Origin of the sequence: Kitasatospora dryopteridis (genome assembly GCF_050749075.1) — a bacterium.
Lineage (GTDB): Bacteria > Actinomycetota > Actinomycetes > Streptomycetales > Streptomycetaceae > Kitasatospora.
This window is the reverse complement of the sequence record NZ_CP192749.1, coordinates 7,175,193-7,628,890: the sequence shown is the minus strand read 5'-3', so window position 1 is coordinate 7,628,890 and position 453,698 is coordinate 7,175,193. Positions and strand designations below refer to the sequence as shown.

Below are 453,698 nucleotides of genomic sequence, written 5' to 3'. Positions count from 1 at the left end.
TGCCACGGCAGGAAGTCGGGTGGCGACCTCGGCGAGGTCTCCCGGGGTGACGCGGCCGGCCGCGATCTCCTCGCCGAGTGCGTCGCGCAGTTCGGCGGTGAGCCGGGCGGTGTCCGGCGGGGCGAAGTAGCCCGCGTCGACGCCGAAGGCCTCGGTGAGGCGCAGCAGGACGGGGACGGTGAGCGGGCGGGCGTCGTGCTCCAGCTGGTTGAGGTAGCTGGGCGAGAGGTCGACCAGGCGGGCCGTGGCGGCCTGGCTGAGTCCGCGTTCCTCCCTCAGGCGGCGCAGCCGTGCTCCGGCGAAGGCCTTCCCCATGCTGTCGTGCTCCCCTCCCCCAGGACGCGGCCGGGCCTCCCGGCCCGGCGGGGGCAGCCTAGCCCGGGAGCCGCGGGCGGGGTGTTCGCAACCTTCGCAGATGCACCGGCGGGGCTTCGCAGAAGTTGGCACAGGTCCACCGGTGACGGCCGCGGCCCGGGGCTGCCAGAGTCGGTGGTGCGGCCGGTAGGCGCACAGGACAGCGGGAGAAGTCCAGGTCGGTCACCCCTGGACCGGCTGTCCGGGCGACCACCGTCTTGCGGTCCCGCACCGCCGCCGGCGCCGCCCGGCCGCCCGCCCACCCCTGCGGTGAGGTGCAACACATCCTTCGCAACAGGCAACGAGCATCCTCGGGAGCAGAGCATGACGACGTCGGTTCGGCAGCAGCAGGAGCAGCAGGCGGCGGCGCTGGCCGCCCGGTGGGCGGGCGACCCCCGCTGGGCCGGCGTCGAACGCAGCTACTCCGCAGCTGACGTGGTGCGGCTGTCCGGCACGGTGCGCGAGGAGCACACGCTGGCCCGCCGGGGTGCCGAGCGGCTGTGGCGGCAGCTGCACGAGCGGGACTACATCCACGCCCTGGGCGCGCTGACGGGCGGTCAGGCCGTGCAGATGGTGAAGGCCGGTCTGCAGGCGATCTACCTGTCGGGCTGGCAGGTCGCGGCGGACGCCAACCAGGCCGGGCAGACGTACCCGGACCAGAGCCTGTACCCGGCCGACTCCGTTCCCCAGGTGGTGCGCAGGATCAACAACGCGCTGCTGCGGGCGGACGGGATCGATGCGGCCGAGGGCAACGACGGCCCCGACTGGCTGGTGCCGATCGTGGCCGATGCGGAGGCCGGCTTCGGCGGCCCGCTGAACGCCTTCGAGCTCACCAAGGGCATGATCGCGGCCGGCGCGGCGGGCATCCACTACGAGGACCAGCTCGCCTCGGAGAAGAAGTGCGGCCACCTCGGCGGCAAGGTCCTGGTGCCCACCGCCCAGCACATCCGCACCCTCAACGCGGCGCGCCTGGCCGCCGACATCGCCGATGTGCCGACGGTGATCGTGGCCCGCACCGATGCGCTGGCCGCCAACCTGCTCACCACCGACGTGGACGAGCGCGACGCCCGGTTCTGCACCGGCGAGCGCACCGCCGAGGGCTTCTTCCGGGTCGAACCGGGCATGGCGCCGGTGATCTCCCGCGGCCTGGCCTTCGCCCCGTACGCGGACCTGCTGTGGGTGGAGACCGGCACCCCGGACCTCGCGCAGGCCCGGGAGTTCGCCGAGGCGGTCAAGGCCGAGTACCCGGACAAGATGCTCGCCTACAACTGCTCGCCGTCCTTCAACTGGAAGGCGGCCCTGGACGACGACGAGATCGCCAAGTTCCAGCGGGAGCTGGGCGCGATGGGCTACCGCTTCCAGTTCATCACCCTGGCCGGCTTCCATGCGCTGAACCACTCGATGTTCCAGCTGGCCCGCGGCTACGCCGAGCACGGCATGACCGCCTATGTCGACCTGCAGGAGGCCGAGTTCGCGGCCGTGCCGGACGGCTACACGGCCGTGAAGCACCAGCGCGAGGTCGGCACCGGCTGGTTCGACCAGGTCTCCACCGCGCTCAACCCGAACGCCGAGACGCTCGCCCTGACCGGCTCCACCGAGGCCGAGCAGTTCCACTGACCGAACCCGGCGGCCGCCCTGCCGGGACGCTCCACGGCCGCCGCCCCCGCCCGGGGCCTCGTTGAGGGACGAAGCCCCGGGCCCACCTTCCTGGAGAGCCGCATGAGTCAGAGCCGCATCGAGGTCCTCGGCGGGCACGAGGACCGCTTCGAGGAGATCCTCACCCCCGACGCCCTGGGATTCCTCGCCCGCCTGCACGAGGCCTTCGCCGACCGCCGCACCGCACTGCTCGCCGAACGCGCCCGCCGCGCCGCCGACCTGGCCGACGGCGGTACCCTGGACTTCCGTCCGGAGACCCGCGCCGTCCGCGAGGACCCCGGCTGGCGGGTGGCCGGCGCCGGACCGGGCCTGCACGACCGCCGGGTCGAGATCACCGGCCCGCCCGAGCGCCGGATGACCGTCAACGCGCTCAACTCCGGTGCCGGGGTGTGGCTCGCGGACTTCGAGGACGCCACCGCCCCCACCTGGCACAACATCGTCTCCGGCCAGCTCAACCTGCTGGACGCGATCGAGCGCCGGATCGACGACACCACCACGGAGGGCAGGTGGTACCGGATCGGTGACGACCCCGCCACCGTCGTCGTCCGCCCCCGCGGCTGGCACCTGGACGAGGCGCACCTGCTGTTCGACGGCCGCCCTGCCGTCGGCGCGCTGGTGGACTTCGGCCTCTACCTGTACCACTGCGGCCGGCGGCAGATCGAGCGCGGCAGCGGCCCGTACTTCTACCTCCCCAAGCTGGAGAACCACCTCGAGGCCCGCCTGTGGAACGACGTCTTCACCTTCGCCCAGGCCGAGTTGGGCATCCCGTACGGCACCGTCCGGGCCACCGTGCTGATCGAGACCATCACCGCGGCCTTCGAGATGGACGAGATCCTCTACGAACTGCGCGACCACGCCGCCGGGTTGAACGCGGGCCGGTGGGACTACCTGTTCAGCCTGATCAAGAACTTCGCCCACCACGGCCCCCGGTTCGTGCTGCCCGACCGGGCCTTCCTCACCATGACGCAGCCGTTCATGCGCGCCTACACCGATCTGCTGGTGCGCACCTGCCACCGGCGCGGCGCGCACGCCATCGGCGGCATGGCCGCCGCGATCCCGCAGCGCGACCCCGAGGCCGACGAGGTGGCGCTCACCAAAGTCCGGCTGGACAAGGAACGGGAGGCCGGCGACGGCTTCGACGGCTCGTGGGTCGCCCACCCGGGCCTGGTCGCCACCTGCCGCACCGCCTTCGACGCCGTCCTCGGCGACCGCCCGAACCAGCTCGACCGCAGCCGCGAGGACGTCGAGGTCACCGCAGCCGACCTGCTCGCCGTCCACCGGCTGAGCGTCGGCCTGCCGACCGACCAGGGCCTGCGCTCCAACGTCGCCGTCGCGCTGCGCTACCTCACGGCCTGGCTGGGCGGCACCGGCGCGGTCGCCGTGTTCGGGCTGATGGAGGACGTCGCCACCGCCGAGATCGCCCGCTGCCAGCTCTGGCAGTGGCAGTACCACTGCTCCCGGCTCACCGGCGGCTCGCTCGTCACCCCCGGCGCGGTGCGGCGGCTGATCGACCGGGAGCGGGCCGCGCTGCTCGCCGAGGGCGCCGACCCGGCGCTGGTGGACGACGCGGTGCGGGTCCTGGAGGAGACCGCGCTGGGCGCCGAACTGCCCGCCTTCCTCACCACCGAGGCCTACGCCCGCCACCTCGTCCGAGTCCGCACCGCGGCGTGAGCCGCCCCACCACGGAGGCAGTGCCATGAACGAGATCCGACGGGTCGCCGTGGTCGGCGCCGGGCAGATGGGCTCCGGCATCGCCGAGGTGTTCGCCCGCGCCGGCCTGGACACCGTGGTCTGCGAACGCGGCCCGGACGCCCTGCGCGCCGCCCGCGCCCGCATCGACCGGTCCCTGCACCGCGCGGTCGACCGCGGCCGCCTCGACCCCGCCGACCGCGACGACGCCTGGGCACACCTGTTGTTCGCCGACGACCTCGAGGCACTGGCCGACCGCCAGCTCGTGGTCGAGGCCGTCGTCGAGGAGGAGAGCGTCAAGACCGACGTGCTCGCCACCCTGGACAAGGTGCTCGCCGACGAGCACGCCGTGCTGGCCACCAACACCTCCGCCATCCCGGTCACCCGGCTCGGCATCGCCACCGGCCGCGCCTCCCACGTGCTCGGCCTGCACTTCTTCAACCCCGCACCGGTCATGCCACTGGTGGAACTGGTCTCCTCGCTGCACACCGACCCGCACGTGCTCGACCGGGTGGAGCGCTTCGCCTCCGGCACCCTCGGCAAGCGCGTCGTCCGCTCCCGCGACCGGGCCGGCTTCGTCGTCAACGCCCTGCTGGTGCCCTACCTGCTGTCCGCGATCCGGATGGCCGAGGCCGGCCACGCCGCCCCCGAGGACATCGACGCCGGCATGGTCCACGGCTGCGCCCACCCCATGGGCCCGCTCCGACTGGCCGACCTGATCGGCCTGGACACCGTCGAGGCCATCGCCCGCTCGCTCTACGAGGAGTACAAGGAGCCGCTGTACGCACCCCCGCCGCTGCTCTCCCGGATGGTCGAGGCCGGCCTCCTCGGCCGCAAGACCGGCCGCGGCTTCCATCCCTATCCGGGGGCGTGAACGGAGCCGCGGCGGCCGCGCCCGGTCGGGGGCGGGCCGCCGCGGCTCTGCTGCGGCAGCACTGCTCGACTGCCGCAGGCGCGGATCAGCCCCGGGTGGCGGCGGTGAAGCGTTCGGTGACGTCCTGCCAGTTGACGACGTCCCACAGGCGCTCGACGTAGTCGGGGCGCACGTTGCGGTACTGGAGGTAGTACGCGTGCTCCCAGGCGTCGAAGGCGAGCAGCGGGGTGGTGCCCTGACCGACGTTGCCGTGGTGGTCGTAGACCTGCTCGACGATCAGGCGCCTGCCGAGGGGTTCCCAGGAGAGGATGCCCCAGCCGCTGCCCTGGACGCCGACGGTGGCGGTGGTCAGCTGCTTCTTGAAGGCCTCGAAGGAGCCGAAGTGCTCGGTGACGGCGTCGCCGAGGGCGCCGTCCGGGCGGTCGCCGCCCTCCGGGGAGAGGTTCTGCCAGAACAGCGAGTGCAGCACGTGGCCCGACAGGTGGAAGGCCAGCGTCTTCTGCAGGCCGACCAGGCCGCCGAACTGCTCCTTGTCACGTGCCTCGGCGAGCTGGTCGATCGTGTCGTTGGCGCCCTTGACGTAGGCGGCGTGGTGCTTGGAGTGGTGCAGCTCCAGGATCTCCGCGGACATGGCGCGCTCGAGCGCGGAGTAGTCGTACGGGAGGTCGGGAAGCGAGTAGGTGCCCATGGCGGGACACGGCCCCTTTCGACGAGCGGTGTTGATCGTGCCGAGGCAGCACTATTGCACATTGCTTGCAAGAGAGAAGCATATGCGTCAGCAGGCTGCATGCAAGGACGGATCGGCGGGATGCCCTCACCGCGAAAGGACCTGACGGTCCGGCGGCCGCTATCCTCGCGGGCGTGAGCCACGAGGAATCGGCGGGAACGGCCGGGGAGCCGCCGGCGACAGCACGGTTGCACGAGGCGCCGGACCACCACGGCAGCGCATGACCGGCCCGCTCGCCGTTCTGGTCAACGGGCTGCCCGGCGCCGGGAAGACGACCGTCGCACGCGCCCTTTCGCGCGGGCTGGGGCTGCCGCTGTTCAGTAAGGACGCGGTCAAGGAGGCCCATGCCGATGCGCTGGGCACCGAGCGGGCCGACCTGCCGTTGCGGCGGTGGAGCACTGCGCTGGGCGCTGCGGCCGGCGAGACGATGTGGGCGCTGCTGGCGGACGCACCCGCCGGTGCCGTCCTGGAGTCCTGCTGGCCTGCCGACGCGCGGGACTTCGTCCTGCGGGGCCTGGACCGCGCCGGCAACCCCGCTGCGGTGGAGATCCGGTGCGACGTTCCGCCGGAGACCGCCCGGCGCCGCTTCGAGGCCCGCCATCCACGCCACCCGATCCACGGCGGCCTGCCGACGGACGGCGAGTGGGAGTACTGGCGCCGCACCGCCGGCCCGCTCCGGATCGGCCCGACCCTGCACCTCGACACGACCCGCCCGGTCGACGTCCCGGCCGTCGTCGCCTGGATCCGGAAGCCCGAGCACCGCAGCTCCGCACAACGGGGCTGAGGTACGCACATGTGCGCACATGCGCAACCGCGGCCGCGGCCGCGGCTACGATGGCCGGATGGACACGCGCACTCCGGTCGCACATGCACACCCGTCGCAGGAGCGCTCCAGCAGTGAGCGCCTCGACGTCGCGGCCGCCGTTCTCGTCCTGCTCGCCGACCGCACCCGCCTCGCCCTGCTGGAGCGACTGGGCCGCGGGGAGGCGGACGTGACCACCCTGGTCGAGGCGACCGGTGCCGCCCGGCCGTCCGTCAGCCAGCACTTGGCCAAGCTCCGCCTGGCCGGCCTGGTCAGCACCCGCAAGGACGGCCGCCGCGTCGTCTACTCCCTGCGCCACGGCCACCTGCGCCGCCTGGTCGACGAGGCCCTGAACGTCGCCGACCATCAGATCGGCTCACTGCCGCCCCACGACTGACCCTGCTCCGCACCCCGCCCTGCGCCCGCCGTTCCAACATGTGCGTAAGTACGCACATGTTGATTACGATGGGACGGCCGGACTACCGACGCACCGGGGACGGGCCATGCTTGCCGTGCTGCGCAACCGCACCTACCGCCATCTGTTCACGGCGCAGGTCGTCGCCCTGGTCGGCACCGGACTGGCGACGGTGGCGCTCGCCCTGCTGGCGTACGACCTCGCCGGGACCGATGCGGGCGCAGTGCTGGGCACCGCCCTGGCGATCAAGATGGTGGCGTACGTGGGCATCGCACCGCTCGCGGGTGCCTTCGCCGGCCGCATCCCGCGCCGGGCGCTGATGGTCGCGACGGACCTCACCCGGGCCGGCACGGCCCTGGCCCTGCCGTTCGTCGACCGGGTGTGGCAGATCTACCTGATGGTGTTCCTGCTGCAGGCGGCCTCGGCCGCGTTCACCCCGACCTTCCAGGCGACCGTCCCCCAGGTGCTGCCCGCCGAACGGGACTACACCGACGCCCTGTCGCTCTCCCGACTCGCCTACGACCTGGAGTCGCTGTTCAGCCCGGCACTGGCCGCGCTGCTGCTGACCGCGGTCTCCTACGACTGGCTGTTCACCGGGACGGCGCTCGGCTTCGCCGCCTCGGCCGCCCTGATCGTCTCCGCCGCCCTGCCGAAGGCTCCCGCGGCCGAACGCACCGGTGGTGTCCGCACCCGGGCGGCGTTCGGCTCCCGGCTGTTCCGGGCCACGCCCAGGCTGCGGGCCCTGCTCGCGCTCGACCTCGCGGTCGCCGCCGCCGGGGCGATCGTGTTCGTGAACACGGTCGTGGTGGTGCGCGGGCACTTCCACCGGGCTGCCGGGGACGTCTCGCTCGCACTCGGCGCCTACGGCGCAGGATCGATGCTCGCCGCACTGGCGCTGCCGCGCCTTCTGTCGCGGGTGGGCGACCGGGCGGTGATGCTGCCCGCGGCCCTGGCACTGCCCGCCGTGCTCGCCGTCGTCGCCGCGGTCACCGCCGCCGCCCCGGACGGGTGGGCGTGGGCCGCACTGCTGGCAGCATGGGCGCTGATCGGTGCCGCCGGTTCGGCGGTGCTCACCCCCGGTGGGCGGGTGATCCGCCGCTCGGCCGCCGACGAGGACCTGCCGGCCGCGTTCGCCGCCCAGTTCTCGCTCTCGCACTCCTGCTGGCTGCTGACCTACCCGCTCGCCGGCTGGCTCGCCGCCGGTGCCGGACTGCCCGCCACCGCCCTCGTCCTGGGCGGCATCGCGCTCGCCGCCGCCCTGGGCGCCGTCGCGCTGTGGCCCCGCCGCGACCCCGACGCGCTCCAGCACGAGCACACCGACCTGCCGCCCGGGCACCCCCACCTCGCCGGCGCCCACCTGTCCCGGGCCGGCGGCTGGAGCCACGGCCACCACTACGTCATCGACCGGCACCACCACGCCTGGCCGCACACCACCCGCGACCGGGCCGCCGCCGGCTGACCGCGGCTCGTCCGGCGCTATCCGAAAAGAGCCCGCTGCTCCGCCCGGGGGGGTTCCGGGCGGAGCAGGGCCGTGCCGTTCTGCGGTGGGCCGGAGGGCCTCGGGCCGGGTCGGCCCATGGTGCGCCGCATCCCTTCCCGCGAGGCCCGGTCCCCACCGGGCGAGCGGCGGGAGGGGGCGGGCGCGGCCGCCGTCCGGCTGCGGGTTGCCTCCCCGGAACGGCTCCGGGCTTCGCCGGATGTGCTGCCGCCCGGGGGCGTCCGTGACGGACCGGACGCTCGGGCCGCCGGCCGGGATCAGCACGGCCGCACCGCCGCGGGGCGGGTGGGCACCAGGGACGTGGTGACGATGCGGCGGTTGGCCCGGCGGAACTCCTCGGCCACCCGGCCGCAGCCGAGGCACTCCTCCAGGTGCCGGGCGAGCTCCCGTCCGCGGCGCCGGCCGGGGCGGCGGACGGCGCCGGTCAGCAGCGAGGTGAAGTAGCCGCACTCCAGGCCGGTGCCCTCGTCCACGTGCGCGCGCAGGTACGCCTCGCGCAGCCCGGCGCGGGCGCGGGCGGCGAGGGAGCGCACCCCGCTGGGCGTCATGCTCATCCGCTGGGCGACGGTGGCGGCGGACTCGCCCTCCACCACGAAGAACCACAGCAGCACCTGCCACCGCTCGGGGAGGGAGCGGTAGGCCTTGGCGACCAGTGCCGTCTCCTCTGCCGCGAGCAGGGCGCCCTCGGTCTCCGCCTCGTCGGCCAGGAGCTCGGCCCAGGTGTGGAAGTCCTCCGGCAGCACGACCCGGTCGGTGGTCTGGGCGCTCCACTCCATGGCCGTCCGGCGGACGCAGGCCTGCAGGTACGGGCGCCAGGCGTACCGCGGGCCGCGGCCGCGGGCGACGGACGTGTAGGTGCTGACGTAGGCCTCGGCGGCGAGGTCCTGGGCGGTCTGCAGGTCGCGGCAGTAGCGGCGGGCGTAGGCGAGCACGGCACCGTGGTGGCGGGTGAACACCTCGGCCATCACCTCCCGGATGCGGGAGGTGCCGGTCGGGGTCGAAGCAGCGAGCGCCTCCGCGAGTTCGGCGTCGCTCAGCGCGCTCAAACCCGATTCGCGGGTGCTGGTACGAAGGGTCATGTGTTCCTCCTCAGCTCTGGCCTTCTCACGGCGGGGAGTTCGCGGCCTGGCCGGCATGTCGGCCGACCGGGCCGGGACGGGGAACTGCCTGGAAAAGGGCATCGACGGCGGTCTGCTGCTGGGCCGTCGGGACGGTGTGGCAGGAAGGGCCACAGCACACCAGTCCCATGGGTTTCAGGGCAACCGTCTCCGGAGGGGCCGGGCGCCCGGCGATTCCGGAACCGAATGTGTTGAAACCGCGTGCATTGCGGCGAAGCGGCGCGCAGGCCGTGCCGCAGCCGCCCTGGCGGCCGGCTGCGGCGCCCGTCAACACCCTGGCAAGGCCACGTCAAGTACGAAGGCCCATCAATTTCAAAACAGTTGATACAGCATTGGCATGGTTGCGCGTCCCGCCCGACGCGGTTTCATGAAAAACTGACGGTCCGTCATATGCCCTTTCGCCACGGTCAGGCACCGTACGACGGCGGAGAGCAGCAACGGGCGAGGGTCCCCGCCGGCCGGTGCCGGCGGGGACCCTCGCCCTGTTGTTCGTTGTTGGGACTGTTCACCCGCTGCCGGGTTGCATGTGCGCGCCGGCGTGGTCGACCCCGCCGACGATCTGTCCGCCGAGCAGCCCGTGCATGGTGTCCGCCGTGGTGTCGGACAGCACGACCACCCACCTGTCGCCCACCAGGTACGACCCGCCGTAGGCCTTGGCCTCCGTGGTCCAGGCGTCCTGGGCGCGTGCGGTCGGGAAGGTGGCGATCCACACCTCTTCCCCACCGGAGGTGCACAGGCCCTGCCGGAGGTCGGCCGCGTCGGTGGTGATCTCGGCCGTGCAGCCGATCCGGCGGGCCAGGTCCTCCACCGAGCGGTGGCTGTCCGGGCGCTCCGCCGCCTGCGACGGGCCGGCCATCCCGCCTGCCCCCCAGAGGAGTTCGGCGACCCCCAGGAGGAGCAGGACGAGCAGCGCGGACCACTTGAGCGCGGTGCGGACGGTACGGTCGCTCCCCGGCGGTGCGAGGGAGGCGCTCAGCGCCCTCACTTGCCGGTCGCCGCCTTGCCCTGCGGGTTGATGGCCGTCCACATCCCGTTGCCCATGCCGTTGCCGAGGGCGTCACCGTAGCCCTGGTCGCCCGTGTAGAGGTACGCGGGCGTGCAGTTGATGCTCAGCTGCCAGCTGCCGTCCGGCCGCTGCATCTTGCCGACCAGCTTCGGGTCCACGCCCTTGATCTTCTTGGGGTCCACCGGGGGCGCGGGCGTCCAGGTCTTGAGGCACTCCCCCACGCAGTTGGACTTCATCGGCCAGGCGGTGTCCTTGCCGAAGTGGTAGAGGGTCCGGCCGTTGGCGTCCACCATGATCGGGCCGAGCTGCGGGTGGACGAAGACGGAGATCTGCAGGCCCGCCGGGGGCTGCTGCTGGGTCTGCTCCTGCTGCTCGGTGGGCTGCGCCGTCGGCGCGGCGGTCGCCGTGGCACCGGAGCCGCCGGCCTTGGCCTTCGACCCGTCCGGCGCCAGGGCGTGCCACGTGCCGCCCACGCCCTCGCCCTTGGTGTCGCCGGGCGCCTTGTCCTGCGCGTAGCGGTAGGCGGGCCAGCCGCCCACCGTCAGCTGGCGCATGCCGTCGGCGCGGGTGAGCACTCCGAGCTTCTCCGAGTCGATCCCGTTGCCGGCCGTGGTGTTGCCGTCGTTGACGACCGGCGGCCAGGTCGTGGCACAGGTGCCGGAGCAGTTGGACGCCGGCGGCTTGGCGGTGTCCTTGTCGAACCGGTAGAGGGTGAAGCCCTCGCTGTCCGTCAGGACGGGGCCGAGCTTCTCGTCCACCCGGACGGCCAGCTGACCGGCGGCCTTGCCGCTGCCGGCGCCCGCGGAGGGCGCGGCGTCGCCGTAGACGCCGTACCCGCCGGCCGGGGCCGGCGTCGCACCGGCCACCTGCCCGGAGTCGGCCTTCGCGTTGGACGGACTGGCACTGCTGTTGGCGCTCCCGAAGGCCGCCATGAGGACGAGGCCGGCCAGCAGGAGGCAGACCGCTACGAGTCCGTATCGTTTCGTCGTCAAGATCGTCCTTGCCTTTCCATCGGTGGTGCCTGGTCTTTCGGGGAATTGCGGGGACAGGTCGGACGGCCCGCCGGGCGCAGGGCACGGCTGTCGGCCGAGTGGTCGGTCGGGTGGTCGGTGGAGCGGCCGGCCGGGGGCCGGGCGGCGCTCACTGGATGCGCAGCGCCAGTGCGGGGCACCGGTCGACCGCGCGGGCGGCCTGCTGGAGCAGCTGCGGCGGGACGGGCATGACGCCGGCGGCGGGGAAGCCGTCCGCCTCCAGGCTGATGACCTCGGGGAGGACGCTGGTGCACAGCCCGTGGGCCTCGCAGAGCGTCCAGTCCACGACGATGCTTCCGGCGCTCTCCACGACCGGCATCGGGAGCACGTCCTGGACGGTCCGGCCGCAGCCGTACTGGTACGAGTGCATCTGCAGGTCCTCGTCGAAGACCTCCAGGGCCGAGATCACGAACCGGGCGGCGGCGTCGGGGTGGCTGCACGCGCCCCGTCCCTTGACCGCCCGCATCCGGGTCTCGAGCACGTCCAGGGCGGCCCGGCCGCCGCCCCGGACCACTGCCTCCAGGGCCTTGACCACGGCGGGGAGGCCGAGGTAGCAGGGGCCGCACTGGCCGGCCGTTTCGTCGGCCATCCAGCGGGCGACGCGGAGCGCCTCGCCCAGCGGGCAGGTGGTGTGCGGCAGGGGGAGGATCGCGCCGGCGCCCAGCGCCCCGCCGAGGGCCTGCATGGACTGGCGCGACACCAGGGCCTTGCCGGCGGCCTCGGGGGTCAGCCAGGTGCCGTGGTAACCGCCGGTCAGGACGCCCTGCCCGATGTCCATGCCGAACATTCCGAGCAGTTCGGCGAGCGGAACACCGGTGGGTGTCTCCACGACCTGGGAGCCGGCCAGGGTCAGCAGGACCGTCCCCGGCTCCGTCGGGATGCCGACCTCTCGGTACGGCAGTGCCCCCAGCCGGGCCGCGACCGCGAGCTGCGCGTACGTCTCGGCGTTGGACAGCAGGGTCGGCAGGCCCCCGACACCGCTGTCGCTGGTCCGCACACCGCCGCCGCGCGGGAGGGCGATCCCGCTGGTGATGCCGCGGGCCAGTGAGCTCCCCTCCCCCGAGACGAACCGCTCGGGCAGTCGGGCGACGGAGACCGGCACCCGCGTCCCGCGCCGCTCGGCCAGTGCCTGGCGCAGCGACTGCTCGGTGTCGGCGCGGGTGACTCCGAGCACCACCTGTTCGGCGTCCAGTGCCTCGGCCGCCAGCAGGGCACCGTCCATGACGAGGTGGGGGGTCCGCAGCAGGAGTGCGGCGTCTTTCAGGCAACTCGGTTCTCCTTCCGTTCCGTTGACCACCACCACCGGGCGGGTGCGGCGGCGGGCGGCCGACTTGACGACGGCCCGGACCTTCCTCGCGAACGGGAAGCCGGCTCCGCCCCGGCCCCGCAGGTTGACGTTCTCGGCCAGGTCGGCCAGTTCGTCGGCCGCCATCCCGGCCTGCCGCCGTGGACGAGCAGGTGCTCGCGGTAGTCCAGCCGCTCGGTCTGTTCCAGGCCCGCGAACAGGACCGGCCGGCCGAGCCAGGCGATCGGTGCGCCGCTCATCCGTCCTGCCGCCGCCGTCCGGTGCCCGCGCCGACCGTCGGCCGACCGGGCGCCTCGGGCCGGACGGGGGCGGCGGGCCGGCGGGCCGGGCCGCGGTCCTGGAAGGCCATCCGCAGCCCGAGCACGACGACCACGCCCACCACGGCGGCGCTGTAGAGGACGGTCACCCAGGGGGCGGGCACCCGGCTCGCGTTCAGCCCGTGGACGAGTGCGGCGCCCCAGGCCGGATAGGCGAGGATGTGGACGATCCGCCACCGGCGGGCCTCGCCGGTGCGGGCGAGCAGCCCGCGGGCCGCTCCGGCGAGGGCCACCGCCAGGAGCAGGTATCCGGCGACCACGCCGAGGCCGAGGAGCACCGGCCGATCGGGGTCGGTGAACGGCACGAAGGCCGCCAGCGCGCCGATGTGGTCCTGGATCAGGTTCATCCACACGTGCAGGACGAGGAAGACCACGCCGCTGATGCCCATCGCCCGGTGGATCGCCTGGGCGGCCAGGCGGTGGACGGGGTACAGCAGCAGCCGGTCGGTCGCCGTGAGCCCCCACAGGACGGCGGAGGAGAAGGACACCAGGGCGAGGACCCCGGCGGCCACCCCGAGGAACGCCTGCAGTGCACCGTTGAGGACCACGGCCGCCAGGCCCAGGCCCATCGCCAGCCACGGCAGGAGCGACCACGGCGAGCGCGGAGTCCGGCCCGCCTCCTCGGGCCGGCCCACGACGGTCACCTCGGGCGCCGGTGCGGCGGGGCCGGTCCGGCCGATCCGCTCCATCTCGACGGTGCGGTCCATGCGGTCCGTCCGGCGTGCTCCGGCCGCCCGGTGTGCCCGGCCCGCCCGTGCCGGCCCCGCGGCCGAATGCCAGGATCGGCGTCCTTGCCCTGTCAACATGCCTGAGCCCTCCGGCCTCGTCCTTGCTCCGCTCGAATGGGGCGCCCGGCGTTCCCGGGCGGGCCGCGCGGGTACCGGCGGCCCGGGCCGCCCGGGTGCGTCCCGGCCGCGGCCCTGCGGGTCATCCGCAGCGACGACCCTCGTTGATGCAGCTGACCATCTGGTCCAGCAGGTTGCGGTTCATCACGTTGATGAAGTCACCGTGGTCGGTGATCGGGTTGTGGAGCTGCTCGGGGAAGCTGTCGACGGCGAACTTCACCCCGGACGGCACGTCGTAGGTGACGCGCTGCACCAGCTGGGGGATCACCCGGAAGTTCCTCGGGCAGCTGCCGTTCTTGGAGAAGGCGGTGTGGGTGCGGTGGTTGGCGCTGTCGATGTTCTTGCCGTCCCAGCAGTCGGGGAACTTCAGCGTCCGCACGACCCGGCTGCCGTTCGGGCAGATCGGGTACTTGTCGGCGAGCTGCCGGTCCTCGAACCCGGTGCAGCTCCACGAGGCGTGGGCGTTGTCGGGCCCGTTGGTGAGGGCCTTGGCGTCGCCGGTGATGATCCGCAGGAAACGGGTCATCGGCTGGACCTTGGCCCCGTTGGGCGAGTTGTAGGTGATGCCGGCCTCGGCCGGCTGCAGGATGCGCCCCACGTTGCGGTCCTTTCCGCCGCCCGGGGCCTTGAGGTCCTTGTCGTTGCTGCCGTCGAGGAGCCGCAGCACCGGCCAGTAGTAGGCCGACTGGTCCCCGTTGGAGCAGGTGGTGCCGGCGCCGGCGAGCTTGCCGTTGGAGGAGAAGCCGTCGGTGATGCGGTTCCCGACGTAGTCGTGCATGTGGTGGGCGCCGTTGCTGACGCCGGGGGCCACAATCACGTTGTCGGGGTTGAGGTGGCGGTTCTCGTTGCGGCCGCACCGGGAGGTGAAGCTGCCGGTGGCGGGGCCCGTCCGGGCGGGCTTGGCGTTGTTCGGGGCCACCGACCTGATGTCGACGAATCCGCGTCCCAGGCCGGACTTCTGCGACTTCTGCGCGGTCGGGGCCTTGCTGCGCTCGGCCGCGTTCACGGCCTCGGGGGTGTAGTCCCGGGCGGACGCGTCGACCACCAGGTCGCGCCGGATCGAGCAGTTCGCCAGTCCGGCGACGTCCTTGGGCAGGCCGGAGTCCGGTCCGGCGCTCGCCGCGAGCTTCTGCAGGGTCTCGGAGCGCTTGGCCGCCAGGTCGCCCATGACGCGCTTCTCGCCGCCGCCGGCGCCGGGCTCCGCGAGGCTCTGGTACGCGTCCGCCACCTGCACGTCGAGCTCGGCGAGGCCGCGGTCGACGTCCGCCTTGGCCTCGTCCGGGACGGAGGCCAGGCTCGCACCGACGTCCGCGCAGGCGACGGTGCCCATCTGGGCGGCGGCCGGCTGCGAGCGCCACGGGCGCTGCCCGGCGAACGCCGCCGCGGCGAGCACCGACGCGCCGCCGACGGCCAGCACCCCGGCCAGCAGCAGGGCGAGCATTCTCCGCCCCGCCGCATCACGTTTGTGAATCCTCATGTTCGTACCCTCGAAACGGGATCGGGCCTGTCGGACAGGCGTGGACAGCCTTGTTGCTGCATGTGTCTAGCGCTGCGTCCCCCCGGGTGCCGGGACCGGCTTCGCGGACGGCGAGGACGAGCCTCCCGGCGGCCCGGAAAGGGCGCCGTAATTCACCAGCCCGGTGTTCTCGAGGACCGTGATGTGGTCCAGCACCGTGGAATTCGTCACGGTCGCGAGATCCCGGACGGTGGAATTCTGGGTGCCGGCGCGCACCTGGGCGACAACGGCGAACACCTGGCCGTGGGCATTGCGCAGAATATTGGCGAAAAGCCGGTCGAACTCCTCCCCCTGGGCGGCGTCCAGCTGTTTCAGCCAGGCCTTCTGCTGGTCGGAGGGCTCCTCGGGGACGCCCAGGTTCAGGGTCGCGGCCGCCTCCAGCACGGCCCGGTCGAGATCGGTGTGCCCGGCGATCAGGTGCTCGCCGGCGGTCTTGACCTCGGGGGTGCCGCCCTTGTCGAGGGCCATCCGGCCTGCCGGGAGCTCCCACAGTCCCGCCAGCCGGACCCGTTTGACGAAGTCCCGGTCGAGCGGGGTCAGCGGCCCGGTCGGCGTCTGCACCGTCCCCGGCGACGCCTCCCCCGCCTGCGGGCTGCGGTACGAGCCCGCGGACCGCACGACGGGGACCAGCAGCGCCGCCGCCGTCGACATCATGGCAAGGATCACGAGAAGAGTGGCGAAGGACCGCGGAAATCGGCTCACCTTGGGAATGCCGTAGGGGAATGTTCCACGTCCGCGCTTCTTCCTCGAAGATGACATCGGCTTCCTCATCACGCCGGGGGCGAAACGAGCGCACCGACCCGCCGGCGGAAATCGTCCGAACGAATTCCCGGCGGCTGCACCGACACACTACGGGCCGCTGGGTATTTCGTCGGAGAATTCGTCGGAAATGGACAGACTCGGTGGTCGCACGTCCCGGTCGAAGGTCACGGGAATCGGGGGACGGTCAGGACGGGGTACGGCTCACGCGCCGCTGCGCCGGACGTCCTGCCGGGGCTCGGGCGCCGGGGGCAGTTCCTCCGCCCGGCGGCGCAGCCGGGCGCACTCGGCCGCCATGCCGTGGATCTTCAGTGCCAGCAGGATCTCGAACCGGGCCTGCGCGGTGCGCAGGCTGCTGCCGAAGATCCGCTCCAGCTTGCGGAGCCGGTACCGGACGGTGTTGGGGTGGATGCGCAGCAGCACGGCCGCCTCCGCCGCGCCTCCGCCCTCCAGCCAGGCGAGCAGGGTCTGCTCCATCCGGTCGCGCTGGCGCGGCGTCATGTCTCTCAGCCTGCCGAGCCACTTGGCCGACAGGCGGCCGGCCAGCAGCGGGTCCTGGAAGAGCATCACCTTCGCCAGGTGGTCCTCGACGAAGAGGAGTTCCCCGGTGGTGCCCGGCCACTGGGGTGTCACCGCCAGCAGGGTGCGGGCCCAGCGCAGCGAGGCGCCGGCGTCGGCCCGCGACACCACCGGGCCCACCACCGCCGACCTGCCGCGGAGCCAGCGGGCGAGCGTGTGCTGCATCCCGGGGGCGGGGTCGGGGATCAGTAGATACGGTTCCGGCCCGTGGAGGTAGGCGACCACCTTCACGGCGGACAGCCCGGGCGGGGGCGGCCCCGGCACCGTGGAGAGCGCCACCGCCTGGACCGTTCCCTGGCCGGCCCGCAGTGCCGCCAGGTCGGCGGGCTCGGCCGGCCGGCGCCGCACCGGTTCGCGGCGGCCTCCGCGGGCGCCGCGCCCGCCGGGTCCGCCGGGTCCACTGCGACCACTGGGTCCGCTGCGGCCCCCGCCGGGCAGGGTCAGCGCATCCACAGCGGCTCCCTCCGCTGCGCACCGGGACAGCACCGCCGGGGAGGGGCACCGGACTTGGCGGCTCGGGCGGCGCCGCGGCCCGCCGGGGACGTCCGCTCGGAAAGGGCGGACGGCGACTGCAATGCCGGGCGGCCACTGGGACAAGGACGCACGGAACACCTCCCGGGAACTGCCGGCCACGGGCGGGCCGGTCACCGGGAAAAGAGGCCGGAACCGAGGTTTCGTCCCGCTGCTTTGCCAATCCTTTACCATTCGCCGGGGGGCTGATTGCCGCCCGCTCGCCTCCGGACCCTCCCGACCCGGCGCCGACGGTCTCCCCCAGCCTGACGGCCGGGAGGTGCCCCCATGCTCCGTCGCTGCGCTCCCTCACTTCTCCCTTTCGGCACCGGCGGGCCCTTCGACTCGGGGCGGAGGCCCGCCGCAGCCACCGCCGGACGGCCGCCCGATGGGCCGTCAACACGTGTGCGGGACAGGGCGGACGGGCGCGCACCCGTGCCCGCTTCCAGCAAATCCCCAGGTGGACCGACGCTGTGGCGCGGGCCCGGTGCACGGTACATTGCCCTACCGGCCGCGCCGCGGGGCGCCGCGCCGACCCCTGTGTCCCACACCCTCCGGACGCGAGCGAGGCCACGATGCGACTGAATCTCAATCAACTGGCGATTTTCGCAAAGGTCATCGAATGCGGAGGATTCTCGGCAGCGAGCCAGGTGCTGTTCCTCAGCCAGTCGTCCGTCTCGAAGCAGGTGCAGAGCCTGGAGATAGCCCTGCGGACCCAACTGGTCGACCGGTCCGGCCCGAAGATACGCCCGACCCTGGCCGGCGAGGTCCTGCTCGCGCAGACCAAGGAGGTGCTCGCCCTGGCCGACCGGGCCGTCAAGGCCGTCCATGCCGCGGCCCTGCTGCGCACCGAACCGCTGGTCATCGGCAGCACCGGCACCATCGGCGGGCACTTTCTGCCGGCCGTCCTGCAGGAGCTGCGGCGCCGGGAGCCCTCCGCCCAGTTCAGCCTCGCCGTCACCTCCGCCGACCGGCTCGCCGAGGCGCTGGAGGAGGGCCGGACGGGCATCGGGCTGAGCGGCGGCCCGCTGCCGCCCGGCCGGTACCGCTCGGAACGGCTGGCCGGCGAGGACATGCTGCTGATCTGCCCGCCCGACCACCCACTGGCGGGCCGCAAGGTCGCCCCCGCCGACCTCGCGGGCGAGACCTTCCTGCTGCGCGAGGACGGCTCGCAGACCCGCCGCCAGCTCACCGACCTCCTGCACGGCTGGGAGCTGGCCGGCGCCGAGACCCTCGACCTGTGGGGCACCGAGGGCATCAAGGAGGCGGTGCGGATCGGCCTGGGCGTGGGGCTGGTGGCGCGCCGGTGCGTCCGGCTCGAACTCCGCCACGGCGTGCTGGCCGAACTCGAGGTCCACCCGGCGCCCGAGCGCCGCACCGTGATGGCCAACTGGACCCTGGCCCGCCCGCTGACGGCGTACGAGCAGCTGCTCCTCCCCCTGCTGCGGGAGGTCGCCCGGGTGGGCGCAGCGGCGTGACGGCCGGGGCCGGCGACGGTCGGGCCACCGCCGGAGGACGGTGCCAGGATGGAACTGCAGCAGGCGGCGGGCTGCGGGCCGCAGGGCTGCGCTAGGACGGTCCTCCCGGGTGCACCGGAAGCGAGGTCGGACGGTGGACGTGCGCATCTGGTTCAACAGGATCTGGCCCGCGCGGGTGCACCTGATCCCGATGTTGCGGGACAACCCGGACCACGCCCGCGTCCGCGTCTACGGAACCCATCCGGACCGGGAGGCGGTGGCGTTCACGGCCTGCGACACGGCGGGTCCCGAGCCGGTCGAGGACGAGGCCTTCTTCGGCTTCGCCATCGACTTCTGCCGGCGGCACCGGATCGACGTCCTGATGCCGTCCTCGCGGCTGGTGGCGCTCGCCGACCGGGCGGAGGCGTTCGCGGCGGTCGGCACGGCGGTCATGTGCGCACCCGCCGAGACCCTCCGCACGGTGACCGACAAGAGCCGGACGTACGCGGCGGCCGAGCAGTCCGGGGTGCCGATCGCCCCGTGGCGGGTGGTGTCCGACGCCGACGGACTGCGGAAGGCCGTCGGGGAGTTCGCCGCAACGGGCAGCGCCCTGTGCGTCAAACCGTCGGGCGAGTACTCCGCCTACGGCTTCCGGATCCTGGACGACTCCCCGCTGGAGGTCTCGGACTTCGACCGCCTGCCGCGGCCCACGGCATCCGTCGCCGCAGTCGCGGGGGCACTGCAGCGCGCCCGGGACAGGGGCGATCCCGTTCCCGAGCTGATCGTGATGCCGTACCTGGACCCGCCGGAGATCAGCGTCGACTGCCTGTCCGACGCGGCGGGCACCCTGGTGAGCGCGATCGCCAGGGCCAAGTCGGGGAGGATCCGGACGCTGGTGGACGACCCCGAGGTGGCCGAGCTCGCCCGGCAGATCGTCGGACACTTCCGCCTGTCGTACCTGTCCAACGTCCAATTCCGCTACTGGCAGGGGCAGCCGGTGCTGCTGGAGGTCAACGCCAGGGCAGCGGCAGGCATCCACCAGACCCGCATGACCGGGGTGAACCTGCCGTGGGCAGCCGTACGGATGCTGCTGCACGGGGACCCGGGCCCGCTGCCGGAGCCGAGGCTCGGGGGCCGGCTCGCGGTGGTCGAGCAGGCCGTCGCCGTCTCCGGGCCCGGGCTCCCGCCCGGGTGGACTGCGGTGGGCCCGGGTTGACCGTACCGGGGTACCGGTACTTCTCGGAGATGAGTCGTCGTACTCATGTACGCGGGCGGGCCGACCCTGCACACTCTGCGCATGACGAGCCCCCACACCGCTCCCTGCCCCGACTGCGGCGCCGACCTCGGCCCCGGCCCGCACGCGCGGTGCCCGCACTGCCGGCTGCCGCTCACCGGCGCCGACGCCGCCGCGCTCTGGCAGGTCGTCATGGCGCTGCGCGGGCTGGACGAGCAGCGCACGGCGATGGTGCGGCACCGGGACCACCTGCTCGCCGGGCTGCGCGCCCGCCGGGACGCCCCCGACACCGCCCCGGTGTGGGGAGCACCGCCTCCCGCAGGGCCTCCGGCGGGCGGCGCCGGCGGGCCGGCCGAGGTTTCCGGCCGGTCGGCGCAGACCGTCCTGCTGGTGCTCGGCGGACTTCTGGTGAGCGTCGCCGCTCTGGTGTTCACCGTGGTCAGCTGGGGCCGGCTGGGCATCGGCGGCCGCAGCGCCGTCCTGTTCGCCCTCACGGCCGTCGCCCTGTTCCTTCCGTCCCCGCTGCGCAGCCGTCGGCTCACCGCGACCGCGGAGGCGGCGGCCGCCGTCGGAATCGGCTTCCTGGTGCTGGACTGCTACGCGGCCAGGGCCGCCGGTCTCGCCGGGCTCGACGGCATCGGCGGATTCGCCTACTGGGCCGGTGCCACCGCCCTGCTCGCCGCCGGGTCCCTGGCCTACGGCCGGGCGCAGCAGCTGCGGTTCCCGCTCGCGGCGGGCTTCCTGCTGACGCGGGTGCCCGTGCTGCTGGCCCTGGCCGCGGCCGAGGTGGAGCAGGTCGAGGCGTACGCGGCGGCGATGGTCGGGGCGACGGTCCTGGACGTGGTGCTGCTGGTGCGTGCCGAGCGGCGTGCGGCGGGGCGGCCCGTCGGCGGGGTGAGGTTCCGGCAGGCCGGGGCGGGCTACGCGGCGGTGTGGGCACTGCTCGGCGGGGCCGTCGCGGTGCTCGGGTCGGCGACGTCCCACGGACCGGTGGAGGCCGTTGCGGCCTGGGTGCCGCTCGGTGTGCTGGCGGCCCTCGGGACGGGGTCGGCGCTCCGGTTGCCCGGCCTGCCGCGCGGGGCGCGGCGGCTGCTGGCGGCCGGCGCGGCCGTGGCGGTGCTCGCCGCGGCCGGCGGGACGCTGCGCCCGCTGCTGCCGTGGGACTGGGCGGCGGTGGCGTACGGCCTGCCGGCGATGCTGCTGGTGGTCGGCGTGGGCGTACTGCTGCGGCACCGGGCGGATGCCGGGCAGATGGCCGAGGCCGAGGCCGGCACGGGTGCGGCGCCGGAGGCGACTTCGGAGTCGGTCGTGCGGACGGCCCGGACGGGTGTCCTGTGCGCGGCGGCCGCGGTGCTCGGGGCGGCCTCGCTGGGAGCGGTGCCGCAGGTGCTGACCGCCGCGCTGGTGCCGCTGGGTCACGCCGCCACCGTCTGGGGGCAGGGCGACGGATCCGGCCGGGGCCCGCAGGCGCAGTGGCAGGTGCCGGGATCGGCGCTGGTCGGGCTGGCCCTGGTCGCCGTGGCGCTGGGTGCGGTGGCCGCGCTGAAGGCCGTCCGGCTGCCGGCCGAGGTCCCGGCGACCGGCGCCGTGGTGACGGGTCTCCCGGTGGTGGCCCTGGCGGCACCGGCCGTCGGGCTGCCGTACGGGGCCTCGGTGGGCTGGGCGCTGCTGCTTGCCGCGGCGGCTGCCGCAGTGGTCTGGGTGCGGCCGCGGCGGACGGCTGCGTGGGCCGGCCTGGCCGTCGCGGGCGGGCTGGCGCTGGTCTGGGCGTCGGCGGACCGGGCGGCCACGATCACCGCTCTCGGTGTCTGCGCGGCGCTCGCGGCAGTGGCCGCCCGGCGGGCCGTCACCCGTGGCGGCCCCACCGGGCAGACGGCTGCCGTGGCGGCGGCCGGCGCCGTGCTCGCCCTCGGCGTCGAGGCCGCGGCGATCGGCGACACGGCCGGTCTGACGCAGCCGTCCGTCGCGCTCGCGATCCTGGGCGTCGCAGCGGCCACCGCGCCGGTGGCCGCGCTGCTCGCCCGTCGGGCGGGTGCGGTCGAGGCCGTCCCCGGTGCGGCAGCCGCCGGTGCTGGGACGGGCCTCCCGGCGGGGCTCCGGCAGGTGGCCCGGACGGTGGAGGGCACCGGGTACGCGCTGGCCGCGGTGGCGCTCGGGCTGATGGCCGCGTACCCGGGGGTGCTGGCGTTCGGACTGGCGGCGGCCGGCGTGGGGGCCGCGGCGGTCGCGCTGCGCCCCGACCGGCGGGTGCCGGCCGGGATCGCGGCGACCCTCCTGCTGCTGGCCTCGTCCTGGGTGTGGCTGGCGCTCTGGGAGGTGGTCACGCCCGAGGCGTACACCCTGGGCGCGGCCGCTGCGGCGCTGGCGGTCGGGCACCTGCGGTACCGCCGTGACGCGGCGCTGTCCTCCTGGTCGGCGTACGGCCCCGGCCTGGGTCTCGGCCTCACGCCGAGCGTCCTGGCACTGGGGTCGGACGGGCACTGGCTCCGTCCGCTGCTGCTGGGCGCCGCCGCGCTCGGGGTGACCGTGCTCGGCGTGCGGTTCCGGCTGCAGGCGCCGCTCGTCCTGGGCGGCGGCGCACTGCTGGTGACGGCGGGACACGAGCTGGCGCCCACGGTGGTCCAGGTGCTCGGGCTGCTGCCGCGCTGGGTCCCGCTGGCCGTGGCCGGCCTGCTCCTGCTGACCCTCGGCGCGGGCTACGAGCAGCGCCTGCGCGACGCACGCCGCCTCCGCAACGGCCTCCGGCGCCTGCGGTGAAGGGCTGCTCCACGCGGCGGAGGAAATATCCCCTGGTCACGCGGGGTGTCGGGGTGGTCTGATGTCCTCCGTGGCGGGAATGAGCATCACGGTCTGTCTGCCGGCGCGGGAGGCCGGACGGGTGGAGGCAGCGGTCGAGGAGGCGATGGCGCCCTTCGAGATCGACTACACCCGCGGTGAGGACCTGGACATCTGGGACTTCTGGGTGATCACCGGCGGGTCCGCCCGTGGCGGTGGTTTCCACGTTCTCCCCGGCCACGAGCGGGATCCCCGGCTGGTCCGGCAGTTCTCCCCCATGTGGCCGGCGGGGCACGAGGCGGTTCCCAACGAGTTCGGCTGGTGCGCGGGCGGCCCGCGCGAGATCCTCGACTTCTCCGGGACGTACGAGGGAGCCCGGGCACTGGCCGACTCGGCGTGGCTGCGGTGGCAGGAACTGGCCGCGGAGCTGCCGCCGGCCCAACCCTGGGCGGTCTACCACGACCGCAGCGTGGCCGAGTTCCGGACCTACTCCAACGCCCGGGCCGGTGCCGACCATCGTGGGCAACCGCTCGTGCGGGCTTTCGAGGACTACCTGCGGACGGTGGCCGCCGAGAGCTACAGCCCCGGCTTCCTGAGCTTCAGCGACCCGGTCGCGCAGGTCGGGTGCACCCCGCGGGAGGACTTCGTCGCGCGGGAGGCGGGCAGGGCCCTGCCCAGGCGCAACGTCCTCACCCTGCAGGGCTGGTGGTACGACGACGGCTACCCGGACGGCCACGGCGCCTGCCACGGCCCCGACGTCTGCCCGCACGAACCGGAACTGCCGCGCGGCCAGCAGTACGTCGACGGCTACCTGGCAGGACTGCCCGGCGACACCCTCCTGGTCAACGTCTGGTGTCACGTCTGAGCCCTGCGTCCCCGGGCGCCGGCGGGGCCGCCCGGCACGGCCCGGCGGTCGCGTCCAGCAGCCGCACGGTGCCGTCGCCGTGGCCGACGGCCGGCCGCGGCAGGCCGTCCGGTTCGAGGGCGGTCAGCGCGTTGACCGGGTGGCCGCCGGTCGCCGCCGCGAACTCGGCGACCCGGGTGAGGCCGGCCGGGTCCCACAGCACCACGGCGCCGTGCTCGTCGCCGGCCGCGAGCAGTTGGCGGCCGTCGAGGCGCACGGCCGCGAGTGCGGTGAGCCAGCCCTGCCGGGAGGGACGGCCGCCGGCGGCCGTCCCGGTGTAGACGTCCCACAGGCGGAGGGTGCCGTCGAGTGCGCAGGTGGCGAGCAGCGGGTCGCCGTCCGGCTGCAGGAAGGCCAGACCGGTGACCGTGGCGGAGTGGCCGGTGAGGACGGCGACGGGCTGTCCGGTGGCGACGTCCAGAGGCGGACGGTCGCGTCGGCGCCGGCCGGGGCCAGTACCGCCTGGTTGCCGAGGGTGAGGACGGCGAGCGCGGTGATCCGGTCGGTGTGGCCGACCAGCAGGTGGAGCTGTTCGCCGGTGGCGGCGTCCCAGACCCGGACGGCGCCGTCCTCTCCGCCGACCGCGAACAACTCCCGGCCCTGCGCCGAGCCGAGGGCCACCGCCGTGGGCAGCACGCCGGCGTCGGTGCCGGATCCGCCGAGCGCGGCGGCGTCCTCGAGTGCGGTCAGGCCGAAGCCCTCGCCGGGCCTGGCGAGCGCGTAGGCCGGGCGGCCGCCGACGGATCCGACGGCGGCGGCCGGGCGGCCCGCGGCCTCCCCGGCGGGGGCTCCGGCTGGTCGAGGTGGACGAGCGCGGCGGGCAGCAGTCCCGCGGCGGCGGGGTCCAGGGCCTGGGTCGCCAGGCCTTCCAGGGCCCGGGCGATGCCGGGGACGGGGACACCCGCGGCGTCATCCCAGACGGCATCGCCGCCGGACGGCATTCCGGTGGCGAACATGCGACGCGCGGGTGTCGAGCCGGGCGTCAGCACCGGCTGCGACCTGCGCGTTTCCGGGCGCCGAGGATGAGAGCGCTTTCAAGACCCGAGTCAGAAAGATCCGGTCGACGCGACCGCTTCTGAACGCGTGGCCGCCGGCCGAGGCCCGCTCGACCCGGAACTCACCGGTCGCCTCGACCGCGAGGCCGATCCGCCCCCCGGGCCCTCGGCGGGCGCGGTGAACCGCAGCACTTCCGAACCGCCCCCGGGCACCGCCTCCGTGGGCGGCGAAACAGCTTCCCACGACATCAGGGTCCCTCCCTCTCGACGGGCCACCCCGTCGTCGTGCGTGCCGTGCCGAACTCTCCCGCATGTCTGACGGTACGTCAGCACAGGTCCTCGGGTACCAGCGTCGCGTGTACGGCATCGTGCAGCGCCTGCGTCCGCGAGCTGCGGAACAGCCCGGGCCGGAATCCGGCGCGGGGAATCCGATGCAGGCGCCCACTATCTGAACAGGCATGTTGTCTGCAGCCGCGTACGCGTCAGTCCGGCCCAGTTCGAGCTGATCGAAGCCGAAACGGCAGAGCAGGCGCAGTGCGGACGCGGCCGTCCTGAGGCTGCGCGCCGCAGGCAGCAGCCATACGGCCGCCTCCGCGGCACCCTCCTCGGGGCGCAGGTCGACGAGTTCGGCCCAGCCCACGGCGCGGCCGTCCGTGACCGAAACCACAGTGGAGTACGCCGCCCGGTCCATGGCCCACAGGCGCGCCGGGATGTCGGCGAGCCGGCGCCCGGCCGCGTCGAGGTCCTGATGGGGGATCACCCCTTGCATGAACTCGCGGACCAGCGGGTCGCGGGTGCCGGCGAGAACGGTCGCGGCGTCCGCGACCTCGGGCCGGCGGAGCACCACCGCGCCGTCGGCCAGTTCGGGTACGGTCAGGGAGCTCAGACGACGCACCGTCAGACCTCCTTGCCGCCCTGCCCGATCATAGGATCATTCCGGCGGGACCTCGGGCATCCACCGACCGGCCGAAACGCCACCCGCCGACCGGCGGGCCGGTCCCCCCGCGCTCCCGGTCAACCCGATATTGCGGGGCGGTCGCCTGCCCGCCTGGCGCAGACTGGGCCCGAAGCACATGCGAGACCGGAGGATGATCATGATTGAGCGGCCCTTGACGCTGATGGCGGTGCACGCCCACCCCGACGACGAGGCCACCGGGACGGGGGGTGTCCTCGCCCGGTACGCGGCGGAGGGCATCCGCACGGTCCTCGTCACGTGTACCGACGGCGGTTGCGGTGACGGACCGGGGGGTGCCAAGCCGGGCGATCCCGGGCACGATCCGGCGGCCGTGGCCGCGATGCGCCGTCGGGAACTCGAGGCCAGCTGCGACGTCCTGGGAATCGACCACCTGGAGCTCCTGGAGTACGCCGACTCCGGGATGATGGGCTGGCCGGCCAACGAGGCACCCGGTTCGTTCTGGCAGACACCCGTGGAGGAGGGCGCCGCCCGCCTCGCCGAACTGCTGCAGCGCTACCGGCCCGACGTGGTCGTGACCTACGACGAGAACGGGTTCTACGGCCACCCCGACCACATCCAGGCGAACCGCATCACGATGGCGGCGCTGGCGATGACCGGGATGGCACCGAAGGTGTACTGGACGACGGCGCCGCACTCGCAGATGAAGCGGTTCGGGGAGGTCATGCGCGAGTTCGGCGCGGACTGGGAGGAGCCGGATCCGGCGGAGGCCGCCGCACTGGCCGAGATCGGCCTGCCCGACGAGGAGATCACCACCTGGGTGGACACCACCGAGTTCGGCGGCCAGAAGTTCGACGCGCTGGCCGCGCACGCCAGTCAGGGCGAGAACATCTTCTTCCTGAAGATGGGCAAGGAGCGGTTCACCGAACTGATGGGCGTGGAGACCTTCGTACGGGTCCAGGACACCACCGGCGCGGCCGTGCCCGAGAACGACCTCTTCGCCGGGCTGCGCTGATCCCCGGCGCGCCGCGGACGTTGCCGTGACCGGACCCAAAGGAGCGGTCCGGTCACGGCCGGGCCGTCGGCCCCGGGCCCGCCGCGTGTCTTACCGAAGCGTGACGCGCCGCCCGGTACCGGCCCGGGGCCCGGTCCGGCGGGTAGCGTCGCCGGGCATGAGGATTCTGGTCACCGGCGGTGCCGGGTTCATCGGTTCGGCAGTCGTGCGTTCGGCCGCGGCGGCGGGCCACGAGGTCCGGGTGCTGGACGCCCTGCTGGAGGCGGTCCACCCTCCGGGTACTGTGCCCGACCTGCCGGCCGGCGTGGAATTCCGGCAGGGGGACGTGCGCGACGCGCACACGGTGGAGCAGGCCCTGGCGGGGGTGGACGCGGTCTGCCACCAGGCGGCGATGGTGGGTCTCGGGCTCGACCTCCGCGACGCACCGGACTACGTGGGCTGCAACGACCTCGGCACAGCGGTCCTGCTGTCGGCCATGGCCGGCGCGGGTGTGCGGGACCTGGTGCTGGCCGGCTCCATGGTGGTGTACGGCGAGGGCCGTTACGCATGCCCGGCGCACGGGGACGTCGCACCCGGTCCACGGCGTCCGGAGGACCTGGCCGCCGGGCGTTTCGAGCCGCCGTGTCCGGTGTGCGGCGAGGCCCTGCGGCCCGGTTCGGTGGCGGAGGACGCCCCGGCGGATCCCCGCAACGTGTACGCCGCCACCAAGCTCGCCCAGGAGCACCTCGCCTCGGCGTGGTCCCGCGCCTGCGGCGGGCGGGTCATGACCCTCCGTTACCACAACGTCTACGGCCCGGGGATGCCGCGCGACACGCCCTATTCCGGGGTGGCCTCGCTGTTCCGCTCGGCGCTGGCCCGGGGCGAGGCACCGCGGGTGTTCGAGGACGGGGGCCAGCGCCGCGACTTCGTCCACGTCGGGGACGTGGCGGCCGCCAACCTCGCCGCCCTGGCAGGCATCGGCGTCTGCCCGGACGGCGCCTCCCGGGCGTACAACGTGGGCAGCGGCGAGGTGCGTACGGTCGGCGGGATGGCCGAGGCGCTGTCGGCCGCCTGCGGCGGCCCCGCCCCGGTGGTGACGGGCCAGTACCGCCTCGGCGACGTCCGGCACATCACCGCGGACTCGTCCCGGATCCGCAGCGAGCTCGGCTGGCGACCCGAGGTGCCCTTCGACGAGGGCATGGTGGAGTTCGCGGCGGCGCCGCAACGGGCGTGAGCACCGGGTGGGGCGCAACGCCGCACCCGCCTTGCGACGTTGGACTTCCGTAAGGCGTGGAGTGCGCCGCCGGGCCGCCCGGCACGGTTAGCGTGGCCCGTGTGACCCCTCCACCCCCGTTCCCGACGGACGTCGACGTCGTCCTCCCCTGCCTCGACGAGGCGGCCGCCCTGCCGTGGGTGCTCGGCCGTGTCCCGGCCGGCTGGCGGGCGATCGTCGTCGACAACGGCTCCCGCGACGGCTCCGCCGAACTGGCCCGTTCGCTCGGCGCGACGGTCGTCACCGAGCCCCGGCGCGGCTTCGGCGCCGCCTGCCACACCGGGCTGCTGAGCGCCACCGCCGACGTGGTCTGCTTCATGGACTGCGACGGCTCCCTGGACCCCGCCCAACTCCCCCGGGTCGTCGGCCCGGTGCTCCTCGACGCGGCGGATCTGGTCCTGGGCCGCCGCCGCCCGTCCTCGCCACGGGCGTGGCCGGTGCACGCCCGCCTGGCCAACGCCGTCCTGGCCGGCCGTCTGAGGGCCCGCACCGGCGCCCGGCTGAACGACCTCGGCCCCATGCGTGCCGCCCGCCGGGAGCGGCTGCTCGCCCTGGGGCTCGGTGACCGGCGCTCGGGCTACCCGCTGGAGATGGTGCTCACCGCCGCGGCGGCCGGCATGCGGATCGCCGAGACGCCGGTGGACTACCTGCCCCGCGCGGGCCGTTCCAAGGTCACCGGCACGGTGCGGGGCACCGTGCGGGCCGTCCAGGACATGCGGGCGGTCCTGGCGGCTCCCCCTCCCATCCTGCTGGTGATCGCCAAGGCGCCGGTCCCGGGCCGGGTGAAGACCCGGCTCACACCGCCCTGGACGCCCGAGCAGGCCGCCGCACTGGCCGAGGCCGCCCTCACCGACACGCTGTGCACCCTTTCCACCGTCCCCGCGGGCCGCCGCGTGGTGGTGCTCGACGGCCCGCCGGGTGACTGGCTGCCGCCGGGCTGGCAGGTGGTTCCGCAGTGCGGCGGAGGCCTGGACGAGCGCCTGGCGGACGCCTTCGCGCACGCCGAACGGCTGGCGCCCGGTGCGCCGGCACTGCTGGTCGGCATGGACACCCCGCACCTGCGGGCCGACACGCTGTCCGCACCCCTGTCCGCCGTCGGACGCTCCGGTGTCGACGCCTGGTACGGGCCGGCCACCGACGGCGGTTTCTGGGCGCTCGGACTGGCCCGCCCCACCGCAGGGCTGGCCCGGCGGCTGCTGCTCGGCGTACCGATGTCGACCGCCGGAACGGGCGGCGCGCTGCTCGAACGGCTGACCGCCGCCGGTCTGACGGTCCGGCACCTGCCGCCGATGACCGATGTGGACACCCACCGGGACGTCCGCCTGGCCGCCGCCGAGGCACCGGCCGGCCGGTTCGCCGCATGCCTGCGCTCGTTCACCGCGGCCCCGGAGGCGACCGGGTGACCTCCCCTGCCGTCCCGTGGGTGGACGACCCGTTCAGCAGCGCCGTGCACACCGGACGCGGCCCGCTGTGGCTGCGCCGACCGGAGGGCAGCCGCATCGTGCTGGACATCGAGCGCTGGTGCGCGCCCGCCGCCGGGGCCGACCACGACCTGCTGTTCCGATGCACCCGGCTGTCCGCACCGGTCCTGGACGTCGGCTGCGGGCCGGGCCGGCTCGTGGTGGCCCTCCTGGCTCTCGGGGTGCCAGCCCTCGGGGTCGACATCACCGCCGCGGCCGTGGCCCGGACCCGGCGCATCGGGGGCCTCGCCCTGCGCCGCTCGCTCTTCGACCGGCTGCCCGGCGAGGGCCGTTGGGGCGGTGTGCTGCTCGCCGACGGCAACCTGGGCATCGGCGGCGATCCCGATGCCGTCCTCCGCCGCAGCGCCGAACTCCTCGCCCCCGGCGGCACCCTGCTGGTCGAGGTCGAACCCGACGAGGTCGACGAGCGGACGACCGTCCGGGTCGAAGGAGCGGACGGCCGGCTGGGCCCGCCGTTCACCTGGGCCCGCCTCGGCGCAACGGCGGCCGTCCACCGGGCCCGCAGGGTCGGCCTGGCGGAGGCGGAGCGCTGGACCTCGCACGGCCGCCGCTTCCTCGCGCTCCGCTCGCAGCCGGGCACCGGCCGGCAGGTGGCCCGTACGACGGCCGGGGGCCCCGCAGGCGGCTGATCCGACAGGCCGTCGGACATGCGTCAACGGCGTTCCGGCGCCGCACGGGACCGGCCGGCGGGGCCGTCACCCTCGCTCCGCGGCACCGCCGGGTCCGGCGGCCGCCGGAGGAGTTGACGCCGCAGCGGCACCACGAGCACGCACACCAGCGCCGCCCCGTAGGCGACCTGCTGGACCGTCTCACCGCCGGCCAGGTAGAGCACCTGGCCGGCTGCCGGGACCGCGAGCCATTCCCGGCGGCCGTCGAGCGCCACCAGCGCGACCACGAGCAGCCCGTACCAGGGGTAGGCCGGCGCCACGAGCAGCAGGGCCGTCCCGGTCACCAGCAGCGCACCGCGCCACGGGCGCCGGGGGTCACCCCGCCGCAGTACCCACAGCACGACCGCCGCCAGGAACAGCCCCGCCGCCCACGGCGCCCAGCCGTCCGGCAGGACCAGGCGCACGAGCCCGAACCGGCCGAGCCGTTCCTGTCCGTACCCCTCCTCCTGCAGGTACCCGGGCAGGTATCCCAGGACCGCCGCGCCCGAGACGGCCGCGTACGGCAGGTACGCCAGCGCGAACGCCCCGGCGGCCGCGCCCGCAAGGACGAGGTCCCTCCTGGCCGGACGCCCGGACAGCAGCCCGGACAGGGCGCCCGGCAGGGCGAGCGACGGCAGCAGCTTGGCGGCGACGGCGGCGCCGCTCAGCACTCCGCCGCTCACCGGGCGCCCGCACGCGGCACGGCCCAGGCCCGCGACCACCAGCAGGGCCCCGAGCGTGTCGACGTGCGCATCGTTGACCGCCCACACCGTGACGCCGGGGCACCACCCCCACAGCGCCGCCCGGCGGCTCCCCCGACCGGTCGTCAGCAGCACACCGGTGGTGGCGACCGCCAGCAGCGCACCCGCCGCCTGCACCCCGCGCACCCCGCCCCCGAACGGGTGCACTGCGAGGAACCACGCCTCGGCGACGGGCGGGTAGACGGTGTGCACGGCGGGCCGGTTGATCCGGGTGCAGTCCCCGGCCGCCGTCCGCCGTTCGTCCCAGCCCCTGCAGCCGTCCTCCGCGGGGAAGAGGCCTTCGTCGCGCAGCCGGACGAGTGCCGGATCGTCCGGCGCGTGCGCATAGGGCGAGATCCCCGCCGCCTGGACCCGCCCGTCCCACACGTACCGGTAGGCGTCGTCGCTGGTGCGCGGTGGTGCCAGCAGCCCCGTCGCGGCGACGAGGATGCTCCCCGCCAGGACCAGCGGCGCCGCCCGACGGTCCGGCACCCGCCGCAGCAGCACCAGGGCGAGCGTGAACAGCGCGGCATCGAGCGCGTACCAGCCGTACAGTGCAGCGCGGTCGCCGAGCGTTCCGCCGACGGTCACGGTCAGGGCCAGGGCCGCCACCAGGGCGGCGACGGCGAGCGCGCAGGGCAGGCGGGTCCGGGTCGTCACGGGCCCACCCTGCCAGCCGGCGGCCCGCGCGCCGTGGCACCGTGGCACCGCCGCCGTTCGGATTCCGTAAGCACGTCGTACCTCCTCCCGGGCGACTCGGAGCGCTTCGATGGACGTGTGGAATCCAAGGCTTCCGGCGTCCGCCGCCGTTTCGATCACGCCCTGCCGCCGCCTCCGGCGTTCCTGCGCCGCGGCCCCTTCCGGCCCGACGTGTTCCCGTCGCCGCTGCACGAGCCGCGCACCACCGTCGTCCTCGGCCGCTGGCTGGGCGCGGCGCTGCTGGTCTGCTTCCTGACCGGGCTCCTCAGCCATCTGCTCCAGGAGCCGCCGGCCTGGCTGTCCGGCCTGCTGCCGGCACGTCCGGTGAACGGCTACCGCGTCACCCAGGGCCTGCACGTGATCAGCGGCATCGCCGCGATCCCCCTCGTCGGGGCCAAGCTCTGGACGGTCTACCCACGGCTGTTCGAGTGGCCGCCGGCCCGCAGCGTGCTCCACGCACTGGAGCGGCTCGGCATCGCCGTGCTGGTCGCCGCGGTGCTGCTGGAGTTGTTCACCGGCCTGCTGAACACCCTCCAGTGGTACCCGTGGCCGTTCCCGTTCCGCCAGACGCACTTCTGGCTGGGCTGGCTGGCGACCGGAGGGCTGCTCGTCCACATCGCCGCCAAGGCTCCGCTGATCGCCCGGAACTGGCGCAGGCCCCGGGTGCCGCTGCCCGGCCGCCGCGCCTTCCTGGTCTCGGTGACCGCGGCCACGGGAGCGGTCACCCTGACCACCGCCGGGCAGACCGTGCCCTGGCTGCAACGGCTCGACCTGCTGGCACCGCGCCGTCCGGACACCGGCAGCCAGGGTCTGCCGGTCAACCGCACCGCGGCACAGGCCGGCACCGTGAGCGTCCCCGCCGACTGGCAGCTGGAGGTCGTCGGCCCGCGGCCCTACCGGTACACCCTCGACGATCTGCGCGGGCTCCCCCAGCACGAGGCCGTCCTGCCCATCTCCTGTGTGGAGGGCTGGAGTGCGAGCGCCCGCTGGGGCGGGGTGCGGATCGCCGACCTGATCGCCCGGGCCGGCGCGCCCGCCGACTCCGCCGTCCGCGTCACCTCGCTGGAGGCCGACGGCCCGTACCGGGTCATGGAGATGCCCGCGCAGTACGCCCGCGACCCGCTCACGCTGCTGGCACTGCGGGTCAACGGCCTGACCCTGAACCCGGACCACGGCTTCCCGGCACGGATCGTCGCACCGAACCGGCCGGGTGTGCTGCAGACGAAGTGGGTCGCCCGGATCGAGGTGCTCTGATGGCTGCCTGGCTCCGGGGCACCGTCCTCGCCGCCGGTCTGGCAATGATCGGCTACGGCGTGTACGGGCTGCTGAACGACCCTTACGTCACGGCGCCGGTGGACGTCCTGGTGTGGGCGGTCGGCGGTCTCCTGCTGCACGACGGCCTGTGGGTGCCGCTGCTCTGCCTCGTCGGCGCGTACGCGGCCCGCGGTCCCGTGTTGCGCGGCTGGCTGGTCGTGGCGGCGGCGATCACGGCCGTGGGCCTGCCGGCCGTGCTGCGCGCCGCCGACGACGACCACGGCAATCCGTCACTGCTGCCGCTGCCCTACCTGCGCAACTGGCTGCTGGTGCTGGCCGCCACCGCGGTGCTCGCCCTGGCCGTCGGGCTGGTGCGGCGGTGGCGGCGCAGGACCCGCCCGGTCAGGCGCCCGGCACGCCGGGAAGACCGGTCGTGAGGCCGTCGAGCGCGTGGGCGCACGGGCACGCGCGCTCGACCGGCAGCAGCTCGACCGCCTTGAAGAGCACCGCCCGCAGCCGCTCCACGTTCCGTGCGAACTCCGCGAGCACCTCGGCGTGGGTGACGCCCTCACCGCTCTCCACACCCGCGTCGAGGTCGGTGACCAGGGCGATCGAGGTGTAACACAGGCCGAGTTCGCGGGCGAGGACCGCCTCGGGGTGGCCGGTCATGCCGACCACCGACCAGCCGTTGGCGGAGTACCAGCGCGACTCGGCCCGGGTGGAGAAGCGCGGGCCCTCGATCACCACCGTCGTTCCGCCGTCCACCGCGTCCCAGGCCGCACCGGCCGCGGCCGTCAGGGCCGAACGGCGCCCGTGCGGGCAGTACGGGTCCGCCGGGGACACGTGCACCACGTGCGGCACCGAACCGTCCGGCAGCGGCTGCCCGTCGTAGTAGGTCTGCACCCGGCCGGAGGTCCGGTCCACGAACTGGTCCGGCACCAGCAGCGTCCCGGGGCCGAGCTCGGGCCGCAGCCCGCCCACCGCGCACGGCCCCAGCACCTGCCGCACTCCCAGCGAGTGCAGCGCCCACATGTTCGCCCGGTAGTTGATCCGGTGCGGCGGCACCCGGTGGCCGCGCCCGTGCCGCGGCAGGAAGGCGACCCGCCGGCCCGCCACCTCGCCCACCGACAACACGTCGCTCGGCTCTCCGTAGGGTGTGGCAACGCGCACCTCGGTCACGTCCGCCAGCAGTTCGTAGAGTCCGGAGCCGCCGATCACACCGATCTCGGCCGTGAGCCGTTCCTGAATGTCCGTCACGCGATTCGTCCTTCCCGGTCGCCGTGCCGCCACTGTAGGAGCGGAAGCCGGACCGGGCGGCGATGCGCGACCTTACGGTTCACGAACGCCGGCCCGGCCGGGGCCGCTCCGGGACACGTCCCCGGGATCGCTGCCCGGGCGGCCCCGTTCGGCCGTCCCGGCGACACTCGGGCCGAACTCCGTGGCGATCGCCGGTCATTCGCGACGGTGTCAGTACGGTGACCGGATGAACCCGCCGATCATCGACTCGAAGCCGGTTCTCCGGCAGGCCGATCTGCTCGCGGCCGGCCTCCGGGCCGCGGCGGCCGCCCGTATCGCCGAACTCCGCCGGTCTCTCGGCCCGGTGGCCGCCGGCGAGGCCGACCGGCACCGGTGGCAGCTGCTCCTCGACGACGATCGCCGGCGCGCCCTTGCCGAGCACGACGACCTCGTGCAGCTCCGGAAGGCTGCCGGGCACGCCTGGTCCGAGGACCGGTTGGGCGACCTGGTCCGGCTCGCCGTCCGGTACCGCGAGCACCTGCGGCTCGGCGACGACCTCGTCGGCGCGATCCGGCAGATCGACGCCTTCGCGGACGCCCACCCCGGGTGGAGCACCGGCCACGTGCCACCCACCCGCAGCGGCCACCGGGTGCCGTGAGGAATCCAGGGCCAGGAGCGGTGCAGCCGGAGCGGAGTGGGGATCAGCCCTCCGGCGCCGGGGGGTCGGGCCGGGCCACGCCGAGCAGGGCGAGGCAGATGTGGAGCACCGCGTCCTCCAGGGCGGGGACTTCGCCGATGCGTCCCTGGCGCAGGCGGCGGCAGACGGCTTCGTGGGTGGCGTCCGCCGCGGCCATGTAGGCCTCCTCGGGGATGCGGTCGTGGCCGGGGATCCTTGCGCGCCAGGCGCGCATGGACTGGGCGAACCAGGAGCGGCAGGCTTCCTGGTGCTCGCGGGCCCGGCCGCCGGCCGCGGCGGTCTCCAGGAAGAACGCCGTGGCGAATTCGGGCTCCTCGGCGATGAACCCGAGGTAGGCGCGGATCGAGGCGCGCAGGGTCGCCACCCGGGACAGCGATTGGGCCGACGAACGCACGAAGGACGCCTCGAGCCGCTTGACCATCAGCTCGCGGCCGGTGTCCGCGGCGGCGATGAAGCACTCCTCCTTGTCGGCGAACATCTCGTAGAACGTCTTGCGGGAGACGCCCGCCCGGGCGGTGACGTGGGCCACGGTCGTGGCGATGTAGCCCTTTTCGGCCACCACGACCGTCATCGCGTAGAGCAGGCGCTGACGCTGCGACCCCGTCACGAGCTCCCGCGCGAGCCCGTGCGGGCCGCGGGGAAGCCCGCTCAGGCTGGGCTGCATCAGCGGCCGGATCGAGTCCTTCATAAGTGACCACCAGTCTGATACATGTTGTAGACGCAAGCGTTTCTGACTTGCCGTCAAGTTACGAGTCAGTAAGGAGCGTAAATGCCAAGGACGACTGCCCTTCCGGCCCTGGTCGCATTACTGGCGGCCCTCTCGGGGACCGTGGCCGCCGCCCCGGCCCCCGCCCGGGCCGCCACCGAGCCCGTCACCTTCCGGGTCGACTCCACCGAGGACGCCGTGGACGCGAACACCTCCGACGGCGCCTGCCGCACCACCACCGGCACCTGCACCCTGCGAGCAGCGGTCATGGCCGCGAACGCCCGGCCCGGCAGCACCATCGAGCTGCCGGCCGGCCACTACCGGCTCACCATCCCTCCCAACCCCGACCTGCTCAACGGACGCACCGCCGACCCGACCACGGGCGATCTGAACCTCACCGCGCCGACCACCGTCCGCGGAGCCGGAGCGCGCCTGACCGTCGTCGACGCCGACCACGTCGACCGGGTCTTCCGCATGGGTGCCGACACCCAGCTGTCCGACCTCACCGTCACCGGAGGAGTCGCCAAGCAACGGGAGGTACCCGTCACCGACCCCGGCGGAGGCGGCATCGCCAACGGCGGGCACATGACGCTGAACCGCGTGACGGTCACGGGCAACTCGGCCGGCTACGGCGGGGGCATCTTCAACATCCCCGGCTCCCACCTGACGCTGATCGACAGCACCGTCAGCCGCAACACGGCCGGCGAAGCGGGAGGCATCCGCTTCGACGACACCGGCACCGTGGTCAACTCGACGATCGCGGACAACCGCGTCACCGACGACTGGGACCGGCCGGGCAGCCTGTCCGGATACGGCGGCGGCATCGACATCCGCGGCCGCGGCCTGGTGGAGATCCGCAACTCCACCATCACCGGCAACAGTGCCACCGACGGCGGAGGCGGGATCAACATCGCCCCCGCCTACCTCGACAGCCTGCCCTCGCCGATCACCGACGTCGTCAACCTGCCGCTGGGCCACCTCGCCCTGCACAACACCGTCGTCGCCCGGAACACCGTCGGCCAGGCGCCCGCCGACTGCAAGATCGTCTTCGCCGGGGTCGAGTCACGGGGCAACAACCTCGACAGCTCCAACAGCTGCCGCCTGACGGCCCCGGGCGACCTGCCCGGCCGTGACCCCCTCCTCGCGCCCCTCGGCGACAACGGCGGGCCCACCGACACCGTGGCGCTGCTGCCCGGCAGCCCCGCCGCCGACGCCGCCGCCGGCTGCCCCGCCGCCGACCAGCGCGGTGTCCCCCGCCCCCAGGGCCCGGCATGCGACATCGGAGCCTACGAACACCGGCAGTGACCTCCCTCCCACGGCCTCAAGGACCCTGCGAACACGCAGGGTCCTTGAGGCTCGCCCGCGAGGTCCGGGCCGGGCGGTGGCGGTCAGCCGATGGCGGCCCCCCGCACGAAGCCGGCGAAGCGGTCGGCGAACTCGGCACTGACGTAGAGCCTGTCGTCGTTCTGGACGAACAGGTCGAGGTGCTTCTCCAGCCAGTCGGTGAAGATCTTGCCCTTCCGGTGGTCGTCGAAGGCCTGACGGCTCGTCCACGCGCCCATGAAGATCACCTCGTTCGGGGTGGGCGGCGGCAGGGAGCCCGCCACGTCGGCGGTGTGCAGGCAGTACATGAGGGTGTCGGGCTCGCCGTCCTTCACCTGCTGCACCAGGTCCTTCAGGGCGGCCACCGCCTCCTGCTCACGGCCGGGCAGGCACCACCACTTCGTGACGATGGAGATCACCGGTCCTGTCCTCCTCGGTTCTCGAGCCGCTGGACGAGCTTGTCCCGGTCTCCGCCCGGCGGTACGTAGGAGAAGCGGGGGCAGAGCGTGTGCCCGGGCTTGGCCGGGTTCGGGGTGCGCATCAGGGCGACGGCCGTGTTCTTCAGCGCGTACATGGTGTGGACGGCCTGCTGCAGCGCCGGCCGTTCCCGGTCGGCGTGCCGGTCGAGCGGGTCGACGACCTCCTTCGGCTCACCCGCGAAAGCGCGGTAGATGTCGTCGACGAGATGCGAGTACGCCAGGTCGAAGGCGTCCAGGGCGGAGCCTTCGGGACTGTCGGAGCCGCCGTTGTGCGGGGTGTACAGCGCCGGCTGGACGGCGGTGTAGTCGACCAGCAGCATGGCCCCCTCGGGGTTCTGGTCGGCCCGCTGGTCGGGGCGGAACCGGCGCCCGGTCTGGAGCTCGCGGAAGCGGGCGTAGTGGGAGTACATCTGCCAGCCGGAGCCGAGCCGGTCCGCGTCGGTGACCGTCTTCGCGGGCCGGTGCAGGTACTCCTCGGGCAGGCCCTCGCCCTGGTCGACGATCTTCAGGACGGCCTCGCGCGCGGTGGCGCGGTCCTTCACCTCGACGACGTGGCCAGCGCCGCCGTAGTAGTCGCTGTCCGGGATCTGGCGGACGGGCCGGAAGGCGCCGTCCGGGCAGATCACCGGGTCGTTCAGGGCCGCGTCGACCGCGTCGTAGAACTCGCCGATGGTGCGGAATCCGCCCGACTGCACGGGAATGGCGTCGAGGGTGGCGGCGCCGTGCAGGGGGTGCTCGATCCGGACGAAGCCGTCCACGGCGCGGGGCGTGAGCGGGAGCAGCTCGAGCGTGCCGATGCCGGAGACCAGCGGACTGTCCAGCGGGTAGGCGGGGATCGGGCTGAGGTTCCTGCGGCCCTGGAAGTCGACCGGCCCGGGGCTGGGGACCTCCCCGAGGGCGTTGAGGACGTTTGCGGCGAGCGTCATGTGGAGCATCTCCTCCATGACCACGCTGCGGATCGTCTGCGCCGCGTCGGTGTTGCGGCCCGCCTCGATGGAGTACAGCGCGGTGAGGTAGACCGGGACGGTGCTGAGCTCCAGTCCGACGGCCAGCTGCAGAGCGGCCTTGAGGTCCTTGAGGCTGGTGATCCTGGTGGACTCGGTCATGCGTCCTTCCCCTTCAGCTGCTCGGCGATCCGGTCGCCGGTTCGGAGGGCCAGCGCGGTCATGGTGAGCGTGGGGTTGGAGGTGCCCAGGGTCGGCATGCTGCCGCAGCCGACGATGTAGAGGTTGGGCAGGTCGTGGCTGCGCTGGTGGCTGTCGACCACGGAGGTGGTCGGGTCGGTGCCCATCCGGTGGGTGCCGACGACGTGCCCCGCACCGCGCACCCAGTAGGTCACGCCGTCGTGGGTGACGGCCGACGGGTCGTTCGGGTCGTAGTGGGTGTAGTCGCCGGGCCGGTACTCGGGGCGCCGGACCTTGTCGCCGATGCCGAGCTGGGTGAACAGCTGCCGGCTCGCCTCCGAGGCCCAGGGCAGCGAGGCCCGCACGTACGGCGAGAGGTCGTAGTGGATGACGGGCCGGTGGTTGCCGAGCGCGTCCTTGTAGCGGTCGTCGATGGTGACCCGGTTGGTGGGTTCCGGGTCCTGCTCCAGCTCCCAGGCGATCCGGAACTGGCGCGGCAGGATCTCCCCGAGCCGCGCGCGCAGCTCCTTGCCGTAGAGCCCCACCTGCCCGCTCTCGCCGCCGCCGACCAGGTCGTGGACGGTGTCGTAGGGGGCGTTCTCCGGGAAGTTCCAGCCCCAGTTACCGATCTCGACGCGGAAGGCGGTGCGCTCCGAGCGGAAGGTGCCGTCCCGGAAGGCGGGGATGCCGGAGGTCGAGCCGGGGCCGCGGAAGGCGCCGACGCCGTCCTCCAGCAGGCCCCAGGTGATCAGCAGCGGATGGTCCATCAGGTTGCGGCCGACCTGGTCGCTGTTGTTGGCGGCGCCGGAGGCGAGCAGCAGGGTGGCGTTCTCGACGGCGTTGGCGGCCAGCACGTAGGTGTCGGCGGTGACGGTGTGCTCCACCGGCGCGCTGCCGTCGTCGAAGTACGTCCAATAGGTGAGCCCGGTGACCGTCCCGGTCCCGCCCGTCCGCTGGGTGTGAAGGACGCGGGAGACCACGCACTGGCTGCGGATCGCCACCCTGGCCCTGCGGGCGCCGCCGTCCGCCGGGTCCCGGTCCGGGTACTTGACGATCAGTTCGTAGAGCGTCTTGAGGGCGTTGTACTTGGCCTGCGCGGGGCAGATCGGGATGCAGCTGGAGTTGCCCTCGCAGCGCTGGCCCTGGTCGAAGTTCCCGACCGCACCGATCACCTGGTAGCCCTCGGCGGGCCGGGAGTTGCGGCCGACCGGGGTGTTGCTGACCTCGACGGGGAACGTGTGCGGCCTGCCGTGGTCGTCGGTCAGCTCGACCACCAGGCCGGCGGACTTCTTGGCGAGGTACTGGTCGAGGTAGCTGCTGGGGATCCGCTCCATCGGGAAGTGGTAGACCCCGCCGGGGAACTTCCCGGTGTCGGCGCTCTTGAAGTACTTCGCCGGGTCGCCGCCGATGCCGGGGTAGACCTGGTCCTCGACATTGGCCGAGACGCCGATGATGTCCCACTCGGCCCGCTCGTAGTAGGGCTTCAGATCCTCGTAGCCCAGCGGCCAGTTGACGCTGTGCCCGTACGCGTCCTGCATCCTGAAGTCGTTGGGGAGCATCCGCAGGCAGGTGCCGAGCCAGTGCAGCGTGGTGCCGCCGAGGGACCGGGCGTAGTCGCTGCCGAAGGGCAGCGGGCCCATCTGGACGAAGTACCCGTTGTCGCTGGGCACCCTGGTCGTGCCGTCCGGGCCCATGATCGGCCGGCCGATGTCGAGGACGTCCGGTTGCGGTGCGGAACTGCTGGCAGGGTAGGGCGAGTTCGGGACCTTGGCGAGCGCCTCCTGGTACGCGTCCACATAGGTGTCGTACTTGTCGGCGCTCATCGCCGTGGCCCGGCCGGCCTCCAGGACGAGGATGCGGGGGTGTCGGGGCGGGGTCTGGGCGGCGGCCTTCTCGATGACCGTCTTGGCGATCGTCGCCGCGGAGATGCCGCCGCCGACGATGACGATGTCGTAGTCGTTGGTACTCATGGCACTTCCTCGGCTCAGAAGACGGGCAGGGACGGCGGTTCCGCCCAGGAGCCGAAGCCGGGCGGCTTGGCGCCCATGGGGTGGGCTCCGGCGGCGACCCAGACCAGGCCCTCGCGGTAGGCCTGCGGGGAGACGACGTGCTCGACGTCCTCGGCGGTCGATCCGTGGATGTCGCGGTAGCCGCCGGAGAGCGGGTACCAGCTGCCGAGGTACCAGAGCTTGATCAGGCTGACGACGACCGGCGAGTAGCGCGGGTTCTCGACGACCTGCCTCCGCAGGGCCTCGCCGTCGTGGTTCTTCCGGTCGGCGGCGAGGGCCTCGGCGGCGGCGGCGAACAGGTGCCCGGCCTCGCGTTCGCCGATGATCCGCAGCAGGGTGGTGTAGTAGGTCTCGATCAGGCCGGTGCCGGCCAGCTCCGCCCTGTTGAAGCCGGTCAGGGCGACGGAGAGCTCGGTGAAGATCTGTTGGGGACTGGGGGTCGGTGTGCCGTTGTCGGCCATGGGTTGCTCCCGGGGATGGCGGGTCAGCAGATGGTGCGGTTGATCGGGCTCAGGTCGAGCGGGCGGCTGAGGTCCGGCTCGAAGGTCGAGTCGACCGACTGCTGGAAGCGGAAGAAGCCGGTGGGGTCGGCGGCCGCCTTGACGGCCCTCAGCCGGGCCAGGTTGTCGCCGTAGTAGGCCCGGGCCCAGTCCTTCTGCAGCGGGTCGATGTAGTTGACGTAGGCGCCGTGGAAGTCGGCGCTGAGCGCCTCGCCGAAGTCGAAGGCCCACTCCACGTTGGTGCGGGTGTCGGCCGGGTCGTTCCAGATCGCCTTGAGTTCGAAGACGTAGCGCTTGTCGCGGTGCGGGTAGGGCCCGTGGTTGTCGCCGTCCGGGTGGAGGACCTTGCCCCGGCCGTGCGTCCACACCACGAAGCTGTCCGGCGAGGGGGCGTTCTCCATCGCGTCCTTGACGGCCTCGATCATGTCGCTGCGCCAGCCGTCCTCGCCGATCACCCCGGAGCGGATGTAGGCCTGGCGGTCGCCGACCAGGGTGGAGCGGCCGATGGTGGCCTCCCAGGTGGGCAGCGGCATCGAGTAGATGCTCGCGTTGAAGGGCTCCAGCCGCAGCATCGGCTGGAGCAGGTCGACGCCGTCGGCGTACTCCCCGTTGAAGACCGGGGTGATCCGGAAGGTGGGGATCCTCCGGGTCGGCTCGGCCGGGTCGGGGTCGCGGCCGACGTAGCCGTACGCGGCCATCGCCCGGGGGACGTCCTTTGCCCACGCGTCGTAGGCGGCGATCACCTCCTGGGCGCGCTCCAGCGGGTAGGACAGCTCGCCGCCCATCACGGTCGCGGCCGCGGGCGTGTGCAGTCGGAGGGTCATCTCGACGGCGACGCCGAAGTTGCCGCCGCCTCCGCCGCGGCAGGCCCAGAACAGGTCCCGGTCGGCCTCGTCGGGGGCGTCCGCGGTCAGGGTGCGCAGCCGGCCCTCGGCGTCGACCAGCTTGATCTCGGTGACGTTGTCGCTGCCCAGTCCGTAGGAGCGGGACACGAAGCTGTAGCCGCCGCCCTGCAGGAAGCCGGGCAGGCCGACGGTCAGGCAGCCGCCGCCGATCGGGATCAGCGGGGCGGCGTTGCGGGCGACGTACCCGTACACGTCGCTCCAGACGGCGCCCATCTGGACCCGCAGCCGCTTGCTGTCCCGGTCCAGCGCGATGCCCTTCATCAGCCCGAGGTCCAGCACGACGCCGCCCCGGTTGAGGCAGTACCCGGCGGCGCTGTGCCCGCCGCCGCGTACGGTCATCGGCAGTTCGAGCTCCCGGGCGAACGCGATGGCCCGGGTGACGTCGGCGACCGAGTTGGCGCGCACCACGTAGGCCGGGGGTGTCCGGGTGCGGCCGTTGTCGATCTCCATCGCCCTGGCGTAGTCGGGGCTGCCCGGCTCGCAGACGTACCCGCTGAGGTGCCGGGCGAGCTCGTCGACGGCCCGCTGGTGGCCGCTCACGATCGGGTTCCGTTCCCGGCCGGCTCCACCACGGTGCCGAACCTCGTCAGGGCGCTCAGGCTCGGCACGAAGAAGTACTCGCCGCCGCGCATGGTCACCCACTGGCCGACCCGCTTCGGGAAGAAGCAGTCCGTGGACGCCGGCGGCACCTTGGAGAAGTCCAGCTGGTTGTGCGAGCCGTACGCCTTGGGCCAGGGCTGCTCGACCGCCTCGTCACGGGAGTCCGCGGAGGGCAGCCGGCCGATCACCGCGTCCAGGCCGGTGGCGGGGCGCAGGAAGTCCTCGTAGTTCGCCCAGAGCGCCTGGATGAACTCGAACTGGTCCGGGATGCTGCTCTGCGCGCACAGGAACAGCAGCCCGACGGTGTCGTTGGGCGCCGGGTCCAGCGTCGCGGGGCCGAAGCTGATGCCCCGCCTGGCGATGCGCTGGGCCCGCTCCTGGGTGAGCGGCACCCCGAACTGGCGCTGCTTGTCGCCGCGCGGGTTGGCCTTGCGGGTGTGGGCCGCGAGGGGACAGCGCACCCCGTCGACGTCGCCGTCGTAGGTGAAGTTGTTCGGCAGCGAGGCCAGCCCCGGCACCTGCTGCTCCACCACCGGGGTGCCGTCCTTGAACCGGCCGACCATGTAGGCGCCGGCCAGGGCGATGTCCGCGTCCGTGGGGTCCTGTGCCTTGGGGTCGGCCTGCTTGGCGATCTCCAGCCCCAGGGCCGTCTCGTCGCCGCGGAAGCCGGGCACGTCCTGCTCCAGCTTGCGGTACACGAAGTAGGAGCCGTAGCCGTCGCTCCCGCCCGCCGGGTCCTTGACCAGCACCTGGTCCAGCGGCGCGCTCGGGTCGTACCTGTCGATGCCGCCGCCCAGCGTCCTGGCCCGCTCGATGTCCCGGGCGAAGAAGAGCGGCTGGCTCACCCCGTCCGCGAAGCCGAAGTGCTCGCGGACCGTCCCGGTGGGGCTCGGGTTGCCCTGCGCGTCGAACCGCATGGCGGTGCCGGTCTCCTCGGCGACCGTGGCGCCGATCGCCGCGAGCTGCTGCTTCAGCTCCGCCACCAGCGGGTCGATGCGCTTCACCGGGTCGTCGTCGGCGACGATGACGAGGGCGTGCAGGGTGGCCTGGAAGGCGGGCTCCCATGCGGTCACCGGCGGGTCGTTGAGGACCGTCACCCGGCTCTTGGCGCCGGCGGCGAAGGACGGGTCGTCCGGCGTGATGTCCGCGCCGAGCCGGAGGTCCCGGTACCCGGCGGCCGAGACCATCGCGCCGACGAAGACGGAGCTGGCGGAGAGGATCATCGCCCTCCGGTCGGCGGGGGTGATCGCGCCGTTCCCGGCGATCGTCCTCAACGTGTCCCGGTAGCTGCTCGCCTCCTCGTACTGGGTCAGGGCCGAGGTGATGTACTGGGGCCGGGCAAGCGAGGCCAGCCACTGCCGCGCCTTCTGCCGGTCGTCGGCGCTGCCGGTGGCGAAGGTGATGAACAGGTGGCGGCTGTGGTCACGGCCGTGGCTGCGGAGGATGTTGCCCTGCATGTCGCCCAGGGCGGCCCGGACGGCTTCCTGGGTGTTGCGGGTCGGAGGGACGGTCGGCAGGTCCGGATCGATCGCGGTCTGCTTCAGGTCGATAGCCATGCGGTCCACCATGGGGCGGAGCGCGGCCGACCGGAGCACGGCGACACGCCTCCCGACCGCACGGGGAAGCGACAGCAGAATGGTTTCGACGTGCAGCTTTGTTTGAATACGGACTTGCCGAAAATCTGACGCAACATCACTCGCGCGGAGCAGCGCACGGGGCGTGCGGCCCGCGACCTGCTGCGCTACGGCCCGCCCCACCGGCGAGTTGGTGCGCCTCCGCCCGGAAGCGCCTCGCCGGTGAGCCGGGCCGGGTCGTCACAGCCTCTCGGGGACGGGGTTGCCGACCGCCTCGACGGCCCGGCGGAGGGGGACCTTCAGCAGCACGGCGAAGCCGATCACGAAGAACACCAGCAGGGAGATGATCGCCGAGCGGTAGCTGCCGGTGATCTGGTACGCGAGGCCGAAGACCAGCGGGCCCATCCAACTGGTGCCGCGGTCGCTGACCTTGTAGAAGCTGAAGTACTCGGCCTCCTTGCCGGCCGGGACGAGGTGGGAGAACAGCGAGCGGGAGAGCGCCTGGCTGCCGCCCAGCACCAGACCGATCATGCAGGCCAGGGCGAAGAACCAGATCGGACGGTGGGCGGGCATGAAGTACCCGAGGGCGAGGGTGAACACCCAGGCGACCAGCGAGCCGAGGATGGTCCGCTTGGCGCCGTACCGGCCTGCGATCCGGCCGAGCAGCAGTGCGCCGCCGATCGCCACGATCTGGACCAGCAGCACGGCGGCGACCAGCGAGGTCTGGTCCATGCCGAGCTCCTCGCTGCCGTAGAGCGAGGCCTGGGAGACGACGGTCTGGATGCCGTCGTTGTAACAGAGGAAGGCGGCCAGGTAGAGCAGCGTGAGCGGGTACTTGCGCATGCCGCGCAGGGTGCGGGCGAGTTCGCGCAGGCTGCCGGCGGCGGGCCGGTCGGGCACGGCCGCGGCACGGCCCGGGGCCGCGCCGGCCCGGGAGGGCAGCCGCAGCATCGGGACGATCGTGAACAGTGCCCACCACAGGCCGGCCGAGGCCAGGCAGATCCGCACGGCGGTGCCGGACGACAGGCCGAGCGCGTCGTGCCCCTCGAACAGCGCCAGGTTGGCGATCAGCAGCAGTCCGCCGCCCGCGTAGCCGTAGGCCCAGCCCTTGGAGGAGACCGCGTCGCGCTCGTCGGGGGAGGCCAGGCCGGGGAGGTAGGCGTAGGAGAGCGCGACCGACACCGCGTACGCGATGTTGGCGACCACCAGCAGCGCGCCGCCGAGCAGGTAGCGGTCGCCGTCGAGGAAGAACATGCCCATCGTGGCGATCGCGCCGACGTAGGCGAAGCCACACATCAGCTCCTTGTGCCGCCCGGTGCGGTCCGCGACCGTGCCGGTCAGCAGCATCACCGCGACCGACAGCAGCACGGAGAAGGAGACCGTGTACGGGAAGAACGACCCCGCGCGGATCGAGAGGCCGAGCGGGTGCACGTCGCCGGCCGCGTCGGCGGCGTTCTTGGCGACGGAGGTCAGGTACGGCCCGAGGAACACCGTCAGGACGGTGGCCGAGAACGCGGCGTTGGCCCAGTCGTTGATGTACCAGCCGAACTGCATCCGGCGCAGGGTGCGGCTGTCGGTGGAAGTCTCGAGGTGGTCGGGCAGTTGGGCCGCAGTGCTCATGGGGCTCCTGTCTCCGTGCTGGAGCCGGTGCTGCCGTCGAACCAGCAGCCGCGCTCACCGAGGACGTCCCGCAGGACGTCGATGCGATCGGCCATGATGCCATCCGCACCCAGGTCGAGGAGAGCCCTGATCCGCACGGGATCGTCCACCGTCCAGACGTGCACCTGCAGGCCGAGGCGATGGGCGGCGCGGACGAAGGCCCGGTCGACGACCGGCACGCCCAGGTGCCGCTCCGGCACCTGCGCGCACACCCCGGCGAACGGCGCCCCGCTCCCCCGCAGCAGCGGCCCGGCCAGCGAGAGCAGCCGCAGCCGGGCCACCTCGCGTGGGCCGAGCGAGGTGGCCAGCCGGGGGCCGGCGGCGGCGCGGACGGCGGCGAGGCGGCGGTCGGAGAAGCCGCCGACGCAGACCCGGTCCCAGGCGTCGGTCCTGCGGATCGCCTCGACCAGCGGCCCGACGGCCTGCGGCGCCTTGACGTCGACGTTGAAGCGGGCACCGGGGAACGCGTCGAGCAGGTCCTCCAGCAGCGGCACGGGCTCGGCGCCACCGATCCGGGCCCGCCTGACGGTGTCCCAGGGCAGTCCGGCCACCGCCCCGGTGCAGTCGGTGACCCGGTCGAGGCGGGAGTCGTGGAAGGCCACCAGCACACCGTCGCGGGTGGCGTGGACGTCCGTCTCGAGGTAGCGGTACCCGAGGGCGACGGCGGCCTCGAAGGCGGCGAACGAGTTCTCCGGATGCCCGAGGTCGCCGCCGCGGTGCGCGAAGGCGAGCGGCCCCGGCTGGTCGAGGAAGGGGTGCATGTCGTGCTCCGAGGTGCGGGTGGAGGGCCCACGCGAGGCCGGGCGGTGCTGCCCGCTCCGACGGCATCTCGGATCGCGCGCGTTACAGTATGACGCAACCTGTCAAGCAGTAACGCGCGTGGTGTGCGGGCTCAGCCCCGGGCGACCGCCTGACGGGTGCGCCGGGCCAGGCGGTGCAGACGCTGGACGGCCACGAAGCGGTGCATCCGGTCGGCCAGCGTCAGGCGGTACTTGAGCCACAGCTGGGTGCTCAGCCCGGCCGGCCGCTCGGGGCCGATCGCTCGGACCAGCCGGCTGACGTGCCGCTGGTAGGCCTCGCGGTAGGCGCGGTCGCCGTCCGGGACGGACCAGAAGAACATCGGGATCTCCTCGACCAGGCAGTTCCGGTCGTAGGCGCGCAGGTGCTCGGCGAACACGGGCTCGGGGCGGCCGAGCAGCCACTCCCGGACGAGTTCCATCGAGCGGACCCGGTCGACCAGGCCGCGCGGGTCGGTCCTCTTCTGGGTGATGGACAGCTCGCCGTCCTCGCGGACCCGCCAGTGGTAGACCGGGTCGGCGAGCACGTCGACCCGCTCGGCGAGGAAGTGGTGCGGCACGCTGACCGGGGCGTCCTCGTACAGGATGCCCTCGGGGAGAGGATGCCCGCCACGTCGAAGAACGAGCGCCGGTAGACCTTGTTCCAGGCGGTCCGGTCGGTGACCAGGGCGGGCAGTTCGCTGACGTGGGTGCGCAGCCGGGTCTCCCGGAACGGGCGGCGGTGGGCGTGCGAGGGGGTGAGGCCGTCGCTCCGCAGGCGCATCGCGTTGCCGGCGGCGAAGTCGGATCCGGTCTCGTCCAGCGTGCGGATCATCAGCTCGTACGCGTGCGGCGGCAGGGTGTCGTCGCTGTCGACGAAGGCCAGGTACTCGGTTCCCGGGGTGAGGTGGCGCCAGCCGGTGTTGCGGGCGGCGCCGAGGCCCCTGTTCTCCTGCCGGACCAGCCGGAAGCGGGGATCCTCGGCGGCGTACGCCTTGGCGATGACGGGGCAGCCGTCGGTCGAGCCGTCGTCGACCATGACGCATTCGAAGTCCTCGAAGGTCTGGGCCGCGATCGAGTCCAGGCACTCCTCGAGGTAGCGCTCGACGTTGTAGATCGGAACGACGACGGAGAGTCGCGGGGCCATCCAACGGCCTTTCGCTCAGGGGTGGACGCGCCACGCGGGCGCCGACCACCGATCACCGGAAGTGACTGATCGCCACCGGTAGCGGCCCGAGCGTAGGGAATGCACGCGACGGCCGGATGAACAGGGGTTGGCGTCCGGCCTGCGGCTCGGTGCGGCGGCCTTTGGCGTACCCCTGTCAGGAATCGCCGGGCCGGGTTAGCCTGCTCCGCATGGCACCACGGCCCCTCGCGCCCGTCGTCCTGCACGGCCGGTACGTCCGGCTGGAGCCGCTGACCACGGCGCACGTACCCGACCTGCACCTCGCGGGCAGCCGCGACGACGGCCTGTGGCAGTGGCTCCCGGTGGTCACTCCCTACACCCTCGGCGAGATGCACATGCTGGTCGAACAGCGGCTCGCCCAGCAGTCGGCCGGCAACGCGGTGATGTTCGCGATCGTCCCGGCCGGCACCACCCGGGCCGCCGGGTGGATCGCGTACACCGACATCGCGGTCGTCGACGAGCGCCTGGACATCGGCTGGCACTGGGCCGCCCGCAACACCTGGGAGACCCCGCTGACCGCGGAGGCCCACTTCCTCCTGCTCCGCCACGCCTTCGACGACCTGGGTTTCGGCCGCGTCCAGTGGCAGGTCGACCACCTCGACGTCCGCACGCAGCTCACGCTGTCCGGCCTCGGCGCCGTCCGCGAGGGCCCGCTGCGCCGCCACGCCCGGCGCTCGGACGGCACCTGGCGCGACACCCTCGTCTACGCCGTGCTCGCCACGGAGTGGCGGGACGGCCTCCGGGCCGGCATCCCCTGACGCGGCCCCGCGTCCCCGGGAACGGATCCCGGGGACGCGGGGCGACGGGAGGTGCGGTCCGCACCCGAGAGCGTCCGGATCAGGCCGGGGCCGCCCCGGGCCCGGGCGAGGCCGTGGATGCGACCGCGCCGATCGCCGCGCTCTTGACGAGCCACGCGACACCGAACGCGAACACCGACACCGCCTCGCCGACGTACGTCAGGGTCAGCGGGAGGTCCCACGCGAAGTGCAGCACACCGGCTGCGGCGATCATCACGGTGCAGCCGACGACGACCCACCCGCACACCAGGTAGACCCCGTTCCGGATCCGGTGTCCGGTCCGGCCCCGGCTGTTGCCGAACAGCCGGAGGCAGAAGAACGCGAGCACGCCGAACAGCCCGGCGGCGAAACAGAGGTGGAGGATGCCGACCGTCGTCTGCACCTGGGTCGGGTGCGGCGTGACGGACGACGGCGGCAGGGTCGGGAACAGGGCCACCAGGATCGCGAACACCCCGGCCAGTGAGCTCAGCCGGTCCTCGCGTCGGTCGTGGCGGTAGCAGATCAGGAAGACGCCGATGGCGCACAGACTGCCGACGAAGACGTTGCGCATGTGCGTGTAGTACGACGCGCTCATGGAGGCGAGCAGCGTGAGTCGCGCCGACGTGACGATGTTTCCGATCGGGAGGACGATCGGCAGGAGGAACCCGATGATGCCGACGCCGAAGCGAAGGCGCTGCACGGTCTGCGGGTCCTGATCCTGCGGGTCGAGTCCGGAGTTACGGCGGGTCATGAGACGCCCCCTCAGCCACCCGAAATGCTCAGTACCTCCCGATTTTCCCGCGCCCGCCTACCTCGAAACCGCGCCACGCGCACGTCGAATTCCCGCCATCCGCACGGCCGCCGTTCGGCCGCCCCGCTCGGGTTGTCGGGCCCTGCTTCTGCCGGCCGGTGGGCGTTGTGCCACCCTGTCCCCCCGGACGTACCCGTTCCTCGGCGCACACGGCCCGCCGACCGCAGGCCTGATGCGGCGTCACGATCGAAAGGGCGAGACCCCCATGGCGAGTTCCGACACTCCCCCGCCTCGTCCTGCCGAGCGTCATCGGCGATCGCGTCCGGTGCTGCGCAGGCCGGTCGTCGTAACCCTGGCAACCGCCCTGGTCGCAGTCGGCGGGATTGCGGTGGCCGTGTGGGCCCGGCCCGGCGGCGGGGAGGGATCGGCGGCCGGGCCGGCTGCCATGGCCGGCACGAGCCGGTCGACCGTCCCGTCGTCGACTCCGACGGAGTCCTCCCCGGCCTCCCCGACTCCGGCATCGGCGACGGCGGCGGTGCCGTCCGCGACCGCGAGCACACCGCCCCCTGTCTCGGCCGGCGCCAAGGACCTCGGCGGGTGCCCGGTGGCCCCTGCCGACAGCATCTGGCGCACCCGGATCGACCGGCTGCCCGCTTCGCCGCGTTCTGCGGCCTACGTTGCCGCGATAGGCGCGGGCAAGCAGCTGAAGGCGGACTTCGGTTCCGGCACCTGGGAGGGTGCGCCGTTCGGCATCCCGATCACCTCGGTACCGGCCGGCACCCCGGGCACCAGGGTGTCCTTCGACTATGCGGAAGACAGCGACAGGGGCCCGTACCCGATCCCGGCCGGCGCCCTGATCGAGGGCGGCCCGCAGGCGAGCGGCGACCGCCACGTGATCGCCCTCGACAAGTCCGCCTGCAAGGTCTACGAACTCTACGACGCCCACCCGCAGGGCGGCGGATGGCACGCCGGCTCCGGAGCGGTGTTCGACCTCCGGTCCAACGCCCTGCGGCCGGCCGGCCGGACATCCGCCGACGCCGCGGGTCTGCCGATCCTCCCGGGCCTGGCCCGCTACGACGAAGCCGCCTCCGGCACGATCGACCACGCACTGCGCATCACCGTCCCGCGCAGCCGGCACGCCTACCTCTGGCCGGCCCGCCACCAGGCCTCCGGCGCCACCGACCAGGACCTGCCCCCGATGGGCCTGCGGCTGCGGCTCAAGGCGGACGTGGACATCTCCCGGCTCCCCGCACAGGCCAAGGCGATCGCACAGGCCCTGAAGACCTACGGTGCCGTCGTCGCCGACAACGGCTCCGCCTGGTACGTCAGCGGTACCCAGGACGACCGGTGGAACAACACCGCACTCCGGCAACTCGGCACCTACACGGGCAGCGACTTCGAGGCGGTGGACGTCTCCGGCCTGCAGATCTCCGCCGACTCCGGTGCTGCTCGCCGGCCCTGACCGCAAAGCCGAGGATGCTCCTCCGGTACGCAGGCAACACCTTCCGATCGCAGTGGTCCTGTGCAACAGACATGATCATTGGGCAACGTCCTTGCAGCGGCCGGACCTTCCCCGGCCGCCACCGCGCAGGCCTCGACAACGCCCTCGGCCGGGCGTAGATCGGGAAGCATGAGTCGGCACGACCCGGCGGAGTCAGCGAGACCTCCCGTCGAGAGCAACACGGCCACCCACCCGGACACGGGCGCCACGACAGCTGCCGGCCGTCCCGGCCGGGCGGCCGGAGCCGGGGAGACCGACAGTGTGACGGCGGAGCGCGAGGACGCCCTGGTGGCGGCCGTGGTCAGGGCCGTCAAGGCGGCCTCGTCGAGAAACGCGGCAGCGACATCGATCTGGGCATCGACGACCTGCGGGCCTCGCCGGCCCACGCCCGCACCGGAAGCCTCGAGGAACTCGCCGACCAACTCCTGCGGAAGGCCCGGCGCTCCCCGCACCGTTCGGACGACATCGCCCTGCTGCTCACCGACTACCATCCGGAACAGGCCCCCCAGGTCGACTGACGGCTGCGGGACGGGCCCCGCCCGGCCCCGTCACCGCTGCCGGTCACTCGCTTCGGCGAGCGCCGCGCCGCCGGAGTCGGGGAACCCCCGGCGCTACTCCGGGTGGGCGCCGAGCATGCGGAGGACGAGGTCGGCGTACTGCCGTCCGAGTTCCTCGGGCGAGGTGCGCATGCGGTCCTCGTACCAGCGCGCGACGTCTATGCCGAGCGAGAGCACGGCACGGCCGGCGGCTCGCACGTCCCGGACCTCGAACACACCGGCCTCGGCACCCTCGCGGACGAGTCCCTGGGTGAGTTGCTCGATCCTGCGCCGGAGGTCCACCACGGTTCGGTAGTCCTCCTCGGGCAGTGATGGCAGCTCGTACGCCACGACCCGTGCCACGGCGTGGCGGCGGGCGTGCCATTCGGTGAACTCCTCGGCCAGGCGGCGCATTCTCGTCACCGGGTCACCGGCCCCGGTGACGGCTTGGTCGACCACGGCGAGGATCTGCTCGTGCCCGCTCCGTACGATCTCGAAGAGCAGGGCGGCCTTGGACGGGAAATGGACGTAGAGCGCCGCCGAGCTCATCCCCGCGGCTGCGGAGATGTCACGCGTGGTGGTGGCGTGGTAGCCCTGCCGGGCGAAGCACTCCAGACCGGCCGCCATCAGACGGCGGGCGGTCCCCGGTTGAACGTCCGGCCACAGGTCGTCCGCGAGGGCGGTGGGGGCGGGCACTGATCTTCCCTCGCTCCGACGCATGGGCCGACCCTATCAACCGGCCGGCTGCGGGAGACGGGGCGAGGGTGAGGGCGACACGGGCTCCGGCTCCCGCCCATAAATTACCGCTTAGTAACACTGACTGAGCGCTTGCTTAGCGGATACGGGGGTCGTAGCCTCCGTCACACCGGTCGGCCGAGGCGGCCCCTCGCCCGGCCGCGCCACCACCCTCCATCCGCGTCCACCCGCGCCGGAGAAGGGGTCACGGCCCGACCTCCCCGTCCCGCCCGAGCCGCACCGCGCCCACCCGATCGGGAGTGCCTCATGAGCTTCAACCTCGCGACCATCCTGCGGGAGTCGCGCCACGCCCATCCGGACAAGCCGTTGTGCCACTTCGCGGACACGTCCTTCAGCTACGCACAGGTCGACGAGATCTCCGGCCGCGTCGCGAACAGCCTTCGCGCCCTCGGACTGCAGCGCGGCGACAAGGTCGCCGTCCAACTGCCCAACGTTCCGCAGTTCCTGTTCACCTACTTCGGGATCCTCAAGGCCGGGCTGACGATGGTCCCGCTCAATCCGCTGCTCCGCGCCGCGGAGATCGCCTACCACCTCGAGGACTCCGACGCGAAGCTGCTCGTGACGTTCGAGTCCTTCGCCGACGAGGCGCTCAAGGGCGCACAGCAGGTGGAGGACGTGACGACGTACATCGTCACAACACCGACCGGCCACGGCCTGCCGGAGGGGACCGTCCACTACGACGAGCTCTACTCCGCGGAGGACACCGGCGACATCGAGCCGACCGATGCGGACGACACTGCGGCGCTGCTCTACACCTCGGGCACGACCGGTCAGCCGAAGGGCGCCGAACTCACCCACTTCCAGCTCTACATGAACTGCACCGTCGCGGGGGAACTGTTCGGCTTCCGCGACGACGACATCGCCGTGGCGGTGCTGCCGCTGTTCCATGTCTTCGGACTGTCGAGTGTCCTCAACACCTGCGTGCGCTACGGCGGCACGATGGTCCTCGCACCCCGGTTCGACCAGGAGTCGGTACTCGACATCATCGAGCGCCACCGCTGCACGGTGTTCTCCGGCGTTCCCACCATGTACTTCGCGCTGCTGTCGGCCGACACCGCCGGCCGGGACCTCGGCTCACTGCGGGTCGGCGTCTCCGGCGGGGCCGCGATCCCCGGCGAGGTGATCCGCGCCTTCGAGGAGAAGTTCCCGGGAGTCGTGATCCTGGAGGGCTACGGGCTGTCCGAGACCGCGAGCACCACCACCTTCAACATCAGTGCCGAGGCCCGGAAAGTGCTCTCGATCGGCAAACCCATCTGGGGCGTCCAGGTGCGCGTGGTCGACGAGAACGACGAACCGCTGCCACCGGGGCCCGACCGCATCGGCGAGATCGTCGTCCGCGGCCACAACATCATGAAGGGCTACTACAAGCGGCCCGAAGCCACCGCCGAGGCATTCAGGAACGGGTGGTTCCACACCGGTGATCTCGGCTACGCCGACGACGACGGCTACCTGTTCATCGTCGACCGCAAGAAGGACCTCATCATCCGCGGCGGTTACAACGTGTACCCGCGCGAGATCGAGGAGGTCCTCTTCACCCATCCGGCGGTGGCCGAGGCGGCAGTCGTCGGCAAGCCCGACCCAAGGCTCGGCGAGGAAGTCCTGGCCTACATCGCGCTGAAGCCGGGCGCGTCCGCCGCGCCGGAGGAGATCGCGGCCTACTGCAAGGACAGGGTCGCCGCGTACAAGTACCCGCGCGAGGTACGCCTCGTCGACGCGCTGCCCAAGGGGCCGACCGGGAAGATCCTCAAGAAGGCGCTCCGCGCCTGACCTCAACTGCACGACTCTCCGCCGCAGTCGAACCATACTGCGGCGGAGATTCTGCATGCCCGGAGGCCGCGAAAGGGCCTCTCGGCGAACGCCGGCACCGCCGCGTCGAGCGGGCGGGCGTGTGACGTGGTCCACACCGACCTGCCGGGTCGGACCCGTTGACGCTTCGTGCCGCACTGCTGCAGCCTGGCTGCTAAGCAAGCGCTTAGTCAGTTCCGGAGGGAAAGCCATGCCCGAAGCCGTCATCGTTGCCACTGCCCGTTCGCCGATCGGCCGGGCCTTCAAGGGATCGCTGAAGGACCTGCGCCCCGACGACCTCACCGTCCAGATGGTCCGGGCCGCCCTCGCCAAGGTGCCCCAGCTCGACCCGAGGACGATCGACGACCTGGTGCTCGGCTGCGGCCAGCCGGCCGGGGAGTCCGGCTTCAACATGGCCCGGGTCGTCGCCGTCCTCGCGGGGCTGGACGAGGTGCCCGGCACCACGGTGAACCGCTACTGCTCGTCCAGCCTGCAGAGCACCCGGATGGCGCTGCACGCGATCAAGGCGGGCGAGGGCGATGTGTTCATCTCCGCCGGTGTGGAGACCGTCAGCCGCTACACCCAGGGCAACGCGGACGGTCTGCCCGGCACCAAGAACCCGTTGTTCGCCGAGGCGGAGGCCCGCACCGAGCAGTTCGCCGCCGGCGGCCGGACGTGGGAGGACCCGCGCAGTCAAGGATGGCTGCCCGACGCGTACATCACGATGGGCCAGACGGCGGAGAACGTCGCCCAGCTCAAGGGCGTCAGCCGCGCGGACCAGGACGCCTTCGGCGTCCGCAGCCAGAACCTCGCCGAGAAGGCGATCATCGACGGCTTCTGGGAGCGCGACATCACCCCGGTGACCCTGCCCGACGGCAGCCGGGTGACCGAGGACGACGGTCCGCGTGCCGGAGTGACCCTTGAGGCGGTCTCCCAACTGCAGCCCGTGTTCCGGCCCGACGGCACCGTCACCGCCGGCAACTGCTGCCCCCTGAACGACGGCGCCGCCGCGCTCGTCGTCATGTCGGACACCAGGGCGGCGGAGCTCGGGATCACGCCGCTGGCCCGGATCGTCAGCACGGGCGTCTCGGGGCTGTCCCCGGAGATCATGGGCCTGGGGCCGGTCGAGGCCTCGAAGCGGGCACTGGCGCGTGCCGGCCTGACCATCGGCGACATCGACCTGGTCGAGATCAACGAAGCGTTCGCCGCCCAGGTCATCCCGTCGGCACGCGACCTCGGTGTGCCGGAGGAGAAGCTCAACGTCAACGGTGGCGCGATCGCCGTCGGCCACCCGTTCGGCATGACCGGTGCCCGGATCACCAGCACCCTCATCAACTCGCTGCAGTGGCACGACAAGCAGTTCGGCCTGGAGACCATGTGCGTCGGCGGCGGCCAGGGCATGGCGATGGTGCTGGAGCGGCTCTCGTGACCGCGGTGGAGGCGGTGGCCTTCGACTACGGCGGCGTGCTCACCGGCCCGGTCCGGGACTCGATCGCGGCGTGGCTCGAGGCCGACGGCATCGAGCCGGAGTCGTTCTCCCGGACGCTCAGGGCCTGGCTGTCCCGCGACGCCGAGGACGGTACTCCGATCCACCGGCTGGAGACCGGTGAGCTGACGATCGCGGAGTTCGACGCACTGCTCGCCGCCGAGCTGGTCACGGTCGACGGCGCGGCGGTCGACCCGGTCGGTGTCCTCGCGCGGCTGTTCGCCGGGATGCGGCCCGACCCGGCGATGTTCGAGCTGGCCGGCGAGCTGCGTGACCTCGGGATCCGGGTGGCCCTGCTGTCCAACAGCTGGGGCAACACCTACCCGCGCGAGCGGATCGACCCGCTCTTCGATCCCGTCGTGATCTCCGGCGAGGTCGGCCTGCGCAAGCCCCTGGCCCCGATCTACCGGCTCGCCTCGGACCTGCTCGGCGTGCCGTCCGACCGGGTGCTGTTCATCGACGACGCCGAGCCGAACGTGCTCGGGGCCCGGGCGGTCGGCATGCAGGCCCTGCTCCACGTCGACGCCGACACCACCCGGGCCGCACTCGCCGACCTGGTCCCCGGGCTGGCCCGGTCGCACTCGACCGCACCCCCGACCTGATGGTCGGTTGTTCCCGCGGCCGCCACCCGCACCGCCGTCGTCAGTCGAGGCAGAACTCGTTGCCCTCGACGTCCTGCATCACGATGCACGACTCGTTGTCGTCATCGGCGGGCAGCAGTCGCACGCGTACCGCGCCGAACGCGACCAGCCGTGCGCATTCGGCCTCGAGCGTGGCCAGTCGCTCTTCACCCACGAGCCCGGTACCGACCCGCACGTCGAGATGCAGCCGATTCTTGGCGACCTTCCCTTCGGGAACGCGCTGGAAGTACATTCGCGGGCCCACGCCCGAGGGATCAATGCACACGAACCACGATCCCCGGTCCTCGGGCGGCAGCGACCGATCGAAATCGCCCCAAGTGGCAAACCCCTCCGGCGGCGGCGGTACGACGTACCCCAACACCTCGCACCAGAAACGAGCGACGCGCTCGGGTTCTGCACAGTCGAAGGTGACCTGGAACTGCTTGACCGATGCCATCGGGCCACCATAGCAGGGGGCTCCGTTGCTCAATTCCGGGTGGGGATCCACATGTTGACGGGAGGATTGTCAGGCGTTCGTGCGTGACAGGTGGTCGGGGAGGTCGGTGAGCCGTTCGATGCGGAGCACCGTTTCGTCTGCCGTCGGCGACGGTCCACCGGTGACGAAGTCGATGCCGCGGTCCAGCCAGATGCCGGTGAGCCCGGCGAGGGCAGCTGCGTTCACATCGCTTTCCAGCATGTCGCCCACGTTGACCGCCTGCGCGGGGTCCGTCCGCATCCGTCGGCAGGCGGCGGCAGGAAGGAGCGGAGCCTGCGCCGGTGGTGCTCGGCGAAGGAGCACTGACCGGCCAGGTACTCCCGCATGTGGCGCGCCTCCAGCGTCCACCACAGCGTCACCGGCTCCTCCGGCGGAGCCGTCGCGTTCGGCGCGGCCCGGACGATCCGGCCGATCGTTTCCATGACCGCGCTTCGGTGATCGACCAGGGTGCCGTCCGGGTCGAAGAAAATCACATCCGCCACAGGATGATCGTCCCGTGGCGCCTGCCCTGACGCCAGAAGGCAAGTGTCGCGGTCCTCTCGCGACGGCCGAAGGTGCGGCGGCGTTCAGCGCGGCATCGCCCATCCCGGCACCCACGTCCCGGCGGTGTCGTGGCCGGCCGCCGTGGCGGCGAGGTGGGCGCGGAGGGTGGCCAGTGCCGGGTGGGGGTTGTCGCGGTGCCAGAGCAGCGAGTGCGGGTAGACGGGCGTCGGGTCGGTGACCGGGATGCGGCGCAGGCCGTGGCCGGCGGGCCAGACGAGGCGGGTGTGCTCGCCCATGAAGGTGGCCAGGGCCGGGGTGTCCGCGATGGTGTCGAGGAGCGCGTCGGAGCCGAAGTTGGGGCCGGTCGCCTCGATGGTGAGGCCGAATTCGGCAGCGAGGTCGTCGTAGTAGGCGGCCCACTCGGTGCCGGGGACGATGCCGGGCATCCAGATCCGGTGTCCGGCGAGCCGGGCCGGGGCCACCGACCGGGCGCCCGCCAGCGCGTGGGCAGGGCCGGTGAGGAGCTGGAGCGGCTCGTCGAGCACCCGGACGGACGCGATGTCCTCGGGGAGGGGCCGGCCGGGCATGGCGACGGCGCGGAAGGACGCGTCGATCGACCCGGACCGGATGGCGGCGACGGCCGTCTCGACGTCGAACAGCATCACCACGTCGAGGTCGATCTCGGGGTGCGCACGGTGGAATCCGCGCATCAGGCCCGACGCCGCGACGCGCGAGGCGATCACGTCGACGCGCAGCGGACGGCGGCCGGTGCGCACGGACGCGACCGCGCGCTCGGCGACGCGGAGCAGCTCGCGGGCGTGGGGCAGGAACGCCTGCCCGTCGATGGTGAGCCCGGCACCGCGCGGAGTGCGGGTGAACAGCCGCACGCCGAGGCTGCGCTCCAGCGCGGCGATGCGCTTGGAGACGGCCTGCTGGGTGACCGCCAGCTCGGCGGCGGCCTCCTGGAACTGCCCCGCGTCGGCTGCGGCGACGAAGGTCCGGACGGTGTCGAGGTCCATGCGACCGACCCTATCGACACAACCGTCGGTTGTGGCCGGCCCGCCCTGTGGTTGTTTGACCCCCGGATACGGCGCTCGCTTTGATGCTTCCGATCACGGATCGGTTGTGCAGGTGGGCGGCGAGAGGCAGGGGCATGGGGAGCGGGCGCCGGCTGGGACGGCGGTTCGGGTGGTTCTGGGGAGCGTACGGGACCAGTGCGCTCGGCACCTGGCTCGCCTTCGGCGCGTTCCCGCTGATCGCCGTCCGGGTGCTGCACGCCGGTCCGGCCGAGGTCGCCGCGCTCTCCTCCGCGGGGGCGGCGGTGGGCGCGGTGGTGGCGGTGCCGCTCGGCCCGTGGGTGGAGTTCCGCCGCAAGCGGCCGGTGCTGATCGCGATGGACCTGGTGCGGTTCGCGGCACTGCTGACGATCCCCGTCGCGTTCGCGCTCGGCCTGCTCACCTTCGTTCAGCTCCTGCTGGTCTCGGTCGTCGTCGCGGCGTCCGACATCACCTTCCGCGCCGCCTCCGGCGCGTACCTGAAGGCACTGCTGCCGGCCGAGGACCTGCTCTCCGCCAACGCCCGCCTCGAGTCCACGGCCTGGACGACCACGGTCGTCGGACCGCCGCTGGGCGGCGCGGCGATCGGGCTCCTCGGTCCGGTGGCGACGGTGGCGGCCGACGCGCTCAGCTACCTGCTCTCCGCCCTGGGCATCTGCGCGACGGGCCGGCACGAGCCGCGGCCCGAGCGGCGCGAGGTCGCGCGCATGCGGGCCGGGGACCTGCTCGACGGCTGGCGGTACATCCTCGCGGACGCAACGCTGCGTCCGCTGTTCTTCAACACCGCCCTGTTCAACGGCCTGGTGATGGCCGCCCAGCCGCTACTGGCCGTCCTGATGCTCGGCCGGCTCGGGTTCGCACCGTGGCAGTACGGCCTCGCCTTCGCCGCCCCGTCGACCGGCGGGCTGCTCGGTTCGCGGCTGGCCCGACCGCTCGCCGCCCGGTTCGGGCAGCACCGGGTCCTGGTCGCGGCCGGGGCGCTGCGCGCGCTGTGGCCCCTCGGCCTGGCCTTCCCGGGGCCGGGCGCCGGCGGGCTGCTGCTGGTGATGGGCGTCGAGCTCGGGCTCATCTTCTGCTGCGGGGTCTTCAACCCTCTCTGCGCCACCTACCGCTTGGAGCGCACCGCGACCGACCGGGTTGCCCGCACGCTGTCCGCCTGGGCGGTGACGACCAAGGCCTCGACCGCTCTCCTGACGGCCCTCTGGGGCGTGCTGGGCGGTCTGCTCGGCCCACGTGCGGCCATCGCCCTGGCCGGTGTGCTCCTGCTGGCGACCCCGCTGTTGCTCCCCCGCGGCGGCCGTGGGAGTGCCGGGCGGTGCGCGCCCGGCACAACCCGGACCGGGTTCGCACGGACCCGGGCCTGCCCCTGTCCGCCCCCGGCCCGCCCGGCGGCGGAACGGCGGCGGAACGGGGGCGGCCGGGGGCCCGCTACCGGTTCTCGTCGGTGATGCGTTCCTTGGTCTGCTCGGCCTGGGCCGCGATGCCCCGGACGACGGGCTCGCGCAGGCCCTTGGTGTCGCGGAAGAACGTGGCCATCCCGTCCAGGGAGCGGGTGGCCCGGCCGAGGTCGCCGGTCCTGGCCTCCATCCGGGCGCGGCGGCGCATCACCCAGTTGAGGGTGAGGTTGTCGACGCCGTCCTCGCCGGTCGAGGCCTCCACGACGGAGTCGAGGTGCTGGATGCTCTCCCGCGGGTCGGCCGGCACGGTGTACAGGTTGCGGTCGGCGGTGAGGTACTTGAAGTCCCGGGACGCGTTGACGCCCTTGACCAGGCGGGGGTAGACGGCGAGCGGGTGGTCCCCGTACTGCTCGATGACCTCCTGGAGTGCGTCGTTGCCGTCGGTGAGGCTCTCGGCGGAGGAGCCGAGCAGGTAGAAGAGGGTGCCCTGCTGGTCGCCCATCATCAGTTCGGCGACGTGCTCGTCGGCGTCGGTCCGCGGGGTGCGGACGGTCAGGTGCTGGACGTTGGAGAGCACGCGGGAGCCGTCGGAGGCGACGTACTGGGCGCGGAGCTGGTAGCGGCCGGGCTGTTCGAAGTAGAGGCCGTCGCGGCCGTAGCCGATGTAGGCACTCTTGTAGACGGCGTTCTCCTCGGTGACCACGCGGGTCTGCACGTTGTCCTCGAGGCAGCGGACGAGCGGCGGGCGGTACGTCCTGACCTGGCCGGACGGGGTGCGGACGGCAATGGTGACGAATCCGTCGGCGGGGCCGAGGCGATCGTGGGTGACGCGGCCGCGCCGGTCGGGCGAGGAGAGTTTGAGCTCGACGACGACCGGTTGGCCGTAGGCGAAGGCCCGGGCGGAGCGGAGTTCGAGGGTGAGGCCGCAGTGGTCGGTCACCGGGTCGCCGAACAGCTCGGGGTCGACCTCGGCCGCACCGACGCCGAACGGGTTGCCGCCCATGACGACGTCACGGAAGAAGCCGTGCCGCAGGTGGACCAGTTCGTTGTCGGTGAACTGGAACGGGAAGGCGGCCCAGTAGGCGGCCTCGCCGCCGGCGGCGGGCGGCGGGGGCTGGAACTTCCAGGTGTAGTTCATCCAGGACAGGTCGCCGAGGCCGCCGTTGGGCCCGAGCGGCTGGGGCGGCTCGGCGAAGTTCTTGTCCCAGGAGTGCAGCAGGTTGAAGGCGTGGCCGAGTTCGTGGACGTAGGTGCGCAGCTGGGCCCGCTGGCTGGCCGGGTCCTGGCCCTGGATCGCGTCGTGGAACACCGCGTACCCCTGCCGCTGGAAGGCGCCGTCGGCGTCGAACATGATGCCGCGCACCCCCTCCTGCACGAAGGAGGTGGCGACCAGCAGCCAGGCCTGCCAGAGCGGGGTGTCCCGCCACAGGCTGAAGTGGTTGACCATGGCGTTGTGCAGCTCGGCCTCGTCCCACTTGGCGTCGGTGCCGGCGCCGCCGACCGGGACGGTGTTCGAGGTGCCGGCGAGCTGCACCTCGATGCCGGCCTCCTCGAAGGCCTTCGACAGGGTGAGGGTGCGGGTCGGGCTGGACGGCGGCTGCGGCAGCGAGCCGGTGTTGTACTCGATGAACGGCACCGTGCCCGCGACCGAGTCCTGCTCCAGCTTGATGCTGCGGAAGTGCGGGGAGACGAAGCCGCAGAGGTAGGTCGCGGTGGCTGCGCCGCCGGCGGCGGAGAAGTGGACGGTGGCGGAGACCGGACCGTGGGACGGTCCGGACGCCCGCGGGATGACCACCCGGACGTGGCGGGCGGCCACCGGGAAGCCGAATTTGGCCGTGCCCTCGATCCTGACCACGCCGGGCGTGGAGGAGACGGTCGGGGCGTCGAGCACGAAGGAGCCGACGTAGCCGGTGGTGGTGCCGCTGGTCTGGAAGAAGTCGCCGCTGACCCGCATGGTCGGCCGGAAGCCGTCCACGTCGACCCTCAGCTCCAGCTGGCTCTCGCCGCCGACGCTGCGGTACCTGCCACGTACCAGGCGCCGCGTCTGCGGCCCGGCGGCCCGCAGGGCGGTCTGCGCTTCCAGCATCGCGACCTTGGCCTGGAGCTGGACCAGCTGGTCGGCGCCCTCCGGCTCCTCGACGGCGGCCTCGGCCAGGTCGTCGCGTTCGGCGAGTTCGAGCAGGTCCTCGATCTCGTACGTGCCGGGGGACCGGCTCTGGCCGTCGAGCACGGTGGGATCGGAGATGACTGACATGTCCTTGTGGGCTCCTTCGCTCAGGGTGGTGCGTCGGGTTCGGTCGAGTCCCCTCCCTGGCCACCATGGTGGGCCTCGCAATTCCGGACGTATAGGCCCATACAGGGTCTTTCTGACGGCCCATCACACCATGCCCGGCGCCGGGGTCGTGCACTTGTGCGCTTCATGCCGGCCCCGCCCGCCCAGGAGCCCGTCAGGCGGGCCCCTCGCCGAGCACCCGGCGGAGCAGGTCGAGCAGAACGGCGCGGTCGGCGGCCGGCAGGTCCGCGTAGCACTCGGCGAGCACCTCCTCCGCGACGGCGTGGCCGACCTCCAGCATCCGCTCGCCGGCGGGCGTCAGCCGGTGTTCGATGCGGCGGCCGTGTCCGGGGGTGCGCTCGATCAGGCCCTGGGCGACGAGGCGGCCGGCGAGGGTGCCGAAGGCCTGTTCGGTCTGGAAGGTCTCGGCGGCGAGGGTCCGCGCCGAGGCGCCGGGCAGCCGGCCGACGGCGCGCAGCGCGTCCCACTGGGCGAGGGTGGTGCCGACGGCGGCGAGCCCGGTCTCCAGCGCCCGGTGCTGACGGTACTGAACCTGTTTGACGGCCCTGCCGAGAACCTGCAGCTCACTGTGCATGCGCCGATTCTAGGCCACAACCAAGCTAGTTTATATAAATATCCTTAGTTATGCTCGCCCCATGACCACCGACCGCGCAGTCGCGCTCGACGACGACCTGGCCATCACCCTCTCCGAGAGCGGGACGGGCCGCCCCGCCCTGCTCCTCCACGGCGGCGGCGGGCCGGCCACCGTGACCGGCCTCTCGGCACACCTGGCCCGCACCATGCACACTCTCACCCCCGTTCACCCCGGCTGGGACGGCACCCACCGCCCCGGTTGGCTCACCGGTATCGACGACCTCGCCCTCGCCTACCTGCACCTGCTGCACGACCGCGGACTGAAGGACGTCCTGGTGGTCGGCTCCTCCCTCGGCGGCTGGATCGCCGCCGAGATGGCCGTCCGGGACACCGCCGGAATCATCGGCGACCTCGTCCTGGTCAACGCCGTCGGCGTGCACGTCGAGGGCGAACCGATCCGGGACGTCCTCGCCCTCGACGCCCGCGGCCTGGCCGAGTACGCCTGGCACGACGCCGAGCGGCACTACGTCGACCCGGCCGGGCTGCCCGCCGCCGAACTCGCCCGCCGCCAGGGCAACACGGCAACCATGCGCACCCTCGCCGGCGACCCGTACATGCACGACCCCAAGCTGCTCCGCCGCCTCGGCCGGGTCAGGACGCCGGCCCTCCTGCTCTGGGGCGGGAGCGACCGGATCGTCACCCCCGCGTACGGCGCCGCCTACGCCCGCGCCTTCGCCGACGGCCGCCTCGCCGTCGTCCCCGGCGCCGGCCACCTCCCGCACGTCGAACAGCCCGACGCCACCTTCGCCGCCCTCGACGCCCACCTCTCCTGACCGGCCCGCGCACCGCGACCAGGAGCAGCCGGGGGCGGCGAGTTCGGGGCCCGGTGCCCGACCGCCGCAGGGGGCGGAGAAGGGGTGGACCGCGGGCATGGGCGCTCCCGACGGGCTGCGCGGCTGCCGTTGGGCAGGCGGGAGACCTGAATGGCCCCTATGTTGAGGATGAAACAGGACAAAACCATCCCCGATGTTGTTGTGGAGACGTCGTCATGAACAAAGGACAACTCGTCGAGGCGGTCGCCGGGCAACTCGGCAGCCGCACCGCCGCCGAGGACGCCGTGGACGCGGTCCTCGACGCCATGGTCCGCGCCGTGGTGGCCGGGGAGCGGGTGCAGGTCACCGGCTTCGGCACCCTGGAGAAGGTCGAGCGCGCCGGCCGCTACGCCCGCAACCCCCAGACCGGCGAGCGCGTACGGGTCAAGAAGACCAACGTGCCCCGCTTCCGCCCCGGCCAGGGCTTCAAGGACCTGGTCTCCGGCGCGAAGAAGCTCCCGAAGTCCGGCCCGGCCACGGCCAAGGCCCCCAAGGGCTCGCTCACCGCGGGGAAGGGCGCAGCCGCTGCACCCGCCCGCAAGCGGGCGGCCGCTAAGCGCACCGCCGCCGCCGCGGCCACCACTGCGAAGAAGACCACCGCCAAGAAGGCCACCACCAAGAAGGCCACCGCCGTGGTCAAGAAGACCGCGCCGCCCGCCAAGAAGACCACCACGGCGCGGAAGGCAACCGCCGCGGCGAAGAAGTCGACGACGCCGGCGAAGAAGGCCGCCACCGCCAAGAAGGCCGCACCGGCCAAGCGGGCCACCCGCCGCACCACAGCGTGAACCCTCACAGGCCGGGCCCGGTTCTCGACACCGGGCCCGGCCCCTTCACGGCGTGGGAGGTCAGCCGGGAGTCAGCGGGAGATCAACGGTTCTGGAGGGACTTGACGTTGTCGCCGAAGGTCCATCCCTTTGAGCCGTCCCAGTTGATCGACCACGTCATGAGCCCCTTCAGCGAACCGCCGAAGGCGTTCCACGACTGGCTGACCAGGCTCGGCGCCATGTAGCCACCACCCGCGCCGGGCTGGGCGGGCAGGCCGGGCACCTGCTTGTCGTAGGGCACCTTGATGGTGGTGCCCTGGATGACCAGGCCGTTGTTCAGGCAGGTGGTCTGCGCGGTGAAGCCCTGGACGGTGCCGGCCTGGTAGGAGTCGCCGGAGCAGCCGTACATGCTGCCGTTGTAGTACTGCATGTTCAGCCACCACAGGCGGCCGTTGTCGGCGTACTTCTTGATGATCGGCAGGTAGGCGCCCCAGATCGATCCGTAGGTGACGCTTCCGCCGGTGACGTACGCGGTTTCGGGGGCCATGGTCAGGCCGAAGCCCGCGGGCATCTGGGCCAGCACGCCGTCGATGATGCGCACCAGGTTGGCCTGGGAGGCGGACAGCGTGTTGATGTTGCCGCTTCCGGAGAGGCCGGTCTCGATGTCGATGTCGATCCCGTCGAAGTTGTACTTCTTGAGGATCGGGACGACGGTCGCCACGAACCGGTCGGCGACCGTGCTGGAGCTCAGGTCGATACCTGCGGTGGCACCGCCGATCGACATCAGGATCGTCGCCCCGGCCGCCTTGGCCCGGCACATCTCGGCGGGGGTCGAGACCTTGACGCCGGCGTCCATGCCGTCCTGCCACAGGACGGTGCCGTCCGACAGGATCACCGGGAAGGCGGCGTTGATGACGTTGTAGCCGTGCGCGGCGATCCGGCTGTCCGTGATCGGGACCCAGCCCATGCCGGGGTGGACGCCGTTGGCGGCGCCGTCCCAGTTCTCCCAGTAGCCCTGCAGGACCTTGCCCGACGGCTTGGGTTTCGTGGGGCAGGTGTCGCCGCCCGTCGGGCTGGTGCTCGGCGAGGCGCTGGTCGACGGGCTGCTGCTCGGGGAGGTGCTGGTGCTCGGTGAAGCACTGGTCGACGCGCTGGTGCTCGGGGAGGCGCTGGTGCTCGGCGAGGGGCTGCTGCCGCCGGGGCCGGTGAGCGACACGTCGTCCGCGTAGTACGCGGGCTGCCCGTACCAGCCGTGCACGTAGACGGTCACCGAGGTGGTGTTCGCCCCGGTGGTGAAGCCGACGCTGAGCTGGCCGTACGACGAGTTGTTCGGCGTCCAGGTGGACGGGGCCGTGGTGAGGCCGGTGCCGGTGGCGCCCAGGTAGACGTAGCTGCCCTGGACATAGGCGCTCAGCGTGTACTGGGAGTTGGGCTGCACGCTGATGGTCTGCGTGCACTGCGCGTTGTCCTGGCCGGTCGGCGTGGCCTTGAGCGCGGAGGCGCCGGAGTGGACCGGACTGCTGACGGCCGCGCCGGAGCCGCCGGAGCAGGTCCAGCCGGAGAGCCCGTTCTCGAATCCGGAGTTGGCCACCAGGTTGGGGGTGGCGGCCCCGGCCGTGACGGAGCCGGCCACGGCGATGCCGGCACCGATGACGGCGGCGGCGCTCACCCCGGCGACGGCGCGCCTCAGGACGGTCGGTCCGTGCTCGGCGCGGCCGGTCCGGTTCACCTGCGATGCGCGTTCCACGGTCGCGCGCTGCGGGCGAGCAGCTCGGAGCGGCTCGTTCCCGGCCCGGTCGCCTTCGAGGCGGCCGGCATCCGGACAGGGGCGGAAGTCGCCCGACGGACGCGGAGTACGCGACCTTCGACGGAACATGCTGTGCTCCCTTCCCGCCGGGCGTCATGGGCATGACCAGCGCGTGGGGGCGCGACGTCCGGCTGCGGGTGAGGTGGGGACATGTGGGGCTGTGCCGGACCGGATCGTAGGAGGGGCGGCAAGGCTCGTCAATAGGTCTGGACCAATGGCAAGGGTGCGGCTCCGTCGAGCAGGGGTGATCCGCGGAAGTTCCGCGCACGGGAAGACCGGTGAGTGCCTTTTACGGCAGCCGGGGCCGGGCCGGCGCGGCAGCGATTTCGGCGGCGTCCGGCGTGGCGTCGGACACCGGGTTCCGTGCTGTCTGGGACGCTGGGCGGGTCGACCGGACGGGAAGAGAGCGAGACATGCCGTGGCGCAGCTGACCCTCACGACGTTCCTCACCCTCGACGGTGTCATGCAGGCCCCGGGCGGCCCGGGTGAGGACGACAGCGGCGGCTTCCAGTACGGCGGCTGGGTCGTGCCGTACTTCGACGACGACGCGGGGCGCTTCATGGCCGAGGTCTTCGAGCGTGCCGGCGCGTTCCTCCTCGGCCGCCGGACGTACGACCTCTTCGCCGGGTACTGGCCGAAGATGACGGACCCGGACGACCCGATCGCCTCCCGGCTCAACGCGCTGCCGAAGTACGTCGCGTCGACCACCCGCGACCGGGGTGACTGGCAGGGCACCACGTTCCTCGGCGGCGACGTGCCGGCCGAGGTCGCCCGACTGAAGGAGCGGCTGCCGGACGGTGAACTCCAGATCCACGGCAGCGGGGCGCTCGCCCGATCACTGATGGGCCGCGATCTGATCGACGAGTACCGCCTGCTCGTCTTCCCCGTCGTCCTCGGTACGGGCAAGCGGCTCCTCCCCGACGGCGGCCTGCCGACCGCCTTCCGGCTCACCGACACCCGCACCACCGGCTCCGGCGTCGCCGTCCACACCTACCGGCCGACCGGGCGGGCGACCTTCGGGAGCTTCCTGCCCGATGAGTGACTCCCGGCAGTGACCCCGGCACCCGGAAGCCCACACGGCGGACTGCTCGACCAGGCCGCCGCCCTCGCCGACGGCAGGGTCACCGCCCGCGAGCTGGTGCGCGACGTGCTGGCGCGGATCGAGGCGACCCGGATCGAGCTCAACTCGTTCCGCCTGGTGCGCGGCGCCGCTGCCCTCGCCGAGGCGGACGACGCCGACCGGCGACTGGCCGCCGGTGAACGGCTTCCCCTGCTCGGGGTGCCGATCGCCGTCAAGGACGACATGGACGTCGCGGGCGAGCCGACGGCGTTCGGCTGCGCCGGGGACTTCCCTCCGGCAGTGGCCGACAGCGAGTGCGTACGGCGGCTGCGGTCGGCGGGCGCGATCATCGTCGGCAAGACCAACACCCCCGAGTTCGGCCAGTGGCCGTTCACCGAGGGTGCCGCGTTCGGCAGCACCCGCAACCCGTGGAACACCGACCGCACCCCCGGCGGCTCCTCGGGCGGTTCCGCGGCCGCCGTCGCCGCCGGGCTGGTGCCCGCCGCCCTCGGCTCCGACGGCGCCGGCTCCGTCCGCGTGCCCGCCGCCTGGACCCACCTGGTCGGCATCAAACCCCAGCGCGGCCGGATCCCGGTCTCACCCGGCAGCGAGGATCTGCACGACCTCACCGTTCCCGGACCGCTCGCCCGCACGGTGGCCGACGCCGCCCTCCTCCTCGACGCCGCCGTCGGCCACCGGCCGCGCGGCACCCCACTGCAGTTCGCCACCCCGATGCTCGACGCCGCCCGCCGCGAGCCGGGCCGGCTGCGGATCGCCCTCTCCCTGCGCGGCCCCACCACCGGTGTCCGGGCGCCGCTGCACCCCGCGGCCCGCGCCGCCACCCTGCGGACGGCGGCCGCCATGGCGGACCTCGGCCACACCGTCCGGTCCGCCGACCCGCAGTACGGGCCGATCGGCCCCGCCCAAGTACCGCGCGCCGTCGCCGAACTCCACCACTGGGCGCGGCGCCTGCCCGGCGCCGGCCCCCTCGACTCCCGGACCCGCCGCAACATCGCACTCGGCCGGCTGCTCAGCGGTCGTGCGCTCACCCTCGCCCGCGCCGCCGAACGACCCCTGCGCCGACGCATCGGGGCGATCTTCGACTCGTTCGACATCGTCCTCACCCCCACCACCGCCACACCGCCGCCCCGCGTCGGCTACGCCGCCCACCTGACCAACCGCCGGACCGGCCTGGCCGCCATCGCCGCCTGCCCCTACACCTGGGCCTGGAACGTCCTCGGCTGGCCCGCCGTCAGCGTCCCCGCCGGCTTCACCGCCGCCGGTCTCCCCCTCGGCGCCCAACTCCTCGGCCCCGCCGACGGCGAACCCCTCCTCGTCTCCCTCGCCGCCCAGCTCGAACACCACCAGCGCTGGCCCTCCCACTGGCCGCGCCTGCCGTAGGCCCCGCAGCCCGGACGGCGCCTTCCCGGCTGGGCGTCCTCGAAGCCGGACGGTGTACGGCTCACGGGAGTTCGTCGGCGATGGCGTCGACGAAGACGGCGAGCTCGGCCTGTGCGACCGGGTCCGGCACCGCCTGCGGCAGGACGTCCTGGGCCAGCCGGATGTGTTCCCTGATCCGCTCCTCCAGCCAACTGCGGCCCTGGCACTCCTCGATGAGGTCCGCAACGTGCCGGAGCTGATCGAGGGTGGGTTCGGCCGTGTCGTCGTAGAAGGCGGCCAACTGGTCGCGGGCCGGTCCCCGGGACTGCAGGGCGATCGCGGCGAAGGCCCGCGACTTCCGGCGCCGCAGGTCCGCGAACCGGTCTTCCAGCGCGTCGCGCGAGGTGCCCCACACGCCCTCCCAGTCGTCGAAGAACGCCATGGCCATCCCGGCGTGGTAACCGAACCGCTCGGCGGCCGCCACCTCCTCCTCGCCGGCGCCGCGCACCAGCGCGCCCGCGACGCAGACGCCGGCCGTGGGAAGCGCGATGGTGCTTTCCAGCAGTTCGAGCGACAGCTCGAGGCTCATCCGGGAGGATCCTTCGGTCTCCAGGTCACGGACCTGCCCCGAGCAGCACTCCCGGATGGCGTACGCGGCCCGCCGGGCCAGAACGGCCGAGACCGGCCTGGGGTCCTGGGCCAGCAGCTCGAACGCCAGGCAGTGCAGGGCGACCCCGACCTGGATCGCGGCCGGCACGCCGAACACCGTCCACACGGTCGGCCGTCCCTTGCGGAGCATCTCGCAGTCGATGATGTCGTCGTGGACGGTTCCGGCCGCCGACATCAAGGTCCCCGCCACGGCGGCGGTCCGCACCGCGTCCCAGGCCTGCGCGCTGCTGCCCGCGCACAGCAGTGCGACCAGCGCGGGTCGCCGCCGGAAACCGACCGGTGTCGACGGGCGGCCCTCCGCGTCGATCCAGCCGAAGTGGTACTCCGCCATTCGCCGGACCGGCTGCCCCAGCAGGGCTGTGGCCTCACGCAGGGCGGGTTCCATGAAGGCGATGACGTCGCGGGTGATCTGCTGCGAAGTGCGCACGGTCTGCAAGGAGGTCTCCGACACTCTCGGGTGGCCACGGACGGGCACCGCACCGGCTCCCGGAGGAACGCACGCGCAGCCCTCCTGCCATGACGGCCCCTCCTCGCAGCGGGCGCAACCCGGCGAGGCCACGCGCGGGCGTGTCACCACACCCACCCCGGCGATCCGGCGTCCACTACCGGTGCCGGACCGCTTCTCCACTCAGCGGTGCTCGGTTCTCGAAGTCGAAGCGGCAGCCGGCGTCCCACTCGGAGCGCCGGTTGCCGTGGGCCGGCATGCCGCCGGCGTCCCTGAGCATCCGGGCCAGGTGCATCGCCCGCCGTCGGGTAACCCCTCCCAGCCATGAACGGCCCGGCGTCGGAGAGCTCTCCGGCGCCGGGCCGTCATCATGGCTTCATGCTGCGCCGGGACCGGCCCTGGTCGGCGATCAGGCGCAGGCGAGCTGCCAGGCGCCGTACGAGCCGGAGACGTAGCTGCCCTCGTCGACGTGGCCGACGCGGAAGTAGAAGCACGCGCCTTCGGCGAAGTCCTTGTAGAACACAGGCGCAACGTTGTAGTCGTACCCGGTGTATCCACCGGTGTAGTCCTTGGTGTACTTCGTGTGGCTGGTGCTGGCAGTTCCCAGGGTCGGGGACGTGTACTGCAGGCGCACGCCCTTGCCGTCCCGGCAAATGTCGAGGAAGCGGAAGTCGTCTCCGTCCTGGGAGAATCCCACGGCGCCGCAGGTGTTGCTCGAGGTGGCGTAGTCGCTGATGGAGTACGCGTAGGCCGTGTTCGACACGCCGAAAGTGATGGCCGCGGTGGCGGCCGCGGTCACCGTGAGCCGCTTGATGAGCTTTGACACGTCAGTCTCCTCATGAGTCCGGGGAGTGCCGTGACCACGACATGAAGGTCCCCCCGTGATCTTGGGGCAGGACTATGCCCGAAAAATGATCTTCAGGCAACTGGCTTCTCTGCTCATCGGCTCATGTGACTTGACGTCAAACCGACTAAGGAGTAGAGAGAGAGAGAGAGAGAGAGAGAGAGAGAGAGAGAGAGAGAGAGAGAGAGAGAGAGAGAGAGAGAGAGAGAGAGAGAGAGAGAGAGAGAGAGAGAGAGAGAGAGAGAGAGAGAGAGAGAGAGAGAGAGAGAGAGAGAGAGAGAGAGAGAGAGAGAGAGAGAGAGAGAGAGAGAGAGAGAGAGAGAGAGAGAGAGAGAGAGAGAGAGAGAGAGAGAGAGAGAGAGAGAGAGAGAGAGAGAGAGAGAGAGAGAGAGAGAGAGAGAGAGAGAGAGAGAGAGAGAGAGAGAGAGAGAGAGAGAGAGAGAGAGAGAGAGAGAGAGAGAGAGAGAGAGAGAGAGAGAGAGAGAGAGAGAGAGAGAGAGAGAGAGATGACGAATCCCCCACCCAGGTCGATATCGGCCCGCACCGCACGCCCGGCCACGCATCGGCACCTCGTCCATGCGCGCCGGCAGGGGAAATTGCACCGCCCGGGGGCATACGATCGCCCTCCCGTGCGATCACCACTCAGCTCGATTCCCCCCACACATCGGGCCTGCTGTGGGTGAGGTGCGCGAACACCACGACGTTTCCGGTGTAGTCGCCGTTCACGAATGCGCCACCGCAGGTGATCAGGCGCAGCTCGGGTGACGGTCGAGGCCCGTAGACCGCGTCGGCGGGAAAGCTGTTCTTGGGCACGACGGTGGCGGCGTCGACGGTGAACACGGCTACGGTGCCGTCCGCTCGCGTGATGTCCACTTCGTCGCCGGGCTTCGCCGCGCCCAAGGGGTAGAAGGCTGCTCTGCCGCGCGGGAGGTTCCGGGAGTCGACGTGCCCGAGGATGATCGAGGAGCCGATCGTTCCCGGAGTCGGGCTTCCGCTGTACCAGGAGGCACGGTCGGCCTGGTTCTCGGGGGGCACGGCCAGGGAGCCGTCGGCGTTGAGTCCGCCGGCCAGGATGTCCGCGTGGATGCCCAAACGCGGGACGTCGATGTGCACCGGGACGGACGGGTTCAGGGCTTCGATCTGCGGTGTACCGGCGGTGGACCGGTCGGTCGGCAGGGTGGGCACGCCGCTCTGGTCGGGCTGCGGAGGGGGTATGCGCTGGTACTCGGCGCTGGGGGCGAGGACGTACGCCCCGGCCCCGTAGCCGGCGCCGCCGAGGAGCAGGACGAGCGCCACCATCAGTGAGGGGCGGCCCAGCCCCCGGCGAAGGCCGCGATCATCGGTGCGCACCGGGTCGCCGACGTCGGACGTAGCGGACGACCAGTGCGGAGCCGATCGCCACCACGGCGAGCCCCAGTCCGACGGCCGTGGGGCCGGGTCCGGTCGATGCCTGGCTGCTGCCGTCCCCGGCGGCCACACCCCCCGTGGGGGAGAGCGTCAGGATCGGGTTCTCCGTGATGGTCTCGGTCGTGGTGGTGGTCGCCGTCACCGTCGTCGTCGGGTGGGGGCTCGACGGGCTCGCGCTCCCCGAGGGGCTTGCAGTCGGGCTGCCCGTGGTGGCCGTGACGGTGAACGTGGCCGTGGAAGCGCTGCCGTCGCACGTCACGGACACCGTGTACGGACCCGCGGTGGCCAAGGTGGCGATCAGTGCAGTCCCGGACAGGGTGCCCGCGCTGGAGGACGATTGGTTCAGGGTCACCGGCGCCGAGAAGGCGGTGGAGATGGCCTGGACGTTGCTGGTCGTGGTGCAGCCGGTGGCCGTGATCGACAGGGACTGTCCGGCGGCGATGCTGGTCGGGTTGACCGTGACGGAGGCAGCGATCGCAGGTGTCGCCGTCACCAGGCCGACAGCGGCCGCCAGTGCGGCTGTGCAGACGACTCGTGAGTTCATCGTGGATGGTTCCCATCGTCCGGTACGGTCCGGGCCACTGCATCGGTGCCGTGGCAGCCGCGTACGGGGCCGGGTCTGGATCGGACCGGCGCACAGGACCGTGCTTCTCCCATGGAAGGGGATGAAGCGTCGCGGTGCACCTCGGCCGGTCACCGCCCGTAAGGCGCAGGAGGAATCCTTGCGCCTGAGCGCGGAATTTTCCAGCTCGCCACTCGGCAGTAGCCGAATGGGGGAAGGCGATCGGAGCACACCCGGCGACAACCGCGGAGAATCCTTGACCTCCCCTGCCGCGGTTGCCATTATCCGTACGTCCGACGGTTGGGTGCAGCGGCGCCCGGCAGACGGTCGGACCGCTACCCGGCTTTATCTCCTGCACAGGTTCGAAGGAGATGTCACCCGCTTGAGTCTGCGCCGTGGTCGGGTTTCCGTGCGTCCGGCGTCCGCACCGGGCCGCCGGAGCCGGAAGTGGCGCTGGCTGGCGCTCCTTCTCGCCTCTGCAGCGGTGGGGGTCATCCTCGCAGTTCTGACGCAAAGCCCGGATCGGCATTTGGTGTTCACCGTCAAGCGGGACAACGTCCGACTTACCACCCGCACGGACGGAACGGTGACAAGAGCTGCGACGTACTGGCTCTCTTTCGGCTCGGTGGTGGCCTACACCGAAACGAAACCCGGTGAAACCGGCACGTGCGGTCGGATTGCCGTCGACAATCCCCCTGCCGTTCTCGGGAAAATCACGTCCCTCCCCGTCGCGGCCGGCACCCACGTCGTTGCGGGAACGGTCTTGGCAAAGGCCGACACCGCGCGCGCCCAGAGCGACCTCTCCGCGGCGGAGCAGGAGCTTTCCCAGGCGACCGCCGCCCTCAAAGCCCGTCAGGCCGCCGTGAGCCCGGCCGGCCCCGGCTCCGGCCGCCGGTACTTCCCGGTCCGCCTCGCCGGCCGCCTCGACACCGAACTCCCTCCTCGGCCTCCCCGAGGAACAGCTGGCCGCGGATCAGCAGCGGGTGGCCGAGGCCCAACGGCGCAAGGACCAGGCCCAGCGGGCAGTGGCCGCCAGCACGATCACCGCGCCGGCGGCCGGGTTCGTCGAGTCGGTGAACACGGCCGTCGGAGCCGACCCGTCCTGCGAGGAGCCCGTCGTGGTCCTGCGGGCGGACGAGTTGCAGGTCGAGTCGTCGATCGACGCCGCCACCTTGGCGAAGCTGCGCGTGGGACAACAGGCCCTGGTCACGGTCCCGGACGCCAGGGCCCGCGGGATGACGGCACTCGAGGGTCTTCCGACCTCGGCCGTGACACCGGGGAGCCGGGACCAGCCCGTCTCCGGGGAGGCCGGATCCGACGTCCTGGGCGCATACAGCCGGGAGGGAGAGGGGGACCGGACCGCGGGCCTCGGCGGGCAGGCGGCCCGATACCTCATGGAGCTGCGGCTACCGGTCCCCCCAGCGGGCGTACTGCCGGGAATACGAGCCGAAGTGACGCTGACCCTGGACTCCCGGGACCATGTGCTTGCGGTGCCCCCGTCGGCGATCCACCACGACAGGGAAGGGGACTACGTTCTGGTCCTGCAGTGCGACGACATCGAAGAGAGCGGGGAGTGCCGCAAGAGCGTTCCCGTTCGCACAACGGTACGACTCGGACTTGCCGGCGACCGGCTCACAGAAGTGATCTCCGGCCTCGCGGAGAACGATTCCGTCATCCTTCCGGCCCCAGAAAAATGAGGCGAACGGTGGCAGCCCCCGCACACAACGCCGCAGGGCCGCGAAGAGAACGGATCGTCTTCCGGTCAAGGAAGTCGCACCCGACGACAGGCGTGACCTTCTCATACTGTCCTCACCTGCACGGAAGCTGACGCACGGCGGCGTCTCCGCCCACCCGGCCGAGGTCTGCGAAGCGCACGTGCCCGGATCGGCGATCTCGACACCACGGGGATCGCGGACGGGGGCCGAATTGGCGGGCCTGCCCTTCGAACCGGGACGGACTGCGGGCGGGAGACGACCGCCTGCGCGGCTGCGTTCAATACGCGAAGTACCGGAACCCGGCATGGAAGTCCCCACCTTCACGGCCTCATGGTTGATCAGTTGCGTCTCGACAGCGCACATGATCACCGCGAGGCCGCTCCGCTGTCCTAGGAACGGCGAAACCCGTGGCCGGACAACGGTCCGACCACGGATGTGTTCCGAGAACGCCTCAGCGGCCCAGCGGCGGCCCGGAGATGCGCCCACTGCGATCCTGCGTCCCGGCGCGTCAGGAAGATTGACATGCCCGGCACGCCCTCCCATCATGGGAGCGCTCCCAAGCCTCACGCGTCGCACGCATCGTCGACGGTCGACGCGGCGCCGTACGCCGCACAGTTCCCCGTCCGTCGTCCGGCTCCGCGGCGTGGCCCCGGGCCGGCGTATCACCCGGGAGGAACACCCCCATGCTGTTCCGCAGGAGACCAGACGGGCTCCGTCGCCCCCTCGCCGTGACGGCCTCGGCCGCCCTGGCCGTGGTGGCCGCGGCTCTGCCGCTGTCCACCCCCGCCGTCGCGGCCGACCCGGCCGCCTCCGGCGACACCACGGTCACGGTCAACGCGAGCGCGGGCCTGGGCACCGTCGGTTCCACCGCGCTCGGCGCCAACACCGCCATCTGGGACTCGTACATGAACGACCCTCAGGTGGCCTCCCTGTACAAGGCCGCCGGGATCGGCGCGCTGCGCTACCCCGGCGGCTCCTACTCCGACATCTACCACTGGGTCGACAACACCGCACCCGGCGGTTACGTCGCCCCGGGCACCGACTTCGACGCCTTCATGGGAACCGTGAAGGCGTCCGGCGCCCAGCCGATCCTGATCGCCAACTACGGCTCCGGCACGGCCCAGGAGGCCGCGGACTGGGTTCGGTACGCCAACGTCACCAAGGGCTACGGGGCGAAGTACTGGGAGATCGGCAACGAGATCTACGGCAACGGCTGGGAGAACGACACCCACGCCGACAAGACGCCGGACCAGTACGCCAGGGAGGTCAAGGCGTACGCCGCGGCCATGAAGGCCGTCGACCCCACCGTCAAGATCGGTGCGGTGCTCACCATGCCCGGCAACTGGCCGGACGGACTGGTGGCCGCCGGCGACACGGGCGACTGGAACCACACCGTGCTCGCCGCCGTCGCCCACGACATCGACTTCGTCAGCGTCCACTGGTATCCCAACACCGGCAACGGCGACCAGTCGCTGGCCGCCGTGCAACAGCTGCCCGGTGAGCTCCGCGAGGTGCGCAGTCTGGTGGACCGGTACGCGGGTGCCGACTCCGCGCGCATCGGCATCGCGATGACCGAGGTGAACTCCAACTCCGGCAGCGGTGCCTTCACCAGCCGCCCCAACGGTCTGTTCGCCGCGGAGGCCATGATCACGGCGCTGGAGAACGGCGTCTTCAGCGTGGACTGGTGGGACACCCACAACGGCGCAGGCACCGTCACCACCGTGGGCGGTGAGACCGACTACGGCGACATGGGCATGCTGTCGAACGGCAGTTGCTCCGGCAGCGTCTGCGAGCCGGCGGTGAACACCCCGTTCGCGCCGTACTACGGCATCAAGGCACTGGGCGCCCTCAGCGACCCGGGCGACAGCATGGTGGCCTCCGGCACCTCCGGCTCCGAGGTCTCGTCGCACGCGGTGCTCCGGGCCAACGGTGACCTCGGCGTCCTGCTGCTGAACAAGAGCTCCTCCGCCGAGCACACCGTGGACCTGCGGTACCTGGGCTTCACCGCCGGCTCGCCGGCCCCCTCTGTCCAGCGGTGGGCGCCCGGTGACGACGGCCTGGTGGACGCCACCGGTACCGCCACCTCCTCCTCGGCGACCCTTGCCCCGTACTCCATCACCGTGCTGACCGTGCACCCGAAGAGCGGCACCGGCTCGTCCGCCGCCACCGTCGGCACCCCCGGTGCGCCGCAGACCACCTCGGTGGGCGCCAACACCGTCACCCTGGGCTGGCCGGCCGCCAGTGGTTCGGTGGACCGCTACGAGGTCTACGAGCAGCTCGGCACCACCATCCAGCTGCTCGGTTCGTCCACCGGCACCTCCGCCACGCTCTACAACCTGCCGCCGGGCTCCCGGCACACGGTCAACGTGCTGGCCCGGGACCAGGCGGGGCGCCTCTCCCGGCCCTCCGTCCCGCTGACCTTCACCACCGGCACGCCGGACGACAGCACCTGCACCGTCTCGTACCAGGTGACCACCGGCTGGGGCAACGGCTTCGTCGCCAACGTCGTGGTGAGCAACCTCGGCCCGGCGGACATCAACGGCTGGACGCTGGACTTCGACTGGCCGTCGACCGGGCAGTCCGCCGACTCGTGGTGGAACGCCGACATCGCCGGTGAGGGACAGCACGTCCGCGTGACCAACGGCGAATACAACGCGCGGCTCGTACCGAACGGCGGCAACTCCGTCAACTTCGGCTTCGTCGGCGGCAACAACGGCGCCAACCCGTCCCCCACGGTCTTCCGGCTGAACGGAACGGTCTGCCGGACCATCACCTGATCCACACCACCGTCCCGGGTGGGGGCGGCCCCGCCGCCCCCACCCGGTGCGTTTCTCAGGCCCGACGAGAAGGTGCCGTTCTCGTCCGGCCTGTCCTTGGTCGGATGGCGTGGTGACACCCGTACGCCTTCCGGACCTTTCGGCGGGCTGGGCGGGGGGCGGACCTGAGCCGCTGCTCTGCCCTTGCCCGGCCGAGCCCACGGGTCGGCTCGCAGGTGGCCCGGGGCGGCTTCCACCGGGGGTGGTGGGCCGGGCTCCGGGTCCTCGCTGGTCGCCGTGCGGTGCTCACCGCACACTTCGGCCACGGGTCCGAACCTGCCGACCCGGCACCGTCGGTCACCGCGTCCCGGCCCGGGGAGCGGCCCGCCGCTCAGCCCGACGGGGGGATGAACCACTGCTGCGACCGGTTGCCCGGCGTACAGGTCTGCATGGTGGCGGCGCTGCCCGCGCCGTTGTCGGTCAGGCAGGTCGAGCCGCTGTAGTCCTTGAGGTAGACGGCGCCCTGGGTGGGGGCACTGTTCACCGTCCAGCGATACGTGACGCTGAAGCCCGAGGAGAGTTCGACCTTGTCGCCGTTCTGGACGAGTCCCGGCTTGCTCATGTTGCAGGGGTAGAGGCTGTACCAGCCGCCGGGGTCGGGGGCCGAACGCATCCAGCCGTAGGACGTGTTGCGGCCCACCACCGCGCTGGTCCCGCCGGCCAGGCCCGAGGCGGCGAGGCCCAACCGCTGGCCGCTGCCGACCCCGGTGATGTAGCCCCAGCCGGTGCCGCCGCAGCCCTGGGGCGGCCCGGTCTGCGCCGGGGTGGTCGCGGGTGCCGTGGTGGCCGGGGTGTTGGCGGGCGGCCGGGCGGTTCCCCCGGTATTGGTGGCGCCTCCGCCCGTGCCGGTGCCCGCGGCACCACCACCGACGGCACCACCCGCTCCGACGCCGCCCTGGTCGGGCACCGGGTTGCCCGGCTGCTGCCCCGGCGCGGCCTGCGGGTTGGTGGCGCTGCCCGCCGGGGGCGATGCAGCAGCGGCGCCACCCGTGCCGCTCGCCCCGGCCGACGCGGCGCCCGGGCTGACCGACGCCGCTACCGAGGGCTGCGGCCCGGTGCCCTGCGCACGGGACTGCCACGGGGCCTGCTCGATCAGGACCACACTGCCGACCCCGGCCGAGATCACCACCGGGATGATGATCGGGACGATCAGTCGGCTGCGTCGCGGGCGTTCGGCGGGAGCGGTACGGGGAGTCTCGGCCGGCGGCGCCTCCCGCGGGACGGGCTCGGGCACGGTGGCGAACACGGTGGGTTCACGCACCGCCTGCCCGGCGCCCGGCCGGGCCGCTGCCGCCCGGGCGGCGGCCGCCATCGCGCCTGCATCCGGGAAGCGCTGTGCCGGGTCCTTGGCGAGGGCGGTGGCGACGAAGTCGCGGACGGCCCGCGGGAACTCGTCGGACAGCCGGGGCGGAGGCTGCTGGATGTGCTTGAGCACGATCTCCAGAACCGTCTCCCCGGTGAACGGCAGCCGACCGGTGAGCAGTTCGAAGCAGACCACTCCGATCGAGTACAGGTCGCAGAGCGGGGTGGTGGACTTGCCGTCGGCCTGCTCGGGTGCGATGTAGAGGGCGGTGCCGAGCACCGAGTTGGAGGTGGTGATCTTTGTCCCGGCCATGGCGTGGGCGATGCCGAAGTCGGTCACCGTCACACCGCCGTCGCTGCGCACCATCAGGTTGGACGGCTTCAGGTCGCGGTGCACGATGTCCTGCTGGTGCGCGGCATGCAGCGCGTCCAGCGCGTCGGCCAGGATGCCGAGCGCCCGCGCGGGCACCATGGGGCCCTCGGCCGCCAGGACGGAGTTCAGCGGCTTCCCGTCGATGAACTCCATGACGATGTAGGCGATCTGCTCGTCCGAATCGCCGGCCGGCTCGGCGTAGTCGTGCACGTGAACGATGCCCGGGTGCCGGAGGGCGGCGAGGATTCGCGCCTCGCGCCTGAACCGCTCCGTGAAACTGCGATCCGCCAGCAGCCCCGGCTGCATGACCTTGACGGCGACCTGCCGCTTCAGCACACCGTCGTCGGCGCGCCAGACCTCGCCCATACCGCCGACTCCGACCCGGTCGGTGAGCGCGTAGCGCCCACCGAGCACGGTCCCCCGACCCCACATGCCGGTCCCCTCGTCGTGACCTGTCGCCGACAGATCGTCAATTCGCGGCTCAGTTTGCCAGATGACGAACCATCGGATCCGATCTTGGGAGTACCGGCTGTGTCACAGCGCCCCGTCGACGGCCACGGCGGGGCGAGGCCCCGGTCGGCGGTGGGCGATGCGGCGGGCGGGCGACGCGATCCGGACCGGCGGATCCTCATGCCGAGTCCGGACCCGACGTCCCGTACCAGCGCACCCGGTCCGCAGCCGCTCCGGCTCCGGCTCCGGCTCCGAGACCCGCTCCCCGGGTGGCACCTTCAGCAGCTCGCGCATCGCCTGCCGCAGCTCGCCGGGCACCGTTTCGTCCAGCGTCCGGTACGGCTCGGAGCGCCGGTTGCCGTACGCCGCGATGTCCGCCCGGTGCCGGGTCCTGGAGCCGACCACCGCAGCAGGCGCCCCGCCACCACGGCGCCGGCCGTGCCGTCCGCGACCACCGCACCCGTCCCCCGGCCCCACCGGCACGGCCCCGGACGGCGACTGTGGGCCCGGCCCTTCAGGCAGTGCTCGGCACCGTCGCCGTGTCCGCTCTCGTGGCCGCCACCGGCTGGTGGCGGCGTCGCCTCGGCCGGTTCCGGGACCGACCGGGTCGGCCCCCGCGGCGAGGGCCCGGGTACGCCCGGGACGGCTGCGCCCCGGCACCGGGCCTCACGGCCCCGTCTCGCCGCCCTGCCGCACCCGGCCGTCCCAGCGCCACGCGCCCGCCGCGCGGCGCGGGCGGTCCGGCAGGGCGGTCCGGCCGGTGCACCAGAGCAGGGCGTCGCCCGCGGCGCGACCGTCCGGCGCGTCCGGGAAGAGGCGGGCCAGGGCCGGATGCGCGAGGTGGTCGGGCAGCTGTCGGTCCAGTCCCAGCGCGCCGGCCATGTCCCAGGTGTGGACGAGGAGTTCGACGATGCCCATGGCCGCGAAGCCGGGGCCGTCCGACGGCCCCCAGGGGTGCCAGGCACGGGCGTTCGCCGGGGTGTCCCGCACGGTGGTGGCGAGCAGGCCCGCAGCGATCCGCAGGCCTTCGAGACAGTGCGGGACGGGTGCGGCCGGGTCGAGCGAACCGAACAGGGTGATGTATCGGTCGGTGGGGCGGGCCGTGAGCAGGCCCGCGTAGCCGAGGAGGCCGAGGGCGAGGTGGTCGAGGGTGGCCCGGCAGGTCCACTCGCTGCCGACGGGTCGGCGGGTCCAGTCGGCGTCGGCGGCCTGTTCCAGGAGGCCGGTGGTGGTCGCGGCCGCCTCGCGGACGAGCGCGGGCCATTCGAGCCGGTCGACGGCGTCGCCGGGGACGGCAACCGCGCTGGGCGCTGCGATGGCGCTCACTTGGCGATCACCTCGATCAGACGGGTGTAGCCGTCGGCTCCGTGGCCGTCCGCGACGGCCTGCCGCACCTGGCGGGCGAACAGCTCGGGCAGGGCGGTGTCGACGCCGCGCGCGGTGCTGGCGTGCAACAGGTGCTCCATGGCTGCGAGGTGGACATCGAGGGTGGCGTCGTCGCCCGGATACCGGCGGGCGTCGGCCTGGGCCGCGTAGCGCGTGACGAAGCCGCTGACCGCGCCGGAGAGCCAACGGGTGGCGACCGGCGTGAAGTCGGCGGCCGGCACGCCGTCGGCACGGGCGAGGGCGACACCGTGCAGCCACCCGCCGAGTGCGGACCACATCAGGCCGAGCAGTGCGGTGTCGTACAGGCCGGCGAGTCCGGCGTCGGGCCCGAGGTCGACGGGCTCGCCGAGGACGGCGAGGGTGGCGCGGTGGCGGGCGAGTGCGCCGGGCGAGCCGCCGTAGAGCAGGACGGCGTCGGGTCCGCCGATGCCGGGCGGGGTGATCATGATTGCGCCGTCCAGGTAGTCGAAGCCGTGGCCGGCGGCCCACGCGGCGAACTCGCGGGCCTGCTCGGGCGAGCCGGAGGTGAGGTTGACCAGGGTCCGTCCGGCCAGGGCCTGCTCGTGGCCGGTCAGCACCGCGCGGAGCGCGTCGTAGTCGAGCACGCAGGCGACGGTCAGCTCGCCGACGGCGAGGGCGTCGGCGGGCGAGGAAGCGGGGACGGCGCCGCGGGCGGCGAGCGGTTCGGCCCTGGCCGGGGAGCGGTTCCAGACGGTGGTGGGGTGGCCGGCGGCGAGGAACGCGTCGGCGAGTGCGGTGCCCATTGCGCCGAGTCCGAGGACGGTGACCGGCTCGCGGGCTGGATCGTGCGGCATGCGGGTTCTCCTGACGTTTCGTCATGTCGGGGAGTGATTCGGTGGTCTTGATCGACGTCCACCACCCTCGCAGCGGGCCGCGGCGGGCCGACAGTGGCAGGATCGCCCTTTGTCGCACGGTTCCTGCCAGGTACGGTGGCGGGCGTGAAGACCTCGGCACCGACCTCCCCCCGCGGCCCCGGCACGGTGGCCGTCGCCGTGATCGACCACGCCGAGCTCCCGTTCTGGGACCTCTACGAACTCGGCATGGCCTGCGCGGTGTTCGGCATCCCGCAGCCCGACCTCGCCGAACGCTGGTACGAGTTGCGGCTCTGCGCCGAGACCCCGGACGAGGCGACGCCGCCGCGCGCGCCCGGCGGGTTCGGCTTCTCGCTGCGCGCCGAGTACGGCTGGGACGCGCTGGCCGGTGCCGACACGGTGATCGTGGCCTCCGTCCCGGACGCCTGCGTGACCGGCGAGCGCGAGGTGCCGGCGGCGCTGGTGGCGGAGCTCCGGCGGGCGGCCGAGGCGGGGGCGCGCATGGTGTCGCTGTGCACCGGAGCGTTCGCACTCGCGGCCGCCGGCCTGCTGGACGGGCGCCGGGCCACGGCGCACTGGTCGCACACCACCGACCTGGCCCGCCGCCATCCGGCCGTCACCGTGGACGACAGCGTGCTCTACGTGGACGACGGCGACGTGCTCACCAGCGCGGGCGTGGCCGCCGGCCTCGACCTGTGCCTGCACATCGTCCGCCGCGACCTCGGCGCGCACGTGGCCAACCGGCTGGCCCGCCGCCTGGTCGTCCCGGCCCACCGGCCGGGCGGACAGGCACAGTTCGTCGACCTGTCGGTGCCCGCCACGGACGACGACAGCCTCGCACCGGTACTGGCGTGGGCCACCGAGAACCTCGAACACCCAATCACCGTCGACGAGTTGGCGCGCCGCGCCCGGATGAGCCCGCGCACCTTCTTCCGCCGGCTGCAGGCCGCCACCGGCACCACACCCCTCCAGTGGCTGCTCAACCAGCGCCTCGCGCGCGCCCAGTCGTTGCTGGAGGCCACCGACCTGCCCGTGGAGCAGGTCGGCGAACGCAGCGGCCTCGGCAGCGCCACCAACCTCCGCCGCCACTTCACCGCCCGCGTCGGCGTGAGCCCCACCGACTACCGCCGCGCCTTCACCCGCCGCATCACAACGCCCACCCGGCCCTGACCGCTGCAGCACCGCACACGTCCTGCACCGGTCGAACGACGAGCACCGGGGCCGCCCGAAAGCTACTTCAGCGGTGCGGTGTTCAGCGACGACCGGGGCCCTGCCCGAGGAGGTCCTGTGCCGGGGCGTACGCAGCGATGCATCGGTGAACGGCCCAAGCCGGAACTGGGCACCTGCACGGGGGACGCCGGCCGGGCAGGCGGGTCATCCGGCCCGGGCACGCCTCGCAGCCGGACAGCCGCCCACCCGCCCGTAGTACGCGTACCGGCCATGGGAGTCGAGGATCGACGAGCAGGCGTACAACCGCTCGATCACCTTCTGTCCCTCACTTTCGTTCCGCGGACACAGGGAGCAGTCCCCCCGACGTTCCGCCGGGGCGGGCCGGAGATCCGGAAACTCGGCCGATCCGGGGAGGGCGGTTCGGCCGCCGACCGGCGCGATCCGGTCAACTCACCTTGCTCGGTCAACCAGTTCACCCGGTTCTCCGGCGACCGACCGGCGGCCGCTTCTACGACCACGGGCGCACCGTGGTCCAGGGCGGAGTCACCCTTCCTGAACGGGAGCCGACGAGTACCAGTGCCGCGCCACCACCGTGCCGCGATTTGCGGCATACGAGGATCCGCCGTGTTCGACCGCCCCACGAGCCACCGGACGTCAACTTGACCCTTGGCAGCATGAGGTGTCCATCGGCCCACGCCGGGTGCCGGGGCGGGCCGCCCGTCGGGCGGCCCGCCCCCACCTCAGCGCAGCGCGGTGAGCGGCGCGGCCCCCGAGCAGATCCGCTGCCCGGAGACCCGGTCGCCCTGCCGCACGTCCCACACCAGGTAGGCCCCGCCCGCCAGCAGCGCCGCCCCCGCCACCATCGCCACCACGGCGAGCAGGTCGAGCCGCACCCGCCCGGCGAACCGCAGCAACAGCGGCACCACCAGGGCCAGCAGGCCGCAGCAGAGCACGGCCCAGGAGCCCAGCCTCATCCCGGTGTTGGCCGGCAGGTCGATGCAGGACACGAGCACCGCGCGGTGCCGCTCGTCGTACGCCGCGGAGAACCACCAGACGGCGAGCCCGCCGAGGACTGCGGCCGTCGCACCGAGCAGACCGCCCGCCCCGGGCATGAGTCGGCGCTCCATCTCAGTACCAGTTCGGGGAGACGCGGACGATGCGCACGCGCTGCTCGCCCTCGGCCTTCTCGGTGGCCGGGAGCCGGCCGTCCAGGCTCACGTTCTGCCGCGACGTGGTGTGCTGGGTGTACTTGATGTCGCCGTCCGGGGTGACCGCGGTGACCACCGCGGCGTGGTGGGTGTTGCCCTTCTCGATGTGCTCGTTCTCCCCGGCCTGCTCGTAGAAGACCAGGTCGCCCGGGCGGGCCTCGGACGCCGGCACCTCGTACCCTCCGTTCTCCAGCATGAAGTTCTGCAGGTTCTCGGCGGCGCCCCAGCTCTTGGAGTAGTCCGTCCGCTCGTCCAGCCAGCCCGAGTCCGCGTCGTCGTCGCGGCCCCAGCTGTCGTCCGACCAGCCCAAACCCCAACCGCTGTCGGGCTTCTCCTTCACCCCGCCCTGGCGCAGCGACTCGGAGGCGAAGTTGGTGCAGTTGTTGTCGAGCTTGTCGATCGAGGTGTCGTTCCAGTGCTCCAGCGCCCACTGGACCTGCTTGACCCGGTCGTACTTGCCGTCGCGGCCGTGCAGGTCCTGCTTGACGTCCTCCGGGATGCCGTCCAGGTTGGCGATCTTCACCGGCTCGGCCAGCATCAGCTGGCGCTGCTCCTCGGCGGTCAGCCCGGCCCACCAGTCCCGGACCACCTGCGGGTCGTCGCCCTTGGGGATGCCCGCGGCGAGGATGTTCATCTGGGTGTGCGAGGCGGAGGTCTGCGCCTCGTCCAGCGCCTTCGCCGGGTCGGCCTCGCAGGTCCCGCTCATCAGCCTGTTCAGCTCGGGCAGGGCGAGGGCGTCGGCCTCCCGCGCCTGGCGCAGTGCCTCCTTGATGAGGTCGGAGACGTCGGTCATGTGGGTGAGCTTCTCCGAGGTCACCTCGCCCCGGGTCGAGACGCTGCCGTCGGCGTCCACGTCGAGCTCGTACGCCTCGGCCAGATCCAGCGCGTGGAGCAGGGTGCGCTGGGCGTACTCCATCGCGGAGGCCAGCCCGTCGACCACCATGGTGACGCCGCGCATGATGTCGGCGCCTGCCTCGAACCGGTCGGCGAGATACCGGAGTTCGTCGGCCGCCTGCTGGCCGACCGCGTCCGTCCAGTTGTCCTCCAGCGGGCGGCTGCCCTGGTCGCGGATCTCCTGCGCCGCCTCCAGGGCGTGCTTGGACAGCGACAGCCAGTCCTCGGCCGCCGCCTGCCAGGAGGACGGGTGGGCGTTCTTCAGTGCGGCGAAGTCGACCATGCCGCTCACGCCCTTCCCAGCTCGTTCATGGCCGCCCGCATCCGGGCCTCCGCCTCCGCGTCGGCCGCGTCGTAGCCGTCCGCCGAACTGTGCAACTGGTCCGAGAGCTGCTGCATGCGGTCCGCGAGCGACACCATGTGCCGCTCCCACTCCGCCGCGCAGGCGCCCAGCGCCGCGGCCGACGACCAGCCGCCGTCCGTACCGCGGACGGCCTCGCTGGAGTCCAGGGCCGCGGAGAGCCGACCCTTCGTCTGGGCGCTCAGCTCGGCCATGGACTGGCCGGCCCGGCGCAGCCCGTGGGTGGCGATATCCACCTCAGGCATTCGATTCCCCCGTATGTCGTCGATTGCCGATCTGCGGAGATGCTAGCGAACACCACCAGGTGCGCCGGACGGCATGACTTCGGGTCAGGGGGAGTTGTCACCGAGCCAGATCGGCGGAACACTCTGGCACCCCTACCTGACCTGTAGACGAGTCGAAGAGGGGCGGCTCGCAACGGATGGCGCCACGTGCGTCCAGGGACTTCGCCCGGTCGCCCGACAGCGCGGTGGCCTCCGGCTCCCGCCAGCACGCTCCCCGCCACGGGCCTGAAGCCCAGAGGATTCGCCACCCCGCCGTCAAAGCTCCTGCCCTTCTGTCGAACTCGGCCCCGGACGTGACCATCGTCACCGACCGCAAGTCCTCCACAAGTCCCGACCGGAATCCTCGCATCAGCCGCTGAGGGCACCGCGTCCCGCGGCCCCGCCCTACGCCGGAGCAGCCCCGGCCGATTCGTATGCTAGCGAACTGTCAGCACGCTTCCGCAGGCCGCCGAACAGGCGGGGGGTTGTGACTACTGGCCGGTAGGGCCGAATCCAGCCGGGTTGATTGACAGGCTTCAAGATGCTTCTATACGGCCCATGGGGAGGAATCGGGGCGCCACCTGCTCGCTGAGCTTAGTGGAAGCGCTCTCAGTCATGCGCGACGGCCAGGTGCTGGTCCGCAGGCCGCAGGAGCGTGACGCCGACACACTGCGGGTGGGGTCCCGCGATCCCCTGGTGCGCGAGTTCATGCAGGGCGTCCTGAGCCACCCCGACCGGGAGTCCGCCGCCCGCTGGATCACCGAGGTCGCCCCCAGACTCTGGGACGCCGACAAGGCCGCGTACTTCGCCGTGGCTCTGGCGGCCGAGGGCTCCGAGGGCGAGGGCCCGGGCGACGAGGGCGGGCCCGCGATCGGGCTGGCCGAGCTGGTGGACCTGAGACCGGAGGAGGGCGCGGCCGAGATCTCGATCTGGCTGCTGCCCGAGCACCGGCGCTTGCGCACCGCGGCCTCCGCGATGCGACTGGTCTGCCGGTTCGGTTTCGAGGAGTTGGGTCTGCGGCGGATCGACGCGTACGCCGCGGCCGAGAACATGGGGGTGCAGGTGGTCGGGGCCTCCATCGGTTTCCGCCGGGCCGGGTACCGGCCCGCACTGTTCCGCAGCTCCCGGACTCAGAAACTGCATGACGCCGTCTACGCGACCCTGGCACCCGAGGACCTCTGTTGAACCGCGGGCGCCACCGGGCGCTTCACACATACTGATCCACACTGATCCACGTTCACATTTGATCTACGCGCATAGCGCGGCTGGTTTGTCCATGTACCAGGGCTGGGGGTTCGGAAGATGTCGGGACTGCTGGAGTTCTCGGTCGGCGGGGAGCAACTGCCGGGAGGCAGGCTCGAACTGACCCTCGACCAGACCGGGGCGCTGCGGGTGCGCCACCACAGCGGCGGCACCAAGGTGGTACGCACCGCGACGGTGGACCCGGCGGTGCCCGCCCGAGTGCTCAACGCCCTGCGCAATGCCGCTCCCGGGCTCGGTGGCGGGGCCGCCGAGGCACGGCGGCTGGTGGCCGGCGAGCTGACCTGGGCGGACGGCACCGACACCCCGGTGCCCGGCATCGCCCGGATGCTGGAGGCGCTCGCCGGTCAGCTGATCCAGCCCGCCGAACCGGCTCAACTCCCCGGAAATCTGGTCCAGTTGGCCGCAGCTGATCCGGCCGAAGCGGCCCCGACGGCCGCCATCGGCACCGTCTCCGGCCGTCCGGCCTTCGCCCTCGCGGTGGCCGGCCGGGGCTTCGGCCTGGCCGAACTTGCCGACCGCGGCGCCTCGCTGGGCGACTCGGACGAGGAGGCCGGACTGCTGCCCACCGCCGTGGCCCTGGGCCGGGTCGGCGAGCGGGACCTGTTCACGGTCGGCGCGCAGGACGGCGCCGTCCAGGTCTGGGACGCCGCCACCGGTACGCTGCTGCACGGGACTTCGGGTGGCGAGGGCGCTCAGGTGGTGGCCGCCGCAGTGGTCGAGGGCGTGCCGCTGGCCTTCTCCGGCGGCCGGGACGGCGAGGTGCGGGCCTGGCGGGCCGAGGACGGCAAGGGCTTGGGGCTGCTCGCGGTGAACGGCCGGGGCGCCTCCGCCCTGGTGCACGCTCGCTGCGCCGGGCTCGACCTGGTCGCCGCCGCCGGCGGGGACGGCACCGTCCGGGTCTGGGACGCGGCGGCCGGGGCCCGGCTGCACCTGCTGGTCGGCCACAGCGAGCGGGTCACCTCCCTGGCGGTGCTCTCGCTGGGTGACCAGGCGGTGCTGGCCTCGGCCGGCGTGGACCGCGAGATCCGGCTCTGGGACCTGGCCACCGGCGAGCCGCTGGCCGTGCTGATCGGCCACTCGGCCACCGTCACCGGACTGGCCTTCACCGAGCTGGCCGGCGAACCGGTGCTCGCCTCCTGCGCCTTGGACGGCACGGTGCGCACCTGGGACGTCTACCGGGGCACCGGGCTGAACGGCTGGGCCGTCCGCGGCGTCTGGCTGACGGCGCTGGCGGTCGTCCGGCACGGCGATGCCGCGGCGCTGGCGGTGGGTGACGAGCGCGGCCGGCTCAGGCTCTTCGACCCGGCCGACGGCACGGCGCTGGCGACCTGGGAGCCGGCCGGGCCGGCCACCGCCCCGCGCCCGGTGAACGCGCTGGCGGCCGCGACCACCGCGGACGGCGCCCAGGTGCTGGCCGCCGGGTACGGCGACGGCACCGTGCGGCTCTGGGAGAGCGGCGTCGAGCGTCTCCAACTCGCCAACGACGGCGGGTCGGTGAGCTCCGTCGCGGTGACCGAGGGCCTGCTGGTCTGCGGTACCGTGACCGGCGCGGTGCGCTGCCACCGGCTGGCCGATGGCACCCCGCTCTCCGTCCCCACTCCGCACACCGGCCCGGTGACCTGTCTGGCGCTCGGAGCCACCACCCTGGTCTCCGGCGGCGCGGACGGCGTGGTGCGGGTGCGCGGCGCGCTCGACGGCGCCCCGCTGCTCCGACTGGCGGGCCACCAGCAGGGCGTCACCGCGCTGGCGATCGGCCCGCAGCTGCCGCGTCCGCTGATCGCCACCGCGGGTGGCGACGGCACCCTGCGCGTCTGGGACGCCGTCACCGGCGCACCGGGCCCGGTGGTGAGCGGGCTGGCCGCCCCGGTCGCGGCGCTGGCCTTCGCCACCCACGCCGGGCGGCCGGTGGTGCTGGCGGGCACGGCCGACGGCGCCGTCCGGGCCTTCGACGCGGAGGACGGCCGGGCGGTCACCGAACTGGCCGGGGGCGCGGCGCGGGTCCGCACGCTGGTCTGCCAGGAGATGGACGGCGAGGCTCTGGTCGCGGCCGGGGACGAGCAGAACACCGTGCGGCTCTGGCACCTGGGTAGCGGCACGCTGCTGAACGAGGCGCCGCTGGACCGTGCGCCGCTGGCCATCTCCTTCACCGAGACGGGTCTGTACGTGGTCGGCCCGGACGGGGCCGTCACTCTCTGACGTCACGCCAGTGGTCGTTGAGGCAAGAGCGAGTTCACCGCCGGTGGCCTTTGGGGCGTCGGCCATCGATGCGCAGAAGCAAGGGGTGGGAATGGCGGAGGGGAAGTTCCGGATCGACCTCGAACAGGTCGAAGCGGCGGCGAAGATGATCCAGACCATGCTGGACGACCTGGAACGGCCCACCGCCGAGCTGAAGGCGGCGGTCCAACAGATCAAGCCGACGGTCTACGGCACAGATCGGCTCGCCAAGTCGCTGACCGGATCCACCGGGTCGGTCGGCGGCCTGGCGGACCACCAGGAGCAGGTGCTGGAGGGCATCCAGAAGTTCCTCGCGAACAGCGCCCAGGTCGCGGCGAACCTGCGCTTGATGGTCGCCAACTACACCGCCGCGGACGAGTCCAATGCGATGTCGCTGCGGGCCATCGAGGGTGCGGACGCGCCGGTCGCGCAGGTCCCTCCGACCACCCGGGACAAGCCCGTCACCGTGGTCGTCGCGGGCGAGACCGGTGGCCCGGTCACGGCACAGTCCGGCTTCACCTCGGCCGACGCCCCGACGCTCGACTACAACGCCTGGGAAGACCCCGAGCCCCCGCCGTCGCACTCCGGCGGCGGCAGCGGCCCGAAGCTCGCCTGACCCTGCCCGAGTCGACCCTCGCAGAAGGACGGACACCGTGATCCACCTGCCCCCCGACCTGGCAGAAGTGCTCAAGGTCATCCAGAGCAACGAAAACGGGAAGGGCATCACCTTCCCCGACAGCAACGAGGACCTGCTCGGCGACCTGGCCTTCGCCTGGGAGAAGTGGAACACCTTCGCCGAGACCCGGATCGGCGCCATCGTGGCCAATGCCAAGCTGGCCATGGAGGCGATGGAGGGCGAGGCCGCCGAGAGCTTCGCGGCCTACCTCCACAAGTTCAGCGGAGGGGACAGTTCGCACGTCTCCAGCACGGTCTCGGCCGCGAGCGCCGTCGCGCAGTCGCTGCGCGGCGCGGTCGAGGCGGTCGTCCAGACCAAGAACGAGATGATCCGCGAACTCCAGTACACGAAGGAGTACATCGAGGACAACCCGGCCGGCAAGAACGACGACATCGCCAAGTCCGAGGGCATCAAGGAGGCCGTGGCCACGTACAACACCTACGTGGACCAGGTCGGCTACAACGTCGACACGATGCTCCGTCAGGGCTCCGGCCACGTACAGCAAATGACGGCGGCCGCCGAGGTCGCCGCGTTGACCGGTGGCAGTGGTGGCAGCGGTGGCGGCGGAGACACGGGTGCACCGCCGCGCACCAGTCTGGACAGCGTCTCCGGTGTCACTGCGCCCAACACCATGCAGACAGGCATCAACTCCTACCCCGGTGCGGGTGTCCCCGCCCCAGTGGGCATCCAGGGCTTCCAGCCCGGCGGTGCCGTGCCCGGGAGCCTGCCCGGCGGCGGAGTCCCCGGGATGCCGGGTGGTCTGCTGAGCGGACCGGGCGGCGGGGCAGGCGGCGGTGCGCCCACGCTGCAGCCGTTCAAGATGCCGACCTCGCAGGCGCCGACGCCGTTCGGTGGCGGAGGCGGCGGGCTCGGCAGCGGTGGCGGGTTCGGTGGCGGCGGATTCGGTGGCGGCGGGTCCTCGCTCGGCCCGGACGGCAAGCCCGCGTTCAAGCTTCCGTCGGTCGGCAGCCCCAGCGGCCTCACGTTGGCGGGGCATCAGCCCCCGGGCACCGACGGCCAGCTCGCCGCCCCGGTCCGGTCGACCATGCCGCTCCGTCCGTTCACCCCCGGCGGGGCCGACCCGGGCGGCGTCGGGGGACTTGGCGGCCTCCCACTCGGCGGCCTCCCGCTCGGCGGCCGTGGCGGCACCGCGGGCACCCCCGGCAGCCTGATCGGCCGCCCGGGCGGCCTGCCCGGCGGCACCCTGCCCGGCCGTGGCACCACCGCGCCCTTCACCCCCGGCGGCCGCGTTCCCGGCGCGATCGCCGGCGCGGGCTCCGGCCTGGGCGGTGGCGCCCGGGTCGGCGGGAGCGGTGGCGCCCGGGTCGGCGGGAGCGGTGGTGGCGGTCTCGGCGGCAGCGCGTCCGCGGCCGGTGGCGTCGGTGCCGGTGGCGGGCGCGGTGCGGGCGGCGGCGCCGGTGCCTCCGGCTCGGCCGCGGCCTCCGCCCGTGGCATGGCCGGTGGCGGCATGCCCGGGATGCCCGGGATGGGCGGTGGCGCGGCGGCCGGTGCGGCCAAGTCCGGCTCGCGCTTCGTCCGGCCCACCCGCTTCGGTGTGGAGGAGGACGACGAGGAGACGGTGGCGCTGCGCGACTCCGGAATCCTCGGCCAGGCCGTCCACCACGACCCGCACGACCGGCACTGGGTGCGGATGCGGCAACGCTGGGTCGGGGAGTCGGGGATGGCCCCGGCCCCGGAGCCCGTGCACACGGCGGTGGCCACCGCCGGGCAGGAGGCCCCGGCCGCGGGCGGCGGCGACTTCATGAGCCAGCTGGCCACGGCCGTGCTCGGACCGGAGGGTGCAACTTCACTCGACACGTCGGAGTCCGGTGGTTCGGGCTCCGAGGGCAACACCACGGCTACCGCCGCATCCACCGCTTCGGGCTCGGGTTCGGGCTCGCCCGAGGAGGCGTATCTGGAGCGGGCCCGTTCGGTGGCCGAGCGGCGTGGCCGTCCGGACGAGGAGCCGGCCCCCAGCGAGACCGCTTCGGCGACGGCTGACGGTCCGCCACCGCTCCGTGAGGAGGGTGGTTTCCAGGTGCCGACGCCGTTCATGCGGGCAGCGCTGGCGCGGCTGGCCAGTTCGGGGGGATTCCCCGAGGGCAGCGGTGAGGCACCCGCCGGGGCAGCCGGCGGCGGTGCGACGGGTGGCGGCGCGGCGGGTGCGGCAGCCGGTCAGGGACGCTGAGGAGCGAGATGGAAGAGCAGCAACTGAGGCGTACCGAGGCGGTGGCGGCCACCGAACACGTGGCCGCCAGGGTCTCGACCGACGCAGTCCAGGCGGCCGAACCCGAACACACCACCGCCCGACTCCAGCCCCTGCAGATGGCCGAACCCGAACACACCACCGCCCGACTCCAGCCCCTGCAGATGGCCGAACCCGAACACACCACCGCCCGACTCCAGCCCCTGCAGGCGGCCGAACCCGAACACACCACCGCCCGACTCCAGCCCCTGCAGGCGGCCGAACCCGAACACACCACCGCCCGACTCCAGCCCCTGCAGGCGGCCGAACCCGAACACACCACCGCCCGACTCCAGCCCCTGCAGGCGGCCGAACCCGAACACACCACCGCCCGACTCCAGCCCCTGCAGGCGGCCGAACCCGAACACACCACCGCCCGACTCCAGCCCCTGCAGGCGGCCGAACCCGAACACACCACCGCCCGGGTCGCTGCCCGACCGACCGAGAGCACCGAGCGGTTGGCGCGGACCTCCGCACCGTCCGGCGGCGCCGGCCGCGCGCCGGCGCCGGGCAGGGCTTCAACGTCGACCCGGAGCAGTACCGGGCGGCGGTCGGGCCCGTGCTCGGCGCGTCGGACCAACTGGCCGATCTGAGCCGGGGGTTGAGCGCCTACCTGTCCGGGATGAACGCTCGCGTCCCGTGGGGCAACGACGAATCCGGTGAGAAGTTCGCCAACGGCGAGAAGGGCTATCTCACGTACAGCGGCAAGGTGCTGGAGGGCATCGGCAACCTGCCCGCCGCGCTCAAGTACATCGCGGACGGCCTCAAGGTGATGGCCGAGAGCTACGACACCACCGAGGAGGGCCTCTCCACCGGCCTCACCTCGATGGAGGCCGAGCTGCCCGAGACCGCGCTGTTCCACCCCGACCTCGCCCTGCGGGACATCGCCAAGGGGCGCCCGCACCAGACCGGAAGGCCCTGATCAACCATGGCGGTCGAGCTCCCCGAACCCCTGCAGTGGGTCCTGCTCCTGCTGGCCGGCACCCGCTGGCCGGAGGGTGAGGAGGACGTGATGCGCGAGATGGCCGACCGTTGGCGCGCCGCCGGGGAGACCCTGGCGGACGTCGGCAGGTCGGTCGACTCCACCGTCCAGCGGGCGCTCGACGGCCAACAGGGCAAGGCTGCCGAGGGCTTGGCCACGCACTGGGCCAAGTTCTCGGTGGGCAAGGGCACCGCGGAGGACCCCGGCTTCTTCCCCAGCATGGTCAAGTCCTGCGAGGGCATGGCCGAGATGCTGGACAACATGGCCAACTCGACCGAGACCGCGAAGATCCAGATCGTGGCCCAGCTCGGCATCCTGGCCTTCGAGATCGCCACGGCCGAGGCCTCCGCACCGGTCACCGCCGGTGCCTCGCTGGCCGCCATCCCGGCGGCGGTCGCGGTCGCCCGTACCGCCGTCCAGCAGATCCTGAAGAAACTGCTCAAGGAGACGCTGGAGTTCGCGGCCAAGGAGGCCGCCCAGGAAGTCGCGATCAACATGCTCGCGCAGACCATCCAGGTCGCCGAGGGGAACCGCTCCGGCTTCGACACCAAGGAGTTGGGCCAGAGCGCGCTCGGCGGCGCGGTCGGCGGGGCCTCGGGCCACCTGATCGGCAAGGGCCTGGGCTCGGCGGCCGGCAAGGCCGGGCTCGGCAACGCGATGGAGACCGTCGGTGGCAAGATGGTGCACGGCGCGGCCGTCGGCGTCGGCGCGGACGTCTCCACCCAGCTCATCACCACCGGCACGGTCGACGGCGGCAGCCTGCTCGGATCCGGCCTGAGCGGCGGCTCCAACGTCGGCCTACAGCACGGTGCTTCGGCCCTCAAGGGCAAGTTCGGCGGTGGCGACATCCCGACCGTCCCGACGGGCGGCACCCTGCCCGGCGCCGACGCCCCGCCGACCTTCGGCGGGCGTCCGGGCGGCAGCTCCTCCTCCGGCTCCCCCGACAGCGCGGGCGGCGGGGATCTCGGCGCCCAGGCGTACCAGGGCCCCGGCGGCGGTTCCCGCTCCACCGACGGCGGCTCCGACGGCGGCAGCACCACGAGCCCGTCCACGGCCGGCGGCGGCCGTACCCTGTCCCCGTTCGGCTCGGACCGGGGCGGCTCCGGCAGCCACGACACCAACACCCCGACCACCAGCGGAGGTTCCGGCCTCGGCAGCTCCCACTCCGGTGGTTCGAGCTCCGGCTCGCGCGGTGGTGAGAGCACGCCGTCCGGCGGTACGCCCTCCACCACGGCGAATCACACCCCTGCCCCCGACACCGGCGGCACCTCGCGCCCGGAGGCCACCGCAACCACCGAGGCCCCGGCGCCGACCCCGAACCGGGCGGACACTCCCCCGGCCACCGTGCAGCCGGACTCCACCCCGCGGCAGGCCGAACCCACGCAGCACACCCCCGCCCCCGCTCCTGACCGCGGGCCGCAGGCCGACACCTCGCCCGCCCCGCGCCAGACCGACACGCCCGCGTCGCAGGTCCGTACGGAGTCCGAGGCCACCGCCCTCCGTCCGGAGCCGACCGTCCGCCCGCAGGCCGACAACCTGCCCGTTACCGAGGCGGTCCGGCCCCAGCAGGACACCCCGGTGGCCCGTCCGGAGTCCAACGTCCCGCACCAGCAGCCCGGTTCGCACGAGACACCGACCGTCGACCGTACCCAGGACACCCCGGTCGCCCAGGCCCGGCCGAACGAGACCCCGGTCACCGCCCGCCCCGAACCGACCGTCCCGCACCAGCAGGCCGACCCGACCGACCCGGTCCGCCAGCAGCCCACCGAGCACGAGGCCCCAGCCGTCCGCCCCGAGGCCGAGCCCCAGCCCACCCCCGCGCGGGCCGACACACAGCCGAACACCGAGCCGCAGCCGCGCCCGGACTCCGATCCGACGCCGCGTCAGCCTCAGCCCGACCCCCAGCCCCAGCACTCCCCGCAGCCCCAGCCGCAGGCCGAGCACTCCCCGCAGCCCCAGCCGCAGGCCGAGCAGGCCCCGCCCCGGCAGCAGCAGGACCCCCAGCCCCGCCCGGAGGCCCAGCCCCACCAGGAGCCGACCCCGGTGCCCGTCGGCCGGGTCTCCCCCGAGCCCGCCCCCGTCCGAACGGAGCCCACCGGCGACCGCACGGACCCGCACACCCCCCCACCCGAGGGCACCCGGATCGCGGGCGGACCGATCACCGTCCCGCGGCCGTCGGCGACGCCCACCGCCGACCGTTCGGACACCTTCCTGCCGCCCCCGCCCGACCCGGCCCCCAACCAGCAGCCGCCCACGCAGGTCCCCCCGGCCGCCCACGTCTCCCCGCCGCCACCGGCCGCCACCACACCGACGCCGACGCCCGACCGGAGCGGCCCCGGCCCGGTCCGCCGACCCGCCGATCCGGTTCAGGGCACCCCGTCCCGCAACGACCGGCCCCGGACCCAGCAGCCCGCACAGCCCACCGAGGGGCCCCGGTTCACGCCCCGCCCCACCACCGAGACCGGCCCGGCCCCCGAACCGCGCGGCACCAAGCGCGGCCGCGAGGACGACACCGCCCCCCAGGGACGGCCCGAGGGCCCGAAGCGGCAGCGCACCCCCGCGTACGAGAACACCGCCGGCCCGCTGCGCGACCGTGGCTACGAGCCCGCCACGCCGGAGCAGCACCAGGCGCTGACGGACCACCTGAACCAGCACGGCAGCACCCCGCACCCGGAGTTGACGCCCGAACTGCTGGAGCACGTCAACCCGCACACCGCGGCCATGGACCACGGCGACCTCTACAGCTGCCTGGAGGCGGTCGAGGCGCTGCGCGACACCCACTACGGCAACCCGCGCCCCTCCGGGCTGCCGCACTCCTCCGTCCCGGAGTCCAACTCCGCCTGGACACTGACCAAGCGTCACGGCACCCCCGTGCCGCTCGGCACCGGACAGCACGGCGTGGACTCGGTGATGGACCAGGTCCGCGACGCCGGTCCCGGCAGCTTCTCCACCGTCCTGTTCTCCGACGGTCCCGGCACCCAGGGCCATGTGGTGGCACTGGTGCACGGCCAGGACGGCGTGCTGCGCTGGGCCGACCCGAGCACGGGCGATGTCCGCGAGGCCCGGCCGGACACCCTGCCCGGCGACTGGGCCGGCGACAAGCACGTCTGGGCCGCCACCTCCGACTCGAACGGGGACTCGGTCAACCCCCGCACGGACCTCTCGGTCTTCGACGGCGACGCGCCGACCTTCGGCGTGCTCTCCGTGGTCGCCGACGGCAGCAGGCTCGACCCGGCCGACCGCGACGTGGTGCGCCGGCTCGCCCAGGACATCGACGCCCAGGTCGAGAAGGCCGCCGCGCTGGCGCTGGCCAACCCGGACTCGGTGCCCGACCTCGACGGCTACACCAGGCTCTGGACCAAGAGCTACAACGAGTGGTCGGACCCGAGGACCACGCCCGAGCGCCGCGCCGAGATCCAGAAGTGGCTGCCCAGCCAATTCGGTTACGTGGTCGAGTCGATGACCACTCAAATGATCAAGGACAACGTCACCCTCCCGCCGGGCTACACCATCGACACCCAGGTGACGCACGGCTCGACCCGCCCCGACCTGGTGATCAGCAAGGCCGACGGCGCGGGCGGCAAGCAGGAACTCGGCTGGCTGGACATCACCGCCGATAAGTCCGAGGGCCACATCGATGACAAGCAGAGCTCCCTCTGGTCCTCCCGCCCGTACGTCGCCGAGACGCTCTACCCCTCGCTGGACACCGGCAAACTCGGCAGCGGCGGCACACCCGAGCAGCAGGCCTTCGTCCAGGCGCTGATCCAGGGCCAGCAGGCCGAGGCACAGCGCTTCCAGCAGAACATGGACGACTTCAAGGACAAGGTCCCCGCCCCTGTCGAGGGCTCCAAGGAGAAGAAGCGCGCCGACATCGAGAAGCGCCTCGGCGAGGCGCTCGGCCGCGACAAGAAACTGACCCCGACCGAGGCCCGGAACGTGCTCAAGGGCCTGGCCGAGAAGTACGGCTCGTCCTACAACCCGACCCAGTACGGCTACAGGAGCACCGAGTCCTCCTCCTACGTGGAGGGCCAGCGCATCCTCCGGGACCACTTCGGCCCGGCCCCCGCCGCTCCCTCCACCTCCGCCACGGCGGGCCCGTCCAACCCGCCGACCACCGACCGGGCTACGCAGGACTCCGAGGACCGGATGCGGACCACGCCGTCCCCGGAGCCGGAGGCCCGGCCGAGCGCCACCCAGCGGTCCGACGACAGCATGCGGGACGCCTACTCGCCCCCGCCCGCCGCCACCGACCGCCCGGCGGGCACCCGGGACGGCGCGGACCACCAGCGCTCCGCGCCGCCGCAGGACGCCTACGCCGTCACCAGGCCCGCCGACATCGCCGACCTCACCCGCGACCTTCCCCAACTCCCGCCGCACCAGCGGGAGGCGGCCATCGCCTCGCTCTCCGCCTCGGACCGGCGCGGCCTCGCCCGGGACCCCGCCTTCGTGGCGGCGCTGCGTGGCAAGCTGCTGCCCGGCGAGTTCGCGAAGACCGCCGCCCAGCTGATGGTGGACGTCGACCGGGCCACCGACCGCCCGGCCTCGGCCCGCGCCGAGGCGACCGCGCAGCTGACCCGGATGCTCCAGGACCCGGACACCGCCGCCCGCCTGCTCACCAAGGGCAGCCGGCTGGTCGTGGTCCCGAAGGACGTGCCGATGACCGACCTCGCCCCGTTCGCGCACCTCGGCGGCCGCACCGCCGACAGCGAGGCCGGTGGCGGACGCGGCTGGGACGACGTCCGCGGCGCCGGCGGCAAGTGGGCCGCGGTGACCGAGGAGAACCTGCTCGGCGAGCGCACCACCGTCGGCCCGGACCAGCACTACGCCGACGGCTACTCCACCACCACTCACGAACTCGCCCACACCATCCACAAGATCGGCCTCAACGATGACGACCTCCAACTGATCGTCGACACCTACCGGGCCAAGCTGGACGACGAGTCGCTGCCCCGCCTGTTCGGTGAGGACGGCCCCTCCGAGTGGTCCGACGGCCCGCGTCGCCGACCGGACGGCAGCGAGGCCGAGAACTACGCGGCCCGGGACGAGTACGAGTACTTCGCCCAGGTCAGCAACGCCTACCTCGGCACCAACCACGGCACCGACCCCGACACCGGGCAGCCCCGCAACAACGGCGCGGCCTGGGTCCGGGCCAACGAGCCCGAACTCGTGCCGCTGCTGGAGCGGTTGTACGGTGTCGACCCGACGGCGGTGCACAAGGAGCCCGCCAACCCGGTGCACGCCACCGACGCCGAGAACGACATGTACCAGGGCCTGCGGGACTTCACCGCGCAGGTCGAGGACGGCCGACTGCCGTCCGACTCGCGGCCGGACCACACCGCCCCCGCCGAGGGCCGTGTCAAGGACACCGACGGCGGTGTCGTGCACGACGGTGACGTGACGCACAACGGCGACGTCCCGCCGCAGCAGCCCCCGGGGGCCTCCGACCGGTCGGAGCCGGTCGACCGCGGTGTGCCCACGGAGCCGGACGGCGACCTCCCGGCACCGCCGCCGCGGGCCGCCCCGGGCCGTACCGACTCCGACGCCCCGCAGCACACCTGGCCCGCCACCGGCCGGGTGCTGCCCGATCCGGCGGACCGCGCGGCCGGGTTGGCCTCGCGCTACGGAATCGCCGACACCGACGCGCTCACCCAGCAGGTACGGGACGTCCGCAAGGGTGACCTCGACGCCGTCCGCGACCTGCTCGACGGCGAACACGGCCTGGAGCTGCTCAAGGACCTCGGCCGCGAGGTGCCCGAGCACACCCTCTGGCGGCTTGGCGGTGAACAGCCGGACCGTACTGGGGAGTTGATGGATGTCATCACCCACCGGCGCGGCGGCGTGCCGCCCACCGACCTGGAGGTCGAGGCCCGGCAGGAGGTCGCGAGGAAGCTGGCCGACCAGCCCTCCGTCACCGTGGTGGTCGCCTCCGGCCCCGGCTCGGGCCACCAGGCCGCGGCGGTGAACATGATCCGCTCGCTGCGCGAACTCGGCTACGACGGCCAGGTGAACCTGGTCGCACCGACCAACGTGCGTGCCCGGCTGGACCGCATGCTCGACACCGACCTGCTCGGCGGCGGCCAGCTGCACTACGCCCCCGACGAGTTCGACCCGCACGGGGAGAACACACCCGCCCCCGTCGCGCAGGGCGGGCTGACCCTGGTCGCGGCCAGCGACGAGATCGAGGCCGACGGCGACAACTCCAAGGCCCTGCTCTCCTACACCGGCGCCGACAAGGCCGTGGTGCTGGCGCCGTACGCCTGGGGCATGTCCACCCGCGCGGTCTTCTCCCGCACCGAGGACGGCTTCGGCGTGCTGCCGCTGGACGGGACGGTGGACAAGAAGAACGCGCTCTTCCAGCAGCACGTCCCGGCCCCCGACCCGCACGCCTTCCCGAACCACCAGAACCTCCAGGCGATGGCCGACCGGGTGACCTCCGGCGATGTCGACCTGATGCCGCTCTACGGCCTGGCCCGGCTCACTCCGGACCGCCAGGCGGGCGCCCCCGACTACCTGGCGGCGGGCATCCACCAAGCCGGCCTCGGCAAGCCGGCCGTGCTGCTCCAGGTGGGCAACCACGACATCCCGTACGCCCCGCCGTACGAGCAGCCGTGGCTCAAGCGGGCCGACCTCTCCACCCTCGACGCCGACGGGGTGAACCGGCTCCTCGACTCGCTCGGCCCGGACGACGTGCTGGTGCTGCGCTCCGGCCCGCTCGACCAGGACGCCTTCGAGAAGGTCTTCCAGCTCGGCAGCCTGCCCGCCGTCCAGGAGGGCGCCAACACCACCGGCACCAGCCAACTCACCGGCCGCCCGTACTTCTCCCCGGTCACCGGCACCACCCCCTACCCGGAGGCGGTCTCCTCGACCGCCGCCTCGGACCTCTCCTCCCGGGCCGGCGACCACCTGTCGGCCGATGCCAAGACGCGACTGGAGGAGTCCTGGGAGAGCGCGCTGAAGCCCGAGGCCACCAAGGCCGAGGTCGATACCGCCGTGCGCGAACTCCGGGCTGCCGCCGATGTGTTGGCGGACGAGGCGGACGGTCTGACCGACCCGGCCGAGCAGCGTGCCCTGCGCGAGCTCGCCGAGAGCGGCGCCAAGAGCGCCGACGCGCTGGAGCGTTCGCACGAGGCGGTCGCCGTCCGGGACGAGCTCCAGAAGGTCACCGACGCCCTTGCCTCCGGCAACGACTGGACCACGGCGGTCGCGGACGCCCCGGCGTACGACAACCTGCGCAAGGCCGTCTACAACCGTGAGATCGCCGACGGCTGGTTGAACACCCTGCCCACCGACGACACCTCGGGCCGGCCGTTCGAGCTCAAGAGCGACCAACTGACCGCCTTCGCCGAGGGACTGGGCGACGACTACGACCAACTCGGTGAGCTGCTCGGCGCCGGCATGACCCCGGAGCAGCGGGCGGTGCTCGACCACGCCCTCTCCCCTGAGGGCCGCGCGGCCGAGGAGCGCCGCATGATGAGGACCGGGGAGCTCTCCCAGATCCCCCTCGGCACCATCCCGGAGGCCCGGCAGCGGCTGGCGGAGGTCTCCGCGGCGATCCGCGAGCGGGAGAACGGCTTCATCGAGGAGCTCCGGAACTCCGCGGAGCTGCAGGCGGAGTCCACCGCCCCGCGCCCCGAGCAGGTCCAGGTCATCGCGGACGTGCTCAACGGCTATGCCCAGCCCGACTCCCCGTACCAGCAGTACACCTCCGAGCTCACCGGCCGGGCCAACGACTGGCAGCAGAACCAGCTCCTGATGGCCCTGCTCCACCTGGACGACCAGCCCAGCGATGTGCTCCGCACCTCCCCGCCCCCGTCCGCCGAGCCCGAGGACGCCCCCGGGCACAGCCCGATCCCGACGCCGCGCGAAGAGTCCGTCCCGCTCCCGGAGCCGACGCCGGAGGTGCAGCAACCGTCGCCCGAGCCGGCGCCCACGGCTCCGCAGCCGCCGAGCCCCCAGTCGCCCTTCCGGTACCAGTCCTCCGACAACGGGCCCAGCCTGTTCGACGACGACTTCACCATGAACGACGACAGCGAGAGCGAGACCGAGACCACACCCGGCGCCGAAACCGGCCCCAGCATCTTCGACGACGACTTCACCCTCAACGACGACAGCGAGGACGAGACCGAGACCACACCCGGCGCCGAAACCGGCCCCAGCATCTTCGACGACGACTTCACCCTCAACGACGACAGCGAGGACGAGACCGAGACCACACCCGGCGCCGAAACCGGCCCCAGCATCTTCGACGACGACTTCACCCTCAACGACGACAGCGAGGACGAGACCGAGACCACACCCGGCGCCGAAACCGGCCCCAGCATCTTCGACGACGACTTCACCCTCAACGACGACAGCGACTCGGACTCGGAGACCGACTCGGTCGTGACCGCGCCCCAGTCGGCCGCCCACGACAGCGACTCGGACTCCGACACTCGCTCGATGGTGACTGCGCCGGAGTCGCCCCGGAGCGACAGCCCGCAGCACGGCCCGGTCACCACCACCGACCAAGGCCCGAGCATCTTCGACGACGACTTCACCCTCAACGACGACAGCGAGAGCGACGGCGAGCGCGGCACCGTCCCCTCGCCCCCGCCGCCCGCCACCGCACCTTTCCGGCTCGGCCCGGTCAGCTCCTCCTCGTTCTCCTCTTCCGACGGCACCGGCCCGTCCGGCTTCGGTTCGACCAACCGTCAGCCGGCGCCCGGTCACGCCTCGCCCCCGCCGCCCGCCACCGTGCCGTTCCAGCTCGGCCCGGTCCGTTCCTCCTCCAGCGCCACCGACCGTTCCGTGCCCACCACCGACCGGGGTGAGCCCCCGGCCAAGCGGCGCCGGACGCCCGCGTACGAGAACACGGACGCCGTCCTGCACGACCGTGGCTACCGTCCGGCCGACACCGACCAGCACGCGGCGCTGCGCGACTTCACCGAGGGCCACCGTTTCCCGGAGCCGACACCCGAGCTGCTCAGCCTGATCACCCCGCACCAGCAGCCGGTCTCCCCTGGTCCCGACTTCCGCCTGGGCGACGACCTGCAGAGCTGCCTGGAGGCCGTCGAGGCCTACCGCGACACCCACTACGGCCGCCCGCGCCCCTCCGGCCAGAGCCTCACCGGCTCGGTGGAGCAGCACGCCGCCCAGGTGCTCAACCGCCGCCACGACCTGCCGCACCTGTTCGGCGAGGGCCGGCCCGCCGTGGACTCGCTCCTCGACCACGTCCGGCGCGGCGGCCCGGGCTCCTTCGCCACCGTGCTGGTCGGCCGGGAGGGCGAGGTCGGCCACACCGTCGCACTCGTCAACGGGACTGACGGACAGCTTCGTTGGGTCGATCCGAGCACCCACCGGTCCTGGGACGCGGCCCCCGGCTCACTGCCGGACCCGCGCACCACCGGCTGGAAGGTCTGGGCCTCGGCGGCCGGACCGGACGAGTCCACGCTGCCCGGCCTCACCCCGGACCGGGGTTTCCAGGCCGACTTCGGCGCCCCGTTCCTGAGCTCCCTGTTCGGCAACACCCCGGCGGACACGACCGCCCAGACCGCCCCGCCGGTCACCGCCCCGCAGCCGCTCAACCTCCCCGACCCGGTGGAGGCGAACGACCGACTGACCAACAACCCGGCCGAGTTCCTCCGGGACAACATCCTGTCCTACGACGGTGCGCTCGGCATGGAGCTCCGCACGCCGGGCCTCAGCCGCCAGGAGGCCCGCCAGTTCATGGCCTGGGCCAACACCCAGCCCCGGAACTGGTTCACCCTGGTCCCGGACCCGCGCCGCAACAACGCCCTGATCCTCACCCCGGCCGTCGAGAAGTACGTCGAAGCCCACCCGGACCACGAGTTCGTCTCCCGCTTCGCCGACCGCTTCGCCAACCCCCCGGCAGACCAGCAGTACCTGGCCTCCTCCTACATCCCCTACCTGGCCGGTGCTCCCGGCGGACAGCTCGACACCGTCGGCTCGACTCCCGTGCCGCTCGACCCCGATGCCACCGTCCCCGGCTCGGAGTTCGTCTTCACTGCCGTGATGAACGGCTGCGCCCTGGCCGTCACCCCGGGGGCCACCCCGGACGTCTTCACGGCCTGGCACTACCAGTCCTGCACCACCAACAACTCCAGCGCCCTGGACTTCCGCCGCACCCAGCAGCCCACCGACTGGTTCGGTCCGGAGGAGTACGAGAGCGGCACCCAGGCCGCTTTCTACGAGGTCACCAACTTCCTCTGGAAGAGCCCGACCGACGGCTGGCAGATCGTCAGCCAGGAGACCAGCGTGGACCCGACCAATGAAGCCGGCTCCACCGTCACCGCCGTCCGCCAACGCCCCCTGGAGCTCAACCCGCCCACCCCCAACCAGGAGGCCGTCCACCTGGCCCGCATCTACACGGGCATGGCCGAGGCCGAACTCAAGCGCTTCGACACCGAGGCCGAGGGCATCCTCAAGCAGGACTGGGGCAGCAGGCGCGCCAGGGCCGAGGTCGAGCAGGAGCTCCAACGCCTGCGCAGCACCCTCCTGGTGGACCTCATCAACCTCCGCGAGCAGGGCCACCTCGACCCCCGCGTCCCCTTCTCCGGCACCAACCCGGCCGCCGTCCCGCTCACCACTCCCGCCCCCGACACCCTCTCCTTCTCCACCCTGGCCGACGTGGCCCAGGCCATCCGGTCCAACCGCCTCGCCGGCGGCACCACGGCCCAGGAGCGCCTCACCGCCCTCAACGACCAGGCCCCCGCCAAGGACCGCGACTGGCGCCAGGGCAAACTCGACCAACTCCTCACCACCTTCCTCCCCACCGATCACACCCCCACCCCCTGGCACCAGCACCTCACCACCGAGACCACCGACCACCCGCACGCTTAGCGGTACTTCGTCAACCGACAGGCCGGCCGAGGCTCGACATCGGGTCTTGGCCGGCCGAAACGGACGGACATCGCTGCTTCCTGACAGCGAGAACGCGGCCGTTGAGCCGGCCCGAGTCACTGGTGGACACCGCTCCACCTGGCCGGTATCCACGGCGTCGAGGTCAGCGCGGATCTGATCGGCAAGGTCACCGACGCCGAGGAGCTGACCGTCTGGCAGGACCCGCCCCCGGATCCGGTCCGACCTGTCACAGCAGCGGGCCTGGCCCGAGTCCACGCCCTATGTGGCGGTCCCGCCGACGACAAGGACCGTCGTCCACTCGACGAACGTGATCGAGTCGATCAACTCCCGGCTACGGAAGGCCACCCGCAACCACGGCCACTTCCCGACGTGCCGGTCCTCTGTAAGTGGACCGGTCGTTCAGCGGTGCTCGGGGTTCTCGAAGTCGAAGCGGCAGCCGGCGTCCCACTCGGAGCGCTGGTTGCCGTGGGCGGGCATGCCGCCGGCGTCCTTGAGCATCCGGGCGAGGTGCATCAGGTTCCAGGTCATGAAGGTGGTGTTGCGGTTGGTGAAGTCGTTCTCCGGACCGCCGGAGCCCTCGTCCAGGTAGGACGGGCCGGGGCCGGCCGGGCCGACCCAGCCCGCATCGGCCTGCGGCGGGATGACGTAGCCGAGGTGCTGCAGGCTGTAGATCACGTTCATCGCACAGTGCTTGGCACCGTCCTCGTTGCCGGTGACCAGACAGCCGCCGACCCGCCCGTAGTAGGCGTACTGGCCCTGGGAGTTGAGGATCGACGAGCAGGCGTACAGCCGCTCGATCACCTTCTTCGTCACCGAGGAGTTGTCTCCGAGCCAGACCGGCCCGCACAGGACGAGGATGTCGGCGGACATCACCTGGGAGTAGAGGACCGGCCACTGGTCGGTCTCCCAGCCGTGCTCGGTCATGTCCGGCCAGACGCCGGTGGCGATGTCGTGGTCGACGGCGCGGATCTGCTCGACCGCGACACCCTGCCGCGCCATGATCCCGGCGCTGATGTCGATCAGGCCCTGGGTGTGGCTGCGCTCGGGGGAACGCTTGAGAGTGCAGTTCACGAAGAGGGCGCGGAGGTCCTCGTAGTGCGCGACGCCGTCGGGGTTGCTCATGGCGGCCAGCAGAACACACGCACGGTGCTCCGGCGAGCACCCTCCGCCGTCCGGGTGGCGGTGCGCGTCGTGACTCGCCCGCCGTAGCGCGCAGCTCGGGGCCGGGGGCGGGAACAGATCGGCGGCGCGCGTGGTTGTGCGCTCCGGCGCACCAGGTGCGCCGTATGACCGACGCCCCGAAGGGACCCTCCGTTGAGCCTGTACGACATCCCCCTGCACACCCTCGCCGGCGAGCCCGCCTCGCTCGCCGACCACAAGGGCAAGGCCCTGCTGCTGGTCAACGTGGCCTCGAAGTGCGGCCTGACCCCGCAGTACGCCGGCCTGGAGCGGCTGCAGCAGCGCTACGCCGACCGCGGCTTCACGGTGCTCGGCTTCCCCTGCAACCAGTTCCTCGGGCAGGAGCCGGGTTCGGCCGAGGAGATCCAGACCTTCTGCTCCACCACCTACGGCGTGTCCTTCCCGCTGTTCGAGAAGGTGGAGGTGAACGGCGAGGACCGTCACCCGCTGTTCGCGCGGCTGACCGAGACGCCGGACGCCGAGGGCGCGGCGGGCGACGTCCAGTGGAACTTCGAGAAGTTCCTGCTGTCCCCGGACGGCACGGTGGTCGGCCGGTTCCGCCCGCGCACCGAGCCGGAGGCGGACGAGATCATCGCCGCGATCGAGGCGCAGCTCCCTGCCTGAGCACTCCCGCGGGCCGGACGCCCGGCCGCTCCCACCCCCGAGGGGAGCGGCCGGGCGTCCGTCGCACCCGGGCTCAGCAGCCGTTGAGCACCGAGGTGAGCGCGGACTTCTCGGCGCTGTCGACGGACAGCCCGTAGTAGTACTTCACCTGCACCCAGGCCCGCACGTAGACGCAGCGGTACGAGGCCTGCGGCAGCCAGGTCGACGGGTCCTGGTCGCCCTTGGAGCGGTTGGAGCTCGCCGAGACCGCGATGAGCTGCGGGCGGGTGAGGTCGTTGGCGAGGTTCTGGCGCTGGGCGGTGCTCCAGGCCCAGGCGCCGGAGCGCCACGCCTCGGCGAGCGGGATCAGGTGGTCGATGTCGAAGCTCGAGGCGTTGGTGGTGACCGCGTTGTCGTACGCGGAGGTCCAGGTGCCGCCGGTGGCGGCGCAGGCGGAGTCGGTGGTGACGCCGACCCCGTCCCTCTTCAGCACCGTCTCGCGGGTGTTGCAGGTGCCGGAGATGGTGATCCAGTGCGGGAAGAGGTTCCGGTCGTAGGTGGACTCGTGGGACTCGGCGGCGACCGTCAGGCTCGCCAGGTAGGTCTTCGCGGTGCTGGTGGAGACCGGGGTGGGCAGTGCGGCCTCGGCCGTGCCGGCACCGGTCAGCAGGGCGGTGGCGGCGAGGGCGGCGGCGCCGAGCGCGGCGGCGGTGCGGCGCAGCGGACGTATCCAGGTCATGCGTGACTCCAGAGGGCGGGAAGCGCGAAGAGCACCCGGACGGACAGGTTCCGGGCGCTCAACAAGCTTGCTGCTCCCAGGGTTTACGCGAGTAGACCTCGGAGGTTAATTTTTCGGGGTCGCCGCGCACACCTTCGGCGCACCAGGCCCCCGCATTCGGCCCCGAGGGGGCGCCGCACAAGCCATGGCTCGGCCCATTGCCACTACGACGCCCGCCCCCGGATTGCGCGGTTCTCCCCCAGCCTTCGGCCCGGGAGGTACCCCCACGCGCCCCGGTGGGAGACCCGCCCGAGTCGGGGCAACCGTCAGGGGCGCCCAACTGCCTTCGGGCGACAGGCTTCAGTCCGCCAGCAGCTTCTTCAGGGCGTCGGCGCCGCGGTAGCCCTCCCCCACGCCCTCGACGATGACGGCGTCGGCGGTGGAGTGGCGGGTCCGCAGGCCGAGGATGTCCCGGTAGGCGGGCGAGTCGTACCAGGCGCGGGCCTGTGCCCGGTCGGGGAAGGCGATGACGATCGTGTCGCCCGTCCACTCGCCCTCCAGGACCTCGAACTCGCCGCCGTGGACGACGAACCGGCCGCCGAAGCCGTCGAGCGTGGCGTCGATCCGCCGGAGGTACTCGACGATGTCGGGGCCGAAGTCGATGTCGCGGAGCCGGGCGATGGCGTAGGCGGTCATGGTGGTCCCCTCCCGATCGGGTGCAGCTGCCGGGCAATCCCGGCGGTCTCCATGGTGCGTCCGGGACCGGGCCGGCCGCATCGGTCGGCCATCGGTAGCCGACGACGGTCCTGAGGGCGTCCCGATCCGGTGACGAGGGTGCAACTACCCGCATCTCGGGCCGGTCACCGAGGCGGATCGGCTGCACACTGTCAGTGGGGGCGGGCAGGCTCAAGGCGGTACCGCCGACGAGGGAGGGGTTGAACCATGCAGGGGGAGGCGCAGACCGTCCACGGCCTGTTCGAGGAACAGGCGCTGCGCGCACCGGACGCACCGGCCGTGGTCTGCGGCGAGGTCCGGCTCACGTACGGGGAGTTGAACGCGCGGGCGGACCGGCTGGCCCGGCACCTGACGGGCCTCGGGCTCGGCCCGGGCCGCTGTGCCGCGGTCGCGCTCGGCCGCGGCACGGAGCTGATCACCGCGCTGCTCGCAGTGCTCAAGACCGGTGCGGCCTATGTGCCGCTGGAGCCGACCGGCCCGGACCGGACGATCCGGCACGTGCTGGCCGACGCCGCACCGGCGGTGGTGGTGACCGAGGAGGTGCACCGCGTCCGCCTGGCCGACTCCGGCGATGCCGCGGTGCTCTGTCCGGACACCGCCGCGGAGGAGATCGCCGCACACCGGGACGGGCCGCTCGGGGTCGGCCCCACCACCGACGACCCGGCGTGCATCTTCTACACCTCGGGCTCCACCGGCCTGCCCAAGGGCGCCCTGGTCGAGCACCGCAATCTGCTGCACTCCCACCGGGGTTGGCGCGAGGTGTACGGGCTGACCGCGGCCGACCGGTTCCTGCAGACGGCGACCCTGGAGTTCGACGTCTTCACCGCGGACTGGGTCCGGGCGCTGTGCACCGGCGGCTGCCTGGTGATGGCCCGGCGGAACTTCACCCTCGACCGGACGGCCGAACTGTCCGAGCTGCACCGGCTGGTGATCGACGAGCGGATCACCGTGATGGAGACCAACGTCCACACCGCGCGCCGCCTGCTCGACCACCTGCTGCCGCGCGGCCTGGAGCTCGGCGAGCTGCGGCTGCTCACCGTCGGCGCGGAGAAGTGGTACCTGGACGAGCAGTTGAGGCTGCAGCGCTACCTCGGCCCGGGCGTCCGGGTGATCAATGTGTACGGCGTGGCCGAAGCGGCCGTGGACAGCACCTACTTCGACCCGGCCGACCTCGCCGGGGACGTGGAGCACCCCGAGCAGGTGTCGCTGATCGGGCGGCCCTTCCCCGGCAACGGCATCCACCTGATCGGCAAGGACGACCGGCCCGTCCCGGACGGCGCGATCGGCGAGATCTGCGTCACCGGCCGGGGTGTCGGCCGCGGCTACCCCCGGCTGCCCGATCTGACGAAGTCCCGCTTCGCCTTCCTGCCCGGAATCGACGACCGCGCCTACCGCACCGGCGATCTCGCCCGGCGGCGGCCGGACGGGCTGCTGGAGTACATCGGCCGGGACACCGGTTCCGGCACCGCGGACGCCGCCCGGGCGGAGGCCGTCCTGCGCGGCCACCCCGAGGTCCGGGAGTGCGCGGTGACCGTGCTCGGCCCCGAACGGGCTGCTGCGAATGGGCCGTTGGTGGCCTACGTGGTCGCCGCCGAGGGCACGGGGCCGGAGGCCGCGGCAGTCCGGGAGTACCTGGCCGACCGGCTGCCCAAGCAGCTGGTCCCGGAGGCGGTCGTCCCCGTCCCGGCACTGCCGCGCACCCGTGCCGGCAAGCTGGACCGCGCGGCCCTGCCGCTGCCCGCGCCGCGCGGCCACGGGGGCGGCCCGGGCAAGACCTCCGCCAAGGGCGGCGGAGGCCGGGGCGACGTCCGCGACTTCGACCGCGTGCTCCTTTCGCTGCTCGTCTTCGGCCTCTCCTTCCTCGCCGGCCTGATCCTCACCCCTGCGCTCTGGCCCGGCTCGACCGACCTCTCGGGCGTGCCGACGGCGTACCACTGGCCGTTCGGGCTCCTCTACCTGACCGAGTGGCTGGGCTTCGCCCTCGGCATGGTGTTCCTGTTCTTCGGTCACCCCTCGGTGACCAGGCTCGGCCGGGGGCCGGGGCTCACCAGGCTCACCCACCTCTCGGTGAGCTGGCTGCTCGCCTCCTGGTGGCCGCAGGACAACATGTACCGGCTGACCAAGCCGACCGACTGGATGCGGGAGGTCATGATGGTCTTCGTGTTCAACATGTCGCTGATCGCGTCCGCGGCCGTGGTGATGGTCTTCCTGCTGGCGCGGCCGGACGTGGCACCGCCGGCCACCACGGGCCGCGGCTCGGCGAAGGGCTGAGGCGTGATGCCCGGGGACGTCTCCCGGCCGAGAACGCGAGCAGTGCGGTTGCGGCTCTACGAAGGACGGGCGCCGTCGGGCCCCACCGCGTCGAAGGGGTCGGCGAGTGCCTCGCCGGCCGCGCGGACGACCGCCTCAGCCGCGTCCAGGGCGTCCAGGGCGGCCTGTGGTTCCGGGGTGCGGGCGGCGAGGGCGACACCGACGGTCGGCAGCAGCTCGTCCCAGCTCGCGGTGGGGATGGTCGGCAGCAGCCGCACCCCGAAGCGGGCGCAGCGTTCGGCCAGGCCGGCCAGGTGGGCGAGCAGGGCCTGCTGTGGGAGGCGGGCGCCGAGCGGCAGCCGGTCCAGGGTGCGCACCCGGTGGCCGGGGCCGTGCACGGCGTCGAGTCGGGCCCTGAGCACGAAGGCGACGGCGGGGCCGGTGAGCCGCAGGTTGGCCTCGGTCGGGGCGAGCCGCCCGGCCGGGTCGGTGACGAAGTCGATGTCGTACCAGCCGCGGTGGCCGGCCCGGACGAGTTCGGCACCGACCGCGAGGCCGAACGCCCGGGCGGTGGCGGCCGCGCGCGGCGGCACCGCGCCCGGGCCGGTGGTGGCGCCCTGGTAGCTGGTGCCGTCGAGGTGCATGACGGCGGTGCCGACCGGGTGCACGCTGCCGTCGTCGGCGATCACCGCGTCGAAGGTGAGGTTCCGCAGCCGGCCGCGCCCCGGTACGTACTCCTCGACCAGCAGCCCGCCCGGCGGCAGCACCCGTGTCGCCGCGAGTTCGCGGAGCAGCGCCCTGGCCCCGCCGGCCGCGGTGACGTCCTGCGGGGTGAGTACGGCCGTACCGTAGCCGCCCACGCCGTGGTGGGCCTTGAGGACGGCGGTCTCGCCGCGCCGGGCGCGGGCGGCGAGCAGTCGGGCGGCGTGCCGCGGGGAGGCCGCGGGCTGCTGACGGGGCACCAGGATGCCGGGGTGGCCGGCGGCTGCCGTCCTGGCGAAGAGTTCGTGCGAGGCGGCCTTGGACTCGAAGCGGTGCACGGCCTCCAGCCCGGGGCCTTCGGTGCGGCCCCAGGTCCTTACGGGCAGGCCGAGTCGGTCGACGCGGTTTTGGAGTGCCGGGCGGGCGGCGAGGGCGCCGCGCACGGTGGTGTGCTCGTCGGCCAGGCCGGTGTGCAGTTCCACCGGATCCCACGCCAACTCCCGTGCGAGCCAGGCGGTCCACTCGGCTTCCGGCTCGCCGGGGAGCAGCAGGGCGGCGGGGTGCGGGGTGTAGAACGCGGCGAGGCAGGAGTAGTGGTGGGCCCGGCGCCGGGCGGCCGGGGTCTGTGGGATGAACTGCGCGTTGAAGTCGGCGACGTCGCCGATGTGGACGGCGCGCCGTCCGCCGTCCGTCCAGGCTTCTTCCCACTCTGCTGCGGTCACCCGGCGAGCCTACGGGGCGCGGCGGACGGTCGGGCCGCTTCGCAAGATCCCTCCGGTCGGCCCGCCGGGGCACGCGAAGTCCGGCGGGCGGAAGGGCTGTTCACGTCTGCGGGTCCGGCAGCACGCCGGCGATCACCGCGGCCACCGTACGGCGGACGGCTGCGGGCTGCGGCGGGGTGCCGTTCCGGTCGGCGAACAGCAGGTGGGCGGCGCCGATCAGGGTGGGTGCGAGGGTGTCGATGTCGGCGTCGGCGGTGATCCGGCCGAGGTCGCGTTCGGCGGCCAGGTAGCCGGCGATCACGGTGGTGGCCTCGGTCAGCAGCGGGACGCCGCTCGGCCTGCCGTCGCGCAGCCGGGCGCGCAGCGCGTCGCGGGAGGTGGTGAGGGCGATGATCGCCACCGCGACGGACTCGAACAGGCCGGTCAGTGCACCGGCGAGGTTGTCGGCGACCGCACCGGTGCCGGCGGTGCCGCGCAGTCCCTCGCCCCGGGCTTCGAGCCGGGCGGTGCGGTCGAGCACGAGTTCGGCGAGGAAGGCGTCGAAGTCGGCGAAGTGCCGGTGCAGGACGCCCTTGGCGCAGCCGGCCTCGGTGGTGACGGCCCTGCTGGTGAGTGCGCTCGGCCCGTCCCTGAGCAGGATGCGCTCGGCGGCGTCGAACAGCTGCTCCCGCGCGTCGCGGAGGGCCACTCCTGTGGGCATTCCCGGGTCTCCCTTCACGGCCGAACGCCGGGGTACCGGCCGGGCCCCGTTGACGAGTGGGCGAGCGCCCACTCATAGTGGGCGCATGCCCACTCTACCGCCCGGGGTGCCTCCTCCCCCGCCTCAAGGGCCCCGCCAAGTCCGGAACCTCGCCGAGTCGTTCGGCACCGACCCGGCGCGTTACGACCGGGCCCGCCCGCGCTACCCCGACGCCATGGTGGCGGCGGTCGCCGCCCGCATCCCCGGGCCCGAGGTCGTCGACGTCGGCATCGGGACCGGCATCGCGGCCCGGCAGTTCCGGGCAGCCGGCTGCACGGTGCTGGGCGTCGAGGCCGATCCGCGGATGGCCGAGTGGACCCGCCACCGCGGCATCGATGTCGAGGTCGCGGCCTTCGAGGCCTGGGACCCGGCCGGCCGCACCTTCGACGCCGTCGTCTCCGGCCAGACCTGGCACTGGGTGGACCCGGTCGCCGGAGCGGCGAAAGCCGCCGAGGCGCTGAGGCCCGGCGGACGGCTGGCGGTGTTCTGGAACGCCGACCGGCCGCCGCAGGACGTGGCCCGCGCCTTCGCCGAGGTCTACGGCCGGCTGCTGCCCGGCTCCCCGGCGCACCGCCGCTGGGCCTCGGCCGGCACCGTCGACGGGTACGCGATGCTGTGCGCGAAGGCCGCCGGCGGCATTCGGTCGACGGGCGCGTACGGCGACCCGGAGCAGTGGAGCTTCTCCTGGGAGCGGACGTACGGCCGCGAGGAGTGGCTCGACCAACTCCCCACCACCGGCGGCCACTCCGGCCTGCCGTCGGCCGACCTGGCGAAGCTGCTGGACGGCATCGGCGAGGTCGTCGACGCGGCCGGCGGGAGCTTCACCATGCCCTACGACACGCTGGTGGTCACCGCGGCCACCCTCCCCGGGAGTCCCTGAGAGACGCAGGGGCACGGGGCGGTCCGCCCCGTGCCCCCTGCGGTTCCGTACCGTCAGCCGGCGGTCTTGGTAAGGCGGACGGCCGTGGTCTGGCCGGCCGTCGCGGTGGTGCCGTAGTCGGAGTCGACGGCGGAGGCCTGGGCGGCCACCTCGGCGTCGCCCTTCTGGAAGGGCGTGGTGCCCGTCGGCTCGGCCTTCGCCTGCCACGCCACCGGGGCGCCCGGCACGCAGGGCACCGTGGTGGTGTACGACCCGCGGATCAGCACGCGGTGGCTGACCTGCGACACCTGCCCGGAGACGGTCACCGCGGCCGGCTTGTTGCAGGTGACGGTGCCGTGCACGGTGGCCTTGCCGTTCAGGGTGCTCGCGGTGCCGTCCACCGCCACTCCGAGGCCGAGGTCCAGTTCGGCCGGCGGGGCCGGGTTGTGGATGTGCACCTCGCCGCGGGCGGCAGCGGTCCAGCCCTCGCAGTGCTGCTCGAAGGTGGCGTCCAGGGTCTGCACGTAGCCGTTGGGGCCGAAGGCCACGTTGCTGATGGTGAAGGAGCCGGTCAGCGTGTTGCAGCCGCGGCCGTCACCGGACAGGTCCAGGCCGGGCTCGGCCGGGCCGGAGAACGGGGCCCGGGTCGCCCCCGTGTACTCGCCGACGGCGAGCTGCTTGCCCTCCGGGGCCTTCAGGTCGAGGCTCCACCAGCCACCGTGGGCGCCGTTGAGCGAAAGGCTGATGACCCGGTGGTCGGTGCTCGCGTAGACGTCGAACTTGTCCTGCGCGTCCGTCGCGTAGCTGTAGGACTGACCGCCCGTGATCCAGTCGCCCTGGTCGCCGCTGAAGCTCAGCGAACCGGAGGTGACGGCCTGCGCGTGCGCGGCGCCGCCGGTCAGAACGGTGGTGCCGGCCACGGCGAGGGCCGTGGCGACACCGGCGGCCGCCCGGCCGAGAGAGCGGGCAGGCAGGGTGAACTTCAATGCATCCCCCAGGAGTTGAAAGACAGTGCGGCACCCGGGCGCTACTCGCTCGGGGCCGAACGGATTCTGACAGTAGGGGCACGCACCGACAACGGAGTTTTGATCGCCGGAAGAGGGCATCGCCCTGCCGCACGGCCCCGACCGACGAGCGCCACTACCGCACTGCGGCGGGCCGGGTCCCGACTGCCGGCTCGGCCTCGTCCCGCAGGCCGAGGCGCAGGTGCTCGACGTGGAACAGCGCCTGGTCGAGGAGTTCGGCGACATGGTGGTCGTACAGCGAGTAGACGATCGAGCGGCCGCGCCGCTCGGTCGCGACCAGGCCCAGGTTGCGCAGCAGCCGCAGCTGGTGCGAGCAGGCGGAGGCCTCCATCCCGACGGCCTCGGCGAGGTCGCCGACCGCGCAGGGCCCCTCGTTCAGCCGGGCGAGGATCCGCAGGCGCGAGGGGGTGGCGAGGGCCTGGAGGGTGGCGGCGACGTCGGTCGCCCCCACGGCGTCGAGCCGCTCGCGGGTGCTGGCTGCGTTCCTGGCGTCGACTCCGTGGCCCATATGCCAATCCTATCGACTACATGTGAATACCTGTTCAGGTGTTCCTGTACGGTGGGAGCGTCGCTGTCCGGTCGCCCCCGAACGGTCCTTCCGCCATGCCCTCTGCCGTCCTGGACCTGCCCCCGCGCACCACCGGGGCACGCCCCGCCCCCGTACCCCCGCGCCGCCGCACCCGGGCCTTCGCCCTGCCCGAGGTCCGCTGGGCCGCCGCCGCGACGGGGCTGTTCCTCCTCGCCCTGCCGCTGCACCTGGCCGGCGCACCCGCCTGGGCCTGGGGCCCGCTGTACGCGCTCGCCTGCCTCGCCGGCGGCTGGGAGCCGGCCGCGGCCGGCCTGCAGGCGCTGCGGGAGAAGACGCTCGACGTGGACCTGCTGATGGTCGTGGCCGCACTGGGCGCCGCCGCGGTCGGGCAGGTGATGGACGGCGCCCTGCTGGTCGTCATCTTCGCCGCCTCCGGCGCACTGGAGGCCCTGGCCACCGCCCGCACCGCGGACTCCGTGCGCGGCCTGCTCGACCTCGCCCCGCCGACCGCGACCAGGCTGCTGGACGACGGCACCGAGGAGACCGTCCCCACCCGTGACCTGGCGGTCGGCGACACCGTCATCGTCCGGCCCGGCGAGCGGATCGGCGCCGACGGCCGCGTCCTGGACGGTACCGGCGACGTCGACCAGGCCACCATCACAGGCGAGCCGCTGCCGGCCGCCAAGCGCAGCGGGGACGAGGTCTTCGCCGGCACCCTCAACGGCACCGGCGCGCTGCGGATCAAGGTCGAACGGGACGCCTCCGACTCGGTGATCGCCCGGATCGTGGCCATGGTCGGGGAGGCCTCCGAGACCAAGGCCCCCACCCAGCTGTTCATCGAGAAGATCGAGCAGCGGTACTCGATCGGCATGGTGATCGCCACCCTCGCCGTCCTCGGCGTCCCGCTCGCCGCCGGCGCGGCCTTCACCGACTCGCTGCTGCGCGCCATGACCTTCATGATCGTCGCCTCGCCCTGCGCGGTGGTGCTGGCCACCATGCCGCCGCTGCTGTCGGCGATCGCCAACGCCGGCCGCCACGGTGTGCTGGTGAAGTCCGCCGTGGCCATGGAACGGATCGGCCGGACGGACACCGTCGCCCTGGACAAGACCGGCACCCTCACCGAGGGCGCACCCCGGGTCACCGCCGTCCGCCCGCTGCCGGGCTCCGGGCTGACCGAGGACCGGCTGCTCGCCCTCGCGGCAGCCGCCGAGCACCCCAGCGAACACCCGCTGGCCCGCGCGGCCGTCGGGGCCGCCCGCGCCCGAGGTCTCGCCCTCACCCCCGCCGCGGACTTCGCCGCCACCCCCGGCAGCGGCGTCACCGCCACCGTCGGCGGCCGCAGGGTCGGCGTCGGCTCCCCCGCCCGCCTCCTGGACTCCGCCGACCCGGCCGCGAGGCGGGCCGCGGCCGTCGCCGCCGAACTGGAGGAGGCCGGCCACACCGCCGTCGCCGTGGAGATCGACGGCCGGCCGGCGGGCGTCCTCGGCATCGCCGACCGGGTACGACCGGACGCCGCCGCCACCGTCGCCGCCCTCACCCGGCTCACCGGCAGAACGCCGGTGCTGCTGACCGGCGACAACCCCCGCGCAGCGGCCCGCCTGGCCGCCGACGCCGGCATCACCGAGGTGCGCGCCGGGCTGCTGCCCCAGGACAAGGCCGCCGCCGTCCAGGAGCAGGAACGGGCCGGCCGCGCCGTCCTGATGGTCGGCGACGGCGTCAACGACGCCCCCGCCCTGGCCGCCGCCCATGCCGGCATCGCCATGGGCCGGGCCGGCTCCGACCTCGCGCTGGAGACCGCCGACGCCGTGGTCGTCCGCGACGAACTCACCGCCGTCCCCGCCGTGGTCGCCCTCTCCCGGCGCGCCCGCCGCCTGGTCGTGCAGAACCTCGTCCTCGCCGCGGTGTTCATCTCGGCCCTGGTCGTCTCGGACCTGGTCACCACCCTGCCGCTGCCGCTCGGCGTCCTCGGCCACGAGGGTTCCACCGTCCTCGTCGGCCTCAACGGCCTGCGTCTGCTCCGCGAATCGGCCTGGACGCGGGCCTGCGCCTGAGGAGTTGTCCTCAACGGCCCTCGGGCGCCCCTTGTGGCGCAGCCATGACCTTCAAGGACGCGTCCTGGGCGTCCGAGGCTGGGCCGCTGCACCCGCCGCGCGGCCCGCGGGCCCGTCAGTCCGCGCGGACCAGACGCCGCACGGCGGGCCACAGCCCGTCGAGCCCCGCCGGGTCGTCCGCCAGTTTCGCCAGCAGCACCGCACCCTCCAGGTGCGCCACCAGCGCCCGGGCGGTCTCCGCATCGGCGGCGACCGCCTCCGTGGCGGCCGCCTCGGCCAGCACCCCCAGCACCAGCGCCGCCTGCTCGTCGAAGATCGCCGCGAGTCGCGCCTGGATCTCCCGCTCCTGGCCGCTCAGCTCCAGCGCCAGATTGCCCAGCAGGCACCCGCGGACGCTGCCGCCCGCCGCCTTGTCCGCCCGCTGCGCCGCCGCCTGCGCCTCCAGCAGCTGCCGCAACCGCTCCAGCGGCGGCTCCAGCGGCGGCTCCCCCGCATCCCCGAGCACCGACCGCCAAACCTTCTGCTGCACCGCCCAGTGCGCGTCGACCGCGGCCAGCGTCAGCGCCTGCTTGGAGGCGAAGAAGTGGTAGAAACTGCCCTTCCGCACATCCGCCCGCGCACAGATCTCCGCCACCCCGACCGCCGAGTACCCGCGGTCGTGCAGCAGCTCGCACGCGGCGTCCAACAGCCGCTCGTGTGCCGTGCTGGTGCGTCCCATGCCGCGAGTATACGGTCGGTCAACTAATGCCCGGGGGACCGTCCGCGCCCGCACCCGGGCGCGGACCGGCGCCTCGATCGGGTCAGCCCGCCGGGGCCGCCTGGTGGATGGCGGGGAGGGCCGCGCGGGCGACGGAGGCCAGGCGGTCGAAGAGGTCGGCGGTGGACGCGGCGTCCCAGGGGCGGCCCCGGTCGGCGAGGACGCGGACGCTGATCCGCAGGTTGTCGTGCCGGACGGTGACCGCGAGGATGTCCTGCTTCTCGTTGCTCATGTTGTCGACGATCCGGTAGCCCTCGCTGCCGATGCCGGTCTGCGGCTCGTACCGGTTGTCCTTCGCGACGTCCTTGACGTCCTCGCCCCGGCCCGCCTCGAACTGCCGCTTCGCCGTGGCGCTGTCGGGCCAGACGGTGATGTACGTGCGGACGGCACCGCCGGCGCCCGCGTCGCCCTCGATCCGGAGCTTCTGCGCGCAGGAGGCCGTCCGGCCCGAGGACGGCTCGGGGCTCTTCTCCTCGGACTGCGGGGCTCCGGCGGCCTTGCCGATCACCGGCGCGAGGGGTGCGTAGTCGAGCAGCCTGCAGAGGCCGGCCATGTCGACCGGGGTGCCGTAGGTGGTCGGCCCGGCCGGGGCATCGGCCGCGCCGCCGGGCGTGCCGGCCCCGGAGGGTGCCGCGGCGGTCTGCTGCGGCGGCCGGGACTGTGCCTCCGAGGAGGCGCCGGCACAGGCCCCGGCCGTGCCGGCGAGTAAGAGCAGGAGCGCCGCGGGGGCGTGTCGTCGAATCCGCATGGTCCGGAGCCTAGCCACGGGGTCCGACAGCGGAGGCCGAAATCCCGCCCTCCGCCGCGCTGCTGACGGTGTGTCCGGTCACATCCCGAGGGCCGCCGGATCGGGTCAGTGGAAGACCACGGCCCGCCCGGTGGCGAGGCTGGACCGGCAGGCCTCGTGGAACTGGTACCAGGCGAACTTCTCGGCCTCGAACGGGTCGTCGGGCGCCACGGTGGCGGCGTCGGCGTCCGGGTCGATGCCGATCACCGGTGCGATCTTCCGGAGTTCGGCGAGCAGCCCGGCGGTGGAGCCGACGATGCCGCCTCCGGCGACCCCCGACTCCTGCGGCAGGAACAGCGGGTCGGCGAAGTCCACGGGCACGTAGAAGCCGTCGCAGTCGGAGTGGCAGAGCAGGTGCGAGGAGAACATCAGGGTCTCCTCCCCCACCTCCTCCTGGTCGCGCTCGTACTGCTCCCGGTCGGTGGTCGCCGCCGGGGTGACCTCGGCGCCCTGCCGCTGCAGGACGTACACGCGGCGCAGGTGGTGCAGGTAGCCGTACGGGAAGCCTGCCGAGAACTCGGCGCGCCCGGTGTCGTCGGCGGCCGGCTCGCGCCAGGTGATGCCCTTGTCGTTCAGGGCCCCGGAGAGGAGGTCCAGCGCGCCGGCGTGGCGCTCGGCACCCTCGGGCTCGTGGCGGGTGAGGTCGTTGATCAGTCCGACGGATATCGAAAGTCCCATGCGCCGTACGGTACGGCCCGCCGCCGACACCGGGGCATCCCCTGACGCCGCGGCACCTCCCGACACGCGGCCCGAACCCGCCCCCTCGCCAATAGTTGACCGGTCGTCTAGCATTGTGGCAGTCGAGAGCGAGGGAGCGCATCGTCATGACGTCACGGGCCGTGAACCGGTTCTGCGAGCTGTTGGGGCTGGAGCATCCGGTGGTCCAGGGGCCGTTCGGCGGCGGGATGTCGTCGGTGGCGCTGGCCTCCGCCGTGTCCGACGCCGGCGGACTCGGGTCCTTCGGCGCCCACCACCTGCAGCCGGACGCGGTCGCCGGGGTGGTGAAGGAGCTCCGGGCCGCGACCGACCGGCCCTTCGCGGTCAACCTCTGGGTGCCCCAGGAGGGCGAGCGCGAGGTCCGCGCCACGGCCGCGGACGTCGAACGGCTCCGCCCCTACTACGAGGAGTTCGGGCTGCCCGTGCCGTCCACCGAGCGGCGGCCGCAGCCGGACTTCGACGACCAGGTCGACGCGCTGCTGGCCGCCGGGCCGCCGGCGATCAGCCTGGTCATGGGCCTGCCGCCGGAGCGGCTGGTGGCCGAGGCGCGGCGGCGCGGCATCGTCCTGATCGGCACGGCCACCACGGTCGCCGAGGCCGAGGCGCTGGAGCGGGCGGGCGCGGACGTCGTGGTGGCCTCCGGCAGCGACGCGGGCGGGCACCGCGGGGCGTTCCTGGCGCCCGTCCGGGAGTCGCTGGTCGGCACCTTCGCACTGGTGCCGCAGGTGGCGGACGCCGTCCGGGTGCCGGTGGTGGCCGCGGGCGGGATCACCGACGGGCGCGGCATGGCCGCGGCCCTGGTGCTGGGAGCGGACGCGGTGCAAATCGGCACCGGCTTCCTGGCCTGCGCGGAGTCCGGGGCGAGCGAGGTGCACCGCCGGGCGCTGCTCTCCCCCGAGGCGCGGACGACCGTGCTCACCCGGCTGTTCTCCGGCCGTACGGCCCGCGGCGTCGCCAACCGCTTCGTACGGGAGATGGCGGCGCACGAGGAGGACGTGCCCGCGTACCCCGCGCAGAACGCCCTGATGCTGCCGCTGCGCGCCGAGGCGGCCGCCCGGGGCAGGTCCGACCTGGTCAACCTGTGGTCCGGGCAGGCCGCCGGGCTCGCGGTGGGCGGCCCGGCCGCCGACTACCTGTCGTCGCTGCTGGCCGACGCCGGCCTGCTGCTCGGCCGGCGGCTCTGACGGCCGGGCATCGGAAGACCTGCGTGGGGCGGGAGGTGCGGCGCCGCACCTCCCGCCCCACGCAGGTCCCCGTGCCGACCCGACGGCTCGGGGCCGGTCAGGCTTCGCCGGGGTGCCAGGCGGGCCACTCCCAGGGGCGGTCGGCCCACTGGACGAGGACGGGGTCGTGCGGGTCGAGGTCGGGGAAGGCGTGCTTGACCTCCGGCTCGAACTCCTCCGGGGCCAGCGGCTTCCAGCCGGCGCCCTTGAAGTGCACCAGCCGGTAGCGGCTGTCGGTGCGGAACTCGGCGACCTCGACCAGGGGTTCGGTGGTGCTGTTGCTGTTCATGTGCCCAAGCATCGTCCGGGCCCCCGGGGCGCGCACCCCCACCGCACCACGGTGTGCGCCGCCCGGTGCCGTTCCGCGCCGGTGCCCCGGCTCGTTGGGCAGGCCGGCCCCGCCGCGACCGCGGCCCGGGGCCCGCCGGAGGCACGGGAGGCCGGGCATGGAGGAGCAGTGGAAGGCGCCGTGGACGTACGGATGGGAGACGGCCGATCCCGCGCCGCCACCACCCCCTCCCCCGCCCGCGGGGCGCGGCCACCGGACGGTCGGCACGGCCGTCGCCGTCCTCGGCGGTGCGGCACTGCTCGGCGGGCTGCTGGCGACCTGCGGACCGTCCCGGTCGGGTGAGATGACCGGGGTCCTGGCCACCGCACCCGGGGCCTCCCCCGCGACCGGCGGCCCCGGCGCCCTGCCGGCGCCGCCCTGGCTGTCCGCCCCCGGCACGTCCTCCGGCGGTGCCACCGCCGACACCTCCGCGGCCTCGCCGACGGACTCCGCGAGCCCCGGCGGCAGCGGGGAGGAGGCGGAATCGGGCGGCACCCCGAGCCGCTCCGCGCACCCGGCGCCCGCCCGCACCCCGCGCAGACCCCGCCCCGCCGACCGGCCGAGGACGACCCCCGCCGCGCCGGCGCCTCCCGCGATCAAGGTCTGTGCGGAGGCGGAGCGCCAGGGCCAGTGGCAGCCCGGCTCGGAACAGGCACGGATCTGCCGCAACCTCTACGGCGGCTGAACCGGGGCCGGGAGCCCGGCGGCGGCAAGGTTGTGGGCCGTCGGCCTCTACGGAAGAGGGGGTGCCGTCCCGTACCGTGGAGCGGCGGGCGCAGCGGGCGTCCCACCGGGCAGCGAGGAGGACGCCGTGGCCAAGCCCGGCCCGAAGCGGATGCGTGGGCTCGACCGGGCCGCGGTCACGCGGTCGGCCTGGAGCCTGTACCGGGAGACCCAGCGGCCGGGGGCGCCGGGGCTCGGTGCCCGGGTGCTGGCGACGCCGCGGCTGCTGCGGGACGCCCTCGGCGGGCGCTACCCGGGGGTGGGGCCGGGCAAGCTGGCCGCCCTCGCGGTGCTGTCGGCGGTGTACCTGCTGAGCCCGGTGGACGTGCTGCCGGACTTCATCCCGTTCGTCGGCTGGACGGACGACACGGCCGTGCTGGTGTGGTTCCTGGCCGGCCTGACCCGCGAGTCCGGCCGGTACCTGGAGTGGGCGCAGGGGCGGACGGAGTCCGACTGAGCCGTCCGGGACCGGCTACAGCACCTTCACCAGGCGCTCGAAGCGGAGGTCGGGGCGGAGCGGGATGCCGAAGCGCTCGTCGCCGTACGGGAAGGGCTGGTACTCGCCGCTGCGCCGGTAGCCGCGGCGCTCGTACCAGGCGATCAGGTCGGCGCGCTGCTCGATGACGGTCATCTCCATGCGGTCGATGCCCCACTGTTCGCGGGCGTGCCGCTCGGCGTGCTCGAGGACGGTGCGGCCGAGGCCGGCGCCCTGCAGGGAGGGCCGGACGGAGAACATGCCGAAGTAGGCGGCTTCGGGGCGGCGCTCGAGGTGGCAGCAGGCGAGCAGGTCGCCGCCGGACTCGGCGAGCAGCACCACGGAGTCGGGGCGGGAGATCACCTCGGCGACGCCGGCCTCGTCGGTGCGCTGCCCGTCGAGCAGGTCGGCCTCGGTGGTCCAGCCGGCCCGGCTGGCCTCGCCGCGGTAGGCGGACTCGATCAGGGCGACGACGGCGGACACGTCGGCCGGTCCGGCGGCGCGGAAGGCGGGTTCGGGCTGCACGGGCGGCTCCGGGGTGAGGGCGGCGGCTGGTCCTGCCATCGTGCCACGGCCGGATGCGGCCGCGGGAGGGCCGTCCGGCACGCGGGGTGGCGCAGGTCACATCCGTTCGTGTCACAGGGGACCGGGCTGTCCCGTCCCAGGGTGTGCAAGCACGGACCACCACGGAGGAGCACACCATGAACGCACGACTGGACTTCCTCGCCGTCCCGACCGCCGGCAAGGCCGTCAAGCACATCATGGCGGCGGGCCGGACGGTGAAGGAGTCGGCCCTGCCGGCCGCGACGCAGGAGCTGGTGGCGCTGCGGGTGAGCCAGATCAACGGCTGCGCCGTCTGCATCGACATGCACACCAAGGAGGCCGTCGCGGCAGGCGAGGATGCGGTGCGGCTGAACCTGGTGGCCGCATGGCGCGAGGCCACCGTGTACACCGAGGCCGAGCGCGCCGCGCTGGAGTTCGCGGAGCAGGGGACCAGGATCGCGGACGGGGCCGGCGGGGTCGGCGACGAGGTGTGGGAGGCTGCCGCCAAGCACTACGACGAGGAGCAGTTGGCCGCCCTGACCCTCCTGGTCTCCTTCATGAACCTGGCCAACCGGCTGAACGCCATCACCAGGCAGCCGGCCGGCAACTACGTGGCCGGGCAGTTCCACTGACGGACCGGCAGGGCTGGGCACCGCACACGGGGAAGGGGAGTCGGCGTGGGCAAGGTCGAGGAGTTCCAGGAGCTGCGGCCGCTGCTGTTCTCGATCGCGTACCGGATCCTGGGCAGCGTGGGCGAGGCCGAGGACGCGGTGCAGGAGACGTGGCTGCGCTACGACGCCTCGGCGACCCTGCCCGCGTCGACCAAGGCGTATCTGTCGGCCGCGGTGACCCGGATCTCGATCGACGTGCTGCGTTCCGCGCGGGTGCGGCGGGAGGCGTACGTCGGGCCGTGGTTCCCCGAGCCGCTGCTGGACGACCCCTACCAGGATCCGGCGCGGTCGGTGGAGCTGGCCGACTCCGTGTCGATGGCGGCGCTGCTCCTGCTGGAGCGGCTGAGCCCGCTGGAGCGGGCGGTGTTCGTGCTGCGTGAGGTGTTCGCCTTCGGGTTCGACGAGGTCGCCGCGGCGGTGGGGCGTTCGGAGGCGGCGTGCCGGCAGCTGCTGGTGCGGGCGCGGCGCCACATGCGGGACGGGCGTCCGCGGTTCGCCGCGGACCGCCGGGAGCGGCAGGAGCTCGCGACGCGGTTCTTCGACGCACTGGCCAACGGCGACGTCGGCGGACTGCAGCACCTGCTGGCCGCCGACGCCCAGCTGGTCTCCGACGGCGGCGGGAACGCCCCGCAGCTGGCCAGGACCGTCATGGGCGCGGAGAACGTGGCCCGGGTCCTGGGCGCGGCCTTCCCCCGGATGCTCCGGATCGGCGTGATCTTCGAACCGCACGAGGTCAACGGCCAGCCCGGCGCGGTCTTCCGCGACCGGGACGGCCGCGTCCTGAACGTCCTCGCCCTCGATGTGATCGACGGCCGGATCCGGACCGTGCGCGGCATGATCAACCCTGACAAGCTCCGCCACCTCGGCCCGGTCGCTGACGCCTGGGCCGTCGACCGCGAGGTGAAACGGGCCCGCCGGCGGGACACCTGACCCGCAGCAGTGTCGCGCTGCTGCGGGCCGGTCGGACCGTCCTCGTACTGCCGGTCGGTGCCGGTGATCATGCCCCCGGAACGGGCACCGGGTCGGCTGCGGCGGGGAGCCGGACCGTGCCGCCGTCGGCCAGGGACCGTTCGGCGGCGGCGAGGATCTCGACCACGCGCAGGCCGAAGGCGGCGTCGCACGGGTGCGGGGTGCCGCTGTCGGCGGCGGCGAGCAGGGCGTCGACGGCCTTGCCGAAGGCGTCCACGGGCGGGACGCCCTGCTCGGGGAGCCGGTGCACACCGGCCTCGCCGCGCAGCTCCAGGACGACGCCGGCGGCCTCCGGCGGTGCGGTCAGGCTGACCGAGACGGTGCTGGAGGCGCCGCCGGTGTGGCCGATCAGCAGGTGGGCGGTGTCGGCGGGCCCGGGGGCCGCGGTGACGGTGGCGGCGTCGCCGAGCACCGGCAGCAGCAGGGAGAGCGCGTGCGGGCCGATGTCCCACAGGGCGCCCTTCTCGCGCCGCCAGGGCGAGGCGGCGTACGGGCTGTCGGTGGTGAAGACGGCCCCGAGCCAGTCGCAGCGGGCGGTGAACCAGCCGCCCCGGCCGGCCTGCTCGGCGAGCCAGCCGACCCGCTCGCCGCCGAAGCGGAGGGTGAAGAAGACCACCGAGGCGAGCCGGTTGGCGGCGACCGCGTCGGCGATCCGGCGGGCCTCCGGCACGGTGAGCGCCACCGGCTTGTCGAGCAGCAGGTGCCGGCCGGCCTCGGCTGCTCGCAGGGCGACCTCGGCCTGGGCCTGCGGGGCGAGGGCGACGGCCACCGCGTCGACGTCCGCGATCAGCTTGTCGGCGTCCTCGTAGGCGGGGACGCCGTGCTCCGCGGCGATCGCCGCCGCGGCCTCGGGGCGGCGGCCCCAGACCCCGGCGAACTCCACGCCGGGGTGGCCCGCCAGGGCGGGCGCGTGGACACCACGGGCCCAGGGGCCGGTGCCGAGCAGTCCTATCCTCATGCCGCCCCCGTTCAGGCCTGGACGCGGATCATGGTGAAGCCGTCGTAGCCCTTGGCGCCGACGGTCTGGATCGAGGTCGCGGAGACCCGCGGCTCGGCGGCGATCGCGTCGTGCAGGCGGCGGGTGCCGACGATGGCCGGGTCGGTGGAGTCGGCCTCGGCGACCTTGCCGCCGCGGACGGTGTTGTCGACGATGATCAGCGAGCCGGGCCGGGTGAGCCGCAGCGCCCAGGCGAAGTACACCGGGTTGCTCGGCTTGTCGGCGTCGATGAAGACCAGGTCGAACGGGGCTGCGCCTTCGTCGGCGAGCTGCTGGAGGCTCTCGGCGGCGGGGCCGACCCGGACCTCGGCGATCTCGGCGAATCCGGCGTGCTTGAGGTTGCCGCGGGCGACCTCGGCGTGCACCGGGTCGATCTCCAGGGTGACCAGGCGGCCGTCGGCGGGCAGTGCGCGGGCCATCCAGATCGCGCTGTACCCGCCGAGCGTGCCGACCTCCAGGACGCGCTTGGCGCCGAGCGTCTGGGCGAGCAGCTGGAGCTGCTTGCCCTGCGGCGCGGAGACGGCGATCCGGGGCAGCCCGGCCGCGTCGGCGGCCTGCTGGGCTGCCGCCAGCACCGGGTCGTCCCCGATCAGGGTCTCGGTGAAGTAGTCGTCGACCGCCGTCCACACCTGCTGGCTCAAGCCCGCCTCCCAGTCCGTAGTTCGCGCACCGAAGTTCGCGCACCGAGCCTATGGCATCGGACTGCCTCCGGGGTGGCGGCTCGTGGCCGATCGGGCACGTGAAAATCGGGACACGAAGAAGGGCGCGGGGCGCTGCGCGTGGCGGAAGGTGCGGTTTCGTGCCTTCTGCCTCGTGCAGTGCCCCGCGCCCCGGTGCCGGGTGCGGCGGCGGCGGCCGGTCAGTCGGCCACGGACTCCGCCGTTTCCAGCGGCTTGGCGGCGGCGTCCGGCCCCTTGCCGCCGGACTGCTCGGGGTGCTCGGCGCGGGACTTGGCGGCGCGGCGCTTCAGCAGCCAGGCCGAGCCTGCGCCGGCGAGCGCGGCCACGACGAGGCCGGCCCAGGAGAAGCCCTTCAGCCACTGCTCGGCGACCTTGCCGACCTGGTAGATCAGCAGCGTGGTGCCGCCGGCCCAGACGATGCCGCCGAGCACGTTGGCGATCAGGAACTTCCAGTACGGCATGCGCAGGGCGCCGGCGAGCGGGCCGGCGAAGATCCGCAGCAGGGCGATGAACCGGCCGAAGAAGACCGCCCACATGCCCCACTTCTGGAAGGACCGTTCGGCGCTCGCCAGGTGGTCGGGCCCGAAGTGCTTGGGGAAGCGCCGGCCGAGCTTCTCGAAGAGCGGTTTGCCGCCGCGGCGACCGATGGAGTACCCGATCGAGTCGCCGATGACGGCGCCGGCGATCGCGACGGCCGCCACCCACCAGGGGCTGACCACGCCGCGCGCGGAGAGCAGCGAGGCGGACACCAGGGCGATCTCGCCGGGCAGCGGGATACCGAGGCTCTCCAGGCCGATGATCAGGCCGACGAGGGCGTACACCGAGGTCGGTGGGACGCTCTCGATCCACTGGTCGATGTGCAAGGCCGGTTACCTCCGTGGCGGGACGAGACCGCGTCTCGGCTTCGATTGCTGGGCCGCGGGCACGCCCTGGCGCCCACAGGGCAGGGTAACGGGTTGACCCGCCCTTTACCTCATACGCCGACCGGGCGACGGCGGTTCCCCCGGCCGTCGGTCGGCGCCGGGCGCCCGCGCCCCGCCGGTGCGGCTCAGCCGGTGGCGCGCCCCTCGCGGGCGGAGAAGCGCAGGGCGCACACGGACGGCCGGAGCGCCCCGAGCAGCGGGAGGCGGGCGACGACGGGCAGCAGGGCACCGACCGCGCCGCGGCCGGCGGCCGGCAGCACGTCGCGGATCTCGGCGACGGCGGGGTGGGCGGTGGCGAGCTTGCCCTGCTCGTCGGCGTCCATGCCCCAGGGCATCGGCGGGGCGGTGTAGCCGTGGGCGTGCAGCTTGCCCCGGACGGCTAGGCGGCTGAACCAGCGCGGCACGGCGTCGAAGACGAAGGTGCCGTCGGGGAAGTGCTCGGCGCAGCGGGCGATCAGGTCGCGGACCTCGGTCGGCCGCAGGTACATCAGCAGGCCCTGGGCGGTGATCAGGACGCCGTGCGAGGGGTCGACCTCGTCCATCCAGGCCGGGTCGGTGGCGGAGCAGGCGATCAGGCGCTGGCGGGAGTCGGCGGGCAGCAGCTGTTCGCGCAAGGCGACGGCCTCGGGCAGGTCGACGGAGAGCCACTGGGCGCGGCCGTTGTCGACCCGCCAGTACTGGGTCTCCAGGCCTTCGCCGAGGCAGACCACGGTGCCGCGCGGGCAGCGGACGAGGAAGTCGGAGACCTCCCGGTCGAAGCAGCGGACCCGCAGGGCCTGGATCTGGCCGACGATCCCGCCGTCGGGGCCGAACCGCTCGGCGAACGGGTAGTCGATCCGCTCGACGAGCTCCACGGCCTTGGGGTCGGGCAGCACGGTGTCCCACCGGCGGGCCTCGACGGCCCGGTGGTAGAGCGTCCACAGGGCGGTCTCGGGCACGTCGCCGAGGTCGGCGCCGATCTTCTGCGGCTGCTGGGCGGTCATCGCCGTGCTCCCTCCGGTGGCCCGGCGGCCGTCGCCGGGTCCGGCTTGGCATTCTGCCCCGGCGGGGCGCTCAGCCGACGCTGAACGCGCCGTCCGGTGGCGGCGGGGAGTCGACGGCCTCGGTGTCGTGGACGGGCGCCGTGCCGCCGATCAGGTCGTCGAGCGCGGCGCCGTCGGTGAGCCGGGCGGGGAAGGGGTCGCCGGCCAGCCGCCGGGCGAGTTCGTCGGCGGGCAGCGGGGCGTGCGAGCCGATCAGCAGGATGTTGCCGTAGCGGCGGCCGCGGAGCACGGCGGGTTCGGCGGCCAGGCAGGTGTACGGGAAGACCGCGCGGACGGTGGCGGCCTGGGCGGCGGCGAAGGCGAGCGGCGGGCCGTCGGCGAGGTTGGCGGCGTAGCAGCCGCCGGGGCGCAGCGCGGCGGCGGCGAGGGCGACGAACTCGACGGAGGTGAGGTGGGCGGGGGTGCGGGAGCCGTGGAAGACGTCGGCGACGACGAGATCGACACCGCCGGGCGGGGCGGCGGCCAGGGCGGTGCGGGCGTCGCCGACGGTCACCTCGATGCCGTCGGGCCAGGGCAGGACGTCGGCGACGAAGTCGACCAGCGGGCCGTCGGCCTCGACGACGTGCTGCCGGGAGCCGGGCCGGGTGGCCGCCAGGTAGCGGGGCAGGGTGAGGGCGCCGCCGCCGAGGTGCAGGGCGTCCAGTGGCTGCCCGGCGGGGGCGAGCGCGTCGATGAGGTGGCCGAACCGCCGGGTGTACTCGAACTCGAGGTGGGTGGGGTCGGCCAGGTCGACGTACGACTGCGGGGTGCCGTCGAGGGTGAGCAGCCAGGCCTTCGGCCGGTCGAGGTCGGGCAGGAGTTTGGCGGTGCCGAGGGAGACCGTCCGCTGCACGGGGAGCGGCTCGTCGGCCGGGGCCCCGCCGGCGGGGGTGCCGCCGGCGGGACGGTCGGGCGGGGTGCTGCCGGTCATGCGGAGCCGACCGGCACGCCGGGCAGGTAGGCGGCGAGCCAGCGGTCGAGCTCGGCGAAGACCTGGCCGCGGGCCTGATCGCCGGAGAGCACCAGGTCGTGCACACCGCCCTCGATGCGGACGACGGTGACGTGCCCGCCGAGGCGCGGGCCGAGGGCGGCGATGTCGTCGGCCCGCAGCACGGCGTCGGTGCGGTGCAGGGCGTCGTCCCAGCGGCTGGTCACGGTGGAGGCGGTGGAGGCCATCAACAGGACGGGGCAGTCGATCGCCAGGCCGCGGCGGACGGCGCGGTGGCCGCGCTGGATGGCTGCGAGCCAGCCGGCGTACAGCGGGAAGCCCTCGGCGGGCTTGAGCGAGAGGTCGAACTCCCAGCTGCCCTTGTGGTCGCGGTGCAGGCTGTGCACGTAGTGCGGGTTGAGCGGGGCGGGCAGCTTGCGCAGCGCGGCGACCCGGCCGAGGGCCTCGAGGGCGGGGGCGCCGAGGGTGCGGACGGCGGCCGCGGCGGGCATGGAGAGGAACGGGCTGTTGAGGAACAGGCCGTCGACCAGCCCGCGGCCGGCCCGCCGGTCCGCCCAGAGGGCGGTGACCAGGCCGCCGGTGGAGTGCCCGTTGACGAGCAGCTCGGTGTGCCCGTCGACCTCGCGGACGATCCGCACGGCCTCGTCGAGCTCCTCGTCGTAGGCGGAGAGGTCGCGGACGAAGTTCGGCGACTGGTGGGGGCGCAGCGAGCGCCCGTACTTGCGCAGGTCGAGTGCGTAGAAGGACCAGCCGGCCGCGGTGTAGTGATCGGCGAGGTGGGTCTGGAAGAAGTAGTCGACGTAGCCGTGCACGTAGAGCACCGCGCGCTGCGAGCCGGGCACCAGCCGGCGGACGAGGGTGGCGCTGACGGCGCCCTCCTCGTCGGCGGCGAGCGGCAGCTCGACGGCCTCGTAGGGCTCGCCCAGGATGTCTGTCCGGAAGTCCATGCCGCTGTCCCTGTCCCCTCGTTGTCCGTCTCCCGGCCCGACCATACCGCCCGGTAGCCCCGGCCGGGCGGGAGGGCCGCCCCAAGGGTGTCCGGACGTGCCCTGATCAGGGTGTACACCGAGCAGCCGGATGCCGCACGGAGGGCCCACGAGGGGGTTGTGCGGGCTTTGGTGCGGGCGGCGCCGGTTCGCTAGCCTCCCTGGGCATGCCGATCTTTGGACGACGCCGAAGTACCGCACCGCGCCTGGCTCCTGAGCTCGACGACGCCGACCTCGGGCGGGTCCGGCGGCAGCTCGCCGGGCCGCAGCTGGGCGGCCAGCTGGACCTGTCGGCCGGCCTGGTGGAGCAGGTGCTGCGGGACGCCGGGACGGACTGGGACCGGCGCACCCACCGGCTGGGGGTGCTCGCCCAGGTGGCCACCCCGGCGCTGGCCAGGGTGTGGCGGCGGCAGCGGCCCCAGGAGCCGGATGCCCTGGTGCTGCACGCCTGGGTGGACGTGGCGCAGGCCCGCCTCGCGGGCGCGCTGGAGGACCCGCAGGGCACGGTGGACCGCTGCCGGCGGGCGGCCGAACTGCGGCCGGAGGACCCGACACCGTGGGTGGCGCTGCTGGCGGTGCACCGGATGCTGCGCCGCCCGGAGCAGGAGATGTACCCGCTGTGCCGGGAGATCGGCGCCCGGGACGCCTGGAACCGCACCGCGCACCTGGAGATGCTGCGCTACCTGTCGCCGGAGGAGTGCGGTTCGCACGGGCAGGTGCTGGACTTCGTGGCGGCCGTCCGGGACGCGGCGCCGCCGGGCTCCCCGGTGGCGGGCCTGGAACTGGCGATGCTGACGGACCGCTACCGCTCGGCGCTGGCCGCGGGCGGAGTGACGGCGCTGGGCGCCCGCCGGCGGTGGAGCCTGCCGGACGCGGAGGCGGCGCTGGCGCGGGCACTGGCCGACTGGCCGGTGCCCGGCTTCCTGCGGCACGCAGCGGCACTCGCGGACCTGAACGTCCTGGCGTACTCGCTGGGGCAGGCCGGCCGGGTGGGCGAGGCGGCGGGGGTGTTCCGGGCGCTGGACGGGGTGGTGACCATCTGGCCGTGGGGGCTGGACGGCGACGCGGTGCAGCAGTTCGCGTTCTGGCAGGACCAGGCGCTGGTGGACTGAGCCCGGGCGGGCCTCGGGTCAGGGCTGCGCGTCCTGCTCCGGCCCTCCCTGCTCCGGACCTTCGCCCCGGGCGGCTCCGGCGGACGCCCGCAGTACGGAGACCACGCCGAGCCCGGCCGCGCAGAGCGGCACGGCCAGCAGGGCGCCCATGATCCCGGCGACGCCGGCCCCGGCCACCACCGCGATCATGATGGTGGCCGGGTGCAGCTCTACGGTGCGGCTCTGGATGAACGGCTGCAGCACGTTGCCCTCGATCGCCTGGACGGCGAGCACCACGCCGAGCACCCACAGCGCCTTGGACAGACCTCCGTCGGCGAGCGCCACCAGGACGGCCACCGTCCCGGAGAGGAAGGCGCCGATGAAGGGGATGTAGGCGCCCATGAAGACCAGGGCGCCCAGCCCGGCGGCCCCGGGGATACCGAGGATCACCAGGCCGACGGTGATGAACACCGCGTCGATCAGGGCGATCAGGGTGGTGCCGCGCATGAAGCCGGCCATCGCCGCGAAGGCCTGCCGGCCGCAGGCGATCACGGTCTCGGCGGTGCGCGGCGGCAGCCAGGACCGGACGGCGCCGGGAGTGCGGTGCCCGTCCCGCAGGAAGAAGAAGACCAGCGCGAGGGTCAGCACGGCGCCGGTGAGCAGCTGGGTGGCCAGTCCGAGGCCGGAGAGCACGCCGTTGGCCAGCGAGTTGACCAGGGAGCTGCCGGAGCCGGAGCTCTGCTCGAGGGCGTACTGGATCTTGGTGCCGATCGGGCCGAGCCAGTCGGCGATCCGGTGGCCGGCCTCGGTGAGGGCGGCGGCGATGTCGGGTGCGCTGTGCACCAGGGAGTTGACCAGCAGGGAGAGGACCCCGCAGACGGCGAGCACCAGGACGGTGCAGGTGAGGCCGGCGGCGGCCCCGCGGCCCATCCCCCGGCGGACCAGCCAGGGCATGACGGGTTCGAGCAGGGAGGTGCCGAGCAGGGCGACGACCACCGGGATGGTGGCCGTCTTCAGGGCGACGGCGGCCCACACCAGCAGGGCGGCCACGGCGACGACCAGGAGGACCGCGGCGGACCAGGCCGCAGCGAGCCGCACCACGGGCGGCAGGGCGGGCGCGGGCCGGTCGTCCTCCTGGGGCTCGGCAGGCATCGCACCTCCGGGTCGACGGTCCATCCGGTCCGTCCATATCAGCACACATGGACCCGCTGAAGGGCGCGGGGAACTGCGCGATTCGGAGGCGGGTCCTCGTACAGATCAGGGCTCGGCCGGTTCCCCAGTGATGCCCGCACCCGAATTGCGCAGTGCCCCGCGCCCCTGGGTGGCTACCCTTCGGTCGACAGTACGACGCGGCCGGTGTCGTGGCCGGCGAAGGCCAGCACGCGGGCGCCCTCGGCCTCGGCGCCCTGGCGTGCGGCGCGGGGCAGCGGCGCGAACGGACGGACCGTCAGCACACCCTCCTCCGCCTTCCAGCTGCCCGCCACCAGGCCGTCCACCAGGACGGTGCCGAGCACGATCCCGTTGACCGTCATCACCCGGCTGCGGTACTCCTCCGGCAGCACCCGGGTGCGGTCGGCGTGCGAGAGCAGCAGGTTGTCGAACGGGGCGAGCAGCCGTACCGGCGCGGGCACCGACTCCTCGGGGCGCGGCGCGTCCGGCAGGTCGTACAGGGTGCGGCCGTGCTCGTCGCGGAGCTTGACCAGGCGGTCGCCGAGCCGGGTCAGCACGGGGCCGAGCCGGGTGAGGCCGGACCACTTCTGCACGTCCGCCGCGGTCGCCGGGCCGAACGCGGCGAGGTAGCGCAGCACCAGGCCGTCCAGGTCGGGTGCCGCCTCCAGCGGACGGCCCAGCCAGTGCTCGGCGGTGGTGTGCGCGGCCGGCCCGCCGCGGCCCCACAGACCGCGCGGCGGCACCTGGACGAGCGGCAGTGCGCAGCGGGCGGCCTGGGCGAGTGCGGCGGGCTCGCTGGCCGGGTAGGCCGGGGCGAGCAGCGGGCCGAGCTGCTGGAAGGTGCGCGGTTCGGCCTCGACCAGTGCCCTGGCCCGGTCGCCCAGCGCGGCGAGGTCGCCGGCCGGGTCGGTGAGGTCGAGGTCGGGCAGCCGGGCCGCGTAGGTGGTGCGCAGCTGGCGGTCGAGGAGGGGCTGGAGCAGCGGACGGAGCGTCAGGCAGTCCTCGGCGGTGACCAGGTGGATGGTGCCGCGCTGCAGCGCGATCCGGACGGCCTCGCGGCGTTCCAGCAGGCCGGTGAGCTGCTCGGGGCGGAAGTCCTCGATCCGGCCGAGCAGCCCGAGGTAGGGGGGTTCGGGGGCGGCCTGGGCCTGCAGGCCGACCAGGTGGCGGACCATGGCGGCGGCGTCGAGGGTGCTGCGCTCCAGCAGGTGCTGACGGGCCAGCAGGGCGCGGCCGAGGGCCCGGGCGGTCAGCGGGGCGGTCATGTGTCGAGCACCCGGCGCAGCAGGTCGATGCGGTTGCTGGTGAGGGAGTCGACGCCGGCCTCCAGCATCCGGCGCATGGTGCGGCGGAGGTCGACCGTCCAGGTGGAGACCAGGAGTCCGGCGTCGTGGGCGGCGCCGACGAGGCGGGGCTCGACCATGCCGAACGGCGGGTTGAACCAGTGCGGCCGCAGGTCGTCGAGGAGCGGCCGGCCGGGCAGCCTCGGCTGGCGCCAGGTCAGGGCGAGTTCGGCGTCCGGGTCGAGGGCTCGGACGGCGAGCATGGCGGAGGCGGGCCCGCACCAGGCGACGCGGTGTTCGGCGCCGAGGTCGGCGACGGCGCGGTGGGCGGCGGCGGCCGGGCCGGGCTCGTCCAGGTCGATCATCAGCCGGGTGTGCGGCGATTCGGCGACGGCCTTGAGCGCTTCGGTGAGGGTGGGCACGCGCGGGCCGCCGGGCTCGCCGACCTCGGCGAGGTCGTCGAGGGTGAGCCGGTTCAGCGGACGGGGGTCGCCCCAGAGCCGTTCCAGGGTCGGGTCGTGCAGCAGGACGGGCACGCCGTCGCGGGTCAGCCGCACGTCCACCTCGACGGCGTCGGCGCCGGCTGCGACGGCGGACTCGACGGAGCGCAGCGTGTTCTCGCGGTGGCGGTAGGGGTCGCCGCGGTGGGCGACGGCGAGCACGGGCGGGCGGCTCATGGGGGCGGGGCGTCCTTCCTCGACTTCCTCGGGCGTGGGCGGGTCGGCTCGGCGGGCCTCTGCGGGCGGGTGCCGGGTCAGCGGCGTTCGACGACCACGTTGGTGGACTTGATGACGGCCGTGGCGGGCGCGCCGGGCACCAGGGCGAGTTCCTCGGCGGACTCCCGGCTGATCAGCGAGACCACCCGGAACGGGCCGGCCTGGATCTCCACCTGGGCGGCGACGTCGCCGAGCACCACGTCGGTGACGATGCCGGGGAAGCGGTTGCGGGCGGAGGAGGGGCGCCCCTCGGCCTCGGCGTTCTCGGGCTTGGCGAGTTCGCGGGCGAAGGCGGCGAGCCGGTCGCCGGGGATGATCCGGTGGCCGTGGTCGTCCCTGGTGGCGGCGAGCCGGCCGGCGTCGACCCAGCGCCGCATGGTGTCGGCGCTGACGCCGAGCATCGCCGCGGCCTCGCCGATGCGGTACGGGTGGACCGGCCGGTCGGGCTGGGCCATGGGGCTCTCCTGGCGTGTGGTTCGGGCGGGGCGCCGGCGCGGGTGCGGGGTGTGCGTGCGGGTGCACCGGAGTGTCCGCGGCCATCCTGCCCTACCCGCTGTGCGGCGGGCCAAGCGGAGGCGCACGTCCGGATGTCAGCCGCCGCCGAAGAGGTCGCGCCGCGCGGCGTCGCCCGCGGTGAGCACGGCCCCGGCGAGGACGGCGCCGCCGCCCGCGGTGCCGGCCCGGACCTCGGTCTGCAGCGGCACCAGCCTCGCGATCTCCCGCTCGACCCGGCTCGCCAGCCGCGGCCCGCCGGCCCGGCCGATCTCGCCGCCGAGCACCACGCAGCCGGGGTCGATCACCGCGCAGACGGAGGCGGCGCCGAGCGCGATCCGCCGGGCGTACTCGTCGAGGAAGGCGTCGGCGGCCGGCCCCTCGGCGGCGGCGGCCGCCGCGCGGAGCACCTCGGCGCCGGGCGGGACGCTCGCCGGGACGGCGGACGCCTGCGGGACGGGCAGGCCGTGCGCGGCGGCGAGCTCGCAGACGGCCTCGGAGGAGACCAGGGTGTGGAAGCCGCCGGAGCCGCAGCCCCCGCTGCCGTCCGGGAGGCCGGAGCCGTGCACGGGCAGGTAGCCGATCTCGCCGGTGCCGCCGGTGGCGCCGCGGCGCAGCCGTCCGTCGAGGACGACGGAGGCGCCGACGCCGTGGCTGAGCCAGATCAGCACGAAGGTGTCGCGGTCGCGGGCGGCGCCGATGCGGTGTTCGGCGATCCCGGCGAGGTTGACCTCGTTGTCGATGAGGACGTCGGTGTGCGGGTCCTCGCGCAGCGCGGTGATGAGGTCGGTGTGCATGCGGGAGAGCGCGCCGGAGTTGCGGTGCTCGCCGGTGGCGGGGTCGAACAGGCCGGGGGCGCCGATGGCGACGGTGTGCAGGCGCTCGGCGCCGGCCTCGCGGACGGCCCCTTCCAGGGCCAGGACCGTCCGGTCGGCGAGGCTGCCGGGGCCCTCGTTGGGGACCTGGGCGGTGGAGCGGGTGCGGCCGGTGAGGTCGGCCACCACCAGGTCGACGCCGGTGGTGCGGACGTCGACGCCGGCCAGGAAGGCGCGGTCGGCGACCAGGGCGTAGAGGCGGGCGTTCGGCCCGCGGCGCTGCTCGCCGCTCTCGCCGACGACGGCGACCAGGCCGGCGCGCTGCAGGCGTTCGAGCAGGTCGGCGACGGTCGGGCGGGACAGTCCGGTGAGGCCGCGCAGCTCGGTGGCGGTCAGCGGGCCGCCCTCCAGGAGGAGGTCAAGCGCCAGCCGGTCGTTGATGGCCCGGGCGGTGCTGGGCGTCGCCGTGCGCGCGGTGGTCATGGAAGCGCATCCTTCCAGAGGTTTTTATCAGGTTCCCTTCCTGATAGTTTATCGAGCGCATGCTGGACTGAACCGGGAAGGGACGATCGCATGGGAACGGATGAGCACGGCGTACGGCGCGCCAGGGTGGGCATCGCCCTGGTCTTCGCCGTGCACGGGGCGGTGACCGGCACCTTCGCCACCCGCATCCCCTGGCTCCAGGACCACCTCCACCTCGGCCCCGGCGAACTCGGCCTCGCCCTGATCGCCCCCGCCGTCGGCTCCTTCCTCGCCATGCCGCTCGCCGGACGGATCGTGCACCGCTACGGCGAGCGCGCCGCCGTCCGCGGCCTGCTGATGGCCTGGACGCTCGCCCTCGCGCTGCCCGCCCTCGCCCCCAACCTCGCCGTCCTGTGGCTCGCCCTGTTCGTGTACGGCGCCAGCGCCGGCATGTCCGACGTGGCGATGAACGCCCAGGGCGTCGCCGTCGAGGAGCGTCTCGGCCGCTCGGTGATGTCCGGCCTGCACGGCATGTGGTGCGTCGGCGGCCTGGTCGCCTCCGGCTTCGGCGTGCTCGCCGCCCACCGGGGCGTCGACGCCCGCGTGCAGTTCGCCGTCGCCGCCGCCGTCCTCACCACCCTCGCGGTGTTCGTCTGCCGGCCGCTGCTGGACGTCCGACCCGAGCCGGAGCAGGAGGCGCCGCCGCGGTTCGCGCTGCCGCCGCGCTCGGCCCTGGTGATCGGCCTGGTCGGCTTCTGCGCGGTCTTCGCCGAGGGCGCCAGCATGGACTGGGGCGGCGTCTACCTGCGGGACGTCACCGGCGCCTCGGCGGGCACCGCGGCCGCCTGCTACTCCGCCTTCGCCGCCACCATGGCCGCCGCCCGGCTGGCCGGCGACACCGTGGTGGAGCGGCTCGGGCCGGTCCGCACCGTCCGGATCGGCGGCGCCGTCGCCACCCTCGGCGGCCTGCTCGTGGTGTTCGGCGGCACCGCCTGGCTCGCCATCCCCGGCTTCGCCCTGATCGGCATCGGCATCGCCGTCGTCGTCCCGCTCGCCTTCGCCGCGGCCGGCAAGTCCGGCGGCAACGCCAGCCAGGCCATCGCCGGCGTCGCCACCGTCACCTACACCTCCGGCCTGGTCGCCCCGGCGATCGTCGGCGGCATCGCCCAGGCCACCTCGCTCACCGTCTCCTTCGGCGTGGTCACCCTGCTGGCCGCAGCCCTGATCCCCAGCGCCGGCGCCCTGCGCCGCAGGACCACCGCGGACCGCACCCCGCAGCCCGTCCCCGCCCGCATCGACTGACCGGCCGGGACGAACGGGAGGGCGGTGGCGACCCCGGCACGCCACCGCCCTCCCGCACGTACGGCTACGCTGCGGCCGAGGAGGCAGCCATGGGCATCGAACTCGAACTGCACACCGCCCGACCCCCGCGTGCCGGGCGGGACAAGGACCGCAGCACCCTCCTGCAGGGCTCCTACCGGCACGGCGGGGCACTGGCCTCGGCCCTGGCCCGCCTCGACCCGGACAGGTCCGGCCCGCTGGGTCGGGTGGACCCGTACAACGACACCCTCGTCGACGAGCAGCAGGCGCAGGCCGCGCTGCGCGACATCGACGGTCTCCTGGAGCAGTGCAGCGGCGAGGCCGAGCGGGCCGCGGTGCACGACCTGGCCGCCCTGCTGCGGGCCTGCGCCGCCACCCCCGGCAGCCACCTGCTGTTCATCGGCGACTGACGCACGCGGCCGGCTCCTCGGCCCGATCCTCCGTCAGGACGGTGCCGCACCGGCGAATTGGCATGCACGTGGAGAATCCGGCGTGCCATGCTGCCGGGCATGCCGATCCGATACCCCAAGCCCCTGCTCCCCGGCGACCGCGTCGCCGTGACCTCCCCCTCCAGCGGCGTCGACAAGGACCTGCGGGCCCGACTGGACGTGGCCGTCGAGACCGTCGAGGCGCGCGGCTACGAGGTCGTCGTCGGCCGCTGCATGGACGGCTCCGGGCACGTCAGCGCCCCGGCCGCGGAGCGGGCCGCCGAGCTGACGGAGCTGCTGACCGACCCGGCCGTCAGGGCCGTGGTGCCGCCGTGGGGCGGCGAGACCGCCGTCGACCTGCTGCCGCTGCTCGACTGGGACCGCATCCGCGCGGCCGAGCCGACCTGGCTGGTCGGCTTCTCCGACATGTCGACGATCCTCACCCCGCTGACCCTGCTGACCGGCGTCGCCACCCTGCACGGCAACAACCTGATGGACACGCCCTACCTGGTCCCCGACGGCCTCCACTCCTGGCTGGACCTGGTCGCGATGCCCGAGGGAAGCCGCTTCGCCCAGACCCCGCCCGGCCGGTACCGGGCCGACGGCTGGGTCGACTACCGCACCCACCCGGACGTCCGCGAGCTCGTCCTGGACGCCGCCGGCAGCTGGACCAGACTGGACGGCGAGGGCGACGTGGACGTCAGCGGCCGGCTGATCGGCGGCTGCATCGAGACCCTGTGCAACGTGACCGGCACGCCCTACGCCGACGTCCCGGCGTTCGCCCGCGCCCACGCCCCCGAGGGCCTGCTCGTGTACGTGGAGGCCTCCGGCGACGACGCCTACACGATCTGCCGCAACCTGCACGGCATGCGGCTGGCCGGCTTCTTCGACTCCGCCAACGCCGTCCTCGTCGGCCGCACCTCGGCACCCGACAGCCGCACCCTGACCCAGCACGAGGCCGTCCTGGACGCCCTCGGCCCCCTCGGCATCCCCATCGTCGCCGACGTCGAATGCGGCCACGTCCCGCCCTACCTGCCCCTGGTCAACGGAGCCCTCGCCCGGCTCGTCCACACCCCGACCCACCACGAGCTGGTACAGACCCTGGCCTGACCGGCCGCCGCCGCGGCCCTCACACCGTCACGGGCAGGGCGGCCAGGCTGCGGCTGCGCAGCGAACGCCGCCGCACCAGGGTGCCGGGGGCCGCGGCCAGGGCCAGCCGGGGGAACCGCCTCAGCAGTGTGCCGACCGCGATCTCGTTCTCCGTCCGCGCCAGGGCCGCCCCGGGGCAGAAGTGCGGGCCGCGGCCGAAGGCCAGGTGGGGGCTGCCGCGGCGGGCGGGGTCGAAGGTGTCGGGATCGGGGAAGGCCGCGGGGTCGCGGTGGGCGGCGGCCCAGGACAGCCAGATCCGGTCGCCCGCGGGTATCCGGGTGCCGGCGACGGTGACGTCCTCGGTGGGGAAGCGGCGTACGGCGAGCATGGAGGACGAACTCCTCGCAGCCGTCGCAGGTCATCTGCCGGACGACCCGCGGCTCGCGGCGACGCCGCAGCTCTTGCTCGGTCACACCGGTGAGGCGGCTCTCCCAGAGACGCACGGCCTCGTCGGCGCAGAAGAACCCGTCGGAGACCGCCGGTTCGCCGCAGCGTCCGGGGCCCTCGGTGTGGAAGCCGGCAGCCATCGCAGCATGATCGCAGGGTCGGCGCTCACTCCGTCTCCACCTGCCGTGCTGCTGCGTGCGTGCGGAGGGCGGCGGCGAGGGCGGGGACCGTCAGGTGGGGCAGGTGGGGGCGGGCGGCGGCGAGCAGGTCGCGGGCGGTGCGGGTGGGGGGTGGCGTCGGTGAGGAGGGCGAGGCACTCGCGGACGGTGCGGTCCGCGGAGGCGGGGTGGTCGAGGTCCGCGCACAGCAGGGCGGTCTGCAGGGTGTCCAGGGTGCCGCGTGCGCGGGCCTCGTCCAGCAGCCACAGGTAGGCGTCGGCCAGGGCGCCGGCGTTCTGGGGCCGGTCATGGCGCCGCATGCGGAGGGCGGCGAGCATCCGGCGCCACCAGAGTTCGTCGGCGGGCAGTTCGGGCGGCCGGTTCGCCAGCCACCGTTCGCGTCCGGCGGGCGGGGCGGCGGCGAGGTGGTCGGCGGTCTGCTTGAAGGCCCTCACCCGCTCGTGGGCGCAGCGCCAGAGCAGGTGTTCCGGGGTGACGGGCCCGCCGATCCGGTGCACGGTGCCGATCTCCTCGGGCTCCACACCGTAGCCGCCCTCGATGACCAGGACGGACACGCTCGTGCTCGGCTGCCAGTACTCGCGGCAGCCGGGCGAGGCCGCGGGCAGCTCCACCAGCGGCAGGTCGCGGTGCCCGGCCTCGGCCGCCAGGTCGTCGAACGGCAGCAGCCCGGTGAGCGGCCCGTACCGCTCGACCAGGGCCGGCTCGGCCATCGCCCACACCGTGTTCGCCCGGTGCAGTTGCAGGCCGTACGACCAGCCGAGCCACGGCCCGTCCGACCGAGCGGGCGACACCCGCCCCGAGCCGAAGGGCCCGCCGGTGCCGAAAGTGAGGAGCGAGGGAGCGCAGCGACGGAGCGACGACCGTCGGCACCGGGTCAGGAGGGCCCGGAGGCGAGCGGGCGACAATCCGTTCCGGTTGCCAGGACGTCCGCGGCCAGCTCCAGCAGACCCATCACCTTCTCCTCCCCGTGTGACCACCGGCGGCGATTCCAGCGGAGGAGGGCCCGGTTCGGCCACCCGATTTCCGCCTGCGGCACCGCATCGGGCATGCTCGCCGCCATGGACCTCCCCGCGGCCGTGCCCGCGCAGCGCAACCCGGTCGGCGCCCATGTGCCCGTCGCGGGCCGCGGGCTGGCCGGGACCGGGCTCGCCTATGCGGCCGGGGTCGGCGCCGAGGCCGTCCAGGTGTTCGTCGCCAACCCGCGCGGCTGGGCGACCCCGCCCGGCAATCCGCAGCAGGACGAGGTCTTCCGTACGGCCTGCGCGGAGGCCGGCATCCCGGCGTACGTGCACGCCCCCTATCTGATCAACTTCGGTTCGGAGTCGGCCGCCACCCGGGAGCGCTCGGCCGCCTCGCTGCGGCACTCGCTGCACCGGGCGCGGGCGATCGGCGCGCTGGGTGTGGTGGTGCACACCGGCTCGGCGCTCTGCGGGACGCGGGCGCAGGCGCTGGCGCACGTCCGGGCGGGCGTCATGCCGCTGCTCGACGAGCTGGACGCGATGGGCCACCACGCGCCGTGGCTGCTGCTGGAGCCGACCGCCGGCCAGGGCAGCTCGCTGTGCGGGCGGATGGGTGATCTCGCCGACTACGCCGACGTGCTCGACCGCCACCCGCTGCTCGGCGTCTGCCTGGACACCTGCCACGCCTTCGCCGCCGGGCACGACCTCGCCGCCCCCGGCGGCACCGCCGCCATGATGGCGGAGCTCACCGCGGCGGTCGGCCCCGGCCGGCTGCGGCTCATCCATGCCAACGACTCCGAGGACGTGGTCGGCGCCCGCAAGGACCGGCATGCCAACATCGGCGCCGGCCACATCGGCGCAGCGGCTTTCGCGGAACTCCTCGCCCACCCGGACACCGCCGACGTACCGCTGATCATCGAGACGCCCGACGGCCGGCACGACCCGGACCGCGTCGAGGGCGCCCGGCACGCCCGGGACATCGCCCTGCTCAAGGAGCTGCGCGTGCCGGTCGGAGTCCCGGCGTGAGCGCCGCCGGCTCCGCCCGCCTGCGGCTCGTGCTGCTGGTGGTCCTGCTCGCCGCGGCCGCGGGCTCGCTGCTGCTGTGGAGCCCGGCCGCCGCGCTCGGCGGGGGCAGCGGGCCGTGGCGGCTGCCGGTCGCCCTCGCGGTGTACGCGCTGGGCACGCTCGCCTTCGTGCCCAAGCCCGCCCTCAATGCCGCGGCCGGCCTGCTGCTCGGTGTGGCGCAGGGGCTGCCGCTGGCGGTCGCCGGGACGACGCTGGGCGCCGCCGGGGCGTTCCTGCTCGGCCGCACCCTCGCCCGCGACGCGCTGCGCCCGCTGGTGAAGGGGCGGGCCGCCACCGCGCTGGACCGCCGCCTCACCGAGCAGGGCTTCCGCAGCGTGCTGCTGCTGCGGCTGATCCCGGGGGTGCCGTTCCAGGCCGCCAACTACGCCTGTGCGCTGTCCGGCGTGCGGGCCGTCCCGTTCCTCGCCGCCACCGCGATCGGCGTGCTGCCGGGGACGGCCGCGTACGTGGTCGCCGGGGCCAGCGCAGGCTCGCCCACCTCGCCGGCCTTCCTGCTGTCGACCGGCGTGATCGTGCTGCTGACCGCCGGCAGTCTGCTCTCGCTGCGGCGCACCCGCAGGGCCGCCGCCGCGGCCTGACCGGAGGCCCGTCGGGCGACCACCCCTGGGTGTGAACACGCCCGATAATCGGTGGCGGGCGTTCCCGACGCTGCATCAGGATGTGCGGCATGACGACGACCGAACGCATCGATCCGCCCCTCGCCGCCGACGAGACCGCCATGCTCCACGCCTGGCTGGACTTCCACCGCGCCACGCTGCTGCTCAAGACCGAGGGCCTGAGCCACGAGCAACTGCGGGAGCGGTCGGTGCCGCCGTCCTCGCTCAGCCTGCTCGGCCTGGTGCGGCACATGGCCGAGGTGGAGCGGCACTGGTTCCTCGCCATCCTGCAGGGCCAGGAGTTCGAGGAGGGCATCTACTGGTCGAAGGAGGACGAGGACGGCGACTTCAACCAGGTCGACACCGCGGACGTGGAGGCCGACTTCGCCACCTTCCGCACCCAGGTCGAGCTGGCCCGCGCGGCGGCCGCCGGCCTGCCGCCGGAGACGGTGGGCAAGCGCCTGCGCCGCGGCGAGGAGGTCACGCTGCGCTGGATCCTCGTCCACATGATCGAGGAGTACGCGCGGCACAACGGACACGCCGATCTGATCCGGGAGCGGATCGACGGCGCCACGGGGGACTGACGTCGTTACGGCATCGTTGACGGATCGTCAACTTGCCGACGCACCTCCCCCGTATGGTCTACGCGCGGAACCGTCCGACCGCCTGGGGCGTCGCACCGAATGTCGGGATCACCCGACCAGAGGGCGCGCCACGACCCGGACGGCGGTCACGTGCGGGCACCGAACCGGTGATCAGTGCGATACTCGGACAGTTCCAACAAGTGGATGACGTGTCAAAAAGACACGCCCACCCGGGGGACGCGTTCGGGACGGGAGAGGGAGGCGCGGCAATGGGAGCACTTCGCGACGAGCACCACAACGGGTGGCTGATGCCCTCCGGCAGCTACCCCGCTGCGGTCTACGACGACGGATGGGACACCGAGGACACCCTGCCCTCCGTGCCGGCGCCCGCGGCGAAGATCGTCTCGCTGAAGCCGACCGGCTTCGAGGCGGCCCGCACCGTCGGCGAGCACCTGCGCACCGGCACGCCCGTCGTCATGGACCTCAGCGAGATGGACGACCCCGAGGCCAAGCGCATGGTCGACTTCGCCTCCGGCCTGGTCTTCGGCACCCGCGGCGGCATCGAGCGGATCGCCCGCCGGGTCTTCCTGCTCACCCCGGCCGACGTCGAGGTGACGGTGATCGACCGCCCGCTCGACGACAGCGGCTTCTACAACCAGAGCTGACCCACCCCTTCCCCGACCGGGGGCGGCCCCGCCGTCCCCGGTTCTGTGCTGCCCGGAACCGGCCCTTCGCCCTCCGCACCGCGCCTCATTCAAGATGCCCAGCATTCTTTTGAGACACCAATGTCTCAGATGGTCTACACTCGGCTCATGGCTACCGACCGCGACTCCGTCCTCGAGGCAGCCGTCGGCGTGCTCTCGCGCCGCCCCACGGCCCACCTCGACGAGATCGCCCGCGCCGCCGGGATCAGCCGCGCCACGCTGCACCGGATCTTCCCGGGCCGCGAGGCGCTGATCCGCGAGGTCGGCATGCTGAGCCTGCGCAAGTTCGCCGAGGCCTGCGACACCGCACGGATCGAGGAGGGCCCGGCCGACACCGCGCTGCGCCGCCTGGTCGACGCGGTCGTCCCGGACGCCGCCCTGTGCGCCTTCCTCGCCGGCGAGAACCAGCTCTACGACGACCCCGAGATCAACGACCTCTGGGAGACCCACGACGCCCGCGTCCGCGCGCTCTTCCTCCGCGGCCAGCAGCAGGGCGTCTTCCGGATCGAACTCTCGGCCGGCTGGCTCAGCGAAGCCTTCTTCGACCTCGTCGCCGGCGTCGGCTGGGCCGTCCAGGACGGACGACTCGCCCCCCGCGACGGCGCGTACTCGCTCACCGAACTCTTCCTCGGCGGAGCCCTCAGGAGATCGGAACCCTCATGACCGGCACCCACGTCCAGGCCCGCGCACAGCACCGCTGGGCCGGCCTGGGCGTACTCGTCCTCGCCGTCACCCTGGTCGCCCTCGACGCGACCGTGCTCTCCCTCGCCATCCCGTCGATCAGCGAGACGCTCCGCCCGAGCGGCACCCAGCTGCTGTGGATCGGCGACACCTACTCCTTCGTGCTCGCCGGGCTGCTGGTCAGCATGGGCGCGCTCAGCGACCGGATCGGCCGCAAGCGCCTGCTGCTGCTCGGCTCCACCGCCTTCGGCGCCGCCTCCGTGCTCGCCGCCTACGCCCCGAGCCCGGGCTGGCTGATCCTCGCCCGCGCCCTGCTCGGCGTCGCCGGCGCCACCATCATGCCCTCCACCCTGTCCCTGATCCGCGCGCTCTTCCCGGACGCCCGGGAGCGGGCCACCGCCATCGGTATCTGGGGCGCGGGCGCCACCGCCGGCGCCGCCCTCGGCCCGCTGGTCGGCGGCGTGCTGCTGGAGCACTTCTGGTGGGGCTCGGTCTTCCTGCTCAACCTGCCGGTGCTGGCGCTGCTGCTCGCCCTCGGCGCATGGCTGCTGCCGGAGTCCCGCGACCCGCGGCCCGGCCGCTGGGACGTGGCGAGCGTCGCGCTCTCCATGGCCGGTGTGATCGGCGTCGTCTACGCCGTCAAGGAGGCCGCCGCGCACGGCCCGTTCACGCACTGGACCATCCCCGTGTCCTTCGCGGTCGGCGCCGCCGCACTCGTCCTCTTCGTCCGCCGCCAGCTGCGGCTGGACACCCCGCTGCTGGACGTCCGGCTCTTCGCCGACCGGCGGTTCACCGCGGCCGTGGTGGCCACCCTGACCTCGCTGATCGGCCTCTCCGGCGTGATCTTCTTCATGTCGCAGTACCTGCAGCTGGTCCGCGGCATGTCGCCGCTGGCCGCCGGCATCGCCGAACTCCCCGCCTTCGCCGGCGCCGTGGCCGGCGGCCTGCTGACCGCCCGGGCCGCCCGCCGGTTCGGCGCCCGGGCCACCCTCACGGCCGGCCTGCTCGCCATGGGCGCGGGCATCGCCGTCCTCGGCCTGCTGCACCGGGACAGCACCTACCTGCTGCTGGGCACCTCGTTCCTGGCCGCCGGCACCGCCGAGGGCGTCGTCTACACGCTCGCCTCCGACCTCGTCCTCGGCTCGGCACCCGCCGAGAAGTCCGGCGCTGCCTCGGCCGTGTCCGAGACCGCCTACGAACTCGGCACCGCCCTCGGCATCGCACTGGTCGGCTCGGCCGTCACCGCCATCTACGCGGGCGCCCTGACCGTCCCCGAAGGGGTGTCCGCCGAGGGCGCCGCCCAGGCCCGGGAGTCGATCGGCGGCGCCGTCGACGCCGCAGCCGCCCTGCCCGGCCCGCTCGGCACCCGGCTCCTGGACGGCGCCGAGCTCGCCTTCGTCCACGGTGTCAACACCGCCGCCTGGCTGGCCGCCGCCCTGCTCCTGACCGCCGCCGCCACCTCCTGGCTCCTGCTCCGCACCCGCAGGCCGGCCCGCCGGGAGGAAGGCCGCCCGGCCCCGGCCGAAGCCCGGCCGGCGCCCCGCACGCACGAGCCGGTGCACTGAAAGGCTGCGGGCAAGACCCTGGGGGCGCCGGGGGCCCTCCCGGCCGAAGGCCGGGGACGGAACTGCACGAAACGGAAGGGACGGCACCGCGCCTTCCGTTTCGTGCAGTTCCCCGCGCCCCTGGGTGGCCCGAGGCCGGGGCCCGAGACGCCCCGGCCCGACTGCGTACAGCCCCGGCGTCAGCCGAACTTCGAGCTGCCCACCGGGCCCGCCGAGCGGATGCGGTCCCGGGCCCCGCTCAGCCAGCTGCCGCGGACCTTGACGGTGAAGGCCGCGAGCAGTTCGTCCGGGTCGGCCGGGGTCTCGCCGTCGCCCTCGTCCGGCTCCGGATCGGCCGCGCAGATCTCCTCGGCCAGTTCCTCGGCCGAACGCTCGTCGGCCGGGGTCCGCTCGGGAGTGCCGTCGTCACCGATCCGCAGGGACGGCTCCCAGGGCGCGACCACGTGCTGCACCAGCAGCGTCGACACGTCGGCGGAGACCGCCGGGGTGTCCGTCCAGCAGGTGGCGTGCTCGAACAGCACCTCGCCCGGGGCGCGTTCGCGCAGCCCGCGGACGAGGTCCTGGTCGCACTCGTTGAGGTCGTACGCCACCACCAGGGCATCCGGCGTGCCGGGCCGGTAGGGCTCGGCGGGCAGGCCGAGCAGCCGGGCGGCGGCGAGGCCGAGCGCGTGGCTGCCGCGGTCGGGCAGCAGGGCGACGCTGCTCGGGCGGTGCCCGGCCGCCGCCAGGATCACGCCCAGCCGGTCCAGCCCGCGGCGGCAGGCGTCGAAACTGTCCCCGTAGTACGCCCACCGGCCGGTCATGCCGGCCTCGAAGCCGTACGGCGAGAGGGTGGCCAGCACTCCCCCGGTCAGCGTGTAGTGCCAGCCGCGGAGGTCGCGGCGGTCGGCCGGGGCGGCGTCCCGGGCACGGTCGAGGGTCCGGCGGACCCGGTCCGCGGCGGGGCGCCAGGTGTCCGAGGGCTCGCCGAGCGCCGCGAACACCCGTGCGGCGGCATCCGTCCGGCCGTCCATGAGCGCGTTGTGCACCAGCAGGTAGCGGCCCGGCCAGTCGGTCAGCAGGCCGTCGTGCTCGGCCAGCAGCTCCACCGCGGTGGCGTGCCGCTGCTCGTCCTCCAGCGCGACGGCCAGCTCCAGCAGGATCTGCTGCGGTTCGATGCCGCGGCGGGCCGCCCGGCCGAACAGTCCGCTGCGGCGCGGCACCAGGGCCAGCCGCAGGGCCTCGCGCAGGGCGGAGACGGCGAGGGCCGACACACCGCGTTCGATGCAGGCGTAGCCGAAGGCGTAGAGCGCCTCGGGCCGGTCGGGCGAGGCCGTCACGCCGGCCGCCGCCTCGGCGAGGTCGTCGAAGCCGGTCGCCTCGGCGAGCCGGCCGGTCAGCGGTGCGTACTCGGCGGGTGCGAGCGAGTCGGCGGCACGGCGGAGCGTACGGATCGCGCCGGGCACATCGCCGGACTCGAACAGCTCCCGGGCCTCGGACAGTTCCTTGTTCATGCTGCTCCTCGGGGTCGACGGGCGGGCACGCCTCGTCCCGCCGGGGTGGGCCTTGCGGCGGGAACGGGGACACGACGGCACGCCGACGGCAGATCCGGCGGCGGGTCGCACGCGGTGCCGGCCACCCTCCGGGGCAGCGGCACGGCGGCGGTCATCGGTGGGGGCGGCAGCCGCCCTTCCGGTCGTGGTCGCACATGCGGACGATCATCCCGGCCCGGCTCCCCGCCCGGCAATCGGTTATTCCACCGGTCTGCCCGGCCCCTCCGGAGTACTGGATGACGACCGGGTGAAACTCCGTCCGGAACTCCTGCCACCACCCGTCCCGGCCGAGCGCCTGCGCGAGCTCTCGGCCGCGATCGAGCGGATCGGCGACCTGGTGCTCGGCGGCCGTCGGACGGAGGCCGCGGCGGCGATCGCCGCCTTCAACGAGCGGACGGGACACACCTACCGGGCCGCCGACTTCGCCGAGTACGAGGGGTGGCGGAGCCTGGAGGAGTTCGCGCGGGAGGCCGCCCGGCCGGCCTGGCCCCGGGTGCCGGACCTCACCCGGGACGAGGCGGTGGAGCTCGTCCGGCGTGTTCAGGCAGGCGGGCCGGATGCCGAGTACTGCCTCCGACTGCTGTCCGCGAGCCTGCCGCATCCGGGCATCGGCGACCTGGTGTTCCATCCGTCCGCCGGGGTCGGCGATTCGGCGGAGGCCGTCGTGGACGCGGCACTGGCGTACCGTCCGATCGCCCTGTGAGCCGCCGCCCGGGCCTGCATCATCCGGCTTCCACCGTGGCGGCCGGGGCGATGCCCGTCCGGGCCACGGCCGGGCGGGTGGTGACGGTGAGGAGGACGGAGACCGCGGCGAGGCCGGCCATCGCGGCGCCGGGGGTCACGTACTGCGCGAGTGCGCCGGCGAGTGCGGCACCGATGCCCTGCCAGGCCAGGCGGCCCGCGGACTCGACGCCCTGGACCTGGCCCCGGACCTGAGCAGGGGTCAGGGCGAGCAGTCGCTCCTGCAGCGGCAGGGTCGCCGCGAAGCCGGAACCGGCGACGAAGACCGCGGCGGCCGCCACGGGCACCGGCGGCTCGGCCGCGAAGAGCAGGAACGGGACGGCGAGCAGCAGCCGCAGGGCGAAGGCGTGGCGGCGTCGCTGTCCGGCGGTGAGCAGCCGGCCGACTACGAGGTCGCCGAGGAGCATGCCGGCCGATCCGGCGGCGAGCAGGGTGCCGGCGTGGTCCGGGGTCCAGGTGATGAACAGGGCCTCGCAGCCGACGACCAGGCCGTTGGGGATCCACAGGTTGACCAGCAGTACCCGCCGCGCGGGGTCGGCGAGGAGTGCGGTGTTGGTGGTCCACGTCGTGCGGAGTCCGGGGCGGCGGGCCGGACGGATCGGGCGCTCGCGGACGGTCGCCGCCGTGACCACTGCCCCGAGCCCGGTGAGGGCGGCGGCGAGGAGGAAGAGGCCCTGCGGCTCCAGGGACTGCACCAGCAGGGCGCCGGCGGCGAAGCCGAGGATCGCCGTGACGCCCGAGGTGATGTTCATCAGCGACCGCGCGGGCGCGTACGCGGAGTCCGGCACGGTGTCGGCGAGCAGTCCCATCCGGGTGCCCGTGCCGAGGGACTGGAGGAGTCCCAGCACCAGGAGCAGGCCGAACCTGGCCGCCAGCGGCAGTCCGGGGGCCGCCTGGAGTGCCGCGCCCGCCGCCGCTGCGCACTGGAGGGCGACCATGGTGCGGCGGGGCCGGGCGCCGTCCGCGAGCGACATCAGGGTGAGTGCGCCGAGCACCGTGGCGAAGGTGGCGCCGTACATGCTCAGGGCGGTCAGGAACGGGGAGCCGGTGCGGTGTTGGACGAGCGTGCCGAGTGCGAGGCCCGACAGGGTGCTTGCGGCGACGGTGAGGGTGAAGCCGGTGCAGATCCCGGCGAATTCACGGTTGCGGAGCAGGGCACGGTAGCCGGGGGTGGTGGGCGGGAGGGTTGCAGGGGTGTTCGTAGGCATGAAAAAAGCCTCCGAACGCATCCACTGGGGGCGCCGAAGGCAACGGGGACATTCTAGCAGGCGGCACCCGAACGCCGGGGCGGCCCTGCCGCGATCGGCCCTCCCGCCTGACCGGTCGTCGGCCATTCAGGTCGGTTCGCCCACCAAGGACGAGCTTCACCCGAACAACATACGCGCCGTACGGCGGAAACCGGCCGGAACAGATTAGAACCTTATTGTCACTCAGCTTCCCGACGCACCCGCCGGTCGGGCACACCAAGGCTGGGGCACCTTCCAGGAAAGGACACCCATCAATGGGATACGGGCACTCTCTCCCCAAGACCGGTTTCAGTGGGCTCGCCTACGTCGGTGTGGCGCTCATTCTCGGCGCGTCCGGCTTCGTCATGAAGTATCTCGGCCGCCGGTCGGCCGCCCACTGACCGAGAACGAAGCAGCCGAGGTGCCCGCGCACGCTCCCCCGGGAGCGGTGCCGGGCACCTCGCTCGTTTCCGCGCCGTTCTGCGGAGCTCCGCCGGGCACGAAGAAAGCCGGCCCCGGCAGAATGCCGGGACCGGCCGACCCACCTCGCACGGGCACCCGTCAGGGGGCGATCGCCGTGGCCGTCCCGCCGGCCTCGACCTCGGCCGGCACCTGCGGCGCGGGGATCGCGGCGGGCGTGTCCGCCCGGCCCTTCTCGTACTGGTGGACGCCCTTGGAGAGCCGCAGCGGTACGAGGACCAGTTCGACGACCATGGCCTTCCACTGGTAGCAGAAGTCGACCAGCTTGGTCAGGAAGACGTAGGGCAGATTGCGCAGCACGCGGCGCAGCGGGATGTTCCGTTTCTTCGCCGCGTACACCAGCGGCAGGCCGATCATCAGGGTGCTGGTCGACAGCCACCACAGGAACCACCAGACGAAGGCGTCGCCGACCGAGAATCCGGCGTTCGGGACGACCATCGGCAGGAGCAGCCAGAGCGGGACGGCAATCGTCTCCCACAGTTTGAGGGCGACCCAGAAGGCGAGCATCGGCTTCTTGACGATCATCCGCGGCAGGTGGATGCGGACGTTCTGGAAGTAGCCGGCGGCCCACCGCCAGGTCTGCTTGCGGAGGTAGGTGAGGTCCTCCGGGTCGGCGGCCCAGGCCACGGCGGAGCTGACGTAGACGGCCTTCTTGCCGGCCATCTGGATGGACCAGGTGTAGTCCATGTCCTCGACGATGGTCCGCTCGGGGAAGCCGCCGAAGTCCACCAGCGGCTGGCGCCGGAAGACCGAGCAGCAGCCCGAGCAGACGACCGGGGAGTTGGCCATGTTCTCGATCGGGCGGTTCCAGTGGAAGCCGTACAGGTACTCCACGGACCGGCCGCGCTCGGCCCAGGTGCGCTCGAAGCGGCTCTGGACGCAGCCGGAGGCGATCAGGACCTCCTCGTCGTCGAAGGCGGGCTTGATGTTCTCGATGTAGTCGTCGGCGAGGACGGTGTCGGCGTCGACGGCGAGGACGAGGTCGGTGCTGCAGAACGGCAGGGCGTAGTTCTGTGCCTTGGCCTTGCTGCCGAGGTTCTGCGGCGGCCGGAGGACAGTGACGCCGAACTCGCGGGCGACCTCGCCGGTTCGGTCGGTGGAGCCGTCGTCGATGACGACGATCTCCTCGGCCGGGACGGTCTGGCGCAGCAGCGCCTCGAGGGTCGCCGGGAGTCCCTGCTCCTCGTTGTGGGCGGGAACGATGACCGTGAGCGTCAGCGGCCGGGCGGCAGGACTCATGGCAAGTGACCTCGCGTGGGGAGTCGGCGGTGGAGGTGGAGGGGCGGCCGGTCGGGCCGTACGACAAGACGGTTGTAATCGCTGGGGGCGCCGTGCCCGGTGGAAGGCGCGCATGCCGTTCGAGTGAAGAGCACTCCTGCCGTGATGGGGCGTCAGGCGCGCGGCCCGGTACCACCTGAATGCCGCACATCCACTCGCCGCCCTTGGGTCCGATCCATGACAAGGTGGTGCAGAACGGGCAATCGGCGGTCCCGGCCGCGCGCCTGACGGGGTCTCGTCCGGCGCGTGTCGCGTCCCGGCCGGACCCGTGGAGGAGGACCGATGGACCAGACACCGGCAGACACCCAGCCGCGGCGGACGCGCGGCCGCAGACGGACGAACGCCGCCGGCAACGTGATGCTGGCCGTCGCGCTCGCGGCCGCACTGTTCGCGGCGTACTCGCTGTGGGGCACCGATTTCCTGGCCAACCGGCATGCCGAACGGGCCGGCGACCGGCTGCGGCAGGCCTGGGCGTCGCCGGGCTCCGGCGGCGACTCGGCGCCGGCCCGCACCGGGCAGGAGGTCGGCTTCCTGCACGTCCCGGCGATGCGGCCGGACCCGGTGATGATCAAGGTGGGCACCGAACCCGAGGTCCTGGACCAGGGCGTCGCCGGCGTCTACCAGCAGCCGCGTGCGGCCATGCCCTGGGACAAGGCCGGCAACTTCGCGCTCGCCGCGCACCGCGACGGGCACGGCGCGAAGTTCCACGACCTCGATGCGGTCGGCGTGGGCGCCCCGATCGTGGTGGAGACCCGGGACCACTGGTACGTCTACCGGGTGGACGGCGTCCTGCCGGAGACCTCGCCCGACAACGTGGGCATCGCCGCGCCGGTGCCCGACGGGTCCCCGTACCGGGAGGCCGGGCGGTACATCACGCTGATCACCTGCACCCCGGCCTACACCTCGCTGTACCGGATGGCCGTCTGGGGCAGTCTGCTGCGGGTCGACCCGGTGGACGGCGACCGCACCCCGCCGGCCGAACTGCAGCAGGCGCCGCCGCCCCGGCCGTCCGGCCCGGACTCCCCACCCGATGCGACACCTGCTGCCACGGACGCCGCATCGAATCCTGCATCAAGTGCTGCATCGCCCGCTGCGACGGCGGCCGCGGCCGCGGCGTTCGGACGTCCGGGGCCCGGGCGGCAGGAAGCGGGTCCGCCGACGTCCTGACGACCGGTCAGCCCTCTTCTTCGCCGGCCTCCCAGAGGCCGGCGAAGAGCTGGTCGAGCCGGTCGTCGCCGATCGGGGGCTCGGGGAGCGGGTGGGCGGCGGGGGTACGGAAGCCGTCCAGCAGCAGGGCGAGGTAGCGCCGCCACAGGCCCGGACGGAGGTCCGAGGCGGCGGGCACGGCGCGGCAGAGCGGGCCGAGCAGGAAGAGCAGGTCCATCGGGACGACGTCGCGTCGCATGGCGCCCTGTTCCTGGGCCCGGGCGACCAGGGTGCCGACGGTCTCCGCATTGCGGCGGCTCATCTCGGCGAGCACCGGGACGCTCGGGATGGCCATCGTGACCAGGTCGTTGAAGCCGGGATTGGCGTCGACGAGGTCGAAGATCCGGGTGAAGTAGCCCTCGATCGCCGTCCAGGCGTCCTCGACCGCCAGGGCCTCGTCGCCCGCCTCCACGAGGACGGCGGCCGCCGACCGGAAGACCTCGCCGAGCAGGTCCTCGCGGGTCGGGAAGTGCCGGTAGAGCGTGGCGTTGCCGACGCCGGCGCGGCGGGCGATGACGTCGAGCGGGGCGTCGAGGCCGAGTTCGGCGAAGACCTCGGCGGCGGCCGCGACCAGCGCCTCGCGATTGCGCCGCGCGTCCCTCCGCTGCGGCGCCGGCCGCCCTGCGTCTGCCATGCGCACCACCCTAACAAGCAGAAACGGGGAGCACTCCCCGCTACTGCTATGGTGTGACCGCCAAACGGGGAACACTCCCCGTTTCAGTGCCGGACCACGCCCGCTCGCCCACGGGGAGACGCCATGACCCACCCTCAGACCACCGACCGGCGCGGCGCCCCCGGGGCATCCGGCCGGGCGCAGCGCGCCGCGGACTGGGCGGACGGCCGCCTCGGGCTCTACGCCCTCGCCCGGTCGAACATCCGCAAGGTGTTCCCGGACCACTGGTCGTTCATGCTCGGCGAGATATGCCTCTACAGCTTCGTCGTCATCCTCCTGACGGGGGTGTACCTGACGCTGTTCTTCGAGCCGAGCATGGCCGAGACGGTCTACCGGGGCCCGTACGCGCCGCTGCAGGGCATCCGGATGTCGGAGGCGTACGCGTCCGCCCTGGACATCAGCTTCGAGGTGCGCGGCGGCCTGCTGATCCGCCAGATCCACCACTGGGCGGCGCTGGTGTTCGTCGCCGCGATGTTCGTCCACATGATGCGGGTGTTCTTCACCGGCGCCTTCCGCAAGCCGCGCGAGATCAACTGGCTGTTCGGCTTCCTGCTGCTGGCCCTCGGCATGTTCGACGGCTTCTTCGGCTACTCGCTGCCGGACGACCTGCTGTCCGGCACCGGCGTCCGCTTCATGGAGGGCGCGATCCTCGCCGTCCCGCTGGCCGGCACGTACCTGCAGATGTTCCTGTTCGGCGGGGAGTTCCCGGGGACGGACATCGTGCCGCGGTTCTTCACCCTCCACGTGCTGCTGATCCCCGGCATCATGCTGGCGCTGCTGGTGGCACACCTGATCCTGGTCTTCCACCACAAGCACACCCAGTGGGCCGGGCCCGGCCGCACCGAGCGGAACGTCGTCGGCATGCCGCTGATGCCGGTCTACCTGGCCAAGGCCGGCGGGTTCTTCTTCCTGGTGTTCGGCGTCATCGCCGCCGTCTCCGCGATCGCCACCGTCAACCCGATCTGGGCGTACGGCCCGTACCGCCCCGACCAGGTGTCCACCGACGCCCAGCCCGACTGGTACATGGGCTTCGCCGAGGGCCTGATCCGCATCATGCCCGGCTGGGAGATCGGCCTGTGGGGGCACACGCTCAACCTGGGCGTCCTCGTCCCGCTGCTGGGCCTGCCCGTGGTGCTCGGCACGATCGCCGCGTACCCGTTCCTCGAGGGCTGGATCACCCGCGACCGGCGCGAGCGCCACCTGCTGGACCGGCCGCGCAACGCCCCGGTCCGCACCGCCCTCGGCGCCGCCTGGATCAGCCTCTACCTGGTGCTGCTGGCCGGCGGCGGCAACGACCTCATCGCCACCCACCTCCACCTGTCGCTCAACACCATCACCTACGCGGTGCGGGTCGGCGTCCTCGTGGTCCCGGTCGCGGTCTTCGCCGTCACCCGCCGCTGGTGCCTCGGGCTGCAGCGCCGCGACCGGGACAAGGTGCTGCACGGCCGGGAGAGCGGCATCGTCGTACGGCTGCCGCACGGCGAGTACACCGAGTCGCACACCCCGCTGACGCCCGCCGAACGCCACCGGCTCACCGCCCACCGCCAGCACCGGCCGGCCGAACTCCCGCCCCGCACCGACGCCGGCGGCCTCCCCCGCCGAGCCGGTGCACCCGCCCGGCTCCGAACCGCCCTCTCCCGCAGCTGGTACGGGCCCGGCGGCCAGATCACCAAGCCCACCGCCGAGGAGTACCGCGAGATCGCCGAGCACTGAGCTCGCCACACGCAGCGACGAAGGGGGAACGATGAGCCACCCGCCCGACCGCCTCGCCGACGCCAGGCGCCTCCTGCTCACCACCTTCGGCCCGGACGGCACCACCGCCACCGCCGCCACCTGGGTCGTCCCGGACGGCCCCGCCCTCGGCATCTGGGCACCCGCCGACTCCGACGCCGTCCGCCAGGTCCGCCGCAGGTCCCACGTGCTGGTCGCCGCCTGCGACCCGTACGGCCGCCCGGCCGGCCTGCGGCTGCCCGCCCGCGCAGTGCTCTGCGACCCCGACCGCACCGCCCGCTACCGCAGCTCCCTGATCGACAAGTACGGCCTCACCGCCGTGCTCGCCCTCACCCGCAGCCGCCTCCGGGTCGGCCTCGCCGGCACCGTCGGCATCCGCGTCACCCTCGCCGACCCCGCCCCACTCCTCCACAGCCGCCCCTGGCTGCCGCAGACGTGGTACAGCCTCAACTAATGTTCCGAACAGAAGGGTTCGCCGCAGTGCTCACTGCCCCCGGCACCTGGTGAAGCCTGCGGTCATCGGTGGATCAGGAGTCGTGGCCGGCTCGGGCGGCCGGCCGGTCCGACCAGCCCCGCGACAGGGTGAGGCGGCCGGATCGGAGCGCATCGCGCTGTTCGGTCACCCATTGTTCGACCTGGTCCACGGATTCCGCGACGGACCGGTCCGTGGTGTCGAGCAGGTGGGTGCACCATCGCCGATCCCCGGCGGTCCACCCGGTCCAGCGGTGCCAGGCCATACGGGGCCAGCTGTCGTCGGTGATGACGTCGGGCCGGTGTCGGGGATCCTCGGCGTGTTCGCGGTGCCAGGCGGCCCAGCCGAGGAAGGCGTCGACCGCCGGAGCGTCTCACCGGCCCGGGTCGCGCACGGCGAGCCTGCCGCGCCGGAGCTCGTCGGACACGTCAACCAGACACACCGCGATTCCGTCCAGCGACGGGGCCGAGGGACTGGCCAGGACCTCCCCCAGCGGGGACTGCCCGGTCAGCAGGAGGTCGACTCCCCGGTCCTGGTACTCCAGCGCACGACGCACCCACATCTCGGTCATGCGGTTGCGCCAGCGGCGATCGGCGCCATCCGGTACGCCGAGCTCGTCGAAGTCGTGCACGGCGAGCCGCCCCAGCCGCTCGCCGGCGGATTGGGCGAGCGTGGTCTTGCCCGAACAGCTGGAGCCGGTGAGCTTGAGCAGCATCTCACCAGGGTGGCAGGTCAGGGGTGGTGCCCTCAAAGGGTTTCCCCGGGACCTCCGGATCGCCTCGTACCGGAGCTCTCAGGGGAGCAGACCGTTGCGCGGGTGGCGGCTCGTGTCAGTTCCGGACGGCTGAGGACGTCGGTGCTGTCGACGAACTGGTCGACGGTGCCGATCGTGGGCAGGGAGCTGATGTCCGGATCGGTGATGCGGGTGGTCAGCGCCGTGCTGAAGCGTTCGGCGTGGAGGACCTGAAACGGCCTGGCGTGGTAGGGCCGCGTGGTGGGGTCGACAGGGTCGGTGAGGCCGAGCTGGTTGTGCGCGGTCGCGACGGCCGTCCAGGCGCGGGCCAAGTGGTGCTCACGGGTGCGCCAGTCGGTGGCGGCGAGGGCCGCGGTGAGGACCGGGGTGAGCGCGGGTGCCCGGGACGTAGAAGCGAAGGCGCTGCCGAGCCATTTGCTGTAGGGCGGATAGCGGCGCTCCATGAGCAGGCAGAGCCGCATCAGATCCCGCACCAGGCGGGAGGCGACGACAGCGGAACCGAGTTCGTCGCCCACCTCGCCGCAGCGGCCGACGAAGGCTTCCTCCTGGGAGATGCGCTGCCACTGGCAGGCGAGTAGGTAGAGCCAGAGGTCGTGGGGGTACCAGTCGAGATTGGCGCGGGCCCGGGCGAGCTGGTCGAGGCCGTCATGGAAGACGGCGCCGGCGGTGACCTCGGCGAGGCGCTGAGTGGGGGTGGCCAGCCAGTCCGCCAGGGTGATGTCCTTGCGCGCGTCGAAGCCCAGATGCGCGGTGAACCAGGCACCAGGGTCTGTGACTTCAACTCGGTGGTGGACCGGTCCGTCCGTTGCCTGCATGACCCCGATGCCCGCCTCGCCGGTGGGCGCGAAGTGCGTCGGGTAGCCGCAGAAGGTCTTCGGCAGTCGTTCGGTGAGCAGGGCAGTGATTCTCGCACCGTGGCGCGCGGCGTCGCGCGGGCTCAGGAAGATCTGCAGACGGGGTCCCCACTCGTGGTCGGCGGAGCGGGCGGTGTCGAATCCGAGGACTTCCGAGCCGTTGCCGAGGCGGGCGGCGGAGTGTGTAACCCCGGGGGCCGCCTCGTCCAGCAAAGGCCGTACGGCTTCGAGGTAGAAGCGCCGGGAGAGTTCCAGTCCAGGGATGAAGGACGGCGTGGTCATGCCGGGGATGGTGCCGGATCGGCGCTCGGTCGGGCGAGGGCTTTTCCATGCGGCAGGTTGCGGTTGACCGGGCGTACTGCCGGTCCGATCCGCCGAGGGACTTGCAAGCAGTGCCCGAACCGGTGCTACAGGAGCACGGCGCAGCCGCGGCTGCGGAGGGCCGGGAGCCAGTCGGGGAGGGTTTCGAGCTTCGTCCAGCGGAGGTCGAGCTTGTCGAGGGCGGGGAGGCCGGCGAGGGACTCGGGGAGTTCGGTGAGGCGGGTGGCGCGGAGGTCGAGGTGCCGCAGGCGGGTGAGTCCGCCGATGCTGTCGGGGAGGCGGGTCAGCGGGTTGTTGCGCAGGTCGAGTGTGCGGAGCTCCCCCAGGTCGCCCACCTCCTGCGGGAGTTCGGTGACCCGGTTGTCGGCGAGGTGCAGTTCGTGGAGGGCGCCGAGGCGGCCGACGGCGGTCGGGAGTGCGGTCAACCGGTTGCGGTAGAGGCGGAGTTCACGGAGGGAGGCGAGTCCGCCGATGGTGTCGGGGAGCGTGGTGAGCCGGTTGTCGGTGAGGTTGAGGTAGCCGAGGCGTTGCAGGCGGCCGAGGTTGGCGGGAACGGCGGTGAAGCCGTTGTCGCTGAGGTAGAGGTAGTCGGTGAGTGCGGGCAGGTCGCCGATGCCCGCCGGGATGTGGTCGATGCGGTTGTGCCCGAGGTCGAGCATCCGCAGTTCGGTGAGGCCGCCGATGCTGTCGGGGACGCCGGTGAGGCGGTTCTCCGCCAGGTTCAGGGAGTGCAGACCGGTGAGACGCCACAGGGCGTCCGGGACGTCCTCGAGTCCGTTGCCGCCGAGGGCGAGGTGGCGGAGGGCCGCGGCGTCGCCGATCTCGGGCGGGACGGCGGCGATCCGGTTGCCGTACAGCAGCAGGGTGTGCAGCGCGGGGAGGCCGGCAACGGCGGCGGGCAACTCCGTGAGGGCGTTGCCGTCCAGGTCGACGAGGCGCAGCCCGCGCATGGCCGCCAGGCCGTCGGGCCACTTGGTGAGGCCGCGGTGCGGTGCGCGCAGCGCGACCGGGGTCCCGTCCGCGTCGAGGCGGAGGGTGTCCTGGGGGATGCTCATGGGGCGGCCGTTCCGGTGCAGTTGGAGGAGCGGGTGGCACCGGCGGAGAGACGGCGGCCGGCGCCCCCAGCGTATGCCGAGCCGCCGGTGCAGCCGATGCACGAACAACCACCGCGCGGACTGAACGCAGAGTCGCCTCCGGCCGCTTCGGGAGGGTTGGATGTCCGGGTGATCGACTGGGCGCAGATGCACGACTGGGAGCTCGAGGTCCATCGTGTTCCGCAGCTCCTCGAGCGGGTGCAGTGGCACGAAGACGCAGACGTGTGGAAGGAACTGGCCCGGCGGCTCGTTCTCGAGCACGACCTGGTGTCCCCGGCCGGTTTCGCCGCCCTGCCGCACCTGGTGCGCCTCGCGCCGCGCAGTGCGGAGGCGCGCGGCCTGGCCGGGAAGATCCTGGAGCGCGCGGCCGGACGGCACGACTGCGACGATCTGCCGGCCAACTGCACCGAGGCCATCGAGGAGTTCGGTGCGGTGCTGGACCGGCACCTGCGGTCACGCCCCGCCGACTATCTCGTGTCCTTCCGTGCTCTGCTCGCGGTCCGAGAGGAGTACCACTGGGCGAACGCCCTGGATGGCTTCACGGACGACATCAATCGCGGGGACTGTCCCCGCCGACGGCATCGCCCACCTGTTCGGTGAAGCCGAATGCCCGGGCTGTGCAGCCGTCTTCAACGTCGCGGCCGAGTGCACGTCCGCCGACCGTCCGGTCATGCGGTGAGCCGCAGATCCCGCAGCGACCTGGCGCCCCCACTTCGGGGCAGAACCGGACGGGCGGACGATGCGCGGGTCCTCCTCCGGTCGTGCCGCGGTCGTGCCGCTCGGCCCGAGGGAGGAGAACGGTCTGCCTCGGCGGAGGACGCGGGTGCCCGGTGCGCAGGGCCAGCATGTTCGCCATGACGACTCCTGTTGCCGCCCTCCCCGCCCCTGCGCCCGTCTGGGCCCGCCGAGCCGCCCACGCCGTCGCCCTGTGTGTGCTTCCCTCCGGCCTGTGGCGCATCGCCATGGCGTCCGGGATCTACGTCGGTTACAGCGATCAGGTGTTACGCGAGGTCTTCGACATCCCCGGCTGGGGCATCGCCTACGTCGTCGGGCTGTCCGTACTGGCCGAGCTGGCCGCCCTGTTCCCGCTGCTGCTCGTCAGCGACCGGTGGCGTCCGCTTCGGCCGCGGACGCTCGGTGCGCTGGCCCGGACCGCCTCGGGTGTCCTGGTGCTGGTCGCGCTGTGGCAGATCGTGGTCGCCTTCACGGTCGACAGCCGGACGTACATGGCGAGCGACACGGCCGTGGCCGTGTGGACCTGTGCCTTCGCGCCGCTGTTCGCCGTTCCGGTGCTGATGGCGATGGTGACCTGGTCATACACGAAGCGGCACCGCGCGCAGGGCTCGTAGCCCACGGTACGGGCGCGTGGGCCCCGTCGTGCGGTGGCCGGTGCACGCGCCCCGGCCACCGCACCCGGGCGCCCGCTACTCGGCGCCGCTGACGCCCGGGGCGACGAACCGCCGGTGGAGCGGGGCGAAGGAGGTCTCGGGGGCGCCGGTGATCCCGGCCTTCTCGACCGCGGGTGCGAGGCGTTCGGCCATGAACGCCTCGAAGGCCTGCTGGGACTCCCAGACGTCCGTCACGTGGAGGCCCTGCCCGTCGAACCAGGCCACGTGGACGTGGCCGCCGGCCGCCGGCCGCCGGGACATGCTCCCAGTCGACCGCGTCCCGCACCACGTTGTACTGCTCCGGCGTGACCCCGGCCCAGCGCATCGACATCACCACTGCCATGTTCGTCCCCTTGCTCGGTAGTGCCCTGTCGGACCGCACCAGCCAACCTCCCCCGGCGCCGCGCACACGTTCGCGACGACCGTTGGTGTCCCCCTGCCGGAACGGCCCGCCCATCCTCCCGCCCGCAGTCCCTCGCCGAGCAGAGCGTGCGAGAGCGCGCCGGGGCCGGTGAGCACCCCGAACGCCCGGTACACCATCCGATCCCGGCCCGCGGCAGCGGCAGCGGCAGCGGCAGCGGCAGCGGCAGCGGCAGCGGCAGCGGCAGCGGCCGGACGAGTCAGGTGCGGTTGAGGGAGCGGGTGACGCCGGCGAGGGTCGCGGTGGTGAGCAGCCAGCCGGCCGCGATCAGCGTGTAGCCGAGCCATTGGTGCAGGTCGGTCCAGTACCAGGCGGTGCGCTGGCCGAAGCCGCCGATGGGTATCAGCAGGTCGATGGTGTAGATCAACGGGTTGAACGGGGCGCCCTGGCCCGGCTGGGCCGCGGTGGGCGTGCCGTGGCTGAAGGCGGCGGTGCCGCCCGCGATCAGAGCGAGCAGCCACAGGGCCGCCTGCCAGGGGCGGTAGCCGTAGCCGACGGTGACGTCGAGGAGGCGGCCCCAGGCCCGGCCGAGCGGGCCGAGGGTGCGTCGGCGGCGGCGCTGCTTGGCGAGCAGGACCCGGCGGGCGTCGTCGTCGTGGCCGATCCTCCGGTACCAGGCGGCGAGTTGCTCGTACGGCTGCGGGGTGTAGCCGGGGCCCCGCTCCAGCCAGGCGAGGCGGTCGGCGAGGCCGGTGGCGCCCTGCAGGGAGGTGTAGGAGAGGCCGTCGAGGCGGGTGTCGGCGCTGCGCGAAAGGTCGTTGTCGTGCAGGACGGCGACCTGGGCCGCGCCCAGGTCGAGGGTGCCTTCGGGGGTGGCGGCCGGGGTGAGGTGGAGGTCCCCGGCGGTGAGGCGGGTCGCGTCGAGGGCGGTGGTGCCGTCGCCGTGCAGCTTCGCGCCGTCCAGCGAGAGGCGGCTGCGGACGGTGGCGCCGGGCAGCCGGATCGTCCCCCGGGCGGTGAACCCCTCGGTGAGGATCATGGTGGAGGCGGTGAGGTCGTCGCCGCTGATCGCCTCCCCGCGCGGATTGTCCAGCTGCGCGCGCTCCATGAAGAGCCCGCCGCCGAAGTTCGCACCGACCAGCCGCAGGCCGCCGCGGCTGCGGAACCCCTTGCGGGCGAAGCAGCCGCCCTCCATCACCAGCCCGCCGGCCCACAGCGCCCAGGCCGGTTCGGTGCCGGGCTGGGCGCCGAGCAGCTCGGTTGCGGTCAACCGGGCACCGCTGAAGCGGAGTTCGCCGGTGATGTGGGCGCGGGTGAGGGTGACCCGGCCGTCGATCACGGAGTCCTCGAAGAACAGGTTGCCGTCCACGCGCAGCAGCCAGCCGTCCACTCCGGCCATCCGGCAGCCGAGGAAGGAGGTGGACCGCATGGTCGCCCCGCGCAGCAGCACCCGCTCCTCGAAGGTGCAGTCCCGCAGCTGGACGGGCAGTTCGACGGTCGCGCCGGTGAGGTCCAGCTGCCCGGTGACGACCGCCCCGGTGAGCCGCAGCCCGCCGACCCTGCCACGCGCGGCGCCCGGCCCGCCGCCCAACAACAGCTCCGCCACCACCCCGGCCCGGACGGTGCGGTCGGCGGCCCCGCTCAGGTCGAGCTCCTCACCCCGCGGGAACGCCTCGCACAACCGCCGCTCCGCCTCACCGAGTTCCTCGTACGCCGGCACCGCCACTCCCCCACCCGATTGACACCGGGTCAGGAGCGTAGTGGACGGCGGAGGGACGACCGCCCGCGGGACAGCCGGGGCTATCCTCCGAGCAGCCGTTCACGAAGGGCCTCTGCCTTGCGGAGACCTCGTTCGACGGGCCAGGGGACGTCCTGGTCCAGCTCGCAAAGCAGCGCGACCGCCTCGTCGAGAGCAGTCAGGGCACCGACCGACTCCACTCCCGTCCCAGCCAGCACACGGGCCGCAGCGAAGCAGTACAGGACATCGATGAGTTCCAGCGCGTGGGCCCTCGTGTCGAGCGCGACGAGTTCTCGGGCGATCGGCACCGCCTCGGCAGTCAGTCGGAGACCTTCCTCGAACCGGCCGGCCTCCGCGAGCCGCAGGCCCTGCTGGGCTGTCGCGAGGCCCAGACCGCTGCTCACCGCCTCGGGGTCGAGTTCGGCGAGCCTGCGGTTGATGGCGAGGGCCTCGGTGGCGGCCTCGAGTGCCCGATCGGGCTCGGCGGGTTCCATTGCCAGACAGACGCCCAGCGTCGCCAGGCAGGTGGCGAGCAGGGTGTCGAACCCCGCCTCCCCGGCCTCCACGCGGGAGCGGCACAGGGCCACCGCGCGATCGAGGTGGGGCAAAGCCTCTTCACGGCGTTCCAGGTCGGTCAGTACCGATCCGGCCGCGAGCCGGGCCAGGACGATTCCGAACGTCCGGGTCGGAACGTTCTCGGCAACACGCTCGGCCTTGAGCACCGATTCCGCGGCGACCGCAACCGCCTCGTCCTCTCGGCCCAGCATCAGCAGGAGATATCCGCGGTTCCGCTGCGCCAGCTCGACGGCCGGGCCGTGGGTCACGAGGTCGTCGGCGGTCAGCTGGACCTGATGGCCGAGCGCCCGGTCGATGGCGGCCAGCGCCTCGGCGGCATGCAGACGCATCATCAGGAGGTCGGCGAGACCGGCCGACTCCGCGATGACGTCGACCCGTTCCGGTGCCCCACCGCGTTCGGCGATCCTGAGCCGGGTGTCGACGGCCTCGCGGGCCGCGAGCTCGGCCTCGTCGTACCGGGCCAGCCTGGGCAGGAGGTTCCTCAACTGGCCCAGCGCGGTGGCCAGCTCGGGCTCGTACCGTTCGGGCTCGGCCGGCACCAGGTCCCGGAGGAGCACTGCGGCTTCCGTCATGGCCTCGGCCGCCTCGGCGCGCCTGCCGTTGAGAAATGCGAAGGCGCTGAGCAGGCGCAGCCGGTCGAGCAGCTCGGAGGGCCACTGGGACGACCGTGCCCCGGTGTGCCTCCGCGCCAGCCGCACGACCTTCCGCACCGGTTTCAGGGCTTCGTCGACCCGCTCGAGCGACCGCAGACACATGGCGCGGCCGGTCAGCAGCTCCGCATTCACCGGGTAGAGGGTGTCGTCGGCCCCGGCATAGCAGGCGAGGGCCGTGTCGATGAGCTCCAGCGCTTCGACCGTCCGGTCCGCTGCTACGAGGTAGAGCCGGAGGTTGCGCAGCGCGCGGGCGAAGTCCGCGGCGACCGGACGCGGCTCCGTCCCGGTGAGGCTGTGGTAGAGGGCCACGGCCTGGAAGGACCGCTCGATGGCCGCCTCCAACTGTCCGTCGGCGCTCAGGCACCCCGCCACGGTGGCGAGGCTCATCGCCCGGTCCGCCGTGAACACACCGGGGGATGCCAGATCGAGGTCCGTGTAGATCTTGGTTGCCTCCTGCGCTGCTTCCACCGCCCCGCGGTTGTCCCCGGCATCCCATCGCTGATTGGCCAGGGTGTTGAGGGACATGGCCAGCTCGTGCCGGTATCCGTCCTGCCGCTCGCACACGACCTCGTAGAGGGCGACCGAACGCTCTGCGGTCTCCAGGGCCTCCTCCACGAGGCCCGCATCGCCGAGGCCGATGGACAGCGAGTTGAGCGCCAGGGCGAGCGAAGGCCCGTACGCCTCGGGACGTTCCCGGTGCAACCGTTCGCGGATGTCGACGGACCGCCGCATCAGTTGCAACCCCTTGGCACGGCTCCCCACATCGCCGTAGCAGCTGGACAACGTGTTCAGGACCATGGCCAGGTCGGCACGGTGGGCATCGGGGTGCTGATCGGCAAGCGGCTCGCACACGGCCACCGCCTCGGCGGCCGCCACGAGGGCGTCCTGGTAGTGCCCCACAGCGGTACAGCGGATGGAGAGGTTGTTGAGCCACGGCACGAGATCACCCGCCGCACCGGGTGCGCCGTCCTGGACGAGCACACGCTGGAACGCCACCGACTCCGCCATGGTCTCCAGGGCCTCGGTGTTCTGCCCGAGCTGGCTCTGTGCCAATGAGAGGCTGCTCAGTGCGGTGACCAGATGGCGGAGGGCGTCGTCGGGGACGGGCTCGGTGGAAACCACGGTGCGGTAGTGGGCGACCGCTTGTCGGGCCGGCTCGAGAGCCTCACGGCGCTTGCCGAGCAGACTCAGGCACACCGCCCGGTTGTTCAGAGCGGCTGCCAGGTGGAACCGCACGGCCTCGGGACGGGTCTGCAGGAGCGGTTCGAGGAGTTCGACGGCCCGCTCTGCGGCGGTCAGGGCTTCCGCGGACCGGCCCATGTCGGTGAACTTGCCCGCAAGACGCCGGTACTCGACGCCCAACGCAACCGTGTCCTCGATGCTGCCGGTTCCGGTGGCCTTGCGGAGTTCGATCATCTTTTCCGTCAGACGGAGCGCCCAGGGCGCCAGCGCGTGCGAGCTGCGGGGCAGGTGAGCCGTCAGGATCTCGAGGGCCGCCAACGGAGTCTCCGGAGAATCGACACGCTTCCACAGGGCGTCGATCAGCGGCTGCGGCCGCTCCACCTGTGTGGCGACCTCCATGGTGACCTGCCCCAGCCTGGCGGCGTGGCGGGTGCACACCTCGGTGATGAGGCCGTCCAGTCGGCCGAGCAGCGGCAGGTGGGCGGCGGCACGGGCCAGCAGGGTGAGCACCCGGGCGCACTGGGCATCGGTAACGTCCCCTGCGGCACCTTTCGGCGAGAGCAGCTTGTGCAGCAGTCTGCGGTTGGTCAGGACGTGAGTCCCGACGAAGCGCTCCGCCAACCGGTCGGGTTGCAGGATCTCCCAGGGCCGTTCGGTCGGTGACGGATAGACGGACTCGATCCACGCCCGCACGACGGCCGCCTCGTAGTCCTCCAGGCCGGCGAGCATCGGTGCCCGGCGCAGGAGGTCCTCCCGCTCCTCCTCGTCCAACGCGGTTCCGCCCAGCAGCACAACCGTTGCCAGGGCTTCGCCCAGAACGGGGGGACGTCCGATTCCCTGGGCCAGCGGGAAGCGCTCGGCGACCTGCGTCCAGTACATCTGCTCGTGTTCCAGGATGCGGGCCTCGGCGTCCTTGTCGTCCGCGGCCGGACCGTCCGCGGGACGGCACGACCCGCCGAGGCCGGCGTCGAGAAGGTCGGCGAGGGCGGTCATGTGCAGGGTCAGGACGTTGCCCGACGCCAGGGTCCTGGGCGGCGGCTCGGGCAGGCTCGCCGCGCAGGCGCGCCAAGTCGCCTGCGCCGAGGTGTCGCCGGGATCTGCCAGCCTCTCGGCGAACGCGCTCGCCGCCTGGTGGTAGACCGAGGCACGCGATTCCTCGTCCGGGGCGAGTTCGGGCAGTCCGTCCACCGGCGCCCGGCGCAGTGCTGCGCCGGACCGCGCGCCCTTGGCGATGTCCCACCACTCGCCGGCCGTGCGCGCGAGCAGAAGCACCTTGAGCGGGACACCCCCGCGGTGCAACTCGCCGGCCGTCAGGAGCCCCTCGAGCTGATCCTGCCGAGCCTCCGCATAGTCGAGCACCACCAGCATCGGCTTCGCCGTGTCCCGCACACCCTGCAGCCCAGTGCCCGGGGCCGTAGCGGCCGGCCACAGTGCCCTCCATTGCTTGTTGTGCTGTACCAGCTCCTCTGCCAGGCGGGCAGCCAGGCGTGTCTTGCCCTGACCACCGGGCCCGTACAGCAGTCGGACACCGAAGCCCGGCGCCTCGCACCACTGCCTGAGCCGGTCGAGGATGTCCTCACGACCGTGGAAGCCCACCACCTGTCGGCCTGCCTCCAGCAGGCTGCCCGGCGGCACCGGGCCGATCGAGGGGCCGGGGGTGTCGCGGCGGCGCAGCTCGTCGAACTCGGCGTCGCCCATGGTCAACGAGTCGGCGCCGTAGTCCTTCAGCGCGTTCCGGAAGGACTCGTCGGCGTGCAGTACATAGGACGGAACCACGTCCAGCATGCCGTGGCCAAAGTGCCGGACCTGGGCCTTCACCACGCCGATCAGCAGCCCGCCGGAAACCACGGCCGCACCGGACAGACCGGCCCACGGCAGCTTGCCGGACGACCACCGGGTGATCGAGTGGTCGGACAGGGCAAAGAGGTGCCGGTTCTCGACGAAGCCGCTGCCGGGGTTGATCGTCCCGGACAGCTGCATGGCCTCCAGGGGCGGCAGCTTCTCCGACTCGTCCGCGGGCGTCTGGATGACCTCGGGGATCCCCCAGGTCTCGCACGCCTGGCCGACCCTCGTGGTGGTCATCCTTCCCCATGGCTCCGCCGTGCCCGCCACCGGCCGCCAGTCCGGGGCGTCGACGTGCACGAGCGCAGCGTCGTCGCGTCCTTCCGGAGTGCCACGCCAGACCACAGAGGCCCGGTGGTACGCCGTTCGCCCGGGCTGGATGATGTGGAGCCCGGTTCCTACCGGTCCGACGCCGTGCGCGGACGCGAGCACCAGGCGCGGCCCGATGACGTACCCGCTGCTGGTGCTGCCCTCGCAGTTGAGGGCGACCAGCCTGTTGCGATCCACGGCTCCCCCTCGTGTGCTCGACCTGCGCCGACGGTTCGGGTCAGTCCTCGATGCGGTCGGCCACGTTCTCCCGGGCGACAGGGCGGCCGTTGGTGTTGCTGACAACCAGCGATGAGTTGTCGCCGGCCCGCGGCGTCAGCGTGAACGCCACGCGGTGCGTACGGCCGCGTGACACACCCGCTTCGGTCTCGGCGGAGACGACCCAGGCCTTGAACTTGGCGCCGCCCTTGGCCTCGGCGCGGAGCTCGATCTCGAACTCCATCTCGATCGGGCCGACTTCGAAGGAGAGCGGCTGCCCCTCTCCGCGGGAGGCCGCCTCCATCAGCTCCTTGCGCACGGCGTCCACGGCATCGGCCAGACCGATCTCCATACCCCACCCCCACGACAGCCGGGCGCACCCCACGCCCGTTCGACTGGCCGTCAGGCTAGCGGCCCAGCGCCCCGGGCAGGTGTCACTTGGCGGAGTTCACCGTGCCTGTGCTACGCCGTCAGCCCTCGGCCGCGATCTCCTCGACGGCCGGGCGGGCGCGGTCGGCGTCGGCGGGGACGAGGCCGATGCGGGTGCGGCGGTGCAGGACGTCCTCGGCGTCGAGGGCGCCCTCGTGGGTGAGGGCGTACGCGATTTCGGCGCGGGTGACGTCGATGCCTTCCGCGACGGTCTCCAGGGGGCGGTGGACGGCGGCTGCCGCGACCTCGGCGGAGAGGCCGCCGTGGCGGGCGACGAGGGTGGCGGGGAGGCCGTCGGCGGGGCGGCTGTCGCTGCGGCCGGGGGCGCCGACCAGCGGCAGGCGCTTCGTCAGGCAGGGGCCGGCGGAGAGCCCCCGGGTGCGGACGGCGCGGTCGACGGCGTCCTCGGCCATCTGCCGGTAGGTGGTCAGTTTGCCGCCGACGACGGTGATCACGCCGTTGGCGGACTCGAGGACGGCGTGCTGCCGCGACAGGTCGGCGGTGGCGCCGCCGCCGGTGTCGATCAGCGGGCGCAGGCCCGCGAAGGCGCCGCGGACGTCCTCGCGGGTGAGGGCGGTCTGCAGGGCGGTGTTGACGGTGTCGAGCAGGAAGCCGATCTCGGCCTCGGTGGGCTGCGGCTCGTCCGGGATCGGGCCGGGGGCGTCCTCGTCGGTGAGGCCGAGGGCGATCCGGCCGAGCTGCTGCGGGAGGGCGAAGACGAAGCGGCTGGTGGAGCCGGGGACGGGCACGGTGAGGGCGGCGCGCGGGTGGCCGAGGGCGGCGGCGTCCAGGACGAGGTGGGTGCCGCGGCTGGGCCGCAGCCGGATGCCGGGGTCGACCTCGCCGGCCCAGACGCCGGCCGCGTTGACCACGGCGCGGGCGGTCAGCGTGAGGGACTCGCCGGTGAGGGTGTCGGTGAGCCAGGACGACACGCCGGTGACCTGCTCGGCGCGGACGCGGGTGAGGACGGTGGCGCCGTGGTGCGCCGCGGTGCGCGCGACGGCGACCACCAGCCGGGCGTCGTCGACGAGTTGGCCGTCGTGGGCGACGAGTGCACCGGCCAGCCCGGCGGTGCGGACGGCCGGGACGAGCCGGGCGGTCTCGGCGGCGCCGATGCGGCGGACCCGGGGCAGCAGCTCGGCGGGGGTGCGGGCGACGGCGCGCAGCGCGTCGCCGGCCAGGAAGCCGGCCCGGACGAGGGCGGCCTGCCCCCGGCCGACGGACGGCAGCAGCGGGACGAGCTGGGGCAGCGCGCGCACCAGGTGCGGGGCGGTGCGGGTCATCAGGATGCCGCGTTCGACGGCGCTCTCCCGGGCGACGCCGATCCGGCCGGAGGCGAGGTAGCGCAGGCCGCCGTGGACGAGCTTGGAGCTCCAGCGGCTGGTGCCGAAGGCGAGGTCGCGGGACTCAACGAGGACGGTGCGCAGGCCGCGGGAGGCCGCGTCGAGGGCGATGCCGGCGCCGGTGATGCCGCCGCCGATCACGAGCAGGTCGACGGCCCGGGTGTCGCCGAGGGCGGCGAGTTCGGCCGCCCGCCGGCGGGCGTTCAGCGCACTCGTACCGGCGAACCCAGAAGCGGCGGAAGGAGTCACGGTGCGAGGTATCCGTTCAGTGCGCGGGCCAGTTCGCGGCGCCAGGCCTGCTCGGGCAGGAGCTGCGCGACCATGCGGTGCGACTGGACGGTGGACTGGGCGATGAGCAGCACCATGGCGGCCAGCTCGGTGGGTTCGCCGGCCCGGATGGAGCCGTGCCGCTGCCCCTGGACGACGGCGGCGCCGATGGCGTCGAGCAGGCCGCGCTGGCTGGTGCCGAGCCGTTCGACGACGTACTCGACGATGGTGTCCGAGTGCAGCAGGGCGCCGACCACCGGGTGGTCGCGCAGCCGTACGGCGACCTCGACGACGGCTTCGACGAAGGCCTCGCGGTCCTCGCCGGTGAGCGGGACCTGCTCCTGGGTGCGGCGGATCTCGCGGGTCAGCAGGGCGCCGATGATCGCGCGGACGTCCGGCCAGCGGCGGTAGACGGTCGGCCGGCTGACCCCGGCGCGACGTGCGATCTCGCTCAACTGGGTGCGCTGGACGCCGAGATGGACGATCAGGTGGGCGGCGGCGTCCAGGATCGCGTCATCGGTGCTGGTCGCAGGCGCCGCGGTGTCCGCCGGGCCACTCTCGTTACTGCTTGACATAATGCGTAATACTGTAACGCATGGCATCTGAGACGCAAGCAGGTCAGGTCGGCGGCGCCGCCCTGCCGCTCCCCCCGATGAAGTGGGACGCCTGGGGCGACCCGGCCCTCGCCAAGCCGCTGTCCGAGGACATCAAGGGCCTGCTGACCGCCTTCCTCGGCGTGTCGGCCGAGGCGGCCGCCGCCCCGCTCGCGGCCGAGGACGTGGTGCTCCGCCCGTCCGCGCTGTCCCCGCAGGACCTGGCCGAGCTCGCCGCCGCGGTCGGCGCCGAGCACGTCAGCGCGGCCGACGCCGACCGCCTGCCCCGGACCGGCGGCAAGTCCACCCCGGACCTGCTGCGCCGCCGCAGCCGCGAGCCGCAGGACGCGCCGGACGCCGTGCTGCTGCCGGGCAGCGAGGAGGAGATCGCCGCCGTCCTCGCCGTCTGCGCCGAGCGCCGGATCGCCGTGGTGCCCTTCGGCGGCGGCACCAGCGTGGTCGGCGGGCTCGACCCGCTCCGCGGCTCCTTCGCCGCGGTCGTCTCCCTCGACCTGCGCCGCCTGGACGCCCTGCACTCCCTGGACGAGGTCTCCGGCGAGGCCGTCCTCGGGGCCGGCCTCACCGGCCCGCGCGCCGAGGAACTGCTCGCCGAACACGGCTGGGAGCTCGGCCACTTCCCGCAGAGCTTCCGCTTCGCCACCATCGGCGGCTTCGCCGCCACCCGCTCCTCCGGCCAGGACTCGGCCGGCCACGGCCGGTTCGACGACATGGTCCGCGGCCTGCGCGTCGTCACTCCGGCCGGGGTGCTCGACCTGGGCCGCGCCCCCGCCTCCGCGGCCGGTCCCGACCTGCGCGAGCTGTTCCTCGGCTCCGAGGGCGTCTTCGGCGTCATCACCCGGGTACGGCTGCGCGTCCACCCGCTGCCCGCCGCCAAGGTCCACGAGGCCTGGAGCTTCCCGGACTTCGCCACCGGCGCCGCCGCGCTGCGCGCCGTCGAGCAGCAGGGCGCCGGGCCCACCGTGCTCCGGCTCTCGGACGAGTCCGAGACCGCCGTCAACCTCGCGATGACCGAGCAGATCGGCGGCGAGCAGGTCACCGGCGGCTGCCTGGCCGTCACCGTCTTCGAGGGGACGAAGGAGCAGGCCGAGGCCCGCCACGAAACCACCCGCGCGGTGCTGCTCGCCGCCGGCGGCACCTCCCTCGGCGCCGGGCCCGCCGTCGCCTGGGAGCACGGACGCTTCTCCGCGCCGTACCTGCGCGACGCGCTGCTGGACGCCGGGGCGCTGTGCGAGACCCTGGAGACCGCCACCGACTGGGCCGGCCTGGAGCGCCTCAAGACCGCCGTCACCGCGGCCCTGCAGGGCGAGCTCGGCAGCGGCAGCCTGGTGCTCTGCCACATCTCGCACGTCTACCCCACCGGCGCCTCGCTGTACTTCACGGTGCTCGCCGCCCAGCAGGGCGACCCGATCACCCAGTGGGACACGGCCAAGCGCGCCGCCTGCGAGGCCATCATGGCCAACGGCGGCACCATCACCCACCACCACGCCGTCGGCGCCGACCACCGCCCGTGGATGGACCGGGAGATCGGCGACCTCGGGGTGAAGATCCTCCGCGCCGTCAAGGACGCCGTCGACCCGGTCGGCATCCTCAACCCCGGCAAGCTGATCCCGTGACCGCCCCCGAGACCGGCCGCCCGCCGCGCAGCGTCATGGTGCTCACCAACCCCGCGGCGGGCGGCGGCCACGCCGAGAAGGCCGCCCGCCGGGCCACCGCCCGGCTGCGGGAGCGCGGGATCGAGGTGCTGAACACCGCGGGCGCCGACCCCGAGGACGCGATCCGCCTCGCCCGCGAGGCGGTCGGCCGCGGGGTGGACGCCCTGGTGACCGCCGGCGGCGACGGCATGATCAGCCTCGCCCTGCAGGCGCTGGCCGGCACCGGCACTCCGCTCGGCATCGTCCCGGCGGGCACCGGCAACGACCACGCCCGCGCGTACGGGCTGCCGCTCGGCGACCCGGAGGCCGCCGCGGACGTCATCGCCGACGGCCACTGCACCACCGTCGACCTGGGGCGGGCCACCACCGCCGACGGCACCGAGCGCTGGTTCGGCTCGGTGCTCGCCACCGGCTTCGACTCGCTGGTCAGCGACCGCACCAACCGGCTGACGTGGCCGCGCGGCCGGATGCGCTACAACCTGGCCATCCTGGTCGAGTTCGCGAACCTGAGGCCGCTGCCGTTCCGGCTGGTGCTGGCGGACGGCACGGTGATCGAGCGCGACCTCGTGCTCGCCGCCGTCGGCAACACCAGCAGCTACGGCGGCGGGATGCGGATGTGCCCGCAGGCCGACCCCTCGGACGGGCACTTCGACCTGACGGTCGTCCGGGCGATGTCGCGGCTGAAGGTGGCCCGCTTCTTCCCGACCGTCTTCAAGGGCACCCACGTGCAGCACGCGGAGGTGGAGACCCACCGCACCTCCTCGCTGCGCATCGAGTCCCCCGGCATCACCGCCTACGCCGACGGCGAGTACATCGGCCCGCTGCCGGTCGAGGTCGCGGTGGTGCCGGGAGCGCTGCGCCTGCTGGTGCCGGCAGGCGCCCGGGGTGCGGACACCGTGTGACCGCGCCCCGGCCCCGCACCGACAGCCCGCCCGGCGGGCTGTCGGTGCGGCGGGGCAGACTGGGGGCATGACGCCCGAAGCCCTCAAGGCAGCCTGCCTGGCACTGAACGGAGCGGAGGAGACCTTTCCGTTCAACGCCGAGACCTCGGTGTTCAAGGTCGGCGGAAAGATGTTCGCGCTCAGCGCCCTGGAGGGGGCGCCGCTGTCGGTGAGCCTCAAGTGCGACCCGGAGCTGGCGGTCCGGCTGCGGGCCGAGTACCCGGCCGTCACCGGCGGCTGGCACCTCAACAAGCGCCACTGGAACAGCGTGCTGCTGGACGGCTCGGTGCCCGAACGACTGGTGCTGGACATGATCGAGGACTCGTACGACCTGGTGGTCTCCTCGCTGCCGCGCGCCGCACAACTGCGCCTCGACTGGCCGGGCGTGCGCGCCCGGACCGACCAGGCGCAGTGACCACGAGCGGGGCACCGGCCGTCGGGCGCACGCTTCAGGAGGACATCGCGGCCCGCTCGGCCGCACTGCGGAGGACACAGAACTCGTTGCCCTCGGGGTCCGCGAGGACGGCCCAGCCTGCGCCGTCGGGTTCCCGGCGATCGGTGACGAGGGTGGCGCCGAGGCCCAGCAGCCGCTCGACCTCCTCCTCGCGCGATGTCCTCGGGCGCAGGCACAGGTGGATCCTGTTCTTGCTCGTCTTCGGTTCCGGCACCTGGTTGAAGTGCAGCAACGGCCCCTCCGGCAGCAGCACCTCGGTCTCCGGGTCACCCGGTTCGGCCTCCGGATGCAGCGGACAGCCGAGCACCTCGCTCCAGAACCGGGCCAGCCCGTAGGCATCCGCACAGTCGATCGCCACGTTCTGCACCACTGAGACCATGCACATGAGCCTGCCCGGGCAGCGCTCGGTCCGCCACCGAATTGCGCGGGACTCCGGCAGCGCCTTCACGACGGGCCCCTACGGCCAGAACTTGTGGCCCCTGACGCGGACCGAGGCGCCGCCTTCGCCCGTGACCCGGCGCAGCTTGTTGAGGCCGGTGTAGGCGCGGCCGACCCTGAAGGCGGTCAGGCCCGCGACGAACGAGACCGCCGTCAGGGCGAAGAGGCTTCCCACCGTGGCGACGACCGAGTCCGCCTGGTCCTCGTCGACGGTCCGGCCACCGTAGTGCACCAGCATCGGCACCCAGAGCAGCAGCAGGGCGAGGAGCACCGCGCCGACCACCAGGCAGGTGAGCCGCCTGCGCCGGGCCTTGCCCAGGCTCTCCACCCGGACGGTGAAGTCCCGGCTGCAGGTCGGGCACCGGAAGGCGGTGACGGCGGTGCCCTCCCGCGGGCGGACGTACTCCGGCGACGACAGGTGGTGGACGTTCCACTTGGTGGTGACGAGGCTTCCGGCGGACTTCACTTCGGCCAGGCAGGCGAACGGCAGCGTGTACCGCTCCTCGAGGTGCACGGGCATGCGCGCGGATCTCCTTACGGCACGGGCGCCCGTGCCGCCCCCCGGCTCGGTACGCGGTACTCCATCGTCGTGCACACGTGGCCGGACTGTGAAGGAAATCGGCAAATTCCTCGAACAACTATCCGGCACGGTAAGGAAGTTCGACCTCGGCCCAGACGACCTTGCCCTCCTTGGTGGGGCGGGTGCCCCAGCGGTGGGCGAGTTCGCTGACCAGGTGCATGCCGCGGCCGCCCTCGTCCTCCTCGGCGGAGGAGCGCAGCCGCGGCGACTGCGAACCCGCGTCGGACACCTCGACGGTGAGCGTCCGGTCGTCGCGGTAGAGCCGCAGCCGGCGCGGTGCGTCGGCGTGCAGCAGGGCGTTGGTGACCAGTTCACTGACCATCAGCTCGGCGAAGTCCGAGTGCCCGGCCAGGCCCCAGGCCTGCAGGGTGGCGCGGGTGAAGCGGCGGGCCTGGGCCGGCAGCGGGCCCTCGCCGGGGAGGTCGAGGGTGGCGATGCGCTCCCCGGGCACGGGCAGGGCGCGGGCGAGGATCATCGCGATGTCGTCGTCGGTGCCCTCGGCGACCAGGGCGGCGAGGACGGCGTCGGCGCTCTCCTCCAGGGTGCGGGGGCGGCCGGAGAGGGTCCGGGCGAGCAGGGCGATGCCCTCGTCGAGGTCCTGGCCGCGGCGCTCGATCAGCCCGTCGGTGTAGAGGGCGATCGTGGCGCCGACCGGCAGGGTGAACTCCACGCTCTCGAAGGAGACGCCGCCGATGCCGAGCGGCACGCCCGGCGGCAGGTCGACCGCGGTGGACGAGCCGTCGGGGGCGACCCGGACCGGCGGCAGGTGGCCGGCCGAGGCAACCGTGCAGGTGCGGTCGACGGGGTCGTAGACCAGGCAGATGCAGGTCGCGAACTGGCCCTCGCCGATGGCGTTGGCGGTCTCGTCGAGCCGGGTCAGCACCTGCTCGGGCGGCAGGTCCAGGGTGGCCAGGGTGCGGGCGACGGTGCGCAGCTGCCCCATGGTGGCGGCGGCCCGGATGCCGTGGCCCATCACGTCGCCGACGACCAGGGCGACCCGCCCGCAGGAGAGCGGCACCACGTCGAACCAGTCGCCGCCGACCTCGGAGACCAGACTGCTGGGCAGGTAGCGGTGGGCGATCTCCAGGCCGAGGGTGCGGTGGATCTCCTGCGGCAGCAGGCTGCGCTGCAGGGTGAGGGCGGTCTCCCGCTCGCGCCGGTAGAGGCGGGCGTTGTCGATGGCGAGGGCGGCCCGGGCGACGAGTTCCTCGGCGAGTGCGACATCGGCGGCGGTGAACGACTCGGGGTTGCGGGTGCGGACGAACTCGGCACCGCCGAGCACCATGCCGCGGGCCAGCACCGGCACCATCAGGTAGGAGTGGACGCCGGCGGCGACGCCCGGGCCGACCCGGTCGGAGCTGGGCACCAGGCCGCGCAGCACGTCCTCGTCGACGTGCGAGCGCAGCAGCGGGCGGCCGCTGCGCAGGCACTGGGTGTAGACCCGCTGGGCGTCGTACTCGGTGGTCACGCCGACCGCGTCGGCGGCCCGGGTGAGGCCGGCCTCGTAGGCCTCGCCGACGGCGACGGCACGGACCAGGATCGGCTTGTCGGGCTGGATGGGGGCGGGTTCCTCGCCGCGCAGCACCGGTTCCAGCAGGTCGACGGTGGCGAAGTCGGCGAACCGCGGGATGACCGCCTCGATCAGTTCCTCGGCGGTGCGCTGCAGGTCGAGGGTGGTGCCGATGCGGGCGGTGGCCTCGGCGAGCAGGGCGAGTCGCTCCTGGGCGCGGGCGGCACGAGCCTCGGCCTGGAAGCGCTCGGTGACGTCGATCAGGGAGGAGCTGACGCCGAGCACCCGCCCGGTGGAGTCCTCCAGCCGGAAGTAGGAGGCGGACCAGGCGCGGTCGCGGCGCGGCTCGCCGGGGGTGCGGCCGTGCGAGCGGGCGTCGACGATCGGTCGGCCGGTGGTGAGCACCTGGCGCATCACGGCCTCGATCTCGGCGCTGTTGAGACCGGGCAGCACGTTGGAGACCCGGCGGCCGATGTGTTCGTCGACCGGCACGCCGTTGATCTTGGCGAGGGCCTGGTTGAGCCGGACGTAGCGCAGGTCGGAGTCGTAGACCGCCATGCCGATCGGGGACTGGTTGAAGATGCCGTCGAGGACGGCGAGGTCGGCCTCGACCTGGCGCAGCGCGCGGACGTCGGAGCCGGTGACCAGCAGCAGCCGCTGGTCACCGGGCCCGGCGATCGGGTAGGTGTGGAACTCGATCTCGACGTCGGTGCCGTCGCGGTGCCGGATGGGGTGGGTGCCGGACCAGCCGGAGCCCGACATGATCTGCTTGAACAGTTCGTCGGCCTGGTGCCGCCGGCCCTCGGGGACGAGCAGCTCGGCCGCGAAGGAGCCGACGGCGCGTTCGGCGGGGTAGCCGGAGAGCGCCTCGGCCTCCTCGCTCCAGTGCAGGATGCGGCCGTCCTCCTGGAGGAGGGCCGTGGCGAGCGGCACCAGGCGGTGGCCGGCCAGGCGCGCCGAAGCGGCGCCCGCCTCACCGCGGCCGGCGCCGTCGGTGGCGGTCCAGTCGAATCCGTGCATCTTCAGGAATTCACCTGCCCGGTACCTTCCCGGTGGGAGGTCGGCCAATCCGGTCCCCACCAGACTGCACAAAGCCCGGCCGGTCGGCGACTGCGGGTCGCCGGCCGGTCCGGGCGCGGTCTGTTCGTGTCCAGCGGTCTGTCCGTGTTCAGCACGCCGGTCTCCCCCCGGCCGGTCCGCCGTCGGCTGCTCTCCCGTCGTCGAGCGCGGCCTCCAGCAGGCCGGCCCACTGGCGGACGATCCCGGCCCGCCGGGCGCCGTCGTCGGTGAGCAGGTTGGCCAGGCCGAGGCCGCGGGCCATGTCCATGGTGGCCTGCACGGTCTCCCGCACCCCGGGGCGGGACTCGTCGGCGCCGAGGAACTCCACGGCGGCCCGGTGCGACTCCCGTCCGACGTGGTTCTCCAGGGCGACGATCCGCTCGCGCAGCGACTCCTCGGTGGCGGCGGCCACCCACAGGTGCAGCGCGGCCCGGAACAGCGGGCCGGTGTACAGGCGGACGATCATGGAGACCACGGCCTCGGTGCGGCCCGGGCCGACCGGCGGCAGCTGCTCGGCGCTGGCGCGCACCTGGGCGAGCCGCTCGTCGGCGACGTGCTCGACGGCAGCCGTGAAGAGGTCCTCGCGGGTCGGGAAGTGGTGCTGGGCCGCGCCCCGCGTCACTCCGGCCCGTTCGGCGACCACGGCGACCGTCGAGCCCTGCCAGCCGACCTCGGCCAGGCACTCCACGGCGGCCTCCAGCAGGCGGCGGCGGGTGGCGCGGCTTCGGTCCTGCTGCGGGGTGCGCAGGGCGGCGGCGTGGGCTGTCATGGCCTGGCTTTCCGGTGGCGGTCGACGGCGGGTGGGGTGATCCTCTCAGATCGCCCCCGCCGCGGCGGAGGACGGGCGGGCCCGCAGCTCCCGGCGGAGGATCTTTCCGCTGGCGGACTTGGGCACCGCGTCGAGGAACTCCACCGCCCGCACCTTCTTGTACGGGGCGACCTGCGCCGCCACGTACTCCTGCACCTGGGCGCCGGTCAGGTCGCTTCCGGGGGTGCGCACCACGAAGGCCTTGGGCCGCTCGGTGCCGTCCTCGCCGGTGACGCCGACGACCGCCGCGTCGGCGATCTCCGGGTGGGTGAGCAGCAGGGCCTCCAGTTCGGCGGGGGCGACCTGGTAGCCCTTGTACTTGATCAGCTCCTTCACCCGGTCGACGACGAAGAGGTAGCCGTCCTCGTCGACGTAGCCGACGTCGCCGGTGTGCAGCCAGCCGTCGGCGTCCAGCATCGCGTCGGTCTCGGACTGCCGGCCGAAGTAGCCCTTCATCACCTGGGGGCCGCGGAAGAGCAGCTCGCCGCTCTGCCCGGCGGGCAGGTCGCTGTCCGGGTCCTCGAGGGAGACGATCCGCAGTTCGGTGGAGGCGACCATCTTGCCGACCGTGCCGGGCGGCGGCGCCGGGTCGTCCAGCGGGACGACGTGGGTCACCGGGGAGAGCTCGGTCATGCCGTAGCCCTGGTGCACCCGCGGCAGGCCCAGGCGGCGGGCGGCCGCGTCGGCGAGCTCGGCGTCGAGCGGCGCGGCGGCGCTCAGCACGTACTTCACCGAGGAGAGGTCGTAGCGGTCGACCAGCGGGTGCTTGGCGAGGGCGAGGACGATCGGCGGGGCCGCGAAGACGCCCTCGATCCGCTGCTCCTGAATGGTCCGCAGGAACTGCTCCAGGTCGAAGCGGGGCAGCACCACCACGGTGGAGCCGCAGCGCAGCGGGTGGTTGAGCAGCGCGGTCAGTCCGTAGATGTGGAAGAACGGCAGCACCGCGATGATCCGCTCGCCGGCGGCGGTGGCGTGCACCGAGTCGGTCTGCGCCAGGTTGGAGGCGATCGAGCGGTGGGTGAGCATGACGCCCTTGGGCAGGCCGGTGGTGCCGCTGGAGTAGGGCAGCACGGCGAGGTCGCCGGCGTCGATCCGGGGGGCCGGCTCGGGGGCGTCGGTGGTGGCGAGGTCGGTGAGCGAGCGGTGGCCGGGGGCCTGGTCGCAGACGAAGATCTCGGCGATCGGGTGCCCGTCGGCGGCGAGGGCGGCGGCGGCCTCGGTGGCGACCGGCAGGAAGGCGGAGACGGTGATGATCCAGCGGGCGCCGCTGTCGCGGAGCTGTCCGGCGAGTTCGCCCGCGGTGGCCAGCGAACTGACCGTGGTGACGGTGGCGCCGGTGCGGGTGGCGGCGTAGAAGGCCACCGGGTACGCGATGGTGTTGGGACTGTACAGCGCGACCACGTCGCCCTGGCGCACGCCCGCCTCGGCCAGGCCGGCGGCGGTGCGGCGGCTGGCGAGGTCGAGTTCGGCGTAGCTGAGGGAGCGCCCGGTGACGCCGTCGACCAGGGCGGGCAGGTCGGCGCGGCCGTTCAGGTCACCGAGGACGGCGTCGTGGATGGGCAGGTCGACGGGCTCGATGTCGGGGTGGGCGCTGCGGAACACCATGCATACCTCCGGCGGGGTGATGGGGAGCTCGCGGTGCTGCGGAGTTGCCGGATCACAGCCTGCCCCCTTTCCGCCCCGCAGCCCAGAGGGCGTACAGCAATCCTTGCGCGGGCCGGCACTCCACGAGGGGCGCGGGGAGCTGCGCAACCGGGACGCGGTCGACGTCACGGGCTGGGGCGAATGCAAAAGGGGCGCGGGGAACTGCGCAATCCGGATGCGGGCCACCGTACAGACCACGGCTTGGCCCGTACTGTCGTGACACCCGCATCCGGATTGCGCAGTTCCCCGCGCCCCTGGGTCGACCCCTCAGTACGAGCGGGGCAGGCCGAGGGTGTGTTGGGCCACGTAGTTGAGGATCATCTCGCGGCTGACGGGGGCGACCCGGCCGACGCGGGTGACGGTGAGGAGGGCGGCGAGGCCGTACTCCTGGGTGAGGCCGTTGCCGCCGAGGGTCTGGACGGCCTGGTCGACGGCCCGGCAGGCGGCCTCGCCGGCCGCGTACTTGGCCATGTTGGCGGCTTCACCGGCGGCGAGGTCGTCGCCGGCGTCGTAGAGGTGGGCGGCCTTCTGGGTCATCAGCCGGGCGAGTTCGACCTCGATGGCGCACTGGGCGAGCGGGTGGGCGATGCCCTGGTGGGCGCCGATCGGGGTGTCCCAGACGGTGCGGGTGCGGGCGTAGTCGACGGCGGTGTCCAGGGCGCGGCGGGCGGCGCCGATGGAGAACGCCGCGGTCATGATCCGTTCGGGGTTGAGGCCGGCGAAGAGCTGGAGGAGCCCGGCGTCCTCGTCGCCGACCAGGGCGTCGGCGGGCAGCCGGACGTCGTCCAGGAAGACCTGGAACTGCTTCTCGGCGGCGACCAGCTCCATCGGGATGGCCCGGTACTCGAAGCCCGGCGTGTCGCGGGGGACGACGAAGAGCGAGGGCCGCAGCCGTCCGGTGCGGGCGTCCTCGGTGCGGGCGACGAAGAGCACGGCGTCGGCGTGGTCGATACCGGAGATGAAGACCTTGCGGCCGGTGAGCAGCCAGTCGTCGCCGTCACGGCGGGCGACGGTGGAGATCCGGTGGGAGTTGGAGCCGGCGTCGGGCTCGGTGATGCCGAAGGCCATCCGGCGGGTGCCGTCGGCGAGGCCGGGCAGCCAGCGGCGGCGCTGCTCCTCGGTGCCGTAGCGGGCGATGACGGTGCCGCAGATGGCGGGCGAGACGACGAGCATCAGCAGCGGGCAGCCGCCCGCGCCGAGCTCTTCGAGGACGATGGCGAGTTCGGTGATGCCGGCTCCCCCGCCGCCGTACTCGGCGGGAAGGTTGACGCCGAGGTAGCCGAGCTTGCCGGCCTCGGCCCACAGTTCGTCGGCGTACTCGCCGGCGCGGGCCTTGGCCTGGAACCAGGCGGGGCCGAAGCGGGCGGCGAGGTCGGCGACGGCCCGGCGCAGGGCCTGCTGTTCGGGGGTCTCGACGAGGGTGCCTGCGGTGGTGCGCGGTGCGGACATGCGGCGTCCTTCCGGGCGGTGAGGGTGGGTGCCGTACGGGGTGTGCAGGGCTCAGGCGGGCTGGACGACGGCGAGGACGGCCCCGGGCTCGACCTGCTGGCCGGGGGCGACGCGGAGTTCGGTGAGCAGCCCGTCGGCGGGTGCGGTGACCTGGTGCTCCATCTTCATGGCCTCCAGCCAGAGCAGCGGCTGTCCGGCGGTGACGGTGTCGCCGGGGGCGGCGGCGGTGCGGACGACGGTGCCGGGCATGGGGGCGAGCAGGGCGCCGGGGTCGGTGCGCTGCGCCGGGTCGGGGAAGCGGTCGAGGGCGGTGAGGGCGGTGGCGCCGTGCGGTCCGTCGATCCAGACGGCGGTGCCGTGGGCGGCGACGCGGAAGGTCTGCCGCAGGGTGCCGGTCTCCAGGACGACGAGGCCGGGTGCGGATTCGACCAGCCGGGTGCCGGGGTGGCCCTCGGCGTCCAGGCCGGTCCGGCCGATCCGGTAGCGGACCTCCCATTCGCCGCCGTCGGCGGCGCGGTAGCGCTTGACCTGCGGCTGGGAGGGCAGGTTGCGCCAGCCGGAGGGCAGCGCGGTGCGCCGGGCGGCGGCGTCGGCCAGTGCGGCGGCGAGGGCGGCGAGCGGGGTGTCCTTGCCGTCGGGGGCGGTGAGGTCGGCGGCGTGCTCGGTGAGGAAGCCGGTGTGCAGCCGGGCGTCCAGGAAGGCGGGGTGGCGCAGCGCCCGGACGAGCAGTTCGCGGTTGGTGGCGGGGCCGTGGATGCGGGCGCGGGCGAGGGCGTCGGCGAGCCGTCGGGCCGCGGCGGCCCGGGTGGGTGCCCAGGCGACGGCCTTGGCGAGCATGGCGTCGTAGTGGACGGTGACGGTGGAGCCGTCGTCGACGCCGGAGTCCAGGCGCAGCCCGGCGGGGGCCCCGGCGGTGGTGAACTCGGTGTGCGGGTGGGCGAGTTCGAGGCGGTGCAGGGTGCCGGTCTGCGGCTGCCAGTCGCGGGCCGGGTCCTCGGCGTAGAGCCGGGCCTCGATGGCGTGGCCGGTGGTGGCGGGCGGTTCGGCGGGCAGGGCTTCGCCCTCGGCGACGGCGATCTGCAGGGCGACCAGGTCGAGGCCGGTGACGCATTCGGTGACGGGGTGTTCGACCTGGAGGCGGGTGTTCATCTCCAGGAAGGCGAGCCGGCCGTCGGGGGCGAGCAGGAATTCGGCGGTGCCGGCGCCGACGTAGCCGATGGCCCGGGCGGCGTCGACGGCGGCGCGGTGGAGTTCGGTGCGCTGCCGTTCGGTGAGGCCGGGGGCGGGGGCCTCCTCGATCACCTTCTGGTGGCGGCGCTGCAGAGAGCAGTCGCGGTCGCCGACGGCCCACACGGTGCCGTGGGTGTCGGCCATCAGCTGGACCTCGACGTGCCGCCCGGTGGGCAGGTACGGCTCGCAGAAGACCTCGTCGGAGCCGAAGGCGGACAGCGCCTCGGCACGGGCGGCGGCCAGGGCGGCGGGCAGTTCGGCGAGGTCGCGGACGATCCGCATGCCGCGTCCGCCGCCGCCGGCCGCGGCCTTGACGAGCAGCGGCAGGTCGGCCTCGGTGGGCCGGTCGCCGACGGTGAGGACGGGCACGCCGGCCCCGGCCATCAGCCGTTTGGCGCCGGTCTTGGAGCCCATGGCGGCGATGGCGGCGGGCGGGGGGCCGATCCAGGTGAGGCCGGCGTCGAGGACGGCCTGCGCGAACTCGGCGTTCTCGGAGAGGAAGCCGTAGCCGGGGTGGACGGCGTCGGCGCCGGCGGCGCGGGCGGCGGCGATCAGCAGCTCGGCGCGCAGGTAGGTGTCGGCGGGGGCGGCGCCGGGCAGCCGGACGGCGGTGTCGGCCTCCCGGACGTGCGGGGCGCCGGCGTCCGGGTCGGAGTGCACGGCGACGGTGGCGATGCCGAGGTCGCGGCAGGTACGGAAGATCCGCCGGGCGATCTCGCCGCGGTTGGCGACCAGCAGAGAGGTGATCACGTGGGTCGTTCCTCCACAAGAAGCTACATCCGGAAGACGCCGTAGCCGCGGGCGCCCTCGACGGGGCCGCTGTGCACGGCGGAGAGGCAGAGTCCGAGCACCGTCCTGGTGTCCCGCGGGTCGATGACACCGTCGTCGTAGAGCCGCCCCGAGAGGAAGGCGGGCAGCGACTCGGCCTCGATCTGCTGCTCGACCATGGCGCGGATCGCCGCGTCGGCGTCCTCGTCGTACGGGGTGCCCTTGGCGGCGGCGGACTGCCGGGCGACGATCGACAGCACCCCGGCGAGCTGCTGCGGGCCCATCACCGCGGACTTGGCACTCGGCCAGGCGAACAGGAAGCGCGGCTCGTAGGCCCGCCCGCACATGCCGTAGTGCCCGGCGCCGTAGGAGGCGCCCATCAGCACGGACAGGTGCGGGACGCGGGAGTTGGAGACCGCGTTGATCATCATGGCGCCGTGCTTGATGATGCCGCCCTGCTCGTAGGCCTCGCCGACCATGTAGCCGGTGGTGTTGTGCAGGAAGAGCAGCGGGATGTCGCGCTGGTTGGCGAGCTGGATGAACTGGGCGGCCTTCTGCGACTCGGCGCTGAACAGCACGCCCTGCGCGTTGGCGAGGATGCCGACGGGGTAGCCGTGCAGGGTGGCCCAGCCGGTGGCCAGGCTCGGCCCGTACAGCGGCTTGAACTCGTCGAAGTCGGAGCCGTCGACGATCCGGGCGATCACCTCGCGCGGGTCGAAGGGCACCCTCAGGTCGCCGGGGACGATGCCGAGCAGCTCCTCCTCGTCGTACTTCGGCGGCTCGGCGGCGATGTCGGGCAGCGGCCCGCGGCGCTGCCAGTGCAGGCGCCTGACGATGCGGCGGGCGATCCGGCAGGCGTCCGGCTCGTCCTCGGCGACGTGGTCGGCGAGGCCGGAGGTGCGGGCGTGCATGTCGGCGCCGCCGAGCCGCTCCTCGTCGGCCTCCTCGCCGGTGGCCATCTTCACCAGCGGCGGACCGCCGAGGAAGACCTTGGCCCGCTCCCGCACCAGCACGGTGTGGTCGGACATGCCGGGCACGTACGCGCCGCCGGCGGTGGAGTTGCCGAAGACCACCGCGACGGTCGGGATGCCGGCGGCGGAGAGCCGGGTGAGGTCGCGGAAGAGCGCCCCGCCGGGGATGAAGATCTCCTTCTGGCTGGGCAGGTCGGCGCCGCCGGACTCGACCAGGTTCACCAGCGGCAGCCGGTTGTGCAGGGCCACCTCGTTGGCCCGCAGCGCCTTCTTCAGCGTCCACGGGTTGCTGGCGCCGCCGCGCACGGTCGGGTCGTTGGCGGTGATCACGCAGACCGTGCCCTCGATCACCCCGATACCGGTGGCCAGGGCCGCACCCACCGGGTGGTCGCTGCCCCAGGCGGCGAGCGGGGAGAGCTCCAGGAACGGCGAGTCCTGGTCGAGGAGGAGTTCGATCCGCTCGCGGGCGAGCAGCTTGCCGCGGTTGCGGTGCCGCTCGACGTACCTGGGCCCGCCGCCGGCCAGCGCCTTGGCGTGCTCGGCGTCCAGGGCGGCGAGCTTCTCCAGCATCGCGGCCCGGTGGGCGGTGTGCTCGGCGCCGCCCGGGTCGAGGCGGGTGGGGAGGACGGTCACAGGAGGGCCTCCGGGATGTCGAGGTGCCGGGAGCGCAGCCACTCCCCCAGCGCCTTGGCCTGCGGGTCGAAGCGGGCCTGCGCGGCGACGCCCTCGCCGAGCAGCCCGGCGACGGTGAAGTTGACGGCGCGCAGGTTGGGCAGCAGGTGCCGTTCCACCGTCAGTCCGGCCGTCTCCGGCAGGAGTCGGCGCAGCAGGTCGGTGGTGAGGGTGTGGGCGAGCCAGCGCCAGCCGTCGTCGGTGCGGGCCCAGACGCCGAGGTTGGCGTCGCCGCCCTTGTCGCCGCTGCGCGCGCCGGCGACCAGGCCGAGCGGGGCGCGGCGGGTGGGCCCGGCGGGCAGCGGTTCGGGCAGCGGCGGCTCGGGGAGCGGTTCGGGCGGCCGGGTCCGGTCGGGTGCCGGGACGGCCCGGTGGCTGCCGCCGGGCAGCACCGCGGTGTGCGGGACGCCGCGCCGGTCGGTGTACGCGCTCTCGAAGACGCCGTACGGGGTGCCGGGGCCGGGCGGCGCGGTGAGATGGAAGCCGGGGTAGCCGGCCAGGCCGAGTTCGACGGCGGCGGCGCCGACCGCCCGGCCGACGGCCCGCTCGTCCGGGTCGCGGACGGTCAGGCGCAGCAGCGCGGAGGCGGTCTCCTCGGTGTCGGCGTCCGGGTGGTCGGTGCGGGCGAGGGTCCAGCGCAGTTCGGCGGGCCTCCGCTCGAGCGCGCCCTCGAACTGACGGCGCACCAGGTCGGCCTTGGCCTCGATGTCGAGGCCGGTGAGGACGAAGACGATCTCGTTGCGGAAGCCGCCGAGCCGGTTGAGGCCGACCTTGAGGTCGGGCGGCGGGGCCTCGCCGCGGACGCCCTCGACGAGCACCCGGTCGGGGCCCTGCTGGGCGAGCCGGACGGTGTCCAGGCGGGCCGTGACGTCCGGCCCGGCGTAGCGGGGGCCGGCGGTCTCGTAGAGCAGCTGGGCGGTGACGGTCTCCACGGTGACGGCGCCGCCGGTGCCGGGGTGCTTGGTGATGACGCTGCTGCCGTCGGCGTGGATCTCGGCGAGCGGGAAACCGGGGCGGGGGTCGGCGCCGGGGCCGAGGTGCTCCCGGAAGAAGGCGTAGTTGCCGCCGGTGGCCTGGGCGCCGCACTCGAGGACGTGGCCGGCGACGACGGCGCCGGCGAGGGCGTCGAGGTCGTCGGGTCCCCAGCCGAAGTGGGCCATGGCGGGGCCGGCGACGAGGGCTGCGTCGGTGACCCGTCCGGTGACGACGATGTCGGCGCCGCCGCGCAGGCACTCGGCGATGCCGGCCGCGCCGAGGTAGGCGTTGGCGGCGAGCAGGCCCGGACGCGGCCCGAACTCGGCGGCGCGGTGCAGCAGGTCGTCGCCGAGGACGTGGCCGACGCGCAGTGCCAGGCCCTGCTTGGCGGCGAGGCCGGCGACGGCCTCGGCGAGCCTGCCGGGGTTGAGGCCGCCGGCGTTGACGACCAGTCGGACGCCGCGTTCGGCGGCGAGGGCGAGGCACTGCTCGGCCTGCCGGAGGAAGGTCTTGGCGTAGCCGAGGTCCGGGTCCTTCAGCCGGTCGCGGGCGAGGATCAGCATGGTGAGCTCGGCGAGGTAGTCGCCGGTCAGCACATCCAGCGGCCCGCCGGTGAGCATCTCCTCGAACGCGGCGAACCGGTCGCCGTAGAACCCGGACGCGTTGCCGATCCGCAGCATGCCCGCCTCCCCTGCCCTGGTGGTGCAGCAGCCTGGCAGCGGCCCGCGAAGAAATCAAGCATGCGTGCTTGTTTTGCTCCGCCGGAAGCGACGGGGCCGCCACCCCGGGGCAACCGGGCAACCCGTGAGGGGCGCGGGGAACTGCGCGAAACCGGGAGAAACGGTGCCGCGCCTCCCGCCTCGCACAGTTCCCCGCGCCCCCGAATCGTCCGCTCGAGCACCTTGGCGACAGGACCTCGGCGACTTCGGGTACCGGTTCGGAAGGACGGTTCGTCCGGTGAGGGCCGGGGCCCGGGACGGGCGGTGCGCAGTCGAATCCGACGGCCCATCACCCTGCGTAATCATCCGGGCGGTCCGCAGTACCGCCGATGGCGCAGTGCCGACGGAGATTCCCACCCGGGCGGACGAACCTCGCGCGTGCCCGGAGGACCGTTCCGTCCAGCCGTGCCAAGACTTGGTGGCGGGCGCCGCCCGGCCGGCATGCCGTCGGCCCGGCGCCCATGGTTCCACCGAGGAACGTCCCCTCCCGAATTGGAGAAGACCGTGAAGGACATCCGCAAGGCTCTCGCGCTGGCCGCCGCCGCCGGTGCGCTCGTGCTCGGCTCGGCAGGCGTGGCCAACGCAGACGCGAACGCCGTCGGCACGGCCAGCAACTCCCCGGGCCTCCTGTCCGGCAACGTCATCCAGATCCCGGTCCACATTCCCGTCAACATCTGCGGGAACACCGTCAACGTGCTCGCCGCGCTGAACCCGACGGCCGGAAACATCTGCGCCAACAGCTGAGCCTCGCGCACGGGTGCCCCCGGCGCGGCCACTTCCTGGCCGCACCGGGGGCGCCGCCGTAAAGCAGTCGACAGCCCGTCAGGCCTGCGCCTCGATCTGCTGGACGACGTGCTCGCACAGCTCGTGGGTGCGCAGCGCGTCCCGCGCGGAGACCACCTTGCCGGCCCGGACGGACTCCAGGAACGACAGCACGACCTGCTCGATGCCGCGCTGCCGGGCGACGGACACCCAGTCGCCGCGACGCCGGACGGTCGGCTGGCCGCGGAAGTCGACGATCTCGGAGAGGTTGATGACGGACCGCTTGGAGTCGCCGCCGGAGACCTCCAGCACCTCCTCGGTGGCGCCGCTCATCCGGTTCATGATGCCGAGCGCGGTGAAGCCCTCGCCGGCGAGGGTGAGCACCACGTGCTCCATCAGGCCGTCCCGGCTGCGGGAGCGGACGTCCACGTGCTCGATCTCGCCCGGCACCAGGAAGCGCAGGGTGTCCACGACGTGGATGAAGTCGTCGAAGACGGCGGAACGCGCCGCCTCCGGCAGCCCCTCGCGGTGCTTCTGAAGGACGATCAGGTCGCGCGGCCGCTCCAGGGCGAGCAGGTAGCCGGGGGCGTGCCGGCGGTTGAAGCCGACCAGCAGCGACCGGCCGACCTGCTCGGCGAGGTCGACCAGGCGGCGGGCGCCGTCCAGGGTGTGGTCGAGCGGCTTGTCCACGTACACGTCGATGCCGGCGGTGAGCAGCTGCTCGACGATCGGGACGTGCTGGTCGGTGGCGGCGTGCACGAAGGCGGCCCGCACGCCGCTGTCGATGAGCTCGCCGAGGTCGGTGTAGCGGTGCTCGATCCGGTAGGCGTCGCCGAGGCGGTCCAGCTTCGCGCGGTCGCGGGTCATCAGCCGCAGGTCGAGTCCGGGCTGGGCGGTGAGCACCGGGAGATAGGCCTTCTGCGCGATGTCGCCGAGGCCGATCACCGCCACCGGAAGGGCGGCAGGGTCGGAGTGGAGGTCGTGACTCACTGGAGCGCTCCTGCTGAGGGTGTGGTGGCCCGTGCAGGTGGCCACGGGCCTGGCCGCCCAGCAGCATATGCCAGCATCATCGCTGAGCAGTGCGGATACCGAACATCGGGACGACGGCCCGTCAGATCGGGGCGGCCCCGGAAGACGGGGCCGCCCCTACCGACTTCCCAGCTGTTTGCCGGCACGCCTCAGCGGCGGACGAGGCGGGTGAGGGTGACGCCGTTGGGGAAGGCGGTGCGCTCGGCGACGTCGAAGACGGTCGGGTCGAAGGTGCCGTCGAAGGCCGGGATGCCGGCGCCGGCGACCACCGGGTAGCTCTTGATCAGCAGTTCGTCCACCTCGGGGAGGAGGGCGCCCGCGAGCTTCCCTCCGCCGCAGAGCCAGATGTCCAGGCCGGCGCCCTCCTCCTTCTTGAGCTCCCGGACGAGGGAGACCGGGTCGCTCGGGACGACGGTGACGGCCGGGTCGGTGTTCGGGTCGAGGGTGCTGGACAGCACGTACTGGCGCAGGTGCGCGTACGGGCTGGTGATGCCCGCGTCGAAGGCGGGGCGGTAGGCGCCGAGGCCCATGAGGACGGTGTCGAAGTGCCGGTTGGGCGCGTCGGCCAGCCCGAGGGCGGCACGCGCGACGGTCGGGACGGTCTCGGGGTAGAGCGTGTTGGTCCAGGAGGAGTAGGCGGCGGCCTGCTCCTCGCCCCCCTGCGGGAAGAAGTCGTACTCGCCGCCGGGACCGGCGATGCGGCCGTCGAGGGTGACGGCAACGTAGTACACGAGCTTTCGCACTCTGATGACTCCACACGTAGTACTCTGATCGAAGTGGTTTGAATTTAGTACTACATCTGGAGTGGTGTCAATGGTGAGACGGAACGACCAGCGGCGCGCCGCCCTCGTCGACGCCGCGATCGAGGTGCTGGCCGGGGAGGGCGCGCGGGGCCTGACCTTCCGGGCGGTGGACACCGCGGCCGCCGTGCCCGCCGGCACCGCCTCCAACTACTTCGCCAACCGGGACGACCTGCTCACCCAGGCCGGCGCCCGCGTGTACGAGCGGCTCCAGCCCGACGAGGCCACCATCACCCGCCACCGCACGGCCGGCCGCGACCGGGAGACCTACGCGGAGCTGATGCGCGAGCTCGTCGGCCGGGTCTCCTCCTTCCGCACCGGCTACCTGGCGCTGCTCGAGCTCCGGCTGGAGGCCACCCGCCGCCCCGAACTGCGGAAGGTCCTCACCGAGCGGGTCCGCGCCGACGTCGACGCCAACGTCGCCTACCACGAGGCGTCCGGCCTCCCCGGCGACGCCACCGCCGTCAGGCTGCTCTACCTGGCCCTGAACTGGCTGATCGTCGAACAGCTCACCCTGCCGGACGTCTTCACCCCGGCCGAACGCGACCTGCTGGTGTCGGCCGCGGTCGACCGCATCGTGGCGGCCGAGTAGGGGCTCGGGGGCATCGGCTCAGCTGTCGAGGCTGCGGGCCGTCGTGGTGAGGGCGGTCAGGACGGGGGCGATCAGGGGGTGCTGTTCGGCGCCGGCGCGGACGGCGGCGAAGACCTTGCGGGTGGCGAGTTCGGTGTCGACCGGGCGGACGGCCACCGCGGAGAGGTCGGCGCCGCGCAGCGCCGAACGGGGCACGAGGGCCACCCCGGCGCCCGCGGAGGCGAGTGCGACCACGGCCCGGAAGTCGTCCGAGGAGTGCACCAGCCGCGGCTGGAAACCGGCGTGCTCGCAGGCCAGCAGCACCACGTCGTGGCAGGGGTTGCCGGGGTAGGGGCCGATCCACGGCTCGGCGGCGAGGTCGGCGACCGCGACCGGGCCCTCCCCCGCCGCCAGCGGGTGCCCGAGCGGGATCACCGCACGGAACGGCTCGGCGTACAGCGGGACGCGGGTCAGCCGCTGGTCGTCGGCGCGCGGCGCACCGCGGTACTCGACCGCGACGGCCAGGTCGGCCTGCCCGTCCAGCAGCATCGGCAGGCTGGCGTCGCCCTCGGCGTCCAGCACCCGCAGGCGGACGCCGGGTGCTGTCACGGCGAGTTCGGTGATCGCGGGCGCCAGCACCAGCGCGATGCCGGTGGCGAAGGCGGCGACGGTGACCTCCCCGGCGACCCCGGCGCTGTACGCGGCCAGGTCGGCCTCGGCCCGCTCCAGCTGGGCGAGGACCGCGTCGGCGTGGCCGAGCAGGATCTCGCCGGCCGCGGTCAGCCGCACCCCGCGGCCGTCGCGGGCCAGCAGGTGGTGGCCGGTCTCCTGTTCCAGGGCGGCCAGCTGCTGCGAGACGGCGGAGGGGGTGAGGTACAGCGCGGCCGCGGCGGCCGTCACGGTGCGGTGGTCGGCCACGGCCCGCAGGGTCCGCAGCCGTCGTGCGTCGATCACGGGGTCAATTCTGCCAGCGGGCCGGAGCGCTCCGTTCCGCGCCCGAACGGGCCCGGCGGCACGCCGGCCGAGCAGGGCCGTCAGGGGTCGCCGCGGCGCTCGATCCGCTCGGGCTGCGGGGCGTCCTGCACCGCCGGTCCGGCAGCGGGCGGGGCTTGCGGCTGCGTCGGCGGCTGCGGCTCTCGGGCACGCTTCGGCCGTACTGCGGTGCGGTCGAGCAGTCGGCGGCCGGTGAGCACGTACTGCACCAGGCAGCCGGCGAGGACGACGGCGACACCCCCGGCGGCGTCCAGCACCCAGTGGTTGGCGGTGGCGACCACCACGGCCAGGGTGACCACCGGGTAGAGCACGGCGACGCCCCACACCCAGCGGCGGCGGGTGGCGGCGATGACCGCGGCCGTGCACCAGAACGCCCAGGCGCAGTGCAGCGAGGGCATCGCCGCGTACTGGTTGGTCAGCGCGGTGAGTGCCCCGAGCGGCGCGGTCGCCGGCCCGCCGTACGGGCTGTCGCGCAGGTCGAGGCCCGGGGTGAGCCGCGGCGGTGCCAGCGGGTAGCCCCAGAAGCCGAGCAGGGCGAGGCCGGTCGCGGTGAACAGCACCGTGCGACTGGTCCGGTAGCGGCGCGGGTGCCGCAGGTAGAGCCAGCTCAGCACGGCCAGCGGCCCGATCAGGTGGAGGGTCTTGTAGTACTGCAGGGAGACGTCCAGCATGCCGTCGGTGCGCAGCACCCAGCTGTTGACCGCCTTCTCGACGTCGAGCTGCAGGAACTGCTCCGCCCGGTAGATGTCCCGGGCGTGGTCGACCGCGGCGCCGGCCCGGTCCGGTGCGGCGTTGCGGATGCGGGTGTAGATGCCGTAGCCGACCTGGATGAACAGGAGCTCCATCAGCAGGTTGGGCCGGCTCACCGGCCGCAGCGTGGCGGGCAGCAGCGGCAGCCGCCGGAGGCCGAAGGGGTGGTGCGGGGTGGGTGCCGGTGTCCGGTGCAGGGACCACTGGGGGTCGGTGGTGCGGCGGAAGGCCAGCACGACGGCGGCCGCGGCGGCGGTCAGCGGGGCGGCACCGCGCAGCAGGAAGGTGGTGACCGGTTCGATCTCGGGGTCGAGCATGCTGCTGGACAGCAGGGCGACCGTGACGGCGACCACCGGCCACAGGGCGCGGTCCTCGGGGCGGCGGCCGAGCCGGCCGACCGCGGCGGCGAGCAGCCAGCCGAATTCGGCCGGCCCGGTCAGCGGGGAGACCACCACCGCCGCGCAGCCGACCACGCCGGCGGCGAGCAGCCGCTGCCCGTCGGCGGTGTACGACGCGGCGCGGCGCACGCCGGCCGTGGCGACGAGAACGCCCGCCGCCAGGCAGACGGCGAGCAGCAGCGGCCCGCGCAGGCCGAGCCGGAGCAGCAGGCCGAGCGCGGACTGGTTGTCGGGGCCGACGGCGATCAGCGGATCGACCAGCTGGCGCCAGCTGCGGGCGGTCTCCGCCGGGCGGGCGGCCCAGGCCGCGGTGTTCAGGGCGAGCGCGAGGACGACGGCGTTCAGTGCGCGGCGGCGCTCCCGCAGGCACACCAGGAGCACGGCGAACAGGGCGAGCGCCGGTTCGAGGGCGATCGCCGTACCGAGGGCGACTCCCCCTCGGGGGCGTCCGCGGGCCAGCAGTTCGGAGGCCGCCAGCGCCAGGCAGGCCAGGCCGAGCACGGCGTCGACGGGCTGTCCGCGCAGGTCGGCGCTGAGCAGCATTGCGCCGGCCGCGGCCGTGCCCACCGCCCCCGGGTACGGGAGGCCCGGCGGGGGGTCGCGGGCGAGCAGCAGGCCGATCGCGGCCACCGAGGCAAGCGCCACCACCAGCAGCACCACGCGGGTCCCGGTGGCGTACCACCCGCCGAGACCGGTCGCGGCGAGGTCGGCGACGGGGCTCGGCCGGCCGACGGGCTCCGCGAGGGCGTCCCAGGTGACCGGTGCACAGACGCCGAGGACGACGAGGAGGGCGGTGAGGGCGGCGAGGACTGCCGCCGAGGGGAGGCGGCGGGGCGCGGGCACGGCGGGCACCGGTGGCATCCGCTACTCCTCTCGCCGCGTCCCGTCCCCCACCCTGCCGACTCTCCGGCGGCGGGGGACGGCCCGCATCCCGTGGAGTGCCGCCCGGGTGGCGCAGCGGGCCTCCGGCCGTGGCCACCGGGGGCGCCCGTAGGGCAGCCGTGCGAAAACGCCGCCGGCCCGGCTGGGGAAGGCCGGGCCGACGGCGGAGCGGGGCCGGGGGTGCCCCGCAAGGGTGGGCGCGGTGAGGGTAGGGCCGCGCCCGGGAGGGGTGGTTCGGAGTGCCGTTACTCGCCGAGCGCCGCGCGGGCGTCGACGAAGGCCGCGATGGCCCGCTCGACGTCCTCGGTCGAGTGGGCGGCCGAGAGCTGCACGCGGATGCGGGCCTGGCCGTGCGGCACGACCGGGTAGGAGAAGCCGATCACGTACACGCCGCGCTCCAGCAGCAGCTCGGCGAGCCGGCCCGCCTTCGCCGCGTCGCCGATCATGACCGGGGCGATGGCGTGCTCGCCCGGCAGGACCTCGAAGCCTGCCTCGGTCATCTTGGTGCGGAACAGGTGGGTGTTGGCCGCCAGGCGCTCGCGGAGGTCGCCGGACTGCTCCAGCAGGTCGAGCACGGTCAGCGAGGCGGCCGCGATCACCGGGGCGAGCGAGTTGGAGAACAGGTACGGGCGGGAACGCTGGCGCAGCAGGGCGACGATCTCGCGGCGGGCGGCGACGTAGCCGCCGGACGCGCCGCCGAGGGCCTTGCCGAGGGTGCCGGTGATGATGTCGACGCGGTCCATCACGCCGTGCAGCTCGGGGGTGCCGCGGCCGGTCGGGCCGACGAAGCCCACCGCGTGCGAGTCGTCGACCATGACCATCGCGTCGTAGCGGTCGGCGAGGTCGCAGATCTCGCGCAGCGGGGCGATGTAGCCGTCCATGGAGAACACGCCGTCGGTGACGATCAGGCGGCGGCGGGCGTCCTGGGTGGCCTTGAGCTGCTGCTCCAGGTCGGCGAGGTCGCGGTTGGCGTAGCGGTGGCGGCGGGCCTTGGAGAGACGGATGCCGTCGATGATGGAGGCGTGGTTGAGGGCGTCCGAGATGACCGCGTCGCGCTCGTCCAGCAGGGTCTCGAAGACGCCGCCGTTGGCGTCGAAGCAGGAGGAGTAGAGGATCGTGTCCTCCTGGCCGAGGAAGTGCGAGAGACGCTCCTCGAGCTGCTTGTGCACGTCCTGGGTGCCGCAGATGAAGCGGACGGAGGCCATGCCGTAGCCCCAGCGGTCCAGGGCGTCCTTGGCGGCGGCGACCACGGCCGGGTGGTCGGCGAGGCCCAGGTAGTTGTTCGCGCAGAAGTTCAGCACCTCGCCGGGGCGGCCGCCCGCGGTGACGGTGACCGCGGCGCTCTGCGGGGTGCCGATGACGCGCTCGGGCTTGAAGAGGCCGGCCTCGCGGATCTCGTCGAGGGTGGCGGCGAGGTCCTCGCGCACGTTGTCGAACACGGGTGGTGTCTCCCTAGGCGGTGTGTCGCTGACGGTGTGTCGGACCGTCCGGTGCGGGACGGTCCGGTGCCGGACGGAGCGGGCGGGACGGTCTCAGGCGGTCCAGTCCAGGATGACCTTGCCGCAGTTGCCGCCGGCGGCCTCGTCGAAGGCCTCCGCGAAGTCGGCGGCGGCATAGCGGCCGGTGATCACCGGGGTGAGGTCCAGGCCGCCCTCCAGCAGCACGGACATCGCGTACCAGGTCTCGAACATCTCACGGCCGTAGATGCCCTTGATGGTGATCATCGAGGTGACGATCGACGCCCAGTCGACCGCGAACTCCTCGGCGGGCAGGCCCAGCATGGCGATCCTGCCGCCGTGCGTCATGTTGGCGATCATCGAGCGCATCGCCTCGGGGCGGCCGGACATCTCCAGGCCGACGTCGAAGCCCTCGCGCAGGCCGAGCTGCTGCTGGCCCTCCTCGATGGTGTGCTGCGAGACGTCCAGGGCCAGGGTCACACCGACCTTGCGGGCGAGGTCCAGGCGGTACGGGGAGACGTCGGTGATCATCACGTTGCGGGCGCCGGCGTGCCGGGCGACGGCGGCGGCCATGATGCCGATCGGGCCCGCGCCGGTGATCAGCACGTCCTCGCCGACCAGCGGGAAGGACAGCGCCGTGTGCACGGCGTTGCCGAACGGGTCGAAGATCGCGGCGACGTCCAGGTCGACCGGCACCCGGTGCACCCACACGTTGGAGGCGGGCAGCGCCACGTACTCGGCGAAGGCGCCGTTGCGGCCCACGCCCAGGCCCACCGTGTTGCGGCACAGGTGGCGGCGGCCGGCCAGGCAGTTGCGGCACTTGCCGCAGACCAGGTGGCCCTCGCCGCTCACCAGGTCGCCCACCTCGATGTCGGCGACGGCCGCGCCGATCGCGGCGACCTCGCCGACGAACTCGTGGCCGAGGACCAGCGGGGTCTTGATGGTCTGCTGCGCCCAGCCGTCCCAGGAGCGGATGTGCAGGTCGGTACCGCAGATGCCGGTGCGGAGCACCTTGATCAGCACGTCCCCGGGGCCGATCTCCGGCATGGGGACGTCCATCAGCCAGAGCCCGGGCTCGGCCTTCTGCTTGACGAGTGCCTTCACGGCGAGCGCTCCTGACGCACGGTGGAACGGGAGCCCGGCGGTGCAACCCCTGCCCCGCCGGGCACAGTGAAATCTGCCCGGTCGGGGTGGGTGCGGTCCATCGAGGAATTCTTAAGGGAGGTCGCAGCTGGGCTGAACGATCGTCCCCGAGCACCCTCCGCCGCACGCCCCGGCGGCCCCCGCGGCATGCCGAGCGCCACCCGAACGGCCCACTCCCGCCACCCGGCCGCCCGACGTCCGACCGGCCCCGCCGGCCACGGGCATCGTGCTCGTCACGGGCCGGTGGCGGCGGAGCCCTGCCGGGCCTCGCGTCGCACCTGGGAGGGGGACATCCCCCACCAGCGGCGGCAGCACCGGGAGAGGGCCGACTGCTCCGAGAGACCGAGGAGCGAGGCGATCTGGTACATCGGCAGGTCGCTGGTCACGAGGTACCGGCGAGCGGCATCCCGCCGTACGTCGTCGAGGATCGCGGCGAACGCAGTGCCTTCGGCAGCCAGTCGGCGCTGGAGGGTGCGCGGGTGGACGGACAGCAGTCGGGCCACCGAGTCGATGCCGTACGCGCTGGCTGCGCCCAGTGACCGCGCAAGAGCGGCATGGACCCGTGGCGCCAGCTCGGCAGCCGGTTCCGGGGCTTGCCGGGCAAGGTAGGCGAGGGCCAGTGCCCGCAGCGTTTCGTCGCCGTGGCCCAACGGCATCGACAGCAGGCTGTGGGGCATTCGCAGCAGCCCGTCCGGCCGGCGGAACCTCGTTTCGACGCCGAAGAAGGACTCGTAGACGCTGCTGCGGGCGAGCGGCGGGTGCGGCAACTCGACACTGCGCAGTCCGTAGGCACCGCCCACCAATGTCGCGATCACACGGTGGGTGAATCCGAGTGCCTGGTCCATGCTCTGGGCGGAGACCGGATGAGCGGCGTCCCCGCCGTAACGCACGGCAATCACCCCTTCCGTTCCGTGCGGGTCGGCCTCGACGGTGATCCGCAGCGATCGTCCGTGCAGGTAGAGGTAGCGGGACGTGCACTCCAGTCCGTCGCCGATGGTCCGCGAGCTCTGGATCGCCAAGGCCAGCGGGCCGAGCACACCCAGGTCCTGGCGCGCGGCCAGGCGCAGCCCGAAATCGGGGCACGCCAGGTGCAGGGCGGCGAGCTCCAGTACGGCGGCGACGGCATCGCCGTCGACGAGCATCTCGTCGGCGTCCAGCGCCGCCACCGGGAGGCGGGCTTCGCCCGCAAGATCCTCGGCGCTCCCGCCGAGCTCGCCGACGAGGGCACGGAAGTTCCGCAGCGTCGCCGAGCGCAACAATCCCATGTCGGCCAGGGTCAAATACTTGACGTCCGAAGTCAAAGATTCGAGGGGTTCCAGGCCTAAATTCGGAGCGTGACGGCCTGCGGCAGTCGCTTCGGCGACCGCCCGCCGTCGGCACCGAAGTCCCGGGCGAAGCACCACCCGGGGCGCACACGGAAGGAAATCCACATGTCGGTCTTCAAGACGGTCACCGTCCTCGGTACCGGTGTCCTGGGTTCGCAGATCGCGTTCCAGGTCGCCAGCCACGGTTTCCCCGTACAGGCCTACGACATCAACCAGGAGGCCCTCGATCAGGGCTCCCGCCGACTCGACGCCCTCGCCGACCAGTACGCTGCGGAACTGGGCGCCGAAAAGCTGAACGCCGCCCGTGACGCAGTCGGACGCATCCACCTCACCAGCGATCTCGGGCAGGCCGTGGCCGATTCGGACCTCGTCATCGAGGCGGTCCCGGAGAACATCCGGCTCAAGGAGCAGGTCTACAGCCGGCTCGCGCACCTGGCGCCCGAGCGGACCGTTTTCGCCACGAACTCCTCGACGCTGCTGCCGAGCCAGTTCGCCGCGGCCACCGGCCGACCTGACCGTTTTCTCTCGCTGCACTTCATCACCCATATCTGGCAGCACAACATCGCCGAGATCATGGGCACCGCGGACACCGATCCAGCCGTTTACCGCGAGGTCGTGGAATTCGCCGGTGAGATCGGGATGGTTCCCGTCGAACTGCACAAGGAGCAGCCGGGTTACGTCCTGAACTCGCTCCTCATCCCGATGCTTCACGCCGCCACCGAGCTGCTGCTCGACGGCGTCGCCGATCCTGCGACCATCGACACCACCTGGAAGATCGGCACCAGCGCCGCTGTCGGCCCCTTCGAAATGATCGACAGGATCGGCCTGCGCACCGCGCACGCCATCGCCACGGCGATGCCGGACGACCGGGGGACGGCGTTCGCCCGTCACCTCGAGACCGAGTACCTGGAGAAGGGAAAGTTCGGCCTGGAATCCGGCGAGGGTTTCCACACGTACGGACCGGCCGCCGCATGACGGCTCCACAGCCGGGTGGTGTGCCGGAACCGGGCGCCCTCCATGCGGTCGTACGCGACCTCGACCGCCCGCTCCGGCCGCAGCGGCACCCGGGAGAGGCCCTTGGTGTCCAGGCGGCCCAGGGGTGGCGGTGAGGTCGTCGAGGCACAACGGGGCGAGTTCCTCGACCGGTTCGCGGCGGCGGGCCTGCCCGGACCCGTGCGTCCACGGCGGTGCCGGTCAGCGCCCGTGCGCCCGGTGGGGGCCGCACAGCAGCTTCAGCCCCGTGGTGCCCGGTGCCGCGGCCGCGCCTCCGGCCGGTTTCAGTCACGCGGCTCCTGCCCCGGGTGGGCCCGCAGGGCGGCGGTGAACCAGGTGAACACCGGGGCCAGGCTCGGTGGGACGGGCCATCCGTTGACGACGGCGAGCAGGTGCCAGTACCGCTCGGTGCGAGGGGCGGCGGCGATCTCCAGCCGGGTCAGCAGCCAGCGGCGCAGGCCGGCGTCGTCGGCGCGGCCGAAGGTCTCGGCGTAGCGGGCGGTGAGGCCGTCGAGGATGCGGGCGGCGTCGGCGGAGTCGGGGGCGGTCCCGGCCCCGAGCGCGCGGCCGACCCGTTCGCGGACGGTCTCGGTGAGGTCGTGGTGCAGCCCGGTGGTGTCGCCGTCGGCGCGCTCGGCCGCCTGGTACTGCGCCATCCGGCGGACGGCGGCGCGGAAGTCCTGGTCCCGGGCGAGTTCGGCGAGCTCCACCCAGGCCTCCACCTGCCCGGGTTCGGGGTCGTCCGGCAGCTCGGGCATCGCCGAGCGCAGCATGTCCACGAACTCGGCGTTGGCGTCCAGGCCGCCGAAGGTGTCGTCGACGAAGTCGTCGATCAGGCGCCGCCGTTCGGCGTCGGTGAGCTTGGCCAGCTTGTGCATGAGGTCCATTTCCTCCGGTGTGGAGCCCCGCGCGGCCACCGCCCGCAGCACCGCCTTCCGCAGCCTGAGGGTGCGGATCTGCACCTCCAGGGCGTCGGCGTGCGCGGCCGCGATCTCGGGCACCGAGACCTCCCTGGCCAGCACCCGCCGGACGGCGGCGAGGTCGAGCCCCAGGTCCCGAAGGGTGCGGACGAGGTCCAGGCGCGCGAGTGCGGTCGTGCCGTAGAGCCGGTAGCCGGCCGGGCTGCGGTCGGTCGGCGGCACGATCCCGCTGTCGGAATAGAACCGGACGGTCTTGACCGTCAGCCCCGTCCGCCGGGCCAGGTCGCCGATCGAGAGGAGCGTGCCCGAGGAGGGCTCGTCCGGGGGGAGCGCGTCCGAGGAGCGCGTGTCGCCGTTCATGTCCCCAACCTTGGCGTCTCCCCCTGCTGGAGACTCAAGCCCCTGGTGAACCGGCCGCGTCCGGCAGCCGGCCGGGGCCTGTGGAGAATGGGCGCCGTGACCAGGGCTGAGGTGCGGGGCGGATCGGTGTTCGTCGAGGTGGCGGGGGTGCGGAACTTCCGGGATGCGGGGGGTGCAGGGGCGCTGCCGCGCGGGGTGCTCTACCGCTCCGGGGCGCTGGACGGGCTGCTGCCGGCAGGGGCGCGGCGGCTGGCGGAGCTGGGCGTGCGGACGGTCGTCGACCTGCGCAGCACCCCCGAGGTGCGGGACAGGCCGGACGACTGCCGCGGACTGCCGGTCGACCACTGCCACCTGCCGGTCTTCACCGAGCAGCGGTGGCCGGCCGAGCAGGCGGAGCTCTACCCGGCGATGGCGGAGCAGGCGGGGCCTGCGACGGTGGCGCTGGTGCGCCGGCTGGCGGCCCCCGGGGCGGGGCCGGTGCTGGTGCACTGCGCGTCCGGGAAGGACCGGACGGGTGTGGTGGTCGCCGTGGTGCAGACGCTGCTGGGTGCCACCGAGCAGGAGGTCACCGGCGATTTCCTCCGCTCCAATGCCGCACTCGGGCTGACGGCCGGCACGGCCGACACCGCGGCCGGGCACCGCACGCTCCCGGTCGCCGCCGGGCACCTGCGCCGGGCCCTGGTGTGGATGCGCAGCCACCACGGTTCGGTCGAGGGCTGGCTGCTGGCGAACGGTGCGAAGGAGGACGACCTCTCGGCACTCCGCACCGCCCTGGGCTGACAGGGGGTCCGCGGTCCGGCCCGCCCCCTCGGTGGGCCGGACCGCGGTGGGAGGGGTGGTTCAGGTTGTGCAGGCCCGGCCGTTGAGCGTGAAGACGGGCAGGGCGGCGGGGCTTCCGGTGGCCTGGAAGCCGAAGGAGGCGGAGCCGCCCGGCGCCAAGGTGCCGTTCCAGCCGGCGTCGGCGGCGGTCACGGCCGCGCCGGTCTGGGTGACGCGGGCGTTCCAGGCGTTGGTGATCTTCTCACTGCCCAGGTACGTCCAGGCGAGCGTCCAGCCGGAGACGGTCGTGCTGCCGGTGTTGCGCACGGTCACGTCGGCGGTGAACCCGGTGCCCCAGTTGCTGCCCACGGTGTACGCCACGGTGCAGCCAGCGATCGGCTGGGTGGGGCTGCCGCTCGGCGAGGGCGAGGGGGAAGCGGAGGGCGACGGGGACGGCGAGGAGGACGGGCTCGCGCTCGGCGAGGGCGACGCGGAGGACGACGGCGACGGGGAGGGGCCGGAGCCCGGCTCGGCTCCCCACTGCGGGGCGGAGCCGTCCAGCAGCCGGATGTTCGGAGCGTCCACCGGGGTGGAGCCCGGCACCAGGGAAATGCCCTGGTACGACCAGTCGTTGGTCGGGTCCCAGGCACCGGCGGAGGCGATCCGGAACTGCACCTCCTTGCGGTAGGCGGACTGTCCGGCGGGCGCGATCACGGTGTTGGAGCAGTCGACCGTGACGTAGTAGGTGGAGCCGGAGTGGAGCGTCGGCCCGGAAACCGTCCCGCACTGGTTGTAGTTGGTGGTCAGGGTGATCTGACTCGGGCTCACCCCCGGTTCCAGGGTGAAGTAGTAGCGCAGCGAGGCGTTCTTGAGCGCGCGGGCCGGCCAGGCCGACCTGTTGAGCACGTACGCCTTGATCTCGGTGAAGTTGGTGCCGGAGGCGTTCACCGAGGCCTGGACGGACATCTCGGGCCCGTCCGGGGTCTCCACCGGCGGGAATTCGGAGATCGCGCCGCCGCCGTACTCGCTGTAGAGGCGGGCGAGGGCGCCGGTGAAGGCGGCGTTGTAGTCGGTGGCGACCTCGTTGTTGACGTAGTTGGAGCGGTCGTCGGTGTAGCTGTCGTCGGCCGAGCTGGGGCCGCCGACCAGGGCGCCGATCAGGGTGTGGCGGCTGTTGACCGGGCTGGTGAGCTGGTCGGTCCAGGAGCCGTGGGCGGTGCGGTGGTGCGGGTTCTTGGGCGGGTTGGCGCCGAAACCGATCAGGTAGCTGGACTTGCGCGGGTTGTCGCCGAGTGCGTAGTTGATCTGGCGGACGGCGAAGTCGTGGTAGCGCGCCTTGCGGGTGGCGTCGGTGAGCCAGTCGGAGTAGACCAGCGCGGTGAAGGCGGTGTTGGCCGCGTAGCGCAGCGAACCCCAGGAGTCGAGGACGGCCTCACCGCCGGGCGAGTACTTGACCTGGCTGCCGTTGACGCCGACCGTCCACCAGTCGAGCCAGCGGTTGGCGTCGTCGATGTACTGCTGCTTGCCGGTGAGTTGGGCGAGCAGCACGTAGGCGCCGTAGGACTTGTCGTCCCAGGCGATGGTCCAGCGGTAGGACTTGGTGCTGGTCTGCGGTTCGGTGGAGAGGTTGGCGTAGTAGGTCTCGGCCTTGGCGAGGTAACTGCTGTCGCCGGTGGCCTTGTAGAGCCAGATGGCGCCCCAGACCAGCTCGTCGTTGTAGCCGCTCCAGGAGTTGTAGTAGCCCTGGGCGTCCTTGATGCAGTCGCTGTACTTGCCGCGGTAGGTGTCGGCGAAGGAGTAGAGCTGCTTGGCGTGGGTGACCAGGGTCGCCGCGTACGCCGGGTCGCTGTCGGCGAAGACCATCGAGGAGGAGGCGAGGGCGGCCGCGGTCTCGCCGGCGAGGTCGGAGCCGGGGCAGGAGGCGTCGATCCTGTACGCGGGCCGGGCCATCGGCAGCACCTCGGCCGGGCCCCACCAGGCGTGGTCGGCCGAGCCGTTGCCGACCTGTCCGTAGAGGACGTTGGGGGCGGGGTGCGCCTTGAGCAGGTAGTCGTCGACGAAGCGCAGGTTGTTCCTGAGGTACTGCATCTGCCCGGAGGCCGTGTAGCCCTGCTTGTTGGCGATGCCGCCCCAGGCGAGCATGGTGGTGGAGGCGGCCATCGGGAGGCCGAACTTCACGTGGTCGCCCGCGTCGTACCAGCCACCGGTGAGGTCGAGCCCGACGTCCTTGCCGTCGTCGAGGGCGGAGTCGCCGCGCCATTCGACCCGGTTGGTGGCGGGGAGCCTGCCGGACTGCTGGGCCTCGTAGAAGAGCAGCGACTTCTGCAGCGCCTCGGCGTAGTTGTAGGCCGGGGCGGCGGCCCGGGCGGGGGCGGCGTGGATCGGCAGCAGGGCGCCCGCGGCGAGCGCGCCCGCGAGCGCAACACCGGCGGCGGTGCGGCGCGGTGAGCGGTGGCGGCCCGCAGGGGCGTCGGCGTGGGCGAGGAGGCGTGCGGCCGGCGTCGGGCCGGGTGGGGGTGCGCTGGGGTGCGGCATGGCGTCCTTCCGGGACGGCGGGGGTGGGGCCCGGCGGAGGGACGCGGCTGGCGGCGCCGGGGTGACCACTGCCCTGACCTGCACCAACGCTATGGGAGCGCTCCCATTCGGGGTCGGCGAGGCGGTGCCGGTGGGGGCAGTGGGCGGCGGAAGCCATGGTGTCCGGGCCGCCGCACCCCTGTCAATGCAGAACACCGCACCGATGCAACGGAGTTGGCGATTCGCGGACGGAAGTCCCGCGGGGCCGCCTCAGTCTGCGGCCGGGCGGTAGGTCAGCAGGACGTTGCCGGAGGCGAACGGCCTGGCCTCCAGCAGCTCCAGCCGGATGCGGTCGCCCGCGGTGGTGAACAGCGACCGCCCGCCGCCCAGCACGACCGGGTTGACCATCACCCGCACCTCGTCCAGCAGGCCGCGCTCCAGCAGGCCCACGCAGAGCGCCGAACTGCCGAACACCACGATCCTGCGGCCCGGTTCGGCCCGGAGCTCCGCGACCTCCTCCAGGCTGCGCACCACCCGGCTGCCGGCCCAGTCGGCACGCCCCAGCGTGCGGGAGACCACGACCTTGGGGATCACGTTCATCACCGCGGCCGTCGCCGGGTCGTCCCGCTGCGCGGCCGGAGACGGCCAGTAGGCGGCCATGCCCTCGTAGGTGACCCGGCCGAACAGCAGGGTGTCCGCCTCGGCGAGCTGCGCCAGGCCGAACTCGTCGAACTCCTCGTCCACCAGCGGCCAGTCGAAGGCCCCGCCCGGCCCCTCGTAGAAGCCGTCCAGCGACGTCACCATGAACAGCGCGATCTTCCCCACCACAGCCTCCGGCCGTCCGGTGCGAACAGGGTCAGCGGAGGATGTCCGCCAGGTCGTACGAGACCGGCTCCTCCAGTTGCTCGTAGGTGCAACTGGCCGGCTCGCGGTCCGGGCGCCAGTGGCGGAACTGGGTGGTGTGCCGGAACCGGGTGCCCTCCATGTGGTCGTACGCGACCTCGACCACCCGCTCGGGCCGCAGCGGCACCCAGGAGAGGTCCTTGGTGCCCGTCCAGCGGCTGACCGCGCCGGGGAGGCGGGAGGCGGCCTGGGCGCTCTCGTCGGCCCAGGCGGCCCAGGGGTGGCCGGTGAGGTCGTCGAGCCGCAACGGGGCGAGTTCCTCGACCAGTTCGCGGCGGCGGGCCATCGGGAAGGAGGCACAGACACCGACGTGCTGGAGCTGCCCGCCGTCGTCGTACAGGCCGAGCAGCAGCGAGCCGACGATCGGGCCGCTCTTGTGCTCGCGGTAGCCGGCCAGGACGCAGTCGGCCGTCCGCTGGTGCTTGACCTTGAACAGGGTGCGCTCCCCCGCGGCGTACGGCTGGTCGAGCGGCTTGGCGACCACGCCGTCCAGCCCGGCGCCCTCGTACTGGGCGAACCAGGTGCGGGCGGTGTCGAGGTCCGTGACGGCCAGGGCCAGGTGGACGGGTGCCGACGCCCCGGCGAGCGCGGCCTCCAGGGCGCTGCGCCGCTCGCTCAGCGGACGGTCGCCGAGGGCGGTGTCGTCCAGGGCGAGCAGGTCGAAGGCGACGAAGGAGGCCGGGGTGCGCTCGGCCAGGGTGCGGACCCGGGAGGCCGCGGGGTGGATGCGTTCCAGCAGTTCCTCGAAGCGCAGCCGGCCCTCCCGGGCGATGACGATCTCGCCGTCCACCACGCAGCGGGCCGGCAGCTCCCGGCGGAAGGCCTCCACCAGCTCGGGGAAGTAGCGGGTGAGCGTCTTGGTGGTGCGGCTGCCGATCTCCACCTCGTCGCCGTCCTTGAAGACGATCGCGCGGAAGCCGTCCCACTTGGCCTCGTACTGCATGCCCGGCGGGATCTCGGCCACCGACTTGGCGAGCATGGGCTGCACCGGCGGCATCACGGGAAGGTCCATGGTCCGATCGTCGCCGCACGGCCCGCGGCCCGCGCGCCGGATACCGGTCCCCGCTCAGGGCCTTGTCCGACGATTCCCGCCGCGCGCCGATGCGACGCGAATTGTCGGACGAGGCCCTAGCGTGGAGGGCATGGTCTCGACAGCGGTGGAACTGGAGGTGGACGGCCGGACGGTCCGGTTGTCCAACCCCGACAAGGTCTACTATCCGGCGCGCGGCTTCACCAAGCGGGACGTCGCCGAGTACTACCTGGCGGTCGCGCCCGGAGTGCTGCGCGGGCTGCGCGACCGGCCGACGACGCTGCAGCGCTTCCCCGACGGCGTCGAGGGCGAGTTCTTCTACCAGAAGCGCGCCCCGAAGGGCCTGCCGGAGTGGCTGCCGACGGCCCGGATCACCTTCCCCAGCGGCCGCAGTGCCGACGAGATCTGCCCCACCGAGCCCGCCGCGGTGCTGTGGGCGGCCAACCTGGGCTGTCTGACCTTCCACCCGTGGCCGGTGCGCCGCGGCGACACCGAGCACCCCGACGAGCTGCGGATCGACCTCGACCCGCAGCCAGGCACCGACTTCCACGACGCGGTGCACGCCGCGCACGAGCTGCGCGCCCTGTTGGAGGAGCTCGGGCTGCGCGGCTGGCCGAAGACCTCCGGCGGCCGCGGCCTGCACGTCTACGTGCCGGTGGAGCCGCGCTGGACGTTCACCGACTGCCGGCACGCCGTGATCGCCCTCGGCCGGGAGCTGGAGCGCCGGATGCCCGACCGGGTGACCACGGCCTGGTGGAAGGAGGAGCGCGGCGAGCGGATCTTCGTGGACTACAACCAGATGGCCCGCGACCGCACCATCGCCTCCCCCTACTCACTGCGCGCCCGGGCCGAGGCCACCGCCTCCACACCGCTGCGCTGGGAGGAGCTGGACGAGGTCGTCCCGCAGGACTTCGACCTGCGGACGCTGCCCGAGCGGTTCGCCGAACTGGGCGACCTGCACGCCGACATGGACGGACACGCCTTCGACCTGGAACCGCTGCTCGAGCTGTACGCCCAGCAGGACGCCGGGGACCTGCCGTACCCGCCGGACCATCCGAAGATGCCCGGCGAGCCGATGCGGGTGCAGCCCAGCCGGGCGAAGAAGAGCTGACCGCCGACCGGCATCGCCTCTGCGGACTCGCGGAAACCGCCAGGTCAGGGCCGTAGGCGATCACCTGCGGTCAATGCGGGCCCGGTTCCGAAACCCTCGCCTGCGGCGGCCCGGGACCGCCCTACGCTCGCCGTACCCGACACCACGTCGGGTGACACCACGTCGAGAGGACGGCGCCATGGGCGAGACCACCAGGTGCGGCAAGTGCGCTGCGACCAAGGTGCCGCGCAGGCCCTGCCCGGGCTGCGGCGACGAGGGCTGACCGGCGCAAGTGGACCCGTACGAGGAGCTGCTGGCGCTGGCCCGGTGCACCGCGGTGGCGCTGGGCGGCAGGGGCGTCGCGGCGCGGCACATCGAGGACGACCGCGGCACCTCGGTCGACGGCTGGGTGGTCGACCGGGTGGCGGACTCCGACCCCGCCCCGTACCGCGGCCCGGGCGGGCGGTCGGGGCTGCGCACCGGCTGCGAGCTGGTGCTCGGCACCGACGGGCGGCTCCACACCTACCGGCAACGCTGCGAGGAGCGGCCGACCCCGCGCGGCCGGGCGATGGTGGCCCTCGGCACCGAACTCACCCCCGCCTCCCCGCGGACGCTGGCCCGGCTCGGTCCCGGCGCGCCGTTCGACCACGCGGGCCTGCTGCTGGAACGGCTGCCGTGGACGGCCCTCCCGCACCCGGTGGCCGAGCCGAAGGCGATCGCCGCGGCCCCCGCGCCCGAACCGGCCCGCCCGTCGTGGGCACGGCGGCCGGACGCCCCGGACCCTGCACCGCCACCCGGTCCCGGCAGGACGATGGGCATGCTGATCGGCCTTTCGTTGGGCACCGCGGGCGGGGCGTGCTGCGCACTCGGGTGTTCCGTCGCCGGGGCGCCGCTGCTCGGCGACTCGGCCGGGCCTGTCGGCCTGGCCGCGGCCGGCCTCTGCCTGGTGGCGGGCGCAGCTGCGGGTGGCGTGTGGGGACGACGGGGGTCGGTGGGCGTCGGATGACCGGCGCGGGGCTCCTGGGCGCGTCTTGAACGATCGCCCGGGTGGTCACCCCGTGGAGGTCGGCTCAGGGGCGGAGCTGGGCGAGGAGTTCGGCGGGGGTCCAGCGGCCGGCGGCGCCGGGGCGGGTGCTGAGGTAGGCGGCTGCGCGGGCGGGTGGCCAGCCGTGCGACTCGGCGAGGCCGGCCGCGAGCGCACGGAGGTAGCCGGCGGAGGGGCGGCTGAGCGGGGCCTCGCTGCTGCGACCCGGGGCGGTGAAGGTGAGTACCGGGTGGCCGTCCACGGTGCCGGGGCAGAGGAGGGTCTCGTAGCGGCCGGGCCCGAGGCTGGCACGGCCGTCGCGCAGGGCGGCGGCCAGGCCGGGGGCGGTGGCCGCCCGCGGGGTGCGGTGCATCTCCTGGGAGGCGACGTCGAGCAGCTGGTCGACCGTCAGCAGGTAGCCGCGGGCGGGCAGCTCGCCGTCGTCGAGGGCGTCCACGAAGGCCATGCCGCCACCCCAGACCTGTGACTCGCGGGCGAAGTAGAGCCGGCCCGGCAGGAGCAGCGGCAGGTCCGCGGCGGGCGGGCGCGGATCGCGGCAGCCCGGGTAGCGGCGGCGGCTGCCGGGCGGACGACCGCCGGCCAGGTAGGCGTTCAGGCGGGCCCGGTGCATGTTGGAGCCGTACGCGGCGTACCAGACCGGCCGGGCGAGGCCGGCCGGATCGGCGGGTTCCACCAGGACGGCCGGGTCGAGGTCCTCGAGTGTCTCGAGCGGTACGGGCGGCCCGGCGGGGCCTGGCCGGGGGCGGCGGGGTACGGGGGTGCCCATGGCCGATGATGCACCGCCGCCCCGCGCCCCTCGCGCTGCACACACCGTCAGGACGTGTCCGCGGCAGTGGACTCCACCCGTTCGGCGGGCCTGTCCTTCTGCCCGTTCGGCATGTCAAGAATCTTTGACACGGTGTCCGGTCTGCTTTACCTTGACGGCATGGCAGTCGAAGAGAAACGCGCCTGGATCATGGTCGTGGTCACCGTCTGCACCTACACGGCGTACGCGGCCGTCGTCCTCGGCCGCGCCGGCACCGGGCCGCTCGCTGCGGCGCCCTACCGGGCCGCCCTGGTGTGGAGCGTCGGCATCGCGATCGCGGCCTCGGTCCTGCTCCACATCGCCGTCTCGCTCGCCTCGAAGGAGGGCGGCCGGCAGAAGGACCAGCGGGACAGGGAGATCCACCGGTTCGGCAAGTACGTCGGCCATTCCTTCCTCGTCCTCGGCGGGGTGGCGGCCCTCCTGACGGCGATGGCCGAGGTGGACCACTTCTGGATCGCCAACACGGCCTACCTGGCGTTCGTCCTCTCCGCGCTGCTCGGTTCCACGGCGAAGATCGCCGCCTACCGGCGGGGGTTCTGCCCGTGGTGAAGCCGACCAGGGTCACCAACACGATCCGCGCCCTGCGGTTCGCCCACGGGGAGATGACGCAGGCCGCCCTCGCCGAGCGGATCGGCGTGACCCGGCAGACCGTCATCGCCATCGAACAGGGCCGGTACTCACCCTCCCTGGAGATGGCGTTCCAGATCGCCCGGGTGTTCGGCGTCGCCCTCGACGACGTCTTCCAGTACCCGGACACCGAGAGGGAGGAAGCACGATGAAGGCTGTCGTCCAGGACAGGTACGGCGAGGCGGACGTGCTGGAGCTGCGGGAGGTCGACCGGCCAGCGGTGGGCGACGGCGACGTGCTCGTCCGCGTCCGCGCCGCCGGTGTCGACCCCGGTGTGTGGCACCTCATGGCCGGCCTGCCGCTCCCCGTCCGGCTGGCCTCCGGCCTCCGCACACCGCGCAACCCGGTCCGCGGCACGGACGCCGCCGGCGTGGTCGAGGAGGTCGGCCGCAACGTCACCGGCCTGCGGCCCGGCGACGAGGTCTACGGCACCTGCGACGGCTCCTTCGCCGAATTCGCCCTCGCCCGGCCGGACATGCTCGCGCCCAAGCCGGCCCGCCTCGACTTCGAACAGGCCGCCGCCGTACCGACCTCCGCCACCACCGCCCTGCAGGCCCTGCGCGACACCGGACGGCTCCGGGCCGGGCAGCACGTCCTCGTCATCGGTGCAGCAGGCGGCGTCGGCTCGTACGCCGTGCAACTGGCCAAGGCCCTCGGCGCCGAGGTCACCGGCATGTGCAGCACCGGCAGCACCGATCTGGTCAGCTCGCTCGGCGCCGACCACGCGCTCGACCGCACCCGCGCCGAGGTCACCGAGGGCGGGCACCGCTACGACCTGGTCCTCGACACCGCGGGCAACCGGCCGCTGGCCCTGCTGCGGAGGACCCTCACCCCGCGCGGCACGCTCGTCGTCGTCGGCGGCGAGGCCGGCGGCCGATGGCTGCAGGGGATCGACCGGCAGCTGCGCGCCGTCGCGCTGTCCCCCTTCGTCGGCCAGCGGCTGCGCACCGTGCTGGCCCGTCAGCGGCCGGACGACCTTCGGTTCCTGACCGAGGCCGTGGAGCAGGGCCTGGTGACGCCCGTCGTCGACCGCAGCTACCCGCTGGCGGAGGCGGCGGCCGCGGTGCGCCACATCCACACCGGCCACGCCCGGGGCAAGGTCGTGCTCACCGTCTGAGGACGGTCATCGGCCACGGGTCAGCGGTCCGTGGGCCTCCGGTCAGCGGTCCGTGCCGAGGACGGTGTCGGCGACCAGGCGGGCCACCGCCTCGGGCTGCTCCACCATCACCAGGTGGCCGCTGTCGGCGACCACGTCGAGGGTGACGGACGGACAGGCCTCCAGTGCGGCGCGCTCGTCCTCGGTCAGGCCGATCTCGTCCCGGTCCCCGCGCACCACCCGGGCCCGCACGCCCGCGCCGCACAGCCGCGGCACCAGCGAGCCGTGCCGGCCCAGGTACGCGAAGTACTCCCCCATGGCCCGGCGGCAGAACGGCGCCGAGTTCCTCTTCAGGTCGGCGAGCAGGGCCGCCCGCCGCCGCTCCGGAATGCCGTTCTCGAGCGCCTTCGGTGTCAGCCACAGCATCGCCGGCCAGACCAGCGCCCCCAGGCCGGGCACCCGCCCGAGCGCCACTGCGACCGCCAGCGCCTTGGACTCGTCCGGCCGGGAGAAGGTCGGAGAGAGCAGCACCACCGGCCCGGAGAAGTGCCCGCCACCCACCATCTCCAGCGCGATGTTGGCGCCGATGCTGTGGCCGACCACGGCCGTGCAGCCGCGCTCGGCCGCGAAGGCGGCGGTGATCGCCGCATAGTTCTCCATCGACACGTCCCGGGGCGCGACCGTCCCGGCGTGCCCCGGCACGGTCGCGGCCACCAGCCGGATCGGCGCCCCGGCGAGCGGCTCGGCAGCCGTCATGTCCTCGAAGAAGGCCGTACTGCACATCCCGCCGGGCAGCAGCAGTACCCGGTGCGGGGCGTCGGCGGGGCCCGACTCGCGGACGTCCCAGGCGTGGAACTGCGCAGCACCCATGGCCGCGACCTCCGTCTCTCACTCGCTCCCGGCAGTCTCCCCCGCCCGCCCGCCGCACCGCCCGACCCTGCGCCGAACGCAGCATGTCGGGCGGCGTCACCCCGTGGCCTGCCGCAGCGGGCCGGCGGGCCAGGCGCGTTGGGCGGGGGTGTCCGGGACGGTGAGGCCGCGGGCGCGTTCGATACGTTCCCAGGCGGTGTCGGGGGCGGTGCCGTCGAGGACGAGGAGGGCGGCCGCGAGGAGGGAGGAACGGCCGATGCCGGCGCGGCAGTGCACCACCACGTGGGCGCCCTCGCGGAGCCGGGCGGCGAGCCGGTGGAGGGCGGGCAGGACGGCGGATGGGGTCGGCACCGTCCGGTCCGGTATCGGGAGCGGGACGAACTCCAGGCCGGCCGCGGCCGCCAGCCGGGGCTCGGCAGCGAGGCCGAGTTCGTCGACCTCGTCCTCGGTGAGGGCGCTGACCAGGACGTCGGCGCCGGCGGCCGCGAGTGCGGCCATCTCGTCGGCCAGCCAGTCGTGGCCGCGGGGGCGGGCCATCGTGCTCAGGCGCCCGGGCCCGGGCAGGTCGACGGTGAACAGGGAAGCGCGCATAGCAGTACCGCATTTCGCTCGGGAGGCAGAAGGCCCGGGCAGGCTGCGGACGGCGCTCGGACACCTGACAGAACGTCGAGGGAGCGGGGCGCCCGCGCTGCGGCCACGGGTGCCGGTCAGCGTATCGCGCGTCGGGGGCCGTGGCACCGGGCTTCGACGAGAACCGCTCGATGACCTCAGAGGGCGTTGAGTGAGGCTATGTCCGTTTCGTCGTTGTGACGGTGTGTGGGCAGGTCACGCGGTCAGTCGGCTGTTCTGGGTGTGGGGATTGCGAACAGTCCGGGCTCGATCTCGACGACGAGGCCGGCGCTGGTCAGACGCTTGAGCTTGTTGCGCATGCCGGAGATGTGCGTGGGCTCGGTGCCGGTGGCCAGGGTGCGGCACAGGTCGCGGCAGCGTTGCGGGGCTGCGGCGTCGATGAGCGCGGTGAGGATGTGCTGGTAGATCGGGTTGTCGGGCAGGCCCGGCATCCGGTCGCCGGTGGGCTCGTCGTCGCCGAGGGACAGGATGACTTTGCGGGCGATTGCCAGGTCGGCGCGTTCCGCGTCGAGTTCGGCTCACATTCCCCCCAACAGTGTGGCAAGCTGACTCACTCCACGTCGGCCAACCACTGGTCGATGAGCACCTTGCCGATCGAGTCGACCCGGTAGGGCCCGCCGACAGCGGAGTCCGTAATTCGCGACCGAAGTTCGGCCGCCGTGAACCAACGTGCCTCCACCACCTCCACGTTGTCCACGTCGATCCGGTCGGAAACGGCCTCGGCGCGGAACCCGATCATCATCCCGGATGGGAACGGCCACGACTGGGATCCCTGATAGGTGATCGTCCCCACCTCGACACCGGCCTCTTCGGCGACCTCGCGGCGCACCGCGTCCTCGAGGCTCTCCCCGATCTCGACGAACCCAGCCAGCGTGCTGAAGCGGTCCGGACCGGATCCCGCGTGCCGGCCGAGCAGGCAGCGCCGAGGCGTGCCGGGTAGTTCGACCAGCACAATCACGGCCGGTTCGATCCGCGGGAAGAGCAGCTTTCCGCAGTCCTGACAGGTCCGCAGGTGGCCACCGTTGCTGGGGACGGCCGGACCGCCGCACGCGCCGCAGAACCGCTGATTCCGGTTCCAGTGCAGGATTCCACGGGCATACGCGAGCAGGCCCGCCTCGTCCGGCGTGATGGTGGGAACCATGGCTCGCACCTCCAGCACCGTGTCCGCGGTGGCCAGTTCGACGGCGTTGGACCGGTCGACGCGGGACACGTCGGCCGCGAACACCGCGGCCTCTCCGTCCAGGCCGAGAAACACCTGGTCGTCGGCGGCGTCGAGGATGCCCCGCGCCTCGGCCAGCGGCAGCCGGATGGGCCTGTCGTCGCGGACCAGACAGTGGTCCCGCCACAAGGGAATCACCTGGGTACTGGGGCTCGTCAACAGCCCGGCGACCCACTCCGAGTCGGTACGCCGGCCGCCAACCCGGTCAAGCCCCAAGCCGCTGTAATACAAGGTTCCCCCTAGCCCGTCCTGTCCTGCGCAGATTCCACGATAGTGGGCGTCCACCAACTGGGGTATCGAGCTCGGTCTCGACGACGAGGCCGGCGCTGGTCAGACGCTTGAGCTTGTTGCGCATGCCGGAGATGTGCGTGGGCTCGGTGCCGGTGGCCAGGGTGCGGCACAGGTCGCGGCAGCGTTGCGGGGCTGCGGCGTCGATGAGCGCGGTGAGGATGTGCTGGTAGATCGGGTTGTCGGGCAGGCCCGGCATCCGGTCGCCGGTGGGCTCGTCGTCGCCGAGGGACAGGGTGACTTTGCGGGCGATTGCCAGGTCGGCGCGTTCCGCGTCGAGTTCGGCCAGGCGGGCGGTGAGCTGGCTGACCTCGGCGGACAGCTGCTCGGTGATGTCGCCGATCGCCTGTTCCCGGTCGGCGATCCTCTCCAGTGCGGTGCGTGACATCGGCGGGTCCTCCTACGCTCCGCGCCAGGTAGGCGTCGACTCCTTGGTCAGCCTGCGGGACATGTTCGCCGTTATCGCCCAGTACACGCGGGACTCGGCGTTGGCCGGCAGTGCCTCGTAGTCGCGGACCAGGCGACGGTGCAACATCAGGATGCCGTTGACCTGCTCGGATACCCAGCGTTTAGCCTGCGGGACGAACCCGACGTCGTCGGGGCTGCGTTTGACGATCTCCACCTTGATGCCCAGGTCGGCGCCGTGATCGACCACGCTGGACTTGAAGCCCTGGTCGACCAGGGCGGTCTGCACGGTCCCGGCCTGCGCGACCTTGTCCAGCAGCTGCTTGCCGATGGCGTTGTCGTGGACGCAGGCCGCCACCACGACGACCGCGATGATCAGCCCTATGACATCCACGGCCAGGCCACGCTTCCGACCTGGAACCTTCTTATTCGCATCCTTGCCTGTCGTGGCGGCCGGGACGTTCACCGCCGCGTGGTTGCTCTGGGTGTCCATCGACACCAACGACGGATCCTCGGCGCGGCCCGCCGCGGCCCGGACCTGGGCACGCAGGATGTCATGGATCGCCTGGTCGGTGCCGTCCTTGCGCCAGGTCTGGAAGTAGTAGTACGTCGCAGAGCTCGGCGGCAGGTCGTGAGGCAGATAGGCCCACTGACACCCGGTCCGGTTCTGGTAGAAGATCGCGTTCATGATCTCCCGGTACTCGTAGCTGCCGGAATGCCCCGAACTCGACGGATGCGCGGCCTTCCAGGCCAGCAGGATCGGCTCGATCAGCGACCACTGCGCGTCGGACACGTCACTCGGATACGCCTTGCGCTCACTCACCGCGCCAGCGCACCACCGAGGACGCCTCAACCGCCACCGGTTCCCGAAGACCCCACACGAACGTGCAACGACGAAACGGACATAGCCTCACCCAACGCCCTCTCAGGTCCTTCAACGACCCTGACGTCGCCGACCTCCTCCGTATCGGGTTCGGCGGACCACGCGCTGGACATCGAGAACCGAATGTGCCGGCTCCTCAGGTGATCGGCCGGACAGCTCCTGACCGCGGAACGCCCAAGCACGGGTACGGGCTGCATCCGAGGTCCGGATGCCCCGGGCGGCCGGGGTCGTGCCCGCCAGGCGTAGCCGCAGGTGGTGGATGCGCAGGTCGAGGCGACGGAGATCCGGCGGCGGGAGCCGCTGCGGACTGCGGCGACGGTCGCGGTGCTCGCGTCCAGGCGGGCGGCGAGGTACGTGGCGGGCCGGCCCTGCGCCGCGAGCTCCGTCAGGCCCGCGCGACCAGCAGGCCAGTCGAGGAGGCCAGCCCGGTGGTCGCGATGTGCCGCAAGCCCGCGGCCGCGAACAGCGCGGTGAACTCCGCCTCGGTACGCTCCCGGCCGGGGTGCAGCGCCATCATGACGGTGTCCCGCAGCTTGCCGTCGTGTGGTGCGTTGTCCTCCGGCACGATGGCGTCGATAACGATGACCTGGGCATTGGGTGCCATCGCCTGCCGGATCCTGCCGAGCACCGCCACGCACTGCTGGTCGTCCCAGTCGTGCAGAATCATCGACAGGAGGTAGGCGTCCGCGCCGTGCGGCACGGTGTCGAAGAAGTCCCCGCCGACCAGGTCGACCCGGTCAGCGACGCCGGCCGCTTCCAGTACCGCCTTTGCGCCCCGAACCACCGACGGCTGGTCCAGCAGGGTGGCCCGCAGCTCTGGGTAGCGTGGCAGGATCGTGGCGAGCAGGTGCCCCTGCCCGCCGCCGACATCAACCACCTGCGCCACGCTGGTCAGGTCGCAGCTCTCCACAGCCGCGGCGTGGACACGCCGGGCCATGTCGCCCATCGCGTCGTTGAAGGATTCGGCCTGCTCCGGGTGGGCGGCCAAATGTGACCACCAGTCCGTGCCGTGTATGTGCGGGAACGTCGGACGGCCGGTGCGCACTGAATACGACAGCGAGTTGATGGCCTGAAGTTTCTCGGGCAGCCCCCAGAATCTGATCCAGGCCCGCACCGACCCGGGCACATCGGCGCGCAGTGTCTCGGCCAGTGGGGTCAGGGCGAACGTCTCTGGCTCCACCTCCCGAAAGATCCCCTGGGCGGCCAACGCACGCATCACCCGGTGCAGTGCTTGCGGGTGTGCCCCGCACCGGCGGGCGAGCTCCGGCACCGGCACCGGCCCGTCGGCCAGGAGCTCCGCTATGTCGAACTCGGCTGCCACTACGAGAAGTTGCGTGATGAGGGCGCCGTGCAGCAGGTCCATCATCCGTTGCTGCGGCCGACTGTCCGTCGGCTCGTGAACCACACCCTGCGGGCGCTCGGCCGCGTCCTCGCGGGTGTTCGGCAGGACACGCTCTTCTTGAAGCTCACGGTTCTGCACTTGGCTTCTCCTTGCTGTGAATAGCGACCACTCATGCCCCGGGCATGGGGCATCCGGAGTTGTTCGATGGCGAATCATGTGGGTGTGTCACCGGCGGCAGCGGCCTGGCACCAGGACGATCACGGGGACCTCCACGATTGCGGTGCGATCCCGATGAGCAGCTCCTGGCCAGTGCCGCTGTGCCGATCAGCGCGAGCGGGCGCGCTCCTCGGTCACCGCGGACCCGCCGGCGAACGCACCCGGCTTGACCAGCGGAATCTCCATACGGTGGTCGCGAGGATGCCGCGGTGGATGTAGCGGCATGTCAAGAGCGGGTGGCAGCCATGCACGAGCCGCCTCCCCGACGTGGGGCCTTCCCAGCGTGACCGTCGAACGACCTATCCGTACCCCCGATTACGCCGAAGGTGGCGCGTCGCAGGCCACCCGTACCAGGTGGAGACCACTTGAACCGCACCCGTCCCGCCCGTCCTGGACGGCTGCGCTCACGCCATCGGCCGACGTCTCGTCAGCCCCACGGTCCAGCCCTGGTGGCGGGTCCCGAGCGGCACCCATAGCGTCGATTCGGTCGGCCGCCACCCCGGCCGCCACTCATTGCCCACCGTGTCACCACGCCAGCGTCCCCGAGCGCGGCAAGAAAGCAGGTCACCACTCATGCCCACGCTTCGGGTCCATCGCCTCGCCGCGGCCACCGCCGCCACCACCACCCTCACCACCGTCCTGGCCACCCTGGGTGCGGCGCCGTCGGCTCATGCCGCCAGTGGCCTGCACGTGGTCCAGCCGGGCCAATCGATCCAGCAGGCCGTCGACGCGGCCAGCCCCGGCGACACCGTCCAGCTGCTCCCCGGCACCTACCGCGGCAGCGTCCGGATCGCCACCGCCGGCCTCACGCTTCGCGGCGCCGGTCCGAACAGTGTCATCACCGCGGGCGACGCCGCCGACGGCACCGCCGGCGACACCGTCTGCGCCGCCGCCGGGCACGGCATCTGCGTCGTCGGCACCGACCGGAACCCGCTCGGCGGCATCACCATCGAGGCACTTGCCGTCGCCGGCTTCCAGAAGAACGGCATCAACGCCACCGCGACCGACGGCATGACCGTGCGCGCCGCCTACGTCCACGACAACGGCCAGCAGGGCATCAGTCAGGAGAAGTCGACCCGGGCCGTGATCGTCGGCAACGAGGCGGCCGGCAACGGCCAGTCCGGCATCTTCCTCGCCAACATCGTGGACCCCGAGGGCGACAGCAGCGGCGGCGCGATCGACACCGTCGGCACCGTGGTCAGCGGCAACCGGCTCACCGGCAACCGGATCGGCGTCACCGTCCGCCGCCTGCGCAACCTCGGCGTCGAGCAGAACGACATCCACGGCAACTGCGGCGGCGTCTTCATCGTCGGTGACGAGACCGTGCCCCGAGCAGGCGCGCTGAGCGTCGCCCGCAACCGGGTCGTCGCCAACAACAAGTACTGCCCGCCCAGCGGGCGGCTCGATCACATCCAGGGGACCGGCATCCTCCTCACCGGCGCCGAGGGCGTCTCGGTGATGGACAACAAGGTCCGCGACAACGCCGGTGCCTCACCGATGTCCGGTGGCATCGTGTTCTTCCACAGTCTGGTCGGCGTGGCCAACACCCGGAACACCGTCGTGACCAACAACGCGGTCGGCAACTCCCCCGCCGACCTGGTCGACCGCGAGGGCGACAGCACCAACTTCTTCGACCGCAACCGCTGCTCGGTCTCCGAACCCGCCGGCCGCTGCTGACCCCGCAAGCCTCCCACCCCTCCCCCCGGTGCCCTGGCAGTCCGGGCCGGCAGACACCTGCACGCCGTCGGCGCGGCTTCCGAAGCGGGGTGTGTACGCAGGGCTGAACACGGGCGATGAAGTGCATGCCGGGATACGGGCGACCTGGATGTCGTACCGGTCGGCTCCGACGGCGAGTCCTCGCGGACCTCGACGACGCCGGTAGTGCCCGGCGTGTCCGCTGCCGAGGACACGAAGCCGCTCTCCCACGTGTCCACCGCAACCGTGACGGCTAGGCCGTCGGCCTCGGGGCCGGTGGGGCGGGGGCCGGGGTGGTGAGGAGTTGGCCGGTGCGGGTGGCGGTGGCGCCGGCGGTGCCGGTCCATTCGGCGGCGGTGACGTAGAGGGTGGGGGTGCCGCCGGGGGTGCCGAGGGCGCAGGAGAAGCAGCCGCGGTCGGTCTCGACGGTCTGCAGGATCTCGCCGCCCTCGCGGACTCTGACGCAGCGCCGGTTCGGCACGTCCGCGTACCAGAGGGCGCCCTCGGCGTCGAGGCCGATGCCGTCGGGGGCGGAGCCCTCGATCTCGGCCCAGGTGCGGCGGCCGGTGAGGCTGCCGTCGGGGGCGATGTCGAAGGCGGTGATCCGGGAGGCGTACGACTCGGCGACCAGCAGGGTGGCGCCGTCGGGGGTGATCGCCATGCCGTTGGGGAAGGCGAGGTCCTCGGCGACGGTGCGGGCGGTGCCGTCGGGGGTGATCAGGGCGAGGAGGCCGGGGGCGGGCGCTTCGCCGGTCATGAGGTCGAAGCCGATGCAGTTGGCGTAGGCGTTGCCGCGGCCGTCGGCGGCCACTTCGTTCCAGGGCCGGTCGCAGAGCGGGCGCAGGTCCGCGTACGGGGTGAGGGTGCCGTCGGTCTCGCGGCGCAGCAGGCGGCGTTCGCTGCCGGCGACGACGAGCAGGCGGCCGTCGGGAAGCGGGTCGATGCAGAACGGGAAGGCGTCGATGCGGCCGGCGGTGGTGCGCCGGCCGTCCCGGTCGACGGTGAGCAGCTCGTGGGCGCCCCAGTCGCAGAGCCAGAGCCGGTCGTCGTGCCAGCGGGGCGACTCGCCGAGGACGAGGCCGTCGAGGAGGACGCGGGGTTCGGGCACGGTTCGGGCTCCTCGGTGGGACGGGTGGCTGCTCGCTCCCCCATGGTGACTCCTCCCCCGCGTGAACGCAGGGGCTTCCCGCCGAGCCGGGTCGGCCTGGAGAAACACCTCGTCCGGCATCTGCGATCGAGCACCGATCCGAGCTGCGGCGGACTGACTGCGCAGATGCGGGACCGCATGCCTCGGCAGACCCTGGAAGAAGCTGACCACGGGAGGCAAGCCATGACCGGCGAGCACGACCGGGCGCCGAGCGCGATCGTCCACATGTCCATATCCGGCGACCCGTCCGTAGCCCAGGTGGTCGCCGACACCGTGGGGCAGTCGTTCGGGCTGACCAGCGCCCCGCCCCCCGTCACCGCCGGTGACTACGCCACACCGTCCGATGCGGTGACTCGCGTGCGATGGCAGGTCGACACATCCGCACCGATCGAGGACGCTGCTGCACAGCCGGTCGCCCGCGCGGCCCCGGGATCCGGCTCGGTAAGGGTGGAGCTCGGCGGGCGGCCCGATGCCGTTCGCAGGCTCACGGCGCTCATAAGGGGGTGCTTTCGGTCGGGGCCGCCGACGGGCGTGTCACAGGGGTTCGAGGTCTGGCCGGAGGACCGGCTGAAGGACGCCGGGTAGACGCAGCCGCCACGTACCGCGAGAGAGGCTCATCGACCTGTCGGTCCGTCACCCGCCCTGCGTGGCCGTTCGGTCGAGGGTCAGCACGGCACCCGGGTCGGCGTGCCGGATTGGGCCGTCGTAGCGGGTGGCGGCCAGGTCGACGGCCTGTTGCGGGGTGGTGTGGCGGCCGACGTGGGTGACGACGAGGCGGCGGGCCCGGGCACGGGCGGCGGTGGCTCCGGCGTCCTGCGGGGTGTGGTGGACGGGGTCGGTGCCGGGTTCGGGCGGTGTGCCGTCGGCCTCGCAGAGCAGCAGGTCGCAGTCGGCGGCCAGTTCGTCGAGGGCGGTGCAGGGGGCGGTGTCGCCGGAGTAGACGAGGGATCGGCCGCCCGCCTCGGCGCGCAGGGCGAAGGCCGGGATGCCGTGGGCGACGGCGCGGGAGGTGAGGGTGAGTGCGCCGTGGGTGGCCTGGTACCCGTCGTGCAGTTCGGTCACGGCGAAGGCGTCTTCGACGTGGCTGCGCCGGGCGGTGTTGGTGAGGAAGTGGGCGAGCCGGTCGGCGATGCCGGGCGGGCCGTACAGCGGGATCGGTGCAGCGAGCCGGATGTCGGCGTACAGCGCGCCGTAGTACGCGGTGAGCAGGTCGGCGCAGTGGTCGGCGTGCAGGTGGGAGATCCAGATCGCGTCCAGCCCGTCGAGCGGGGTGTGGCGCTGGAGCGGCCCGAGGGTGCCGCTCCCGGCGTCGATCCAGACCCTGGTCCGGCCGTGGGTCAGCAGGTAGCCGGAGCAGGGGTTGTCGGCGCCGGGGTGGGGGGTGGCGCTGCCGAGGACGGTGAGCGTGAGGACGGGGTCGGTCATGCCGGGCGGGTGGCGGCGATGATGCGGACGGCGTCGGTGATCTGGGTGTCCGTCAGGTCGCCGCGGGCGGTGAGGCGCAGCCGGGAGATGCCGTCGGGCACGGACGGCGGGCGGAAGCAGCCGACGGCGAGTCCGGCGGTGCGGCAGTCGGCGGCCCACTGGACAGCGGCCTCCGGGCCGGGCGCGCGGACGGAGACGACGGCGGCGTCGGGGGTGGAGGCGTGCAGACCGGCGGCGGTGAGCCGGGCGGCGAGGGTGTGGGCGACCTCGCGGGCGCGGTCGGCGCGGTGCGGTTCGGCGCGGAGCAGCCGCAGGGCGCCGAGGGCGGCGCCGACGGCGGCGGGGGCGAGGCCGGTGTCGAAGATGAAGGTGCGGGCGGTCTCGGTGAGGTGCCTGATGACCCGTCGGGGGCCGAGGACCGCGCCGCCCTGGGAGCCGAGCGACTTGGAGAGGGTGACGGTGGCGACGGTGTCGGGGTCGCCGGCGAGGCCCGCGGCGGCGAGGGCGCCGCGGCCGCCGGCGCCGAGGACGCCGAGGCCGTGGGCGTCGTCGACGAGCAGTGCGGCGCCGTGGGCACGGGCGGCGGCGGCGTGGCCGGTGAGCGGGGCGGCGTTGCCGTCGACGGAGAAGACGGAGTCGGTGACGACCAGCGCGCGGGGGTGGCGGCGGTCGGCGAGGGCGTCGGCGACGGCGGCCGGGTCGGCGTGCGGGGCGCGGTGGACGTCGCTGCGGGACAGCCGGCAGCCGTCGATCAGCGAGGCGTGGTTGTACGCGTCGGAGACGATCAGCGTGTCGGGGTCGGTGAGTGCGGTGAGCGCGGCGAGGTTGGCGGCGTACCCGGAGGAGAACACCAGGGCGGCCTCGAAGCCGCAGAACTCGGCGAGTTCGTCCTCGAGTTCGGTGTGCAGGGCGGTGGTGCCGGTGACCAGCCGGGAGCCGGTGGAGCCGCCGCCCCAGCGCAGCGCGGCGTCGGCGGCGGCCCGGGTGACGGCGGGGTGGTGGACGAGCCCGAGGTAGTCGTTGCTCGCGAGGTCCAGGACCGGGTCGTCGGCCGGGCGGCTGCGCAGCGTGCGGGTGAGGCCGGCGCGGGCGCGGAGGTCGGCGGCCTCGTCCAGCCAGTCGAAGACGGCGGACGGCGCGAGGGACTGCTGCGGCACGGCGGAGTGGACCATGGCCGCACTCTGGCACGGCGGCGCTACGCGCGGCAACGTGCGCCCGCACACAGTGACGGTTGCCCCGTGTCGGCCCCCGGACGGGGGTGCGGCGCGTAGACTCCCACGCCCCGGGGAACCTGGCGGAGGGGAGAGCTGGTGGAGGACGGCCGCCTGACCGTGCGGGACGTGCTGGCGCTGGAGCTGGTCGCGCCGTGGGACGCGGAGGTGGTCGCCTGCCCGGACCGGCTGGACCGGCCGGTGCGCTGGCTGCACGTGGCGGAGGCCGCGGACGTCGGGGTGATGCTGACCGGCGGCGAGATGGTGCTGACCACCGGTCTGCTGCTGGCGGGCGACGACCGGGCACAGGCCGGGTACATGGAGTCGATGCAGCAGGCCGGTGCGGCGGCGGTGGTGCTGGGGCTGGGCCGGGCGTTCTCGACGACGCCGGAGGCGATGCGGCGGGCGGCGCAGCGGTGCGGGGTGCCGCTGGTGGTACTGCACCGTCCTGCGCCGTTCACGCGGCTGACCGAGGAGGTGCACGCCCGGCTGCTGCACGGCAGGTACGCGGCGCTGGACCTGTCGGACCGGATGGGCGGTTCGCTGTCGGCGCTGAACCTGTCCGGGGTGCCGCTGCAGCGGCTGCTGGACGAGATCGCCGGCTACGCGGGCTGTCCGGCGGTGGTGGTGAACCTGGCGCACCGGGTGCTGGCCTCGGCAGGGGAGCCGAACGCGCTGGGCGATCTGCTGCGGGACTGGGAGCGGGTCTCCCGGCAGGTCGCGGAGCTGCAGGGGAACGGCCCGGTGACGCTCGGCCCGGACGGCTGGATCGTGGCCCGGCTGGAGGCCCGCGACCGGCAGTGGGGGCACCTGGTGCTGTTCGGGCACCAGGGCGGGGCGGAGACCGGGCGGGTGCTGGGCCGGCGGGCGGCCGAGGCGCTGGCGGTGCACCGGCTGCTGGGCGACCCGGACGGCGACCGGCAGCGCGGCTGGGAGGACCAGGCGGCGGAGGCGCTGCTGGCGGACCTGGCCTCGGGCACGGCCCGCCCCGAGCAGTTGCTGCCGCGGTTCCGGGCGGCGGGGCTGCCGACCGAGCGGCGCACCTTCGTACCGGTGGTGCTGCGGCCTCCGTCACGGACGCGGGTGCTGTGCGAGGCGGTGCGGCGGACGGTGCACGAGGAGTCGATGGCCGGCCTGGTCGCCAGGGTCGGCCCCGACGGTGCGGTGGCGGTGCTGCTGAGCGTCCCGTCGGAGCGGGAGGCGGACGCGGAGGTGGACCGGCTGGCCGTCCGGCTGCAGGAGCGGGTGCCCGGTGCGGTGCTGGGGGCCGGGTTCGGCTGCCGGGTGCTGGACGAGGTACGGCGCTCCTTCCAGGAGGCGGTGCACGTCGCGGACGCGGCGCTGGCGGGGCCGCCGGCCGGGCCGGTGGCGCGGCTGCGGGACGTACGGCTGCGCGGGCTCGTCCGGCTGCTGCGGAACGAACCGGAGCTGCAGGCGTTCATCGTCCGGGAGCTAGGGCCGCTGCTGGGCCGCCGGGAGCTGCTGGACGTGCTGCGCACCTACCTGCGGACGGGCCGGAACAAGTCGCTGGCGGCGCAGGAGCAGCACGTGAGCCGGCCGGCGATGTACCGGCGGCTGCAGAGCATCGAGTCGCTGCTGGGCATCGACCTGGACGACCTGGAACAGCTGACCTCGCTGTACGTGGCACTGCTGGCGCACGACGCGCAGCGCGGGCCGTAGGGCACGGGTGCCCCTTGTGGTTGCCCGGCGCCCGCCGTTTGCCCGGGTGGGCCGGGCGGGTGACAGTGGAGGTGCCGGTCCTGCGGTGCCCCAGCGGAGCAGATCATGGCAGTTTCCCGCCCCCTCCCGGCCGGGCCCGGCTCCGAGGACGGCCGGGCGTACGAGACGATCCCGGTCGACGGCGGCCCCCACAGTGTGACGGTCAGCCGGGACGGCAGCCGGGTGTACCTGACGGGTGTGCGCACCGGTCAGGTCACGGTGCTGGAGCCGACGCTGCGCCGGGTGGCGGCGTCGTTCCCGGTGGGGGCGAGCCTGTACGGGGTGGCGGTGAGCCCCGACGGCGGGCGGCTGTACCTGGCGGACGTGCACCGGTCGGTGCTGTCCGTGGTGGCGGCGGAGGACGGCACGGTGCTGGACGAGACGGTGCTGGAGTCGCGCCCGTTCGGCCTGGCGGTGGCGCCGAGCGGTGCGCGGGTCCTGGTGGCGAGCCCGCTGGAGGACGCGGTGCGGGTGGTGGACGGCCTCGGCGTCCCGCGCGGGCTGCTGACCGGGGTGGACTTCACAGTGGGCCTGGCGCTGAGCCCGGACGGATCGGTGCTCTACGCGGGCAACTACTTCGCGGGCACGGTGAGCGTGCTGGACGCCTCGGGCATCGGCCGGCTGGACGGACCGGCGCCGGCCGTGCGGCTGGGGCGGGTGACGGTGGGCCGCGGCCCGTACGGGCTGGCGGTGAGCCCGGACGGGGGCCGGCTGTACGTGGCGCACTACCCGGCCGGACCGGTGTCGGTGATCGACACCGACGAGCGGGCGGTGGTGGGCACGATCCCGGCGCCGGACGGGCCGCGCGGGGTGGCGGTGAGCCCGGACGGCGCGAAGCTGTACGTCACCGCCTGCTTCGCGGACGCCGTGGCGGTCGTCGAACTGTGATCCCGGTCGCGGTCGGCCGGTGCCGGTGCGTTCAACCCCGGATCGGCTCTACAGGCATGTAGAGTCCAACGGCCGGGTGCGAACGACGCGGGAGGCGGGCAACGGTGGACGACGGACGGGCGCAGCTGTGGGAGCCGCCGCACGCGCAGGTGGAGCCGGCGTACCAGCCGGTCGAGGTCCGCTTCGAGGACGGCAGCTGGGCGGTGGGCCGGATCAACGCCTGGTGGCGCCCGGCCGACGGCAGCCCGTGGTGCAGGGTGCGGCTGCTGCGGCGCGGCACCCCCGAGCAGTGGATGGCCTTCGACCCCGAGCAGCTGCTCCTGCTGCCGGCCGGGGGCATCTGACACGCTGCAGCGCGTCGGCGGGCGTCGACCGGCCCGGCGGTGGGAAGGTCCTCCACGTCGGCAGGCGCGTCCCGCGGCTGCCGGACGGCAGGCGTCCACGCAGCGAAAGGGTGAGGCCCGATGACGGTGAACCTCGGCAAGGGCCAGAAGGTCGACCTCGGCAAGCCGGGCGGCGGCACGCTGGAGGTCGTACGGATGGGCCTCGGCTGGCAGGCCGCGCCCCGCAAGGGGTTCTTCGCCAAGCTGATGGCCCGTGACATCGACCTGGACGCATCGGCCGTGCTGTTCGCCGGCAGCGACCCGGTGGACGTCGTGTACTTCCAGCACCTGACCAGCTCCGACGGCTCGGTGCGGCACAGCGGCGACAACCTGACCGGCGGCGCGGGGCAGGGCGCCGACGACGAGTCGATCACGGTGAACCTGACCCGGGTGCCCGCCAAGGTCGACCAGATCGTGTTCACCGTCAACTCGTTCACCGGCCAGACCTTCCAGGACGTGCAGAACGCCTTCTGCCGCCTGGTGGACGACTCCACCGGGCAGGAGCTGGCCCGGTACACGCTCACCGGCGGCGGCAGCCACACGGCGCAGATCATGGCGAAGGTGCACCGGTCGAACGGGGGCTGGCAGATGACCGCCATCGGCGCACCGGCCGAGGGCCGCACCTTCCAGGACCTCATCCCGGACATCGCCGCGCACCTCTGAGCGAGCCGCGGCGGACGCGCCGGGCGAGACTGGGGTGTGTCTGACAATTCACGCCCGGCGGGAATTGTCAGACACACCCGAAGGTCGAGGACTGTCGGCGGCGCGGCACGGCGGAGGGAGGCCCGGATGGGCGATGCCGAGCCCCGTGCCGCCGACCGCGGGCGGGCGCCGTGGCCGCCGATCGACCTGCTCGGGCGGATCCGCCACGACCCCACCCACATGGCCGAGCGGGCTGCGCTGTTCGGCGTCGAGCGGATCGGTGAGGAGGCCTCCGAGCGGCTGGCCAGGATCCGCCGGAAGGGGGACCCGCCGGAGCAGGTGCGGGAGACGGTGATCTCCCGCGGTGTGCACACCGCCATCGTGGAGGGCGCCTTCGTCGGTGGTCCGTTCATCGCCCTGATCCCGACCGCGTTCTGCGCCGCCCTGCTCGCCCAGGGCCGGATGGTGCTGGAGCTGGGCGAGCTGGCCGGCCCCCGCGACCTCGCCGGACCGGGCGGTCGACATGCTGGTCCTGCAGGGCGCGTACACGACGCCGGAGGAGGCCCGGCGGGCGCTGGAGGACCTCCCCGAGCCGGGCAGCGGGCCCGCACCGCGGCTGTCCTGGCGGGAGTGGCTGCACGTGGTCGGGCGGATGGCGTACGTGCTGGGGGTGATCTCGCCGGGCAGCAGCACCCCGACCGGGCGGCTGAACCGCTACCTGCGCTGGGTCGCGGTGACGCTGCTGGTGCTGGTCGGCATCGCGCTGCCGTTCGTCTGGGTGCCGGTGCTCGGGGTGGCGTACCGTTCGGCGACGCTGCGGCTGGCCACCCGGGCCTCCGTCCTGTTCGGGCTGGTGGACGACGAGGCCGGCCCTGCGACGCGGACCCGTGGGCGCGGCCGGGTGCGGCCGCTGGCGCTGCTGGTGTTCCTGCGGACGGTGGCGGTGCTGGTGATCCCGTTCGCCGTCTCCGTGATCATGGTGTTCAGCGGGACCGAGGTGGTCGGCCACCGGTGGCTGGCGGTCGCCGTCGCGGTGGTGGGCGTCTCGCTGGTGTCCTGCCTGGTGTGGCGGTTCCGCCAGTGGCGGCGCGGCCGCTGAGGGCCGCCCGCGGCAGGTCACGAGTACTCGGCGAGCACGGCCTCCAGCCACTCCACCCAGTACGTCTCCAGGCCGATGCCGGCCTGCAGCACCAGGTGCTGCAGGCGGTTCTCGACGGCGGACAGCTCGGCCGGGAAGTGCCGCTGCTCGATCTCCCGGTACTCCTCCAACTGTCGCTGGTGCAGATCGAGATGGCGGCGCAGCTCGTCCTCCAGCGCGGGGCCGGCACCCATCGCGGCGGCGGCCCGCAGGCGCAGCAGCAGCGGGTCGCGGATGGGCCGCGGGTCCTGCGGCTGCCCGATCCACTCGGTGAGGGCGGCGCGGCCCTCGGGGAGCACCTCGTACTCCTTGCGCTGGCCGCGGCTGGGCGGCTGGGGGACGGCGCGGATCAGGCCGTCCTTCTCCAGCCGCCCGAGCTCGCGGTAGATCTGCTGGTGGGTGGCAGACCAGAAGTAGCGGATCGACTTGTCGAAGCGGCGCGTCAACTCCAGCCCCGAGGACGGCTTCTCCAGCAGGGCGGTGAGGATGGCGTGCGGCAGCGACATGCAGTGATCGTAAGACACGCCCTTGGGCGTGGCCGGTGTGTCAGGCCTTGCCCGACTCCAGGGCCTCGGTGACCAGGGCGCGGGCCTCGTCCTGGACCTGGGTGAGGTGGGCGGGACCGTGGAAGCTCTCGGCGTAGATCTTGTAGACGTCCTCGGTGCCGGAGGGGCGGGCCGCGAACCAGGCGTTCTCGGTGCACACCTTGAGCCCGCCGACGGCGGCGCCGTTGCCGGGCGCCTCGGTCAGGACGGCGGTGATCTTCTCCCCGGCCAGCCGGTCGGCCCGGACCCGGTCGGGCGACAGCTTCGCCAGTACGGCCTTCTGCTCCCGGTCCGCGGGGGCGTCCACCCGCGCGTACGCCGGGTCGCCGAACCGGCCGGTCAGCTCCCCGTACAGCTCGGAGGGGCTGCGGCCGGTCACCGCGGTGATCTCGGAGGCGAGCAGGGCGAGCAGGATGCCGTCCTTGTCGGTCGTCCACACCGAGCCGTCCCGGCGCAGGAAGGAGGCGCCCGCCGACTCCTCGCCGCCGAAGCCGACGGTGCCGCCGAGCAGCCCGTCGACGAACCACTTGAAGCCGACCGGCACCTCGACGAGGCCCCGGTTCAGCTCGGCGGCGACCCGGTCGATCATCGAGGAGGAGACCAGGGTCTTGCCGACAGCGGCCGCCTCCGGCCAGCCGGTGCGGTGCCGGAACAGGTAGTCGATGGCGACCGCGAGGTAGTGGTTGGGGTTCATCAGCCCGCCGTCGGGGGTGACGATGCCGTGCCGGTCGGCGTCCGCGTCGTTGCCGGTGGCGACGGCGTAGGCGTCCTTGCGGCCGATCAGCGAGGCCATGGCGTACGGGGAGGAGCAGTCCATCCGGATCTTCCCGTCCCAGTCCAGGGTCATGAAGCGCCAGGTGGGGTCGGTCACCGGGTTGACCACGGTGAGGTCGAGCCGGTGGGTCTCGGCGATCCGCTCCCAGTAGGCGACGGAGGCTCCGCCGAGCGGGTCGGCGCCGATCCGCACGCCCGCCGCGCGGACCGCGTCGAGGTCGAGCACCTGCGGCAGGTCCTCGGTGTAGCCGGCCACGTAGTCGTACCGGCCGGTGGTGTCGGCGGCGAGCGCCCGGGCGTACGGGATGCGGCGGACGCCGGCCAGGCCGGCCCCGATCAGCGCGTTCGCCCGGTCCTGGATCCACCCGGTGGCCTCGGAGCCGGCCGGGCCGCCGCTGGGCGGGTTGTACTTGAAGCCGCCGTCGCGCGGCGGGTTGTGCGAGGGCGTGACGACGATGCCGTCGGCGAGCCGCTTCGGCTCGGACCGGTTGTGCGCGAGGATCGCGTGCGAGACGGCCGGGGTCGGTGTGTACCCGTCGGCGCTGTCCAGCAGGACGGTCACGCCGTTCGCGGCCAGCACCTCGAGGGCGGTCGCCCGGGCCGGCTCGGAGAGCGCGTGGGTGTCGATGCCGAGGAACAGCGGGCCGGTGGTGCCCTGTGCGGCCCGGTACTCGCAGATCGCCTGGGTGGTCGCCGCGATGTGGTCCTCGTTGAACGCCGTGTCCAGGGACGACCCGCGGTGCCCCGAGGTGCCGAACGCGACCCGCTGGCCCGGCTCGGCCGGGTCCGGGTGCAGCGTCCAGTACGCGGTCACCAGCCGGGCCACGTCAACGAGGTCCTGCGGACCGGCCGGCCGGCCTGCACGAGCGTGCACCATCGTCTCTCCTCCTGGTCACCGCCCCCGGTCGGGTCCGGCGGGGCGGGGCGTGGGTGCCGCCTCCGTCGGCGGCCGCTGCGCGTACCCTTTCACCCCTACCCCGGGCATCCAGCCGCATTCGGCAACCGACCCGGTCGGCCCTGTCTGCGGCACGGCCCCGCGGCGGGCCCGCAGCGCGCGGACGGCACGCCGGGCGGGCGGCGCCAGGAGCAGGCCGAGGAGCGCTCCGATCGCCAGGCCGAAGAGGTTGTCCCAGACGTCCTGCTCGTCGCAGGCGCGGCCGAGCACCGGCAGCGCGTACTGGAGCGCCTCGACGCCGACCGGCAGGGCGAGGGCCGCCGCGGTGGCGGCGGCCCGCCGCGGCCAGGTGCCGGCCAGCGCGACCGCCGCGCCGAGCGGGACGAACAGGGCCACGTTGAGGCTGCTCTGGGTGGCGGTGAGCAGTTCGGCGAGCGGCCGCGGCCCTGCCCGGTCGAGCACGCAGGCGTCGGCGGCGTAGCGGGCGTTCTCCCACAGCGGGCGGCGCACGTCCGGCAGCAGGGTGAGGGTGGCGATCCCGCCGAGGGCGAGGACGAGCAGGAAGCCGGCCGCCCGGTGGGCGGCGAGCAGGCGACCGGCCGGGCGGGAGAGCAGCAGGGCCAGCAGCAGCGAGCCGAGTGCGCCCGGCCCGAACAGCGGCGATGCGTCCATGACAGCTTTGATCACGGGGGAGGGGACGCCGGGCGCGAGGTGCCCGGTTCGCCACTCCCGGTGACGGGAGCGGGCTCTGCACCGGCGGACGGGGATTCGCCGAAGGATCACACGCTCGAGTGACGTCACCCCCGTGCGCCCTTCCTGCTCCCCCTCACGCTCCGTCACCGTGACTCACGAGCGGATCGCTCGGACACGCACCGATGACCCGCCGCTTTCCTGTCACGATCTTCACATCTCGAGGAAACTGATCCGTCATCAGATGCGTTTATCAACGTGAACATGTCCATGTGACCGGCTACGGGAGGGGGAGCGCCGGTGCGCACGCGCAGCACCATCACGGGCCTGCTGGCGGCCCTGCTCGGCCTCGCCCTGCTGCTGGGCGGCGGCGCCGGCGCCTCCCTGAAGCCGCGTCCGCCCGTGCCGGCCGCCGCGGCCGCCTCCGTCGCCGAGCACAAGGAGAGCGAGAAGGAGATCCCGGCCGGGGTGCCGCTGCGGCACGGCCCGCACGCGGTCGGCCGGCCCGCACCGGGCGGCGGCTCCGCCCTGCGGCCCCTCGCCACCGTCGTCGCCCCCGCAGCGGCCGCGGACCTCTCGGCCGGCCGCCGCGGGCGCCCGGTGCTCCCCTCCCCTATCCCTCCAGACCCACCGGCGGCGCCACCGCCTCCGTGTACCAGGTCTTCCGCTGCTGACCGTGCCCGGCGGCTGCCCCGCAGCCCCCGCCGGGCGGATCGCGACCGCGCCGCGCTGACCCGCGCCCGGCCGCGATGCCGCACGTCACCGCGAACGCCGCCGACGCGGCGTGAAGCCCTCGTCCACGTACGCCCCCGCGCCGAAGCGCGCCGGGGCCATGGAGGTATGCCCTGATGAAGCCCTTGATCGACCGCGCCCGCTCGTTCCGCGACCGCGCCGCACAGGACGGCCGGCAGTTCGTCGGCCTGGCGGCCGGGCAGTCGCCGCAGGCCCTGTTCATCACCTGCTCCGACTCCCGGGTCGTCCCGTCCCTGATCACCGGTGCGGACCCCGGCGACCTGTTCGAGCTGCGCACCGCCGGCAACATCGTCCCGCCGTACCGGGTCGACCGGCCGTCCGGCGAGGCCGCGACCGTCGAGTACGCCGTCGAGGTGCTGGGCGTGCGCGACATCGTCGTCTGCGGCCACTCGCACTGCGGGGCGGTCGGCGCCGTCGTCCGCGGCGACGACCTCAGCGCCGTGCCCGCCGTCCGCAGCTGGCTGGCGGACACCGACCGCGCCGCCCTCGCCTCCGACCGGGCCGAGGTGTTCGACCCCACGGTCGCCGGCCCGGTGCAGCGGCACGTCCTGGCCCAGCTCGACCGGCTGCGCGCGTACCCCGGCATCGCCCGGCGCACCGCCGACGGCCGGCTGCGCCTGCACGCCTGGTTCTACGAGGTGCACACCGGCCTGGTGCTCTCCCACCGGCCCGACACCGATGCCTTCCTCCCGCTCTGAGCGGCCCTCGAGCCGGCCGTTCCACGACCGACCCACAGAGGAAAACCTGATGCTGCACAAAACCGCTTTCGACCCGTCCGCGTTCCGGGCGGACTTCGCCGCCTCCCTCGTCGTCTTCCTGGTCGCCCTGCCGCTGTGCGTCGGGGTGGCCGTGGCCTCCGGCGTCCCGGCCGAGCTCGGCCTGGTCACCGGCATCGTCGGCGGGCTGCTCACCGGCCTGCTGCCGGGCTCCAGCCTGCAGGTGTCCGGCCCCGCCGCCGGCCTGACCGTGCTGGTGTACGAGGCCGTCGCCGAGTTCGGCCTGCCCGCCCTGGGCGCGATCGTGCTCGCCTCCGGGCTGCTCCAGCTGCTCATGGGGGTGCTGAGACTCGGTCGGCTGTTCCGCGCGATCTCGGTGTCCGTGGTGCACGGCATGCTGGCGGGCATCGGCCTGGTCCTGGTGGCCGGCCAGCTGTACGCGCTGGCCGGCTCCAGGGCCAAGGGCAGCGGCCCGGCGAACATCGCCGGCCTGCCCGGGCTGGTCGCCGACACCGCCGGCTCGTCGGACTCGCTGGCCTCGCTCGGCATCGGCGCCGGCACGGTGGCGGTGCTGGTGCTGTGGAAGCGGATGCCCGCACGGGCGCGGGTGGTGCCCGCCCCGCTCGCCGCGGTGGGCCTGGCCACCGCCGCCGTCGCACTGTTCGGGCTGCCGGTGGCCAAGGTGGAGGTGAAGGGCCTGCTCGGGGTGATCGACCCGCCGGGCGGCTCGGACCTGGCGGTGCTGACCGGGGTCGGGGCGATCGCCACCGTCCTCGCGTTCACCCTGATCGCCTCCGCGGAGAGCCTGTTCAGCGCCGCCGCGGTGGACCGCCTGCACGACGGGCCGCGCACCGACTACGACCGCGAGCTGATCGCTCAGGGCGCCGGAAACACCGTGTGCGGCCTGCTCGGCGCGCTGCCGATGACCGCGGTGATCGTGCGCAGCGCCGCCAACGTGCAGGCCGGTGCCCGGACGAAGGCGTCCCGGGTGATGCACGGCGCGTGGCTGCTGCTGTTCGCGGCGCTGGTGCCCGCGGCGCTCGGAGTGATCCCCCTGGCCGCGCTGGCGGGCGTGCTGGTGCACGCGGGCGTCAAGCTGATGCCGGTGGGGCCGCTGCGGTCGCTGTGGCGCTCGCACCGCGGCGAGGCGGTGGTGCTGGTGGCGACGGCCGTCGCGATCGTGGCCACCAACATGTTCGAGGGGGTGCTGATCGGCCTGGTCCTCGCGGTGCTGAAGACCGCCTGGGAGACCTCCTCGGTGCACCTGGAGGTCACCGACACCGCGGACGGCCCGATCCGGGTCGCGGTGTCCGGCAACGCGACCTTCCTGCGGCTGCCGCGCATCCTGGACACCCTGGAGTCGCTGCCCAGGGACCGTGCGATCGAGCTCGACCTGGACGGCCTGCGGCACCTCGACCACGCCTGCCGGACGGCCCTGCAGGACTGGGCGGGCCGGCACAACGAGTTCGGCGTCGACCCGGTGCACGCCCCGGCGCTGCACTGAGGGCACGGCCCGCCGCACCGCGCACCCCGCGGTGCGGCGGGCCGCCCTGCGGCCGGTTCAGCCGGGCGGGATGTTCTGGTTGAGCCGGAACAGGTTGTGCGGGTCCCAGGTGCGCTTGAGGTCCCGCAGCCGCCGGTACTTGGCCGCGCCGTACGCCTGCTCGACCCGCGAATCGCCCTCGTCCATCAGGAAGTTGACGTACACGCCGGTGTGGTGCGGGGCGAGCGCCGACCAGAAGCCGCGGACCCACTCCCGTTCCCCGTCGAAGCCCTCGGCGTCGGCGCAGGTGCCGTTGATGTTGAAGGTGTGGCCGGCCGAGCGTCCGCTGAAGGCGGTGTCGTCCTCGCCGAGCCGACCGATCGCACCACCGAGGTGGAAGATCGGGAAGCTGGTCAGCGGCGAGGTGATCCGTGCCGCCCGGTCGGCGGTGATGTCGACGATCTCGTCGGTGAGTTCGGCGACGTCGCAGGACTTGAAGTAGTACCAGCGGCCGTGCGGGAAGGACGGGTCGAGCATCGCCTGGTGCTCGGTGAACGGCTTCGCGCGGCACAGGTCCAGCACCGGCGGGCCGAAGCGGCGCAGCGGGCGCAGGACCCGCTCGCCCTCGTCGAGGTCGCCCGTCCAGCAGCAGATCACGATCGCCACCCGGCGGCCGTGCCACTCGGCGGGGATCTCGGGCAGCGGCGGGGCCTTGCGGTGCACCACGGCGGTGGTGAGCCCGTCGGGGACTTCGGTGATCCACTCGCGGTAGAAGCGCAGCAGCCGGGCCGAGTCGGCGACGTCCCAGAGGATGGGGCCGGCGAGAACGGTCGGGCCGACCGGGTTGAGGCGGAACTCGAACTCGGTGACGATGCCGAAGTTCCCGCCGCCGCCGCGGACGCCCCAGAAGAGTTCCGGGTTCTCGGTGGCGCTCGCCCGGACGAGGCCGCCCTCGGCGGTGACCAGGTCGACCGAGAGCAGCTGGTCGATCGTCAGGCCGTGGCGGCGCATCAGCCAGCCGATGCCGCCGCCGAGGGTGAGGCCGGCCAGTCCGGTGTGGGTGACGATCCCGGCCGGCACGGCGAGCCCGAACTGCTGCGTCTCGTGGTCGAGTTCACCGAGCAGGACGCCGGCCTGGACACGGGCCGTACGGGCGTCGGGATCGACCCGGATGCCCTTCAGCCGGGACAGGTCGGCGACCAGGCCGCCGTCGCAGACCGACTGCCCGGGGAAGCTGTGGCCGCCGCTGCGGACGGCGAACGGCACCCCGGTGTCGGCCGCGAACCGGACGGCGGCGATGACGTCGGCGACGCCGGCGCAGTAGGCGACCGCGCCGGGGCGGCGGTCGACCGAGCCGTTCCAGATCCGCCGGGCCTCGTCGTAGCCGTGGTCCGCGGGCCGCACCAGCTCCCCGCGGAACGCTGCCGCGAGGGCGTCGATCCGGGCGTCGTCGAGCATGTCCGCCGCCGGAGCGGCCGCCTGTGCACCGGTCACCGTGTCCATGGCCACTCCCGTCGGGCAGACCCCGCCTCCCAGTCTGGCACCGGGCGCAGGGCCTGTCCTCAAGGGCACGTGGGTGCCCCTGATCGCTTGCCGGACTGCCCTTTGGAAGCAGTGCTAGCCCTGCGGGCCGACGTCCCCGACGAACAGCATCGCGTCGATGGCGGGCAGGTGGGCCGGGTCGAGCGGGGCGTAGCCGAACCAGGGGGACACCCGGGGTGCGGGGGGTGCCTCCTCGAGGGCGGCGGCCAGCCTGCGGGTGTCGACGAGGCAGTGCTCCTCCGGGAGGGCGTGGAGGAGTCCTTCGACGGTTTCCGGCGGCGGGGTGTCGACCCCCTGGTGCCGGATCGTGCCGAGGGCCGTGGCGACGAAGGCGTAGTCCGCGCCCAGGTGGGCGGCGGCCAGTGCCCCGGCGCTCCACCACTCCAGCCGCAGGCCACCCAGCTGCATGCTGCTCTTCTCGCGCTGCAGATGGCTGTTGTGGGCGAAGACCAGTGCCGGGCCGCGTTCGGCGACGGCGAGGAGGTTGTCGGCCATCATCCCGCCGCGCAGGCCCACCAGCCGTGCCATCCGGCCGGGCGAGGTGTCGGCCATCCAGTGGTGGTAGCGCAGCAGGCCGACGGCGGTGCGCCCGTGGAGGCGGGCCCGGTGCCATTCCTCGCGCGAGGTCCCGGCGACCAGCTGCGGTGTCAGGGTGTCGAGCAGCGCCACCAGGTCGTCGGCGAGCAGCCGCAGCTCGGCGGCCTCGGCGGACTGCCCCGCCGATCGGGTCGGGTCCATCATCGCGGCGGGCTCCGTCCACCGGTCGTCGGCGCCGAGCAGGAGGTCGAGCGTCTCCGCGGTGCACGGGAGCAGGTCGGCGTCCGCTCGGTCCGCGAGGTGGCGGTGGAGTGCGGTGAGGGCCTGCCGGGGGCTCGCGGCGCCGGTGATCTCCAGCGGGCCGTCGATGCCGGCGAAGCGGACCTGCTCGGCCGCGGGCCGGCCGTCGTTGTGGGCGCGCATCCAGCGCACCAGCTCGCGGTTGGCCGCGGACGCGCCGAACCCGTGGCTGAAGCCGTGCTCCATGGCCTCGTCGAGGGTGCCGGTGCCGGAGGTGACGTACGCGTCGACGGTCAGGCCGGCCAGGCAGTCGCTCTCGATCGCGATCGTCCGGTAGCCCTCGTGCTCGACGAGGTGCTTGAAGAGTTCGTTGCGCAGCTCGAGCAGGGTGTCCTCGCCGTGGGTGGGCTCGCCCAGTGCGAGCACCCGCGGCCGGGCCGGCAGCAGCTCCAGGAGGGCGGCAGCGTCGACGGGACGAATGCTTTCCTTGATGTCAGTCGCCATGCCTTCAACGGTATCGTTGAAGCCTCGGTTGAAACTTTTCCCCGACATCACCAGGACTATGGGACGAAACCTTCAAAGCGGCGACCGGCTCCGGCCGGTCGATCTGGCGCGCGGGCACGGGCTGTCCACGCAGGCGGTCAGGAACTACGAGGAGGCCGGGATCCTGCCCGCCGCCGATCGCACGCCGCACGGCTACCGCACCTACGCCCGGCTGCACGCGGCGGCGCTGCGCGCGTTCCTCGCCCTGGTGCCCGGCCACGGCCACGCCACGGCCACGGCGGTGATGCAGGCGGTGAACGGGGGCGCGGACGAGCAGGCGTTCCGCCTCATCGACGAGAGCCACGCCCAGCTCCTCGGCGACCGGCAGACCCTCTGCGCGGTCGAGGACGCGCTGCGCGACCTGGCACCGGCGGCAGTCGCCGGGCGGGACGGGGCGGTGGTGGCCGGGCGCGGCGGCATGTTCATCGGACCGCTCGCGGAGGAGCTCGGCATCAGGCCCGCGACGCTGCGCGCCTGGGAGCGCGCCGGGCTGGTGCGTCCGCGCCGCGACCCGCTGACCGGGTACCGCGTCTACGACGAGGCCGATGTGCGGGACGTCCGGCTGGCCCACCAGCTCAGGCGGGGCGGCCACCTGCTGGAGCAGATCGCCCCGCTGATCGCCCAGGTGCGGGCGGCCGGCGGCCTGGAGCCGCTGGAGGCCGCGCTGCACGACTGGCACGGCCGGCTGGCCGCCCGTGGGCGGGCGATGCTGGCCGGGGCGGCCGAGTTGGAGGCGTACCTCCGCGCACGCGGCTGACGGACCCCGCGGGATCAGCTCCGCGGACCGGGGCCCTCGAGGAGGACGACGTCCAGGGTGCGGGGGCCGTGGACGCCCTCGACGCGGTCGAGTTCGATGTCGCTGGTGGCGGAGGGGCCGGAGATCCAGGTCTGGGGGCGGGCCGGGTCGAGGCGGGGAAGGGCCTGGGGCACGGAGGCGACCACCTGGTCGGTCCGGACGACGCAGATGTGGTGGTCGGGTACGAGGGTGAGGACGCGGCGGCCCTGGGCCGGCCCGGCGTCGAGGACGATGGTGCCGGTCTCGGCGACGGCGAGGGCGCAGCCGGTGACCACGCTGTCGACGGTGTCGAGCCGCTGCGCGGTGAGGTGCCCGTCGTCGGGGAGCTGTTCGGCCGCGGCGCGGGCGAGCCAGGCGGCGGGGAGGTCGGCCGGGAGGGTGACGGTACGGGCGCCGCGCTCGGCGAGCAGCCGGGCGAGCACGGCGGGCAGTTCGTCCCCGGTGCAGCGGTGGACGTGGGCCCGGTAGTCGGTGAGGTTGTCGGCGAGCAGGTCGAGCAGTGCCTTGGGCTCGTCGAGGACGTGGGTGAAGCGGTAGTCGCGGCGGACGGGCGGGCTGCCGGGCTCCTCCCCCGCGGGCACGTCGGTGAGGGCGCTGCGGATGCGGGCGAGGACGGTGTCGCGGGAGGTGCTCATGGGGTGCCGTCCTTGCGGTCGCGGGTGCGGGCCGCCCACCAGTCGCGGAACGGCTCGGCGGGCATCTCGGGGAGGTCGCGGCCGGCCGTCCAGGCCTTGGCGGGCCCGGGCAGGGGGAGCTTCCTGGGGTGCAGGCTGCGGGTGCGGGCGGCGGCGCGTTCGGCGGCGGCGAGTGCGGCGGGGTGGTCGAGCAGCCAGGTGGCGGCCTTGATCGCGGCCTTCTCGGCGCGGTGCGGAGGACCGTTCTCGACGGCCTGTTCGCGGAGGTGGACGAGGACCTCGGGGATGTCGATGGCCACCGGGCAGACCTCGTAGCAGGCGCCGCACAGGGTGGACGCGTAGGGCAGGGAGGCATCCAGTTCGGTTGTCAGGCCCCGGAGTTGGGGGGTGAGGATGGCGCCGATCGGGCCGGGGTACGGGGAGCCGTAGGCGTGGCCGCCGGCGCGTTCGTAGACCGGGCAGACGTTGAGGCAGGCGGAGCAGCGGATGCAGCGCAGCGCCTGCCGGCCGGTCTCGTCGGCGAGGGTGGCGGTGCGGCCGTTGTCGAGCAGGACGAGGTGGACGTTCTTCGGGCCGTCGCCGTCGGTGGTGCCCGTCCACATCGAGGTGTAGGGGTTCATCCGCTCGGCGGTGGAGGAGCGGGGCAGCAGTTGGAGGAAGACCTCCAGGTCGCGCCAGGTGGGGACGACCTTCTCGATGCCGACGACGGAGATCAGCGTTTCGGGGAGGGTGAGGCACATCCGTCCGTTGCCCTCGGACTCGACGACGACCAGGGTGCCGGTCTCGGCGACCAGGAAGTTGGCGCCGGAGACGGCCACCTTGGCCCGCAGGAACTTCTCCCGCAGGTGGAGGCGGGCGGCCTCGGCGAGTTCGGCGGGCGAGTCGGTCAGGCCCTCGGGCGCGGGGCGGCCCCAACGGCCCATCGCCTCGCGGAAGATGTCGCGGATCTCGCCGCGGTTGCGGTGGATCGCGGGCACCAGGATGTGCGAGGGCAGGTCGTCGCCGAGCTGGACGATGAGCTCGGCGAGGTCGGTCTCGTACGCGGTGATGCCCTCGGCGGCCAGCGCCTCGTTGAGCCCGATCTCCTGTGTCGCCATGGACTTGACCTTGACGACCTCGCTCTCGCCTGCGGCCTTGACCAGATCGGCGACGATCCGGTTGGCGTCGGCGGCGTCGGCGGCCCAGTGCACCACTCCCCCGGCCGCGGTGACGGCCTCCTCCGCCTGCAGCAGGTAGTGGTCGAGCCGGCGCAGCGTGCGGTCCTTGATCTCCTTGCCGGCGGCGCGGAGTTCGGCCCAGTCGTCGAGTTCGGCGACGGCCCTGGCGCGCTTCTCGCGGATGGTGCGGGTGGCGTGGCCGAGGTTGGCCCGCAGCTGCGCGTTCCGGGTGGAGACCGCGGCGGCCTTGGGGAAGGCGGGCATGCCCAGGTAGGTGCCGCTCACGCGTACACCTCCGTCCTGGTCGAGGCGAGGATCTCGGCGATGTGCAGGGCCTGCATGGGCGTGTCCCGACGGCGCAGGATGCCGTCGAGGTGCAGCAGGCAGGAGTTGTCGGCGCCGCACAGCACTCGGGCGCCGGTCGACAGCGCGTTGCGGACCTTGTCGGCGCCCATGGCGACGGAGACGTCGGGGTTCTTGACGGCGAAGGTGCCGCCGAAGCCGCAGCACTCCTCGGCGCCGGGCAGTTCGACGAGTTCCAGTCCCTCGACCGCCTGCAGCAGGCGCCGTGGCCGGTCGCCGAGGCCGAGCATCCGCAGGCCGTGGCAGGACGGGTGGTAGGTGACGGTGTGCGGGAAGTACGCGCCGACGTCGGTCACCTGCAGCACGTCGGTGAGGAATTCGGTGAGTTCCAGCACCCGTGGGGCCAGCGAGGCGGCCGCGTCGGCGAGCCGGGTGCCGCGCCCCTCGGCCTGGGCCCGGGCGCCGATCCGCGGGTAGGCGTCGCGGACCATGGCCGTGCAGGAGCCGGACGGGGTGACCACGTGGTCGTAGCCCTCGAAGGCGCGGGCGGTACGCAGCACCAGGGGCTCGGCCTCGCGCCGGTAGCCGGTGTTGTACTGCGGCTGGCCGCAGCAGGTCTGCGCGGCAGGGAAGTCGACCTCCACACCGAGGCGTTCCAGCAGGGCAACCACGGCCTGTGCGGTGCGCGGACGCACGGCGTCGTTGACGCAGGTGGCGAACAGCGCAACGCGCATCGCGGCTCCCTCGGCGGCGGATCGGTTCAGCGGAACGGCGGCTCGGTACGGCAGGTCGGCGGCTCGGTACGGCAGGTCGGCGGGGTGGTCGTCGCGGGGAGTGTACGGCCCGGCTGCCGCGCGGGGGCGGTATCCACGCGCATGTCGGCCCGGGTCGGCCGGATCCGGCCGACCCGGTTGACGCGGGGACAGGAGGTCAGGGGGTACCGGCGACGCGCCAGGCGAGGGTGTCGGTGGCGAGCTCCCGCACCCCGGGGTCGCGGACGGACGCCGTGCGGTCGACCGAGACGGCGGTGAGACGGTGCAGCCGGCCGTCTGGGCGGACGCCGAGCGCCGCGGGCACGACGGAGGAGCGGCCGCGGGCCGAGGCGACCTCAGTGCCGTCGAGGTACCAGCGCAGGTCGGGGTCGGCGAGGCCGGTCAGTTCGGCCCGGGAGACGGTGATCCGGGTGCTGCGGCGGACGGTGCTGCCGGTCGGCAGGTCGCTGCTCAGGACGTTGGCGTGCCGGTAGAAGCCGGCGATCATCGCCTCCCGGCCGGGGAGGTTGAAGTCGGTGCTGGACAGGCTGCGCATCAGCGAGGTGGCGGTGGGGCGGTAGAGGCCGTGCGGGTAGTAGGAGCTGCCCTCGTAGGTGTCGACGGTGCCGCCGGTGGGGTCGTCCGCACCGAGCCAGCGCCACCACTTGGCGCGGTCGGCGAGCAGCCGGTCGGCCGTCCGGACGGTCGAGTTGGGGCCGTCCACCTCGCCCTCCGTCCAGGTGCCGTAGGAGGCGTAGGTGTACTCGTCGTGGAGCTGTCCGACCGAGTGCCCGATCTCGTGGGCGGCGATCAGGCTGGAGGAGGCGTTGTCGGAGGACAGCGTGGAGACGCCGTCGAAGGGGTAGCCCTCGGCCTGCAGCCCGTAGTAGCCGGCGCCGCCGTACTTGGCGGAGTTGGCGATGACCACGACGAGGTCGGCGGCCGGCGCCTTGGCGGCGTACGCGGCGGCCTTGTCGAGGTCGGTGCAGACCAGCCGCTCGGTGTCCGCGCACCAGAACCAGCTGCCGAGCGCGGTGTCGCGGACGGTGCCGGCGTCCGGGTCGCCGCTGATGCCGGACTCGTGCGAGACGGCGTCCACCGTCCAGACGTTGAACAGGCCGCGGTAGCTGCGGTACGGCTCGATCGCGGTGATGGCCGCCCACTGGGCGGCGGCGGCCTTGTGGAACGCGTCCTGCTGGTCGGCGGTGTAGCCGTCGCCGATGACGACCACGTCCAGGCGGTCGGCGGTGGGGCCGGTCACGGCGAGCCGGCCGACCGCGCCGTCCCCGGTGACGTCGCCGGGCGCCGTCCGGCGGGTGGCGGTGTCCTTGGCGTGGCCGGGCACGGTGGCCGGGACGTGCAGGGTACGGCCCTCGCCGCCGGGCCGGTCGAAGGCCTCCGCGGCGACCGTCCGGCCGCCCGGTGCGGGAGCGAACGCGGTTGCGGCAGTCGCCGTGGCGGGGGTCGGTTCGGCGGCAGCGGCGGGCACGGTCGGTGCGGCTGCGATGGCGAGGCAGGCCGCGAGTACGGCGTAGCGGGGCATGCGGGTGCGGGCGCGCACATGCCCTCCTCTCGGTCGAGGGTGGGGGTTAAGAGGCGAGTTAAATGTGCTTAACTCTGTGCTGAACTTAGGGGCGGCAGGCTCCGCCGACAAGAGGCGGGGCACCGATTCCCCTGCGGGCGGCGGAGGTTCGGCCAGGAGCCGGACGCCGCGCCGGTCGGACGAAACGCGATGGCACTCGCCCTGACCAGGGCGGCAGCGCACAAGACCGACCGACACATGGGGGGTGGGAGAAGGAGCGGCGGCAGGGCCGAGTCCGGGCGGTGCCGACGAGGGAGTGACAGCGGAGCTGCGGCGATCGAGGAGAAGCCGTTCGGGCGAGAGCCGTGGCGCCGCGACGCCGCCCCCCATGTGCCGGTCGGTCTAAGGTGGCCCTCGCACAGGACCCGGCGAGCGGACAGGTGGGACAGCCTTGGCGGACACGACGACCCCGTCGGACCCGAACACCCCGGCCACCGTCGGCAGGCGGGTGCACCGGCTGCGCCTGGAGCGCGGCCTCACCCAGCGCCAACTCGCCGAGCCCGCCTACACGGCCGCCTACATCTCGATACTGGAGTCGGACCGGGTACGCCCCTCCGAGGCGGCACTGCGGCACGTCGCGGACCGGCTCGGCGTGACGTACGAGGAGCTCGCCACCGGCCGCCCGCCGCACGTCGCCACCGGGCTGCGCGCCGAACTCGTGGACGCCCAGCGGCTGCTGGCCCTCGGCGAGGGCGAGGACGCGGCCGCCGCGTACCGCCGGCTGCTGGCCGAGGCCGAGCGGCACGGCCTGGACCCCGAACGCGCCGCCGCCCTGCTCGGGCTCGGCCAGTGCGCACTCTACGCGGGCGATCTCACCGCCGCCCGCGGGCACTTCGAGGCCGCCGAGGCGCTGCTCGGCGACGCACCGGCGCTGCAGCGCGCCCGGGCCGTCCGCGGCCGGGCGGTGGCCCACCTGCTGGCGGGCGAACTACGGTACTCCTGCTACCTGTTGGAGTCCGCGATCGACGAACTGCAGGCGGCCGGACTGCAGGACCCGGACGCCCTGGTGCTGCTGTACACCGCGGCGATCGCCCCGTACATGGACATGGGCGCGCACGCCCGGGCCGCGCAGGCCGCCGAGATCGCCCTGGGCCTGGCCCCGCAGGTGACCGACCCGGCACTGGTGGCCGGCATGCACCGGACGGTGGCCCGCACCCTGCTCGCCGAGGGCCGCACCGCCGAGGCGGATGCCTCGCTCGCCAAGGCGGCCGCCCTCTACGAACAGTTGCAGATCCGCACCGAACTGGCCCACTGCCACTGGATGCGCGGCTACGTGCACGCCCAGGAGGGCGCACTGGAGGCCGCCGAACGCGAACTCACCACCGCCCGCGACATGCTGGCGGCCACCCGGGCCGAGCTGTACACCGCCCAGGTGGAGGTCGAACTCGCCGACGTCCTGCGGCGGCTCGGCCGCCGGGAGGAGGCCGGCCGGCTGCTGCACCGCCTCCTGGACGGGCTCGACCCGGACCGCGGGCCGGTGCACCGCGCCGCCGCCCACCGCCTGCTCGGCCTGCTCGCCGAGGACGGGGAGGACACCGCCGCCGCCGAGGAGCACTACGGCCGGGCGCTCGCCCTGCTGGAGCCCACCGGCGCCGCCGGCGACCTGGCCGACCTTTGCCGGCTCCTCGGCGACCTGCAGCGCAGACTCGGCCGCACCGAGGCCGCACTGGAGACCTACCGCACCGGCCTCGGCCACGCCGCAGCCCCCGGCACCACCACCCTCGGCCCGGCCCCGGCCCAGCCCCCGCTCACCGCGCCCTGACGCGGGTCGGGCACGCCATCAGGGGCGCTGGGGGCACCTCCCGGCCGAAGGCTGGGGGCGGAACTGCGCAATTCGGAGGTGGGCCACCGTACAGATCACGGCTTGGCCCTCCCGGGCATGCTTCAGCCGGCGCCGCGGACGGCCGGGGCGACGGGCTGCCGGATGCAGCCCACCGGGCGCGGGGCGAAGAGGCTCTCCGGCTCGGCCGGGCCTGACTGGCCCGTGACCAGCCGGAAGGCGATCAACTGACCGCTGGAGACCGAGAGTTCGACGCGAGCACCGGCCTGGACGGCACCCGGCAGCGCCCCGGTCACCGCCGCCTGGACGGTGAAGCCCTCGTCGAGGGCGACCATGTACGGCATGGGCTCGCCCGGCCCGCGCCGGGCCGCCGGCAGCAGCCGCCGCACGGTGCCGGTGCCACCGCTCACCTCGTCCTCCAGGTCGGCGCTGCCGCACACCGGACAGAGCATCCGGACGGGGGCGGTCGCCGCGCGGCACCAGCGGCAGCGCCGGAAGACCAGTTCGACGGCAGGCCGGTCGTCGACGGCCGCCGCGGCGGGCGCAGTGATGGTGGCGACGGGGTTCATGGCGGCTCCTCCCGCTCCGGGCCGGCGCATGCGGGGACCCGCTGCCGAAGCCCGCTCGACACGACACCGGGAGCGTATGGCACTGAGTGCCAATCGGTAAAGGCACTCAGTGCACATCGATACGTCGCATGTCGACCGCGCTCGAATCGATTGCTTCGACAATTGAATCGAGCGTCAATGCTTGCCCGCGCCCCCCATACCTGCCTACAGTCGAACCAATCCCCCACGAAGCAATCCCTTCCGGCCCCCGACGTGAGGCAGCCCCCATGGACCGCGCCCGACTGCAGCACCTCCTCGCCCGCGAGAGCGCCGAGGCCGAGCGCCGCAACCCGCGGTCGCAGGCCGCCTACGCCCGCGCCGACCACCTCTTCGGCCGGGTGCCGATGACCTGGATGAACAAGACCGCCGGTGCCTTCCCCCGGTACCTGGCCACCGCCCGCGGCGCGCGGATCACCGACATCGACGGCCACGAGTACATCGACTTCTGCCTCGGCGACACCGGCGCGATGGCCGGCCACTCCCCCGAGGTGGTCGCCGCGGCCGTGCAGCGCCGGTTCGCCGACCAGGGCGGCGCGACCGCGATGCTGCCCACCGAGGACGCCGAGTGGGTCGGCGCCGAGCTGACCCGCCGCTTCGGCCTCTCGCACTGGAGCTTCTCGCTCACCGCCACCGACGCCAACCGCTGGGCGATCCGCCTCGCCCGGGCCGTCACCGGCCGCAGCAAGATCCTGGTCAACAGCTACAGCTACCACGGCAGCGTCGACGAGTCGCTGATCGTGGTCGGCCCCGACGGCCGCGGCGCCTCCCGCCCCGGCAACGTCGGCGCCCCCTGCGACGTCACGCTGACCAGCCGGGTCGCCGAGTTCAACGACCTCGACCAGCTGGAACGCGAGCTCGCGCACGGCGACGTCGCCGCCGTCCTGATGGAGCCCGCGCTCACCAACATCGGCATCGTCCTGCCCGAGCCCGGCTACCTCGCCGGTGTGCGCGAGCTGACCCGCCGCCACGGCGTGCTGCTGATCAACGACGAGACGCACACCTTCTCCGCAGGGCCCGGCGGCTGCACCGCCGCATGGGACCTCGAGCCCGACATGCTGACCATCGGCAAGGCCATCGGTGGCGGCATCCCGGCCGGCGCGTACGGCCTCTCCGCCGAACTCGCGGACCGGCTGCTCGGCCGCAACGACCTCGACCTGGTCGACATGGGCGGCGTGGGCGGCACCCTGGCCGGCAACGCGCTCTCCGTCGCCGCCATGCGCGCCACCCTGGAGCACGTCCTCACCGACGCCGCCTTCGAGCGGATGGGCAAGCTCGCCGAACGCTTCGAGGCCGGTGTGCAGCAGGCCGTCGACGCCCACGCCCTGCCCTGGTCGGTCAGCCGGCTCGGCGCCCGCACCGAGTACCGGTTCGCCAACCCCGCGCCGCGCACCGGCACCGCCTCGGCCGCGGTCGCCGACCCCGAGCTGGAGGACTTCCTCCACCTGTACCTGGCCAACCGGGGCATCCTGATGACCCCGTTCCACAACATGGCGCTGATGTGCCCGGCGACCACCGAGGCGGACGTCGACGCGCACACCGACGTCTTCTCCGTCGCCCTGGCCCGGCTCGCGGGCTGACCGGCAGCGGGAACCGCCGGACCGCGACGGGCGGTTCCCGATAATGTTCGGGACAACGGGCGGACCGAGGAGCACACACGTGGACGACATCGACCGGGCGATCCTGCGCGAACTGCAGACCGACGGCCGGATAGCGTATGCCGACCTCGGGCCCAAGGTCGGCCTGTCGGCGTCGGCCGCCCGGCAGCGCCTGCAGCGGCTGCTCGACGCCAAGGCCGTCCAGGTCGTCGGCGTGACCGACCCGATGGCGATGGGCGGCCAGGCCATGGCCATGCTCGGCATCTCCGTCGACGGCGACCCCCGCACCGTCGCCGACGAACTCGCCAAGCACGGCGAAGTGGTCTACTCGGTGCTCACCGCCGGCGGCTTCGACCTCTTCGCCGAGGTGGTCTGCCCCGGGCCGCGCGAGCTCCTCGACTTCGTCAACGACACCGTCCGCCCGATCGAGGGCGTCCGCCAGATCCAGTCGTTCCCGTACTTCGGCATCCACACCCACCGCTTCTTCTGGGACGTCGGCTGACAGCAGGGCCGCCGGGCCCGAGGGGACACCCGTGGCCGGGACTCCGTGCCCCTGCGCCCGCCGGGAGCCCCCCGCTGCTCCGCACGGCGCATTCCGTTCGGCCGAGCGGCTGAACCCCCCGCCGGGGCCGGACACCGCCCGCACCGCCGCGTCCTAGCCTGCCGCTATGACCGACCAGGGCCCCGCCGCCGCGCGCAGCACGCCGGAGGAGGTCCGCCTCGCCCTCGTCCTCAACGGCGGCATCAGCCTCGCCGTCTGGATGGGCGGCGTCGCCCACGAGCTCGACCTGCTCCGCCGCGCCTCCCGCGGCGACGCCGAGGACGGTGTCCCCGAGCGCGACCGGCCGGTGTTCCGGCTCTGGAAGCACCTCGCCCGCAGCACCAACCGCCGTGTGGTGATCGACGTCATCGCCGGCACCTCCGCGGGCGGCCTCAACGGCATGCTGCTGGCCACCGCCATCGGCCGCGGCGTGCCCCTGCCCGACCTCCGCGCCACCTGGAACCGCGCCGCCGACCTCGGCGCGCTGCTCGCCGACGACGCCGCCGGCAGCCTGCTGCGCGGCTCCGTCGTCGAGCAGACCCTCGCCGAGGCCGTCGCCGGGATGGGCGAGGAACCGCAACTGGCCGAGCCGGTCACCCTGTTCCTCACCGCGACCGCCCTCGACGGCCGGCCGCAGCGCTACACCGACGGCTACGGCGGCGAGTTCGACGTGCCCGACCACCGCCGGGTCTACCGCTTCCAGCACGACGACGACGCGGTCCGCTACGAGCGCGACGCCTCCGGCGGCTGGCGGATCGCCGACCGCCCGCGCCGCGACTTCCACGGCCGGCTCACCGGCCCCGGCTCCGCCCTGCTGCGGGCCGCCCGTGCCACGGCCGGCTTCCCGGTGGCGTTCGCGCCGGTCCACGAAGAGCCGATGGCCGACCACCGCGAACTCCCCCGGTCCGCGCCCAGCAGCTCCGTCATGGACGGCGGTGTGCTCGACAACGAGCCGTTCCGGCCGGTCCTGGACGCGATCGGCGAACGGCTCACCGACGCCAGGCCCGAACGCGTCCTGGTGTACGTCGTCCCCTCGGCCGGCCACCTCCAGCAGGAGAAGGTCGGCCGCAAACGCCCCGAGGACATCACCTGGACGGAGGCCGCCTCGACCGCCCTCCGCTACCCCCGCGAGGGCAACTTCCGCTCCGCCACCGAGGACCTCGCCGACCGGCTGCGCACCCGCGTCGTCGAGGTCCAGGACCGGCTCTTCCAGCAGCTCCGCGAGGACCCCGTCCGGGCGACCCAACTGCTGCTCCAGGCCTCCGACCTGGTCGAGGACTACCGCCGCAGCCGGGCCGCCGCCGTGCTCTGGGACGCCCGCCGGCACATGACCGGCACCGGCACCGCCACCTCCCTGGTCAACCCGCCCGAGGCCGAACCGGAGTGGCTGATCGGCCGGTGCCCGGACTGGTTGCCGCCGCCCGTCACCGACGCCGAGGACGCGGTGCACGACCCGGACCCGCAGCGCTGGCGGTGGGGCATCACCCCCACCGAGCGCGTCCTGCGGCTGCTGATGGCCGACCTGCAGCAGCGCCTGGCCGCCGCCGAGGCCGGACACCGGCGGCACCTGGCCGCCGCCGCCCGCGAGCTGTGCCGCCTGCTCGCCGCCGGACGGGCCGTCATGGACGCCGTCCGGACGAGCCTGCGCGAGGGCCCGCAGGCCGGGCCGTCCGACACCGGCGTCGCCGACCGCGTCTGCGAGGTCTTCGCCCGGCTGAACGTCTCCCGGGCCCTCGGCCGCCTCGTCCGGGAGGCCGCCGACACCCACCTCGCCGCCCTGCGCGCCACCGGCGACCGGCGCTTCGCCACCACCCGCGACACCCTCGCCTGCTGCCTCGCCGTGGAAGTCCTCAGCCACGCCTTCGCGCCCGCCTCGCTCGCCGTCGAACAGCCCACCCCGGCCTTCACCTTCCTCCGGCTCGGCCCCGACGACCTCGGCCCGCTCTTCTGGCAGGACCGCTACGCCGGCATGGGCGACCGCAAGCTCTACGGCATCCGGCTCGGCCACTTCGGCGCCTTCGTCCAGGAGAGCTGGCGCACCTCCGACTTCACCTGGGGACGTCTGGACGCCGCCCACCACCTGCTGCGCGTCCTGGTGCCCGCCGTCGGCGAACGGCGCACCCTGGAACGGCAGTTGCACCAGGCCGTGCTCGCCGCCGAGACCGGCCGCGAACAGATGCAGCGCAACCTCGACGAACTCCTCGACGAGGACGCGGTCCTGCTGCACCGCTTCGTCGCCGGCCCGGAGGGCCACGACCTGAGGCAGCGGAGCGCCCGCTCCGCCCGCGCCCTGCTGCTCGGCGAGCCGGCCGCGGACGACACCAGCGCCACCCAGCGCATCCTGCGCCGCACCAACCCCTGGGCCCGTGCCGCCCTCGATCCCCGGCGGCCGCCCACCACCGGCCTCCCGCTGCGCCGGCGCCTCGCCCTGTGGCTGCTGCGCCGCGCCACCCGCCGCACCCGCCGGCAGCTGGACGAGGACCCTCTGCCCACCGCCCTGCGGGCCGCCCTCCGCCGCGACGCCGTCCGCACCACCGCCACCGCCGCACTGATCTGCGCCCTGATCGGTGCAGGAATCGCCCTGGCGATCGCCCTGCCCCTGCGCTGACGGTGTCCCGGCCGCCTCACCGGCCGGGACAACCGCGGCGGGCAGGCCCGCTGTCGAAGGCCTGCCGTCAAGGGCCCGCTGTCAGCAGCGGGGGACGGACGACTGGTTGGTCACGTACGAGGAGTGGACGTAGGCCCAGACGGGCGCACGTCCACCCGAATAGTTGACGTAGGCGTTGAACCACCGGTTGCTGCTGTAGTTCCCGGTGGCCCATCCGCCGTCCGCCCAGCACTTCACCCAGGACGCCTGGCCGTTGGGGTTGCGCCACCCGTCGGAGGTCACCCATCCGATGAAGGCCGAGGAGGCGGACGGGGCGTAGCGGGCGGCAGCCCCGGCCTGCACGGTCATCGTCGCGTATCCGGCCGCCTCCGCCGTGGGGGCGGCCGCCAGTACGGAGGACGCCATGGTGAGGAGGCCTGCCACGGCCCCGGCGATACGACGGCGAGCTGACTTCATGTCCGCACCTTTCTCAGGGGCTCGACGGGCACCCGGCCGCGGGGCGGTCCGACCGCCGCGGCAGGGCCGGCCTTACGAGCGCCGGTTGGCCGCCCATGCTGGCGCACCCGGCCGGAGTCCGGACGACATCGGGCACGGCCCCACTCGTTCGGGTGATCACCCGCGCACCCCGTGGACGCCCGCCGCCCGGCTCGCCGCACCCGCTCAGCCCCACTCGACGGCCAGCCACCCGTCGTCCTCGGCCACCTCGGTGCCGAACTCGGCGCAGGCGTCGGTGAACCGGTCCCGGATCCAGGAGAGTTCGGCGCCGCGGGCGGTCCGCGTCCAGCAATGGTCCAGGTGGAGCGGCAGTGCCCGCAGCCGTACCGGCCGCAGCTGCGCCGGGTCGGGGCCGTCCAGGGTGAGCAGGAAGAGCAGGCCCAGGTCGTTGCGGAGGAACGGGTGGACGGCGTAGTCGTCGACGAAGTCGCCCATGTCGTACAGGACCCGCTCGGCCACGCCGTGGAAGACGTGCGCCGAGTGCCCGGCGATCACGGTCGCCCCGGCGGCGAGCAGGGCCGGCGCCGCGGCCGCGACCCGGCCCGGCGGCCGGGTGGTCATGTTGGGCCCCCAGTGCGGGGTGAGGAGGACGGCGTCGGCGGCCCGGGCCGCCCGTCCGACGAGCCCGGTGAGCCAGTCGGGGACTCCCCGGCGCAGGTCCGCGTACGCCACCCCGGGGCGGTGCTCACCGGCCGCGTAGTCCGCAGGATGGTCGGTCACACCGACCACGGCGAGCCGCACCCCGGCCGCCTCCAGGACGGTGAACCTGCGGGCCGACCGGGCGTCGCGGCCGGCTCCGACCGTGCGTATCCCGGCCCGGTGCAGGAGGGTGCAGGTGTCGGCGAGCGCGTCGCGCCCGAAGTCCAGGGCGTGGTTGTTGGCGAGGGTGACGCAGTCGGTGCCGAGCTCGGCGAGGACGTCGGCGGCCGCCGGCGGGGCGCGGAAGAAGTAGAGCTTGCCCGGGGCGTCCCACGGCTCGCCGCGGTCGGAGACGCAGCACTCCAGGTTGAGCACCCTCAGGTCCGCCTCCGCGAGGGCGGCCCGGACGGGCTCCGAGAACAGCGCCCCGGCCGAGGGCGACCGGCGCAGCCGGGCCGCGACGGCGCGGCCGAGCATGGTGTCGCCGGCCAGTGCCACGGTGAGCGCCACACCACCCACCTCCCCGTGGGGGACCGCCTCCATCCTCGTCCCTGCGGAGTCCGGGCGCCGCTGTCGGTTAACGCTCACAGGCAATCGGCTCGGATCCTCCGCCGAAAAATTCTCTCCGCCGGGCGGCAACCTTTCCCGGAGCGGCGGCAACAGGGGTGCACAGGAGCCGATGCGAAGGAGTCGTCCACGTGCTCAGACCTGTGCCCCCGGCCTCGCCGCCGGGGTACGGAGGGCTGATGGCCACCGGTGCCGCACCGGCGGCGGACCCGTTCGGCCTGCGGGCCCGCGCGGTTGGTAGGCTGCCCGCCTCCCTTCAGGTTGAGAACGCTCACATCGGATCGAGAGGTCACGCCCCGGACATGGTCGTCGATGACGCGTCGGCGGAGTTCCACGACTTCTTCGAACGCCACCACGTCGAACTCGCCCGTCTCGCCCACCTGCTGACGGGCGAGGCCGACGCCGCGGACGACCTGGCCGCGGACGCGATGGTGGCGCTCTGGCACCGCTGGGACAGGGTCCGCCGCGCGGACCATCCGGTCGCGTACGCCCGCGGCGTGGTCGCCAACCTGGCCAAGGAGCGCATCCGCAGCGCGGTGCGGGAGCGGCGCCGCGTCCTGCTGTTCTGGTCCCAGCGGTCCGACCGGGTGGACGACCCCGACGTGGCCGCCGTCGTCGACGTGCGCGCCGCACTCGCCCGGCTGCCCTTCCGCAAGCGCGCCTGCGTGGTCCTGCGGCACGCCATGGACCTCTCCGAGCGGGAGACCGCCATGGCCCTAGGCATCTCCGTCGGCACCGTGAAGAGCCAGACCTCCAAGGGCATGGCGGAGCTGCAGCGCCTGCTCGGCGCCCGCGCCGCCGGCGAGCTGGCCGGAAGGAGGAGCTGATGGACGAGCTGCGCAGACAGCTGCACGATGCCGCCGAGGCCCACCGGCCCGACCGGGAGCGGATGCTCGCCCGGGTGGAGCGGGGCATGGCCGACGACGGCGCTGCCGCCCGCGGCGCCCGCCCGGGCCGGCACCGGGTGCGCCGCGGCATCTCGGCCTGGCCCCGGGTGGCGCTGGCCGCCGTGGCCGCCGCCGGCGCACTGGCGGTGGGCGGCCTGGCGGTCGCCGCCATCGCCCAGCGTCCCGAGCCGGCCCCCATCACGGTGCCGACGGCGCCGCCGAGCACGGCCGGGCCGTCGGGCAGCCCGGACGTCCTGCCGGGGCCGACCTCCGCGTCCCGGACGCCGTCCGCCGCTCCCGGGCGCGGCGGCTCGGGCAGCCCGTCCGCGGCGCCATCGCCGGACCGCCCGCCGACGACCAGGCCGCCCGGCACTCGCACGGAGAACGGCCCGCTGTGGGCGGACGGCTCGGTCGATCCGCACAGCACCGACTTCTGGGCGCAGAGCAATGTCACGCTCAAGACCCGCGAGCCGCTGACCGCGCTCACGGTGGAGCTGCACGTCCCGCAGACCGGTGGAGTGCGGGACACCGGCCACTGGCAGACGCTGCCGGCGGCCGACTTCACGGTCACCGTCCGGGAGGAGGGCGGGGTGCTCGTCTACCGCTGGGTGCTCCGGCCCGGGCGGACGGTGCCGACCGGCCAGCACGTCTTCGCCGGCCAGTACGGGCACGACGCGGGCGGCCGCAACGCCGTGGGCGACTGGTACCGGATCGATGCCGCCACGGCGTCCGCCCACCCGTCGGTCTGGGGCGACTTCGCCCGGACGGACTGACACCCGAGGACGGGTCCGGTCGGCGGCGGCCGGCCGGACCTCCCCGGGCACGCGTTCGCGCCGTTGTGCGGTGACCGCGCGGTCACCGAACGTGGCACCGCGACGGCCGGGAGGCCTCTCCCGGTTGCCGACAGGTTGCGGGCGGTGGACGCGGGATCGGCCGCCGGCCCTTCGCCGCGCGCGGCGCCCGCACCCCGCCGGAGTGTCGTGCGCAGGTCAGACGCAGTGGCAGTCACGCCCGGCCCACTCCCCCGTCACAGCAGTGGCAGCCGCGGCCGGAGGGTGGCCGAAAATCGCCCCTCGGCATGAAAGTTGCTGCAAGAGTTTGCAGTGAGCGGACCGCCCCTCGCCTCCGACGTTGCACGCGAGCCCGGCCGTCCCCCTGTCTGCGGCGCCACGCCGCCACTCCACCTGGAGAGAACCGGACATGACGCTTCCCCAGTCACTTCCCGGCACCGGCCGGCCGCGCCCCCTGGGGCTGCTGCCGACCCTGGTCACCGCCCTCCTCGCCGCCCTGCTGACGACCCTCCTCGGCCCGGTCGGCAGCGCCCGCGCCGACCAGCAGGACCCGGCGGGCGTGCCCGTGCGCCTCCGCGTCACGGCGACCACCGAGCCCGGGGACACCGTCCTCGTCACCGGCAGCACCGCCGAACTCGGCGCCTGGGACCCGGCCCGCGCCGTCCCGCTGTCCACCGATGCACGCAGCTACCCGGCCTGGACAGTGACCCTGACGCTGCCGCCCGGCGGCCAGATCCAGTACAAGTACCTCAAGCGCACCGCGGTCGGCACCGTGGTCTGGGAGGACATCCCCGATCGCGCCTTCTTCGTGTCCACCTCCGGCGAGAGCGAGCTGGACGACCGCTGGAACGTCGCCGGCGGCCACCCGCTGACCGCGGTCTTCGCCACCACCGCGACGACCGTCCCCGGCCAGAACGTCTACGTCAGCGGCAATCTGGCCGAGCTCGGCGGCTGGGACCCGGCCAAGGCCGTTCCGCTGTCCACCAGTTACAAGGTCTACCCGGAGTGGACGGGCTTCACGGCGCTGCCGCCCAACACCGCCGTCCAGTACAAGTACCTGAAGAAGAACCCCGACGGCAGCGTCGTCTGGGAGGACGGCCCGAACCGGACCACCACCACGCCGCCCACCGGCACCCTGACCGTCCACGACAGCTGGCGGTAGGCCCGCGGCACGTGCGGCCCGGCCCCGGACCTGTGGGGCCGGGCCTCCTGCGGCGTACGGCAGCGACGCTTCAGAGCCTGCGGACGGCGGCGGCGCAGACCTCGCAGACCTTCTGCGACCAGCGCGGGGCGTACCAGGTGGCGCCGCCGCCGGCCGGCTGCAGGGGGTCGGGCTGGAGGCCCGCCGTCTCCAGGCCGCAGAAGGTGCGCCCGGCGGGGGCGCCCTCGCCCACGTCCGGCGCGGCGTGCACGACCAGCGCGGCCCGGCCGGCCTCCGCGTGCTCGCCGCCGCCCAGCTCGTGCACCGTGCCCGGCCGCTCGATCTCCAGCATCACCACAAGCGCCGTCATCCTCCGAGCTTCCCGCCTCGCGCACGGCCCCGCACCTCGCAGCCGACCGGCAGCCCTGCGCCGGGGCACTCAGCGCTCAACCACGGGCCTCGCAGCAGCCGCCCGGGCCGAAACGGGCAAATCGCACGATACTGAAGCCATGTCGCAGAACACCGGAACGCACCAGCCGTCGCACCTCACGGTCAAGGGCCGCCAGGTGCGCCTGCGCACGGTCGGCGTCGGCATCCTCGCCGTCCTCGCCATCTGGTTCATCGCCGTCAACACCAGCTCGGTGACCATCACGCTCTGGGTCTCGGACGTCACCCTCCCGCTGTGGGTCGTCCTGACCGTCACCATCCTGGTCGGCCTGATCATCGGCTACTTCATGGCCCTCCGCCGCGCCTCCCGGAAGTGACCCGGCGCAGCAGCGGCAGTGCACGTCAGGGCGCGCCTTCCGAGGCCGCCCGGGCGCCCCTTGCGGGACACCCGTTCCCTTGAGGGCACGACCCGGGTCAACGACCGAGGACGGCGCCGCCGTTGATACCGATGACCTGGCCGGTGACATAACCCGCCGCCGGGGAGGCGAGGTAGGCGACCGCGGCGGCAACGTCGTCGGGGGTACCGGCCCGGCCGACCAGGGTGTCGGCGACCTTGCCCGCATGGAACTCCGGAGTCCAGCCGGCGCCGAAGATCTCGGTGTCCGCCACATAGCCCGGCGCCAGGACGTTCACCGTGATGCCGTCGGGGCCGAGCTGCCGGGCCAGGCCGAAGGCCCAGCCGTGCAGGGCGGCCTTGGCCGCGGCGTACGAGCCGGCCGAGTGCGGGCCCGCACCGCCGCGCTGGGCGGCGGCGGAGCTGATGACGATCAGCCGCCCGCCGGGACGGCGCAGCTCGCCGCTCAGGGCGGTGGTGAGCAGGACGGCGCTGAGCAGGTTGGTGTCCAGGTCACGCCGCCAGGCCTCGGCAAGCGCGTCGAGGGTTTGGTCGACGGGCGGGGTGATCACCGCCCCGGCGTTGTTGACCAGGACGTCGACCGGCCCCAGGGCGGCGATCGTACGGGCCGCCGCAGCGACCTGGGCGGGGTCGGTGAGGTCGGCGGTGACGGGCACCGCGGCCGGTCCGCCGACGGTACGGGCGATCTCCTCGCAGGCCCGCTCCAGCACCTCGGTCCGGCGCCCGACGACGGCGACCCGGTACCCGCCCGCGGCGAGCTCCCGGGCGATCGCCTTGCCGATGCCCGTCCCGCCACCCGACACCACAGCCAGCTGCTGCACCACTGCTCCCCCATGGTCGACATGTCCCGGGCAAGCCTAGAGCCGACAGGCACCCGACCGCCCCGGGGCTTCCGACGCTCCGCCGGGCCGGCTGCACGGCAGGATCCGGAGCGGTGCGAGCGCCGATGCGGAATACGGTTGATCAACGCTTGGTTTAATCGTAAACTAAATCCGGCCCGCGAGACCCGCGGCCCTACCGAGGAGGCAGACCCATGGCGATTCGCGTGACGGACAATCAGGAGCTCTCCCGCTTCGAGATCTTCGACGACGAGGAGCTCGCGGGCTTCGCCGAGTACCACCGCTACGAGGCCGAGCTCGCCTTCATCCACACCGAGGTCGACCCGAAGTTCGGCGGCCGCGGCCTCGGCGGCAAGCTCGCCCAGGCTGCGCTGGACGCCGCCCGCGAGCAGGGCCTCGCCGTCCTCCCATACTGCCCGTTCATCCGCGGCTGGATCACCAAGCACCCCGACTACGCCGACCTCGTGCCGGCCACCCACCGCGACCGCTTCGGCCTGTGACCGGCCTCCGGCCCGAGGAACTCATGGACACCACCACCGTCACCACCGCCGAGCCGGTCTTCGTCCGCTCCGCTGCGGCCGTCGCCACCAGCACCGGCGAGGACTACCGCGTCGAGATCCGCTCCGGCCACCACAAGCTGGCCGCCGACGAGCCCGAATCGGTCGGCGGCGGCGACACCGCCACCACCCCGATCGGCCTGCTGCTCTCCGCGCTGGGCTCCTGCACCGCCATCACCCTGCGCATGTACGCACAGCGCAAGGGCTGGCCGCTGGAGACCGTCCGGGTGCACCTCGGCTACGAGAAGGGCCCGGACTCGTCCGCCCGCATCACCCGCCGGATCGACCTGCTCGGCGAACTGGACGAGGCGCAGCGCGCCCGCCTGCTCGACATCGCCGACCGCACGCCGGTGACCCGCGCGGTGAGCGGCGGCACGCCGATCGTCGAGCAGCACACGGCCGTCCGCCTGCGGACCGCCCCGATCCAGCCGGAGGAGTCCGACCGCCATGAGTGACCTCGACCTGCGCCCCACCCCCACCGTCGGCGGCGGCAACCGGGCGGAGGGCCCGAAGCGGGACCTGCTGGTGGCGCGCGAGACCGCCCTCGGCGGGTCGACGGTGGTGCGCCGGCTGCTGCCGAGCATGGGGCGGCGGATGGTCGGTGCCTGGTGCTTCGTCGACCACTACGGCCCGGACGACATCGCCGACGAACCCGGCATGCAGGTGCCCCCGCACCCGCACATGGGACTGCAGACCGTCAGCTGGCTCCACCAGGGCGAGGTCCTGCACCGCGACAGCCTCGGCAGCCTGCAGACCGTCCGCCCCCGCGAACTCGGCCTGATGACCTCCGGACGCGCCATCGCCCACTCCGAGGAATCACCCCGCGAACACGCCCGCCTCCTGCACGGCGCCCAGCTCTGGGTCGCCCTCCCCGACACCCACCGCCACACCGACCCCGCCTTCGAACACCACCCCCACCTGCCCGAAGTCAACGCCGCCGGAGGCGGACTCCAGGCGCGGGTCATCCTCGGCGAGCTCGACGGCGCCCGCTCCCCCGGCACCACGTTCACGCCGCTGGTCGGCGCCGACCTCACCCTCCGCGAGGGCACCGAGCACCGGCTGCCCGTCGAGCCGGGCTTCGAGTACGCGGTCCTCACCATGGCCGGACAGACCGAGGTGGACGGCGTCCGCCTGGACCCGGGCTCGATGCTGTACCTCGGCACGGACCGCCGTGAACTGCCCCTGCGCGCCGTCACCGACGGCTCCCTGCTGCTGCTCGGCGGCGAGCCCTTCGAGGAACGGCTCGTCATGTGGTGGAACTTCATCGGCCGATCCGGCGAGGAGATCACCCAGGCGCGGGAGGACTGGGAGAAGGGCGCCCGCTTCGGCGAGGTGCACGGCTACGCCGGTGCCCGACTGCACGCCCCACAGCTGCCCGCTACCCCGTTGAAGCCCCGCGGTCGAGTGCGCTGACCTGCAGAAATAGCCGTCGAGTTACACATTCGATCAAGGATGGCCGGACAAGGCGGAAGGCCCCACGGCGCCGAGCGGCAGAGGTCCCTCGGCGCCATGGCCACTACCTCGCGGACACGCAACTTCCGCAGCACGGATTCTCACGTTCGGGCTGGTGCGACAGGGTCTGAGCGGATCGATGCTGACCTTTTGCTAACTTTCCAGACTACGCATCGTGCACTTGGCTCGCGATCGGCGTTGCCACAGCGGTCGTCGCTTGACGGCCAGAAGGCTCCGAGGCCACCTAATGCGAGGCCCGAGGACGGGTGCCGATCTCGCCACAGTGATGGGCAGCGCTGCTGAGCCAGGCTTGCTCGTGATCGCTCGGAGATGGGGCGACGAGTTGGGCCGCCGCGTTGCCGCTGCTGAGCCGGTCAGGGTGCGAGCAGCGGGAGCGGCGTAGCGGGCGCAACAACGCCGATCGGCGGCCACGAGAGCAATTCGGCGCCGAAGAACACCCGGCTGCTGTGCGCAAGGCGGATCGCGCAGTGGAGCATGTGCCTGGGCCCGCCAGCCGCGGCGAGGGTACGGCGCCGGCCCGGGCCCCGCGTGTCGGCAGCCATGCGCACGGCTGCGACTGCGGGCGGCCGGTCCAGCCACTCGGGAATGCGGTGATGCCGAATCAGCCTGTGAGGAACGGAGTGGCGATGTCGCGCGCAAAGTCGGCGAACCCACGGGCCTCACGACCCGTCAGTTCCCGGAAAGTATCAGTGGTGCGTGAGTTCACGCCCGCTCGGAGGGACTGGAACACGGCCACGATCTGCTCGGCCAGCCAGGCCGGCACACCGCCCTGGGCCAAGCCGGCAAGAGCCGCGTCGTCCGGCACGTCGACGTACTCGATCGCACGGCCCAGGGCAGCGGACAGGTGCTCGGCGACCTCCGTATGAGTGATCGCCGCGGGCCCGGTGATCAGACAGGTCTGCCCGTCATGCCCGCCCGCCGTGAGGACGGCGGCTGCCGCGGCGGCGACATCGCGCGGATCGATCATGGCCACGTGCGCCTCGCCGGCGGGCAGGAAGAACTTTCCGGTCCGGGCGATGGTCCCCGCCGAACCCAGGATGTTCGACATCAGGTAGCTGGACTGAAGGATCACAGCCGGAACGCCGCAGGCGCGCAGGTGCTCTTCGATACGGCCGTGCTGGTCGGCGAACACCGCCGGTGCGCCGACCTTCGCCCCCACTGTGGAGAGCATGACGATCCGCCCCACGTGCTCGGCGGCGGCCGCGTCGATGACGTTCGTCTCGTACTCGACCTGCCGAGGATCGTTGCCGCACATCAGAAAGACACCGTCGACCCCGGGCAGGGCCCGCCGGATCGAGTCGGGTTCGGCGAAGTCTCCGGCCGCGATCTCGACATCGCCGCCGAGGACGACGACGGCTCGATCCGGATCACGCGCGAACGCACGTACGAGGACCCCGCTGTCTCGAAGCTCCGCGACCACCTTCGATCCGATGTTTCCCGTCGCCCCGGTCACCAGGACTCTCGTCATCGCAGGTCACTCCTCATGAGGGTCGGCAGCGTTGCCGCACTGCCAGGACAGCCGGTCAGACCGGCGCGTTCTCCACCCGGTGATCGGGGCCCGGGCCGCTCCACCCAGTGATCGGGGCCCGGGCCGCCGCCTTCGGCGCGTACGGCCAGCCGCTCGACATAGTGGGCCCAGCCCTGCTCGTGGGGCGCGCAGGCCTGCGCCGGGAGGTCGTGGTGGACCAGGCGCAGCAAGGTGCCCTCGCCTTCCGGGCGCAGGGTGATCTCGACGGTGGCGAAGCCGGGTGGGACGGGCGTCTCGCCGGTCTCCCCGCCCCAGGTGAAGACCAAGCGCTTGGGCGAGTCGAGCTCGAGGAAGCGGCCGCCGGTGACGTTGGCCCGGTAGGCGCCGCCGGGCTCGAAGGAGAACTCGCCGTCCTTGCTTATCCAGGAGAGCCAGCGCTCGGCGAAGAAGGAGAACACCGTCTCGGGACGCGCGGCGATCCTCCGCTCGACGGTCACCGGCTCTGCGGTCATCAGGTCGCGCCCTTCTCCTGCGCTGCGCGTTCGGCCTGTTCGGCGAGGTCGGCCAGCGTGTCGAACCTGGCGGCCCACATGGCCTGCAGGTGGTCGACGAGCGGCCCCATGGCCGCTCGGTCGGCCCGGTAGTAGCGCTTGCGGCCTTCCTGGCGCAGCGTAACCAGGCCAGAGTCCCTCAGCACCTTCAGATGCGGCTCGGCCCGCTGCTCGCCCTGGAACCCGCACCCCGGCCGCAGCCGGGCGTGGAGCGGCTGTGGATTGTGGACGGCACCCTCATCCCGGTCCGCGACCGCAGCGTCGGGGCGTCCAGCCGCAGCTACCGGTTCTCGGCGAACGTGCAGGTCGTCATCGACGCGGACACCCGACTCGTGGTGGCCACCGCCCGCCCGGCCCCGGGCAACAGGGCCGACGCCCATGTCTGGCGGGCCTCCGACCTGCCCGCGCAGTGTGCCGGCACCACGGTCCTGGCCGACGGCGCCTACCTGAACACCGGTCCGGTCGTCCCGCACCGCAAACGCGCCCACCGCTCCTCCGCGTCCAGGAGGAGGACAACGCCGAACACCGCCGCGCCCGGGCCCGCGTCGAGCACACCTAATCCGAAGTGAAGACAGTCCGGACCGTCGACCGTCCTTCGTGGAGGGTTCGGGAAGGTCTTCCGTGGCGGACATCTGGAGCACACAGGGCCGACCAAGGCCTCGGCGAAGAGTGGTGCCGTGACGGTGGTGTGTTTCGCGGCGGTCGCATGGGTGTCGGGCTGATGCCTGCGACAACCCCGACCCGCCAGGTCTGTATGAGAGAGCGGCGCGGGCCAGCATCCTCGGGCCACCGCGAAACACACCGCTGATCATGGTTCCGTGGTCGTGGCGCGAGCCCGTTCCGGGGCTGACCCCTTGTTGACCTCCGCGAGCCTTCGAGCTCTGGTGCAGACGGGGGCCCTGGGGCGCGCTGGTGTCGCGAACGGCTACTGAGATGGACGCACAGTCGGCTGATCTCCCAGGTCTGCGGGTCGCAGGGGGCGGGTGCTCCGCGCAGGGCCTGGGGGAAGACGTCGCGCAGCATGTAGGGGCCGGTGGTGGGGAGCATGCGCAGGCTTGCGGTCACCGCGCCGGATTCGGTGTGGCAGCCGATGACATAGACGGGGTCCAGGTCGTCGAAGCTGTCCCGCTCACGGCCGTTTCGGGTCCGCACCTGCCACCGCAGCCGCTCGTGGAAGACGTGGTGCCGCAGGCGGTACATGGCGTCGCGCAGCTCGCCCGGCAGATGGGGGCCGCTGGACGACCGGCGACGATGCGATGCACGGCGGAGATTCCTTGCCTGGCGGGCGCGGTGCGGGTCAGCCGGCCGGGACCGGTTCCTGACCCGGGCGCAGACTCCCGCGTCGGTGAGCCGGTCTGTACGGTGCTCATTCCGGTCCGGACTGGCGCTTGGTGGCGGCTCGGCGCTTGTGTCGGCGCGGGCGGTGGCGGTGTGCTCTGAGCAGTAGACGGGTCGCGAGGACGAGGGCGGAGAGGGTGAAAAGGCCTGCGGTGATCAGCGCCCAGCGCGGCAGGAACACGGATTCGTCCAGGGCCGTGGTGACGGCATAGCCGTCGACGAGGTTCAGGATGAGGGGCAGCCAGACGAGGAGGAGCAGGGCGGAGATGAAGGCGGGGAAGCGCAGGTAGTTGAGGTAGGCCGGGGTCGGGTCGGGTTCGGCGCCGGAGGCCAGCGCGGTCTGTGCGGTGCGGTCGGCGGCCGTGTACAGGGGGAAGAGGACGAGGTCGTGGACGACGGCCGCACCGACGAACCAGACCACGACGAGGAGCGCCTCCTGGTCCAGCATGCGGGTGCCCGCGTACCAGGCCAGGGCGAAGGAGGCGGCGAGGGCGAGCAGGTGCAGGGGGCTGGAGCCGTACCAGCGGCGGAAGCGTCTCACGGTCAGGTCCTGAAGGTCAGGGCGCCGACCCACTTGGTGTTGTGCACCCCGGGGGCGGCGGGAACGATGGTTCGGGCCGGGAACCCGTGGTCCGCGGAGAGGTCTGCACCGTTCACACGCAGCGCGAGCAGCGAGCGTGCGTCGTGGATCTGATTGCGGGCCAGCACCGCTGTGCGGAAGGAGCCCTCGCGCTGGACGGATTCGACCAGCACCGTCGAGGCGTCCGGAGCGCCGGCCAGCGCGGCGAGGGCGGCGAGGGGGACGCCGGTCCACCACTGGTCGTCGGTGGACCACCCCTCGACGCACGCGATCGGCAGGGCGTGAGTCTGCAGTTCCATGGCGAGCAGTTGGTCACGGGTGAGCGTCATGGACCCGGTTGGGCCGATCAGGCGCAGCCGCCAGTCGGATCCGATCTGGTCGGGCGTCACGCCGACGGCACGAGCGGTCTTGTTGATCTGGAAACCGTTGGGTCCGGTGCCCGGGTCCTGGCCTCGTGGGGCGAGCAGCGCGGTACGCCGCCACGGGCCGCCGATGCTCTGCCCGGCCGTCAGTACGAGCAGCGTGACGGATCCGGATCCCGCGAGGGCGAGCGCACCGCGGCGCGACATCGTCGCCCTGGCCGGCCGGGCGGCGACCAGTGCGTCGGGGTCCGGCTCCTCGGGGACGGTGTGCGCGGTGTCCGTGCGCAGCTCGGCCCGCAGGCTGCGCGAGCGCAGCGCGGAGGTCATCCGCGGAAGCTTCAGCGCGACGTGGACGACGAACGCACCCAGGAACACCCAGGCGCCGTAGAAGTGCACCGTGTAGAAGGAGCCGGGGAAGACGTAGTACAGCTGGATGTTGAGGATGCCGGTGACGAACTCGAAGATCGCACCCCCGACGAGCAGCAGGAGCGAGAGCCGCTCCAGGGCGTGCGCCGCCGAGCGTACGGGCGGCCAGACGAAGAGCCGGGGCAGCACCGACCACAGTTTGGCCAGCAGGACGGGCACCAGCACCACGCCGAGGGTGACGTGCACACCTTGGTTGAGGCGGTACAGCCAGACGGGGTCCGTCGGCCAGGTGAAGAGGTAGAACCCGAGGATGCCGTGGTCGGGTGTCTGGTCGTTGCCCCCGCCCAGACGAGGGTTGTACGCGGCGTACGACGCCAGCCCTGTGACGGCCAGCACGGTGATCCCGAACAGCAGGACCAGGCCGAAGACCGCCGTCAGCCACGGTCCCCTGATCGGACTGCGCCAGGCCCCCGGGCGGAACGGTCCCGGCGGCGGCCGCTCGGCCGTCCTCTCCCACGCCCGGCGGGCTGCCGACGCCCGCGCGCGCAGACGCTCCGCAAGTCCCGGGCGCGCGGCCTCGGTGTCGGCGTCGGTACCGCTACCGGCCGGGACTTCCCGGCGGTCTCCCGATGCCGCGCCTTCGCTGGGGCCCGGAACGCCAGGGCCTGGGATGTCCCCCATGCGACCGCCCTTCGTGATTGGCGGCTATGCCGTGTTCCGAGTCGGAGGACGGCCTCCGTCACCGGCCGCCGAAACGGGATGAGCGAGAACTTCCAAGCCGACAGGATCACGGGTCGATGCCCGGCCGGGTGGGGACATGCCGCTCCCGCCCCGAGGATCACCGGAACGGCCACTGGCCGTCCCCCGGCACGCACCGGGCCGCGCACCGGCTACGGCTGCGTCCCCGCCACGACCCGTCCGGCCCGGGGCGCGGCGGCAGCGGTCCCGGTCTGCTGCGCGAGGCCCGCGCCGCTTCCTCCAGCTACCGAGGCGGCCCGGCCGGTACCGGGTCCTCGCCCCGGCCCGGCCCGGGGCGGAGTGCCGCCGGCCGCCCGGGCCGGGCCGCCTCGGCGGGCGGGATTCGTCTGCGCAGGTCATCGCTCAGGCGAGCGCGAAGTAGCGCAGCCACAGGTAGAGGGCGGAGATGGCGATGGTGACGATCGTGACGGGGATGCCGTAGCGGGTGAAGGTCCAGAAGCTGATGGGCTGGCGGTTGCGTTCGGCGATGCCGAGGACGACGACGTTGGCGGAGGCGCCGATGGCGGTGGCGTTGCCGCCGAGATCGGCGCCGAGGGCCAGCGCCCACCACAGCACCATGCCGTGCGGCTCCCCGACGGTCTGCACGAGGTCGGCGGTGATGGGGGCCATGGTCGCGACGTACGGGATGTTGTCGACGATCGCGGACAGCACGGCCGACGCCCAGAGCAGGAGCATCGTGGAGCCGAGCGGTGCTCCGCCGGTGGCATCGGCCAGGGCCCGGGAGACCTCGCCGATGACGCCGGTCTCGATCAGCGCGCCGACCATGATGAACAATCCGGCGAAGAACGCCAGGGTGGGCCACTCGACCTCGGCGAGGACGTCCTTGACCTCGACCTTGGATATGGCGACCAGCAGTCCCGCGCCGAGCAGGGCGACGACCGACGGGGCGTAGTGGACGACCGGGTGCAGGACGAAGCCGGCGAGTACCAGGACCAGCACGGCCAGGCCCTGCGCGAGCAGCTTCGGATCGCGGATGGCCTCGCGCTCGTTGAGGGACATCACCTCGACGGCCCGGTCCTCGTCGTAGCTGAAGGAGCGGCGGAACAGGAACCGGCACATGGCGACCAGCACCGCCGTCAGGACGACGGCGAGCGGGGCGAGGTGGACGAGGAAGTCGTTGAACGTCAGGCCCGAACGGCTGGCGATGATGATGTTCGGAGGGTCGCCCACCAGGGTGGCGATGCCACCCACGTTGGAGGCGAACACCTCGGCGATCAGGAACGGCGCCGCCTTCACCCCGAGCCGCTCGCACACCAGCAGGGTGACGGGTGCGACGAGCAGCACGGTGGTGACGTTGTCGAGCAGTGCGGACGCCGCGGCGGTGATGACCACGAGCATGGCCATCACCCGGAAGGGTCTGGCGCGGCCGCGTTTGACGGCCCAGATGGCCAGGTACTCGAACAGGCCGGTCTTGCGCAGCACGCCGACGATCATCATCATCCCGGCGAGCAGGAAGATGACGTTCCAGTCGATGCCCGAGTCGGTGGAGAAGAACGCGGCCTGGTCGTCGGTGGCCCGGATGGCGAGCATCAGACCGGCGCCGCCGAGGGCGGCGGCGACCCGGTGCACCCACTCGGTGATGATCAGGACGTAGACGGCGGCGAAAACGGCCAGCGCGGCCCAGGCCTGCCAGTTGTTCACGGGTTCCCCAGGAGTCGGTGCAGCAGGTGGGAGGCGGTGATCACGCCGAGCAGTCGTCCGCCGCCGCTGTGACGGTCGGCGGGGCGCTCGACGACGGCGGCCAGAGGACTGCGGTTGCGGGCCATGAGGGCGGCGATCTCCACGGCGGTGTCCTCCGCGTCGGCCACCGCCGGGGCCGGGGAGTCCTTCGGCAGGCACTCGCGCACCCGTAGCCCGGCCAGTGCGGCGGCCAGCCGGTCGGCGTGGGCCTCGTCGATGACGGCAGCCAGCGTCGGGTCCTCCATCACGTAGCCGGGCACCAGAAGGCGCACCAGTTGGGAGGACGGCAGGATCGCCACCGGGGTGTCCGGGCCGTCGACGACCAGGACGCCGGGCAGGCGGTGCTCGGCCAGGAGGCGGGCCGCGTCCAGGGCCTGGTCGTCCAGGCTCACCGTCGGGTACGGCTCGGCCAGGTCACGTGCGCGCATCGGGGTGCTCCTTCAGGAGGGTGTCGGCGCTAGTCCGGGCCGGGATCGCCCCGGTCGGCAGCGGTCGGGGCGTGCCCTGCGGGGCCGCCGTCCGTCCATCCTCGGCGGCGGACGGCAGAGCCGGCTCCTCGACGTCGAAGAGACGGGCGACCGGCACGTCCGAGCTGGAGTGCACGGCTATCGAGACCGCGATGCAGACCGCGATCAGCGTGTACGCCTCCTGGCCCTGCGGGATCCCCGCCTGCAGGACCAGCAGCCCGTACACGACGGAGGCAAAGCCCTTCGGGCCGAACCACGCGGCCACCAGCTGCTCGCGCCGGTCGATCCGGGAGCGGACCAGCGAGATCAGCAGCGACGCTGGGCGGATCAGCAGGATCGCCAGCGCCACCGCCACGTACCCGCCCACCGACAGGTCACCGAACAGCTGCGGGGTCAGCAGCGCGCCGAACACCAGCAGCGCGGCGAACTTGGACAGCTCCGCCAGCGCCTCGCCGAGTGGCTCGAAGGCGTGCCTGGACTCCGGGGAGACGGAGGCGAGGACGGCTCCGGCCGAGAACGCGGCGAGGTAGGGGTTGGCGTGGGTGAGGTGGCAGGCCGCGTAGAGGATCACGCCGGTCGCCAGCGGCAGCAGCGGCTGCAGCTTCGCCTCCGCGCCCAGCACCGGCACTCGCACCAGCAGGGCAACCGCCACGGGCAGCACCACGCCCAGGGCCAGGCCGCCCGCCAGCTCCAGGCCGATCGCCCCGAGCGAGGACTCTGCGGCCGGGGAGGTGGGACCGGCGGCGGCGATCAGCACCAGCACCACGGGCAGCGCCAGGCCGTCGTTCAGCCCCGACTCGACGTTCAGCAGCTGCCGCAGCCGCGCCGGGACCTCCTTGCGTCCCACGATCGCCGAGGCGAACACCGGGTCCGTCGGCGCGAGCACCGCGCCCACCAGGAACGACGTCGTCCAGTCCAGCCCGACCAGGAAGTGCGCCACCACCGCCATACCGACGAACGCCAGCGGCATACCCAGGCCGAGCGCCCGCGCGGGGTTGCGCCACGCCGAACGCAGGGAGGGAAAGGAGACATGCATGCCGTCGGTGAACAGCACCGTGAACAGCGCCAGATCTGCCGTCGCCGCCACGATCGGGCTGTCCGGAGTGACGTGGATCAGCCCGAGGAAGCCGTCGCTGACCAGCGCGCCGGCCACCAGGAACAGCAGCGATGTGGAGAGGACGGAGCGGGCCGCCAGGCCCGAGAGCAGAACCGCGACAAGCAGCGCGGCCCCGAAACATGCGACGAGCACCACGGGAAATACCCCCGGATCGGTGAAGAGCGAAGAGGGCTGTCCCCTTGCTCGCCGACCAGGCTTCCCGGCACTCCACCTCGTACTTTATCCGACCTTTACGGTTTCCTGACAGCCCTTTGACGGCCGAACAGCCGAACGGCCCATCCGAGAACTGTCGCCCCGGCCCTGGCCGGCGCCTTCACTCTCCTCCTGCTGCCACGGGGTATCACCCTCGCTGCCGGCCGCGTACCGGATGGGGCCCGGACCTGGCTGGAGCCCGTACGCCCACGCGGCTGGGGGGCTCCTCCTGCTCTACGCCAACACGCTGCTCAACACGGCCCCCTGCGCCTGGCACGCCGACGGTCACGCGGTCCTGGCCTGCGCCGCCGCAGGGGGCATGTGCGCCGCCTTCGGTGCGCTGCTGTTGATCGTCCCGCCCCGGCGCTTCGCATGTCGTCCACCCAGGGCAGATGCAGGACACCACCGATGAGAGCGCGCAGGCCCGCCCTGGTCCTCGCGGCCGGTATCGCCGCCGTCGCGGGCGTCGTGTCCTGGCTGACCGCTACCGCCTCCAGGCAGCTACGGGTCAAGGTCGCCCTCGTCCTGGGCGGCCCGTTCGTCCTGCGCACCGCCGCCCACGACCTGCTCGGTACGGTTCGCCGTCTGCGCCGCCGTTGGACGCCTGCCACGCGGGTCACGCTCCGCGGCGAGATCGACACCCGCAACGCCGACCGCAACGCCCGTCTCCTGACCGCTGCGGTCAGACACACCAAGGGCACGCTCGACATCGACATGGCCAAGGTCACCCACCTCAGCCACAGCGGCACCACCGCACTCGTCGACGCGCTGCGCGGCGCCCACGCCGTCGGCATCCCGGTCACCGTTCACGGTGCGAACTCCCAGGTTCGCGAGGCCCTGCACGGAGTCGGCCTGGACCGGCTGCTCACCTACCGGAACGGCAGTGCGTCTTCCTGAGCGGAGTGCCGGGGCCATCGCCGGAACCCTCAGCCCACAACTGCTACTGGCGGCCGGTGGCCAACGCGAGCCGTTGGGCACGACGGAGCGGAATGGCGAGCGGGCAGCTCTTTGCTGCACACCCCCGAGTCACCCGAGGAACCCCGGGTGGTCATCGACAAGACCGGGCTCCACCAGGCGGACCGGCTCACGAAGTAACCCGGCAGCAGCAGGCTGGTCCTGGTCGCCCAGCGGGCGCACGGCAGGGTGATCCTGCCCTTCGCCCGTGGTCTCCCCGCCCCCGGGCGCCAGCGCCGTGCTGGACCTGCGTCAACACGGCGGTCGGCTGGGGCAGGTGCGGCAAGGACGACTGGAGCCGCTATCCGCGGGCCTGAATGTGCACCGCCTCTCCGCCGTCGCCGCTAGCCCGGTTCGACGCAGAGACGGGGACCGGGTCTTCGACCAGGCTGCGTCTTCGATGCAAGGTCCGCCCGCGGGGCATCCTGGCCGGCGGCGCGCGAACGCCCTTGACATGACTTAGGACGAGTGTCCTAGACTTCTAGGACACTCGTCCTAAACTTGTGACGCTGGTGAACCGGGCACGGTGAGGAGGAGCATGAACGCGCGAGGCGGGGCAACGCGGGGCCAGATCGTCGACGCGGCCGACCGGCTGTTCTATCAGCAGGGGTACGAGCACACCTCGTTCGCGACGATCGCCGGGGCCGTGGAGATCTCCCGCGGCAACTTCTACCACCACTTCAAGTCGAAGGACCTGATCCTGGATGCGGTGATCGACGCCCGTGTCGCCAACACCCGGCGGATGCTGGAGCAGTGGGAGGCCGAGCACACCGCGCCCGGCGACCGCATCCGCCGGTTCATCGAGATCCTGCTGACCAACCAGGCCGACATCCAGAACTACGGCTGCCCCGTCGGCACCCTGACCAGCGAACTGGCCAAGCTGGACCATGCCGCGCTCGGCGAGGCGAACAGCCTGTTCACCCTCTTCCGAACCTGGCTGCGCGACCAGTTCGCGCTCCTCGGACACACGGCGCAGGCCGACGAACTGGCGATGCACGTGCTCGCGGTCAGCCAGGGCGTCGCCACGCTCGCGAACGCCTTCAAGGACGAGGAGTTCATCCGGCGGGAAGTCCGCCGGATGAACGACTGGCTGAACACCTGCACCACCACCTGAGAGGAACCCGATGTTCATCGTGCTGCTGCGCTTCTCCGCCAACAAGGCCGCCGCCGGCCAGTACATGGACGGCCACCAGCAGTGGATCAAGCAGGGACTGGACGACGGCGTGTTCCTGCTGGTCGGCAGCATCCAGCCAGGGCTCGGCGGCGCCGTCCTCGCGCACGGAGCCTCGAAGGAGGCGCTTCAGGAACGCGTGAACGCCGACCCGTTCGTCGCACACGACGTCGTCGGCGCGGAGATCATCGAGATAGCCCCCGGCATGGCCGACGACCGCCTGAAGTTCCTGCTCCCCTGACCGAGAACTGATCGATGACCACCCCGACGCTCGGCCCGGACGGCAAGCCGCGCTGCCAGTGGAGCGCAGCCGCAGCGGAGTTCCTCGCCTACCACGACACCGAATGGGGTTTTCCGGTTGCCGACGACCGCCGGCTGTTCGAGAAGCTGAGCCTGGAAGGCTTCCAGTCCGGGCTCAGCTGGCGCACGATCCTGGCCAAGCGGGAGAACTTCCGGGCCGCCTTCTCGGGTTTCGACATCTCCCGGGTCGCCCGCTTCGGCGAGCGCGAGGTCGAGCGGCTGTTGCAGGACGCCGGCATCGTCCGCCACCGGGGCAAGATCGAGGCGGTCATCAACAACGCGAAGTGCGCGGAGTCAATGCTCGATCGCGAGGGCTCGCTGGCCGCCTTCGTGTGGCGCTACGAACCCGACCCGGCGGAGCTGCCCGAGCCGCAGACTGCCTCGACCTCGCCGACGTCGATCGCCCTGTCCAAGGATTTGAGGAAGCTGGGCTGGAGGTTCGTCGGACCGACCACCGTCTTCGCCTTCATGCAGGCCATGGGGCTGGTCAACGACCATGCGAGGGACTGTGCGATCCGCCCCCTCGCCGAGCGCGAGCGCGTTGCCTTCGCGCGCCCCGGGCGCTGACGGCCTCCACGTTCCCTGAACGCTCCGGGGCGGAACAGAACGGGCAGACAGTCCGAACCCCGGCCCGGAGCATAGGAATGCGGAGAATCTCGGAGCAGTGATCTCCGCCGGTAGGACCCGCGCTCATGCCGCCGGTTGCTGACGCCGCCGAGGGGCCGTCGCGGCGTCAGGCCCGCGCGGAATGGCTCTTCACTCACTGCGCGTTGCGAGGCGTCCGGCGGCTTCGAGTCGTGCGAGGCTGCCGTGTTCCCGGTCGGCACACTGCCGTACCCGGTCGGGGTCGAGCAGGGTGCCGTGGCCGACGTGGAGCGTGGCGGGGTTGAGGGCGAGCATCCGGCGGAGGCTGACGAGGTTCTGCCGGGGGTTGTCGTGGAAGGGCGGGTTGGCGGGCTTGCCGGGGATCAGGCCCATGAAGGAGTTGGCGATCAGGTCGCCGGCGACGAGGTGGCCGTCGTCGGTGAGGACGGAGACCGATCCGGCGGTGTGGCCGGGGGTGGGCATGACGCGCGCCGCAAGCCCGGAGTCCTCCAGGCTCGTCTCGCCGCGGATGAGCACGGCCGGTTCGAAGGGTTCGGCCTGGGCGTGGAGGTTCTTGTTCCGGTCCATGAGCCGACCCATCGGGCCGGTGGGAAGGTAGGGTTCGCGGACCCGGCCGGAGCGGTACGGTCCGAGGTCGGCGATGTGGCGGCGTCGGTGAGCCGGTGCAGTTCGGCGGCGGAGCCGATGTGATTGATGTGGCCGTGGGTGACGACGATCAGCGAGACGTCGGTGGGGTCGACGCCGTGGGCGGTGTCGTCGGACCGGGCCAACGGCCTCATGATTTCTGCTGCTGTCGCTCGCGGTAGGCCAGAGCGAAGACCGCCAGGATCGCGGCGACGACGCATGCGCACCATACGGAGGCACCGATCGCCACGCTCCGCAGCGGCGTGGCGTCTCCACCTGAGTCGACTTCGAACTCGACGGCGAGGGCCGCGAAGGGTACGAGGCCGGCCATCACGAGGCGGACATTCCCGAATCGATCGCCGAGTGAGTAGACCAGCAGGTACGTGCCGAGACCGATGAGGGCGAACATGCCCACTGTGGCCCAGGATGTCCTGTCGGAGCTGATCGGGGAAGTCTCGCCGGCGGCGCTGAGTTCGACCACATCGCCGTTCCAGACGGAGAGAACGACGGGCGTACCGGCCGGTGCCACTCTGAAGAAGTCCCCGTTGACGTCGTACTTGTCCCTCTTGCCTGACGCCCGCTCCACCCTCACCCAGGCGTCATGGTCCTCACCGGCCATTGAATTCCTCTCCACCACGGCGCCCGGCTCGTGGGCGGTGCAGTCGCTGATCACCGGCGGAGTCGCGGAGTTGTCGCACGGGCGGGCGTGCCGGTGGGAGACTTCGATCTGGTTCAGGACCGGGAACCAGGCCAGCCCGACCGCCGCAAGTAGCAGCCCCGCGAGCGCCATGCCGACGGTTCGCAGCCAACTGGCCACTCCTCGATGAGCACTTCCCTGCTGCCCCATGCCCAGCCCCCTGGATTCGGCCCTCTGCGACCTGCACACATGCTTCTACCCTGCGAGTAGACGCCTAGCCGGATTGCGCGGGCCTACCTGGCCGGCTTGGCCATCAGGGCGATGCACCACGGCGCCGGCCAGCGTGCGAAGGTCGCCCTGAGGCCACGTTGCGGAGCTCAGGCGCCCTCGCTCATGGCCTCGTACGCGGCGATCGTCCGCGAACGGGCAGTCGCACGGCGCCTGGTCGGGGCCGGGTGCGGATCGCCGGCGTGGGGTACGCCGCGGAGGGTGACAGCGAGCAGTTGCCCGACGCGGCGGCGGCCGAACTGCAGATCCTCACCGATGCGATGCGCAGCGCCCAGGAGAGCGCAGGGATCCGGCCGCACAGAAAACGGATAGTCCATCCAGATGTGCTACCGTCCCGCACCAAGCGGATGAACTATCCGAATTTCGAGTGGAGGAACACATGCGAAAGACAGCCGTGGTCACGGCCGGGACGGCCGGCATCGGACTGGAAACGGCACTGGGCCTGGCGGCCGCCGGGTACGCGGTCACCGTGGTCGGCCGCAACCCCGATCGGGGTGCCCGGGCGGTCGAGCGGATCAACGCGGCGAACCCGGCGCATCCCGGCCGGTTCCTTGCCGCCGACCTCGGCTCGCTCGACGAAGTACGCGCGCTCGCCGACCGGATCGCCTCCGACCACGCCGCCTCCGGAGACCCGCTGACCGTGCTGGTCAACAACATCGGGGCGATGTTCCCCCGGCGCGTCGCCCTGGGCGGCATCGAGGCGTCGTTCGTCGTCAACCACCTCTCGCCGTACCTGCTGACGGAGTTGCTGCTGCCCACGCTGACCGCCGGCGCCCCGAGCAGGATCGTGAACGTCACCTCGGGCGCGGCCGGACTCGCCAAGCGCACGTTCGACGCCGTCGAGCCGCGTGGCGGCTACTACGGCTTCCACTGGTACGGCCGCGCCAAGCTCGCCAACCTCGCCTACACGCTCGACCTGGCCGCGCGCCTGGACGGCACCGGCGTTTCGGTCTTCGCGGCCGATCCCGGAGGCGCCGCCACCGACATGACGAAAGGCACCATGACCGACCCGAAGATCGTCTCCCCGGGCCTGCGGCTGCTGTGGCCGCTGGTACGCCGCAAGTTCGAACGCTCGACCTCGGGTCCGGCGTCCGCTGCAGCCAAGCCCTCGATCACCGCCGCCACCAACGAAACCCTGACCGGCCGGACCGGCATCGTCATCGGCGCCGACACCCGCCCCGCGGCACCGTTCCGCCCGGCGACCGACCCCCGCGTCGTCGAAGCCGTGCGCCGCCTCAGCGAACGGCACGCGCCCCTGCCGGCCGCCTGACCGTCTGCACGGCGCGGACAACGGAGACCATCCGGATGGGCCATCCGATTAGCATGTCCCCATGACGACGCCCCTGCGCAAGGACGCGGCCCGCAACTGGGACCGGATCGTCTCCGTCGCCCGCACCCTGGTCGACCGGGGCGAGCCCCTGCAGCTCAACGACGTCGCCCGCCGCGCCGGAGTGGGGGTCGGCACCGTCTACCGACACTTCCCCACTCCCGAGGCCCTGTTGGAAACGGTGGCCGCCCCCTGCCTGGAGGACCTGGCCACGCACGGAGAACAGGCCCTGGCCGACACCGACCCCCGGCGCGCGCTCGAGAGCTTCCTGCTCCGCACCGTCGAGGCACAGGTCAGCGACGCCTCCCTGGCCCCCGTCACCGCCGCAGTCACCGACGCGCTGCCGCGCACCACGGAACTCAAGCACTCGCTCCGGTCGACCGGCACCCGGCTCCTCGACCGGGCCCGCGACGCCGGAGCCGTCCGCCCCGACCTCGACGCCGCCGACCTCGTCCCGCTCATGTGCGGTATCGCCCACGCCGTCGACGTCCACGGCGGCACGCCCACCAACCGCATCGACACCGCCCACCGCTACCTCGCAGCCTTCCTGAGCGGCCTGCGAACCACACCACCGAATACCTAGAACACCATCCGCACCACCGCAACAGGACGGCCCCGACCGGACCGCCGACGCCGACCGCCTCCGATCGTCCGGGGCAAGAACGGACCGGTCAGTGGTGATTGCCCCGGAAGCAGGCACGGACCTCCGGCTACCTCCATGCCTGCCCAGCTGCCGGCCCTTACGCCGGCCCCTCGAATGCACCCCGGCAGAGCCTCCCGGCGTCCGCGCAGCGACGCGGGACAACACCTTGGCCGTCTCGCAACCGCCCCACCTAGGGGTACCGCTACTCGCCCATGGCTGCTTCTCGGGCAACTCGGGCGGGGGTGGCCTGTGTTACGGCGGACAGGCCGATGCGATTGGCGTGAGAGATCACGTGGTGGGCAAGCACGGAGCGCGGGCCACGGGAAAGGGCGCCGCGGCATGCTGCATCGCCGATCGCAGCGCCGGCCCGGTCGAAGGCCTCGAACCACGGGGCGAACGAAGCGAGTCCTCCACTGGCGCGAGAAGGTGTGAGTTCGGTCCTGTGGTTGCGGACATGAGCGCTTTCAGCGCGTCCCCGCATGCCATCCACCCGACCGGCCTCGACCTCGGGCGGCAACGGGCGCAGCCGTTCGACCCGGTACCAGACATCGCCCTGCTCGAACCAGTCGAGGCCGGCGGATCGGAGCAAGCTCAGTGCACAGGATCGTACGACGGCGAATCCGAGCAGCCCTTGCTCAGCAAGAGGCGGGCGACCGAACCAACCAGCCCCCTGTCACCTCTGGGCGGATCCGGCACCCGTCCTGCTCCCACCCGGTGCGCCGGCCGTGGCCCGTGTCATGCAGGCACGCCGGCGCACCGGGCCCGCAGGGTGGGAGGTGCATGCCCCGGCGTCCGGCCCGTGCGGGCGAGGAGTCGGCCCGGCGGACCGTGCTCGGTGAGCCGGCTGCCCGAGGGCGCGGTTCACCGGGGGCCCTCCAGGAACGGCAGGGTGGTGCTACCGGCGCCCAGTGCGGCATCGAGGGCGAGGAGCACCCCGGCGGATCCGGTGCCGAAGTCGTTGGAGCGGCGCAGGGAGTGCTCGCCCAGGAACTCCGTGCGCCGCCCGGTGCGGACGGCGTGCCAGTCGAAGGCCGCGAGGTGGCGGCGCAGGGCCTCGCTGTCGTCCGCCGTGCCGCGGTGCAGCTGCCGCAGCGCCATGACGACGCCGGCGCGACCGGTGAACAGGCCTGCCCGGGGATGGAACTCCGTGGTCAGGGCGGAGCGGCTGCGTTCCAGTACGCGGGTGAGGCGGGGGTCGGGCAGGTGCGGCAGCAGCCGGTCGGCGACCAGGGCAGGGCCGGCGCTGCCGACGCCCAGGTACGGCGCACACCGCCGTGCTCCGGACGGCCCGTCGGGTCCGGGTCCGGGTTCGGGTTCTGTGAGGCCGAGGTCGGCGAAGTCGTGGTGGAGGGCCTCGGCGGCGGCCGGCAACAGGGAGCGGTCACCGGTCTCCTCGGCGAGGCGCAGCAGGAGGAGCGCCGCTCCCGAACGTCCGTGCAGCAGTCCGGGCCGTGGCGCTCCGGTGATGCCGCCGGCCAGCTGGTCGCCGAGTGCCCGGGCGCGGACGAGCAGTTCCTCCTCGCCGGTGCACCGGGCGAAGTGCAGCAGGGCCAGTCCGATGCCGGCGCGTCCGGCGAACAGGCTGTGGTCGAGGTGGTCCAGCCCGGAATTGACCACTCGTTCGAGGATTTCGCGGGCTCGGTCGGTGCGGCCGAGCCGGTGCAGGGCGAAGGCGATGCCCGTGAGGCCGTCGTAGAAGCCGAGGCGCGGTTCGGCCATGGCGTGCACGGCGTCGTCCAGCCAGCGGACGTGGGCGTCGGGGATGTCGGCTCCGGTTTCGGCCAGGGCCCACAGCACTCCGGCCGCGCCGTGGGCGAAGGCTGCTCCGCCGCCCGGGACGGTGAACTGCTCGATGTCCCCGGGGAAGAGGCGGTCGGTGCGGTCGGGGGTCGCACTGCCCAGGATGCCGCCGGCGACGGCCTCCCGGAGCGTGGGCCAGGTCGCTGCCGAGGGGGTCGGCGGCTCCGTGGGTGCCTGCCGGGTCCGGTCGGTCACCGCCGGTCCGGTTCCCTGCCCGATGCCGAGGTCACGGCGCACCTGCTGCCCGAAGTCGCCGGGGACCGGGAAGCGGGCGGCGATGAGGGAGAGGAGCTGGTCCAGCTTCTGCGGCGAGTGGTCGAGCAGGGCGGTCATCGGAGCGAAGAGGGCCATCCGCAGGCAGCCCAGGGCGTAGCGGTCCAGCGCCGCACCGCGGTGGTGGCTCGGGGCGCGGAACCCGGGGACGCCGATGACCTGGGGTGCTGCGGCCGCGATCGGAGTGGCGGTCTCCAGGTCGATGAACGCGACGGTGCCGTCGGGCCGGACGAGGACGTTCCCGGGGTGCAGGTCGCCGAAGACGACGCCGCGGTCGTGCATGGCTTCCGTCGTCCGCTCGATCTGCTCGAGGATGTCGAGCGCCCAGGCGGTGTACCGGCGGGCGCTCCGGTCGTCGAGCGTGCCCTCCAGCCACGGATTGGCCATGCCGCCGCCGCGGCTCAGCGCGACCCCGTCGACGAGTTCACGCGTGAGGTAGTAGTGCTCGTGGCCCTTGCGGTAGTCGATGAGTTCCGGAACCGCCGGGATGCCGGCCAGCGTCTGCAGTGCCCAGCGCTCCTGCTCCAGGCGGGTGACCGCGTCCGTTCCCTGGGCGTCCAGGCCGGCCAGCGGCCGGGCCTCCTTGACGAGAACGGTGCGACCGGTCGCCAGTTCCGTCGCCTCGTAGACTCCACCGCCGTTGGAGAAGTGCAGGGCCCTGCGCACCGCGAAGGGCAGACCGCGGGTGGTGCCGGCGCTGCGGGCGGCCACGGCCTCGTCGAGGCATTCCGGCAGGGTCACCCAGGCGGGCGGGTGGAAGCCGGGGCCGCGCCTGTCCGGCACCAGGCGACCGTCCTGGTCCTCGATGCAGGGGATCTGCCGGCCGCGCGCGTCGGTGACGGTGCGCAGGACGAAACCGCCGTAGCGCACGTACAGGGGGCCGTTGCGCCAGCGCAGGTCGCTGAGGATGTAGGGCCCCGGCTCGCCGTCGAGCAGATCGCCGAGTTCGGTGAGGACGGTCGCGAACTGCTGCTCGTCGAGCGGGTAGACGGTGATGAACTTGCCGCTGCTGCTGCGGTCGCCGTACTTGCTGTTGCGGTCGGTGAGGACGTGCGGGTTGCGGATGAACTTGAAGGGGATCCGCCGGGCCTCGCAGAAGGCGCGGACGATCGCCAGGACCGGCTCGGCCCGGTCCGGCACCGTCGAGACGTGGATCTTCCACCCCTGCGACGGGAGCCGGCAGCCGTGGGGGGCGTGGAAGGACCAGTGGGGGTTGAGTTCACGTGTCCAGCCGTCGGGGAGCGGCTCGCGGGCGGCGGGGTAGTCGGCCGCCGCCCGGTCCTCCGACGGGAGGTCGAAGTACGGGCTGTCCGGTTGGCAGTGCTGGAGGTAGTGGAGGAACACCGTGTGCTTCCGGGGTCGGGTCGGGTGGCGGAGCGGCTCAGCGCCAGCAGGGAGCCAGGTAGGTGTCGTACAGCCAGTGGGCCAGCGGGCGTTTCCCCAGCGTGAGTCGGGCGCTGCCGGTCGGGTCCGACGGCGGCCGGGTGGTGACGAGCGGGTAGGCGGCGGCGGGCAGCGACAGGGTGGTGCCGGTCACGGGGAGGAGTGCCGAGAGCGGTGCGGTGGTGGCGGTGCTCCGCTCGGACCCGATCACGGCCTCGCCCGTCGTGGCGTGTCCCACCAACCCGGCGCGGTAGAGGTGTACGGCCCCTCCCGCGTGGACGGCGGAGCGGTCGGCCGAGGACGGCAGGAGCAGTTCCACCTGTCCGCCGTCGCGTACGGCGTAGCCGCCGGCCACGGTGTAGGGGATGCGGACGAACAGCAGGGCGCAGACCACGGCGGCTGCGAGCGCGGTGGCCGACAGGGCGATCCGCCACCGGGGGGCGCCGGCCGTACGGGCTTCGACGGCCGTGCGTACCGCGCCGCGTACAAGGAGCCACATCAAATAGCCCGAGGCGCACACCATCAGGACGGCTCCGGCGGTGCCCATCCGTTGGAGCAGTGAGGCGAAGGTGCCCAGCGCCGGGACCACGATGAACACGGGGGCGGCCATGCAGGCGAGGCCGAAGGCGACGGCCCACCGCAGCTGTGGCAGCTCCGGTCGGTGGCGGCCGCCGTAGAGCAGTCGTGCGATCCGGTGGCGGGCATCGGCCATCGCCAGGTCGCGCAGGTGCGGGATGTCCAGATGGCCCATCAGGGCCAGGTAGCCGTCCATCCGGACCACCGGCAGCAGGTTGAACGTCCCGGCGAAGTAGCACGCCGTGGCGAACAGCAGCAGCCCGTCCTGCCACCGGCCCGGCGGCGGGACGAGCGCGGCCAGCGCCGCGGAGCCCGCGATGACCCACTGGGTGGCGATGCCGGCCAGGGCGACCCGGACGCGCTGCTCGTTGCGCGGCAGCCGCCAGCCGTCGGAGACGTCGCAGAAGAAGGCCGGCGAGAGGTAGAACAGCATCACGCCCATGCGGCTCGGCCGTCCGCCGTAGTAGGCGAGGACCGCCGCGTGGGCGAGTTCGTGCAGTGCGCTGGCGACGAGCATGGCGGCGACGACGCCGGCGTACACGCTCGGCGGCAGTGGCCGTCCGAGGACGTCGGAGAGTTCGGGGCCGAGCGCCGCCAGCGCCGCCAGGCCTCCGGCGGCGAGGAGCGCGCCGACGGCGCCCCACCGCTTGAGCCCCAGCAGGGCCATGGCGGGAAGCACTCCGGACAGCAGCCGCTGCGGGTGGACGACGGTCAGCTGCACGGTCAACGGCGGTACGACCCTCAGACGGGGCACCCTGCGGGGCGCGCCGCGATCCGGGTCGCCGCCGTGGAACACCTTGGCCGCGACCAGTCTGCGCACCGCCGTGTCCACCACGGCGGGGGTCCAGCGGGGGCCGAGGAGCGCAGCCAGTTCCCGGTGCCCTCTGGTGCCGTCGGCGGCCTGGGCCAGCCGCGCCAGGTCGGCGCCCACCCGCAGGTAGTGCTCGCCGCGTTGGATGATCCACGGGGCGTCCGCACCGGTCGGCGGATGGACGGACACGTTGTCGGCAAGCCGGGGACGGCTGATGTGCTCGCCGTCCGTTCCGCTTCCCTCCTGCGGGGCAACGGCCGTATCGCTGGTCAAGGTATCTCCCTCACGTCGCTCCCCGTCCGGGCCTCGGCCGGGGCGGGGAGCGGGTGCCGGGACGCGGGGAGGACTCCGCCGCGTCCCGGCACCGCCGGGTGTCACACCGTCAGGTCGCGACGATGATGCTGCCGATGCTGACGGTCGCCACGCTCCAGGTGGCGGCGCTCCAGTTGAAGGGGGCGTCCATGCCCTCCAGCTCCTGCATGTCCAGCTCCAGGTCCTGCATGCCCAGCTCCAGCTCCAGCGAGCCGTTGGTGTTCTCCTGCATCGTGTTCTCCTCCTCTCGAACGGTCGGTGGCTGTCGGACTCCGTGGCCCGCCGCGGGACGTCTGGCGTCCCGCGGCGGTCCCGGTGTCATGTCGTCAGGTCGCGACGATGATGCTGCCGATGCTGACGGTCGCCACGCTCCAGGTGGCGGCGCTCCAGTTGAAGGGGGCGTCCATGCCCTCCAGCTCCTGCATGTCCAGCTCCAGGTCCTGCATGCCCAGCTCCAGCTCCAGCGAGCCGTTGGTGTTCTCCTGCATCGTGTTCTCCTCCTCTCCGACAATCGGGGACGGTCAGGGTCGTCCGGTCCGCCTCCGCACGCGGCGGTGGACCGGAAGCTTTCGTGGGGGTGCCGTTCGGTGGCTCAGTGCGCCCCGGGCCCGGGTGCGCGGACGGCGTCCCCGAGCACGGCCCGGACGTCGCCGAGCGTCAGGCCGCCCAGGGCGGGCAGTCCGCCTCCCCAGGCGCGGACCGTGCGCTGCGCGATCGCGTCCAGGTCGGCGGGGTGCGCCGCCAGACGGTGCTCGACGTTCCAGTGCTCCAGCAGGGCGGCGATGCCGGCCGACGGCTCGGCGGGCAGCGGCCGGGGGGCGGCGGAACGCAGCCCCTCCCACAGGCGTCCGAGCCGTTCGGCCGAGCCCAGTCGCCGGTCACCGGCCGCAGTGCGCCGGAACAGCGTCGGGAGCAGGGCCGCGACGGCCGTCATCTTGCGGACGCCGAGGGCGGTGGACAGCTCGTTGGCGATGTACCAGCCCCGCAGAGCGAAGGGCTCGCGGTCCAGCTGCAGCCAGTCGCTGTGGGTGAGGGCGCTGAGCCGGGCGGCCGCTCCGCGGACCCGGTCGTCCGGGCCGTCGTCGACGGCCCGGTAGCCCAGGGCGAGGAGTTGGGCGGCGACCGTCAGGGCGAGGGCGTCCTCGACCGGGCGGTCCTGCACGTCGCCCACGCAGACCCCGGTCACCCGGAACAGCGCCTCCAGTACGCCCTCGACGACGAGTTCGGCGGGCAGCCCGGCCGTGGCCAGGGGGTCGAGCACGGCGAGCTCGGGTGCCAGCGAACGGCCTGCCACCAGTCGCTTGCCCTGCGCGGTGTGCAGACAGGCGACGCGACTGACCTCCGCGCCGGTGCCGAGCGTGGTGGGAACGGCGATCAGCGGCAGGGGCCGGGCGGTCTCCCCCGGCAGCAGGAGCAGCCCGCTGCGCTGCGGGGCGGTCAGCCGGGGAAGCACCCCCGGGTCACCCGCCAGTGCGGTCGCCAGCTTCGCCTGGTCCAGGAGGCTCCCCCCTCCGACGGCGGCGACCAGTCGGCCGGGGCCGCGCCGCAGCCGGTCGGCGAGTTCGACGACGGACTCCAGACGGCCCGGCCCGTCCAGGGGGATCACCTCGTGGACCGGCAGTGCCCGGGAGACCAGCGAGGCGATCGCGCTCCCGGTGAGACGGGCGTCCACGAGCAGGACCGTGGAGGTCCCGGACACCCGCTGCGCCGCCCATGCGGTGAACTCCGCCACGCTGTGCAGCACTCGGGTGGGCTGCTGCCATCCGCCGGTCACCGGCCGTCTCCCGCCGGGGTGCCGACCGCCGGGGTGCCGAGGGTGGCGAAGAACGTCTCGGCGCCGCGGGCGACGCAGTCCAGCAGTTCGTCCAGGTCCCCGTCGGTGTAGGTGAGTGCGGGGATGAGCTGGACGCCCTGCGGGCCGGGGTGGACGATCGCGCCGGCCTCCCGGACGGCCGCCACCAGGTCGGCGACGTCGTCCGCCGTCAGGGGCCCGCCGCCGGGAGCGGTGAAGCCGAGGTAGCGGAAGCAGCCGACGCCCTCGGTCACGGTCAGCAGGGGCAGCCGGTCGCCGAGGGACTTCAGCCCCGCGTCCAGACGGGAGGACAGGCGGCGGCTGAGTGCCTCCGCGTCCAGCCGCCGCATCTCCTCCAGCGTGGCCAGGATCGCCGCGCAGGTCATCGGGGTGCCGGCCTGGGTCTCGGCGTGGACGAACACCGCGTCGGCGTCGGTGAAGGCCGCATCGACCCCGCGGGCGACCATGACCGCGGCGGCGGCGCAGGTGCCGTTGGTCAGCCCCTTGGAGAGGATCAGGAGATCCGGCTGCCGGGGCCACCGGCTGGAGGCGAAGTAGGGGCCGGTACGGGCGAAGCCGGTGGCGACCTCGTCGGCGACGAGCAGGAAGCCGTGCTCCTCGCGCAGCCGCAGCAGCTCCGCGAGGAACTCCCCGTCGAGGGGCACCGCTCCGTTGCCCAGCACCGGTTCGACGACCACGGCGGCGATCTGCCCGCCCTGGCGGGCGAACAGCGCCTTCAGTTCGTCGACCGCGTTGGGGCCGACGTGGCGGACCAGCCGCTGGTCCACCCCGTACATCCGCTGCCCCATGTCACCGCCGGAGAGCGCGAAGCCGCCGAAGGTGAGGCCGTGGTAGCCCGTGCGGAGACCGACGACCAGGGTCCGCTGCGCCTCGCCGCGCAGGGCGTGCAGCTGGCGGGCGAGCTTCATCGCCAGGTCGTTGGCCGCACCGCCGGAGGTGGAGAACAGCACCCGGCTGAAGTGGTCGCTGCCGCACAGGTCGACCAGTGCCTCGGCGGCACGGCGGGCGTAGGTGTTCTCGTAGCGGAACACACTCAGGTACGACGCGTCGCGGACGGCTCGGGCGATGGCGTCGGCGATGGCCTCGTTGCCGTACCCGAGAGCGGTGTTCCACAGGCCGCTGGATCCGCAGAGCAGTTCGCGGCCGTCCGCGAAGCGCACCCGCACCCCCTGGGCCGAGACCGCGCACAGGTCGTCACGGCCGTGCCGGCTCGGGGCGAGCAGGGAGGGCCATACGGCGCTCATGCGGCGGCCTCCGCGACGAGCAGCACGTCGTGGTGGTGGGTGCCGGCCGGCGGGAGCGGCCGGCTGTCCGTCAGCACCAGTCCCGCGTGCGCCAGTTCGGCCTCCAGCTGCGCCACCGGGAAGACCCCGATCCGGGTGGTGCACACCGTGACGGGAGGCTCCGCCGTTTCGAGGGGCTCTGCCGTTTCGAGGGGATGGGGGAAGACCGTGACCGTGCGCACGTCGGCGCCTTCGGTCCAGTGCTCGTACATGCGGAACCGGGTGCCGTCGGCGCCGTCGACGTCCATCACCTGCTCGGTGGTGGAGCTGCCGAAGTCCGGCACGTCCACCGCGGTGAGCAGGAACTTCCCCCCGGGAGCGAGGTGACGGCGGACGCACCGGTAGAGGCCCGCCCGGCCGGTCGCGTCCAACAGGGAGACGGAGGTCGCACCGAGCACGATCGCTCCGAATTCCCGGCCCAGGTCGAAGTCGCTCATGTCGCCGGGGACGACGGTGCAGCGGCTTCGTCGCGCGGCGGGTACGGTCTGCAGGCGCTCCTCCAGGATCCGGATCATGGCCGGCGCCAGTTCGAGGGCGACCAGCTCGCGCCCCAGGGTGAGCATGGGCATCGTCAGCCGGCCCGAACCGGCGGCCAGTTCGAGGACGGGGCCGGAGGTCGAGCGCAGCGCAGCGACAAGCTCGCGCACTTCGAGGGGCGAGGTGCCCGCGATCGCGTGGTAGACGGGCGCGCCCGCCTCGTCGTACAGGTCGTGGAGCACGGCCTTGCCGCCGAGTTCGGCCAGCAGCGCACCGGCCCGGCCGGGGACCGCGGCCCTCAGGTCCGCGGTCACAGGACGACCCCCGCCCGCTCGAAGAACTGCTGCACCTTCAGGAGCGCGGCCCGCCGGGCGTACTGGGCGGCATCCTCGACCGATCCCTGGCAGAGGAGCAGCTCGGCGAGTTCCCCGGCAGCACGGTTGAGTTCGAACAGCCGGGATCCCTCGGAGGTGTAGAGGTAGGCGGATTCGTCGGTCCACAGCACCAGGTGCCGGGCCGGTGTCCGAACCGGTTCGGTGACGCTGTTCTCCGGCCGCAGGCGTCCGCCGAAGCCGGAGACGCGCGCCCGCAGGACGCCGCGGGACCGCAGGTCCCGCAGCGCGTCCACGGCCAGGAGGTACTCGGTGAGCCAGGGCCGGCTCTCCAGCGCCGCGGCGCGCCGCGCTTCGGGGACGGCGGTGGCGAGCGTGACGGCACAGGGGTGCGCGCCGGCGGCGTTCGCCTGCTGCCAGGCGGTGTCCAGGTCCTCCGGGTCGTCGCCCAACCTTCCCAGCGTCGAACCGTACGGTGAGACCGTCACCTCGCCACCGGCCCGGACGTAGAGCCGGTGCCGCGGGCCGGCGCCGTCCAGCGGCGCGCCCAGCCCCGGGAGATCCGCGACCAGCAGCGCGGGATTCGCCAGGAATTCGGCGAACTCGCCCTTCTCACGGGCGGTGTCGGCGTCCCCCAGCCACACCTCGAAATCCACTTCGTCCGCAACGCGGACCAGCGTCGGCCCGATCACGGAAACGTACTGGCTGATGCTGTAATTCTGCACCTGAAGATAGAAGTCGTCCCCGAGGGACGCCTCGGCGTTGCACTCGCGGAAGGACCCGCCGTAACCGGTCACGTTCTCGTCGGCGTCCGCCCGGTCGCCCGGGGCGAAGATCCGGTAATGGCCGACCTCGGACTCCGCGCCGACCATTTCCTTCACCTCCCCGACATGCCTGGAATCCTCCAGGACAATGACCCGGCCCGGGCCCCGGCTGCCGGTGGCCCAAGCCATCAGATCGCGCATCTCACCGCTCATCGCATTTCCTCCGTGCCACTCAGCGCAGTGACGATCGTCTTGATCTGGCGCATGGCCGCCTGCGCCCCGCAGACCTTCGCAACACCGGTCACATTGATGACCACTTCGTCCACGCCGGAATTCCAGAAGGCCTTGATCTGCTCCACGAGCTCGTCGACCTCACCCGCCAGGAAGGCACCGCCCTCGATCAGGGCCCGCGCGTTCGCCAGGGGGTCGCCGCTGCCGACGTCGATTCCGGCGCGCCTGAGCATGTCGGCGTAGTGCGGCGCCTGCATGTGCACACCGTTGCCGGCCACCGCGACGGCCTCGACGTCCTGATCGGGCAGCGGCAGCGCCATCGGCACCATCGCGACCACCCCGGGGAGGGGGCGGCCCGCCGCATCGGCCCCTTCGCGCAGGGCCGGGAGCACCGTCTCCCGCAGGTAGGACGCGGGCGTCAGCCAGGTGATGGCGGCATCCGCCACGCGGCCGGCGAGACGCGCCATGCCCGGTCGCAGCACCCCGAGCCCGACCTGCACCTCCGGTGCGGGGGAGGGCGGAAGAGCGCCTGCGCAGTGGTAGTACTCGCCGCTGAAATCGAGCTGCCGGCCCTGCAGCAGTCCGCGGACGACGGTGAGGTACTCCTCGGCCGCGGTCAGCGGGCTGGCGTAGGGCTCGCCGCGCATGGCGCGCTGCAGGGAGGGACTGCCGGGACCGAAGCCCGCGAGCACCGGGTGCCCGGTGGAGAGCGCCAACGAGCGGGCCTGCACGGCCGCTTCGTAGGGGTGACGCAACGGCATGAGGCTGACGCCGAGTCCCGTCGGCACGCCGAAGCCCGTACCCGCCGCATGTGCGAATCCCTGGTGCGCCTCGACCGTCAGCGACTGCCCCTGCCACAGACGCGCAGCCCGGGTCCAGTGCACCAGCGCCGCATAGGTGGCCAACTGTTCGGGCCGTCGCGGCACGAACGGAACGAGGATCGAGAATGATGGCACTGAATTACTCCGGGCATGAATGGATCGCCTACCGGTCCGGTCGGATAACCGGAAATGACGGACCACAGGGCGGCAACGTACGAATCCATCCGACACCGACCGGACCGGACACTCACGGTGCACGGCAGTCGGCAGTCGTTCTCCCCCCGGCGGGCCGTGTCAGTCGGCATCGGCGCCAGGATTCAACGAAAGAAACAGTTGCGGAGGGCGGGAGATCGACCCGCTTCCCTGTTAAATGAACGGTGAAGGCCTGTCATCCGCCCCGGCGGACGGCCATCGACCCGAAGGATGCGGCAGAGCCGATTTCTGGTACGAGCTGCATCGGAAAACCCCCGTGAACAGATGCATGCACAACAATGATCGAACGTTAGCACACGCCTGCGATCATGATGAAACGACGGCCTCCGGCCTTGGCTTCATCTCTGGACTTTCTCCTCGACTCCACCACATCAAGGCCCGGACCGCCCCGGCACCGGCGGCCCGGGGCGGCGGCCCTGGAGATCGGTGACGAGGTGGGGTCCCCAATGGCTCCGGGCGGTCTGCGCCACGGGTCTTGCCGCGCTGTCGGCGGCGGAGCCGGGTGCGCAGGATGCTGCCGGAGCGAGGGCGAGGTAGAGGACCTTGCGCGGATCTTCGCCCGGGAACTTGCCGAAGCGGACGCCGGTTGGGCTGAGCAGGCCGGTGGCGAGGACGCAGTGGCTGCCGTCGCGCGGGTCGACGTGCAGCAGTTCGCCCGAGTAGTGGCCGACGGTGTACAGGTAGCCGTCCGGGCCGAGGGCGAGGTCGTCGAGGCCCCTGGAGACCGCCTGGGAAAGCCGCGCGACGGTGCGCACACTGGCCGGGTCGTCCAGCGGGATCGCGAAGACGGGCGAGGTGGGGCCGCCCTGCCGGGTCCGCGGACCGATCGGGTGCCTGGCCCGGCCGGTGGCTGTGCTACGCCTGCCTGCGCAGTGTGCCGGCGAGGCGGCCGAGCATGACGGCGTTGGCCAGGCCGGCGGCAGTCGCCGCGGCGGTGAGGAGCACGGGGCCGAACCATTCGAGCGGGGTGTCCCACACGAGAGCGGGGAGCGGGAGGGCGAGGATGCCGAGCGGTGCCGTGACCAGGACCGGCCACATCCCGGCGAAGGAGGTGTCCCGGGTCACGTACGCGGCGTGCAGGAAGACGCCGATCGCGGCGGCCACCAGTACGAGGTAGGCGCGGGAGGGCAAGTTGTCGAAGGCGGGCGTCAGCAGGGTACGGATGCGGTGCCGGCGGGGGCGGGCAGAGCGGGACATGTCCGTTGTCTTTCGTGTCGGTCCGGGGCCGGACGGGAGGGTGTCGCTCGGGCGTGTGGAGGACGGTTGTGATGCGCGGTTTGCTCGCGGCCGTCGGCGGCAATGACGGGCACGAGCTTGGGTGTGACAGTCGCCCGTGGCCGACTGCCGTGTCCTGGGCGGGGGTGTTCCTTCTCGGTCCGCCGGGCGTCGTGTATCAGGAGGCGGGGGTGTGCGCCTGTGTCCGCTGGATGTCGGTCACCTGCACGTCCTCCCGCTCGGACATGCCGAACGGTTCGACGGTGACGCCGTTGGTGGTGTTGGTGATCTCGAGGGCGAGGTTGTTGCCCATGAAGCGCAGGTCGATCCGCGCCCGGAGGGAGCCTGCGTTGCCGGGCATGCGGTGGATTCGGGAGGCGGGGTAGTCGAGGGCGGTCAGCTTGTCGCGCAGCGCATCGAAGCCGCTCGGGGTGGTGGTGAATGCTTCGCGGACGCGCTTGGCGTGTTCGGCGGCGGCGTACTGGTCGGCGGCGGTCAGCGGCACCTCCTGGAGTGGCTTCGGCCCGGCGGGAGAGGTCTGTCCGGTCGGTTCGGGGGCATCCGAAGGCAGCGGGACGGGGATGTCGCCGTCGGCGTTCGGGGTGCCCGGCGGGGTCCGGCCCGGCCCGTAGAGGGGCGTGCCCGTGTCCTGTTCCGCGCCCGGCAGGTTCTCGGGCCCGGGTGCCTCACCGCCCGGGGCGGGGAGCAGCCTGCCGAGGTCGACCTTGGTGTCTGCGTCGCCCTTGTCGCTCGGTGCGCCGGGCGAGCAGTGCTGGATGACGCGGCCCACCAGGGTGATGAAGCGTATGTCGGGGTCGGTCGGGGCCGGCAGGTCGTCGGCCGCGTTCTTCGCCGTCAAGGCACTTCCTGCGCGGGTGTGATCGGCGGTGGTGGCGGGCTGGGGGGCGCAGCCGGCCAGGGCCAGGCAGCCGAGCGCGGCGGCCAGGACGGGTGTGGGGAGGGTGATCTTCCGCATGGCCGTAATCCTGGCGGTCGGGGATCTTCGCGCCCATGAGTACGCGTACTCACCTGTCACGGCCTGACACTCATTCACTCGGGTTCAGTGTGCTGGTGATCTGCGCGTGGGGCGTCGTGTGAGGGCGCGTCGGTGGCTCGCGCGATCAGCCGACCTCGGATCGGTGCCGGCGTCGGTTGCGCCGGTGCGGTGTCGGAGTGGGACGCTCCGAGTGCCCATGGAACTGTGAGAGGTCTTACGGATGAGGGCCTGACCGTGGAGGCCGCTGAAGGAGCGTGGGCAGTGGAGCGTGTGGTTGCCGTCGGTTGGCATGTTGGTTGGTCACCTGTCCGGGGATGCGGTTCTACGTGGCTCGGTCTGTGCGTGCTCAGGTGGTGGTCTGCGGTGCCACGTCGTCGAGGTGCCTGAGGCGGCTGACGGGTGACAGGAGCACAGGCGCGATCATCACTGCGGAGCCGAGGGCGATCGCTGCAAGAGCGCGGGGTCGAGCAGGCCGGCCTCGATCAGCGGGGACCCCTCCCCAAGGATCCGGCGGATCCGCGGGACACCGTGTCGGCGCATCGCCGTGGTGATGATCCGGTGGAAGTTCTCGCGATCGGCGGGCGGACGACCTGCAACGGTCGAAGATGGGGCCTTGTCCCCGGTGAGGACCGGTGCCTGGGGTTCCAGGAGGAGTGGGGCGACAAGTACCCGATGATCGTGCGGCTTTGGAAGAACTCCTGGGCCGAGTTCGCGCCGTTTCTCCAGTTCGGACAGACGCTGGACCATGCGATGGAAGCCCGCACTCCCGGCCTTCGACATCGCCTTCGACGGCCGACTATCCATCGGCCGCCGGTAGCTCACATCACACGAGATACACCGCTGGCTGCACAGACCCGGTCACCACCGATTACGGGACAGAGCCGTTCAATGGACAGACCCTGATGGCGCGCCAGGAATGCGAGTGAGGCGCGCCAAGTACTAGGCGTGTGCTCGGGGGCGGCGGAGGCGGGGGCGCCGGAGCATCAGGAGCACGGCGCCCGGGAGCAGGACGGCATCGACGCAGATCAGCAGGAGGTTCCAGGCACCACCGACCGCGTGGGAGTGGGTGAGGCTGCCGTCGTCCCCGGTGGCCGCGGCGGAAGGGTTGTCGGCGGTGGTGCCCACACCGAAGGTAGTTGTGCCGGAGACTTCGCGGTCGCCGCCCAGGACGAGCCGGTAGGTGACATGGTAGGTGCCCCGGACATCGATCCGGACCGGCGTGATCAGGCGGCGGCCGTCCAGCCGCGGCCGGCCGTCGCTGACGGGCGCGCCGTCGGGCCCGTTGACCTGGAGGTAGATCGATCCGGGTTGGAAGTCGTCGCCGGAGAAGGTCAGAGCGACCTCCTTCGGGGCCTGTACGAGGGCGCTGCCGTCGGCCGGAGTGACGCCCGACAGCCGGACCGGCTGGCGGGCGCTGATCCACAGCAGTCCGACGAGGAGCAGCACGACGACGCCGACGCCGAGGACGAGGGTTCGCCGGAAGGACTGCGGCGATCCGGTGACACTCACGCGGTCGCCGCTACATCGTGGCGATGGACAGCGTGCTTGCAGCTGCACGTCATCTCGGACAGCTCGTGCCGGTTGGGCCTCAGGTGGTAGTACATGCTGATTACCATCGGGACGAAGACGATGGTGTTGTAGAAGAGGTGCAGCTCGACCCGGGGGAACACCAGCTGCAGCACCGAGGTCGGCACCGGCTTTCCGAACAGGAAGTGCCCGGTCTGGGCCTGCAGGAGCAGGAGCAGGTGCTCGATGTGGTGCCAGAACTGGATCACCAGCGCTACCGTCCACCAGGTGCGGCCCCGCCCGACGAACCCAGGGCGCAGCAGGAACAACCCGATGATCATGACCAGGGCGTAGCCGTAATGCATCCATTCCGACGTCACCAGCCACGGGAACTCGTACCCCAGGAGGCCCTTGGACTTCGGGATCGGCCAGCCGAGGCCCCAGATCTGGTACGCCTGCGCGATGTGCTCCGCCCAGTGGGCGAGCACCAGCACCAGGAAGACGTTCAGGGCGGCACGGTGCGATCCGTGGTTCAGGCGGCTGAACGGCCTCTGCGAGCCGGTCCTCGACGGTGCGGTGTATGTGGTCATCAGTCTGGTCTCCTACGGAGGGCGGAGGGCGGGGAGCTCGCGGCACACGGGGCGACGTGCGTGCCCCAGATTGATGGCCGCACTCCGGAGCGGGCTTCTCCCAACGTGCTCAGCTTCCTTGCCGGGAAGCACTTGACGTTCACTCAGAAAAGCTTCGGTGGAAGGGGATTACGGACGCGCGTGGCGTGGGTCCAGGCACCGGGCCGGGCTCGGGATTCCGGGAGGGCGACCGCCTTCCTCGGGCCACGGGGCCGGCGGGTGGCGCAGCCCCGCCATCCGCCGCCCAGCACACCCTTGCCGCTGCCTTCGTCCGGTCAGGATGGTGATCCCAAAGGAGCGGTGTCGGGCTGGAGGACCCGGATCAGTTCGGCGGTGCACATCATGTAGCCGTCAGGTACGGGGAGTTCGCTGAGGTAGTGGGCAAGGTCAATACCGAGGGAGAAGACCCGGACCGGGGTGCCGGCGGCACGGGCGGCTTCAACGACCCGGCGGACGCCGTCGAGGACGGCGGGATGGCGGGTCTGGTAGGAGTCGGCGACCAGGTGGTTGCCGCGGTCGGCGGCCAGGTAGAACTGGACGAGGTCCTTGACCCCGACGAAGAGTTCGCTGGCGCCGGCGGCGCAGATCTGCGGGGTGGCGTGGACAGCGGCCGGGGTCTCGATGAAGGCGGAGAGCGGGAGGGTGGAGGGGAGTTCCAGGTGGGCCCGCAACTGGGCGTACTCGTCGGCGTCGTTGAGAAAAGGGACGGAGAGGTGGACGCGTGCCGCCTGGTCGCCGAGCCGGGTGCTCAGCGTGTCGAGCACCCGGTGCAGGGCGTCCCGGTAGGGGATTGAGCCGAGCAGCCATCGGGCGCCGTGCAGCCCCAGCTCGGGGTTGGGTTCGACGGCGACGGCGGACTGCTCGGTGACGCTGGCGGCGTGGTCGGAGCGCATGTCGAGCAGGCGCAGGATGAGGCGCTGATCGGGGAGGAGCTCCTCGACGAAGGCGCCGAGGCGTTCGGCGATGGCCTGCCCGTAGCGGGCGGTCTCGTCGGGCCCGCCGTCGAAGGCGTCGAGCGGACTGAGTCCGGCGGCGAGGCAGAGGAACTCCTCGCGAATGAAGAACGAGTCGACGCGCTTGGCGTTCGGGCCGGACGAGTTGACGGACCGGATGTCCTGGAAGTCGGCGATGACCGCGCATGCCGCGCCGAGGTTCTCAGCGGTGGGGGCGGCTGTGTCCGGTACGGCGGCGGACTCCGTGGCCGGGTCGGGGTCGATCAGGATCGACCCGTTCTCCAGGTCGAGGGTGACCTCGCCGACCAGGGCGGCGAGGTCGGCTTCGTCGACCCTGAGCACCGGGATGCCGCGGCCGCGGCACAGGGACTGCATGTGTCCGGTCTGCCCGCCACCGCCGCAGACCACGGCGTCGGCCGCGACGATGGCGTCGTACAGGCCCGCTTCCAGATGGGGGGCGACCAGGATGGATCCCGCCTGCGGGTGCCCGGTGCGGTTGCAGGTGCCGCGAAGGGTGGCGCGGGTGCCACCGGTGAGCATGAAGCCCTGGATCCGTCGCCCGTTCAATTAGTCCTCCATGTCCTCGTCGGTGTACGCGCTGTCCGTGATCCCCAGGTGACGGCGCAGTTGGCGCGGCGTCACCGATACGTCGGTGAGTTTCCGGACGGCGGACCGGGTGACCGCCGCCTGCAGTCGGCGACGGCGTCCGGGGTCGTCCGAGGCGGTGGGAGAGCCGATCAGAGCGTCCAGGCGGGCGTCGAGCCGCTCCCGCTGGGCGCGGGCGCCGGTTGCCATCCTCCTCACCTCCAGCTTCACAGCGTGCTCGAACGCGGAGTCGGTCGCTTCCTCGAACGTGCCGTCGGAGGTGCGGGATCCGGCCATGTCGCGAGCGGGTCGGGGATTCGAGGCGGAGGACCGGCCGGGAGCGGAGGCAGAACCGGGATCCGGGTCCGGGTCGCAGGCCGGCTCGAGCAGCTCCAGCTGTTCGATGACGTGGGCCGCGACCGCGATGGAGTGGTTCTTGATGGCGGCGAGGTTGAAGGCGAAGGCGCCGGTGCGGCCGTTGCGCACGATCTCGTCGCCCTCGCGCAACGGGCCGACGGCGGTGAGCGGGCCGCTGGGCACGCCGGAGGAAGTGAGCAGGACCCCGCGGTGGTCGACGTCGAGACCGCGGCCGGTGCGCTCGTGCGAAGTGGCGAGGCCGCGGCGCAGCAGGTTGCGCCACAGCGGCTCCCGTACCCGCCGGTAATCGGTCTCCCGACCGAAGTTGGAGACCACCAGGTCCGCCTGGACGGCCAGTTTCTCGTCGGCGGTGGCGACGGTGACCTCCAGTCGGCCGCACTCGGTGGGGGTGATCGCCTGGACGGCCCCGACCAGCAGACGGACGGGACCGGGATCCATCGCCTGCTCGATGACCTCGATGGTGTACTGAACCGCGCCGACCCGGAGGGCAGCGATCGCAGTGCCGAACTCATCCAGCAGAGAACGCAATTCGGGTGTGGGAATGCGCTCGATGGCGGTGGGCAGGTGGGGTTCCCAGGCCTTGGCCACCCGTTCGGCGACCACCTCGGGGGCGACGTCCGGATACTCGCGGGCGACGGTCGCGCAGGCTGCCGTCCACTCGGTCCGGACCCGGTCGAGGAACTCCTCGCGGTTGCGGTAGGGCTCCAGCAGCGTGCGGGGGCAGGCGAGGTTCAGGACACTGTGCTCGTGGGTGCCCGGGTAGGCGCGGAACATCGTCCCGGTGCGGGAGACCAGCCGGATGCTTCCGGTGTGGCCGCGGCGCAGGAGCAGGCCCGCCGAGTCATAGGCGCTGAGCACCGAACCGACGATGACCACGTCGGCCTCGGGCGGCAGCGCCTCCAACCTGTTGACGCCGTCGGCCGAGTAGGGGTGGCGGACGAAGCAGGGGTGCTCGAGCACCTCGGTGGCGAAGGGCAGGTCCTTCAGCTCCAGGCCGGTGGCGAGAACCACGTGCGCGGCGGGCACGCGCTCCGTGCCGCCGTCGCCCAGTCGGACAGTCAGGTCGACACCGTCGTCGGTGAGTTCGAGGTCGACGGCCTCGCCGTCGGTCTCGGTGAGCAGGACGCCCGGATAGGCCTCCCGGGCGGCCTCGGCGAGCCGCTGCTCCAGGTAGTCGTGGAAGATCCGCCGAGGTGCCGGACCCGGCTCGGTGAACTCGTGGTCGGCCCACCGCGCGGGCCAGTCTCCGCGATCGGCCTCCCGGTTGGCCCAGTGGACGAAGTCGAGGACGTCCTCCCTGAACACCGACATCCGCCCGGCCTGGATGTTGAAGACGTGGTCCCAGGGGTTGCCGTGCCGGTGGTAGGCGACTCCGGCGGAGCGGTAGTCGGTGCGCCGTTCCAGCAGGACGATCTCGACCGGGCGGCGGGCGAACCGGAGCATTCTGATGGCGGTGGCCGTGCCTGCCAGGCCTGCTCCCACCACGATGATCCTTGGGCGGGTCCCTGTTCGAGTCATGTTGAGGCCTCTCGGTCGAGGGGTGGGGAGTCCGGGACCCGACGCCGTTCACCGCGCGGGACCCGAACCCCTGGAGGAGGGTTCGCGGGAGCTGCCCACGGACCGGGCCGGGCCGGCTCCCCGATCGTCCCGGTCCCGGCGCGAGCCCACGCCTTCGGCTGGGCACCGCCGGAGTGGACGACGCGCCCGGAACCGCCCGAGCGCCGCGTCGGCGGACGCGGCGCTCGGGCGGTTCCGGGTGGGCCGGGCGGGTCAGTCGGAGGCGCTCGCCGGGGACGGGACGGCGGTTGCGGGGGCCGCCGGGGACGGGCGGCGGGCCCGCAGGACGATGCGGGACAGGATGATGCCGGGAGCCACGCCGACCGCGGCGACGGCCAGGATCCAGACCGCGCTCGTCGACATCGCACTGCCCAGGACGTGCGCGCGCATGCCGTCGCCGATCCGCTCGACCAGCGTCAGGTAGATCGCACCGTACACCGCGATGCCCGCCACCTGACCGAGCTGGACGATGGTGGTCAACAGTCCGCTGGCGTCCACCGCCTTGTCCATCGGCACGTTGACCAGTGACTGGGTGAGCAGCGGGCTCACCGACAGGCCCATGCCGACGCCGTTGAGGATCGTGCCGACCCACATGAGCGTCCCGCCGGAGCCGCCGTTCTGCATGGCGATCGCGATCAGGCCGTAGGAGACCGCGGAGACCGCCAGACCGGCCGGGGCGAGCACGTGGTGGATCCGCTCAGGAAGCTTGCGCCAGTAGAAGCCGGCCAGACCGAAGGCGACCGACATCGGCAGGTAGGTCAGGCCTGCCCGCAGTGCGCTCTCGCCGAGGCCCTGCTGGAGGTGGAGCGTGAAGACGAACAGGAAGCCGCCGTAGGTGAGCTGGACGCACACCACGGTGATCATGCCGATCGACATGCCGGACGCACGCAGGACGGCGAGGTTGAGCAGCGGGTCACCGCCGCGGGCCGCGATCCCCCGCTCGACGCGTACGAACACGGCGGCGAGCGCGACTCCTGCGGCCATGCAGACGAACGTCCAGGCAGGCCAGTCCAGCTCGCGCCCGAGAACAGCGGGGAGGACCATCAGGAACACCGCCGGGACCGCCAGCGCCAGGCCGTACAGGTCCAGCCTGCGGCGACCGGTCGGGGCGTCCTGCGGGAGCAGCCGCGGGACGAGCGCGATCAGGACCAGGCCGATCGGCACGTTGACCAGGAACACCGGGCGCCAGCTCGCGCCGAACAGGTCGGCGTTGACGATCACTCCGCCGAGGACGAGGCCCGCCACCGCGCCGGTCGACAGCACCGCGCCGTACGCGGACAGCGCTTTGGCGCGTGCCTGGCCCTGGAACTGCATCTGGATGACGCTCATGATCTGCGGCACCATGATCGCCGCGCTGGCGCCCTGGGCGAAGCGGAACACCACCAGCGTGACGGCGTTCGGCGCGAACGCGCAGCCCACCGAGGTGAGGGTGAACACGAGGACGCCCAGCAGGTACATCCGGCGCCGTCCGTACAGGTCGCCCAGTCGGGCGCCGGTGATCAGCAGCATCGCGTAGGCGATCGTGTAGCCGCCGACGACGAGCTGCAAGGACGCGCCGGAGGCGTGCAGCTGGGTGCCGATCGAGGGCATGGCCACGTTGACGATGAACACGTCGACCAGGCCCATGAACTGTCCGAGCAGCAGCAGTACCAGCATCATCCACCGCCGGTTGGACTCTGCGGCGGGTGCCGCGGTCGACTGCATCGCCGACCCTGCCGTGGTCATGACTCTCTCCGTTCGATCGTTCCACCCCCGGGGCGTGGCGCGGGCGCTGCCGGCCAGGGCTCGGTCTACATACCGACGGCGGGGGCGGAACTCATCGCCGTTCGCGCGCGGATCCGCCGCGAACGTGCCGGGGCACTCAGGGAGAAGTCCGCCCGGGCACCCCGTGGCTAGGCTCCCCGACGCGAACCCGCGCCGCGTCGGACGTCGGCAGGCGGGGCCATGATGCCTTCCCCGAACGGGAGTTGACTTGCCATGATCTATGAGCTGCGCGAGTACACCGCCGTCCCCGGCCGACTGCCGGACCTGATCCGCCGGTTCAACGAGCACGCCCTGAAACTGCTCGCCGAGCACGGGATGGAGGTGGTCTTCATCTCGCTGACCGAGTTCGGCCCCCAGACCATGGGCCAGGTCGTCTACGTGCTGCGGCACGACTCCTACGACGCCCTCGAACGCAACTGGGCGTCCTTCTTCGCCGACCCGCGGTGGACCGAAGCCAAGCGGCTCAGCGAACTCGACGGCCCGCTCGTGGCCCGGCTCGACCGGCGCATCCTCACCCCCACGCCGTTCGCGTGACCCGGCCCGGCCGATCCGCTCCCCTCCCACCGGACGCACGAAAGGTTCGCCGATGACGCACGAGCGACGTTCCCTCACCTTCTTCGAGTCCCTGTTCTACCTGTGGCGCGTCGGACCCGTCGTCGCAAGCGTCACGCTGGAGGGGCGGGTGGACGCGGAGGTCCTGCAGCGGGCGCTGGGCCTCCTCCAGCGCGACCACCCGCTGGTGCGCTGTTCCTTCCGCCGCGCCCCGGACGCGGTCTCCATCGAGCTGGCCGACGACGGGCCGGTGCTGGAACTCGTCGCACCGGGGAGCAACGGCCTCGCGCAGGTGCTCAACACCGAACTGCAGGACGACCGCCGGGTCTACCGGGTCACGCTCGCCCAGGGGCCGCAGTCGGCGGTGCTCAGCTTCGCCGGCGACCACGCCGGCAGCGACGCCAGGCTGAACACGCTGCTGCTGCGCCGTCTGCTCGGCCACTACACCGACCTGCTGCGCGGGGTGGAAAGCGAACCGACCGGCAGGTCCGCGTTCGAGGGGTCGCTGGAGGAGGCGCTGCTCGCGGCGTACGAGCCGGGGCCGGTGCAGCCGCCGCAGGGGGGCGAACCGCCGCTGACGCTGCACGTGGCGGCCGACGCGCCGGGCGAGCTGGCGGTGCGCGGCTTCGCCTTCGAGCCGGCGACCACGGCCGCGCTGCTTGCCGCGGCCCGCCGGGACGGGGTCTCCCTCACCAATCTGCTGGTCGGGGCCATGGCGTGCGCGGTGCGCGCCCGGTTCCCGGAGGCCGGTCCGCTGCCCGTGGCGCCCGCCTTTGCCGTGGACCTCAGGTCCCGGGTCGACCCGCCGATCGCCGCGGACGCTCCGTTCTGCTGCGTGGCGCGGCTGGTCTGCTCCACCGGCGTCGACGTGGACGACCGCCCCGCGGAGGTGGGCCGGCGGATCGGCGCGCAGCTCAAGGAGTCCCTGGAGCAGGAGGAGATCCAGCACCGGCTGGTCTCCCAGCGCGCGGTCGGCGAGGCCACCCCGCTGCCGCCGATCTCCTTCATGGTTTCGAACATCGGCGTCATCGAGGAGTACCCGGTGCCGGAGGGCCTGCGGGTCACCGACAGCCGGTGGGCCACCACCTCGCGCGGGCCGGTGCCGACACTGTTCGGTTCGACCGTGGAAGGCCGGCTCACTCTCGACCTGGTCTACGACACGGCGTTCCACCGCACCGAGGTGATCGAGGAGGTGGCCAAGCAGTTCGAGGCGGTCCTGCTCGCCGGCGTGGACTGACGGCGCGACGCCCACGCGGAAGGCCCCCGCTCCGGCTCCGGAGCGGGGGCCTTCCCGCGGTGTACGCCCGGCCCGGGGGTCAGTGCGCGGGCGCCAGCATCGCGCTGTTGTGGTAGGCGGCGATGTGCCACGAGCCGTCCTTCTTCTCCAGGACCCAGGTGGCGTTGATCTTGCGGGCGTCGGGGACCTCGCTCTCCCCCGCGAACAGGATGCCGGATTCGCTGACGACGATCGCGGCGGAATGTACTCGTCTTTCGCGGTTTTCATGATCGAAAGAGGGGGCTTGTGTCGTAGACGTGCGGAAGCATCGACGGGTCTGTTCCACCTCTGTCGAGGGGCCGTCGATGCTTCCACCGGGGACCGTACCCCCTTCGCTGTTACTCGTGCTGGCGGTCTTCCGGGATTGCTTCACCGCGCCGTCGTTCGAGACGCTCGCGGCGCTGGTCACGGGGACGGTGACACGTACTGGGCGGCGGACGGTGACCGGGATGCTGACCGGCGCCGGACTGTCGGCCCGGTGGCCGCACGACCGGGCCCACCGGTTCTTCGCCGCCGGGGTGTGGGACCTGGACCGGGTCGGCCTCGTGCTGGCCCGTCTGATCGTGGAGCGGCTGCTGCCCGCGGGGGCTGCGCTGCAGGTCGCCGTCGACGACACGCTGTTCAAGCGCACGGGGCGCAAGGTCTTCGGTGCCGCGTGGCAGTACGACGGTGCGGCCACCGGACCGAAGCCCATCGGGCGGGGGACCTGCTTCGTGGTGGTCGCCCTGGTGGTGCGCCTGCCTTTCCTCACCCGCCCGATCGCGTTGCCCATCCTGGCCCGGCTGTGGCGCCCCAAACAGGGGAAGACGAAAGTCGATCTCGCCCTCGACCTGGTCGCGCTGCTGGCCCGCGCGTTCACCGACCGGCGGATCGACGTGGTGGCCGACGGCGCCTACCACGGCCGCGCCCTGCGCGAGCTGCCCGGCACGGTGACGTGGACGTGCCGGCTGCCGGTCAACGCCGCCCTGTACGAACTCGCCCCGCCGCCGACCGGCCGCCGTGGCCGGCCGTGCCTGAAGGGCGCCAAGATCGGCACCCCGAAGAGCTGGGCCGAGCAGGCAGTCTTCACCGCGCACACCGTCACCCGGTACAACCGGCCGCCCGCGACCGTGCACATCGCCGAGCTCGTCTGCCTGTGGTACGGCAGCTTCCACACCCGCACCATCCGCGTCCTGCTCGTCCGCGACCCGGGCTCGACCAAGCCCTTCGACCTGGCCCTGGTCACCACCGACCTGACCACCCCCGCCGCCGAGCTGGTGGAACGCTACGCCGGCCGCTGGTCGATCGAGACCACCTTCGAGGAAGTCCGCGAACACCTGGGCGTCGGCCAGGCCCAGAACAGGGTCCGGGCGGCGGTCGAGCGCACCGTGCCGTTCGGCCTGTACGTCTACAGCCTCACCGTCATCTGGTACGCCCTTCACGGCCACCACCCCGCCGACGTCGCCGAGCACCGGGCCCGCGCCCCCTGGTACACCACCAAGACCACCCCGTCCTTCCAGGACATGGTCGTCAAGCTCCGGCGCACCGTCATTGCGGCCAGGAATATGCCCGAACACGCAGGTCAGCCCACCGACCACGAAATCGCCGCCGTCCACCGGGCCTGGGCCGCCGCAGCCGCGTAGCCCACAAGACGATCAAGAAAACCGCGAAAGACGAGCAACGCGGTGAGGACCCGGTCCGGGCACGGGCGCTCGCCGCGACCCAACTGGCCGTGTTCGCGGCCCGGGCCTCGGCGGCCCCGCTGATCTCCTTCCACGGCTTCGAGTCCGAGGTCGCCTCGATCCGCGAGGCGTTCTCACGGCGCGACATGCCCGGCGTGGCGGCCGCCGTCTCCGATCGGATGCTCGACACACTGACGGTCCACGGCACTCCGAAGGAGGCCAAGGAGCGGTTCGCGGCCGTCTTCGACGGCGTCTACGACGAGGCCCTGCTGTTCACCGCCGGCAAGGGCATGCCGGCGGGCGGCTTCGAGGAGAGTCTGCTGGGCGTCTGCGAGGCCTTCGGGGACTGACCGGCCCCGCCGAACTCGGGCAACACGGAAGCAGTCCGACGCCGCCGGCCGCCCCTACGCTCGTGGCCACAGCCAAGCCACAGCCACCAGGAGGGACCCGTGAACATCTACCTGTCCGGCCAGGGGGGGTTCGCCGTCACCGTGGCGGAAGCCCTGGTCGAGGAACACAAGATCGTGGGGGTGGCCGCGCCGCGCCAGCGTGGACGGCTCGCCCCGGGCCAGGGACCGGAGGACGACGCGAACCCGATGACCTGGGACCGGCTGCGCTCCTGGGCGTACCCGCGCGGCGTCGAGTGGACCCCGTCCACCGACCTGAGGGCGCATCACATACCGGACGGGACCGACATCATTCTGGCCGCGCACTCGCACGCGTTCATCGGGCGCCGGACCAGGGCCCGCGCCCGGGTGGCCGCGATCGGCTACCACCCGAGCCTGCTGCCGCTGCACCGGGGCCGGGACGCCATCCGCTGGACGATCCGCGACGGCGACCGGGTGACCGGCGGCTCGGTCTACCACCTGACCGAGCGCACCGACGCGGGCCCGATCGCCGCGCAGGAGCACCTCCTCGTCCCGCCCGGCTCCACCGTCGAGTCGCTGTGGCGCGAGCACCTGACGCCGCTCGGCGTGCGCCTGATCCTGCGGGTGGTGAACGACCTGGAGCGCGGCCACCGTGTGGAGGTCGAGCAGGACGAGTCGCTGGCCGGCTGGGAGCCCGCCATGGGCGTCGCCCCCCTGTTCAAGCCCGAGCTGATCGAACTGCCCGTCCCCGGCTCCGGCACGGTGCGCGGGGACCGGTGGGCTTTGAACGGGTTCTGACCACCTGTTGGCCGCTGTCCGCGGTAAGGTCGTCCGGCTGTGCGGCTGCTCGGCCGCGGTGAGGGCCGGAAGGGGCATGCGGTGACCGCAGAAGACGATTTCGACCACCGCACCGCGCCGTACCGGTCCGAGCTGCTGGCCTACTGCTACCGGATGCTCGGCACCGTCCACGACGCCGAGGACCTGGTCCAGGAAACCTACCTTCGGGCTTGGCGGGCGCGCGAGCAGTACGACGAGACCCGCAGCTCGCTGCGCACCTGGCTCTACCGGATCGCCACCAACGCCTGCCTGACCGCCCTCAAGGGCGCGGGCCGGCGGCCGCTGCCGTCCGGGCTGGTGACCGAGTCGGAGCCGCTCAAGCCGCTGGTCCGCGGCGACGACGTGCCCTGGCTGCAGCCGTTCCCCGACTCGCTGCTCGGCACCGGCGACCCGGCCGGCACCGTGATCGACCGCAGCAGCCTGCGGCTGGCGTTCGCCGCCGCCCTCCAGCACCTGTCGGCCCGCCAGCGCGGCGCGCTCATCCTTCGGGACGTGCTCAGCTTCACGGCGTCCGAGGCGGCGGAGATCCTCGGCACCACGGTGGTGTCGGTGAACAGCTCCCTGCAACGGGCGCGGGCCCGGCTCAAGGAGGCCGGGATCGAGCACGAGTGCCTCGGCGAGCCGCTGGCGGCCGAGCAGCGGGCCTGGGTGGACCGCTACATGAAGGCCTTCGAGAATGCCGACGTGGAGAGCCTCAAGCGGCTGCTCACCGAGGACGTGCTCATGGAGATGCCGCCGATGCTCAACTGGTTCACCGGCCGGGAGAACTACGGCCGGTTCATGCACTGGGTGTTCGAGAAGTCCGGTACGGACTGGCACCTGGAGCGGATCGGCGCCAACGGCCAGCCCGGCTTCGCCGCCTACCGGCGGGTGGGCGACGACTACCGGCTGCACACCCTCCAGGTGTTCACCGTCACCGCCGGGGGCATCAGCCGCACCTCGGTGTTCCAGGACCCCGAGGTGTACGCCGCCTTCGGCCTGCCGGCCGAGCTCGACGCTCGGGGGCTCCCCCGCTCCTGACCGCGGCCCGATCGTCCGAGAGGGCACGCTGGGAGGAGTCGGCTCCCGGCGGTCCGCCCGACACTGGTGTCCACCTCCCGGATACCCGCCCTCCGTCAACGGTGGCGCGCGGCTCGGACCGGATCGAAGGAGCGAACCCCATGAACGACCGTTTGAAGCGGTACCGGCTCCCGGAAGCCGCGCCCACCCCCGAGCAGTGCGAGTGGCTCGGCCGGGTCGACCGGGTCGCCCCGGCGGTCGAGGCGCACCGGGACGCCGCGGAGCGCGACCGGAAGATGCCGCGGGAGGTCTACGCCGCCCTGCGCGACGCCGGGTTCACCCGCATGTGGGTCTCCCGCGCGTTCGGGGGCGAGCAGGTGTCGCTGACGGCCGGCATGTACGCGCTGGAGGCGCTGGCCAGGCTCGATGCCTCGGTGTCCTGGCAGATCGGCGTCCAGGGCGCCATCGGCCGCCTGTCCGACTACCTGCCGGAGGCGACCTCCCGGGAGCTGTTCCGGGACTGCGAGGGCTTCGCGGTCGGCGGGGTCAAGCCGTCCGGCCTGGCCGAGCCGGTGGACGGCGGCTGGCTGCTGCGCGGCGAGTGGGCGATGGGCTCCGGTTCGGCGCACGCCGACTGGCTGGTCTGTACGGCGCTCGTCTGCAAGGACTGGCAGCCCGTGCAGACTCCGACCGGCCCGGACATCGTGATGCTGTACGTGCCCGCCTCCGAGGTCCGGATCGAGGACACCTGGTACACCGTCGGCCTGCGCGGCACCGGCAGCAACCACTTCCGCGTCGAGGAGCGGTTCGTCGCCGACGCGTACGCCGTCCGCAAGGGCCGCATGGTCCAGGCGCCACCGGAGCGTGACTCCCGGGCCTACCCCATCGGGTACTTCGACTTCGGGCCGTTCTCCACCGCGCCGGTCGCGCTCGGAGTGGCGCAGGACGCGCTGGACGCGTTCTGGACCACCGCCCACGCCAAGACCCCGGCCAGCGGCAGCCGGACGCTGGCCGCCAACCACGTCGTCCAGGAGCGGTTCGCGCGCGCCGAGGCGGCGCTGTACTCGGCGCGGCTGCTGCTGTTCGAGGCGGCCCGGCAGGTCGAGGAGTCCGGTACGGCCGGCGACGACCTCAGCTCGCTGGTACGGCTGGCCTCGGCGACGGTCGGCGAGGCCGCGACGGCGGCGGTGGAGACCGCGTACACGCTGGCCGGGACGACCTCGATGTACGCCTCCAGCCGACTGGAGCGGGCCTTCCGCGACGTCAACTCTGTGACCAAGCACATCGCGCTCTCCTACTCGCACTTCGAGACGGTCGGCGCCTACCTCCTCAGCGAGGAACCGCTGGTGATGCGGCGTTAGCTCCACTGCGGCCGGGCCGGCCGCGACCGGGCAATACGTGAGAAGGCCGCCCGGCCGGGCCGCAGCAGACTGGGACCTCGTCCACGCCACCGGAAGCCGGAAGCCGAGGTCCCCCATGCCCGACGACCCCCTGACCACGCCCGGGACCGGGAGACGGCGGGCGATCGGCCCCGCCCTGTTCGGCCTCGGGCTGGTGGTGAACGCGGCCGGGCTGGTGGTGAACCTGCGGCGCGACGACCAGCCGCTGCGCTGGTACGCCGTCGCATTCGTGGTGGCGAACCTGCTGTGGCTCATCCACGAGATGCCGGTGACCCTCGGCAAGCCGGACACGCCACCGCACGAGGTGGCGACCCTGGTGGTCTACGGCTGCACCCGGTTCGCCACCGTGGCGGCATCCGTCCTCGCGCCGATCGCCTGGGACCGCGCCCTGCCGTGGCTGCCGGTGGCGGCCGCCCTGTACGCCGGCGGCATCGGACTGCGGCTGCTCGCCATCCGAACGCTGGGCCGGTTCTACTCGCACTACGTGATCCGTCGCGACGACGAGTCGATCGTCCGCACGGGGCCGTACCGGTTGATCCGGCACCCCGCGTACGCGGGCATGCTGACCGCGCACGTCGGGCTGGTGCTCTTCTTCCTGAACTGGATCGCGGTGCTGCTGCTGGCCGCGCTGGCGGCCGTGCTCGCCTGGCGGATCCGGGTCGAGGAGCGGGCACTGCTGACCATCCCCGCGTACCGCGACTATGCAGTCGGCCACGCCCGCCTGGTGCCGGGACTGTGGTGAGCGCGCCCGCCGAGCTCGCAGAGCTGACCTGCGAGGAGCTGCTGACCACGACCCGCTCGGTCCGCCGCGGCCTGGACCTGGACCGGCCGGTGCCCCTTGAGCTGGTCCGGGACTGCCTGCGAATCGCCGTCCAGGCGCCGAACGGCTTCAACCGGCAGGACTGGCGCTGGATCGTCCTCGCCGACCCCGACCGGCGTGCCGAGGTCGCCGCGGTCTACCGGGCCGCCTTCAACCGGCGCTTCGCCGCACAGCTCGAACGCCTGGACGAGGTCGACCCGGTCACCCGCACCGCGCTCGCCGACGGGCGGGACCTGGCCGCGAAGCTGCACCGGGTGCCCGTCCTGCTGCTGCCCTGCCTGGAGTTGGGCGAGCGCCGGCTGACGGCCGACAACCAGGCGGGGGTGTGGTCCTCGCTGGCCCCCGCCACCTGGAGCTTCATGCTGGCCGCCCGCACCCGGGGCCTCGGCACCGTGCTCACCACCGTTCACTTGGACGCCGAGGCCGAGGTCGCCGCCCTGCTCGGCCTCCCGGCGAACGTGCGCCAGGGCGGGCTGCTGCCCGTCGCGTACGCAGTGAGGACCCGGTTCCGGCCCGGCCCGCGCCGACCGCTGGACGAGGTGCTGCACCTCGACGGCTGGAACGGGGCCCGTGGATGAGCGGGCCGGCCACCGCACCCCCGCTCGGCCCGGTGCACGGCGCCGACCTGCTCGACGCCGGGCTGATGGGGCACAAGTTCGCGCGGCTGGAATCGATGCGCCGGGCCGGGTTCCCGGTGCCGGATCTGTTCGGGCTGCCCGCCGCCGCCTTCGACCTGGCCACCGCCGAGCTGCGCGCCGCTCTCGCCCCCGCACCGCCGGCCGGCGATCCTGCTGCCGTCCGTGCCTGGGCGTTGGCGGCCGGGGCGGCCGCTGCCGCTCTGGCCGTCCCCGAGCCGCTGGCCGCCCGGGTGCTGGCGGCCTTCGACGCGATGGCGGGCCCGGACGGACTGGTCGCGGTGCGCGCCTGTGTGGTGCCCGCGCCGGGCCTGCCGGGCGAGGACGACGGCGCCGATCCGTTCGCCGGGATGAGCGAGAGCTTCCTCTACGTCCCGCGCGCCGACCTGCTGGACCGGGTGGCCCGGTGCTGGGCGTCCGCCTACCACCCGCAAGCCGTGCACTACCGGCTGCACCGCGGCGCCGACCCAGCCGCGACCCGGGTCGCGGTCGGCGTGCAGCGGATGGTGCCGGGCGCCCGGTCGTTCGTGGCGTTCACCCGCGACCCGCGGGACGGGAGCGGGCGGCACATCGTCGCGGCCGCGTACGGCATCGGCGAGGGGGTCGTCCAGGAACGGGCCGACATCGACCACTTCTTCGTCACCCGCCCCGGCGGCGAGGTCCGCTCCCGGCTGGCGCACAAGCGGCGGATGCTCGGCCCGCCGGTGCCCGGCGGGCCGAGCGGGCCTGCACCACTGGAGGTGCCGACCGCGCTGGCCGACCGGCCGGTGCTGGACGCGGCGCAGCTCGCCCAGGTCACCGCGGCGGCCGAGCGGATCGAGGAGCACTTCGGCTGCCCGCAGGACATCGAGGGCGCGTTCACCGCGGACGGCCTCCTCCAGGTGCTGCAGGCCCGGCCGATGGTCCTGCCCGAGCCCGGCGCGGCGCCGGTCCGGTGGAGCAACCACAACATCACCGAGAGCTATCCGGGGGTGTCCGGCGCCCTCACCTACAGCCTGGCCCGGGCGTTCTACCGGTCGATCTTCACCGACCTGTACCGGCGGATGGGGGTGCCCGAGGAACGGCTGCGCGCGCAGGCGCACCGCCTGGAGCGGATGGTCGGCCTGCACGGCGGCCGGGTCTTCTACCGGATCGACGACTGGTACGAACTCCACGGCCAACTGAAGGAGTTCGAGTTCGTCCGGGGCTGGTGGGAGCACGCCATGGGCCTGGCGGCCGACCCGCGCATCCCGCTGCGGCCCGGTTGGCGCCGCCGAGCCCTGGCGCTGGCCCCGGCCACGGTGCGCCGCCTGCTGCGGCACCCCGCGGAGGTGCGCGGCTTCCTGCGCTGGTGGGACGCGCTCGCCGCGTCCGCCGACGGGCTCGACAGCCGCGGGCCCGAGGAGCTGGTCGCCTTCCACCGGCGGATGTGGGCGCAGGTCGCGGCGCGCTGGGGCACCACGTTGACCAACAGCTTTCTGACCATGCAGGTCACCGTCGTGCTGGACGCGCTGCTGCGGCGCTGGGCCGGACAGCGCGACCACGCGCTGATGACCGGCCTGCTCGCGGGCGGGCCGGAGAACCGCTCGCTGGCAGCGCTGCGCTCCGGCCTGGCGCTGGCCGAGCTGGTCGGCGCCGACCCGCGGGCCCGGGACCGGGTGCTCGGCGCCCGGGACGCCGCTGACCGCCGGGCGGTGTGGGACGAGCTGGTCGGCGGCGGGTACGGCCCCGACCTGGCCCGGGTCGCCGCGGAGCACCTGCGCCGGTACGGCGACCGGGCGGCCGGCGACCTCAAGCTGGAGCAGCCGACGCCCCGCCAGGACCCGGGCATGGTGCTGGACATGGTGGGACCGCTGGTCCGCCAGGGCCGGACCGTCGAGGGAAGCCGCGCCGACGAGCGGCGGGTGCGCGCGGCCGCCGAGGAGCAGCTGCGGAACTCGTGCCGCGGGCCGGTGCGCCGGGCCGTGCTGCGGGCGCTGGCCGCGCTGGTGCGCTCCCAGATCAAGGTGCGCGAGGACACCCGGTTCTGCCGCACCGAGCTGTACGGGCTGTCCCGGCGGATCCTGCGCAGGCTCGGCGCGCTGCTCGCCGAGGCCGGCCACCTGGACCGCGCCGCAGACGTGTTCGACCTGACCGTAGAGGAGGTGCTCGGCGCGTTCGACGGCACCCTGCCGGGCGCCCGACCGCGCGAGCTGGCGGCGCTGCGCCGAGCCGAGCGGGAGCGCTGCGAGGCCCGGTCGGCGCCCGCCACCGCGCTGGTCACCGCGGCCGGGGTCCCGCTCGCACCGGCGGTGCCCGCGGACGGCCTGGACGGGGCCGACGGGCCGGCGGAGCAGGACGGCGTGCTGCGCGGCCTGGCCTCCAGTGCGGGCCTGGTGCGAGCCCGCGCACGGGTGGTGCTCGACTCGGACGTGTCCCCCGAGTCCTGCCGGGACGCGATCCTGGTGGCCCGGGAGACCGATCCCGGCTGGCTGTTCCTGATGACGGCGGCGAGCGGCCTTGTGGTCGAGCGCGGCACCCTGCTGTCGCACACCGCGATCACCGGCCGCCTGCTCGGGGTGCCCACGGTGGTGGCAGTGCCCGGCGCGACGGCGCGGATCGCGGACGGCGCCTGGGTCGAGCTCGACGGCGGAGCGGGCACGGTGCGGCTGGTGGAAGGGCCGGAGCGGTGACCGCCCGACTCGGCCGCTACCTGGCGGGCAGTTTCCCGCCGCTGTTCTACCTGCCGTACGCGCTGGCCTGGTCGCTCGGCGGCTCGGCGCTGTTCGTGCTCGCCGATCCGCGCCTGACGCGCTGGCGGCCGGGATGGGCGACGGTGGCGACCACGGTGACCTTCGTGGTGCTGGTGCTGCTGATGCGTGCCGTGGACGACCTGCGCGACCTGGATTACGACCGGGTGCACCACCCCCGCCGCCCGCTGGCCTCCGGCGCGGTCCGTCCGCGGGACCTCGCCGTGCTGATCGCGGGGGGCGCCCTCGCGGTGCTCGCCCTGAACGCCCCGCGCGGCGCCGCTGTCACGGCGGCGGCCGCCGCGCCGCTCGGGTACGCGCTGCTCCTGCTGGCCGTCGGCCTGCGGTGGCAGTGGCCGCCGGGCGACGACCTGGGGTTCGGTGCCCTGCTCGGCCTGCCGGTGCAGCTGCTGCTCAACGGCTACCTGGGCGCGGGCGTGCTGCACGACGGCGGCCTGTCGCCGGGCCGCCACGACCTGCTGCCGGTCCTGACCGCCGTCGCGGTGTTCGCGCACCTCGAGTACGGACGCAAGCTGACCCGCAGCCCGGCGGCGGGTGAGCGCAGCTACGTCACCGTGTACGGCGTCGGCGGCACCGTGGCGGCGGCGCTGGGCGGGGCCGTGCTGTCCGCGGCCCTGGGCCTGCTGCTGACCCGGCCGTGGAGCAGCGGCCCGGGCGCCGCGCCGTGGGGGTGGCTGCTGCTCGCCCCGCTGGGCTTCGCCGCGTACGGCGCCGACTGGTTCCTCCGGCGGCGGGCCGTCCGCTGGCCGGCGGGAGCGGCGGCGCTGTTCCTGATCTGCACCTTCCTGGCCCACCTGGCCGTCGCCCTGCTCGGAAAGGACACGAGTTGAGTTCCGAGGCCCTCCCCGGGTTCCCGTTTCCCGGCTGTCCGGGGGCGCGTCCGCCCGCGAGGTACGCGCAGCTGACGGCCGAGGCCGGCCTGCCGCGGGTGCTGCTCCCCAGCGGCGTCGAGGCGCTCCTGGTCACCCGGCACGAGGAGGTCCGGGCGGTGCTCGCGGACGACCGGTTCAGCCGGGAGGCGTTCCCGGGCCGCCCCATGTTCGCGCGCTCCCCCGAGTCGATCTCGCTCGCGGTGAGCGACCCGCCGGTGCACACCCGGCGCCGCCAGGCCGTGCTGCCCTCCTTCACCGCCCGGCAGGCCCGGCTGCTCGAACCACGGGTGCGCGAGCTGGCCGGCCGGGCCCTGGACGCACTGACGGCCTTGCCGCAGCCGGCCGACCTGGTCGAAGGGTTCACCGTGCCGTTCGCGCTGGCGGTGGTCACCGGCCTGCTCGGCATGCCCTGCCCGGACGGGCAGCGGCTGCGGCCCCTGATGGCCGCCATGACGTCGGTCGGCGGCCGCGCGCCGGAGGAGGTCGCCGAGGCGCACCGGCAGGTGCAGGCCTACTTCGCCGGGCTGGTGGCCCGGCACGAGGCGCGGATTGCGGCGGGCCGCCCGGGTGCGGACGTACTCAGCCGGCTGCTCGCGGCGCCGGACGGCGAGCGGCTGAGCCACCAGGAGATCGTGGTGTTCGGCGCCGGGACGCTGATGGCGGGCTTCGAGACCACCGCCAACCAGCTCGCCATGACCGCGCTGACGGTCCTTCAGCACCCTGGCCTGGCCGGGCGGCTGCGGTCCGACCCGGCGGGGCTGGAACGGGCGGTGGAGGAGACGCTGCGCTGGAGCTCGCTGATCGGCACCGGTGGGGCGGCGCACGTGGCACTGGAGGACGTGCGGGTCGGTGAGGTCCTGGTGCGGGCCGGCGAGGTGGTGGTGCCGTTGCACGACGCCGCCAACCAGGACGCCGCGGTGTTCGAGCGCCCGGACGCGTTCGACCCGGAGCGCGAGCACAATCCGCACCTGGCTTTCGGCCACGGCCGCCACCTGTGCCTGGGCGCGCCACTGGCCCGCGTCGAATTGCGGATCGGGCTCGCCGCCCTCCTGGAGCGCCTCCCCGAAATACGCCTCGCCGAGCCCGACGGGCGACTCCGCTGGCGCGAGGGCGTGTTCATCCGCGGCCCGGAGGCCGTCCCGGTGCGCTGGGACGTCCCCGGTCCGGGGGACGGAGGCGTCGGATGAGGACGCCGGGGCTGTGGATCGCAGGCCTGGGGACCCACCTGCCGCCGGTGGTGAGCGCCCGCCAGGCGGTCGCTCGCGGCTGGTACGACGCCCGGACCGCCGAGGAGAGCGGCTGGACGGGCGCGACCGTGGCCGGCGAGCTGCCCGCGCCGGAGATGGCGGCGCTCGCCGCCGAAGCGGCACTGAAGCGGTCCGGGCACCCGCCGGGCGACGTCGCGGTGCTGCTGCACGCCTCCACGATGGCGCAGGGCCCGGACGCGTGGCCGCCGCAGAGCTACGTGCAGCGCCGCACCGTGGGCGGCGACGCCCCCGCACTGGAGGTCCGGCAGGCGTGCAACGGCATGCTTGCCGCGATGGAGCTGGCCGCCAGGTGGCTCACGGTCGACGACCGGCCGGCGGCGCTGGTGACCGGTGCGGACAACTTCGGGCTGCCGCTGATCGACCGCTGGCGCTACGCCGAGGGTGCGGGCACCAATCGGCTGTCGATCCTCGGCGACGCGGGTGCCGCCGTGGTGCTCTCCCGGCACGGCGGCTTCGCCCGGCTGCTGGCGGTGGGCAGCATGTCGGTGCCCGCGCTGGAGGAGATGTACCGCGGCGGCGTGCCGCTGTTCCCGCCGGAGCAGTCGCTCGGGCTGCCGGTACGGATCGGCGAGCGGCTGCGGCGGCACCGGGAGTCCGACCCGGAGGCGTCCGCCGCCGCCCGCCGGGCGCTGGACGGCGCCCGGCTCGCGATCGGCACCCGCACCCTCGCCGAGGCGGGCGTCACCGCGGACCGGATCACCCGGGCCACGCACGTGTTCTCCGGCGGCGTGGCGTACCTGGAGAGCGTGCTGGGCCCGCTGGGCATCGACGCCTCGCGCGGCCTGCTGGAGTTCGGCCGCACGACAGGCCACCTCGCCACCTGCGACCACGTGGTGGGGCTGGAGCACCTGCTGACGACCGGTGCGATCGGTCCCGGCGACCACGTCCTGATGATGAGCAACGGGGGTGCCTCGCTGGCCTGCGCCGTCGTCGAGATCGTCTCCCGACCCGACTGGGCGCGGCCCTGACCCCTTTGCGTCCCCGACCGGAAGGAACGACCCCGACGATGAACGACGGTTCCGAGCTCCGCACCCTCGTCCTGGTGGGCGACCGCTTCGCGCGGTTCGCGGCCCACGACCGGGTCACCACCGTCGGCGCCTTTCTCGCCGCGGCCCGCGCCGGCGGCTACGACGGCCCGGCCGGACCGGTGCTGCTGCGGCTCGGCCAGGGCGTGGACGAGCACGATCTGGCCCGGGTCCGCGCCGCGGCCGACCGGCTGGCGCCCGGCCGGGTCCTGGTGGAGCCGCGCCCGGCGGGCGCGCTGCCGCCGGTGCGGGAGGTGCACAAGCGGGTGCCGCAGAACGTGGTGGTCGCGGACGTCGAGCAGGTCGCGGAGGACGTGTTCCGGGCCGCGCTGCGGCTCCACAACGACAACGAGCTGCTCCTCGACCACCAGGGCAGTCGACACGTGCAGGGCATGATCGCAGTCGAGGCGGCCCGGCAGCTGTTCCTGACGGTCAGTGAGCGCTTCTACGCGGTGCACCGGCCGGAGCTGCGCTACAGCTACCTGCTGACCCTGCTCGCCACCCGGTTCGAGAGCCCGCTGTTCCCGGTCGACGCGACCGTCGAGGCGGTCGTCCTGCGGGCAGACCTGACGGACCCGCAGAAGCTGGAGTTCGGGTACCGGATCGACGTCGTGCAGGCCGGTCGGCGCACCAGCTCGACCTCCCTGGAGGCGGTGGCGCTGCCGGAGGGCCACAGCGACGCCCGCGAGGACCGGCTGACCGGCCGGGTGCTGGCCGAGGTCCTCGGCGCGGAGCGGGATCCGGTCGGGTGACGGGCACGCAGAAGCCGTACCGGACCGTCTGGGCGGTCCGGTACGGCTGGTGCCGGTGCGTCACGCCTTGCGGGCGACGCCGCACCACATCGGCATCGGCCTGGGGCCCGCCTCGCCCGGCTCGGGCCGCCAGTCGGGCAGTTCGGCCACGCCGGGCTCGACCGGCTCCAGGCCGGCGAAGTACAGGTCGGCGGCCTCCTGCCGGGTCCGGCGCACCACCGACTCCCCCCACTGCCGGTTGAGCAGCTCGAAGGCCTCGTCCATCGCGGCGTCCTCGCCGACCCGGGCGAACTGCGAGAAGGCGACGTGGCTGCCGGCGGGGACGGCGTCCACGATGCGCTTCATCAGGTCGGCGGGGCCCTGGTCGTCGGGGAAGAAGTGCAGGATGCCGAAGAGGATCACGCCGATCGGCTGGTCGAAGTCCAGCACGGCCTTCGCCTCGTCGAGGATCCGGTCGAGGTCCTTCATGTCGGCGTGCAGGTAGCGGACCTCGTCCTCGGGCACGTCGGCCAGCAGGTGGCGGGCGTGCGCCACCACGACCGGGTCCTTGTCCACGTACACGACCCTGGCGTCCGGGGTGATGCTCCGCGCCACCTCGTGGGTGTTGTCCATGGTGGGCAGGCCGGTGCCGATGTCGAGGAACTGCCGGATGCCCGCGTCGGAGGCCAGGTGGCGGACGATCCGGACCAGTGCGCCGCGCGCCGCCTGGATGTCCACCCGGACGTCGCCGCCCGGCCAGGAGGCGAACGCGTACTCGGCCGCTGCCCGGTCGGCCGCGAAGTTCGCGGTACCGCCGAGCATCAGGTCGAACACCCGGGAGACGTGCGGGACCTCGGGGTCAACACCCGCGATGTTCCCGGAGGCCGGGTTTTCCACTGTCATCGCCGTTCCTTTCCGAAGGGCCGCGCCGAAGGGGCGCGGACATTTTTCCGATGCCGGGAGAATCGTCCCAGCGGGGGCCGTGCGGGGATTACTCCGAGAATGCCGGATGGGAATTCCCGGCGACTTTTCCGACCCGGCGTCAGTGCTCGCGCAGCGCCTCGGCGATCCGCTCGCCGATCAGCACGGTGGTCAGCGCGATGTTGGCGCACACCATGGACGGCATGACCGAGGCGTCCGCCACATGCAGGCCGGTGACGCCGCGGACGGCGCCGAACTGGTCCACCACCGCACCCGGGTCGTCGGCCGGGCCCATCCGCAGGGTGCCGGCCGGGTTGAAGGCGGTGTCGACGACCGTCTCGACGTACTCCTGCAGCAGTTCGTCGTCGTGGACGGTCTTCTCGTCCAGTGCGACCACCCGCTCGGCGTGCGCGCCGATCCCGGCCGAGTTCGCCAGCTGCCAGCAGGTGCGCACCGCTTCGGCGAACAGGCCGTGGTCGCGCCGGTCGGTGAGGTAACCGAGGTCGATGTGCGGCGCGCTGCGCGGGTCGGCGGAGGAGAGGGTGATCCGGCCCCGGGAGTGCGGGCGGCGGACCACCGCCATGACGCCGAACACCCCGTCGGCGCCGGCGGCGGCGCGCAGCCGGGGGAAGTGGTGGGCCAGGTTGAAGTGGTTGACCATCGCGTAGTACATGTCGTTGAAGCGCTCCGTGCCGCCGGCCGGGGCCGGGGCGGTGGTGCGCAGTACGATCTGGCCGGTGGAGGCGCGTTCGTCGGCCGCGCCGGGCCGGGGTGTCAGGAAGACGCCGATCCGCGGCTGGTCGACCAGGCCCTCCCCGACGCCGGGCAGGTCCGCCTGCAGGGGGATGCCCAGCTCCGCCAGGTGCCCGGCGGGGCCGGCTCCGGAGCGCAGCAGGATCGCGGGCGAGCCGACCGCCCCTGCCGCGAGCACGACCCGGCGCGCCGTCAGGGCGCGTGCGGCTCCGCCCTCCAGGATCCGCACGCCGCGGGCGGTGCCGTCCTCGATCAGCACCCGGTCGACCAGGGCGTCGGGGACGACGGTCAGGTTCGGGCGGCCGGCGGCGGGCCACAGGTAGGCCATGGCGGTGGAGACCCGTTCGCGGGCGTCGCGGCGGTTGGACGGGATGGGGCCCACGCCTGTGGACAGCGGGTGGTTGTGGTCGGCGGCGTACGGGTGGCCCGCCTCCAGGCAGCCTTCGAGGAACAGGCGCTGCACGGTGGTGAGTTCCTCGGAACGCCAGCGCCGGACGGGAATCGGGCCGCCGGTGCCGTGGTGCGGGTCGGTGCCGAAGTCGAGGTCGTCCTCGATCGCGCGCAGCCGGGGCAGTGCCTCGTCCCAGCTCCACGCCGGGTTGCCGAGGGCGACCCACTCGTCGAGGTCGGCAGGGGTGGCGCGGATCATCACCGTGTTGCCGACGGCGGAGGAGCCGCCGGTGACCTTGCCCTGCGGGAAGGCGGTGCGGCGGTCCGCGGTGAGCCGCGCGGACAGCCCCCAGCCGTGCCGGGCCAGCGACATCGCGTTGCCGTTCAGCAGGTCGTCGGGGGTCTGCTCGCGGGTGGCGTAGTGCGGGCCGGCCTCGACGAGGGCCACGCGCCGGGTGCCGTCCTCGCTGAGCCGCGCCGCGACCACTGCCCCCGCGGTGCCCGCGCCCACCACGATGTCGTCGAAGGAGTCTGAGGCGACCATGCGGCTCTCCCCGGTCGGTGCGGTCGAATTCCCCGCACCGTATCGCCGGGTGCCCCGCGCGGACTTCTCGCCTATTGCCCGGGGAAGGGCGCCCACAATTCGGGATTGGACGGATCGGGCACGGACCGGAAATCGGCGCGGCACGGTGTCCGGATTCGGCATTCTCGAAGAAGCCGGGGCGGCGGCCGTGGCGCGACGCTCGGCGCGGGAGGTGGGCGCCGATCCGGATGACGGCGGATCAGCGGCGGGACGCGGTGGTGCGGGTGGCGGTCGAGGAGTTCGCCCGCGAGGGCTTCCACGCCGCCACGACCGCGGCGATCGCGGACCGGGCCGGGGTGTCGCAGCCCTGCTTGTTCCGGCTGTTCGCCGCCAGGCGCGCGGTGTTCCCGGCCGCCGCCGGACTCGTGACCGGCGACGCCGCCCGGGCGTTCACGGCCGCCGCCGAGGGCGCGAGCGGCGTCGCCGCTCTGCGGGCCGGGGAGCGGGCCTGGCGGCGGATGGTCGGCGCGGGGAGCCCCTTCGCCTTCCAGTGGCAGCTGCACGCCGCGGCGTCCGACCCGGTGATCCGCGCGGCGGCGGCCCGACACCGGGGGGTGTCGTGGCGGACCGTGGCCTCGGCGACCGGTCTGCCCGGCCCGGCACTGGCCGCCTTCTTCGGCCGCGTCCTGCCGGCGGGCGCCGCGACCGCGCTGCGGCCGGGGCCGCCGCTCACCACGGCGACGGCACCCACTGCGCGTGGAACCCGTGCGGCACCCGCACCGGCAGCGGCACGACCGCGACCGGCGGTCCGGTGAAGTCGGCGGTGTCCAGGACGACCAGTTCGCTGCGGTCGGCGGCGGGGTCGTACACCAGGGTCAGCAGCCAGCCGTCGCCCTCCGGGGCCATCGCGTCGCGCGGCACGAAGACCGCCTCGCCGCCCTGCCGGCCGCCGGCGAAGGCGTGCCGGTCGGTGCGACCGGTGGCGAGATCGTGCCGCAGCAGTGCGGGGCCGCACAGCGCCGCGCCCTGGCCGGGGGCGAGTTCGACGGTGAAGGCGTAGCGGTACGGCAGGCCGGTCCGCCGTTCGTCGATGCGCGGGAACTCCTGCACCCGGTCGTCGAGTCGGCGTTCGAGCACGGCGCCCTCGCGGGGGTCGAGGGTCCACCGCCACAGGGTGGGCGCGGACTCGCTGGGGTGCAGCCGGTCGCGGTCGAAGGCCCGCTCGTGGCGGATCACGTCCACGATGATCCGGCCGTCCGCGTCCTCGAAGGCGTTGACGGGGTGGAAGACGAAGCAGGGCGGAACGTCCAGCCAGAGCGCGCAGGCTCCCGGCCGGTCGCGGGGGACGATGCCGATCCGGGCGTCGCGGTCGGGCTGCCAGGTGTGGGGCACGGGTGAGCCGGCCCTGGCCTCGGCGGGGTCGTGGGCGACCGGCAGGTCGAACAGGACCGTGTGGCGCTCGGTGAGTGCGAAGGCGTGCATCCAGGGGCGGCCCTTGACCGGCACGGGCAGCGCGCTGCGGACCCGGCCCTCGACGTCGACGGTGAGCAGGACGGCCTCGTCCCCGGCCGGGTCGACGGCGACGGCGTGGAGTTCGCCGGTCACCGGGTCCGTGAGGGGGTGGGCGCAGAACCCGCCGGGCAGGGTGCCGTCGAAGTCGGTGCGGGCGAGGGTGCGCAGTTCGGCGTCGAGGACGAGCGGCAGGGCGCCGCCGTCGGTGACGGCCAGGGCGGCCGGCATGGCGGACCAGGTTGGCGTTGACGTTGCCGTCGAGGCCCCGGCGCGGTCCGGGGGTGGGCAGTTCACCGAGTTCGCGGCTGAGGGCGTCGCCGCGCAGCCAGCGGTTGCGGTACCAGTGGGCGCGGCCGCCGCCGAGGCGCAGTCCGTGCACCATGCCGGCGCCGGCCAAGGCGTGCTGCACGGCGGGGTCGTGCTCGCCGCGGGCGTTGGGGCCGATCCGCAGGAAGGTGCCGTCCAGTTGCGGCGGCAGGGTGCCGTGGACGGTCAGGTCGGTGTGCGCGGTCTCGGCGGGCACCGGCCGGTAGCCGGGTCCGAGCAGGTGGGTGGTGCTGTGCGGGTGGCTCCTCGTGGTGTGTCCGGTGGTGCCGGGCATGACCGCCCCCTCCATCGATAGCACTGTTACATAACGCCGTCATTGATTAGAGTCACAGGCAGCTGACATACTGTCAAGGGTGAGTCCACGGCGAGTTGACCCGAATCTCAGTGCGCAGCTGATCGAGGCCGCGGCGAAGCTGCTCAGCGAAGAAGGACCGGCCGCGCTGTCCACCCGCAAACTGGCGGCCACCGTGGGCACCTCGACCATGGCGGTGTACACGCATTTCGGGGGCATGGACGACCTGGTGCGGGCGATGGTCCGTGAGGGCTTCACACTGCTCAACCGGCGGCTGGAGGCGGTCGAGGAGACCGACGACCCGGTCGCCGACGTGGTCGCGCTCGGCTGGGCGTACCGGGCCAACGCCCGCGAGCACCGGCACCTCTACAACGTGATGTTCGGCGGCTCCAGCCTCAGCGGCTTCTCACTCACCGACGCCGACCGGCAGCACGGCCGCTACACCCTGGAAGCCCTGGTCCGGGCGGTCAAGCGGTGCATCGCCGCCGAGCGCTTCCTGCCCTCCGACCCGGAGCTGGTGGCTCATCAGCTGTGGATCGCCCTGCACGGCCTGGTCACGCTCGACCTCGGCGGTTACCTGGTGGAGCCGCTCACCGCGGACGTCTGCTTCGAGGCGCAGATCTGCGGCATGATCCTCGGCGCCGGCGACGACCCGGCGCTCGCCCGGGAGTCGGTCGCCCGGGCGGCGAAGCGGCCGGTCTGAGCCCGCAGCAAGACGGCGGGCCCGGACCATTGGGGTCCGGACCCGCCGCCGTCGGCGCGAGCGGTGCGTACTACGCGTTCCAGGGCGCCTTCGGCCACCAGATGTAGCCGAGGTTGCCGAGCAGCCGCACGTCCCAGTAGATCACCGTGAACGCGCCCGCTATCAGGAACGCGGATGCGGTCAGCGTCGCCGCCCGGCCCGGCTTGGTGGCCAGCCAGCGCTGCACGGGCGTGCCGAGGACGAAGGACAGCACCAGGAACAGCAGCGCCATCACCAGGATGTTGCCGATCGACTGGAGCGAGAACGCCACCGCCCCGTACAACGGGTTGTGCTCCGACGCCGCGTGCCGGAACAGGTTGCGGAACAGCGGGTAGGGGCGGCCGATCAGGAAACCGCCGACCAGCGCGCCCACCAGCACCAGCGGTGCGTTCGGGAACCGGCTGGCCACCCTCGCCAGCGGGTCGGGCAGCACCCCGGCCGCAGCCAGTCCGATCACCACCATCACCAGGCCGACCACTCCGAACACGATCATCGCCTGAAGTATCCGCGGCGAGATCGTCCCGTGCGTGGACGTCGTGGAGAACTGCGGCATGTGGGTGCCGAGCAGGCCGACCAGCACCCCGTACGCGGCGGAGACCGGCAGCATGCCGGCCGTCATCCAGCCCAGCGGGCGCAACGCGTGCACCAGCCGCTGACGGCGGGTCAGGCTCATCTGCCCGACCAGCGGGCCGACCGCGCCGAACACCGCGACGTTGCAGGCGGTGAACGAGCCGGCCAGTCCGGAGACGAAGGCGAACAGAACGCCGGCGGCGATGCCGCTCAGCGGTGTGTTCTTGGCATCGTGGCCGAGCAGTTGGTTCGCGGTGGTGAAGCCGATCTCGTCGTCGGCCAGCTTCGAGGACCAGGCGTAGGCGAGCAGCAGCCCGCCGAGCAGGCCCAGTAGGACAACCAAGGCACGGCGCTGCGGGAACAGGCCGTTGACGAACAGCGAGGTGGCGCGCGGCGGCGCCTTCACCGTCCGGCCCGTGATGGTGTCGGTCACGTACGTTCTCCTCAGCTCACGGGTCGGCTTCCGACAGTCGATCGGAAACCTCGGGGGCGCGGGGCGTGACAGAGTGTCGTGGATCGCCCCCTCCCGGTGGCTACTCCCGTGTTGCCCGGCATCGGCACTGTGGGAGTAGTCCGGCGCCCCGGGGCCCCGAAGCATGTAACCGGAGAGCTGCGGCCATCCGGGCACGCGGCGGGCGGGAGGCAGTGATGAGCGGAGGCTGGCGGGCGGTCCGACGACGCCTGTTGACACCGAGCCACACCGAGACGAAGTTGTCCACCAGGGGCTTCCACCTGAAGGACGAGGCGGCTCGAACCAACCTGGAGACCGTCGGCGCGAGCTTCCTCGACGGCTACGCGATCGCCGTCGAGGCGCGCGACCAGGACGAGGCGCACGGGCGGCTGGAGCTGATCCCGGTGCGCTACCGCGGCTTCGCCTACGAGGGCGCGGCGATGGGCCTGGCCATGCTGGACGGCCTGCCGCTGCCGGGCAGCGGCAGGGTCGCGGAGTTCCTGGCGGGCCACGGCGCGCCGCACGACTACATGGTGCACGTCGGCGTCGGCTGGGCGATGGCCCGGTTGCCCCGCTTCCGCTGGGCGGCCGTCGCCCCCGCCGACCCGCTGCTGCGCTGGCTCGCCCTGGACGGGTACGGGTTCCACCAGGCGTACTTCCGCACCGCGCGGTACGTGCACGGGCACCACCGGGAGGGCGCCTTCCCGTGGCCGGGCGACGAAACCCGGCGCTACGCCGGGCACGCCATCGACCAGGGCATCGGCCGGGCCCTGTGGTTCATCGGCGGCACCGACCCGGCCGTGGTCGCCGACCTGGTCGACGGCTTCCAGGCCGACCGGCACGCCGACCTGTGGGCCGGCGTCGGCCTGGCCGCCTGCTACGCCGCCGGCGCGACCGAGGCCGAACTGCGCCTGCTGCTCCACCGGGCCGGCTCGTACCGGCCCCAGCTCGCCCAGGGCGCGGCCTTCGCCGCCACCGCCCGGGTGGAGTCGGGCCTGCTCACCGAGCACGCCGAGGCCGCCACCGCGGTGCTCTGCGGCCTCACCCCGCAGCAGGCGGTCCAGGTCTGCTCGCAGGCCCGGCCGCGACCGTCCGTCGACGGCGAACTGACGGCCTACGAGGTGTGGCGGCGGGAGATCTCCGAACGGATCGCCAGCGGAGCCTACGGGGCCCGCGCGTGACCGCCGCCGAGTCCGCCCCGGCCGCGGCCCGGCCGCGCGGCGGCGCGCCCCGCCGGCCCCCCGGGCCGTCCCGCGCCGCCACCCCGGTACTGCTGGCCCGGATGGCCTCCGACCGGCTGGCCGTGATGACCGCGGCGGCGGCCGCCTACGGCGATGCGGTGCGCCTGCCGCTCGGCCCGAAGACCCTGTACTTCTTCAACCACCCCGACCACGTCCGCCGGGTGCTGACCGACAACAGCTCCAACTACCACAAGGGCATCGGCCTGGTGCACGCCCGGCGCGCCCTCGGCGACGGCCTGCTGACCAGCGAGGGCGAGCTGTGGCGCGCCCAGCGCAAGGTGATCCAGCCGGTGTTCCAGGCCCGCCGGATCAACCGGCAGGCCGGGGTGATCGCCGAGGAGGCGGCACTGCTCGCCGAGCGGCTGCGCCGCGCGGCGGGCGCCGGCCCGGTGGACGTCCGGCAGGAGATGACCTCGCTCACCCTCGGCGTGCTCGGCCGCTCCCTGCTGGACGCCGACCTCGGCGCCTACGAGTCCATCGGGGAGGCGTTCGAGGTCGTCCAGGACCAGGCCATCTTCGAGATGATGAGCCTGAGTTCGGTGCCCTCCTGGGTACCGCTGCCGCTCCAGCTCAGGTTCCGCAAGGCCCGCGCCGAGCTGGACCGGATCGTCGCCGCGCTCGCCGACGAGCGGCGGCGCCACCCAGCCCCCGACGGCACCCGCGACGACGTGCTCTCCCGGCTCGTCGACGCCACCGCCGACGAGCGCGACCCGGTGGCGCGGCGGGCGCGGATGCGCGACGAACTGGTCACCCTGCTGCTGGCCGGCCACGACACCACCGCGAGCACCCTCAGCTGGACCCTGTACCTGCTCGACCGGCACCCGGAGGTCGGTGACAAGGTCCGCGCCGAGGTGGACGAGGTGCTCGGCGACCGGCTGCCGACCTTCGAGGACATGCACCGGCTCACCTACACCTCGATGGTCCTCCAGGAGGTGATGCGCCTGTACCCGGCGGTCTGGCTGCTGCCCCGCAAAGCACTCGCCGAGGACGAGATCGGCGGCTTCCGGGTGCCCGCCGGCGCCGATGTCGTGCTGTGCCCCTACACCCTGCACCGCCACCCGGACTTCTGGGACGACCCCGACCGCTTCGACCCGGAGCGCTTCGCCAAGGGCCGCACGGCGGGCCGCCACCGCTACGCCTACGTGCCGTTCGGCGCCGGCCCGCGGGTCTGCGTGGGCAGCAGCCTCGGAATGCTGGAGGCGACCGTGGTGCTCGCCGTCCTGCTGCGCCGGCTGCGGCTGGCCGTCCCGCCCGGCCACCGGGTGCGGGCCGAACCGATGCTGACCCTGCGGGTCAAGGGCGGCCTGCCGATGACCGTGCAGCCACGCGACTGACCTCCCGCACGGGAAGGGGCCCGGACCGCCGAGCGGTCCGGGCCCCTTCCCGTGCGGGAAAGCCGGACGCCCGGCCGGGAAGGTCCCGGCCGGGCGTCGGTGCGAGCGGCCCGTCGTCAGCCGGCGAGCCTGGCGAAGGCTCCGCCGTGGTACAGCAGCGGGTCCCCGCCGACGGAGCGGCCCGCGCCCAGCACCGAGCCGACGAAGATGGTGTGGTCACCCCCTTCGTGGACGGCGCTGAGCCGGCACTCCAGCCACGCCTGGACGTGGTCCAGCACGGGCGCCCCGGTGTGGCGGCCGCGCGTATGGCCGATCCCCGCGAACTCCCGCACCCCGCGCGGACGCCGGTGGTCGGCGAAGTGCCGCGCCACCCACTCCTGGTCCCGGGCGAGCACCGACACCGCGAACGCCCTCTCGGCCAGCACGGCCGCGTGGACCGCCGCCGACTTCACCACGCACACCAGCACCTGCGCCGGCTCGAGCGAGACGGACGTGAAGGAGTTGGCCGTCATGCCGCACGGGGTGTCGCGCCCCGCGGTCAGTACGGTCACCCCGGTGGCGAAGCGCCCCAGCACCCCGCGCAGCGCCCGGCGGTCGCGGACGTCCGCCTCGGGCGCCTCCACCGGCAGCGGGGGCAGGTCGAGCGAGCCGGGCAGCGGTGCGGAAGCGGACGGGAAGGAGGACATGGCGATCACCCCACGGTGGTGGTGCCGGTCAGGGAGGGCGCCGTCGCGGGGACGGCGTAGGGCTCCAGGGCGAGCCGCAGCGGCTCGGGCACCCTGGTGGGACGGGTGTCGGTGTTGGGGCCGCGCATGCAGGCGACCCGCTGCTGCCCGCGCGCGACCAGGTACTCGCCGCCGTCCGGCGCCAGCCGGACGTAGTCGAAGGTGAAGGCGACCTGGGTCTGGGTGAGGTCCGCCAGCCGCATCCGGATCGACAACTCGTCGAAGGCGGTGATCTCGGCGAAGAACTCGCAGTCCACCTTGAGGGTGAACAGCTTGAGGTCGGCGCGGACGTCGGCGAGCACCTCGGGAGCCTTCTCGAGGAGGAACATCTCTCGGCAACGCCCCTGCCAGCGCAGGTAGTTGACGTAGTAGACGTTGCCGACCAGGTTGGTCTCCTCGAAGCCGACGAGGTGGCGGTACTCGTAGTAGTCCGGCATGGTCACCGGGCACCTCCGGTCAGGACGGTGAAGGCCACCGGATCGGCGACGCCGTCCAGGGCGGTCACGAAGCTCACGATCCGGTGCGCGCCGCCGCGGAACGCCACCCAGCCGGCCGGGAGCCCGGAGGCGTCCTCCAGGCTGAGCGCCGCCACCGCGTGGCCCGCCTTGCGCAGCGTCTCCACCGCGCCCCACACCCTGGTCGCGGCCGTGCTGTACGGCTCGCCGCGCTCGGCGGCCAGCAGCCCGGCCAGCGCCGCGCCGTCCGCGCCCAGCATCCCCTCCCACGCCTCGGCGGTCCGCTCGGCGGCCACCTCGACGTCGCAGCCGACGCCCTCGTCGGCGACCACCGTGAAGGTGACGCCCGCCGCGTGCGAGGAGGAGATCCGTCGCCCGTCGGCCAGTTCGGGCCGTCCGTCGGGGCGGTGGTGGACCTCGGTGACCCGCCCGAGCGCCCAGCTCGCCGCCTCGGCGGTGCGCCGGCGCCGGTCGGCGACCGAGGCTCCCGAGCCCTCGCCGCCGGGCAGCACCACGCACCGCACCGGATGGCCGAGCGCCGCCTCGACGCGCCGCTCCAGGAACGGGCCGAGCAGCGCGGGCAGCCACGGTCCGGCCCCGTCCTGCTTGCGCACCGCCCGGAGCAGCAGGCCCTCCCACCGCTCGACCGGCAGACCCGTCTCGTCACGCACGTCGAGGTCGTAGAGGTAGCTGTCGCCGTCCCGGGAGCGCTCGCGGGCGTCCAGGAACAGCAGGCGACCGGTGCGCGCGGCGTCGGCGTCGGCCAGGTGCAGCCGTTCGACGCTGACCGGCAGCAGGGTCGCCTCGGGGACGCACGCCTGGATGGAGTGCATCAGCGCGTCACGGGTGCCCGGGTCGGCCAGCAGCAGGTCGCCGGGGTGGTAGCCGGCGAACCAGTCGGTGCGCGGGGTGTCGTCGATCTCGACCAGGCAGTGCCGAGCCGCGAGGTCCCGGTAGCCGAGCAGCCGCTGGAAGCGGTCGCCCTGGAACAACACCGGGCCGTACAGCTCGCTCGGCGCCAGCGGTACTCGCGGCACCTCCTCGGTGACCGGCGCCGGCTCGCCCTCGGGCCGCGCCGCGCCGAAGCGCAGCGTCGCCCGGAAGTGGTCTGCCTGGAAGCCGGTCTCGCTGCTGCGCACCACCGCCTCGACGGTGTCGGGTCCGGTGGCGAGGACGGCGACCCGCAGGGTCGTGGCGCCGTTCACCGGGACGACGATGGGCCGCAGGAACCCCATGTCCTCCAGTACCGGGACGCCCTGGTGTCCGGTCAGTGCCGTGGCCGCCTGGGTCATCGCCTCCATGCCGAGAACGGCGGGGAAGAGCAGGTCGCCGTCCAGCAGGTGGTCGGGCAGGTAGCGGTCACCGCCGCCGGTGAGCTCGGCGTCCACGACCAGCTCGATGCCGGGGTAGTGCACCTGGGGGCGCTCCAGGAAGCGCAGCAGCGGCAGTTCGCGCTGCTCCAGACTGATCGTCGGAAGGCCGCCCGCCCGGCCCATCACCACCAGCGCCGGGGCGGTGCCGGGGGTGGCGAGCAGTCGGCCGAGCAGCGCCACGCCGTCGTCGGCGGGGATCGGCTCGATGCCCTCGCGGACCAGGGCCTCCAGCACGCCGAGCCGCTCCCCCATGCCGGCGCCCGACCAGACCGACCATTCCAGGGCCAGGCAGCGGCAGTCGGGGTAGTCCTGCTGGAAGCGCACGGTCAGCTCGGTGAGCCAGTCGTTGGCGGTGGCGTAGTCGGCCTCGCCGCGCAGGCCGGCCCGGCCGATGATGCTGCCGAAGGTGACGAACAGGCGCAGCGCGGCCGGGTCGACGGCGGCGAGGACGGCCTCCACACCGTCGATCTTGGTGGCGAGCGTCCGGCGGAACGACGCCTCGTCGAGGGTGCCGAGCGCCTGCGGCTCGTTGCGGCCGGCGCCGTGCAGCAGGCCGGTGACGGGGCCGAGTTCACGGGTGATCTCGGCGACGGCGGCCTTGACCTGGTCGGCGGAGGTGACGTCGGCCTGGGCGTAGTGCACCCGGACGCCCGCGGCCGCCATCCGGGTGAGGTTGTCGGCGAGTTCGGTGTCCCGGGCGGGGTCGGAGCGGCCCAGCAGGCCGATCGCCGCGCCGTTGGCTCCGGCGAGGGCGATGGCGCACTCGGCGGTGATGCCCTTGCCGCCGCCGGTGACCAGCAGGACGTCCTGCGGGCCGAGCGCCTGGTGGTCGGGGTCGGGCCGGAGGTCGACGGCGCGTAGCACCGGCACCCGGCGGGTGCCGTCGGCGTCGTAGTGCACCTCGCTGAACGCGGTGGTGGCGGCGGTGTCGGCGGCGATCCGGGCGCTGATCCGCTCGGCGTCCTCGGCAGGCAGGTCGTCGGCGATCGGCAGGGTGACGACGGTGACGGGGATGTCGGGGGCCTCCAGGTGCAGGGTCTTGGCGAGGCCGGCCGCGCCCCGGCGGTCGCCGACCGCGACCAGCCGGGTGCCGGCGGCGCGCCGGGCCGGGTCGAGCGCGGCCCGCGCGGCGGCCAGCATCAGGCCGAGGTGGCGCTGGTCGCAGTCGCGGGGCAGGGCGAGCAGGACGCCGTCGCCGGGGCCGGCGGCGCCGAGCCGTTCGGCGAGCGGCCCGGCCAACGGGTGCCGGTCGGTGGCGAAGACCTCCCAGCGGCCGCCCGGTCCGGCCGCGGGGGCGGGCGGAGCGGCCTCGGTCAGGTCGACCAGGAACGGGCGCACCCAGGACGCCACCCCGGACGCGGCGGCCGGCTGGCGGCCGGCCTCCGGTGACTGATCAGCCAACTCGTCGAGCAGTTCTGAGAGTTGGATGAGCGTCGAGGTGGCGAAGGCGGTGGTGACCATCGGGGCCGCGATGCCGAGCTCCTGGGCGGCCTGGTTCATGATCTGGCCGACCGTGATGGAGCTGAGGTGCAGTTCGTCCAGCGGGTTGGCGGACGGGTCGACGGTGTCGACCGGCAGCTCGGCCCGCTCGGCGGCCAGCCGGATCAGCACCTCCAGGCTGGAGGCGCCCTCCCCGGCGCGGGCGGCCGCGGGGGCGGCGGCCGACGCGGCGGGCTGCGGCGGCGCGGCCTGCTCGGAGCGCTCCAGCACGAACTCCTCGCCGCCCGCCTCGCACGGGCTGGCGAAGAACCGGAACTCCTTGTCGAGCGCCAGTGGCCGGGTGAAGCGGTCGGCGAACAGCTGCTCGTGCCGGACGGGCGCGCCCATCGTCCAGGCGGCGGCAACGGCGCCGAGCAGCCCGGCCAGCGACAGCGCGTCGGCCTCGGTCGCGACCGCGGGCACGGCGGGGAGGACCTCGGCGGCCAGCGACTTGAGGATCTGGCCGGGGCCGACCTCGATCAGCATGTCCACCTGCCCGGCCATCGCCTGCAGCGCCTCGGTGAAGCGCACCGGCTGGACGACCTGACGGGTCAGCAGGTCCACCACGTCGGTGTCGGCGGGCAGCAGGTCGCCGGTGACGGTGGAGACCAGGCCCTCACCTATCGCGCCGAACCGTTCCTGCGCCAGGTGTTCGGCCAGTCCGGCCGCGGCCGGAGCGACGGCCGGCGAGTGGAAGGCGTGCGAGACGTGGACCCGTCCCACTCCGATGCCCTGCCGTTCGGCCAGCGCGCAGACCCGTTCGACCGCCGCGACCGGGCCGGAGACCACGGTCTGCCGCGGACTGTTGTAGCCGGCGATCACCACCGGCTCGCCGACGACCAGCGCCTCGGCGAGCGCGGGGGTGGTGGCGAGCGCGGCCATCGTGCCGCCGCCCGCACTGGCTTCGGCCATGATCCGGCCGCGGGCGCCGGCCGCGCGCAGCACGGTGTCTTCGTCCATGGCACCCGCCCAGTGCAGGGCGGTGAGTTCGCCGAGGCTGTGGCCGGTGGCACGGACGGCCTCGATGCCCAGCAGGTCCAGCACCCGCAGGCCCGCCACCGAGGCGGCGACGATGCGGGGCTGGGCAACGTCGGTGGCGACCTGGTCGCCGTCGGCGGGCAGGCCCAGACGCTCGTACAGCCCTTCGACGGAGGAGAAGCGGCGGCGCAGCGCCCCGCCGTCGCCGCGCCGGCCGGCGCCCTGGCCCGGGAAGAGGAACCCGATGCGAGGTGCCCGTCCGGCGCTGCCGAGGAAGATGCCCTGGGCGGGGTTGAGGGCCGAGCGGGCCCCGGAGTCCAGCAGCAGGGTCAGTGCGGTGAACCGCTCCACGGCCTGCTCGGGCGAGGAGGCCAGCACGGCGGCGCGCAGCGGCCGGCCGGCCAGGTCACGCTCCAGGGTGGCCGCCAGGTCGCCGAGTTCGGCGTAGGACAGCTGGGCGCAGAACCCGGCCAGCCGGGTCGCCTTGGCATGCAACTCGGCCGGGTCGGCACCGTCCAGCAGGAACAGTTCGGTGTCCTGGCGGGAGGCGACCAGCCGGCGGGCGACGGCGGGCACGGCGGTGCGCAGGACGCCGTCGGCGTGCTCGACGACGACATGCGCGTTGATGCCGCCGAAGCCCATGGAGGAGATCCCGGCCCGGATCGGCGCGCCCTGGGGCCACAGCTCGGCCCGGTCGGGGACGCGCATCGCCGGTGCGGGGCCGGTGAGTTCGGGGTGCGGGTCGACGTGGCTGGTGGCGGGCGGGATCACCTGGTGGCGGACCGCCAGGATCGCCTTGAGCAGCCCGGCGACACCGGCCGCGGCCTTGGTGTGGCCGAAGTTGCCCTTGACGGTGCTGAGCGCGGCCGGCCCGTTCGCCCCGGCGGCCCGGCGGGCCTCGGAGAACGCACGCAGCTCGGTGGCGTCGCCGACGGCGGTGCCGGTGCCGTGCCCCTCGAAGTAGCCGACCGTCTCGATGCCGAAGCCTGCCGAGCGGTAGGCACGGGTCAGGGCGAGCCGGTGGCCGCTCGCCTCGGGACGGGTGATGCCGCCCTTGCCGTCGGAGGAGTAGCCCCAGCCGGGGATGGTGGCGTAGCGGAACCGGCCCCGGGCGCGGGCGTCCTCGTCGCGCATCAGGACGACCATGCCGCAGCCCTCGCCGGGCCAGAAGCCGTTGGAGCCCTTGTCGTAGACCCGCATCTCGCGGGTGGCCAGCGCCCCGGTCTTGGCGAAGCCGATGACCTCGAACGGGTCGATGCTCAGGTCCACGCCGCCGGCCACCGCGACGTCCATCCGGCCGTCGATCAGCGCGTCGCACGCGGTCGAGACGGACAGCAGGGAGGAGGAGCAGGCGCCGTCGACGGTGAAGCCGCCGCCCTTGAAGTCGAAGTGGTTGCAGATCCGGCCGGCGATGGTGTTGGCCAGGCCGCCGGCCAGGGTGTCCTCGCCGATCGGCGGGAAGGCGCTCTTGTAGCGGCCCTCCAGGCCGTCCAGGAAGGCGGTCAGCGCGGTGTCGTCCCAGCCCTGTTCGCGCAGTGCGGCACCCACGGTGCGGCGGACGTACGGCCAGCGCAGGCGCATCAGGTTGGCCCGGCTGAACTCGCCGGTGAGGGTGTTGCCGATGACGACACCGGTGTTGGCGTCCTCCAGGCCCTCGCCGAACGGGAAGCCGGCGTCCTCCAGGGCGCGGGCGGCGGTGTCCAGGGCCAGCCAGTGGGTCATGTCGGTGGCGCGGAAGGTGCTGCCCGCGACACGGTGGCGGACGCGGTCGAACTCGAAACCCTCGATGACGGCGGCCTTGGCGCTGTAGAAGCGGTCGGGAGCGGCGGGGTCGGGCGAGTAGTAGTCCTCGGCGCGCATCCGCACGTCGGGCAGCTTGCGGAAGGCCCGGCGGCCCGCCAGCACGTTCTGCCACAGCTGTTCGGGACTCTCGGCGTCGGGGTAGCGGCAGGCCATGCCGACCACCGCGATCCGTCCGCGGCCGGCCGGCTCGTCACCGTTCCCGGCCGGTCCTCGCTGACTGTCGGTCACGCCGCCACCGCCTCGTTGCCCATGGGCCGCTCGGGCGCGGCCAACTGACCGGACGGGCTTTGGACTGCCCCGCCCGCCTGCTTGCGCTTGTTCCGGAGGTGCGCCACCCACCAGCCGGCGCCGCGCAGGCCGCAGACCAGCGTGGTGGCGAAGAACAGGGTGTAGACGACGTTGAAGAGCATCAGCACGCCGTAGACCATGGCCACCGAGGAGCCGAACATGAACTGGTTGCGGCCCTTGACCGGGGTGGTGCCCGGGTCGGTGATCATGTAGTTGGTGTAGAGGACGAAGGCCACACCGCTCATCGGCCCGAGCGCGGAGAACACCGCCACGTCCCAGATCCAGTGGCGCAGCAGTGCCTGGATGACGAAGCCGCCGAGCCAGCCGACGATCAGCGGGATGCGCTTGGTCAGCATGGCGTTGATGACGGTGCCGGCGGTGGTGATGATCAGCGGTATGCCGATCCGGAAGAAGGTGTTGGCGTTCTCGGTGAACTCGTACGGCGGGGCGATGCTGATCCAGGAGCCGAACAGCACCAGCGCCATGGTGATGCCGAAGTTCGACGGGTTCATGAAGTGCCGCATCCGGCCGTACACGGGCGCCTGCAGGACGTGCTTGGCGGCGACGCCGATGAACACGGCGAGCAGGATCGGCAGCAGCCGGTCGTTCGCGTAGAGCAGCATGTTCGCCGCGAGGGCGGTGATGTGGGAGGGCAGCAGGAACTCGTACAGGCCGCGGAAGCCGTTGCCGCGGAAGCGCGGGGTGCGCTCCTGCGCCCAGGCGCTGATCATCTCGAGCACGATCTCGACGAGGTAGCCGAACGGCGCGCAGATCAGCGGCCACAACCAGGGCTGCTCGAAGCCCAGCAGGGTGTAGCCGAAGATGTTGAAGACGGACATCGAGATGGCGAAGTTGCGCAGCGCGAGGTACCGCGGGTCGCGGTTGGGCTGCTTCTTTGCGGGGCGGGGTCGGACGGCGTGGGCGGCCACGTCCGAGATGTCGGTCGCGGTCATCGGGCCGCCACCTCCTGGATGTCGTCGGTCAGCATGAGGGTGTGGCTGCCGGCGGTCAGCTGCCGGGTCTTGGTGTGCAGAGCACCGGAGGCGTCACGCCAGGTGAGGTCGGCGGTGACGGGTCCGCTCCGGTCGCCGAGGCCGAAGCGGACGTCGAAGCTGCGGAAGCCGCCGTGGCCGCCGCCGCCGTCGAGCTGGCCGATCTGCTTCTTGCCGTCGGGGGTGGTGATGGTGACGGTGGCGCCGTAGGCGGGGGTGCCGGTGGTGGCCAGGCCCTGGCCGGCGGTGGCGCCGGTGGCGGGCCGGTACAGTCGCATCGTCAGGTCGTGCCCGAGCGCCGGGGACTGGTTGGCGTAGAAGGCCGGCGGGCCCCACTGGCGGGCGATGGCGAAGTCCAGGGCGCCGCTGCCGGTGGTGTCGGCGGTGGCGATGCCGCGGGTCGGGATCGGCACGTCGAGGCCCAGCTGCTTGCTGATGTTGGCGAACTTGCCGTTGTCGGTGCGGGCGTAGAAGGCCATCACCTCGTCGCCGGCCAGGTCGTCGCCGGGGCCGACGTTCGGCCAGATCTTCGGGTTGGAGAGCAGGTCGTCGTTGGTCATGGCCATCTCCTGCAGCCACGGCCAGCGGTCGATGTGGCCCTTGACGAAGCCGTCCGCCTGCAGGATGTTCTGCTGGCCGTTGTTGAGGAAGTCGCCCATCTTGGCGTCCCAGCCCCAGCCGGTCCAGGCCACGCCGTTGTCGGCGGCCTCCTGGGTGAACGGGGCGACGCCGGCCGCGATCTTCTTCTTGGCCTCGGCCTGGTCCTTTGCCTGGTTGATCCAGAGGAAGTTGCTCTCCTCCAGGCCCCACGCGACGGTGATGTTGCTGACCATCATGTCGAAGCTGCCGTTGCCGTCCACGTCGCCGAAGTCGACGCCCATGCCCTTGAAGGAGCCCTTGCCGAGCACGAAGGACTTCGGGGTGGTCGGCGTACGCTCGCCGGTGGCCTCCTCGAAACGGATCCGGCCCGGGGTGGAAACGTTGTGCAGCAGGTGCGCGTGGCCGAAGTCGTTGGCGATGTAAACATCGGGCAGGCCGGAGCCGGTCAGGTCGGCACCAGCGATGGCCAGCGTCCAGCCGGTGGAGGCGTCGAACGGGATGGCGTCCTTCTCCTCGATGAACCGGGCGTCCGGCTCGGCCCCGGTGGTCGACGAGTGGTAGCGCAGCACGTGGTCGCCGCCGGCGTTCTTGGCGCTGGACAGCGAGTCGTTCATCTGGACGTTGCGGATGCCGTGGGGGTCGAGCACGTCTGAGTCGGGGAAGTAGTTGCCGATGATGATCGACGGGTGGCCGCTGCCGTCCAGGTCGGCGACGTATGCGGCGTCGGTGTTCCAGCGCGGGCCGTGGTAGCGGCCGTCGAGGCTCTCCGAGGCGACGACCTCGCGCGGCACGTACGCATCGGCGGACGGCGTGGCGGCGTCGGCCTTAGCCATGAACAGCACCGGGGTGCGGCCCCAGTAGGTGACCAGGAAGTCGTTGCGGCCGTCGCCGTTGAAGTCGCCGGGCGTGCAGCCGGTGGGCGCCATGGTGTCGTCCATCGGCAGCGGCTTGCCGTCGAGGACGAACGGGGTGAACCGGTCGCCGTCGCGCGCCGTCGGGGTCCAGGTGACCACCACGGAGTCGGTGCGGGTGTCCACGATGCACATGCCGTCGGCGAGGCCGTGGCCGGTGACGTCGTTGATGGCGATGCTGGCGCCGACCGAGGAGACCCAGGCGCGGATCTTCTCGTAGGCCGGGTTCACCTTGCGGATCGTGTTCATGGGCCGCGACTCGTAACCCGGCGGCATGGCGATCGGCAGTTCCTTGAATTTGTAGGCCGCTGCCGTGTCTTCACCGCCCGCGACCGCCACCGAGGAACGGATGACGAAGAACATCGAGGCGGCCACCAATACGGTGACCAACCCGGGTACGAGTCTGCGGAATCGTCGTCGGTACGACATCCCAATTCCCTCCCGTGGGCGACAGTGAATCTGCTGTAGGCCGCTGCGAACGAATTCGGCAACTGTCCGCCACCGGACCTGACACTCGAGGATGTCCCGGGTCAGCAAAGCGTGCTTCTCTGACGTTGCCAGGGTTCGAACGGCCTGTCGGGCACGGTGGGGTGCGGATTTCCGGGAGTGCACGGATGGGCAGTCTCGGAGAAGCCTCCGCACCGGTGCGCTGAGAAACTCGGCAGAGACCGGCCTCTTCGAATCCCCGTCTGGCGAGGTTTAATCCATGGTGCACACGTATGACGTGATAGTCGTCGGGTCCGGCTCGGCCGGCGCGGCCCTCGCGGCCCGGCTGAGCGAGGATCCGGGCCGTTCCGTGCTCCTCGTCGAGGCCGGTCCGGACTTTCCCGACCGGGCCGACATTCCGCACGACATCACCGACGGCAACGCGATGTCGATGAGCGCGTACGACTGGCGCTTCCGCGCCGAGATCCTGGACGGCCGGCGCATCATCTTCCCGCGCGGGAAGATCGTCGGCGGGTCCTCCGCGGTGGGCGCGACGATCGCGCTGCGCGGCGTCCCGGAGAACTTCGACCGGTGGGCGGCCGCAGGCAACCCGGCCTGGACGTACGACCAGGTGCTGCCGTACTACCGGCGGCTGGAGGACGACCTGGACTTCACCGACCAGTACCACGGAAGCGGCGGCCCGGTGCCGATCCGGCGCTTCCGGCCCGGCGAGATGACGCCCATGCAGCTCGCCTTCACCGAGGCGAGCCTGGCGGCCGGCTTCCCGGAGGCCGCCGACCACAACCATCCCGAGGCAACCGGAATCGGCCCGATCCCGTCCAACCGCCGCGACCCGCGCTTCCGCGTCTCCACCGCGATGGCCTACCTGACCGCCGAGGTGCGGGCCCGCCCCAACCTGACGGTCGTCGGGGGCGTCCTGGTGCACGAGGTGCTGTTCGACGGCGACCGGGCGGTGGGCGTGCTGGCCGCGGCCGACGGCCGGGTGCCGGAGGAATTGCGGGCGCACAAGGTGGTGCTGTCCGCCGGTGCGGTCAACTCCCCCACGCTGCTGATGCGTTCGGGGATCGGCCCGGCCGAGGACCTGACCCGCCTGGGCCTCCGGGTACGGCTCGACCGCCCCGGCGTCGGCGCCCACCTGCAGGACCACCCGCGCACCGGTGTGTTCCTGCGCCCCAAGGGCGGTGCGGTCGACGCGGATGTGCCGTTCCTGCAGTCGATCGTGCGGACCACGTCCAAGGGCTCCGCGAACTTCAACGACATGCAGTACTACATGGTCAACCACTTCGACCTGACGCTCTTCCCCGAACTGCAGATGCTGGCCCAGGCCCCGATGATCTTCGGCGTGATGGCCGTGGACCAGCAGCCGGAGTCGGTGGGCCGGCTGCGGCTGGCCTCCGTGGACCCGGCGGCCGGGCCCGACATCCAACTGGACTTCCTCTCCACCGAGCGCGACTTGGAGAAGATGGTCGAGGGTGTGCGCACCTGCTGGGAGCTGGCCAATCACCCCGGCATCGCCTCGCAGGGCGACGGGTTCATCGTGCTGAGCGACCGGCTGATCGAGAAGGACGCGATGGTCGAGCAGTACGTCAGGACCAGCCTGGACAGCGGCTACCACCCGGTCGGCACGGCCCGGATGGGGACCGCCGACGACGAGGGCGCGGTGGTGGACCAGCGGCTGCGGGTGCACGGCACGGAGGGCCTGTACGTGGCCGATGCCTCGATCATGCCGCACATCGTCAACTGCAACACCAACCTCACCTCGATCATGATCGGCGAGCGGCTGGCGGACTGGCTGCGCGCCGAGTGACCCGTCCGTTCCCAGCCCCGACGGCCGCCCCGGTGCCACGCACCGCGGCGGCCGTCGCCGTGCGGGGGCCGGGCGCATCCAGGGCAATCTGGGAGACGAGGGCCGAGCCACATTCCTGCAACCATGAGAAAAACCGCGCCGACACCCGCCGGGAAGTAATTCAGCACATTTTCACGGCGTTCGCGAAAAACCCCGCGGGACAGCGCGCACCGTCGAAAGGGAGGGCGATCACCCATGACCGATCCGAATGTGCTGAGCACGGTTCGCGTCCCGCTGGTCGAGGAGGCCGAGGCCGAGGGCCGCACGAAGGAGCTGTACGACGCGATCAAGTCGCGGATGGGCATCCCCTTCGTCCCGGACATGTTCCGGCTGGTCTCCAGCCGCCCCGACCTGCTCGAGGTGGTGATCGCCGGCTACGGCGGCGTCTTCAACGACGGGGTGCTGCCGCGCGCGACCCGCGAGATGATCTCCGCCTGGAGTTCCAAGGTCAACGGGTGCCCGTACTGCGTCGGCACGCACAACTGGTTCCTGGCCCAGTTCGGCGGCCCGCAGGAACTGACCGACGCGATCGAGAACGCCCCCTCGGTGGAGGAGCTGCCGATCGACGAGCGCACCAAGGCGCTCATGCGGCTGGTGACCAAGGTCGGCACCGGCGCGTTCCGGATCACCGACGAGGACTGGGCCGCCACCGAGGCCGCCGGCTGGAGTAACGAGGAAATGCTGGAGGCGGTCTTCACCGCCGCCCTGTTCGCCTTCATCAACCGCCTGGTGGACGGCCTGGGACTCGGCAACTCGGTGACCCGTAGCCGGATCGCCTCGCAGCCGGAGGATGCGACCGTGTCCGCGGAACGCCTGGCGGAGGGGCGGTGAGCGGGCGCTCGCGCGCGATCCTGCTGACCGGCGCCTCCTCCAGCACCGGAATGTCCTCCGGCACCGGCCGGGCCGCCGCCCTGCGGCTGCACCGGGCCGGCTGGCCGGTCTACGCCACCGCCCGGCGTCCCGAGGCGCTGGCCGATCTGGCCGACCAGGGCATCCGGGTCCTGCACCTGGACGTCAACGACGAGGAGTCGATGGCCGCCGCGGTGGAGAAGATCGGCGCAGAGCACGGGGCTGTCGGCACCCTGATCAACAACGCGGCATACAGCCTCAACGGCACGATCGGGGAGACCCCGATCGACGAGGTGCGCAGCCAGTTCGAGACGAACCTCTTCGGACTGTGCCGGCTGACCCAGTTGGTGCTGCCCGGGATGCGGGCGCAGGGCGGCGGCCGGGTGATCATGATGTCGTCCATCTTCGGCCAGTTCGCCACCCCCGGCCGCGGCTACTACCAGGCCACCAAGCACGCCCTGGAGGCCGTCGGCGACTCGCTGCGCCTCGAGGTGGCCAGGGACGGCATCAAGGTGGTGCTGATCGAGCCGTCACCGGTGCTCGGCGGGTTCGTGCCGATGTCGGTCGCCGACCTCGGCATGTCCGGACAGGAACGGACCGGCCTGTACGACGAGTTCTGGCAGTACTTCGTCGACTGGCACGGCGCCTACCGGGAGACCGAGCACCCCACCGGCCGCGGCCGGATGGCGGTGCGGGCGGACACCGTGGCAAAGGTGATAGAGAAGGCCGTCACCAGCGACCGTCCGCGGATCCGCTACCGGATCGGCGTGCCGTCCCGGCTGCTGCCGCGGATGCGCTGGACCATCGGCGACGCGATGTTCGAGCGCTTCGTCCGGGCGTTCTTCCCGGTCCCCTAGCCCCTGTGGCACGGGCGCCGCCGCCGCGCTCTCCCCCCGTCCGGGGGGAGAGCGCAAGAAAGAAGAAGGACCAGCCTGCTCCGAATGTCACGATCGGGTGAAGCACCGACGGAAGACGTCGACGAGCCGAGGGGAGGACTCGCGGATGCCTGCGGGTGACGAGGGGCGGCTATACCGAGGCGGCCCGGGAACCGTGTCCGGAGCAGGCTCGTGAGCGGCGGACGGCGGCTCGTCCAGGCACCGCTCAGGGGGCTGTCCCTGGTCCAGGTCCGGCACGTCGGAACCGTGTCGTTCGGCGAGGCAGCGGGCGACACGGCCCGGATCTACCGGGAGTTGGAACGGGACTTCGGGGTGCTGGCCCCGCCGGTGGCGCTGCACGCCCCGGTGCCGGAGCTGCTCGCCGCGTGCTGGGTGACCCTCCGCGAGACGATGCTGGCCGAGGGACTTGCCACGCGGACGGCCAAGGAGGCGGTGGCGGCCGCCGTATCGGCGGGCAACCAGTGCCCGTTCTGCGCCACGATGCACGGCACCATGCGCGACTCGCTGTCCCTACGGCCGGTCCCGCAGCGCCGGTCCGGTCGGCGCGGGCCGGCCGCCGGGGAGCCGGGAGCCGAGGAGTTGACCGCGTGGATCGCCACCGGGGGCGGGCTGCCGTTCCCGCCGCAGCTGCTGCCGGAACTCGCAGGAACGGCGCTGTGCCTGCAGTACCTCAACCGCATGGTCAACATTTTCCTGGGCCCGCACCCGCTGCCGCCGAACTCCCCGGGCCAGGCGCTCGGGCCTGTGCTCCGGGTGCTGATCGGCCTGATGCGCGGGTCCGTCCGGGCGACGACCGCACCCGGCACGTCGCTGTCGTTGCTGCCGGCGGCACCGCTGCCGCCGGACCTGGACTGGGCGGCGGCCGATCCGCGGATCGCCGACGCCCTGGCCCGCAGCACGGCGGCCGTCGACCGGGTCGGCACCGAACTGGTGCCCGCCCGGGTCCGCGAGCTGGTGGCCGCCGAAACGGCCCGCTGGGACGGCACCGACCCCGGTCTGGGCCGGTCCTGGCTGGACGCCCTGCTGGACGAGCTGCCGCCGGGCGAACGCCCGGCGGGTGAACTCGCCCTGCTCACCGCGCTGGCCTCCTACCGGGTCGACGAGCGGGTCGTCGCCGCCGTCCGGCAGGCCGGCGCGGACGACCGGGAAATCCTGGCGGTCAGCTCCTGGGCGAGCCTGCAGGCAGCCCGGCGGCGCGTTCTACACCTCTTGTCCGGCAGCTGAATTCCGGCGTCCGTCCCGCCCTGCCGGAATCGATCGGCGCGATCCTTTCACCGTCGCAGGGCGGGATCCGGCGCATTTCCCTGCGCAGGTTCGACCGTGCGCGGGGCGACAACGGTTCCATCGATGTCCGCACACCCCACTTCGCCTCCGAAAAACGATGCGATCGCATTCGGGTGAGGCCTGTCGGAGCCACCGGCAGCTTCCGGAGGATTGCCCTCAATTCATCGACGAACTTGGAGAGACGCTGTGCAGATCGCTGTTGAACGCGCGATAACGACGATGTGGAACAGATACGAGGAACCGCTCTCCCTCGACGAGATCGCAAACACGGCGATCCTCAGCAAGTTCTACTTCTCCCGGGTGTTCCGAAATCTCACCGGAACGTCGCCCGGACGATTCCTCTCCGCCGTCCGCCTGCACCAGGCGAAGACCATGCTGCTGGAGACCGACCTCAGTGTCACCGAGATCTCCTACCGCGTCGGGTACAACAGCCTGGGGACCTTCACCAGCCGCTTCACCCGCAGCGTCAGCCTCTCGCCCGCACGCTACCGGGCCCTCGCCAGGGCCGGCCTGACGGAGCGGGACCGGCAGCCCGGTACCGGCGCGGCGCACTCCGACAGCGGCCGCCGCACCTGCACGGTGCACGGCAGCATCCGCTCGCCGGAGACCGGCCGTCCCGTGCGGATCTACATCGGCGCGTTCCGCGAACCCATCGTGCAGGGCCGCCCCGTCGCCTGCGAGATCCTGGACGGGCCCGGTCCGTTCACGCTGCGTGTCCCCGAGGGTCTCTGGTTCATCCGGGCGGCGGTGGTCGCCGCCAGCGACTTCCCGGCCCCGCCCTGGGAGCGACGGCCGTTGCTGGTCGCCTCGGGCCCGGAGCTCAGCGTGCGCCACGGCCACGACAACGCACCGGTCCGACTGGCCGCCCGCCCGCTCACCGCGCTCGACCTCCCGATCCTGCTGGCCCTGCCGGAGCTCGACTCCCCGCAGCGGCCCGTCCCCGACGCCCTCTCGGTGCGCGTGCCCTCCCTGACCGGGACGTGAGGGGCCGCACCACGGTGAACGGGCGGGACCGCTGATGCAGCGATCCCGCCCGTTCACCGTGTTCGTGCTCTCCGCGCGACTCCCGGTGCGCGGCCACCGACCGCGCTCAGCGCCCGACGAGCGCCTCCACCTCGACCGCGGGGGGCGCGAACGGGCCCCAGGAGAACGCCTCCGCCCATCGCCCGGCCGACTCCCCGGACCACTCGAGGCCCTGGATCTGCGGCCGGGTGCGACGGCCGGTGAGCGACCGGAACACGTCCACCGCCGCCCCGCGCACCGTGGCCAGGGGCGTGCCCTCACCCACCACCCAGGCCCTCCCGGGGATCTCGATCCGCAGCGCCGGCAGGCCGGCGCCGTGCACCGCCAGGCCGAAACCCATGGTGGACAGGTCCAGCGCACCGTCGAACGCGGGGTGAGCGGTCGGCTCGGCGGGAGCGTCCAGCCCGTACCGAAGGTCGAGCTCGTGCGAGAACACGTCGAGCAGCAGGATCCGCCTGCGCAGCTCCGGGCTGCGGCCCAGAGCCTCGGACAGCGCGCCGTCCAGCCGCTCCCAGCGGTCGAGCAGCTCGGTCACCGGGACGCCGGCCAGCGGGTCCAGGTCGATCTGGCTGTCCTCCAGGGCGACGAACGACTCACCGATGTGCACCAGGTGCCCGACCAGGTCCCGCACGCTCCAGTCCGGGCAGGCGGGCACGCCGACCGTGGCCGGGTCCGGCAGCGCGGCCACCAGGGCGGCTATCGCCTCCCTGCTGCACCGGTAGACCGCGTGCTGCTCGGCCGGGTCGTGCTGGGTCTGCGCCGCTGTCACGGTCGTCTCCTCGGGTTCCGGGGCGCCGCCACGCGGCCGCGCCGTCATGGTGCGGTCCGTCCACCCGCGGCGCCTGCCTGACGCCGGGTCAGCAGTCCCTCGCGGTAGAGCCAGTGAGCGGTTTCGGCCATCGTCTGCTCGATCGGCCGCGGCGCCGGGCCGCCGGCCGCGGTGTCCGCCGCGACGGGCACGGCATGGACGCAGGTGTAGGCCGCGCCGTATTCGGCCGGGATGTGCCAGGGCCACCAGCGCTGCAGGACGTCGACCAGCCGGGCCGCCGGGAGCATGGCCCGGCCGGGCAGCCGGGCGGCGGGCAGGGCGCGGCCGGTGGCCGCGCGCAGGGCGGCCAGGTAGTCGGCCGTGCTGACGAAGCGGTTGGGGGTGAAGATCCGGGCCGGGGTGTCCGGCGCCGCCCCGGTGGCGAGAGCGGCCAGGACGGTGGCGGTGTCCCGGACGTCGCCGAGCGGGAAGCCGCCCGTCGGCCAGAGTGGCATGAGACCCCGCAACGCGTCGCGCAGGCGGCCGGTCTGGTCGCCGATCCCGGGGTCGTGCGGGCCGAGCAGGGCGGGCGGGTAGGCGATCCGGACGGGGGCGCCCTCCTGCTGGAGCAGCCGGGCGACCTGTTCGCCGGCCGCCTTGCTGGCCAAGTACGGCTCCGTCGGCCGCCCCACGGCGCTGTCGGCGTGCAGTTCGGGATCGGCGCTGGGGATCAGCGCGCCGACGGTCGAGACGTGCACCACCGCTCGGGCGCCGGAGCGGACAGCGGCCCGCAGAACCGTCTCGGTGCCCAGCACGTTGGTGCGGGCGATGGCTGCGCGGCGCCTGCGGTCGAAGGAGTACACCGACCCCAGGTGGACCACCGCGTCGGCACCCTCGCACACCCGGCTCGCCGCGGCCGCGTCGGTGACGTCTCCGACGACCGTTCGCACAGCGTCCGGGTCGACCCCGAGCGGGCCGAGCGCGGGCGCCACCCGCGCCGGGTCGCGGACCAGCAGTCGTACCCGCGCCCCGGCGGCCGCGAGGGCGGCGACGGTGTGCGAGCCGAGGAATCCGGTGCCGCCGGTCACGGCGACCAGCCCCGCGGGCCGTATGACGGCGTTCATGGCCGGCCCGGCGCGGGCCGGCCGCCGACGCCCTCCGGGCGGCCGCCGCGGATCGCCGGCCCGGTCCGCGGGAGGGCGGGAGCCGTGACCGGAAGGGACGGGTGGGGGGCGGAGCGGCCGGTGGGTGCGACCTCGGACATCGGGGACTCCTCTGCTGCCGAACCGGCGTGACGGGGCGGTGCGGTGCGGGTGGGTTCTGGTCAGCCGACGAGCTCGCCGGGACCAGGGCCGGTGCGGCGTTCGGCGTCCACCTCGACGTCCTTGGCGAAGGAGGCCATGAGTACCGGGACGGCCTCGGCCTGGAAGTCGACCTCGGAGTCGAACTCCTTGATCATTCCCTCCAGCACCAGCAGCGACAGCAGCGGAAAGGCGAACTCGGCCGCGGCGAACACCCCGAAGTCCCGCTGGAGTTCGAACAGCTTCGGCGCGAACACACCGAGCTCGAAGTCCTTGGAAAGCGCTCCGAAGGCCTCGTCCACCAGGTCCGTCACGGCGGCCCGGAAGCCCTCGCGGTCGAGGTCCTCGGGCAGGCGCGCGGCGCTGTCCAGGACGATGTCGGCGCACTTCGGGCCGTTGCCCTGCGCCATGTGGAGGAAGAAGCCGGCGAAGGAGCGGCGGACGGCGTCGGGCAGCCGCACCACGAATCCGGCGTCGAGGACCACCACCCGGCCCTCGCCGTCCAGGCAGAGGTTGCCGGGGTGCAGGTCGCAGTGGACCAGCCCGTCGACGAAGAGCATCCGGTAGACGGCCCTGAGCACGTCGCGGACCACCGCCTGGCGGCGCTCCAGGGTCATGCCCAGCGGCCGGAAGCGGCCGATGCCGGGGATGAACTCCATGGTGAGCACCTTCGGCCCGCACAGACCGTCGACCGGGGCCGGGATCCGCAGGTCGGTGTGGCCGGCGAGGTTGGCGCGCAGCAGGAGCAGGGAGTCCCGCTCGGCGGTGAAGTCGAGCTGGTGCAGCACGGCGCCGCCGAGCTGGCCGATCATCTCCTCGGCGGGCAGGTCCCGCATGCTCGGCATCACCCGCCCGGCCCGGGCGCCGGCCAGGGCCAGCCTCAGGTCGGCCTCCAGCACCGGGCGGATGCCGTGCCGCTGCACCTTGACGGCGACCTCGGTGCCGTCGGCGAGTCGGGCGCGATGGACGCTGGCGATGCTTCCGCAGGCCACCGGTTCCCACTCGAACTCGGCGAAGGCGTCGGCGAGTCCGGCCTCGACGAGGGTCCGGGCCACTGCGGTGCGGCGGGGCGGGCGCACTTCGTCGGCCAGTCCTGCGAGCGCGTCGCACCAGCGTTCGGGAACGAGGTCGCGGCGGGTGCTGACCAGTTGCCCGGCCTTGACGAAGAACGGGCCGAGCGCGGTCAGCAGCCTCGGCGCCCGGTCCGCCAGCCGGGCCCGGCCGCCGCGGGTCACCAACTGCGGCAGGGCTGCGACCAGATGTCCGGCGAGGATCGACGCGACGGTGCAGGCCCGCCCGGTCAGCACCCACCAACTCGTCCGTTGTTCCGGCACGGCACGCCTCCAGGTCCCTTGTGGCGGTCGGGCCGAATCGACCCGAGAGCGAGGAAACCAGCCGCCGACGGGCCGATCTATATGCGATATTGCCCAATGCGGGCGCGGCCCCCGCCGGGCGGCCCGAGGTAGGTCTGGGCGATGCCCAGCCAGTGCTCTGCCGCCGAGCCGGCGGCGCTCAGCCCGAGGTCGTCGCGGTTCCTGCGCCGGGTGACGAGCAGGCAGAAGTCCGCAGCCGGGCCGGAGATCCGGTGCTCGGCATCCTCGGGACCGAAGTTCCAGCGGACGCCGGACGGGGCCGTCAGCTCGAACCGGAACGGCTCGGCGGGCGGCTCCAGGCCGCGGGCCCGGTAGGCCAGGTCCCGGGTCCTGGTGCCGAGGAACGCGATGTGCCCGATGCGGTCGGTGAAGGCGTACGGAACGCCCAGGGCCTCGCGGATGTCCTGGCCGTGCGCGAACAGCTCCATCAGCGCGACCGCGGCGAGCACGCTGGCCGGCAGTGGGCCGGCCAGCCAGGGCACCGGTTCGCTCCGGGGCGCGGCGGCGAGTCCCTTCACTGCGACGGCTCGCCGGTCGGCCCAGCGGTGCAACAGGTCAGGAACGGGCTCGGCAAGTCCTTCGGCGAGAAGGGCGGCCATGCCGGTCTCGAAGTCCTCCCGAACGGGCGCGGTCTCGGCCTCGAAGGCGACCGGGTCGTCCACCCCGAGGCCGATCAGGTGGCTGACCAGCGCCAGGTGCGCCACCTGGTGCCGGACCGTCCAGCCGACGGCCGGGGTCGGCGCGGACCACTGCTCGGGGGACAGGTCCGCCACCAGGCGGGCGAGTTCGGCCCCTTCCGTCGCCAGGTCGGTGCAGACGTCCTGCATTGCGGTCATGCGGGCATCCCCTTCCCTCTTTGTGAACGCTCAATCCGATCCGGCATCGATTTTCGCGCCGCGGCCGCGCGAACGCTTCTCCGTCCGTGCCTCCCGTATCCGGCACCGGACATTCAGGGAGGTATGGGTCGCGGCCGCCGACAGGCTGAATTTCGACGATCGGCGCACACCGCAATCCAGAAGGTGCGATAGTCACCCCCCAGCAAAACGATGTGTCTGCACTCAAACCTGCCGGGGCGCCTCCCGGCCGACACCGACGACATCGGGAGCATCGCGCCAGATGAGGGAGCCACCGGACTGTTGATCCTTCGCGGCGGGCCATCCCTCGGATCGCGCCCAGCCCCCGGCCGCAGCAGGGAAGAGCGGTCCCGCCGCCGCGCAAAGAATTCGAGTGGAATCACCGATCCCAGACACCACACGCCACATACCGACGAGCACAGGTAGGGGATTTTTCGGATGTCTATTTCGGCGGCAATAGAGCGCAGCATCGACACCATGTGGCAGGACCACGCGAATCCGATTTCGCTCGAACAGCTGGCCCGAATCGCTTCCTACAGTAAATTCCACTACTCCCGGATGTTCAATCAGCTGACCGGCACGTCACCCGGCCGATTCCTCACCGCGATCCGGATCTTCATGGCCAAGAGACACCTGCTGGAAACTGCGGACAGCGTCACCGACATCACCTACCGGGTGGGTTACAACAGCCTGGGGACCTTCACCAGTCGCTTCACCCGCAGCGTCGGCGTCTCGCCGACCCGCTACCGCTCGCTGGCCCTGGGCGACGAACTGCCGCCCCTCACCCTGCGGGCCGCCCGGACCGGCCACGGCTTGTCCTCCGTCACGGGACAGCTCTACTTCCCCTCCGACATCGGCCCGGTCCGGGTCTACGTGGGCGCGTTCAACACCCCGATCGTGGAGGGCTACCCACAGGCCTGCGACATCCTGGACGAGGCCCGCCCGTTCCGCCTCGCCGTCCCCGACGGCCTGTGGTTCATCCGGGCTGCCGCAGTGGCGATGAACGACGTCTCCCCCAGATTCCAGATCCGCCCGCCCAGGCTCGTCGGCTCGGGCTGGGCGGTCCGGGCGCGGGGCGGCCGTGTCTACAGGGCCGACGTCCAACTCCGCGAGGTGACCCAGCTCGACCTGCCGATCCTGCTGGCCCTCCCGGAACTGGACGGCGCCAGACGCCTGGCGAAGGCGGCGGCCCAGTAGAAATCCCCTGGAAACCGGCGAATACATCGACTATTCACCTGCCGGCAGCCTCCCGCCCCCGGGCACGACCGGAATCCTCCCACCCCGATTTCGGCGCGCCCGGAATACCACGGCGCGCGACCTGTCGACCAGTCCGCCGATCGTCCCGCGCGCCCGGCCGGGTTTCCCGGCCGGGCACACGAAGCCGTAGATCGTGGACGACGCGCCCGGGCACGGGCGCCCACGCGTCTCCCGTCAGCGCAGCCGGTCGAGCGCGGCCAGGATGTCGGCCGGCTCGGCGCGGGTGGTGTAGTCCGTATCGACGAAGGCCCAGCGGATCGTGCCCGCGCGGTCGATGACGTAGGTTGCCGGGACGGGCAGGGTGCGCGGGTGACCCGCGTTGAAACGGTCCAGATCGATCCCCGAGGCGGCATAGACGGCCGCGAGGTCGTCCGGCAGGTCGAAGGCGAGGCCGTACTGCTTGGCGGTGTCGCAGCCGAGGTCGCTCAGCACGTCGAAGGCCAGCTCGTTCTTCTCGGCGAACGACAGCGATGCGTCCGGGAGTTGGGGCGAGACGGCGACGAGGCGGGCTCCGCGGGCCGCAATGGCGCCGTGGTGCTGCTGCAGGGAACGCAAGGCGATGTTGCAGTAGGGGCACCAGGCCCCGCGATAGAAGGCCAGCACCACCGGGCCGTCCGCGAGCAGCTCGGCCAGGCCGACGCCGCGGCCGGTGGCCGAGGGCAGGGTGAAGGACGGTGCCTTCGCGCCGACGGTCAGCGCCCGGGCCGCCTGGCCGGAATCGGACAACTCCCGGGCCGCCCGCTGCATCACGGCGCGGACTTCCTCGGGGATCTGCCGTCGGCGGCTGTCGAAGAACGCACGCAACTCGGTGTTGACGCCCATGGGTCTCCTCCCGCAGCAATCTTGGAATGCTCGTTCCAACATAGTGCCAGCAGCGCTCCCGCGGTCAAGGACGGATCCGGATATCTTGGAATCATCGGTTCAAGACGGGACGGTGGGGCATGGCGGACGTCAAGCACTTCGATCCGGACGCGACGCTGGACACGGTGATGCGGCTGTTCTGGCGGCAGGGCTTGGCCACCACAGGCATCCAGGATGTCGTCAACGCCACCGGGCTCAACCGCTCCAGCCTGTACGCAACGTTCGGCGGCAAGCAGGAGCTCTACCGCGCGGCCCTCGAACGCTACGTCCAGGAGCGGTCGCGCCCCCTTCTCGGCCAGCTGGAGGAGGACAACAGCGGCCTGCCGGCCGTTGGCGAGTTCTTCGCCAGGCTGATCAAAACCCGCTGCGCCGGCGAGTTCGCCCAGTGGGGCTGCATGGTCTCCAACGCCCACGCAGGAAGCGAGAACGGCGACCCCGTGGTGCGCTCGGTCCTCGACCGGCAGCACCAGCGCCTGCGGACCGCCCTGCACGCCGCCCTCACGTCGGCACAGCGGCAGCACCAACTCGCCGAGGGGGCCGATCCCGACTCCGCCGCCGACATCCTGGCCCTTCTGGCGCACGGGGTGAACCTTCGCTCCCGCGCCGGAGCGGACGCCCGGCAGTTGCAGGCCACCGTCACGGCGGCGATCACGTCGGTGGCCCGCCCCGCCTGACCGCCCCGCGCCCCAGCCACCCTGAACCGACCGGCTTCGACACCGGCCTCCAGCACGGCAGCCTGCCGGGCCGTCAGCTCCCCCAAGGCCGCCAACCACCAGGACGGCCGCGCCCACTGCTCCGTCCCGCTCGGCGAACAGCACTTCGTCGTCGACACACTCGACAAGCTCCAGTGGTCCAACGACTGGGGGCCTCCACCGCCGCCGTCATCGCCCATGACGGCTCCGACAGCTGATACGACCACAAGTTCATCGAGCCCGTGCACGACTCCAAGGACGCCACCGGCGACGGCCTCGGCGGCACCGGCCAGTACGGCAAGGGCAACTCGGTGACGGAAGCGGCTCGGCGCTCGCCTCCACCGGCAGCAACACCGCACCGATCGCCGCCACCGCAGGCGGTCTGCGGCAGTCTGCGCCGACGCGCTCTTCACCGTCCGCCGAAAGGCGCCGTCACGCCTGACGGAAGCAGGGGACGGCAGCGCCTCGGGCGGCCCACTCCAGCCAAGCCCCCTGGCCGGTCGCACGCCGGACCCCGGCGCGCCCGTAACCTGCCCGGCGACCGTCCGAATCTCGCTGCACGTCACCGTTGAGCGTCCGGTCCCGTTTGACGGATCGGGCGTCCGCACCGCCCTCTCCACCCCCTGCGCACCGGAGATGACGGTGCGGCAACGGCGTCACTCCGGGCGCGCCCGGCGCCGTCGACGATCCGCGGTTCACTCCGCAGCCACCTGCGCCGCGATCACGCGGCGCCCGCTTCCACAGGAAGATTTGCTGACTCCGGATGGTCGACCGAGCCCCTGACCCGGGACGAACCGTCACATACGTGATATGTGGCGGAACTTCATCGGCCGCACCGGCGAGGAGATCGCCCAGGCACGAACCGGCTGGGAGACCGGCACCCGCTTCGGCGAGGTGCACGGCTGCGACGGTGCCCGGCTGCATGCCCCCAGCTGCCCGCGACCCACCTGAAGCCGCGTGGTCGAGTGCGCCGACCGGCGGAAACGCGACGAACACCGCAGCCGGCGGAGCGGAGATCGTCGATCCCTCCGAACCCGGGACCCCGGCTCGTTCGAGGACGGCGCCGGGGATCTCGGTTCGGAGCAAGTCCAGCAGTACCCGGCCGTCACAGTCCGGCTGCGGCCCTTGCTCTTCGATGCCCCGTCAAGTCGGTGACGCCGGTGCCGGTCGGGGCTCCTGCTCAGCTCTCGGCAAAGACGGTGTCCTCGGGTTGCGCGGTCATCCGGACGGCTGCGCCGTTGATGATCTGGACCAAGGGCGCAAGGCTCAGCTGCTTCGTCCTCGTCGACAGAACCTCGACGTTGTCCTCCTTGCCCGCCAGGTAGGCGGGGAAGCAGGTCAGCGACTGCTCGACCAGGTTGAAGTGGTCGACCAACCGCCGGAACAGCTTCGGGAGGATGACCACCTCGGTGAGGGAGGGCATCCCGGTGATCGGCGCTCCGCCCGGGGTCGTGGTGGCGTCGAGCGGCCACAGACCCAGGCCGGCCTCGCGCGCCTGGCGGGTGACGGCGGCCAGCTCCTCCCGGAGGTTGCGGAACAGCTTGTCGTAGAAGCCGGGGTAGACCAGGCCTGTTTTGAGCAAGTGGTGGTTGACGGTGGTCTGCAGCAGCGGGACGTCCACCTGCACCTCGGTACCGTCGGCGCCGGGAGGGGCGCCGGTGCCGAGCAGGGCGACGCAGCGCTTGAACGGGTCCCCGCCCTGGGTGAGGACCCACGCGGGGGTCTGTGGCGGGTTGGCCGAGACGACCTTCTGTCCGCTGCGCTGGACGTCGCTGAACCCGAGGAAGGTCAGGAGTTCCTGCGCGGCCCTGTCGCCGAACTCGGCAGGCTGGCGGATCCTCGGCCCGGTCCGGTCGTAGTGGGTCTCCAGGGCGTCGATGCCTTCGAGCCTGAGCCTGGCGGTGCCGTTCTTGACCTCGACCGGGGCGTCCTTGAGCTTGTCGAAGGCCAGCGGGTTGGTGGGGACAAAGTGGATGGTGTCGCCGTCCGGCTCGGTACCGATGATCCGGCACTCGCCGAGGACAAGCAGCATGGACATGGCATCCCCTTGAATGGGAGGGCGGGCGCCACATGCGTGCTCCATCGGCGTCCGCCGGTTCGTGCGGTGAAATTCACCGCGAGTGTTCACTTCGTCACGGGATGACGAAGGCGTCGCCACTGTACGTTCGCATCCGACCGACCTCAATGACCGCCGCGCCGTCAGCGGATCGTCCAGCATGCTCTCCAGCGCGTCCAAATCGGCCCGAGTGATCTTCGGCGGCCGACCGCTGCGGGGTGCGTCCGCCAGCGCCGACAGCCCCCGGCGTCTTACCGGCGAAGTGCTCCCCGCACCGTGGCAGGGTGCACCGTCACGATGCCCGCGATCTCAGTCGCCGTCCGCCCTTGGCCGGCCAGCCGGACGCACTCGGCCCTCATCCGCGTGTGCGGCGCCAGATCCCGGCGCCGCAGCAGTTCCTCCACGCCACTCTTCTGACCCGGCGTAAGCTCAAGTACCAGTCTCGGCAAGGCAGCCCCTCCCACCAGCCGAGATGCCCTCAGCACAGCCGACTTACGCAAGACCGCTCAGGGCCTGTCCGGCCGATCATGCGAATGCTCCGTGTCCGTGGTGTTGATGTGGACACGGAGCAGGGTGGCCTGGGTGATGTCGGGTGGGAACGGGTCCGGCCCGTTCTGCCTGTCGTCAACAGTCGTCGTGACAGCTGGTGGGACTGTCATGGCGCGCGCCTAGGGTGCCGACATGACCACGCTCACCGTCGAACAGTCCTGGGCCCGCATCGAGACCTGGCTCGCACAGCACGCTGCTGTGAGCCACGGGCTGCTCCGGCCGCCGGCCCTCCCGGAGGACATCGCAGCGGCCGAACTCCGTCTCGGCGTGAGGTTCCCGCAGGACCTTAAGGACTCGCTGCTGCGCCACGACGGCGTACAGCTCCAGGACGGAACACCGACGTTGTCGTACTACGGACCGCTGTCCGGCATCAAGGACATCGTCCGGAGCACCGAGTTCCTGCGGAACGTCGGCGCGGACCTCGCCGAGAACGAAGCCGATCTCGACGAGGAGGAACGCGACCAGTACGCGTACTGGCCGCACGAACGGCTGCTGATCACCCTGGGCATCGGATGGCAGTCCTCCGACGGGCTCTTCCTGGTCACCCGCCCCGGCCCGCACCACGGACGTGTCGGCCGGTACTTCGATGAGGACAGCCCTTCCTTCACCCCTTGGCCGGGACTGCGGCACGTCCTCGCCGACTTCGCCACGGCTTTGGAGAACGGCACGCCCTTCAACGGGCGGACGCCCCTCGCCCATGAGAACCGGCTCATCTGGGACAGCGGCGGGACGGTCGTCCCTGACCCGATCTCCGCCATCGGCCTCGCCGCCCGGGCCGCCGAGCCGCTGGTCCCGCCGGCGGCCGAGCCGGTCCCGCCCGCCCCGCAGGCCGATGTGTCGTACGCCGTCCTCACCTTCGGGTCGGCGGCCTCGCCCGCGCCACCCGTGCAGCCGGACGTCGTGTTCGTGGCCGGCGTCGCGCCCCGGGAACTGCTGAATAGGCTGGGCGCCGTGCCGGCGACCGCCGGGCCGCGCAGCAGTGAGCAGGCACGGCTGTCCGCCGCCGCGCTCTGGGCGGCGTGCCGTCCGATGGTCCGGGCCGGGCTGTGCGGTGACGGGTGGTCCTACGCCGTCCAGGAGGGCGGTGACGCCCAGTTCGGCCGTCCGGAGGTGCTGCGCCGGCTGTCCCGCGGGACTCGGGTGGTGAGGCTGGCGAAGCAGGGGCCCGAGGTGCACGTCACCGTCGTCGAGGACGGTGCGGAGCGGCCGGGGGCGGCCCGCCGGGTCGATTCGCCGCGCGAGGACTACGTGACCGGACCCGACGGGCAGCCCGTGCTCGGGCGTGGGGGACAGCAGTGGCAGAGGATCGGCGTCGATCCCTGGCCCGGCTCGACGGCGGCGTACGCCCGGCTGCTGGCCGCCCTGACGACGGAACACGGCATCACGTGGGATCCGGAGGCCGACGGCGACGAGCCGCTGGCGAGCGCGCTGCTGCTGCCGGTCCTCGACGACGTGCCGCCGACGCGGACCCCGGTCTCCTCGGTGCGTGACTTCGACCTTGGCGGGCTCGTCGAGCAGACGCCGCCGCAGCGGTTGCGCTCCGCGATGGCGGCGCAGCTCGCCCGGTTGGCGTCCGAGTCCGGCATCGACGTTTACCCGGAGATCGCGCAGGCGCTGGAGCGGATCCGCCGGGACGAGCCGGTGGATCTCACGGACGACGGGGCCCTCGACCTGCGGATGAGGACGCTCTCGGCGGAGGTCCGGGCGGCACGGGGACTGCTGGAGGCGGCCCGATACAAACCGGACCCGGCACCCGTGACGGCGGCCGACCTCGCCGCGTGGGCCGTGCGGGACTCTGCGGCCGGGGCACTGCGGGAATTCCTGCTCTCTCTCTCTCTCTCTCTCTCTCTCTCTCTCTCTCTCTCTCTCTCTCTCTCTCTCTCTCTCTCTCTCTCTCTCTCTCTCTCTCTCTCTCTCTCTCTCTCTCTCTCTCTCTCTCTCTCTCTCTCTCTCTCTCTCTCTCTCTCTCTCTCTCTCTCTCTCTCTCTCTCTCTCTCTCTCTCTCTCTCTCTCTCTCTCTCTCTCTCTCTCTCTCTCTCTCTCTCTCTCTCTCTCTCTCTCTCTCTCTCTCTCTCTCTCTCTCTCTCTCTCTCTCTCTCTCTCTCTCTCTCTCTCTCTCTCTCTCTCTCTCTCTCTCTCTCTCTCTCTCTCTCTCTCTCTCTCTCTCTCTCTCTCTCTCTCTCTCTCTCTCTCTCTCTCTCTCTCTCTCTCTCTCTCTCTCTCTCTCTCTCTCTCTCTCTCTCTCTCTCTCTCTCTCTCTCTCTCTCTCTCTCTCTCTCTCTCTCTCTCTCTCTCTCTCTCTCTCTCTCTCTCTCTCTCTCTCTCTCTCTCTCTCTCTCTCTCTCTCTCTCTCTCTCTCTCTCTCTCTCTCTCTCTCTCTCTCTCTCTCTCTCTCTCTCTCTCTCTCTCTCTCTCTCTCTCTCTCTCTCTCTCTCTCTCTCTCTCTCTCTCTCTCTCTCTCTCTCTCTCTCTCTCTCTCTCTCTCTCTCTCTCTCTCTCTCTCTCTCTCTCTCTCTCTCTCTCTCTCTCTCTCTCTCTCTCTCTCTCTCTCTCTCTCTCTCTCTCTCTCTCTCTCTCTCTCTCTCTCTCTCTCTCTCTCTCTCTCTCTCTCTCTCTCTCTCTCTCTCTCTCTCTCTCTCTCTCTCTCTCTCTCTCTCTCTCTCTCTCTCTCTCTCTCTCTCTCTCTCTCTCTCTCTCTCTCTCTCTCTCTCTCTCTCTCTCTCTCTCTCTCTCTCTCTCTCTCTCTCTCTCTCTCTCTCTCTCTCTCTCTCTCTCTCTCCCCCCCCCCCCCCCCCCCCCCCCCCCCCCCCCCCCCCCCCCCCCGCCGGGACGAGCCGGTGGATCTCACGGACGACGGGGCCCTCGACCTGCGGATGAGGACGCTCTCGGCGGAGGTCCGGGCGGCACGGGGACTGCTGGAGGCGGCCCGATACAAACCGGACCCGGCACCCGTGACGGCGGCCGACCTCGCCGCGTGGGCCGTGCGGGACTCTGCGGCCGGGGCACTGCGGGAATTCCTGCTGCTGCCCTTGCCGGCCTCTGCGGCCACGGTCCTGAGCCGGCGCCTGTCTGTGCGTTGGCGTGACGACCTCGCTGCGGACCTGGCCAGCTAGGAGCTTTCGGGCCGATCATGCGACTACCGCCTGGTCGGATCGTTGTCCCGTGCATGGGGCGGGGTGATCCGTCGGATGGGAGTGGGAACGGCTGCGGCCGTTCCCACCGGTCAGCAGTGGTCTTCTGGATCGCAGTGCTCGTGCTGGTCGTGGTGGTGCTCGTCCTGTCCCACGTGAACATGAACACCGGTCCTGTGGAGGGCGGCGGCTTCGATTGAGACATGTCTGGCGCTGACCGCGTTCGTACCTGGTGGGTCCGCCGGATCCGGCAGAGCGCTGCTGCTCGCAGGTGTCGGGGTTACCGGGGCGGTGGAGGCGCCCGTGGAGCAGGACGGCTGCGGGGTGAAGCGGCGGTCGGAGGCACGTCCCGGACGGGCAGCGGCGTGGCCGCGTCCAGGACCGGGGTCAGCGCCGGAACGCCGACGACAGGCGGGATGTCCCGGTGGCGGCGAACCGCCGGGGTTGCCGCGGTAGCAGGAGGTGGCGGCGCTCTTGGCGGAGCAGCGCGCCACCAGAGATCCGAACCGGGCTTCGGTCTCCTCCGGGCTCTGGTCGAGGTGGGCGCTGATCTTCTCTCGCCCGGCCCCTCGACCCGGCGCGGCCGATGCTCTTCGCCACCAGCCCCGGCCCGGGTGGCCCCGGATGCCCGGGCGACGTCGCCACCCGCCCGGCCGACCCGGACCCGCTGCCGGTCGGCTCAGGGTTCAGGACACCACGTCGTAGACCACCACCCCCAGTAAGAGCAGGACTAGGGCCAGCAGGACCGCGCAGGTGAGACGGAACCGGAACCTGCTCCAGTACTCCGCCCGCCGACCGTCGGGAGTGTCGGTGCGCCAGACCGACGGGATGTCGACGCGACCTTCGGCGATAGCCGTCGCGGCCTGCCGCACATCCCCGGGGTGATAGGAGTAGTACGTCGGCGCCGCCCCGTAAGTGCCTCGGCTCTCCCCGCCGTACCGGCGGACGCGGACACCCGCACGCCCAGCGGCGCCCGGCAGCCAGTCCTCACGCACCGGCCACAGCGCGGCGACCTCGCGACTGTCCAGCCAGGGCTCCTCCTCGTGCGGTGACTCGGGTGCTCCCGGAATCCGGCGTGTGCGGCATGCATCCCCCTCGATACGGCAAGCCCCAGTACACACCCGCCGCCCCGGAGGTCGACAGGGCGCCTGCGGCGCTGCCACGCGCGATCGGTGCATCCCTCCGGGCCGTCAGGCAGCGGCGAGGCCGGCACCCTCCGGAAGAAAGTTGCCCCAGTACTGGTCGGAGAAGACGCGCGACCTCATCCGTCCTGCCCCGGCCCGTTGCCGAATCCACACCTGCCGGGCTGCGCCACGGGAGGGGTGCAGGGCAGGAAGGTGACATCGAAGTCGTTCGGTGAGGTTGGCGGCGATCTGGAGCGTGTCCAGGAACCGTGCCCGCAGGGCTTCACGATCGACGGGCGGCAGTACGCGGAACCCGAAGGCCGAGCCGTTCTGGACGGCTACCAGGGCACTACTTGCCCCTGGTGGTCGACGAAGTGGAGACCGGGCCTCCCCTGGTGCCGCTCGATCGTCTCCGCCACTCCGGGAACGCTCTCTTCCACGCTGAGCTCGGCTTCGGGGCCGCCGAGTTCGGTGCGCACCCAGCCCGGGTCCATCAGCAGCAGTGCTCGGGTGTCCGCGGGGTGGCGGGCGGCGTAGCAGCGCATCAGCTGGTTCAGCGCGGACTTGCTGGCCCGGTACAGGTCCTGCCCGCCATCGGTGTTCAGGGTGATGCTGCCCTGGTCGGAGGACATGACGCCGATGGTCCCGGTCGATGCGACCAGCGGTCCGAGGACCTCCACGACGCGCATCGGGCTGAGTGCGTTGGTCACCATGACCTCGGTGAACATGTCGGTCGGGACCTCGCCGATCGGGAGGTCACCGCGGGTTATGGCGGCGTTGACGAAGAGCAGGTCGAGGGAGCGCCGGGCCAACCGGTCGCGCAGCGCCGCGATCTGCTCCGGATCGGTCATCTCGAGGGACTCGACGGTCAGCCGCCCTCCGCAGGCGTCGGCCAGGTCGTGGAGGCCGGTGCGTCGGTCGGCGCGGACGGTGCCGATGACGTCCCAGCCTCGGCGGAGGAACTCGGTGGCGAGCCCGAGGCCCAGGGTCCGGGAGGCGCCGATGACGAGGGCGGTCTTGCGGGTTGCGGTCATGATCCGAGTCTCCGGACCGTCCGGCCGACCGTCCAATGCCCTTCCGAGCGCATTGATACCGTGTGGACATGGATCTGGACCTGCGCAAGCTCCGCTACTTCACCGCAGTGGCCGAGCACCGGCAATTCGGCCGGGCAGCACAGGAGTTGTTCATCACGCAGCCGGTCCTCAGCCGACAGATCCGCGCGTTCGAGCAGGAGCTGGGCTGCACGCTGTTCACCCGAACCACGCGCAGCGTCGAACTGACGCCGGCCGGGCGGCAGTTGTACGAGGAGGCACGGCGCATCACCACAGTGGTGGACACGGCTCTGCGCCGCGTCCAGGAGACCGCGCGAGGTGAACAGCGGCTGGTCGTCGCCTTCTCGACCGGCTTACACGTGTCAGAGGCGATCCGGGCGTTCACGGCGCGCCACCCGGATGTCGTGGTCGACGTCCTCCCGCTGCGCTGGTGGGAGCGGGACGCGCCGCTGCGCGACGGCCGCGCGCACGTCGGCTACCTGCGGCGCCCCTTCGACGACACGGGCCTGCGCACCCTCCCCATCGGCCGGGAGGCCAAGCTCGCGTGCCTGCCCGTGACACATCCGCTGGCCGACCGCCGAAGCCTCACCACGGCCGACCTCGACGGTGAGCCGATCCTCGACGGCCTGAAGCGGCAAATCTCCTCACTGGACGAGAAGTTCGAGCTCATCGCGTCCGGGCAGGGGATCGCCCTGGTCCCGCTGAGCATCGCCGACTCCTACCGCCACCCCGGCGTGCTCTACCTGCCCGTCAGCGACTACCCGCCCGTCGAGACCTGTTTGGCGGTGCCGGAGATCGGCTGCGCGGATCCCGTACCGGAGTTCCTGGCCGTCGCCACCGCCGCGCTGCGCAGCCCAGCGGCAACGCTCCCGGTCACTGCCGGACCGCGCGGTCCTGACCGCCCGCCACTTTGAGGACGAAGGTGTGGCGGAGCATGCGGCGGGCGTGTTCGGCGAGACGGTGGGGTTCGGCGGCGGTTTCCAGGGCCGGCGACCGCCCCATCACGCAAACGGCCCGGTAGAGGTTCGCGCAGCTCGGTCAGGCCCGGCGAGAGCCACGGACCAGCAGCACGAACCCCACCGCCACCGCGGCGCCGATCACGGTGGCGACCGTGCAGCAGCACACCACCTGTCGCCGGCCCGCTTCCCTGCGGTCGGCAGGAACCGCACCAGGACATCGCCGAGGTCGAGCGAGCCGGGGGTGGCCTCCCGGGCCGTCGGAGTGCCGCCGATGAGGATGTGCGAAATTTTCAACGAGCCTCGTCACCGCGCAGCCGCTGGCAGGCTGCCGCGCATACGCGGTCGAGCAGGCTGTTCAGGAGGCGGAATGCCGGTTCGCCCAGCACGAGCGGGAACCGGTCACCGCCGAGCGGAAGCTCGCCCGGTGGCACCGCGGCTTCGGCGCCGGCCAGTTCGCCCGAAGAAGGAACGACGGCACCGGACGTGCGGCCGTCGGGGGCGGGCGTGGCACGCCGGTGCAGGACGGGGCCGGGTTCGCCGGAGCACCAGGCGAGGAACCGGGCCAGGGACCGTGGATGCGGGCGATAGCGCGGGCCCCCAGCCCTCCATGTGGCGATCAGGACGCTGCGAAGAGTGCGGCGCGCCGGGTAGCGGGTGCTGGTGCCCGTCCATGCGGTGAGGGCCGTGCGGAACTGGTCGAGGAGCAGTGCGAAGCGGCGGGTGTCCAGGAGCAGGTCGCCCGGGGGGTTGGTGGCGGTGCCGGCTGCAGGGGGTGGTCCGGCGTGGAAGCCTTGCCTCACTGCCGAGTACAGCCACCGGAAGCGCCGTTCCTCCGCGTCCAGCCGCTCACTCACGTCCCGGCGCGCCTGCTCCCACGAGAGACCGTCATCGGCCATCCGGGCGGCCACGGCGTTGAAGGTCTCGCCTTCACCGCTGCCGCCCGCAAGGTCGTTCATGAGGATCCCGCAGGTCGAGAAGGCGTCGAGGAGGTCCCGCACCGTGGGGTCGCTCCAGTGCGGCGTGATGCACTGGTCGGCGAGTTCGCACCACATGGCGGCCAGCAGCATGCCGCCGTCGGCCGGACGGAGCATCAGGTACTCGCGCAGCGTGGGTGTCCGTCCCGGCTGCAGGTAGTGCACCAGCTTGTCGCGTGCCGCGACGATCCAGGCATCCAGCTGCTCTTGGTAGCGCTGCCACCAGTGGTCGGGCATTGTCGCGCGGGTCTGCCGGATCAGCTCCGCAAGCGCATGGACGGCGGGGTGATCGCCGGGTGCGGGCCGGGCGCTCCCGGAGCCGACGCACAGCAGCGACCGGGTGAGTTGCTCGATCGCGTCCGGCGGGGCGGCACGGAGGTCCCCGTCCAGCAGGTCGTCGGTCGTCCACGTCCACAGAGCCCACCGCGTGGCCAGGCGCAGCGGGAGGCCGCCGGCGGTGGGCCAAGCCTTGAGGCACAGGTCCACGTACCCGTGCGCAAGGTACGCCTCGGGGTCGGGGTGCAGGCCGTACCGTCTCAGGAAGTCGAGCGCGTCGGCGCTCAGGTCGGCGTGTAAGGCTTCCCGTGGCTGCGGGCCGGGGCGGTCGAAGTCGGTCACCGGTCGGGGCTCCTCGTGTGAAGGACCCGCGCCGGCCGAGCCGTCCTCGGCGGCTGGCGCGGGGGCATGAGCTGTCTCACGCGCTGACAGACCAACGACCGTCCGGCCAAGCCGTTGCGTTTTCGCACCACGCCGCGAACCGGTTCGGTTCAGGGGCGGCCCTGCCCTGTGCACGTGGCCCATGCCGAGAGGACCAGGTCGCAGCCCCTTGCGCACTGGCTGCGGGTCCGCAAGGGGCCGTCCGCGCCGGACGGTGGATTCGACCGCTCGTCGCAGCACCTTGGTCGTGGAGGGGTGGATGGGGCGCCCGGCCGGCCGGGTGAACGACGAAGGTGACGGGGCGTCCGGCGATGCGGGCGGTTGGAGTACCGGGTCTCTGTCGCGTTCACCGAACGGCTGGCGCAGGCCGGTATCGCCCCCTCGATCGGGACGGTCGCCGGCGCGTACGACAACGCGCTCACTGATCGGCCTGTTCAAGACCGAGCTGATCTCACATCACGGGCCGTAGAACCCACGCCGACGGACCCGTCGACGCGTGGCATCAGGCTCGCCACCGAACCCGGGACGGTTCAGCGCGCCGCTCGGCGGTGGCGCCGCGAGCCGGACAAGTAGGTGCCGAAACGCGGCAGGCCCGGCACCTCGGGTGCCGGGCCTGCCGGGTTGGTAGCGGGGACAGGATTTGAACCTGCGACCTCTGGGTTATGAGCCCAGCGAGCTACCGAGCTGCTCCACCCCGCGTCGGTGAACCCGACTGTACGGCACGGCGCTCCCTGGTGGGAAATGCGTTCCCGCCCGCCCGCCGGTCGAAGATACGAACGACCGGCTCAGACCCGCGCTCGGAAGGGCGGGACACGCTCAGAAGCAGTCCGCGGGCATGTCGAGGGTGGTGCGGTCGAGGCTTTCCAGCAGCGCGAACTGCGCCTCCGTCCTGGGCAGTTCGTAACGGAAGAAGTACTGGCCCGCCCGGCGCTTGCCCTCGTAGAAGGCGCCGCTGCGTCCGGCGGCGGCCAGCATCTGCTCCAGCCACATCCAGCCGACCACGACGTGTCCCACGGCCTCCAGATAGACCGAGGCATTGGCGAGGGCGCTCTCGGCGTCCCCGGCTTCCCACAGGCGCCGCGTCACGGCGGCGACGCGGGCGACGGAGGCGTCCAGCTGCCGTCCGAAGCCGGCGACCTGGTCGTCCGCGGCCGCCGCACGGGCGGTCGTCATGGAGATGGTCTCGATGAGCAGGCGGAGCCCCGTGCCGCCGTCCATGACGACCTTTCGGCCCAGCAGGTCGAGGCCGTGGACGCCGTGCGTCCCCTCGTGGATGGGGTTGAGGCGGTTGTCCCGGTAGAACTGCTCGACGTTGTACTCGCGGGTGTAGCCGTAGCCGCCGTGGACCTGGATGGCGAGGTTGTTGGCTTCCAGGCACCACTGGGAGGGCCAGCTCTTGGCGATCGGGGTGAGCATGTCCAGCAGAAGCCCGGCCCTGGCCCGCTCGTCGGCCGTCGGGGCGGTTCGCTCGTCGTCCAGCAGCCGCCCGCAGTACAGGATGAGAGCCAGCGCGCCTTCGACGTACGACTTCTGGGCGAGGAGCATGCGCCGGACATCGGGATGCCCGATGATCGGGATCTGGGGGGCGGCGGCGTCCCTGGCCTTGAGCGGGCGCCCCTGGGGCCGGGTGCGCGCGTAGTCCAGGGCGTGCAGGTAGCCGGTGTAACCGAGCGCCGTGGCGCCGAGTCCGACACCGATACGGGCCTCGTTCATCATGTGGAACATGTAGGACAGTCCGCAGTGGGGCTTCCCGACCAGGAAGCCGATGGCACCGGGGGCCCCTCCGGGCCGGAAAGCGCCCTCGCCGAAGTTCAGCAGCGTGTTGGTCGTCCCTCGGTACCCCATCTTGTGATTGAGGCCGGCCAGGGCGACGTCGTTGCGCTCGCCGAGCGTCCCGTCGGCCCCCACCAGGACCTTGGGGACGATGAAGAGCGAGAGTCCCTTCACCCCGGGCGGGCCGCCGGGGATCCTGGCCAGGACCAGGTGGACGATGTTCTCCGTCAGTTCGTGGTCGCCACCCGAAATCCACATCTTGTTGCCGAACAGGCGATAGGTGCCGTCGTCGGCCGGTTCCGCGCGGGTGCGCACATCGGCCAGCGAGGAGCCCGCCTGTGGTTCCGACAGGCACATGGTCCCGGAGAAGCGGCCCTCGACCATCGGGCGGACATAGGTGTCGATCTGCCCGGGGGTGCCGTGGGCCAGCAGCAGGTTCGCGTTGCCCATGGTGAGGAAGGGGTAGGCGGCCGTTCCCACGTTGGCCGCCTGGAACCAGGCGAAGCAGGCGTTGGCCACCACACTCGGCAACTGCATGCCGCCCACTTCGTGGTCCATGCCCCCGCCGATCAGCCCGGCGCCGGCGAAGACCTTCAGGGCCTCTTCGACTTCGGGGATCATGTGCACCCGCTCGCCGTCGAAGTGCGGCTCCTGGGTGTCGTTCTTCTTGTTGTGCGGGGCGAAGTGCCGGGCGGCGATCGTCTCGCCGAGGTCCAGTACCGCGTCGAAGGTCTCGCGCGAGTGGTCGGCGAAACGGGGGCGCGCGGTCAGGGATTCGACGTCGAGCCACTCGTGCAGCAGGAAGTCGAGGTCTCGGCGGGAGAGCAGGAGGGAGGCCATGGTGCTCTTCCTCTCGGGTTCGGGTCGCTTGTGCGAGGGGGAGGGAGGCCGTCGGCGGCAGGTCAGACCGTGGTGCCGAGGCCGCCGTCGACGGGGATGACGGCGCCGGTGACGTAGGCGCCCGCGCGGCTGGCCAGGTAGACGGCGACGCCTGCCATGTCGTCCGGCCGCCCGATCCGGCGCAGCGGAGCCGCCTCCGCGATCGCCTCGCCCATGGCGTCCAGGGTCGCGGCCATCATCTTCGACTCGAAGGGGCCGGGAGCGATGGCGTTCACCGTGATGCCCTGCGGCCCGAGCTCCTTGGCCAGGACGCGGGTCAGGTGGTGCAGGCCCGCCTTGCTGGCCGCGTAGGAGTAGGCCGAGACCGGGCTGACGTGGAGTCCGTCGATGGATCCGACGTTGATGATCCGCGCAGGGTCCTCCGTCGACCCGCCGGCGCGCAGCTTCGGCAGGAGGGCCTGGGTGAGCAGGAAGGGGCTGCGCAGGTTGAGGTCCATCACCTTGTCCCAGCCGCTGACCGGGAACTCGTCCAGGGGCGCGCCCCAGGTGGCGCCGGCGTTGTTCACCAGGATGTGCAGCCGCTCCTCCCGCTCCCCGATGTCTGCGGCGAGCCGGTGGCACTCCTCCTCGCGCGACAGGTCGGCGGGCAGCGCGACCGCCCGGCCGGGACCGGAAAGCCCGCGCACGGCCTCCTCGCAGGCTTCCGCCTTGCGGGAGCTGATGTAGACCTTGGCTCCCGCTTCGACCAGGCCCCGGGCGATCATCAGGCCTATGCCGCGGGAACCGCCGGTCACGAGGGCGGTTTTGCCGGAGAGGGAGAACAGCGAGGTCACGGTGGACTCCTGAGGGAGAGGGGCGGCTCGGGCGGGCTGTTCCGGCCCAGGACGGATACTAAGCGGTTGCTTAGCATCTGGCCCGAGGCGAGATACTAAGCAGTTGCTTAGCCGCTGTTCAAGCCTTGCGCCCCAGCCCGGACGAGCGCCCTCGGTGCCGCCGCCAGCGGCACGGGTGCCGCCGGCGCCTTCTACGGCCGGCTCGGCCTCGCCTTCCGAATCGACGGACCCGTGTCCACCCGCGCCGCGTGCGACCCGCCCAACGGCCTCCGGCTCATGCCCGACACCGAGGACTTCGCCGCCGCGCCGCGGACATCAGTCGCCGACCGCCGACCGCAGGTGCTCCCGATGTGCCTGCGCCATGGTCATCAGCCCGGCGAGGGCGTCCCGGGTGCGCACGAGATCGGCGATGCGCTCGGACAGCCGGTCGCGCTCCTGCGCCATCCGCTCCAGCGCGGCGTCGGAGTTCTCCTCACTGGGAGAATCGACGCACGGCAGCAGTTCGGCGATGGTACGGCTGGACAGTCCTGCGGCGAACAGCCGCTGGATGAACACGACCCGCTCGACCTCGTGGTCCGTGTAGTGCCGCTGCCCGCTGGCGCTGCGGGTGCTGGTGAGCAGCCCCTGCTCCTCGTAGTAGCGCAGGGACCGGACGCTGACTCCCGCCCGTGATGCCAGCTCCCCGATGCGCACGCCGTCTCCCTCCGTGCTGTGAGCTGAGGCACAACCCTTGCCTCTGACGTCAATGTCAGGTTCTAGCGTAGCCGCCGCGACCGGTTGCCCGGTGCCGATCACGAAGGAGCCATGACATGACGACCCTGTTCACCCCGTACCGACTGGGGGACCTGACGCTGCCCAACCGGGTGGTGATGGCCCCGATGACACGGGTCCGTGCCGCCGCCGGCGGTCTGGCGACACCGTCGATGGCGACCTACTACGCCCAGCGGGCCACGGCCGGACTGATCGTGAGCGAGGGGGTGCAGCCGAACGTGGTCGGGCAGTCCAACCCCGGCACACCGGGACTGCACACCGACGAGCAGGTCTCCTCGTGGCGCCCCGTCACCGATGCGGTGCACGCCAACGGAGGACGGATCTTCGCCCAGATCATGCACGGCGGACGGATTTCGCACCCCGACACCACCGGTATGCAGCCGGTCGGTCCCTCGGCGGTCGCGGCCGAAGGGTGGAAGGTGTTCACCCCGACCGGGCTCCAGCCGGCGCCGGTCCCGCGCGCTCTGGACACCGCCGAGGTGTCCGAGCAGGCCGAGTCGTACGCCCGGGCCGCCCGCCGCGCCATCGACGCCGGCTTCGACGGCGTCGAGCTGCACGGCGCCAACGGCTACCTCATCTCGCAGTTCCTCTCGTCCAACGCCAACCTGCGCACCGACCGCTACGGAGGCTCGGTGAGCAACCGGATCCGCTTCGCCGTCGAGGCGGTGTCCGCGACCGCCGAGGCCGTCGGCGCGGCCAGGACCGGAATCCGTCTGTCCCCGGGCGTGACCTTCTGGGGAGTCGAGGAGACCGACGTCCCCGAGCTCTACATCGCGCTACTGACCGAGCTGTCCCGCCTCGGGCTGGCCTACATCCACCTCGAAGCCACCGCCGAGGAGGAGGTGCTGGCCGGCCTGCGCCGCGCATGGCAGGGTCCTCTGATCATGAACCCGGTGCTCCCGATGGGACCGAAGCACACCGGCCGGGACGATGCCGACCACTGGCTCGACCTGGGGGCCGAGCTCATCAGCTTCGGCCGCGCCTTCATCTCCAACCCCGACCTGGTCGAGCGGCTGCGCACCGGAGCACCGCTCGCTCCCGTCGACGAAGCCACGTACTACCAGGGCGGCGACGCGGGGTACCTGACCTACCCGGCATACCAGTACACGGCCTGACACCGTCCCCTCGGCGTCCGGCCCCGCCGCATCCGGCGGCCCCGGTGCGGCGGTCAGGCGCCGACGCCGCCCAGGGGCCGTCCGGCAGCGGGTCGCCTCCGGTGGAGGCGGTGTCCTGTGCCTCGACACCGCCGAGGCACAGGTACCGCTCGCCCCGCTCGACGCGGCCTACCGGGCCTGCGACGACCTGGCCCAGGCAACTGGGGAGTCTTCCTGCAGCACCCCGACGCGGAGATCATCACCAGCTTCCCGGGCCATTCGGCGACGTCCGTGACGGGGAGGTTGTCCGGTTGACCTGCTTGGTGACGCGGTAGACGTCGTCGGCGACGATGTTGTTGATGTTGACGGCGTGCGCCTCGCCGTTGCGCAGGCCGCAGCCGCTCATGAGGTCGACCACCAGCCGGAAGGCATCGTCGCCGGCCGTGCGGAGTGCCTGGAGCTGGGCCGGGGAGGGGATGACGGCCCGCTTCGGGTTGCACTGCGGCGGCTTCACCCCGGCGAAGGGGTTCTCGTCGTACAGGCCGAGGCGGTGCGCGTCGAGCAGGATCGCCTTCAGCTTGTCGAAGGCGTTGGCCTGCGTCGCAAGGCCGACGCCGTTGCGTTCCATGGTCTGGACGAACGTATCCACGACCTTGTGGTCGAAGGTACCCATCCGCCGGCTGCGGAACGCCGGGTACAGGCGGTGCTCCAGCAGCGAGTCGATCTGCCGGACCAAGGCGGCGCCCAGGTCCCGCCGGCCGGCCTTCCACTCGGCGACGTAGTCCCCGAACTGCATCGCCCCGCACTTCTGGACGCGCTCGGCCTTGGGCCGGCTCTGCGGCTCGTTCTTCCTCACCCGGTACATCTCGGCGAGCCGGGACTTGGCCCTGTCCTGGTGCTGAACCCGCCCTCCTGGGCCTGCTTGCCCGCCGCGTTGCGGTACCGGATCTTGTATTCGTGCGGCACCTGGTCGGGGTGCTCGCAGTCCATGAAGGCGCTGCCCATGCCGCGGATGATGCCTGCGGTCGCCACGATCGTTCCCACTCCCCCGGTGTCATGCTGACGCTTGCTGACCCCGGATGGTCGACCAAGCCTCCAACCTGGGACGAACCGTCACATACATGGTATGTGACGGATTCTCATCTTCGGGCTGGTGCGGCGGAGTCCGAGCGGATCGATGCCGACCTTTTGCCAACTGGACGCGCCTGACGACCGGTTCGCGGCCTCCACTCTGCTTTGCAGTCCCGCAACCCCCGGCTCCGCCTGGTGCGTGTTAACCAGCGACCTCAACCTGCAGACCGAGCCGAAGCCCGACGCCTTCCCGCCGGGCCCGTCCCGAACCGCAGGCTGGCGCAGCGGCCGCGGAGGCGGGCAGAATCCAATACCGAGACCGACATGAAGGAGTGAATTTTGCCCGGCCAGTCCCCAGCGAACCCACACGTCACCGTCGCCTTAGACAACCCCATACCTATCTACAATCTTGATTCTCGACGGTGGGCGATCATTCGGCACTCGCTGTCCATCACCATCACGACAGCAGTCATCGTAATGGCTTTCATGGTTATCACCCTTCCGATTATGGCAGTCTTTTTGATCGACGAAGCGTTCATCGCCAGCGACTACGCCGAGTCCGTTCTGATTGCCGCCGGTGTGGGGCTTGCCGCAAGCGTTCTCATTTTTCCCATTGCCTTCGGGTTTGAGCGACTGGTCATGCGCGGTGGCACCGCTTGGAAGGTGCTGGCGGCGTGTGCACCCATAGCCTCTCCGGTCGCGGCTGCGCTGATCATCGTTTCGCTGTTCAAAATCCAGCCATCGGCCGCTGTCGGCGATGCTCTCGCCATTGCGATCCTGTTCTTTATGAGCTTCTCCGTTTATTGGGTGTCGCTGTGGTCGTTGAGTGCCGTTCGCTACGGCGCTTGGCGCTTTTCCCGGCGCATGGGCCGAGGTCGGCGGTTCGGCCAACCAGATCGTGCACGGTAGGCGGTGGGACGTCGAGGACCTCGGCCGGGTGGGGGTTTTCATCCTTGCGGGAGCCAGGGCGAGGCCGGCGGTCTGTTGGCGTGGGAGCAGGCCGGCGATGGCCTGGGCGGTGTCGCCCATGTGCTCGCGCCGACCGGGGTGACGGGACAGCGCCCGCCAGTTCTTCAGGCGGGCGATGCCGTGTTCGGCCCGGATGCGCCGTGAGGAATGCGCGGTGCGCCGCCGCGCGGGCATCTCCTCGTACCAGTGGTGGTCCAGGGCGCGACGGGGTCGCGGACGGATCCACCTGGAAATGGGCGGAGCGGCAGAGTCCTCCCTGGTATGGTGCGCCGATGTCAGCGATCAAGAAGTTCCAAGTCACCTTCGACTGCGCAGAACCCGAGCGCCTCGCTCGTTTCTGGTGCGAGGTGTTGGGGTACGTCGTACCGCCGCCACCGGAGGGGTTTGCCACGTGGGACGATTTCAAGCGCTCGCAGCCCCCCGAGCAGCGGGATTCGTGGTTCGCCTGCAGTGACCCCTCAGGTGTCGGCCCGCGACTGTACTTCCAGCGCGTCCCCGAGGGGAAGGCCGCCAAGAACCGGCTGCATCTCGATGTGCGGGTCGCCACCGGACTCGTGGGTGAAGAGCGCCTCGCCGCACTTGAGGCCGAATGTGCACGACTGGTCCCGCTCGGCGCGGTACACGTGCAAACGCTGTACGACGGCAACGATGCGTGCATCCCGATGCAGGACATCGAGGGCAACGAGTTCTGTCTCGACTGAGCATTCCCGAGCCGGCCACCTCCCGGTCCCGTACCGGGCGGGAGTCGTCCCGTGAGGGCGAGGTTGTGCTCAGCCTGCCACTCGGTCAGTTCGCCGCCGCGCGTTCTGCGGTGCGGGATGACCGGGCCTGTGCCCGGGTAGCCGCCGTCGGCGGTCGTGGTCGTTCTGCCGATGGCGGCCTTGGCGCCGGACTCCTCCCGGGCTTTGCAGTCGTTCCGGTTGCCCGGGAGGGGACTGCCGATCGCCACGGCCAGGCGGGTTTGGGCGCCGATGACGACCTGGTGGTTGGTGGAGTACCGGTAGTTCTCGGACCGCTCGGCGATGCCGTGGTCGCGGGTGGGGACCAGGGTGCCGTCGACGATCGGCACGGCTCCTTGCGAAACGTCGGCCGCCGCCGTGTCCGAGCTGGAGCAGGCAGTGGCCGCTCGCCACGGTGCCCGCACCGAGCGGGCCTTGAACGCCACGACGAGTGCTCTCCGGTCGGCGACGGACGCCGAATGCGTCCCGGAGGGCCCCGGCTGGCCGCACTGCTCCCCGCCTTTTCCGCCCACCGGCCCGCGCCCGATGCCGGCGACGGCACCCGGCTTCTGCGTGGAACGCGGGGCCGATCCGGCGGTCTGCGCGGAACCGATCCTCGACGGCACCCACCGGGACCTGCTCGATGCCCTGGAGTTCGCCCGCCGCTGGACGGCCGCCGGCGGGGCCGTGGACGAGCTGCCGGAGCCCGACGAGAAGATCGTCGACGACGCGCTGATGGCCCAGCTGGGCGGCGAGGCGCACCAGGCTCTGCGGCTGGCGCCGGCCTGGTGCTGGGTCGAGGAGTGGCAGCCGCCCGCGCTGGCCGTGCTGTGCCGCAGCGCCGAGGTGCGCCGCCGGCACGCGTCCGCGCTCCTTCCCGCCTGCCGCGACCTGACGGCCCTGGGGCGGCACGACCTCAAGTGCCTGGCCCACGCGCTGGCGGTCCTGGACGACGAGCCCCTGGTGGTGCTGCACCGGCCCACCGGGACCGGGTTCGAGGTACGCATCGGCGGCATCGGGGACAACTACCAGTTGCACACACTGCTCGCCCACGTTCTCATCGGCGGCGGCCACGTGCCCGGCGCCGCACCGTCGGCGGAGAGCGTCCGCCTGGCCACGGGCCCCGAACGCGTACCGGGACCGTCGCGACCGGGGCCTTCCAACTCCTCACCCCGGACGGCGGGCGGATCTGGCACGAGGGATTGCCCGACGACATCCCCGTGGTGGAGGGACGCCGCCTGCTCGTGCTGGACGACCTGACGTACCAGTACAACTGGAACGCCGACCGGTTCTTCCCGCTGCTCCCGGGCACGGCCGAACTGACCCGTGTCCTGTCCACCGGCGAGGCGCGGACCTGGTTCGCCCGCACCTCGTCCGGCCGCGGGGCCCGCCGGACATCCTGACCCGGCAGGCCCGGTCGTCACCGCTCGGCATCGGGTGGCTGCTGCAACCAGGAGTTCCGGTACCGCCACGACGTCACCCGGCTCCTGTCCCCGGTCGACGCCCCCACACGTCCGTGAGCGCCCCGGGCCGACCACGTCATCGCCCCGATGTGCCGGCGCCGGGGGCGGTCAGCCGTCATCCCGGAGGAACGAGTACATGAACATGTCCCGGCGTTCGTCCCCCACCCGCTGCCAGCTCCTCAGCAACCCCTCGCGCCTGAACCCGACCCGCTCGGCGGTCTTCAAGGACGCCGCGTTCCAGGGTTCTACGTACAGTTCGAGTCGGGGGATCTCGAGATCCGCGACAGCCCATCGGACGACTGCGGACAGTCCGGCCCCGGCAGCCCTCCGCCCGCGGCCCGATTCGACCACCCAGTAGCCCAGGGACGCACGCCCCTCACCGATGTTCCTCAGCCACAGACCGACGGCGCCCACCGGTTTGCCGTCCTCACCCGCGATCACGAACGGATACCCGGCCCCAGTGGCAGCGCGACCCCATTGACGCTCGATGAAGGCAACGCCCTCCGCTTCGGAGTACTGCGCCGGCACCGTCGTGATCAACGGGATGTAATCGTCCTGGGACGCTTCACGAACGAGGTCCAGGTCGGCAAGGCACCACGGCCGAAGGGTGAGCCCTTCATCCGTGGCGAGCTCGGGCACGTCCAGCGATTCCATGACCGTATTCTGCCGATCCTCCTGGTCGGACACGCATGAGTATCGGACCCGCGCGCGGGTTCGGCGCAGTGGAGTCGGCATCTGCTGCCCCATGCTGCAGCCCAAGGCACACACGGCTGAACCACCGGCCGAACAGCAGCCGTTGGCCGGCCGATCGATGACTCGGGACGGTTGTCCCGGCCCCCGTGAGGGGCCTCGTCGTCACGTCCGGCCGACGTCATGCGGGCCGGGGCCGTCAAGAGGGCGTCAATGTTTCCGGCCTCCCCGTATGGACCGTGTCAGGGACCCCGGACAGCCCCCTGACGTGCTGATTGGCTTCCTCTGCCGGCCACCCGCCGGCGAAGTGCGGACCGTGTCGGCCCCCGGGCCGGGTCCCTGAGCCACCAGGTGGAACCCATGGCAGATCTCCTCTTCGTCGGTGTCACGGTCGCCGTGTTCGCCGTCATCGCCCTGATCGCGAAGGGGGTGGAGAAGCTGTGAGCGCCGACAACATCGCAGGTCTCATCGTCGCCGTCGCGCTCGTCGGCTACCTCGTCGTCGCGCTGATCTACCCGGAGAAGTTCTGACATGAGCTCCACTGCTGCCGGCTGGCTGCAGGCCCTTGCCCTGGTGGGCGCCCTGGCCCTGTGCTACCGCCCCCTCGGCGACTACATCGCCAAGCTCCTCACCTCCGCCAAGCACCTGAGAATCGAGCGCGGCCTGTACAGGTTGGTGGGCGTCGACGGTGACGCCGACCAACGGTGGCCGGTCTACCTGCGTTCGGTGCTGGCCTTCTCGGCCCTGTCGATCCTCTTCCTCTACGGCCTGATCCGCCTCCAGACGCACCTGCTCCTGAGCCTCGGTGTGCCGGAGATGGAGGCCCACCAGGCGTGGAACACCGCGGTCTCCTTCACCACCAACACCAACTGGCAGTCCTACAGCGGCGAAGCCGCGATGGGGCACCTGGTGCAGATGGCCGGCCTGGCGGTGCAGAACTTCGTCTCGGCGGCCGTCGGCATCGCGATCGTCGCCGCCCTGATCCGGGGCTTCACCCGCAACCGCACCGATCGGGTCGGCAACTTCTGGGTCGACCTCACCCGCATCGTGCTGCGCCTGCTGCTGCCGCTCTCGATCGTCTTCGCGCTGATCCTGGTCGCGAACGGTGTGGTGCAGAACCTCCACGGCTTCCACGACGTCGCCACCCTCGGCGGCGGCACCCAGTCGATACCCGGCGGGCCGGTGGCCTCGCAGGAGGTCGTCAAGGAGCTGGGCACCAACGGCGGCGGCTTCTTCAACGCCAACTCCGCCCACCCCTTCGAGAACCCGAACGGCTTCACCAACTGGCTGGAGATCTTCCTGCTGCTGGTGATCTCCTTCTCGCTGCCCCGGACCTTCGGCCGGATGGTCGGCGACAACCGCCAGGGCTACGCGATCGTCGCCGTGATGGGCCTGTTCTGGGTGACCTCCGCCGCGCTGATCACCTTCTTCGAGCACCAGCACGCGGGTACCGCGATGCAGGCGGCCGGCGGTGCGATGGAGGGCAAGGAGCAGCGGTTCGGCATCGCCGCCTCGAGTCTGTTCGCGGCGTCGACGACGCTGACCTCGACCGGTGCGGTGAACTCCTTCCACGACTCGTTCTCCGCCTTCGGCGGCGGGTTGACGGTGTTCAACATGATGCTGGGCGAGATCGCGCCCGGCGGTACCGGCTCGGGCCTGTACGGCATGCTGATCCTGGCGATCGTCGCGGTGTTCGTGGCCGGTCTGATGGTCGGGCGGACCCCGGAGTACCTGGGCAAGAAGCTCGGCGGTCGGGAGATGAAGTTCGCCTCCCTGTACATCCTCACCACCCCGGCGATCGTACTGGTCGGCACCGGCATCGCCATGGCGCTGCCCGGTGAGCGCGCGAGCATGCTCAACAGCGGCCCGCACGGCTTCTCCGAGGTGCTGTACGCCTTCACCTCCGCCGCCAACAACAACGGCTCGGCGTTCGCAGGCATCACGGTGAACACCGAGTGGTACGACACCGCGCTCGGCCTGGCGATGGCCTTCGGCCGGTTCCTGCCGATGGTGTTCGTGCTGGCGCTGGCGGGTTCGCTCGCACAGCAGCAGCCGGTCCCGGCGAGCGCGGGCACCCTGCCCACCCACAAGCCGCTGTTCGTCGGCCTGCTGTCCGGCGTCGTGCTGATCGTCGTCGGCCTCACCTACTTCCCGGCCCTGGCTCTCGGCCCGATCGCAGAAGGTCTCAGCTGATGTCCACCACCCTTGCCCCCGCACCGGTCGAGCAGAGCGCGACCCCGCACAGAGTCCAGGGCGGTCTGCTGGACCCGAAGCTGATCGTGAAGTCCCTGCCGGACGCGGTGAGAAAGCTCGACCCGCGGGTGATGGTCAGGAACCCGGTGATGTTCGTGGTCGAGGTCGGCTCGGTCGTCACCACGGTCGCCGCCGTCGCCGACCCGTCCGTCTTCGCCTGGGCGATCACCGCCTGGCTGTGGCTGACCGTGGTCTTCGCCAACCTGGCCGAGGCCGTCGCCGAGGGCCGCGGCAAGGCCCAGGCCGACACCCTGCGCAAGACCAAGACCGACAGCATGGCCCGCCGCCTGCTCAACTGGCCCGCCAGTAGTGCCGAAGAGGAGGTCTCCGGCACCGCGCTGCGGCTCGGCGACCACGTCGTCGTGGAGGCCGGGCAGATCATCCCCGGTGACGGAGACGTCGTCGAGGGCGTCGCGAGCGTCGACGAGTCGGCGATCACCGGTGAGTCCGCCCCGGTGATCCGCGAGTCCGGCGGCGACCGCAGCGCCGTCACCGGCGGCACTCGGGTGCTCTCCGACCGGATCGTCGTCAAGATCACCTCCGAGCCCGGCAAGACCTTCATCGACCGGATGATCGCCCTGGTCGAGGGCGCGGCCCGCCAGAAGACCCCGAACGAGATCGCGCTGAACATCCTGCTGGCGTCGCTGACGATCGTCTTCCTGATCGCCGTGGTCACCCTGCAGCCCCTGGCGACCTACGCCGGCGCCCCGCAGTCGATGATCGTGCTGGTCGCGCTGATCGTCGCCCTCATCCCGACCACCATCGGTGCTCTGCTGTCCGCGATCGGCATCGCCGGTATGGACCGCCTGGTGCAGCGCAACGTGCTCGCCATGTCCGGCCGGGCCGTCGAAGCCGCCGGCGACGTCAACACCCTGCTGCTCGACAAGACCGGCACCATCACCCTCGGCAACCGACAGGCCGCCGAATTCCTCCCCACCGCAGGCATATCCACCGGGGAGCTGGCCGACGCCGCCCAGCTCTCCTCGCTCGCGGACGAGACCCCCGAGGGCCGCTCGATCGTCGTCCTCGCCAAGACCGAGTACGGTCTGCGGGCCCGCGCGCAGGGCGAGTTGGCACACGCCACCTGGGTGCCGTTCACCGCCCTGACCCGGATGTCCGGCGTCGATCTCGACGAGGCCGACGGCCTCCACCAGATCCGCAAGGGCGCGGCCGCCGCCGTCACCAAGTGGGTGACGGACCACAGCGGCACCGTCACGAAGGAATTCTCGACCCTGGTCGACGGGATCTCCGCCGCCGGCGGCACCCCGCTGGTGGTCGCCGCGAAGTACGGTGCCAGTCCTGCCCGTGTGCTGGGGGTGATCCATCTCAAGGACGTGGTGAAGGAGGGAATGCGGGAGCGCTTCGAGGAGCTGCGCCGCATGGGCATCAAGACCGTCATGATCACGGGTGACAATCCGCTGACTGCGAAGGCGATCGCGGAGGAGGCCGGTGTGGACGACTTCCTCGCGGAGGCGACTCCCGAGGACAAGATGGCGCTGATCAAGAAGGAGCAGGCGGGCGGCAAGCTGGTCGCGATGACCGGTGACGGCACCAACGACGCGCCGGCGCTGGCCCAGGCGGACGTCGGTGTGGCGATGAACACGGGCACCATGGCCGCCAAGGAGGCCGGGAACATGGTGGACCTGGACTCCAACCCGACCAAGCTGATCGAGATCGTCGAGATCGGCAAGCAGCTGCTGATCACCCGGGGCGCGTTGACCACCTTCTCGATCGCCAACGACGTCGCCAAGTACTTCGCGATCATCCCCGCGATGTTCGCGGGCGTGTACCCGGGCCTGCGCCACCTCAACATCATGGGCCTGCACAGCCCCGAGTCCGCGATCACCTCGGCGATCGTCTTCAACGCCCTGGTCATCGTCGGCCTGATCCCGCTCGCCCTGCGCGGCGTGAAGTACCGGCCTGCGGAAGCGAGTTCGCTGCTGGCCCGGAACATCGGGATCTACGGCATCGGCGGCCTCGTCGTCCCCTTCATCGGGATCAAGGCGATCGACCTGGTCGTCCAGTTCATCCCCGGCCTGAGCTGAGAGAGGCCAGCACACATGCCCACCATTCTGCGCACCCACCTCACCGCGCTGCGGATGCTGCTGGTGATGACCGTCATCCTCGGCCTCGCCTACCCTCTGCTCGTCACCGGCGTCAGCCAGGTCGCCTTCCCGGCCAAGGCCGACGGATCGATCGTGAAGGCCGACGGCAAGGAGATCGGGTCCAGCCTGCTCGGCCAGAACTACAACCTCCCGAAGAAGGCCTCTTCTGATTCAAAAACGGGCGACGACCCGGACGAGCAGGCGCCGCCCGACCCCAAGTGGTTCCAGCCCCGCCCCGCCGCCTACGCCTACGACCCAAAGAGCTCCGGCGCGTCCAACCTCGGCCCCAACAGCGAGGACCTGCTGAAGGCCGTCCGGGAACGCCGTGCCGCGATCGCCGCCTTCGACGGCGTCGACCCGGCGAGTGTCCCCGTCGACGCGGTCACCGCCTCCGGCTCCGGCCTCGACCCGCACATCTCCGTCGCCTACGCCAGGGAGCAGGTCGACCGGGTGGCCAAGGCCCGCGGCATCCCAGCCGAGACGCTGAAAAGGCTCGTCGACAAGTACACCGAGGGCCGCTCGCTCGGCTTCCTCGGCCAGGACGGCGTCAACGTCGTCCTGCTGAACAAAGCACTGAGCGAGACCGAGTGATGTCGCGCCAGTGGTCCGAGTGACCGAACCGACCCAGGTGTGGAGGGCAGCCTCCGCACCCGGGTCGGTTGCCCGTGCATCGGGATCCACTTCGTACCGGCCGTCCTTCGTCCAGAAAGAGCAGCGTCCATGCCCCACGACCTCACCCCCGGCACCGCCGTCCGCCGTGGGCGGCTGCGGGTCTATCTCGGATCGGCTCCCGGCGTCGGAAAGACGTACCGGATGCTGGACGAGGCCCGTCGCAGACGGGACCGCGGTGCGGATGTGGTGGTCGGCTTCATCGAGTGCCACGGCCGGCGTCACACCGAGAACATGCTTCAGGGGCTGGAGCTGGTGCCCCGGCTCACCCGCAGCTACCGCGGCACGGACTTCCAGGAGATGGACCTCGACGCCGTGCTGGACCGCCGTCCGGCGGTGGTCATGGTGGACGAGCTGGCGCACACCAACATCCCCGGTGGCCGCAACGCCAAGCGGTGGCAGGACGTCGAGGAACTGCTGGCCGCGGGCATCGACGTGATCACCACGGTCAACGTCCAGCACCTCGAGTCGCTGAACGACGTCATCCAGAAGATCACCGGAATCCCGCAGCGCGAGACCGTCCCCGACGAGGTGGTCCGCCGCGCCGACCAGATCGAACTGGTGGACATGGACCCACAGGCCCTGCGCCGCCGCATGGCCCACGGAAACGTCTACAAGGCGGAGAAGGTGGACGCCGCACTGTCCAACTACTTCCGGGTGGGAAACCTCACCGCGCTGAGGGAGTTGGCCCTGCTCTGGGTGGCCGGCCGGGTCGACGAAGGGCTGCGCGACTACCGCGCCGCCCACGACATCGACCGCGTCTGGGAGACCCGCGAACGCGTCGTCGTGGCGCTGACCGGCGGCCCCGAGGGCGAGACCCTCGTCCGTCGCGCCGCCCGGATCGCAGACCGGACCGCCGGCGGCGAGCTGCTCGCCGTCCACGTCACCCGCAGCGACGGCCTGGCCGGAGCATCACCCGGGGCCCTCGCCGAGCAGCGGCGGCTGGTGGAGAGCCTCGGCGGCGGCTACCACGTGGTCGTCGGCGACGACATCCCCACCGCGCTGCTCTCCTTCGCCCGCGCCCACGACGCCACCCAGCTGGTCCTCGGCACCAGCCGCCGCGGCCGTCTCAACCGCTTCCTCACCGGCCCGGGCATCGGCGAGACCACCGTGGACCTGTCCGAGGACATCGACGTCCACATGGTCACCCACGAGTTCACCGGACGCGGCCGGCTGCCCTCCCTCGGCCGCAGGCACTCCCGTCGCCGGACCGTCGCCGGCTGCACCGCGGGTCTGCTGCTTCCCGTGCTGCTCACCGTCGTCCTCTCCCGGCTCACCGGGAGCCTGAACCTCACCACCGACGCCCTGATCTTCCAACTCGGCGTGGTGGCCGTCGCGTTGCTCGGCGGGGCCACCTCGGCGCTGCTGGCCTCGCTGGTCGCCTCACTGCTGCTCAACTACTGCTTCATCCCGCCCGTCCACACGTTCACCATCAGCGAGCCCAACAACGCGATCGCGCTGGTGGTGTTCGCCGCCGTCGCCCTCACCGTCTCCACCGTGGTCGACCGCGCCGCCCGGCTCACCACCCGGGCGGCCAGGGCGACCGCCGAGGCCGAGACCCTCTCCACACTCGCCGGCAGCGTGCTGCGCGGCGCCGAGGCCGTACCCGCCCTGCTGGACAAGACCCGCACCGCGTTCGGCATGGACTCCGTGGCGCTGCTCGACCGGGCCGGCGGCGAGACGCTGGCCCGCAGCGACGCCGAGGGCGAGGCCCCGGCCGCCGACCGGGTGGTCACCGAGGTGTCGGTGGGGTCGAACGCACTGCTGATCCTCGCGGGACGCCGACTGCCCGCCGCCGACCACCGGGTGCTCACCGCCTTCACCGCGCACGTCGCCGCCGCGCTGGAACGCGACCGGCTCGCCACCGTCGCCGCCGAGATCGAACCGATCAAGGCCGCCGACAAGATGCGCACCGCCCTGCTCGCCGCCGTCAGTCACGACCTGCGCACCCCGCTCGCCGCCGCCCTCGCATCGATCGGCTCGCTCCGCAGTCCCGACGTCGAGTTCTCCGACGAGGACCAGGCCGAACTCCTCGCCGTGGCCGACGAGTCGCTGGTCAAGCTGACCCGCCTGGTCGACAACCTGCTCGACATGAGCCGCCTCCAGGCCGGTGTCCTCACCCTGCACCTGGAGCCCACCCCGCTGGACGAGGTGCTGCGGCGCGCGATGGACTCGCTCGCGCAGTCGGATGCCGCCGTTCAGCCGCTGGACCTCGACACCGTCCCTGCGGTCCTGGCCGACGTGCCGCTGCTCGAGCGGGTGCTGGCCAACGTCCTGACCAACGCCCTGCGCCACAACGCCCCGGGCGCACCCGTGCTGGTCGCCGCCAGTCACCACCGGGGCCGGGTGGAGGTCCGCGTCGTCGACCGCGGTCCCGGCATCCCGCCCGAGGACCGCGACCGGGTCTTCCTGCCCTTCCAGCGCCTCGGCGACAACGACAACACCACCGGCGTCGGCCTCGGCCTCGCCCTCTCCCGCGGCCTCGCCGAGGCCATGGGCGGCTCCCTGGGCGTCGAGGACACCCCCGGCGGCGGCACCACCATGCTCCTCACCCTCCCGGCGGCCGGGGCGGCCGACCCGGCGGACGGCGGTGTGGCGGCATGAGCCACATCCTGGTGGTGGACGACGAACCGGCGCTGCTGCGCGCACTGAAGGCCGGTCTGCACGCCGGCACTACGCTGCACGCGTGATCGAACCTTCGAATGTACGTCTCGCCGACCTTCTCGACCGCCGTGCGGACGGGCACGAGCCCGCGCCGGAGGCGGTGCTCGCCGCACTGTTCGAGGGCGGGGTGTTCGTTCCAGTCACCGACACCGGATCGGTGGTGTTCCTCCCCGACGACGAACAGCCGCCCACGCTGCTCGGGTTCACCGACGCGGCGCTCGGCGCGGAACTGCTGCCGGCGGCCGCCGGGATGGTGCACTGCGACACGGCGCGGCTGAGGGACATCCTGGAGAAGACCGGCGTCGCCGTGCTCGGGGTCCGCTCCCGGAGCGGGCAGGCGATCTTCCCCGAGCAGGTGCTGCGGGACTGGGCGACCTACGGGCCCGGGGCGGAAATGAAGCTCGGCCGGTCCACCGACCCGGTGGCGGTCGCCCTGCGCGACGCACTGGTGCGGCGGATCCGCGAGTTCCCCGCCGTCCGCTCGGTGTGGGTGGCGCAGGTCCGGTGGCAGGCCGGCGGCGAGGAACACCTGATGCTGCACGTCGCCGTGGACGAGGACCTGCCCTCGGCCTCCGCCGACCGCCTGATGCAGATCCTGCTCGGCGAGGAGGTGAAGCCCGGCCGGAAGCACCCGAAGGTCGGAATGCTCGCCCTGAACACCACCACCCACGCGGACACCATCGCCCAACTGGACCGCCAGGGCCTGGACACGGTGCGCCACGACGCCGAGTCGGGCCAGGTCCAGGTGATCTCCCGCGAGTACGACGACCCGTCCGTGGCCCCGGCGAACGGCGCCGCGCCCCAGCCCCGGGCCAAGCGCCGCTGGTTCGGCCGCTCCTGACAGGAGATCGCCTGGCTGGGCGCTCCCCCTTCGGAACCCGCCGTGCGCCCAGCACCGCCCGCCGATCCGACGAGATCCGAAGGAGAGGGCCTACACCTCGACGTGGGAGCCCATGATGACCGTGCGGTCGCGCGGAAGGCCGAAGTACTCGGCGGCGTCGGCCGTGATGTAGGAGGTGGCGATGAACAGCCGCTTGCGCCACGGCGCCATGGTCGGTTCCTTGCCGCGCCGGAGCTCGATCTTCAACAGGAAGCAGGTCGCCCGGTCGAGCTGCAGCTCGCCCTCGGTCGCGGTCGGGTCGAGCAGCGCCAGTGCACCGGGCACGTCGGGTGTCTCCATGTAGCCGAACCGGGCGGCGACATGGGTGATCCCGTCGTCGGCGTAGCCGAGGTCGTCGACGACGATCCGCCGTTCGACCGGCACCCGGGGCACCGGCTCGGTCTGGATGGAGAGGATCACGACCTGGTCGTGCCGCACGTGGTTGTGCTCGACGTTGGCGCGCATCGCCAGGGGCGTGGTCTGCTTGCCCCGGTTGAGGAAGACGGCCGTGCCGGGGGCTCGCAGCGGTGACACCTCGCCGCTGCGGAGCTGGTCCACGAAGAGCAGCACCGTCGCGCCGGTGGCGACCAGCCACACCGGCGTGCCCCACCTCGCGCGGGCCACGTAGAAGAACAGCAGGGTGGTGATGGTGCCGGTGACCGCCATGCCGACCGGTAAGCCTGCGATGCTCCGCCCCGAACGGCGGCGCTCGGGCCGGCCTCCTGTCAGCGCCCCGTCGAGGCGGAGGCTGCCGGGACAAAGAGTGGTCGGGACCGGACGGCTGCCCGACGGGTGGGCGCGGCTGATTCCCCGTCATGGCGTTCACTTCTTATCCATTGCAACGATCGGGCAGTCGCCGTTGCATTACCTTCAGGACAGTTGCAACGATTTCACGCACTTGAGCTGCATAAATGATACGCATGCGCAACGAGACTGTTGCTGGCACATGGAAAGCAACGTAGCGTTTCCCATGTCAGAAACAGCGAGCGAGCACAGGAGAACACGATGCAGAAGTTCGACACCCCCGCCCCGATCTCCGCCGTCCTGGACATCCCCGCCGGGCGCATCCGGCTCGTCGCCGCCGACCGCGCCGACACCACCGTCGAGGTCCTGCCCGCCGACCCGTCCAAGAGCCGCGACGTCCGGACCGCCGAGCAGACCACCGTCGCCTACGCCGACGGCGTCCTGCGGATCCACATCCCCGAGCCCAAGAATCCGCTCGTCGGTTCCGGGTCCGTGGAGGTCACCGTCCAGCTGCCCGCCGGCTCCCACGTCGAGGGCAGGGCCGCGGCCTCCGAGCTCCGCGGCGTCGGCCGCCTCGGCGACGTCGCCTTCGACGGCGCGTACCGCCGGATCAAGCTAGACGAGGCCGCGAGCGTCCGCCTCACCGCGACCGACGGCGACGTGGAGATCGGCCGGCTGGGCGGCCCGGCGGACATCAGCACCGCAAGGGGCGACATCCGGATCACCGAGGCCGCGCGCGGCACGGTCGTGCTCCGCACCCAGTCCGGCGACATCACCGTCGGCGCCGCCGCCGGCGTCTCGGCCGCCCTGGACGCCGGCACCGACCACGGCCGCATCAGCAACACCCTCAAGAACGACGGCACCGCCGACCTCGACATCCGTGCCACCACCTCCCACGGCGACATCACCGCCCGCAGCCTCTGAACGACCGGAACCAGGACGGCCCGGCCGGGCCCACCGGCCCGTTGCCCGGCAACCCGGCCGGCCGTCCCCACGGGCCCGCGATCCACGTACAGGGCCACGAGAAGCCGTACAACACGCCTGACACGACCAGGGGGAACGCCATGACGAAGAACAGCACGTCCTCGACCGGTTCGCAGTGGACCGGCATGGTGCCGGTCGACGACACGGCCCTGGCCGTCACCGACACCGGCGGCCCCGGCATCCCCGTGGTCTACCTCAACGGCCAGTTCGCCACCCAGGGGTACTGGCGGCGGCTCATCGCCGAACTGGGGCCGGGGTGGCGGCACATCACCTACGACGAGCGGGCCCGCGGCAGGAAGTCGAAGCGTTCGGCGGACTACTCCTTCGAGGCCGCCGTCCGGGACGTCGATGCCGTCCTCGCGGCCAGGGGCGTGGACCGGGCACTGGTGGTCGGCTGGTCCTACGGCGCGTTCCTCGCGGCGCACTGGGCCCGGCGGAACCCGGACCGTGCCGTGGGTGCCGTCCTGGTGGACGGCGCATTCCCGTACGACTGGCTCGACGAGGCCATGGAAGAGCGGATCCGCAAGCAGTTCCGGCAGTGGAGCTGGTTCCTGCCGCTGCTGCGCCCGACGGGCCTGACCCCGCGGATGAACGCCGAGGAGCTGGCGAACTGCAACATCGAGCTCGGCCTGATCTCCCGTGAGCGTGAGCTGGGCCCCGTGCTGGACGGCATCACCGTCCCGGTGCGGTACGTGGTCGCCTCGGGATCATCCCTCGGAAGCCGCGGCGACGAGCAGGAGCGGATCCGCACCAGCCTCGATGCGGTGACCGCCCGCAACGCGAACATCAAGATCAGCGCGAAGGTCGCCAGCAACCACGGTGCGATCCTGAAGAAGGACTCGCCGGCCGTCGCCGATGCCGTGCGCGAGGTCTCCTCCCTCGACCGCGAGGGCCGCTGACCACCGCTGGACCGCTGACGTTGCTCGCGCACGTCAGCGGTACTCGCGCGGGCGGGGCCGCCGACCGAGGACGGTGAGCGCGAGGAGCACGGCCAGCAGTGCGGCACAACGGCGGCCGAGGCTTCGCCGAGCTCACCGTCCGCCCGGGCCACTGCGTGGTCCATCGCCTGCCGGTTGACGGCGAGGACGGCGTCCAGCGCGGCGGCGGGCTCGGCGAAGTCGGCGTTGGACTGGCCGGGCCGCAAGGCCAGTGTTGAAGGTAACGGCTTCCTTGAAACGGCCCCGGGCACGCAAGGCACGCGTTGTCCGGTCGTCGAGCTGATACTGCCGGAAGGCGTCCAGTACCCGCTCGGCGGCGCCCTGTTCACCGGGAAAGATGATGTTGCGCAGCTCGTCGCCGAGGAAGCTGCCGAACGGGACGTCGCTGTGATCGGCGCGATGCGCCTCGGCGGCGGCCTTCAGCTGCAGGTCGTAGTCGCCGAGGGCGCTCTCGATGTCGATGAAGCCCTGCTCGTAGGCGGCAGCCCGGGCCGGGTCGGTGAGGAAGCGGCTCTCGTCCGCGTTCATGTCGTAGGCGGCGGCCCTGGCTCGGTTCAGGGCGAGGACGGAGTCGTAGGCGTTGCTCTTGGCCACCACCAGGTGCCGGTCGGCCTGCGTGGTGAGGTGCAGCCGGCGAGCAGGGCGACCGCGGTGAGGAGGGTAAGGGCGGCAAGCAGCGGGTTGACCAGGCGGCGGAAGCGGACGGTGAATGTGCGCTGCAGGGCGGCGAGCGCCGCGAGGGCGAGCAGGCCTGCGGCCAGGATCCACCTTGACGCCTACGGCAACGTTCCTGACGGGTCATTGACGGACGAAGCCGTGCCGGCCCTGCCGCCCCGGGGCGATGAGAAGGTCCGGATCGACCGCTGCCGATCCGCCGGTCGGTGCGCTTCTCCGGACCGAGGGCGATGGACTGTTCCGACTCCCCCAAAGAGCAGCTGTGAGCCAGAACACAGTTGAGGTTGACCTCGGGGCGGGGTGGAGGCTCGTCGCAGCGGCCCGACGCCGACTCGGGTACAACGGATTTGAAGGAGCACCATGTCCATCACCCCTTCCGACCAGGGGCAGGATCGCCCGGAGCTGCAGAAGGCGATCGAGGAGATCGTCGAGTCCGGTTTCCTCGGGGTGCAGCTGCGGGTGAACGACGAGCAGGGCGAATGGGTGGGCGGCGCCGGGGCACGCGAGCTGGGCCGGAGCGCCGGGCCGCTGACCGACGGGCACTTCCGCATCGGCAGCACCACCAAGAACTTCGTCGCGACCTCGGTGCTCATGCTGGCGGCCGAGGGCCGGATCGGCCTGGACGCCCCGGCCGATGACCACCTGCCCGGGTTCGGGCTGGACCGGCGGATCACGGTGCGGATGCTGCTGCAGCACACCAGCGGAATCTTCAACCACACCGGCGAGCTCTACGAGGACGGGACGTTCGCGCCGGGGATTCCCATGCCCTACGGCACCCCGGGCAAGGAGTGGGTGGACGACCGGTTCAAGACCTACCGGCCGGAGGAGCTGGTACGGCTGGCGCTGTCCAAGCCGGCGCGGTTCGAGCCGGGAGCGGACTGGAGCTACTCCAACACCAACTACGTGCTGGCCCGGCTGGTGATCGAGAAGGTCACAGGCCGTTCGTTCGCCGAGGAGCTGCAGCGGCTGATCCTGGCACCGCTGGGGATGACCGGCACCGTGGCGCCGGGAACCTCCCCGGAGATCCCCGAGCCGCACAACCACAGCTACTACCGCTACGAGGTTGCCGGGCAGGAGAAGACGGTCGACATCACCCGTCAGAACCCCTCCTGGGTTTCGGCCGGCGGTGACATGATCTCGACCACTCGGGATCTGCACACGTACTTCTCCGCGCTGATGGGCGGCAGGCTCCTGCCGACCGAGTTGCTGGCCGAGATGTGCACGCCGGAGGCGAAGGTCGGCTACGGCCTGGGGGTGTTCGCGCAGGACGCGGGCCCGGGCGGCACCGTCTTCCACCACAACGGCGCTCAGGGTGGCTCGGTGGCGCTGATGTACAGCACGCCCGACGGCAGCAAGACCCTCACGGCCGGGCTGAACTGCGTGGACGACGCCGAACTGTCCATGGCGGCAGCATTCCAGAACGCCCAACAGAGGCTCGTCAACGAGGTGTTCTGCGGCGGGCAGGCCGACCCGGCTCGGCCGACGGACTGAACACCTGTGCCCCGTACGCTTCGAGGGCCGGTCGGCCCGTTCCGGTCGCGTACCGGGGAGAACACGAACCGGGGCCACGCCGAGCCGGGCGATCTCGGCGTGGCCCGTCCACACGCTCGGCCGCGGTGCATGTAGCCGCCGAGCCCGAGCGCGAGGCAGGCTGAGCAGATGACGAACGGAATCACGATCGGGCAGGCGGCGGCATACGTCGGCGTCACGGTGAAGACGGTGCGGCACTACCACAAGCTCGGCCTGGTCGAGGAGCCGGAACGCGACGGCTCCGGCTACCGTCGGTACGGATCGGCCGACCTGTTGCGGCTGGTGCAGGCCCGGACGCTGGCCGCCGCCGGGGTGCCGCTGGCCGAGATCGGGCCCCTGCTCGACGCCGACGCCGAGCAGTTCGCCGCCTCCCTCGCCGAGGTGGAGCGGCAGCTCACCGAACGGATCTCGGACCTGATCGCGCGCCGCGACACGCTGCACCGGCTCGCCGACGGCGACCGGGCCCTGCTGCCCGACCGCGCCTCCGCGATCCTGGACCGGATGCCCGGCCTCGGCTTCGGTCCCGACTACGTGGCTGCGCAACGCGAGGCCCTGGTGCTGGCCAGGGCGCTGGTGCCGGAGGGCTTCGACGGCTTCCTGACCCAGCTCGAACACCGGCTCGAGGACCCCGAGTACATCGACCTGACCAAGCGCGGCCGGGAGGCCGAGACCTGGGAACCGGACGACCCGAGGATCGACGAACTCGCGACCGCCATGGCCGACCACTACCTCGCCAACCCCGCACTGCTGGGGAATCCCACCAGTCTTCGGGCCTGGCGCAACGCTTCCGCCCAGTACAAGCTGATCGACAACCACCGCGGGGACCAGGCCCCGGTCTCAGCCCGGCTGACCGCACTCACCGAGGCCAAACTCCGCTCCGCAGGCGTACCCGTCCCCCACCGGTGACGGGGATCCTCACGGCACAATCGCACACCGGCCGTCCGCCGCACCACTGCCGGCTGCGCGTTCGGTAGGCGCCCCGAGGACTGATTGCCTCGGAGGACGCCGGCTCGGGCAGCCGGGACGACGGCGAGCTGCAGGCCTGCCCGACCCCGTCAGCTCTCGGCCTGCCCGCCGGCGTTCGCGGCCCGGCGGCCGCCCGTGGCCGGCACCTGCTGGCCGGCGACGAGAGCACCCTGCCCGCCGACGTCCGCGCGTTCGTCGTGATCGCCGGCCCCGAGGAGGAGCAGAAGTTCGACTCCGTCGCGGAGGTCGTCCGGCTGCACCGCGGCGACCGCCTCCGTCGGCGAACTGCTCGTCGAGGCCGTCCGCGCACTGGAATTCCCCGAGGGCCGGGTGCACGCCTTCGTCCACGGCGAGGCCGGCTTCGTCAAGGACGTGCGAGCGCTCCTGCGCGTGGACCTCGGGATCCCGCGAGGACCTCTCCATCTCCGGCTACCTGACGGTCCGACGGGTGGCCCGCAGGCAGCCGCCGGCCGCAGTGTCTCGAGGACGGCCCCGCGCGAGTCGGGCTCGCGAGGAGTTCCCGGGCCTAACCGATGAGGGTCCGCTTCGGGCGGACGACGCAGAACTCGTTCCCCTCCGGATCGGCCAGCACGGTCCACGACTCGTCGCCGCTCTGCCCGACGTCCACCCTGCGGGCGCCGAGTGCGAGGATGCGCTCGATCTCGGCCTCGCGGTCCGCCGCGGTGGACGTCAGATCGAGGTGCAGGCGGTTCTTGACGACCTTGCGGTCGGCCACCGGCATGAAGCAGATGCCCACGGGCCCGGTCTCGTCCGGCCCGATCACGACCTCCCGCTCCTGCAGTCTCGTCTTTCGCGGTTTTCTTGATCGTCTTGTGGGCTACGCGGCTGCGGCGGCCCAGGCCCGGTGGACGGCGGCGATTTCGTGGTCGGTGGGCTGACCTGCGTGTTCGGGCATATTCCTGGCCGCAATGACGGTGCGCCGGAGCTTGACGACCATGTCCTGGAAGGACGGGGTGGTCTTGGTGGTGTACCAGGGGGCGCGGGCCCGGTGCTCGGCGACGTCGGCGGGGTGGTGGCCGTGAAGGGCGTACCAGATGACGGTGAGGCTGTAGACGTACAGGCCGAACGGCACGGTGCGCTCGACCGCCGCCCGGACCCTGTTCTGGGCCTGGCCGACGTCCAGGTGTTCGCGGACTTCCTCGAAGGTGGTCTCGATCGACCAGCGGCCGGCGTAGCGTTCCACCAGCTCGGCGGCGGGGGTGGTCAGGTCGGTGGTGACCAGGGCCAGGTCGAAGGGCTTGGTCGAGCCCGGGTCGCGGACGAGCAGGACGCGGATGGTGCGGGTGTGGAAGCTGCCGTACCACAGGCAGACGAGCTCGGCGATGTGCACGGTCGCGGGCGGCCGGTTGTACCGGGTGACGGTGTGCGCGGTGAAGACTGCCTGCTCGGCCCAGCTCTTCGGGGTGCCGATCTTGGCGCCCTTCAGGCACGGCCGGCCACGGCGGCCGGTCGGCGGCGGGGCGAGTTCGTACAGGGCGGCGTTGACCGGCAGCCGGCACGTCCACGTCACCGTGCCGGGCAGCTCGCGCAGGGCGCGGCCGTGGTAGGCGCCGTCGGCCACCACGTCGATCCGCCGGTCGGTGAACGCGCGGGCCAGCAGCGCGACCAGGTCGAGGGCGAGATCGACTTTCGTCTTCCCCTGTTTGGGGCGCCACAGCCGGGCCAGGATGGGCAACGCGATCGGGCGGGTGAGGAAAGGCAGGCGCACCACCAGGGCGACCACCACGAAGCAGGTCCCCCGCCCGATGGGCTTCGGTCCGGTGGCCGCACCGTCGTACTGCCACGCGGCACCGAAGACCTTGCGCCCCGTGCGCTTGAACAGCGTGTCGTCGACGGCGACCTGCAGCGCAGCCCCCGCGGGCAGCAGCCGCTCCACGATCAGACGGGCCAGCACGAGGCCGACCCGGTCCAGGTCCCACACCCCGGCGGCGAAGAACCGGTGGGCCCGGTCGTGCGGCCACCGGGCCGACAGTCCGGCGCCGGTCAGCATCCCGGTCACCGTCCGCCGCCCAGTACGTGTCACCGTCCCCGTGACCAGCGCCGCGAGCGTCTCGAACGACGGCGCGGTGAAGCAATCCCGGAAGACCGCCAGCACGAGTAACAGCGAAGGGGGTACGGTCCCCGGTGGAAGCATCGACGGCCCCTCGACAGAGGTGGAACAGACCCGTCGATGCTTCCGCACGTCTACGACACAAGCCCCCTCTTTCGATCATGAAAACCGCGAAAGACGAGCCCTCGGGACGGGACTCCTGGCCGCCCGCCTCAAGCACCTGGAACACGAGGGCCTGGCGCAGAAGATCACCCTCCCGCCGCCCGCCCGCACCCCGGCCTATGCCCTCACCGAGGCCGGCGAGGAACTCGGCCCCGCAGTCCTGGCACTCGCCCGATGGGGACTGAAGTGGGCCATGGGCGAACGACGGGCGACCGAGACCTTCCATCCCGGCTGGGCGGTGCTCGGCCTGCGGGCCTGCTTCGACGCCGACGCCGCCACCGGACTCCACGCGGTCTACGAGTTCCGCATCGGCGACGAGGTCCTCCACGCCCGGATCGACGACGGGACGATCGAGACACTGCACGGACCGGCCCAACACCCGGACGCGACGATCACGATGGGCGAGGAGGCCTTCCTCGGGCTCACCGCCCAGACCCGGACCCTTGCCCAGGCCATCGACACCGGGGCAGCATCGGTGTCCGGCGACGCCGAAGCCCTGCACCGGCTGAAAGGCGTCTTCCGGCTCCCGGCCCCGACCTCCCGCACGGGTGGAGCCCTCACCTGACCACCGGTCACCGGTCTGCACATCAGGAGCCGACGTGGACCGCGATCCCGACCGCGGAGTCCGTCGGGACCCTGGAGGACCTCGTGCCCGTCCTCGACGGTCCGCCCGGGACGGGTGGCGGGAGCGGCTCCGATCGTGCTCTTCCCCCGAGGAGGAGACCCCCATGACGACGGCCACGAGGGGCACGGGCTCCGTATCCGTTCGCGCTTCCCTGCCGGTCGGCGGTCACGGTGTGACACTGGTGCACGTCCACTGTCGTGTGCAGGCCCGACTCCCGCAGGAGATGAGATGCCCGGCATCACCGTCCGCAGCCGGCCCACGGCCGCACCGTCCGCGGCACGGGCGGTCGCGTCGTGAGCGGTCCGCGCGTGCTGCTGCCCTACCCGCCCGGCGAGGTGGGGGGTCTGCCCGAGGGCTGGAGTGCCGCGGTCTGGGACGGCACGGGCGATCCCCCGGGGGCGGAGGTGCTCGGGACGGTCGAGTTCTTCGTCGTCCCGTACACCTTCACGGCGGCCGCCCGCCCCCTGCTGGCCCGGATGCCGCGGTTGCGAGTGGTGCAGTCGCTCAGCGCCGGCGTCGACGATCTGGCACCGCACGTGCCCGCGGGCGTCACGCTGTGCAACGCGCGGGGAGTGCACGACGCGAGCACGGCGGAACTGGCCGTGGCCCTGACGCTGGCGTCGTTGCGCGGAATCCCCGGATTCGTGGTGGACCAGCAGGCCCAGAGGTGGTCGGGCGGGTTCCGTCCCGCCCTGGCCGGCCGGACGGTGCTGATCGTCGGCCACGGATCCATCGGCGCGGCGGTGGAGGCGCGGCTCTCCGCCTTCGAGTGCGACATCGTTCGGGTGGCGCGCACGGCGCGGGAGAGCCCGAGCGGCCCGGTGCACGCGTTCGGTGAGCTGCCCGGCCTGCTCGGTGCAGCGGATGTCGTGGTGCTGACGGTCCCGCTCGCACCGGAGACCCGTGGGCTGGTCGATGCCGGCTTCCTGTCCCGGATGAAGGACGACGCCCTCCTGGTGAACGTCGCCCGCGGCCCGGTGGTGGTCACCGATGCCCTGGTGCGCGAGCTGCGCAGCGGACGTCTGAGTGCGGCCCTGGACGTCACCGACCCTGAACCGCTGCCGGCCGGTCACCCCCTCTGGTCCGCACCGAACGTCCTGATCAGCCCTCATGTCGGCGGGAACAGTTCGGCCTTCCGGCCGCGCGCCCGCGAGCTGGTCCGCTCCCAGCTCGAGCGCTTCACGGCAGGGCTTCCGCCGGCGAACGTGGTGCTGGGCCCCGAAGAGCCGACGGGGCGGTGAGCCGTCGCCCGTCCGGCAGCCGGGTCGCGGGGCTCACGGAACGGCGATCCGGCCGACCGGGGAGCCCGTTTCCGCCGGCCGGCCGCGAGCGGCTGTCCGGGGACGGGAGGGACGGGAGGGGCCGGTCGGCCGCCATGACCCGGGGCGCCCGTATGCTCGCTGCCATGGTCGGCACACAGGCACGCGACGGCGGACGCGGACCGGGGCGTCCGCGGGAGGAGCGGGTGACCGGCGCCGCCCTGAACGCGGTGATCGAGCTGGTCGCCGAACAGGGCATCCGGGCGGTCACCATGGATGCCGTGGCCGCTCGGGCGGGCGTGAGCAAGCCGGCCATGTACCGGCGCTGGTCGTCCAAGCAGGCGCTGGTGATCGCGGCTGCCGAGAGCCGGATCGGGCCGCTCTCGGTGCCCGACCTGGGCGACCTGCGGGCCGAGCTGCGCGAGGTGCTGACCGCGCGTCTGGCCTCCTACCGGATGCCCGGGACGGACCGGTTGCTGGCCGAGCTGATCGGCGCCGCCGCGGCGGAGCCCGGCGAGCGCGGCGCGTACGTGGCCTACACCGACCGGATCATGTCGGAGACCCGCAGCATCCTGGAACGGGGCATCGCGCGGGGCGAGGTACGACCGGAGATCGACGTCCGCTCGGCCGCCACCCTGGTGGCGGCCCCGATGATCTACCGCCTGCTGGCGGAGCGCGAGCTGCCGGACGGTCACCTCGTGGACGACCTGGTCGACTTCGTCGTGCGCGCGGTCAGCCGCACCTCCTGATCCCCGCGCCTCCGGCCCCCCACCTCCTGATCCCCGCACGTCCCGACCCGCACCGCCTGATCCCCGCGCCTCCTGATCCCCGCACGTCCCGACCCCTCGCGACTCCTGCCCGGGATCCGGCCGGACCCGCATGCCCGGACTGCCCCGCCCACCACCCCGGTGCGCCGCGAAATTTCCCCGCTCCGCCCTCTTGCCCTGCCGCAGCCGAATATCAATACTGCCGGTAACGAATTCCGATGCGACCGTGGAGGACCCGCATGGGCACCGCCGTGAGCACGACCTCCCACCCGATCCTCGCCAAGCCGCTGTTCCACGCCGGCCGCCGCCGGCTGGACCGGACGGCGCCCGGCACCCGGCAGGCCGACTTCCGCCTGCTGGAGATCACCCCGATGACCCCTCACATCGGGGCCGAGATCACCGGCGTGGACCTCGCCCGCCCGATCGGCGAGGACCTCGCCGCCGAGCTGCGCCTGGCCCTCGACGAGTGGAAGGTGATCTTCTTCCGGGACCAGCACCGCTTCGACGCCCGCGCGCACCTGGCCCTGGCCGGCGTGTGGGGCCCGCCCGAGCCGAACCCGTTCTTCCCCAAGGGCGACACCGCCGGGGTCTCCCGGCTCGCCAAGGACGCCACCGCCGTCGGCCAGGAGAACATCTGGCACAGCGACCACTCCTTCATGGCCGCCCCGGCGATGGGCTCCGTCCTGCGGGCCGTCGAGGTCCCGCCCGCCGGCGGCGACACCATGTGGGCCGACATGGGCGCCGCGTACGACAACCTCGACCCGGAGCTGCGCGCACGCATCGAAGGCCTGACGGCGGTCCACGACTGGGAGCCCACCTGGGGCTCGTTCATGACCCCCGAGAAGATCGCCGCCCTCAGGGCCGTGCTGCCCCCGGTCGAACACCCCGTCGTGGTGCGCCACCCGCGCACCGGCCGCCCGACCCTGTACGTCAACGAGCCGTTCACCACCCGCATCACGGGCCTGCCGGAGGCGGAGAGCCGCGAACTGCTGCACCTGCTCGGCCTCCAGGCGCGGATCCCCGAGTTCCAGGTGCGGTTCCGCTGGCAGCCGGACTCGATCGCGATCTGGGACAACATCGCCACCCAGCACTACGCGATCAGCGACTACTACCCGCAGCGGCGCGTCATGGAGCGGATCGCCGTCGCCGGCGGCCCGCTCTCCTGATCCGGGACACCCCCACCCCCCTTGCCGGCCGCCACCCCCGCGGAGCCCCGATGACCGACACCGACGTCAGAACCACCGCCCCGCCGGCCACCGTCCCCGGGCGCCGCGCCTGGACCGTGACCGGCCTGCTGGTGGTCTTCATGATGGTCAACTTCGCCGACAAGTCCGTCCTCGGGCTCGCGGCGGACCCGATCCGCCGCGACCTGGGCCTGTCGGCAACCGCCTTCGGGCTCGCGAACAGCGCCTTCTTCCTGCTGTTCTCGATCTCCGGCGCCGCCGTCGGCCTGCTCTCCGACCGGGTACGGCCGCGTCGGCTGCTGCTGGCCATGGTGCTGCTCTGGTCGCTCGCCCAGGCGCCCATGGCCCTCGGCGGCGGCGCCGCCCTGCTGGTGGCCTCGCGGATCCTGCTGGGCGCCGCGGAGGGACCGGCCTTCCCCGTCGCCCAGCACACCGCCCTCTCCTGGTTCCCCGACCGGCGGCGCAACCTGCCGGGCGCGCTGGTGATGGCCGGAACCACCCTGGGCGTGGTGGTCGCCGCGCCCGGGCTGACCTGGATCGTCCACCACCTGGGCTGGCGCTCCGCGTTCGGCGCCGTCGCCGTCGCGGGCGTGCTGTGGGCCGTCGTCTGGGCCCTCGCCGGACGGGAGAACGGCCGCACCACCGGCGCCGGCCGGCCGGTCCGGGGCCAGGCCCCCGACACGGTCGGCGCGCCATCCGCCGGCCCGTCCTACCGGCGGATCCTCGCCACCCGGACCTGGATCGGCAGCACGGCCGCCTACTTCGGCACCTACTGGATGACCGTGCTGCTGCTGGTCTGGGTGCCGAGCTACCTCCACGACGGCCTCGGCTACTCCGACACCGCCACGGCGAACCTGGTGGCCGCGCTGTGGGCCGTCAACACGCTCGCCCTGCTGGGCCAGGCCTGGCTGACCGGCCGGCTGCTGCGCCGGGGCGTCGCCAGCCGCTGGGCCCGGGCCCGCGTCGGCGGGGCCGTCCTGCTGGTCTCCGCACTGGCCTGCCTGGCCCTCCCCGCGGTGCCGCACTCCGCGGCCACCGTGCCGCTGCTGATCGCAGCGTTCGGCCTCGGCGGCACGATGGTGACCGTCGCGGTGACCACGGTCGCCGAAGTCGCACCCGAGCACCGCCGCGGCGGCGCCCTCGGTCTCATGAACGCCGTCGTCACCACCGCCGGCCTGGCCGCCCCCGTCCTGACCGGCCACCTGGTCGACCTGCACGGCGGCGCCGGCTACGGCCTCGCCGTCCGGTTCGCCGGTCTCCTGCTGCTGCTCGGCGCGGCCGCCACGCTGCTCGTCGACCCCGCCCGGGACATCACCCGCCTCCGCTCCGCCTGAACCCGACCGCTCCCGCCACCACCACCCCGCTTCGAGGAGCACCGTGCCCGACCCCACCGCTCCCGCCCCCGCCGGGACAGACCACCTCGACCACGCCCTCGCCGAACTGCGCGCCGGCGCCGCCTCCTGGGCCGCCACCCCGACGGACCTGCGCATCGGCCTGCTGGAGCGGCTGCTGCCGAGGATCCACGACACCGCGGCCGACCTGGTCGCCGACACCTGCCGGCACAAGGGCTACCCGCCCGACTCCCCGTGGGCCGCCGAGGACTGGGCCGGCGGCCCCTGGGCCCTCGCCCAGCACACCACCGCCCGCCTGCACTGCCTGCGGCGCCTCGCCGCCGGCCACGACCCGCTGCCCGCCGACCGGGTGCACGAGACGGACGGCCGGACCTGGGTCGACGTCTTCCCCGCCACCGCCTCGGACCGCCTGCTGCTGGCCGGCTACCGGGCCCGCGTCCGGCTCGTGCCCGGCACGAGCGCCGAGCAGGCCCGCGAGCGCGCCGCCGCCCGCCACCGCCGTGGCCCCGCCGGACCCGGCATCGCCCTCGTCCTCGGGGCCGGCAACGTCGCCGCCCTCACCGCCACCGACATCCTGCACCAGCTGTACGCCGAGGGCCGGGTGGTCGTCGCCAAGATGAACCCGGTCAACGCCTACCTGCGGCCCCACTACGAGCGGATGTTCCACGAGTTCGTCCGGAACGGCTGGCTGCGCCTGGTCGACGGCGGCCCCGCCGAGGGGGCCCGGCTCACCGCCCATCCCGAGGTCGACGCCGTCCACATCACCGGCAGCGCCCGCACCCACGACGCCGTCGTCTGGGGCACCGACGACCGCGCCGACCAGCGCCGCCGCGCCGACACCCCGCTCGTCGACAAGCCCCTCACCAGCGAACTCGGCGGCGTCAGCCCGTTCATCGTCGTCCCGGGCCCGTGGAGCGCCGCCGACTTCCGCCACCAGGCCGAGCACATCGTGACCGCCAAGATGAACAACTCCGGCCACAACTGCATCGCCGCCCAGGTCCTCCTGGTGCCCCGTCAGTGGGACGGCACCGAACGCCTGCTGGACGCCGTCCGCGCCGTGCTGCGCGCCCTGCCGTTCCGCACCGACTACTACCCCGGCTCCGCACAGCGGCTCGCGGCCGTCCGCAAGGCGCACCCCGGCGCCGAGATGTACGGCGACGGCTGCCGGCTCCTCGTTCCCGACATCACCGACCCCGCCGACCCGCTGCTCACCGAGGAGGTGTTCGCCAGTGCCCTCGGCATCGTCCGTCTCCCCGGCGACACCCCGGCCGCCTTCCTCGACCACGCCGTCCGCTTCGCCGACGACACCCTCCCCGGCACCCTCGGCGCCACCGTCCTCGTGCACCCCCGCACCGAACGCGACCACCCGGCGGCACTGGCGGACGCCGTGGACCGGCTGCGCTACGGCACGATCGCCCTGAACACCTGGTCGGGCGTGGGTTTCCTCCTCGGACACACCCCGTGGGGCGCGCACCCCGGACACACCCGGCAGGACATCGGCAGCGGCACCGGCTTCGTCAACAACACCTGGATGCTCGATGGCATCGAGAAGACCGTGCTCCGCGCCCCCTTCGCCCCGGCACCGCGCGGCCTGTTCACCGGCTCGCCCTCCCTCGCACCGCGCCCGCCGCACTTCGTCACCCACCGCTCCGGCCGCACCACCCTGGAACGCCTGGCCCGCTACACCGCCGACCCGGCCGCCCGCCGCCTGCCCGGCCTGCTCGTGTCCGCCCTGCGCGGCTGACCGGTACCGCCCCCGACGGCCGTCCGCGCGGACGCGACAGCGGCGCCCGCGCGGACGGTTCCACACCGGCCACAACACCGGGAGGCGTCAGGAGCGTGCTGCGGTTGCACTCGTGGGCGGGCGGGGCCGGTGCCCGCGCCGGTGGCGGTGATGGCGGCGGCGATCCCCTCCAGGTCGGCCGGGGCCAGTCCGACCGATCCTGCGCCGCGCCAGCCGTCCACCTGCTCGGGGCGGCGGGCGCCGACGATCGCGCCGGTGATGCCGGGCCGGGCCAGGGCCCACGCGATGGCGATCTCGGCGACGGTCGCACCGTGCCGTACGGCGATCGGGCGCAGCGCCTCGGCCAGGGCGAGGTTGGCGGCCAGCCCGGTGGTGAAGTCGGCGTGGGCCGACCGCCAGTCGTCGGCGCCCAGGCCCGCCGCGCGCTGCGCGGTGAACGCGCCGGTCAGCAGCCCGGACTGGAGCGGCGAGTAGACGATCACGCCGGTGCCGTCCCCGGTGTATTCCAGCGACTCGCCGGTGTCGGGCCGGTGCACCTGGTACAGGTCGATCCGCTCCGCTCCGAGCCGCCGAACTGCCAGCCCGCCCCCGCCACGGCCCAGGAGCCGAACCCGACGCGGGTGATGTGCATTCCGGTTCCGCCGAGCTGACGCGTCGGCAGGCTGGTCTGCGCTGTCATGAAGTGTTTCTCCTTCTTTCGAACGTCTCAGCGGTCGGCTTGGGGCGCGGCGGTACGGCCCCGGCGGGTGAGTCCTGCGCTCCAGAGCGCGGTGGTGACGAAGAGGACCTGCTCGGGGAGGCGGAACCACAGCGGGGTGGCCGGGTCGCCGTTGAACGGGACGGACTCGACAGCGGCGTGGACGTTGGCCGGGAACAGGAGCACGAAGAGGACGGCGAGGCCGATCCCGGAAACGGTCCGCGTGCGGGCCAGGACGAGGCCGAACGCGCCGAGGAACTCCAGGACGCCCGTGGCATGGACCACGGCATCGGGGAACGGGACGGCGGGCGGGACCATCGCCACCAGGTCGTCATGGCTCGGCAGTGCGGTGACGCTGTCGGGAAGGAAGTGGGCGAGGCCGGTGCAGCAGAGCATGAAGGCCATGCCGTGGGCGGCGCAGACACGCAGGCGGGCGAATCTGCGCACGCCGAGGGCGCCGAGCAGCCGGAAACCGGCGGTGGGAACGGCGAGCAACAGGATCGTGGTGAACAAGACGCTTGCTCCGAGGGGCGAGGGCCGGATCAGCGGCCGGTGAAGAACGGGCCCGCACCGTGCGCGTCGCGGGCGGAGACGGTGGGCGCGGGCTCGTCCGGCGGGATCTCCCCGACCCTGCCGCCGGTCGCACCCCCGGGTCCCCCAAGCGCGAGGACGGCGCCGGAAAGCGACGCCGAAGTACCCTGGTCCGGTGGATTCGGTCACCTTCGACGCCCTCGACCGACGGCTGCTGCACGCCCTCCAGCTCGACGGCCGCGCCCCCTTCAGCAGGATCGCCGAGGTCCTGGACGTCTCCGACCGCACCCTGGCCCGCCGTGCCGCCCGGCTGCGGGCGAGCGGGCGGGTCCGGGTGGCCGGTGTCGCGGACGGCGGGCGGCTCGGGGGTGCCGAGTGGCTCGTCCGGATGCGGACCGACCCCGCCCACGCCGTCGGCCTGGCCCGGGACCTGGCGCGGCGCGCCGACACCCGGTGGGTGACGGTCCTGTCGGGCGGCACCGAGCTCACCAGCATCTTCCGGGTCGCCGACCAGGGACCGGCGCCGCTCGCAGCGCTGGCCCGGCATCCCCGGATCACCGATCTGCGGGCACACCGGCTGCTGCGGCACCTGACGGACCGGCACTGGTCCGGACGCACCTCCGCGCTCACCGAGGCGCAGATCGCCGAGCTGCGTGTCGCGCCCGACGGCGTGTCCGGGCCCGTCACGCTGACGGATCCGGACAAGCGGCTGCTGTCGGCCCTTGCCGTCGACGGCCGCGCCGCCTGTCCCGAACTCGCCCGGCAGGTCGGCTGGTCGGAATCCGCCGTGCGCCGGCGGCTGGCCGAACTGCGGCGGTCGGGGGTCCTCCGCTTCGACGTCGAGGTCGACTCCGCTCTCCTCGGCCACCCCGTCCAGTGCCTCCTGTGGCTGGCCGTCAGCCCCGGCAGCCTCGCACCGACCGCCGCTGCCCTGGCCGCCGACCCCGAGACGGCCTACATCGGCGCCACGACCGGCACCCACAACCTCCTGGCGGTCGCCGTCTTCCGGAACGCCGAAGACCTCTACGCCTACACCACCGATCGCCTCGGTTCCCTCGACGGCATCCAGGCCCTGGAGACCGCCCCGATCACCGGCTACGCCAAACGCGCCGCGCCGCCCCTCCCCACCCGCTGACGGTCCCTCGGTCGGACGGATCGGTCGGCCGTGTCGGCGGGCACCTGGTGCGGGCGGTCGGTGATGATGGCCGTGTCCGCCGTGTGCGCAGACCGCCAGCACCTCTGGAGACCGCCATGTCCCGTCGGGCCCTTCGGCATGCCCGTCACCTGACCGCAGCCCCGGCACTGCTCGTCCTCCTCGCCCCCACCGCCGGCTGCGGCAAGGATCCGGCGCCTCCGGCCGGCCAGGCCACCGTGCCAGCGGCCGCGGCGTCCATCGTCTGCAACGGATCGGGGCAGCTGCTCGGCGCCGGCTCCACCGCCCAGGCGAACGCCATCGACATCTGGAAGGCCGCCTTCGGCACCGCCTGCCCGAACATCACCGTCACCTACGGCGGTGGCGGTTCGGGCGCCGGCGTCCAGCAGTTCAACCAGGGCAAGGTGGCCTTCGCCGGCTCCGACGCACCGCTGAAGCCCGAGGAGGTCGAGGCCTCGAAGCAGGTGTGCACCGGCGGGCAGGGCATCGACCTGCCGATGGTCGCCGGCCTGATCTCGATCGTCCACAACGTCGACGGGGTCGACGACCTCGTGCTCGACGCACCGACCATCGCCAAGATCTTCAACGGGCAGATCACCACGTGGAACGACCCGGCGATCACCGCGCTCAACCCGAACGCGAAGCTGCCGGACGCCACGATCCAGAGCTTCCACCGCGGCGACGACTCCGGCACCACCGCCAACCTCACCGCATACCTCGCCGCCGCGGGCAACGGCGCCTGGCCCTACCCGCCGAGCAAGACCTGGGCCGGGCAGGGCGGCCAGTCCGCCAACGGGTCGGCCGGCGTCTCCGCCCAGGTGAAGCAGGTCAAGAACTCCATCGGCTACGTCGAGCTGTCCTTCGCCCGGACCAACGGGCTCAAGAGCGCCGCGATCAGCACCGGCGCGCCCGAGCCGGTCGCGGCCACCGCCGCGAACGCCGCCACCACCTTCGCCAAGGCCACCGTGGCAGGCACCGGCAGCGACCTCACGCTCGACCTCGACTACGCCACCAAGGAGCCCGGCGCCTACCCGATCGTCCTGGTCACCTACGAGATCGTCTGCGACAAGGGCAACAAGCCCGCCACCCTGCCCGCCCTCCAGTCCTTCCTGACCTACACCATCAGCGACGCCGCCCAGCAGGCGATCGGTGACAAGGGCTACGTCCCGCTCCCGCCGGAGATCGCCTCCAAGGTCCAGGCAGTCGTCCCCACGCTGTCCTGAACCGGGGCGTGGGGCGTCATGGCCTGCGCCGGCGACGACGATGCCGGCGGATCAGGAGGCCCAGCCGGCCGAGGACAGCACCCGGTCGGTGTGGCTGGTGGTGCGGGCGATCTGCCGGGTGGTCAGCTCGGCGCGGCGGTCGGGGTTGGCCGGTGCGGGGTGGAGGGCGGCTTCCGTGCGGGCGTGTTCACGGGTCTCGCGGACGGCGAGGGCGGAGAGGCCGAGTCCGAGGGCGGCGTACGCGATGCCGAGGAAGAACGGTTCCGGTCGCAGCCCCCGGTGGGGCGGCGAAGCCCACGGCTCCTCCAGGCTCGTGGCGGTGCAGGTGGAAGCCCCGCCCGGCCCTACTCCGGCCCCGTCCCCGACGGGGTCTCGGCCTTCCGGCAGCCGCACCCGCCGGCACCGCAGGCCGAAGAGCCGCAGCCGCGGGCGGCCCGGCGGCGGCCCAGCCACCAGGTCGCACCGGCACCCACGGCGAGCGCGGCGGCGACGGCCGGCAGCCAGCCGACCACCGCCCCCGCCCCGGCCCCGACCGCACCGGCGGCGATCAGGGCGGGCAGCAGGCAGTACGCCGCGCAGGCCAGGCCGGCCAGCCCTCCCAGCACCTTGGAGGAGCGCGGGGCGCGGTCGGCAGCAGGGTTCGTCATGGCGTCGCTGCTCCCGCTCACGGCGCAGTCCCTCCGGCCGCGGCCCGGGCCTGGAGGGCCTCCAGCACCGCCTGGTGCGCACCGTCGACCGCCACGTCCAGGTGCACGGCGTCGGCGACGGTGCGCACGGTGAACGTGAAGAACGAGCAGCAGTCGCTCTCGCGGTCCGCCAGGTCGCGCACCTTCTCCTCGACGCCCTCGCCGCCGGCGAGGACCAGGCGCAGGCGCAGCGGGCCCGTCCGGTCGAGAGTGTGCAGGCGTTCGGCGAGCAGGGCGTCCCATGCGGCGATCCGCAGTGGCTGCTCGGCGGTGGGCAGGGTGCACGAGGCGGGCACCCGGGTCAGGCCGGTCATGGCTTCCTCCGATCCGTCCCCCGCACGGCACCGGCGGGGACGTCTTCGACGGTAGGCCTGTACCCGGGTACCGGATGCAAGCGGCCGGGGCCGATCCGGTCAGACCGGCAGACCGGCCAGCGCGGCGGCGATGCCGAGGGCGCCGGCGCCGAGGAGGCCGCTGACGACGCCGCGTCTGGCGGCGAGGAGCCAGAGGGCGGCTGCGGCGAGGACGGCGTACTGCCACGGGTGCTGGAGGGCGAGGGCCAAAGGAAGCGCGGAGCCCGCGATGGCGCCGATCACGGCGGGGCCGGCGCCGGTGAAGAAGCCCTGGACGCGGGCGTTCGCGCGGATCGCGTCGAAGCGGGGCCCACCGAGGACGACGAACAGGAACGACGGCGCGAAGGCCACGGCCGCGGCGAGCAGCCCGCCGGGGATGCCGGCGGCCGCGTAGCCGACGACGGCGACGGTCTGCACGACCGGACCGGGGGTGATCTGGCCGAGGGCGACGGCGTTGAGGAACTGGGCGTCGGTCATCCAGTGGTAGTGGTCGACGGCGTCGGCCTGCATGAGCGGGATGATGACGAACCCGCCGCCGTAGGACAGGGCGCCGACCTTGAACGCCACCCAGGCCAGCGCCAGCAGCCCGCCGGTGGCCGCCGGTGCGGCCAGGGCGAGGGGCAGCGGCCAGGACCTCGCACGGGCTCGACCCTGCTCGTGGGCGGGCCGGACGCGGATCGCCGTCTCGATCAGGCCCGCGGCGACGAGGACCAGGACCAGCCACGGCCCGGTCAGCGCGGCCGCGGTGCCGCCGGCGAGGGCGTAGGCGAGCCAGCGGGCCCACGCGGGGCGGGCGGTGCCGGCGCGCTGCCGGCTGGCGGGGATCAGCGCGGTGGCGGCCTGGACCGCGACCGCGGCGACGGCGGCGCCGGAACCCGCGGCGGCGCCGCGCACCCACAGCGGCGGGCTGCCGGCCAGGAACAGCGCCGACAGGGCGAGGATGAGGACCAGGCCGGGGGCGATGAAGCAGAACCCGCCGACCAGCGCGCCCGCGAGGCCGCGCAGCCGCCACGCGGTGAAGATCGCCAGCTGGGTGGAGGCCGGTCCGGGCAGCAGGTTGGTCGCGGCGATGCCGTCCTCGAACTCGGCCGCCTCGATCCAGCCGCGGCGCTCCACGCACAGCTGCCGCAGCAGCGCGATGTGGGTGGGCGGACCGCCGAACCCGATGCAGCCGATCCGGCCCCACTCCCGCGCGATCGTCCCCAGCCCGACCCGCACCGGCTCCCGTTCCCGCCCGTCACCCACTCGAGGGTTCCTTCCTGTGTCCCGTGCCCGTCGCCGGGGCCGGGGCCGGGGTGGAGGGTACCGGGCGGGTGTGAACGCGGCGCAACGAAGGCCTGCCGGGCGGCACCGAGGGGCAGGAGCCCGGTGCGCCTCGTACGAACGAGTGGTCTGGCGCGGAAGCGGCGGACACGGAACGGTTCGACCACGCCCCGTGCACGTCGCGGGTGTTAGCTTCGAACTCCTCGTCGGATTCCAACCGACGCCTGCCGACGGCCCGGCGACAGCGTGGCCGTCGACGGTTTTCCCTGTCCGATCGGCGCCGTGAGGTGGGCCAGGTGGGTGTGTGGTCGCGGCGCGCGGTGCTGGCCGGCCTCGTCTCCTCGCCGGTGATCGCGGCCGGCTGCATCGCCGGCACTGCGACGCAGAAGGCGCCGCCCGACGAGGGCGCCGGGAGCGGCGTGGCGCTCGAGGGGCCGGCGCCCGCCGGGTACCGGCGGCTGCCGATCCCCCCGGCGGCCGAGTCCCGTACGGAGAACGGGGTGCGGTGGTTCACGCTGGAGGCACGGCCCGGCCGCTGGAACATCGTGGCCGACCGCACCACCCCGACCTGGGGCTACTCGCAGGACCTCCTCGGCCCCACCCTGCGCGCCCGCAGGGGCGAGACGGTGGGAGTCCGGGTGCGGAACCTCCTGCCCGAGACGACCTCCGTCCACTGGCACGGCATGCACCTCCCCGCGCGCTTCGACGGCGGCCCCCACCAGCCGATCGCCCCGACGGAGACCTGGGAGCCGTCCTGGGTGATCGCCCAGCCCGCGGCGACCCTCTGGTACCACCCGCACCCGCACGGGTCGACCCAGACGCACACCTACCGCGGCCTGGCCGGCCTGTTCCTCGTCGACGACGAGACCGGTGACGGCGCGGGACTGCCGAACGAGTACGGCGTCGACGACCTCCCCGTCATCGTGCAGGACAAGAAGCTCAACCCGGACGGCACCCTGGACGAGCGCGACGACACGGGAGCCGGACTGATCGGTCCGACGGTGACGGTGAACGGGATCGCCGGCGCGTACGCCCCGGTGGTCACCGACCGGGTGCGTCTGCGCATCGTCAACGGCTCGACGATGCGGGTCTACAACCTGGGTCTGGACGACAACAGCGAATTCGAGGTGGTGGCCTCCGACGGCGGCCTGCTCGCCGCACCCGTACGGCTCCGCCGCCTCGTGCTGACCCCCGGGGAGCGGGCCGAGATCGTCGTCCGCATGCAGGTCGGCCAGCGGCGCACCCTGCGGTCCTTCCCCACCCCGGCGCGCGGCGGGAAGAACCGCGGACCGTCCGCCGGCGCCGCGCAGGGCGAGGAGTTCGAGATCCTGCTCCTGAGCCCGCAGCCGCAGCTCCGGCCGGGCACGGCGACACCCTCGGTGCTGGCCGCGATCCCGCCCCCCGCGACGCGCGCCTCCGTGACCCGGGCGTTCGAACTCGACGGCAACTCGATCAACGGCCTGCCGATGGACATGAACCGGATCGACGCCACCGCCACCGTCGACGTACCGGAGATCTGGACGGTGACCAACAGCCACAACCGGGTGCACAACTTCCACGTCCACAACAACCACTTCCAGGTCCTCGACGTCAACGGCAACCCTCCCCCACCGGAACTGGCCGGATGGAAGGACACGGTCGCCGTGCCGTCGTCCGGCTCGGTGCGCCTCGCCGTGGTCTTCCGCGACTACGCCGACCCCCGGAACCCGTACATGTACCACTGCCATCTGATGCGCCATGAGGACGACGGGATGATGGGCCAGTTCCTGGTCGTCGGACCGGGGCAGCAGGCCCGCTGAGAGCCGCGGGTCGGACGGTTCGGCGGAAGGCGGGGTCGGACACGTCGCCGGGGACGTGCTGCGGTCGCCGGCCGACCACCCGGTGTCCGGCACCGAGGCGATCGTGAAGGGGATCCTGCACACCACGGTTCGTTGACCTGGTCACATGACCGACCGGGAATCGGGACGGCACGCTACACGGCGCGGCGGTAGAACCACACGCCCAGCGGTGCGAACACGGCGACGATCCCGGCGTCCCAGGCGAGTGCCTGCCAGACGTCGGCGGTCGCCGGCCCTCCGAGCACCAGGGTCCGGACGGCTTCGGCGGTGCGGGAGACCGGCTGGTGGGCGGCGAAGGTCTGGAGCCAGCCGGGCATGGTGCCGACCGGGACGAACGCCGCCGAGGCGAAGACCAGCGGTGCGAGGATCGGGAAGGCCGCCGCCTGCGCGGTCTCCGGGTCGCCGACGGCGAGGCCCACCACCGCGAAGATCCACGACATCGCGAATCCGAAGGCGAGCACCAGGAGGATCCCGGCCAGGAAGGCCGGGACGCCCGCATGGATGCGGAAGCCGATGGCGAAGCCGACCGCCGTCATCAGCGCCACCACGAAGACGTTGCGGGCGAGGTCGGCCGTCGTACGCCCCACCAGGACCGCCGAGCGCGCCATCGGCAGCGACCGGAACCGTTCCATCAGACCGGTCTGCATGTCGGTGGCCAGGCCGATCGCCGTGTTCATCGACCCGAAGACCGCGGTCTGCACGAAGATCCCGGGGATCAGGAAGTCGACGTACCTGACGGGGCCGAGCGCGGGGGACACCACGCCGCCGAAGACGTAGCGGAACATCAGGACGAAGACGAGCGGCTGGACGAAGGAGAAGACGAGCAGGCGGGGCACCCGGCGCAGCGCGATCAGGTTGCGCCAGGCCACGGCCGACCCGTCGCGGACCACTGCGGCGGCGCCGCGGCGGAGGTGCCCCGGCGCGGACGGACGGGATGCGGTGGCCGCGGTCACGGTGTCCGCGCCTCGGCCGGTCCGGCGGCGGGGCCGGGCGCGGGGGTCCGGTGGCCGGTGAGGGACAGGAAGACGTCGTCGAGGCTGGGTTCGCGCACGGCGACCCGGCGCGGTGCCAGACCGGCCTCGTCCATGACGTGCAGGACGTCCATGAGCAGGCGGGCGCCGTCCTGGGCGCCGAGCCTGAGCAGGTCGCCCTCCTGCTGCGGTGCGGCGCCGAGGCCGGGGACGAGTGCGGCTGCCGCCCGGGCGGCGCGGTCCCGGTCTCCCATCGCCAGTTCGATGACGGTGTCCCCGAGGCGGGCCTTGAGGGCGGCCGGGGTGTCGTCGGCGATGATCCGGCCCTCGTCGACCACCACCACGCGTGCGGCCGTCCGGTCCGCCTCCTCGAGGTACTGGGTGGTGAGCAGGACGGTGGTGCCGTCGTCCACGAGGTCGCGGATCAGCGCCCACAGGGCGATGCGGCTCTGCGGGTCGAGACCGGTGGTCGGCTCGTCGAGGAACAGGACCGGCGGCTCGGCGACCAGGGCCGCGGCGACGTCGAGGCGCCGCCGCATGCCGCCCGAGTACGTCCGCACCGGTCGGTCGGCGGCCTCCGTGAGGCGGAACCGCTCCAGGAGGTCGGCCGCGCGGGGGCGGATCCGCGTCCTGGGGATCTGTGTGAGCCTGCCGATGAGCCGGAGGTTCTCGCGCCCGGTGAGGTTGGGGTCGACCGCGGCGTACTGGCCGGCCAGGCCGATCAGCCGCCGGACGGCGCCGGCCTTGCGCACCACGTCACGGCCGAGCACCTCGGCCCTGCCGCCGCTCGGGCGGATGACGGTCGTGAGAATTCGGATCATGGTGGTCTTGCCCGCGCCGTTCGGCCCCAGGAGGCCGAAGACCGTCCCGGGTGCCACGTCGAAGTGCACGTCCTCCAGCGCGGTCACGGAGCCGAAGTGCTTGCTCAGCCCGCGGACGCTGATCGCTGCCTGCTCCATGCATCGCCCTTCCGTCCTGCGCGGGGTGCCGCCCGCGCCACGGTCCCGGCACATGTCCAGTCTCCGCGCCGTGCACAGGTACCGCCCGGTCGTCGCCGGTCGGCCGTCAGGCGCCCGCTCATGCATATACCCCTGGGGGTATCATCGGGAGGACAAGGCCCTCAGAACACGAGACCGGGAGTTCCACGATGTGCCGACGGACCATGTGCCGCACCTGCGGCAAGGCGACCTACGCGGGGTGCGGGATGCACGTCGAGCAGGTGCTGGCCGGAGTCCCCCGGGCGGACCGCTGCACCTGCGACAGGAGCGGGGGCAAGGGGCGCGGATTCCTCGCGAGGCTGCTGGGCCGCAGATGAACCGCCGGGCGCCGCCCGGCGGTTCGCGGATCCGCGAGGTCGGGCAGCGCCTGCGCGCCGTCCCGGGCAGGGCCGGTCAGGCGAGGGCGAGGAAGAGCTTCTCGAGTTCGGCCTCGCTCATCGGCGGGGTGTCACCGTCGGCCGCGGCCATGCACTGGCGCATGCCACTCGCCACGATCTTGAACCCGGCCCGGTCGAGGGCACGGGAGACGGCGGCGAGCTGGGTCACGACGTCCTTGCAGTCGCGCCCGGCCTCGATCATCGCGATGACTCCGGCGAGCTGGCCCTGGGCCCGGCGAAGGCGGTTGAGGACCGCGCCGACCGAATCGTCGTCGACCTGCACTGCTGCACCTCCACTGTGTCGGGCGAAAGTCCAGTGTACCCCGTGGGGTATACGTCCGGAGATGTCGGCCGGGCCCACGGCAGACCCGGAAAGGTGGGGCCCGGGTTCGACGGGCCCCTTCCCGGGACGGCACGGAAGCGGCTCAGGCCGCGTCCTGGTGGGCGGCCTCCCAGGCGGCGTAGCCGCCGAGCAGGTCGGAGACGTCGGCGAAGCCGTGGTGGCGCAGCAGGCTGGCGGCGATGGAGGAGCGGTGCCCGCCTGCGCAGTGGAGGACGAGGGGCCGGTCGGCCGGGATGTCGGCCAGGCGGCGGGTCAGCTCGTTGAGGGCGATGTGCAGGGAGTCGTCCACCGCCCCCTCCGCGCGCTCGCCGCAGCTGCGGACGTCGACGACGAGCGGCGGCTGCTCGCCGGCGAGGGCGGTGCGCAGCTGGTCGACGGTGAGGCGGCCGGCGGGGGTGAGGTCGTCGGCGAAGTCCACGAGGGTGGTCTCCGGCTCGTGCAGGTGGCCGGCGGTGCGGTCGAAGCCGATGCGGGCGAGGCGGGTGACCACCTCGTCCTCACGGCCCTCGGGGGCGACGACGAGGATGTCCGCGTCCGGGGACAGGACGGCGCCGGCCTGTTCGGCGAAGCGGCCGTCGACGGGGACGTTGATCGCACCGCGCAGGTGTCCGGCCGCGAACTCCTGCGGGTTGCGGGCATCGACGACGACCGCGCCGGCCGTGCGGCGGCTGCGGAACTCGTCCGTGGTGAGCGGCCGGTGGGCCTGCGCGGTGTCGAAGAGGGCGCGGTCCCGGCGGTTGAGTGCGGCGTCGTGGCCGAAGTAGCCGGGCGCCGCGGACTGGCCCGCGGTGACGATGGCGACGAACCGCTCCTCGCTCATCGGCGTGCAGGCGTAGTTGGTGGCGCGCTGGGCGCCGATGGTGGACTGCCGTTCGGTGGACAGGTTCTTGCCGCAGGAGGAGCCGGCGCCGTGGGCGGGGAAGACCCGGACCTCGTCGGGCAGGGCCATCAGCTTGCGCTGGACGCTGTCGTAGAGCATCCGGCCGAGCTCGTCGGCGCTCGTGCCGGTGGAGGCCAGCAGGTCGGGGCGGCCGACGTCGCCGATGAACAGCGCATCGCCGGTCAGCACGCCGTACGGGACGGTGTCCCCGGAGTGTTCGAAGACCAGCAGGCTGATGGACTCCGGGGTGTGGCCGGGGGTCTCCATGACCTGCAGGGCGACGTCGCCGAGGTCGATCCGCTCGCCGTCGGCGAGTTCGCGGATCGGGTACTCGGTCTCGGCGCGCCGCCCGTAGCCGATCCAGGCGCCGGTGCGGTCGGCCAGTTCCAGGTGTCCGGCGAGGAAGTCCGCGTGGAAGTGGGTGTTGATCACGGCTTCGACGGTGAAGCCGTGCGCCTCGGCGTCCGCGACGTACTCGTCGATGTCCCGGCGCGGGTCCACCACGACGGCGCGGCCGGTGGTCTCGTCGGCGACCAGGTAGGACGCCTGGGAGAGGCAGTCCAGGTAGTACTGGGCGAAGAACACGTGGATCTCTCCTGATTCCAGGGTGGTCGGCACCCGGACCCGGCGACCTGTGCGGCCTGCGGCGGGGCCTCGAAAATACGGGTGGGGGTATCCCTTGCCCTCCAAGATACCCCCATGGGTATTATCGGAAGCAAGGGGCGGCGCTCATCGGCCGCCGTCGTCACGCGGCCCGCCCCCCTCCCCCGCCCGGCCGGAGCCGTTCTCGGCGTCGTATCGCCGCGGCGCGGCCCGTTCGCCCTCCAGCACATCCCCAGCACATCCCCGGAGGCCAGCCATGGTCCTGTCCCACCAGCCGCACGCACCGCAGCAGGCGACGCCTGCCGAGGCGGCCGAGATGGTCTCGGCCGGCCGGGCGGTCCTCGTCGACGTCCGGGAAGCGGAGGAGTTCACCGCCGGTCACCCGCCCTCTGCCGTGTGGCTGCCGCTCGGCGCCCTGAGCGCCGGCGGCCGGCTCCCGCCCGGGGCCGCAGGACGGACGGTGCTGGTGGTGTGCCGCTCGGGGAACCGCTCGCAGCAGGCGGCCGTCCTGCTCGCCGCACGCGGTGTCACCGCCGTCGATGTGACGGGCGGGATGAGGGCCTGGGCCGAGGCCGGACTCCCCGTCGTCACCGAGGACGGCCTGCACGGGCGGGTCGCATGACCGCGCTCGTTCTCGCCCTGATCGCCGGTGCCGTCGTCGGCCTGGCGCTCGGCGGCCTCGGCGGAGGCGGCAGCATGCTGGCCGTCCCCGCCCTGATCTACCTGCTCGGCTTCACCCCGGCCCACGCCGGCACCGCCGCCCTGCTGATCGTCGCCGTCACCTCGCTGACCGGCCTGCTCGCGCACGCCCGGGCCGGCCGCGTCCGCTGGCGCACCGGTCTGCTGTTCGCCGCCGCCGGCCTGCCGGTCGCCGCCGCAGCCGGCGCGCTGTCGGCCCGACTGCCCGCCGTCCTGCTCACCGTCGGCTTCGCGTCCCTGGCAGCCCTTGCCGCCTGGCGCATGCTGGCCGCCGGCCGGAGGACCCCGCCGTCCGCCACCGGACGGGACGACCGGGCGGCACGACCGACGGCGGTACGCTCCACGACCGCGGGCGCCGGACTGGGCGCCGTCACCGGCCTGCTCGGAGTGGGCGGCGGCTTCCTCGCCGTCCCGGCGCTGGTGTCCGTCCTCGCGTTCACCATGGCCGAGGCCGTCGGCACCAGCCTGCTGGTCATCTCCGCGAACTCCCTGGCCGCACTCGTACCGCGCCTGGGCACGACCGGCGGTCTCGACTGGGCGGTCGTCGCCCCGTTCACCGCGGCCGCCGTGCTCGGCGCCTGGGACGGCAAGCGCCTGGCCGGCCGCTTCAGCGGCCGCGCGCTGCAGACCGCCTTCGCGGTCGCGCTGCTGGCCGTCGCCGCCCTCATGCTCGTCGACGCGCTGCGCTGACCGGCCCCCATGCTCCACCCGGTGCCCCCGCCCGGGTGGCCACCCCGATGTCCCGGAAGGACTCCCCCGCACCATGACCACCCCCGTGACCGTCGACCAGCTGCACCCCCGCCTCGCGGAGTTCACCGTCATCGACGTCCGCTCCCCCGGCGAGTACGCCGCCGGCCACATCCCCGGCGCCCACAACATTCCGCTCGACCGCCTCGACGAGGCACTGCCCACCCTGCGTGCCGTGGCCGCGGAGGGCGGGATCGCCGTCGTGTGCGCCTCCGGCAACCGCTCCCGGACGGCCTGCGACCAGCTCGCCGCCGCCGGGATCACCGCCCTCACGCTGACCGGCGGCACCACCGCCTGGGCCGGCGACGGCCACCCGCTCGACAGGGTTCCCGGTGCGCGCGCCGTGTGGGCCATGGACCGGCAGGTCCGCCTCGTCGCCGGAAGCCTCGTCGTCGCCGGTGTCCTGGCCGACCTCGCCCTGCCCGGCGCCCGCTGGATCTCGGCCGCCGTCGGCGCCGGGCTCGCCTTCTCCGCCGTCACCAACACCTGCGCCATGGGCAACCTGCTCGGCAGGCTCCCCCACAACCGCCCCCGTACGGCCGGTACCTCGCTCGATGCGACCCTGGCCGGCCTCCGCGGCTGACTCCGCCGCGCGTACGCACGCAGCCTGTGCCCGTCCGCCGGTCGATCAGGGTCGAACGGCCCCAGTGGTGGTCCGGCGACCCGGCCGACGCTGGTGGTACGGGCGCAGGCGCAGCGAGCTGCGCGGTGGGTCGCGCGTCCACCGTGCCCGGCCGTGTCTTCCACGGAGAAGGGACGAATTGATGTCCAGGCAGCCGACCGGCACCGGGCCCGCGGAATCCCGGGCGGAACACCGGGGCGACATCGCACGACGGGTGTCGCTGTACAGGCAGCGGCTGGGGCTCAGCCGCGAGGAGGTGGCGGACCGGGCCGGCATGACGGTGGAGTACCTGGAGTACCTGGAGTCGTCCGCCGCAGTACCCGGCTCGGCACCGCTCACCCGGCTCGCGGGCGCCCTGGGCACGTCCGTCGACGAACTGCTGGGCGCCGGGGTGGAAGTGCCGCCGGGTCGCACGGCAGCCGCCGCACGTCCGGTCGTCGAGGAGCTCGCGCCGGCGGAGTGCTGGGCGAGGCTCGCCTCCGGCGGGGTCGGCCGGGTGGTGCTGTGCACCGGGGACGGTCCCGTCGCGTTGCCCGTGAACTTCGGGGTGCTGGACGGAACGGTGGTCTACCGCACCGCGGAGGGGAGCAGCGCGTGTCCGCAGGCCGGTGCGCCCCTCGCGTTCGAGGTGGACCGCATCGACGAGGCGTTCGGCTCGGGTTGGAGCGTGCTGGTGAAGGGGACCGCCGTCCGGCTGGAGGAGCCCGAGATCGAGCACCTGAAGCACCACGGCCGCCCCGATCCGTGGGTCGGGGAGGGGCGTGACATCTGGGTCCGGGTCCGTACGTCGTCGGTCACGGGTCGGAACATCCGCACCGACGGACCCGCCGGCCGTTGAGGCCGGAACCGGTGCCGCCTCCGAACGAGGGGCGGCACCGGGCAGAGGCGCGGCGGGTCAGCTGCCGGCCCGGTAGGCGTGCGGGCGCTCGAGGCGGACGTCGGTGTCGTCCTCGGCCCAGTCGAGTGTCTGATGGACGGCCACCACTCCGTCGACGGCCCGGCACAGCTGTTCGGCGATCGGGATCAGGCTGCGGCGCGGGAGGCGGCCGGTGACGGTGACGACACCGTCCTGCACGGTCACCCGGACGTCCTCCGAGTGGGTCCAGAGGATCTGGCCGAAGACGTCGTGCACGATCTCCTCGCGGATCGCCGCGTCGTGCCGCAGGAACACCTGCAGCAGGTCGCGCCGGCTGACGATGCCGACGAGCCGGCCGGCCTCGTCCACCACGGGCAGGCGCTTCACCTTGTGCTTGTCCATCTGCCGGGCGGCCTCCGGCACCGACCAGCCGGGCCTGGCGGTGACCGCCGGCGTGGTCATCAGCCCTCCGGCCGTCTCCGCCTCGGCGCGGGCCCGGTCCTTCGGGGGCAGCCAGCGACCCGGTGTGCGGCCTTCGGGGTCGGGCAGCACCGCCTCCTTGCGGATCAGGTCCGCCTCGGAGACCATGCCGATCGGCCGGTCCTGGTCGTCGAGGACCGGGACGGCCGTGATGTCGTTGCGGTGGAACAGGCCCACGACCTCCTTGAACGGCGTGTCCGGCCTCGCGGTCACCACTTCCTGGGTCATGACGTCGTGAACGCTCCGGTGCTGCATGGTCCTTGCTCCTCCCTTGTGGGCGTGCACTCCCACTGTCCGCCGGCCGCTCCGGCCGGTGCAGGGCCGTTCGGTCCTGACTGCCGGGCCGGTCCTCCTCCGCCGTGCGGCCGGGTCGTGCCGTCCGGCCGCCGCCGGGTCAACCGTGCTTCCCGGTCCTGTCGGTGACCGACGCGACGCCGTCGATCGAACGGCACAGTCGTCGGACGATCGGGGCCAGGTAGGGCGGGTCGATCGTGCCGCTGAGCGTCACCCGGCCCTGGTCGACCTCGACGCCCACGGCCGCGGGGTCGAGGCCTTCGATCTGCCCGAGCACCTCGTCGGCGATCTCCTGCGAGATGGCCCGGTCGTCGCGGAGGAAGACCTGCACCAGGTCGGCCCTGCTGACCATGCCGACCAGCCGGCCGTCGGCGTCCACCACGGGCAGGCGCTTCACCTTGTGCCGCTCCATCTGCCGGGCGGCGGCGACCACGCTGGCGTCCGCCGTGATGCAGACGACCGGGGCGGACATCAGTTCGGCCGCCGTGGCCCGGTCACCGTCCGGCGCGGGTACCGCCCGCATCTCGTCGGGGTCGTCCTGCAGGGCCTGGGTGTGCAGCAGGTCCGCCTCGGACACGATGCCGATCGGGTGGTCCGCCCGGTCGACCACCGGCACCGCGCTGATCCGGTGCAGCCCGAGGGCGGCTGCGATCTCGCGGAAGCCGGCCTCGGGTGGGACGCGGACCACCTCCCGGGTCATCACGTCGGCCACATGCCGGTGTCTCATCGCCGCTCTCCTTTCCCGGCGGGGGCGGATGCCCTCACCCCCACGGTCCGCCCGCGGCGCCGGGCGCACATGGGCCGAGCGGCCCGATCCACTGGGCTGTGCGGCTCAGTCGACCCGTGCGGCCGTGACGGCGGCCTGCAGGCGCCGCCCGACGCCGGGTTCGGCGACAGGTGGTTCCCGGCGGTCTTCCCGGCGTCCGCTTTGCCGACCGCTCAGGCCGGGACGCCGAGCCGGACCTCGGCGTCGACCACGCCCGGCACTCCTTTGACCAGGTGTTCCAGCAACGCGGCGGTCGCCGTGTCGGGGAGCGTGCCGGTCAGCGTGATCCGCCCTTCGTCGGCCCGCACGTCGATCCCGGAGGCGTCCGCCGGCCGGAGGGCCGCGACCAGCTCGAACCGGACCTGCCCGGCGAGCTCCCCGTCATCGCGCAGGTGGATCTTGAGCAGGTCGCCCCGGCTGACGATGCCCACGAGGCAGTCCTCGGCGTCGACGACGGGCAGGCGCTTGAGGTGCATCCGTGCCATGGACCGGCCGGCCTCGGCGATCGGGCTGTCCGGGTGGACGGTCACCGCCGGCGCGGTCATCATGCCGCCCGCGGTGATGCCGCGGTAGGTCTCGGGTTCGCGGTCCTGCGCGATCAGCAGGTCGGCCTCGGAGACCACGCCGATCACCCGACCGTCGCCGGTCAGCACCGGTACTGCGCCGACCTGCCACTGCTGCAGGGTCTCGGCGACCTCCCGGAAGTCCGCGTCCCGTCCCACCGCGACGACCGCATGGGTCATCACGTCGCCGACGGTGCTCCAGCTGCTGTTCATGGCGTGATCCTTTCGGCGGGCGGCACGGCGGCCCCGTCGTGCAGGGTGCTGCGGGAGACCGGGCCGAGCAGGTCGGTGAAGTGCTGCAGGACGTCGAGGAAGAGGTCGTCCACGGTGATGACACCGACCGGCACGCCGCCTCGCAGGACGGGGAGCCGCCGCACACCGGCGCGGCGGAACGCCCGGTAGGCGGCGGTGAGTTCGTCGTCGGCGTCGACGGTGAGCGGCGGGGCCGACATCAGCCGCGACACGGAGGTGCCCGCGTCCGCGCCGTCGGCCAGGACCCGGACCACGAGGTCGCGGTCGGTGAGGACGCCGAACAGGGTCCGGCCGTCCGCCACCAGGACGCAGCCGATCGCCCGGTCCGCCATCAGCCGGGCCGCCTCGGCGGCGGTGCCGTCGGGCGGGACGGTCATCGGGGGCGAGATCATGAGATCCGAGACGCGCATGTGCCGGCCTCCTTCACGGCTGCGGTGACCGGGGTCGCCATGACCGTTCTCCGTGCTCCGGACCACCCGCAGGGGGGCCGGCTCCTCCTCCCAGGACATCCCGTCCTGCGCGTGGCGGCCAGGGTCGCGCGGATACGCCCCGGCAGGACCGTGGGTACCCCGTGGACAGGGCCGTTCGGCCCTCCCCCACTGACCGGGGCCGGTCGGCCCTCACGTACCGGCGGCGGCCGGCCGTAGCGTGGCAGCGGGACAGTGACCCGCCCACGCGTGGAGGAAGCCGTGCAACCCGCCGCCGCACACCGTCCGATCGTGCTGGGCGTGGACGCCCCGGCTCCCATGCCCACGGCGGTGGCCTGGGCCGCGGACGAGGCCGTCCGACGGGACCGGCCGCTGCGGCTGGTCCACGTCGTGACTCCCCCGCCGTACGGATCCACGGGCGCCGAATGGGTCGGCAGCCTCAAGGAGGAACACCGCAGGGGCGGCGTGGTCCTCGAGAAGGCGGCCCTCCTGGCGAGGGAGCGCCACCCGGCTCTGGATGTCACGACCGAGACGGTCGAGGGCGTCACGGACCGCGTCCTGTGCGAGGAGTCCCGGCGCGCCGAACTGGTGGTCCTCGGGTCGCGCCGGCTGAGCCGCGCCGAGGAGTGGCTGAGCGCCTCCTCGGTCGCCGTTCCACTGAGCGCCCAGGCGCACTGCCCGGTCGCCGTGGTGGGCGCGCCGGAGCACTCGACCGAGCAGCCGCCGTTCGTGGTCGTGGGGGTGGACGGCAGCCGGTCGTCGGCGGCCGCCGTGGACTTCGCGTTCGGCCTGGCGGCGCGGCGCCGCGCCGGGCTGCGGGCCGTGTGGACCTGGCAGCCGCCGCTGATCCTGCCCACCGACGAACACACGGCCGTGGAGACGATCCGGCGGCAGCTGTCCGAGTCCACGGCCGGCCGGGGCAGTGCCCACCCGGACGTCCGGCTGACCCACGATGTACTGGTCGGTCACCCGGTCGAGCAGTTGGCCGCGGCGTCCGCGCACGCACTGGCCGTGGTGGTCGGCCGTCGCGGCCACGGTGGATTCACCGGCATGCGCCTCGGCTCCGTCCCGCACGGACTGCTGCACCGTGCGCACTGCCCGGTCGTCATCGTCCCTACGTCCGCAGACCACCGCCGCTGACCCGCAACTGCGGGCCGTCCGGCCCACCGGTCCGGGGCCCCGGGGCCCTGGAAGCCGGACAGCGGCCGGGCGGACGGTGGAGGCACCGGCACCCGCCGGAGGCCCGCCCCGGCGGCTCCCGCCGCCCGGCCTGCGCGCGCCGTCGGCTGCCCTGCTGAATCGTCCTGAATCGTCCGGGGAGAAGCCATGCGCCGAGTGATCCGGTTCGCCGACCTGGAACGGAGCGATGTCGGCCTGGTGGGAGGCAAGAACGCCTCCCTCGGCGAGCTGATCGGGCACCTCGGCCCCGCCGGTGTCCGCGTACCCGACGGCTTCGCCACGACGGCCGACGCCTTCCGCGAGTTCCTGGCACAGGGTCGGCTGCGGGACGGGATCGTCGCACAGCTCGACCGGCTGAGGGCCGGCAGCCCGCTCGCCGAAGTGGGCGCCGCCGTCCGCGCCGCGATCCTGGCGACCCCCCTGCCCGAACCGCTGGCCGAGGAACTCGCGGACGCCTACGCGCGGCTGGGCCGCGAGGCGGGCCGCACCGATCCGGACGTGGCCGTGCGCAGCAGCGCCACCGCCGAGGACCTGCCGGAAGCGAGCTTCGCCGGCCAGCAGGAGACCTTCCTCAACGTCCGCGGGCGCGAGGCCCTGCTCGACGCCTGCCGACGGTGCTTCGCGTCGCTGTTCACCGACCGCGCGATCGACTACCGCGAGCGGCTCGGCTTCGACCACCTCACGGTGGCCCTGTCGGTGGGCGTGCAGCTGATGGTCCGCTCGGACCTCGGCGGATCGGGCGTGATGTTCACGCTGGACCCGGAGAGCGGCTTCCCCGAAGCCGTCGTGGTGAGTGCCGCCTGGGGGCTCGGGGAGACGGTGGTCAGCGGTCAGGTCGATCCCGACGAGTATCTGGTGTTCAAGCCGCTGCTGAAGGATCCCGGGCTGGACCCGGTGCTGCAGATCGTGGGCGGCCCCAAACGGCACAAGTCGGTGTACGGCGACGGGGGTCTCACCCGAATCGTCGAGACGTCGGCGGACGAGCGCACCGCCCTGGTCCTGGACCACGCCGAGGTGCGGCAGCTCGCCGAGTGGGCGGTCGCCGTGGAGGACCACTACGGCTGCCCGATGGACCTGGAGTGGGCCAAGGACGGCCGCAGTGGGGAGCTGTTCATCGTCCAGGCGCGGCCGGAGACCGTGCAGTCCCGCCGCCGCGGAACGGTACTGCGCCGCTACCGGCTGACGGGCACCGGCGAGCGGCTGGTGGACGGCATCGCGGTCGGGGAGGCCATCGGCGCAGGTCCGGTCCGCAGGCTGCAGAACCCCGTCGAGATCGGCAGGTTCCCCGACGGAGCGGTCCTGGTCACCACGATCACCGACCCCGACTGGGAACCGCTGATGAAGAAGGCGTCGGCGATCGTCACCGACCACGGGGGGCGCACCTCGCACGCGGCGATCGTCAGCCGTGAACTCGGCGTGCCGGCCGTGGTCGGCACCGGCCGGGCGACCGAGGTCCTGGCCGACGGGCAGCCGGTCACCGTCTCCTGCGCGGAGGGCGCCGAGGGCCACGTCTACCGGGGGCAGGTCGACTTCGAGGAGTCGGAGACCGACCTCGACTCGATGCCGGCCACCCGTACCAAGGTCATGCTGAACCTGGCCGACCCGGCCGCGGCGTTCCGCTGGTGGCGGCTGCCCGCGGACGGCGTGGGGCTCGCGCGGACGGAGTTCGTCGTGGCCCACCAGGTGCGGGTGCACCCCATGGCGCTGCTCCACCCCGAACGGTTGTCCGCCGAGGACCGGCGGCAGGTGGACGCACTGGCCGACGGCCACCCCGACCGCGCCGAGTACTTCGTCGACCGGCTGGCCCAGGGCGTGGCGCGGATCGCCGCCTCCCGATGGCCGGACCCGGTGGTCGTGCGCACCAGCGACTTCAAGACCAACGAGTACGCCCGGCTGGTCGGCGGCACACCGTTCGAGCCCGTGGAGGCCAACCCGATGATCGGGTGGCGCGGTGCGAGCCGCTACTACGACGACCGCTACCGGGAGGGCTTCGCGCTCGAATGCCGGGCCCTGCGCCGGGTGCGCGACGAGACGGGGCTGACCAACCTGGTGGTGATGATCCCCTTCTGCCGCACCCCCGAGGAGGCGGACCGCGTGCTCGCGGTGATGGCGGACAACGGGCTCGCCCGCGGCCGCAACGGGCTGCGCGTCTTCGTGATGGCGGAGATCCCGGCGAACATCCTGCTCGCCGAGGAGTTCGCCGAACGGTTCGACGGCTTCTCCATCGGCAGCAACGACCTGACCCAGCTCACCCTCGGCGTCGACCGCGACTCCGACCTGCTCGCCCACCTCTTCGACGAGAGCAACCCCGCGGTCACCCGCAGCATCGAAACGCTGATCGCCACCGCCCACGCGGCCGGGCGCCATGTCGGTCTCTGCGGCCAACGCCCCAGCAACGACCCCGCGTTCACCCGCTTCCTGGTCGACGCCGGCATCGATTCGATCTCGGTCACCCCGGACAGCTTCGCCGCCGTCAAGCAGCAGGTCGCGGCGGCCGAGCACGGGCAGCACAGCGCGAAGTGAGGACCGCCGTGAACACCGCGCCCAGCCTCCCGAGCCCCGCACCCCGGCCGGGCCTGCTCACCTTCCTCGGCGGCGTCGGCACCGTCACCGGCAGCAAGTTCCTGGTCGAGACCGACCACGCGCGGCTCATGGTCGACTGCGGGCTCTTCCAGGGCCTGGCCGAACTGCGCCGCCGCAACCGCCGCCCGCTGCCGCTCGACCCGGCCGACGTCGACGCCGTCGTCCTGACCCATGCCCACCTGGACCACTGCGGCTACCTGCCGCGCCTGGTCCGCGACGGCTTCCGCGGCCCGGTCCTGACCACCCCGGACACCGCCCGGCTCGCCGAACTGATCCTCCGTGACAGCGCCCACCTGCTCCGTGAGGACGCCGAGCACGCCAACCGGCACGGCTGGTCCAAGCACCGCCCCGCCGAACCGCTGTACGACGAGAAGGACGTCGAGAACGCCCTGGGCATGTTCGACCCCGTCCCGGTGGACGCGGACGTCGAGATCGAGGCCGGAACGGTCCTGCGCCTGCACCGGGCCGGACACATCCTCGGCTCCGCCTGGGCGCACCTCACCCTGGAGGACGGGCACACCCTCGCCGTCAGCGGCGACCTCGGCCGCCCGGTGCACCCCCTGCTGCGCCCGCCCGAGCCGTTCACCGGGGCGGACGTGCTGCTGATGGAGTCGACGTACGGCAACCGGCACCACGAGGAGACCGCGGCCCGCGAGTGGTTCGCCCGTGCCGTCGAACGGACACTGGCCCGCGGCGGCACCGTCGTCGTCCCCTCCTTCGCGGTCGACCGCACCGAGGTCGTCCTGCACCAGCTCGCCGAACTGCGCCGCAGCGGGCGGCTGCCGGCCGGCGCCCCGGTGTACGTGGACAGCCCGATGGCGCTGGCCGCGCTGCAGGTGTACCGCGACGCGTTCGCCGTCCGCTCCCCCGAACTGCGCACGGACGTGCTGGACGACACGACGGCCCTCTCCCCGGAGCCGTTCGAGTTGATCCACTCGCTCCAGGAGTCGCTGGCCCTCGAACGCTCCGCCGTGCCGTCCGTGCTGGTCTCGGCCTCGGGCATGGCCACCGGCGGCCGCGTCGTGCACCACCTGCGGCGCCTGCTGCCCGACCCGCGGAACACCGTCGTCGTGGTCGGCTACGCCGCGGCGGGCACCCGCGCCCGCCAACTGGTCGACGGCGCCAGGGTGCTGAAGATGTACGGCGGCTACGTGCCGGTGCGTGCCGAGGTGGTGAACGTTCCGGCGTTCTCCGCCCACGCCGACGCGGCGGAGATCATCGACTGGCTGCGGGCGGCGCCGCCGCCGAGCGCCACCTACCTGGTGCACGGCGAGCCCGAGGGGGCCGAGGCCCTCCGCGACCGGATCGACCGCGAACTCGGCTGGACCGCCGTGGTGCCGTGCTCGGGCGAGCGGGTCCTGGTCGGCTGACCGGGCTCGTGCAGGTGCCGACCGTGGCCCGGCCGAAAGCCCGCGTACGGCTCGAGCCGGCACCGTGCCGTCCGGCACGGTGCCGGCTTCACTGCCCGCCCGCCTCCCCGGCCAGGGCCGGACGGCGCAGCCGCCGGAGGTAGGGGTCGTAGGAGGGCCTGGGCTCGACCCGGATGCGGGCGTCGACGCAGACGACGCCGTCGGGTCGTGCGATCAGCGGGTTGAGGTCCGCCTCGACGAGCTGGGGCAGGTCGCAGGCCATCGCGGAGACGCCGGCGAGCACCCGGCGCAGGCCGGTGAGGTCCGCCTCCGGCGCGCCCGGGCGGCCCAGGATCAGTGGGGCCGCCCGCAGGTCTGCGGGCATGGTCTCCAGGTCGCGTTCGGTCAGCGGGGCGAGCCGGGTGGTGCGGTCGCCGAGGACGTCGGTCGCGGTCCCGCCGAGGCCGAGCAGGACCAACGGCCCGAACACCTCGTCCTGCACCGCGCCGACGAGCAGTTCCACCCCGGGCGGGGCCATGGGCTGGAACAGCACGCCGGTCATCCGGTCGCCGAAGCGGTCACGGAAGTCCCGGTAGCACTCCTGCGCCTGGGCCGCGCTGCCGATGCCGAGGCGGACGGCGCCTTCGGTGCTCTTGTGCACCTGGCCCGGCCAGTACGCCTTGGCCGCGATGCGGCCCTCGTGGCCGAACGGACGCAGCGTCCGGGCAGTGAGCGCGGCCTCGTGCTCGCTCCGCGCCAGGATCGAGGCGGTGAGCGGGAGCCGGTAGCAGTCGAGCAGGTCCGCGGTGGTCTCCGGGTCGAGCCACCCTCCGTCGGGGTGGGCGGCGAGGAACACGTCGACCAGGCGGCGGGCACCGGCGGTGTCGCCGGCCTGCGGAGAGGCCGGGGCGGAGGGCGGTTCGGCCAGCCACCTCGCCCGGTCCCGGGCATGGGCGAGGGCCCGCGCGGCGGCGGCCGGGTCGGCGTAGGACGGCAGCCGTCCGCCGTCCGCGCAGGTCCGGTACTGGACGGGCACTTCCTGGTCCAGCAGGACGGCCGCGACCGGCAGGTGCCGTCGGCCCGGGCCGTCCAGCAGCGCGTGGAGCGGCCGGTCGGCGTCTTCCTGGACGAGGGCGGTCGGCACGAGGCAGACCACCAGCGCGTCGACGGTGTCGGCCCGCGCGAGTGCGTCGAGGCAGGCCCTGAGCTGGGCCGGGCCGACGGCTGCCGTCGTGTCGACGGGGTTGGCCGTCCCCGCCCCGGCCGGCAGCAGGTCGCGCAGCTCCGCGACCGTGTCCGCGGGCAGTGGCGGCAGTGCGAGCCCGGCCGCGGCGCAGGCGTCCGCGGCGAGGACGCCGATCCCGCCTGCGTTGGAGACCACGGCCACGCGTCCGCGCCCGTCGGGCAGCGGCTGGGTGTGGAACAGGGCTGCGGTTTCCACGAGTTCGGCGACGCTGTGCGCCGCGGTGATCCCCGCCCGGCGGAAGAGCGTCTCCCGGGTGACGGTCGGCGTCGCGGCTGCGGCGGTGTGCGAGGCGGCGCCCCGGCGGCCGGCATCGGAGCGGCCGGCGTCGACGGTGAGCACGGGGAGGGTGCGTGTGACACGCCGCGCCGTCCTGGCGAAGGCGCGCGGACTGCCGAAGGACTCGAGGTGCAGCAGGGCCAGGTCGGTCCGGCCGTCGCTCTCCCACCACTGCAGCAGGTCGTTGCCGCTGACGTCGTACTTGTCGCCGAGGGAGACGAAGCTGGAGACGCCGATGCCCAGCCAGGCGAGCCGTTGCAGCAGGGCGATGCCCACTCCCCCGGACTGCACGGCGACACCGGCAGTGCCGGGCAGCGGGAAGGCTCCGCCGAATTCCGCGTCCAGCCGGATCTCCGGGTCGGTCTGGGCGATGCCGAGACTGTTGGGCCCCACCAGGCGCATGCTGTGGCGCCGGCAGCTGTGCATCAACTGCCGCACCTGCGCCGCGTCCAGGCCGGAGGTGAGCACCACGAGCGCTTTCGTACCGGCCCGTCCGCACTCCTCGGCCGCGCCCGGCACCGCCGCCGGTGGCACGGCCAGCACGGCGAGGTCCGGTACCCCGGGCAGCGCGGCGATCCCCGGGTACGCGGGCTCGCCGGCGATCACTTCGGTGTGCGGGTTCACGGCCCACACCGGCCCGGTGAAGCCGCCCCGACGGATCTTCAGCAGCACCGTGCGTCCCACCGATCCGGTCCGGCGGGACGCGCCCACGACCGCGACCGCTCGCGGGCGCAGCAGCGCGGCCAGGCTGGCCAGGTCGGCCGTCCGGCCGCGTTCGTCGACGGCCCGGAGGTAGCCCTCGTCCTCCTCGACGAGCGGGACGCGTACCCGGATCTCGCCGTGGTCGAGGTGCCGGTGGACCGGCAGCCCGAGGTCGGAGAAGACCTTGTGGACGGCCCGGTTGCCGGCCAGCGTGTCGGCGACGAACTCGCGGACGCCGCGCTTACGGGCGGCATGGACGAGGTGCTCCACGAGCAGGGTGCCGACCCCGCGGTGGTGCCAGGCGTCGGCGACCGCCATGGCCAGTTCGGCGCTCTCACCGCCGCTCTCCGCGGCCGCCTGGCAGTCCGCCTCCCCCACCAGTTCGCCGTCCGCCCAGGCGCCGAGGGCCAGTACCCCGGACCGGCCGGGGCCGCACAGTCGGTCGGCCGCCAGTTCGGGTGCCCGGTGGCTCGTCCCGAGGAACCGCATCCGGCGGCTCTCCTCCGACATCCCGTGCGCGTGGAGCTCCAGGACGGCGGCGCGGTCCCCCGCCTCGACGGGCCTGACGAGGACGGTGGTCCCGTCGGTCAGCAGTGCCTCGACCGCGGACACCGGCGGCTCGGTGACGGACATGGCGGCTCCCTCGGTCCGGCCCCGTGGCACGCCCGAACGGCCCCGGGTTTCCCAGTCCACGTTCCTCGCCTGCAGAGGGGACCACCAGGGCCGACCGGCCCCGGCAGCCCGTCCGGCCGGGCAGGGCACGGCCACGGCGGCCCGCCGTGCCGGGCCGGTCGGCCTCGCGGCCGACGCCCACCCGAGCACGGAGGCATCTGACCAGGTCGAGCCACGCAGCCGGCTTCCGGCGGCCGGTTCAGTTCTCGCCGGTTCCGGGCCGGTCCGTGCGGCCGGACCAGCGCGGTTCGACGAGATCCCAGTCGTCCCCCCACGCGGCCGCCGCCCGGTGGTCGAGGATGCCACGGCGCAGCACGAGGACCACGGCGGAAAGGGTGCCCGCGCCGGCCAGCACGACGAGACCGTAGCCGGCCGCAGACACCGCCATCCGGTCGTCTCGGAGGGGAAGTTCGGCGGGGGCACCGGTGTCGTCGACCCACAGCGGGACTTCCGTCCCCTCCGGCGTGCCGCCGGGCACCTTGACGGTGCCGGTCCTGTCGCCGCCGGCCATGGCCCAGGTGGCCCGGGCCTGCGCCGTGCCGAGTGACTGGCCAGGGGTGTCGACGGCAGCCGCGAGGGTCGTGGCGGTCACCCGGTGACGGTGCTCTGCCGTCCGGCGGGCATCCGCCCGCATGCCGTTCAGCAGCACCTGAGCGGTGACCAGGGCGGCGACGACCGAGAGCACGGCCAGCAGGACGGCACCGACGAGCAGCCGGCTGCGGGCCCGGTCGGTCCTGCGGCAGAGCGGGTTGTGATCCAGGCCGGCAGCCCTGCGGAGATGCCGCCGGAGCAGATGGCCGCCCTCGGACGGGCGGGGCGAGGTGGATGCGGCGGACATGGCACGCCTCCTCGGTCTCCTGCGGCGGGTGCCGCAGGAGACGGGCCGTCAGCTGCCGTTCGGACCACGGTCCTCGTGGGTGTGCAGTTCGGCGCCGATCTGCCGGGCCCAGCGCCGGATGTGCTCGGGGCTGCGGAAGTCGCCGCCCTTGTCGTGCCGGACCATGCTGCGGGCGACGAAGCCCGGTGTCTCGGCGGTCACGCTGCCACCGAACGTGACGTGCCCGCGGGCGTGCAGGTGTTCCAGCTCGTCGGCCACCTGGGCGACCGGCGGGATCTCGCCCTGTTCCGCGGAACTGTCGATCGGCCCGCTGCTGAACAGCCAGACCGGCCGCCGCGCCAGTTCGTCCGCATGGCGGTGGGCGCAGTGGAGCGCATCCCGCTGCCAGCGGTTCATGTAGAGGGCACTGCCGAGGACGACGGCATCGAAGTCCGCCACGGTGGTCACCTCCGCTGCGGGGAGGACCTCGGTCGCGAACCCTTCCTCGTCCAGCACCCGGCCGATTTCCTTGGCGATGCCTGCCGTGGCGCCGTGCTTGCTCCCGTAGGCCACGAGGATTCGCTGCTTCGTCATGGTGTGCCTCCCGCGGAACCGGCCCCTGGAAGGGCCTTGTCCAGGCCTCGCCATCAGCTTCGGCCCTGCGTGGCCGGCGGCGACAGGGCCTCGTGTCCCGTACCGGGGGCCGAACGGTCCCTGCCGGTGAGGGACGCAGGGGCGTGTCATGGAGAGACCGGGGGCAGCGGGAGCAGGAGCGGTGACGTGCAGGTATTTGTCGGTTACGCGAGTGCGCACGGTTCGACACGCCGGATCGCCGAACGGATCGCCCGGCAGCTGCAGTCGAACGGCCACGGGACGGCCGTCCGACCGCTGGTGCGGACGGGCGACGTCACGGACTGCGGCGCTGTCGTACTGGGCAGTGCCGTCCACGACGGCAGGTGGCTGCCCGAGGCCGTCGAGTTCGTCCGGCGGAATGCCGGTGCGCTCGCGGAGCAGCCGGTGTGGCTGTTCAGCGTGAGTCTCGTCGGGGAGCGGAGCAGCGCCTTCCCACCGGTCGTGGCCCGGTGCCTCCGGCGGCTCAAGGCGCGTTCCGCCTCGGAGTTGCCCGCCGCACTGCCGGCCGCGATCGCGCCGGTCGGCCGGCACGACTTCGCGGGTGCGGTGGCACCGGAGCACTGGCCGCCGACCGGCCGGCTGGTCTTCCGGCTGATGGGCGGGCGGTACGGCGAGTACACGGACTGGGGTGAGGTGGACGCATGGGCGGCGGCCGTCGCAGCGGAGCTCGAGGCGACGGCCGGCGGCTGAGCGGCAGCGGCCGGGAACGCGCACCGCGAAGGCCGGCGGACATGTCGCCGCCCTGCACACGGGGAGGCCGTTCGGCCCGGCCGAGGGACCCGCCCGGCCCTGGTGGCACCGCCGGGCCTCTGCTGGTCTGGAGCCCAGGAGGGGCCCGCCCGGAACGCCCGGGGACGGTTCGAGGACGGAGGCCCGCCATGAAGGCCGACATCGGAGACCGGGTCATCGTGAACGCCACCCGGCCCGGCGCCGCACGCCGCGACGGGGAGATCGTGGCGCTGCACCACCCGGACGGCAGCCCGCCCTGGGACGTGCGCTGGTCGGAGACCGGCCGGGTGTCCATGTTCTTCCCCGGCCCCGACACCCGGCTGCACCACTTCGAGCACCACGAGCAGGACCGGACGGCACCGGTCGACCGCGACGGCATCCTCCACACCTTCGCCGACTGAGGGGCGCCTGGCTCCGGCGCGGCCCCTCACAGCCGGACGACCACGAGCACCGTGTCGTCGGTGGCGCCGCCGGGCGGCAGCAGCTCGGCCAGCACGCTGTCAGCCATGGCCTCGGGAGGATCCGCGGGCCGGGCGGCAAGGGCGCGGGCCAGGCGGTCGAGGCCGACGTCGATGTCCTCGCGGCGCCGCTCGATCAGACCGTCGGTGTACAGGACGAGGGTGTCGCCCTCCTCGAAGGGGACGGTGGCCTGCGGGCGCGGGACGTGTTCCGGCCGGGCGCCGAGCGGCGGGTCGGTGGCCCGGTCGAGGAATTCGAAGGTGCCGTCGGAGCGCAGCAGCACCGGCGGCGGGTGGCCGGCGCTGCTGTAGGTGATCGTGCCGAGGGCGTGGTCGACGAAGGCGGTCGCGGCCGTCGTGTTCTCCGCGCCGTCGATGGAGCGCGAGTAGAGGCCGAGCACCTCCAGGGACTGGGCCGGTCCCTCGGTGACCCGCGAGGCGGCGCTGAGGGCGCTGCGGAGCTGGCCCATGACACCGGCCGCGGCGAGCCCGTGTCCGACGACGTCGCCGACGGCGACCGCCGTGCGGTGCCGGGGCAGGGCGACCAGGTCGTACCAGTCGCCGCACACGTTGAGCGTGCCGACGGCAGGCCGGTACCGGACCGCCGCGCGGACCCGGTCGATCGGTGCGGGGGTCGGCAGCATGGCCGCCTGCAGTGCGAGGGCGACCTCGCGCTCGCGGGCGTGGGCCTCGCGCAGGCGCTCGTTCAGCTCCTGGAGTTCGCGGGCCCTGGTGTAGAGCTCGGCCTCGAGGATGCGGGCGCGGTTCCCCTCGGGCAGGCCGTGGGCGTTGATGAGTTCGGTGATCTCCTCGACCCGGTGCACCAGGAGCACCACGTCGCCGTCGGGCCCGAGCACGGGAACGTTGACGGGGCTCCAGTAGCGCTCCTGCCACTCGCCCGGCCGCTCCAGGCTCTCGACGTCGTACCGCTGGAGGGCCATGGTGTCGCGTTCACCGGTCTCGAGGACCCGGCGCAGCGACGCCTCCAGGTTGCGGGCTCCGGTGGCCTCCGGGTCGTTCGGGTTGTCGGGGAAGACGTCGAACAGGTAGCGGCCGAGGAGCTGGTCGTGTGTCCGGCCGGAGAGGTGCAGGAACTCCTCGTTGGCGTCCGCGTACACCAGGTCGGGGGTGAGCACGGCGACCATTCCGGGCAGGGCGCGGAAGACCGCCTGGTAGTCGATCACCTGTCCTTCCCGGGATCCGGGTGGCGAACGGGCCGGACGACGACCACGGGGCACCGGGCGTGGTGGACGCAGTGCTGTCCGATCGATCCCAGCAGCGCCTCGGTGAAGCCGCCGTGGCCGCGGTTGCCGACGACGAGGAGCGAGGCGTCGCGGGAGGCATCGAGGAGAGCGGTGGCGGGGTGGCCCTGGACGACGTGCTGCCGGATCAGGTCCGGGGCTCCGGGCAGGTCCCGGGTGGCCTCGGCCACGGCCTCGTCCAGGCCGCGGCGTGCGGTGTCCTCGAAGTCGAAGCCTCCCAGGAGGGTGGCGGGCATCCCGTAGCCGGCGGGGTAGTCCCACGCGATCAGCGCATCGACCGTGCCGCCGACGAGCCGGGCCTGGCGGACGGCCCAGCGCAGGGCCTCCCCGGCGGCTTCCGAGCCGTCCACTCCCACCACGATCCGAGGCGTCCCGCCTGCTCCGTCGTCCACTGTGCACCTCCGGGCGCGCGCCGTGTTCACGGCCACCATGCGTGAGCCGGGCCGGGCCCGCCATCGGAACTCCGCCGGTGGAGAGGTCGTGTCGACCGGGCGGGCCACCCGGCACGGGCGAGGACCGCCGGCACACGGCAACCACGGTGGCGGACCGCGCAAGTCACCGCGCCTCGCTCTTCGGCCTTCTCCGCCACCACCTGGCCCGGTGAGCCTCCGGGGCTCCTGCTGCCTCGGTGTGGGGCTCTGGCGGCTCGTCACCGGCGTGCGCCGGGGGTTGACCGGCGCCGGCCTTCCCGCGCGGGGTGTGGAGTTCGGCCAGCCTCCGATAGAGGTCCCGTTCCTCCTCGCCGGGGCGGTCGGGGATCTTGACGGTCACCGATACGCGCAGGTCGCCGCGGGTCCCGCCGCCGGGTCGGGGCAGGCCCCTGCCCGGAACGTCGAGCACGGCCCCGGGCTGGGTGCCCGCGGGAACGGCCAGCGGGACGTCACCGTCCAGTGTCGGAACCGTCCGGCTCGTGCCGAGGACGGCGTCGTGGACCGGGATCTCGAGTCCGCACCACAGGTCGGCGCCCTGCCGGGTGAAGCGGGGATCAGGAGCGGTCCGGACCACGACGAACACATCGCCGCTCGCCCCGCGCCCGTCCCGCGGCGGCATGCCCTTGCCGGGAAGCCGGAACACCGTCCCCTCGCCGATGCCGGGCGGAATCCCGAAGGTGACCGGCTCGCCCAGGACGACCCGCCCGGAGCCCGCGCAGGCCGCACAGGGCTCGTGGACCACGGTGCTCCGTCCGCCGCAGACGGGGCAGGCAGCGGGGCGGCGGACGGTCACGGTCTCGGTGGACCCGGTCAGAACGGCCGAGAGCGGCACGGTGAGACCGAGTTCGACATCGGCGCCGCGCTCCGGCGACCACGTGGCCCAGCCACCGAAGGGGCTGCCGAACATGCCGCCGGGCCGTCCCTGTCCGAAGGACGCTCCGCCGGTCCTGCCGAACACCTCGCCGAGATCGAGTCCGGCCAGCAGGTCCTCCACGGAGATCCCGCCGGGCGGGGTGGCGGCGCCGCGGTGGTCGTAGTCGGCGCGCCTGTCCGGGTCGGACAGCACCGCATAGGCCTCCGCGACCTCCTTGAACCGCTCCTGGGCGTCGGAGCGCGTACTGAGGTCGGGGTGGTACTTGCGCGCGAGGTCGTGGAAGGCCCGCTTCACCGTCTCCCGGTCGGCGTCGTGCGGCACCCCGAGGATGTCGTAGTAGTCCCTGCTGCCGGTCGTCGCCATGCGTCCAGCGTCGCCCGTCCGCGCTGCGGTCACGAGGGGCCGGTCGGCCCGTACCGTGCGGCGACCGGCCCCGCCGCACGCCCGTCCGGGGCCACCGGCGCCGGGTGCGGAGTGTCAGGCCTTCTTGACCACGCTCGACTTGAGCTGCATGGCGCCGAAGCCTTCGATCCGGCAGTCGATGTCGTGGCCGTCCACCCCGTCGACCAGGCGGATGTTGCGGACCTTGGTGCCCGCCTTGATGCCCGACGCGCTGCCCTTGACCTTGAGGGCCTTGACGACCGTCACGGTGTCGCCGTCGCTCAGCACGTTGCCGACCGAGTCCTTGATCACCCGCTCGCCGCGGGCCTCCGTGCCGCTCTCGGCGGGAGCCCACTCGTGGCCGCACTCGGGGCAGACCATCAGTGCGTCCATCTCGTAGGTGTACTCGCCGGAGCACTTCGGGCACGGGGGCAGGTTCTCGCTCATGAACGCGGTGTTCTCCGTCTGTCGCATACCTCGGGAAGGGCCCTGGGCCCGCAACACCCTCGGCACGGCGAGCCCGCTCCGGCGGCACCGCCGGGGCCCGGTGCGCAAGTTTAGCAGTTGCGAATCTTTGCAAATCTTCGTGCGGCGGCGCTCGACCCGTCCGACCGGTACGGTTCCGGGAACGGCCGCCACGCCGGGGCCGGACCGGCCACTCCGGACGCCCGACGTCGGCCTCGGCGCCCGCGGCATTGCTACAGTCGAACCAGACCCTCGACCCTCGACACGGACGGTGACCCCATGCCTGCCGGTAACACGCGGCAACCTTCCGTCACCACCGTGCCGCTGTACCAGATCAAGGCAGAGTTCTTCAAAACCCTCGGCCACCCCGTGCGCATCCGCGTCCTCGAACTCCTCAGCCAGCGCGAGCACGCCGTCGCCGAACTGCTCACCGACGTCGGCGTCGAGGCCTCCAACCTCTCCCAGCAGCTCGCCGTCCTGCGCCGCGCCGGCGTGGTCACCTCCCGCCGCGACGGCGCCGCGGTGATCTACCGGATCACCAGCCCCGAGGTCGCCCAGCTCCTCGCCGTCGCCCGCTCCATCCTCACCGACGTCATCACCGACAGGGCGGAACTCCTCGGCGACCTCCGCCCGGGTCCCACCGACTGACGCCGCAGAGCCCCTGACCCCCGCCGTCGGGGGCGGGCATCGCAGCAGCAACGACTTGAAGAATTCTTCATGTTCGAACATGCTGCATCCTTGTACTGAGAGGTCGCGCGAGGCGGGACCCGAGGGCGGAAGGACAGCGGCGATGAGCGGCGCGTTCGACACGGAACTGCGCGAGCAGCTGGACGAGGCCCGCCGGTCGCGGGCACAGGCGCGGGATGCCGGCGACGACGACAGGGCCCAGGCGTACGCGGGGCGGATCACGCAGTTGCTGCGGATCGCGGCCCACCATGGTGTGGCGCTGGACCGTGCGGCTGACGAGGAGGAGCAGGACTGATGGCCGTTCCGCTGTACCAGGCCAAGGCGGAGTTCTTCCGAACGCTGGGGCATCCGGTGCGCATCCGGGTGCTGGAGCTGCTCCAGGAGGGGCCGCGTCCGGTGCGCGAGCTGCTGGCGGCGATCGAGGTCGAGCCCTCGAACCTCTCGCAGCAGCTGGCGGTGCTGCGCCGCACCCAGCTGGTGTCGGCCACACGGGACGGCAACACCGTCGTGTACGCGCTGAGCACGCCGGACGTGGCGGAGCTGCTGCAGGCGGCGCGCCGGATCCTCTCCACGATGATCACCGACCAGTCGGATCTGCTGGCCGAGCTCGGCGGGCACGGGTCGCGGGAGGCGGGCGCATGAGCGACATCGTCGCGGTGTCCGCGCGCCGCCTGGGCGGCCGGCTCCGCGCGGTGCTGCCGGACCGTGCGGTGTGGGCGACGATGCGGCGCTCGCCGCGCAAGGACCTGCTCGCCGGGGTGACGGTGGCGATCGTCGCGCTGCCGCTCGCGCTGGGCTTCGGTGTCGCCTCCGGCGCCGGAGCGCAGGCGGGTCTGGCCACCGCGGTGGTCGCCGGCGCGCTCGCGGCGCTGTTCGGCGGCTCCAACCTGCAGGTCAGCGGCCCGACCGGGGCGATGACCGTGGTCCTGGTGCCGATCGTCCACCGCTACGGCGCCGACGGCGTGCTGACGGTGGGTCTGCTCGCCGGGGTGCTGCTGGTGGCGACGGCGCTCGGCGGCGCCGGGCGTTTCATGGCGTTCGTCCCGGCGCCGGTGGTGGAGGGCTTCACCCTCGGCATCGCCGCGGTGATCGGCCTCCAGCAGGTGCCCGCGGCCCTCGGCGTGGCGCCCTCGGGCGCGGAGAACGTCGCCGTCGCCGCATGGGACGCGCTGACCGGCTTCGTCGCCGACCCGCACCTCGCACCACTCGCACTGGCCGCGGGCGTGGCGATGGTGATGCTGGTCGGCGCCCGGCTGCGGCCGGGTGTCCCGTTCTCCCTGCTCGCCGTGGTCGCGGCGACGCTCCTCGCCTCCGGCGCCGATCTGGACGTGGCGACGATCGGGCACCTGCCCTCCGGGCTGCCCGCCCCGTCGCTGGGGTTCTTCCACCTCTCCGACGTGCCGCAGCTGGCGACGGCGGCGGTCGCAGTGGCGGCCCTCGCCGCGCTGGAGTCGCTGATGTCCGCCACCGCCGCCGATGCGATGAGCGTCTCGGAGCGGCACGACAGCGACCGGGAACTGTTCGGGCAGGGCCTGGCCAACCTGGCCGCGCCGCTGTTCGGCGGCGTCGCCGCCACCGGTGCGATCGCCCGCACCGCCGTCAACGTCCGCTCCGGTGCCGCCTCCCGGCTGGCCGCGCTCGTCCACGCAGCCGTCCTCGCCGCGGTGGTCTTCGCCGCCGCCCCGCTCGTGGAGGGCATCCCGCTCGCGGCCCTGGCCGGCGTGCTGATCGCCACCGCGGTGCGCATGGTCGAGGTCGCCTCCCTGCGGGCGCTGGCCCGTGCCGGACGCGGCGAGGCCGCGATCCTCGCACTGACCGCGGCCGCAACCCTCGCCTTCGACCTGGTGACCGCCGTCATCGTCGGCCTGCTGGTGGCCGGCGCGCTGGCGCTGCGGCAGGTCGCCCGCTCCGCGGCCCTCACCCGGGTGCCACTGCACGACGGCCTGCCGGCCGCCGACCACCATGCCGAGGAGCAGGCCCTCCTGGCCGAGCACATCGTCGCCTACCGCATCGACGGGCCGCTGTTCTTCGCCGCCGCCCACCGCTTCCTCCTCGAACTCGCCGAGACCGGCGACGTGAAGGCGGTCGTCCTGCGCCTGTCGCGGATCACCGCGATCGACGCCACCGGCGCGCTCGTCCTCGGGGACGCCATCGACAAACTGGAGCGGCGGGGCATCCTCGTCCTGGTCTCCGGCGTCCGCGAGGACCACCTCAAGACCCTGGACGCGCTCGGCGTGCTCGACCGCCTGCACACCGAGCACCGCGTCTTCGCCGCGACGCCCGAAGCCATCGCGTACGCCCGCAACCACTTGCCGGGCGTCCTGGCCGACACCACCGGCGGAGGGCGCTGACACTTCCCGCACTGCTCGCGGCCGGGATCCGTTTCGCGTGCAGGTGCCGGTGGACGACTCCGGCGCTCCCGCCCGCGAGGTCGATGTCGTTCCGGCCGACGAGGCCCACGGCCCGGCTGCCGTCCGGCCGGGCGACGTCTCCTACCGCCCCGTCCCCACGGTGTTCGGTGCGCGGCTCGCTGCAGACCCCGTTCCGGGCCCCGCCGCGCCCCCGCCGCCGGGTGGCACGTCCGGCGGGTGTGCCGCGCTGCCCCGCTGGCACGACCGGCACAGGACGTAGGTCCTGCCGTCGGGCGTGGACACGGTCCCCCACCCGCTGCAGATCTGGCAGGACCGTGCGCTCTCGAGGTCGACCGCGGGATGCGGACCGTCGACAGTGCTCATGGGTTGCTTCCTCGCGTTGCCCGAGGGTGTCCGCGTCGGCGCCAGGGATCGTCGACGCGCTGCGCCACCGGCTCCAGGATCTAACAACATGAAGAATTCATCAACTCAACATGTCATGCATTGCAGTCGAGTCGGCCCGCTTCCGGCAGAAGCCGATCGCTTGCGGTCATATCGGCGAGCCGTGCCGTTCGCTTTCCTAGGATCGCCCGACAGAAGTGGACATCAGCGCGCCGGGACACGACCCTGCGCCACGAACGGCTGGAGGAGAACTTGGCCGGGATCGAGACCTCGCTCAAGGATGCGATGACCATCGACGGCGCGCTCGGGGCCGCCCTGGGGGACTACACCAGCGGCATGGCGCTGGGCACTGCGGGGCCGGCCGAAACCCTGTCCGTCGCGGCCGCCGCCACCACCGACATCCTGCGCGCCGAGATGCGCGCCCTGGACATGGCGGGCCAGGGCGACCAGAAGCTGGAGGACATCCTGATCAGCCTGACCGGCCAGTACCACCTGATCCGGCCGCTCACGCGGCACCCCGGGCTGTTCCTCTACCTGATGCTCGACCGCAGCCGGTCCAACCTCGCCATGGCCCGCCACCACGCCCGCCGCATCGAGGCCGGCCTCGAGGTATGACCCGGACGCGGCGCAGCGATCGAGCAGCAGCCCCTCGCCGGGTTCTCGGTGCCCCGACCTGCCCGTGTCCGGACCGTCAGCCGCGGGAGGGGTCGGCCGCGGGGGTGAGCAGGCCCTCGAGGAGTTCGGCCTGGTTGGTGATGACGCCGCCGAGGATGGACCGGGCGACGCGCAGGAGGTCGGTGACCTCGGGGCTGGTGAGGCTGTAGACGACGGTGGCGCCCTCGCGCCGGACGGCCACCAGGCTGCCGCGGCGCAGGACCGCCAGCTGCTGGGACAGGTGGGCCGGCTCGACGCCGACCTCGGGGAGGATCTCCGAGACGGCGTGGTCGCGTTCGCCGAGCAGTTCGAGGACGCGGATGCGCACCGGGTGGGCGAGCGCCCTGAAGAACTCCGCCTTCACCTGGTACAGCGGCACGCTGACCACCGGTGGCGGGGGCGGGGTATCGGCGTTCACGTCGTCACCGTCTCGATCGGGCCGCCGGGGCGGGGCATCATCGACTGTCGACCTTAGCAACCGCGCACACCGGGGCTGTGGCAGCGATTCAGCGCACGCCCAGCACCACCAGGGCCACGTCGAGGTCGGCGCAGAGCCGGAGCACCGACAGGGCCGAACTGCTCCTCAGCAGGTCCGCCTTCCGCTGTCCGACACCGCAGACCGCGAGTGGGCCGCGGTCGTGCAGGCGGCCGGCGGCGGCCACGATCGCGGCCTCGCCCTCGGCGCCCCAGCCCGTCAGGGCGGACACGTCGACGACGATCGGGCCGGGGCAGCGCGCCACGGCCCAGTCGAACGCGCCCTGGAAGCGGTGCGTGGCACGCGCTCCCAGGAAGCCGGAGAGCCGCAGGACTCCGGCTCCGTCCACCGTCACCAGTTCCCACTGCATGCTCACCGCCGCCCCTGAGCACCACACCCGGGGCGGCGGTGAGTGCGCACAGACCCCCCGCGACCGGCAGGGCCGGACAGGAGGAGAGAACGCCCGGACCGCGGGCACCGCTCGCCCGGCGCCGGGCGGCACACGACACCCGGCGCCGTATTCGGAGCAAGCGGCGCCGTCCGGCGACGGTCCGACGAGATACGCATTCTCTCCTCCTGCCCTCGCACGCAGTTGCCAACATTAGCAACTGCTAAGGTCATCATGTGACAGCCACCGGAAGCGGCTGCCACCGCCTCGCCGCCCCGGTCACACCGACGCCGGGGCGGCGAGGCCGTGACCTGCCCGGAATCCGGCCCCGCGACTGCCACGCCCGCCCGGATGGGGCCGATCGGCCCTTGCAACGGCCCGGCGACGGAGGGAACGTGATCTCCATACGACTCGGAGCGATCGCGAACACCTCATGAATGACGAAGCCGCACAGCGGCACCCCAGGGACCACCGGACCCGGCCACCGCTCGGCGCACGGCGGATGGCGGCGCTCGGGCGCAGTGAGTGCCTGAAGCTGCTGGCCGCCGTTCCGCTCGGCAGGGTGGTCTTCACCAAGGACGCCCTGCCGGCCATCCGGCCGGTCAACCACGTCGTCGCCGACGACGCGATCATCATCCGCACCCACGAGGGTGCCGCCCTGACCACCGCCACCGCGGGCGCCGACGGGTCCGGCACCGTCGTCGCCTACGAGGCCGATGCCATCGACCCCGACACCCACCTCGGGTGGAGCGTCGTCATCACCGGCTACGCCCGGCCCGTCACCGACCCGGACGACCTCGTCCGCTACGAGCAGCTGCTGCAGCCCTGGGTGGACGCGCCGATGACCCGCACCGTCCGCATCGACCCCGAACTCGTCACCGGGTTCCGCCTCACCGAACAGCTCCCGGCACCCGGCACGGCAGCACAGGGATGACGCCCGCCTCCGCTACGGATCGCCGGTGGTCGGCGGGGGCTGCGGCGGCGGGTTCCGGACGAATGCGTCCAGGTCGTAGTGCTCGGGCCTCGGTACGAAGCGGTCACGCCGGACGCCTGGACGACCGGCTCCGCACCGAAGCGCGGCCCGGCACCGGCAGGAGCAGAGTGGAGTCAGCACGGTCGGCGGACAGGCATTCAAGGGGGCGTGGATCGGGAGGTTCACGATGACCTTCGTACAGATCGTCGAGTGCCGCACGGAGCGGCCGGACGAGCTCAACCAGCTGATGGACACCTGGATCGCGCAGACCGAGGGCAAGCGCACCGCCACCCACACCATGGTCGGGTCGGACCGGGAGGACGCCCAGCACATCGTGGAGATCGTCGAGTTTCCCTCGTACGAGGCGGCGATGCGCAACTCCGGACTGCCGGAGACCGACCGGATCTTCCGGGAGATGGTGGCCCTCTGCCAGGAGCCGCCCACCTTCACCAACCTGGACCTCGTCCGCGACGAGCAGCTCCTCAAGGACGCGGCCCGTCGACTGCTGATGGAACCCGCGGCCGGGGACATGTCCGCCATCGACGAGCTCGTCGCACCAAACTACCGGGACCACGATCCGTCGATGGACGCCGACACGGTCGGCCCGGCGGCCGTCAAGGAGATGATCGAGGGCTACCGCCGCGCGTTCGACTTCACCTTCGACATCCAGAGCCAGATCGCCGAGGGGGACCAGGTCGTCACCCGCTGGATGTGGCGCGGCACCCACATCGGCGAGTACATGGGCATGCCGGCCAGCAACAAGACCGTCGAGGCCGCCGGCATGACGATCTGGCGGTTCGAGGACGGCAAGGCCGTGGAAGGCTGGTGGAGCTGGGACGCCGTCGCCATGATGCGCCAGATGGGCATGCTTCCCGGCTGACCGGGACCACAACACCTGCGAGGTCCCGGGGTGCAGGGCCGTGTTCACGCCTCCGGCACGACGGCGACGGGGCAGGCGGCGTGGTGCAGGACGGCGTGGACCACGGGGCCGAGCATGACCACCGGGCCGACCGGCCGGCGCCCCAGCACCAGCAACCGCGCCTTGGCGGACGCGTCCACCAACACCCGGCCAGGGCCGGCGTGCTCGACGTCCTCGTGGACCTCGACGTCGGGACGGGCCGCCTTCCAGGGCTCCAGCGCGGCGCTCAGCAGCGCGGCCTCACCCCGGCGGAGCCCCGGCGGCACGGGCCCGGCGTGGACGGCCCGCAGCGGCAGGCCGTAGCGGTGTGCGGCCGCGAAGGCGAAGCCGAGGGCCGCCTCGGCGGGACGGCGGGCGTCCACGCCCACCACCACCTCCTCGCGCGGGGGCCCTCCCGGCGGTTCCGCCGGGAGCACCACCGTCGGGCAGCCCGTCCGGGCGGCGAGGTACAGGGCGGTCGAGCCGACGCGCAGCTCCGGGAAGCCGTCTCCCCCGCGTGCTCCGAGCACCAGCAGGTCGGCGTCCTCGCCTGCGGCGAGCAGTGCCGCGGGCGCCACGTCGTGGGCCTCCTCGGTCCGCATCCGCAGGCCCGGCCAACGCACCGCCAGGATGTGCTCCACCTCGTGGAGGAGGTCGCCGCCGGGCCGGCCGGCCGCGGTCCGGGAGGGGAGCAGGTGGGGCATCAGCGGCAGGGCGTGCAGGACGCGGAGCGGGCGGTCCCGCAGCAGCGCCTCGCGAGCGGCCCAGTCGGCGGCCGCCAGACTGGCTTCGGAACCGTCGACGCCGACGGTGACCGGTAGTTCCATGGTGATTGTCTCCTCTCGGCCCCCCTCGGTTGCGGTCAGCCGCTCCAGGTCCAGTCGGCGACCTCGGGCAGGTCGGTGCCGTGCTCGCGGATCCAGGCGTGGTGGCGGGTGCGCCGGTCGGCCATCTCCTGGCGGACGGCGGCGGCGCGGACGGCGAGGCCGGGCACCCGGTCGATGACGTCCATGACGAGGCGGAACCGGTCGATGTCGTTGCGCACCACCATGTCGAACGGCGTGGTGGTGGTGCCGGACTCCTTGTAGCCGCGCACGTGCAGGTGGGGGTGGACGGCCCGGCGGTAGGCCAGGCGGTGGATCAGCCAGGGGTAGCCGTGGTAGGCGAATACCACCGGCCGATCGCGGGTGAACACTGCGTCGAACTCCGTCTCCGGCATGCCGTGCGGGTGCTCCTCCGCCGGCATCAGCCGGGCCACGTCGACCACGTTCACCACCCGCACGACCAGGTCGGGCAGGTGACGGCGCAGCAGTTCGGCCGCGGCCAGGACCTCCTGGGTGGGAACGTCCCCGGCGCACGCGAGCACGACGTCCGGCTCGCCACCGCCGTCGTCGGTGCCGGCCCACCCCCAGATGCCGGCGCCGCGGGCGCAGTGCGCACGGGCCTCGTCCGGTCCGAGCCAGTCGAAGCAGGGCTGCTTCCCTGCGACGACCACGTTGACGCAGTCGCGGCTGCGCAGGACGTGGTCGGCGACCGCGAGCAGGGTGTTGGCGTCCGGCGGGAAGTAGACGCGCACGGCCTCGGGGCTCTTGTTGAGGACGTGGTCGACGAAGCCGGGGTCCTGGTGCGAGAAGCCGTTGTGGTCCTGGCGCCAGACGTGCGAGGTGAGCAGGTAGTTGAGCGAGGCGACGGGGGCGCGCCAGGGCAGTGCGCGGGTGGTGCGCAGCCACTTGATGTGCTGGCCGACCATCGAGTCGACGATGTGGGCGAACGCCTCGTAGCAGGAGAACAGGCCGTGGCGGCCGGTGAGCAGGTAGCCCTCCAGCCAGCCCTGGCAGGTGTGTTCGGAGAGGATCTCCATCACCCGGCCGTCGCGGGCGAGGTGCTCGTCGACGGGCAGGATCTCGGCCTGCCAGGCCTTGCCGGTGGCGGTGTAGACGTCCTGGAGCCGGTTGGAGGCGGTCTCGTCCGGGCCGACCAGCCGGAAGTCCCGGCGGTCGGCGGTCGCGGCCATCACCTCGGCGAGCAGGCCGCCCAGCACCCGGGTCGGTTCGTGCCTGGTCGTGCCGGGCTTGTCCACCGGTACCGCGTAGCGGTCCGGGTGCGGCAGCGGCAGGTCGCGCAGCAGCAGGCCGCCGTTGGCGTGCGGGTTGGCACCGAGCCGGCGCGTGCCGTCGGGTACGGACGCCAGGACCTCGGCCGTGGGCCTGCCGAGCTCGTCGAAGAGCTCCTGCGGACGGTAGGAGCGCAGCCACGCCTCCAGTTGGGCGAGGTGCTGCGGGTTCTCGCGGACCCGGTCGAGCGGGACCTGGTGGGCGCGCCAGGTGCCCTCCACCGGCAGGCCGTCGACCTCGGCGGGGCCGGTCCAGCCCTTGGGTGTGCGCAGCACGATCACCGGCCAGTGCGGTCGCCGGGTGGAGCCGTCGGTGCGGGCCTCGTACTGGATCGCGGCGATCCGGTCGAGGGCGGTGTCCACGGCCTCGGCCATCGCCCGGTGGACGGCCGTCGGGTCGTCCCCGGTGACGTACAGCGGGAGGTGGCCGTAGCCGCGCAGGAGGGCGTCCAGTTCGCCCTCGGGCAGCCGGGACAGCACCGTCGGGTTGGCGATCTTGTAGCCGTTGAGGTGCAGGATCGGCAGCACGGCTCCGTCGTGCACCGGGTCGAGGTACTTGTTGCCGTGCCAGGAGGCGGCCAGCGGGCCGGTCTCCGCCTCCCCGTCGCCGATCACGCAGGCGACCAGCAGTGCGGGGTTGTCGAAGGCCGCACCGTAGGCGTGCGACAGTGCGTATCCCAGTTCGCCGCCCTCGTGGATCGAGCCGGGCGTCTCCGGCGCGACATGGCTCGGTGCGCCGCCGGGGAAGGAGAATTGGCGGAAGAGCCGCGCCATCCCCGCCTCGTCGCGGGTCACGTCCGGGTACGTCTCCGAGTAGCTGCCCTCCAGCCAGCAGTTCGCCAGCACGGCCGGGCCGCCGTGCCCGGGCCCCCACACGCAGATCGCGTCCAGGTCGCGGGACTTCACCGCCCGGTTGAGGTGGGTGTGCACCAGGTTCAGTCCGGGCGAGGTGCCCCAGTGCCCCAGCAGGCGCGGCTTGACGTGCTCGGGGCGCAGCGGCTCGCGCAGCAGCGGGTTGGCCATCAGGTAGATCTGGCCCACCGCCAGGTAGTTCGCGGCCCGCCAGTGGGCGTCGAGCGCGCTCAGCTCCCGCTCCGTCAACGTACCGGTCATCGGCTCCGGGGTAGCGGACATGTCTGCGGTCTCCTCCGCATCGGCGTCGGCGGCCGCCGGCGGCGGGCCCGCATCCATCGTCACCCTGTGCGGCCGTCCGGACACAGGGCCGGTGGGGGCACAATCCCCGGCCCCGGGGAGGGACCTGTGGCCCCGGGGAGGGGACTTCAGGGCCCTGCCCGGCCGATCCCGGGTGCCGGAGGCTGGGCAGCGCCATCTCCAGTCACCCTCCCCAGGAGAAGAACCCGATGCCCGCACACGTTCTCGCCGGAATCGACGGCTCGCCCGAAAGCACCGCGGCCGCCCGCTGGGCTGCCGACGAGGCCGACCGCCGCGGGCTGCCGCTCCGGCTGGTCCACGCCCGGACATGGCTGGACGACATCCACGCCGACCCCACCCTGCCCCGGGACGTACGCGCCCTGGCCGCCCGCATGCTCTCCGATGCGGAGGCAGTGGTCCGCGGCACCCGCCCGGACGTGGCCGTCCACACCGAACTGATCGGCGGCGGCGATCCGGTCGACGTCCTGGTCGAGGCCGCCGGGCAGGCGGACGTGCTCGTCCTCGGCTCCCGCGGGATCGGCGGCTTCGAGGGACTGCTGGTCGGCTCCGTCGGCCTCGCCGTCGCCGGCCGCTGCGACGTTCCCCTCGTGCTGGTCCGCGCCGGCGAATCGGAGCGCTCCGCCGGGCACGACGGGGCCGAGGTGGTCCTCGGCGTCGACACCCGCGACCCGGCCGCCGACGTGATCGACTTCGCCTTCCGCGAGGCCGCCCGCCGCGGCACGGTGCTCCGTGCCGTCCACGGCTGGAGCCCCCCGCCGGTCTGGGGCTACGCGGGCTGGGTGCCGCCGCAGGCGGAGGCGGAGCAGTTCCGGGCCCTCGAGGCCGAACTGCTCGGCGACGCGCTCGCCGGCTGGCGGGAGAAGTACCCCGAGGTCACCGTGGTCGAGCACTGCCGGACGGGCAGCGGTTCGTCGGCCGTGGTGGACCTCTCCGCCGGCGCCGCCCTCGTGGTGATCGGCCGCCGGCGCCGTCCCCACCACATCGGCATGCGGCTCGGACCGGTCGCCCACGCGGTGCTCCACCACGCGCAGGCACCGGTGGTCCTCGTCCCGCACGACTGAGCGTCCCGGCACGTCCGCCGGCGGCGGCCCGCCCACCGACCGGCACTCCGTACCCGACCGGCCGTCACGCCCTGTCCGCCGCTGGGACAATAGGGCACTGCTGTCCTATTGTCCCAGCTGGAGCACACGGCAGACTGCTGACGGTTTTGCCCGCCCCCGGCACGGAGGCGGGTCGAGAAGTACGGAGAAATGATGGCGGACGGCGCAGCGGCCCGGGCGGTCGAACCGATCAAGGTGTTCCTGCTGGACGACCACGAGGTCGTACGGCGGGGTGTTCACGACCTGCTGGACGCCGAACCCGACCTGACCGTGGTCGGCGAGGCCGCCACGGTCGACCAGGCCCTCGCCCGTGTCCCGGCGCTGCGCCCGGACGTGGCGATCCTGGACATGCGGCTGCCCGACGGCGACGGAGTGACGGTCTGCCGCGAGCTCCGCTCGCGGATGCCGGAGCTGGCCTGCCTCATCCTGACCTCGTTCGACGACGAGGACGCGCTGCTCGACTCGATCATGGCCGGCGCGGCCGGGTACGTGCTGAAGCAGATCAGCGGCACCGACCTGGTCTCCGCGGTGCGCACGGTCGCCTCCGGGCAGTCGATGCTCGACCCGGGCGCCGCCACCCGTCTGATGGCCCGGCTGCGCGGTGACAGCGCTGCCGCGCAGCCGTCCGACCTCATGCAGCTCACCGACCGGGAGCGGGAGATCCTCGCGCTGATCGGCGAGGGCCTGACCAACCGCGAGATCGGAGGGCGGCTCTTCCTGGCCGAGAAGACCGTCAAGAACCACATCTCCCGGCTGCTGGCCAAACTCGGCGTCGAACGCCGCGTCCAGGCCGCCGTCATCGCCACCCAGGCCATGTCCGCCGAGAACCACACGCCCGGCCGGGCCGTCCGCTGAGTCCCGGCGCCCGACCGGGCGGCCGCAGCGCAGGTGCGCTGCGGCCGCCCGGTCGGGCACTGCCGTCGGTGTGCCTCACACGTTCCTGCGGTACTGGCCGCCGACCTCGAAGAAGGCCTCGGTGACCTGCTGCAGGGAGCAGACCCGGGCGGCGTCCATGAGGACCTCGAAGACGTTCTCGCCGCTGATGGCGGCCGTCTTCAGCCGGGCGATCGCCTCCGCGGCCTCCGCGCCGTGCCCGCGCTGGTAGTCGCGGACGCGCTGCAGCTGGGACTCCTTCTCGGCCGTGGTGGCGCGGGCGAGCTCCAGCTGCTGGGGCTCGCCGTCGCCGCCGGGGCGGCGGAAGGTGTTGACGCCGATGATGGGCAGGCTGCCGTCGTGCTTGCGCTGCTCGTACAGCATCGACTCGTCCTGGATGCGGCCGCGCTGGTAGCCGGTCTCCATGGCGCCGAGCACGCCGCCGCGCTCGTTGATGCGGTCGAACTCGGCGAGCACCGCCTCCTCGACGAGGTCGGTGAGCTGGTCGATGACGAACGAGCCCTGCAGGGGGTTCTCGTTCATGGCGAGGCCCCACTCGCGGTTGATGATGAGCTGGATGGCCAGCGCCCGGCGCACCGACTCCTCGGAGGGGGTGGTGACGGCCTCGTCGTAGGCGTTGGTGTGCAGCGAGTTGGCGTTGTCGTAGATGGCGATCAGCGCCTGCAGGGTGGTGCGGATGTCGTTGAAGTCCATCTCCTGGGCGTGCAGCGAGCGGCCCGAGGTCTGCACGTGGTACTTCAGCTTCTGGGAGCGCTCGTTGCCGCCGTACTTCTGCTTCATCGCGACGGCCCAGATCCGCCGGGCGACCCGGCCGAGCACCGAGTACTCCGGGTCCATGCCGTTGGAGAAGAAGAACGACAGGTTGGGCGCGAAGTCGTCGATGTGCATGCCGCGGGCCAGGTACGCCTCGACGTAGGTGAAGCCGTTGGCGAGGGTGAAGGCGAGCTGGCTGATCGGGTTCGCGCCGGCTTCGGCGATGTGGTACCCGGAGATGGAGACGGAGTAGAAGTTGCGGACCTTGTTGGCGATGAACCACTCCTGGATGTCGGCCATCATCCGCAGCGAGAACTCGGTCGAGAACAGGCAGGTGTTCTGGCCCTGGTCCTCCTTGAGGATGTCCGCCTGCACCGTCCCGCGGACGTTCGCCAGTGCGTGCGCACGCAGCCCTGCCGCCTCCTCGGCCGACGGGTCGCGGCCCTCGGCGGCACGGAAGGCTTCGGTCTGCTGGTCGATCACGGTGTTGAGGAAGAACGCCAGGACGGTGGGCGCCGGGCCGTTGATGGTCATGGACACCGAGGTGGTGGGCGCGGCGAGGTCGAAGCCGTCGTAGAGCGCCTTCATGTCCGCCAGGGTCGCGACCGAGACGCCGGAGGTGCCGACCTTGCCGTAGATGTCGGGGCGCTCGTCGGGGTCGCGGCCGTAGAGGGTGACCGAGTCGAAGGCGGTGGACAGCCGGGTGGCGGGCTGGCCCTCGGAGAGCAGCTTGAACCGCCGGTTGGTGCGGAACGGGTCGCCCTCGCCCGCGAACATGCGGGCCGGGTCCTCGCCGTCCCGCTTGAACGGGAACACGCCCGCGGTGAACGGGAAGAGCCCGGGCAGGTTCTCGCGGCGCCAGAAGCCCACCAGTTCGCCGTGGTCGGTGAACCGGGGCAGCGCCACGCGCGGGATCCGGTTGCCCGACAGGGACTCGCGGGTCAGCTTGGTGCGGATCTCCTTGTCCCGGACGACGACGACCTGCTCGTCGCCCGAGTAGGAGGCCACCACGGCCGGCCAGTTCTCGATCTGCTCGGTGACCTCGTGCGGGAGCTGCTTGCGGGCGGTCGACAGCAGCGCCTCGACGTTCGCCGCGTCGTGGCCGGCGCCGGCGAGCTGGCCGCGGACCACGTCCAGGCGCTGCACCGACCGGGCCGCCTCGGTGAGCCGCTCGGTCTCGGCGTGGTAGCCGCGGACCGTCTCGGTGATCTCGGCGAGGTAGCGCACCCGCTCGGCGGGGACGACCTGGCGGATGCCGGAGGAGTGGCGTACGGAGACCTCCGGCAGGGCGCCCTCGGTCAGCGGCAGCCCGTGCTCGGCGAGGGCGGTCTTCAGGCTCTGGTAGAGCGCGGTGACCCCGTCGTCGTTGAAGGTGGCCGCGGAGGTGCCGAACACCGGCATGTCCTCGGGCCGCATGCCGAACGCCTCGCGGTTGCGGACCAGCTGGCGGCCCACGTCGCGCAGGGCGTCCTTGGCGCCGCGGCGCTCGAACTTGTTGATGGCGACGACGTCGGCGAAGTCGAGCATGTCGATCTTCTCGAGCTGGGAGGCGGCGCCGAACTCCGGCGTCATCACGTACAGCGAGGTGTCGACGAAGGGCACGATGGCCGCGTCGCCCTGGCCGATGCCGGGCGTCTCGACGATCACCAGGTCGAAGCCGGCGGCCTTGACGGCGTCGAGCACGTCGGACAGGTGCTCGGGCAGCTCGTGGCTGCCGCGGGTGGCCAGGCTGCGGAAGAAGACCCGGCTCCCGTCCAGGGAGTTCATCCGGATCCGGTCGCCCAGCAGCGCGCCGCCGCCGCGGCGCCGGGTCGGGTCGACCGCGATGACCGCGATCCGCAGCTTGTCCTGCTGGTCGACGCGGAACCTGCGGACCAGCTCGTCGGTCAGTGAGGACTTGCCGGAGCCGCCGGTGCCGGTGATGCCCAGGACGGGGGTCACCCGTGCTGCTGCGGCGGCGCGCGCCCGCTCCAGGAAGTCCGCGGGCAGCTTGCCCAGCTCCGCGCCGGTGATGCTGCGGGCGATCGCGAACCGGTCGCCGGCGAGCAGCGCGTCCACGTCGGCCGACCGGCCGTCCCACAGGTCGAAGTCGCAGTCCTTCACCACCGAGTTGACCATGCCGGCCAGGCCCATCCGCTGGCCGTCCTCGGGCGAGAAGATCGTCACGCCGCTGCTGCGCAGCCGGGCGATCTCCTCGGGCACGATCACGCCCCCGCCGCCGCCGACCACGCGGATGTGCTCGGCCCCGGCCTCGCGCAGCCGGTCGACGAGGTACTCGAAGTACTCCACGTGTCCGCCCTGGTAGGACGAGACGGCCACGCCGTGGGCGTCCTCCTCGAGCGCGGCGTCCACGACCTCCTGCACGGACCGGTTGTGCCCGAGGTGGATGACCTCGGCGCCCTGGGACTGGAAGATCCGCCGCATGATGTTGATCGACGCGTCGTGCCCGTCGAACAGTGCCGACGCGGTGACCAGTCGGACGGGGTGCACGGGACGGTGCAGGTCACTCATGGAGGCCCTCAATCGGTTCGGTGAGACTACTCAAGAAGATAGTAGGACGTCCTAGTATTTTAGCAAGGAGTGACGTGACCAGACGCACATGTCACTCGGGTGGCGGCCGGGTCGGCGGCGGCCCGACCGGCCGGTGCGATCGGATGCGGGCCGCCTCCGGGGGCTCACTCGCCGTATCCGGAGCCCCCTCCCCCGACGCGCGCCCCGCCTTCCCGGCACGGGTGTCCTCGGCCGATGCGGGTACACGCACCCACCAGGGGGAAGGGGGACAGAGACGATCGGGAGGCCGTGATGAGCGACAGTGGCAGGGGGGACGAGGTCTACCAGCCCGCGGACAGCAGCGGCGAGCAGGCCGACGCATCCGCGTTGGACCTGCAGAACGCGCTCGACGAGCGGACGTACGACGAGCTCCTCGACGAGGGCTGGTCACCGCCCGAGAGACCGCTCGGCGTCCAGCAGGCCGGAACCACGGCCGGGGAGCAGCGCGACCGCGAGTCGCTCGACGAGCGGCTGGCCCGCGAGCTCCCCGACCAGGACCCGGACCCGGGCGATCGCATCGGCGATCTGCCCGGCGGCGACGGCGAGCCGGTCGACCCAGAGGCGGGCACCGTGCGGGCCGGGCGCCTGGTCGCCCCCGACGAAGGAGCCCACTCGAGGACAACGGGGCTCTACGCCGCCGACGTGGGCATCGACGCCGGCGCGGCCCGCGCGGAGGAGGCGGCCGTGCACGTGGTGACGGAGCAGGACCTCGACAACCTCGACGACCGGGACACCGCGGACGAAGGCACGCCCTGGCCCTGACACCCGACACCCACCCGACTCGGCCGGCAGCGTGCCGCCCCGGACCGACCGCGTCCCGGCCGCGGCGACGCAGGGCCTGTGCGCCGCGGCGACGCGGGATTTGTGCCGATGTCAGCGGCGGCTGGCACCATGGCGATCATGAGCCGGATCATTTCGTACAGCACTGCCGACAAAGCCGACGTCCTGGGATTCCTCGGGGCCGCCGACCGCCTGACGCCGGACCAGCAACGCATCCTCGGCATGATGCGCGACAGGGCACGGAAGAGCCAGCTCGAACTCGACCGCCAGGGCATCGACTGGGGTCTGTCCGTCCCGGAGGCACTCGACCACCTCGTGGCCGGTCACGCGGGCTCGGACGCCGACTACGCGGCCGGCGCCTACTACCGGGCCCTTCAGCACATCATCGACTGCAACGCCTCCGATCCCTACGAACTCGGCGTGTACTCCAAGCCCGCCACCTTCTTCGGCCTGCTCGACGAGGAACTGCGCCGCCTGGACGTGAGCGCCGATCTGCTCCTGCACGACCACCTGTTCTCGGGCCCGCCGGAGGAGATCCCGTTCCACATCCCCTTCCCCGTGGACGGCCCGCACATCGGCATGTTCCCCCTCGCCAAGGCCAAGCCTGCGGCGGACGCCTACCGTGCCGTGCTCGACCGGATGAACGACGACTTCACGTACGACGTCCGTGAACTGATCGAGAAGCTCGAGTTCGAGCACACCGAGTGGGAGTACGCCACCAAGAACATCGACTGGTACACCCAGGACACCATCTTCTTCTCCATCACCGGCTGACCGCCCGGTCCGCGGCATTCACCGGAACTCGACGCCGAGGCCTTCGGGGACGTCGGCCGGCGAAAAGACGTCGGGCAGGTGGTGGACGCCCGGTGCCAGACCGGTCGCGGCCCGGGCGGCCAGCACGGCCAGCACGGCGGTCGCATGCGACTGCGACCGGCCGTGGGCCCACCGCGCGATGCCCTCCGGGCCCCGGGCGAGGACCCACCAGCGGTCCGTGCCGGGCAGGTGCATCCCGCGGGGCGCCCGGTCCGCGCCCGGCACCCTGGTCATCACCGCCAGTGCCGCGGTGGCCGCCCGGGAGTCCAGCCCGAAGTAGCTGCGCACGGGGACGCCCAGACGGGCCGTCAGCGTGTGCTGGTCGGAGAAGTCCGCCCGGTACAGCCGGCGTCGCCCGAGTCCGGGGATCTCGAAGGCCTCCGGGCGGGTGTAGTTGCGGACGGGCCTGCCGCCGCGGGTGTCCGGGAAGCGCCGGCCGAGCAGCCGGTAGCTCCACTCGGTCGCCGCGGCGCCGTGCCGCTCACCGGCGCCCAGGACCACGGCGAGGTCGATCGGCCCGGGTGCCGCCGCGTGCAGCGCGGTGGCCAGCATTCCGCTCAGCCCGGGGGCGAGCCCCACGCTGAGCAGTACCGGCACGGCGGGCTTCAGCGCCTCCAGGGCGGCGACACAGGACGTGCTTGCGGTGATGTCGACGAACGCCGTCCCGGAGTCCGCGGCCGCCACGGCGAGGGCGGGATCCTCGGCCCCCGACGCGTTGACCACGACGTCCGCATCGGCCAGCGCCGCCCGATACGCCCCGTCCTCGCCGTCCCGCACCGCCCGCAGATCGAGCACCCGGTCGGCCCGCGCCGGGTCGCGCCCCGCAGCCCATGCCGTGTCGCCGCCGGCCCGCAGCCGCTCCACGATCCCGGCGCCGACGGCGCCGTAGCCGCCCAGCACGAGAACCCTCATCTCGCCCCCCAATCACTAGAGTCAATCTCTAGAGTCGGACTCTAGCGAATCGCCGGACTAGGCTCCAGCCCATGGGCGAGGTCAGGGGCGGCGGTCGGCGGACCGAGAAGGCAAGGGAGACGCGGCGCCGGATGCTGGACGCCGCGCGCGGTCTGTTCACCGAGCAGGGCTACGGGGCGACCACGCTGCAGCACGTGGCCGACCGGGCCGGCGTCGCCGTGCAGACGATCTACTTCACCTTCGGCAACAAGCGGTCGCTGCTCAAGGAGCTGGTGGACGTCACCGTCGCCGGCGACGACGAGCCGGTGGCCACCATGGACCGGCCGTGGTTCCGCGACGCGCTGGCCGCCCCGACCGCCGAGGAGCACCTGAGGGCGCACGTCGGCGGGACCAGGGCGATCCTCGACCGGATGGCGGCCATCGACGAGATGGTCTGCGTGGCCTGCGCGACCGACCCCGAGGTCGCCGCGCTCTGGCCGAAGGAGAACGACCCGCGGCTCACCGTCCAGGCGGCGGCCGCCGCGGCACTGGCCGGCAAGCCGGGCGCCCGTCCCGGCGTCCCGGCCGAGCGGGCCGCGGACCTGCTGTACGGACTGCTCAGCACCGAGGTGTACCTGCTGTTCGTCCGGGATCGCGGCTGGACGCCGGACGCTTGGGAGCAGTGGGCCTTCGAGACCCTCCGCTCCCAGCTGTGCGAGGACTGACCGGCGCCGTCCCGGCGGGTGCCGAGAGACGGTCACCACCCGGGACGGGGCGGGCAGGAGCGGACGGTCACCACGCTGCGGGCCCCTCGCCGCAAGGGCGCCTCAGGCCAGTTATTAATAGGATTTTCAAGGGTTTGTGCGAAGGCCCGTCGGCCGTGGGAACGGACTGCCAGCATGGCGGGATGGATCAACCACTGAGCGGCCCGGCGGCGTCCGAAGCGGTCAACGACCACGGTTGGCGCTTCGTGCTGGGCACTCTGCAGACGTTCGTCCCGGTCCGGTCACTGGCTCGGGGAATCGCCCTGGCGTCGGAGGCCGTGGCGGTGTGCGGCAGTGATGCCGATCGGCATCTCCGGGTCGACGTACGCCGCGGGACGGTGCTGCTCGCCCTGCAGTCGTCGGACCACGCGGCGGTCACCACCCGGGACGTCGAACTCGCGCACCGGATCTCCGCAGCCGTGCACGGGGCCGGGCTGCGGACGGAGCCTGGGATCGGGACGCGGGCGCCGCGGTCCGTCCAGCTCGTGGAGATCGGGATCGATGCGCTGGACATCGCCGGGATCCGGCCGTTCTGGAAGGCGGTCCTCGGCTACGCCGAGGAACCGGGCGGCGGCGGACCGGAGGATCCGCTCGTCGACCCGCTCGGTCCCGGGCCCGCGGTCTGGTTCCAGCAGATGGACGAGGCGCGCCCGCAGCGCAACCGCATCCACCTGGACGTCTCCGTCCCGCACGACGAGGCGCCCCGGCGGATCGAAGCCGCGCTGGCGGCCGGGGGCCGAATGGTGTCCGCGGTCCGTGCCCCTGCCTTCTGGGTGCTGTCCGACCCCGAGGGGAACGAGGCGTGCATAACCACATGGCAGGGCCGGGAGAGCTGAGCCGCGGCCCGGCCCTCCCGGCCGGCGTTCAGTCCTGGAGGGTTCGCTCGTTCAGCAGGTCGAGGTTCCGGAACACCGGGGGCCCGTCGCACAGTGCCGCTGCCTGAGCCGCGAACTCCGCCGTCTCTGGGCGGTCGGAGTTGGCCATCGCCTGCTCGTACGAGGGGAACTCCACGATGTTCAGGTACACGTTCTCCGCGTCGCGGTCGCGGGTCTGCAGGGCCCTCGTCGCCAGACGGTTCCCCTCGTTCTTCTCCACCCAGCTGTCCAGCAGGGCGTTGAACTCGTCGATGCGGCTCGTCCGGTACTCGATGATCTGAATGAACCTCACGCCTTGACCTCCTCGACTCGGCAGACGGGCAGCCGTCCGCCGTCCAGCGTCTCCCGGGTCCCGGCGCGCCGCAAAAGCAGGCACCCGACAGGGTCGCCCACACCGGGCGCCCCCGTGCCGGCCCGCGCCCACTGCTGTTCAACCGCTTCGCCAGGGCGAGGGCGTGGCAGTTCTGCAGCCCCGGGCTCGAAACGGGCGAAGCCCGGACGGTGTCCGGGGCCGCGCATCCCCCGGGATTCGGTGCCCGGGACGAAGCCGGAACGGCTGCCGGAATACGGAATGCCCTGGACGCCGTCGAGCACACTCCCGCAACGCGCATGACAGAATTCGTACACGCCAGAGAAAACGGCCGACGGACTGCGCCCCTGCCGCAACGACCGGGGGCCCGTGCCGCGGTGTGCGGCACGGGCCCTTTCCCCGATGCGGCTACGGCCGCGCAGGAAGGTGTCAGAGGGGGCGAATGTTCTCCGCCTGCAGGCCCTTCTGGCCCTGCGTGACGTCGAACTCGACCTTCTGGCCCTCGAGCAGCTCACGGAAGCCCTGGGCGTTGATGTTCGAGAAGTGGGCGAACACGTCCGGGCCGCCGTCCTCCTGCTCGATAAAACCGAAGCCCTTTTCCCCGTTGAACCACTTCACGGTGCCAAAAGCCATTGAAATTCTCCTTCAGAGGCGCTGAAGCCCGCACTGCGCGGGCCTGCCGTCGCCGCACTGATGACCCACCGGGGAAGACCCGGGAAACAAAATACGCCTGCGGTGAGAACCAGCAGGCGCACACAGAGTTCATGGGAACCAAAACTGCAACTACTACGACCGTAGCAGGGTTCCTACCGGAACGGGAATTTTCGCGGGATTATTTTTTTCCGTCGCGCCGAACGAGCCCCCGGCGGGGGACGGCGGCCACCCGGCTCAGTGCCCGGCGGCCGGGCCCCTCGGGGGATGCCCGAGTACCGGGCGGACCACCGGTCCGCTCTCCGGGCCTCCGCGGCCCGGCTGACGGGACCGCACGGCTGCCTCCGCCGCCCGGAGCAGCACCCGGTCGAAATCCTCGATGCTCCGTGCGGTCCACGTCCGGAAGGGGGTGCCGGTGGAAGCGGGAACGCGCACGCCCGGCGTACGCGGCTCGTCGTCCCCGACCACTTCGATCACCTCCAGCCCCTCGGGCCGGTCGGCGAAGAGCCTTTCCCTCAGCTGTGCCGGCTCGGAATCGGCCGGGATCCGGCGGTCGAACAGCACCACCGCGGGTTCGGCGGCGAGGTCCGGAGAACCGGACTCCCGCTCCTCGAAGCCGTGGATGCCGACGCGGTACCCCGCGTCGCGGAGGAGGTCGTGGGCGTGCTCGGCCAGCGGCCGACGGGTCTGTGACGGGTAGGGGGTCCAGTCGGTGCGCCGGGTTCCGTAGCAGCGGGGGTCCCGGCCGGGCGGGAGTTCGGCCACGGTCGGGGCCAGCACGAAGAGCCGCAGCCGGGTGCGCGCTTCCGGCGCGTCGGCCGCGAAGGCGTTCGGCTGCTCGTCGAACGGCACGGGTCTCTGCACCGGGCTGACGGTCTCTTCGGCCACCTCGACGATGCGCTGGGCGATGCGGTGGACGGCGAGTTCGTACTGCGGCCGGTAGGCGGTGAGCTTGATCAGCGCGTACAGGCCCTCCGCGGCGTAGTCGGCGCCGAAAGCCTCGTGGTTGAACTGGAGGTCGTGGGCGCAGCGGGGCATGGTGTAGTGGCTCATGGCCACCCACATCACCGGGACGATCGCTCCGGTCGGTGTGCCTTCCCGGCTCCGCATGTAGACCGGCCGTCGGCTGAACGTGTGCCACTCCTGGCCGCACGCCGAACTGTTGAAGTAGCGGGGAGAGTAGAGCGGCACGAAGACCCGGCAGGTGGCCAGTTCCTTGGAGATCCGGTCCGTCCAGGACTCCCCGGCGGGCATCGCCTCGTCCATGAAGCCGATCGGCGCACCGGCGGGCACGTCGGTGAGTTCGGTGATGGTTTCGCAGACGTCGTCGTAGAACTTGGCGACCCATTGGTTCGGATCGCCTGCGCGGGGGGTCGTCCGGAGCGTGTGCGCGTAGCTGAGGAAGAAGTACGGGCGGGCCTCGGGCTGCCGGCCGGTGGCGGGCACGGGGTGCTCGGGTGCCGGGGGGCGTTCGGACACCTGGAGGGCACCACCGCCGCCGACGCGTTCGAGCAGGGACTCGCCCGCCCAGGCGAAGGGCTCGCCGTTCAGCGGCACGGCTCCGCCCCCGGCCAGCCATGCCGGGAACTCGGGTGAGCGGCCGACGAGTTGGTCCAGCCTGATGGACACCCGCTGGCGGACTTCCAGCAGCTCCACCGTCGGGACGGTGTGCAGAAGGAGTTCCTTGACGTCGGGATGGAAGTCGAACTGCCGGTAGTACAGCGGTGTCCGGGGCTGCTCCGCCCCGGACGGAGCGCCCGCCCGTGGTGACGCTCGGCGCATGATGCCGCTGAGGAACACTTCCGCGAGCGTGGCGGCGTCGGCAAACCCCTCGCCCAGCCCCGAACTCTGGACCAGCCGCATCACGGGGACGCTGAGTGGCGCGGCCGCGGCCAAATGGGCGGCCAGCCTGTGCGCGCCGGGCGTGGCGGCCGCGAGGAAGCGGTCGACGGGTCCTTCGGCACGTGGCCCGCCGGACGGGACGGGTCGGCGGCCCTCGCCCCCGGTCGGGGCGGGGACGTCCGTCCACAGCGGCAGCCTGCCCTCGCCGTCGGAGGAGGCGAGCAGGGCCGCCCAGTCGCCCAGTGAGGCCGGCGACAGTTCCAGCACCGGGACGGGGGCGCCTGCGGAGCGATCGTGCTCGCCGGTGATGCGCCACGCCGAGTTCGGAGCCCCCGGGCCGCCCGTACGCGCGGTCACGGTGGTCACGGACACACCGGATCCGGGCCACAGCCACCGTGGCATGGTGTGGACGACCGCGGTCGGACCGCAGCGCGCCCACCCGTCCAGCACCGGCCGCATGCGGCCGTCCCGCCAGGCCGAGCCGGCCCCGTCGGTCAGCACCAGGACGAGGGTCTGCCCGGTCGGGTCGGCGGCTGCCTCCGGGCCGAGCAGCAGACCCTCCTCCTCGAACGGCCGGCGCCGCAGCCGGACCTGCCCCGGGCCGCGGCCGCGCACCCCGAGCAGCCGTACTTGCCGGATGCCCCCGATCCGGGCCAGCAGCCGGGTCAGTTCCAGCATGTGCCGCCGCCAGATCAGCATGGAGACGCCGTCGTCGACCACGAGCGTGCACCGCAGCCACGGCTCCCGCAGCGGGCGCATGACAGCGGTCGGCATGCCGGTGTCGGCCCAGGCGGCGGCGGTGGCCGGCTCGTCCAGGTCGGCACCGTCCGGGCGGTTGCGGGTGCGTTTGAGCGGGCGGAGCGCCCGCCCCAGCGCCAGCTCCTCGCGCAGCGCCTTGTGTTCGGGCACCCGTACGGCCCGTCCGCCCGGGGCGGTGTCCTGGCCGGGCGAACGGCCGTCTGGGGTTCCGGCGCCGGAGTGCAGCGGGCTGTGCGGGTTCGGCGTCCTGCCGTCCCCGCCCCGGCCGGCCGCCCGGCGGGGCCGGGTGCCCGGTCTGCGGCCGGTCCGCGAGTCGGCGCCGAGGGCCTCGGCGAGTGCCGCCTGGAGCGGGCTCCCCTCGGTCGGAAGGCGGCGGGACAGCCAGAGGACGTCGAGGAGGTCCTCGACGTCGAGATCGACGCCGGCGCTCCTGAGGACCCGGAGAGCCCCCTGCAGCGCTGCGTTCATCGCCCCTCCTCTCCTGTGGCCGGGGGAAGTCAGACGGTTCCGCCGAGGCTGTGGAGCACGGCGTCGATCAGGTCGTTCGCCGCCAGGTCGACGCCGCTCCGCCGCAGGAACACGGCGTTCAGCAGCTGGTCGGTGGCGAGTTCGCCGTATTCACGCCGGTTCAGGAAGTCGCCGAGCACGTCCTCCGTGTCGGCGAGCGCCTCCGGGCCGAGGTGGGCCTCGACGATCTCGCGGAGCCGGTCCTCGTCCGGGTCGGGCAGGTCGAGCCGGAGGCAACGCCTCAGGAAGGCGGGCGGGAAGTCCCGCTCGCCGTTGCTGGTGATGACGACGACCGGGAACTCGGTGCAGGCGACGCGGCCCCGCACCACTCGGGCGCGGGGGCTGCCGGCGTCCGCGGTCAGCACGTCGACCTCGGCCTGGTCCTCGGGGAGGCGGGCGAGTTCGGGGATCTCGAACGCCCCGTCCTCGAACACCGTCAGCAGGTCGTTGGGCAGGTCGACATCGCCCTTGTCGAGCTCGTCGACCAGCAGGACCCTGGGGCGGCCGGTCGGCACGAGCGCGGTCCCGACCGGTCCGAGCCTGACGAAGCCGCCGATGTCGGGCTCGCCGCCACCGAACTCGCGGGCGAGGTTGCTCTCCCTGAGCCTGCCGATGGCGTCGTACCGGTAGAGCCCGTCCTGAAGGCTGGAACGGCTGTTCACCGGCCAGTGCAGGACCGGACCCAGAGTCAGCTCGTGGGCGATCGCGCCGGCCAGCGAGGTCTTCCCGGTGCCGGGTCTGCCGGTCACCAGTAGCGGCCGGCGGAGGTGGAGCGCCGCGTTGACCACGTCCGCGTGCACCGGACTGATCCGGTACGGCCGCGGCGTCCCGGTCCGCCCGCCGGGGCCGCCCAGGCTGCGCCAGGGGGGAGCGGCCGGCAGGACCGGTTCCCGTGCCTCGTTGTCGCCGCGGAACAGCCGCCAGTCGTCCCCGTGCGCGGCCTGCCCGTGTACCGGTTCAGTCATGTCGTCCTCCCCCGCAGGCGTCAGCCGGTGCGGTGTCGTTGCCGTCCTCGTCCGGGTCCGCGAGCCGGAGGATCGGCGGTGCGGGCCTGGCGAGGTCCTCCTGCGCGAGGACCGGGCGGAGGGGGAAGTCCTCGGCCCGGCCGTAGGAGCCGATGCGGTAGCGCCAGACGAGGCCGGCGATCTCGGCGAGCGGGCCGAGCAGCTCCGTGAACGGCTCGGCCGCCGGGCCGCCGCGTGCGGACCGGTCCCACATCACCACGGGAACGCCGAACTCCAGGCACCGCGCGGCGAGTTGCCTCAGCCGGGCCGGATCGGCGCAGCTCAGCACCACGCACGCCGCGTCGCCGTCCTGCTTGAGGACGCTGAAGAGTTGCTGCCGGCCGTGTCCGTCGTGCAGTTCGAGGACCGGTTCGGGCCGGTGCCGGCGGCGGAGCTCCTTGGCGCGTTCCTTCGCCGGCACCGTGCCGAGCTCGGCGGCCAGCCGGACCACCAGGGGGTACTCCAGGCCGAGCGGCCTGGCCGGGTCGGTACGGGCCCGTTCCTCGGCGAGGGAGGTGTCCCACTCCTCGATCGGCAGGTCGATGTCGTCGGCGTCGAGGAAGAACTCGACCGTGGGCAGGGTGTCGTGCTCGTCGTCGCCCCAGCCGGCCACCTCCTCGCGGACGCGGCGGGCCACCTCCTCGGCCGTGCACGGCCGGTTCCCGTGGCCGCCCACCTGCCTGAGCCCGGTCCCGCCGACGTCGGTCCACATCAGGCTCCGGAAACTGCCGGCTCCGCCGCGCATCCCGCGCTCGTGGCGGATCAGCCGCACCACCAGCCGGGCGGGCGGCCCGGCGGACACCCTGCCCAGTGCCCACTCCTCCGCGGCCAACCGGTGCTCGAACAGGCCGGCCTTGCTCACGCCCAGCTGGTCGGCGACCTCCTCCGACCAGGCCCGCAACCGGACCGCCTCGCCGAGGACCTCGTCCGGCTGCTCCCCGGCCGCGGCTGCTGCGGCGAGGTACTCGAGGTACTTCAGCAGCACGGGTACCCGGCGGACGGACGGTGCGAAGGAGGGCGCGCCCGCATAGCCCTCCAGGTGCTCGACCAGTGCGGCGTGCCGGGTGGCGAAGCCCCTGCGGGCGTACCCGTCGGTGCGCAGCCAGACGGGGAGCCGCAGCATGGGCAGGGCCGCGCGGGCCACCTCGTCGATCGGCGGCAGGCGCGCCCCGAGGTCCAGGAAGACCGTGTCCAGGATGTCGAGCAGCCAGTCGTGCTGGTCCGGTGTCAGCAGGCCCGGTGCGCCGAGTGAGCGGCCGGTGTCGAACAGCCGGTGGGCGGCGTCCTTGTCGTGCGGCCGCAGGTACTCGGCGAGGACGGCCAGGGAACGCGGCTCCTCCAGGAGCAGCGTCGCGAGCTGCCTGACGTCCGGGGCGGTTCCGGCGGGGCCGGTTCCGTCCGGGGTGCGGCCGGCCCGGTGGCCGGGGCCGGGCTCGCCGTCGAACGGGTCGTCGGCGTACCGCCGGAAGTGGTCGGCGAGGTGGCGGGCGGCGTCCTCGCGCTCCCGTGCCCCGGGCAGCACGCTGCGCAGCAGGTCCGCCATGGGTGACAGCCCCGGGAGCCGGCGGCGTTGCCCGGTGCGCTGCCCGGGCAGCAGTTGCCGGGCCCGGTCGGTGCCGAGGGTGTTCCGGAGTTCGTTCCTGATCGCCTGCCAGGAGAGGGCGAAGGCCCGGTCGTCGTACCCGCTGCGGGTCTGCCCGGAGTGCAGTTTGCCGACGGCGAGGCCCACGACCGCCTGCGCGTCCGGGCACCAGAGCGGGCCGCCGCTGTATCCGGCGACGATGCCGGGGCCGGTGGCGGAGGCGTCGAGGTAGGCGCGGTCGGCGTCACAGACCTTCACCCGGACGTCGACGACGGACACCGCCTGGCCTCCCCCGTACCACGCGCGGAGCGACTGGCCGACCGCCATGTCGTGCCAGCGCTGCGGTTCCAGGAACGCGGGCGGTTCGTCGGCCAGCCGGAGGACGGCCAGGTCGCCGTGCCAGGCGACGTCCTTCGCGAGGGGCGCGGTGCCGTCCGGTCGGCGGGGTGCGATCCACTCCTCCACCGCTGCGCGGAGCAGCGCCGGCGGGCGGTGGTGCGAGCCGCCCTCGCGGAACAGCACCTGCAGTGCTTCGTGGGCGGGCGGCGGATGTTGGACGAACAGGTCGCGGCCGAGGGCCGCATTCACGACGTGGGCACAGGTGAGGACGTACCGGCCGTGCAGCAGGACGCCGGCTCCCACGGCCTGGCCGTCGGCGCGGCCGAGCACCGAGGCGAAGGCGCTGCGCAGCGAGCGTTCCGCTGCCGCACCGCCGCCCTCGAACCAGCCCGCCACATCAGTCGAGTTTCCAGGTGGCCGAGACGGTGAGACTGGCCTGTGCGCTGCTGCCGACGATGCCGATCGACAGGTCGGAACCGAACTGCACGCCGAAGTCCACGGTCACCTCGTGCGGCCGGTCCTGCACCGATGCCACGGTGTCGTGCACCTCCTGGAGCAGCGGCACCAGCGGCTGGAGGGCGGTGTGGAGGGCGTCGCGGCTCAGGGCGGCCGCCTGCCGGACGACCCGTTCCGTGCGTCGGCCGACGGGGGCGGAGCCGCCGAGACCGGGCGGCAGCTGCTCGTCGGCGGAGGCGTCCGGCTGGGCCGGGACCTGTGCGGGAGGCGGGTCGGCGACGGCGTCCGGTCCGTCCACGGGGAAGGTGCGGAGCCTGACCGACTGGCCGTCGGCGAATTCGAACTCGAGGAACTCTGCCACGGAGGGATTCTCCCGGAGGCCTGCCGCGGGTGCGCCGCGATTCGGGAATCATGGCGGAAACTGTTCGCCCGACGGATCGTCATGTACCGCTGCCGGTACGGAGCTTGTCCGACGGCACCCTGGTGGCAGTGGCGGCCGGCCGCCGAGGCGGCACCGATCCTCCGCCGGTCACTGCACGGCGGCCGCGCGGCGTTCCAGGACGGCGAGGGCCAGGCGCCCCCAGCGGATGTTCTCCTCCTCGAAGGCGATGCCGCGCAGCAGGGTGAGGTAGGGGCCCACCCGCTCGGCTCGGGCGAGGAACTCGTCCTCGCTGCGTCCGTCGAGGAGCCTGGTCCGCAGCCGTCCGTAGCGGGCGAGCTTGGCCTCGGCCCAGGTGATCCGCTCGGTGATCGCGGCCCGCACGCCGTCCAGGTCGCCGGCGTCCACGGCCCTGACCTTCACCATCAGTTCGTCGCGGACGGCGCCGGGGCGCAGCGGTTCGGCGGTGAAGGCGCGCAGCTGCTCCCGGCCGGCCTCGGTGAGCGAGAAGAGGCGCTTGTTGGGCCGCCGCTCCTGCTGGACGGTACGGGCCCGGACGAGGCCCTCGGCCTCCATCCGCTCGAGCTCCCGGTAGAGCTGCTGGGGGGTGGCCATCCAGTAGTTGGCGACGGACGCGTCGAACTCCTTGGCCAGGTCGTACCCGGACGCCTCGCCCTCCAGAAGTGCGGCCATGACCGCGTTGCGCAACGCCATTGGGACAGCGTAGCCCGCGTGCGGGGCCGTCTCCGGTGCCGCCCTGGACAGCGGCCGGGGGTGGGGCCTAGTGTCCGACGCACCTAGTCAACTATTTGAGTATGTGGTTCTGTGGAGGTGACCGGATGCACCCCTTCCGCGAGGCCGTGGAGCGGCGCGACCCAGCCGCGCTCGAGGCGCTGCTCGCCGAGGACGTCGTGTTCACCAGCCCCGTCGCTTTCAAGCCGTACCCGGGCAAGGCGATCACCGCGGCGATCCTGCGCGCGGTGATGCAGGTCTTCGAGGACTTCCGCTACGTGCGGGAGTTCGAGAGCCCGGACGGCCGCGGCCATGCGCTGGCGTTCACCGCGACGGTCGACGGCCGGCGGGTCGACGGCTGCGACTTCCTGCACACCGACGAGAACGGCCTGATCGACGACCTCACGGTCATGGTCCGCCCGCTGTCCGGGGCGCAGGCGCTCGCCGGGGCGATGGCCGCCAGGTTCGACCAGATCACCCGCGAGGCACTGGAGGCCTCCACCCGCTGAACGCCCGTCGGGCCGCCCCTCGGACGGGCGGCCCGACCACTGCACGCTTTGCCGGTCAGCCGCCGGTCTGCTCGGTCACGCAGAGGATGTTGCCCTCGGTGTCCTTGAACCAGGCGGCCCGCATCCCCTCGGCCTCCGCGACGCCGTCGACGGTCTTCAGGTCGGGCAGGTCGTAGTCCTCGAAGGTGACCCCGCGGTCGCGCAGCGCCTTCATCTCGGCGTCCAGGCTCGAGACCTTCCAGCTGGCGAGGGTGTGCGAGGCCTGGCCGCCGTACGGCGTCTCGTACATGCCGAAGCGGGTGCCGCCGCACTCGAAGGTGACCTCCGCCGGGTTCTCGTCCACGAGGGCCAGTCCCAGCGTGTCGCGGTAGAAAGCCTTGGCCCGTTCCAGGTCGGCAACCGGGATGACGGGAAGGAGTGGTGCGTCAGCAAGCATGTCCATCGCCTCCTCCTCCCAGGCTAGTTCCGACGGCACCGCCGCGCCCGGGCCGCCGCGGCAGGCCCCGCGGGCGCTCAGCGGGCGAGGCCGTGCAGCAGCAGCTCGGCGAGGTGGGCGTAGGCGTCGGCGTCGGCCAGCCCGGTGGCGGCGGCCACCTGTCGCTGCTGGATGCGCACCATCACCGAGGTGATCACGTCGGCGGCGAAGGCCACGTGCACCTCACGGAAGGCCCCGTCGGCCACACCCTCGTCGATCAGCTCCTGGACGCGCCGCGCCGCCGCACGGGTGTTGCGCTCGTACACCTCGGCCGCGGGCTCGAAGGCCGCCAGGTCGTCGAAGAACCGCCCGGACACCGGGGCGAGTTCGGCGGCCACCGCGGTGAGGTAGGCGGCCAGCCGCTTGGCCGGGTCGCTCTCGGCGGCCAGCGCCCCCTCCACGCGCACGGTGGCGCGCCGGAAGAAGTGCACCACGGCCGCCCGGACGAGCTGCTCCTTGCTGCCCGCGAGGCCGTACAGCGTGCGCTTGGAGCAGCGCAGCCGGGCGGCCAGGTCGTCCAGGGTCAGCTGGGCGAAGCCCTCGGCGATCAGGAGGGCGGTCAACTCCTCGAACAGTTCCGTCCGGCGGGCGGCGCCGCGTCCGGTCAGCTTCGGGGCGTCGCCGGGGTGGGGTTCGATCACGCGTCCAGTATTCCAGGGCCTTATGGTCTACTCTATGCGGTACTGAAGTACCGCTACGAGTACCGTTTGGAGGTTCCCATGGCCGTCGACCGGCTCCTCCCCACCCAGGAGGCCGAGGACTTGATCGCGCTTACCCGCGAGATCGCCGACCGGGAGCTGGCGACGCGGGTCGAGCAGCACGAGAACGACGAGAGCTACCCCGAGGGCCTGTTCACCCTGCTGGGCAAGGCCGGCCTGCTGGGCCTGGCCTACCCCGAGGAGTACGGCGGCGGCGGCCAGCCGTACGAGGTCTACCTCCAGGTGCTCGAGGAGCTCGCCGCGCGCTGGGCCGCCGTGGCCGTGGCGACCAGCGTCCACACCCTGGCCTGCCACCCGCTGTACGCCTTCGGCACCGACGAGCAGAAGAAGCGCTGGCTCCCGGACATGCTCGGCGGCGCGATGGTCGGCGGCTACAGCCTCTCCGAGCCGCAGGCCGGCTCCGACGCCGCCGGGCTCAGCTGCAAGGCCGAGGCCGCCGACGGCGGGTACCGCATCACCGGCACCAAGGCGTGGATCACCCACGGCGGCAAGGCCGACTTCTACGCCCTGTTCGCCCGCACCGGCCCCGGCAGCCACGGCGTCTCCTGCTTCCTCGCCCCGGGCGAGGCCGAGGGCCTGACCTTCGGCAAGCCCGAGCGCAAGATGGGCCTGCAGGCCGTCCCCACCACCTCCGCGCACTGGGACGGCGCGCTGCTCGGCGCCGACCGACTGATCGGCACCGAGGGCCAGGGCCTGCAGATCGCCTTCAGCGCCCTGGACAACGGCCGCCTCGGCATCGCCGCCTGCGCCACCGGCCTCGCCCAGTCCGCGCTGGACTCCGCCGTGGCCTACGCGAAGGAGCGGACGACCTTCGGCCGCCGCATCATCGACCACCAGGGCCTGGGCTTCCTGCTCGCCGACATGGCCGCCGCGGTCGACTCCGCCCGCGCCACCTACCTCGACGCCGCCCGGCGCCGGGACGCGGGCCGGCCCTTCAGCCGCCAGGCCAGCGTCGCCAAGCTGATCGCCACCGACGCCGCCATGAAGGTCACCACCGACGCCGTCCAGGTGCTCGGCGGCTACGGCTACACCCGGGACTTCCCGGTCGAGCGGTACATGCGCGAGGCGAAGATCATGCAGATCTTCGAGGGCACCAACCAGATCCAGCGCCTGGTCATCAGCCGCGGCCTGGCCGGCTGACCCGCGCCGTCCCCGACGGCCCGCCCCGCCTCCGGGGCGGGCCGATCGACTCGGCGCCTCCCGAGCCGCAGCGCGGGTGCGCCCCGCTGTGCCTAGTCTCGAATGGTCGGCACGGTGCACTCCGCACCTGCGGGACGGGAGGACGGGATGGCCGTCGATCCGGCAGGGCCCCGACAGTCCGGACAGCCACGGGACGGCGGGTACGGCGAGGCGCTCTTCGAGCCCTGGCGGCCCGGCGAGGGCGAGCGCATCGACCTCGGCTCGCTCACCTACGACGACACCACCCGCCGCCGCCTGCTCGCCCTCGGCGTCGGACCGGGCAGCCGCTGCCTGGAGGTCGGTGCCGGCACCGGCACCGTCGCACGGTGGCTCGCCGAGGAGGTCGGCGTCGCCGAAGTGCTGGCCGTCGACCGGGACGTCCGCTTCCTCGAACCGCACGCCGGCGGCGCCCTGCACACCCTGGCCGCCGACGTCACCGCACCCGGCTTCGACCCCGGCCGCTTCGACCTGGTGCACGCCCGCTTCGTCCTGATGCACCTCCCCGAACACCGGCAGGTCGCGGCCCGGCTGGCCGGTCTGCTCCGCCCCGGCGGCCACCTCGTCCTCGGCGACGCGATCGACCTCACCACCGCCGCCCCGCCGGACAGCCCGTACCGGCTGGCGATGCGCGCCATGTGGCGCGCCCTGCACACCACCATCGGCACCGACGTCGGCTGGACCCCGCAGTACCCGCGGCTGCTGGCCGGTCTCGGCCTGACCGGCGTCGGCGCCGAGGTCACCGTGCCGCCGCTGACCGCCGGCAGCCCGATCGCCGCCTTCTGGCTCGACACCTGGAAACGCTCCCGCCCGGCCATGCTCGCCACCGGACTGGTCACCGAGGACACCCTGGCCGTGGCCGAACAGGCCCTCGCCGACGGCACCGCCGCCGACCTCTCCCCCGGCCTGATCACGGCCTGGGGCCGCCGCTGACCGCGGCAAGCCGCGGGGAACTGCGCAGCCCGAGTGCGGGCGGCACGACAGCATGAGCCAGCCACGGTCTGTACGAGCGCCCACATCCGAATCGCGCAGTTCTCCCCCAGCCTTCGGCCGGGAGGTGCCCCCACGCGACCCTGAACAGTTCCCCTCGCCCCTGATGGGACACCCGCCCCTGAAAAAATCCCAGGGTCAGCTGGGCGGGGAGGGCTTGAGGAGGACGAAGTCGGCGCCGTTGGGGTCGACGCAGACGGCGAGTCGGCCGACGCCGGGGGCGTCCTCGGGTTCCATCTGCAGGCTGCCGCCGTTGGCCTTCACCCGGGCGGCTGCGGCGTCGGTGTCGTCCACGGCGAACACCGGGTGCCAGTAGGGGCGGCCCTTGGTGAGCGTCAGGTGCTCGGGCGGCAGCTGCATCAGGCCGCCGTGCATGCGATCCGCGGGGAGCCCGGCGGGGGTGATCAGCCAGTAGGTGCCCGGTGCGTCGCCGGGCATCGGCATGGCCTCGGTCTGCCAGCCGAAGAGGGTGCCGTAGAACTCGCGGGCTGCGGGCTCGTCGGTGGTGTAGAGCTCCGTCCAGCACAGGCTGCCGGGCTCGTCGACGGCCTCCAGGCCGGGTTCGGCGGCGGCCTGCCAGACGGCGAACTGCCCGCCCTGGGGGTCGGAGAACTGGGCCATCCGCCCGCCCTCGCCGGCGTCCATCGGCGCGACCCGGACGGTGCCGCCGAGCCGCTTCACGGTCTCGGCGGCGGCGTCCGCGTCGGTGGTCCTGTAGTAGATCATCCAGGCGGAACGGGCGCCCTCCTCGGTGAGCGGGCCGATCGCCGCCACCACCTTGCCCTTGTTGCGCAGTGCCGTGTAGCCGCCGGCCTCCTCGCCGTAGGACTTGGCCTCCCAGCCGAACACGGCGGTGTAGAAGGCGGCCGCCGCGTCCACGTCGGGTGCGCCGAGGTCCAGCCAGCACGGGGAACCGGGTACGAAATCCGTAGTGATCACGTCTTCTCCCATCGAGAGTGCCACCGGGGTTCAGCACCGCGGTGGCCACCGCGGCCCAGCCTTCCAGCGGCCCCGGGCCCCCGCCCGTCGGCACGCCGCCCGCCGTGGCATCCGGCGGACGCGCCCTCACGGCTGCCGCAGCGGCGGGCTGCCGTGGTCCGGGAGGAGCGCGCACAGCCGCAACGGGTTGCGGCCGGCGGCGAGGACGGTGCCGTCGGGGCGGACCAGGGCCGCTCTCGTGCGGCCCCGGCGCAGCCAGCGGTGCAGGTCGGTGCCGGGGTGTGCGGTGACGGGCACACCGCCGCGGCGCCGGATCTCGGCGACGAGCGACGGGGTCGGTGCCCGGTCGGTGACGAGGGCGAAGCGGCCGCGGGCCAGGTCGTCGAACCGGCGGCCGTCCGCGAGTTCCGCGTTCGGGCAGAGCCGCCCGGCCAGGGTGGGGCCGAGGCGGGTCCGGTGGACGAGTGCGGAGCGGTGCAGGGGCGGGGTTTCGCTGTCGAGGAGGCGGTCGGTGAGTCGGGGCAGCAGGTGCAGGCGGGGGGCGAGCGCCCCGCGGAGCGTGTCGCCGAGGTCTCCGCCCGCGGTCATGGCGGTGCCCATCAGCTTGGCCAGGGTGATCAGCCTGCGGGCGTGCGGCCTGCGTTCGGCCTGGTAGCTGTCCAGCACGGGCTCGGGCAGCTGTCCGGCGAGGACGCCGGCGAGTTTCCAGGCGAGGTTGGCGGCGTCGCGCAGGCCTGCGCCCATGCCCTGTCCGATGAACGGCGGGGTCAGGTGGGCCGCGTCGCCGAGCAGGAACACCCGCCGGTCGCGCCAGCGGTCGGCGATCTGGGCGCGGAAGACGTACTCGGCCGTGCGGACGATCTCCAGCTGTTCGGCCGGCACGTCACCGGTCCAGGGGCGGACGAGTGGGTGCAGGCGGGCGATGTCGCGGTAGTCGTCGGCGCTCTCGCCGGGCAGCAGGCGGAACTCCCAGCGGTAGCGGCGTTCCCCGATCCGCATGAAGGTACCGGCCCGGACGGGGTCGCAGACCTGGTGCACGCCCTCCCACTGGTCGAGGCGGGCGTCGGTGGCGACGTCGACGACGAGCCAGCGCTGGGCGAAGCGCAGGTCCTGCATGGTGGCGCCGATCGCCGTCCGGGTGAGGCTGTTGGCGCCGTCGCAGCCCAGCACGTACGAAGCCAGGACGGTGTCGGTCCCGCCGGTGGCCCGGTCGGTGAACTGCACGCGCACCGGGCCGCTGCCGGTCTGTTCGACCCCGGTGACCTCGGTGTTCCCGCGCAGGGTGACGGTGCTCTGCCGCCCGAGGTTGGTGCGCAGGACCTCCTCCAGCTGCGGCTGGTCGAACATGTTGGCCTCGGGGTAGCCGTGCCGACCCCTGGTGGCGCCGCGCCGGAACTCGGCGAGCACGCGCAGTTCGCGGTCGAGCAGCCGCAGCCCCCGGGAGGGCCTGGAGATGGCGGCGAACTGCTCGCCGACGCCGAGCCGCGCGAGCAGCCGGTGGATCTCGTCGTCGAGGTGGACGGCGCGGGGCAGCGGGTAGACCGACTCCCACCGGTCCAGGACGAGGGTGCGGATGCCGTACTGGCCGAGCAGGGTCGCCGCGGTCAGTCCGGTGGGGCCGGCGCCGAGCACGACCACGGATGTCACGTCCCCGGTCACGGCGCCGCCTCACCCGTGGGCACGGCAGCGGCATCGGCCGAGGCCCGGGCCCAGGTCCAGGTCCATGGGACGGCGTACCGGTCGAGGACGGCGCCCGCGGCCGCGCGGTCGGCCTCGGAGGCGCCGGCGGCGGTGACGGACACGGTCACCGTGCCGTCCTCGACCGCGGTGTCGACGTTGATGCCGCCGCCGATGCCGGTCAGGGCCTCGGCCAGGGCCCGGCGGGTGGCGTCGGCGCGCAGCGCGAGCTTGTAGGGCTTGCCGACGTCGGTGACCGGGAGCGTGTCCAGGACGGTGACGGTCTTCGGTGCGGCGGCGGCTTCGGGGACGTGTTCGGCGGCCCAGGCCAGGAGTCGGTCCTCCGTCAGGTCGGCGCCGGGGGCGAGGGTGACGTAGGCGACCGGTACCTCGCCGGCGTGGGCGTCCGGGCGGCCGACGGCGCCGGCGGCGGTGACCTGCGGGTGGGCGAGCAGTGCGTCCTCGACGACCGCGGGGTCGATGTTGTGGCCGCCGCGGATGATCAGGTCCTTGGCGCGGCCGGAGAGGTGGACGAATCCGTCGGCGTCGACGCGGGCGAGGTCGCCGGTGTCCAGCCAGCCGTCGACGAGTTTGCCGAGGCCGTCCAGCACGGGACGGCCCGTTGCGTCGCGGCCGGTGACGTAGCCGGCGAAGACGGTCGGGCCGCTGATCGCCAGCAGGCCCGTCCGGCCGGCGGGCAGTTCCTCCCACGTCTCGGGGTGCACGGCCTTGAGCCGCTGGTAGGGCATGCGCTGGCCGACGGCGCCGGGCCGGGGCGTGCCGGGGAAGCTGCGGGCGCTGGCGCAGGTGGCCTCCGTCAGTCCGTAGCCCTCGACCAGCACTGCGCCCGTGCGGGCCTGGAAGGAGTCGCGGACGGCGGCGGGCAGCGGCGAGGCGCCGACCATGGCGTGCCGCAGGCTGGTGATGTCGGCGTCGACCGGGCACTGCGCGAGGACGGCGTACACGGTCGGCACGGCGCTCATGGCGGTGATCCGGTAGTGCTCGACGATCTTCCAGAACTCGCCGTACAGCGCGGGTTCGCGGTACCCCAGCGGCCCTGCCCACACCACCTGCCGGCCCTTGAACAGCGGCGCGAGCAGGGTCACCAGCAGGGCGTTCACGTGGAAGAGCGGGAGGGCGGCGAAGACCACTGCCCCGCCGTCGAGTTGGGGGTCGGCGGCGATCATCCAGCCGTTGGCGACCTCGTTGCGGTGGGTGTGGGCGGCGAGCTTCGGCGTGCCGGTGGTGCCGCCGGTGTGGAAGAACGCGGCCAGGTCGCCCGGCCCGGGCGGTGTGCCGGTGAAGGCGGACGCGTCCTCGACCGCGGCGAGGCCGGCCAGGTCCGCGACCAGCAGGCCGTCGATCTGCGGCAGTGGCGCGGGCTCGCCAGCGGACGCGGTGGGCCGCAGGACCAGGACCACGTCGAGCCCGCCGGCCAGCGCCGGGATCTTCGCCCAGACGTCCGGGGCCAGTTCGGGCCCGGCGGCGACCATGATCCGGGCGCCGGAGCGGCGCAGCAGCTCGGCCAGGTGGGCGGGGGCCAGGCTGCCGTTGAGGGGTGCGGCGATCCCGGCGAGCTGGGCGGCGAGGGTGGCGGGGACGAGTTCGGCGCAGTTGGGTGCCATCAGGGCGACCGCGTCGCCGCGGCGGACGCCGAGCCGGTGCAGCAGGTTGGCGTAGCGGTGCACCCGGGCGAGCAGCCCGGCGAAGGTGTACTGCAGCGGTGTGCGCCACCGTGCGGCGTCGGGCAGGACGGTCAGTGCGGTGCGGTCCGGCCACCGCCGGGCGGCCCGCACGAGCAGGTCGTGGGTCGAGGCGGGAAGGCCGCGGGCCTCGAGCGGCACGGTCTCGACGGCGGACAGGTCGGCGGGGCCGGTGTACCGGGGCCAGAGCAGTTCGTCGCCGGTCATGCGTACCTCACGACCGTGCGCTGGCGGCCGAGGTCGATCGCGCCGTCGTCGGTCGCCACGGCGGCCTCGACGACGTCCCCGTCGCGCAGGTACTTGGCGTTCTTCGCCTGGGACTTGAAGAACAGCCGCCACTTGGTCGCGGCCGGCAGCAGCGAGCCGAGCAGTTCGACGGGCTTGGGCGGCGCGCTGAGCGCGGTGCCGACCGGCGTGCCGGTGAGCAGCAGGTCGCCCGTGTCCAGGTGCTGGAAGCGGGCCAGTGACCGGAGGGCCTCCAGCGGCCGGTGGATCATGTCGGAGGCGGGCATGTCCTGCCGCAGTTCGCCGTTGACCCACAGGCGCAGCCGCAGCTCGGCGAACCGCGCGAGGTCGTCCTCGTCCAGCAGGACGAGGACGGGCCCGACCGGGGTGAAGCCGGGGTAGGACTTGGCCTCGTAGAACTGGGTCTGGGGCAGCTGGACGTCCCGTGCGGAGACGTCGTTGGTGACCACCAGTGCGCCGATGTACCGGCCCAGGTCGCCGGCGGTGATCGCGGTGCCGACGGGCAGCGGGGCGCCGAGGACGATCCCGATCTCCACCTCGTAGTCGAGCAGCCGGACGTGCGCGGGCCGGACGATGTCGTCGCCGGGGCCGCCGATCGAGCCGGACGCCTTGCGGAAGAACGTCAGCGGGATGTTCCGCGGGTCGAGGCCCGCGTCGGCGGCGTGGGAGGCGAAGTTCGTCATCTGGGCGACCACCCGGCAGGGCGTGGTGACCGGGGAGAGCGGTACCAGGTCGGCGAGCGGGACGCCCTCGGCGGTGCTCCGCACGGCGGCGGCGACGGCGGCGCGGTCGGCGAGCAGCTCGGCGGTGGTGGCGGCCGCGGTGTCGACGCGGACGGCCGTCGCGCCGCGGGCGGCGAACCAGCCGTCGGCGGTGCGCAGGACGTTGGTACTCATCGCTTCATCGCTTTCATCAGGCCCAGCAGGCGGGCGGGGTCGATCTCGTTGTCCGCGCGCAGGGCCCGCAGGACCTCGCGGAGCAGGGCGGGGGACGGGGCGGCGCCGAGGAAGTCGCGGGTGGCGGGCGGCCCCCACTGGGCCAGGCCGCTCGCGGACATCGGTGCCCATCCGGGTTCGGTGTCGCAGGAGAAGAGGTCGCCGTCGGCGAAGTGCTCGACCATCAGCCGGTCGGGGTCGCGCCAGTAGTCGAAGAGCTGGCTGCCCTGGATGTGGCGGCCGATGCCCCAGCTGCGCCGGTGGCCGCGCTCGGCGAGGTACTCGCCGCCGGCTGCGATCGCGTCCAGGTCGGTGACCTGGTAGGCGGAGTGGACGTATCCGGTGCGCGGCCCCAGGTGCATGGCCAGGGTGTGGTGGTCGACGGGCACGCTGCCCCGGTCGCAGCGGACGAACGCCATGGTCGGCCCCCGTCGGCGCTGTCCGTCGAGGTAGAGGAAGTCGCTGACGATCAGGCCGAGGGTGTCCAGGTACCAGTCCAGGGCCTGCCCGAACTTCGGTGTCTCCAGCACGACGTGGCCCAGGCGCTGGACCCGGGCGGGCTCGCGCGGCGGCCGCTGGGGGGCGTTCGTCCGGGGGCGGTCCGGGCCGAAGTTGAGTGGGAGCGGCTGCTGTTCGGGCAGGGCCGCGAGCTGTTCGGTGCCGTGCACCACGCGGACCGGGAAGCCGGAGGGGTCGGTCAGCTCGACGAACCGGCCGCCGCCGAACTCGGCCGACTCCCGCACCGGCCGACCGCTCGCCCGGGCCAGCCGGTCCAGGTCGCGGCGTTCCGCGGCGCGGAACGCCGGCCCGACGAACCGCGAGGCGCGGCCGCGGCGGATCACCACGCAGGCCGGTCCCGGGAGGGTGCCGCGCAGGTACAGCGCCGCGGGCGTGCGGGCGGCGACGGCGAAGCCGAAGTCCCGGGCGAAGACCTCGGCGCGGTCCAGGTCGGGCTTCTCGAACTCCAGCCAGGCCAGGTCGGCGACCTTGACCACCGGATCGCGGGGCCGGCCGGAGTGCTCGCCGCGGAGCGCGCCGTGCTCGCTGTGCAGGTCCTGGTGGGCCGTGGTCGCGTCGGCCTTCCGGCCGGGGGTGTCGGACATGGGTGCTCTCCGTCGGGGGTGGCTCCACGGGCACGATGCTGATCGACAGCTCGTAATTGATAAAAGCATCAGCCTTGGGGGAAGGGCTCGTCAAGGCTTGGAGATGATGAAGTCATCACTTCTGGGCTGACCTAGACTCGCCCCATGCCGAACCAGCAGGACACGACGCAGGCCGCCGCGGCGGGGAACCGCTTCGAGCGCCGCCGCGCCCGCACCCGCCAGTCGCTGATCACCGCCGCGCGGCAGATCCTGGCCGAGGCGGGCGAGGGCTCGGCCAGCATCCAGGAGATCGCCGAGCGGGCGGACGTGGGATTCGGCTCCTTCTACAACCACTTCGCGTCGAAGACGGAGCTCTTCGACGCGGCCGTGGCGGACGCACTGGAGGAGTTCGGCGAGGCCTTCGACAGGCGGCTGAGCGGGATCGACGATCCGGCGGAACTGCTCGCGGCCGGCTTCCGGCTCAGCGCCCGCATGGCCAGAACGCAGCCGGAGCTCATGCAGGTCGTGCGCCGCCGCGGGCTCGCCCACGTCCACTCGGACCGCGGGCTGGCCCCGCGCGCACGGCGCGACCTGGAGGCGGGCGTCGCCGCCGGCCGGTTCGACCCGGTGGACCCCACCGTCGCGCTGGCCGCCCTGGGCGGCTCCCTGCTGTCCCTGGTGGAGCTGATGTTCGCCCGCCCCGACTTCGACGGCGACGGGGCGGCGGCCGACCTGGCGGAGATGATGCTGCGGATGCTGGGCGTCCCGCCGGAGGATGCCCGCGAGGTCTCCCGTCGGCCGCTGCCCGACCTCGGCTGACCCGGCCGGCGGCCGCCGCGCGCGGCAGGGTGCGGCTCCCGGCCCGGAGTCCGGCGGCGGCTACCGGACGGAGTCGGCGTGCCCCCGGGCACGGTCGTCGCCCGTCACCGGCGGCTGCTGCTGGGGGTGCCTGCCGGCGGACCGGCGGCCGGGCAGGACCGCGAGGACGATCAGCGTCCCGGCGGCCATGACGATCCCGCCGATGAGGCTGGTCTGGGCGACGCTGTGGGCGAAGGCCCCGTGGACGGCCTCGACCAGGGCCTGCGCCTGCTGCGGCCCGGCGGACGGGTCCTTCGCGACCTGCTCGGCGACCGCGAGGCCGCCGCCCACCGAGTCCTTCGCCGTCTCCAGCGCGGCGGGCGGGAGGTGGCCGCCGACCGCGTCGGTCAGCTCGTCGCGGTAGGCCGTGCCGAGGAGCGAGCCCAGCACCGCGATGCCCAGGGAGCCGCCGAGTTCCAGCGCGGTGTCGTTGGCACCGCCGCCGACGCCCAGCTCGGCCTCGGGGAAGGAGTCCATGATGGTGTCGGTGGCCGGGGAGACGCTCAGCCCTATCGCAAAGCCGAGCAGCAGCAGCGACGGCAGGAAGCCGCTGTAGGTGGAACCCTCGTCGACCCGGGTCAGCAGGAGGACGCCCGTGGTGCCGATCGCCATGCCGACCACCACCACCGCCCTGACGCCCGCCCGGGGAGCCAGCCGCCCGGTCACCGCGGCGCCGGCGAACACGGCACCGGCCAGCGGCAGCAGCCGTACGCCGGTCTCCAACGGGCCGTAACCGAGGACGAACTGCAGAAACTGGGTCGCGTAGTAGATCGAGCCGAAGGTGCCGAAGAAGAAGAACAGCACCGCGATCATCGACCCGCTGAACGGGCGCAGCCGGAACCGGCGCACGTCCAGCATCGGGCGGGGGTGCCTCGACTCCCAAGCCACGAAGGCCGCCAGGCCGACACCCGCGACCACGGCGGCGGCGATCGGGCCGGCGCCCCAGCCGAAGTGCGGGCCCTCGATCGTCGCGTACACCAGGGAGCCGACCGAAACCACGGACAGCAGGCCGCCCACGTAGTCGATCCGGCCCGCGTTCTCCGCCCTGGACGGCGGGACCAGGACCAGTGCGCCGACGACGGCGACGACCGCAACGGGCACGTTGATCAGGAAGGTCGAGCCCCAGGCGTGGTCCTCCAGCAGGAAGCCGGCCAGCAGCGGACCCGCGGCGATGGCGAGGCCGGAGGTGGCGGTCCACACGGTGATGGCCCGCGACCGCTCGCGCCTGGGGAAGATCGCGACCAGCAGGGACAGCGTGGCCGGCATGACCACGGCGGCGCCGACGCCCATGATCGCGCGGGCCGCCACGACCAGTTCCGTCCGGTCGGCCAGGCTGCCCATGACCGATCCCCCGGCGAAGACCAGCAGACCGGCGACCAGGGCGCCGCGGCGGCTGTACTTGTCGCCGATCGAGCCCAGGACGAGCATCAGCGCGGCGTACGGGACGGTGTAGCCGTCGATGACCCACTGCAGGTCGCTGCTGCCGAGGCCCAGGCTCCGGGACATGTCCGGCGCGGCGACGATCAGCGAGGTGTTCGCCATGACGACGATCAGCAGGCTCAGGCAGAGCACGATCAGGGCCCACCAGCGACGCGGGTACGGCCCGGTCGCCCTCTCGGCGGGTGCGGTGGCGGGCAAGGACATGGGGGCTCCCACAGGACGAGTTATCTGCACATCGATGTGCAGGTTATTTTATTGCCCACTGGCGTGCAAATAACTCCACGGGCCGCCGGATGCGGCTCTCCCGGCTGCGGCGGCGCACGACGAAGAGCCCCCGACCGGAGGTGTCCGGTCGGGGGCTCTGGGGGGTGTTCAGTCGCCGGGTGCGGGGTCCGCCCCGGCGGTGGGGGCGATCTCGTCGACGACGGTGCGCGCCCGCTGCTCAGGCACTCCGGCCGAGATGAGCATGGCGACGGCCACCCGGGTGCCGTCGTCCTCCAGCGTCCCGGCGTTGACCTCGCCCAGCAGGGCGACCGTCATCGCCTCCAGTCCGGCGCTCAGCACGGCCGGCGGCAGGTGGGTGTGGAAGACGCCGTCCCGCTGGCCGCGCTCCAGGATGGCCGTCGCCGCGTCGCGGGCCGGCTTGAGGATCTCGGCGACCCGTTCCGCGCCGAGGTCGCGCCGGGCCTGGGCCAGCAGCATCCGGTACCGGTCCCCCACCGGCCACAGCGACAGCTCGAAGTGTGCGAGCGCCCGCTCGGCCGGCTCGTCCGGCTTCACGCCTGCCGCCACCGCGGCCAGGAGCGCCTCGGAGGCCTCCTCGGCCAGCGCCTCCAGCAGCGCGGCCCGGCCGGGGAAGTGCCCGAACAGGGTGCGCCGCACCACACCGGAGGCCCGCGCCAGCTCCTCGAGGGTGATGTCCGGGTTCCGCCCCAGCTCGCGGCGGGCCGTCGCCATGATGCGCGCCCGGTTGGACCGCGAATTGCGTCGCTGCGGCTCGCCGGCAACGGACTTGGGCACGGGATACCTCGGTGGAACGCGGCGGGAAGGACGACGCCGTCCATTCTCACACGCGGCCCCGCGCGCCATGCCGTGCCCGTGACTGCGCCCGGCATGGCGCACCGTCAGTCGTCGGGGACTCCGGTGCCGCTGAGGGCCGGGACGGTCTTCTCCCGGCGGGTGAGGGAGCGGGCGCCGGTGCGGAACTGGTCGAGCTTGGCGATGATGCTCCCGCCGACCGGGGTGTGGCCCCAGGTGCTGATGCCCCGGTGGGTGCTGGGCTCCCAGGTGGTCTCGTCGATGACGATCGGGTTCCAGCCGACCTCCCACTCGAAGCCCGAGGGGGTGCGGGCGTAGTAGGAGAGTTCCTTGTCGTTGGTGTGCTGGCCGACGGACAGCGCCATCTCGAAGCCGAGTTCGTGTACTCGCTGGTAGCTGCGGGCGAGGTCGTCGAGTCGGGCGGCCTGGATGTTGAGGTGCTGCACCCGGGTGCGGACCGGATCGATCGGCAGACCGCGGACGGCGGCGATCGCGATCGAGTGGTGGCGCTCGTTGACCCGCAGGAAGCGGATCTTGAGCTTGACGCCGCTGATCGTCTCGTCGATGTAGTCGGTCAGCCGGGCGTCGAAGACGGTGTGGAAGTAGCCGTGCATCAGGGTGGGTCTGGCCGAGGTGATCGCGACATGGCCCATCCCGGAGTCGCCGGTGACCCATCCGGACGCGAGCATCCGCAACGGCTCCCGGGAGGTGAGCGGCGTGGTGCAGAGCTCCTGGGTGATGCCCTTCGGGCCGGGGAATCGCAGCAGGCGTTCGACACCGCGCAGGGCCGCCTGTTCGGCGGTGCCCTCGACGACGGGGACGCCGCGGGCCCGGACCCGGGCCTCGATCTGTTCGAAGGCGGCGTGGTCGTCGACGTGCCAGCCGGTTGCCACGACGTCCTCGGCGGGACCGCGCTGCAGCAGGAAACGGCATTCCTGCTCGTCGAGGCGGAAGCGCATCAGGCCGGTGTCGAGCTCGTCGCGGTGCATGCCGATGGCGTCGGTGCCGAAGCGGCGCCAGTCGGCGAAGCGCTCGGTCTCGATGACGACGTGACCGAGGTGGACGGCGCCGAAGACGGAGGAGTGCGCAGCGGTGTTCATCGGCGGCCTGCCAGGAAGTCGGCGCACAGGCGGTTGAAGAGTTCGGCGCGTTCCCACTGCACCCAGTGGCCGGTGTTGGCGACCAGGTAGAGGTCGCAGTCGGGCATGCGCTCGGCCAGCATCCGGCCGCCGGACGGCCGGTTGACCCTGTCCGCGGCGCCCCACAGCACCAGGGTCGGCACGGCCAGCCGGGCGAGCCGGGCGTCGCGGGTGAAGTCCATCCGCCACAGGGTGCGCAGCGCGTCGGGCCCGGAGGGGCGGCGCAGCGGCGGGTCGGCGACGGTCTCGGGGTCGATGCTGTCGCGGTAGCGGGCGTCGATGACCTCGTCCGGCACGTCGGCGGCGTTGAAGACGAGGTGGTTGCGGATGAACTTCTCCAGCTTCGGCCGCGTGGGGCCCTCTCCGCGGTAGTAGTCGAGCAGGCTGTTGAGCCCGGGTGTGGGGAGCGCCCTGGTGGTGCCGATGCCGCCGGGGCCCATCAGGACCATGCGGTCGACCCGCTCGGGGGTGTCGAGGGCGAGGCGGAGGGCGCAGGCGCCGCCGTAGGAGTTGCCGACGAAGTGGGCCCGGTCGAGCCCGAGTCGGTCGAGCAGGCCGCGTACGGTGTCGGCGAGGTAGCCGAACGGGTCGGTGCCGTCGACGCCCTTGGTGCTGCGTCCGTAGCCGGGCAGGTCGGGCACGACGACCCGGTACTGCTTGGCCAACTCGGCGATGTTCCGGGAGTAGTTGGAGACGCCGGAGGCGCCGGGGCCGCCGCCGTGCAGCAGCAGGACGGGCGGGCCGTCCCCGGTCTGGGCGACGAAGATCTTCTTGCCGGCGACGGTGAGCAGGGACTCCTGCATCGACGGCGGCGCGGTGTCGGTGGTCATGGTGCTCCTCAGCCTGCGATCGGGGCGGTCGGTGCGGTGCGCGGTGCCGGGGCGAATCCGGCGGGGGGCTGCGGCAGTCGGGCGCCGGCGGGGGCCGCGGCGTAGACGTAGGCGTCCGGGCGCAGCACGAGGGTGGCGGCGCGGCGTTCGGCCAGCCAGGCCAGCAGGACGCCGTCGCTGTCGACGACCGCGCCCTCGGCCGGGCGCGAGCCGGCCGGGAGGACGGTCAGCGAGGGGACGCCGGCGCGCTCCCAGGCGGGTTGCGGCACCGGGAGTCCGCCGTGCAGGAGCAGCCAGCGGCCGCCGAGCACGTCGTCCAGGCGGACCCTCGTGCCGTCGGGTCCGGTGACCCAGGGCTGGGGGATCTGGTGTCCGGAGGCCCTGGTGCGCGAGCGGGCCTGGAATCCCCCGGCGTAGTGCGCGACCGGTATCCAGTTCGCGTCGACCAGCCGGCTGCCGAGGCCGGAGACCGGCCGGACTGCGCGGAGCGCCGTGTCGCGGGCCCTGGCCACGGGGAGCCGGCGTTCGGTGATGATCCGCCCGACGAGCACGGCGCGCCGGGTGACCTCCCTGACGTGCGGTTTGCGCTCGGCCTCGTAGGAGTCGAGGACCGTGTCGGGCAGTTCGCCGCGCAGGACGGCGGCGAGCTTCCAGCACAGGTTGGCCGCGTCCCGCACGCCGGCGGCCATGCCCTGCCCGATCCACGGGGGCATCGCGTGGGCGGCGTCGCCGGC

At 73.1% G+C, this 453,698-nt stretch carries 409 protein-coding genes, 1 tRNA gene and 17 pseudogenes (2 of these 427 cut by a window edge); 187 read left to right on the top strand and 240 right to left on the bottom strand.

Features of this window, described 5'->3' with window-relative positions; genetic code table 11:
* A protein-coding gene (locus tag ACQ614_RS34610; protein WP_431683065.1) for a short-chain fatty acyl-CoA regulator family protein crosses the window boundary here: on the bottom strand, positions 1-315 show its 5' portion. Its footprint begins 1,131 nt before the window's first position; the window shows 315 of its 1,446 coding nt (coding positions 1-315); its start codon is at positions 313-315; its stop codon lies beyond the left edge, outside the window.
* Positions 316-678: 363 nt separating this feature from the next.
* Between ACQ614_RS34610 and aceA the strand changes: the two genes are divergently transcribed.
* The 3 genes from aceA to ACQ614_RS34595 all read left to right on the top strand — a co-directional run bounded on the left by aceA (position 679) and on the right by ACQ614_RS34595 (position 4,573).
* On the top strand, positions 679-1,971 hold the full coding sequence (aceA, locus tag ACQ614_RS34605) for an isocitrate lyase (RefSeq protein ID WP_431683064.1): 1,293 nt from the start codon (positions 679-681) through the stop codon (positions 1,969-1,971).
* 102 nt (positions 1,972-2,073) lie between these two features.
* Positions 2,074-3,681 carry a malate synthase A gene (aceB, locus tag ACQ614_RS34600; protein WP_431683063.1) on the top strand — a complete coding sequence of 536 codons (1,608 nt, stop codon included), beginning with the start codon at positions 2,074-2,076 and terminating at the stop codon, positions 3,679-3,681.
* A gap of 25 nt (positions 3,682-3,706) precedes the next feature.
* Positions 3,707-4,573 carry a 3-hydroxybutyryl-CoA dehydrogenase gene (locus ACQ614_RS34595; protein ID WP_431683062.1) on the top strand — a complete coding sequence of 289 codons (867 nt, stop codon included), beginning with the start codon at positions 3,707-3,709 and terminating at the stop codon, positions 4,571-4,573.
* 85 nt (positions 4,574-4,658) lie between these two features.
* Here ACQ614_RS34595 and ACQ614_RS34590 read toward each other — a convergent pair whose 3' ends face one another.
* Positions 4,659-5,261 (bottom strand): superoxide dismutase, encoded by a 603-nt coding sequence (locus tag ACQ614_RS34590; protein ID WP_431683061.1) that lies wholly within the window; start codon positions 5,259-5,261, stop codon positions 4,659-4,661.
* 259 nt (positions 5,262-5,520) lie between these two features.
* Here ACQ614_RS34590 and ACQ614_RS34585 point away from each other — a divergent pair, with 259 nt between their 5' ends.
* The 3 genes from ACQ614_RS34585 to ACQ614_RS34575 all read left to right on the top strand — a co-directional run bounded on the left by ACQ614_RS34585 (position 5,521) and on the right by ACQ614_RS34575 (position 7,976).
* Positions 5,521-6,084, top strand: a complete 564-nt coding sequence (locus ACQ614_RS34585) for an AAA family ATPase (protein ID WP_431683060.1) — start codon at positions 5,521-5,523, stop codon at positions 6,082-6,084.
* 58 nt (positions 6,085-6,142) lie between these two features.
* The gene (locus tag ACQ614_RS34580; RefSeq protein ID WP_363491291.1) at positions 6,143-6,499 is read left to right on the top strand and encodes an ArsR/SmtB family transcription factor; all 357 of its coding nucleotides are present in this window, start codon (positions 6,143-6,145) and stop codon (positions 6,497-6,499) included.
* Between the two features lie 106 nt (positions 6,500-6,605).
* Positions 6,606-7,976 (top strand): MFS transporter, encoded by a 1,371-nt coding sequence (locus ACQ614_RS34575; RefSeq protein WP_431683059.1) that lies wholly within the window; start codon positions 6,606-6,608, stop codon positions 7,974-7,976.
* Positions 7,977-8,272: 296 nt separating this feature from the next.
* Here ACQ614_RS34575 and ACQ614_RS34570 read toward each other — a convergent pair whose 3' ends face one another.
* The 8 genes from ACQ614_RS34570 to ACQ614_RS34535 all read right to left on the bottom strand — a co-directional run bounded on the left by ACQ614_RS34570 (position 8,273) and on the right by ACQ614_RS34535 (position 16,840).
* On the bottom strand, positions 8,273-9,094 hold the full coding sequence (locus tag ACQ614_RS34570) for an RNA polymerase sigma factor (protein WP_431683058.1): 822 nt from the start codon (positions 9,092-9,094) through the stop codon (positions 8,273-8,275).
* A gap of 544 nt (positions 9,095-9,638) precedes the next feature.
* Entirely contained in the window at positions 9,639-10,118 is a 480-nt protein-coding gene (locus tag ACQ614_RS34565; protein ID WP_431683057.1) for a hypothetical protein, read from the bottom strand.
* Positions 10,115-11,131 (bottom strand): SCO0930 family lipoprotein, encoded by a 1,017-nt coding sequence (locus ACQ614_RS34560; RefSeq protein WP_431683056.1) that lies wholly within the window; start codon positions 11,129-11,131, stop codon positions 10,115-10,117. The genes ACQ614_RS34565 and ACQ614_RS34560 overlap by 4 nt, the downstream gene beginning before the upstream one ends.
* 148 nt (positions 11,132-11,279) lie before the next feature.
* A complete protein-coding gene (locus ACQ614_RS34555; RefSeq protein WP_431683055.1) occupies positions 11,280-12,602 on the bottom strand; it encodes an NADH-ubiquinone oxidoreductase-F iron-sulfur binding region domain-containing protein in 1,323 nt (440 codons plus the stop codon).
* Between the two features lie 109 nt (positions 12,603-12,711).
* Positions 12,712-13,500 (bottom strand): hypothetical protein, encoded by a 789-nt coding sequence (locus ACQ614_RS34550; RefSeq protein WP_431683054.1) that lies wholly within the window; start codon positions 13,498-13,500, stop codon positions 12,712-12,714.
* Positions 13,501-13,720: 220 nt separating this feature from the next.
* The gene (locus ACQ614_RS34545; RefSeq protein WP_431683053.1) at positions 13,721-15,115 is read right to left on the bottom strand and encodes a DUF1996 domain-containing protein; all 1,395 of its coding nucleotides are present in this window, start codon (positions 15,113-15,115) and stop codon (positions 13,721-13,723) included.
* 66 nt (positions 15,116-15,181) lie between these two features.
* Positions 15,182-15,820 (bottom strand): DUF4142 domain-containing protein, encoded by a 639-nt coding sequence (locus ACQ614_RS34540; RefSeq protein WP_431683052.1) that lies wholly within the window; start codon positions 15,818-15,820, stop codon positions 15,182-15,184.
* Positions 15,821-16,117: 297 nt separating this feature from the next.
* On the bottom strand, positions 16,118-16,840 hold the full coding sequence (locus tag ACQ614_RS34535; RefSeq protein WP_431683051.1) for a PucR family transcriptional regulator: 723 nt from the start codon (positions 16,838-16,840) through the stop codon (positions 16,118-16,120).
* A 737-nt stretch (positions 16,841-17,577) separates the two neighbouring features.
* On the opposite strand from ACQ614_RS34535, the gene ACQ614_RS34530 reads away from it, so the two are divergent.
* The 4 genes from ACQ614_RS34530 (at position 17,578) to ACQ614_RS34515 (ending at position 23,333) form a co-directional block, all read left to right on the top strand.
* Complete coding sequence (locus ACQ614_RS34530) at positions 17,578-18,480, top strand: LysR family transcriptional regulator (protein ID WP_363491311.1); 903 nt, start codon at positions 17,578-17,580, stop codon at positions 18,478-18,480.
* Between the two features lie 133 nt (positions 18,481-18,613).
* A complete protein-coding gene (locus ACQ614_RS34525) occupies positions 18,614-19,675 on the top strand; it encodes an ATP-grasp domain-containing protein (RefSeq protein WP_431683050.1) in 1,062 nt (353 codons plus the stop codon).
* An 81-nt stretch (positions 19,676-19,756) separates the two neighbouring features.
* Entirely contained in the window at positions 19,757-22,450 is a 2,694-nt protein-coding gene (locus ACQ614_RS34520; protein ID WP_431683049.1) for an SCO7613 C-terminal domain-containing membrane protein, read from the top strand.
* A 79-nt stretch (positions 22,451-22,529) separates the two neighbouring features.
* On the top strand, positions 22,530-23,333 hold the full coding sequence (locus ACQ614_RS34515; protein WP_431683048.1) for a hypothetical protein: 804 nt from the start codon (positions 22,530-22,532) through the stop codon (positions 23,331-23,333).
* Here the strand turns inward: ACQ614_RS34515 and ACQ614_RS34510 are convergent.
* From ACQ614_RS34510 to ACQ614_RS34495, 4 genes and pseudogenes are all read right to left on the bottom strand, one after another.
* Entirely contained in the window at positions 23,311-23,589 is a 279-nt protein-coding gene (locus ACQ614_RS34510) for a hypothetical protein (RefSeq protein WP_431684139.1), read from the bottom strand. The two genes, ACQ614_RS34515 and ACQ614_RS34510, sit on opposite strands and share 23 nt — an antisense overlap.
* Before the next feature lie 78 nt (positions 23,590-23,667).
* Positions 23,668-23,793: pseudogene (locus tag ACQ614_RS34505) on the bottom strand (WD40 repeat domain-containing protein); the annotation flags it as partial.
* A gap of 8 nt (positions 23,794-23,801) precedes the next feature.
* Positions 23,802-23,993 (bottom strand): annotated as a pseudogene (locus tag ACQ614_RS34500) (hypothetical protein); the annotation flags it as partial.
* Positions 23,994-24,281: 288 nt separating this feature from the next.
* Positions 24,282-25,262 carry a GNAT family N-acetyltransferase gene (locus ACQ614_RS34495; RefSeq protein ID WP_431683047.1) on the bottom strand — a complete coding sequence of 327 codons (981 nt, stop codon included), beginning with the start codon at positions 25,260-25,262 and terminating at the stop codon, positions 24,282-24,284.
* A 199-nt stretch (positions 25,263-25,461) separates the two neighbouring features.
* On the opposite strand from ACQ614_RS34495, the gene ACQ614_RS34490 reads away from it, so the two are divergent.
* The 5 genes and pseudogenes from ACQ614_RS34490 to ACQ614_RS34470 all read left to right on the top strand — a co-directional run bounded on the left by ACQ614_RS34490 (position 25,462) and on the right by ACQ614_RS34470 (position 29,657).
* Positions 25,462-26,295: a PIG-L family deacetylase gene (locus ACQ614_RS34490; RefSeq protein WP_431683046.1), complete on the top strand. Its 834-nt coding sequence runs from the start codon at positions 25,462-25,464 to the stop codon at positions 26,293-26,295.
* Positions 26,296-26,452: 157 nt separating this feature from the next.
* Positions 26,453-27,508, top strand: a complete 1,056-nt coding sequence (locus tag ACQ614_RS34485; protein ID WP_431683045.1) for an NAD-dependent epimerase/dehydratase family protein — start codon at positions 26,453-26,455, stop codon at positions 27,506-27,508.
* A 92-nt stretch (positions 27,509-27,600) separates the two neighbouring features.
* A pseudogene (locus ACQ614_RS34480) lies at positions 27,601-28,320 on the top strand (glycosyltransferase family 2 protein); the annotation flags it as partial.
* The gene (locus ACQ614_RS34475; protein WP_431684105.1) at positions 28,300-28,950 is read left to right on the top strand and encodes a TIGR04282 family arsenosugar biosynthesis glycosyltransferase; all 651 of its coding nucleotides are present in this window, start codon (positions 28,300-28,302) and stop codon (positions 28,948-28,950) included. The pseudogene ACQ614_RS34480 and the gene ACQ614_RS34475, both read left to right, overlap by 21 nt.
* Positions 28,947-29,657 (top strand): methyltransferase domain-containing protein, encoded by a 711-nt coding sequence (locus ACQ614_RS34470; RefSeq protein ID WP_431683044.1) that lies wholly within the window; start codon positions 28,947-28,949, stop codon positions 29,655-29,657. The genes ACQ614_RS34475 and ACQ614_RS34470 overlap by 4 nt, the downstream gene beginning before the upstream one ends.
* Before the next feature lie 23 nt (positions 29,658-29,680).
* Here the strand turns inward: ACQ614_RS34470 and ACQ614_RS34465 are convergent, their stop codons facing one another.
* The gene (locus tag ACQ614_RS34465; protein WP_431683043.1) at positions 29,681-31,075 is read right to left on the bottom strand and encodes a glycosyltransferase 87 family protein; all 1,395 of its coding nucleotides are present in this window, start codon (positions 31,073-31,075) and stop codon (positions 29,681-29,683) included.
* Between the two features lie 210 nt (positions 31,076-31,285).
* Here ACQ614_RS34465 and ACQ614_RS34460 point away from each other — a divergent pair, with 210 nt between their 5' ends.
* Positions 31,286-32,368, top strand: a complete 1,083-nt coding sequence (locus ACQ614_RS34460) for a molybdopterin-dependent oxidoreductase (RefSeq protein WP_431684104.1) — start codon at positions 31,286-31,288, stop codon at positions 32,366-32,368.
* On the top strand, positions 32,368-32,805 hold the full coding sequence (locus ACQ614_RS34455; protein ID WP_431683042.1) for a hypothetical protein: 438 nt from the start codon (positions 32,368-32,370) through the stop codon (positions 32,803-32,805). Before ACQ614_RS34460 ends, ACQ614_RS34455 begins: the two co-directional genes overlap by 1 nt.
* On the opposite strand, the gene ACQ614_RS34450 is transcribed toward ACQ614_RS34455, so the two are convergent.
* The gene (locus tag ACQ614_RS34450) at positions 32,771-33,625 is read right to left on the bottom strand and encodes an S-methyl-5'-thioadenosine phosphorylase (protein WP_431683041.1); all 855 of its coding nucleotides are present in this window, start codon (positions 33,623-33,625) and stop codon (positions 32,771-32,773) included. The genes ACQ614_RS34455 and ACQ614_RS34450 overlap by 35 nt on opposite strands.
* A gap of 226 nt (positions 33,626-33,851) precedes the next feature.
* Between ACQ614_RS34450 and ACQ614_RS34445 the strand changes: the two genes are divergently transcribed.
* Positions 33,852-34,262, top strand: coding sequence for a hypothetical protein (locus tag ACQ614_RS34445; protein ID WP_431683040.1), 411 nt, complete (start codon positions 33,852-33,854; stop codon positions 34,260-34,262).
* 43 nt (positions 34,263-34,305) lie between these two features.
* Here ACQ614_RS34445 and ACQ614_RS34440 read toward each other — a convergent pair whose 3' ends face one another.
* A complete protein-coding gene (locus tag ACQ614_RS34440) occupies positions 34,306-34,989 on the bottom strand; it encodes a TetR/AcrR family transcriptional regulator (protein ID WP_431683039.1) in 684 nt (227 codons plus the stop codon).
* 141 nt (positions 34,990-35,130) lie between these two features.
* On the opposite strand from ACQ614_RS34440, the gene ACQ614_RS34435 reads away from it, so the two are divergent.
* The gene (locus tag ACQ614_RS34435; protein WP_431683038.1) at positions 35,131-36,312 is read left to right on the top strand and encodes a choice-of-anchor Q domain-containing protein; all 1,182 of its coding nucleotides are present in this window, start codon (positions 35,131-35,133) and stop codon (positions 36,310-36,312) included.
* 83 nt (positions 36,313-36,395) lie between these two features.
* Here the strand turns inward: ACQ614_RS34435 and ACQ614_RS34430 are convergent, their stop codons facing one another.
* The 10 genes and pseudogenes from ACQ614_RS34430 to ACQ614_RS34385 form a co-directional block, all read right to left on the bottom strand.
* A complete protein-coding gene (locus ACQ614_RS34430) occupies positions 36,396-36,749 on the bottom strand; it encodes a putative quinol monooxygenase (protein ID WP_363491337.1) in 354 nt (117 codons plus the stop codon).
* The gene (locus ACQ614_RS34425) at positions 36,746-37,915 is read right to left on the bottom strand and encodes a ferritin-like domain-containing protein (RefSeq protein ID WP_431683037.1); all 1,170 of its coding nucleotides are present in this window, start codon (positions 37,913-37,915) and stop codon (positions 36,746-36,748) included. The genes ACQ614_RS34430 and ACQ614_RS34425 overlap by 4 nt, the downstream gene beginning before the upstream one ends.
* Positions 37,912-39,903, bottom strand: coding sequence for a GMC family oxidoreductase (locus tag ACQ614_RS34420; protein ID WP_431683036.1), 1,992 nt, complete (start codon positions 39,901-39,903; stop codon positions 37,912-37,914). Before ACQ614_RS34420 ends, ACQ614_RS34425 begins: the two co-directional genes overlap by 4 nt.
* A gap of 14 nt (positions 39,904-39,917) precedes the next feature.
* Positions 39,918-40,403: a hypothetical protein gene (locus ACQ614_RS34415; protein ID WP_431683035.1), complete on the bottom strand. Its 486-nt coding sequence runs from the start codon at positions 40,401-40,403 to the stop codon at positions 39,918-39,920.
* A 23-nt stretch (positions 40,404-40,426) separates the two neighbouring features.
* The gene (locus ACQ614_RS34410) at positions 40,427-41,887 is read right to left on the bottom strand and encodes an FAD-binding oxidoreductase (RefSeq protein WP_431683034.1); all 1,461 of its coding nucleotides are present in this window, start codon (positions 41,885-41,887) and stop codon (positions 40,427-40,429) included.
* Complete coding sequence (locus tag ACQ614_RS34405) at positions 41,884-43,503, bottom strand: Dyp-type peroxidase (protein ID WP_431683033.1); 1,620 nt, start codon at positions 43,501-43,503, stop codon at positions 41,884-41,886. Before ACQ614_RS34405 ends, ACQ614_RS34410 begins: the two co-directional genes overlap by 4 nt.
* A 258-nt stretch (positions 43,504-43,761) precedes the next feature.
* A complete protein-coding gene (locus ACQ614_RS34400) occupies positions 43,762-45,141 on the bottom strand; it encodes an MFS transporter (RefSeq protein WP_431683032.1) in 1,380 nt (459 codons plus the stop codon).
* Positions 45,138-45,941, bottom strand: a complete 804-nt coding sequence (locus ACQ614_RS34395) for a glycerophosphodiester phosphodiesterase (protein ID WP_431683031.1) — start codon at positions 45,939-45,941, stop codon at positions 45,138-45,140. Before ACQ614_RS34395 ends, ACQ614_RS34400 begins: the two co-directional genes overlap by 4 nt.
* A 131-nt stretch (positions 45,942-46,072) precedes the next feature.
* Entirely contained in the window at positions 46,073-46,537 is a 465-nt protein-coding gene (locus ACQ614_RS34390) for a hypothetical protein (protein WP_431684138.1), read from the bottom strand.
* A gap of 68 nt (positions 46,538-46,605) precedes the next feature.
* Positions 46,606-47,103: pseudogene (locus ACQ614_RS34385) on the bottom strand (glycosyltransferase family 2 protein); the annotation flags it as partial.
* A 209-nt stretch (positions 47,104-47,312) separates the two neighbouring features.
* Between ACQ614_RS34385 and ACQ614_RS34380 the strand changes: the two are divergent.
* Entirely contained in the window at positions 47,313-47,900 is a 588-nt protein-coding gene (locus tag ACQ614_RS34380; protein WP_431683030.1) for a GNAT family N-acetyltransferase, read from the top strand.
* A 79-nt stretch (positions 47,901-47,979) separates the two neighbouring features.
* Here the strand turns inward: ACQ614_RS34380 and ACQ614_RS34375 are convergent, their stop codons facing one another.
* Positions 47,980-48,669, bottom strand: a complete 690-nt coding sequence (locus ACQ614_RS34375; protein ID WP_431683029.1) for a hypothetical protein — start codon at positions 48,667-48,669, stop codon at positions 47,980-47,982.
* Between the two features lie 604 nt (positions 48,670-49,273).
* On the opposite strand from ACQ614_RS34375, the gene ACQ614_RS34370 reads away from it, so the two are divergent.
* A complete protein-coding gene (locus ACQ614_RS34370; RefSeq protein WP_431683028.1) occupies positions 49,274-50,131 on the top strand; it encodes a hypothetical protein in 858 nt (285 codons plus the stop codon).
* 650 nt (positions 50,132-50,781) lie between these two features.
* Here ACQ614_RS34370 and ACQ614_RS34365 read toward each other — a convergent pair.
* Positions 50,782-51,402 carry a TetR/AcrR family transcriptional regulator gene (locus tag ACQ614_RS34365; RefSeq protein WP_431683027.1) on the bottom strand — a complete coding sequence of 207 codons (621 nt, stop codon included), beginning with the start codon at positions 51,400-51,402 and terminating at the stop codon, positions 50,782-50,784.
* A 306-nt stretch (positions 51,403-51,708) separates the two neighbouring features.
* Here ACQ614_RS34365 and ACQ614_RS34360 point away from each other — a divergent pair, with 306 nt between their 5' ends.
* The 3 genes from ACQ614_RS34360 to ACQ614_RS34350 all read left to right on the top strand — a co-directional run bounded on the left by ACQ614_RS34360 (position 51,709) and on the right by ACQ614_RS34350 (position 55,335).
* The gene (locus tag ACQ614_RS34360) at positions 51,709-53,229 is read left to right on the top strand and encodes a long-chain-fatty-acid--CoA ligase (RefSeq protein WP_431683026.1); all 1,521 of its coding nucleotides are present in this window, start codon (positions 51,709-51,711) and stop codon (positions 53,227-53,229) included.
* Between the two features lie 229 nt (positions 53,230-53,458).
* Entirely contained in the window at positions 53,459-54,676 is a 1,218-nt protein-coding gene (locus ACQ614_RS34355) for an acetyl-CoA C-acetyltransferase (protein ID WP_431683025.1), read from the top strand.
* On the top strand, positions 54,673-55,335 hold the full coding sequence (locus ACQ614_RS34350) for an HAD family hydrolase (protein WP_431683024.1): 663 nt from the start codon (positions 54,673-54,675) through the stop codon (positions 55,333-55,335). Before ACQ614_RS34355 ends, ACQ614_RS34350 begins: the two co-directional genes overlap by 4 nt.
* Before the next feature lie 40 nt (positions 55,336-55,375).
* Here ACQ614_RS34350 and ACQ614_RS34345 read toward each other — a convergent pair whose 3' ends face one another.
* The 4 genes from ACQ614_RS34345 to ACQ614_RS34330 form a co-directional block, all read right to left on the bottom strand.
* Positions 55,376-55,810: a VOC family protein gene (locus tag ACQ614_RS34345; protein ID WP_431683023.1), complete on the bottom strand. Its 435-nt coding sequence runs from the start codon at positions 55,808-55,810 to the stop codon at positions 55,376-55,378.
* A gap of 69 nt (positions 55,811-55,879) precedes the next feature.
* Entirely contained in the window at positions 55,880-56,050 is a 171-nt protein-coding gene (locus ACQ614_RS34340; RefSeq protein WP_431684103.1) for a hypothetical protein, read from the bottom strand.
* Positions 56,032-56,331: a hypothetical protein gene (locus ACQ614_RS34335; protein ID WP_431683022.1), complete on the bottom strand. Its 300-nt coding sequence runs from the start codon at positions 56,329-56,331 to the stop codon at positions 56,032-56,034. The genes ACQ614_RS34340 and ACQ614_RS34335 overlap by 19 nt, the downstream gene beginning before the upstream one ends.
* Before the next feature lie 84 nt (positions 56,332-56,415).
* Positions 56,416-57,351: a LysR family transcriptional regulator gene (locus tag ACQ614_RS34330; protein ID WP_431683021.1), complete on the bottom strand. Its 936-nt coding sequence runs from the start codon at positions 57,349-57,351 to the stop codon at positions 56,416-56,418.
* Positions 57,352-57,485: 134 nt separating this feature from the next.
* Between ACQ614_RS34330 and ACQ614_RS34325 the strand changes: the two genes are divergently transcribed.
* The gene (locus ACQ614_RS34325) at positions 57,486-58,835 is read left to right on the top strand and encodes an MFS transporter (protein WP_431683020.1); all 1,350 of its coding nucleotides are present in this window, start codon (positions 57,486-57,488) and stop codon (positions 58,833-58,835) included.
* On the opposite strand, the gene ACQ614_RS34320 is transcribed toward ACQ614_RS34325, so the two are convergent.
* Together ACQ614_RS34320 and ACQ614_RS34315 are read right to left on the bottom strand one after the other, a co-directional pair.
* Positions 58,816-61,038, bottom strand: coding sequence for a hypothetical protein (locus tag ACQ614_RS34320; RefSeq protein WP_431683019.1), 2,223 nt, complete (start codon positions 61,036-61,038; stop codon positions 58,816-58,818). The genes ACQ614_RS34325 and ACQ614_RS34320 overlap by 20 nt on opposite strands.
* Before the next feature lie 193 nt (positions 61,039-61,231).
* Complete coding sequence (locus tag ACQ614_RS34315; RefSeq protein WP_431683018.1) at positions 61,232-61,651, bottom strand: MarR family winged helix-turn-helix transcriptional regulator; 420 nt, start codon at positions 61,649-61,651, stop codon at positions 61,232-61,234.
* Between the two features lie 61 nt (positions 61,652-61,712).
* On the opposite strand from ACQ614_RS34315, the gene ACQ614_RS34310 reads away from it, so the two are divergent.
* Positions 61,713-62,483 (top strand): alpha/beta fold hydrolase, encoded by a 771-nt coding sequence (locus ACQ614_RS34310; RefSeq protein ID WP_431683017.1) that lies wholly within the window; start codon positions 61,713-61,715, stop codon positions 62,481-62,483.
* Positions 62,484-62,698: 215 nt separating this feature from the next.
* On the top strand, positions 62,699-63,307 hold the full coding sequence (locus ACQ614_RS34305) for an HU family DNA-binding protein (RefSeq protein ID WP_431683016.1): 609 nt from the start codon (positions 62,699-62,701) through the stop codon (positions 63,305-63,307).
* A gap of 82 nt (positions 63,308-63,389) precedes the next feature.
* Here ACQ614_RS34305 and ACQ614_RS34300 read toward each other — a convergent pair whose 3' ends face one another.
* Positions 63,390-64,955 (bottom strand): carbohydrate binding domain-containing protein, encoded by a 1,566-nt coding sequence (locus ACQ614_RS34300; protein ID WP_431684102.1) that lies wholly within the window; start codon positions 64,953-64,955, stop codon positions 63,390-63,392.
* Positions 64,956-65,511: 556 nt separating this feature from the next.
* Here ACQ614_RS34300 and ACQ614_RS34295 point away from each other — a divergent pair.
* Together ACQ614_RS34295 and ACQ614_RS34290 are read left to right on the top strand one after the other, a co-directional pair.
* Positions 65,512-66,135 carry a dihydrofolate reductase family protein gene (locus tag ACQ614_RS34295; RefSeq protein WP_431683015.1) on the top strand — a complete coding sequence of 208 codons (624 nt, stop codon included), beginning with the start codon at positions 65,512-65,514 and terminating at the stop codon, positions 66,133-66,135.
* Positions 66,136-66,144: 9 nt separating this feature from the next.
* Complete coding sequence (locus tag ACQ614_RS34290; RefSeq protein WP_431683014.1) at positions 66,145-67,554, top strand: amidase; 1,410 nt, start codon at positions 66,145-66,147, stop codon at positions 67,552-67,554.
* Positions 67,555-67,615: 61 nt separating this feature from the next.
* On the opposite strand, the gene ACQ614_RS34285 is transcribed toward ACQ614_RS34290, so the two are convergent.
* The 5 genes from ACQ614_RS34285 to ACQ614_RS34265 form a co-directional block, all read right to left on the bottom strand.
* Positions 67,616-68,629 carry a polyprenyl synthetase family protein gene (locus ACQ614_RS34285; protein WP_431683013.1) on the bottom strand — a complete coding sequence of 338 codons (1,014 nt, stop codon included), beginning with the start codon at positions 68,627-68,629 and terminating at the stop codon, positions 67,616-67,618.
* A 427-nt stretch (positions 68,630-69,056) separates the two neighbouring features.
* Positions 69,057-69,473 carry a hypothetical protein gene (locus tag ACQ614_RS34280; RefSeq protein ID WP_431683012.1) on the bottom strand — a complete coding sequence of 139 codons (417 nt, stop codon included), beginning with the start codon at positions 69,471-69,473 and terminating at the stop codon, positions 69,057-69,059.
* Positions 69,474-69,618: 145 nt separating this feature from the next.
* Positions 69,619-70,050 (bottom strand): hypothetical protein, encoded by a 432-nt coding sequence (locus tag ACQ614_RS34275; RefSeq protein ID WP_431683011.1) that lies wholly within the window; start codon positions 70,048-70,050, stop codon positions 69,619-69,621.
* A gap of 83 nt (positions 70,051-70,133) precedes the next feature.
* The gene (locus ACQ614_RS34270) at positions 70,134-70,841 is read right to left on the bottom strand and encodes a class F sortase (protein WP_431683010.1); all 708 of its coding nucleotides are present in this window, start codon (positions 70,839-70,841) and stop codon (positions 70,134-70,136) included.
* Entirely contained in the window at positions 70,828-71,442 is a 615-nt protein-coding gene (locus ACQ614_RS34265) for a hypothetical protein (RefSeq protein ID WP_431683009.1), read from the bottom strand. Before ACQ614_RS34265 ends, ACQ614_RS34270 begins: the two co-directional genes overlap by 14 nt.
* A gap of 1,001 nt (positions 71,443-72,443) precedes the next feature.
* Here ACQ614_RS34265 and ACQ614_RS34260 point away from each other — a divergent pair.
* Positions 72,444-73,157, top strand: a complete 714-nt coding sequence (locus tag ACQ614_RS34260; protein WP_431683008.1) for an efflux RND transporter periplasmic adaptor subunit — start codon at positions 72,444-72,446, stop codon at positions 73,155-73,157.
* 701 nt (positions 73,158-73,858) lie between these two features.
* The gene (locus tag ACQ614_RS34255) at positions 73,859-75,952 is read left to right on the top strand and encodes a cellulose binding domain-containing protein (RefSeq protein WP_431683007.1); all 2,094 of its coding nucleotides are present in this window, start codon (positions 73,859-73,861) and stop codon (positions 75,950-75,952) included.
* Between the two features lie 370 nt (positions 75,953-76,322).
* Here ACQ614_RS34255 and ACQ614_RS34250 read toward each other — a convergent pair whose 3' ends face one another.
* From ACQ614_RS34250 to ACQ614_RS34240, 3 genes are all read right to left on the bottom strand, one after another.
* On the bottom strand, positions 76,323-78,098 hold the full coding sequence (locus ACQ614_RS34250) for a serine/threonine protein kinase (protein ID WP_431683006.1): 1,776 nt from the start codon (positions 78,096-78,098) through the stop codon (positions 76,323-76,325).
* A 684-nt stretch (positions 78,099-78,782) separates the two neighbouring features.
* Positions 78,783-79,442, bottom strand: coding sequence for a maleylpyruvate isomerase N-terminal domain-containing protein (locus ACQ614_RS34245; protein ID WP_431683005.1), 660 nt, complete (start codon positions 79,440-79,442; stop codon positions 78,783-78,785).
* Entirely contained in the window at positions 79,439-80,317 is an 879-nt protein-coding gene (locus ACQ614_RS34240) for an NAD(P)-dependent oxidoreductase (RefSeq protein ID WP_431683004.1), read from the bottom strand. The genes ACQ614_RS34245 and ACQ614_RS34240 overlap by 4 nt, the downstream gene beginning before the upstream one ends.
* Before the next feature lie 186 nt (positions 80,318-80,503).
* Between ACQ614_RS34240 and ACQ614_RS34235 the strand changes: the two genes are divergently transcribed.
* Positions 80,504-81,505 (top strand): helix-turn-helix domain-containing protein, encoded by a 1,002-nt coding sequence (locus ACQ614_RS34235; protein ID WP_431684101.1) that lies wholly within the window; start codon positions 80,504-80,506, stop codon positions 81,503-81,505.
* Between the two features lie 234 nt (positions 81,506-81,739).
* Here the strand turns inward: ACQ614_RS34235 and ACQ614_RS34230 are convergent.
* The 4 genes and pseudogenes from ACQ614_RS34230 to ACQ614_RS34215 form a co-directional block, all read right to left on the bottom strand.
* Positions 81,740-81,826 (bottom strand): annotated as a pseudogene (locus tag ACQ614_RS34230) (flavodoxin family protein); the annotation flags it as partial.
* Positions 81,827-82,245: 419 nt separating this feature from the next.
* Positions 82,246-82,632 carry a hypothetical protein gene (locus tag ACQ614_RS34225; protein ID WP_431683003.1) on the bottom strand — a complete coding sequence of 129 codons (387 nt, stop codon included), beginning with the start codon at positions 82,630-82,632 and terminating at the stop codon, positions 82,246-82,248.
* Between the two features lies 1 nt (position 82,633).
* Complete coding sequence (locus ACQ614_RS34220; protein WP_431684100.1) at positions 82,634-83,890, bottom strand: amidase domain-containing protein; 1,257 nt, start codon at positions 83,888-83,890, stop codon at positions 82,634-82,636.
* A 5-nt stretch (positions 83,891-83,895) separates the two neighbouring features.
* Positions 83,896-84,213 (bottom strand): type VII secretion target, encoded by a 318-nt coding sequence (locus tag ACQ614_RS34215; RefSeq protein WP_431683002.1) that lies wholly within the window; start codon positions 84,211-84,213, stop codon positions 83,896-83,898.
* Positions 84,214-84,828: 615 nt separating this feature from the next.
* Here ACQ614_RS34215 and ACQ614_RS34210 point away from each other — a divergent pair.
* The 4 genes from ACQ614_RS34210 to ACQ614_RS34195 all read left to right on the top strand — a co-directional run bounded on the left by ACQ614_RS34210 (position 84,829) and on the right by ACQ614_RS34195 (position 90,572).
* A complete protein-coding gene (locus ACQ614_RS34210; RefSeq protein WP_431683001.1) occupies positions 84,829-85,416 on the top strand; it encodes a GNAT family N-acetyltransferase in 588 nt (195 codons plus the stop codon).
* A 117-nt stretch (positions 85,417-85,533) separates the two neighbouring features.
* A complete protein-coding gene (locus ACQ614_RS34205) occupies positions 85,534-87,690 on the top strand; it encodes a WD40 repeat domain-containing protein (RefSeq protein WP_431683000.1) in 2,157 nt (718 codons plus the stop codon).
* 91 nt (positions 87,691-87,781) lie between these two features.
* Positions 87,782-88,324, top strand: coding sequence for a hypothetical protein (locus ACQ614_RS34200; protein WP_431682999.1), 543 nt, complete (start codon positions 87,782-87,784; stop codon positions 88,322-88,324).
* 37 nt (positions 88,325-88,361) lie between these two features.
* Entirely contained in the window at positions 88,362-90,572 is a 2,211-nt protein-coding gene (locus tag ACQ614_RS34195; RefSeq protein ID WP_431682998.1) for a hypothetical protein, read from the top strand.
* On the opposite strand, the gene ACQ614_RS34190 is transcribed toward ACQ614_RS34195, so the two are convergent.
* On the bottom strand, positions 90,560-91,042 hold the full coding sequence (locus ACQ614_RS34190) for a hypothetical protein (RefSeq protein ID WP_431682997.1): 483 nt from the start codon (positions 91,040-91,042) through the stop codon (positions 90,560-90,562). The two genes, ACQ614_RS34195 and ACQ614_RS34190, sit on opposite strands and share 13 nt — an antisense overlap.
* A 209-nt stretch (positions 91,043-91,251) precedes the next feature.
* Between ACQ614_RS34190 and ACQ614_RS34185 the strand changes: the two genes are divergently transcribed.
* The 3 genes and pseudogenes from ACQ614_RS34185 to ACQ614_RS34175 form a co-directional block, all read left to right on the top strand.
* Positions 91,252-91,551: a hypothetical protein gene (locus tag ACQ614_RS34185; RefSeq protein WP_431682996.1), complete on the top strand. Its 300-nt coding sequence runs from the start codon at positions 91,252-91,254 to the stop codon at positions 91,549-91,551.
* Positions 91,552-91,557: 6 nt separating this feature from the next.
* A complete protein-coding gene (locus ACQ614_RS34180) occupies positions 91,558-102,450 on the top strand; it encodes a toxin glutamine deamidase domain-containing protein (protein ID WP_431682995.1) in 10,893 nt (3,630 codons plus the stop codon).
* A 259-nt stretch (positions 102,451-102,709) separates the two neighbouring features.
* Positions 102,710-102,841: pseudogene (locus ACQ614_RS34175) on the top strand (transposase); the annotation flags it as partial.
* Positions 102,842-102,870: 29 nt separating this feature from the next.
* Here ACQ614_RS34175 and ACQ614_RS34170 read toward each other — a convergent pair.
* Positions 102,871-103,593 carry a flavodoxin family protein gene (locus ACQ614_RS34170; protein ID WP_431682994.1) on the bottom strand — a complete coding sequence of 241 codons (723 nt, stop codon included), beginning with the start codon at positions 103,591-103,593 and terminating at the stop codon, positions 102,871-102,873.
* A 192-nt stretch (positions 103,594-103,785) separates the two neighbouring features.
* Here ACQ614_RS34170 and ACQ614_RS34165 point away from each other — a divergent pair, with 192 nt between their 5' ends.
* A complete protein-coding gene (locus ACQ614_RS34165; protein WP_431682993.1) occupies positions 103,786-104,274 on the top strand; it encodes a glutathione peroxidase in 489 nt (162 codons plus the stop codon).
* 73 nt (positions 104,275-104,347) lie between these two features.
* Here the strand turns inward: ACQ614_RS34165 and ACQ614_RS34160 are convergent, their stop codons facing one another.
* Together ACQ614_RS34160 and ACQ614_RS34155 are read right to left on the bottom strand one after the other, a co-directional pair.
* Entirely contained in the window at positions 104,348-104,992 is a 645-nt protein-coding gene (locus ACQ614_RS34160) for an HNH endonuclease family protein (RefSeq protein ID WP_431682992.1), read from the bottom strand.
* Between the two features lie 339 nt (positions 104,993-105,331).
* Positions 105,332-105,667, bottom strand: coding sequence for a DUF1330 domain-containing protein (locus ACQ614_RS34155; RefSeq protein ID WP_431682991.1), 336 nt, complete (start codon positions 105,665-105,667; stop codon positions 105,332-105,334).
* Between the two features lie 246 nt (positions 105,668-105,913).
* Here ACQ614_RS34155 and ACQ614_RS34150 point away from each other — a divergent pair, with 246 nt between their 5' ends.
* Positions 105,914-107,977, top strand: coding sequence for an amino acid adenylation domain-containing protein (locus ACQ614_RS34150; protein ID WP_431682990.1), 2,064 nt, complete (start codon positions 105,914-105,916; stop codon positions 107,975-107,977).
* Between the two features lie 56 nt (positions 107,978-108,033).
* Here ACQ614_RS34150 and ACQ614_RS34145 read toward each other — a convergent pair whose 3' ends face one another.
* Positions 108,034-109,380, bottom strand: a complete 1,347-nt coding sequence (locus tag ACQ614_RS34145) for a hypothetical protein (RefSeq protein WP_431682989.1) — start codon at positions 109,378-109,380, stop codon at positions 108,034-108,036.
* A gap of 100 nt (positions 109,381-109,480) precedes the next feature.
* On the bottom strand, positions 109,481-110,080 hold the full coding sequence (locus ACQ614_RS34140) for a TetR/AcrR family transcriptional regulator (RefSeq protein ID WP_431682988.1): 600 nt from the start codon (positions 110,078-110,080) through the stop codon (positions 109,481-109,483).
* Positions 110,081-110,165: 85 nt separating this feature from the next.
* Here ACQ614_RS34140 and ACQ614_RS34135 point away from each other — a divergent pair, with 85 nt between their 5' ends.
* Positions 110,166-110,999 (top strand): class I SAM-dependent methyltransferase, encoded by an 834-nt coding sequence (locus ACQ614_RS34135; protein ID WP_431682987.1) that lies wholly within the window; start codon positions 110,166-110,168, stop codon positions 110,997-110,999.
* Between the two features lie 53 nt (positions 111,000-111,052).
* Here ACQ614_RS34135 and ACQ614_RS34130 read toward each other — a convergent pair whose 3' ends face one another.
* Positions 111,053-111,964: a hypothetical protein gene (locus tag ACQ614_RS34130; RefSeq protein ID WP_431682986.1), complete on the bottom strand. Its 912-nt coding sequence runs from the start codon at positions 111,962-111,964 to the stop codon at positions 111,053-111,055.
* A gap of 154 nt (positions 111,965-112,118) precedes the next feature.
* Positions 112,119-112,511, bottom strand: a complete 393-nt coding sequence (locus ACQ614_RS34125) for an ArsR/SmtB family transcription factor (protein WP_431682985.1) — start codon at positions 112,509-112,511, stop codon at positions 112,119-112,121.
* A gap of 95 nt (positions 112,512-112,606) precedes the next feature.
* Between ACQ614_RS34125 and ACQ614_RS34120 the strand changes: the two genes are divergently transcribed.
* Complete coding sequence (locus tag ACQ614_RS34120) at positions 112,607-114,583, top strand: heavy metal translocating P-type ATPase (protein ID WP_431682984.1); 1,977 nt, start codon at positions 112,607-112,609, stop codon at positions 114,581-114,583.
* Positions 114,584-114,698: 115 nt separating this feature from the next.
* On the opposite strand, the gene ACQ614_RS34115 is transcribed toward ACQ614_RS34120, so the two are convergent.
* The 3 genes from ACQ614_RS34115 to ACQ614_RS34105 form a co-directional block, all read right to left on the bottom strand.
* A complete protein-coding gene (locus ACQ614_RS34115; RefSeq protein ID WP_431682983.1) occupies positions 114,699-115,301 on the bottom strand; it encodes a TetR/AcrR family transcriptional regulator in 603 nt (200 codons plus the stop codon).
* Positions 115,302-115,383: 82 nt separating this feature from the next.
* The gene (locus ACQ614_RS34110; protein ID WP_431682982.1) at positions 115,384-116,088 is read right to left on the bottom strand and encodes a hypothetical protein; all 705 of its coding nucleotides are present in this window, start codon (positions 116,086-116,088) and stop codon (positions 115,384-115,386) included.
* 105 nt (positions 116,089-116,193) lie between these two features.
* Entirely contained in the window at positions 116,194-116,805 is a 612-nt protein-coding gene (locus ACQ614_RS34105) for a hypothetical protein (protein ID WP_431682981.1), read from the bottom strand.
* A 146-nt stretch (positions 116,806-116,951) separates the two neighbouring features.
* Between ACQ614_RS34105 and ACQ614_RS34100 the strand changes: the two genes are divergently transcribed.
* Positions 116,952-118,028: an NAD(P)H-dependent flavin oxidoreductase gene (locus tag ACQ614_RS34100; protein ID WP_431682980.1), complete on the top strand. Its 1,077-nt coding sequence runs from the start codon at positions 116,952-116,954 to the stop codon at positions 118,026-118,028.
* 97 nt (positions 118,029-118,125) lie between these two features.
* Here ACQ614_RS34100 and ACQ614_RS34095 read toward each other — a convergent pair whose 3' ends face one another.
* Positions 118,126-118,356 carry a hypothetical protein gene (locus ACQ614_RS34095; protein WP_363493496.1) on the bottom strand — a complete coding sequence of 77 codons (231 nt, stop codon included), beginning with the start codon at positions 118,354-118,356 and terminating at the stop codon, positions 118,126-118,128.
* Positions 118,357-118,513: 157 nt separating this feature from the next.
* Between ACQ614_RS34095 and ACQ614_RS34090 the strand changes: the two genes are divergently transcribed.
* Entirely contained in the window at positions 118,514-119,080 is a 567-nt protein-coding gene (locus ACQ614_RS34090) for a hypothetical protein (RefSeq protein ID WP_431682979.1), read from the top strand.
* Between the two features lie 126 nt (positions 119,081-119,206).
* Positions 119,207-119,575: a YkvA family protein gene (locus ACQ614_RS34085; protein WP_431682978.1), complete on the top strand. Its 369-nt coding sequence runs from the start codon at positions 119,207-119,209 to the stop codon at positions 119,573-119,575.
* A gap of 15 nt (positions 119,576-119,590) precedes the next feature.
* Here ACQ614_RS34085 and ACQ614_RS34080 read toward each other — a convergent pair whose 3' ends face one another.
* Positions 119,591-120,157: a GNAT family N-acetyltransferase gene (locus ACQ614_RS34080; protein WP_431682977.1), complete on the bottom strand. Its 567-nt coding sequence runs from the start codon at positions 120,155-120,157 to the stop codon at positions 119,591-119,593.
* A 137-nt stretch (positions 120,158-120,294) separates the two neighbouring features.
* Between ACQ614_RS34080 and ACQ614_RS34075 the strand changes: the two genes are divergently transcribed.
* On the top strand, positions 120,295-120,768 hold the full coding sequence (locus tag ACQ614_RS34075; RefSeq protein ID WP_431682976.1) for a carboxymuconolactone decarboxylase family protein: 474 nt from the start codon (positions 120,295-120,297) through the stop codon (positions 120,766-120,768).
* 45 nt (positions 120,769-120,813) lie between these two features.
* Positions 120,814-121,737 carry an RNA polymerase sigma-70 factor gene (locus tag ACQ614_RS34070; RefSeq protein WP_431682975.1) on the top strand — a complete coding sequence of 308 codons (924 nt, stop codon included), beginning with the start codon at positions 120,814-120,816 and terminating at the stop codon, positions 121,735-121,737.
* Between the two features lie 67 nt (positions 121,738-121,804).
* Here the strand turns inward: ACQ614_RS34070 and ACQ614_RS34065 are convergent, their stop codons facing one another.
* The 6 genes from ACQ614_RS34065 to ACQ614_RS34040 all read right to left on the bottom strand — a co-directional run bounded on the left by ACQ614_RS34065 (position 121,805) and on the right by ACQ614_RS34040 (position 127,294).
* Entirely contained in the window at positions 121,805-122,734 is a 930-nt protein-coding gene (locus ACQ614_RS34065; protein WP_431682974.1) for a Gfo/Idh/MocA family protein, read from the bottom strand.
* An 11-nt stretch (positions 122,735-122,745) separates the two neighbouring features.
* A complete protein-coding gene (locus ACQ614_RS34060; RefSeq protein ID WP_431682972.1) occupies positions 122,746-123,414 on the bottom strand; it encodes an O-methyltransferase in 669 nt (222 codons plus the stop codon).
* A gap of 218 nt (positions 123,415-123,632) precedes the next feature.
* On the bottom strand, positions 123,633-124,316 hold the full coding sequence (locus ACQ614_RS34055) for a DedA family protein (protein WP_363493473.1): 684 nt from the start codon (positions 124,314-124,316) through the stop codon (positions 123,633-123,635).
* Positions 124,317-124,501: 185 nt separating this feature from the next.
* Complete coding sequence (locus ACQ614_RS34050) at positions 124,502-125,359, bottom strand: class I SAM-dependent methyltransferase (RefSeq protein WP_431682970.1); 858 nt, start codon at positions 125,357-125,359, stop codon at positions 124,502-124,504.
* Between the two features lie 70 nt (positions 125,360-125,429).
* Positions 125,430-126,329, bottom strand: coding sequence for a spermidine synthase (locus tag ACQ614_RS34045; RefSeq protein WP_431682968.1), 900 nt, complete (start codon positions 126,327-126,329; stop codon positions 125,430-125,432).
* Positions 126,326-127,294: an alpha/beta hydrolase gene (locus tag ACQ614_RS34040; RefSeq protein WP_431682966.1), complete on the bottom strand. Its 969-nt coding sequence runs from the start codon at positions 127,292-127,294 to the stop codon at positions 126,326-126,328. Before ACQ614_RS34040 ends, ACQ614_RS34045 begins: the two co-directional genes overlap by 4 nt.
* A gap of 206 nt (positions 127,295-127,500) precedes the next feature.
* Between ACQ614_RS34040 and ACQ614_RS34035 the strand changes: the two genes are divergently transcribed.
* On the top strand, positions 127,501-128,445 hold the full coding sequence (locus tag ACQ614_RS34035) for a hypothetical protein (RefSeq protein ID WP_431682964.1): 945 nt from the start codon (positions 127,501-127,503) through the stop codon (positions 128,443-128,445).
* Between the two features lie 18 nt (positions 128,446-128,463).
* Here the strand turns inward: ACQ614_RS34035 and ACQ614_RS34030 are convergent, their stop codons facing one another.
* From ACQ614_RS34030 to ACQ614_RS34010, 5 genes are all read right to left on the bottom strand, one after another.
* A complete protein-coding gene (locus tag ACQ614_RS34030) occupies positions 128,464-129,576 on the bottom strand; it encodes an AI-2E family transporter (protein WP_431682962.1) in 1,113 nt (370 codons plus the stop codon).
* Between the two features lie 173 nt (positions 129,577-129,749).
* Positions 129,750-130,859 carry a winged helix DNA-binding domain-containing protein gene (locus ACQ614_RS34025; protein WP_431682960.1) on the bottom strand — a complete coding sequence of 370 codons (1,110 nt, stop codon included), beginning with the start codon at positions 130,857-130,859 and terminating at the stop codon, positions 129,750-129,752.
* A complete protein-coding gene (locus ACQ614_RS34020; protein WP_431682958.1) occupies positions 130,856-131,554 on the bottom strand; it encodes a glycerophosphodiester phosphodiesterase in 699 nt (232 codons plus the stop codon). Before ACQ614_RS34020 ends, ACQ614_RS34025 begins: the two co-directional genes overlap by 4 nt.
* 77 nt (positions 131,555-131,631) lie before the next feature.
* Positions 131,632-132,048, bottom strand: a complete 417-nt coding sequence (locus ACQ614_RS34015; protein ID WP_363493457.1) for a TOBE domain-containing protein — start codon at positions 132,046-132,048, stop codon at positions 131,632-131,634.
* Between the two features lie 135 nt (positions 132,049-132,183).
* Entirely contained in the window at positions 132,184-133,383 is a 1,200-nt protein-coding gene (locus ACQ614_RS34010) for an ROK family transcriptional regulator (RefSeq protein ID WP_431682955.1), read from the bottom strand.
* Between the two features lie 90 nt (positions 133,384-133,473).
* Between ACQ614_RS34010 and ACQ614_RS34005 the strand changes: the two genes are divergently transcribed.
* From ACQ614_RS34005 to ACQ614_RS33995, 3 genes are all read left to right on the top strand, one after another.
* Positions 133,474-134,664 (top strand): MFS transporter, encoded by a 1,191-nt coding sequence (locus ACQ614_RS34005; protein ID WP_431682953.1) that lies wholly within the window; start codon positions 133,474-133,476, stop codon positions 134,662-134,664.
* Between the two features lie 89 nt (positions 134,665-134,753).
* Entirely contained in the window at positions 134,754-135,092 is a 339-nt protein-coding gene (locus tag ACQ614_RS34000; protein ID WP_431682951.1) for a hypothetical protein, read from the top strand.
* A gap of 99 nt (positions 135,093-135,191) precedes the next feature.
* Positions 135,192-136,220: a S66 family peptidase gene (locus ACQ614_RS33995; protein WP_431682949.1), complete on the top strand. Its 1,029-nt coding sequence runs from the start codon at positions 135,192-135,194 to the stop codon at positions 136,218-136,220.
* Positions 136,221-136,239: 19 nt separating this feature from the next.
* On the opposite strand, the gene ACQ614_RS33990 is transcribed toward ACQ614_RS33995, so the two are convergent.
* On the bottom strand, positions 136,240-136,587 hold the full coding sequence (locus ACQ614_RS33990; RefSeq protein ID WP_431682947.1) for a cytochrome P450: 348 nt from the start codon (positions 136,585-136,587) through the stop codon (positions 136,240-136,242).
* 81 nt (positions 136,588-136,668) lie between these two features.
* The gene (locus tag ACQ614_RS33985; RefSeq protein WP_431682946.1) at positions 136,669-137,616 is read right to left on the bottom strand and encodes a hypothetical protein; all 948 of its coding nucleotides are present in this window, start codon (positions 137,614-137,616) and stop codon (positions 136,669-136,671) included.
* A gap of 267 nt (positions 137,617-137,883) precedes the next feature.
* Here ACQ614_RS33985 and ACQ614_RS33980 point away from each other — a divergent pair, with 267 nt between their 5' ends.
* The 6 genes from ACQ614_RS33980 to ACQ614_RS33955 all read left to right on the top strand — a co-directional run bounded on the left by ACQ614_RS33980 (position 137,884) and on the right by ACQ614_RS33955 (position 143,000).
* Positions 137,884-138,810 (top strand): deoxyribonuclease IV, encoded by a 927-nt coding sequence (locus ACQ614_RS33980; protein ID WP_431682944.1) that lies wholly within the window; start codon positions 137,884-137,886, stop codon positions 138,808-138,810.
* Positions 138,807-139,448: a TVP38/TMEM64 family protein gene (locus tag ACQ614_RS33975; RefSeq protein WP_431682942.1), complete on the top strand. Its 642-nt coding sequence runs from the start codon at positions 138,807-138,809 to the stop codon at positions 139,446-139,448. The genes ACQ614_RS33980 and ACQ614_RS33975 overlap by 4 nt, the downstream gene beginning before the upstream one ends.
* Before the next feature lie 89 nt (positions 139,449-139,537).
* Positions 139,538-140,050, top strand: a complete 513-nt coding sequence (locus ACQ614_RS33970) for a DinB family protein (RefSeq protein ID WP_431682940.1) — start codon at positions 139,538-139,540, stop codon at positions 140,048-140,050.
* Positions 140,051-140,319: 269 nt separating this feature from the next.
* The gene (locus tag ACQ614_RS33965; RefSeq protein ID WP_363493441.1) at positions 140,320-140,715 is read left to right on the top strand and encodes a cell division protein SepF; all 396 of its coding nucleotides are present in this window, start codon (positions 140,320-140,322) and stop codon (positions 140,713-140,715) included.
* Between the two features lie 147 nt (positions 140,716-140,862).
* Positions 140,863-141,417: a TetR/AcrR family transcriptional regulator gene (locus ACQ614_RS33960; protein WP_431682938.1), complete on the top strand. Its 555-nt coding sequence runs from the start codon at positions 140,863-140,865 to the stop codon at positions 141,415-141,417.
* Positions 141,414-143,000 (top strand): MFS transporter, encoded by a 1,587-nt coding sequence (locus ACQ614_RS33955; protein ID WP_431682936.1) that lies wholly within the window; start codon positions 141,414-141,416, stop codon positions 142,998-143,000. The genes ACQ614_RS33960 and ACQ614_RS33955 overlap by 4 nt, the downstream gene beginning before the upstream one ends.
* Before the next feature lie 179 nt (positions 143,001-143,179).
* On the opposite strand, the gene ACQ614_RS33950 is transcribed toward ACQ614_RS33955, so the two are convergent.
* A complete protein-coding gene (locus ACQ614_RS33950; protein ID WP_431682934.1) occupies positions 143,180-144,493 on the bottom strand; it encodes a hypothetical protein in 1,314 nt (437 codons plus the stop codon).
* A 286-nt stretch (positions 144,494-144,779) separates the two neighbouring features.
* On the opposite strand from ACQ614_RS33950, the gene ACQ614_RS33945 reads away from it, so the two are divergent.
* The gene (locus ACQ614_RS33945) at positions 144,780-145,235 is read left to right on the top strand and encodes a hypothetical protein (RefSeq protein WP_431682932.1); all 456 of its coding nucleotides are present in this window, start codon (positions 144,780-144,782) and stop codon (positions 145,233-145,235) included.
* Between the two features lie 19 nt (positions 145,236-145,254).
* Here the strand turns inward: ACQ614_RS33945 and ACQ614_RS33940 are convergent, their stop codons facing one another.
* Positions 145,255-146,481, bottom strand: a complete 1,227-nt coding sequence (locus ACQ614_RS33940; RefSeq protein WP_431682930.1) for an MFS transporter — start codon at positions 146,479-146,481, stop codon at positions 145,255-145,257.
* Between the two features lie 293 nt (positions 146,482-146,774).
* Here ACQ614_RS33940 and ACQ614_RS33935 point away from each other — a divergent pair, with 293 nt between their 5' ends.
* The gene (locus ACQ614_RS33935; protein ID WP_431682929.1) at positions 146,775-146,900 is read left to right on the top strand and encodes an LPXTG cell wall anchor domain-containing protein; all 126 of its coding nucleotides are present in this window, start codon (positions 146,775-146,777) and stop codon (positions 146,898-146,900) included.
* Positions 146,901-147,060: 160 nt separating this feature from the next.
* Here ACQ614_RS33935 and ACQ614_RS33930 read toward each other — a convergent pair whose 3' ends face one another.
* Positions 147,061-148,218 carry a glycosyltransferase family 2 protein gene (locus ACQ614_RS33930; protein WP_431682927.1) on the bottom strand — a complete coding sequence of 386 codons (1,158 nt, stop codon included), beginning with the start codon at positions 148,216-148,218 and terminating at the stop codon, positions 147,061-147,063.
* Between the two features lie 321 nt (positions 148,219-148,539).
* Between ACQ614_RS33930 and ACQ614_RS33925 the strand changes: the two genes are divergently transcribed.
* A complete protein-coding gene (locus tag ACQ614_RS33925) occupies positions 148,540-149,424 on the top strand; it encodes a class E sortase (RefSeq protein ID WP_431682925.1) in 885 nt (294 codons plus the stop codon).
* Positions 149,425-149,431: 7 nt separating this feature from the next.
* On the opposite strand, the gene ACQ614_RS33920 is transcribed toward ACQ614_RS33925, so the two are convergent.
* Positions 149,432-150,097, bottom strand: coding sequence for a TetR/AcrR family transcriptional regulator (locus tag ACQ614_RS33920; protein WP_431682923.1), 666 nt, complete (start codon positions 150,095-150,097; stop codon positions 149,432-149,434).
* A gap of 123 nt (positions 150,098-150,220) precedes the next feature.
* Between ACQ614_RS33920 and qcrB the strand changes: the two genes are divergently transcribed.
* Both qcrB and ACQ614_RS33910 read left to right on the top strand, forming a co-directional pair.
* Entirely contained in the window at positions 150,221-151,849 is a 1,629-nt protein-coding gene (gene qcrB, locus ACQ614_RS33915) for a cytochrome bc1 complex cytochrome b subunit (protein ID WP_431682921.1), read from the top strand.
* 31 nt (positions 151,850-151,880) lie between these two features.
* Positions 151,881-152,321 carry a PPOX class F420-dependent oxidoreductase gene (locus ACQ614_RS33910; RefSeq protein ID WP_431682919.1) on the top strand — a complete coding sequence of 147 codons (441 nt, stop codon included), beginning with the start codon at positions 151,881-151,883 and terminating at the stop codon, positions 152,319-152,321.
* A 391-nt stretch (positions 152,322-152,712) separates the two neighbouring features.
* Here the strand turns inward: ACQ614_RS33910 and ACQ614_RS33905 are convergent, their stop codons facing one another.
* The 3 genes from ACQ614_RS33905 to ACQ614_RS33895 form a co-directional block, all read right to left on the bottom strand.
* Complete coding sequence (locus tag ACQ614_RS33905) at positions 152,713-153,054, bottom strand: hypothetical protein (protein ID WP_431682917.1); 342 nt, start codon at positions 153,052-153,054, stop codon at positions 152,713-152,715.
* Positions 153,055-153,086: 32 nt separating this feature from the next.
* A complete protein-coding gene (locus ACQ614_RS33900; protein WP_431682916.1) occupies positions 153,087-154,229 on the bottom strand; it encodes a DUF4037 domain-containing protein in 1,143 nt (380 codons plus the stop codon).
* Between the two features lie 125 nt (positions 154,230-154,354).
* Positions 154,355-155,323 (bottom strand): leucine-rich repeat domain-containing protein, encoded by a 969-nt coding sequence (locus ACQ614_RS33895; RefSeq protein ID WP_431682914.1) that lies wholly within the window; start codon positions 155,321-155,323, stop codon positions 154,355-154,357.
* Positions 155,324-155,491: 168 nt separating this feature from the next.
* On the opposite strand from ACQ614_RS33895, the gene ACQ614_RS33890 reads away from it, so the two are divergent.
* Both ACQ614_RS33890 and ACQ614_RS33885 read left to right on the top strand, forming a co-directional pair.
* The gene (locus ACQ614_RS33890) at positions 155,492-155,962 is read left to right on the top strand and encodes a hypothetical protein (RefSeq protein ID WP_431682913.1); all 471 of its coding nucleotides are present in this window, start codon (positions 155,492-155,494) and stop codon (positions 155,960-155,962) included.
* A gap of 254 nt (positions 155,963-156,216) precedes the next feature.
* Positions 156,217-156,711 carry a hypothetical protein gene (locus tag ACQ614_RS33885; protein WP_431682912.1) on the top strand — a complete coding sequence of 165 codons (495 nt, stop codon included), beginning with the start codon at positions 156,217-156,219 and terminating at the stop codon, positions 156,709-156,711.
* Between the two features lie 75 nt (positions 156,712-156,786).
* Here ACQ614_RS33885 and ACQ614_RS33880 read toward each other — a convergent pair whose 3' ends face one another.
* The 6 genes from ACQ614_RS33880 to ACQ614_RS33855 form a co-directional block, all read right to left on the bottom strand.
* Entirely contained in the window at positions 156,787-157,011 is a 225-nt protein-coding gene (locus tag ACQ614_RS33880; RefSeq protein WP_431682911.1) for a hypothetical protein, read from the bottom strand.
* Positions 157,012-157,370: 359 nt separating this feature from the next.
* Positions 157,371-158,831 carry an oxidoreductase gene (locus ACQ614_RS33875; protein ID WP_431682909.1) on the bottom strand — a complete coding sequence of 487 codons (1,461 nt, stop codon included), beginning with the start codon at positions 158,829-158,831 and terminating at the stop codon, positions 157,371-157,373.
* Between the two features lie 80 nt (positions 158,832-158,911).
* On the bottom strand, positions 158,912-163,609 hold the full coding sequence (locus ACQ614_RS33870) for a hypothetical protein (protein WP_431682907.1): 4,698 nt from the start codon (positions 163,607-163,609) through the stop codon (positions 158,912-158,914).
* A gap of 40 nt (positions 163,610-163,649) precedes the next feature.
* Positions 163,650-163,979 (bottom strand): trypco2 family protein, encoded by a 330-nt coding sequence (locus ACQ614_RS33865; protein ID WP_431682905.1) that lies wholly within the window; start codon positions 163,977-163,979, stop codon positions 163,650-163,652.
* Between the two features lie 118 nt (positions 163,980-164,097).
* Positions 164,098-165,648, bottom strand: coding sequence for a glycerol-3-phosphate dehydrogenase/oxidase (locus tag ACQ614_RS33860; RefSeq protein WP_431682903.1), 1,551 nt, complete (start codon positions 165,646-165,648; stop codon positions 164,098-164,100).
* Positions 165,645-166,241 carry a TetR/AcrR family transcriptional regulator gene (locus ACQ614_RS33855; RefSeq protein ID WP_431682902.1) on the bottom strand — a complete coding sequence of 199 codons (597 nt, stop codon included), beginning with the start codon at positions 166,239-166,241 and terminating at the stop codon, positions 165,645-165,647. Before ACQ614_RS33855 ends, ACQ614_RS33860 begins: the two co-directional genes overlap by 4 nt.
* Positions 166,242-166,261: 20 nt before the next feature.
* Between ACQ614_RS33855 and ACQ614_RS33850 the strand changes: the two genes are divergently transcribed.
* The 3 genes from ACQ614_RS33850 (at position 166,262) to ACQ614_RS33840 (ending at position 169,288) form a co-directional block, all read left to right on the top strand.
* Positions 166,262-167,893, top strand: a complete 1,632-nt coding sequence (locus tag ACQ614_RS33850) for an FAD-binding oxidoreductase (RefSeq protein ID WP_431682900.1) — start codon at positions 166,262-166,264, stop codon at positions 167,891-167,893.
* A 35-nt stretch (positions 167,894-167,928) separates the two neighbouring features.
* On the top strand, positions 167,929-168,834 hold the full coding sequence (locus ACQ614_RS33845; protein ID WP_431684099.1) for a diacylglycerol kinase: 906 nt from the start codon (positions 167,929-167,931) through the stop codon (positions 168,832-168,834).
* A gap of 67 nt (positions 168,835-168,901) precedes the next feature.
* A complete protein-coding gene (locus ACQ614_RS33840; RefSeq protein ID WP_431682898.1) occupies positions 168,902-169,288 on the top strand; it encodes an MmcQ/YjbR family DNA-binding protein in 387 nt (128 codons plus the stop codon).
* A gap of 34 nt (positions 169,289-169,322) precedes the next feature.
* Here ACQ614_RS33840 and ACQ614_RS33835 read toward each other — a convergent pair whose 3' ends face one another.
* The 9 genes from ACQ614_RS33835 to ACQ614_RS33795 form a co-directional block, all read right to left on the bottom strand.
* Entirely contained in the window at positions 169,323-169,706 is a 384-nt protein-coding gene (locus ACQ614_RS33835) for a VOC family protein (protein WP_431682896.1), read from the bottom strand.
* A gap of 78 nt (positions 169,707-169,784) precedes the next feature.
* Positions 169,785-170,285, bottom strand: coding sequence for a hypothetical protein (locus tag ACQ614_RS33830; protein WP_431682895.1), 501 nt, complete (start codon positions 170,283-170,285; stop codon positions 169,785-169,787).
* Positions 170,286-170,403: 118 nt separating this feature from the next.
* Positions 170,404-172,875 carry a SpoIIE family protein phosphatase gene (locus ACQ614_RS33825; RefSeq protein WP_431682893.1) on the bottom strand — a complete coding sequence of 824 codons (2,472 nt, stop codon included), beginning with the start codon at positions 172,873-172,875 and terminating at the stop codon, positions 170,404-170,406.
* A 148-nt stretch (positions 172,876-173,023) separates the two neighbouring features.
* Positions 173,024-173,683: a TetR/AcrR family transcriptional regulator gene (locus tag ACQ614_RS33820; protein WP_431682891.1), complete on the bottom strand. Its 660-nt coding sequence runs from the start codon at positions 173,681-173,683 to the stop codon at positions 173,024-173,026.
* Between the two features lie 45 nt (positions 173,684-173,728).
* Complete coding sequence (locus ACQ614_RS33815; protein WP_431682890.1) at positions 173,729-175,327, bottom strand: 4-coumarate--CoA ligase family protein; 1,599 nt, start codon at positions 175,325-175,327, stop codon at positions 173,729-173,731.
* 306 nt (positions 175,328-175,633) lie between these two features.
* Positions 175,634-176,815 carry an acyl-CoA dehydrogenase family protein gene (locus ACQ614_RS33810; RefSeq protein WP_431682888.1) on the bottom strand — a complete coding sequence of 394 codons (1,182 nt, stop codon included), beginning with the start codon at positions 176,813-176,815 and terminating at the stop codon, positions 175,634-175,636.
* A 51-nt stretch (positions 176,816-176,866) separates the two neighbouring features.
* The gene (locus ACQ614_RS33805; RefSeq protein ID WP_431682886.1) at positions 176,867-178,795 is read right to left on the bottom strand and encodes an acetyl/propionyl/methylcrotonyl-CoA carboxylase subunit alpha; all 1,929 of its coding nucleotides are present in this window, start codon (positions 178,793-178,795) and stop codon (positions 176,867-176,869) included.
* 23 nt (positions 178,796-178,818) lie between these two features.
* A complete protein-coding gene (locus ACQ614_RS33800) occupies positions 178,819-180,417 on the bottom strand; it encodes an acyl-CoA carboxylase subunit beta (RefSeq protein WP_431682885.1) in 1,599 nt (532 codons plus the stop codon).
* Positions 180,414-182,111 carry an acyclic terpene utilization AtuA family protein gene (locus ACQ614_RS33795; RefSeq protein ID WP_431682884.1) on the bottom strand — a complete coding sequence of 566 codons (1,698 nt, stop codon included), beginning with the start codon at positions 182,109-182,111 and terminating at the stop codon, positions 180,414-180,416. Before ACQ614_RS33795 ends, ACQ614_RS33800 begins: the two co-directional genes overlap by 4 nt.
* A 543-nt stretch (positions 182,112-182,654) precedes the next feature.
* Between ACQ614_RS33795 and ACQ614_RS33790 the strand changes: the two genes are divergently transcribed.
* Positions 182,655-182,894 carry a chaplin gene (locus tag ACQ614_RS33790; RefSeq protein ID WP_431682882.1) on the top strand — a complete coding sequence of 80 codons (240 nt, stop codon included), beginning with the start codon at positions 182,655-182,657 and terminating at the stop codon, positions 182,892-182,894.
* Positions 182,895-182,972: 78 nt separating this feature from the next.
* Here the strand turns inward: ACQ614_RS33790 and ACQ614_RS33785 are convergent, their stop codons facing one another.
* Both ACQ614_RS33785 and ACQ614_RS33780 read right to left on the bottom strand, forming a co-directional pair.
* The gene (locus ACQ614_RS33785) at positions 182,973-183,902 is read right to left on the bottom strand and encodes a Gfo/Idh/MocA family protein (RefSeq protein ID WP_431682880.1); all 930 of its coding nucleotides are present in this window, start codon (positions 183,900-183,902) and stop codon (positions 182,973-182,975) included.
* A gap of 188 nt (positions 183,903-184,090) precedes the next feature.
* Positions 184,091-184,684, bottom strand: a complete 594-nt coding sequence (locus tag ACQ614_RS33780; protein WP_431682878.1) for a dihydrofolate reductase family protein — start codon at positions 184,682-184,684, stop codon at positions 184,091-184,093.
* A gap of 70 nt (positions 184,685-184,754) precedes the next feature.
* Between ACQ614_RS33780 and ACQ614_RS33775 the strand changes: the two genes are divergently transcribed.
* Positions 184,755-185,333: a TetR/AcrR family transcriptional regulator gene (locus ACQ614_RS33775; protein ID WP_431682876.1), complete on the top strand. Its 579-nt coding sequence runs from the start codon at positions 184,755-184,757 to the stop codon at positions 185,331-185,333.
* Positions 185,334-185,351: 18 nt separating this feature from the next.
* Here ACQ614_RS33775 and ACQ614_RS33770 read toward each other — a convergent pair whose 3' ends face one another.
* From ACQ614_RS33770 to ACQ614_RS33750, 5 genes are all read right to left on the bottom strand, one after another.
* Entirely contained in the window at positions 185,352-186,266 is a 915-nt protein-coding gene (locus ACQ614_RS33770; protein ID WP_431682875.1) for a LysR family transcriptional regulator, read from the bottom strand.
* Positions 186,267-186,346: 80 nt separating this feature from the next.
* Positions 186,347-188,314 (bottom strand): phosphatase PAP2 family protein, encoded by a 1,968-nt coding sequence (locus ACQ614_RS33765; RefSeq protein WP_431682873.1) that lies wholly within the window; start codon positions 188,312-188,314, stop codon positions 186,347-186,349.
* 266 nt (positions 188,315-188,580) lie between these two features.
* Positions 188,581-189,774 carry a glycine C-acetyltransferase gene (locus ACQ614_RS33760; protein WP_431682871.1) on the bottom strand — a complete coding sequence of 398 codons (1,194 nt, stop codon included), beginning with the start codon at positions 189,772-189,774 and terminating at the stop codon, positions 188,581-188,583.
* A 93-nt stretch (positions 189,775-189,867) separates the two neighbouring features.
* The gene (gene tdh, locus ACQ614_RS33755) at positions 189,868-190,896 is read right to left on the bottom strand and encodes an L-threonine 3-dehydrogenase (RefSeq protein ID WP_431682869.1); all 1,029 of its coding nucleotides are present in this window, start codon (positions 190,894-190,896) and stop codon (positions 189,868-189,870) included.
* A 272-nt stretch (positions 190,897-191,168) separates the two neighbouring features.
* Positions 191,169-192,200 carry an AraC family transcriptional regulator ligand-binding domain-containing protein gene (locus tag ACQ614_RS33750; protein ID WP_431682868.1) on the bottom strand — a complete coding sequence of 344 codons (1,032 nt, stop codon included), beginning with the start codon at positions 192,198-192,200 and terminating at the stop codon, positions 191,169-191,171.
* 165 nt (positions 192,201-192,365) lie between these two features.
* Between ACQ614_RS33750 and ACQ614_RS33745 the strand changes: the two genes are divergently transcribed.
* Entirely contained in the window at positions 192,366-193,235 is an 870-nt protein-coding gene (locus tag ACQ614_RS33745) for a 3-hydroxyacyl-CoA dehydrogenase (protein WP_431682866.1), read from the top strand.
* Here the strand turns inward: ACQ614_RS33745 and ACQ614_RS33740 are convergent.
* Positions 193,148-193,418 (bottom strand): annotated as a pseudogene (locus ACQ614_RS33740) (hypothetical protein); the annotation flags it as partial. The gene ACQ614_RS33745 and the pseudogene ACQ614_RS33740 overlap by 88 nt on opposite strands.
* Positions 193,419-193,537: 119 nt before the next feature.
* A complete protein-coding gene (locus ACQ614_RS33735; RefSeq protein ID WP_431682864.1) occupies positions 193,538-194,533 on the bottom strand; it encodes a MerR family transcriptional regulator in 996 nt (331 codons plus the stop codon).
* A gap of 96 nt (positions 194,534-194,629) precedes the next feature.
* Here ACQ614_RS33735 and ACQ614_RS33730 point away from each other — a divergent pair, with 96 nt between their 5' ends.
* The gene (locus ACQ614_RS33730) at positions 194,630-195,313 is read left to right on the top strand and encodes a tyrosine-protein phosphatase (protein WP_431682862.1); all 684 of its coding nucleotides are present in this window, start codon (positions 194,630-194,632) and stop codon (positions 195,311-195,313) included.
* Positions 195,314-195,373: 60 nt separating this feature from the next.
* On the opposite strand, the gene ACQ614_RS33725 is transcribed toward ACQ614_RS33730, so the two are convergent.
* From ACQ614_RS33725 to ACQ614_RS33715, 3 genes are all read right to left on the bottom strand, one after another.
* Positions 195,374-197,827 (bottom strand): glycoside hydrolase family 9 protein, encoded by a 2,454-nt coding sequence (locus ACQ614_RS33725; protein WP_431682860.1) that lies wholly within the window; start codon positions 197,825-197,827, stop codon positions 195,374-195,376.
* Positions 197,828-198,076: 249 nt separating this feature from the next.
* A complete protein-coding gene (locus ACQ614_RS33720; protein ID WP_431682858.1) occupies positions 198,077-198,631 on the bottom strand; it encodes a dihydrofolate reductase family protein in 555 nt (184 codons plus the stop codon).
* Positions 198,632-198,662: 31 nt separating this feature from the next.
* Positions 198,663-199,721, bottom strand: a complete 1,059-nt coding sequence (locus ACQ614_RS33715) for an ATP-dependent DNA ligase (protein WP_431682857.1) — start codon at positions 199,719-199,721, stop codon at positions 198,663-198,665.
* 145 nt (positions 199,722-199,866) lie between these two features.
* Between ACQ614_RS33715 and ligD the strand changes: the two genes are divergently transcribed.
* Together ligD and ACQ614_RS33705 are read left to right on the top strand one after the other, a co-directional pair.
* Entirely contained in the window at positions 199,867-200,850 is a 984-nt protein-coding gene (ligD, locus tag ACQ614_RS33710) for a non-homologous end-joining DNA ligase (RefSeq protein ID WP_431684098.1), read from the top strand.
* Between the two features lie 271 nt (positions 200,851-201,121).
* Complete coding sequence (locus tag ACQ614_RS33705; RefSeq protein ID WP_431682856.1) at positions 201,122-201,835, top strand: hypothetical protein; 714 nt, start codon at positions 201,122-201,124, stop codon at positions 201,833-201,835.
* 64 nt (positions 201,836-201,899) lie between these two features.
* Here ACQ614_RS33705 and ACQ614_RS33700 read toward each other — a convergent pair whose 3' ends face one another.
* On the bottom strand, positions 201,900-202,640 hold the full coding sequence (locus tag ACQ614_RS33700) for a histone deacetylase (RefSeq protein WP_431682855.1): 741 nt from the start codon (positions 202,638-202,640) through the stop codon (positions 201,900-201,902).
* A gap of 159 nt (positions 202,641-202,799) precedes the next feature.
* Between ACQ614_RS33700 and ACQ614_RS33695 the strand changes: the two genes are divergently transcribed.
* The 3 genes from ACQ614_RS33695 to ACQ614_RS33685 are packed head-to-tail and all read left to right on the top strand — an operon-like array spanning position 202,800 to position 204,423.
* A complete protein-coding gene (locus ACQ614_RS33695) occupies positions 202,800-203,228 on the top strand; it encodes a hypothetical protein (RefSeq protein WP_431682854.1) in 429 nt (142 codons plus the stop codon).
* Positions 203,222-203,458: a helix-turn-helix transcriptional regulator gene (locus ACQ614_RS33690; protein WP_431682853.1), complete on the top strand. Its 237-nt coding sequence runs from the start codon at positions 203,222-203,224 to the stop codon at positions 203,456-203,458. The genes ACQ614_RS33695 and ACQ614_RS33690 overlap by 7 nt, the downstream gene beginning before the upstream one ends.
* Positions 203,455-204,423: an NAD(P)-dependent alcohol dehydrogenase gene (locus tag ACQ614_RS33685; protein ID WP_431682851.1), complete on the top strand. Its 969-nt coding sequence runs from the start codon at positions 203,455-203,457 to the stop codon at positions 204,421-204,423. Before ACQ614_RS33690 ends, ACQ614_RS33685 begins: the two co-directional genes overlap by 4 nt.
* A gap of 42 nt (positions 204,424-204,465) precedes the next feature.
* On the opposite strand, the gene ACQ614_RS33680 is transcribed toward ACQ614_RS33685, so the two are convergent.
* From ACQ614_RS33680 to ACQ614_RS33650, 7 genes are all read right to left on the bottom strand, one after another.
* Positions 204,466-205,272, bottom strand: a complete 807-nt coding sequence (locus tag ACQ614_RS33680) for an alpha/beta fold hydrolase (RefSeq protein WP_431682849.1) — start codon at positions 205,270-205,272, stop codon at positions 204,466-204,468.
* A 96-nt stretch (positions 205,273-205,368) separates the two neighbouring features.
* A complete protein-coding gene (locus tag ACQ614_RS33675; RefSeq protein WP_431682847.1) occupies positions 205,369-205,863 on the bottom strand; it encodes a protein-tyrosine phosphatase family protein in 495 nt (164 codons plus the stop codon).
* Between the two features lie 242 nt (positions 205,864-206,105).
* Positions 206,106-206,333 (bottom strand): hypothetical protein, encoded by a 228-nt coding sequence (locus tag ACQ614_RS33670; RefSeq protein ID WP_431676254.1) that lies wholly within the window; start codon positions 206,331-206,333, stop codon positions 206,106-206,108.
* Between the two features lie 119 nt (positions 206,334-206,452).
* A complete protein-coding gene (gene nudC / locus ACQ614_RS33665) occupies positions 206,453-207,352 on the bottom strand; it encodes an NAD(+) diphosphatase (RefSeq protein ID WP_431676256.1) in 900 nt (299 codons plus the stop codon).
* Positions 207,327-207,797, bottom strand: coding sequence for a hypothetical protein (locus tag ACQ614_RS33660; protein WP_431676258.1), 471 nt, complete (start codon positions 207,795-207,797; stop codon positions 207,327-207,329). Before ACQ614_RS33660 ends, nudC begins: the two co-directional genes overlap by 26 nt.
* Before the next feature lie 12 nt (positions 207,798-207,809).
* Positions 207,810-208,637 (bottom strand): IS5 family transposase, encoded by an 828-nt coding sequence (locus tag ACQ614_RS33655; RefSeq protein WP_351265284.1) that lies wholly within the window; start codon positions 208,635-208,637, stop codon positions 207,810-207,812.
* A 445-nt stretch (positions 208,638-209,082) separates the two neighbouring features.
* Entirely contained in the window at positions 209,083-210,177 is a 1,095-nt protein-coding gene (locus ACQ614_RS33650) for a methyltransferase (protein WP_431682845.1), read from the bottom strand.
* 651 nt (positions 210,178-210,828) lie between these two features.
* Between ACQ614_RS33650 and ACQ614_RS33645 the strand changes: the two genes are divergently transcribed.
* A complete protein-coding gene (locus ACQ614_RS33645) occupies positions 210,829-211,932 on the top strand; it encodes a right-handed parallel beta-helix repeat-containing protein (RefSeq protein WP_431682843.1) in 1,104 nt (367 codons plus the stop codon).
* A 271-nt stretch (positions 211,933-212,203) separates the two neighbouring features.
* On the opposite strand, the gene ACQ614_RS33640 is transcribed toward ACQ614_RS33645, so the two are convergent.
* Positions 212,204-213,058 carry an SMP-30/gluconolactonase/LRE family protein gene (locus tag ACQ614_RS33640; RefSeq protein ID WP_431682842.1) on the bottom strand — a complete coding sequence of 285 codons (855 nt, stop codon included), beginning with the start codon at positions 213,056-213,058 and terminating at the stop codon, positions 212,204-212,206.
* 222 nt (positions 213,059-213,280) lie between these two features.
* On the opposite strand from ACQ614_RS33640, the gene ACQ614_RS33635 reads away from it, so the two are divergent.
* Positions 213,281-213,682, top strand: coding sequence for a hypothetical protein (locus ACQ614_RS33635; RefSeq protein ID WP_431682841.1), 402 nt, complete (start codon positions 213,281-213,283; stop codon positions 213,680-213,682).
* A gap of 48 nt (positions 213,683-213,730) precedes the next feature.
* On the opposite strand, the gene ACQ614_RS33630 is transcribed toward ACQ614_RS33635, so the two are convergent.
* Together ACQ614_RS33630 and ACQ614_RS33625 are read right to left on the bottom strand one after the other, a co-directional pair.
* The gene (locus tag ACQ614_RS33630) at positions 213,731-214,522 is read right to left on the bottom strand and encodes an MBL fold metallo-hydrolase (RefSeq protein ID WP_431682840.1); all 792 of its coding nucleotides are present in this window, start codon (positions 214,520-214,522) and stop codon (positions 213,731-213,733) included.
* Complete coding sequence (locus tag ACQ614_RS33625) at positions 214,519-215,694, bottom strand: 8-amino-7-oxononanoate synthase (protein WP_431682839.1); 1,176 nt, start codon at positions 215,692-215,694, stop codon at positions 214,519-214,521. The genes ACQ614_RS33630 and ACQ614_RS33625 overlap by 4 nt, the downstream gene beginning before the upstream one ends.
* Positions 215,695-215,832: 138 nt before the next feature.
* Between ACQ614_RS33625 and ACQ614_RS33620 the strand changes: the two genes are divergently transcribed.
* The 4 genes from ACQ614_RS33620 (at position 215,833) to ACQ614_RS33605 (ending at position 219,386) form a co-directional block, all read left to right on the top strand.
* Positions 215,833-217,413 (top strand): PucR family transcriptional regulator, encoded by a 1,581-nt coding sequence (locus tag ACQ614_RS33620; RefSeq protein ID WP_431682838.1) that lies wholly within the window; start codon positions 215,833-215,835, stop codon positions 217,411-217,413.
* Between the two features lie 105 nt (positions 217,414-217,518).
* Positions 217,519-218,340 carry a YncE family protein gene (locus ACQ614_RS33615; RefSeq protein ID WP_431682836.1) on the top strand — a complete coding sequence of 274 codons (822 nt, stop codon included), beginning with the start codon at positions 217,519-217,521 and terminating at the stop codon, positions 218,338-218,340.
* A 104-nt stretch (positions 218,341-218,444) separates the two neighbouring features.
* Positions 218,445-218,684, top strand: coding sequence for a hypothetical protein (locus ACQ614_RS33610; RefSeq protein ID WP_431682834.1), 240 nt, complete (start codon positions 218,445-218,447; stop codon positions 218,682-218,684).
* A gap of 120 nt (positions 218,685-218,804) precedes the next feature.
* Positions 218,805-219,386, top strand: coding sequence for a TerD family protein (locus ACQ614_RS33605; RefSeq protein WP_363497778.1), 582 nt, complete (start codon positions 218,805-218,807; stop codon positions 219,384-219,386).
* A gap of 48 nt (positions 219,387-219,434) precedes the next feature.
* Here ACQ614_RS33605 and ACQ614_RS33600 read toward each other — a convergent pair whose 3' ends face one another.
* Positions 219,435-219,890: a hypothetical protein gene (locus ACQ614_RS33600; RefSeq protein WP_431682833.1), complete on the bottom strand. Its 456-nt coding sequence runs from the start codon at positions 219,888-219,890 to the stop codon at positions 219,435-219,437.
* Here ACQ614_RS33600 and ACQ614_RS33595 point away from each other — a divergent pair.
* Positions 219,889-220,464, top strand: coding sequence for a hypothetical protein (locus ACQ614_RS33595; RefSeq protein ID WP_431682832.1), 576 nt, complete (start codon positions 219,889-219,891; stop codon positions 220,462-220,464). The genes ACQ614_RS33600 and ACQ614_RS33595 overlap by 2 nt on opposite strands.
* 17 nt (positions 220,465-220,481) lie before the next feature.
* Here the strand turns inward: ACQ614_RS33595 and ACQ614_RS33590 are convergent, their stop codons facing one another.
* Genes ACQ614_RS33590 through ACQ614_RS33580 form a run of 3 tightly spaced genes read right to left on the bottom strand, consistent with a single transcriptional unit; the run spans position 220,482 to position 223,389 of the window.
* The gene (locus tag ACQ614_RS33590) at positions 220,482-221,009 is read right to left on the bottom strand and encodes a PadR family transcriptional regulator (protein ID WP_431682830.1); all 528 of its coding nucleotides are present in this window, start codon (positions 221,007-221,009) and stop codon (positions 220,482-220,484) included.
* A gap of 40 nt (positions 221,010-221,049) precedes the next feature.
* Complete coding sequence (gene pgm / locus ACQ614_RS33585; protein WP_431682829.1) at positions 221,050-222,699, bottom strand: phosphoglucomutase (alpha-D-glucose-1,6-bisphosphate-dependent); 1,650 nt, start codon at positions 222,697-222,699, stop codon at positions 221,050-221,052.
* A 15-nt stretch (positions 222,700-222,714) separates the two neighbouring features.
* The gene (locus ACQ614_RS33580) at positions 222,715-223,389 is read right to left on the bottom strand and encodes a VanZ family protein (protein WP_431682827.1); all 675 of its coding nucleotides are present in this window, start codon (positions 223,387-223,389) and stop codon (positions 222,715-222,717) included.
* An 866-nt stretch (positions 223,390-224,255) separates the two neighbouring features.
* Between ACQ614_RS33580 and ACQ614_RS33575 the strand changes: the two genes are divergently transcribed.
* Both ACQ614_RS33575 and ACQ614_RS33570 read left to right on the top strand, forming a co-directional pair.
* The gene (locus ACQ614_RS33575) at positions 224,256-224,858 is read left to right on the top strand and encodes a carbonic anhydrase (RefSeq protein ID WP_363497796.1); all 603 of its coding nucleotides are present in this window, start codon (positions 224,256-224,258) and stop codon (positions 224,856-224,858) included.
* 49 nt (positions 224,859-224,907) lie between these two features.
* Complete coding sequence (locus tag ACQ614_RS33570; protein ID WP_431682826.1) at positions 224,908-226,380, top strand: SulP family inorganic anion transporter; 1,473 nt, start codon at positions 224,908-224,910, stop codon at positions 226,378-226,380.
* 57 nt (positions 226,381-226,437) lie between these two features.
* Here ACQ614_RS33570 and ACQ614_RS33565 read toward each other — a convergent pair whose 3' ends face one another.
* Both ACQ614_RS33565 and ACQ614_RS33560 read right to left on the bottom strand, forming a co-directional pair.
* On the bottom strand, positions 226,438-227,862 hold the full coding sequence (locus ACQ614_RS33565; RefSeq protein WP_431682825.1) for an FAD-binding oxidoreductase: 1,425 nt from the start codon (positions 227,860-227,862) through the stop codon (positions 226,438-226,440).
* 114 nt (positions 227,863-227,976) lie between these two features.
* Complete coding sequence (locus ACQ614_RS33560) at positions 227,977-229,182, bottom strand: erythromycin esterase family protein (RefSeq protein ID WP_431682824.1); 1,206 nt, start codon at positions 229,180-229,182, stop codon at positions 227,977-227,979.
* A 58-nt stretch (positions 229,183-229,240) separates the two neighbouring features.
* On the opposite strand from ACQ614_RS33560, the gene ACQ614_RS33555 reads away from it, so the two are divergent.
* A complete protein-coding gene (locus tag ACQ614_RS33555; protein ID WP_431682822.1) occupies positions 229,241-229,978 on the top strand; it encodes a TioE family transcriptional regulator in 738 nt (245 codons plus the stop codon).
* A gap of 14 nt (positions 229,979-229,992) precedes the next feature.
* Here ACQ614_RS33555 and ACQ614_RS33550 read toward each other — a convergent pair whose 3' ends face one another.
* From ACQ614_RS33550 to ACQ614_RS33535, 4 genes are all read right to left on the bottom strand, one after another.
* Positions 229,993-230,652 carry a LutC/YkgG family protein gene (locus ACQ614_RS33550; protein WP_431682820.1) on the bottom strand — a complete coding sequence of 220 codons (660 nt, stop codon included), beginning with the start codon at positions 230,650-230,652 and terminating at the stop codon, positions 229,993-229,995.
* The gene (locus ACQ614_RS33545; RefSeq protein WP_431682818.1) at positions 230,649-232,094 is read right to left on the bottom strand and encodes a lactate utilization protein B; all 1,446 of its coding nucleotides are present in this window, start codon (positions 232,092-232,094) and stop codon (positions 230,649-230,651) included. The genes ACQ614_RS33550 and ACQ614_RS33545 overlap by 4 nt, the downstream gene beginning before the upstream one ends.
* Positions 232,091-232,846 (bottom strand): (Fe-S)-binding protein, encoded by a 756-nt coding sequence (locus ACQ614_RS33540; RefSeq protein ID WP_431682817.1) that lies wholly within the window; start codon positions 232,844-232,846, stop codon positions 232,091-232,093. The genes ACQ614_RS33545 and ACQ614_RS33540 overlap by 4 nt, the downstream gene beginning before the upstream one ends.
* Before the next feature lie 196 nt (positions 232,847-233,042).
* Positions 233,043-234,425 carry a M64 family metallopeptidase gene (locus ACQ614_RS33535; protein WP_431682815.1) on the bottom strand — a complete coding sequence of 461 codons (1,383 nt, stop codon included), beginning with the start codon at positions 234,423-234,425 and terminating at the stop codon, positions 233,043-233,045.
* Between the two features lie 412 nt (positions 234,426-234,837).
* Here ACQ614_RS33535 and ACQ614_RS33530 point away from each other — a divergent pair, with 412 nt between their 5' ends.
* Positions 234,838-236,208, top strand: coding sequence for a tetratricopeptide repeat protein (locus ACQ614_RS33530; RefSeq protein ID WP_431682814.1), 1,371 nt, complete (start codon positions 234,838-234,840; stop codon positions 236,206-236,208).
* A 122-nt stretch (positions 236,209-236,330) separates the two neighbouring features.
* Here the strand turns inward: ACQ614_RS33530 and ACQ614_RS33525 are convergent, their stop codons facing one another.
* Positions 236,331-236,795: a Zn-ribbon domain-containing OB-fold protein gene (locus ACQ614_RS33525; RefSeq protein WP_431682813.1), complete on the bottom strand. Its 465-nt coding sequence runs from the start codon at positions 236,793-236,795 to the stop codon at positions 236,331-236,333.
* Positions 236,796-237,061: 266 nt separating this feature from the next.
* On the opposite strand from ACQ614_RS33525, the gene ACQ614_RS33520 reads away from it, so the two are divergent.
* The 3 genes from ACQ614_RS33520 to ACQ614_RS33510 all read left to right on the top strand — a co-directional run bounded on the left by ACQ614_RS33520 (position 237,062) and on the right by ACQ614_RS33510 (position 241,578).
* Entirely contained in the window at positions 237,062-238,411 is a 1,350-nt protein-coding gene (locus ACQ614_RS33520) for a transaminase (RefSeq protein ID WP_431682812.1), read from the top strand.
* A 79-nt stretch (positions 238,412-238,490) separates the two neighbouring features.
* The gene (locus ACQ614_RS33515; RefSeq protein ID WP_431682810.1) at positions 238,491-238,931 is read left to right on the top strand and encodes an Lrp/AsnC family transcriptional regulator; all 441 of its coding nucleotides are present in this window, start codon (positions 238,491-238,493) and stop codon (positions 238,929-238,931) included.
* A gap of 166 nt (positions 238,932-239,097) precedes the next feature.
* Positions 239,098-241,578 (top strand): DUF3376 domain-containing protein, encoded by a 2,481-nt coding sequence (locus ACQ614_RS33510; protein ID WP_431682809.1) that lies wholly within the window; start codon positions 239,098-239,100, stop codon positions 241,576-241,578.
* Between the two features lie 81 nt (positions 241,579-241,659).
* On the opposite strand, the gene ACQ614_RS33505 is transcribed toward ACQ614_RS33510, so the two are convergent.
* The gene (locus tag ACQ614_RS33505) at positions 241,660-242,034 is read right to left on the bottom strand and encodes a hypothetical protein (protein WP_431682808.1); all 375 of its coding nucleotides are present in this window, start codon (positions 242,032-242,034) and stop codon (positions 241,660-241,662) included.
* Between the two features lie 204 nt (positions 242,035-242,238).
* Positions 242,239-243,222, bottom strand: a complete 984-nt coding sequence (locus tag ACQ614_RS33500) for a CapA family protein (RefSeq protein WP_431682807.1) — start codon at positions 243,220-243,222, stop codon at positions 242,239-242,241.
* 359 nt (positions 243,223-243,581) lie between these two features.
* Here ACQ614_RS33500 and ACQ614_RS33495 point away from each other — a divergent pair, with 359 nt between their 5' ends.
* The 3 genes from ACQ614_RS33495 to ACQ614_RS33485 all read left to right on the top strand — a co-directional run bounded on the left by ACQ614_RS33495 (position 243,582) and on the right by ACQ614_RS33485 (position 246,119).
* A complete protein-coding gene (locus ACQ614_RS33495; RefSeq protein WP_431682806.1) occupies positions 243,582-244,106 on the top strand; it encodes a SigE family RNA polymerase sigma factor in 525 nt (174 codons plus the stop codon).
* Entirely contained in the window at positions 244,106-244,939 is an 834-nt protein-coding gene (locus ACQ614_RS33490) for a hypothetical protein (RefSeq protein WP_431682804.1), read from the top strand. Before ACQ614_RS33495 ends, ACQ614_RS33490 begins: the two co-directional genes overlap by 1 nt.
* A gap of 427 nt (positions 244,940-245,366) precedes the next feature.
* Complete coding sequence (locus ACQ614_RS33485; protein WP_431682803.1) at positions 245,367-246,119, top strand: CBM20 domain-containing protein; 753 nt, start codon at positions 245,367-245,369, stop codon at positions 246,117-246,119.
* A 70-nt stretch (positions 246,120-246,189) separates the two neighbouring features.
* Here ACQ614_RS33485 and ACQ614_RS33480 read toward each other — a convergent pair whose 3' ends face one another.
* Positions 246,190-246,468, bottom strand: a complete 279-nt coding sequence (locus ACQ614_RS33480) for a hypothetical protein (protein WP_431682802.1) — start codon at positions 246,466-246,468, stop codon at positions 246,190-246,192.
* A 139-nt stretch (positions 246,469-246,607) separates the two neighbouring features.
* Here ACQ614_RS33480 and ACQ614_RS33475 point away from each other — a divergent pair, with 139 nt between their 5' ends.
* Positions 246,608-246,862 carry a LapA family protein gene (locus ACQ614_RS33475; RefSeq protein ID WP_431682801.1) on the top strand — a complete coding sequence of 85 codons (255 nt, stop codon included), beginning with the start codon at positions 246,608-246,610 and terminating at the stop codon, positions 246,860-246,862.
* 97 nt (positions 246,863-246,959) lie between these two features.
* Here ACQ614_RS33475 and ACQ614_RS33470 read toward each other — a convergent pair whose 3' ends face one another.
* On the bottom strand, positions 246,960-247,721 hold the full coding sequence (locus ACQ614_RS33470) for an SDR family NAD(P)-dependent oxidoreductase (protein WP_431682800.1): 762 nt from the start codon (positions 247,719-247,721) through the stop codon (positions 246,960-246,962).
* Between the two features lie 212 nt (positions 247,722-247,933).
* Here ACQ614_RS33470 and ACQ614_RS33465 point away from each other — a divergent pair, with 212 nt between their 5' ends.
* The 3 genes from ACQ614_RS33465 to ACQ614_RS33455 are packed head-to-tail and all read left to right on the top strand — an operon-like array spanning position 247,934 to position 249,709.
* Positions 247,934-248,239, top strand: coding sequence for a GNAT family N-acetyltransferase (locus ACQ614_RS33465; RefSeq protein WP_431682799.1), 306 nt, complete (start codon positions 247,934-247,936; stop codon positions 248,237-248,239).
* A gap of 23 nt (positions 248,240-248,262) precedes the next feature.
* Entirely contained in the window at positions 248,263-248,751 is a 489-nt protein-coding gene (locus ACQ614_RS33460) for an OsmC family protein (protein WP_431682798.1), read from the top strand.
* Positions 248,744-249,709, top strand: coding sequence for a pirin family protein (locus ACQ614_RS33455; protein WP_431682797.1), 966 nt, complete (start codon positions 248,744-248,746; stop codon positions 249,707-249,709). Before ACQ614_RS33460 ends, ACQ614_RS33455 begins: the two co-directional genes overlap by 8 nt.
* Positions 249,710-250,370: 661 nt before the next feature.
* Here the strand turns inward: ACQ614_RS33455 and ACQ614_RS33450 are convergent.
* From ACQ614_RS33450 to ACQ614_RS33440, 3 genes are read right to left on the bottom strand one after another with little or no spacing between them, the layout of a single operon-like run.
* Positions 250,371-251,237 carry an SDR family oxidoreductase gene (locus tag ACQ614_RS33450; protein WP_431682796.1) on the bottom strand — a complete coding sequence of 289 codons (867 nt, stop codon included), beginning with the start codon at positions 251,235-251,237 and terminating at the stop codon, positions 250,371-250,373.
* On the bottom strand, positions 251,234-251,749 hold the full coding sequence (locus ACQ614_RS33445; RefSeq protein WP_431682795.1) for an SRPBCC family protein: 516 nt from the start codon (positions 251,747-251,749) through the stop codon (positions 251,234-251,236). Before ACQ614_RS33445 ends, ACQ614_RS33450 begins: the two co-directional genes overlap by 4 nt.
* Positions 251,749-251,934 (bottom strand): hypothetical protein, encoded by a 186-nt coding sequence (locus ACQ614_RS33440; RefSeq protein WP_431682794.1) that lies wholly within the window; start codon positions 251,932-251,934, stop codon positions 251,749-251,751. The genes ACQ614_RS33445 and ACQ614_RS33440 overlap by 1 nt, the downstream gene beginning before the upstream one ends.
* A 9-nt stretch (positions 251,935-251,943) precedes the next feature.
* Here ACQ614_RS33440 and ACQ614_RS33435 point away from each other — a divergent pair.
* Positions 251,944-252,341 (top strand): annotated as a pseudogene (locus ACQ614_RS33435) (transposase); the annotation flags it as partial.
* A 2-nt stretch (positions 252,342-252,343) separates the two neighbouring features.
* Here ACQ614_RS33435 and ACQ614_RS33430 read toward each other — a convergent pair.
* The 6 genes from ACQ614_RS33430 to ACQ614_RS33405 all read right to left on the bottom strand — a co-directional run bounded on the left by ACQ614_RS33430 (position 252,344) and on the right by ACQ614_RS33405 (position 258,592).
* Positions 252,344-252,988 carry an acyl-homoserine-lactone synthase gene (locus ACQ614_RS33430; protein WP_431682793.1) on the bottom strand — a complete coding sequence of 215 codons (645 nt, stop codon included), beginning with the start codon at positions 252,986-252,988 and terminating at the stop codon, positions 252,344-252,346.
* Between the two features lie 166 nt (positions 252,989-253,154).
* Positions 253,155-253,667 carry a hypothetical protein gene (locus tag ACQ614_RS33425; protein WP_431682792.1) on the bottom strand — a complete coding sequence of 171 codons (513 nt, stop codon included), beginning with the start codon at positions 253,665-253,667 and terminating at the stop codon, positions 253,155-253,157.
* Positions 253,668-253,669: 2 nt separating this feature from the next.
* Positions 253,670-254,830, bottom strand: coding sequence for a molybdopterin-dependent oxidoreductase (locus ACQ614_RS33420; protein WP_431682791.1), 1,161 nt, complete (start codon positions 254,828-254,830; stop codon positions 253,670-253,672).
* Positions 254,831-255,535: 705 nt separating this feature from the next.
* Complete coding sequence (locus ACQ614_RS33415; RefSeq protein WP_431682790.1) at positions 255,536-256,834, bottom strand: SLC13 family permease; 1,299 nt, start codon at positions 256,832-256,834, stop codon at positions 255,536-255,538.
* Positions 256,831-257,301: a CBS domain-containing protein gene (locus ACQ614_RS33410; protein ID WP_431682789.1), complete on the bottom strand. Its 471-nt coding sequence runs from the start codon at positions 257,299-257,301 to the stop codon at positions 256,831-256,833. Before ACQ614_RS33410 ends, ACQ614_RS33415 begins: the two co-directional genes overlap by 4 nt.
* A complete protein-coding gene (locus ACQ614_RS33405) occupies positions 257,288-258,592 on the bottom strand; it encodes a cation:proton antiporter (protein ID WP_431682787.1) in 1,305 nt (434 codons plus the stop codon). Before ACQ614_RS33405 ends, ACQ614_RS33410 begins: the two co-directional genes overlap by 14 nt.
* Before the next feature lie 465 nt (positions 258,593-259,057).
* Between ACQ614_RS33405 and ACQ614_RS33400 the strand changes: the two genes are divergently transcribed.
* The 4 genes from ACQ614_RS33400 to ACQ614_RS33385 all read left to right on the top strand — a co-directional run bounded on the left by ACQ614_RS33400 (position 259,058) and on the right by ACQ614_RS33385 (position 261,641).
* Positions 259,058-259,546 (top strand): STAS domain-containing protein, encoded by a 489-nt coding sequence (locus tag ACQ614_RS33400; protein WP_431682786.1) that lies wholly within the window; start codon positions 259,058-259,060, stop codon positions 259,544-259,546.
* 595 nt (positions 259,547-260,141) lie between these two features.
* The gene (locus ACQ614_RS33395) at positions 260,142-260,717 is read left to right on the top strand and encodes a TetR/AcrR family transcriptional regulator (protein ID WP_431682785.1); all 576 of its coding nucleotides are present in this window, start codon (positions 260,142-260,144) and stop codon (positions 260,715-260,717) included.
* 10 nt (positions 260,718-260,727) lie between these two features.
* On the top strand, positions 260,728-261,015 hold the full coding sequence (locus ACQ614_RS33390) for a YciI family protein (RefSeq protein ID WP_431682784.1): 288 nt from the start codon (positions 260,728-260,730) through the stop codon (positions 261,013-261,015).
* A 14-nt stretch (positions 261,016-261,029) separates the two neighbouring features.
* Positions 261,030-261,641, top strand: coding sequence for a DNA-3-methyladenine glycosylase I (locus ACQ614_RS33385; RefSeq protein ID WP_431682783.1), 612 nt, complete (start codon positions 261,030-261,032; stop codon positions 261,639-261,641).
* A 189-nt stretch (positions 261,642-261,830) separates the two neighbouring features.
* Here the strand turns inward: ACQ614_RS33385 and ACQ614_RS33380 are convergent, their stop codons facing one another.
* The 3 genes and pseudogenes from ACQ614_RS33380 to ACQ614_RS33370 all read right to left on the bottom strand — a co-directional run bounded on the left by ACQ614_RS33380 (position 261,831) and on the right by ACQ614_RS33370 (position 263,121).
* Positions 261,831-262,247: an MBL fold metallo-hydrolase gene (locus ACQ614_RS33380; protein ID WP_431682781.1), complete on the bottom strand. Its 417-nt coding sequence runs from the start codon at positions 262,245-262,247 to the stop codon at positions 261,831-261,833.
* A 128-nt stretch (positions 262,248-262,375) separates the two neighbouring features.
* Positions 262,376-262,459: pseudogene (locus ACQ614_RS33375) on the bottom strand (hypothetical protein); the annotation flags it as partial.
* Positions 262,456-263,121, bottom strand: a complete 666-nt coding sequence (locus ACQ614_RS33370) for a hypothetical protein (RefSeq protein ID WP_431682779.1) — start codon at positions 263,119-263,121, stop codon at positions 262,456-262,458. The gene ACQ614_RS33370 and the pseudogene ACQ614_RS33375, both read right to left, overlap by 4 nt.
* 487 nt (positions 263,122-263,608) lie before the next feature.
* Here ACQ614_RS33370 and ACQ614_RS33365 point away from each other — a divergent pair, with 487 nt between their 5' ends.
* Both ACQ614_RS33365 and ACQ614_RS33360 read left to right on the top strand, forming a co-directional pair.
* Positions 263,609-264,499 (top strand): SDR family NAD(P)-dependent oxidoreductase, encoded by an 891-nt coding sequence (locus ACQ614_RS33365; protein WP_431682778.1) that lies wholly within the window; start codon positions 263,609-263,611, stop codon positions 264,497-264,499.
* A gap of 61 nt (positions 264,500-264,560) precedes the next feature.
* Positions 264,561-265,139, top strand: coding sequence for a TetR/AcrR family transcriptional regulator (locus ACQ614_RS33360; protein ID WP_431682776.1), 579 nt, complete (start codon positions 264,561-264,563; stop codon positions 265,137-265,139).
* 262 nt (positions 265,140-265,401) lie between these two features.
* On the opposite strand, the gene ACQ614_RS33355 is transcribed toward ACQ614_RS33360, so the two are convergent.
* From ACQ614_RS33355 to ACQ614_RS33295, 13 genes are all read right to left on the bottom strand, one after another.
* Entirely contained in the window at positions 265,402-265,788 is a 387-nt protein-coding gene (locus ACQ614_RS33355) for a hypothetical protein (protein WP_431682775.1), read from the bottom strand.
* 272 nt (positions 265,789-266,060) lie between these two features.
* The gene (gene lanKC, locus ACQ614_RS33350; protein WP_431682774.1) at positions 266,061-268,616 is read right to left on the bottom strand and encodes a class III lanthionine synthetase LanKC; all 2,556 of its coding nucleotides are present in this window, start codon (positions 268,614-268,616) and stop codon (positions 266,061-266,063) included.
* 37 nt (positions 268,617-268,653) lie between these two features.
* Complete coding sequence (gene mpaP / locus ACQ614_RS33345; protein ID WP_431682773.1) at positions 268,654-270,315, bottom strand: daptide biosynthesis intramembrane metalloprotease; 1,662 nt, start codon at positions 270,313-270,315, stop codon at positions 268,654-268,656.
* Between the two features lie 109 nt (positions 270,316-270,424).
* Entirely contained in the window at positions 270,425-270,586 is a 162-nt protein-coding gene (locus tag ACQ614_RS33340) for a daptide-type RiPP (protein WP_431682772.1), read from the bottom strand.
* Positions 270,587-270,680: 94 nt separating this feature from the next.
* Positions 270,681-270,842, bottom strand: coding sequence for a daptide-type RiPP (locus ACQ614_RS33335; protein ID WP_431682772.1), 162 nt, complete (start codon positions 270,840-270,842; stop codon positions 270,681-270,683).
* Between the two features lie 104 nt (positions 270,843-270,946).
* Positions 270,947-272,128, bottom strand: a complete 1,182-nt coding sequence (mpaC, locus tag ACQ614_RS33330; RefSeq protein ID WP_431682770.1) for a daptide-type RiPP biosynthesis dehydogenase — start codon at positions 272,126-272,128, stop codon at positions 270,947-270,949.
* Positions 272,125-273,411: a daptide-type RiPP biosynthesis aminotransferase gene (gene mpaD / locus ACQ614_RS33325; protein WP_431682769.1), complete on the bottom strand. Its 1,287-nt coding sequence runs from the start codon at positions 273,409-273,411 to the stop codon at positions 272,125-272,127. The genes mpaC and mpaD overlap by 4 nt, the downstream gene beginning before the upstream one ends.
* Entirely contained in the window at positions 273,408-274,241 is an 834-nt protein-coding gene (gene mpaM / locus ACQ614_RS33320) for a daptide-type RiPP biosynthesis methyltransferase (RefSeq protein WP_431682768.1), read from the bottom strand. The genes mpaD and mpaM overlap by 4 nt, the downstream gene beginning before the upstream one ends.
* Entirely contained in the window at positions 274,238-275,212 is a 975-nt protein-coding gene (gene mpaB, locus ACQ614_RS33315; RefSeq protein WP_431684097.1) for a daptide biosynthesis RiPP recognition protein, read from the bottom strand. Before mpaB ends, mpaM begins: the two co-directional genes overlap by 4 nt.
* A gap of 20 nt (positions 275,213-275,232) precedes the next feature.
* Positions 275,233-276,210 carry an LLM class flavin-dependent oxidoreductase gene (locus ACQ614_RS33310; protein WP_431682766.1) on the bottom strand — a complete coding sequence of 326 codons (978 nt, stop codon included), beginning with the start codon at positions 276,208-276,210 and terminating at the stop codon, positions 275,233-275,235.
* Positions 276,211-276,659: 449 nt separating this feature from the next.
* Positions 276,660-277,043, bottom strand: a complete 384-nt coding sequence (locus ACQ614_RS33305) for a hypothetical protein (RefSeq protein WP_431682765.1) — start codon at positions 277,041-277,043, stop codon at positions 276,660-276,662.
* 100 nt (positions 277,044-277,143) lie between these two features.
* Positions 277,144-277,485 carry an SCO4225 family membrane protein gene (locus ACQ614_RS33300; RefSeq protein WP_431682764.1) on the bottom strand — a complete coding sequence of 114 codons (342 nt, stop codon included), beginning with the start codon at positions 277,483-277,485 and terminating at the stop codon, positions 277,144-277,146.
* A 196-nt stretch (positions 277,486-277,681) separates the two neighbouring features.
* A complete protein-coding gene (locus tag ACQ614_RS33295) occupies positions 277,682-278,479 on the bottom strand; it encodes a hypothetical protein (protein WP_431682763.1) in 798 nt (265 codons plus the stop codon).
* A 648-nt stretch (positions 278,480-279,127) separates the two neighbouring features.
* On the opposite strand from ACQ614_RS33295, the pseudogene ACQ614_RS33290 reads away from it, so the two are divergent.
* Positions 279,128-279,317: pseudogene (locus ACQ614_RS33290) on the top strand (IS256 family transposase); the annotation flags it as partial.
* A gap of 122 nt (positions 279,318-279,439) precedes the next feature.
* Here the strand turns inward: ACQ614_RS33290 and ACQ614_RS33285 are convergent.
* The 5 genes from ACQ614_RS33285 to ACQ614_RS33265 all read right to left on the bottom strand — a co-directional run bounded on the left by ACQ614_RS33285 (position 279,440) and on the right by ACQ614_RS33265 (position 285,833).
* The gene (locus tag ACQ614_RS33285; RefSeq protein ID WP_431682762.1) at positions 279,440-280,009 is read right to left on the bottom strand and encodes a copper resistance CopC family protein; all 570 of its coding nucleotides are present in this window, start codon (positions 280,007-280,009) and stop codon (positions 279,440-279,442) included.
* On the bottom strand, positions 280,006-280,596 hold the full coding sequence (locus ACQ614_RS33280) for a hypothetical protein (protein WP_431682761.1): 591 nt from the start codon (positions 280,594-280,596) through the stop codon (positions 280,006-280,008). The genes ACQ614_RS33285 and ACQ614_RS33280 overlap by 4 nt, the downstream gene beginning before the upstream one ends.
* A gap of 314 nt (positions 280,597-280,910) precedes the next feature.
* Complete coding sequence (locus ACQ614_RS33275) at positions 280,911-282,128, bottom strand: putative PEP-binding protein (RefSeq protein WP_431684096.1); 1,218 nt, start codon at positions 282,126-282,128, stop codon at positions 280,911-280,913.
* Positions 282,129-282,155: 27 nt separating this feature from the next.
* A complete protein-coding gene (locus ACQ614_RS33270; protein ID WP_431682760.1) occupies positions 282,156-284,033 on the bottom strand; it encodes an FAD/NAD(P)-binding protein in 1,878 nt (625 codons plus the stop codon).
* A 288-nt stretch (positions 284,034-284,321) separates the two neighbouring features.
* Positions 284,322-285,833: an MFS transporter gene (locus ACQ614_RS33265; protein WP_431682758.1), complete on the bottom strand. Its 1,512-nt coding sequence runs from the start codon at positions 285,831-285,833 to the stop codon at positions 284,322-284,324.
* Between the two features lie 252 nt (positions 285,834-286,085).
* Between ACQ614_RS33265 and ACQ614_RS33260 the strand changes: the two genes are divergently transcribed.
* The gene (locus tag ACQ614_RS33260) at positions 286,086-286,406 is read left to right on the top strand and encodes an NIPSNAP family protein (RefSeq protein ID WP_431682757.1); all 321 of its coding nucleotides are present in this window, start codon (positions 286,086-286,088) and stop codon (positions 286,404-286,406) included.
* Between the two features lie 52 nt (positions 286,407-286,458).
* A complete protein-coding gene (locus ACQ614_RS33255) occupies positions 286,459-287,661 on the top strand; it encodes a phthiocerol/phthiodiolone dimycocerosyl transferase family protein (RefSeq protein WP_431682755.1) in 1,203 nt (400 codons plus the stop codon).
* A 79-nt stretch (positions 287,662-287,740) separates the two neighbouring features.
* Here ACQ614_RS33255 and ACQ614_RS33250 read toward each other — a convergent pair whose 3' ends face one another.
* The gene (locus ACQ614_RS33250; RefSeq protein WP_431682754.1) at positions 287,741-287,986 is read right to left on the bottom strand and encodes a nuclear transport factor 2 family protein; all 246 of its coding nucleotides are present in this window, start codon (positions 287,984-287,986) and stop codon (positions 287,741-287,743) included.
* 19 nt (positions 287,987-288,005) lie between these two features.
* On the opposite strand from ACQ614_RS33250, the gene ACQ614_RS33245 reads away from it, so the two are divergent.
* The 12 genes from ACQ614_RS33245 to ACQ614_RS33190 all read left to right on the top strand — a co-directional run bounded on the left by ACQ614_RS33245 (position 288,006) and on the right by ACQ614_RS33190 (position 301,066).
* Positions 288,006-289,322, top strand: coding sequence for an IS701 family transposase (locus ACQ614_RS33245; RefSeq protein WP_431676575.1), 1,317 nt, complete (start codon positions 288,006-288,008; stop codon positions 289,320-289,322).
* Positions 289,323-289,411: 89 nt separating this feature from the next.
* A complete protein-coding gene (locus tag ACQ614_RS33240; RefSeq protein ID WP_431682753.1) occupies positions 289,412-289,711 on the top strand; it encodes a hypothetical protein in 300 nt (99 codons plus the stop codon).
* Positions 289,712-289,810: 99 nt separating this feature from the next.
* Positions 289,811-290,527 (top strand): formyltransferase family protein, encoded by a 717-nt coding sequence (locus tag ACQ614_RS33235; RefSeq protein ID WP_431682751.1) that lies wholly within the window; start codon positions 289,811-289,813, stop codon positions 290,525-290,527.
* 81 nt (positions 290,528-290,608) lie between these two features.
* Positions 290,609-291,586: a sigma-70 family RNA polymerase sigma factor gene (locus ACQ614_RS33230; RefSeq protein WP_431682750.1), complete on the top strand. Its 978-nt coding sequence runs from the start codon at positions 290,609-290,611 to the stop codon at positions 291,584-291,586.
* A 140-nt stretch (positions 291,587-291,726) separates the two neighbouring features.
* Entirely contained in the window at positions 291,727-292,926 is a 1,200-nt protein-coding gene (locus ACQ614_RS33225) for an acyl-CoA dehydrogenase family protein (RefSeq protein WP_431682748.1), read from the top strand.
* Positions 292,927-293,041: 115 nt separating this feature from the next.
* The gene (locus ACQ614_RS33220; RefSeq protein WP_431682747.1) at positions 293,042-293,707 is read left to right on the top strand and encodes a methyltransferase family protein; all 666 of its coding nucleotides are present in this window, start codon (positions 293,042-293,044) and stop codon (positions 293,705-293,707) included.
* The gene (locus ACQ614_RS33215; RefSeq protein WP_431682746.1) at positions 293,704-294,363 is read left to right on the top strand and encodes a nitroreductase family protein; all 660 of its coding nucleotides are present in this window, start codon (positions 293,704-293,706) and stop codon (positions 294,361-294,363) included. Before ACQ614_RS33220 ends, ACQ614_RS33215 begins: the two co-directional genes overlap by 4 nt.
* The gene (locus ACQ614_RS33210) at positions 294,360-297,071 is read left to right on the top strand and encodes a PEP/pyruvate-binding domain-containing protein (RefSeq protein ID WP_431682745.1); all 2,712 of its coding nucleotides are present in this window, start codon (positions 294,360-294,362) and stop codon (positions 297,069-297,071) included. Before ACQ614_RS33215 ends, ACQ614_RS33210 begins: the two co-directional genes overlap by 4 nt.
* Positions 297,068-297,979 carry a hypothetical protein gene (locus tag ACQ614_RS33205; RefSeq protein ID WP_431682744.1) on the top strand — a complete coding sequence of 304 codons (912 nt, stop codon included), beginning with the start codon at positions 297,068-297,070 and terminating at the stop codon, positions 297,977-297,979. The genes ACQ614_RS33210 and ACQ614_RS33205 overlap by 4 nt, the downstream gene beginning before the upstream one ends.
* Positions 297,976-299,208 (top strand): cytochrome P450, encoded by a 1,233-nt coding sequence (locus tag ACQ614_RS33200; protein WP_431682743.1) that lies wholly within the window; start codon positions 297,976-297,978, stop codon positions 299,206-299,208. The genes ACQ614_RS33205 and ACQ614_RS33200 overlap by 4 nt, the downstream gene beginning before the upstream one ends.
* Positions 299,205-300,257 carry a ketoacyl-ACP synthase III family protein gene (locus tag ACQ614_RS33195; RefSeq protein WP_431682742.1) on the top strand — a complete coding sequence of 351 codons (1,053 nt, stop codon included), beginning with the start codon at positions 299,205-299,207 and terminating at the stop codon, positions 300,255-300,257. Before ACQ614_RS33200 ends, ACQ614_RS33195 begins: the two co-directional genes overlap by 4 nt.
* 38 nt (positions 300,258-300,295) lie before the next feature.
* Positions 300,296-301,066: an AfsA-related hotdog domain-containing protein gene (locus ACQ614_RS33190; RefSeq protein WP_431682741.1), complete on the top strand. Its 771-nt coding sequence runs from the start codon at positions 300,296-300,298 to the stop codon at positions 301,064-301,066.
* A 60-nt stretch (positions 301,067-301,126) separates the two neighbouring features.
* On the opposite strand, the gene ACQ614_RS33185 is transcribed toward ACQ614_RS33190, so the two are convergent.
* Positions 301,127-301,948 carry an SAM-dependent methyltransferase gene (locus tag ACQ614_RS33185; protein ID WP_431682740.1) on the bottom strand — a complete coding sequence of 274 codons (822 nt, stop codon included), beginning with the start codon at positions 301,946-301,948 and terminating at the stop codon, positions 301,127-301,129.
* A 139-nt stretch (positions 301,949-302,087) separates the two neighbouring features.
* The gene (locus ACQ614_RS33180; protein WP_431682739.1) at positions 302,088-303,653 is read right to left on the bottom strand and encodes a GMC family oxidoreductase; all 1,566 of its coding nucleotides are present in this window, start codon (positions 303,651-303,653) and stop codon (positions 302,088-302,090) included.
* A gap of 227 nt (positions 303,654-303,880) precedes the next feature.
* Here ACQ614_RS33180 and ACQ614_RS33175 point away from each other — a divergent pair, with 227 nt between their 5' ends.
* Positions 303,881-304,447 (top strand): TetR/AcrR family transcriptional regulator, encoded by a 567-nt coding sequence (locus ACQ614_RS33175; RefSeq protein ID WP_431682738.1) that lies wholly within the window; start codon positions 303,881-303,883, stop codon positions 304,445-304,447.
* Here ACQ614_RS33175 and ACQ614_RS33170 read toward each other — a convergent pair.
* Positions 304,362-305,745 (bottom strand): annotated as a pseudogene (locus tag ACQ614_RS33170) (carotenoid oxygenase family protein). The gene ACQ614_RS33175 and the pseudogene ACQ614_RS33170 sit on opposite strands and share 86 nt — an antisense overlap.
* Positions 305,746-305,824: 79 nt before the next feature.
* Between ACQ614_RS33170 and ACQ614_RS33165 the strand changes: the two are divergent.
* Positions 305,825-306,466: a TetR/AcrR family transcriptional regulator gene (locus ACQ614_RS33165; RefSeq protein WP_431682736.1), complete on the top strand. Its 642-nt coding sequence runs from the start codon at positions 305,825-305,827 to the stop codon at positions 306,464-306,466.
* Positions 306,467-306,536: 70 nt separating this feature from the next.
* Here the strand turns inward: ACQ614_RS33165 and ACQ614_RS33160 are convergent, their stop codons facing one another.
* Positions 306,537-307,508 carry a hypothetical protein gene (locus ACQ614_RS33160; protein WP_431682735.1) on the bottom strand — a complete coding sequence of 324 codons (972 nt, stop codon included), beginning with the start codon at positions 307,506-307,508 and terminating at the stop codon, positions 306,537-306,539.
* Positions 307,509-307,723: 215 nt separating this feature from the next.
* Here ACQ614_RS33160 and ACQ614_RS33155 point away from each other — a divergent pair, with 215 nt between their 5' ends.
* Positions 307,724-308,707: a DUF1702 family protein gene (locus ACQ614_RS33155; RefSeq protein WP_431682733.1), complete on the top strand. Its 984-nt coding sequence runs from the start codon at positions 307,724-307,726 to the stop codon at positions 308,705-308,707.
* Entirely contained in the window at positions 308,704-310,101 is a 1,398-nt protein-coding gene (locus ACQ614_RS33150; protein WP_431682732.1) for a cytochrome P450, read from the top strand. Before ACQ614_RS33155 ends, ACQ614_RS33150 begins: the two co-directional genes overlap by 4 nt.
* A gap of 116 nt (positions 310,102-310,217) precedes the next feature.
* On the opposite strand, the gene ACQ614_RS33145 is transcribed toward ACQ614_RS33150, so the two are convergent.
* The 5 genes from ACQ614_RS33145 to ACQ614_RS33125 form a co-directional block, all read right to left on the bottom strand.
* The gene (locus ACQ614_RS33145) at positions 310,218-310,787 is read right to left on the bottom strand and encodes a flavin reductase family protein (protein WP_431682731.1); all 570 of its coding nucleotides are present in this window, start codon (positions 310,785-310,787) and stop codon (positions 310,218-310,220) included.
* A 5-nt stretch (positions 310,788-310,792) separates the two neighbouring features.
* Complete coding sequence (locus ACQ614_RS33140) at positions 310,793-311,263, bottom strand: acyl-CoA thioesterase (RefSeq protein WP_431684095.1); 471 nt, start codon at positions 311,261-311,263, stop codon at positions 310,793-310,795.
* Positions 311,264-311,265: 2 nt separating this feature from the next.
* On the bottom strand, positions 311,266-317,067 hold the full coding sequence (locus ACQ614_RS33135; RefSeq protein ID WP_431684094.1) for an SDR family NAD(P)-dependent oxidoreductase: 5,802 nt from the start codon (positions 317,065-317,067) through the stop codon (positions 311,266-311,268).
* A gap of 71 nt (positions 317,068-317,138) precedes the next feature.
* Positions 317,139-318,155 (bottom strand): enediyne biosynthesis protein, encoded by a 1,017-nt coding sequence (locus tag ACQ614_RS33130; RefSeq protein ID WP_431682730.1) that lies wholly within the window; start codon positions 318,153-318,155, stop codon positions 317,139-317,141.
* Positions 318,152-320,134 (bottom strand): ASPIC/UnbV domain-containing protein, encoded by a 1,983-nt coding sequence (locus ACQ614_RS33125; protein WP_431682728.1) that lies wholly within the window; start codon positions 320,132-320,134, stop codon positions 318,152-318,154. The genes ACQ614_RS33130 and ACQ614_RS33125 overlap by 4 nt, the downstream gene beginning before the upstream one ends.
* Before the next feature lie 277 nt (positions 320,135-320,411).
* Between ACQ614_RS33125 and ACQ614_RS33120 the strand changes: the two genes are divergently transcribed.
* The 5 genes from ACQ614_RS33120 to ACQ614_RS33100 all read left to right on the top strand — a co-directional run bounded on the left by ACQ614_RS33120 (position 320,412) and on the right by ACQ614_RS33100 (position 326,011).
* Positions 320,412-321,959 (top strand): GMC family oxidoreductase, encoded by a 1,548-nt coding sequence (locus tag ACQ614_RS33120; RefSeq protein ID WP_431682726.1) that lies wholly within the window; start codon positions 320,412-320,414, stop codon positions 321,957-321,959.
* A 234-nt stretch (positions 321,960-322,193) separates the two neighbouring features.
* Positions 322,194-322,829, top strand: coding sequence for a carboxymuconolactone decarboxylase family protein (locus ACQ614_RS33115; protein ID WP_431682724.1), 636 nt, complete (start codon positions 322,194-322,196; stop codon positions 322,827-322,829).
* Complete coding sequence (locus tag ACQ614_RS33110; RefSeq protein WP_431682723.1) at positions 322,826-323,704, top strand: SDR family NAD(P)-dependent oxidoreductase; 879 nt, start codon at positions 322,826-322,828, stop codon at positions 323,702-323,704. The genes ACQ614_RS33115 and ACQ614_RS33110 overlap by 4 nt, the downstream gene beginning before the upstream one ends.
* Before the next feature lie 210 nt (positions 323,705-323,914).
* On the top strand, positions 323,915-324,967 hold the full coding sequence (locus ACQ614_RS33105; protein WP_431682721.1) for a carboxymuconolactone decarboxylase: 1,053 nt from the start codon (positions 323,915-323,917) through the stop codon (positions 324,965-324,967).
* 279 nt (positions 324,968-325,246) lie between these two features.
* On the top strand, positions 325,247-326,011 hold the full coding sequence (locus tag ACQ614_RS33100) for a helix-turn-helix transcriptional regulator (protein WP_431682720.1): 765 nt from the start codon (positions 325,247-325,249) through the stop codon (positions 326,009-326,011).
* A 106-nt stretch (positions 326,012-326,117) separates the two neighbouring features.
* On the opposite strand, the gene ACQ614_RS33095 is transcribed toward ACQ614_RS33100, so the two are convergent.
* The 4 genes from ACQ614_RS33095 to ACQ614_RS33080 all read right to left on the bottom strand — a co-directional run bounded on the left by ACQ614_RS33095 (position 326,118) and on the right by ACQ614_RS33080 (position 330,308).
* A complete protein-coding gene (locus ACQ614_RS33095) occupies positions 326,118-326,819 on the bottom strand; it encodes a maleylpyruvate isomerase family mycothiol-dependent enzyme (protein WP_431682718.1) in 702 nt (233 codons plus the stop codon).
* A 44-nt stretch (positions 326,820-326,863) separates the two neighbouring features.
* Complete coding sequence (locus ACQ614_RS33090) at positions 326,864-327,922, bottom strand: NAD-dependent epimerase/dehydratase family protein (RefSeq protein WP_431682717.1); 1,059 nt, start codon at positions 327,920-327,922, stop codon at positions 326,864-326,866.
* A gap of 200 nt (positions 327,923-328,122) precedes the next feature.
* Positions 328,123-329,433, bottom strand: a complete 1,311-nt coding sequence (locus ACQ614_RS33085; protein WP_431682716.1) for an ABC1 kinase family protein — start codon at positions 329,431-329,433, stop codon at positions 328,123-328,125.
* 77 nt (positions 329,434-329,510) lie between these two features.
* Complete coding sequence (locus ACQ614_RS33080; protein WP_431682715.1) at positions 329,511-330,308, bottom strand: TIGR03084 family metal-binding protein; 798 nt, start codon at positions 330,306-330,308, stop codon at positions 329,511-329,513.
* A gap of 456 nt (positions 330,309-330,764) precedes the next feature.
* Between ACQ614_RS33080 and ACQ614_RS33075 the strand changes: the two genes are divergently transcribed.
* Positions 330,765-331,523 carry a helix-turn-helix transcriptional regulator gene (locus tag ACQ614_RS33075; protein ID WP_431682714.1) on the top strand — a complete coding sequence of 253 codons (759 nt, stop codon included), beginning with the start codon at positions 330,765-330,767 and terminating at the stop codon, positions 331,521-331,523.
* A 234-nt stretch (positions 331,524-331,757) separates the two neighbouring features.
* Here ACQ614_RS33075 and ACQ614_RS33070 read toward each other — a convergent pair whose 3' ends face one another.
* Positions 331,758-332,405: a peroxiredoxin-like family protein gene (locus ACQ614_RS33070; protein ID WP_431682713.1), complete on the bottom strand. Its 648-nt coding sequence runs from the start codon at positions 332,403-332,405 to the stop codon at positions 331,758-331,760.
* 119 nt (positions 332,406-332,524) lie between these two features.
* On the opposite strand from ACQ614_RS33070, the gene ACQ614_RS33065 reads away from it, so the two are divergent.
* Together ACQ614_RS33065 and ACQ614_RS33060 are read left to right on the top strand one after the other, a co-directional pair.
* Positions 332,525-333,118: a TetR/AcrR family transcriptional regulator gene (locus tag ACQ614_RS33065; protein ID WP_431682712.1), complete on the top strand. Its 594-nt coding sequence runs from the start codon at positions 332,525-332,527 to the stop codon at positions 333,116-333,118.
* An 828-nt stretch (positions 333,119-333,946) separates the two neighbouring features.
* Positions 333,947-334,107: pseudogene (locus tag ACQ614_RS33060) on the top strand (pirin family protein); the annotation flags it as partial.
* A 209-nt stretch (positions 334,108-334,316) separates the two neighbouring features.
* Here the strand turns inward: ACQ614_RS33060 and ACQ614_RS33055 are convergent.
* Positions 334,317-335,174: a thermonuclease family protein gene (locus ACQ614_RS33055; RefSeq protein WP_431682708.1), complete on the bottom strand. Its 858-nt coding sequence runs from the start codon at positions 335,172-335,174 to the stop codon at positions 334,317-334,319.
* Between the two features lie 699 nt (positions 335,175-335,873).
* On the opposite strand from ACQ614_RS33055, the pseudogene ACQ614_RS33050 reads away from it, so the two are divergent.
* Together ACQ614_RS33050 and ACQ614_RS33045 are read left to right on the top strand one after the other, a co-directional pair.
* A pseudogene (locus ACQ614_RS33050) lies at positions 335,874-336,281 on the top strand (SMI1/KNR4 family protein); the annotation flags it as partial.
* Positions 336,282-337,519: 1,238 nt separating this feature from the next.
* Positions 337,520-338,854, top strand: coding sequence for a hypothetical protein (locus tag ACQ614_RS33045; protein WP_431682707.1), 1,335 nt, complete (start codon positions 337,520-337,522; stop codon positions 338,852-338,854).
* Between the two features lie 1,480 nt (positions 338,855-340,334).
* On the opposite strand, the gene ACQ614_RS33040 is transcribed toward ACQ614_RS33045, so the two are convergent.
* The gene (locus ACQ614_RS33040; RefSeq protein WP_431682705.1) at positions 340,335-341,030 is read right to left on the bottom strand and encodes an SDR family oxidoreductase; all 696 of its coding nucleotides are present in this window, start codon (positions 341,028-341,030) and stop codon (positions 340,335-340,337) included.
* 68 nt (positions 341,031-341,098) lie between these two features.
* Between ACQ614_RS33040 and ACQ614_RS33035 the strand changes: the two genes are divergently transcribed.
* Positions 341,099-341,962 carry a LysR family transcriptional regulator gene (locus ACQ614_RS33035; RefSeq protein WP_431682703.1) on the top strand — a complete coding sequence of 288 codons (864 nt, stop codon included), beginning with the start codon at positions 341,099-341,101 and terminating at the stop codon, positions 341,960-341,962.
* Positions 341,963-342,297: 335 nt separating this feature from the next.
* On the opposite strand, the gene ACQ614_RS33030 is transcribed toward ACQ614_RS33035, so the two are convergent.
* A complete protein-coding gene (locus ACQ614_RS33030) occupies positions 342,298-343,599 on the bottom strand; it encodes a terpene synthase family protein (RefSeq protein ID WP_431682701.1) in 1,302 nt (433 codons plus the stop codon).
* 372 nt (positions 343,600-343,971) lie between these two features.
* Here ACQ614_RS33030 and ACQ614_RS33025 point away from each other — a divergent pair.
* A pseudogene (locus tag ACQ614_RS33025) lies at positions 343,972-344,104 on the top strand (IS3 family transposase); the annotation flags it as partial.
* Between the two features lie 156 nt (positions 344,105-344,260).
* Here ACQ614_RS33025 and ACQ614_RS33020 read toward each other — a convergent pair.
* From ACQ614_RS33020 to ACQ614_RS33005, 4 genes are all read right to left on the bottom strand, one after another.
* Positions 344,261-344,337, bottom strand: a tRNA-Met gene (locus ACQ614_RS33020).
* Between the two features lie 117 nt (positions 344,338-344,454).
* Positions 344,455-346,251 carry an acyl-CoA dehydrogenase gene (locus ACQ614_RS33015; protein WP_431682699.1) on the bottom strand — a complete coding sequence of 599 codons (1,797 nt, stop codon included), beginning with the start codon at positions 346,249-346,251 and terminating at the stop codon, positions 344,455-344,457.
* Positions 346,252-346,313: 62 nt separating this feature from the next.
* A complete protein-coding gene (locus ACQ614_RS33010; protein WP_431682698.1) occupies positions 346,314-347,084 on the bottom strand; it encodes an SDR family oxidoreductase in 771 nt (256 codons plus the stop codon).
* Positions 347,085-347,399: 315 nt separating this feature from the next.
* Entirely contained in the window at positions 347,400-347,777 is a 378-nt protein-coding gene (locus ACQ614_RS33005) for a MerR family transcriptional regulator (protein ID WP_431682696.1), read from the bottom strand.
* A gap of 116 nt (positions 347,778-347,893) precedes the next feature.
* Between ACQ614_RS33005 and ACQ614_RS33000 the strand changes: the two genes are divergently transcribed.
* Positions 347,894-348,970: an alkene reductase gene (locus ACQ614_RS33000; RefSeq protein WP_431682695.1), complete on the top strand. Its 1,077-nt coding sequence runs from the start codon at positions 347,894-347,896 to the stop codon at positions 348,968-348,970.
* A gap of 238 nt (positions 348,971-349,208) precedes the next feature.
* Here ACQ614_RS33000 and ACQ614_RS32995 read toward each other — a convergent pair whose 3' ends face one another.
* Both ACQ614_RS32995 and ACQ614_RS32990 read right to left on the bottom strand, forming a co-directional pair.
* The gene (locus ACQ614_RS32995) at positions 349,209-349,805 is read right to left on the bottom strand and encodes a hypothetical protein (RefSeq protein WP_431682694.1); all 597 of its coding nucleotides are present in this window, start codon (positions 349,803-349,805) and stop codon (positions 349,209-349,211) included.
* Positions 349,802-349,981 carry a hypothetical protein gene (locus ACQ614_RS32990; protein ID WP_431682693.1) on the bottom strand — a complete coding sequence of 60 codons (180 nt, stop codon included), beginning with the start codon at positions 349,979-349,981 and terminating at the stop codon, positions 349,802-349,804. Before ACQ614_RS32990 ends, ACQ614_RS32995 begins: the two co-directional genes overlap by 4 nt.
* A gap of 378 nt (positions 349,982-350,359) precedes the next feature.
* Here ACQ614_RS32990 and ACQ614_RS32985 point away from each other — a divergent pair, with 378 nt between their 5' ends.
* Positions 350,360-350,929, top strand: coding sequence for a hypothetical protein (locus ACQ614_RS32985; protein WP_431682691.1), 570 nt, complete (start codon positions 350,360-350,362; stop codon positions 350,927-350,929).
* Between the two features lie 332 nt (positions 350,930-351,261).
* Positions 351,262-351,690, top strand: coding sequence for a VOC family protein (locus ACQ614_RS32980; RefSeq protein WP_431682690.1), 429 nt, complete (start codon positions 351,262-351,264; stop codon positions 351,688-351,690).
* 62 nt (positions 351,691-351,752) lie between these two features.
* Here ACQ614_RS32980 and ACQ614_RS32975 read toward each other — a convergent pair.
* Positions 351,753-352,070, bottom strand: a pseudogene (locus ACQ614_RS32975) (transposase); the annotation flags it as partial.
* A gap of 211 nt (positions 352,071-352,281) precedes the next feature.
* On the opposite strand from ACQ614_RS32975, the gene ACQ614_RS32970 reads away from it, so the two are divergent.
* Positions 352,282-352,968, top strand: a complete 687-nt coding sequence (locus ACQ614_RS32970) for a hypothetical protein (protein ID WP_431682689.1) — start codon at positions 352,282-352,284, stop codon at positions 352,966-352,968.
* Positions 352,953-353,111: a hypothetical protein gene (locus ACQ614_RS32965; RefSeq protein ID WP_431682688.1), complete on the top strand. Its 159-nt coding sequence runs from the start codon at positions 352,953-352,955 to the stop codon at positions 353,109-353,111. The genes ACQ614_RS32970 and ACQ614_RS32965 overlap by 16 nt, the downstream gene beginning before the upstream one ends.
* A 168-nt stretch (positions 353,112-353,279) precedes the next feature.
* Here ACQ614_RS32965 and ACQ614_RS32960 read toward each other — a convergent pair whose 3' ends face one another.
* Positions 353,280-353,825 carry a GNAT family N-acetyltransferase gene (locus ACQ614_RS32960; RefSeq protein ID WP_431682686.1) on the bottom strand — a complete coding sequence of 182 codons (546 nt, stop codon included), beginning with the start codon at positions 353,823-353,825 and terminating at the stop codon, positions 353,280-353,282.
* A 476-nt stretch (positions 353,826-354,301) separates the two neighbouring features.
* Here ACQ614_RS32960 and kdpF point away from each other — a divergent pair, with 476 nt between their 5' ends.
* From kdpF to ACQ614_RS32930, 6 genes are all read left to right on the top strand, one after another.
* Positions 354,302-354,391, top strand: a complete 90-nt coding sequence (gene kdpF / locus ACQ614_RS32955) for a K(+)-transporting ATPase subunit F (protein WP_107486849.1) — start codon at positions 354,302-354,304, stop codon at positions 354,389-354,391.
* A gap of 1 nt (position 354,392) precedes the next feature.
* Entirely contained in the window at positions 354,393-356,054 is a 1,662-nt protein-coding gene (kdpA, locus tag ACQ614_RS32950; RefSeq protein ID WP_431682684.1) for a potassium-transporting ATPase subunit KdpA, read from the top strand.
* Positions 356,054-358,159 (top strand): potassium-transporting ATPase subunit KdpB, encoded by a 2,106-nt coding sequence (gene kdpB / locus ACQ614_RS32945; protein ID WP_431682683.1) that lies wholly within the window; start codon positions 356,054-356,056, stop codon positions 358,157-358,159. Before kdpA ends, kdpB begins: the two co-directional genes overlap by 1 nt.
* A 15-nt stretch (positions 358,160-358,174) precedes the next feature.
* Entirely contained in the window at positions 358,175-358,810 is a 636-nt protein-coding gene (kdpC, locus tag ACQ614_RS32940; protein ID WP_431682681.1) for a K(+)-transporting ATPase subunit C, read from the top strand.
* Positions 358,811-358,939: 129 nt separating this feature from the next.
* Positions 358,940-361,492, top strand: coding sequence for an ATP-binding protein (locus ACQ614_RS32935; protein ID WP_431682680.1), 2,553 nt, complete (start codon positions 358,940-358,942; stop codon positions 361,490-361,492).
* Positions 361,493-361,574: 82 nt separating this feature from the next.
* Complete coding sequence (locus tag ACQ614_RS32930; protein WP_431682678.1) at positions 361,575-362,393, top strand: hypothetical protein; 819 nt, start codon at positions 361,575-361,577, stop codon at positions 362,391-362,393.
* A gap of 90 nt (positions 362,394-362,483) precedes the next feature.
* Here ACQ614_RS32930 and ACQ614_RS32925 read toward each other — a convergent pair whose 3' ends face one another.
* Positions 362,484-363,098 (bottom strand): KUP/HAK/KT family potassium transporter, encoded by a 615-nt coding sequence (locus ACQ614_RS32925; protein ID WP_431682676.1) that lies wholly within the window; start codon positions 363,096-363,098, stop codon positions 362,484-362,486.
* Between the two features lie 339 nt (positions 363,099-363,437).
* On the opposite strand from ACQ614_RS32925, the gene ACQ614_RS32920 reads away from it, so the two are divergent.
* Both ACQ614_RS32920 and ACQ614_RS32915 read left to right on the top strand, forming a co-directional pair.
* Positions 363,438-364,100 carry a DUF4097 family beta strand repeat-containing protein gene (locus ACQ614_RS32920; RefSeq protein WP_431682675.1) on the top strand — a complete coding sequence of 221 codons (663 nt, stop codon included), beginning with the start codon at positions 363,438-363,440 and terminating at the stop codon, positions 364,098-364,100.
* Between the two features lie 140 nt (positions 364,101-364,240).
* Positions 364,241-365,059 (top strand): alpha/beta fold hydrolase, encoded by an 819-nt coding sequence (locus ACQ614_RS32915; RefSeq protein ID WP_431682674.1) that lies wholly within the window; start codon positions 364,241-364,243, stop codon positions 365,057-365,059.
* Positions 365,060-365,191: 132 nt separating this feature from the next.
* Here ACQ614_RS32915 and ACQ614_RS32910 read toward each other — a convergent pair whose 3' ends face one another.
* Positions 365,192-365,695 (bottom strand): hypothetical protein, encoded by a 504-nt coding sequence (locus ACQ614_RS32910; RefSeq protein WP_431682673.1) that lies wholly within the window; start codon positions 365,693-365,695, stop codon positions 365,192-365,194.
* A 438-nt stretch (positions 365,696-366,133) separates the two neighbouring features.
* Here ACQ614_RS32910 and ACQ614_RS32905 point away from each other — a divergent pair, with 438 nt between their 5' ends.
* From ACQ614_RS32905 to ACQ614_RS32895, 3 genes and pseudogenes are all read left to right on the top strand, one after another.
* Complete coding sequence (locus ACQ614_RS32905; RefSeq protein WP_431682672.1) at positions 366,134-367,264, top strand: serine hydrolase domain-containing protein; 1,131 nt, start codon at positions 366,134-366,136, stop codon at positions 367,262-367,264.
* A 168-nt stretch (positions 367,265-367,432) separates the two neighbouring features.
* Positions 367,433-368,209 (top strand): MerR family transcriptional regulator, encoded by a 777-nt coding sequence (locus tag ACQ614_RS32900; RefSeq protein ID WP_431682671.1) that lies wholly within the window; start codon positions 367,433-367,435, stop codon positions 368,207-368,209.
* A 164-nt stretch (positions 368,210-368,373) separates the two neighbouring features.
* Positions 368,374-368,702 (top strand): annotated as a pseudogene (locus tag ACQ614_RS32895) (siderophore-interacting protein); the annotation flags it as partial.
* 93 nt (positions 368,703-368,795) lie between these two features.
* Here ACQ614_RS32895 and ACQ614_RS32890 read toward each other — a convergent pair.
* Both ACQ614_RS32890 and ACQ614_RS32885 read right to left on the bottom strand, forming a co-directional pair.
* Positions 368,796-369,065: pseudogene (locus ACQ614_RS32890) on the bottom strand (VOC family protein); the annotation flags it as partial.
* A 42-nt stretch (positions 369,066-369,107) separates the two neighbouring features.
* Complete coding sequence (locus ACQ614_RS32885; RefSeq protein ID WP_431675996.1) at positions 369,108-370,424, bottom strand: IS701 family transposase; 1,317 nt, start codon at positions 370,422-370,424, stop codon at positions 369,108-369,110.
* 19 nt (positions 370,425-370,443) lie between these two features.
* Between ACQ614_RS32885 and ACQ614_RS32880 the strand changes: the two genes are divergently transcribed.
* The 6 genes from ACQ614_RS32880 (at position 370,444) to ACQ614_RS32855 (ending at position 377,433) form a co-directional block, all read left to right on the top strand.
* The gene (locus ACQ614_RS32880; RefSeq protein ID WP_431682670.1) at positions 370,444-371,067 is read left to right on the top strand and encodes an alkyl sulfatase C-terminal domain-containing protein; all 624 of its coding nucleotides are present in this window, start codon (positions 370,444-370,446) and stop codon (positions 371,065-371,067) included.
* A gap of 353 nt (positions 371,068-371,420) precedes the next feature.
* Positions 371,421-372,368: a 2-hydroxyacid dehydrogenase gene (locus ACQ614_RS32875; protein WP_431682669.1), complete on the top strand. Its 948-nt coding sequence runs from the start codon at positions 371,421-371,423 to the stop codon at positions 372,366-372,368.
* A 164-nt stretch (positions 372,369-372,532) separates the two neighbouring features.
* Complete coding sequence (locus ACQ614_RS32870; RefSeq protein WP_431682667.1) at positions 372,533-373,135, top strand: TetR/AcrR family transcriptional regulator; 603 nt, start codon at positions 372,533-372,535, stop codon at positions 373,133-373,135.
* A 257-nt stretch (positions 373,136-373,392) separates the two neighbouring features.
* Entirely contained in the window at positions 373,393-374,319 is a 927-nt protein-coding gene (locus tag ACQ614_RS32865) for a TauD/TfdA dioxygenase family protein (protein ID WP_431682666.1), read from the top strand.
* Positions 374,320-374,369: 50 nt separating this feature from the next.
* Positions 374,370-375,671 carry an MFS transporter gene (locus ACQ614_RS32860; protein WP_431682665.1) on the top strand — a complete coding sequence of 434 codons (1,302 nt, stop codon included), beginning with the start codon at positions 374,370-374,372 and terminating at the stop codon, positions 375,669-375,671.
* 43 nt (positions 375,672-375,714) lie between these two features.
* Positions 375,715-377,433 carry an aldehyde dehydrogenase family protein gene (locus ACQ614_RS32855; RefSeq protein ID WP_431682664.1) on the top strand — a complete coding sequence of 573 codons (1,719 nt, stop codon included), beginning with the start codon at positions 375,715-375,717 and terminating at the stop codon, positions 377,431-377,433.
* Here ACQ614_RS32855 and ACQ614_RS32850 read toward each other — a convergent pair.
* Both ACQ614_RS32850 and ACQ614_RS32845 read right to left on the bottom strand, forming a co-directional pair.
* Positions 377,370-377,969: an aldo/keto reductase gene (locus ACQ614_RS32850; protein WP_431682663.1), complete on the bottom strand. Its 600-nt coding sequence runs from the start codon at positions 377,967-377,969 to the stop codon at positions 377,370-377,372. The genes ACQ614_RS32855 and ACQ614_RS32850 overlap by 64 nt on opposite strands.
* A gap of 170 nt (positions 377,970-378,139) precedes the next feature.
* Positions 378,140-378,643, bottom strand: a complete 504-nt coding sequence (locus ACQ614_RS32845; RefSeq protein WP_431682662.1) for a DoxX family protein — start codon at positions 378,641-378,643, stop codon at positions 378,140-378,142.
* A gap of 193 nt (positions 378,644-378,836) precedes the next feature.
* On the opposite strand from ACQ614_RS32845, the gene ACQ614_RS32840 reads away from it, so the two are divergent.
* Positions 378,837-379,796, top strand: a complete 960-nt coding sequence (locus tag ACQ614_RS32840; RefSeq protein WP_431682661.1) for an AsnC family transcriptional regulator — start codon at positions 378,837-378,839, stop codon at positions 379,794-379,796.
* A 116-nt stretch (positions 379,797-379,912) separates the two neighbouring features.
* A complete protein-coding gene (gene pstS / locus ACQ614_RS32835) occupies positions 379,913-381,037 on the top strand; it encodes a phosphate ABC transporter substrate-binding protein PstS (RefSeq protein WP_431682660.1) in 1,125 nt (374 codons plus the stop codon).
* 51 nt (positions 381,038-381,088) lie between these two features.
* Here the strand turns inward: pstS and ACQ614_RS32830 are convergent, their stop codons facing one another.
* The 4 genes from ACQ614_RS32830 to chrA form a co-directional block, all read right to left on the bottom strand.
* Positions 381,089-381,430, bottom strand: coding sequence for a hypothetical protein (locus ACQ614_RS32830; protein ID WP_431682658.1), 342 nt, complete (start codon positions 381,428-381,430; stop codon positions 381,089-381,091).
* Complete coding sequence (locus ACQ614_RS32825) at positions 381,382-381,705, bottom strand: hypothetical protein (RefSeq protein ID WP_431682656.1); 324 nt, start codon at positions 381,703-381,705, stop codon at positions 381,382-381,384. Before ACQ614_RS32825 ends, ACQ614_RS32830 begins: the two co-directional genes overlap by 49 nt.
* Positions 381,702-382,037 (bottom strand): hypothetical protein, encoded by a 336-nt coding sequence (locus ACQ614_RS32820; protein ID WP_431682655.1) that lies wholly within the window; start codon positions 382,035-382,037, stop codon positions 381,702-381,704. The genes ACQ614_RS32825 and ACQ614_RS32820 overlap by 4 nt, the downstream gene beginning before the upstream one ends.
* 99 nt (positions 382,038-382,136) lie before the next feature.
* Positions 382,137-383,321 carry a chromate efflux transporter gene (chrA, locus tag ACQ614_RS32815; protein ID WP_431682654.1) on the bottom strand — a complete coding sequence of 395 codons (1,185 nt, stop codon included), beginning with the start codon at positions 383,319-383,321 and terminating at the stop codon, positions 382,137-382,139.
* Positions 383,322-383,635: 314 nt separating this feature from the next.
* Here chrA and ACQ614_RS32810 point away from each other — a divergent pair, with 314 nt between their 5' ends.
* The gene (locus tag ACQ614_RS32810; protein WP_431682653.1) at positions 383,636-385,138 is read left to right on the top strand and encodes a multicopper oxidase family protein; all 1,503 of its coding nucleotides are present in this window, start codon (positions 383,636-383,638) and stop codon (positions 385,136-385,138) included.
* 173 nt (positions 385,139-385,311) lie between these two features.
* On the opposite strand, the gene ACQ614_RS32805 is transcribed toward ACQ614_RS32810, so the two are convergent.
* The 4 genes from ACQ614_RS32805 to ACQ614_RS32790 form a co-directional block, all read right to left on the bottom strand.
* On the bottom strand, positions 385,312-386,130 hold the full coding sequence (locus ACQ614_RS32805; RefSeq protein WP_431682651.1) for an ABC transporter permease: 819 nt from the start codon (positions 386,128-386,130) through the stop codon (positions 385,312-385,314).
* Positions 386,127-387,107, bottom strand: a complete 981-nt coding sequence (locus ACQ614_RS32800; protein WP_431682649.1) for an ATP-binding cassette domain-containing protein — start codon at positions 387,105-387,107, stop codon at positions 386,127-386,129. Before ACQ614_RS32800 ends, ACQ614_RS32805 begins: the two co-directional genes overlap by 4 nt.
* A 432-nt stretch (positions 387,108-387,539) precedes the next feature.
* A complete protein-coding gene (locus ACQ614_RS32795) occupies positions 387,540-387,806 on the bottom strand; it encodes a metal-sensitive transcriptional regulator (protein WP_431682647.1) in 267 nt (88 codons plus the stop codon).
* 142 nt (positions 387,807-387,948) lie between these two features.
* The gene (locus ACQ614_RS32790) at positions 387,949-389,331 is read right to left on the bottom strand and encodes a rhodanese-like domain-containing protein (protein WP_431684093.1); all 1,383 of its coding nucleotides are present in this window, start codon (positions 389,329-389,331) and stop codon (positions 387,949-387,951) included.
* A 274-nt stretch (positions 389,332-389,605) separates the two neighbouring features.
* On the opposite strand from ACQ614_RS32790, the gene ACQ614_RS32785 reads away from it, so the two are divergent.
* From ACQ614_RS32785 to ACQ614_RS32770, 4 genes are all read left to right on the top strand, one after another.
* Complete coding sequence (locus ACQ614_RS32785) at positions 389,606-389,971, top strand: rhodanese-like domain-containing protein (RefSeq protein WP_431682646.1); 366 nt, start codon at positions 389,606-389,608, stop codon at positions 389,969-389,971.
* Positions 389,968-390,738 (top strand): sulfite exporter TauE/SafE family protein, encoded by a 771-nt coding sequence (locus tag ACQ614_RS32780; RefSeq protein ID WP_431682645.1) that lies wholly within the window; start codon positions 389,968-389,970, stop codon positions 390,736-390,738. Before ACQ614_RS32785 ends, ACQ614_RS32780 begins: the two co-directional genes overlap by 4 nt.
* A 73-nt stretch (positions 390,739-390,811) precedes the next feature.
* A complete protein-coding gene (locus ACQ614_RS32775) occupies positions 390,812-391,378 on the top strand; it encodes a rhodanese-like domain-containing protein (protein WP_431682643.1) in 567 nt (188 codons plus the stop codon).
* Positions 391,379-391,631: 253 nt separating this feature from the next.
* Positions 391,632-392,255 (top strand): helix-turn-helix domain-containing protein, encoded by a 624-nt coding sequence (locus ACQ614_RS32770; RefSeq protein ID WP_431682642.1) that lies wholly within the window; start codon positions 391,632-391,634, stop codon positions 392,253-392,255.
* A 57-nt stretch (positions 392,256-392,312) separates the two neighbouring features.
* On the opposite strand, the gene ACQ614_RS32765 is transcribed toward ACQ614_RS32770, so the two are convergent.
* The 4 genes from ACQ614_RS32765 to ACQ614_RS32750 all read right to left on the bottom strand — a co-directional run bounded on the left by ACQ614_RS32765 (position 392,313) and on the right by ACQ614_RS32750 (position 395,038).
* Complete coding sequence (locus ACQ614_RS32765) at positions 392,313-393,008, bottom strand: CBS domain-containing protein (protein ID WP_431682641.1); 696 nt, start codon at positions 393,006-393,008, stop codon at positions 392,313-392,315.
* A 139-nt stretch (positions 393,009-393,147) separates the two neighbouring features.
* Entirely contained in the window at positions 393,148-393,774 is a 627-nt protein-coding gene (locus tag ACQ614_RS32760; RefSeq protein WP_431682639.1) for a CBS domain-containing protein, read from the bottom strand.
* A 212-nt stretch (positions 393,775-393,986) separates the two neighbouring features.
* Positions 393,987-394,589: a CBS domain-containing protein gene (locus tag ACQ614_RS32755; protein WP_431682638.1), complete on the bottom strand. Its 603-nt coding sequence runs from the start codon at positions 394,587-394,589 to the stop codon at positions 393,987-393,989.
* On the bottom strand, positions 394,586-395,038 hold the full coding sequence (locus ACQ614_RS32750) for a CBS domain-containing protein (protein WP_431682637.1): 453 nt from the start codon (positions 395,036-395,038) through the stop codon (positions 394,586-394,588). The genes ACQ614_RS32755 and ACQ614_RS32750 overlap by 4 nt, the downstream gene beginning before the upstream one ends.
* 279 nt (positions 395,039-395,317) lie before the next feature.
* Between ACQ614_RS32750 and ACQ614_RS32745 the strand changes: the two genes are divergently transcribed.
* The 3 genes from ACQ614_RS32745 (at position 395,318) to ACQ614_RS32735 (ending at position 400,188) form a co-directional block, all read left to right on the top strand.
* Positions 395,318-396,196 carry a universal stress protein gene (locus ACQ614_RS32745; RefSeq protein ID WP_431682635.1) on the top strand — a complete coding sequence of 293 codons (879 nt, stop codon included), beginning with the start codon at positions 395,318-395,320 and terminating at the stop codon, positions 396,194-396,196.
* A gap of 186 nt (positions 396,197-396,382) precedes the next feature.
* On the top strand, positions 396,383-398,758 hold the full coding sequence (gene ppsA / locus ACQ614_RS32740) for a phosphoenolpyruvate synthase (protein ID WP_431682634.1): 2,376 nt from the start codon (positions 396,383-396,385) through the stop codon (positions 398,756-398,758).
* Between the two features lie 8 nt (positions 398,759-398,766).
* Positions 398,767-400,188, top strand: coding sequence for an MBL fold metallo-hydrolase RNA specificity domain-containing protein (locus ACQ614_RS32735; RefSeq protein WP_431682632.1), 1,422 nt, complete (start codon positions 398,767-398,769; stop codon positions 400,186-400,188).
* Positions 400,189-400,276: 88 nt separating this feature from the next.
* Here the strand turns inward: ACQ614_RS32735 and ACQ614_RS32730 are convergent, their stop codons facing one another.
* From ACQ614_RS32730 to ACQ614_RS32720, 3 genes are all read right to left on the bottom strand, one after another.
* Complete coding sequence (locus tag ACQ614_RS32730) at positions 400,277-403,024, bottom strand: GNAT family N-acetyltransferase (RefSeq protein WP_431682631.1); 2,748 nt, start codon at positions 403,022-403,024, stop codon at positions 400,277-400,279.
* 238 nt (positions 403,025-403,262) lie between these two features.
* A complete protein-coding gene (locus ACQ614_RS32725; RefSeq protein ID WP_431682630.1) occupies positions 403,263-403,901 on the bottom strand; it encodes an Rv1733c family protein in 639 nt (212 codons plus the stop codon).
* A 48-nt stretch (positions 403,902-403,949) separates the two neighbouring features.
* A complete protein-coding gene (locus ACQ614_RS32720; RefSeq protein ID WP_431682629.1) occupies positions 403,950-404,474 on the bottom strand; it encodes a flavodoxin domain-containing protein in 525 nt (174 codons plus the stop codon).
* Positions 404,475-404,660: 186 nt separating this feature from the next.
* On the opposite strand from ACQ614_RS32720, the gene ACQ614_RS32715 reads away from it, so the two are divergent.
* Together ACQ614_RS32715 and ACQ614_RS32710 are read left to right on the top strand one after the other, a co-directional pair.
* The gene (locus ACQ614_RS32715; protein ID WP_431682628.1) at positions 404,661-405,203 is read left to right on the top strand and encodes a flavodoxin domain-containing protein; all 543 of its coding nucleotides are present in this window, start codon (positions 404,661-404,663) and stop codon (positions 405,201-405,203) included.
* 188 nt (positions 405,204-405,391) lie between these two features.
* Complete coding sequence (locus ACQ614_RS32710; RefSeq protein ID WP_431682627.1) at positions 405,392-405,643, top strand: DUF1918 domain-containing protein; 252 nt, start codon at positions 405,392-405,394, stop codon at positions 405,641-405,643.
* A 26-nt stretch (positions 405,644-405,669) separates the two neighbouring features.
* Here ACQ614_RS32710 and ACQ614_RS32705 read toward each other — a convergent pair whose 3' ends face one another.
* From ACQ614_RS32705 to ACQ614_RS32690, 4 genes are all read right to left on the bottom strand, one after another.
* Positions 405,670-406,884 (bottom strand): PP2C family protein-serine/threonine phosphatase, encoded by a 1,215-nt coding sequence (locus ACQ614_RS32705; RefSeq protein ID WP_431682626.1) that lies wholly within the window; start codon positions 406,882-406,884, stop codon positions 405,670-405,672.
* Positions 406,881-407,312: a universal stress protein gene (locus ACQ614_RS32700; RefSeq protein ID WP_431682624.1), complete on the bottom strand. Its 432-nt coding sequence runs from the start codon at positions 407,310-407,312 to the stop codon at positions 406,881-406,883. Before ACQ614_RS32700 ends, ACQ614_RS32705 begins: the two co-directional genes overlap by 4 nt.
* Positions 407,313-407,517: 205 nt before the next feature.
* On the bottom strand, positions 407,518-408,630 hold the full coding sequence (locus tag ACQ614_RS32695; protein ID WP_431682623.1) for a DnaJ C-terminal domain-containing protein: 1,113 nt from the start codon (positions 408,628-408,630) through the stop codon (positions 407,518-407,520).
* 114 nt (positions 408,631-408,744) lie between these two features.
* Positions 408,745-409,095, bottom strand: a complete 351-nt coding sequence (locus tag ACQ614_RS32690; RefSeq protein WP_431682622.1) for a zinc ribbon domain-containing protein YjdM — start codon at positions 409,093-409,095, stop codon at positions 408,745-408,747.
* Between the two features lie 297 nt (positions 409,096-409,392).
* On the opposite strand from ACQ614_RS32690, the gene ACQ614_RS32685 reads away from it, so the two are divergent.
* The 5 genes from ACQ614_RS32685 to ACQ614_RS32665 all read left to right on the top strand — a co-directional run bounded on the left by ACQ614_RS32685 (position 409,393) and on the right by ACQ614_RS32665 (position 413,168).
* Positions 409,393-409,761 carry an ArsR/SmtB family transcription factor gene (locus ACQ614_RS32685; protein ID WP_431682620.1) on the top strand — a complete coding sequence of 123 codons (369 nt, stop codon included), beginning with the start codon at positions 409,393-409,395 and terminating at the stop codon, positions 409,759-409,761.
* A gap of 142 nt (positions 409,762-409,903) precedes the next feature.
* Positions 409,904-410,095, top strand: a complete 192-nt coding sequence (locus ACQ614_RS32680; RefSeq protein WP_431682619.1) for a hypothetical protein — start codon at positions 409,904-409,906, stop codon at positions 410,093-410,095.
* Entirely contained in the window at positions 410,095-410,442 is a 348-nt protein-coding gene (locus tag ACQ614_RS32675; RefSeq protein WP_431682618.1) for an ArsR/SmtB family transcription factor, read from the top strand. Before ACQ614_RS32680 ends, ACQ614_RS32675 begins: the two co-directional genes overlap by 1 nt.
* Positions 410,439-412,151, top strand: coding sequence for a SulP family inorganic anion transporter (locus ACQ614_RS32670; RefSeq protein WP_431682616.1), 1,713 nt, complete (start codon positions 410,439-410,441; stop codon positions 412,149-412,151). Before ACQ614_RS32675 ends, ACQ614_RS32670 begins: the two co-directional genes overlap by 4 nt.
* Before the next feature lie 654 nt (positions 412,152-412,805).
* A complete protein-coding gene (locus ACQ614_RS32665) occupies positions 412,806-413,168 on the top strand; it encodes a hypothetical protein (protein WP_431682615.1) in 363 nt (120 codons plus the stop codon).
* A 76-nt stretch (positions 413,169-413,244) separates the two neighbouring features.
* Here the strand turns inward: ACQ614_RS32665 and ACQ614_RS32660 are convergent, their stop codons facing one another.
* Together ACQ614_RS32660 and ACQ614_RS32655 are read right to left on the bottom strand one after the other, a co-directional pair.
* Entirely contained in the window at positions 413,245-413,625 is a 381-nt protein-coding gene (locus ACQ614_RS32660) for an ArsR/SmtB family transcription factor (protein ID WP_431682614.1), read from the bottom strand.
* Positions 413,626-413,713: 88 nt separating this feature from the next.
* The gene (locus ACQ614_RS32655) at positions 413,714-414,052 is read right to left on the bottom strand and encodes an STAS domain-containing protein (protein WP_363498607.1); all 339 of its coding nucleotides are present in this window, start codon (positions 414,050-414,052) and stop codon (positions 413,714-413,716) included.
* A 451-nt stretch (positions 414,053-414,503) separates the two neighbouring features.
* Between ACQ614_RS32655 and ACQ614_RS32650 the strand changes: the two genes are divergently transcribed.
* On the top strand, positions 414,504-415,004 hold the full coding sequence (locus tag ACQ614_RS32650; RefSeq protein WP_431682613.1) for a pyridoxamine 5'-phosphate oxidase family protein: 501 nt from the start codon (positions 414,504-414,506) through the stop codon (positions 415,002-415,004).
* A gap of 226 nt (positions 415,005-415,230) precedes the next feature.
* A complete protein-coding gene (locus ACQ614_RS32645) occupies positions 415,231-415,923 on the top strand; it encodes an ester cyclase (RefSeq protein WP_431682612.1) in 693 nt (230 codons plus the stop codon).
* 44 nt (positions 415,924-415,967) lie between these two features.
* Here ACQ614_RS32645 and ACQ614_RS32640 read toward each other — a convergent pair whose 3' ends face one another.
* Positions 415,968-416,768 (bottom strand): universal stress protein, encoded by an 801-nt coding sequence (locus ACQ614_RS32640; protein WP_431682610.1) that lies wholly within the window; start codon positions 416,766-416,768, stop codon positions 415,968-415,970.
* Between the two features lie 35 nt (positions 416,769-416,803).
* Positions 416,804-419,188: a phosphoketolase family protein gene (locus ACQ614_RS32635; RefSeq protein WP_431682609.1), complete on the bottom strand. Its 2,385-nt coding sequence runs from the start codon at positions 419,186-419,188 to the stop codon at positions 416,804-416,806.
* Between the two features lie 227 nt (positions 419,189-419,415).
* Between ACQ614_RS32635 and ACQ614_RS32630 the strand changes: the two genes are divergently transcribed.
* Positions 419,416-420,288 (top strand): universal stress protein, encoded by an 873-nt coding sequence (locus ACQ614_RS32630; RefSeq protein ID WP_431682608.1) that lies wholly within the window; start codon positions 419,416-419,418, stop codon positions 420,286-420,288.
* A 192-nt stretch (positions 420,289-420,480) separates the two neighbouring features.
* Positions 420,481-421,182 (top strand): response regulator, encoded by a 702-nt coding sequence (locus tag ACQ614_RS32625; RefSeq protein ID WP_431682606.1) that lies wholly within the window; start codon positions 420,481-420,483, stop codon positions 421,180-421,182.
* 75 nt (positions 421,183-421,257) lie between these two features.
* Here the strand turns inward: ACQ614_RS32625 and icmF are convergent, their stop codons facing one another.
* Positions 421,258-424,485, bottom strand: coding sequence for a fused isobutyryl-CoA mutase/GTPase IcmF (gene icmF, locus ACQ614_RS32620; protein WP_431682604.1), 3,228 nt, complete (start codon positions 424,483-424,485; stop codon positions 421,258-421,260).
* 291 nt (positions 424,486-424,776) lie between these two features.
* On the opposite strand from icmF, the gene ACQ614_RS32615 reads away from it, so the two are divergent.
* Both ACQ614_RS32615 and ACQ614_RS32610 read left to right on the top strand, forming a co-directional pair.
* Positions 424,777-425,286, top strand: a complete 510-nt coding sequence (locus ACQ614_RS32615) for a DUF5709 domain-containing protein (RefSeq protein ID WP_431682602.1) — start codon at positions 424,777-424,779, stop codon at positions 425,284-425,286.
* 138 nt (positions 425,287-425,424) lie between these two features.
* Positions 425,425-426,078, top strand: coding sequence for a DUF7691 family protein (locus ACQ614_RS32610; RefSeq protein WP_431682600.1), 654 nt, complete (start codon positions 425,425-425,427; stop codon positions 426,076-426,078).
* Positions 426,079-426,096: 18 nt separating this feature from the next.
* Here the strand turns inward: ACQ614_RS32610 and ACQ614_RS32605 are convergent, their stop codons facing one another.
* Positions 426,097-427,029: a hypothetical protein gene (locus ACQ614_RS32605; RefSeq protein ID WP_431682599.1), complete on the bottom strand. Its 933-nt coding sequence runs from the start codon at positions 427,027-427,029 to the stop codon at positions 426,097-426,099.
* A gap of 71 nt (positions 427,030-427,100) precedes the next feature.
* Here ACQ614_RS32605 and ACQ614_RS32600 point away from each other — a divergent pair, with 71 nt between their 5' ends.
* Positions 427,101-427,733, top strand: a complete 633-nt coding sequence (locus ACQ614_RS32600; RefSeq protein ID WP_431682597.1) for a TetR/AcrR family transcriptional regulator — start codon at positions 427,101-427,103, stop codon at positions 427,731-427,733.
* Between the two features lie 182 nt (positions 427,734-427,915).
* Complete coding sequence (locus tag ACQ614_RS32595) at positions 427,916-428,608, top strand: VOC family protein (protein ID WP_431682595.1); 693 nt, start codon at positions 427,916-427,918, stop codon at positions 428,606-428,608.
* A 28-nt stretch (positions 428,609-428,636) separates the two neighbouring features.
* Here the strand turns inward: ACQ614_RS32595 and ACQ614_RS32590 are convergent, their stop codons facing one another.
* The 7 genes from ACQ614_RS32590 to ACQ614_RS32560 form a co-directional block, all read right to left on the bottom strand.
* Positions 428,637-428,939 (bottom strand): hypothetical protein, encoded by a 303-nt coding sequence (locus tag ACQ614_RS32590; RefSeq protein ID WP_363500606.1) that lies wholly within the window; start codon positions 428,937-428,939, stop codon positions 428,637-428,639.
* A gap of 447 nt (positions 428,940-429,386) precedes the next feature.
* Entirely contained in the window at positions 429,387-429,590 is a 204-nt protein-coding gene (locus tag ACQ614_RS32585) for a cold-shock protein (RefSeq protein ID WP_431682594.1), read from the bottom strand.
* A 255-nt stretch (positions 429,591-429,845) separates the two neighbouring features.
* On the bottom strand, positions 429,846-432,677 hold the full coding sequence (locus tag ACQ614_RS32580; RefSeq protein ID WP_431682592.1) for a TIR-like protein FxsC: 2,832 nt from the start codon (positions 432,675-432,677) through the stop codon (positions 429,846-429,848).
* Positions 432,678-432,706: 29 nt separating this feature from the next.
* Positions 432,707-433,681: an AAA family ATPase gene (locus ACQ614_RS32575; protein WP_431682591.1), complete on the bottom strand. Its 975-nt coding sequence runs from the start codon at positions 433,679-433,681 to the stop codon at positions 432,707-432,709.
* A complete protein-coding gene (locus ACQ614_RS32570) occupies positions 433,674-436,037 on the bottom strand; it encodes a trypsin-like peptidase domain-containing protein (RefSeq protein WP_431682589.1) in 2,364 nt (787 codons plus the stop codon). The genes ACQ614_RS32575 and ACQ614_RS32570 overlap by 8 nt, the downstream gene beginning before the upstream one ends.
* A gap of 1 nt (position 436,038) precedes the next feature.
* Entirely contained in the window at positions 436,039-436,458 is a 420-nt protein-coding gene (locus ACQ614_RS32565) for a CU044_2847 family protein (protein ID WP_431682588.1), read from the bottom strand.
* Between the two features lie 168 nt (positions 436,459-436,626).
* Positions 436,627-437,190 carry a PadR family transcriptional regulator gene (locus ACQ614_RS32560; RefSeq protein ID WP_431682587.1) on the bottom strand — a complete coding sequence of 188 codons (564 nt, stop codon included), beginning with the start codon at positions 437,188-437,190 and terminating at the stop codon, positions 436,627-436,629.
* Positions 437,191-437,315: 125 nt separating this feature from the next.
* Between ACQ614_RS32560 and ACQ614_RS32555 the strand changes: the two genes are divergently transcribed.
* Positions 437,316-437,717, top strand: coding sequence for a nuclear transport factor 2 family protein (locus ACQ614_RS32555; RefSeq protein WP_431682586.1), 402 nt, complete (start codon positions 437,316-437,318; stop codon positions 437,715-437,717).
* Between the two features lie 55 nt (positions 437,718-437,772).
* Here the strand turns inward: ACQ614_RS32555 and ACQ614_RS32550 are convergent, their stop codons facing one another.
* Together ACQ614_RS32550 and ACQ614_RS32545 are read right to left on the bottom strand one after the other, a co-directional pair.
* The gene (locus ACQ614_RS32550; protein ID WP_431682585.1) at positions 437,773-438,159 is read right to left on the bottom strand and encodes a VOC family protein; all 387 of its coding nucleotides are present in this window, start codon (positions 438,157-438,159) and stop codon (positions 437,773-437,775) included.
* Between the two features lie 71 nt (positions 438,160-438,230).
* Entirely contained in the window at positions 438,231-438,833 is a 603-nt protein-coding gene (locus ACQ614_RS32545; RefSeq protein ID WP_431682584.1) for a TetR/AcrR family transcriptional regulator, read from the bottom strand.
* 78 nt (positions 438,834-438,911) lie between these two features.
* Between ACQ614_RS32545 and ACQ614_RS32540 the strand changes: the two genes are divergently transcribed.
* Both ACQ614_RS32540 and ACQ614_RS32535 read left to right on the top strand, forming a co-directional pair.
* Positions 438,912-440,051 (top strand): acyl-CoA dehydrogenase family protein, encoded by a 1,140-nt coding sequence (locus ACQ614_RS32540; RefSeq protein ID WP_431682582.1) that lies wholly within the window; start codon positions 438,912-438,914, stop codon positions 440,049-440,051.
* A 147-nt stretch (positions 440,052-440,198) separates the two neighbouring features.
* A complete protein-coding gene (locus ACQ614_RS32535) occupies positions 440,199-441,020 on the top strand; it encodes a class I SAM-dependent methyltransferase (protein ID WP_431682581.1) in 822 nt (273 codons plus the stop codon).
* A gap of 195 nt (positions 441,021-441,215) precedes the next feature.
* Here the strand turns inward: ACQ614_RS32535 and ACQ614_RS32530 are convergent, their stop codons facing one another.
* From ACQ614_RS32530 to ACQ614_RS32510, 5 genes are all read right to left on the bottom strand, one after another.
* Positions 441,216-442,016 (bottom strand): VOC family protein, encoded by an 801-nt coding sequence (locus ACQ614_RS32530; RefSeq protein WP_431682580.1) that lies wholly within the window; start codon positions 442,014-442,016, stop codon positions 441,216-441,218.
* A 126-nt stretch (positions 442,017-442,142) separates the two neighbouring features.
* Positions 442,143-443,675 (bottom strand): bifunctional 3-(3-hydroxy-phenyl)propionate/3-hydroxycinnamic acid hydroxylase, encoded by a 1,533-nt coding sequence (locus tag ACQ614_RS32525; RefSeq protein ID WP_431682579.1) that lies wholly within the window; start codon positions 443,673-443,675, stop codon positions 442,143-442,145.
* Complete coding sequence (locus ACQ614_RS32520) at positions 443,672-445,603, bottom strand: acyl-CoA synthetase (protein ID WP_431682578.1); 1,932 nt, start codon at positions 445,601-445,603, stop codon at positions 443,672-443,674. Before ACQ614_RS32520 ends, ACQ614_RS32525 begins: the two co-directional genes overlap by 4 nt.
* On the bottom strand, positions 445,600-446,538 hold the full coding sequence (locus tag ACQ614_RS32515; RefSeq protein ID WP_431682577.1) for a fumarylacetoacetate hydrolase family protein: 939 nt from the start codon (positions 446,536-446,538) through the stop codon (positions 445,600-445,602). Before ACQ614_RS32515 ends, ACQ614_RS32520 begins: the two co-directional genes overlap by 4 nt.
* Positions 446,535-447,680 (bottom strand): VOC family protein, encoded by a 1,146-nt coding sequence (locus ACQ614_RS32510; RefSeq protein WP_431682576.1) that lies wholly within the window; start codon positions 447,678-447,680, stop codon positions 446,535-446,537. The genes ACQ614_RS32515 and ACQ614_RS32510 overlap by 4 nt, the downstream gene beginning before the upstream one ends.
* Before the next feature lie 144 nt (positions 447,681-447,824).
* On the opposite strand from ACQ614_RS32510, the gene ACQ614_RS32505 reads away from it, so the two are divergent.
* Positions 447,825-448,478 carry a TetR/AcrR family transcriptional regulator gene (locus tag ACQ614_RS32505; protein WP_431682575.1) on the top strand — a complete coding sequence of 218 codons (654 nt, stop codon included), beginning with the start codon at positions 447,825-447,827 and terminating at the stop codon, positions 448,476-448,478.
* Between the two features lie 60 nt (positions 448,479-448,538).
* Here the strand turns inward: ACQ614_RS32505 and ACQ614_RS32500 are convergent, their stop codons facing one another.
* The 5 genes from ACQ614_RS32500 to ACQ614_RS32480 form a co-directional block, all read right to left on the bottom strand.
* Positions 448,539-450,161: an MFS transporter gene (locus ACQ614_RS32500; RefSeq protein WP_431682574.1), complete on the bottom strand. Its 1,623-nt coding sequence runs from the start codon at positions 450,159-450,161 to the stop codon at positions 448,539-448,541.
* A 168-nt stretch (positions 450,162-450,329) separates the two neighbouring features.
* Positions 450,330-450,977, bottom strand: coding sequence for a TetR family transcriptional regulator (locus tag ACQ614_RS32495; RefSeq protein ID WP_431682573.1), 648 nt, complete (start codon positions 450,975-450,977; stop codon positions 450,330-450,332).
* Positions 450,978-451,081: 104 nt separating this feature from the next.
* Entirely contained in the window at positions 451,082-452,095 is a 1,014-nt protein-coding gene (locus ACQ614_RS32490; RefSeq protein WP_431682572.1) for a VOC family protein, read from the bottom strand.
* On the bottom strand, positions 452,092-452,964 hold the full coding sequence (locus ACQ614_RS32485; RefSeq protein WP_431682571.1) for an alpha/beta fold hydrolase: 873 nt from the start codon (positions 452,962-452,964) through the stop codon (positions 452,092-452,094). The genes ACQ614_RS32490 and ACQ614_RS32485 overlap by 4 nt, the downstream gene beginning before the upstream one ends.
* A gap of 8 nt (positions 452,965-452,972) precedes the next feature.
* Positions 452,973-453,698, bottom strand: the 3' end of a protein-coding gene (locus tag ACQ614_RS32480; protein WP_431682570.1) for a bifunctional 3-(3-hydroxy-phenyl)propionate/3-hydroxycinnamic acid hydroxylase. Its footprint extends 870 nt past the window's final position; the window shows 726 of its 1,596 coding nt (coding positions 871-1,596); the start codon falls outside the window, past its right edge; its stop codon occupies positions 452,973-452,975.

Bases quoted from the DNA above. Each gene is read 5' to 3' on its own strand.
- aceA (WP_431683064.1), top strand. From the start codon at position 679: ATGACGACGTCGGTTCGGCAGCAGCAGGAGCAGCAGGCGGCGGCGCTG.
- aceB (WP_431683063.1), top strand. From the start codon at position 2,074: ATGAGTCAGAGCCGCATCGAGGTCCTCGGCGGGCACGAGGACCGCTTC.
- ACQ614_RS34595 (WP_431683062.1), top strand. From the start codon at position 3,707: ATGAACGAGATCCGACGGGTCGCCGTGGTCGGCGCCGGGCAGATGGGC.
- ACQ614_RS34590 (WP_431683061.1), bottom strand. From the start codon at position 5,261: ATGGGCACCTACTCGCTTCCCGACCTCCCGTACGACTACTCCGCGCTC.
- ACQ614_RS34585 (WP_431683060.1), top strand. From the start codon at position 5,521: ATGACCGGCCCGCTCGCCGTTCTGGTCAACGGGCTGCCCGGCGCCGGG.
- ACQ614_RS34580 (WP_363491291.1), top strand. From the start codon at position 6,143: ATGGACACGCGCACTCCGGTCGCACATGCACACCCGTCGCAGGAGCGC.
- ACQ614_RS34575 (WP_431683059.1), top strand. From the start codon at position 6,606: ATGCTTGCCGTGCTGCGCAACCGCACCTACCGCCATCTGTTCACGGCG.
- ACQ614_RS34570 (WP_431683058.1), bottom strand. From the start codon at position 9,094: ATGACCCTTCGTACCAGCACCCGCGAATCGGGTTTGAGCGCGCTGAGC.
- ACQ614_RS34555 (WP_431683055.1), bottom strand. From the start codon at position 12,602: ATGGCGGCCGACGAACTGGCCGACCTGGCCGAGAACGTCAACCTGCGG.
- ACQ614_RS34550 (WP_431683054.1), bottom strand. From the start codon at position 13,500: ATGGACCGCACCGTCGAGATGGAGCGGATCGGCCGGACCGGCCCCGCC.
- ACQ614_RS34545 (WP_431683053.1), bottom strand. From the start codon at position 15,115: ATGAGGATTCACAAACGTGATGCGGCGGGGCGGAGAATGCTCGCCCTG.
- ACQ614_RS34530 (WP_363491311.1), top strand. From the start codon at position 17,578: ATGCGACTGAATCTCAATCAACTGGCGATTTTCGCAAAGGTCATCGAA.
- ACQ614_RS34520 (WP_431683049.1), top strand. From the start codon at position 19,757: ATGACGAGCCCCCACACCGCTCCCTGCCCCGACTGCGGCGCCGACCTC.
- ACQ614_RS34515 (WP_431683048.1), top strand. From the start codon at position 22,530: ATGAGCATCACGGTCTGTCTGCCGGCGCGGGAGGCCGGACGGGTGGAG.
- ACQ614_RS34490 (WP_431683046.1), top strand. From the start codon at position 25,462: ATGATTGAGCGGCCCTTGACGCTGATGGCGGTGCACGCCCACCCCGAC.
- ACQ614_RS34485 (WP_431683045.1), top strand. From the start codon at position 26,453: ATGAGGATTCTGGTCACCGGCGGTGCCGGGTTCATCGGTTCGGCAGTC.
- ACQ614_RS34455 (WP_431683042.1), top strand. From the start codon at position 32,368: ATGGCTGCCTGGCTCCGGGGCACCGTCCTCGCCGCCGGTCTGGCAATG.
- ACQ614_RS34445 (WP_431683040.1), top strand. From the start codon at position 33,852: ATGAACCCGCCGATCATCGACTCGAAGCCGGTTCTCCGGCAGGCCGAT.
- ACQ614_RS34440 (WP_431683039.1), bottom strand. From the start codon at position 34,989: ATGAAGGACTCGATCCGGCCGCTGATGCAGCCCAGCCTGAGCGGGCTT.
- ACQ614_RS34425 (WP_431683037.1), bottom strand. From the start codon at position 37,915: ATGACCGAGTCCACCAGGATCACCAGCCTCAAGGACCTCAAGGCCGCT.
- ACQ614_RS34420 (WP_431683036.1), bottom strand. From the start codon at position 39,903: ATGAGTACCAACGACTACGACATCGTCATCGTCGGCGGCGGCATCTCC.
- ACQ614_RS34415 (WP_431683035.1), bottom strand. From the start codon at position 40,403: ATGGCCGACAACGGCACACCGACCCCCAGTCCCCAACAGATCTTCACC.
- ACQ614_RS34405 (WP_431683033.1), bottom strand. From the start codon at position 43,503: ATGGCTATCGACCTGAAGCAGACCGCGATCGATCCGGACCTGCCGACC.
- ACQ614_RS34400 (WP_431683032.1), bottom strand. From the start codon at position 45,141: ATGAGCACTGCGGCCCAACTGCCCGACCACCTCGAGACTTCCACCGAC.
- ACQ614_RS34395 (WP_431683031.1), bottom strand. From the start codon at position 45,941: ATGCACCCCTTCCTCGACCAGCCGGGGCCGCTCGCCTTCGCGCACCGC.
- ACQ614_RS34380 (WP_431683030.1), top strand. From the start codon at position 47,313: ATGGCACCACGGCCCCTCGCGCCCGTCGTCCTGCACGGCCGGTACGTC.
- ACQ614_RS34375 (WP_431683029.1), bottom strand. From the start codon at position 48,669: ATGACCCGCCGTAACTCCGGACTCGACCCGCAGGATCAGGACCCGCAG.
- ACQ614_RS34360 (WP_431683026.1), top strand. From the start codon at position 51,709: ATGAGCTTCAACCTCGCGACCATCCTGCGGGAGTCGCGCCACGCCCAT.
- ACQ614_RS34355 (WP_431683025.1), top strand. From the start codon at position 53,459: ATGCCCGAAGCCGTCATCGTTGCCACTGCCCGTTCGCCGATCGGCCGG.
- ACQ614_RS34345 (WP_431683023.1), bottom strand. From the start codon at position 55,810: ATGGCATCGGTCAAGCAGTTCCAGGTCACCTTCGACTGTGCAGAACCC.
- ACQ614_RS34340 (WP_431684103.1), bottom strand. From the start codon at position 56,050: ATGCTGGAAAGCGATGTGAACGCAGCTGCCCTCGCCGGGCTCACCGGC.
- ACQ614_RS34330 (WP_431683021.1), bottom strand. From the start codon at position 57,351: ATGGACCTCGACACCGTCCGGACCTTCGTCGCCGCAGCCGACGCGGGG.
- ACQ614_RS34325 (WP_431683020.1), top strand. From the start codon at position 57,486: ATGGGGAGCGGGCGCCGGCTGGGACGGCGGTTCGGGTGGTTCTGGGGA.
- ACQ614_RS34320 (WP_431683019.1), bottom strand. From the start codon at position 61,038: ATGTCAGTCATCTCCGATCCCACCGTGCTCGACGGCCAGAGCCGGTCC.
- ACQ614_RS34315 (WP_431683018.1), bottom strand. From the start codon at position 61,651: ATGCACAGTGAGCTGCAGGTTCTCGGCAGGGCCGTCAAACAGGTTCAG.
- ACQ614_RS34310 (WP_431683017.1), top strand. From the start codon at position 61,713: ATGACCACCGACCGCGCAGTCGCGCTCGACGACGACCTGGCCATCACC.
- ACQ614_RS34305 (WP_431683016.1), top strand. From the start codon at position 62,699: ATGAACAAAGGACAACTCGTCGAGGCGGTCGCCGGGCAACTCGGCAGC.
- ACQ614_RS34265 (WP_431683009.1), bottom strand. From the start codon at position 71,442: ATGAACTCACGAGTCGTCTGCACAGCCGCACTGGCGGCCGCTGTCGGC.
- ACQ614_RS34255 (WP_431683007.1), top strand. From the start codon at position 73,859: ATGCTGTTCCGCAGGAGACCAGACGGGCTCCGTCGCCCCCTCGCCGTG.
- ACQ614_RS34250 (WP_431683006.1), bottom strand. From the start codon at position 78,098: ATGTGGGGTCGGGGGACCGTGCTCGGTGGGCGCTACGCGCTCACCGAC.
- ACQ614_RS34240 (WP_431683004.1), bottom strand. From the start codon at position 80,317: ATGCCGCACGATCCAGCCCGCGAGCCGGTCACCGTCCTCGGACTCGGC.
- ACQ614_RS34225 (WP_431683003.1), bottom strand. From the start codon at position 82,632: ATGGAGCGCCGACTCATGCCCGGGGCGGGCGGTCTGCTCGGTGCGACG.
- ACQ614_RS34220 (WP_431684100.1), bottom strand. From the start codon at position 83,890: ATGGTCGACTTCGCCGCACTGAAGAACGCCCACCCGTCCTCCTGGCAG.
- ACQ614_RS34215 (WP_431683002.1), bottom strand. From the start codon at position 84,213: ATGCCTGAGGTGGATATCGCCACCCACGGGCTGCGCCGGGCCGGCCAG.
- ACQ614_RS34205 (WP_431683000.1), top strand. From the start codon at position 85,534: ATGTCGGGACTGCTGGAGTTCTCGGTCGGCGGGGAGCAACTGCCGGGA.
- ACQ614_RS34200 (WP_431682999.1), top strand. From the start codon at position 87,782: ATGGCGGAGGGGAAGTTCCGGATCGACCTCGAACAGGTCGAAGCGGCG.
- ACQ614_RS34185 (WP_431682996.1), top strand. From the start codon at position 91,252: ATGAACGCTCGCGTCCCGTGGGGCAACGACGAATCCGGTGAGAAGTTC.
- ACQ614_RS34180 (WP_431682995.1), top strand. From the start codon at position 91,558: ATGGCGGTCGAGCTCCCCGAACCCCTGCAGTGGGTCCTGCTCCTGCTG.
- ACQ614_RS34170 (WP_431682994.1), bottom strand. From the start codon at position 103,593: ATGAGCAACCCCGACGGCGTCGCGCACTACGAGGACCTCCGCGCCCTC.
- ACQ614_RS34160 (WP_431682992.1), bottom strand. From the start codon at position 104,992: ATGACCTGGATACGTCCGCTGCGCCGCACCGCCGCCGCGCTCGGCGCC.
- ACQ614_RS34155 (WP_431682991.1), bottom strand. From the start codon at position 105,667: ATGACCGCCTACGCCATCGCCCGGCTCCGCGACATCGACTTCGGCCCC.
- ACQ614_RS34150 (WP_431682990.1), top strand. From the start codon at position 105,914: ATGCAGGGGGAGGCGCAGACCGTCCACGGCCTGTTCGAGGAACAGGCG.
- ACQ614_RS34140 (WP_431682988.1), bottom strand. From the start codon at position 110,080: ATGCCCACAGGAGTGGCCCTCCGCGACGCGCGGGAGCAGCTGTTCGAC.
- ACQ614_RS34135 (WP_431682987.1), top strand. From the start codon at position 110,166: ATGCCCACTCTACCGCCCGGGGTGCCTCCTCCCCCGCCTCAAGGGCCC.
- ACQ614_RS34125 (WP_431682985.1), bottom strand. From the start codon at position 112,511: ATGGGCCACGGAGTCGACGCCAGGAACGCAGCCAGCACCCGCGAGCGG.
- ACQ614_RS34120 (WP_431682984.1), top strand. From the start codon at position 112,607: ATGCCCTCTGCCGTCCTGGACCTGCCCCCGCGCACCACCGGGGCACGC.
- ACQ614_RS34115 (WP_431682983.1), bottom strand. From the start codon at position 115,301: ATGGGACGCACCAGCACGGCACACGAGCGGCTGTTGGACGCCGCGTGC.
- ACQ614_RS34110 (WP_431682982.1), bottom strand. From the start codon at position 116,088: ATGCGGATTCGACGACACGCCCCCGCGGCGCTCCTGCTCTTACTCGCC.
- ACQ614_RS34105 (WP_431682981.1), bottom strand. From the start codon at position 116,805: ATGGGACTTTCGATATCCGTCGGACTGATCAACGACCTCACCCGCCAC.
- ACQ614_RS34100 (WP_431682980.1), top strand. From the start codon at position 116,952: ATGACGTCACGGGCCGTGAACCGGTTCTGCGAGCTGTTGGGGCTGGAG.
- ACQ614_RS34095 (WP_363493496.1), bottom strand. From the start codon at position 118,356: ATGAACAGCAACAGCACCACCGAACCCCTGGTCGAGGTCGCCGAGTTC.
- ACQ614_RS34090 (WP_431682979.1), top strand. From the start codon at position 118,514: ATGGAGGAGCAGTGGAAGGCGCCGTGGACGTACGGATGGGAGACGGCC.
- ACQ614_RS34080 (WP_431682977.1), bottom strand. From the start codon at position 120,157: ATGGCAGGACCAGCCGCCGCCCTCACCCCGGAGCCGCCCGTGCAGCCC.
- ACQ614_RS34075 (WP_431682976.1), top strand. From the start codon at position 120,295: ATGAACGCACGACTGGACTTCCTCGCCGTCCCGACCGCCGGCAAGGCC.
- ACQ614_RS34065 (WP_431682974.1), bottom strand. From the start codon at position 122,734: ATGAGGATAGGACTGCTCGGCACCGGCCCCTGGGCCCGTGGTGTCCAC.
- ACQ614_RS34050 (WP_431682970.1), bottom strand. From the start codon at position 125,359: ATGACCGCCCAGCAGCCGCAGAAGATCGGCGCCGACCTCGGCGACGTG.
- ACQ614_RS34045 (WP_431682968.1), bottom strand. From the start codon at position 126,329: ATGACCGGCAGCACCCCGCCCGACCGTCCCGCCGGCGGCACCCCCGCC.
- ACQ614_RS34040 (WP_431682966.1), bottom strand. From the start codon at position 127,294: ATGGACTTCCGGACAGACATCCTGGGCGAGCCCTACGAGGCCGTCGAG.
- ACQ614_RS34035 (WP_431682964.1), top strand. From the start codon at position 127,501: ATGCCGATCTTTGGACGACGCCGAAGTACCGCACCGCGCCTGGCTCCT.
- ACQ614_RS34030 (WP_431682962.1), bottom strand. From the start codon at position 129,576: ATGCCTGCCGAGCCCCAGGAGGACGACCGGCCCGCGCCCGCCCTGCCG.
- ACQ614_RS34025 (WP_431682960.1), bottom strand. From the start codon at position 130,859: ATGACCGCCCCGCTGACCGCCCGGGCCCTCGGCCGCGCCCTGCTGGCC.
- ACQ614_RS34020 (WP_431682958.1), bottom strand. From the start codon at position 131,554: ATGAGCCGCCCGCCCGTGCTCGCCGTCGCCCACCGCGGCGACCCCTAC.
- ACQ614_RS34015 (WP_363493457.1), bottom strand. From the start codon at position 132,048: ATGGCCCAGCCCGACCGGCCGGTCCACCCGTACCGCATCGGCGAGGCC.
- ACQ614_RS34010 (WP_431682955.1), bottom strand. From the start codon at position 133,383: ATGACCACCGCGCGCACGGCGACGCCCAGCACCGCCCGGGCCATCAAC.
- ACQ614_RS34005 (WP_431682953.1), top strand. From the start codon at position 133,474: ATGGGAACGGATGAGCACGGCGTACGGCGCGCCAGGGTGGGCATCGCC.
- ACQ614_RS34000 (WP_431682951.1), top strand. From the start codon at position 134,754: ATGGGCATCGAACTCGAACTGCACACCGCCCGACCCCCGCGTGCCGGG.
- ACQ614_RS33995 (WP_431682949.1), top strand. From the start codon at position 135,192: ATGCCGATCCGATACCCCAAGCCCCTGCTCCCCGGCGACCGCGTCGCC.
- ACQ614_RS33990 (WP_431682947.1), bottom strand. From the start codon at position 136,587: ATGCTCGCCGTACGCCGCTTCCCCACCGAGGACGTCACCGTCGCCGGC.
- ACQ614_RS33980 (WP_431682944.1), top strand. From the start codon at position 137,884: ATGGACCTCCCCGCGGCCGTGCCCGCGCAGCGCAACCCGGTCGGCGCC.
- ACQ614_RS33970 (WP_431682940.1), top strand. From the start codon at position 139,538: ATGACGACGACCGAACGCATCGATCCGCCCCTCGCCGCCGACGAGACC.
- ACQ614_RS33965 (WP_363493441.1), top strand. From the start codon at position 140,320: ATGGGAGCACTTCGCGACGAGCACCACAACGGGTGGCTGATGCCCTCC.
- ACQ614_RS33960 (WP_431682938.1), top strand. From the start codon at position 140,863: ATGGCTACCGACCGCGACTCCGTCCTCGAGGCAGCCGTCGGCGTGCTC.
- ACQ614_RS33955 (WP_431682936.1), top strand. From the start codon at position 141,414: ATGACCGGCACCCACGTCCAGGCCCGCGCACAGCACCGCTGGGCCGGC.
- ACQ614_RS33950 (WP_431682934.1), bottom strand. From the start codon at position 144,493: ATGAACAAGGAACTGTCCGAGGCCCGGGAGCTGTTCGAGTCCGGCGAT.
- ACQ614_RS33940 (WP_431682930.1), bottom strand. From the start codon at position 146,481: ATGCCTACGAACACCCCTGCAACCCTCCCGCCCACCACCCCCGGCTAC.
- ACQ614_RS33935 (WP_431682929.1), top strand. From the start codon at position 146,775: ATGGGATACGGGCACTCTCTCCCCAAGACCGGTTTCAGTGGGCTCGCC.
- ACQ614_RS33930 (WP_431682927.1), bottom strand. From the start codon at position 148,218: ATGAGTCCTGCCGCCCGGCCGCTGACGCTCACGGTCATCGTTCCCGCC.
- ACQ614_RS33925 (WP_431682925.1), top strand. From the start codon at position 148,540: ATGGACCAGACACCGGCAGACACCCAGCCGCGGCGGACGCGCGGCCGC.
- ACQ614_RS33920 (WP_431682923.1), bottom strand. From the start codon at position 150,097: ATGGCAGACGCAGGGCGGCCGGCGCCGCAGCGGAGGGACGCGCGGCGC.
- qcrB (WP_431682921.1), top strand. From the start codon at position 150,221: ATGACCCACCCTCAGACCACCGACCGGCGCGGCGCCCCCGGGGCATCC.
- ACQ614_RS33910 (WP_431682919.1), top strand. From the start codon at position 151,881: ATGAGCCACCCGCCCGACCGCCTCGCCGACGCCAGGCGCCTCCTGCTC.
- ACQ614_RS33905 (WP_431682917.1), bottom strand. From the start codon at position 153,054: ATGCTGCTCAAGCTCACCGGCTCCAGCTGTTCGGGCAAGACCACGCTC.
- ACQ614_RS33900 (WP_431682916.1), bottom strand. From the start codon at position 154,229: ATGACCACGCCGTCCTTCATCCCTGGACTGGAACTCTCCCGGCGCTTC.
- ACQ614_RS33895 (WP_431682914.1), bottom strand. From the start codon at position 155,323: ATGAGCATCCCCCAGGACACCCTCCGCCTCGACGCGGACGGGACCCCG.
- ACQ614_RS33885 (WP_431682912.1), top strand. From the start codon at position 156,217: ATGACGACTCCTGTTGCCGCCCTCCCCGCCCCTGCGCCCGTCTGGGCC.
- ACQ614_RS33880 (WP_431682911.1), bottom strand. From the start codon at position 157,011: ATGTCCCGGCGGCCGGCGGCCGGCGGCCACGTCCACGTGGCCTGGTTC.
- ACQ614_RS33865 (WP_431682905.1), bottom strand. From the start codon at position 163,979: ATGGAGATCGGTCTGGCCGATGCCGTGGACGCCGTGCGCAAGGAGCTG.
- ACQ614_RS33855 (WP_431682902.1), bottom strand. From the start codon at position 166,241: ATGTCAAGCAGTAACGAGAGTGGCCCGGCGGACACCGCGGCGCCTGCG.
- ACQ614_RS33850 (WP_431682900.1), top strand. From the start codon at position 166,262: ATGGCATCTGAGACGCAAGCAGGTCAGGTCGGCGGCGCCGCCCTGCCG.
- ACQ614_RS33845 (WP_431684099.1), top strand. From the start codon at position 167,929: ATGGTGCTCACCAACCCCGCGGCGGGCGGCGGCCACGCCGAGAAGGCC.
- ACQ614_RS33840 (WP_431682898.1), top strand. From the start codon at position 168,902: ATGACGCCCGAAGCCCTCAAGGCAGCCTGCCTGGCACTGAACGGAGCG.
- ACQ614_RS33835 (WP_431682896.1), bottom strand. From the start codon at position 169,706: ATGGTCTCAGTGGTGCAGAACGTGGCGATCGACTGTGCGGATGCCTAC.
- ACQ614_RS33830 (WP_431682895.1), bottom strand. From the start codon at position 170,285: ATGCCCGTGCACCTCGAGGAGCGGTACACGCTGCCGTTCGCCTGCCTG.
- ACQ614_RS33825 (WP_431682893.1), bottom strand. From the start codon at position 172,875: ATGCACGGATTCGACTGGACCGCCACCGACGGCGCCGGCCGCGGTGAG.
- ACQ614_RS33820 (WP_431682891.1), bottom strand. From the start codon at position 173,683: ATGACAGCCCACGCCGCCGCCCTGCGCACCCCGCAGCAGGACCGAAGC.
- ACQ614_RS33815 (WP_431682890.1), bottom strand. From the start codon at position 175,327: ATGGTGTTCCGCAGCGCCCACCCCGACATCGAGCCCGTCGACCTGCCC.
- ACQ614_RS33810 (WP_431682888.1), bottom strand. From the start codon at position 176,815: ATGTCCGCACCGCGCACCACCGCAGGCACCCTCGTCGAGACCCCCGAA.
- ACQ614_RS33795 (WP_431682884.1), bottom strand. From the start codon at position 182,111: ATGCTGCGGATCGGCAACGCGTCCGGGTTCTACGGCGACCGGTTCGCC.
- ACQ614_RS33775 (WP_431682876.1), top strand. From the start codon at position 184,755: ATGGTGAGACGGAACGACCAGCGGCGCGCCGCCCTCGTCGACGCCGCG.
- ACQ614_RS33765 (WP_431682873.1), bottom strand. From the start codon at position 188,314: ATGCCACCGGTGCCCGCCGTGCCCGCGCCCCGCCGCCTCCCCTCGGCG.
- ACQ614_RS33750 (WP_431682868.1), bottom strand. From the start codon at position 192,200: ATGGGATTGTTGCGCTCGGCGACGCTGCGGAACTTCCGTGCCCTCGTC.
- ACQ614_RS33745 (WP_431682866.1), top strand. From the start codon at position 192,366: ATGTCGGTCTTCAAGACGGTCACCGTCCTCGGTACCGGTGTCCTGGGT.
- ACQ614_RS33735 (WP_431682864.1), bottom strand. From the start codon at position 194,533: ATGAACGGCGACACGCGCTCCTCGGACGCGCTCCCCCCGGACGAGCCC.
- ACQ614_RS33725 (WP_431682860.1), bottom strand. From the start codon at position 197,827: ATGCCGCACCCCAGCGCACCCCCACCCGGCCCGACGCCGGCCGCACGC.
- ACQ614_RS33715 (WP_431682857.1), bottom strand. From the start codon at position 199,721: ATGGACCTTCCCGTGATGCCGCCGGTGCAGCCCATGCTCGCCAAGTCG.
- ACQ614_RS33700 (WP_431682855.1), bottom strand. From the start codon at position 202,640: ATGGGCACCCCCGTACCCCGCCGCCCCCGGCCAGGCCCCGCCGGGCCG.
- ACQ614_RS33695 (WP_431682854.1), top strand. From the start codon at position 202,800: ATGGCAGTCGAAGAGAAACGCGCCTGGATCATGGTCGTGGTCACCGTC.
- ACQ614_RS33685 (WP_431682851.1), top strand. From the start codon at position 203,455: ATGAAGGCTGTCGTCCAGGACAGGTACGGCGAGGCGGACGTGCTGGAG.
- ACQ614_RS33680 (WP_431682849.1), bottom strand. From the start codon at position 205,272: ATGGGTGCTGCGCAGTTCCACGCCTGGGACGTCCGCGAGTCGGGCCCC.
- ACQ614_RS33675 (WP_431682847.1), bottom strand. From the start codon at position 205,863: ATGCGCGCTTCCCTGTTCACCGTCGACCTGCCCGGGCCCGGGCGCCTG.
- ACQ614_RS33670 (WP_431676254.1), bottom strand. From the start codon at position 206,333: ATGCCGGGCCTGCCCGACAACCCGATCTACCAGCACATCCTCACCGCG.
- ACQ614_RS33660 (WP_431676258.1), bottom strand. From the start codon at position 207,797: ATGTCACGCACCGCACTGGAGAGGATCGCCGACCGGGAACAGGCGATC.
- ACQ614_RS33645 (WP_431682843.1), top strand. From the start codon at position 210,829: ATGCCCACGCTTCGGGTCCATCGCCTCGCCGCGGCCACCGCCGCCACC.
- ACQ614_RS33635 (WP_431682841.1), top strand. From the start codon at position 213,281: ATGACCGGCGAGCACGACCGGGCGCCGAGCGCGATCGTCCACATGTCC.
- ACQ614_RS33630 (WP_431682840.1), bottom strand. From the start codon at position 214,522: ATGACCGACCCCGTCCTCACGCTCACCGTCCTCGGCAGCGCCACCCCC.
- ACQ614_RS33625 (WP_431682839.1), bottom strand. From the start codon at position 215,694: ATGGTCCACTCCGCCGTGCCGCAGCAGTCCCTCGCGCCGTCCGCCGTC.
- ACQ614_RS33615 (WP_431682836.1), top strand. From the start codon at position 217,519: ATGGCAGTTTCCCGCCCCCTCCCGGCCGGGCCCGGCTCCGAGGACGGC.
- ACQ614_RS33605 (WP_363497778.1), top strand. From the start codon at position 218,805: ATGACGGTGAACCTCGGCAAGGGCCAGAAGGTCGACCTCGGCAAGCCG.
- ACQ614_RS33595 (WP_431682832.1), top strand. From the start codon at position 219,889: ATGCTGGTCCTGCAGGGCGCGTACACGACGCCGGAGGAGGCCCGGCGG.
- ACQ614_RS33600 (WP_431682833.1), bottom strand. From the start codon at position 219,890: ATGTCGACCGCCCGGTCCGGCGAGGTCGCGGGGGCCGGCCAGCTCGCC.
- ACQ614_RS33590 (WP_431682830.1), bottom strand. From the start codon at position 221,009: ATGTCGCTGCCGCACGCCATCCTCACCGCCCTGCTGGAGAAGCCGTCC.
- pgm (WP_431682829.1), bottom strand. From the start codon at position 222,699: ATGGTGCACGCTCGTGCAGGCCGGCCGGCCGGTCCGCAGGACCTCGTT.
- ACQ614_RS33580 (WP_431682827.1), bottom strand. From the start codon at position 223,389: ATGGACGCATCGCCGCTGTTCGGGCCGGGCGCACTCGGCTCGCTGCTG.
- ACQ614_RS33575 (WP_363497796.1), top strand. From the start codon at position 224,256: ATGAAGCCCTTGATCGACCGCGCCCGCTCGTTCCGCGACCGCGCCGCA.
- ACQ614_RS33570 (WP_431682826.1), top strand. From the start codon at position 224,908: ATGCTGCACAAAACCGCTTTCGACCCGTCCGCGTTCCGGGCGGACTTC.
- ACQ614_RS33565 (WP_431682825.1), bottom strand. From the start codon at position 227,862: ATGGACACGGTGACCGGTGCACAGGCGGCCGCTCCGGCGGCGGACATG.
- ACQ614_RS33560 (WP_431682824.1), bottom strand. From the start codon at position 229,182: ATGGCGACTGACATCAAGGAAAGCATTCGTCCCGTCGACGCTGCCGCC.
- ACQ614_RS33555 (WP_431682822.1), top strand. From the start codon at position 229,241: ATGGGACGAAACCTTCAAAGCGGCGACCGGCTCCGGCCGGTCGATCTG.
- ACQ614_RS33550 (WP_431682820.1), bottom strand. From the start codon at position 230,652: ATGAGCACCTCCCGCGACACCGTCCTCGCCCGCATCCGCAGCGCCCTC.
- ACQ614_RS33540 (WP_431682817.1), bottom strand. From the start codon at position 232,846: ATGCGCGTTGCGCTGTTCGCCACCTGCGTCAACGACGCCGTGCGTCCG.
- ACQ614_RS33525 (WP_431682813.1), bottom strand. From the start codon at position 236,795: ATGAACCCCGTCGCCACCATCACTGCGCCCGCCGCGGCGGCCGTCGAC.
- ACQ614_RS33520 (WP_431682812.1), top strand. From the start codon at position 237,062: ATGGACCGCGCCCGACTGCAGCACCTCCTCGCCCGCGAGAGCGCCGAG.
- ACQ614_RS33510 (WP_431682809.1), top strand. From the start codon at position 239,098: ATGACCGACCAGGGCCCCGCCGCCGCGCGCAGCACGCCGGAGGAGGTC.
- ACQ614_RS33505 (WP_431682808.1), bottom strand. From the start codon at position 242,034: ATGAAGTCAGCTCGCCGTCGTATCGCCGGGGCCGTGGCAGGCCTCCTC.
- ACQ614_RS33495 (WP_431682806.1), top strand. From the start codon at position 243,582: ATGGTCGTCGATGACGCGTCGGCGGAGTTCCACGACTTCTTCGAACGC.
- ACQ614_RS33490 (WP_431682804.1), top strand. From the start codon at position 244,106: ATGGACGAGCTGCGCAGACAGCTGCACGATGCCGCCGAGGCCCACCGG.
- ACQ614_RS33485 (WP_431682803.1), top strand. From the start codon at position 245,367: ATGACGCTTCCCCAGTCACTTCCCGGCACCGGCCGGCCGCGCCCCCTG.
- ACQ614_RS33480 (WP_431682802.1), bottom strand. From the start codon at position 246,468: ATGACGGCGCTTGTGGTGATGCTGGAGATCGAGCGGCCGGGCACGGTG.
- ACQ614_RS33475 (WP_431682801.1), top strand. From the start codon at position 246,608: ATGTCGCAGAACACCGGAACGCACCAGCCGTCGCACCTCACGGTCAAG.
- ACQ614_RS33465 (WP_431682799.1), top strand. From the start codon at position 247,934: ATGGCGATTCGCGTGACGGACAATCAGGAGCTCTCCCGCTTCGAGATC.
- ACQ614_RS33460 (WP_431682798.1), top strand. From the start codon at position 248,263: ATGGACACCACCACCGTCACCACCGCCGAGCCGGTCTTCGTCCGCTCC.
- ACQ614_RS33455 (WP_431682797.1), top strand. From the start codon at position 248,744: ATGAGTGACCTCGACCTGCGCCCCACCCCCACCGTCGGCGGCGGCAAC.
- ACQ614_RS33450 (WP_431682796.1), bottom strand. From the start codon at position 251,237: ATGACGAGAGTCCTGGTGACCGGGGCGACGGGAAACATCGGATCGAAG.
- ACQ614_RS33445 (WP_431682795.1), bottom strand. From the start codon at position 251,749: ATGACCGCAGAGCCGGTGACCGTCGAGCGGAGGATCGCCGCGCGTCCC.
- ACQ614_RS33430 (WP_431682793.1), bottom strand. From the start codon at position 252,988: ATGTACCGCCTGCGGCACCACGTCTTCCACGAGCGGCTGCGGTGGCAG.
- ACQ614_RS33410 (WP_431682789.1), bottom strand. From the start codon at position 257,301: ATGCGCGCACGTGACCTGGCCGAGCCGTACCCGACGGTGAGCCTGGAC.
- ACQ614_RS33400 (WP_431682786.1), top strand. From the start codon at position 259,058: ATGAGAGCGCGCAGGCCCGCCCTGGTCCTCGCGGCCGGTATCGCCGCC.
- ACQ614_RS33395 (WP_431682785.1), top strand. From the start codon at position 260,142: ATGAACGCGCGAGGCGGGGCAACGCGGGGCCAGATCGTCGACGCGGCC.
- ACQ614_RS33390 (WP_431682784.1), top strand. From the start codon at position 260,728: ATGTTCATCGTGCTGCTGCGCTTCTCCGCCAACAAGGCCGCCGCCGGC.
- ACQ614_RS33385 (WP_431682783.1), top strand. From the start codon at position 261,030: ATGACCACCCCGACGCTCGGCCCGGACGGCAAGCCGCGCTGCCAGTGG.
- ACQ614_RS33380 (WP_431682781.1), bottom strand. From the start codon at position 262,247: ATGGACCGGAACAAGAACCTCCACGCCCAGGCCGAACCCTTCGAACCG.
- ACQ614_RS33365 (WP_431682778.1), top strand. From the start codon at position 263,609: ATGCGAAAGACAGCCGTGGTCACGGCCGGGACGGCCGGCATCGGACTG.
- ACQ614_RS33360 (WP_431682776.1), top strand. From the start codon at position 264,561: ATGACGACGCCCCTGCGCAAGGACGCGGCCCGCAACTGGGACCGGATC.
- ACQ614_RS33340 (WP_431682772.1), bottom strand. From the start codon at position 270,586: ATGCAGGAGAACACCAACGGCTCGCTGGAGCTGGAGCTGGGCATGCAG.
- ACQ614_RS33335 (WP_431682772.1), bottom strand. From the start codon at position 270,842: ATGCAGGAGAACACCAACGGCTCGCTGGAGCTGGAGCTGGGCATGCAG.
- mpaD (WP_431682769.1), bottom strand. From the start codon at position 273,411: ATGAGCGCCGTATGGCCCTCCCTGCTCGCCCCGAGCCGGCACGGCCGT.
- mpaB (WP_431684097.1), bottom strand. From the start codon at position 275,212: ATGGCTTGGGCCACCGGCAGCCGGGGCCCGGGCCGGGTCATTGTCCTG.
- ACQ614_RS33300 (WP_431682764.1), bottom strand. From the start codon at position 277,485: ATGTCCCGCTCTGCCCGCCCCCGCCGGCACCGCATCCGTACCCTGCTG.
- ACQ614_RS33295 (WP_431682763.1), bottom strand. From the start codon at position 278,479: ATGCGGAAGATCACCCTCCCCACACCCGTCCTGGCCGCCGCGCTCGGC.
- ACQ614_RS33280 (WP_431682761.1), bottom strand. From the start codon at position 280,596: ATGACCACATACACCGCACCGTCGAGGACCGGCTCGCAGAGGCCGTTC.
- ACQ614_RS33275 (WP_431684096.1), bottom strand. From the start codon at position 282,128: ATGCTCACCGGTGGCACCCGCGCCACCCTTCGCGGCACCTGCAACCGC.
- ACQ614_RS33265 (WP_431682758.1), bottom strand. From the start codon at position 285,833: ATGACCACGGCAGGGTCGGCGATGCAGTCGACCGCGGCACCCGCCGCA.
- ACQ614_RS33260 (WP_431682757.1), top strand. From the start codon at position 286,086: ATGATCTATGAGCTGCGCGAGTACACCGCCGTCCCCGGCCGACTGCCG.
- ACQ614_RS33255 (WP_431682755.1), top strand. From the start codon at position 286,459: ATGACGCACGAGCGACGTTCCCTCACCTTCTTCGAGTCCCTGTTCTAC.
- ACQ614_RS33245 (WP_431676575.1), top strand. From the start codon at position 288,006: ATGCTTCCACCGGGGACCGTACCCCCTTCGCTGTTACTCGTGCTGGCG.
- ACQ614_RS33225 (WP_431682748.1), top strand. From the start codon at position 291,727: ATGAACGACCGTTTGAAGCGGTACCGGCTCCCGGAAGCCGCGCCCACC.
- ACQ614_RS33220 (WP_431682747.1), top strand. From the start codon at position 293,042: ATGCCCGACGACCCCCTGACCACGCCCGGGACCGGGAGACGGCGGGCG.
- ACQ614_RS33210 (WP_431682745.1), top strand. From the start codon at position 294,360: ATGAGCGGGCCGGCCACCGCACCCCCGCTCGGCCCGGTGCACGGCGCC.
- ACQ614_RS33195 (WP_431682742.1), top strand. From the start codon at position 299,205: ATGAGGACGCCGGGGCTGTGGATCGCAGGCCTGGGGACCCACCTGCCG.
- ACQ614_RS33190 (WP_431682741.1), top strand. From the start codon at position 300,296: ATGAACGACGGTTCCGAGCTCCGCACCCTCGTCCTGGTGGGCGACCGC.
- ACQ614_RS33185 (WP_431682740.1), bottom strand. From the start codon at position 301,948: ATGACAGTGGAAAACCCGGCCTCCGGGAACATCGCGGGTGTTGACCCC.
- ACQ614_RS33180 (WP_431682739.1), bottom strand. From the start codon at position 303,653: ATGGTCGCCTCAGACTCCTTCGACGACATCGTGGTGGGCGCGGGCACC.
- ACQ614_RS33175 (WP_431682738.1), top strand. From the start codon at position 303,881: ATGACGGCGGATCAGCGGCGGGACGCGGTGGTGCGGGTGGCGGTCGAG.
- ACQ614_RS33155 (WP_431682733.1), top strand. From the start codon at position 307,724: ATGAGCGGAGGCTGGCGGGCGGTCCGACGACGCCTGTTGACACCGAGC.
- ACQ614_RS33145 (WP_431682731.1), bottom strand. From the start codon at position 310,787: ATGTCCTCCTTCCCGTCCGCTTCCGCACCGCTGCCCGGCTCGCTCGAC.
- ACQ614_RS33140 (WP_431684095.1), bottom strand. From the start codon at position 311,263: ATGCCGGACTACTACGAGTACCGCCACCTCGTCGGCTTCGAGGAGACC.
- ACQ614_RS33135 (WP_431684094.1), bottom strand. From the start codon at position 317,067: ATGGCCTGCCGCTACCCCGACGCCGAGAGTCCCGAACAGCTGTGGCAG.
- ACQ614_RS33130 (WP_431682730.1), bottom strand. From the start codon at position 318,155: ATGACCGCGACCGACATCTCGGACGTGGCCGCCCACGCCGTCCGACCC.
- ACQ614_RS33125 (WP_431682728.1), bottom strand. From the start codon at position 320,134: ATGTCGTACCGACGACGATTCCGCAGACTCGTACCCGGGTTGGTCACC.
- ACQ614_RS33120 (WP_431682726.1), top strand. From the start codon at position 320,412: ATGGTGCACACGTATGACGTGATAGTCGTCGGGTCCGGCTCGGCCGGC.
- ACQ614_RS33115 (WP_431682724.1), top strand. From the start codon at position 322,194: ATGACCGATCCGAATGTGCTGAGCACGGTTCGCGTCCCGCTGGTCGAG.
- ACQ614_RS33100 (WP_431682720.1), top strand. From the start codon at position 325,247: ATGTGGAACAGATACGAGGAACCGCTCTCCCTCGACGAGATCGCAAAC.
- ACQ614_RS33090 (WP_431682717.1), bottom strand. From the start codon at position 327,922: ATGAACGCCGTCATACGGCCCGCGGGGCTGGTCGCCGTGACCGGCGGC.
- ACQ614_RS33080 (WP_431682715.1), bottom strand. From the start codon at position 330,308: ATGACCGCAATGCAGGACGTCTGCACCGACCTGGCGACGGAAGGGGCC.
- ACQ614_RS33075 (WP_431682714.1), top strand. From the start codon at position 330,765: ATGTCTATTTCGGCGGCAATAGAGCGCAGCATCGACACCATGTGGCAG.
- ACQ614_RS33070 (WP_431682713.1), bottom strand. From the start codon at position 332,405: ATGGGCGTCAACACCGAGTTGCGTGCGTTCTTCGACAGCCGCCGACGG.
- ACQ614_RS33065 (WP_431682712.1), top strand. From the start codon at position 332,525: ATGGCGGACGTCAAGCACTTCGATCCGGACGCGACGCTGGACACGGTG.
- ACQ614_RS33055 (WP_431682708.1), bottom strand. From the start codon at position 335,174: ATGTCCATGCTGCTTGTCCTCGGCGAGTGCCGGATCATCGGTACCGAG.
- ACQ614_RS33040 (WP_431682705.1), bottom strand. From the start codon at position 341,030: ATGACCGCAACCCGCAAGACCGCCCTCGTCATCGGCGCCTCCCGGACC.
- ACQ614_RS33035 (WP_431682703.1), top strand. From the start codon at position 341,099: ATGGATCTGGACCTGCGCAAGCTCCGCTACTTCACCGCAGTGGCCGAG.
- ACQ614_RS33015 (WP_431682699.1), bottom strand. From the start codon at position 346,251: ATGGCCTCCCTCCTGCTCTCCCGCCGAGACCTCGACTTCCTGCTGCAC.
- ACQ614_RS33000 (WP_431682695.1), top strand. From the start codon at position 347,894: ATGACGACCCTGTTCACCCCGTACCGACTGGGGGACCTGACGCTGCCC.
- ACQ614_RS32980 (WP_431682690.1), top strand. From the start codon at position 351,262: ATGTCAGCGATCAAGAAGTTCCAAGTCACCTTCGACTGCGCAGAACCC.
- ACQ614_RS32960 (WP_431682686.1), bottom strand. From the start codon at position 353,825: ATGGAATCGCTGGACGTGCCCGAGCTCGCCACGGATGAAGGGCTCACC.
- kdpA (WP_431682684.1), top strand. From the start codon at position 354,393: ATGAGCTCCACTGCTGCCGGCTGGCTGCAGGCCCTTGCCCTGGTGGGC.
- kdpB (WP_431682683.1), top strand. From the start codon at position 356,054: ATGTCCACCACCCTTGCCCCCGCACCGGTCGAGCAGAGCGCGACCCCG.
- kdpC (WP_431682681.1), top strand. From the start codon at position 358,175: ATGCCCACCATTCTGCGCACCCACCTCACCGCGCTGCGGATGCTGCTG.
- ACQ614_RS32935 (WP_431682680.1), top strand. From the start codon at position 358,940: ATGCCCCACGACCTCACCCCCGGCACCGCCGTCCGCCGTGGGCGGCTG.
- ACQ614_RS32925 (WP_431682676.1), bottom strand. From the start codon at position 363,098: ATGGCGGTCACCGGCACCATCACCACCCTGCTGTTCTTCTACGTGGCC.
- ACQ614_RS32920 (WP_431682675.1), top strand. From the start codon at position 363,438: ATGCAGAAGTTCGACACCCCCGCCCCGATCTCCGCCGTCCTGGACATC.
- ACQ614_RS32915 (WP_431682674.1), top strand. From the start codon at position 364,241: ATGACGAAGAACAGCACGTCCTCGACCGGTTCGCAGTGGACCGGCATG.
- ACQ614_RS32905 (WP_431682672.1), top strand. From the start codon at position 366,134: ATGTCCATCACCCCTTCCGACCAGGGGCAGGATCGCCCGGAGCTGCAG.
- ACQ614_RS32900 (WP_431682671.1), top strand. From the start codon at position 367,433: ATGACGAACGGAATCACGATCGGGCAGGCGGCGGCATACGTCGGCGTC.
- ACQ614_RS32885 (WP_431675996.1), bottom strand. From the start codon at position 370,424: ATGCTTCCACCGGGGACCGTACCCCCTTCGCTGTTACTCGTGCTGGCG.
- ACQ614_RS32870 (WP_431682667.1), top strand. From the start codon at position 372,533: ATGGTCGGCACACAGGCACGCGACGGCGGACGCGGACCGGGGCGTCCG.
- ACQ614_RS32865 (WP_431682666.1), top strand. From the start codon at position 373,393: ATGGGCACCGCCGTGAGCACGACCTCCCACCCGATCCTCGCCAAGCCG.
- ACQ614_RS32860 (WP_431682665.1), top strand. From the start codon at position 374,370: ATGACCGACACCGACGTCAGAACCACCGCCCCGCCGGCCACCGTCCCC.
- pstS (WP_431682660.1), top strand. From the start codon at position 379,913: ATGTCCCGTCGGGCCCTTCGGCATGCCCGTCACCTGACCGCAGCCCCG.
- ACQ614_RS32820 (WP_431682655.1), bottom strand. From the start codon at position 382,037: ATGACCGGCCTGACCCGGGTGCCCGCCTCGTGCACCCTGCCCACCGCC.
- ACQ614_RS32800 (WP_431682649.1), bottom strand. From the start codon at position 387,107: ATGGAGCAGGCAGCGATCAGCGTCCGCGGGCTGAGCAAGCACTTCGGC.
- ACQ614_RS32785 (WP_431682646.1), top strand. From the start codon at position 389,606: ATGGTCCTGTCCCACCAGCCGCACGCACCGCAGCAGGCGACGCCTGCC.
- ACQ614_RS32780 (WP_431682645.1), top strand. From the start codon at position 389,968: ATGACCGCGCTCGTTCTCGCCCTGATCGCCGGTGCCGTCGTCGGCCTG.
- ACQ614_RS32775 (WP_431682643.1), top strand. From the start codon at position 390,812: ATGACCACCCCCGTGACCGTCGACCAGCTGCACCCCCGCCTCGCGGAG.
- ACQ614_RS32765 (WP_431682641.1), bottom strand. From the start codon at position 393,008: ATGCAGCACCGGAGCGTTCACGACGTCATGACCCAGGAAGTGGTGACC.
- ACQ614_RS32760 (WP_431682639.1), bottom strand. From the start codon at position 393,774: ATGAGACACCGGCATGTGGCCGACGTGATGACCCGGGAGGTGGTCCGC.
- ACQ614_RS32755 (WP_431682638.1), bottom strand. From the start codon at position 394,589: ATGAACAGCAGCTGGAGCACCGTCGGCGACGTGATGACCCATGCGGTC.
- ACQ614_RS32750 (WP_431682637.1), bottom strand. From the start codon at position 395,038: ATGCGCGTCTCGGATCTCATGATCTCGCCCCCGATGACCGTCCCGCCC.
- ppsA (WP_431682634.1), top strand. From the start codon at position 396,383: ATGCGCCGAGTGATCCGGTTCGCCGACCTGGAACGGAGCGATGTCGGC.
- ACQ614_RS32730 (WP_431682631.1), bottom strand. From the start codon at position 403,024: ATGTCCGTCACCGAGCCGCCGGTGTCCGCGGTCGAGGCACTGCTGACC.
- ACQ614_RS32725 (WP_431682630.1), bottom strand. From the start codon at position 403,901: ATGTCCGCCGCATCCACCTCGCCCCGCCCGTCCGAGGGCGGCCATCTG.
- ACQ614_RS32720 (WP_431682629.1), bottom strand. From the start codon at position 404,474: ATGACGAAGCAGCGAATCCTCGTGGCCTACGGGAGCAAGCACGGCGCC.
- ACQ614_RS32710 (WP_431682627.1), top strand. From the start codon at position 405,392: ATGAAGGCCGACATCGGAGACCGGGTCATCGTGAACGCCACCCGGCCC.
- ACQ614_RS32695 (WP_431682623.1), bottom strand. From the start codon at position 408,630: ATGGCGACGACCGGCAGCAGGGACTACTACGACATCCTCGGGGTGCCG.
- ACQ614_RS32690 (WP_431682622.1), bottom strand. From the start codon at position 409,095: ATGAGCGAGAACCTGCCCCCGTGCCCGAAGTGCTCCGGCGAGTACACC.
- ACQ614_RS32685 (WP_431682620.1), top strand. From the start codon at position 409,393: ATGCCTGCCGGTAACACGCGGCAACCTTCCGTCACCACCGTGCCGCTG.
- ACQ614_RS32680 (WP_431682619.1), top strand. From the start codon at position 409,904: ATGAGCGGCGCGTTCGACACGGAACTGCGCGAGCAGCTGGACGAGGCC.
- ACQ614_RS32675 (WP_431682618.1), top strand. From the start codon at position 410,095: ATGGCCGTTCCGCTGTACCAGGCCAAGGCGGAGTTCTTCCGAACGCTG.
- ACQ614_RS32670 (WP_431682616.1), top strand. From the start codon at position 410,439: ATGAGCGACATCGTCGCGGTGTCCGCGCGCCGCCTGGGCGGCCGGCTC.
- ACQ614_RS32655 (WP_363498607.1), bottom strand. From the start codon at position 414,052: ATGCAGTGGGAACTGGTGACGGTGGACGGAGCCGGAGTCCTGCGGCTC.
- ACQ614_RS32650 (WP_431682613.1), top strand. From the start codon at position 414,504: ATGAATGACGAAGCCGCACAGCGGCACCCCAGGGACCACCGGACCCGG.
- ACQ614_RS32645 (WP_431682612.1), top strand. From the start codon at position 415,231: ATGACCTTCGTACAGATCGTCGAGTGCCGCACGGAGCGGCCGGACGAG.
- ACQ614_RS32640 (WP_431682610.1), bottom strand. From the start codon at position 416,768: ATGGAACTACCGGTCACCGTCGGCGTCGACGGTTCCGAAGCCAGTCTG.
- ACQ614_RS32635 (WP_431682609.1), bottom strand. From the start codon at position 419,188: ATGTCCGCTACCCCGGAGCCGATGACCGGTACGTTGACGGAGCGGGAG.
- ACQ614_RS32630 (WP_431682608.1), top strand. From the start codon at position 419,416: ATGCCCGCACACGTTCTCGCCGGAATCGACGGCTCGCCCGAAAGCACC.
- ACQ614_RS32625 (WP_431682606.1), top strand. From the start codon at position 420,481: ATGGCGGACGGCGCAGCGGCCCGGGCGGTCGAACCGATCAAGGTGTTC.
- icmF (WP_431682604.1), bottom strand. From the start codon at position 424,485: ATGAGTGACCTGCACCGTCCCGTGCACCCCGTCCGACTGGTCACCGCG.
- ACQ614_RS32615 (WP_431682602.1), top strand. From the start codon at position 424,777: ATGAGCGACAGTGGCAGGGGGGACGAGGTCTACCAGCCCGCGGACAGC.
- ACQ614_RS32610 (WP_431682600.1), top strand. From the start codon at position 425,425: ATGAGCCGGATCATTTCGTACAGCACTGCCGACAAAGCCGACGTCCTG.
- ACQ614_RS32605 (WP_431682599.1), bottom strand. From the start codon at position 427,029: ATGAGGGTTCTCGTGCTGGGCGGCTACGGCGCCGTCGGCGCCGGGATC.
- ACQ614_RS32600 (WP_431682597.1), top strand. From the start codon at position 427,101: ATGGGCGAGGTCAGGGGCGGCGGTCGGCGGACCGAGAAGGCAAGGGAG.
- ACQ614_RS32595 (WP_431682595.1), top strand. From the start codon at position 427,916: ATGGATCAACCACTGAGCGGCCCGGCGGCGTCCGAAGCGGTCAACGAC.
- ACQ614_RS32585 (WP_431682594.1), bottom strand. From the start codon at position 429,590: ATGGCTTTTGGCACCGTGAAGTGGTTCAACGGGGAAAAGGGCTTCGGT.
- ACQ614_RS32580 (WP_431682592.1), bottom strand. From the start codon at position 432,677: ATGAACGCAGCGCTGCAGGGGGCTCTCCGGGTCCTCAGGAGCGCCGGC.
- ACQ614_RS32575 (WP_431682591.1), bottom strand. From the start codon at position 433,681: ATGACTGAACCGGTACACGGGCAGGCCGCGCACGGGGACGACTGGCGG.
- ACQ614_RS32560 (WP_431682587.1), bottom strand. From the start codon at position 437,190: ATGGCGTTGCGCAACGCGGTCATGGCCGCACTTCTGGAGGGCGAGGCG.
- ACQ614_RS32555 (WP_431682586.1), top strand. From the start codon at position 437,316: ATGCACCCCTTCCGCGAGGCCGTGGAGCGGCGCGACCCAGCCGCGCTC.
- ACQ614_RS32550 (WP_431682585.1), bottom strand. From the start codon at position 438,159: ATGGACATGCTTGCTGACGCACCACTCCTTCCCGTCATCCCGGTTGCC.
- ACQ614_RS32540 (WP_431682582.1), top strand. From the start codon at position 438,912: ATGGCCGTCGACCGGCTCCTCCCCACCCAGGAGGCCGAGGACTTGATC.
- ACQ614_RS32535 (WP_431682581.1), top strand. From the start codon at position 440,199: ATGGCCGTCGATCCGGCAGGGCCCCGACAGTCCGGACAGCCACGGGAC.
- ACQ614_RS32520 (WP_431682578.1), bottom strand. From the start codon at position 445,603: ATGACCGGCGACGAACTGCTCTGGCCCCGGTACACCGGCCCCGCCGAC.
- ACQ614_RS32515 (WP_431682577.1), bottom strand. From the start codon at position 446,538: ATGAGTACCAACGTCCTGCGCACCGCCGACGGCTGGTTCGCCGCCCGC.
- ACQ614_RS32510 (WP_431682576.1), bottom strand. From the start codon at position 447,680: ATGTCCGACACCCCCGGCCGGAAGGCCGACGCGACCACGGCCCACCAG.
- ACQ614_RS32505 (WP_431682575.1), top strand. From the start codon at position 447,825: ATGCCGAACCAGCAGGACACGACGCAGGCCGCCGCGGCGGGGAACCGC.
- ACQ614_RS32500 (WP_431682574.1), bottom strand. From the start codon at position 450,161: ATGTCCTTGCCCGCCACCGCACCCGCCGAGAGGGCGACCGGGCCGTAC.
- ACQ614_RS32490 (WP_431682572.1), bottom strand. From the start codon at position 452,095: ATGAACACCGCTGCGCACTCCTCCGTCTTCGGCGCCGTCCACCTCGGT.
- ACQ614_RS32485 (WP_431682571.1), bottom strand. From the start codon at position 452,964: ATGACCACCGACACCGCGCCGCCGTCGATGCAGGAGTCCCTGCTCACC.